The sequence below is a fragment of the Streptomyces viridosporus T7A genome (assembly GCF_008704515.1).
In the GTDB taxonomy this organism is placed as follows: domain Bacteria; phylum Actinomycetota; class Actinomycetes; order Streptomycetales; family Streptomycetaceae; genus Streptomyces; species Streptomyces viridosporus.
The window spans coordinates 3308466-3769838 of the sequence record NZ_CP023700.1; the positions used below are offsets into that span (position 1 = coordinate 3308466).

Below are 461373 nucleotides of genomic sequence, written 5' to 3' on the forward strand. Positions count from 1 at the left end.
GCGCACCCGGGTGGGCGGCACGGCGGGCACGCAGCGCGCGGCGACGAGGGCGCAGACGACGAGCGCGGCACCGGCCGCGGTGGTCGCGGCGAGCGTGACGCCGGCGGCCAGGCCGCCGGCCTCCGGCAGGGCGAGCAGGACGACCGGCAGCAGCGGGAGGAGCACGGTGAGGACGGTGAGGGCCGCGGGAACGGCGGAACGCGGCTTCGTCCGGCTGCGGATCACTCGCCCTCCCTCTCCTCCACGACGGCCCGGCATCCTCTCGAACGCCCGGGAGCGCACGGTGGTTCCCGGGTCGGAACGTCCGCCGCGGGGACCGGGTCCGCACCGGGACGGCGGCGGAGACGGACGGCCTCCGCCCGCCGGTTCAGCAGGCGGCCACGGGCACGGCGGTGACCGACTCCCCGGTGCCGCCCCCGGGATCGTCGGCAGCGTACGGGTCGCCGGGCACGAGGACCCGGGTGAGGCGGTAGCACTGCTCGGCCTCCGCCTCCTCGTCGTCCGGGGTCCAGTACCGCTCCCGGAAGAGGACGAGGGCGACGACCGTGCGCCCCTTCCGCACGACGTCGCGCACCTCGGAGCGGCTCTCCTCGCTCGGGAGGTGGTCGGCGTCGAGAGCCTCCTGCAGGCCGTCCCGCGTCAACCGCCCCGCGGCCAGGCCCTCCAGCTCCCTCCGGGCGGACCACACCCGGCCGCCGACCCGCTCGCTCCCCTCGCACACCGAGCGGTCCCGCTCGGCGACCTCCCCGGTCCACCCCGGACCGGGACGGCGCGCGTAGGTGTGGGCGAAGCAGCGCTCGAACTCCCCCGTGACGCCGAACGGCATGGGCTCCGGGTCGTACCTGCCCGCCCGGGAGACGACGGCGGTGAACACGCGCCGGTCCTCGTCATGGGCGATGACGGGGCTCCCGGTGTGCTTCCGGATCACGTCCAGCAGCGCGTCGGTGCCGGTGTCCCGACTCGCGGTCAGCGCGCCGGCGGTCCGGTCCGCCGTGTCCCGGTCCCGTTCCAGGAGCGAGTCGGCCGCGGCCTCCTGGCGCCGCTCGTTCTCCCGCTCGGCCCGCTCGAAGGAGATCCAGAGGTAGGCCGCCACCACGAAGGGGACGAGCAGCACCACGTTCAGCAGCACCAGGCATCCGACGGTCACCCGTTCCCGCATGCGCGCCCCCTCACCGCCCCTGCGGTCCCTGCGGTCCCTACCGATCCTCCCGCGATCCGCCCCCGAAACGTAGGGTCCGGGACGGCTGTTCGTCCTCCGGACGACACCGGAACGTGCCCTCCCGCCCCCGGGCGCCCTCCGGCCCGCGGTCGTCTCACCTTTGTCGGCCGTCGGCAGTACGGTGTCCCCCATGCGCCCCGACACGCCTGCCGAAAACGTCGACCATGCCTCCGAAGCGGCACGCCTGGAGCGGATCGCCGAGCTGTATCCCGAGGACGCCGAGGCCCTGCTGCTGCGCGCCGCCGCCCACCGGGAGCTCGCCGGCGACCGCCCCGCCGCGACCGCCCTCTACGACCGCCTGCTGGTCTCCGGCACCGGGCTGGACAACCCCGCCCTGGTCCGCGCCCTGAAGGCCTCGAACCTCTGGGAGTACGGCCACGAGGCGGAGGCCCGCGCGATCATCGACGGCATCCGCACGGCGTCCCCGCGCGACCCGGCCCCCTGGGTGATCGTGGCGGAGTCCCTGGAGTCCCACGACGAGCTGGAGCAGGCGCACGAGACGTTCACGCAGGCGGTCCGCCTGCTCCTGACCGGTGTGACGGAGCCCCCGCGCGCCACCCACCCCCTCCTCTTCGGCCGCCACCGCGTCCGCAGGATGCTGGGCGCGGTCCACGACGAGTGGGACGCGCTGGCCGACTCCGTCCACACCCTCCCGATCACCCTGGACGAGCTCCACGACCCCAAGCGCGTGTGGTCCCTGGGCTCGGAGAACCCGGCGGAGCTGGAGGCGGAGATCTCGCGGCTGCGGGCGGAGCTGGGCGCGTACCGTCAGGCCCTGTCCCGCCCCTTCCCGGTGGCGATCCTCCACTGGCCGGCGGACGAACTGGCGGAACTGAGGGAGGCCTACCCGGCGCTGGCGCAGGAGTACCCGTCCTACGAGGAGCACCTCGCGACCACGGAGGCGGCCCTGCGGGAGCTGGCGTCGTCGGGCACGCCGAACCTGGGCGTCGTCACGGGCACGGTCCCCTCGTACGAGGCCTTCGCGGCGTCGGAGGGCACCGCGCCCGGGGACGCGACGCTGCTGCCGCAGTACGCGACGACGCTGGCGGCCCGGGGCCGGGCGGTCGCCTGGCCGCCGGAGCGGGGCGCGGCGTGCTGGTGCGGCTCGGGACGGGCGTACGGGGAGTGCCACGGCGCCTGAGCGGTGAACGGCCGGGGCGGCCGACCACCCCGCCCCGGCCGGATGGGAAGCAGGGGAACAGCAGCCCCGCCCCTGCCGGGCGGGGAGCAACGGCCCTGCCCGGCGGGGAACCCGGCGGCCCCCGTGAGGGGCCGGTCGGGCTAGTGCTGCAGTTTCGAGGTGAGTTTCGCCTGCATCTTCTGCGTCGCCTGGCGCAGGGCTCGGGTGAGTGCCGTCTCCGACGGGGTGCGGGGGTCCTCGCGGGTGAAGCGGAGACGTGCCTGCGGCCCCGAGATGGTGATGGCGATGGGCGGGTACCCCTGCGGGGTGGGGAGGGTCTGCGCGAGGGCCGCGATGCCGGGCTGGGTCTCCTCGATGTTGCGCGCGTAGCCGCGCTGCCTGACGTTCTCCAGTTCGGCCTCGAGGGCCGTGCGGGTCGGGGTGGTGGTCCCCGTCGCGTGCGGGAGGGGTTCGTTCGGGTAGATCCGGCGGAGCTGGTCGGTCGTGAGGGTGGCGAGGAGGGCCCGTCCGCAGGCCGCGATGTGCGCGGGAAGGATCGTTCCCGCCCTGGCCTCGATGCGCATCTGGTGCTGTGAGGCGATGCCGTAGATGTAGCGGACCGCCTGCCCCTCCAGGACCGCGAACTCCACGGTCTCGCCGGTGGCCGCCTGCAGTTCGAGCAGGTCGTCCTGGATGAGGTGGGTGAAGTCCGTGTCGGCGTGGGCGGGACGGGCGCTGGTCATGGCCGGGCCGAGGCGGTAGCCGGGGCCGTCGAGCGAGCGGCGCATGAAGCCGTTCGCCTCGAGGGTGGCCAGGAGCCGATGGGCGACGGAGGTCCCCACGCCCAGTTCGCCGGCGGCACGGGCGAGGGTGACGACCGGCTCCCGCTGGGCCAGTACGAGCAGACGAAGAGCCCTGTCCACGGTTTGAAGAGTGTTCACGGCTACACAATCCCACATACAGGGAATGATTGACTAGCCAATCCCTGATAGTGGATGCTCTCGCCATCCGCAGGCGAACGCACACTCGAACGGGTGTCTTGCGTGGCGCGGACCTACTGGGCGCGAGACCACCCCTGTGCGTGCCCAGGGCGTAAGTGGCCGTTGAGGCGTGAACCGCCGGTGAGTTCGTGTGACGTGCCGCGCAGTGAGGACACCGAGGAGGGTGAAGCGATGAGAGTCAGTGGACTCGACGGGCAGGTCGGAGCAAGCCGGTCGGATGCGGCACCGGGCGGCGGCGCGGAGGCCGGGAGCGGGACACCCGCCGCCCGGCGGGCGGTCGTCAGCGGCGCGCTGGGCTCCGCGCTGGAGTGGTTCGACTTCTCCGTGTACGGCGCGCTGTCGGCCACGGTCTTCCCGCAGCTGTTCTTCCCCGACCTGACGCCGGGTGTCGCGCTGCTGGCGTCGTTCGCGACCTTCGGGGTCGGGCTGGTGGCACGGCCCCTGGGCGGCCTCGTGTTCGGCGTGCTGGGCGACCGGCTCGGCCGCCGCAACGTCCTCATGGCCACGCTGCTGCTCATGGGCGCGGCGTCGGTGCTGATCGGCCTGCTGCCGACCTACGCCAGTGTGGGCATCGTCGCTCCGACCGCGCTGGTGGTCCTGCGGTTCCTGCAGGGCTTCGCCCTGGGAGGCGAACTGACCGGGTCGCAGCTGATGGTGATGGAGCACTCGCCGGACCGGCGTCGCGGTATCGCGGGTGCCCTGATGTCGGTGGGATCGCCGATCAGCCAGGTGCTCGCCACCCTCTCGCTGACCGGCCTCGCCGCGTGGCTCACCGAGGAGCAGTTCACCGGCTGGGGCTGGCGGGTGCCCTTCCTGATGAGCGTGGCGCTCATCGTCGTCGGCTACTACATCCGGCACCGCGTCGAGGAGACCCCGGCCTTCCTCGCCAGCGAGGCCAAGAACGAGCGCGCACAGCCGGCCCGCGGGCTGCTGCGGCAGCACTGGAGGACGGTGACGCTGCTGGTGCTCGCGTGGGCCGCGCCGGGGGCGCTCTACTACATCACGGTCACCTTCGCCACCAGCTACCTCACGGGCCGGGTCGGATTCGACAACAGCGCCACGTTCGGGCTGATGGTCGTCGCGAACACGGTCTCCATCGGGGCGAGCCTGCTCGGCGGCTGGTCCAGCGACCGGATCGGCCGCAAGCGCGTCCTGTTCATCGGCCTCACCGTCCTGCTGGCCTTCCTCCTCCCCTTCTTCCTGATCCTGGACACGGGCAACTGGTGGCTGGCCGCGTCCGCCATCACGGGCGCGCTGATCGGTGTGCAGTTCATGACGGGCTGCCAGGGCGCCTTCTACGCCGAGGCCCTGCCGACCCCGATCCGCTACACCGGCTCGGCCCTCGGCCTCACCTGCGGAAACATGGTGTTCGCCGCGCCGGCCCCCTTCCTCGCGACCTGGCTGATGCAGATCTCGGACAACGGGACGGCCCTGGTCACCGGCTACGGGCTCCTCACCATCCTGGTCTCCGCCGTCGCCATCCGCCTGCTCCCGGACCGCACCGGCCGGCAGCTCGAGGCCTGACGGGGACCGCGCCCCGCCGCCCCCGTCCCGGCTCACCCGCCGCCCCGCCGCACCCTTCCCGCCGTACTGCCCCTCCGTCCCCCTACGGGCCCGAACCCCCACCCGAGAGAGAGAAGCGATGACTGACGATGCGGCTCGCGCCGCCAGCGTGGTGACCGAGGAGGACCTCCGCCTCCTGAGGGAACTGAAGGTCAAGGACCGGCTGCACGACCTCGAGGTCGCCTACTGCCGCGGGATCGACCGGCGCGACCCCCAGCTACTGAAGTCGATCTTCTTCGAGGACGCCTTCGTCCGCCTGGGCGACATGAAGGAAGGCGGCGTGGACGAGTGGGTGGACTGGATCATCGACGAGTTCAAGCCCCGGTTCGAGAACACCACCCACTACCTGCTGAACGAGTGGTACAAGGTGGACGGGAAGTCCGCCGAGGGGGAGACCCACCGCCTCTCGTACCACCGGTTCGGGGACCCGGCACGCGAACTGATCGCCGCCAGCCGCACGTTCAACCGGTACGAGGAACGCGACGGCGTGTGGAGGATCACCTTCCGCGAGGTGATCCGGGACTGGATCCACGAACGCCCCGTGGACCGGGACCTGTTCACCGGCGGATTCGCGATGGAGATGAGCGAGCCCGGCCCCGCGGACAAGAGCTACCAGGTGCTCTCGATGTTCGGCCGCGGTCCGCTGCGGCCCGAGTGACCCCTCATTCCACGTCCGGCCCCGGTCCCGGTCCCGCCGTCCGCCGGAGAGGCCCCGCGGGGAGACCCGCACCCCTGTGAACCCCGATGACCTCGCCCTTTCCCCTGGGGGCGAGGTCATCGGCTTCCCGGCCGCACGCTGCGCCCTCATTCCCCGCCCCGCCGCATCCCCCCTGCGGGGGAGACGGCTCCCCCGCGCACGGGATCCCTCCGCACCGTCCGGCGGCTGTACTGCAGACAGCCGACGTCAAGGGAAGGACACCCGATGCGCCTCTGGACGAGACGACGCCTGCTGCTCTCGACCGCTTCGGCGGCCTCGACGGCCGCTCTCGCCGCGACGGCGTCCGCACCGGCCCACGCCCTGACCGGGAAGCCTCCCGCCCCCGACGACGCCATCGTGCGGCGTCTGGGCTCCCTGCCGGGTGTGCGGATCGTGGAGGAACGGCCGAGCACCGAGCCGGGATACCGCCTCTTCGTGCTCGGGCTGCGCCAGCCGGTCGACCACACCGACCCCTCGGCCGGCACGTTCGAGCAGCGCCTCACCCTGCTCCACACGTCCACCGAGCGCCCCACCGTCCTGTTCACGACCGGGTACGGGGCCGTGCTCACGTCCCGGTTCACCGAACCGACCGTCCTCCTGGGCGGCAACCAGCTCCAGGTCGAGCACCGCTACTTCGGCACTTCACTCCCCAGCGTCCACGACTACTCCCACCTGACCGTCCGCCAGGCCGCCGACGACCACCACCGCGTCGTCCGCACCTTCCGCCGGCTCTACCCCGGCGCGTGGATCTCCACCGGCGGCAGCAAGGGCGGCATGGCGAGCGTGTACCACCGCCGCTTCCACCCCCACGACGTGGACGGCACCGTGGCCTACGCGGCCCCGAACAACGTCGACGACCGCGACGACTCCGCCTACCTCCGCTTCTTGGAGACCGTGGGCACGGCCGCCGACCGCGAGGCGATCAGGACCGCCCAGCGCCGGCTCCTGCTGCACCGCGCGGAACTGGTCGCCCGCTACGAGGCCGCGACGACCGCCGCCGGGGACACCTTCCGCATCGTCGGCAGCGCCGACAAGGCGTTCGAGATCGCCGTGCTGCGCGCCCCCTTCATGTTCTGGCAGAACGGCGGCAGCGCGGCGGACCGCGCCGCCCTCCCCGGACCGGACGCCACCGCCGACCGGCTGTACACCTGGCTGGACGACACCGCGGGCCTGTCCCTCTACGCCGACACGGTCGCCCGCGCGTACATCCCGTACTGGTACCAGCTCGCCACCGAGATGGGCTACCTCGACGTCCCCACCGCCCACCTGTCCGACCTGCTGCGCCACCCGGGCGCCGTCGAACCGCGCACCTTCGTCCCCCGCGACATCCCCGTGCGCTTCGACCCGGACGCGATGCCGGACATCGACCGCTGGGTCCGCCGCAGCGGCACCCGCCTGCTGTTCGTCAACGGGACGCGGGACCCCTCGACCGCCGAGTCCTTCCCGCCCGGACGCCACGACTCCCGCGTCCTGTGGGTGCCCGATGCCAACCACCACACCACCCTCGCCGACCTCCCCGCCGCGGACCGCGCCGAGGCCACCGCGATGCTCACCCGCTGGGCCGCCCGCACCTGAGCAGCGGTCCCCGGCCCGGTCGCGCAGCCCTCACGGAACCGCGCGACCGGGCCGGGGCCGCGGGGCCGGTCACTCGGCCAGGAAGCGGCGACGTTCCAGCTGTTGCGCAGGGCCTCCTCGCCGATCCGGGTGCCGAGGCTCTCGTCCAGGTTGTGGAAGTCCTCGTGGAACGAGGTGAAGCAGGCGTACCGGTCGGCGGTGACGGCCTGCCCGATGCCCTCGAAGACGCTCCCGTCGACACCGTCCGGGTTGTCGTCGGTCCTGAGCAGGAACGGCTCCAGGGAGGCGAGGAAGGCGGCCTTCCGTGCGACGCGGCCGAGAACCGCTCCGGCCGGCTGCACCCACGGAGACTCGTACGCACGACCGCGGCAGCGGGACGACGGGAGCACTCCGTCGGTCGCACGCCCGGGCTCCGAGGGACCTCGTGCCCGGGGACAGGGAGCGCCCAGGAACCGACGCACGACGGCTTTCGTCTCCACGGGCAGGTGACGTCGGCTCCGGGGGGAGGCCACGTGGATCAGCCGTGGCTCACGATCACGCTCGTCACGGCCGCGGGCGCAATGGCCCTGGGCGTCAAGGTCCTGCGCCTCGCCCGACACCAGCGCCGGGCCCTGGGCCGCCTCGGCGTCCGGGGCGTGCGCACCCGGGGGGAGGTGGCCCGCGGCGCCCGCCGCGAGGGGGCCACGATCCATCCCCCGCAGGTCCGCTACCAGGCCCCACCCGTCGACCGCCCCGACGCCCCTCCCACCCAGACCTACCGCCGCACCCCCCTCAACCACGAGTCCCACCCACTGCACCGGGGCGTCCCGGTCGTCCTGCGCTACGACCCGGGGGACCCGCGCCGGGTGGTGGTCGTCCACACGAAGGACGGGCGCCCGGGAAACGTCTCGTACTCGGCCACGGCCAACACGACCTGGGGGATCTTCTTCGTGCTGTTCGGGGTGGGGATGGGGGTGGGGGCGTTCCTGTGAGTCGGCCGAACCGGCCGAGCAGCCACGAGGGGAGTGGCGGGATCAGCGGTGGCAGACCGGCCCCACATCATCACCGAGGCCTGGAGTCCGAGTGCCGCCGCAACCGTCACGCCCCGTCGTGCGCCCCGCCCGCGCCGAGGACCTCGCGACAGTTCAGGAGCTCGCCCGTCGCACGATCGACGCGCGCTACCGCTCCTTCCTGGGCGACGAGGGCGTGGACCGGTTCCTCGACTCCGGCGCCTCGGACGACCACGTCGAGAGCCACCTGCGCAAGGGGCACGTCCAGTGCATGGAGGTGGACGGCCGGCTCGTGACGATCCTCGACGGCCCGACCGCCGACCTGATGAGGATCGACGCCTCGCGTCACCGCCGGGGCCTGGGCAGAGCGCTCCTCTCCCACGCCGAGGAGACCCTCTTCGCGCGGTACGAGGCGATCCGCCTGGAGAGCTTCGCCGACAACACCGCGGCCAACGCCTTCTACGCGACGTGCGGCTGGTCGGTGGCGGGACCGCTGGACGCGGAGGGGCCCGCCAAGGTCGAGTTGGTCAAGCACCGCTCGGCGGCGGACGCGGTGTAGCGCGGCGGCTCCGCCCGCGGTCAGCAGACCTCGCCCGGCGCGGCCACGGTGGCCCTCAGCAGGCCCCGCACCAGCTCGAAGTCGACGCTGTCCGGCTTACGGAAGCGCAGACACCCCTTGCCCATGTCCTGTCCGGCCAGCCGTTCCTCGAACGCGTCCCGGACGTCGCCGCGCATCAGATAGAACGAGATGTACTGCTTCTGGCTCGCGAAGGCGATTTCCGCGACCCCGTCCCGCTCGTACGCCGGCATCCCGTACGCCATGACTTCGTCGAACCCCTTGAGCTCGGCCCGACACAGCTGCCGCAGCCTGACGAGGACGTCCTTGCGCTCCTCGGGAACTTCGGCGAGGTAGGCGTCCACGTCTGCTGCGCTGCTCTGCACCATGCGGTGAGTCTATGGCGGCACTGCGATGTCGCCGTCCGCAAGCCGCCCCACAGCGCGTGAAGAGGAACCCGCACCGTCCAGCCGGGACGATCACCGCACCGAAGCCGGTCACAGGCACTCCACCATGGGACGTGGTCGACGACGCCGATCGATGGTGACCGGGGAAACCGTCGGACAGCCGAAGGACCCGAGCCGCCCCTCACCCCTTGGGGCGCCGGCAGAATACTGGTGTGCCTGCTGTTGTCCCGTCCTCCCCCGGCGTCTCCGCCCGAATGAGTCGCCAGAACTCCCGCGACACGGCCCCGGAGGTCGCGGTCCGCAGGATCCTGCACGCCGCGGGACTCCGGTACCGAGTGAACGTGCCGGTGCCCGGCATGTCTCGGCGGACGATCGACATCGTCTTTCCCAAGGCCAAGATCGCGGTGTTCCTCGACGGCTGTTTCTGGCACGGGTGCCCCCAACACGCGACCAGCCCGAAGGCCAACGCGGAGTGGTGGCGGACGAAGCTCGACAAGAACATGGCCCGGGACCGGGAGACCACGGGTCATCTCGCGTCTGCGGGCTGGACCGTTCTGCGGTTCTGGGAGCATGTCCCGCCCGACGAGGTGGCAGCGGCAGTGCGGGCCACGGTGACGCTGAAGAAGCGGGGCAGGGGGAGCTCCGAGGAGAGTGCGGGATCGTCGAACCGTTTGTGACGCCCATGGGAAGAGGGGGGACCCATGACTGACCAGTTGGTGTTTGTGGACGTCTGCGCGGGTGCGGGCGGCCTGGCTTCGGGACTGGAGAGCGCCGGCTTCTCACCGGCGCTGTTGCTCGACAACAAACCTCAGGCTTGCGAGACGTTGCTGGCCAATCGTCCGCAGTGGAACGTGGTCTGCGAGGACTTGATCGACTTCCTTCCGGAGGAGCACCCCGAGGTCCTGGATGTCGATCTCCTCTCGGCGGGACTCCCCCGGGTGAAGGCGTCTGCCGCGGTGGGACGGGGGGACAGCGAGCCCGAGTTGCGGTTGCTCAAGGCCGCTGTCTACCTGGTTCACGCCGTCCAACCGCGCGCCCTGCTTCTGGAGAACATGCCTGCCCTCGTCGACTCGCCCCTGTACGCGGACATCCGGTCGTTCATCGAGGCGGAACTGACGCATCTCGGCTACGACTTCCACTGGTTCGTACTGAACGCGGCCGATTTCGGCGTCCCGCAGGAACGACTGCAAGGCGTGCTGGTGGCCCTCAAGAAGCCGTGGGGCCGTACCTTCACCCCTCCGACACCGACGGTGAGCGAACACATCTCGGCCGGTCGGGCACTGCGTCGCTCGATGGGTGCCCGGGGCTGGCCCGAGGCGGACGCCTGGGCGGATCAGGCGCGGGCCGTGGCGCCGACGCTCGTCGGCGGCTCTGACAACAGAGGCGGGCCGGATCTCGGTCCGACCGGCACGAAGCGTGCCTGGGCGCGGATGGGAGTGAACGCCTCGGCGTTCGCCGACGAGGTGCCGGGGCCGGACTACGTATGGCCGCGTTCGAACGACGTATCCGAGATGCTGAAGATCACGGTGGACCAGGCAGCCGTACTCCAGTCGTTCCCACCGGAGTGGCGGATCACAGGACGGAAGACGGCTCGCTACCGACAGATCGGACACGCGACTCCTCCGCCCGTGGGCAGAGCGCTCGGCGGAGCCCTCTCGGCCGCGCTGCGGTCGCCCGCGGGAGCACAGCCAAAGGGGGGAACGACATCCTCGATCGCCGGCTACACTTCAGGCCCATGAGTCACATCGAGAACGCACCGCCCCCACCTGCGGGTTTCCGCATCTTGGACCTGTTCGCGGGGCCGGGCGGACTGGATGTGGCAGCGGATGTCCTGGGGTACCAGGTCACCGGCATCGAGTGGGACGACGACGCATGCGCCACCCGCGAGGCCGCGGGGATGGACACCTTCCACGGCGACGTGAGGAATTACAGCGCATCGCTCTTCCCTCATGCGCAGGTGTTGACAGGGGGACCTCCCTGCCAGACCTTCACCGTGGCCGGCCACGGCGCAGGTCGCAGAGCCCTGGACGATGTCCTCGGGTACATCGAGCGCCTGCACGCCGTCGTGCGCGAGGACGGAGCGAAGTGGGAGGACATCTCCCGCACCTGGCGGGAGATCACCGAGGAGCTCGGGGAAAAGGCCGCCGAGGCCGAGCGGATCAAGGCCGAGAAACGCAAGGTCGACGCTCTCCGTGCCGTGGAACGCAAGGCCATCAGGAAGAGCCTCCAGGAGGACGGCAGTTCCCAGGAGAGGATCGATCGGGTCCTGAAGGCACTCAGGGCATCAAGGGATCTCGCTCCCGAGGACTCCGACCTCAACGACCTCATCGCGCAGTACAGCACTCTGGGAGCCGTGCTGAAGAGCCTGAAGGCCGAACTCGAAAAACTGGGCGATGAACGGACGGGACTGGTCCTCCAACCGCTGTGGTGGGTGATCGAGCGGTGCCGACGCCCAGGGCTGGAGCCCTTCGAGGCCGTGATCCTGGAGCAGGTCCCGGCTGTTATGCCGGTGTGGGAGAAGTACACCGAAGTGCTCGCCACTCTCGGCTACCGCACGAGGACGCAGCTTATGTTCACCGAGGCGTTCGGGGTACCGCAGACCCGCAAGCGCGCGGTGCTCATGGCCCGGCTCGGTGGGACCGAGATCCCCGAGGTGGAAGAGACCCATGAGCGCTACCGTCCTCGCCCGGTTCCCACCCGGGCGTCGAAGGAGGAGGGCGCCCGCCTCTGGGACCTGGAGGAGACGGCCGTCGACCGGACGCCGAAGAAGTCATGGGTGTCCATGGAGACGGCTCTCAAGAAGGCACGGAGTATCGCGCCCGATCTGCCGGACCGCCCCGCTTTCACCGTCGTCTCGAACTACGGGACCGGCGGCGACCCCGGCGCGCGCGGCGAACGCGACCACGACGCGCCGTCCGCGACGATCACCGGAAAGGTGTCCCGGAACCGGCTGGTCCACAAGGATACGAAAGAGGACCTCCCGGAAGCGTGCGCCCGGTTCACCTTCGCGGAGGCCGGAGTGCTCCAGACTTTCCCCGTCGCATACCCCTGGAGCGGCAAGGACCAGCCCCAGCAGATCGGCAACGCCGTACCGCCCCTGCTCGCCCTGCACGTGCTGCGGCACGTCCTCGAGCCCGAACTGTCGGACGAACAGGCGCGCGCCAGGCTGGAGCAGGCCGTCGCGGATCTGGAGTCCTGGCGGCCCGGCGAGCCGGCGAAGATACGCGAGCACGGTGAGTGGGAGGGTCACCCGCTCACCGGCAGATGATCCCTCTTCTCAGCCCTGCGGTGCCCGTCCCCTGACCGGTGCCGTCTCGAAGAGGTCGGCGAAGTACTCGGCGAGCTTCGCCACCGAATCCTCCGGGACGGGTTCCTCGTCGGGCCCGGTGGGCAGAGCGTGCCGGGGCACGGGCGGCGCGGACTCGGCATCAGCGATCCACTGGCGCAGTGCCCCGGGTTCGCGTGGCTCGTCCTCGGCGAACGCGTCGTAGATCACGGTGGCGCCGGCGGTGTTGATCGCCGTGATCAGCCCGTTGATCTCCCGCCCGGTGGCGGCGATCCCTCGTTCCAGGATCCGCACCAGAGCCTGAGCCGTGGGCCTGTGGTCCACCAGGCTCACGCGCAGGGAGTTGTGAATGAGGTCCTGGTTGGAGCAGGCCTTCACCACCGGCGTGTAGTCGGCGCCGTTGCGGAACATCTCCGCCGCCCACCACAACCGGGAGAAGCACTGGCGGTCCGGAGCGCCTTTGAACCGGGCCGGGTTGATGCGGGGAACCTTCCCCTCCGAAGCCGTCGGGGAGTGCCTCCACGCCACGTAGTCCGGCGCGACGGCCAGCGCGATGTGGTTCCAGATCCTTTTGTCCGCGGCTTCCCGCCGTGAGAGACGGAGCGTCGCGTGCAACCGGGGTGCCAACCAACCGTCGGCGTCCGTCCGGTTGTCCTTGAACTTGAACATCGCGTCGTCCACCAGGTCCCTCAGGGGCTCCACCGCCCACCTGGCGTCGTCCTCCGGCAGGGGCTCGACGACCTTGGCCAGGTCGACACCGCCGTGTCCCTGCACTCCCCTGAGGAGATCCTCGGTGAGGAAGGGGTCGGCGGCGGCTCCGGACAGCAGGCCGAGCCGCTCGGGAACGTGATGGGGCTTCTCGATCACTCGCTGTCCTCTCGGTTTATCTGCTGCAACGCGCGCAGGGCGTTGGCGACCGCCTTGCCCGCACCGGCGCGACGTACGGCGGCGTAGTGGATTCGCGTCTGCAGTTCCACCCAGCCCGCGTCGTCGGTCCGCCGTCGATGGACCCGGCGCAGAGCCTCCTCGACGTGCAGCCCCGGGGCCACGTCGGGGAGCATCTCCCGCAGGACCTCGCCCCTCCAGTCGGTGGGGAAGACCGGCGAGCCGTCCGGTTCGACCTCCAGATCGCCCACGGCACTGTGGAACACCGCAGTCCAGACATCCGTGGCCATCTGGGACAGCAGGAGTTCGTGAATCTTGTTCTCGATCCCCCCACCGTTGCCGCCCAGGAGATCCGAGAACCCCTCGACGTCCGTATTGATCATCACCAGTGGCAGTCGACCCGAGGTGTCGATCACCCATGGCACGTCGGCGTAGGGACGCAGCCACTCCCTTGCGCTCTTTGAGAAGCCGGCCTGCTTCACGTCGAGCCGCAGGCCGCCCAGCGGCTCTTCGGCGACCACGTCGACGGTCCAGTCCGCGTCGGTCTCGGTGATCGACCGCCCCTCCACGCCGTCGACGGTGGCGACGGCGTGGGCGGCGAGACTCGCACGTCCCGCGTGGTCGTCGCGGAGCACCTCGATCTGGCCCGACCACTCCTTGCTGTCCGGAGCGTCCTGCCGCAGCTCAACGGTGGTGCGAAGATTGGTGTCCCCGTCGGTGAGTACCGCCAGGACTCGCAGACCGCTCCACGGGGCGTCCGGGTCGGTGGCGCCGGGGGGCAGGGTGGCGGAGAGTCCGATCCTGGCCGAGATCCAGTCCTCGTGCTGGGCCACGCCCAGAGCCACGGTCCGCTGCGGAACGGAGTAGGCGGAGGTGTCCAGAGGGTCGAAGGTGCCATCGGGCAGCTTGAGAGTCGCCGAGGTCACCCGGAGGGTGATCGGACGGTTGAGTCGCTTGTACGGGTAGAACTTCATGCCTCACTCCCCTGCGCACCGGCACGGAGTTCCAGAACGAGCCGCGTGAATTCGCTGCGTACCGGATGGCTGGTGACGTCGGTGAAGCCCCTGAAGACGGCTCGGCGGGCATGCGGCGCGAAGCGGAGTGCTCCGCCGTCGACCTCGCATCCGTCCACGGCGACCAGCTCGGCCCAGTCGAGCTTCGGTCGGCTGCCGGATCGGACGTCCAGCAGGACCACGGGGCTCATCGCGGGCAGTTCGTCGGCGCGCGGCAGTTTCACCTCTGCGGTGATCCTCCACTCCCCGGCGGCCCCGATCTCGGCGGTGAGTCCGTCCAGCTCCGGCAACGTCGGGCCGGAGGCGCGCTTGGGAGCAGAGGTCTTGCGTTGCACGGTGAGCTTCTTGCGCAGCTTGGCGTTCTCCTGCGACCCGGCGCTCTTCGGCCGGACCACCAACTCCTTCACCGCCGCGTTTACCTCGGTGGTCAACCTGGAGATCCGATAGTGCGCGCTGTGCGACCACCGCAGGGTCAGTTCCTCGGTCTGGCCCCAGCGGTCGTGCTCGGGTGGTTCGGCGGCGCGCAGGAACTCCTCCGCCTCCACCGCGAAGGGTGCCGACTCGCCTGCGGCCTGTCCGACCAGGAGAACCGCTTGGAAGGTGTTGACCCCCAGGGGCAACCCACTGACGCCGGCCTTCCTGACGGTCATGCGGTTGCCGCGCAACGAGTGCACCTGATTGGGCACGCCGTCCCTGTCCTCCGCCTCCGTGACCAGCAGCACCCCCTGGTGGATGCCCAGCGTTCCCCGACGTCCTCCGGCGAGGGGCAGACGAAGCGGAACGTTGCGGAGCGCCACCTGGCCAGCCTGGGTGAGCCGGTCCACGGTCGTGCCCTCGTAGAAGGCCCGCAACGCCCGAGTACGTGAGGGCTGCGTGACGCCAGGGTCGACCTGTTCCTCCGGGATGACGACCTCGCCGTTCCGCAGTGTCCGTACGGACGTCTCCAGCAAGGGGAGTCTGCTGCCCCCGCCGGTCATCGCCGCCCAGAAGTCCCGGCCCAGCGCCTCGACGAGGCGACGGTGCATGACGGTGATGTCACGGGTCCCGTCGTCCTCGCTGCCACCGTTGTCGTCCTCGTCGATGACCGAGTCGGCCTTGTCCGACGCGAGACTCGCCACGTCGTGGGCGCCGACAATGAGGAAGGACGTTCCCGGCTCGTCGCTGTCGCGGGCGAGGTGCAGTCGCTCGACCGTCTCCGTGTCCGCCCACCAAGAGCGAACCACCTCCGCGCCGGGCGTCTCGGGGTCCGGGCGCCCCAACCAGGCGGGACCCGCGCACTCGCGGCCTTCGACGGAGCGCCACGGAAGTTCCAGTCGTCCGATGACACGGCGTTCGGTGCGGCCCTCATGGGGAACGGAGAGCGTGGAATTGATCAGGACCATGCCGAGCGCGCTGGTCGCCCAGAGGGTCGCCTTGCCAAGGCCGTACGAACCACCCGCGCTACTACTCGACTTGAGACTCTCCAACTGCCGGCGGACGACGGCCGCGAACTTGCCGTCGTCGTAGTCGTCACCGGTGAGCCCCGAGGCGTTGTAGTCGTCAACGCGCAGAAGGATCAGGCGGCCCTTCTCGAACATGTCGCGCACTCCGGCGTCCACGACCCGTCCGACCTTCTGATCGGCGGCTGTCTCCGAGACCGCCAGGTAGTGGGGTTGGAGTTCGTCCCAGAGGATCGCGGCGCGGAACGCCTCCAATGCCTCGCCGGTCAGTTCGTGGATCGTGTAGCGCACGCGGACCGGGCGCCCGTTCTCCACGAGGCGCTCGTCGAGACTGTTCTGGCAGGTCTCCCGCGCGAGCACCTGGACGTCCGCGTCGAAGGCGAACGCAGCGGCGTTCCCGCCGTCCCGCCCGCCGTCCTGGTAGCCGGGGCGGTGGTACCAGGTGATGGGCAGACCAGCCTGCGTGTCGGTGGTGCGGGTGTGAACGGTGCCCAGGTCCGTGCCCAGCGCCCTGGCGATCTCGCTCATGACGGTCGGACGCGGGACCGAACGCTTGGTGATCCACGCCGAGACGGCGGCTCGAGTCAGCCCCAGCTCCTCCGCCAGCTCAGCCTGCGTCATTCCCGCGATCTTGAGCTGACGGGCCAACCAGGGCCCGAACTCCTCGCCGGCCTCCATCTGGCCTCCCACTCTTCGCCATTGTCGTTGTGCCCGGGGTCCGGGACAGGCTAATTTGACGCGGCGACGAGCGTCAACTGTTGCTTGACGAGGCGCCAACCACCCTTGCCGCCAGTCAACCTGTCCACTTCATCCGATAGGTCCAGAAGAGGTAGTGAATCTCACGCGTTGCCCAACAGCGAGGGATTCACAAACGGAAACGTTCAGCGAACGGAATCTTCAACTCCCCTTAATCAGCGGAGTATTGGGGGTGACACGAACGAGTGAAACCTCTAGGATCATCATTGGCGGCGGCACTGTCGCCTCGCTCGGAAACAACGCCCCTGCGACAGGGGTGAGGTGTATCCATTTCCGCTCGCTCACCCCGAACACGCTCATGGTGCGGGGAGCCCCAACACTGACCGGAGGAACCAAAACACTCATGGAAGACCCTCCTGGGGAGACGGAACCCCCGTGTGACGTTCCTCCGTACTCGATGCGTGAAATCAACTCCATTTACTTGGCGCTCTCCATGGCCAGCTCGGCCATCGAGAAAAAGCAGATCCTGTCCTGGTACGGGTTAGCGATCGAGGACGCCCGCGAGCTCTTCCGCAGCTGTCCCGGCTTCATCGGTCCGACCGACGCCCAGGACGACTGACCCGCTGGCCGCGTGTCATCGCAGGTCGTAACGGCCTGGAACGTCTCCGCCCCATCCACTCGTCCACCTTCTCAGGCCATTGACCTCGCACGAGAATCGAGATAGAAATGTCCGCTCACCCTTCGCCGGTTATCCGTACTGTTCTCGAACAGTCCTCTCGTGTCCTGCAGACGTACGAGGTCGATCCCGGTCTCATTCCGGAGCATGCCAACGGCGAACGTCGTATTACGCAGGGCGGTTACGGGGATCGTCAACTCTTCGAACTCGTACAGAACGCCGCGGACGAAATCGCCGCTCAGCCCGGAGGCCGTGTCCAGGTCGTCCTCACCGACGCGCACCTCTACTGCGCCAACGAGGGCACCCCGGTGACCCCCGAGGGCGCGGAGACCATTCTGCGAATGAGCATGTCGCGCAAGAGAGGCGGCCAGATCGGCCGTTTCGGCGTGGGTGTGAAATCCGTGCTGGTGGTCACCAACGCCCCGCAGTTCTTCAGCAGTTCCGGCTCCTTCGGTTTCGATCGCGAATGGGCACGTGAGAAGATCCGGTCCGTCCCCGGCGTGCGAGAGCGGCTGGGTGACAAGTTCGAGGCGCCGGTCCTGCGCCTGGCGCGTCCTCTCGACGCCGATGCCGAGCGTGCCCAGGATCCCGTTCTCGATGAGTTGTTGCGCTGGGCCACCACGGTCGTCCGTCTGCCGTTGCTGAAGGACGCCGCCGGCAAGTTGGCGCTCGACATGCACGGCGGGCGGGCCGGCGGCTCGGCTCGGGAGGAGTTTCCGCTCGGCTTCCAGCTCCTGTCGCCTCATGTCGCGAAGGTGGTCCTCGAGGACCGCCGGCCTCGTCCGGCCGTTCGCCGGGTGCTGACCACCGAGCAGTCCGGCGATCTGCACACCGTGTTCGAGGAGCGGACGGGGCGGACGCCCACGAGCGCCCGGTGGCGTGTCTTCTCCACCACGCACGAACCCGGTACGGCCGCACGGGCCGACGCCGGCGAGCTGCACGACCGGCTCACCCTCGACCTGGCGTGGGCCGTCCCGGACCTGGAGCGGGACCCGAAGAGCGGGCTCCGGGTGAGCCCTCAGGCACGGGGGCGGGGCCGCTTCTGGTCCTTCTTCCCCACCAAGTACGAGATGTCCTTGAGCGGCATCCTCAACGGCGCCTGGAAGACCAACGAGGACCGGCAGAATCTGCTCGACTCCTCGGCGTTCAACGAGGAGATGATCCGGGTCTCGGCCACGTTGGTCGTCGACTCCCTCCCGCGACTCGCCCCTGCCGAGGATCCCGCCGCCTACCTTCCGTTGCTTCCCGGTCGTGTGAAGGAGGCGATCAGTTGGGCCGACGCGTTCCTCACCGAGGAGATCTGGAAGCAGACGGCGGTCCGTCCCTCGCTGCCCGATCAGGAGGGCGTACTGCGCGTACCGACCCAGCTGCGGATTCCTCCGCGCCTCGACAAGGAGCGGAGCGGCGATTGGTTGCAGATGTGGCACGAGTGCCCCGGCCGCCCGTCGGACTGGCTCCATCCGAACGCCGAGGTCGACACGCTGCGCGCCGGGAAGGTGGAGCACATCCTCGGCGCGGCCGGACACAAGCGTGCCGATGTGCGTGCCTGGCTGGAGGCACTGGTCGGGTGCGGCACCGCGCAGGCGTCGGCGACGGCGATCCGCATCGTCGCCGACATGGTCGAGGCGAGGTCTCCGTACGCCGAGGAGGCCTGCAAGGCGAAGATCGTCCTCACCGAGGAGCACGGTTTCGTCGCTCCCGTGCGCGGCCAGGTGTTCCGCCGTTCCGACGAGGACGGGCTGCGGGAGTCCCTGCAGTACGTGGTCGGCGAGATCGGTCAGGACCTTGAGCTCGCCTCCGCGCTCAACGTCCTGGGCATCCGTGAGGCGGACGCCGAGGGCCGGTTCATCAGCGTCCTCGACCAGGGCTTCACGAGCTGGACGGATGCCAAGTGGGAGCGCTTCTGGGATCTCTTCCGTCAGGCCGGTGGCCGTCGTCTGACCCACACGGTCCTCCAGCACGTACCCGACGCCCGGGAGACGCTCCGCGTCCGTACGGCGGACGGCAGGTTCCGCCCGGTGCGCGACTGCATGCTGCCGGGTGTCGTGGTCGACGCGGGACGCGAACCAAACATCGCCGTCGACACAAAGTTCCACTCCGACGACCTCGCCTTCTTCCGGGACATCGGCCTGCGGGAGCGGCCTTCGACCTCGATGCGTCCGGAGGGGGAGGCCTGGTTCCAGGAGTACCGGGAGGCCGTCCACGCGGCCTACCTGCGCGACCTGAGCCCCGGCATCCCCCGCCCCGGCATCAACCGGATGAAGGTGGAGGGGTCACCTATCGGTGGTCCGCTGCACTTCTTCCGGTCGCTTTCCCGGGAGTCCCGGGCGGCCTTCCTGAAGGCGCTTCCGGACGAGGCCGTGGTGGACAACTGGACACGACAGATCGGCGGCCAGACGAGCACCCGTCGGGCCGTCACGTCGCCGATCCGCTGGATGCTCCGGAAGTACGGGACCGTCTCCACGTCCAAGGGGATCAAGCCGCTGACGGAAGCCGTCGGGCCTCAGCTCGCCGCTTACCGGGACGTACTGCCGGTCGCCGACATCTCACCAGAGAAAGCTCGCAAACTGCGTCTGCCCACCTCGGTCGACGAGGTCCCGGCGGACCACTGGGAGGCGCTTCTCTCGGAGGTGCTCCGAAGCGAGGACGACGCCTTCGTCGGCAACACTTACGTGATGCTGACCCGCTTCGAGGCGGCATTCCCCGAGGACTCGCTGACCCGCTGCCGGATCGGAGACGTCTGGGGCACCCGCCCCGACGACGAGATCACCGTGGCGGTCGGCATGACCGAGTACCGAGCATTGCGTGCGGAGCAGCTTCCCGCTCTGCTTGTCGCGAGCGCCGAGGACGCCGAGCTGATGGTCAAGACGTGGCAGATGCAGCGCTACACCGACGCCATCACCAAGGAGACCCGCGAGGTCACGGACGGCGATCCGGTCGCTCTCACGGATCTGTTCCCCGCTCTACGCCAACGGCTGCGCATCGACCAGCGGAACACCACGATTCAGCGTTGCACCGAGTTGGAGGAGGTGACCCGGACCGAGAAGGGTACGAAGGGCCGCCCCCTGGACGCGGTACTCCAAGGCGGCACGATCAAGGTCCGCGTCCCCCTGGACCCCGAGCCCATGCTGCGGCTGATCGACCGCGAACTGGCCCTGGGGCTGGGCCCCGCCGGTTGTCGAGCAGTTCTGGAGCACCAGGAACGCATGGCGCGTGACAACGAGATGAAGGCCGCCCGGAAGGCCGTTCGCGACGCCGAGGACGTCGTCACCAAGATCGAGCTGTTGATCGGCGCGGAGGCCCTGCGGGCCGGTCTGCCCGACGGGCTGATGGACGCCGAACTGCAGGAAACCGGCGGCACGGAACCCTCAGGGCACCGGATCGCGCAGATGGCCTTCAACGCGCACGGCGACGGTGTCCTTCAGCATCACACCCGCGACATTCAGGCCAGGTTCCCGAACGCCCCTGTTTCCTACGGCGGTTCGCCGGCCGCTGTCACCTTCGTCTCGGACCTGGGGCTGCCCGTGGCCTTCGCCGGTTCCAGGACTCCGGCACTCCCGGCCTTCGAGACGGTGGACGGTCCTCGGGACTTCCCCCGGCTCCACGACTACCAGGAGGACCTGGTCCGCAACATCACCACTCTCCTCGACCGGCTGGCACCGCAGCGCGCCATGCTGTCGTTGCCGACTGGAGCGGGCAAAACCCGGGTCACGGCCGAGGCCGTGATCCGCTGGGTGAAGCGGGTCGGCGATCTGGGCGGCCCGCTGCTGTGGATCGCCCAGACCGAGGAGCTGTGCGAACAGGCCGTCCAGAGCTGGAAGTTCGTCTGGAGCAAGGTCGGCGCCGAGCGACCGCTCACCATCAGCCGGCTGTGGAGCAGCCGCGAAGTGGGGAACGTCGTCGAGAACCCGCATCTGGTGGTCGCCACGGACGCCAAGCTGGAGCGGTGTCTCGGCACGGACCAGTACGCCTGGTTGCGGCAGGCGACGCTGGTGATCGTGGACGAGGCCCACACCGCCCTTCCGAAGCGATACACCGGGATTTTGAACCAGTTGGGGCTCACCCAGTACGAGACCGCTCGGCACCTGATCGGCCTCACCGCCACCCCGTTCCGCAACAGGAACGAGGACGAGACCAGCCGCCTGATCACCCGTTTCGGCAACCGGCGGCTCGACGAGGGTGTCTTCCCGTCCGGTGATCCCTATCGGGACCTCCAGGAGTGGGGGATGCTCGCCCAGGTCGAGCACCGCACTCTGACGGGTGGCGAGATCAAACTGACCCAGGACGAGAGGACGTACTCCCAGCGTATGGCCATGCTCTCCCGCTCCGCCGAGCAGCGGCTCGTCGAGGACCATGCGCGCAGTCGGCGCATCGTCGACGCGGTGGCGGATCTTCCGGACGACTGGCCGACCCTGCTGTTCGCCACCTCCGTGGACCACGCCAAGTATCTGGCGGCCATGCTCAACGACCGTGATGTCACCGCCGCGGCGGTGGACTCGACCACCAGCGACCAGGATCGCCGGCGGCGGATCGAGGACTTCCGTGCGGGCCGCATCCGGGTGCTCACCAACTACGGTGTCCTGACCCAGGGTTTCGACGCTCCCGCCACCAGGGTGGTGGTAGTGGCCCGCCCGGTGTACAGCACCAACGTGTACCAGCAGATGATCGGGCGTGGCCTGCGCGGTCCCAGGAACGGCGGCAAGCCCACCTGCCTGATCCTCAACATCGACGACAACATCGCCAACTTCGACACCCAGCTCGCCTTCACCGAATTCGAGCACCTCTGGAGCAGAAAGTGACCGACGCCTATCTCGACAGCCCTCCGCTCACGGACGAGCAGCGGGCCGTGGTCGAGCAGCCCTGGGACGCGCGCGTCCTGGTCACCGCCGGAGCAGGCGCCGGTAAGACGCACACCCTGGTGCGCCGGCTCGACGCGCTGTGCGGGCACGAGGACCCCGACGAGGTACTGGAGGCCGCCGAGATCCTGGTGCTCACGTTCTCCCGGGCCGCCGCCCGTGAGCTGCGCGAGCGGATCACGCGACACGGGGAGCGCGCCCAAAGGGTACGGGCCCGCACCTTCGACGCGTGGGCCTACGAGGTGCTTCTCCAGGCGCACCCGGACGGCGAGTGGGGCACGGTCGGCTTCGACGAGCGGATCGCGGCCGCCACCCGCGCGATCGAGAAGGGGGCGCTCGAGGTCGGAGACGCCGTCCCACCCGCACACATCGTGATCGACGAGGTGCAGGACCTCCTGGGCGGGCGACGCGAGTTGGTCGAGACGCTCCTCGACCGGTACCAGGAGAGCTGTGGTTTCACCGTCGTCGGAGACGCCGCTCAGTCCGTCTACGGCTTCCAGATCGCGGACCCGGGCGAGCGCGCCGACGAGACCGGCAGGTTCTTCGACTGGCTGCGCTGCTCGTACCCCGACGATCTCGTGGAGCTGAGCCTCACTCGGAACTTCAGGGCCGGCACCGAGGAAGCCCAGGTCGCGCTTGCGCATGGGCCCCGTCTCCAGCAGCTCACCGACCCGGACCAGGCCGCGACGCTCTACGAAGAGCTGCGCGACCTCCTCATGGACCCGAATAACGCGACGGGCGAGCTCTTCAACGAGTTGGCCCTGAACGGTCTGCGGGACCTCACCGACACCTGCGCGATACTCACCCGCGACAACCAGGAGGCCCTTGTCGTCTCCGGCCTGCTGCACGCACACGGCGTGGAGCACCGGCTGCGGCGCCCGCTCGAAGAGCGTCCCGTGCCGTACTGGGTGGCCGAGCTGCTGCGCGGCACGGAAGCGTCCGGTCTCTCGGAGGACCGGTTCCGCTCCCTCCTCGCAGCCGTCCCGCTGCCCCACGAGCCGAACGTCGACACCCTGTGGATGGTGCTGCGCCGGGTCGCGCGGGGGCCCGGCCGCGGGGTGCTCGACCTGGACCGGCTGCGACGCGCGGTCGCCGACGGCCGGTTCCCCGACGAGGCGGCCGACCCGGAGACCGCACGGATCGTCGTCTCGACCGTGCACCGGGCCAAAGGCCTGGAGTTCGACCGGGTGATCGTTCTGGCTCCACCGACCGTCGCGGAGTTGCACAAGCGGTACGGGGACGCACTCGACCTGCCCGCAGAGGCTCGGGCCCTGTACGTGGCGATGACGCGTGTCCGCCAGGACCTGTACCACGCGCCCCGTCCCGAGCTTCCCCTCTTCAGGAGGGCAGGAAACCGACGCGACGGCCGTCGCTACATCGGATCGTGGCGGTCCTACGACAGGTACGGGATCGTCGCCGAAGCGGGCGACGTGTGCCGGGACAACCCTCCCGGTCACGAGACGGACGCCGTCGCCACCCAGGCGTACCTCCTGGCCCACGTCCGCCCCGGCCAGAAGGTGGTGCTGCGCCGACGCCACGATCTGCCGATGGGAGAGACACAGAGCCCGCCGTACGCCCTGCTGCACGACGGGCGTGAGATCGGCGAGGCCTCCCAAAGGTTCCGCGAGGCCCTCTTCCAGGTGCAGAAGGTGAACCGTACCTGGGACCCCTGGTGGCCCGACGAGATCCACGACCTGTGGATCGACACCCTGGAGACCGTGACGGGCAGCACGGCAGCCGGCGCCAACGCCGGACTCGGTGAGCGCGGTGTCTGGACCGTCCCGCGGATCACCGGCGTCGGCCGGTTCCGCAGAGCCGACGACAACGAGGAGCAGCGAGCATGACGCACGTGGCAGGCCGGCACTCCGAGCACTACCGGGTGCGGGACGAGGAACTGCTCGTGGGGCTCCGCCGCGAACTCTTCGGCCCCGCCGAGGACGCCGCGCCGGAGGACCGGGACGAGGTCCTCACTCAGGACGCGCCGATCGACCGCTATCTGACCGGCGTGCTGTATCCAAGGGCATCCAAGGAGCGGAAGGTCGAGATCGCCGCGGAACAGGACGGCCTGGACGTCCCGCCCGTGCTCCCGCGTGAGGATGTCGAGGAGCCCGGATCGGCGCAGGAGATCACGGCATCCGGAGACAGGCGCCCCTCGACCATGGGGCTCACCTTCGCGGTCGATCCGACCATAAGCGACACGATCGTGGTCTCGGCCAGTGCGGCGGTCTACGAGCCCACCGACGCCGAGGGCAAGCCCGTCGAGGCCCGCCGGGCCGAGGCCCGTACCACCTCCGAACAGCGGGAACGGTGGCGGCGCAGGGTGCTGGAGATCCCGGACCGGTCCATCGCCGTAAAGGCGCCCGCTCCCGTCGCGCTGATCGAACTCGTCCCCGGCAAGGTCGCGTTGCACGTCATCGTCCGACGTCCCGACCGGGCCACTGGCACGGTCACGATCACCGTCACGCTGATCAATATCCAGAAGGTCGGTGAGTGGGATCTTCAGGACGCCTTCTCGCTGTTCCAGTGCGGCCTCACGGTACGGGCCGCCAACGGCTCCACCGCGTTCGTCGAACGCCCCGCCCCGTCCGCCGCCCACGACCCGGAGATCGCCACCAGTCGGCTGCTGCACCGGCACGCCCCGACCTTCGCCGTCGGGCACGGCTGCGCCGCCACGTGGGACTGGCGTCCCTCACCGATCGGCGTGACCGACACGGAAAAGGCCGGCGTCCCCGAAGTGCGCAGCGACTTCATGCCCAGCGTGGAGGTACTGCTCACCGACTCCAATCCGGATATCGACGACTCGACGCTGTCCATGCTGGGGCTGGCCGAGAAGCCCGACGCGGAGGTGCTGGCCGCCCTGGACGGGCTCGCCACGGGATACGAGCACTGGATCGCCCGGAAGCAGAACGAGGCGAACGCTCTGGCCGGTGGCGCCCACGGGGACCCCGCACGGATCCAGGTGAAAGCCTGTCGCGAGGCGCTCGGCCGGATCCGCGAGGGCATCAAGTTGCTGCGCGAGAAGCCGGACCTGATGCAGGCGTTCCGGCTCGCCAACCGTGCCATGGCCGACCAGCGCGCCCGCAGCGCCTGGGTGAAGGGCGGGCGCGTCGGCACCCCCGATCCGGCCGCCGGCAAGTGGCGCCCCTTCCAGATCGCCTTCGTGCTGCTCTGCCTGGCGGGCATCGACGACCCCGAGCACGACGACCGGAAGATCTCCGACCTGCTCTGGTTCCCCACCGGTGGTGGCAAGACGGAGGCCTACCTGGGACTGATCGCCCTCACCTCCTTCCTGCGCCGCATCCGCAACGGCGTGGACGGCGGCGGGGTCACCGTGATCATGCGCTACACGCTGCGGCTGCTCACGCTTCAGCAGTTCGAACGCGCGGCGATCCTGCTCTGCGCCATGGAGAACATGCGGCGTCGGACGCCCGAGCTGGGTCGGGAGGAGTTCTCCGTCGGCATGTGGGTGGGCCGCTCGGCCACCCCCAACACGCTCGCCGAGGCGGGCGTTAAGCTCGACGAACTGCGCGCGAACCTGGACAAGCGGCTCGCCACCGAGAACCCCGTCCAGTTGCACGCCTGCCCCTGGTGCGGAACGCGCCTCGACGCCCGGGACTACGAGGCCGACGAGGACGCCAAGCGGATGTACGTCCGCTGCCCCGGCAGGGACTGCGACTTCGCCGACGGCCTCCCCGTCCACCTGATCGACGAGGCGGTGTACGACGCGCGCCCGACGCTGGTGATCGCCACTGTCGACAAGTTCGCCTCGATGCCGTGGCGTCCTGCGACCTCCGCACTCTTCAACCTCGACGACCCCGACGACGGCACGCCTCCTCCCGAGCTCATCGTCCAGGACGAGCTCCATCTGATCTCGGGTCCGTTGGGGACTCTCACCGGCCTGTACGAGACCGCCGTGGACGCGCTCGCCGGCCATCCCAAGGTGATCGCCTCCACGGCGACCATCCGTCGCGCCGCCGACCAGGGCCGCCACCTCTTCGCGCGCGGGGTCCGGCAGTTCCCGCCCGCCGGTCTGGACTCCCGCGACTCGTGGTTCGCGGTGGAGACGCCGCGCGAGGACAAGGCGAGCCGCCGCTATGTGGGCCTTCTGGCCCCCGGCACCAGTCAGTCCACCCTGCTCATTCGCACGTACGCCACCTTGCTGCACCGGGCCATGCAGGCTGAGACCAAGGACGAGGTACGCGACGCCTACTGGAGCCTCGTCGGCTACTTCAACAGCCTGCGACTGCTCTCGGCGGCCGAACTCCAGGTCCACGACGACGTGGTGGCCTACCTGGAGCTGCTGGCGGAGCGTGAGGGCGTCCCCGTACGCTCCGTCGCCAACTACTCGGAGCTGACGAGCCGGATCGACGCGAGCGAGATCCCCACCCGGCTCAAGGGCATCGAGAAGAGGCTCCCCGACCAGGACACCGTGGACGTGCTGCTCGCCACCAACATGATCGCGGTGGGCGTCGACGTGGACCGGTTGGGCCTGATGGCCGTGATGGGGCAGCCGCAGACGACCGCCGAGTACATCCAGGCCACGAGCCGGGTCGGCCGTGCCCACCCCGGTCTGGTCGCGGTCATGCTCAACTCCACGCGCGCCCGGGACCGCTCCCACTACGAGAACTTCCAGCACTTCCACTCCGCCCTCTACCGCGAGGTCGAGTCCACCTCCGTAACACCGTTCTCCGCCCGCGCCCGCGAGCGGGGCCTGCACGCGGTGATCGTCGCCCTCGCACGCATCCTGATCCCGGCCGCACGGCCCAACGAGGGCGCCGGCAAGGTCGAGTCCTATGTGGACGTCCTTCAGAGCCGCGTCAAGCCCCTGCTGATGGATCGGGTACGCGCCGTCACCGAGGCCGAGGCCGAGGCCGTCTCGAGCGATTTCGAGAAGTTCGTCGAATGGTGGCGTAAGGAGGCCAGCAACTCCAATCGTCTGCTCTTCGAACCGCAACGGGGTAATCGCGCCCCTTCACTCTTGAAGGCGTTCGACGACGAGTCCGAGGGCGCCGAGGCATGGCCCACGCTGTGGAGTCTGCGCGATGTCGACGCCGAGTCCGCCCTGTTCATGGAGGGAACACGATGACCCCGCCCCCTCGTCGCCGCCGGTCCGGAGCGAGCGGCGCCACGCCTTCCCACTCCTTTGCGCGACGCGGTGAGATCCGCCGCGCCCAGGCGATCACCACGTACGGCGTCGGATCACTCATCGCAGTCGACCACGAGTCCTTCGTCGTCTCGGGCCTGGACGAGGCCGATCGGAGCTGGCGCCCCGACGAGTCCCCTCGGACCTACGAACGACGGCTGGCCAGACTTCTCGATGTCGACCATTTCCGGCTGCCTCCGGCCTCCGACGACACCAGCAAGGACGGCCTCCGGGTCCGCCGGTTCCCCTTGATGCACTCGTGTCCCGAGTGCAACGAGCTGCAGCACCATCGAGACTTCAACCCGCCCGCCGGTCGCAGTGTCTGCGGCACCTGCGAGGTGGACCTCGTTCCCTCCCGCTTCGTCGTCGCCTGCGAGGCCGGGCACCTCGGCGAATTCCCGTACCGGCAGTGGGTGCACCGCTCGCCCGACCGCGGTTCCACGACCGTCGGCAAGTGCGGGGGGAAACTCAGACTGCGCACCTCCGGACGTACCTCCTCGCTCCGCTCCATCCTCGTCTCCTGCACCTGCGGGCGGGCGCCCGAGGTATCGATGGAGGGCTCCTTCCGCAGGAACGCGCTCAAGGACCTGGGACTGAAGTGCCGGGGCCACCGACCGTGGCTCGGCACCTCCGCTCCGGAGCAGGAGTGCGGACTCCCCCTGCGGACGCTCCAGCGCGGTTCCTCGTCGGTGTGGCAACCGGTATTGAAGTCGGCGCTCTCCATCCCGCCGTGGAGCAACAGACGTGAGGATCCGCTGGCTGGCCACTGGGAGAAGCTCAGGAAGTACGAGACCCGCGAGGCCGTCGAGATCTACCTCGATGCCGTCTTCACGGAGGGAGCGTGGCCCCTCTCCCTGGACGATGTGATGACGCTGCTCGCCGCGGAACGCGAGGAGGACCCCGCGGACGGCGAATCCGCTGCCTTCGACCATCGCTACCGTGCCCTGCGCAATAAGGAGTACGAGCGTCTGCGCTCCGGCAACGACGAGAGCGAGCACTCCCGCGACGAGCAGTTCATCTGCGAGACCCCGCTGGGCGACCAAAGCGTGCTCGACCCGCTTGGCGTCACCGGTCCGATGCTGGTCAAGAAGCTCCGCGAGGTGCGTGCGCTGAAGGCGTTCACCCGGCTCGTCGACGCCGAGTCGACGACCGACGCGAAGGAGATGCCGCTCTCCGACAAGCCCCTGCGTTGGCTTCCGGCCATGGAAGTGCGCGGAGAGGGAGTCTTCCTCCGGCTGGACGAGGAACGGCTGGGCACCTGGGAGAAGACGATCGCGGTGGCGGCCCGGGTCGAACGGATGCGAACCGCCCACCAGCGGGTGCTGGATCAGCGGGCCGACGATCCGAGCCGGGCCGTCCCGTCTCCGGCCACCCCCCGGATGGTGCTGCTGCACACCTTGGCCCACGTCCTCATCACCGAGTGGAGCCTAGAGGCGGGGTATCCGGCAGCGTCCCTGCGCGAGCGCCTGTACGCCGCCGCCGACATGGCCGGAGTGCTCATCTACACGGCGACGAGTGACTCGGCGGGCAGCCTCGGCGGTCTCGTCGCCCAGGGCGAACCGGATCTTCTCGACCGCACGGTGCGCTCGGCCGTCCGCCGCGCCGAGTGGTGTTCCTCCGACCCGCTCTGCATGGAGACCGAGGTGTCCGCGACCGGCACCAATCTCGCCGCCTGCCACGCCTGCGTGATGCTGCCGGAGACGAGCTGCGAGCACAACAACATACTGCTCGATCGGGCACTGCTGATCGGCACTCCGGACGACTCGTCCGTGGGGTTCTTCCCTCACGTATTGGCGAGCTGAAGCGAGCCTCACCTCTCGCTACCGGTCAGAGTAGCCTCGCAGCGGCTCTGCGCGCGGTCGAGGACCTCGTCCGCATCGCAGCCGTGCGCCTGGAGCCAGCGGAGGAAGTCCGTGATGACGTAGATCACGGACTCCTCCGCCACCAGTCGGCTCACCTTGCCGGACTCGCGGTCGTAGGAGCAGACCGGCGCCCTCAGGGTCGCGTACATGTCCAGCAGCGCCTCGGCCCGCGTCACCGACGGATCGTCCTCGCGACCGACCGATGACGCGGGCCCAGTGGTCAGCTCGCACCACGTCACTTTGCGGTCCTCGAGGAGCTGGACGCCCCAGCGGTCGGCGAGGGCCTCGACCAGTGCCATACCCCGCCCGCCCTCGGCATCGACGTCCGCGGCGACGAGTGTGGGCAGAGCTCGCGCGTCGGGGTCGTGGACCTCGATGCGCAGAAGCGTGCCGCTCAGGGAGACCGCGAGCGAGCCCGGCGTGCCGGAGCCAACGTGGGTGACGACATTGGACACGAGCTCACTGACGCACAGTTGGGCCGTGTCGACGAGCTCGTGAAGACCCCAGTGCACCAGACGATGCCTCACGAGGCGCCTCAGTACACCCACCTCTTCCGGATGGGCGGTGAACTCCACATTCCACGGCTCTCGCAGCCTGCAGGCCGGTCGATTCACGGGCTCTCCCCTCGTCACCTCTTGAGCACTGTGTGTCGCTCCCTCCTCACAGCATGAAGCCGGCACATCCCGTCGTGCAATGTGCACAAAGGGATTCCCACTTCCGTGTGATTGGCAAGCGGCGCTCTTGGCATGAGACTGAACTTTCGTTACACGCCCGGTGATTGAGGAGATCGAAATGGCCGGTTCACCGACAGCGCGCCGACGGCGTCTGTCGATCGAGCTGAAGAAGCTCAGGGAGCAGAGCACGTTGACCTGCGCCCAGGTCGGCCAAGCTCTGGACTGGAGCGGCTCCAAGGTCAATCGCATGGAGACAGGTGGCGGCAGAGTTCAACCGTCGGACATCGACGCGCTCTGCCGGTTCTACGGAACCAGCGACGAGCTGCGCGAGTTCTTGAAGTCATTGGCGCGGGACGCGAAGACGCGCGGTTGGTGGCAGGTGCACGGTGCGGGCGTGCCCGAGTGGTTCAACATCTACATCGGTCTGGAGCAGGACGCCTCCACGCTCCGCCAGTACCAGTGCGAGTTACTGCCCGGTCTCATGCAGATCGAGGCGTATGCCCGCGAGTTGCACACCACGGGCTCGCACATGTCGGCCGAGGAGATCGACCGGGCCGTACGAGTGCGGTTGGAGCGTCAGGAGATGCTGACCCGACCGGACTCCCCCGAGGCCTGGTTCATCGTGAACGAGGGTGCCGTGCGCAACGTCATCGGCGACCGGGAGCTGATGCGGGAGCAGCTCGAACGGGCCCTCGACTCGGCAGCGTTGCCGAACGTGACCCTCCAGGTCCTCCCCTTCGACTCGGGCACCTACCCGGCCACGGGATCCTTCACCATGCTCGGCTTCCCGGCCCCGGAAGACCCGGACCTGGTGTACCGGGACGGCATCACGGACGCCGTCTACCTGGAGGGTGAGCACCATGTCCGGGAGTACACGAGGGCCTTCGACGGCCTGCGCGCCGCGGCACTCAGCCCTCAGCGCTCCGCCCAGCTCATCAAGTCCGTCGTGAAGGAGTACTCGAAGTGAATGCCGTAGAGCCCATGGGGGCTCCTCTGATGTGGTTCACGTCGTCGTACAGCAACGGCGCGGGAGGCGAGTGCGTCGAGTGCGCGCTCACCGAGGAGCGCATCCACGTACGCGACTCCAAGAACACAGGAGTGCCTGAAGTCACCGTGAGGCACCGCGCCTGGAAGTCCTTCGTCCAAGCCCTCAAGGGCGATCACTGGTCACCCTGACGTGCCGGGCCACGCCCTCGGCGCCGCCCCCTACTCCGACATCCGCTCCGCGTCTTCCGGAATCCACGGGAAAGGCACGTCGGGCCATCGCACGGAGGCCCACGCGTCGAGGTCGACGGTGAGGACGGCGTCGATGAAGGCCTGCGGTGGGCGGTAGCCGTGAGCGGTGATGTAGTGCGTGATGAGGAACGGGGCGGCATAGGCGATCCCGGGCTCGCCCGGGATCCGCACCTCCCCGTTTCCCTCCGGGGCCTCGCCCTCAGGGCACAGGTCGCACTCGTGCACCCCCAGACAGACGTTCATCCACTGGACCCGCTGGACAGCCTTCAGCTTCTCCACGAACGCCGCGGGCACCGTCCCCGTCGCGTACGGCTTGCCGGCCTCCAGCCACCCGACGTTCAGACGGGTGTACGCCGGGCGGTACCAGAGCCCGTAGAAGCCCGACGCGCTGTCCGTGAACGTGTCGTCGTCCTGGTAGTCGTACTCGCTGAGATCCTCGTAGAACACCCGCGCATTGTCGCCCCACCGCCCGGCCTCACGGGCCCGGTGGCGTCCGACGGGCCCGTGAGGCCGGGCGGTGGAAGAAGACGCCTCAGCAGTGGTCGCCGTGCCGGCCGAGGGTCTCCACGGGGGTCACGCCAGGGCGGGTCCACTGCGGGACGGGGCGGCTGGTCGGGCCCCAGGTGGCGTTCCCGTCCGCGTCCGAGCGCCAGGACCAGCACGCGTGGCGCCCCTCGGGCCAGCCGTCGGGGTTGTCCTCCCACGCCTCGCCGCGGCCGTAGGGCGTCATGTCGAGCAGACCGAGAGACCCGTTGACCCGCTCGTTGCCACGGCCCGTCGTGGAGTAGGTGAGGAACGAGCGGTCGCCGTCGCGCAGGAAACAGGCGAGGTACCCCATGGCGCCGCCGACCGGCTCGTCCAGGTCGCGCACCGAGTACCAGGGCTGGGTGTAGCCCATGAACGCGACGTAGGAGGCCACCTCGTCCCACCGGCCCGTGGTCAGGACAGCGAAGGAGACGCCGCGGGCGTTGAGGTAGACGGCGTCCTTCAGGTGCCAGGCCGTGGTGGTGCAGCCCTCGCACTGCCCCTGGTGCGGCGCGCCGTCGTACCACATGTGCTTGTAGACCACGAGCTCGTCGCGGCCCTGGAACAGGTCCAGGAACGGGACCGAGCCGTCGGGTCCGACGACCTCGACCGTCCCGTCGAACTCCACCATCGGCAGCCGGCGGCGGGCCGCGGCGAGGGCGTCGCCCTCGCGGGTGTGGGCCTTCTCCCGGACCAGGAGCTCGTCCCGGGCGGCCTGCCAGGTGGCCGGGGCGACGACAGGCGGGCGGCCGGGCAGCGCGGTGGCCGGGTCACTCGGTGTGGTCTTCATGGTGTCCTCCGTGGTGCCTCGTGCCGGACGGCGTCACACGACGTCCCGCGGCGGTCACCAGGGCAGACTCCTGACGCGGTCGGAACTCATCGTGGCAGGCAGTGCCCTCGGCCGAGCCGCACGGACCACGTCGGGCTGGAAGCTGCAGGAAGCGCACCCGCCCGGGCTCTCCGTGGGGCGGGTGCGCGTCCGGACGGTTCCGGGGCGGGCCGGCGCGGCGGCCCGCCCCGGAGGGGTGGGGTCAGGCGATGGCCAGGCGCACGTCGGCCCGGTTCGTCCCGGCGAAGGTGAAGTCGAACTGCTCGCGGACCCCGGAGCCGCAGGCCTGCTTGGTGCGGTAGTCGCCGTTGCCGCCGTGGACGCGGACCACGGCGCACTTGCCGTCCATGCGGGTGTCCTCGAGCCAGCCGGACACCCGCACGGAGCCGCCCGAGCAGCTCAGGGACCAGCCGGCGATCGCGCCGTCGATCTTCGGGGAGGCCGAGGAGGGGCAGGTGGCGGCGTTCGCCGTGCCGGCGGTGCCGACGGCCAGCCCACCGGCGAGGACGATCGCCGACAGCGCGGACAGGAGGGTCTTGCGGGCAGCGGACAGAGAGGACATGGGGGTACCCCTTCGGATGAGAACGGATGGGAAGCGCACCGGCGCCGCACCCCGGGACGCGTCGTCCGCCGACGAGGGCGGGCCGTCCGGGAGCGCCGGGCACGGCACCCAGACTGGCCGCGGGGGCGGGATGCGGGAAGCCGTTCCCCGGGGTCTGCATAGGGGCATCCATGCAGCCTCCGTGCACCGCGTGCGAAGCGGCCACGACCTGCGGTCATGCACGTCGGGTCCCGTCAGGGCGGGAGTTGCGCGCCCTGCGGGCCGGGGACGGGCGGTGTGCATGCGGACGATGTGCGGGCGGGCAGCGTGCGGGCGGGTGGTGTGCGGGCGGGTCGTCCGTGTGCGGACGGCCCGCCCTGACGGCTCACGTGGACGGCCGGTCGCCCGGGTCGCCCGGTCCGCTCACGCCGGTGCGGAGGGAAGCGGGCTCGCGGACCTCTGGTACGCGGGGGCGTCGGCCGGCGGGCGCTGGAACACCAGCAGGGCCAGCCAGGTGTCCACGTCCGCCCTGCCGGTGGGCGGCAGGTCGTGGCCGCGCTGGAAGAACCTCAGGTCCTCGGCGGTCGCCGCGGTGAACTCCCCCGAGACCTCCGTGCCGCCCTGGCCCGTGTTGTGCAGGAGTTCCTGGAGGGCGAGGACCGTGTGCTCGTCGGCTCCGGGTCCGACGGGCTTCACCAGGGCGGGCCAGGTGTCCTTGCCCACCTTGCCGTCGGACGGCAGGTGGTTCCTGCGCTGGAAGTCCATGACGGCGTCCTGGGTCTCGTCCCCGAAGAACCCGTCCGCCTTCACCTCGTAGCCGTGCGCCATCAGCAGGTGCTGCAGGGCGCGGCCCCGGGTGTACTGGTCCTCCGTCCGCTTCCTCAGCAGCGGCCACTCGAGCGGTGTGCCGCTGGCCGGGACCGCACCGGCCGCCACGTCGTCGGCCGCGGTCCGGGGGTGGTAGGCGTACTGGTCGCGCACCACCGCCCCGGCGACGAAGGCCAGTACCACCGCCGCGGCCACCAGCACCGGCACCGCCCACCGGGACCGGGACCGGGTCGGGGCCTCGCGCCCGTCCGTGTCCCGCATGCCGTCCGTGTCCTCCGTGCCGTCCATGCCGTCCATGCCGTTCACGGCGTTCACGGCGTTCACGGTGTCGGTTCCGCCGGTGGGCTCTGGCCCGTGGTCGGCGGTTCCCTGGCGGTTGTTCTCCTCCAGCACCGCCCGGCACAGCTCCCGTGCCCGTTCCAGTTCCCCCGCCGGGGCGCGCAGGTGGGCGTGCAGCGCCTCCACCACCCGCGGTGGAGCGGTCGAGGCGTGCCTCGGGTTCAGGTAGCGCGAGAGCGTCGTCTGGTCGATGCCCAGTCTCGAGGCCAGTGCCTGCTGGGTGGGCCGGGTGCCGCCGGGCACCCTCCCGGCCTCCTCCCACCAGCGCCGCAGCAACCGCGCCAGCCGCTCCCCCGGCCGCTGCTCCCGGTCCTGGCCCTCCGGCTCGTACGCCATGCGTCTCTCCCCGTCGTCATGCGGAACGGCCGGGCATCCACGCCGCCCGCATCGCTGCATGACAGCAGGTCAGCCGCATGCACGGCGGCAAGCTCGGATGCATCGGCCCACAGCAGCGCAGAGCGTAGCGAGGGCGGACGAAAGGTCCGGCGCCCTCGCCCCGGGCCGTCCGGGTCCCCGCGCGCCGCCGGGCGGCCCGCGTTCCCGCGCCGAAGCCGTCCCGGGCCTTCGGCGGAGCCGCTCCGGGAACCCGTGCGGGAATCGGTGCGGGCGCGGCGCGCCTTCACCTGGAAGAGTGCCGGTGCGGCGCGCCCTCGGGGCGCGTCACTCACTCGGAGGAAGGACCCGGGAGGTTACGGGGCCGCGGTGATGCGGGCCACCGCCTCGCGGGTCAGTGCGCGGTCGGGCGGGGCGTCGTCCAGGGACCGGTGCAGGGTCAGGCCCTCGATCAGGGCGTCCAGTTGGCGGGCCGTGGCCGGGTCGAAGTGGTGTTCCAGGAGGTCGCGGCTGCGTCGCATCCACCTCTGGCAGAGCTGCCGGTAGGCCGTGTGGCGGGCGGCCAGGGTGTAGAGCTCCTGGGTGAGGACCAGGTCGCGGCGGGGACCCTCGGAGAGGGTGTGGATGAGGTCGGTGACCGCTTCGCGGGCCTGGTCGGCGGTGCCGGCGCCGCTGAGGTGCCGCTCGAAGACGGCCACGATGTGGTCGGCGTAGCCGGTGAACGCCTCGCGCAGCAACTCGTCGATGCCGGTGAAGTGGTACGTCATCGAGCCCAGGGGCACCTTCGCGCGGGTGGCGATCTTGCGGTGGGAGACGCCGGCGACGCCCTCCTCGGCGATCAGGTCGAGCGTGGCGGCGAGGATGCGCTCGCGGCGCTGCGGGTCGGTGTGTCCGGTGGCCATACCGGAGGATTTCAGAGGGTGCGGACCGGGCGGGCCGGATTTCCGACGGCGACGACGCCCGCGGGGATGTCCTTGGTGACGACGGCTCCGGCGCCGATGACGGAGTCGTCGCCGATGGTCACTCCGGGGCAGACGATCACTCCGCCGCCGAGCCAGACGTTGTCGCCGATGGTGATGGGGAGGGCGGCCTCGAGCTTGTCTCGGCGGGGCTGCGGCTCCACGGGGTGGGTGGGGGTGAGGAGTTGGACGTTCGGGCCGAACTGGCAGTCCTCGCCGATGGTGATCCGCGCGACGTCCAGGGCGGTCAGGTTGTAGTTGACGAAGGTGCGGGCCCCGATGGAGATGTTGCTGCCGTAGTCGACGTACAGCGGCGGCCGTACCTCGACGTCCTCGCCGAGGGAGGCGAGGAGTTCGGTGAGGACGGTCCTGGCCTCGGCGGGGTCCTCGAGGTAGGCGGCCTGGTAACGGGCCGCCAGCCGCATGGCGTTGCGCTGCCGGCGGGCGATCTCCGGGTCGTCGGCGATGTAGAGGTCGCCCGCGAGCATGCGCTCCAGGTGGGTGCGCGGATCGTCCGCGAAGTGGTCCGTCGACATGCGTACGAGCGTACGCTCCTAAGGCGTGCGCGGGGGTGCACATCGGTCAGCGAGTCAGCCCGGTCGACGAGTTCACCGGGCCGACGGGTCCGCCGGGACCGGTGGACCCGGTGGGCCCGGTGAACTCGGCGGACTCGGCGGGGGTGGCGGGCCCGGCGGGGGTGACGGGGGTGACGGACTCGGCGGGGGTGGCGTCAGCCCCGTTCGCCCCGTTCCACGCAGAACTCGTTCCCCTCCGGGTCGGCCAGGACGACCCAGCCCGTGCCGTCGGGTCGGGTGCGGTCCGCGAGTTGGCGGGCGCCGAGGGCGAGGGCGCGGGCCACTTCCTCCGCGCGGGTGCGGTCCGTCGGTCTCAGGTCGAAGTGCAGGCGGTTCTTGGCGGTCTTGCCCTCCTCCACCCGGACGAAGAGCAGGCCCGGACCACCGTCCGGGTCCTCGACCAGGGCCTCCGGGTCACCCGGCTTGTCCTCGTCGGAGAGCGGTTTGCCCAGCAGCGCGCTCCAGAACGAGGCGAGGTCGTACGGGTCTCCGGTGCAGTCGAAGGTGATGTGGCGGATGGTGGGGTTCCTCAACGGCCCTCCCCGGGCGGTCGGCCGGTGTGGAGGTGCAGTTCGCAGGATGTCCTGCGGGGAGGGCTGCGTCGAGTCGTTTACCGGGGACGGCGCGGCGGACGGGTGGGGCGGTGACCGGTCGCGGTCCGCGCGGGCCCGCCGTGGCGACTGTGACGACGCTGTTGCCGGAACTGTGGCTTCCGCCACAGGCCGGGGAAGGCCGGGCTGGTGGACTCGGCGGATTCGCTCTTCTCGACCGGGAGGCCGTCGTGTGGCTGGTGGCTCTGCTGTTCGCCGTGATGATGGTGGTCTGCTGTTTCGGCCTCGTGGGGTACGGCTTCGGTTCCGTGGCCGACGGGCTGGCCGGGCGCAAGGAGCGGCGTCCCGCCGTGCTGCGCGGGACCGCCGCGCTGGCCGGGGCGTGCGCCCTCGCCGTCTACACGTGGGGGCTGCTGGGCATCGCCGGGGCGTGGATGGAGGCGGAGGACGGCGGTACGGACTCGGCACCGGTCCGGTCCTGTCGTACACCGGGGTGGCTGGAGAGGTCCGCGGCGGGGGTGGAGATCACCGGCTACCGGGTGAGCGTCGTGCCGCTCGGGTTCGTGTGCGAGACGAGTGACGGCGGGAGCTACGACAACGGGGACGTGCCCGGGTACGTCAACCCCGCCGCGCTGGGTCTCGCCCTCGCCGCCGCGGTCTGCGCGGTCTCGGCGGGATACGCCTCCGAACGGGGGGCGCGGGCCGCGACGGGTGCGGGCGGGAGCGAGGGCACCGGTGCCGGGCCCGGCACGGGCGGGGGCCCCGCACCGCGCCCGGCGTCCCCCGGCACGGGCGAGGCCCGGCCGGGGGACGCCGGCGGGTGAGGAGGGGAACCCGGGACGGTCAGGTCACTCCGCCGGGGCCAGCTCCGCCCGGCCGAAGAGCAGGGCGTAGCCCGGCGGCAGCTGGTCCAGGATGCGGGTCACCAGGCCGTCGCCGACCCGCTCGGCCAGAACGCTCAGGACCGAGCTGACGTCCCAGCGGGCCGTGGCCGGGGTCGCGCCCTCGATGCGGGTCGCCACCGAGTCGACGAACTCCGCGGCCGTCAGCCGGCGGGTCGCCGGGATCTGGGACGCGACCACTCTCGCCGCCTCCTCCGGCAGGGCGCGGGCCAGGTCGACGCGTTCGTCGCCGACGACGTGGCCGCCGAGGGCGGAGAGGACGACGCGGGTGACGCTCTCCGCCTCCGACCGGGTCGTGTACTGGCCCGACTCCCTGACGGCGTCGACCAGTTCACGCCAGTCGTGGCGGCCGCCGCTGTCGTCACGACGGGCGCGGAGATCGTGGACCGAGGACGGGGGCACCTCTCCCGGGGTCCCCCCTCCCTGGTTCAGGAGTGCGGGCTTCTGCGGCGTCAGCGTGGTCATACGGACTCGCTCCTCTCCTTCTCCTGGTCCTCCCGTCGCCCTCCGGACCGGACGGACACGGGGGCGCGCCCCGCGGACGGCCGGTGTCCGCGGGACGCGTGGTGTGCTTGATGTGTGCGGGGTGTCAGTTACCGATCTGCTTGCGGGTGTCGCCGCCGGTGATCTGGATGCGGCGCGGCTTGGCCTGTTCGGCCACCGGGATGCGCAGGGTCAGGACGCCGGCCTCGTACGACGCGTCGATGCGGTCCGTGTCCAGGGTCTCGCCGAGGAACAGCTGGCGGGTGAAGGTGCCGGTGGGGCGTTCGGCGACCACCGGCTCCGCGCCCTCGGGGGCCGGGGAGCGGCGTTCGGCGCGCACGTTGAGGACGTTGCGCTCGACGTCCAGCTCGATCGTCTCGGGGTCGATGCCGGGGAGGTCGAAGTGGACGATGAAGTCGTCCCCCGCCCGGTAGGCGTCCATCGGCATCGCGGACGGACGGGCGGCCGTGCCGAGCACCTGCTGCGCGAGCCGGTCGAACTCACGGAAGGGATCGGTACGCATGAGCATCACGGTTCCACTCCTTTCATCTGGTCGTACCTGCGATGCCCTACGGTCAATTTCTTATATAGCTCGGAAGAGGAAAGTTGACAAGCCCTGACTCAGTTCCGTGTCGCGGCCGGCTCGGGCCCTGGTCACCGGGGTCGCCGCCGGGCGCGTTAACCTCGAAGTTCGTGAGACCCCGCCCCCGTGGGCGCAGTGGCGGAAGGCAGCAGACATGGCGAAGGTTCCGAGTTCCGTGGTGGCCGCGAGTGGGCTCGTCGGCGGGTACGGCGTGGCCCGCTGGACGCGGAAGCGGCCGTTGGGCGGGGTCGTCCTCGCCGCCGCCGGGGTCGCCGCCGCGCAGCAGTGGCGTCAGCAGGCCGGCGGGAAGGCGGCGGGGGCGCTGTCGGCCGCGTATGTCGCCGCCTTCGCCGGGTCGCATCCGCTGGCCAAGAAGGTGGGCGCCTGGCCCGCCGTGTTCGGGGTGGCGGGAGCCATGGCGCTCGCCTCGTGGGCGGTCGCCGACCGGCGCGGCTGAGAACGACCGGCCGGGACCGGCGGGTGCGGACGGCACAGCCGGGACCGGGACCGGCGGACACGGCCGGAACCGGAAGCGGCGGTATCGGACCGGGCCCGGCGGGCTCGGCCCGTACGGCTGAGACGGCCCGCGGCCCGCTTCGGTCGGATGCCCGCCGCCCGCCCCCGTCAGGTGCTCGCCACCCGCCCCGTCAGGTGCTCGCGGTCTTCCCCTCCGGGTCCGTGACGGAGAGCGGCGCGGCGATGTCCTCCAGGGAGCGGCGTTCGGCGTTCACCGCGAGGAAGGCGGCCACGATGCCCGCCGCGCACATCAATCCGGCGCCGATCTGGAAGGCGAGGACCGTGTCGCCGACCACGCCCGTGTTCGTGAGCTCGGCGAACAGCAGGGGGCCGCTGATGCCGCCGGCGGCGGTGCCGATGGCGTAGAAGAAGGCGATGGACATGGCCCGGGTCTCCATCGGGAAGATCTCGGAGACCGTGAGGTAGGCGCTGGACGCGCCGGCCGAGGCGAAGAACAGCACCGCGCACCAGCAGGCCGTGAGGGTGGTCGCGCTCAGCGAGCCCTGGTCGAACAGCCAGGCCGTGCCGAACAGCAGCAGGCCGGAGAGCAGGTACGTCCCGGAGATCATCACCCGGCGGCCGACCGTGTCGAACAGCTTGCCGAGCAGCAGCGGGCCCAGGAAGTTGCCGAGCGCGATGACGGCGAAGTAGTAGCCGGTGTGGCCCGACGGGACGTCGAAGAACCGGGTGAGGATCGCGCCGAAGCCGAAGGTGATGGCGTTGTAGAGGAACGCCTGGCCGATGAAGAGGGCGAAGCCGAGCGTCGACCGCTTGCGGTACCGGGCGAAGACCGCCCGGCCGATCTCGGTGAAGGTGGTCCGCTTGCGCTGGCGGATGGTCATCTCGCCCTCGGCGCGGGGCAGCGGCTCGCCCCTCTCGGCCGCGATCCGTTCCTCGATGGAGGAGACGAGCCGTTCGGCCTCCTCGTCCCGGCCGTGGATCAGCAGCCAGCGCGGGCTCTCCGGGACGTGGCGGCGGACGAGGAGGATCACCAGGGCGAGGACGGCGCCCAGGGCGAAGGTCAGCCGCCAGCCGACGTTCGCCGGGAAGATCGACGTGTTCAGCGCGACGACCGACAGCAGCGCGCCGCCGACCGCGCCCAGCCAGTAGCTGCCGTTGATCGCCAGGTCGACGCGTCCGCGGTACTGGGCCGGGATCAGTTCGTCGATCGCGGAGTTGATGGCCGCGTACTCGCCGCCGATGCCGAAGCCGGTGAGGAAGCGGAAGAGGAAGAACCACCAGGTGTCGAAGGCCACCGCGGTCAGGGCGGTGGCGCCGAGGTAGACCCCGAGGGTGATCATGAACAGCTTCTTGCGGCCCCAGATGTCGGTCAGGCGGCCCCAGAACAGGGCGCCCAGGCAGGCGCCGGCCACGTAGAGGGCGGCGGCGAGGCCGGTGACCTCGCCGGAGGTGATGGGCAGTCCGCTGCCGGGCTCCGCCAGACGGCTGGCGATGTTGCCGACGAGCGTGACCTCCAGACCGTCCAGGATCCACACGGTGCCCAGACCGATGACGATCGACCAGTGCCAGCGCGACCAGGGCAGGCGGTCGAGCCGGGCCGGGATGCTGGTGGTGATGGTGGCGGTGCGGCCGGTCCCGGCCTGCGCGGTGGTCATGGACCCCCTCCTCGACGAAGCGGATTTCCGTCGAATGCCCGGGAGCGGGCCCTTCACGCCCGCCCGCCTGCCCGCCCGCGCCCCGCTACGCCCCCAGCGCCTGCGACACCGTGTGGATCAGCAGCCCGGCCAGGGAGCCGACGACCGTGCCGTTGATGCGGATGAACTGCAGGTCGCGGCCGATGTTGGCCTCGATCTTCTTGGTGGTGTGCTCGGCGTCCCAGCTCGCCACCGTGTCGGTGATCAGGGAGGTGATCTCCTTGCGGTAGGTGGTGACGACGTACACCGCGGCGCTCTCCAGCCAGCCGTCGACCTTGCCCTGCACCTTGGGGTCGGCCGCCATCCGGGCCCCCAGCGAGAGCAGCGAGGCGCGCACCCGTAGCCGCAGTTCGCTGCGCTCGTCCTCCGCCGCGGAGACGATCATGGACCGTACGGCGGTCCAGGCGGAGGCGATCAGGTCCTGCACCTCGTCCCGGCCGAGGATCTCGCCCTTGAGGCGCTCGATCCGGGCGCGGGTGTCGGTGTCGGACTGGAGGTCGGAGGCGAAGTCGGTGAGGAAGCGGTCGAGGGCGCCGCGCGCGGGGTGGGTGGGCATGTCGCGCATCTCGGTGGTGAAGCGCAGCAGTTCCTTGTAGACGCGCTCGCCGACCTTGCGGTCCACGAACCGGGGGGTCCAGCCGGGCGCGCCGCCCTGCACGGCGTCCATCACGGAGTCGCCGTGCAGCACCAGCCAGTCGTGCGCCCGGGAGACGATCAGGTCGACGGCCCGTCGGTGGCCGCCGTCGGCGACGACCTTCTCCAGCATCTTGCCCATGCCGGGCGCGATCTCCTGGGCGTCGGCGCGGCGCGTGATGGCCTCGCCGACCACCGCCTGGACGTCGGAGTCGCGCAGGACGGTCAGCGCGCCGCGCAGGGCCGCGGACAGTTCGGCGGTGACCCGGTCGGCGTGTTCGGGGACGGAGAGCCAGGCGCCGAGCCGGCCGCCGATGCCGACGGCGCGCAGACGCCCGCGCACGACGTCCTCGGAGAGGAAGTTCTCCCCGACGAACTCGCCCAGGGAGACGCCGAGCTGGTCCTTCTTGGTGGGGATGATCGCGGTGTGCGGGATGGGCAGGCCGAGGGGGTGGCGGAAGAGGGCGGTGACCGCGAACCAGTCGGCGAGCGCGCCGACCATGCCGGCCTCGGCGGCGGCGGCGACATAGCCCACCCAGGCGCCGGCGCCCTGGTGGGAGGCCCACGTGGCGAGGACGTAGACCAGGGAGACGAACAGCAGCAGTCCGGTGGCGGTGAGCTTCATCCGGCGCACTCCGCGCCGCTTCTCCTCGTCCGCGGGGCTGAACGTCGTCATCGCGCGGTTCGTGACGGCGCCGGGGCGGGCATGCTGCCCGGCGGCGCCCCGCTCCCCGGCCTCCGCCGGCTTCGTCCGTTCCATCCGCCGTCCCATCCGCTCCGCCCGTTCGGTGATCCCTCACACATTGTCCCTTCCTGACCGACTCCTGGAACGGAACAGGAGTTCCCGGCGTCTGTCCGGAAGGGGAACCGGACCGGGGTCCCGCCGGCCCTCCCCCGCCCATGACGCATCATGGGGCCGATCGGATGGAGCCTCGGGCTCCCGTCTCCCGAGGAGAACAGAACAGCATGACCCGGGGTCATGACGGGGGCGCGAGAACGCCTCCCGCCAAGCACCGCGCCCTGCTCGCCGCGGTCGTCGCCGCGATCCTGGCCCTGTCCGCCGCCATCTACGTCGGGGCGGCCTCCGACGACGGCACGGGCGACCGCGCCACCGCCGGCGACGGCCGCGCCCGGCACAACCCGGCCGCGCCCGCCTCCACCGGCACCTGGGTCGGCACCTGGGCCACGTCCCCGGTCGGGGGCGAGCCCGGCACCGAGACGACCGGGATGGCCGGCCGCTCGGTGCGCAACGTCGTCCACACCAGCGTCGGCGGTACGAGTGCCCGCGTCACGCTGTCCAATCTCTACGGCCAGTCGCCGCTGACCGTCACCCACGCCTCGATCGCCCTCTCCGCGGGCCCCGGCACGGCCGCGGCGCTCCCCGGGACGCTGCGGCCGCTCACCTTCACCGGCGCCCCGACGGTCGTCGTCCCGGCCGGCGGGCAGGTGGTGAGCGACGCCGTGCGCCTCGCCGTGCCGGCGGACGGGGACGTCCTGGTCACCACGTACTCCCCCGTCGAGTCCGGTCCGGTCACCTACCACCCGCACGCGCGCCAGGTCTCCTACGTCGCCGACGGCGAACACACCCGGGACACCACCGGGGCGCCGTACACCGGGCGGAGCACCGTCTGGCGGTACCTGACGGCGCTGGACGTGCTGAGCAGCGAGGCGGACGGCACGGTCGTCGTCCTCGGCGACTCGCTCACCGACGGCGTCACCTCCACCACCGGCGCCGACAACCGCTGGCCGGACGTCCTGTCCGACCGGCTGCGCGAGGCGCTCGCGACCGGGCGCGACCTGCCCCGGTACGGCGTCGTCAACGAGGGCATCAGCGGCAACCGGATCCTCGCCGACGGCCTCGGCCGCCCCGCGGAGAACCCCAGCGGCCTGAACCGCTTCGGCCGCGACGTGCTGGGCCGCCCCCACGTCCGGGTGGTCGTCGTCGCCCTCGGCGTCAACGACATCCTGCGCCATCCCGGCACCGCCGACCCGGACCGGATCGTCGCGGGGATGAACGCCCTCGTCGCGCAGGCCCACGCGCACGGGCTGAAGGTCGTCGGCGCGACGCTGATGCCGTTCGGCGGCCACCGCGGCCACACCGACGCGCGCGAGGCGGTGCGCCAGCGGATCAACGCGGAGATCCGCGCGGGGCGCGTCTTCGACGCGGTCGTCGACTTCGACCGGGCGCTGCGCGACCCGTACGACCCGCGCCGCCTGCGCTCCGACTACGACTCCGGCGACCACCTCCACCCGAGCGACAAGGGGTACACGAGGATGGCCGAGGTCTTCGACCTGGACGACCTGAAGGGCGGGGCGCCGGCGCGGCTGTAGACCGGACCGCCGGAGCGGGCCGTCGGGGGACGGGTGCCGGGCCGTCAGGGTCGGGGGCGGGGCCCGCCGCCGGGCCCGCTCAGCGCTCGCCCCGCTCCTCGCGGTACCTCTCGGACGACCGGCCGTGCAGGTTCAGCGGGTCGTGGTACCCGGAGGCGCCGCCCAACTGCTTGCGGGCCTCCTTGCGCTCCAGCTTCTGGCGGCGGCGTTCCTCGCGCAGGCGCTGCTTCTCCGCACGGGGCAGCTTGCGCTGGACACCGACGCCGCCCCAGAAGGCGAAGCCCGTGACGACCACGCGCGGGGCGCCCGGGTCACCCGGCTCGCCCTCCTCCCGGTGGTCGAAGCCACCCATGACGCCGATGCCGCGCACGACGACCTCGATGCCGGGCGGCACGATGACGTCCACCCCGCCCATGATCGCCACGGCGTTGATCACGACCTCGCGGTCCACGAAGTTCGCCTCGCGCAGGTCGATCTCCCCGCCGCCCCAGAACGCGAAGCAGTTGAAGCGGCGCGGCGCCGTCCAGCGCCCCTTGCGCTGGAAGCCCCCCATGACGGCCACGGCCCACGTCGACGTCCCCCCGTCGTCGCCGCCGACGATCCGGTCCGCCCAACCCCCCTCCGGGGCGGGGTCCTTGGTGAGGGAGACCGCGGGGGCGGCCACGCCCCGGGCGGCCGGCAGGTCGCGGGTGATCGGCGCCAGTTCCCCGTACGTCCGCGCCCGGTACGTCGCGTCCAGCCGCTCCTCGAACTCCTCCATGTCCAGACGCCCCTCCGCCAGGGCGTCCCGCAGGATCTCGGCGACCCGTTCACGGTCGGCGTCGGAGGCGCGGAGGTCCGGGGCTGCGTCGTCGGTCATACCCAGCAGCCTACGAGTTACCTCCTGCGCACGGCTACGAGGACTCCCCGGGCCCGGCGCACGACCGCCCGGCCCAGGACCCCCCGGGCCCGGCGCACCGCTACCGGACCGCCCGCCCGGCCCGCTCCGCGTACATCCTCGCGATCACCGCCTCGATGTCCGGCTCCCGCACCGACAGGTCGGCCAGCGGGTACCGTTCCGCGATCCACGCCACGAGCGGGGCCGCCGACCGGGACGCCGGGAACGCCAGCCACTGCCGCGGTCCCTCCACCCGCACCACCCGGGCCGGTGCGGGCGCGTCGATCGGCGGCGCCTCCCGTTCCAGGTCCACCACCAGCGTCCGTTCGCTCTCCCCCGCCTCGTGCAGCCCGGCGAGCGGGCCGTCGTACATCAGCCGGCCGTGGTCGATGACCATCACCCGCGAGCACAACTGCTCGATGTCCTGCAGGTCGTGCGTGGTCAGCAGCACGGTCGTGCCGCGTTCGGCGTTCAGCTCCCGCAGGAACCGCCGCACCCTGGTCTTCGACACGACGTCCAGGCCGATCGTCGGCTCGTCCAGGTAGAGCACCTGGGGATCGTGCAGCAGCGCCGCCGCGATGTCGCCGCGCATCCGCTGGCCGAGGGAGAGTTGGCGCACGGGCACGTCCAGCAGGTCGCCGAGGTCGAGGAGGGCGACCAGCCGGTCGAGGTTCTCCCGGTACCGGGCGTCGGGGATCCGGTACATGCGGTGCATCAGCCGGTACGAGTCGATCAGCGGCAGGTCCCACCACAGCGTCGTCCGCTGCCCGAACACCACCCCGATGCGGTGCGCCAGCCGCGTCCGTTCCCGGGCGGGATCGATCCCCGCCACCCGGAGCCGGCCACCGCTCGGGGTCAGGATGCCGGTGAGCATCTTGATGGTGGTCGACTTGCCCGCGCCGTTGGGGCCGATGTAGCCGACCATCTCGCCGCGCGCCACCGTGAAGGAGAGCGCGTCGACGGCCCGCACCCGCCGCCGCTCCCGCTTCAGGAAACCGGTCCTCCTGCGCACGTCGAAGACCTTCTCGACGTGGTCCAGCTCGATGAACGCGTCCGCCATGGCCGTCCTAACTCCCCGTGCTCCGATACGACCGCAGGCCGGCCCGCCACACCGTCCCGGCCAGCGCGCCGCACACCGCCGCCACCAGCGGCGCCGCGAAGGCCGCCCCCGCCGGCAGCCCCAGCGGGTACGGGCGCCCCAGCACGTGGGCCGCCGGCACCCAGTTGACGAAGGCGAGCGGCAGCACGAACGTCACCCCGCGCACCAGGTCCCGGCCGAACACGGTCGGCGGGTACTGCAGCAGCGTGGTGCCGCCGTAGGTGAACGCGTTCTGCACCTCGGCGGCGTCCTGCGCCAGGAACTGGAAGGCCCCGCCCGCCACGAACAGCGAACCGAAGATCACCGCGCCGCTGACCAGCGTCACCGGTATCAGCAGCGCCTTCGCCACGGTCCAGTCGACGTCGACCGCCACCAGCGCCCAGCCCAGCACCGCCGCCCCCTGGACGCCCCGGCCCAGACGGCGCAGCGCGAAGCGGTCCGCGGCGACCTGGGCGAGCACCGGCGCGGGCCGGACCAGCAGCGTGTCGAACGAGCCGTCGCGCACCCGGCCGCCCAGGGAGGCCATCGAGCCGAGCGCCAGCTGGGCGGTCCCGAACGCCGTCACGGACAGGCCGTACAGGAAGGCGACCTCGGGCAGCGTCCAGCCGCCGAGCGCGTCGACCTGCGAGAACATCAGCAGGATCGCGACGAAGTCCAGCCCCGTCAGCAGCAGGTTGCCGCACACCGTGAGGACGAAGGAGGCGCGGTAGGCCAGGGTGGAGCGGATCCACATCCCGGCGATCAGCCGGTAGGCCCGCAGCCCCTCCGCCACCCTGGAGGGTCCCCGCGTCCCGAAGACCTCCCGCACCGGGGCCTCAGCCACCCTGCACCACCACCCGCCGCGTCGCCGCCGCCTGCACCAGCCGGCCCGCCGCCAGCAGCGCCACCGCCCACGCCCCCTGGAAGGCGTACGCCCCCAGGGGAGCGGCCTCCCCCATCAGCACGTCCGCCGGAAGCTGGAGCTGCGCCGCCCACGGCAGCACCCGGACGACCTCGCCGAGCGCGCCCGGGAAGGCGTTCAGCGGCAGGGTCATGCCCGAGCAGAAGAGTCCCGTGACCGTCAGGGCCTGCGCCACCCCCTGGCCGTCCAGCAGCCAGAACACGCTCAGCGCGAACAGGTAGCGGATCGCGAAGCTGACGACCACCGCCAGCAGGAGCGCCACCAGGAACGCCCCCCACGTGGCGACGTCCCCGGGCAGCGCCGTCGGGAAGACCAGCGCGCCGAAGACGAACGGGACCACGCCCCGCCCCAGCAACTGGAACACCGACCGCCCCACGTCGTTCGCCAGCCACCACAGCTGCAGATCCACCGGCCGGTACAGGTCGACCGCGATCTCACCCGTACGGATGCGTTCCATCAGTTCGACTTCGAAGCCGCCGCCCTGGATCGCCAGCGTCGCGAACAGCGCCTGCCCCAGCCACACGTAGGTGACGGCCTGCGCCTGCTCGTACCCGCCGAGTCCGGGCCTGGCCTCCCACAGCGCCAGGTACGTGTAGACCAGGATCAGCCCGAAGGCGGTGTTGGTGAACACCCCGGCCGCGGTGGCCGCCCGGTACGTGGCGTACCGACGGAAACCCCCCACCGCGACGGCCAGGTACAACCGCCCCGAGCCCACGCCCGCCCGCCTCCTCCCGCACCCGCGGCCAAAGACGCAGGAGCCTACTGAGCACGGCGGACCGCCCGCCACGCATTTTCCGTCACTCCCGGGGCAGGCGGGACACGGCCGACAGGGCCATACGTGTGACAAGGCGCATGCATGCGCGGCGCGCGCCGTCGGTGGGGAACTGCTCGCCGGATGCGACAGTCTTCAATAAGAGGAGCGCATCAGGCGTATACACACGAACGAGGCGAAACAGGAGTCCCAGCACGACATGAGCGACGAGCCGCAGCCGCAGCAGCCCGGGGAGGGCCGGACACCGGGAGAGCCTCAGGCGGCCGACGCCCCGCAGCGCCCGACGGAGGGCACGGAAACAGAGCCGGACACGGACACGGACGGGGACACGGACGGGGCCACGCAGACGGGCACGCGCACCGGGTGGCGCCGGCTGGTCCCCACCTGGCGCATGGTGCTCGGCACCTCCCTCGTCGGCGCCCTGCTGATCCTCGGCGGCTTCGTCCTCGGCTACACCCTGGTGCAGATCCCGTCCGCCAACGCGCTCGCCGTCCAGCAGGCCAACGTCTACCTGTACGCCGACGGCACCGTCCTCGCCCGCGACGGCGAGGTCAACCGGGAGAACGTCGGCCTCGACCGGATCTCCGAGGACGCCCGGTACGCCGTCCTGGCCGCCGAGGACCGCGACTTCTACACCGAATCCGCGGTCGACCCCTCGGCCATGGTCCGCGCCGCCTGGAACACCGCCACCGGCAAGGGCAAGCAGTCCGGCTCCACGATCACCCAGCAGTACGTGAAGAACTACTACCTGCGCCAGGAGCAGACCCTCACCCGCAAGGTGAAGGAGTTCTTCATCGCCATCAAGCTGGACCGCGAGCAGACCAAGGACGAGATCCTCGAGGGCTACCTCAACACCAGCTACTTCGGCCGCAACGCCTACGGCATCCAGGCCGCCGCCCACGCCTACTACGGCATCGACGCCGAGGACCTCGACGCCGGCCGCGCCGCCTACCTCGCCGCGCTCGTCAACGCCCCCAGCCAGTACGACGTCGTCGCCCACCCGGAGAACCGCAAAGCCGCCGAGGACCGCTGGAACTACGTCCTGGACGGCATGGTCGAGGAGGGCTGGCTCAGCCCCTCCGAGCGCACCGGCATGACGTTCCCGCCGCCCAAGGCGTCCACCCAGTCCACCGGCCTGTCCGGTCAGCGCGGCTACATCGTGAACATCGTGAAGGACCACCTGATCAAGAACGACCTCGTGGACGAGGAATCGCTCGACGCGGGCGGCTACCGCATCACCACCACCCTCCACAAGGACAAGCAGGACGCCTTCGTCGACGCCGTCAACGACAAGCTGATGGACCGGCTCGACAAGGAGAACCGCGAGGTCGACACCTACGTCCGCGCGGGCGGCGCCTCCATCGACCCGAAGACCGGCAAGGTCGTCGCGATGTACAACGGCATCGACTACGTCCAGCAGTACACCCCCAACGCCACCCGCCGGGACTACCAGGTCGGCTCCGCCTTCAAGCCGTTCGTGTTCGCCGCCGCCGTCCACCACGGGTCCCGCACCCAGGACGGCCGCCCCATCACCCCGAACACCGTCTACGACGGCACCGACCAGCGCCCCGTCCAGGGCTGGAGCGGCAGCCGCTACGCCCCCGAGAACGAGGACAACGTCGACTACGGCGACATCACCGTCCGCGAGGCCACCGACAAGTCGGTGAACGCCGTGTACGCGCAGATGGCCGTGGACGTCGGCTCCGACAAGGTCAAGCAGACCGCCGTCGACCTCGGACTGCCCTCCACCACCCCCGAGCTGCACCCCACCCCGTCCATCGCGCTCGGCGTGGCCACCGCCAGCGTCCTGGACATGGCCCGGGCGTACGCGACCCTCGCCAACCACGGCGAGCACGGCACGTACACCATGATCGAGAAGATCACCCGGAACGGGAAGGCGGTGGTGGACCTGCCCGCGCGCAAGACCCGCCAGGCCGTCAGCCGCCAGGCCGCCGACACCACCACCCACGTCCTGCGCGGCGTCGTCCAGAACGGCACCGCCACCGCCGCCCTCGCCGCGGGCCGCCCCGCCGCCGGGAAGACCGGCACCGCGGAGGAGGACAAGGCCGCCTGGTTCGCCGGCTACACCCCCGAACTGGCCACCGTCGTCGCCGTCATGGGCCAGGACCCCGAGACCGCCGCGCAGAAGCCGCTCTACGGCGCCATGGGCCTGTCCCGCATCAACGGCGGCGGCGCCCCCGCCGAGATCTGGGGCCAGTACACCCGCGAAGCCCTCGAGGGCGAGCCGGTCAGGAACTTCGACCTGCGGATCCAGCCCGGCGCCGACCGGACCCAGCCGCCCGCCGACCCCACCGGCACCAGCCCCGCCACCGGCAACCCGACCGGCGACACCGACGGCGCACCGGACGAGGAGACGCGGGAGCGGACCCCCGGCACCGCCCCGGGGCAGACCCAGGGGCAGAGCGACGGCCGCGCCCGGGGGCGGACCGACGGCGGCACCGCGGACGACGCCGGAACCACCGACGGCGCCGCCGCCGGTGGCGACACCCCCGGCGACGACACCCCGGACGGGGGGACCGACGGCGACGACGACAACGGCGACGGCGGCGTCGGCGGTCTGACCGGCGCCCTCACCGGCGGCCGGGGACGGGACTAGGACGAGACCAGGGCGGGATCAGGGCGGGGCCAGGGGGCGGGGCCGGGAGTCCCGCCCGGCCGGTGACCGGGCGGACCCGTCAGTGGCCGGAGGTCGCCTTCAGCCCCACCACGGCGACCACCAGCAGGGAGATGAAGAAGATCCGGGCGGCGGTCACCGGCTCCCCCAGCACCGCCATGCCCATCACCGCCGCCCCGGCCGCACCGATCCCCACCCACACGCCGTAGGCCGTGCCGATGGGCAGCGTGCGCGCGGCGTACGACAGCAGCACCATGCTCCCGACGATGCCCGCGCCCGTGAGAACACTGGGGACGAGCCGGGTGAAGCCGTCGGTGTACTTCAGACCGATCGCCCAGCCGACTTCCAGCAGACCGGCGACGACGAGCAGAACCCAGGCCATGGCAGGCACCTCCGGGACACGAAAGGAAACGGGGGTGCGTCGTCTTTTCCTTCCCCCGGTACGGCGCGTCTCGTCGGGGCCCGGGAAGCCGCGGGGCTTCCGCACGGGTCCCCTCCACTCTAGCCAGAACGACCGGGAAGGGGCTGGTGACCATGGTCACCAGCCCCTTCCCGGCTCTTTCGCAGAACCACAGGTGGCGGATCTACAGGTACAGGCCGGTCGAATCCTCGGAACCCTCGAACCGGTCCGCGGCCACGGCGTGCAGATCGCGTTCCCGCATCAGCACGTACCCGACGCCCCGCACCTCGACCTCCGCCCGATCCTCCGGATCGAACAGCACCCGGTCACCCGGCTCCACGGTCCGTACGTTCTGTCCCACCGCGACGACCTCGGCCCAGGCCAGCCGACGGCCCACCGCCGCCGTCGCGGGAATCAGAATGCCGCCCCCGGAACGCCGCTCGCCCTCACTCGCGTCCTGCCGCACGAGTACGCGGTCGTGCAGCATCCGGATGGGCAGCTTGTCGTGCTGGGAGCTGTGCTCGTGTCTGTTGGCGCTCACGTTCTGAAACCTACCTGCCTTCGCCGCGATCACACGTGGGTGGGTCAGCCCTTGCGCCGACGGGTGGTCGCCGTGAGCAGCCCCACGACCCCCACCACCAGCAGCGCCGCGGGCACCACCCGCTCCAGCCGGGGCGCGCCCTGCTCGTCCACGAACTGCGCCTTCACCTCGCTCACCACACGGTTGACGCGGACGTAGGTCCGCCCGAGCGTGTGGTCGACGTTGGCGACGACCCTGGCCTTCGCGTCCCCCACGATCGTCTTCGGGTGCACCCGCACGCCGATCTCGTCCAGGGTCTCGGCCAGCACCGCACGACGGCGCTTGATGTCCGCCTCGATCTGCGCCGGGGTTCTGGTGTCCGCCGTGTCCGCCACCGTGTCGCCTCCGAAATCCGCTGATGCCTGTGCCGGACAGTCTGTCAGCTCCATGCCGCGCCGCACTGTCAGGACCCCCGGTTACCCTCGATCCCGGTACCCGATCCACGCAGCGCGCACGTACGAGGAGACCCGACCGATGAGCGAACGCCTCCAGCCCGGGGACGAGGCCCCCGCCTTCACCCTGCCCGACGCCGACGGCAACGAGGTGTCCCTGGCCGACCACAAGGGCCGCAAGGTCATCGTCTACTTCTACCCGGCCGCGCTCACCCCCGGCTGCACCAAGCAGGCCTGCGACTTCACCGACAACCTCGACCTGCTCGCCGGCGCGGGCTACGACGTGATCGGCATCTCCCCCGACAAGCCGGAGAAGCTGGCGAAGTTCCGCGAGAAGGAGTCCCTGAAGGTCACCCTCCTCGCCGACCCCGACAAGCGGGTCCTGGAGGCCTACGGCGCCCACGGCGAGAAGAAGCTCTACGGCAAGACGGTGGTCGGCGTCATCCGCTCCACGGTCGTCGTGGACGAGGAGGGCAAGGTCGAACGCGCCCTGTACAACGTCAAGGCGACCGGCCACGTAGCCAAGATCATCAAGGACCTGGGCGTCTGAGTGCGCTGCCCGGCCGCTAGCATGGCCGGGCAGCATCAGGCGGCCGTGGTGGAATTGGCAGTCACGCTGGGTTTAGGTCCCAGTGGGGTAACTCCCGTGAGGGTTCGAGTCCCTCCGGCCGCACCGGTTCTCACCCCAGCAGCTCCCGCACCACCGGTACCAGCTCGCGGAACGCCTTGCCCCGGTGGCTGATGGCGTTCTTCTCCGCCGGGGAGAGCTCCGCGCACGTCCTCGTCTCGCCCTCCGGCTGGAGGATCGGGTCGTAGCCGAAGCCGCCCGTGCCGGAGGGGGCGTGGCGGAGGGTTCCCCGCAGCCGTCCCTCGACCACGCGTTCCGTGCCGTCCGGCAGCGCGAGCGCCGCCGCGCAGGCGAAGTGGGCTCCCCGGTGTTCGTCCGCGATGTCCGCGAGCTGGGCCAGGAGGAGGTCCAGGTTGGCCCGGTCGTCGCCGTGGCGGCCGGACCAGCGGGCGGAGAAGATGCCGGGGGCGCCGCCCAGGACGTCGACGCAGAGGCCGGAGTCGTCGGCGACCGCGGGCAGGCCGGTGGCCCGGGCGAGGGTGTGGGCCTTGAGGAGGGCGTTCTCGGCGAAGGTGGTGCCGGTCTCCTTGACGTCGGGGACCTCGGGGTGGGCGTCGGCGCCGATGAGGTCGTGGGGCAGGCCGGCCTCGGCGAGGATGGCCCTCAGTTCGGTGATCTTTCCGGCGTTGCGGGTGGCGAGGATCAGGCGGGTCATGGGGTCCAGTATTCCGGGCCCCGCCGACCGCTCCGCCGCCGCGGTGTCCCGGGGCGCGGTGTCCTAGGGGGTGCAGACCTTCGTCAGCTCGCCGGCCGCGTCGGTGACGGGGCCGAGGTCGGGGGTGGCGTCGCCGTTCTCGATCGACGTGCGGACGTTGTCGACGGCCTTGTCGAGGTCGTCGACGGCCTGGGAGACGTCGGCGTTGTCGGTCTTGTCGCCGATCTCGCCGAGGTTCCTGTCTATGGACTCGAGGGACTCCTCGAGCTGGGTGACGTCGTCGGAGGCGTTCTCCACGGCCTGCTGCATGTCGGTGACGCTGTCGGCGATGGCGTCGGCGGTCTGGATGCAGTCCAGTGCCTTGTCGACGGCGGCGCAGCCGGTGGTGAGTCCGGCGGTCAGCGCGACGGCCGCCAGGGTGGCGGTGACGGCTATGGTGCGGCGTCGGCGGCTCGCGGCCATGGAACGGTCCCTCCCTCGTCGGGCCGTGGGCCCGGGTCGCTGGCCGGGCGCGCGGGGTGGAGCCGTGCGCCCTCATGTGTTCGGACGCGGGAGCGGCCGGCGCGGTTGCCCGCGTCGGCCGTCCTTCTTGGTGCGTCCTTTACCTTTCGACGACGGTACCAAGTGCGGCGCGCTGCGCGTCGGCGAGTCGGGCGCAGCCGGCGACCGCGAGGTCGAGGAGGGCGTCGAGTTCGGCGCGGGCGAAGGGCTCGGCCTCGGCGGTGCCCTGGACCTCGACGAAGCGTCCGTCGCCGGTGCAGACGACGTTCATGTCGGTGTCGGCCTTGACGTCCTCCTCGTAGCAGAGGTCGAGGAGGGGGACGCCGCCGACGATGCCGACGGAGACGGCGCTGACGGAGCCGGTGAGGGGACGGCGGCCTGCCTTGATGAGCTTCTTGCCCTGGGCCCAGGAGATGGCGTCGGCGAGGGCGACGTAGGAGCCGGTGATGGCGGCGGTGCGGGTGCCGCCGTCGGCCTGGAGGACGTCGCAGTCGAGGACGACGGTGTTCTCGCCGAGGGCCTTGTAGTCGATGACGGCGCGCAGGGAGCGGCCGACGAGGCGGCTGATCTCGTGGGTGCGGCCGCCGATGCGGCCCTTGACGGACTCGCGGTCGCCGCGGGTGTGGGTGGCGCGGGGGAGCATCGCGTACTCGGCGGTGACCCAGCCCTCGCCGCTGCCCTTGCGCCAGCGGGGGACGCCTTCGGTGACGGAGGCGGTGCAGAGGACCTTGGTGTCGCCGAAGGAGACGAGGACGGAGCCTTCGGCGTGCTTGCTCCAGCCGCGTTCGATGGTGATCGGGCGGAGTTGTTCGGGGGTGCGGCCGTCGATTCGAGACATGGCGCCGAGCCTAGCCGTACCCGCGGAAGGGCCCCTTCCCGCGGTGGGAAGGGGCCCTCGAGGAGTGAAGCCGGGGACGACGCCGGGGCGGTTCACATCATGTCTTCGATCTCCGCCGCGATGGGGTCGGCGTCGGTGCCGATGACGACCTGGATGGCGCTGCCCATCTTGACGACACCGTGGGCTCCGGCGGCCTTCAGGGCGGCGTCGTCGACCTTGGCCGGGTCGAGGACCTCGGTGCGCAGGCGGGTGATGCAGCCTTCGACCTCTTCGATGTTGTCGATGCCGCCGAGCCCGGCAACGATCTTCTCAGCCTTGGTGGCCATGTTCGTTCTCCCTGATCCGAACCGCTTTGTCGTAGTAACCCACAGTTGGCCCATCTTTGCGAGCGGTCCTGTCGTGGGTGCCGAAGGATGGCGTCACGACAGCGGAACCGTCCTCCGACTGGTCTACACCACCGGGTGGAGTGTCGCCAAACCCGTCGAGCGAAGGGGACCGGATGAGTGCCGCCAGCCCCGCCGGCGCCGAGCATACGGTCCGTTCCGGGCGGGAGCGCTGGAACAAGGTGTTCCAGGGGCTGCAGAAGATGGGCCGGAGCCTGCAGCTGCCGATCGCGGTGCTGCCGGCGGCGGGCATCCTCAACCGGCTGGGGCAGCCGGACGTGTTCGGGGACGAGGGGCTCGGCTGGACGGACGTCTCCAGGGTGATGGTGGGCGCGGGCGGCGCGCTGCTGGACGGTGCGCTGGGGCTGCCGATGCTGTTCTGCGTCGGTGTGGCCATCGGCATGGCGAAGAAGGCGGACGGTTCGACGGCGCTGGCGGCGGTGACCGGGTTCCTCGTCTACTACAACGTGCTGCGCCAGTTCCCGGAGGACTGCCCCGAGGGGTCGCAGGCGGTGCCGATGGTCGGCTGCCGGCTGACGGACGGGACGGTGACCGCGTTCACGTACCAGAACCCGGGGGTGTTCGGCGGGATCGTGGTGGGGCTGATGGCGGCGTACCTGTGGCAGCGGTTCCACCGGACGAGGCTGGTGGACTGGCTGGGCTTCTTCAACGGCCGTCGCCTGGTGCCGATCATCATGGCGTTCGCGGCGATCGTGTTCGCGGCGCTGTGCCTGTGGATCTGGCCGCCGATCGGCGGCGCGCTGGAGGGTTTCAGCGACTGGATGAGCGGCCTGGGCGCGGGGGGCGCGGGGGTGTTCGGGGTGGCGAACCGGGCGCTGCTGGTGGTGGGGCTGCACCAGTTCCTGAACGTGCCGATCTGGTTCCAGTTCGGCAGTTACACCAAGCCGGACGGCTCGGTGGTGCACGGCGACATCAACATGTTCCTGGCGGGCGACCCGGAGGCCGGGCAGTTCCTGTCGGGCTTCTTCCCGATCATGATGTTCGCGCTGCCGGCGGCGGCACTGGCGATCACCCACTGCGCGCGGCCGGACCGGCGCAAGGAGGTCGGCGGCCTGATGCTGTCGGTGGCGCTGACGTCGTTCGTCACCGGCATCACGGAGCCGCTCGAGTACGCGTTCCTGTTCGTCGCGCCGGCGCTGTACGTGGTGCACGCGCTGCTGACGGGTGCGTCGATGGCGGTGACGTGGGGGCTGGGGGTGCACGACGGGTTCAGCTTCTCGGCGGGGCTGATCGACTACGTCATCAACTGGAACCTGGCGACCCGGCCGTGGGCGATCGTCCCGATCGGCCTGTGCTTCGCGGTGGTGTACTACGCGGTCTTCCGCTTCGCGATCACGAGGTTCGACCTGAAGACCCCGGGGCGGGAGGCCGAGGAGGAGGTCGAGGACACCACCAAGGCGTGACCGCGGCGTGATCTCCTAGGCTGGACCCGGCTGTCGGGGCCCTCGGACCTACTCGGTCCGGGGGCTTTTCGACGTGCCCGGAGGACGGCCGTCGGGCGGTTCCGCGCCGGCCGCGGCCGGCGTCCGGGGCAGGCACGCCGCGTAGCCCGCCGGTAGCGGGGACAACGGGTTCCTCGCACCCCCTCCATCGTGCTACAACAGGTCTACACCACCGAGTGGTGTAGACCACCGGACGCCGCCGTCCCCTTCCTTTGTCCCCGGGCGGCGCCATGCCCACTGGAGGAAGTTGTGTCCACGGCCAGCGCCGCTCCCGCGGCCGAGAAGAAGAAGGGCTCCGGCGCGATGGCTGTGCTGCAGCGCATCGGCCGCAGCCTGATGCTGCCGGTGGCCGTCCTGCCCGCCGCCGCGCTGCTGGTGCGCCTCGGCAACACCGACATGCTCGGGCGCCCGGAGTTCCCGGCCTTCCTGACGAAGATCGCGTCCTTCATGAGCGCCGGCGGCAACGCGATCCTCGACAACATGGCCCTGCTCTTCGCGGTGGGCATCGCCATCGGCTTCGCGAAGAAGTCGGACGGCTCGACCGCGCTCGCCGCCGTCGTCGGCTACCTGGTCTTCAAGAACGTCCTCGGCACGTTCACCGACGGCAGCCTGCCCAAGAAGGAAGCCATCGTCGACGGCAAGATCGTGATGGTCGAGCAGGCGGTGGACGCCAAGGTGCTCGGCGGTGTGGTCATGGGCCTCGTCGTCGCCCTGCTCTACCAGCGCTTCTACCGCACCAAGCTGCCCGACTGGGCGGGTTTCTTCGGCGGCCGCCGCCTGGTCCCGATCCTGTCGGCGTTCGCCGGTCTGCTCATCGGCATCGTCTTCGGCTACATCTGGCCGATCCTCGGCACGGGTCTGCACAACTTCGGTGAGTGGCTGGTCGGCTCCGGTGCCGTCGGCGCGGGCATCTTCGGTGTCGCCAACCGTGCCCTGATCCCGGTCGGCATGCACCACCTGCTGAACTCCTTCCCCTGGTTCCAGGCGGGCGAGTACGAGGGCAAGAGCGGTGACATCGCCCGCTTCCTCGCCGGTGACCCGACCGCCGGCCAGTTCATGACCGGCTTCTTCCCGATCATGATGTTCGCGCTGCCCGCCGCCTGCCTGGCCATCGTGCACTGCGCCCGCCCCGAGCGCCGCAAGGTCGTCGGCGGCATGATGTTCTCCCTGGCACTGACCTCGTTCGTCACCGGCGTGACCGAGCCGATCGAGTTCACGTTCATGTTCATCGCGCCGGTCCTGTACGCGATCCACGCGGTCCTCACCGGTGTCTCGATGGCACTGACCTGGGCGCTGGGGATGAAGGACGGCTTCGGGTTCTCGGCCGGCGCGGTCGACTTCTTCCTGAACCTGGGCATCGCGACCAACCCGTGGGGCCTGGCCCTGGTCGGCCTCTGCTTCGCGGCGGTCTACTACGTGGTCTTCCGCTTCGCGATCACCAAGTTCAACCTGCCGACGCCGGGCCGCGAGTCCGACGAGGAACTGGCGGAGCTGCAGAAGGCCGAGGCCAAGTAGCCGCCCCGACCGCACGGCCGAGGCCCCCGGCGCCAGGACGGCGCCGGGGGCCTCGGCCGTGCGGGGACTCAGATCTCGTACGTCGCGCCCCGCGTCGCCAGCCCCACCGGGCCGTCGTACACCGCGCGGGCGTCGATGAGGTTGATCTGCGGGTCGGTCCACGGGGGGATGTGGGTGAGGATCAGGCGGCGGACGCGGGCGCGGGCCGCGGTCTCACCCGCCTCGCGGCCGTTGAGGTGCAGGTCGGGGATGTTCTCCTTGCCGTGCGTGAAGGCGGCCTCGCACAGGAACAGGTCGGCGTCGCGGGCGAGTTCGTCCAGTGCCGGGCTCACTCCCGTGTCGCCGGAGTAGGTCAGGGTCCGCCCGCCGTGCTCGATGCGGATGCCGTACGCCTCCACCGGGTGCGCGACCCGCTCGGTGTGGACGGTGAACGGGCCGATCTCGAAGGTGGACGGTTTGACCGTGTGGAAGTCGAAGACCTCGCTCATGGAGGAGGCCGAGGGGGTGTCGGCGTAGGCGGTGGTCAGCCGGTGCTCCGTGCCCTCGGGTCCGTAGACCGGGAGGGGCTCGCAGCGGCCGCCGTCGTGCCGGTAGTAGCGCGCCACGAAGTACGCGCACATGTCGATGCAGTGATCGGCGTGCAGATGGCTGAGGAAGATCGCGTCGAGGTCGTAGAGACCGCAGTGGCGCTGCAGCTCTCCCAGGGCGCCGTTGCCCAGGTCGAGGAGCAACCGGAAGCCGTCGGCCTCGACGAGGTAGCTCGAGCAGGCCGATTCCGCGGACGGGAACGACCCCGAGCAGCCGACGACGGTGAGCTTCATGAAGCAGAAACCTCCGCTGGCGGGATGTGAAGACGGGGGTCGTGCGGTTCGTCGAGCGTAAGGCGCGAAACCTTCGGTCGCTCCTCCGCCAGGGTCCGTTGTGGGCGAACTCACCTGTGCTGTCACCGGTTCGGCTGGAAGCGGGGCTTCCGGGTGCCCCGTGGGGGCGCGCGCAAGCGGCTCGCGCCGGTACGGTCAGGGCATGGACACGTCCTGGTGGCTCGCCTTCGCCGCGGTGGTGCTGCTCGCCCTGGTCACCGCGCTCGTCGACGGATGGGGCCGCGGGGCGCGGCCGCCCCGGGAGCGCCGGGTCGGGTTCCCGCGGCCGAGGGGGCGGGCCGGTGCGGACGCGGGCCGGCCGCGGCCGGCGGAGATCTGGTGGGCCGGGGTGCCCTACGAGGACGGGCCCGGGAGCAAGGACCGGCCGTGTCTGGTGCTGTCGGTGCGCGGGCGGCGGGCGACCGTCGCGAAGATCACCACGAGGTTCCGGGACGAGCGGGCGGGGGTGATCGCGCTGCCCCCGGGCTCCGTCGGGGACGCGCAGGGGCGGGCGAGTTTCCTGGAGACGGACGAGCTGCGCGAGGTCCCGGTGGAGGACTTCCGGCGCCGGGTGGGCGTGGTGGATCCGGTGCTGTGGGACCAGGTGCGGTATCTCGCGAGGTGACGCACCGGGGCCACGGGAAGGTGGCGCCCCGGGGACGCGAAAAAGGGGCCGGAGGTGTGTGCCTCCGGCCCCTTCTCGCGTGTGCGGTGAGGTGCCTTCGCGGGACGGGCGGGGGCCGTCCTACGCCCAGAGCTGGCCCTGGAGCGTCTCGATGGCCTCCTCGGTCGTGGCGGCCGTGTACACGCCGGTCGACAGGTACTTCCAGCCGCCGTCGGCGACGACGAAGACGACGTCGGCGGACTCCCCCGCCTTCAGCGCCTTCCGCGCGACGCCGATCGCCGCGTGCAGGGCCGCGCCGGTGGAGACCCCGGCGAAGATGCCCTCCTGCTGGAGCAGTTCACGGGTGCGGGTGACCGCGTCGGCGGAGCCGACCGAGAAGCGGGTGGTGAGGACGGAGGCGTCGTACAGCTCGGGGACGAAGCCCTCGTCGAGGTTGCGCAGGCCGTAGACCAGGTCGTCGTAGCGGGGCTCGGCGGCGACGATCCGCACGTCGGGCTTGTGCTCGCGCAGGTAGCGGCCGACGCCCATCAGGGTGCCGGTGGTGCCGAGGCCGGCCACGAAGTGCGTGATCGAGGGCAGGTCGGCGAGGATCTCGGGGCCGGTGGTGGCGTAGTGCGCGCCGGCGTTGTCGGGATTGCCGTACTGGTACAGCATCACCCAGTCCGGGTGTTCGGCGGAGAGCTCCTTGGCGACCCGCACGGCGGTGTTGGAGCCGCCCGCGGCCGGGGAGGAGATGATCTCCGCGCCCCACATGGCGAGCAGGTCGCGGCGCTCCTGCGAGGTGTTCTCGGGCATCACGCACACCATGCGGTAGCCCTTGAGCTTGGCGGCCATGGCGAGCGAGATGCCGGTGTTGCCGCTGGTCGGCTCGAGGATGGTGCAGCCCGGGGTCAGGCGGCCGTCCTTCTCCGCCTGCTCGATCATGAACAGGGCCGGGCGGTCCTTGATCGAGCCGGTGGGGTTGCGGTCCTCCAGCTTGGCCCAGATCCGGACGTCGGCGGACGGCGAGAGCCGCGGCAGGCGCACCAGAGGGGTGTTGCCCACCGCGGCCAGCGGGGAGTCGTAGCGCATCGCCGGTCAGGCCATGCCGCCGGCCACGGCCGGCAGGATCGTGACGTTGTCGCCGTCGGACAGCTTGGTGTTGATGCCGTCGAGGAAGCGGACGTCCTCGTCGTTCAGGTAGACGTTGACGAAGCGGCGCAGCTGGTCACCGTCCACGATGCGGGCCCGGATGCCCGCATGCCGGGTGTCGAGGTCGGCGAAGAGCTCGGCGAGGGTGTTCCCGGTGCCCTCCACCGCCTTCTGACCGTCGGTGTACTGGCGGAGGATGGTCGGGATGCGGACCTCGATGGCCATGGCTGCGGGCTCCTGTCGGAAAGGGGTGTGATCTGGTCGGTGGGCGCGCGTGGGGGTCCCCCGGGCTCTCGCTCCGGGGAGCGCCGCGGCTCACGGCCGTACGGCGGCTGCGGGAATCAACAGAGGGCGCTGTTCAGCCTGCACAGGTCGACGTGCAGCCGCGCCACGAGCAGTGTGCCCGGCGTCGTTTCGCTCACGTCGAGTAGAACCATGGGCCCATCGTATCGATTCCCGGTCCGCACCCCGGAATGCGGTCTCATCCCTCGGACGTCTCGCATCCGCAGTCCGAGACCGGCGCGCTCGGCATCCGGGGTGTCTCGGGATCGGCAGGCGATCGGCGGGCGGTCAGTACGCCTCGACGACCTTGACCTCCTCCTCGGTGACCTCGCCCTCCACGATCCGGAAGGAGCGGAACTGGAACTCGCCGAGGCCGTCGGTGTCGGCGGTGGAGACCAGGACGTAGTGGGCGCCGGGCTCACTGGCGAGGTCGATGTCGGTGCGGGAGGGGTGGGCCTCGGTCGCGGTGTGGGAGTGGTAGATGACCACCGGTTCCTCGTCGTTGTCGTCCATCTCCCGGTACAGCTTCAGCAGGTCCTGGGAGTCGAACTCGTAGAACGTGGGCGAGCGGGCCGCGTTCACCATGGGGATGAAGCGCTCGGGACGGCCGGAGCCCACCGGGCCCGCCACCACGCCGCACGCCTCGTCGGGGTGGTCCTCACGGGCGTGGGCGACGATCTTGTCGTACAGGGCCTGGGTGATGGTCAGCATGGGGCCCAGGATAAGCAGACGGGCCGACGCGTACCGAAGGGTGGTACGCGACGGCCCGCATGCCGGACGCCCTGAGCGGCCGCCGCGGGGAGGACCACGTGTGCTCCCCGCGGACGGGCGTCCTGGGGGGAGGTCAGAGGACCTTCTGGAGGTCCGGTTCGCGGCGCTCGGCGACCCCCGGGTTGCGCTGCTTGAGCAGGAACCAGCCGACGCCCAGGGCGGCGGCCCAGCCGGCCATCACGTACAGGCAGATCCGGGCGTCCGCGTCGATCGCGATCAGCGCGGTGACGAAGAGCAGGAACACGATGGCGATGTAGGAGCAGACCGAGCCGCCGGGCGCCGGGAAGGAGGAGGAGGGCAGCCGGCCCGCGACGACCTTGCGGCGGTAGAGGACGTGGCTGACCAGGATCATCAGCCAGGTCCAGATGCCGGCCGCGGTGGCGATGGAGGTGACGTAGCCGAAGGCCTTCTCCGGGACCACGTAGTTCAGGACCACGCCGATGCCCATGAAGACCACCGAGGTGGCGATGCCGAGCGCCGGGGTCTTGCGGGACGACAGCCGCTTGAAGAGCCGCGGGGCCTCGCCGTTGTCGGCGAGGTTGCGCAGCATGCGGCCGGTTGAGTACATGCCGGAGTTGCAGGACGACAGGGCGGCGGTCAGCACGACGAAGTTGACGATGCCGGCGCCGGCCGGGATGCCGATGACCGCGAACGCCTTCACGAAGGGGCTGACCCCGTCGGAGAACTCGGTCCACTCCACCACGCACAGGATGACGGTGAGCGCGCCGACGTAGAACAGGGCGATGCGCCAGGGCAGGGTGTTGATCGCCTTGGGGAGGGTCTTCTCCGGGTTCTCGGACTCGCCGGCGGTGACGCCGACGAGCTCGACGGCGAGGTAGGCGAACATGACGCCCTGGAGGGTCATCAGGGACGAGCCGATGCCCTTGGGGAAGAAACCGTCGAAGGCCCACAGGTTGGAGACGGCCGCGGTGTCGCCGGCCTGGCTGAAGCCGAGGGTGAGCACGCCCAGGCCGATGACGATCATGCCGATGATCGCGGTGACCTTGACCATCGAGAACCAGAACTCGATCTCGCCGAAGAGCTTGACCGAGATCAGGTTGGCCGCGAACAGGACGACCAGGAAGACCAGGGCCGACACCCACTGCGGGATCACCGGGAACCAGTAGTTGATGTAGATGGCGGCGGCGGTCAGCTCGGCCATGCCGGTGACCACCCACATCAGCCAGTACGTCCAGCCGGTGAAGTAGCCGAAGAACGGGCCGAGGAACTCGCGCGAGTACTCGGCGAAGGAGCCCGAGACGGGGCGGTAGAGCAGGAGCTCGCCGAGCGCCCGCATGATGAAGAAGATGATCACGCCGGCCAGGGCGTACATGACGATCAGGCTGGGGCCGGCCTTGGCGATGTTCGCCCCGGCCCCCAGGAAGAGGCCGACGCCGATGGCGCCGCCGATCGCGATCATCTGGACCTGGCGGCTGCCCAGTCCGCGCTCGTACCCCTCCTCGGGTACGGCCTCTTTGTCGACCTGCGGTGAGGTCATGTGTGCGCCTTTCTCCATTCCGACCCGGGCCGTCGGTCGGCCGCGGATCGGGTCGCGATCCCCCCGGACTGATGGAGCTGAGCTGTCCGCTCGTGCCTGGCCGGCGGTGGCCGGCTCGGTGGCGCACCCGGCCGAACATTCGGGTGGTGTTCACCGGGCGATCGTGAAGATGTACCACGGTCGCCCCGTCGATCACCTGAGCGGAGTGTGACGCACCCCACAGGGAGAAGCGGACAAAGCGCACCCGGAAAACCCATAGGCGGCGGGCTCGGTAATGCGATCGTTACCCGGATTTGAGCGTCCGCTGAGCGAACGGATCGGGCGACTTGTCCGGACATGCGGCGTGGATCTACGGCATGAGGGGGTGATCCGCGGCACGCGCCGCGGGAACCACGGCACCGGCACGGGGACCACGACACGAGGTGCGGGAGCCACGACGCCGGGCGCGGGAGCTGCGGCGTGAGGCGCGGGGACTGCGACGCCGGGCGCGGGGGCTACGGCATGAGCGTCGAGACGAGCGTCTCCTGGAGGGCGCCGAGCCACAGGTACGCCATCACCATCGGCTTGCGCGGGTCCTCGTCGGAGAGGTGGAGGAGGAGGTCGCTGTCCTCCTCGTCGCTGATCTCCAGGCGGGAGCCGATCGCCAGGCGCAGGTCGTTCAGGGCGCCGAGCCACCGCCGCGACTCCTCGGGCGCCAGCTCGAGCACCGCCCCGTCCTCGCCGGCCGGGACGAGCTCGTCCAGGGAGCGGATCACCGCGAGGGCGTTCTCGCGCTTGCCCGCGCGCAGGTCGTTCTCGGTGTAGCGGCGGAACTCGGCGGAGTACGCCCGCTGCTCCTCGGCCTCCTTCCCGGACGCGGGCTGCCCGGGGCCGCCGTAGGCGTCCGGGAAGAGGCGGCGCAGCACCGGGTCGGAGGGCGGCTCGCTCGGCCCCTCGGCGAACAGTTCGGCGAGCGGGTCGCCGGAGGCATCCTCGGCCGGGCCGGGGCCGATGAGCTCCATCAGCTGCACGGCCAGGGAACGGATGATGGAGATCTCGACGTCGTCGAGGGCGACGGCCGCGCCGCCGCCGGGGAGCGGTTCGAAGTGTCCTGGCATGGAGGCGATTCGCTACTTCCGGTCCTGCGGGCGGGGTCGGGTCATGTCCGGCTCGGTCACTTCCGGTCCTGCTGGAGGGTGGCCCACAGTCCGTAGCCGTGCATGGCCTGGACGTCGCGTTCCATCTCCTCGCGGGTGCCGCTGGAGACGATCGCCCGGCCCTTGTGGTGGACGTCGAGCATGAGCTTGGTGGCCTTGTCCTTGGAGTAGCCGAAGTACGTCTGGAAGACGTACGTCACGTAGCTCATGAGGTTGACCGGGTCGTTGTGGACGATCGTGACCCACGGGACGTCGGGCTCGGGTACGGCGAAGACCTCCTCCGCCGACTCGGTGCGTTCGATCTCCAGGGGCGCGGGTGACGTCACACTGCCCATGCTGCCACCGCAGGGGGGTGGTCGCACAAACCGGCCCGCTGTTCCGGTGCTTGGACCCTAAATCGTCAGACTGACGAAATGGGGGTAGCATCCGTCGTATGAACACAGCGGACCTTGGGCTGCCGGTGGATGTCCCCTCGACGGCGCTCTTCACGGACCAGTACGAGCTGACGATGCTGCAGGCCGCCCTGAAGGCCGGTACGGCCGGGCGGCGCAGTGTGTTCGAGGTCTTCACCCGGCGGCTGCCGGACGGGCGCCGCTACGGCGTGGTGGCCGGCACCGGGCGGGTGCTGGACGCGGTGGAGAACTTCCGCTTCGACCCGGGCGTCCTGCGCTTCCTGCGGGAGAAGGGGATCGTCGACGACCCGACCCTGGAGTGGCTGGCCGACTACCGCTTCTCCGGCGACATCCTGGGCTACCCCGAGGGCGAGGTGTACTTCCCGGGCTCGCCGATCATGCGGGTCGAGGGCAGCTTCGCCGAGTGCGTGCTGCTGGAGACCGTGATCCTGTCGATCCTCAACCACGACTCGGCGATCGCCGCGGCGGCCTCCCGGATGTCGTCCGCCGCCGGTGACCGGCCGCTGATCGAGATGGGCGCCCGGCGCACCCACGAGCTGGCCGCGGTGGCCGCCTCGCGGGCCGCGTACATCGGCGGCTTCGCCTCCACCTCCGACCTCGCGGCCGGTTTCCGCTACAACATCCCGACCGTGGGCACCTCCGCCCACGCCTTCACCCTGCTGCACGACACCGAGCGGGACGCGTTCCGCGCCCAGGTGGACTCGCTCGGCGGCGGGACGACGCTGCTGGTGGACACCTACGACGTGGCCGAGGCGGTCCGCACGGCCGTCGAGGTCGCCGGACCGGAGCTGGGCGCCGTGCGCATCGACTCCGGCGACCTGCTGCTGGTGGCGCACCGGGTGCGGCAGCAGCTCGACGCGCTGGGCGCGACCGGCACGAGGATCCTGGTGACCTCGGACCTGGACGAGTACGCCATCGCCTCGCTGGCGGCGGCGCCCGTGGACGCGTACGGGGTGGGCACCCAGCTGGTGACCGGCTCCGGGCACCCGACGGCCTCCATGGTCTACAAGTTGGTCGCCCGCGCCGTCTCCGACGACCCCGGGGCGCCGCTGGTGCCGGTGGCGAAGAAGTCCTCCGGCGGCAAGACCTCCCTCGGCGGCCGGAAGTGGGCCGCGCGGCGGCTGGACGCGTACGGCGTCGCCGAGGCCGAGGTGGTCGGCACCGGCGAGGTGCCCGACGCGCTGGCCGACCGGCAGCTCCTGGTGTCCCTGGTCGAGGGCGGCGAGGTGGTCGCGCGCGAGCCGCTGGACGTGGTCCGCGACCGGCACGCGGCGGCCCGCGCGGGCCTTCCCCTGTCGGCTACACAGCTCTCCCGGGGGGAACCCGTCATTCCGACGGAGTACCTGCACGGGGGCTCGGGTAGCTAAAGCGGCATGTGCCGTCACCGGCGGGTCGGGGCTCCTGCCCGCCCCGCCCAGTCCCTGTCCGCATCGACCGTCATTCCCTAGGCTCGGAGGTTCACGGCCGGGCCGCTCCCCACCCGACCCCAGAACCGAAGGACACCGACCATGCGCCGCGCCTTGATCGTCGTTGACGTGCAGAACGACTTCTGCGAGGGAGGCAGCCTCGCGGTGACCGGCGGCGCCGACGTGGCCGCCGCCATCACCGAGCTGATCGGGCAGGCCCCGGCCGGCTACCGGCACGTGGTGGCCACCCGCGACCACCACATCGCCCCCGGCGGGCACTTCGCCGACAACCCCGACTACGTCCGCTCCTGGCCCGCGCACTGCGTCGCCGGGACCGAGGGCGTCGGCTTCCACCCGAACTTCGCCCCCGCGGTCGCCTCCGGCGCGATCGACGCCGTCTTCGACAAGGGGGCGTACTCGGCGGCCTACAGCGGGTTCGAGGGGACCGACGAGAACGGCGTGGGCCTGGCCGACTGGCTGCGGGACCGGGAGGTCGACGAGGTGGACGTGGTGGGCATCGCCACCGACCACTGCGTGCGCGCCACCGCCCTGGACGCCGCCCGCGAGGGTTTCCGCACCCAGGTCCTGCTCGACCTCACCGCCGGGGTGGCCCAGGCGACCACCGAGCGGGCGATCGAGGAGCTGCGGGAGGCGGGCGTGGAGCTCTCGGGCAAGCCGGTCGTCCAGTGACGACCGCCACACGGCTCCCGCGGTGAGCGTCACGCGGGCCCCGTGGCGCCCGCGGTGGGCGTCCCGCGGGCCCCGTGGCGCCCGCGGTGGGCGTCCCGCGGATCCCGTGGCGTCCGCGGGTGGGCCTCACACGGCGCCCGCGGCGCCCGCGGCGGGCGTCACGCGGGTGTCGCGGGGCGTCCGAGCAGGGCCCTGATGGGACGCCACAGCTCCACGACCGGCGCGCGGCCGGCCGGCACGCCGCCGTCGGGCGCGGTGCGCCATATCAGGCCGTCGGGGTGGTGCAGCACCGCCGTGACCTCGTCGGGGGTCGGCGGGGCGGCGTTGCCCCGCAGGTAGACCGCCCGCAGCCCCAGGTTGCGCAGCCTGGTCAGGGCGCGCGCCCGGTTCTGCGCGTGGACGAGCACGCGGACCCCGGCCGGTCCGTCGGCGGCGGGGCTGGGCAGGTTCAGCGCCACCACCACGGTGCCGTTCGGCAGCTTGCAGAAACCTCCTGCGGCCATGTGGTCATACCCCCGTGTCATCCGGTGTCAATAAGAAAGCCACAGGACGCACCTAAACACGGATCGGCGGCGACCCGCCAGGGGGTCACCGCCGATCACGCTCTGACCTGCGAAAACGCTATTTACTTGCTCGCCCGACCGACCTCGAGGTGGATCGTCGAGCCGTCGCGGGCCTCCTTGACGATCTTGATCGTGGTGTTGGTGTCAGTGATCTTGACACCACCGGTCGGGTTCGCCTCGTCGTAGTAGGTGTTCTTGCGGTCGTTGAAGACCGAGACGCCCTTCGAGGAGGGGATCCGGGTCGCCACGTCGGCCTTGTGCAGCGTGAGGCCGTCGGTGCGGTGCGTGCTGAACGTCGCGTCGTAGGTCTGGATGCGGTTGCGCATCAGCGTGCCGTCGGACCACTTCAGCGCGGTCGGGTGCGAGTCGACCGGGAGGATCAGACCGGTGCCCGGGTGCCGGCTGGTGTTGTTGTCCTGCTGCGAGGTGTCCCACTTCCAGATCAGCAGGCCGTTCTGGTACGGGAAGTGCTCCACCCAGTCCGGGCGGCTGTTGGCGAAGCCGAAGTTGTACGGGCCGACCCGCAGGGTCTTGTCGTACGAGACGTACTGCCGGTTCTCCGCGATGTAGTACTGCGCGTAGTCCTTGGTGAAGGAGGCGCCGATGCGGGAGAAGCCCTTCGCCGTCCAGGCCGCGTCCTCGGTCTCGGCGTCGTCCGTGAAGAGCGCCGCGCCGTCCGCCGTCACCGTGATCCGGTCGGCCGCGAAGCCCTTCATCGCCAGGCCGCCGTCGGTCTGGTAGCGGAAGCGCAGGTCGATCTTCTGGCCCGCGTAGGCGTCCAGCGGGTACACCAGCGGCTTGTAGCCGTCGACCGTGCCGTGCAGGGCCGGCTTGTCGCTGCCGTCGCGCGGGATCGGCCGGCCGTCCACCGTGCCGTCGACGGCGGTCCAGTTGGCGCCGCCGTCGGTCGACACCTCGGTGTAGAGGAAGTCGTAGTCGGACTCGATCTCGTACCAGCCGTCGAGGGTCAGCTCGGCCGAGGTCTTGCCGGTGAGGTCCACGGAACGCGTCAGGGTGTTCCTGAGGTCGTCACCGCTGCCGCTCCACCACTGGGTCCGCCCCTCGGCCGGGACGACGACCTCGGTGGTGACCGCCTTCTCCGGGAGCTCGACCACGAGGGCCTGCTTGTTCTTGGTCTGGTACTCCGCGAGGCCCAGCTTGTGCTTCGACTTCGTCGCGGCCTTGGCCGTGTCGAAGTCGAGCCAGCCCAGCTGGAGCTTGTCCCAGGCGGTCATGTCGCCGGGCAGGTCGCCGATCTCGTTCTTGCCGGTGCCCAGCCAGGAGCCGGAGGACATCAGGGTCCAGAAGCCGGTGGAGTTCTCGCCGCCGGCGGTGTCGTAGAGGTCCGGCAGACCGAGGTCGTGGCCGTACTCGTGGGCGAAGACGCCGAGTCCGCCGTTCTCCGGCTGGATGGTGTAGTCGCCGACCCAGATGCCGGTGTCACCGACCTGGGTGCCGCCGAGCTTGTTCTGCTCGGGGCCGGTGGCGCCGGCGTCGGTGCCGAAGGCGTACCAGCGGTGGGCCCAGATCGCGTCCTCGCCCTGGGCGCCGCCGCCGGCGGACTCGTCCTCACCGGCGTGCACGATCTGGAAGTGGTCGATGTAGCCGTCGGGCTCGTTGAAGTCGCCGTCGCCGTCGTGGTCGTAGCGGTCCCACTGGTCGTACTCGGCCATCTTGGCCGCGATCTCGGCGTCGGTCTTCCCGGCCGCCTTCTGCTGCTCCACCCAGGCGTTGACGCCGTCCCGCACCGCGAACCAGGCGCAGTTGTCGGGCTCGCACTTGTTGGAGCCGTAACGGGCCTCGTTGTAGGGGACCTTCACCCAGTCGGTGACCTCGCCCTCGACCGAGTAGCGGCCGGAGGACTGCTTCTCGAAGTAGGTCTTGACCGAGTCGACGCCCTTGCCGGAGCCGAAGTACAGCTCCTGGAAGTGCTCCCGGTTGTAATCGGCCTGCCAGGCGGTGGAGTTGTCCTTCTTGCGGTCCGGCTCGGCTATCTGGTTGTGCAGCGGACCCGGGGTGCCGCCGTAGCGGCTGTCTATCTGGTCGCCGAACTCGACCAGGATCGTGAAGATCTTGTCGGTCTTCTCACGGCCGAGCTCGACGTACTTGGCGTCGCCCTTCTTGCTCTTGAGCTGGACGACCTTGGAGCCCTTGCGGTCCTTCACCGTGGCCTTGCCGGCGATGACCTGCTTCAGTGCCTCCTCGCGCTGGGCCGCTCGGGTCTTGGAGAGCGGGCCCTCGAGGTCGTGCTCCACGTGGGCGCGCGCCGCCGGATCCTTTCGATCCACGGCGGCGGGCCGGTCGGCCGCGTCGGCCGTGTCGGCCTGGGCCACGGTGAACGCCGAGCAGGTGGCGGTGGCCGCCGCGAGGGCCACGCCTATCGCGGCTGCTCTGAACGTCCAGGGTCTACTGGTCACTTGAGATCCCCTCCCGCGTGCGTGCGCGCGGACAGGGCGTCCGTCGTTGGAGGGCCCGCGTCGCACGTGATCAACGCGTGTAGTCAAGTGACCACATTCGACTAGAGGTTCGGCAGAAAATACAGACCTTGACTTGAACAGCTCAAGTGCATTATGCGGAGCCGACGTTCGCGTATCGGACACTTCGGCGCGAAACCGAACGGGCGCGCACATCCGTCCACTGGCTGGACGCCATGAATCCGTGCGCCCCCCGTGCACCGGCCCTGTCGGTCGGGTCGTGGTTACTGCCGGTTCCCCTCGGGCACCCTCGCGGTAAAGTCGCTTGGCGGAACGCCCCTGACCCGGTGGAAAGCCAGGCCGACGGCCCCCGACTTCCTAGGACACGATGGCCATGCCCCGTCCGACTGTCGCTCAGCTCGCCTACGGTACGTGCACCGTGGTCCTCTCGACCTTCGCCCTGCTGCTGTTGTCACGGACGGGTTCGGCCGTGGGGATCACCTTCGTCGCCGTCGCGGCACTCGCCCTCGGTGTGCTGGTGGCCATGGCGCCTCCGCTGGCCAGGCCCCGTTCCGCCGCGGCGCGGCAGCCCGCTCCCCTCCGGTCGGTGCGGACCGCCGTCCCCGCTCCGGTCCGCACGTCGGTGCGGGAGCCGGTCCGCGAGCCGGTGCGGGAGCGGGCGGCGTCCTGACGCCTCGTCCGGTCCTCCCGCCACCCGGCCCGGTCCTCCCGGCGCCCGCCCCGGTCCCGGTCAGCCGGTACTGACCACGACCGTCCTGGCGGCCTTGTCGTGCAGCCCCTGCTTGTAGGGCCGGTCGAAGAAGCTCCAGCCGCCCGCGATCACGGTCCAGACGCAGGCGCAGCAGAACGCGAACGGCAGCCACAGCACGGCCGCGCGGGTCAGTGAGGTCTGCACGGAGGGGGTGGCGCCGTCGGAGAGGTTGGCCACCCTCAGCTTCAGCCACTTCTTGCCCAGGGTCTGACCGAAGCGTGCCGTCATGAACGTGTCGTAGGCGATGTAGAGCACGGCGGCGACGAAGGACTGCCAGAGGGAATTGCCGACGTTGACGTCATTGCCGTCGACGTTGTACTCGCCGATCCCGAACGGCCAGGTGAGCAGCCAGACGACGAGGCCCACCAGGACCATGTCGATGATGCGGGCGAGGGTGCGCCTGGCGCTGTCGGCGAGCGGGGGCATGCCGGCGAGGGGGTCGGTGGGGCCCTGGCCGCCGCCGTAGGGGCCGCCTCCTCCGCCGTAGGGACCACCGCCGCCCGGGCCGCCCCAGCCCGGACCACCGCCTTCACCCGGGCCGCCGCCTTCACCCGTACCGCCGCCGCCCGGGTACGGCGGGGGCTGGCTGCCGTACGGGGTGTCGTACGGGGAGCCCTGCCCCGGCGCTCCGGGCCCGCCGGGGCCCGACGGGCCGTCCGGTGGAGGCTGCTTCCGGAACGGGTCGTCGTCCGGTGGGGGCTGCTTCCGGAACGGGTCGTCGTCCGGCGGCTGCTGACCGGAGCCGGAGGGCGGTTCGGTGCTCATGGCCCGAGTCGACCGCGAACCCCCCGGCCTCGCATCCGGCGAGCGGCCGTCCGGAGTAGCGCTCCCCGGGCGGCGCGCGGGCCGGGCGTCCGCGCCGTCAGCCCGCCACGAAGGTGTGCGCGGCCTTGTCGTGCCAGCACTGGCGCCAGGGCTTGTCGAACAGGCACCACAGAACCCCGACGACACCGACGACGAGGATCCCGGGGACGCTGTAGACCAGCCAGCGGCGCAGGGCCGCGCCGAACTCCGGTGCCTCGTGCCCCTCGATGTCGCGCACCTCGAGGCCCATCAGCTTCTTGCCCAGGGTGCGGCCCCACTTGACGGTGGGCAGCACCTCGTAGAGGACACCGGTGAGGAGGAGAACGGCGAGGACGACGCCGAGGTACACCGAGGTCGTGCCGTCGAGCAGCCAGACCGTGACGGTCTCGCCGGACAGCTTGGCCGCGTCGATCTTCGCGTTGACGTGGTCCACCGCCTTGATGCCCAGCGGTACGGCCGCCGCGGCCGTGACGCCCCCGAGCACGACGGTGTCCAGCAGCCGCGCGGCCAGCCGCTTGCCGAGCGCCGCGGGCCGGGCCGCGGCCTGTCTCCGGGCGGCCGCCTGGAACGGGTCCTCGACCGGCGGCTTCCACGGCGCGACCGGCGGCTCCTCGCCGCCCGCGAGCCGGTGCACCTGCTGCGCCCAGGAGGACTGACCGCCGCCGGGACCGCTCGTCAGCGGCGCACCGCCGGGAGCGGCCGACGGGGCGGGGACGGCCGGAGCGGCCGCGGCCGCCGGGGCGGGACGGGCCGGGCCGGTCTGCGGGGGGACGGTCGGAGTGACCTGCTGCGGACCGGACGGCGCCGGGGGGACGGCCGCGCCGGCGCCTCCCGCCCGCTCGGCGGCGGCACGGGCGGCGGCCGCCTTCCCGGCCCCGAACCCCGGTCCCCGGGAGGCGGCGGCGCCCGCCGGTCCCCCGCCCGGCGCGCCCGCGTGCGGGGGGACGGCGCGGAAGGTCATGGTGCCCTCGTCCCCGGGGGCTCCGCCGGAGGCGTCGGCCGCCGCCTGCCGGGGCTCCGTCGCCGGCCTGCGGAAGACGAAGGTGCCGTCCTGGGCGGCCGCGTCCGTCTCCGGCCGGTCCGGGTCCGTTCCCCCGGGTGCCTCGGGCGCCGTCTCCGGTGCGGAGGTGTGCGGGACCCTCGGGTCGGCGCCCCAGGAGATCCTGCGGTCCCGGTCGCCGCCGAAGCCGGACTGGCGGGAGCGGTCGGCGCCCCAGGCCGAGGCGGGCTCGGGCCGGCTGCCGTGCTGGGACTCGGCCGGGGACGGGGCGGGGAACGGGGCCGGTTCGTCGATCGGGTCCTCGTCGAAGAAGTGCGGACCGGTCTCCTCGACGGAGGGCTGCGCCGGGCGCACCCCGGGCGGCGGGGCGAGCGGCTCGCCGTCCCGGGGCGCCGGACGGCTCGTGCCCGGCACCCAGGCGGCACCGTTCCAGTACCGGACGTATCCAGGGATGGACGGGTCCGGGTAATACCCTTCGCGGGGCGTGTCGTCGCCGGGGGCCGGGGTTGGGGCGCTCATGTCCGTCGTCCCGTATCTGCTCGAGGGATGGGTCGGGGGAACCCACATCTATCAGACGGGCGCGGGCCTGACCGCCCGTCCTGCCGGACCCACCCCTTTCGGGCACTGATGGGGTATCCGGCGAAAGATTTTCCGGAGATCCGAGCACGGTTCGGAGAATTCAGAACAGCTTGCCCGGGTTGAGGAGGTTCAGCGGGTCGAAGACCTGTTTGACGGCCTGGTGCAGCTCCACGCCCACCGGGCCGATCTCGCGCGCCAGCCACTCCTTCTTCAGGACGCCCACGCCGTGCTCGCCGGTGATGGTGCCGCCGAGTTCCAGGCCGAGCGCCATGATCTCGTCGAAGGACTCGCGGGCCCGCCGGGACTCCTCGGGGTCCGCCGCGTCGAAGCAGACCGTGGGGTGGGTGTTGCCGTCGCCCGCGTGGGCGACGACGCCGATGGTGAGCCGGTGCTTCTCGGCGATCCGCTCGACGCCCTCGATGAGCTCGCCGAGCCGGGAGCGGGGCACGCACACGTCGTCGATCATCGTCGTGCCCGTGACCGCCTCGAGCGCGACCAGGGACATCCGCCGTGCCTGGAGCAGCAGTTCGGACTCGGCGGCGTCCTCGGCCGGCACCACCCGGGTGGCGCCCGCCGCCTCGCACAGCGCGCCGACGGCGGCGAGGTCGGCGGCCGGGTCGGTGGTGTCGAAGGCGGCCAGCAGCAGGGCCTCGGTGGACTCGGGGAGGCCCATGCGGGTCATGGCGTTGACGGCCCGGACCGTCGTGCGGTCCATGAGTTCGAGGAGTGAGGGGACGTGCCCGCCGGCCATGATGCGGCACACCGCGTCGCAGGCGGCGGTGCCGGAGGCGAACTCGGCGGCCAGCACCAGTTGCCCGGGCGGTTTGGGCCTGAGGGCGAGGACCGCGCGGACGACGATGCCGAGGGAGCCCTCGGAGCCGACGAACAGGCGGGTCAGGTCGTACCCGGCGACGCCCTTGGCGGTGCGGCGGCCGGTGGACAGCAGCCGGCCGTCGGCCAGCACCACGTCCAGTCCGAGCACGTACTCGGCCGTGACCCCGTACTTCACGCAGCACAGCCCGCCCGAGGCGGTGCCGATGTTGCCGCCGATGGTGCACGTCTCCCAGCTGGAGGGGTCGGGCGGGTAGTACAGGCCGTGTTCGCCGACGGCGCGGGAGAGCGTGGCGTTGACGACGCCGGGCTCGACGACGGCGATCCGGTCGACCGGGCTGATCTCCAGGATGCGGTCCATCTTCGTCAGGGAGAGCACGATGCAGCCGTCGGTCGCGTTGGCCGCCCCGGACAGGCCGGTACGGGCGCCCTGGGGGACGACCGGGACGCGCAGCGCGGTGGCGGTGCGCATGACGTGCTGCACCTGTTCGACCGTGCGGGGCAGGACGACCACGGCGGGGCTGCCGGCCGGGCAGAAGCTCGCCATGTCGTGGGCGTAGGAGGCCGTGACGTCGGGGTCGGTCAGGACGGCCTCGGGGGGCAGACCGCCGAGCAGCCGGTCGACGAGGGAGCCGGCCGCCACCGTGTCTTCATCGCGTCGCGCTTCGATACGGCTCATGATCACAGCGTGACACCCGGGGCCATCGGTGTGAACCCCACGTACGGCAGCAGCGTCACATCGGGGTGTGTTCATCGTATGAACGCCAGGTGTGGCGCACAGTGGGCGCCATGGACGACAAGCCACACGAGCCCGGCCGGCGGATCCGCCGCCGGGTGCTGCTCTCCTCGGTCGCCGGGTGCGCGGTGCTCGGCGGGGTGCTGGTGCTGGTGCCGCTGCCGCGGGAGCACGGGGTGGACTCACCGGAGCGGGTGGAGCGGGCGCTCGCGGCGGTCACCAGCGGGGTCCCGCCCTCGCTGCCCGACCTGGCGGCGCTGGTCGAGGAGCGCGGGCGGCACCTGGAGGAGCATCCGAAGGACGCGGAGTCCTGGGCGGTCCTCGGAGCGGCCCGGGTGGAGCAGGGGCGGCGGCTGGCGGACCCGGCGCACTGGTCGCGGGCCGAGAAGGCGCTGCGCACCTCGCTGAAGGTGCGGCCGAAGGGGAACGCCCGCGCGCTGCGGGGCCTCGCGGCACTGGCGAACGCGCGCCGGGACTACGCCGGGGCGCGCAGGTGGGGCGAAGAGGCACGGAAGCTGGAGCCGAAGCGGTGGACGACGTATCCGCTGCTGATCGAGGCGTGCACCGGACTGGGCGACCACAAGGCGGCGGGGGACATGCTGGACCGGCTGGCCGCACTGCGCTCCGGGCCCGAGGTGATGGCGCGGGCGGCGGCCGTGTACCGGGACCGGGGCTGGCGGGAGGACGCGGCGGTGCAGCTGGCCGACGCGGTGTCGGCCGCCGGGGAGCCGGCCGAGCGGGCGGCGTATCTGGAGCAGGCCGGGCAGCTGGCCTGGGAGCGCGGCGACCGCCAGGACGCGCTGCGGCAGTTCCGGGAGGCGGTGCGGATCGACCCCGACCAGCGGGCGGCGCAGGCCGGGCAGGGCAGGGCGCTCGCGGCACTGGGCCGGACGACGGAGGCGCTGACCGCGTACCGGGCGGCGCTGGACGGGCAGCCCCGGCCCGAGTACGCGCTGGAACTGGGCGAGCTGTACGAGTCGCTGGGGCGGCGGAAGGAGGCCCGGGCGCAGTACGGCCTGCTGCGCGACCGGGTCCGGCTGGCCGCGGCGCACGGGGCCGACGAGGATCTGGTGCTGGGCCGGTTCGAGGCGGACCACGGGGACGCGGAGGCCGCGGTGCGGCGGCTGCGGGCCGAGTGGGAGCGGCAGCCGTCGACGGAGGTGGCGGACGCGCTGGGCTGGGCGCTGCACCGGGCGGGCCGGTCCGAGGAGGCGCTGCCGTTCGCGCTGCGGGCGACGGACGAGGGCCGGGGCGGCGGGGTGCGCAGCGCGCTGTACGTGTTCCACCGGGGCATGATCGAGCGGGAGGTGGGGCGGGACGGGGCGGCCCGGCGGCATCTGCGGCAGGCGCTGCAGATCAACCCGTACTTCTCGCCGCTGCGGGTGCCGCTGGCGAAGGCGGCGCTGGAGCGGCTGGGCGAGCCGTCCGTGCTGGCCGGTCCGGAGGTGTCCTGAGACGCCTCCCCCGCGTGCGGGGGCGGGCACCGGTCGCCGGTGCCCGCCCGGGTCCGCCGGCGGATTACAGGTTGCCGCGCTTGGCCTGCTCGCGCTCGATCGCCTCGAACAGGGCCTTGAAGTTGCCCTTGCCGAAGCCCATCGAGCCGTGCCGCTCGATGAGCTCGAAGAAGACGGTCGGGCGGTCCTGGACCGGCTTGGTGAAGATCTGCAGCAGGTAGCCGTCCTCGTCGCGGTCGGCGAGGATCTTCAGCTCGCGCAGCGTCTCGATCGGCACCCGGGTGTCGCCGACCCACTCGCCGAGGGTGTCGTAGTACGAGTCCGGGGTGTCCAGGAACTGCACGCCGGCCGCGCGCATCTGACGCACCGTGTGCACGATGTCGTTGGTGTTGAGCGCGATGTGCTGGACGCCGGCGCCGCCGTAGAACTCCAGGTACTCGTCGATCTGGGACTTCTTCTTGGCGATGGCGGGCTCGTTGATCGGGAACTTGACCTTGAGCGTGCCGTCGGCGACCACCTTCGACATCAGCGCGCTGTACTCGGTGGCGATGTCGTCGCCCACGAACTCCTTCATGTTCGTGAAGCCCATGACCTTGTTGTAGAACCCGACCCACTCGTTCATCCGGCCGAGCTCGACGTTGCCGACGCAGTGGTCGATGGCCTGGAAGGAGCGCTGGGCGGGCGGTGCGACGATCGGGTCGGCCGCGACGTAGCCGGGCAGGTAGGGGCCGTCGTAGCCGGAGCGGTCGACCAGGGTGTGGCGGGTCCTGCCGTAGGTGGCGATCGCGGCCAGCACGACCGTGCCGTGCTCGTCCTTGAGCTCGTACGGCTCGGCGACCGGGCGGGCGCCGTGCTCGACGGCGTAGGCGTACGCGGCGCGTGCGTCCGGCACCTCGAGGGCGAGGTCGATGACGCCGTCGCCGTGCGCGGCCACGTGGTCGGCGAGGAAGGCGCCCCACTCGGTGTACTGCTTGACCACCGAGGTGAACACGAAGCGGGCCGAGCCGCTCTCCAGGACGTACGCGGCGGTCTCGCGGTTGCCGTTCTCCGGTCCGGAGTAGGCGACCAGCTTCATGCCGAAGGCGGTGGAGTAGTAGTGCGCCGCCTGCTTGGCGTTGCCCACGGCGAAGACGACCGCGTCCATCCCCTTGACCGGGAAGGGATCGGCCTGCCGGGCGTCGGTCGCGGGAGTGTGGTCTGTGGTCTGCGTCATAGGGGCAGGGTGGTGCAGCCCTGCAAGGTGCGCAATAGTTCGCGTATTCACTGGACAAAATGTCCAGTCGTCCGCCCGCATCGGCGGGCTTTCTGTACATGATGACCATCGGGAGGGGCGGGATGGCGATCGATCATCTGGACGGCCGGATCATCGTGCTGCTGGCACGCGAGCCGCGCGTCGGCGTGCTGGAGATGTCCCGCCGGCTCGGGGTGGCGCGCGGGACCGTGCAGGCCCGGCTGGACCGGCTTCAGTCGAACGGAGTCATCCGCGGTTTCGGTCCCGAGGTGGACCCGGCGGCGCTCGGCTACCCGGTCACGGCGTTCGCCACCCTGCAGATCCGGCAAGGGCAAGGAGCCGACGTGCGGGCCCACTTGGCGACCGTGCCGGAGGTGCTGGAGCTGCACACCACCACCGGCACCGGGGACATGCTGTGCCGGCTGGTGGCCCGCTCCAACGCCGATCTCCAACGGGTGATCGACCTCGTCGTCGGTTTTGATGGCATCGTCCGGGCCTCCACGGCGATCGTCATGGAGAACCCCGTTCCGCTGCGGATCATCCCGCTGGTGGAGCAGGCGGCGCTCGGCGAGTGATCCGACCCGGCCGAGCGGAGGTGAGCGGACGTGACCTTCTGGGAGTACCTGGGCGACCACCGTCAGCACCTGCTCACCGACGCCTGCCGGCACGCCGCGGCCGTCTTCACGTGCACGGTGGCGGCGGCCGTGCTCGGCGTGCTGGTCGCGGTGGCCGTCCACCGCAGCGCGCGGGCGGGCGGCCTCGCCGCGGCCGCCGGCCCGTCCCTGTCGGCCGTTCCGGCCCTGGCCGTGTTCGGTCTGCTGGTCCCGGTCGTGGGGCTCGGACTGCCGCCGACGGTGCTCGCGCTGACCCTGTGCGGGCTGCTGCCCATCGCGCGGAGCGCGGTCGTGGGCCTGCGCGGGATCGATCCGGCGCTGGTGGACGCGGCCGGGGGCGTCGGCCTGTCGCGGCCTGCCCGGCTGGTGCGGGTGGAGCTGCCGCTGGCCTGGCCGTCGGTGCTGGCCGGGATGCGGGCCGCCACGCGGCTGCTGACGGGCGTCGCGGCCGTGGCCGCCTGCGTCTCCGGCCCCGGCCTCGGCAATCCGATCCTGCGCGGGATCACCTCGCCGGACAGCGGTGACGCGCTCCCCCAGGTGCTCGCCGGCACGCTCGGGATCGTCGTCCTCGCGCTGCTCTTCGACGCCGCGTACGTCCTGGTCGGGCGGTTGACCGTGCCCGGGGGGACCCGTGCCTGAGCCACCCGGGAGGACGTCGCGGTCGTCCCGGCCCCCCGCCGTCGGGACGACCGTCGGGCCGGAGGACGGCGGAGGGGAGGCGCGGGCGTGAGGTCCTCTTCCGGGCGGCGGCCCGAGGACGAGCGGGGGGTGCGGGGGCCCTCCTCCCGGGACGGGGGCGGCGGACCGTCGGACGAGGCGGAGCCCGCTCCCCCGCCGCCGGTGGCGGAGCCGCCCCGGGTGACCTGGCGGAAGCTGACGCTCCGGCCGATGGTGCTGGTCGTCGTGCTGCTGGCGACCTGGCTGTGGTTCGCGCGGGCCGACCTCGACGCGCCCTCCCGTCAGGCGCTGTCGGACGGCCGGGTGTCCGAGGCGCTGTGGCAGCACATCGAGCTCACCGCGCTCTCGGCGTTCCTCGTGCTGGTCATCGCGGTCCCGCTGGGCGCCCTGCCGGCCCGCCGGGTACCGCGCGGGGTCGCCCGGGCCGGACCGGCGCTCGCCGCCCTGACCCGGGCGACCCCGGCGCTCGGTCTGCTCGCACTGCCGGTGGTCTGGCTGGGCGCCGGCCGCGGGGCCGCCCTGATCGGCATCGTCGCCTGCGCCGTGCCGCCGGTGCTCTCCCGCACCGCCGCCGCTTCGCGGGCCGGCGGCCCGACGCCGCCGGACGGGGCGCGCGGCATCGGCAGGTCCCCGCTGGGCGTGCCGCCCCGGGTGGAGCCGCCCCCGGTCGTGCCGCTCGTCCTCGCCGGGGCGCGCACGGCGCTCGTCCTGTGCGTCGGCACGGCGACGCTGGCGGCCTTCGGCGGGGGCGGCGGTCTGGGCGTGCTGATCATCGCCGGGATCACCGGCCCGCGGACGCCGGTGCTGCTGCTGGGCTCGATCCTCACCGTCGCGCTCGCCCTGCTGGTGGACTGGCTGGCCTCCCTGGCCGAACTGCTGGTGCGGCCGAGGGGCGCGGGCCGCTAGCAGCCGGGGACCTTGCCGGTGCCCTTCTCCAGGGAGACCAGGGCGTCGACCGCGCCCTTGAGCGTGGTGACCGGGACGAGGCGCAGGCCCTCGGGGAGTTCGGCCCGGGCGGCGGAGCACTCGGCCGCGGGGACCAGGAAGACGGTGGCGCCGTCCCGCCGGGCGGCCTGGGTCTTCAGGGGCACGCCGCCCACCGCGCCGACCCTGCCGGCCGCGTCGATCGTGCCGGTACCGGCGATGATCCGGCCGCCGGTGAGATCGCCGCCGCTGCCGTCGCCGTCCAGCTTGTCGATGATGCCGAGGGAGAACAGCAGGCCGGCGCTGGGGCCGCCGACGTCCGCGAGCCGCAGGGTGACCTCGATGCCCTCGTCCTCGCGGCCCAGGTGGTTCAGCGCGGCGGCGGTCGCCTCGTCCTGGGACTCCTTCATCTGCCGCTGGTTGTACCGCTCGATCTCCTCGGTGCTGTCCCCGCTGGGGTAGACCGAGTCACGGGGCATGACCGCCCGGTCGGTGTCGAACCAGCCGCCGACGACGTCGGGCAGGTCCACGCGGGTGTCCGGCGAGGTCGCCTCGATGGTCGTCATCCGCAGTTGCCCGGTGGTCTCCCGGACCGGCGCACCGGAGATCGTGATCACCTCGGTGCCCCTGTTCTCGCCGAGCACGTTCGCCGTCAGTCCCGGCTGCGCCACCGAGAACGGCAGCGGCGCGAACACCGCCGTGGCCAGCAGGGCGACGACGGGGGCGGCGCAGACGGCCAGGGCCTGGGGGCGCGTGAGGCGAGAGAGCACGGGATCAATCTAACGCGACGGCGGGGTCCGGCCGGGTGGCGGTGGGCGGGACCGGGGCCCGCCCGTACCGGCGACGCCTCAGCGCAGCGCCTCCGCGACCTCCCGGGCCGCGTCCATGACCCGGGGGCCGACCCGTTCCGGGACGACCTCCGCCAGCATGACGACGCCGACGCTGCCCTCGATGCCCGTGACGCCCAGCAGCGGTGCCGCCGCCCCGCAGGCCCCGGCCTCCAGTTCGCCGTGGGTGAGGGTGTAGCCGGGGTCGTCCGCCCGCTGCTGCCGGGCCGAGAGGATCGCCTTGCCGGCGGCCCCCCGCTCCAGCGGGTGCCGGAACCCCGCCCGGTACGCCACGTGGTAGTCCGTCCAGGACGGCTCCACCACGGCCACCGCCAGCGCCTCCGCCCCGTCCACCAGCGTCAGGTGCGCCGTCGCGCCGATGTCCTCCGCCAGCGACCGCAGGGCCGGCATCGCCGCCTCGCGCACCAGCGGGTGCACCTGCCGGCCCAGTCGCAGCACGCCGAGCCCGACGCGGGCCCGCCCGCCCAGGTCACGGCGTACCAGGGCGTGCTGCTCCAGCGTGGCGAGCAACCGGTATATGACGGTCCGGTTCACGCCCAGCTTGTGGGAAAGCTCGGTGACGGTCAGCCCGTGGTCCGTGTCGGCGAGCAGCTTGAGGACCCGCAGTCCCCTGTCGAGCGTCTGAGAGGTCTCCGCGGTCACGACGCCCACTCCTTCAGTGGTGAGGTCGGCAGCCCCTCGCGGAAGGCCCGTCACCGAGTCCCGTCGGTCACGCGCTTCAGAGGCCGCCGATCGGCCGGCGGCCCGGCCTGGTTCCGGGCACAGTCGCTTCACGGCTGCGCTCCGCGGCGGCGCTGCCACGGGGCGTGTGCGTAGCGGGACAGTAGCGAGCCGGTCCGCTCAGCGGAAGGCTCCGTCCAGAATCCGGGCACCTTCACCGGCAAAGTGGTTCCGTTTGTCCGGGTACATGCCCTCGCTCCCCCGGCGCCGACGTGCGGCACCCGGGGTCACCGCATGCGGGTGGCCCACTCCCGCACCTTGGCGATCCGCTGGCGCAACTGCCCCGCCGTGGCCTCCGCCGCGGGCGGGCCGCCGCACACCCGGCGCAGCTCGGTGTGGATGACGCCGTGCGGCTTGCCGCTCTGGTGGACGTACGCGCCGACCAGGTTGTTGAGCTGCCGGCGCAGCTCCATCATCTCCTTGTGGGAGACCACCGGTCGCCGCTCGGCGGGCAGTTCGAGCAGGTCGGCCTCGGCGTCCGGTTTCTTCCGACTGTGGGCGATCTGCCGGGCCTGCCGCTTCTGCAGCAGCAACTGCACCTGGTCGGGCTCGAGGAGTCCGGGGATGCCGAGGTAGTCCTGCTCCTCCTCGCTGCCGGGGTGCGCCTGCATGCCGAACTCGGCGCCGTTGTACATGACCCGGTCGAAGACGGCGTCGGACTCCAGCGCCTCGAAGGGCAGCATGTCCTGCTCGCCGGTGTCCTCGTCCTGCTGCTTGTTCGCCTCCTCCATCTCCTTCTCGGACTCGGCGTACGGGTCCTCCTCGCCGCCCTTCTTCGGCCGGTCGAGGACGTGGTCGCGCTCGCGCTCCATCTCGTTGGCGAAGCCGAGCAGGTCCGGGACGGTCGGCAGGAACACGGACGCGGTCTCGCCGCGCCGCCGGGACCGCACGAAACGGCCGACGGCCTGGGCGAAGAACAGCGGGGTGGAGATGGTGGTGGCGTACACGCCGACCGCGAGGCGGGGCACGTCGACGCCCTCGGACACCATGCGCACGGCGACCATCCAGCGGTCGTCGCTGCTGCTGAACTCGTCGATCCGCTTCGACGCGCCGGTGTCGTCGGACAGCACCAGGGTGGCCTTGTGGCCGGTGATGTCGCGGATGAGCTTGGCGTAGGCCCGGGCGGACTCCTGGTCGGAGGCGATGACGAGGGCGCCGGCGTCCGGTATGGCCTTCCTGACCTCGGTCAGGCGCTGGTCGGCGGCGCGCAGCACGGCCGGCATCCACTCGCCGCGCGGGTCGAGGGCGGTGCGCCAGGCCTGGCTGATCGCGTCCTTGGTCATGGGCTCGCCGAGGCGGGCCTCGATCTCGTCGCCGGCCTTGGTGCGCCAGCGCATGTTGCCGCTGTAGGACAGGAAGATGACGGGACGCACGACGTTGTCGGCGAGCGCGGAGCCGTACCCGTAGGTGTAGTCGGCGGCCGACCGCCGGATCCCGTCGTCGCCCTCCTCGTAGGCGACGAAGGGGATGGGGTTGGTGTCGGACCGGAACGGCGTACCGGTCAGCGCGAGCCTGCGGGTGGCCGGTTCGAACGCCTCCAGGCAGGCCTCGCCCCAGGTCTTGGTGTCACCGGCGTGGTGGATCTCGTCGAGGATGACGAGGGTCTTGCGCTGCTCGACGCGGTTGCGGTGCAGCATGGGGCGCACGCCCACACCGGCGTAGGTCACGGCGACGCCGTGGTACTCCTTGCCGAGCGGGCCCGCGCTGTACTCGGGGTCCAGCTTGATGCCTATCCGCGCGGCGGCCTCGGCCCACTGCTTCTTCAGGTGCTCGGTGGGCGCGACGACGGTCACCTGCTGCACGACGTGGTGGTGCAGCAGCCAGGAGGCCAGCGTCAGCGCGAAGGTCGTCTTGCCGGCCCCGGGGGTGGCGACCGCCAGGAAGTCGCGCGGCTGCTCCTGGATGTACTTCTCCATCGCCCCCTGCTGCCAGGCGCGCAGCTTGCTGGCGGTGCCCCAGGGGGCGCGGCCGGGGAAGGCGGGCGACAGGTGGTGCGAGTGGGGGGCGGCGCTGGAACTGGCGGTGGTAGTCACGGTCTCCGTCGTGGGGGTCGAGCGGCTCGGATGCGTATGACGACCGGGCCACCCTACCCACGGGCCGATGCGGCCGAGACTCTGACCGTGCCGGGTCCCCCGGGGGTGGGACCGACGTCACATCGACGGTTCGGACAGTTCCCGCAGGGTCTCGGAGATGGCCTTGACCTCGTCCACGGCGCCGGTGGCCACCGCGATCACCAGGCGCTCGGCGGCGTCGATGTCCGGGCGCAGCTGCACGTCGTTCATCGCCAGGAAGACGACGCAGGAAGTCCACGCCGTTCGCTTGTTCCCGTCAACGAAGGGGTGGTTGATCGCGAGGGACTGCAGGAGTGCCGCGGCCTTGTCGAACAGGTCCGGGTACGCCTCCTGGCCGAACATCGCGGCCGCCGGACGGTGGACGGCCGACTCCAGCAGGCCCGCGTCACGGACGACGACGTCCTGGTCGTCGACCGCGAGATCCGCGATGGCCAGGACGTCCTCGGCCGTCAGGTAGACATGGGTCACTTGAGCCTCTCCAGCAGCTCGGCCCACTTGGCGGTCTGCTCCTTGGCCGCCTTGCGCACGAGCGCCTCGTGAGCCGTCCGGGCCAGGTAGTCGTCCACGGCCCTGAGCAGTATCGCGTGCATACTGACTCCCTCCTCCTCGGCGCGCAACTTCAGGGCTTCCGTCTGGTCGTCACGAAGACGCAGGTTCATGGCCATACCAAAACGGTACCACCGAATGGGGCCAGACTGGTACCACTTAGGAGGCGGCCCGCAGCCGCGTCGTCACCCACGCCCCCACCAGCGCCACCGCCGCCATCGGCAGGAACACCGCGGCGAAGGCGGCCGGGTGGGAGCCGGTGCCGGCGGTCTCCACGGCCGCGTGGCCGGCCATGCCGCCGCCGAGGGCGGCGAAGGCGGCGCCGCCCATGGCCAGGAGGAGGACGTTGGAGAGGCCGTCGGAGATCTGGAGGGCGGCGGAGTTGGTGCCGGCCTCCTCGGGGGCGGAGAGCTGGAGCAGCAGCACGCTGGTGGAGGAGATCACCAGGCCCATCCCGAGGCAGCCGAAGGCCCAGGCGACGGCCGTCGCCCAGGCGGGCACCGCGGGGATCAGCACGCTCGGGGCCCCCGCGATGGCCCCCGCCACCAGCACCATCCCGAAGGTCATCAGCCGCTCCCGGTACGGCTCCAGCCGCGGCCGCGACTGCAGCCAGGAGCCCAGCGCCCAGGTCACGCCGCCCGCCGCGAGCGAGAACCCGGCGAGCGTCGGGCTGAGCCCCCGCTGGGTGACCAGCATCAACGGCACGAAGGACTCCGCGGCGATGAAGGACCCGGCGGCGACACCGCGCAGCAGCACCACCGAGGGCAGCCCGCGGGCCGCCCGGTACGTGCCGCGCGGGAGCAGCCCCAGCACCGCGGGAACGAGCAGCGCCACGCCCAGCGCGCCCGGCAGCAGGGAGATCCAGCGCAGGTCCTGGGCGGCGTACTGGAGCAGTCCGGCGCCGAAGGAGATCGCCAGGGCGAGCCGGATGCGGCGGCGGTCGAAGGAGGCCGGCGCGTCCGCGCCGTCGCCCACCGGACCGGACGCCAGGCGGCGTATCTGCGGCAGCGCCAGGGCCAGCGGGAACACCACCAGCGCCGGGATGCCGAGGAACACCCACCGCCAGCCGAGGTGCTCGGTCACCGTGCCGGAGGCCAGCGGGCCGACGATCGACGGCACCACCCAGCTCGCCGCGAACGCGGCCATGATCGCCGGCCGCAGCCGCTCCGGGTAGGCCCGCCCGACCACGACGTACAACGCGACGATCACCAGCCCGCCGCCGAGCCCCTGCACGGCCCGCCCGAGGATGAACGGCCACATCGCGCCCGCCGTCCCGGAGAGCAGCAGGCCGACGGCGAAGGAGGCGATGCCCCAGGTCAGCGGCGCGAGCGGGCCGCGCCGGTCCGACCACTGGCCGGAGAGCACCATCCCGAACAGGCTCGTCGTGAAGTACCCCGAGAACGCGAACGCGTACAGGGACACCCCGTTCAGCTCCCGTGCCGCCACCGGCATCGCCGTACCGACCGCGGTCGCCTCGAAGGCGATCAGCAGCACCACGGAGACGATCCCGATGCTCAGCGCCCGGTAGGGGCGGCTCAGTACGGTCGCGTCGGGTGCGGGGTCGAGGGCCGGGGCGGGGCCGGTGGTCCCGGCGGGGTCGGCGGGCGGGGCGACATCGGTGTCGCGCGGGTTCGGGGCGGTCATGACCGCCAGAGTAAGGGCCACGGACTGCTTTGACCCCTGTCGGGGGTCGGGTCCGCACCGGGACCTCGGACGTACGACCCCACCGCCCCCGCGTGAACGGCGCGTGGCAGTCCCGTTGCGGCGCCCGCCGTTCCCTTGAGCACCGCTCCCTCCGCGGCCTACGGTCGGTGCACCGGTTCCGAGGAACTCCGACGAACACGGCCGTGTGCCCGAGTGGTTGAGGGACTCGCCTGCAAAGCGAGTTACACGGGTTCGAATCCCGTCACGGCCTCCACTGCCCTGACCAGGAAAAACGAAAGGGCGGCACCTCCTCGGAGGTGCCGCCCTTTCCGCTGTCCGTCTCAGTTGCCGTCTCAGATGCTTGCGCTAGACCGGACCGTGCTGCCGTCGGGGAGTCCACCGAGGTGCGGCCCCGCGACCCCGCCTAGCCTGATGCAGCGCAGGCGCATCCGCACGCCGCCAGCCAGCTACAGAGCTCGGCAGGAAGTCGCCTCTGAAGCCGACCAGGACGTACCAGGGAGTCTGTGCCCTACGCAGCGGCGACCTTCACCTTCTTCTTACGCTTTGGCACGCCGAAGATATGGCCATACCGCTCACCGAACAGGCCGGAGTACTCGTAGGCGATGTTGTTCGCGAGGGGGATCGACCGGGACTGCGAGCCCCCACCGGTGATCGTGTCGTTCATCGCCGTGTCCTTCCACTTCCCGACCGGCTCTTGCTTGAGTGTCAGCGCGAGGGCGTCCAGGTCGATGGTGTCCCAGTTCTTGTCAATGATGATGGCGACCGCGCGGAGCATCATTCCGTCCCACGAAGTCGGATCGTGTCCCCATGCGTTGAGGACCGTCGTCAGAGTCTTGGGAAGGAGCCCCTCCTGCGGGTCGCGCATCCCGTGAATGACCTTGAGTGCCTGGATGGCCGCGATGCCCTCCTTCGAGGTGCCGCCCGACACATGGAGACCGCAGCTCCTCACGTCCGCATCAATTTTCACCGCCTCAAGCTCTCCGGCAGTCACCGCCACCTTGAAGTTCTCGAACGGCTTCACAGCGCGGCGGTCACGGTTGGCCGCGAGAAACAGCTTGGCCTCCTGCTGCCTGGTGAGCCCTTCATAGACCATGCAGTCGCGGAGGAACTCCGGCCCCTCCATGCGCCGGGCGACCTCATTGGAGTGCTGGCCGTCGAGGACGTAGTCACCGTCAGGGCGCCGGGAGACGATCGCTGGGAGCAGCACCTCACGGTCCCAAATTTTCTGCAGCTTGTTCGCCCACTTGGAGAGGAACTGCCTCTGGGAGTCCATCTTGGGATCGACCTTCATCTGGCCGACGGCGATTGCTTCGTAGTACTTACGGACCATGGACATGCGTGTTTCCCCCTGCAGGCGAAGACGGCTGAGTGGTCATCACCCTACGCGGAGATTTTTCCGCGTGTTTGAGATTTACGCGAGTTGCATATTCTCGCCGGTCACGAATCCTCGCGTGCCACTCACTGACGTGCACTCGTGCACCTCAGTTGAACTGCACACGAGAGCCATCCGCTCCGCTGTCGTCGCTGTTCGACCGGCCCGTCTCAGCCCTCCAGATCAGACCATCGACCTGCCGTGCGACGTCGGCCCGCACGGCGTCCACCATGTGCTGGTATCGCGCGGCCATGGCGGTGGTCGACCATCCCATGAGACCCATGACGGCCCGCTCGGGGACGCCGAGGATCAGCAGAACCGTCGCGGCCGTGTGGCGGGCGTCGTGAAGGCGCCCGTCGCGAACGCTCGCCTCCGCGAGGAGGGCCTTCCACTCGGCCCAGTCCCGGCGATGGGACGGGCTACGACCGTGTTCGTCTGGGAAGACCAACCCGTTCTCCTCCCAGCGCTTCCCGGCCGCTGCCCGTTCTCCTTCCTGTGCCTTGAGGTGGGCGCGGAGTAGATCAACGAGTTGCTCAGGGAGACCGACGGCACGGCGGCCAGCGCGGGACTTGGTGGTGGCCAACTCCGGGTTCGTGCGACGCCTCTGCGGGCAGTACCCGGCGGCCTTGCGCCCACAGGGGTCTACGCACCCATGGGCGTACTGCGGCCGGTGGCGACTACGCCGGACCACAAGGAACCCACCGTCAAGGTCCACGTCCTCCCACCTGAGACCGAGCACCTCACCTTGGCGTAGTCCAAGGGCGAGGGCGACGGCCCAGCGGGCGGAATTACGGTGCTGCTCGGCGGCTTTGAGCAACCGCTGCACCTCTTGGATGGTGTAGGGCTCCACCTCGTACTCCCCCGTCTTCGGCGCCTTGGCCAACGGAACGGGGTTCCTACCGAGATGACCGCGCCGCACGGCCTCATTGAGCGCCGTGCGCAAGGTTCGGTGCACCTGGTGAGCGGTCGCAGGCTTGCTGCCGTTCGCCTGCATCTTGGCGTAGAACGCCTCGAGGTGCTCGGGCTTGAGCCTGTCGAGACGGTGAGCCCCCAAACCAGGGATCAGGTGCTTCCGCACTGCGACGCCGTACCCGACCATTGTGTTGTCGTTGACGGCGAGGGGTGCAACGTTCTCGATCCAGTGCGTCAGCCAAGCCTTGACCGTCCATGCCTTACCCGGCTTCTTCACTGTCTTGGCGTCGCGCTGCTTCTCCAGCTCACGGACGGCGGCCGTCACCTCGGCGCGGGTCTTGCGTTCGACGTGGCGGCGGTCGGGCCGGCCGTCATCACGGATGCCGACGCTCACGCGGCCGTGCCACTTGCCGTCTTTGCCCAGGTAGATAGATGAGCGGCCGTTGGGCTGTCGGGTGCGCTTCTTGTCTTCCGTCACGGGCGGACTCCTTCAGTCGGGGTGTGGAAGCAGCCCGGGATGCCACCTCGTGGTGAGGTGGCATCCCGGTATGAGGTGATCAGACAGCGCCCTGCTCAGCGCGGCGGCGGGCGAGGTAGGCGGCCGGGGCGTCGGCGGGGACGCGTCGGAGTCCGCCGATGGTCAGGGACTCCAGTTCCCCGGTGCGGATGAGGGCGTAGCAAGTTGTGCGGCCGATGCGGAGGCAGCGGGCCGCCTCTTCGACGGTCAGGAGAACGGGGGCCAGGTCGCCGGCCTCGGCGAGTGGTGCGGTGTCCACGGTGGCGATGCGCAAGGAACGGTCTCCTCTCGGGCTGTCCGTCGTGGTCGTGGTGGTGTCTGGATCGGGAGTTCGCGTGTGTCCGAGGTGCGGATTTCTGCGTCACCTGCGTCATCTGCGTCATTCACCGCTCTGACCTGCTGTTTCGCGGTGACGCAGCACGGCGGGGATGCGTCACCGGTGACGCGGGTGACGCGGGGTGACGCAGGAATCGGCCGTCTGCGTCACCGCTGTTTCGGCAGGTCACCGGCCGTTTTCGAGGTGCGGGTGACGCAGGTGACGCAGCGTCTCTCTCCTTCGGACAAAGAGGGGGTGGTGTCTGTTGTGGTGCGCGGCTCCGAGCGTGAAAGAAGGAGCCGCTGCGCGGCGCGACCCTCGCAGGGCGGCGCCGCCGCCGAACAGCAAGAGGAGCACGCGCAGCCGGGTGCTCCTCTTGCTTGTCCGGACCGGTCGCGGGGCCGCGCGGTCAGAACGCCGCTTCCTGCTCCGGCGGGGGCGCCGCGGCGGCCGGCCGGGCGATCTCGATATAGCGGGAGGTCTTGGTGCGCCCCCAGTCGATGAGGACGCCCCGGGCCGCCAGGGTGGGCTGCAGGCGCTTGAGCCGGTCGGAGAGCACCTTGCCGGTGGTCGGCCACCCCTTGGGCAGGGGGCGGCATTCCTCGCCCGCGTAGAGGCCGGTGAGGCAGTGCAGCCATTCGGCGGACGTCATCCGCTGCTCGGCCCCCGGCTCGATGCCGGCGGCGTGCCTGAGCACGGTCTGCGCCAGCAGGTCGCCCTCGATGACGTCGTCGTTGAGGTCGTCCAGGCTGGCCCGGTAGGCGGCCAGCGCGCCCAGGCCGGTGGCGGCGTCGAGCTGCGCGCACAGGTGCGCGAAGTCGGCCATCCGCAGGTCGGTGGGGATGTCCGCCTGCGCCGCCCGGACCTGCACGGTGAGGTCCAGGAGCGAGCCGAGGATGACGGGCAGCACCTGGGCGAAGTCGGACCACAGTTCCGCCTCGGTGCGCCGCACCCGGGGGCGTTCCAGGCGGAGCGGCAGGAGCCGTTCGGCGAGGTCGGGCCGGATGACGCCGACGTCGATGCCGGTCAGCAGCAGGGGGCGGCGGTAGCCGATGCGGAAGACGTCCCCGTCGGTGAACAGGGCGCGCTTGACGTTCTCGGCGCCGGTGACGATGCAGCACATCGCGTCGGACAGTTCCGGGGTCATGTGGGAGAGGTTGTCCAGGGCGGTGACCCAGCCGGCCGCCACCGCCGTGATCAGGTTCTCCTCGTCCTTCGGGGCCCGGCGCAGGTCGCCGGTCATGCCCTCGATGATCCGCACCAGCATCCGCCCCCCGGTGGACTTGCCCGCGCCCTGCGGGCCGGTGAGGAACGGCGCCGGGACGGGCACGTCCGGCCCCAGGCAGCCGATGAGCCAGGCGATGGCCAGGCACTCGGTCTCCGCGGTGGCGAAGTTGCACAACCGCAGCAGCAGGTCGATGCCCTTGCCGTCGGTGTCCCGGGCCGGCAGCGGCAGTTCCCCGGTGAGCTGGGTGCGGCGCCAGCAGACTTCCCGCGGGTCGGGGGTGCGGATGTCCCAGCCGGTGGGGTGGATGCGCACGGACTGCCCGTCGGCCCGGCCCAGGTCCAGCCAGGTCGCGCCGTCGAATCCGGGGGCGACGCGGATGTGGACCGGCTGCACGTCCTCGGTCAGCGCCAGTGCTTCGATCAGGTCCAGCGCCTCCTTCATGGCGGTGCCGTTGAACACGCCGATGCCGTCCCGGAACAGTCCGACCATGAGTTCCTGGCGGTGGCTGCCCGTGGTGCCCTGGGAGCGGATCGGGCGGGCCACGGGGTGGCCGTTGCGCTGCGCGTACACGGTCCCGTCCGCGGTGCGGAAGTACCGGAAGTGCGCCTGCGCGTAGTCGGTGATGATCTCGCGAGCGGGGGTCTTCTCGTCGTCGGACATGGTCACAGTCCCAACCGGGTGCGGGCGTTGGTCCACGCGTCCGTGCAGTGCCGGACGGTCTCGCCCTTGGCCTGCGCGGCGGTGAACAGGCGGGCGACGTGGGCGTCGGTGAGGCAGCCGCACCGGCCGTGCTTCGACAGCACCGCGAGGAACGTCCCGTAGACCGTGGCGTGGATCGCGCTGGACGCCTCGGTGATCCGCTGCTCCGCCATCGCGATGCCACGCTCCAGGTAGGCGGGCGTGCGGTGCGGGCACCCCCCGCCACCCGGCCCTGCGGGCACGGTGACGGCCTGCGGCGCCGGCCGGACCGGGGCGGGCTCCTTCACCGCAAGGGCGCGCACGGCATCCGGCAGATCGGCCATCGGGCCGGTGCCGGGCCCGAGGTAGCGGGCGTAGGCCATGGTCGACTTGATGTCCACGCCGGGCCGCACCGCGTTCACGGACCGCATGGCGCCCCGGTAGATCCAGTGCTCCCCGCGCGTCGTCTCCACGGTCCGGGTGGCGGGCAGGGCGGTACGGGCCCACGCGATGGCGTCCGCGTCGTCCAGGTCCACCACGGTCAGGCCGGCGCCGCCGGGGTGGTAGCCGACGCACACCGCGCGCCGCCACGCCGCCGCCCACCGGGGCGAGGCGATGACGGCCGGGTCGGTGGTGGCCGCGGCCCACGCGTGGCAGACGCCGGGGCAGCGGCACGGGCCCGGGGTCTTCATGTTCGGCCGGCCGCCGCACGCGTTGTCCGCGCACGTCGTGCAGTTGCCGAACGGGACCTTGCCCCGACGCAGGGGCAGCACCGGCAGGCCGGACGTGGCGAGGCTCAGCGCGGTGTGCTGGGGGTGCAGCGTCTCGCTCATGCCGCCACCCCCAGCGCGACCGTGGCGAGGAACGCGGCGCCGATGTGCTCGGTGTAGGCGGGCGGGATGGCCTCGGTCAGTTCCTCGCGCACGTCGGTCCAGTCGATGCCCATCGCCGCCTGCAGTTCGGGGACGCTGGGCTTGCCGCCGCCGTTGCCGTAGGCGGCCACGTACGGGCCGTCGTAGAAGCGGCCGTGCCGGTAGCCACGCACGCGACCCCGATGCGGCACGTGGGCGGGCCGCTCGATGGTCCAGCCGCCCAACTCGAAGTTGCGGTGCCGGATGACCCCAAGGCCGAACATCTCGCCGCACAGGGTGAGGTCCTTGCGGATCTGCGCGCGGCCGTTGGGCTGCTCGATCACGTAGGGCAGGCCCGACGCGTCCAGCAGCTCCCGGGTCGGGGCCACGAGGTCGACGTGCGTACGTCCCCAGCCCTGCGAGGCGTTCGTGCCCACAGTCAGCGCACACCCGTGCTGGCAGGGCGGGGAGGCGTGCACGAACGCGTACCGGCGGATCTCCCCCGTTTCGATCAGGTGGGCGAGGTGGGCGAGCGCGTCGCCCCGGTGGCGGGGGAAGGGGTAGTTGGGTCGGTCGGCGATGTCGCAGCCGTCGACCGCGAAGCCGGCGCGGGCGTAGCCCACGGCGGCGCCGCCGGCGCAGCAGAACAGGTCCAGCAGGCGCGGCCGTGGGGCGCGCACTCGCCGGATGGTGGTGGGTTGCGTCATGCTGGGAGACCTCCACAGGTCAGTTGGTTGGCAGGTGGACAAGGGCGGCCCCGGACTCATTGGCGTGAAGCGGGGGCCGCCCTTGGCGTAGCTAGCCGTAGAACTTGTTGCGCTTGATCACGGCCTTGCGGATGTTCACGGTGGTGCCGCCCGGGTGGCCGCTCGCGCTGAAGACCTGCACGGCGATCCATCCGCCGAAGATCACGGCGGCCAGGGTGACGAGCTGACCGATGAACGCGGTGAGCGCGGCGATGAACGAGGTGAGCAGCAGCAGTCCGCCGCACACCGCGAGGAAGCCGACGCCTCCGAGGGCGACGTTCACCGCCGTGCGGGACACGGTCGGCTTGGCCGCGACCGGTTCGGGCTGGGTGGGGTTGATGGCGTAGCCGGTGACGACGCGGCCGTCGGGCAGGACGATGCTCGCCATTGCCGGGACGGCGCCCGGCTGGACCGGCACGACCGGCGCCGACACAGCCGCGGCGGGCGGGAGCGGGGTCGGGCGGTGGACCTCCACGGCCCGCTGTGCGGGCGGCCGGTGGGTGTGGTCGGGGTACATGCGGAATCCCTTCCGGTGCTCGGTGGGGGAGGCAGCGGCACACCCTGCGGAGTGCCGTGTGGAGGGGGTTTCGGGAGTCTGAGCAGGTAGGCTCCCCGCCTCCCCGAGACGGTGTTTTCGCTGATCAACGTGGGTGAGGCGGCCCGGGGAGGGGGTTGGGGAGTTCTCCCCGCCTCCCCGGGCCGGAGGAGCGTGCCTCCCCGCTACTCGGCGGCGGAAGCGGAACCGTTCGTGTCGCGGTTGGCGAGCGCGCGCAGGACGTGATCGCGGTGGACGACCATGACGCCGTGCGACTTCTTCGGCTCCTCGCCGTGTTCCTCCAGCAGGCTCTTGAGCCGGTCGTTGGTCCACTGGTCGCCGTAGACCTTCGGGGCCAGGGCGTGCAGCCGCTTGAGGACCTCGTTGGTCCGCAGCCGGGGCGCGTCGCCGATGACGGCGGCGACGTCGGCGAGCGCGTCGCGCTCCTCGGCCTGGTCGACCACGCGCAGGGTGGTGACGCCGTCGCGCAGGGCCTTGGCCCGCTCCGCGATCTCGGCGGCCGGCTCGTCGTCGATGAAGTGGGTGCGGACCGTGATGGAGGACTGGCCCGCGGGCATCTCGATGCCGTCGGAGGCGACGACGAGGGTGCCCTTGTCCAGGCCCTGGCGCAGCAGGTGCGGGGCGGCGCCGTCGTCCACGGCCTTGTCGCCCAGCGCCATCCGGGACTGGGTCTCGGTGCCCAGGACGAGGGAGGCGCGGGTGTGGGCGCCCTCGCGGACCAGCTTGGGCAGGTTCTGGTCGGTGGGGTCCTGCGTGCCCTGCCACATCAGCACGTCGACCGCACGCCCCTGGTTGTGGATCTTGCGCACCGCCATGAAGTAGCGGGAGGTGGCCTTGGCGCCGCCGTAGGGGCGTCCGTCGTCGCCCTTGACCGGGCACATGAACGCCACCTGCGCCTCGTCCACCAGGACGATGAGCGGCGGGAACGTCGCGGCCGGGTCGGTGCGGCGCACCTCGATCCGCCGGTTCATCTCCTCCACCGCGTCCTCGACCATCTCGGTGGCCTGGACGACGTGCTCGTCGGACGGGCCCTCGATGAGGACGTCCGCGATGCCGTCGTACATGCTCCAGTCGCCCACGCCCTTGAGGTCGGCGATCCAGAACTGCACCGTGCGGTCCAGCGACAGCCACAGGGCCAGGGAGCGCAGGGCGGCGGTCTTGCCCTGGTTGGAGCGGCCGGTGATGAGCAGGTGCCGCTGATACACGCTCAGCTCTGCGGCGTCCCCGCGCAGGTTCCGGCCCCACGGGGCCTTGCCCTTCTTGTAGTCGGCGGTGATCGTCTCGTCGGTGACCAGCGGAGAGGGGCCGATCGGCTCGTCCAGCGCCCCGGAGTCGGCGATCCACAGCCGCACCGTGCGTGCCGCCTGCGGGATGGTGATGAACACCTCGTGCTCGTGCCGGGTCAGGTTCTCGGCGAGCTTGCGGCGCTTGCTCTGCACCTCGTTGGTGGCCACCCCGGACGGCAGGGTGACGTCGACCTCGACACCGCACCCGGCGATGGTGATCGGTCCGAGCATGGACGCGCCGGCGTCGCCCATCTCCTTGATGGCGTTGCGCAGGGCCGGGACGCCGAGGTCGCGCAGGGCCTTGACCACGATGGACGGCGTGATCGGCTCCCCCTCGCCGCCCCGGACGTTCGCGGGCAGGGCCCAGGCGGGGGCGGCGTGCTGGTTGCGGCCGACCGACCACAGGGCCAGCAGGGCCAGGAGCGGGCCGATGGTGAGCGCCGGGCCCCACACGATCTGCACGATGCGGATCAGCAGGGCGATGAAGTCGATGGTCGCCGTGAGCGGGGTGACGACGTGCCCGACGTTCTCCGTGCTGATCGCCAGGACGATGCCGAGGGAGACCAGCACCCCGATGCTCATGCCGGCGCCGACGGCCACGCCCTTGGCGGCCTCCACCGGGGAGTGCAGCAGGTCCATGCGGCGGTGGTGGCGGGCGGCCCGGAAGCGCTGCAACCGCTCCTCCCACTCCTCGGCCGCTTCCAGGTTCCCCGCGGCTTCCGCCGCCCGGATCATCCGCTCATAGCGGGCCCCGGTGCGGCCATCCCAGGTACGGCGGGCCACGATCCGGCCGCCGTTGACCGTGTACAGGCCGTGCCGCGCCACCGCGCGGATCATGGTCTTGGTCGTCTCGTGCGTGACGGCGGTCTTCACCGCGCGGCCGGAGCGCACCCACAGCGGCACCGACCGCGCCGGCGGCGCGTCGGGGACGACGGTCAGGGTGGTCACGGTCGCCGGATCGGCGGCCGGGGTGTCGGTGTGCTTGTGGAGGTGGACGACGTTCTCAGACATGCTGGAACTGCTCCTGACTGCCCCCTATGGGGGCGGAAGTAAGGGAGAGCAGGGGTGGCCGTGTCCGTGGAAAGAAGCGGCCACCCCGGCGTGCGGGGGTGGGCTGGTCACCACCAGCCGGACGACTTCTTGGCGGCCCTTTCGCGGGCGGCCTCGGTGATGAGCCGCTGCCGCTCGCCGTGCAGCGCGGACAGCTCCGCGGTCAGCCGCATCTCCGCGGCCGACCCGGTGGACTCGATCTGCTGCTCCGCGCGGCCGGCGCTGCGGCCCCGCAGAGTGCGGTAGGCGCCGCCGGTGACGGCGCGGGCCATGGCACGGCGCTCGCGGCCGTTGAGCGGCCACAACTCGCCCCGGCGCACGGCCTCCAGCTTCTTGGTGGTCTGCCGGATCTCGCGGTCCAGGCGGCGCAGGTCGGCGTTGCTCATGGTCGGGTGCTCCTCGGGTCGGTTGCGAGGGGTGCGCCGCTACGGTGTGCGGCATGGGTGGGGGATCCGCGGGCCGTGTGCGGCCGTGCAAGTGGTGCCATGCGCCGGTGCGGCAGCCCCGCAGTTGGTGGCGCAGGCGGCGGTACTGCAGCAAGCGGCACCGCCGCTGGTACCGCTGCTGGCAGGCTGTCTGGACCTTCCTGGACAGCCTGTAGCGGTCACACGTCAGAGCCCTCGGCACCGGGGTGGGCGCAGGACCCGCCGGTACCGAGCGAGGCGGGGCGCCACCGGGAATACCGGCAGCGCCCCGTCACGCGGCCACGCGCTTCCACGCGGCCCGCAGGCGCACCTCGGAGGCGGAGTGGCCGGCCGCGCGGAAGCGGGCGGCCATCTCCCGGTAGGACAGGGCCGGGGTCTCGCTGGTGCGGATCTCGTCCACGAGCACGTCCAGCGCCTCATCGGTGAGCGCCGGCGCGGCCTCCAGCGACCGGGACGCGACCGGCTCCGTGGGCCCCCAGACGGGAAGCTCCCAGCGGGGCGTGACGCCGGGTGTGACGCGGGCCGTCACGCTGGTGAGCGCCCTGCCGGTGTCCTCGCCGCCGCGGGCCGTCTCCAGCGTCGCCCACGCCGCGGACAGGGTCTGGGCGGTCCTGGCCTGCACCCGGGCGACGCGGGCCCCGGCTGCCGTGACGGCCGTCAGCCGCGTCTCCTCGGTGGCCGCTTCCGCCCGCAGGCGGGCGCGGGCCACGGCCGCCTCGTCGCGCGCCTCCTGCTGAATACCCCGGATCGCGTCCAGTGCCACCGGGGTGAGGGCGGTGCGCTCCCACAGCCCGTGCACCAGCCACAGCACCTTCGCGGCGAGCGGCAGCCAGGCCACGGCCAGCCACGCCCCGGCCGACTCCTCGGCGGTCAGCGCGTGCGCGGCCAGGACGCCGGTGGCGAGCAGCCCGAAGGACCAGCCGACGGCGGTCACCGCCCGATTGTGGTCGCCCTGCGCGGCCAGCCGGCGCTCGTAGGCGAGGGTGGCCAGCCAGCCGCCGTCGATGCCCAGACCGACCACCAGGGCGACCGGCCAGGGCACGGCGGTGCCCAGCCACATCACCACCACGGCCAGGGTGAGCACCATGGACACGGCCGTCATCGCCACGGCCGGCAGCACGGTCTTCGCGCTCATGCCGCGCCTCCTTCGCGCTCGCGCAGGTCCAGCAGCATGTTGATCTCGTGGTGCCTCAGCGCCTCGTTCACGCGGTCGCCGGCCAGCGCGCACGCCCGGGCCATGACCACGTTCGCCTCCAGCGCCCGGTCCAGGACGGCCAGCAGGCCGGCGCCCGCGGCGGCGCGGGGGCCGTAGACGATCTCGTGCAGCGTCACCGCGCACCCCCTGCGGTGAGCAGGGCGGCGAGGAGGAGCAGGGCGCCGCCGGTCATGGTCAGGTCGACCGCGCGGCGCAGGTGGGTGAACTTGGCGACCGCGAGCCGGGACAGGCCGGCGATGTCGGCGGCCAGGTCGGAGGAGAGGGCGGCGGGGATCTCGTCGGCGGGGAGGGTGGCCCACAGCGGGAAGCCGTGCCGGCCGCCCGGGTGCGGCCCACCCAGGTTCGGGCGGACCGACCGCAGCAGCAGCCCGGCCGCGCCAACCAGCAGCACCAGACCGACCCCGCCCGTGACGACGGCGGGCCGGTTCAGCGGCAGGTCGCGGGCGAGCGTCCAGGCGCCGGCCAGGACCGCGCCGACGAACGCCAGCAGCAGCGCCGTCTTGCTGTCCGTGCGGGCGATCTCCGCCCTCACCTCGGCGTGCGCAGCGGTCAGGGTGCGGTCGGGGGCGCTCACGCGGCACCCCCGGGCAGGCTCGCGCCGGCCGTGCGGTTGACCAGTGCGACCCGGGCGGCGAGCGCGCGGCGGCGGGCCCGACGGATGCGCCGGGCGTCCAGCTCGGTCGGCGTGCGGTCCAGCGTGGTGATGTGCGCGTCCAGAAGGTCGACGTCCGCCAGGATGACGGGCATCTCGGTCTCGATCGCGTCCAGCTCCGCATCCGTCGGCTCCATGAAGTCGGCGAACGCGGTAACAACGTCCTGAACAGTGACGATGTGGCTCATGGGTCGTGGTCTCCCTAGCAGGTGAAACGGCCCGAACAGCGCCCCCGGAGCTGCAACTCCGGGGGCGCGCGCCGTTGAAGTCGGGGTCCCGGCTCCCCTCTGCGCTGCACGTGCGAGACGTGCAGCGGAGGCAACCGGCCGCAGCAGGGCTGCGGAGGTGTCGAATCGCGCTGTACAGCACACGGAGATCCCGTGTGGCCGCCTACTTGGCCGAGGAGAGGCGGCGTGATCCCCATGCAGTTGTCAAGGAACCTGCGCTTCCTTCGTACTCACCCCCGCGGGCTTTCCTCCGGGCGCCATTCGTGCAGGTCAAGTAGGTTTCGCAAGCACTCCTCAGGCGGCATCGACCGAGACCCACGAGAGGAACATGTATTACTTGTTCTCCATCTTGCAGAGGGAGGTTCGCTCCGTCAAGCCCTTCGGCTGTTCGGGTCCCGTGAGCCCCCTCGCTCGATCCATCTACAGACTGGCGCCGGCGACGGCGACGCTCGACTCCGCACCTGTACGACTTGGGTTCTTCTTGGCTAGCGTGAAGTCGTACCAAGTCGTCCCGGACGGGCGGAGGTTGACAACGTGGCGAACGAGCGGCTGCGCGGCGCAATCGTGGACTTAGGGTTCACACTCGATGAGGTAGCCGCGAGACTCGGGGTCGCCCCGAAGACGGTTGAGCGATGGATCAACGATCCGGAGCGAAAGCCATACCGGCGCTTCCAGTACGCGACGGCTTCACTCCTGAAGTGCGAAGTGTCGTATCTCTGGCCCGACGAACGCACCTCTGCAGAGGTCACAGCCTCCGGCAACGCGGAGTTGGTCAGGCTCTACCCGCACCGCTCCGTGGTGATGCAGAGCCTTTGGACGGACCTCTATTCCAAGGCGCGGTGTCAGTTCGATGTGCTGGTGTACTCCGGCTTCTGGCTGACCGAAGATGCGACGTTCCACCGCATCGTGAAGGAGAAGTCAGCCGAGGGAGTGCCCATCCGTTTCCTACTGGGAGAACCCACCTCCCAAGCGGTGGCCATGCGCGGGGACGACGAGGGCATCGGCGCGGCGATGGCAGCCAAGATCCGGAATGCTCTCATCAACTACGGACCGCTCTTCGGCCTACCCGGTGTTGAGTTCCGCCTGCACAACACCACCCTTTACAACTCGATCTATCGAGCCGATGACGAAATGCTGGCGAACGGTCATATCTACGGCGTCGGTGCCTACATGGCCCCTGTACTGCACCTCCAGCGCGTGCCCGGTGGCGAGCTGTTCGACGCCTACGCTGAGAGCGTGGAACGTGTCTGGGAGTCCGCCCGGCCGATCTCCTCGCCCGCCGACTGGGAAGGCACACACTAATGAGCCGTATCGACTACTTCCGCGACCCAAACGCACCGAAGGCCAACTCTGTTGTCCCCTCGGTCACGGCCGTGGTGCGAGACGACTTTGGACGACTACTGCTCATCCACAAGACCGACAACGACCTGTGGGCACTACCCGGAGGCGGCCACGACATTGGCGAGCGCATTGGCGACACGGTCGTTCGAGAAGTCTTGGAGGAAACGGGGATTCAGGTGGAGGTCGACAACATCGTCGGGCTCTACACCGATCCGGAGCACGTGCTTGCGTACGACGACGGAGAGGTCCGGCAACAGTTCTCCATCTGCTTTCGGGCCCACCCCGTGGGCGGGTCCCTGCGCACGAGCAGCGAATCGAAAGAGGTCCGCTGGGTTGAACCAGCGGACCTAGACAGACTGGACATCCATCCGTCGATGATGCTCCGCATCCGGCACGGCCTGGACACGACGCGGAAAGAGCCCTACATCGGCTGACGGCGGGCAGAAGCTTGCGCCAACCGCTTCTCAACGCGTCCGGCCGCTGCATGGATGTCCGGAGCTGCACGCTGGATGAACCGCCCCACGATCGTGTCCGGGCCGTACCGCTGCACGATCTCGTCCAGCCGTTCCACCGGCGTCGTTTGCGTCCCATCCGGCGTCGTCGTCATGTCGCAGTAGAGGAGTGCGTCCGCCAGGTCCGAACGCTCTAGCTCGAACTCGCCCTCTAGCTCCTGTCGCAGTCCACGTTCCTCGGCTTCCAGGAGAGCGCAAGAGTGGTGTGCGACGAGACGCACAACCCGCTCGTCTGCTCCTTCCTGGTCTCGGAGGAAGCGCGCGCCGTCCAACGGGTGAAAACCCGTAGCAGCGATGGCCGGCGAATAGCCGATGTCATGCAGCACGGCCGCCGCTTCCAACAGCTCCGCGTTGTCCCCCAGAATTGGGCTCAGGGAGCGAGCGCGCTTGGCGACTCCGAGTGAGTGCGCCCACCGGCGCGGCAGCGGATCGGAAAGCAGCGATTCAGAGAGCGTGTACGCCCACTCAGTCAGTCCCATGACGGCCAAGACTACGGGCGGGCGGTGGAAGCCGGGAGGGCACGCACGGTCCGTCCCTTGCCGTGCACGGTGGCGAGCAGGCCGTTTCCCTCCATCTGGGCAAGAACACGGCGCACAGCGGTCCGGGACGCTCCGAATCGCTCGCACAGCTTCGCTTCAGACGGGTACGTGTCCCCTACTGAGAGTGAGTCCTCTTGGATCACGTCCGTCATGCGCTCCGCAAGCGACCGCCGGTCACCTCCCCGGATCACGCGCCACCCGATCCCGGGGGCGGACTCGACAACCCCGTCAGCTTCGAGAACCTTGAGCGCGCGGCGGATCGTGTTCCGGGAGACGCCGTGCGAGTCCATCAGGTCGGCCTCTGACGGCAAGGTGTCGCCACCCTGCTTCGCCTGAATCTCGCTTCGCAGCGTCTCCGCAATGATCAGGTAGGTTCCGCGCGGACTGGCCTCCGGCACCTCTGCTCCTCTCGCATCGCTCCATTGCTCGCTGCCAAGGGTCGCATGGCCGCGCCACACGCGGACCGGAGGCGTAACCGGACGCTCAACGACAGCAACCATTGATCAGGGGCATACCCAAAGAGAAGTCATCCAGGTCGCCGGGCGGGGCCTATTTCTTCTTCTCTCGCTTGAATGTCATTTGTATACGGGCAAGAGTCGGCACCGAACCGAGCATCTTTACGCGCTTACTGAAGCTACGCAGGTTCACTTTACTGAAGGTTGGCAAATCTTCCGGTATGCGCTGACTACCGTCAAAGGCAACGGCATATGTGACGAACTTGGGCGGCACTTGAGATGCAGCCTCAACAAGATCAGGATTGATTGATCTTACGGCCTCGATGAAATCACTTCGGTATTTCGCATCAACGATTATAGTTTGCGCCGACACGAACCCCTGAGAGAAAAGATGACTTAGCGTCTGACTCCCCGAGTACGGCTTGACATGCACAAAATACCCGTCCACATGTAGCAAGTCGCACGCCTCGATCTCGTCACCGTCTTCGCTGTACAGCTTCTCCCTGTCGAGGCAGATTAGATCTGTACGACCTTTTACCGCATTGCGGTTGTAGTGCTTCTCCCAATTATTTTGCGCACCCCAGTCGTCCCAAGATATCAGCTGTAGAGCATCTGTGACATCCTCAAGGAGAGACAGGTCCTGATCGAGCTTTTCCGTGTACTTCTCCGCAAGCGCATACCATTTGCCTAGCGTCAGAAGGTAGCGCCTGTGTTGATCGCCCGCCTCGAACACAAGCCAATATTTCAGCGGCTTAGCGGGACTCGCCGAATCACCATTCGCGTCACGAGCCAATATTTTGATGTCACTCAAGCAAGAGACACCAAACTTACCAGGGAATGAGAACAGAGCAGTCCGTAGCGCGTCGAGGCTCATCACCTCGAATGTTTCTTCCAGGTCGCCCCTGTAGATGAGGAAGTCGTGCACGTTCTCCACGGAAACATCGTCCGGTGGAGCGAACGAGAGTACGTGAACGTTCAGCGCACTAACGGCGAGCTGCGCCAGTGGTTGACCTCGCGGCTTCCGGGCACGCTCGCCGAAAAGCTCATCCACTAAAAGCTTCTCCAGGTCCTTTACGATCTCACTCTTGACTCGCAGTGGTTCAAGGGAGTCGATGAAGGCCAGATCCTTATGAGCCGTACCACTTTCCGCAGTTTCCAGCATTTTACCCAAAATTTCGCGAACCTTATTCAAGTCCGTGTCAACTTTGAACGAGACTGAATCTGTCGCTACTACGGCTCCTAGGTCAGGGAAGTCCAAGCCCGCATCAAGCTTGCCAACAAGTTTTTTCGTGAACTCGCCGTCCAGCTCAATCTCGAAGTCACTGATTCGCGTGTTAGCCGGTATCTGCACCCATTGCGAACGGGAGGAAGCATCGATTCTGCGGCTACCAACCGCATTCATCGCCTGACTGTCGAACCGGCGAGCCGCGAACTTCAAACCAAAATTCGCTTCGACCCATGACCATTCTAGTGTGCTACTTCCATAACCGAAGCAGACAGCAAACACCCGGTCGGCAACCGGGAGAAAAATGACCAACCGATTCGAATAGTTTAGAACCGCCTCAAGTTCCTGGAAAACAGGAGCGAGAAGCTTGGCCCACGCTGGCTGCTTCTCCGACATATCTCTCAGGTAAGCCGCGCACCCTTTCGGGGCCAAAGGTGCGTCAGCAAGCTTCCTCATACCGTTCGACTTTCCCGGCCGGTATTGCGGCCGAAAAGCCTCCTCGTATGAATCGAGCCCCTCCCGCAAAAGGAAACAGTTGAAACGGAGCGTCGAAGCGTTACCAGCCATGACTCACACCACCCCCCAGCGACGTAAGGGGATTTTTGTATCACACAGTGTCCAACAAGGGAATAGTTTCCGTCACCATACGCTCGCATGCGAACAAAAGTTCGCAGCGTGCTGCTCGGAGTGGAGTCACATGCTCGCGTCGCGATTACTGGGTGCTGTAGGCCTGTCCACTCGTGCTCCGCCTACTCGTCAGCAGGTGCCGGCCAGGCAAGCGCTTGACTCCAGTGAGCCGTGTCCGTCTCAGTTTCCGTCTCGTTCACGGTCATCCGAGGCCGTTCACCGTGCCCCCTCGAACGGAGCGCCCGTACGGGATTGAACGGTCGTGAACGCGTCCACATGACGCCCTGACCAGCCAGGACAAACCTGCAAAGCGAGTTACACGGGTTCGAATCCCGTCACGGCCTCCACCGCCTCGACCAGGCGAGCGGGATCACCGCGGCCCGGTCGTCCCGTGGCGCCCAGCACCACTCCACCGTCTTGGTCGGGGCGGTGTGGGACGCGCTCCCTGCCCCCCACCACCCCTCGTCACTCGTCGCCCTTCACGAACGAGCCTTGGCCCAGCACGGTGTAGAGCCGTCCCTCCGCCCGGAGAGCGGCCACGGCTTTCTGCACCGTCGAGGGGGCCACGTCCAGCTCGGCCGCCAGCTCGTTCACGGCAGGGAAACGCCCGCCTGCGGGGTACTGCCCGGCATCGAGGCGCCGCCGCAGTTCCTCTGCCACCTGGGGCCAGACGGGCACTGAACGGTCAAGATCCATGCAGCCGAGAATCCGCGAATCTGCACAATCACGCGACCGCGAATACTCGTATACGCGTATGCTCAGCAACGCAGGACGTAACAGCAGAAACCCCCGCGACAGGGCGAACTGTCCGGGGGCATGGCCCGCACTGCGAAGGAGTGCCGACATGCGGAGCCTACTGGCCGCGCTTCTCTCCTGGCTCTTGCCGTCCACCGGCAGGCGCCGACGCCCCACCGGACACACGGCGTACCCACCGGCACGGCGGCTGATCATCACGCACCACGCGGTGAGTGCGGGACGTCCCGCCCACCGCCCTCCCTGCCCCGCCGCGTTCGTCGAGGCCGACGGCCTGCCGCTCGTACGGCCCTACCTCGTCGCCCACGAGCGGGAGCAGGAGCGCCTGTGGCAGCGGGACACGCGCATCGCCCTCACCCCCGCTGCCTTCGGCGTCTACTTCCACGGAGCGTCGGCATGACCCTCTCCCCCACCCACCTGCGTCTGCTGCCGTGGAGCAACGACGGCAAGCCGGCCCTCCTGTCGACCGACGGCACCGCCACTCCCCTGTCCCTCCTCGCCGACCGGATCGAGGAGCAGCAGATCGAGACGGCCACCGTGGTGCTGGATCTGTCCAGGGCCCTCCTCGGCTCCGAGACGCCCGCCACGGCCGACGAGTACCACTTCGTCACCCAGCGCCTGGCCGAGTGCCTGACCGATGTCCTGACCATCTGCGAGAGCCGGGGGCAGCGCATCCCGCCGTACAAGGACGACGAGTAGACACCCGAGGCGGGGGCCGGGCCGAAGGGCCGGTTCGGAGCACCCCGCCCGCTCCGTCCCGGAAGAGCTATGCCCGGCAGTGCCCGCGCGGGACGGCCGTCGTGCCCGCCGGGTCGATCGACGACAGGGCCTGGATCATCGTCATCACCAGCCGGTCGTACGCCTCGCCGGTCAGCGCGTGGCCCGACGCCTCGTCGAGGTCGTGCTCGCGGTGGAGCAGCCAGAGGGTGAAGGCGAGGGTGGAGACGTCCGTGTTCAGCGGGCGGAGGGCGGCGTCCGGCTCGCTCCAGTGCAGCACCGCGCCCGTGGCTCCGTCGACGAGCAGGCCGTCGCCCTCGGTCAGGTGCCCGAGGCGTACGAGGCGGTCGGCGTGGGCGGGGAGGCGGTCGGACGGGAAGGCGCCCTCGCCGTCGGCGTGGTACTCCGTGAGGGTCCGCAGCGGCGGGTCGGTGTCCAGCCGGAAGAGGAAGGCGTCCTCCGGCAGGCCCGTCCCGCGCAGGAAGCGGCGGGTCGGCTCGTGCGTGAGCGTGGCGGGGAAGTCGACCTCCTCGAAGCGGACCACACCGCCTCGGCCGAACTCCCGGTCCAGCAGGCGCACCGGGAGGTCGAGGGCCAGCCCCGAGGCCGTGCCCGGGCCCGCCGCCAGGGACAGGGGCCGGATCAGCGCCGCCATCCGCCGGAGCGGCGCCGGCTCGCCGTCCGCGCCCTCCTCGAGCATCGCCAGCAGCCGCCGCGTCGCGTCCGCGACCGCCCGGGTGCCGCAGCGGCCCGCGCGGGCGGCGAACTGGCCGCGCAGTCCCGCCAGTTCGTCCGTCGCCGCGGCGAACCGCACCAGGGTCGGCAGGGACGGGGCGAGCGGCCGGCGGTCCATCAGGTCCGGACGGTCGTGGAAGAAGTACGGGGCCGAGACCTCGCCGGTCGCCCCGTCGAGCAGCTCCGGCTCCGGGCCGGCCGGGCCCGGCAGCCCGCCGATGACCAGCCGGGGGAACCGGCCGCCGGGGCCGCCGGTCGGGTCCGTCGCGATCCGCAGGCCCTCGCCGCACAGCCGCGCGAAGGCGAACGGGCCGCCGTCCCCGGGCAGTCCGGGGCCGGCCGGCCGGCGGTGCGTGAAGGCGTGCGTGGCGTACGGGCCGAGGTACGCCCCGGTGCGTGTGATCGCCGCCGTGGCGACGGTGTCGGTCGTGCTCATGGTTCCCCCGCGATACGTCTGCTCGGTCCCGGGTCCCTGAACGTCCCACCCGGGCGGACGGACCCCGTCCGTCCGGACCCGGCGGCCGTCCCCCACCACTCGGCACCCTACGCGCCGGCACTGACAACGCCCCCGGACCAAGGGGCCCGCACGGCGCCCCGTTCTCACAGACGCCCGAAAGGCCCCCGTACGTTGCCTCTCCGCCGGAACTCGTCCCCGGAACGCGTCCCCGGGACGCGCCCTCCGGACGTCAGCCGCCGGTCACCACCGCGGCCTGCGGGCGGATCGGCAGCCGGTTCACCGGGCGGCCCGTGGCGGCCCGGACGGCGGAGGCGATGGCCGCCGGGGAGGTCACCACCGGCACCGCGCTGACCGCCTTCGCGCCGAAGGGGGCGACCACGTCCCGCTCCTCGACCAGGCGCACGATCCGGATGTCCGGGGCGTCCAGGGCGGTCGGGAGGGCGTAGCCGGTGAGGTCGGGGTGGCGGACCAGGCCGCGCGGGGTGCGCAGGTTCTCGGTGAGCGCGATGCCCACGCCCTGGGTCACGCCCGCCTCGATCCGGGCGGCCAGCTGGGCCGGGTTCAGCACCCGGCCCACGTCCTGGGCGACCGCCAGTTCGACGACCCGTACCGAGCCGATCTCGATGTCGACGTCGACCACCGCGCGGATCGCGCAGAAGGCCAGGCCGACGAACGCGTCGCCCTGGCCGGACCCGTCCAGGGGCTCGGTCGGGTGCGGGCGGCACTGGGCCGTGGCCCACAGCTCCTTGCCCGCCAGCTCCTCGGTGACGGTCGTGGACAGCACCCCGTCGTAGGAGGTGATCTTGCCGTCGGTGATCTGCAGCAGCTCGGTGGACATGCCGAACTTGTGGGCAAGGGGCTGCAGGAGCTGGGTGCGGACCATCTTGGCCGCGCGTTCCACCGCGCCGCCGGACACCCAGGTGTGCCGGCCGCGGCAGCCCGCGCCCGACGGCGGCTGGTCGGTGTCCACGGGAGCCACGTGCACCTCGTCGACGCCGAGGGTCTCCTGGACGATCTGCCGGGCCAGCGTGGCGAACCCCTGGCCGGTCTCCACGGCCGCGCACAGCACCGTGGCCACGCCGTCCTGGACCTTCACGGTGGCCGTGGACACCTCGTCGGCGCCCTCCGCGCCGAGCACGTGCACCATGCCGACGCCGTAGCCCACGCCCCGGCGCACCGCGCCCGGTTCACCCGCGCCCTCGGGGCCGCCGGGCAGCAGCCACTCGTCCTCGGGGGTGTCCTTGGGCAGCGGCGGCAGCGGGAAGTCCCGCACCGCCTGGAGGAGTTCGGCGACCGGGGCCGGGCAGGTCACGGTCTGGCCGGTGGGCAGGACGTCGCCGGTGGCCATGACGTTGCGCATCCGCACGTCCGCCGGGTCGATGCCGAGCTTCTTGGCCAGCTTGTCCATCTGCGCCTCGTAGGCGGCGCACACCTGCATGGCGCCCTCGCCCCGCACGTGGCCGGAGGGCGGGTTGTTGGTGCGCACGGCCCAGCCCTCGATGAAGGCGTTCGGGACGACGTACGGGCCGCAGGCGAAGGCGACGGCGGCGGCCAGGGCGTCGGAGGAGGTGTCGGCGTAGGCGCCCGCGTCGAGCAGGATCTGCGCCTCGACCTTGACCAGCCGGCCCTCGGCGTCGGCGTGGTGGCGGTAGCGCAGCAGGGTGGGGTGGCGGTGGGTGTGGCCGAGGAAGGACTCCTCGCGCGTGGCGGCGAGCTTCACCGGGCAGCCGGTCCGCAGGGCCAGCAGGCCGAGCGGGAGCTGGAAGCTGCGGTCCTCGCGGTCGGCGGTGGCGCCGGGGACGCCGGTGACGACGACCTTCACCCGTTCGGGTGCCAGGCCGAAGGCGGCGGCGGCCGTGTCCCGGTCGCCGTGCGGGTCGGTGGACGCCAGGTACAGCTCGACGCCGCCGTCCGGGCGGGGCACGGCGAGACCGGCCTCGGCGCCGATGGGGGCGGGGTCCTGGCGGCCGATGCGGTACAGGCCCTCGACGACGACGTCGCCGGCCGCCCCGGGGTCGCCGTGGCGCAGCGGGATGTGCCGGATCAGGTTGCCGTCGGGGTGCAGCGGTTCGGCCTCGAACGCCTGCTCCGGGTCGGTCACCGGGTCGAGCACCTCGTACTCGACGATGACGGCCGCGGCGGCCAGCCGCGCGGTGTCCGGGTGGTCGGCGGCGACGGCGGCGATGGGCTCGCCGTGGTGGCGCACGACCTCGGCGGCGAAGACCGGGCGGTCGGCCTTGCCACGGCCGTGCAGCGGGGCGCCGGGGACGTCCTCGTGGGTGACGACCGCGCGGACGCCGGGCATCTCGCGCGCGTGGGTGGTGTCGATGGACACGATGCGCGCGTGCGGGTGCGGGGAGCGCAGCACGGCCGCCCACAGCAGGCCCTCGGCCCACAGGTCGGCGGCGTACGGGAAGGTGCCCTCGGTCTTGGCGCGGGTGTCGGCGGCCGGGAGGGAGGTGCCGAGCCCGTGCGGAACCGGTTCCGGCTCGGTGGTGGCCTCGGCGGCCCGTGCGGCCTGCGCGGTGCCTGCTTCGTTGCTCACGCCTGGCCTCCGTCCTGGCCGTGGGACTGGTCGTGCGGTCCGGTGGACCCGAACACCGAGGGGTTGACGCCGCCGGCGCCGGGGCCCGCCTGGTGCGGGATGCGGGGCACGTCCGGGTCGGTGTCCGCGTCCGGATCGGCCTCGGGGACCGCGGCGTGCGCCTCGCGTTCGGCGACGACCTCCTTGACGGCGTCCACGACGCCCCGGTAGCCGGAGCACCGGCACAGGTTGCCGCACAGGGCCTGGCGGGTCTCCAGCTCGGTGGGCGCCGGGTTGCCCTCCAGCAGGTCGTGCACGGTCATCGCCATGCCCGGAATGCAGAAGCCGCACTGCACCGCGCCGCACCGCGCGAGCGCCCGCTGCACGTCGGACGGCCGGCCGTCCTGGGCCAGCCCCTCGACGGTACGGACCTCGCTGCCGGCCGCGGTGACGGCCGGGACCAGGCAGGAGGCGACGAGCCGCCCGTCCACCTGCACGTTGCAGGCCCCGCACTCGCCCTGCGAGCAGCCGTCCTTGGCGCCGGCGAGGCCGAGCCGCTCGCGCAGCACGTAGAGCAGCGACTCGCCGATCCAGGCGTCCGTGACCGGCCGGTCGGAGCCGTTGACGCGGAGCACGTAGGAGGCCAGGGGGTGGTCCTCGTGCGGGGCGTCGGGCGGCGGGTCGTGCGGCGGCGCCGAGCCGTCCGGCGCGGGGGCCGCCGGCGGGGCGGGATCGCCCGGGGCGCTCGGAGCCCCCGGAGGACCCGAGGCGTCCGGGGTGTTCACGGCGTCCGGGGAGCCGGCGGGGTCGGGGGCGGCCTGCGCGGTCGCGGCGCCCGGGGCGGCGGCGTCGGCCGCCGGTGCGTCCGCGGCGGCGGGTTCCGGTGCTCCGCCCGCCTCCGGGCCGGGCCGGGCGGCGGCGGAGGGCTCCGTCCGCTCCTGGGCGGCCCCGTCCGCGGCCTCCGGGGCCCCGTGCGCGGCCTCCTGGGCCTCGTGCGCGGCCTCCTGGGCCTCGTGCGCGGCCTGAGTGGCCTCGGCGGCCTCGGGAGTGCCCTCGGGCCCGGAAGCGGGCCGTGGGTCGTCCTGGGCGCCGGGGTACGCCTCCGCGCCGGGCCGCCACTGCGGCTCCGCCGCGGGTTCCGCGTACCCCTCGGTGGCGAACGGCTGGGGCGCGCCGGACGACCGGGGCCCGGCGTGCGCGGGCTGCCCGGGCGCGTGACCCGCTTCGGGCTGCCCGGGCGCGTGCTCGCCGGCCGGCCGCTCGGACGCGAACGCGTCCCGGCCGGGGTCGTCGTGGGGCCGCGGTCCGCCCTCCTGCCGTTCCCGCGGGGCCCGGTGCCGCTCGGGGCCGGCTTCCCGGCCCTCGCTCCCGGGACCCGCGTCCGCCTGCCCGGCGGTGTCCTGCCGGGCCGGCCCGGGTTCACCGCCCTGCGGCTCCTGCGGGACCCCGGGCACGCCGGGTCCCCACGGCTGCCCGATGGCCTGGTCGGCCCAGGGGGCGGAGGCACCGCCCGGGAGGGTGGCCGGAGGGGTGCCGCCCCACTGCTCGGCCAGGGCGGACGTGGTGAACTCGCCCGACTCGTCCGGGAGGTCGCCGCCGGCGACGGGGATCGACCACTGGCCGGTGACGTCCTGGCCCGGTGCGGGGTGGTTCGGCGCGGGGTGGTTCGGCGCGGGGTGCCCCTGCGCGGCGGGCGTCCCCTCGAAGCCCCACTGGCCGGCGGTCCCGGGGGCCCCGGGGGAACCTGAGGGGCCGGAAGGGCCGGGGGGGTAAGTGAACCGGTCGTCCTGTCCCGCGTGTTGCGGGGCCGCGTCCGCCCCGGGCTCCTGCCGCGGGGGCCCGGCCTGCGGGTCGTGCCACTGGGCCCCGGCGCCGGGCGCGCCCGGCGCCGGCCAGGTGCCCATGGCCGCGGGGTCGGTGCCCGCGCCGGTCGCGGGGGCCACCGTGATCTGCGGCGGCACGTAACCGTGGCCGGGCGCGGCGAGCGGACTCTCCAGGGAGTCCAGCAGGGCGTCGACGCCCCCCTCGGGAAGCTCGACGAAGGCGGTGGCGCCGTCGTCGTAGTCGCCCTGGGGCAGCGGGTCCCAGCGGCCGCCGCCCCGGGGCGTGCCCTCTCCGTGCTGGTCGTCGGTCACGACAGCGCCCTCCCCAGTGCTCGTCGGGCCAGCGCGGCGACGGTGCGCCGCAGGTGCAGTACCGCGGGCGGAAGCGGTGGGACGGCGCCGTCCTCTCCGGGGGCGGCGTCGGGGATGCAGGCCGCGGCGACGTACTCCCCGAACGCGTGCAGCGCCTCCGGCACGATCGCCCGGTTGTTGTCCCAGTCGATGAGCTGCGCGACCCACTGCTCGGCCTCCAGGGGCCTGAGCGGCATCGGCGCTATGGCGCCCACCGCGCAGCGGACCCCGCGGCGGGCGGGATCGAGCACGAGGGCGACGGAGGCGGCCGCGCGGCCGGGACCGGTGCGGCCGGTCGCCTTCAGGAAGACCTGGGGGGCGTGCAGCAGCGGCACGCGCACGTAGCCGATGAGTTCACCGGCGCGCAGCATGTCCACCCCGGCCAGCAGGTGCGACACCGGGATCTCGCGGCGGGCGCCGCCCGGGCCCGCGATGATCAGCGTCGCCTCCAGCGCGGCCAGCACGGGCAGCGCGTCCCCGGTGGGGGCGGCGGAGGCGATGTTGCCGCCCAGGGTGCCGGCGTTGCGGATGTGCGGCGGTCCGGCGGCCCGCGCGGAGGCGGCGAGCGCCGGGATGAGGGCGGCGAAGTCGGGGCGGCCCATGCGCGCGTGGGTGAGGCCGGCGCCGAGCAGCGCGTGGCCGTCCAGGTACTGCCAGCCGCGGATCTCGCTGATCCGGCCGAGGCCGACCAGCGCGGCGGGCCTGAGCTGCCCGGAGTTGACGGCGGCCATCAGGTCGGTGCCGCCCGCGACGGGCACGGCGGCGGGCACGGCCGCGAGCGCCGCCACGGCCTCGTCCAGGGTCGTGGGCAGTGTGACGGCCCGCGCCGCCTGCGGTGCGTGCGTGCTCAAAACCGGCTGCCCCTTCCCGCTGCCCCACCTGGTCCGACCCGTGTTGCCGTACGGTACGTGCTCACGGGGCGGACGTGGCAACTCTGGCACATCTTGGCGAGCGCCGAAGACAGGGGTCCACTAGGAGTCGTTCGCCCACTTCACCCCGGTCCCGGACGTTTTCCGCACGACATCACCGGTGTGCTCCGATTGACACTCTTCGGTGACTCTTGTGTCCGTTTTTTGCTGCCTGTTCGAGACGGGCGGAGGCTCGCGCGACCGGGCCGGGGGCGGGGCGTGCGGGTGCGGGGGTCCCGTCCGCGGCCGGGTCCGGTCCGGGACGGACCGGACCCCCACCGGCGGGTCCCCCGCCGACGAGTCCCTACAGGTTCGGGGGCGCGCCCTCGATCGGGCGCCCCAGCAGGCCCGGACGCTTCTGCCAGGGCAGGGGGCCGGTGGGCGGCCGGTAGGCGACGCCCAGGGCGTCGAGGCGCCGGTAGTGGGCGGTCATCCGCCGCTCGAAGTCGGCGACGTCGCGTTCGGCGGGGGCGGGCAGGGAGCTCCAGGCGACCTCGGCGAAGGCGGCGAGCCGGGGGAAGACCTGGTAGTCCACGCGTCCCTGGTCCTCCATCACCTCGGTCCACACGTTGGCCTGGGTGCCCAGCACCCGCCCGGCCTCCTCGGCCGTCAGCTCCGGGGGCACGGGCTCGAACCGGTAGACGTCCTCCAGGGTGCGCACGTACCCGATCGGCACCGGTTCGTCGGGGCCCGCGTCCTGCCGGTGGTCCAGGTACACCTGCTGCTCGGGGCACATGACCACGTCGTGTCCGGCGCGGGCGGCGGCGATGCCGCCCGCGTACCCGCGCCAGGAGGACACCGCGGCGCCCGGGGCGAGCCCGCCCTCGAGGATCTCGTCCCAGCCGATCAGCCGCCGTCCCCGCGCGGCGAGCCAGTCGGCGAAGTGCCCGATGAACCAGGCCTGGAGCGCGTCCTCGTCCTTCAGCCCGAGTTCGCCGATCCGCCGCTGCGCGGTGGCCGACGCGCGCCACTGGTCCTTGGGGCATTCGTCGCCGCCGAGGTGGACGAAGCCCGAAAAGGGGGTGGAGGGGACGGCCGGAGAGGACGCGCCGGTGTCCGCGGGGAACAGTTCGAGGACTTCCTCGAGCACCCCTTCGTAGAAGCGCAGGGTCTCGTCGGTGGGGGCGAGCACGTTCGGATTGATCCCCCAGGTGTCCCAGACGGTGAGGGAGGCGGTGTCGACGACATCGGTGTTGCCGAGTTCCGGATATGCGGCGATGGCGGCCTGCGAGTGGCCGGGTACGTCGATTTCCGGGACGACGCCGATGTGCCGTTCGGCGGCGTAGGCGACGATCTCGCGGATGTCGTCCTGGGTGTAGTAACCGCCGTGCGGCTTGTCCTCCCACAGCGGTGACGCGCGGTGGCCGATTTTCGTCCGGGCGCGCCAGGCGCCGACCTCCGTCAGTCTCGGGTACCGCCGGATCTCGATCCGCCAGCCCTGGTCGTCCGTCAGGTGCAGGTGCAGGACGTTGAGTTTGTGCGCCGCCATCAGGTCGATCTGGCGCAGCACGCCTTCCTTGGGCATGAAGTGCCGGGCGACGTCCAGCATGAGGCCGCGCCAGCGGAACCGGGGGGCGTCCTCGATGATCCGGTGCGGGACGCCGAGCGTGCGGCCCGGCCGCACGGGCGCCCTGCGGAAGGCGTCCGGCCCGAGCAGCTGGCGCAGGGTCTGGGCGCCCCAGAAGACACCGGCGGCGCTTCCGCCGGTGATCTCGATGCCCCGGTCGGGCACGGCGGCCAGCCGGTACGCCTCGGGCGCGAGGGTGTCGTCGAGGCGCAGCCGCAGGCCGTCGGGGGCGTCCTCGGGGCCCGGCCGGAGCGGCAGGCCGAGGGCCGCGCCGAGCGTGGAGCGCAGCCAGCGCTCGGTGGTGCCCGTGCCGGGTGCGGCCCACAGGGTGGTGTCCCCGGTCAGCGGGACCGTGCGGCGCGTCGGCCCCTCGACGGTCCGCGGCGCGGGAACGAGATCCGTCGCCGGTGAGGTCGTGTCGGTGGTTTCGGTCACGTCAGTCCTTTACCGCGCCGCCCAGTCCGGAGACCAGACGCCGCTGTACGAGTACGAAGAAGACCAGGACCGGGATCGTCATCACGGTGGAGGCCGCCATGACCCCGCCCCAGTCCGGTTCATCGGGTTTGTAGAAGACGAGCAGCGCCATCGGCAGGGTCGACTGGGAGATGTCGCTGATGATGAAGGATTTGGCGAACAGGAAGTCGTTCCAGGTGGAGATGAAGGAAAAGACGCTCGTGGCCACCAGCCCCGGCAGGACGAGCGGGAAAAGGATCTGCCACAGAAAGCGCGTCCGGCTCGCTCCGTCGATGTACGCGGCCTCCTCCAGTGCCTCCGGAACGGCCTTCACGAATCCCCTGAGCATCCAGATCGCGAACGGCAGCGAGAACGCGATGTGCGGCAGGATCAGCGACCACAGCGTGTTGAGCTGACCGAAGTCCCGCATGAGGAAGAACAGCGGAATGGTCAGCGCCTCCACGGGCACCATCTGGGCCACCAGGAACATGATCAGCAGGGTGGTCCGCAGGCGGAACCGGAAACGCGTCACGGCGGTCGCGGCGAGAAACGCGATCAGCGCCGAGGCGATCACCACGACGACCGCGACGACGACGCTGTTGAGGAAGTACCGGCCGAATTCATGCTGTCCGAACACCCGCCGGAAGGAGTCGAGCGTGGGCGCCAGCGTCCACGGCCGCGGCTCGGTCGACTCGATCTCCCCGGCCGGTTTGAAGGCGCTCAGCACCATCCAGTACAGCGGGAAGGCCACCACGGCGGCGATCAGCAGCGCCGCCGCCTCGGCCGCCGCCCGCCCCGGCCGCCGGACGGACCGGCGCACAGGATTCACCCGGCGCCCCCGGTCCCTGCTCACGAGCGTCACCATTCCTCCCCCTGGCGGCGCAGCAGCCGCAGGTACACCAGCGTCACGGCGAGCAGGATCAGCAGCATCACCACGCCGATCGCCGCGCCGAGGCTGTACTGCGAGGACGCGAACGCCTGCTGGTAGGCGTAGACGTTGAGGACCAGGTTCTGGCCCGCGATGCCGCCGCCGCCCGTCATGACGTAGATCTGGGTGAAGACCTTGAAGTCCCAGATCACCGACTGGATCGTGACGACGACCAGGATCGGCCGGAGCATCGGCGCGAGCACCGAGCGCCAGATCCGCCACTGCGAGGCGCCGTCCAGGGCGGCGGCCTCCAGCACCTCCGACGGTACGGCGCGGATGCCGGCGTAGACCGTCACCATCACGAACGGGAAGGAGCACCACACCACTTCGAGCAGGACGAGGAAGAAGGCGCTCAGCCGCCCGTACGTCCACGCGTGATCGCCGAGCCCGAGCACCCGGTTGACCGGGCCGAAGTCGGCGTCGAAGAGGAGCAGCCAGACCGTGGAACCGGTGACGGCCGGGGTCGCCCAGGCGCCCAGCGCGGCCAGCATCAGCGCGAGCCGGGGCACGGCCCGCACCCGGGTGAGCAGCACGGCGAGCGCGCAGCCCACGGCCAGGGTGCAGACCACACAGGCCGCCGCGAACAGCACGGTGTCCCGCAGCACCTGCCAGAACCGGTCGTCGCCGAACAGTTCGGCGTAGTTGCCCAGGCCCTCGAAGGTGGTCGGTTCGCCGCCGCTGACCTGGGCCTGGGTGTAGTGGAAGAGCGAGATCAGGCCGAGTTGGTAGACGGGGTAGGCGAGCAGTCCGCCGAGGACCACGAGCGCGGGGGCGAGGAGGAGCCAGGGGGCGGGTCCCGGCCGGCGGCCTCGCGGGGTGCGGGGTGCGGGGGCCGTGGAACGCGCCGTGCGGGTGCGCTCCACGACCGCCGTGTCCTGTGCGACCACGGGTTCAGCCCACCGAGCCGAACGCCTCGTTCATCTTCTTCGCGGCGTCCGCCGAGGCGGTCGCCACGTCCTTCCTGCCGCTAACGACCTCCTGGAACATGGTCGGCAGCACCAGCGAGGAGTCGATCCGCGCCCAGGCGGGCGAGGCCGGCACGAACTTGGTGCCGGCGGCGAGCGTCTCGACGAACGGCTTCACGAACGGTTCCTCCTCGGCCGCCCGGCGGCGCACGTCCGAGAAGGTCGGCAGGAAGCCCATGCCCTCGAACAGCTCGCCCTGGGCCTCCTTGGAGGCCAGCCGCTTCATCAGGTCGACGGCGAGGGTGCGGTGCGAGGTGGACTTCAGCACGCCGAGGTTGTTCCCGCCGGCGAACGCGGGGGCGATGGAGCCGGGCTCGACGCCCGGCAGCGGGACGACGGCGTACTTGCCCTTGACCTTCCCGGCCTCGACGGCCGCGTGGCTGAAGTCGCCGCCGATCGCCATGGCCGCCTTGCCCGAGGCGAAGGCGGTCACCGTGTCGTTGCCGCCCATCCCGGCGCACTTGGCCGCCGGGCAGTTGTCGTCGCCGAAGAGGGAGGTGTAGGCCTCGATGCCCTTGCGCGCGTCGGCGCCGTCGATGGCGGAGGCGTACGAGCCGCCCTTGCCGGTGGCGAGTTCACCGCCGTGGGCCCAGATGAAGGGCATCGCGCCGTAGGTGTAGGCGCCGCCGACGGCGATACCGTACATCCCCGGTTTCGCGGCGCGGACCTTCTTGGCGGTGGAGATCAGCTCGGCCTGGGTCCTCGGGACGTCGAGGCCGAGTTCCTCGAAGACGTCCGTGCGGTAGTACAGCGCGCGGACGCCGACGAAGTACGGGGCCCCGTAGACCTTGCCGTCGACGGTGACCGACTGCCGGGCGGTCGGATCGGTGTCCTCGGTCTCCTCCCAGGCCTCGAACTCCTCGGTGACGTCGGCGAGTCCGCCGTCCCGCACGTAGCCCGCGGTGTCGGTGTTGCCGTACTCGATGAGGTCGGGCGCGGACTTCGGGTCGTTGAAGGCCGCCTTGATGCGCTGGGCGCGGGTCTCGACGGGGATGTACTCGACGGTGACCTCGGTGCCCTCGTGCGCCTTCTCGAACGCGGCGAGGACGGAGTCGACGGCCTGTTCCTTGGGCTTGTTGTTGACCTCCTGGAAGAGCCAGACGCGCAGGGTCCCGGTCTTCTCGTCCTTGTCGGAGGAGGAGGTGCCGGAGGTCTGGGGCGCGCAGGCGGCGGTGGCGAGGACGGCCGCGAGGGCGACCATGCGGACGGACAACTTCATGGAGTGCTCCTCCGATGGTGCGTTGCAACATGCGCAATGTTTGTTTCGCTGTGCACAACAACACACCGGAGGCTAGGGACTGGGTGAACCGCACCACAAGAGGTCTCAACCACTCTGTGACCGGTCGGCGCACCCCGTGCAACGCGCGGACAGCACAAAGGCCCCCGGGGCACGCAAAACGCGCCCGGGGGCCTTCGGACGAGACCCGCGGCAGGAGGGGGAGGACCTACTTGTCGCCCTTGCCCTTGTCGTCACCGCCGGAGCCCATGGACTCGTAGATCTCTTTGCACAGGGGACACACCGGGTACTTCTTCGGATCGCGGCCGGGCACCCAGACCTTGCCGCACAGCGCCACGACGGGAGTGCCGTCGAGGGCACTCGCCATGATCTTGTCCTTCTGGACGTAATGGGCGAAGCGCTCGTGGTCACCGTCGCCGTGGGAGGTCTGCGGCGTCGGCTCGACGAGGGTCCCCGTACCAGTCCCGCGCTCGGGCTCAAGAGTGCTCATAACAGCCAAGGGTACTGAAGCCCGCACGCGTCAGTTGAGCGACGGGTCGTCCGGATACGTGGCGACCATCGCCAGCTCGTTGCGCTGGCGGCGCAGCACCTCGCGCCAGAGCCGCTCCGGGGCCGGGGACGAGACGTCGCCGGGCTCCGATTCCACGACGTACCAGGCGCCGTCCACCAGTTCGTCCTCCAGCTGGCCGGGGCCCCAGCCGGCGTATCCGGCGAAGATGCGCAGGGAGCCGAGGGCGGAGGCGAGCAGTTCCGGCGGGGCCTCCAGGTCGACCAGCCCGATCGCGCCGTGCACCTGGCGCCAGCCCAGCGGGGCCGCCTCCCCGGCCGCCCCGCCGGGGACGACCGCGACGCCGAGGGCCGAGTCCAGCGACACCGGGCCGCCCTGGAAGACGACGCCGGGTTCGCCCGCGAGGTCGGCCCAGCCCTCCAGGATGTCGCCCACGTCCACCGGGGTCGGACGGTTGAGGACGACGCCGAGCGAGCCCTCCTCGTCGTGGTCGAGGAGGAGCACCACCGCACGGTCGAAGTTCGGGTCCGCCAGGGCGGGCGTGGCCACGAGCAGCCGCCCTGTGAGCGAGGACACCTCGGTCATGCCAGACATGATCCCGCATCTTCCCCCCGCGTGGGGAGGCAACCGGGGTGTGGGAGTGAACACGGCCGTGATCGAAAGGAGCGGCCTGGTGGGGGGCCCGGTCGAGGGGGACGGCGGGAGACGGGCGGACGGCCGGGGGGCGTCCCCGGCGCACGACCGCGGCGGTGACCCCATGTGCCCGCTCTGGAACGGTTCGTGTTGTGACAGACCCATGACGTTGCCGGGCCCCCCGCGGGCTTACGGAAGGGGGGTGAGGGACGATTACTCTTTCCCTTCTGGCCCCTGCCCCACTCCCCACGGAACGCGAGATTCATGACCGTCAACGACGATGTCCTGCTGGTCCACGGCGGAACCCCGCTGGAGGGCGAGATCCGTGTCCGCGGTGCGAAGAACCTCGTACCGAAGGCCATGGTCGCCGCGCTGCTGGGCAGCGCTCCGAGCCGCCTGCGCAACGTTCCGGACATCCGTGACGTCCGCGTCGTACGAGGGCTGCTGCAACTGCACGGTGTGACGGTCCGTCCGGGCGAGGAGCCCGGCGAACTGGTCCTCGACCCCACGCACGTGGAGAGCGCCAACGTCGCCGACATCGACGCCCACGCGGGCTCCTCGCGGATCCCGATCCTGTTCTGCGGTCCGCTGCTGCACCGGCTCGGGCACGCGTTCATCCCCGGCCTGGGCGGCTGCGACATCGGCGGCCGGCCCATCGACTTCCACTTCGACGTGCTGCGCCAGTTCGGCGCGACGATCGAGAAGCGGGCGGACGGCCAGTACCTGGAGGCCCCGCAGCGGCTGCGCGGCACGAAGATCCGGCTGCCGTACCCGTCCGTCGGCACCACCGAGCAGGTGCTGCTGACGGCGGTGCTCGCCGAGGGCGTCACCGAGCTGTCCAACGCGGCGGTGGAGCCGGAGATCGAGGACCTGATCTGCGTCCTGCAGAAGATGGGCGCCATCATCGCGATGGACACCGACCGGACCATCCGCATCACCGGTGTGGACAAGCTCGGCGGCTACACCCACCGCGCCCTGCCCGACCGCCTGGAGGCCGCCTCCTGGGCGTCCGCGGCGCTGGCGACCGAGGGCAACATCTACGTGCACGGCGCCCAGCAGCGCTCGATGATGACGTTCCTGAACACCTACCGGAAGGTCGGCGGCGCCTTCGAGATCGACGACGAGGGCATCCGCTTCTGGCACCCCGGCGGGCAGCTGAAGTCCATCGCGCTGGAGACGGACGTCCACCCCGGCTTCCAGACCGACTGGCAGCAGCCGCTGGTGGTCGCCCTGACCCAGGCGACCGGCCTGTCGATCATCCACGAGACGGTCTACGAGTCCCGCCTCGGCTTCACCTCCGCGCTCAACCAGATGGGCGCCCACATCCAGCTCTACCGCGAGTGCCTGGGCGGCTCCGACTGCCGCTTCGGCCAGCGCAACTTCCTGCACTCGGCGGTCGTCTCCGGCCCCACCCGGCTGCAGGGCGCCGACCTGGTCATCCCCGACCTGCGCGGCGGCTTCTCCTACCTCATCGCCGCGCTCGCGGCGCAGGGCACGTCCCGCGTCCACGGCATCGACCTGATCAACCGGGGCTACGAGAACTTCATGGAGAAGCTGGCGGACCTGGGGGCCAAGGCCGAGCTGCCGGGCAAGGCACTCATCTGACCCCCCGTCCCCGCGCCCCGGCCGGGGCGCGGGGGTGGCCCCGGGCGGACAGAAACGGCCCGGAGAAGCCGGCGAGCCCGGGTGTCGAGGCCGAGCCGCCGGACCAGGTACTCCTCCGGCCCCGGACCCGGCCGAAGCGCTCACACGCACGTCGAAAAGGGCGGCCCCTCTGCGGGGGCCGCCCTTTTCGGTGTCACCGTGTCTCGTACGCCGTCCCGGGACGCACGAGCGTCAGGGTCACTTGCCCTTGGCGGCTTCCTTCAGCTTGGAGCCCGCGGAGACCTTCACGCTGTAGCCGGCCGGGATCTGGATCGGCTCACCGGTCTGCGGGTTGCGCGCGGTGCGAGCGGCACGGTGGGTGCGCTCGAAGGTCAGGAAGCCGGGGACGGTGACCTTCTCGTCGCCCTTGGAGACGATGTCGCCGACGACCTCGGCGAACGCGGCCAGCACGGCGTCGGCGTCCTTGCGGGTCACCTCGGCGCGGTCGGCCAGCGCGGCCACCAGCTCACTGCGGTTCATGTTGTTACTCCCGTGTTCTTCTTGCCGTTGAGGCGTGCCACGCGGCGGAGCCGCATGTCGGGCACGGCGAAGCCGATGCTGCCAGGTTCCTCGGTGAGTCCCCGGACCCGGGTCCGTCGTCAGACCCTCGCGCCCAGAGACGCATCCTGCCTCTACCAGCGGCGGTAATGCCAATCCGGCACCCGCGGGAGCCGTGAGAACACCCGAGGGAGTCACACGAAGAACACCACGGCCCCCGATGCGGTGACGTTCGGTCCGCTTCCGGCGACGGACCGCAGGGATCTGCGCCCGAGCCCGGCCGCCACCCTAGAGGGCGGTCAGGACCTACGCGTTCCACGACGCGCCGATGTGAAACCGGCCGTGGCGATCCTCACAGCCCCGGGAGCGGCCGGCCGGCCCCGCGCGTCCGGGGGCTCACGCCCCGGCCGCCCTGGCCGCGTCCCGCACCGCACCGGCCACCGCGCCCGCGACCTTGTCGTTGAACACGCTCGGGATGATGTAGTTCGGGTTCAGCTCGTCCTCGGTCACCACGTCGGCCAGCGCCTGCGCGGCGGCCAGCATCATCTCGGTGTTGACGGTGCGGGACTGGGCGTCCAGCAGGCCGCGGAACACACCGGGGAACACCAGCACGTTGTTGATCTGGTTGGGGAAGTCGGAGCGCCCGGTGGCCACGACCGCCGCCGTCTGGCGGGCGATCGCCGGGTCCACCTCGGGGTCGGGGTTCGCGAGCGCGAACACGATCGCCCCCTCGGCCATCGCGGCCACGTCCGCGCCGTCGAGGACGTTCGGGGCGGAGACGCCGATGAAGACGTCCGCGCCGCGCACCGCGTCCTTCAGCGTGCCGGTGAGGTTCTCGGGGTTGGTGTGGTCGGCGATCCAGTGCAGGGCCGAGGCCGGGTCGACGTCGGCCAGGTCCTCGCGGCCCGCGTGGACGACCCCGTGGATGTCGGCCACGACGGCGTTCTTCACCCCCGCGGCGAGCAGCAGCTTCAGGATGGCCGTGCCGGCCGCGCCGGCGCCGGACATGACGACGCGGATGTTCTCGATCCCCTTGCCGGTGACCCGCAGGGCGTTGGTGAGGGCCGCCAGGACGACGATCGCGGTGCCGTGCTGGTCGTCGTGGAAGACGGGGATGTCCAGCGCCTCGCGCAGCCGGGCCTCGATCTCGAAGCAGCGGGGGGCGGAGATGTCCTCCAGGTTGATGCCGGCGAAGCCCGGGGCGATGGCCTTGACGATCTCGACGATCGCGTCGGTGTCCTGGGTGTCGAGGCAGAGCGGCCAGGCGTCGATGCCGGCGAACCGCTTGAACAGGGCCGCCTTGCCCTCCATGACCGGCAGCGCGGCCTTGGGGCCGATGTTGCCCAGGCCCAGCACGGCGGAGCCGTCCGTCACGACCGCGACGGAGTTGCGCTTGATGGTGAGGCGGCGGGCGTCCTCGGGGTTCTCGGCGATCGCCATGCAGACGCGGGCCACGCCCGGCGTGTAGACCATGGACAGGTCGTCACGGTTGCGGATGGGGTGCTTCGACGCCATCTCGATCTTGCCGCCGAGGTGCATGAGGAACGTACGGTCCGAGACCTTGCCCAGGGTGACGCCCTCGATGCCGCGCAGCTGCTCGACGATCTCGTCGGCGTGGGCGGTGGAGGTGGCCGCGATGGTGACGTCGATGCGGAGCTTCTCATGGCCGGACGCCGTGACGTCGAGGCCGGTCACCGAGCCTCCGTGGGACTCGACAGCCCCGGTGAGCTGGGATACCGCGGTTCCGCTCGCGGGCACCTCCAGCCGGATGGTCATCGAGTAGGAGACGCTGGGCGCCGTTGCCATGGCGGGCTTCCTCTTTCACCGTTTCGCTGCTGTCGCTGCGTGTCACAGCACTGTGCCGTCCGATCGTCGCACCTACCGCCGAGTACGCGGTAGCCGCTGCGCATTGCGAACGTTTTGTTCGCGGCCGGAGTGGGTACCTCCGGCACATTTCGGAAAACGTGTTCCACTCTACGAGGGAAGATCCACCCCGGTGAAGGGGCCCCGGGCACGGAAGAGGCCCACGTCACCCGGGTGACGTGGGCCTCTCGCACGTTTGATGACACCGACCCGCCATGCTCGCCTCGCGGCAAGTGGTCGCTCGAAGCGACTAAGGTTGGGCCCGGGGGCTTGGATCGGGCCGGTGCCACGTCCAGGCTAACAAAAGGATCCCGGTGAGCCATTCCCGTCGCGCAAGCGGTTTTTCCGCGCGCCCGGATCAGTCCCTCAGCAGATCCGGCACCCCGGCCGCGTCCGGCTCGTCGCGCTCCTGCGCGACCACCGTCAGCTGCTGGGTGGCCCGGGTGAGCGCCACGTAGAGGACGCGCAGGCCGGCCGGGGACTCGTCGGCGATCTCGGCCGGGGAGACGACGACGGTGGCGTCGTACTCCAGCCCCTTGGCCTCCAGGCTGCCGAGCGCCACCACGCGGTCGCCCAGCCCGTCGAGCCAGCGCCGGGCCTCCTCGCGGCGCTGCATGGCGACGACCACGCCGACCGTGCCGTCGACCCGCTCCAGCAGCCGTGCCGCCTCCTGCCGCACCGTCGCGCCCAGCGCGTCGCGCACGACGGCGAAGCGCGGCTCGACGCCGGTGGAGCGCACCGCCCGCGGCGGCGCGGAGCCGGGCATGGCGAGGGCCAGCACCTTCGACGCCAGGTCGGCGATCTCCGCCGGGTTGCGGTAGTTCACGGTGAGCCGGAACCGGCGGCGCGGCCGGGTGCCGAGGGCCTCGTCGCGGGCCCGGGCGGCCTCGTCGGGGTCGGACCAGGAGGACTGGGCCGGGTCGCCGACGACCGTCCAGGTGGCGTGCCGTCCGCGCCGGCCGACCATGCGCCACTGCATCGGGGTGAGGTCCTGGGCCTCGTCGACGATCACGTGGGCGTACTCGACGCGCTCCTGGGCGAGCCGCTCGGCCCGCTCGCGCTGCGACTCCTCGCGCACCGGCATCAGCTCCTCCAGACCGGTGAGCTGGTCCAGCGGGTCGATCTCGCGCTTCCTCCGGGGCCGGGCCGGGGCGCCGAGGACGGCCTGGAGCTCGTCGAGCAGCGCGATGTCGTGCACGGAGTACCCGGCCCGCTGCAGGGAGCGGGCGACCCTGCGGACCTCGCCGGGGTTGAGGACGCGGCGGGCCCAGCGGCCCAGGCGCTTCTCGTCCGCCATGGCGTCGAGGACGGCGGCCGGGGTCAGCTCGGGCCACCAGGCGTCGAGGAAGGCGATGAAGTCGTCCTCGGAGGTGACGTCCTCGTCGAAGGAGGAGCGCAGCTCGGCGGCGAGCTCCGGGTCGGTGTGCCGGCCCGCCGCGCCGGAGCGCTCCCACAGGGCGTCGAGCAGCAGCTTGCGGGCGCGGGGGCGCAGCAGGTTGACCGGCGCGGTGCCGCCGAGGGCGGCGCGGCGGACGTCCGCCAGCTCCCCGGCCTCGAGCTCCAGCCGCCGGCCGAAGGCGACGACCCGCAGCCGCTCGGGCGAATCGTTCCCCTCCAGCGCTCCGCGCGCGGCCTTCCGCAGCACCTTGAGCATGCGGGACGAGCCCTTGACGCGGGCCACCGACGGGGAGTCGTACAGCGTGGCCTCGGCGCCCTCGACCAGCGAGCCGATGGCGCGGATGGCGACCTGGCCCTCCTCGCCGAGGGAGGGCAGCACGCCCTCGGTGTAGGCGACCAGCAGGGGGGTGGGCGAGACGATCAGGATGCCGCCCGCGTACCGGCGCCGGTCCTGGTAGAGCAGGTAGGCCGCCCGGTGCAGGGCGACGGCGGTCTTGCCGGTGCCGGGGCCGCCCTCGACCTGGGTCACGGAGGCGGCGGGGGCGCGGATCACCAGGTCCTGCTCGGCCTGGATGGAGGCCACGATGTCCCGCATGGTGTGGGTACGGGCCCGGCCGAGCGCGGCCATCAGGGCGCCGTCGCCGATCACGGGCAGCTCGTGGCCGTCGAGGGACGCCGTCAGCTCCGGGCGCATCAGGTCGTCCTCGACGCCGAGGACGCGGCGGCCCTTGGAGCGGATCACCCGGCGGCGCACGACCCGGCCGGGATCGACCGGGGTGGAGCGGTAGAAGGGCGCGGCGGCGGGCGCCCGCCAGTCGATGACCAGCGGGGCGTAGTCCTCGTCGAGGACGCCGATCCGGCCGATGTGCAGGGTCTCGGCGATGTCGGCGGTGTTGTCGGGGCGCACGGCGCCCTCGGCGGGCTCGACGGCGGTGTAGGCGCCGTCGGGCCCCTTCTTGCCGTCCTTGCCGAGCAGCAGGTCGATGCGGCCGAAGAGGAAGTCCTCGAACTCGTTGTTCAGCCGGTTGAGGTGGACGCCGGCCCGGAAGACCTGGGCGTCCCGTTCGGCGAGGGCGCCGGGCGTGCCGACCTGGCCGCGCCGGGCGGCGTCGCGCATGAGGAACTCGGCCTCGTGGATCTTCTCCTCGAGACGCCGGTACACCCGGTCCAGGTGTTCCTGTTCGACGCGGATCTCCCGGTCGCGAACGGAGTCGTGAACCGGACCGACCGCGGTTTCCTGTTGAGCCTGAGCGGCCACCGGGCCCCCTTCTGACGTGCTGGGCAGCCGTCAACCGTACGCGAAGGGGGCCCCGGGAGGCTACGCGTCCACTTCGACCAGCAGCTTGCCGTCGAAGGTCATCACCTGGAAGTGGTCGATCTCGTTCGGGTCGAACGAGGAGCCGCCCTGGACGTACAGCGGCTGCCTGGCCTTCTCCGTCTTGGCGTCCGGCAGGCCGTAGCCCGACTCCGGGACGGACCAGGAGGTGACGGTCTCCCGCTCGCCGTTCTTGCCGACGGCGATCAGCGCGCACCTCTGCGCACCCGTGACGTTCTTCAGCTCCAGGACCGTCTCGGTGCCCCAGAGCTTCTCCTCCACCGCCACGGTCGCGGAGACCTTGGTGCCGGGGTCGGTGGCCGAGACCTTGTCGGAGGCCTTGTCGAAGGCGTCCTTGACCGGGTCTGCCGCGAGCGTCCGGTTGGTGCCGCCACCGCCGCCACCGCCACCGCCGTCCCCGCCGGTGGTCGCCACGGCCACGAACGGTCCGCTGACGATCAGCGCGCCCGCCGCGGCCACCATGTAGAAGTTGCGGCGGCGCTTCCTCGCGCGGCGCTCGGCGACCTCGTCGACCAGCTTCTCCACCACGCGCGGGTTCGGCTTGGCCGACAGCGACTCGCCGATGGCGGGCGTCCCGGCGCCGGGCAGGTCCGCGAGCGCGGCCAGCATCGGCTCCATGCCCGCGAGTTCGTCGAGCTGCTGGGCGCACCACTCGCAGCTCGCGAGGTGCGCCTCGAACGCGGTGGCCTCGGCATCGTCGAGGATGCCCAGGGCGTAGGCACCGACGGTCTCGTGCTCATTCGGCACCGGTGATCCCTGCATGGCCCCAGACATACCCGCGCCACCCGTGCCGAATCCCTGATTTCCCCCGTACACACCCATCACGCCGTCACCCCCCGCTCCTCCAGTGCCAGCTTCATCGAACGCAGGGCGTAGAACACCCTGGAGCGGACGGTACCGCTGGGTATACCGAGCGTCTCCGCCGCCTCATTGACCGTACGCCCCTTGAAGTACGTCTCGACGAGCACCTCCCGGTGAGCAGGGGTCAGGTCGTCGAGTGCGTCCGACAGCGTCATCAGCCACAGCGCCTTGTCGATCTCGTCCTCCGCGGGGATGACCTCCAGCGGCGACGGATCGACCTCCTGCGGCCGGGCCTGCCGGCTGCGGTGGCCGTCGATGACGATGCGTCGGGCGACCGTCACCAGCCAGGGGCGTACCGAACCGGTCGCCCGATTGAGCTGACCGGCGTTCTTCCAGGCACGGATGAGCGTTTCCTGCACGACGTCCTCGGCGCGCTGCCGGTCTCCGGCGACCAGCCGCAGGACGTAGGCCAGCAAGGGGCCGGCGTGCTCTCGGTACAGCGCACGCATCAGCTCCTCATCGGGTTCCGAGGATGGGGGCATGCGATGTCGGGCCCTCGATGCACGTTCATTGGCCACGACGGAATCCTTGCGCACGCCCACCTCCGATGTCCGGGGGATCCCCCAGCCGGTCGCTCCACCACCGGTACGGACGCGAGGTGGTGGGTGTTCAAAGGGAGGCGGCAGTTTTCTGCGGGACGGCGCGCGGACCGGGACATGGAGCCACATTCCCCGCACTTCTCCTTCACTTTTCCGACACGCCGAAGGAGCGGGCGCGCTTTCCACGGAACGGGGGCGGCGAACGGGGCGTGACCGATGTCACTTCACTCGCTCGACGAGGCGTGCGGCACAGAAGTCGCATCGGGGGCGAAGGCGTTGGGCCCGGATGCCTCAAGTGCGGGCGCCCCAGGCCCGGGTGTCTCGGGCTCAGACGTCTCAGGCCCGGGTGTCTCAGGCGCGGGTGTCTCAGGCCCAGGTGTCTCAGGCGCGGGTGTCTCAGGCGCGGGTGAGGGCGGCGCGGCGGCGGTGGCGGGCCACCCGTTCGCGGTTCCCGCAGACCTCGCTGGAGCACCAGCGCCTCCTGCGGCCCCGGGAGGTGTCGAGGTACACGATCGGGCAGTTGTCGCCCTCGCACTGCCGCAGACCCGCGCGCGCCACCGGATCGGTGAGCAGGTCCACGGCGTCCCGCGCGACCGCCGCGAGCAGCGCGGCGCGGCCGGGCGGGCCGTCGAGACGGCGCACCAGCAGGCCGTCGTCACCGGGCACCGCGCACGGGGCCGGGGGCGCCACCCGGGCGAGGTCGTTGACCCGCGCGAGCGCGAGGTCGTACGAGGGGGTGCCGGGAGCCGCACCGGACGGCCGTCCCACCCGGCCGCGCACCAACAGGGCGATGCACCCGCGCAGTTCGCGGAAGGCCACCGGCCACGAGGGGTCGGCGTGGACCAGCGAGGTGCCCGGCGGGACGAGTCCCGAGCCGGTGATCCAGGCGCGCAGCACCTCGACGGAGTCGAGCCGTTCCACGGGATGCGTGGTCGCGAGCAGGTCCAGGCAGACCCGCCCGGTGTCGAACCGCAGCTCGTGGGGCGCCGTGGCCGTACCCAGTGCCATGTGCCTGTCACCGCCTAGGGTTCCGCCCCGGTCGGGTGGGGACCGGTGCGACGCGAGGGAGGGACCGGGACATCCCCTCCCTACAGTGCCTGCCCGCTCCCGCACCCGTAACCCCTCGCACGGCGCCCTCGTCCGCCGGGCCGGTCACCCCGCTCAGGCGTCCGCGTACTTCGACTCCGCCCGGGGGTCCAGGGCGAGCCGGTAACCGCGCTTGACGACCGTCTGGATCAGCCCGGGAGCGCCGAGGGCGCCGCGCAGGCGGGCCATGGCGGTCTCCACCGCGTGCTCGTCGCGGCCCGCTCCCGGCAGGGCGCGCAGCAGGTCCGCGCGGGCGACGACCCAGCCGGGCCGCCGGGCCAGCGCCCGCAGCAGGGACATCCCGGCCGGCGGTACGGGCCTGAGCTCGTCGTCCACCAGGACCGCGTGCCCGCGGATCTCCACCCGGTGCCCGGCGACGGGCAGCACGCGGGCCCGGGCGGGCAGTTCCCGGCAGAGCACCTGGACGAGGGGGCCGAGCCGGAAGCGTTCGGGCTGGACGGTGTCGACGCCGTGGCCCTGCAGCGGCAGCGCGGTGACCGGGCCGACGCAGGCGGGCAGGACGTCGTGGCCGAGGGCGGCGACCAGGTCGTCGAGCAGGCCGCGCTCCCCGGCCCGGGACAGCAGGGACGCGGCGGCGGGCGCGCTGGTGAAGGTGACCGCGTCCAGGGTCCGGGAGACCGTGGCGTCCAGCAGCCGGTCGACGGGGCCGAGGTCCTCCGGCGGCAGCCACCGGTAGACCGGCACCCCCACCACCTCCGCTCCCCCGGCCCGCAGCGACTCCACGAACCCGGGCAGCGGCTCGCCGTGGAGCTGCACGGCGATGCGCAGACCGTCGACGCCCTCCGCGAGCAGGCGGTCGAGCACCTCGGCCAGGGACTCCGACGCCGGCGACCACTCCTCGGCCAGTCCGGCGGCCCGGATCGCGCCCTTCACCTTGGGGCCGCGCGCCAGGATCCGCACCCCGCCCAGCCTCGCCAGCAGGCGCTCGCCCAGCCCCCAGCCGTCGGCGGCCTCCACCCAGCCCCGGAAGCCGATGGCGGTGGTGGCGACCGCGATGTCCGGGGCCCGCTCGATGATCTCCTCGGTGGCGGCCAGCAGCTCGCCGTCGTCGGCCAGCGGCACGATCCGCAGGGCCGGGGCGTGCAGCACGGCGGCTCCGCGCCGCTCGAGCAGCGCGCCCAGCTCGTCGGCCCGGCGCGCCGCGGTCACCCCCACGGTGAACCCCGCGAGGGGCCCGTGGTCCGGTCGCTGTCGTTCGTCGTCCATGGCTCTCGTCCCGCTCGGGTCGGCGTCCTGCGTGAAGGGCGGCTCCGCCCCCACGCCGAGCGAGCCTGCCAACGATCCGTGACGGGCCCGGTTCGGCTTCGTGTCACCAGTGTTACGTCACACCTCGGCGTGGCCGAGCCGCGGCTCCCCCTCCGCCGCGACGCCCGCGGCGGCCGGCCGGGCCGCCGGGCGGCGAAGGTATACGGCCCAGGTGACCGCGGAGCAGACCGCGTAGCAGGCGAGGAAGGCGACGAACGCGCCGGTGCCGGAGCCGTGGGAGAGGAAGGACTGGCGGAAGGCCAGGTTGATGCCGACCCCGCCGAGCGCGCCCACCGCGCCGATCAGCCCCATGGCCGCCCCGGACAGCCGGCGTCCGTGCGCGGCGGCCTCCTCGCCGTGCAGCCCCCGGGCCAGGGCCTCGGCCTGGAAGATGCCGGGGATCATCTTGTACGTCGAGCCGTTGCCGACGCCGGTCAGCACGAACAGCACCACGAAGGCGGCGGTGAACAGCGCCGGCGACTCCCGCAGGGAGGCGGCGACCAGCACGGCGGTCGCCGCGCCCATGGCGAGGAAGGTCCCCAGGGTGATCCGCGCGCCGCCGTACCGGTCGGCGAGCCGCCCGCCCACCGGGCGGACCAGGGAGCCCAGCAGCGGGCCGAGGAAGGTGACGTACGCGGCCTGCAGCGGGGTGCGGCCGAACTGGCTCTGCAGCACCTGCCCGAAGGCGAAGCTGTAGCCGATGAAGGAGCCGAAGGTGCCGACGTAGAGGAAGGACATGACCCAGGTGTGCGCCTCCCGCACGGCGTCCCTGGCGGCACCGGTGTCGTTGCGCACCGGGGCGAGGTTGTCCATGTACCGCGCGGCCAGCACGGCGGCGGCGACGATCAGCGGGACGTAGAGGCCGAGCAGCACCCGCGGCCCGCCGCCCGCCCCGATGACCGCGAGGGCGGCGAGCTGGATCACGGGCACCCCGATGTTGCCGCCGCCGGCGTTCAGGCCGAGCGCCCACCCCTTCTTCCGCAGCGGGAAGAAGGCGTTGATGTTGGTCATGGAGGAGGCGAAGTTGCCGCCGCCGATACCGGCCAGCAGGCCGACCAGCAGGAAGGTGGGGAAGGAGGTCCCCGGCTCCATCACCGCGAACGCGGCGACGGTGGGCACGAGCAGCAGCCCGGCGGAGACGACCGTCCAGTTCCGTCCGCCGAAGACCGCGACGGCGAAGGTGTACGGGACGCGGACCACGGCACCGACCAGCGTGACCACGGACGTCAGCAGGAACTTGTCGGCCGGGGTGAGCCCGTACTCCGGTCCCATGAAGAGCACCAGCACGGACCACATCGTCCACACCGAGAAGCCGATGTGCTCGGACAGCACGGAGAAGAGGAGGTTGCGGCGGGCGACCTTCTCCCCGGTCGCGTTCCAGAAGGCCTCGTCCTCCGGATCCCAGTGCCGGATCCAGCGGCCGCCCCCGCTCGGGGGTGCGGGGTCCGGGCTGAGCCGGGCCCGGGGAGCTGTCATGACGCCTCCACTGTTCTCCGGGGTGCGGGCGGTGCCGCGAGGGGCTGGCCCCGAAGGTAGGGAGGAAGCGTTTCCGGTCCGTGGTCCCCGGTGACCGGTGGGGAACGTTGCTCTCACCGCCGGCGGGGGCGGGGTGAGAGGTCTCCGGCACCGGCGGGGCACGGTGCCGTGAGGCGCGGCGGCGTCAGCGCTGCCGCGGGGGCTGCCAGTAGGGGTTCTGCTGCGGGTACGGCGGCTGCGGCTGGGCGTGGGGACCGCCGGGCGCCGGGGCCGGGGGCTGCTGCGGGGCGCCGTACGGGGTGGGCGCGGGCGGGGTGCCGTGGGCGGCGGGGGGCTGCTGGGCGTAGGGGCCCGGAGCCGGCTGGGCGTACGGGCCCGGAGCCGGCTGGGCGTACGGCGTCGGGGCCGTGCCCGGGGCGCCGTACGGGTCGCCGCCGAAGGGGTTGCCGTGTCCCGGTGTCCATCCGCCCGGCGGCAGGTAGCGCACCCGGCCCGTCTCGTCCGTCGTCGGGGCGAACCCGGCCGCCCGGAGACGGGCGGCGAACTTGGCGTTGCGCCTGCGGGTGACGACGAGGCCGATGCCGAAGACGGCCATGAGGAGCAGCCAGATGATGCCCGCCACGACGAAGTGGGAGGGCTCGCCCCCGGCCCGGTAGGCCAGGACCACGCAGCCGACGGAGACACCGAGGGCGCCGTAGCCCATCCGCTTCTCGGCGCTCTTGCCGGTGAGGTCGAAGTTGATGCGGGCCTTGAGCAGTTCGACGGCGTCCGGCACGAGCGGCGGCAGCGACACCCCGTCGCCGGCGTTCGGGTACTGCGCCCAGTTCTGCGCGGCCCGGGCCCGCGCCTGCGGGCCGGGGTCGGGCACGATCAGCATCCTGAGCGCGCCGTTCTGCCCGCCGCCCTGGCGCACGTCGGCGTACTCGTACCCGAACTGCTGGGCGATGAAGGCGAGTCGGGCGAGCTTCTTCACGGACGCCATCGGGCTGGTGAGCTCCACCGGTTCCCCGCTCGCCATCAACCGCAGCATCTTCCGCGTCTGCCGCTTGCTCATCGGTGTCCCCCCTGGCCGTCCTGTTGGCTTCCGCAGCACGAGCAGTTTTTCACGGGGCACGCCGACGCGGCGGTGCGGCCGGGGGCCGCACCGGCGGCGGCCCCCGGCGTCAGCCCCGGCGCGCCGCTCCGGTCCCGCTCCGCCGGCCGGCGGAGCGCTTCGCCCCGTTCGGCCACAGACGGGGCTTCCGCTTCGCCGCGAGGTCCTCGACCCAGCCGACCGCGAGGACCGCCAGGCCGATGAGCGGCCAGACGAAGGCGAACATCCAGAGCGTGTACGTGCTGCTGAGGGCCTCCACCCCGCGCTCGCTCTGCATGAACGGAATCCGGTACAGCAGGTCGACGAGCGGGACCGTCAGCATGATCAGCAGGTTGTGCCACAGGTAGATGGTGACCGCCCGGTTGTTGGAGAGGGTCACCAGCCTGTCCCACTTCGCCAGGCGTCCCGGGAGTTCCCGCCACGACGGGGAGTACTGGAGCAGGATCACCACGAAGCCGAACGACCAGGTGGCCTGGGCCAGCGGGATGTCGTTGAGGTTCCAGCCGTCGGCGGCGGGGTGGTTCGAGGCCCACCACAGGCCGAAGGCCATCACCAGGGACGCGCAGGAGACGGAGAGGTACCGCGGGACCTGCTTCAGCATCCCTTCCTGGTGGGCGAAGCCCAGCACCCAGCAGCTTCCGTAGACCGCGAAGTCGGTGACGGCGTTGCCCGTCTCGCCGGGGATGGTCACCAGGCCCGTGCCGACGATCGCCGTCAGGCCCAGCGGGGCGAGCAGCGTCGGCCAGGGGGCCCGGCGGAACAGCCGGAGCAGCAGCGGGGAGGCGAGGACGAACCACAGGTAGGCGCGCAGGTACCACAGCGGTCCCGCCGCCTGGGTCGCCCAGGAACTCTCGAACGGGCCCAGGGCGCCGGCGTCCCACGGGTAGGGCGGGGCGCCGATCGGGACGAGGTAGTTGACCAGCTTGACCAGGCCCCAGACGCCCTGGCCCGGGTCCTTCGCCGGGTCCCAGCCGCTCGCGAACAGCAGCGTCAGCACGACCGCGGCGAACGCCCACAGCGGCGGCAGGAGACGGCGGACCCGGCTGCGGATCACGCTCGTCGCCGGACGCTTCAGCGAACGCGCCATCAGCGAGCCGGCCAGCGCGAACATCACGCCCATCGACGGGAACAGCACCGTCAGCCAGGCCCAGCCGAAGAGGTGGTAGACCACGACGCGGACCAGGGCGACGGAGCGCAGCAGGTCGAGGTACCGGTCGCGGCCCGGCTTCCCGGGTGCGGTCGGGGCGGCGGACGGATCCGGTGCGGGCTCGGTCGCGCGCTGCTGCGGGAGGACGTGGGGCGCGCCCGGGGTGCCGTGCGCGCTCCCCGGGTACGGCCCGCCCGGGGTTCCGTGCGCGTCCCCCGGGTACGGCCCGCCCGGGGTCCCGTGCGCGTCCCCCGGGTACGGCGCGCCCGGGGTTCCGGTCGCGTCCCCCGCGTACGGGGTTCCGTACGGGCCGGCCGGCTCCGGGCTCGTTCCCGTACCGGTGGTGTGTCCGTGGGTCATGCCACGGGCCTCCGATCGTCACTGCTCCGCGTGCGCTGGCGCGGCACCCCGTCGACGGGCGCCTCGACGACGCCGGTGCGCCGCAGCTTCTGCCAGCGCAGGCGGCCGCCGGTGAGGGCGGTGATCCAGGACTGGAGCAGCACGACGTACATGAGCTGGCGGTAGAGGATCTGCTGCAGCGGCAGCGAGATGAGGTGGGTCATGCGTTCGCGGTCGAGGTGGAAGGCGTAGGCCGCGCAGACCGCCTGGATGGCCAGGACGCCCAGCCACGCCACGATCGTCTTCTCGGTCGGGCCGAAGACGATGCCGTAGAGCAGGAAGACGTCGATCAGCGGGGCCAGCAGCGGGGCCAGGATCATGAACAGGGAGACGAAGGGCAGGCCCACGCGGCCGAAGCGGCCCGAGGGGCCCTTCTCGATCACGGCGCGGCGGTGCTTCCAGATGGCCTGCATGGTGCCGTACGACCAGCGGTAGCGCTGGGACCACAGCTGCTGGACCGTCTCCGGCGCCTCGGTCCAGGCGCGGGCGTTCTCGGCGTAGACCACGCGCCAGCCGGCGCGGTGCAGCGCCATGGTGACGTCGGTGTCCTCGGCGAGCGTGTCGTCGCTCATGCCGCCGATCGGCTCCAGCGCCGAGCGCCGGAAGGCGCCCACGGCGCCCGGGATGGTCGGCATGCAGCGCAGGATGTCGTACATGCGGCGGTCCAGGTTGAAGCCCATCACGTACTCGATGTGCTGCCAGGCGCCGATGAGGCTGTCCTTGTTGCCGACCTTCGCGTTGCCCGCCACGGCGCCGACCCTCGGGTCGCCGAAGGGCTGGACGAGTTCGCGGACGGTGGACGGTTCGAAGACCGTGTCGCCGTCCATCATGACCACGATGCCGTGGCGGGCGTTGGCCAGACCGCGGTTGAGCGCCGCCGGTTTGCCCGCGTTGAGCTGGCGGATCACCCGTACGTTGGGCAGGCCCATGGCCTCGACGATGCGGGCGGTGCCGTCGGTGGACCCGTCGTCGATGACGAGGACCTCGATCGGGTGGTCGGAGGCCATCAGCGACCGGACGGTGTTCTCGATGCACTTGGCCTCGTTGTACGCCGGGACCAGCACCGTCACCGGTTCGGTGACCGGCGGGCCCCAGCTGAAGTCCTTGCGGCGGACCCGGCGGGCGTGGGCGCCGGAGAGCAGGAGCATCAGCGCGAAGCGGCCGATGACCAGGGTGCCGATGACCGCCAGGCCCACCACCAGGACGCCGGTGATCTTCCCCGAGGCCTGGACCAGGAAGATCCACGCCTTGCCCTTCCACAGGTCGACGCCGGTGACCGCGCTGTGCGCGCTGGGCGAGCCCAGGGCCTCGGTGAGGTTGTCGAACTCGTAGCCCTGCTTCTTCAGGTCGGGCAGGAACCGGTCCAGCGCCGCGACGGTCTGGCTGCGGTCGCCGCCGGAGTCGTGCATCAGGACGATGGCGCCCTTGCCGTCCTCGGGCGTGGCACGGCGGATGATCTCGTCGACGCCGGGCCGCTTCCAGTCCTCGCTGTCGGTGTCGTTGACGACGGTGAGGTAGCCGCGGCTGCCGATGTACTGGGCGACCGGCCAGGTCTTGTTGTCCATGGCGGCGGCGTAGGAGGAGTACGGCGGGCGGAAGAGCGAGGTGCGGATGCCGGCCGCGCCGGTGATCGCGAGCTGGTTCTGCGACAGCTCCCAGTCGATGCGCTTGGTGGACTGAAGGGCGAGGTCGGGGTGGTTGAAGGTGTGCAGGCCGATCTCGTGGCCCTCGTCGACCATGCGCTTGACGAGGTCCGGGTAGCGGGAGGCCATGGTGCCGGTGACGAAGAAGACCGCGTGCGCGTCGTGCTCCTTCAGCACGTCCAGCACCTTCGGCGTCCAGACCGGGTCCGGACCGTCGTCGAAGGTGAGGACCAGACGGCGGTCGGGCACGCTCAGGCCCTCGGCGCGGCCGGCGCGGGCGTCGATGACCGGGCCGCCCTCGAGTATGTCCCTGGGCACCTGGTCGGTGGGGGCGGGCGGCTGGACGCGGTGGTCGGCGAGGATCTCGCTGTGCACGTATCCGCGCAGCATGAGCATCGCCGCCAGGACGACGAGGACGAGCAGCGGAAGCAGCAGCCGCAAGGGCACGCGGCGGCGCGGGGAACCGCCGCGGGCCGGACGTGCGGCCCTGCGGCGGGAGGTGCGGGATGCCATCAGAGGACGTTCTCCGGGGATGGTGCGGCATGGGCGACGGACGGCTCCGTGTGCCCGACGGACCCCTCGGCGGGAGCGCCGGCGAGGTTGTCGGTGTCACCGCCGTCGTCCGCGGGGGCGGTCGTCCCGGGAGTGGGACCGTCCGTCGTGGTCGGGTCGGGTACCGGCGTGGTCGGGGTCTCGGCCGGGGGCGCGGGGGTGTCGTCGCCGCCGGTGCCCGGTCTCGTGGTGTCCCTCCGGGTCGGCGTCGGTGTCGGACCGGAGGTCGTGCCCGGCTCGTCCGTGGTGCCGGTCGCGCCGGAAGTGCCGGACGCGGGGGCGGTGGCCCCGGGTTCGGGCAGTGCGGGGACGCCGGTGGTCGGCGTGTCGTCCGGGAGGGGGCTGGAGCCGGAGCCGGGGGTGCCGTCCGTCTCCTCGGGCCGCTGCGAGGTCTCGACCTGCCCCGCGGGGTGCTCCTGCTGACCGGGGACGGGCATCCAGGGGGCGTCGGAGTTGCCGGACAGCAGCGTGGCGACCATCACGACGGCGTACCCCGCGCAGGCGAGGCCGACGGCCAGGCCCATGCGGCGGTAGAGGCGGCTGCGGCGGCCGGACTCGTCGACGAACACGGGACCGGCGTCCTGCTCCCCGCCCGCCCGGCCCGGCGTCCGCTGCAGCAGACCGCCGTCCCCGAACTGCACGGCGTCGAGCTGGACCGTCACCTCGTGCGGGTCGTGGGTGGCCGCCTCGGGCTCGGCGGCCTCCTCCTGCCAGGGGTCGCGGGTGGGAGGGCGGACTCCCGGCGGGGAGGGGAGCCGGGTCGTCCCCGTGCCGGGGCCGCCGGCGCGGGGGACCCGCAGGGTCGTGGTGCGCTCGGTGTCCCACGGACCGCCCGCACGCTCACCGCCCGGGGCCGCTGCCTTCGTCCACCGCGCCCCCTCGGTCGGTTCCGTCCCGTCCGGGGCCGCGGGGACACCGGTGTCACCGGGCCGGGCGGCGGGGTCCGCACGGTGGGGGGCGCCGCTCAGGACCTGGGTCCTGTCGTTCCCGGCGGAGAAGAAATCGATGCGGGTCCCGCGGTCGTCGAGGGAGCCGTCGCCGGCTCCGGAAGCCGGAGTGGTGCCTCTCACGGCGGGGCCGGCCGTCTCGGGGAGGATCCGCGTGTCACCCCGGTCCCGGTGCTCGTCGTCCTCCGGGAACCCCTCGCTCGTGCCCGCGGCCACAGGCCGGTCCGGTTGAGCGTCTTCTCGCCATTTATCCACGCGCACGCACTACCCCCACGGGACGGTTGCGGGTGCGCACACGACCCGAGCACTCGCCGCCGGACCGGGCCCCCCACCCGTTCCGAGCGCCCCGTTTTACCACACCTTGCTCGGGCCACGAATGTAGCGCACGTGGAGGTCGTGTGTTTGCCGCACGTCCTTCCGAAGCGACGGTGAGACCTCACACAGCCGTCATCACGGCCGAGTCCCCGGCCGGAATCCATCCCCCCGCGGGCCGCTCCAACCAGCCCTCCTGCGCGGCGAGTACGGCCGCGGCACGCCGAAGTCCACCCAGTGCGGGATGGACCAGTCCTTTTCGCCACACCAGTGACACAGGCGACAGCGGAACCGGGTCGACGAGGGGGCGCAGCACGGTCGAGGGCAGCGGGGGGAAGTCCACCACGGCGAGGACTGGGTTGCCCGTCCTGGCGATGATCCGCTGGAACTCCTCGTCCCCGACGGCCAGCGGCGCGGGCGGCGCGAGCACGATGCCCCGGCCCTCGAACAGCAGGCGGGCGAGATCCGTCCACTCCGGTGTCCGCGGGTTCCCGGCCCCGGCGTACACCGTCTCGCCGGCCAGCGCGGCGAGCGGCACCTCGGGCAGGGGGGCCAGCCGGTGGTCCTCGGGCAGGACGATCGCCATCGGCTCGTAGCGCACGGGCTGCTGGTGGAGCCCGGCCCGCAGCGCCGGGGGGAGCCCCGCGAACCGCCCGAACGCCGCGTCGAGCCGCCCGGCGAGCACCTCCCCCGCGGCCCAGGTCAGCCCGCTCTCGTAGCGGGCCATCAGCTCGTGGCCGGGGGTGAGCTCGCGGGCCCGGTGCAGCACCCGGCGCGGGGTCTTCAGGCCCGGGGAGTTGAGGTCCACGAGCAGGGGGCGGGCCTGCCCGGCGGCGGCGAGCAGGTCGTCCTGCGCCTGGAGCGCCCGGCGCGCGTACGGCAGCAGCCGCTCGCCGTCGGCGGTGAGCGTCACCTGACGCGTGGTCCGCACGAACAGCTCGCAGCCCAGCTCCCGTTCCAGTCGCCGCACGTCCCGGCTGAGCGCCTGCTGGGCGACGTAGAGGCGGGTGGCGGCGCGGGTGAAGTGCAGTTCCTCGGCGACGGTGACGAAGGCGCGCAGGAGGCGGGGGTCGAGGTGGGCGGGTGCGGACACCCCGCGAACCTACAACACAGGTGCGTGAATCGGCGCCGGGAAGGTGTTGGACCGTCCGCGCACCCCGGGGCGACGGTGGGGGGCATGCCTCAGCAGAGCCCCCGGGACACCGTCCTGTTCACGGTCACCTCCGACACCCTCGTCGCCGTCGACTTCGGCCCGCGCCGCCGGAGCGACGGCCGGACGCGCACCCGGGGGAAGGGCCCGTACCGCCGTCTCCTCGCACGGCCCGGTGCCCGTGCGTTCACGGCCGGCGGCCTCCTCGCCCGGCTGCCGATGGGGATGTTCGGCGTGAGCGCGGTCGTGATGATCGCCGGGACGCGCGGCTCGTACGCCCTCGCCGGCGCCGTCACCGCGACGGGCCTGGCGACGACCGCGGTGGTCGCCCCGTGGACCGCGCGCCTGATCGACCGGTACGGGCAGGCCCGCGTCGCCCTGCCCGCCACGGTGTTCGCCGCGCTGGGCTTCCTCGCGCTGCTGCTCTGCGTGCGCCACGGCGCCCCCGACTGGACCCTGTTCGCCTGCTACGCCGCCACCGCCACGACGCCCAACACCGGCGGGATGTCCCGGGCCCGCTGGGCCCACCTGCTGAAGGGGGACGCCGGAGCCCTGCACACCGCGAACTCCTTCGAACAGGCCGCGGACGAGCTGTGCTTCATGCTCGGCCCGGTGGTCGCGGCCTTCCTGTGCGGAACCCTCTTCCCGGAGGCGGGCACCCTCGTGGGGGTCGTGCTGCTGCTGGCGGGCGTGCTGCTGTTCACCGCCCAGCGGTCCACCGAGCCGCCGGTCGAGCGGCGCGCGCCCGCCCGCGCCCCCTTCCGGGCCCCCGGCATGCGGCCGCTGCTCGCCGTCTGCCTGGCGACGGGTGCGGTGTTCGGCGCGATGGAGGTCGTCACCATCGCGTTCGCGGACGAGCGGGGGCACCGCACGGCGGCCGGTGCGGTGCTCGCGTTCCAGGCGGCCGGTTCCTGCGCGGCGGGCCTGCTGTACGGCGCGGTGCGCCCCGCCGGATCCGCGCGGGCCCGGCTGCCGTGGTGCCTGGCCGCGATGACCGCGCTGATGGCCCTGCCGCTGCTCGCGGCCGGCCTGACCGGTTCGCTCCCGGTGCTGGCGGGGGCCCTGCTGCTGGCCGGCATGGCCACGGCCCCGACGATGGTGACCACCATGACCCTGGTCCAGCGGTGCACCCCCGCGGGCCGGCTGAACGAGGGCATGACACTGGCGGTGACCGGTCTGCTCGGCGGGATCGCGTGCGGCAGCGCGGCCGGCGGCTGGACGGTGGAGCACGTCTCGGCGACGGCCGGGTACGGCGTCCCGGTGGCGGCGGCCGCGCTCGCCCTCCTCGTCTCCGCGGCCCTGTTCGGGCGGTCGGACCGCTTCCCGGCCGAGCCGTCGAACCGCTCCACGGATTCCCGCACGCCCCATTGACGGCCCCGGTCCCCGCACATACCTTCACCCGTCGAAGCGCTTCGACGCCGCTGCGGATCCGCCCGGCCGCACCTCGGCCGCGCCCCCGCTCCGCGCCGGCCGCGCTTCTGCGGGTGCTTCGGCACCGCTTCGGCATCCCCCACGGACAGTGCCAGGTGAGGACCCCCGATGGTGAAGATCACGGACGTGGCCCGGCGCGCCGGGGTCTCCCCGAGCACGGTCTCGTACGCGCTCAGCGGCAAGCGTCCGATCTCCGACGCCACCCGGCGGCGCGTCCAGGACGCCGTCCGCGAGCTGGGCTACCGCCCGCACGCCGGGGCCCGTCCCCCGGCCGGGCGCCGGTCGAAGGTGCTGGCCCTCGCGGTCCCGCTGCGCTCCGGTGTCCACGTGCCGGTGGTCACGCGGTTCGCGGTGTCGGTGGCCACCGCCGCCCGCGCCCACGACCACGACGTGCTGCTGCTCACCCAGGGCGAGGGCGAGGAGGGGATCAGGCGGGTCGCGGACGCGGGGCTGGCGGACGCGGTGGTGGTGATGGACGTGCAGCTCCAGGACCCCCGGCTGCCGCTGCTGCGTTCGCTGTCCCTGCCGTCCGTGCTGATCGGCGTGCCCGCCGAGCCGGACGGGCTGACCTGTGTCGACCTGGACTTCCGGGCGGCCGGGGAGCTGTGCGTGGACCACCTGGCGGGGCTCGGCCACCGGGTGGTGGCGCTGGTCGGCTCGCCGCCGGAGGTGTACGTGCGGCGGACCGCGTTCGCGCGGCGGCTCGTGCAGGGCTTCACGTCCGCCGCCGACCGGCACCGGATCGCCTCCACGGTGCACCCGTGCGGAACCGGCCGGGACGCCGCCCGCGCGGTCGCCGAGCGGCTGCTGCGCGAGCAGCCGGCGCTGACCGGGGTGGTCGTGCACAACGAACCGCTCCTCGACCCGCTGATCGACGCCTTCGAGCGGCTCGGCCTGCGCGTCCCCGGCGACCTCTCCCTCACCGCCGTCTGCCCCGCCCCCGTCGCGGCCTCGGCCCGCGTCCCGGTCACCTCGGTCGCCGTGCCGTCGGCGGAGCTGGGCACGCGCGCGGTGCACCTGCTGGTGCAAAAGCTGTCCGGCACTCCCGTACCGCAGCGCACCCTGCTGCCGCCCCGCCTGACGGAACGGGCGAGCACGGCGGCGCGGGCGGCCGCCTGACCCGCGCCGGCATGACGAGGACCCCGGCATGACAAAGGCCCCGGCGCTCGAGGCGACGGGGCCTTTGCCCACATGGGGTCGAGTGGAGATGGCGGGAATCGAACCCGCGTCCAACGGTGCGGAACCAGGGCTTCTCCGTGTGCAGTCGGCTGTGCTTTTCTCGGCCCCGGAGATCACGCCGACAAGTCTCCGACGGGCCCAGTCACTGTGTGGTTTCCCTCTTCACCCCGTGACCGGGATCAAGGTTTAGTTCCCTGCATGATGCCAGGATCCGGGTCGGGAACACCCCCGGGCTGACACTCCCTTTAAGTAGGGGAGCCGCTGCTCGCTACCTGAAGATCAGGCAGCGAGGGCGAGCTCGCCCTGGGAGATGGATCGCTTGGAATTGGCGATTATTTTTTTCGGCCTGTGGTTTACGAGATCATGGCCGCTTCCTCGACACGCTTCCCCTGCTTCGACAGCCGCTGTCGAAACCGATCATCCCCATGTTGATTTCTCAAGGTGCGCACCCGCTGTGAGGTGCTGGCGCCATCGTACGTGACCAACGCCCGACGATGCCACCGCATTCCCGGCGGTTCTCCCGCCGCCCCGGCGGGTCGCCCCGCCGCGGTACCCGGTTCAACGCCGTCCGGCGCCGGTGTGTTCCCGCTCAGGCGCGCTGCTTCCTGCGGACCGCCGACATCGCCCGCTCGGCCTCGCGCCGGTCCTGCTTCTCCCGTAGCGTCTGGCGCTTGTCGTACTCCTTCTTCCCCTTGGCCAGCGCGATCTCGACCTTCGCGCGGCCGTCCTTGAAGTACAGGGCGAGCGGCACGATGGTGTGTCCCGTCTCCTGGGACTTGGCCTCCAGCTTGTCGATCTCCTCCCGGTGCAGCAGCAGCTTGCGCTTGCGCCGGGCGCTGTGGTTGGTCCAGGTGCCCTGGCTGTACTCCGGGACGTGCACGTTGTGCAGCCACGCCTCGTGGTCGGTCAGCTGGACGAAGCCGTCCACCAGCGACGCCCTGCCCTGACGCAGCGACTTCACCTCGGTCCCGGTGAGGACCAGGCCGGCCTCGTAGGTGTCGATGATGAGGTAGTCGTGCCGCGCCTTCTTGTTCTGCGCGATCAGCTTGCGCCCTTTTTCCTTAGCCATAGTGCGGCCCATTTTCGCACTACGCAGGGGGTTTCGGGGAAGCCGATCACCGACCCGCCCGCGGCGCGCTACCGGCCCAGTCCGCTCAGGACCGTCTCGGCCCGCCGGAGCTCCTCCTCGTCGGCCTCGACGTCGGGGGTGAGGCCGCGGCCGTCGACGCTCCGGCCGGAGGGGGTGCGGTAGTGGCCGACGGTCAGCTCGGCGACGGAGCCGTCGGGCAGCGGGGTCGGCATCTGGACCGATCCCTTGCCGAAGGTGCGGGAGCCCACCACCACCGCACGCCCGCGGTCCTGCAGGGCTCCGGTGAGCAGCTCGGCCGCGCTCATCGTCCCGCCGTCGACGAGCGCGACCAGGGGCCTGGTGGTGTCGCCGCCGGGCTCGGCGTGCAGGGCGCGCTGCTCGCCCTCGACGTCGTAGGTGGCGACCAGGCCGCCGTCGAGGAAGGCGGAGGCGGCGGTGACGGCCTCGGTGACCAGGCCGCCGGAGTTGCCGCGCAGGTCGAGGACGATCCCGGCGTCGGCCGGGGCCCGCCGTACGGCGGTGCGGACCTCGTCGCCGGAGCCCTTGGTGAAGGCGGCGACCTCGACGACGGTGATCCGGTCGGCGTACGCGCGGACGGTCACCGTGTCGCGGGACAGCCGGGCCCGGCGCAGGGTCTCGCTCCACGCGCGCCCGCCGCGTTCCAGACCGAGGCGGACGGTGGTGCCGGCGGACTCGTCGGTGCCGTCCCCGCGCAGCAGGGAGACGACCTCGGTGACGGGGCGCCCGTCGACCTCCTCGCCGTCGACGCTGCGCAGCCGGTCGCCCGCGCGGATCCCGGCGTCGGCGGCGGGGGTGCCGCTGCCGACCCTCGCCACCTCGATCCGGCCGTCCCGCTCACGGGCCCACAGGCCGACACCGGTGTAGCGGCCGTCCAGGGCGTCCTCGAACTCCTCGTACTCGCCCGGGGAGTAGACGGCGGCCCAGCGGTCCCCGCTGCGGCTGACGGCGTGCTCGGCGGCCTCCATGGGGGAGGTGCCGTCGCGCACGGCCTCCTCGGCCGCCCTGGTGACGTCCGCGTGGTGTCCTGCGGGCGCGGCGGGACGGACCTCTCCGGCCCCGGTCCTCCGGTCGGACGCGGGCAGGTTGCCGGTGGCGGCACCGGCGACGAGCACGCTCGCGAACACCAAGGTCAGGGCGGCACCGCGGCGGATGCGGCGGGGCTGACAGAACAGGTCACGACCTGACATGCCGGTGAGTCTAGGACAACGCCGAGGGGCGTACGGCCGGTTGACCGTACGCCCCCTCTGGACAAGAGTCACACCTTCAGATACTTGCGCAGCGCGAAGAACGCCGCCAACGCCGGCATCAGCAGACTCGTGGCGAGGATGAGCGGCAGCTTCGTCAGCACCGCGTCCCAGCCGATGAAGTTGATCAGGTTCAGCTTCTCCGACAGCGCCAGTCCGTGGTCGATGATGAAGTACCGCGCGACCACCAGGAATCCGCACGCGAGCGTGCCGCCGATGAGTCCGGCGACCGCGGCCTCCATGATGAACGGCGCCTGGATGTAGAAGCCGGAGGCGCCGACCAGGCGCATGATCCCGGTCTCGCGGCGACGGCTGAACGCCGAGACGCGCACCGTGTTCACGATCAGCATCAGGGCGACCACCAGCATGAGCGCCATCACCGCGCGGGCGGCCCAGTTCATGCCGTTCAGCAGCCCGAAGAGGTTGTCCAGGATGCCCTTCTGGTCCTGCACCGACTGCACACCGTCACGCCCGTCGAAGGCGGTCGCGATGACCTGGTACTTCTCCGGGTCCGTCAGCTTGATGCGGTACGACTCCTGCATCTGGTCCGGCGTGAGGGAGCTGGCCAGCGGGGAGTCGCCGAACTGCTCCTTGTAGTGCTTGTACGCCTCGTCCTGCGACTCGTGGGTGACCGTGTCGACGACCGACATCTTCTCCAGGTCGGTCTTGATCTGGCTCTTCTGGTCCTCGGTCACCGCGCCCTTGGCGCAGTTGGGGTCGGACGCGGCGTCGCTCTTGTTGCACAGGAAGATGGAGACGTTGACCTTGTCGTACCAGTAGCCCTTCATGGTGTTGACCTGGTCGCTCATCAGGAGCGACCCGCCGAACAGGGCGAGCGACAGGGCGACGGAGACGACGACCGCGAAGGTCATCGTCAGATTGCGGCGGAGACCGACACCGATCTCCGACAGGACGAACTGGGCGCGCATGGCGGGTCCTTCAGGCCTTTCCGTGGGCGCGATCGGGCGCGATCGGGGAGGGTCAGTGCTGGTAGCCGTAGACGCCGCGCGCCTGGTCGCGGACGAGGCGGCCCTTCTCCAGCTCGATGACGCGCTTGCGCATCTGGTCCACGATGTTCTGGTCGTGCGTCGCCATCACCACGGTGGTGCCCGTCCGGTTGATGCGGTCGAGCAGCTTCATGATGCCGACGGAGGTCTGCGGGTCGAGGTTGCCGGTGGGCTCGTCGCAGATGAGCAGCTTGGGCCGGTTGACGAAGGCCCGCGCGATGGCGACGCGCTGCTGCTCACCGCCGGAGAGCTCACCGGGCATCCGGTCCTCCTTGCCGCCGAGGCCGACGAGGTCGAGCACCTGCGGCACGGACTTGCGGATCTCGCCGCGCGACTTGCCGATGACCTCCTGCGCGAAGGCGACGTTCTCGGCGACCGTCTTGTTCGGCAGCAGGCGGAAGTCCTGGAACACCGTCCCCAGCTGGCGCCGGATCTGCGGCACCTTCCAGTTGGAGACGCGGGCGAGGTCCTTGCCCAGGACGTGCACCTGCCCGTGGCTGGCCCGCTCCTCGCGGAGGATCAGCCGCAGGAAGGTGGACTTTCCGGAGCCGGAGGACCCCACGAGGAACACGAACTCGCCCTTCTCGACCTCCAGGGAGACATCCCTGAGGGCGGGGCGGTTCTGCTTGGGGTAGACCTTGGACACATTGTCGAATCGGATCACGGATGCACCACGGGTAGCCGGGGGTAGATGAGCGTGACCTTACGCGAAGCGGAAGGATGACCGCAGTCACCGCCCGGGGTTGCGCGCCACTTGTGTCCTTTGTGACGGATGTACGGCGGCCCGGCGGGCCCGCGCGGCCCCACCGTCGGGGGCAGGATGACGGGGGCCCCGCGCCGTTCACCGCGGAACCTGGCACAGTGGAAGGGGAACGTTCACGTGACCGTGGGCGTTGTGTCGATGGAACCGGTGGGAGGAGGGCGAGCGCATGACGTACGACCGGCTGGTGTGCGCGAACTGCGCCGCGCCCGTGAGCGAGGGCCGGTGCCCCGTGTGCCGTGCGAACCGCGAGCGGCTGCAGCAGGAGAACTTCTTCGCGGGACTGAACCCCATGGCACTGATCGCGCTGCTGGCGGTGCTGGTCGCGGCGGTGGCGCTGCTCGCCCACCAGACCGTCTGACGTCGGCCCGACGCCGGGGCGGGACACACGAGGGGCCCGGAGCGCGATCGCGCTCCGGGCCCCTCGGTCTACGTCATGCGTACGCCGTGTACGCGCACGGCCACCGTCAGGCGGCAGCGCCGCCGCGGCCGGTCATGAGGCGCGGCAGCACCCGGAAGCCGATGCCTCCGGCAATCATCGTGGCGGCGCCGACCACCAGGAAGGTCATCTCGGCGGCACCGGTCTCGGCGAGCTCCTTGCCGTCGCTCTGGGCGGAGGGGGCCGGGGCCTCGTCGCCGGTGTCGGTGAGCGCCGAGGAGCCCTCCTCCTGGGCGGAGGGGCCACCATTGGGGTCGGCCGCGTTGCCGCCGCCGGTGCCGCCACCGTTGCCACCGCCGCCACCGTTGCCGCCGCCGGTGCCGCCGCCCGGGGCGGTCTCGGAGGGCTGCTCGGTGGGCTGCTCGGTGGGCTCGGTCGTGGGCTCCTCCGGAAGGGTCGGCTCCGCGGTGGGCTCCTCGGTCGGGTCCGGTTCCCCGGGGATGGTGGTCGGCGGGGTCTCCGTCGGAGTTCCGCCCTCGCCGGGCTCGTCGTCGTCCGCGTCCTCGCCGCCGGGGCCCACCTCGGCGTCGAGGCTGGCGGTCCCGTCGTTCGCACCGGCGCTCACGCCGATCTCGAAGGCGGAGGCCGCGCCGGCCGCGGTCAGCGAGGCACCGGCCGCGATCACGGCGCCGGCCGCGATCCGAGCGACACGGATCCGCGTCTTCTTGGTCATGTGGTTGCTACCCCCAGTAGCTCATCGTCGATGAGGCAGCGCCCAGGGCTGTGATCAACGGGGGTGACTACGATGAAACGCCCCCCGGTTCACATGCGCCCCGGAGATGCGCATGCCACGCGTCACCCTTCCGAGTTTTCAAAAGAACGTCAAGGCCGTTGCGTACGCGATGTCCCCCTACGCACGCTTTGCCGAACAACGAGGCCGTGAGTGTGATGTAAAACCCAGACGTCCCGACATGAGAAAGGCAACTGCCGCCGGAGAGGCGGCAGTTGCCTTGTCGACAAAGCGCTGTTCGCGCGGGGGTTACTTCTCCTGCTGCTTGCGCCAGCGAATGCCGGCCTCCAGGAATCCGTCGATCTCACCGTTGAACACGGACTCGGGGTTGCCGACTTCGTGCTCCGTGCGCAGGTCCTTGACCATCTGGTACGGGTGCAGCACGTACGAACGCATCTGGTTGCCCCAGGAGTTGCCGCCGTCGCCTTTGAGGGCGTCCATCTTGGCCTGCTCCTCCTGACGGCGCCGCTCCAGCAGCTTGGCCTGGAGGACGTTCATCGCGGTGGCGCGGTTCTGGATCTGGGAGCGCTCGTTCTGGCAGGAGACCACGATGCCGGTGGGGATGTGCGTGATGCGCACCGCGGAGTCGGTGGTGTTCACGCCCTGGCCGCCGGGGCCGGAGGAGCGGTAGACGTCGACGCGCAGGTCGGACTCGTCGATGTCGACGTGGTCGGACTGCTCGACGACGGGCAGCACCTCGACGCCGGCGAAGGAGGTCTGGCGCCGGCCCTGGTTGTCGAAGGGCGAGATGCGCACCAGGCGGTGGGTGCCCTGCTCGACCGAGAGGGTGCCGTAGGCGTAGGGCACCTGGACGGCGAAGGTGGTCGACTTGATGCCGGCCTCCTCCGCGTAGGACGTCTCGTAGATCTCGGTCTTGTAGCCGTGCTGCTCGGCCCAGCGCAGGTACATGCGCTGGAGCTTCTCGGCGAAGTCCGCGGCGTCGACGCCGCCGGCCTCGGCGCGGATGTTGACGAGCGCCTCACGGGCGTCGTACTCGCCGCTGAGCAGCGTCCGGACCTCCATCTCGTCCAGCGCCTTCCGGACGTCGGCGAGCTCGGCCTCGGCCTCCGCGCGGGTGTCCGGGTCGTCCTCCTCCTCGGCCATCTCGAAGAGCACGGCGAGATCGTCGATCCGGCCGCGCAGCGCCTCGGCCTTGCGCACCTCGGCCTGGAGGTGGGAGAGCCTGCTGGTGATCTTCTGCGCCTCGTCCGGGTTGTCCCACAGGGACGGCGCTGCCGCCTGCTCCTCGAGCACGGCGATGTCTGCCCTCATCCTGTCGAGGTCCAGAACGGCCTCGATCGACTCCATGGTCGAGGAGAGGGACTTGAGCTCTTCGGATACATCGACGACTGCCACGCCCTCCAGCGTAACGGCTCCACCGGGCGTCCCACGCCGGACGCGGCTCCCGAAAGCCGCTCACCGGGTCACGGAACCGCCGGGGCGGAGTCCCCCGTGTCCCGGGGAGGCGCCGTGCCGTCGTCCGCGGCGGCCAGCCAGGTGCCGACGCCCGCCGCTGTCGCCAGGACCACCGCCGCCACGGTCAGGACCAGGCGGCGCCGGCGGGCGACCGCGCGGTTGCGGGCCGAGCCGGGGCGGGGGGCACCGGCCGCGCGGGGGGCCCGGGCCGTGCCGCGGGCCCCGCCGGCGAGCTCGTCGGGGGCGGGCACCCTCATCGACGTGTGGGTGTCGCGGTTGGAGTCGGCCGGCCGCGCGCCCGGCACCAGCGGGACCGCGCCGCGCCGCCGCACCGGCTCCCCGGCGGCCGGGACCCGGCCGGGCGCCCGGGCCTCCTCCGCCTCCTCCTGCGCCGGCCCGGTGTCCGGCTCGTCCACGTCCAGCGGCGGCATCCCCGCCAGCATCGGCAGCAGCTCCCGCAGCCGCGCGCCCAGCTCGGAGGCGCGCAGCCGCGACGCCGGGGCCTTGGCCAGGCACTGCACCAGCAGCTGCCACAGCTCGTCGGGGATGCCGGGGAGCGGGACCACCGTCTCGGTGACGTGGCGGCGCAGGACCGCCCCGGGGTGCCCGCCGCCGAACGGCGTGAAGCCCGCGAGCAGCTCGTACAGGACCGTGGCCAGCGCGTAGATGTCGACCGACGCGCGCGGCGGCAGGCCCTCCACGATCTCCGGGGCCAGGTAGTCCGGCGTCCCGATGATCTTCGTGGCCCGGGTCCGGCGCGGGGTGTCGATGAGTTTGGCCACACCGAAGTCCGTCAGCAGCGCGCGGTGCGAGCCGCCCGGCCCCAGCGGGCCCTGCATGTCCAGCAGCACGTTCTCCGGTTTGACGTCCCGGTGCACGACCCCCGCCGCGTGCGCCGCGGCCAGCCCGTCCGCGACGTCGGCGACGATCGCCACCGCCGCCTCGGGCGCGAGGCGCCGCTCCCGGTCGAGGCGGGTGCGCAGGTCCGTGCCGCGGACCAGGTCCATGACCAGGGCGAGGTCGTTGCCGTCGACCACCAGGTCGCGCACGGAGACGACGTGCGGATGCTCCAGGCCGAGCAGCGCCGTCCGCTCCTGCACGAAGCGGCCGACGAGCTCCTGGTCGGAGGCGAGGTCCTCGCGCAGCAGCTTGATGGCGACGGGCCCCTCGGGGCCCTCGCCCAGCCACACCGTGCCGGCGCTGCCCCGTCCGAGGATCTGGTGGGCGGTGTACCGGCTGCCGATCTTCCGTGCCAAGACTGCTCCTACCGACGCGTGTTGTCGTCAAAGCTACGCGTCCGGGGAGCCTGCCTTCACAACGGATCCGGAAATCGGCCCCCAGGTGTCGACAAATCAGCAAAAACGCCGGGGAGGGTCGGCCCGGCCCCGGCCCGCCCCGGAGGACTCCCGGGGCTCCTAGGCGGTGTCTTCAAATGTCACGCCCACATCAGGAGCGATGCGAGGGTGACGGCTGCTTGGTAGGACTCGGCGGTCTTGTCGTAGCGGGTGGCGATGCCGCGCCACTGCTTCAGGCGGCTAAAGCAGCGTTCGACCACGTTGCGCCGTTTGTAGAGCTGCCTGTCGAAGGCCGGCGGCCGCCCGCCGCGGCGGCCGCGGCGGAGCCGGTTGCGGATCTGGTCGGCCCGCTCCGGGATGGTGTGGCCGATGCCCCGTCGCCTGAGCCAGGCCCGGATCGCCTTGGAGCTGTAGCCCTTGTCGCCGAGCACGTGATCGGGCCGGACGCGGGGCCGTCCCGGTCCGAGGCGGGGCACCCGGATCGCCTCCATCACGGCGGTGAACTGGGTGCAGTCGTTGGTGTTGCCGCCGGTGACGGTGAAGGCGAGCGGGCGCCCCAGGGCATCGCAGGCGAGGTGGATTTTGCTGGTCAGGCCGCCTCGGGAGCGTCCGAGGGCGGGGTTGTGGATCCCCCTTTTCGGGCGCCGGCGGCGTGCTGGTGGGCGCGGACAACGGTGGAGTCGACCGACACCAGCCAGTCGATGTCCCCGGCCGCGTCCGCCTGCGCCTGGGCGGCCCGGAGCATCCGCTCGAAGGTGCCGTCCAGGGCCCACCGGCGAAAACGGGTGTGCAGCGTGGCCCACGGGCCGTACCGCTCGGGCACGTCCCGCCAGGCGGTTCCGGTGCGGAACTTCCACACGATCCCGTTGAGGACCGTGCGGTCGTCCAGCCGCTTCCTGCCCCGCAACGAGGCGGGCAGCAATGGCCGGACGAACTCCCACTCGGTATCCGACAGTTCATGGCGACGTATCACCCGACCATGATCCACCACTCAAGATCATTTGAAGACACCGCCTAGGGCCCCGAGGAGCCGCCCAGGTTCTCGAACCAGCCCGTCACCGTGCCGAACCAGTCGGTGAGCTGCTCCCAGTAGCCCTTGCCGGTGCCGATCCAGTCCTGGAGCGGGCTCAGCTCCCAGACCAGCCATCCGACGACGAACAGGACGACGATCGTGAACAGGCACCCCTTCAGACAGCCCAGCCCGGGGATCCGCATCGGGTTGGCGCTGCGCTGGCGCGGCGGGCGGGGTTCGCGCCGGGGCCGCCGGGGCTCCGGCGGGGCGGGGGGCGCGTACCGCTGCGGCGGCTGGGGCTGCTGGGGCTGCGGTGTGGCGTACCGCTGCGGCTGCTGCTGCGGGTAGCCGTAACCGGGGCCCGGCTGGGCCTGCGGGCGCCGCTGCGGCTGCTGCGGCTGCTGTGGCTGCTGTGGCTGCTGCTGCGGTCGGGCGACCTGCCGCTGGGGGCGGCGGCGCAGCGGGTCCTGGTCGGGGTCGAGGTACTGGACCTGGGTCTGCTCGTTGCGGTCGCGGGCCGCGCGCAGCTGGTTCTGCCAGGGGTGCGGGTCCTCCGGGCCGGGCTGTCCGGGCCGCCCCTGACCGGGCGGGCCGGGCGGCACCGGCGGCATGACGGCGGTGGGGTCGGCCGCGCCGTGCTGGGGGAGCACGGCGGTCGGGTCGGCGGCACCGGCCGGTCCGCCGGTGTGCGGCAGGACGCTGGTCTCGCCGTTGGGGTCGTGGGAGCCCGCGCCGTGCTGCAGCACCTGCGTCGGGTCGGCGGCGCCGGGCACGCCGGGCACCGGCGCGGGCGCCGGGTCGGGCGCGAGGAGCGCGCCGACGTTCTCCGCGGCGGCGATCTGCGCGGAGTTCGCGCGCACGCCGACGCCCTCGGCGACGACCCGCAGGCCGCGCGCGAGGTTCTCGGCGCTGGGTCGTTCGTCGGGGTTCTTGCGCAGGCAGCGCTCGATGACCGTCCACAGCGGGTCGGGGACGGTGGAGGGGCGGCGCGGTTCGGCGCTCAGGTGCTGGTGCAGCACCTCCAGGGCGGAGGCCCCGGAGAACGGCGGACGGCCGGTGACCAGCTCGTACAGCAGGATGCCGGCGCCGTAGACGTCGACGGCGGAGGTCTGCGGGCGGCCCTCGGCGGACTCGGGCGCGATGTATGCGGGCGTGCCGACGAACTCGTGGGTGCGGGTCAGGCCCGGGGAGTCGGCGAGGCGGGCGATGCCGAAGTCGGTCAGCATCGGGTGCATCGCGCCGTTCTCCTGCTTGAGCAGGACGTTGGCCGGCTTCAGGTCGCGGTGCACCACGCCGTCGGCATGGCTGGCGGCGAGCGCGTCGGAGATCTGGGCGGTCAGCAGCGCGGCGGCCACCGGGGTGAAGGGGCCGTTCTCGCGCAGGTGGCGGTGCAGGTCGGGACCGTCGATGAGGTCCATGACCAGGGCCAGCAGATCGCCCTCGACCACCAGGTCGCGGACCCGGACGATGTTGGGGTGGGTCAGCCGCAGCAGGACGGAGCGCTCGCGCAGGAACCGCATCACGACGTCGGCGTCGTTCGCGAGCTCCTCCTTGAGGACCTTGATCGCCACGGTCTCGCCGGGCTGTCCGGGCACGGCCGCCTCGGCGCCCGCGGTCTCCCGCTGGCGGGCTCGCCAGACGGTGCCCGTGGCGCCGCGTCCGAGCGGCTCCTCGAGCAGGTATTTACTGCCTACCGGCCGCACGTCATGCGCTCCCTGCTGATTGCTTGGCGTACACCGTGGTCCACCGTGCTGCGGAATGTTCCGACCCACTGTAGTGCCGCCGCCCGGGATACCGGCCTGCCGAATTCGGCGTCGTCCCCCCGTGGGTCCTGCCCGCCGGTGCCCGTCCGTGCCGCCCGTCCGCGCTGCTCGTCCGTGTGGTCCACCCGTGTCGCCCGTCCGTGTCGCAGGAAAGACGCGCGACCCGGTCCGTTGGTTGCCGAATGCCGGACGTGACCGATCTCAAGTGATCCCGGAACGGTCATCGGCTCCGCACCGGTCAGGCATTTTTACGGGCAGAGCCGACCAATCAAGATCATTTGATGCCGGGCGGCGGGCATGTTGTCGGCGGCAGGTGCGAGGATGCCCCCAGTACTGGCCGTACGTGCGCGTGTGGCGGTGGGGGAAGTCCGCGGAGGGGGACCGCGGGGCGGCTTCGTCCCCCTTGTCGCGAGCGCCCGCGCAGAAGGGACCGCTGACGGCGATGCAGATCCGGCTGACCGTCGTTGACCCGCTGGGTTCGTCCTCCCCCGCGCGGGACCGGGCCGCGCGCCGCGACGTGCTGGTCACGGCACCCGCCGGCACGGCCCTGGCCGCGGTCGCCTCCGCCCTGGCCGCGGCGGTCTCCGGCGGCGACGGCGCGTCCGGCTCCTCGGGCACCCCGGTGCTGTACGCCGGTGACCGGCGGCTGGACACCCAGCGCTGCACGCTCGGCGAGCCGCCGCTGATCGACGGTGCGGTGCTGGCCGTGGGCGCCCCGGGCGAACCGGAGCCGCACCCCGAACTGGACGACGCCCCGACCCGTCTCCACGTCGTCACCGGCCCCGACGCGGGCGGGGTGCACCTGCTGCACGGCGGCGAGATCCGCATAGGCCGCTCCGCCGACGCCGACGTGCCGCTCGACGACCCGGACGTCTCCCGGCTGCACTGCGCGGTGACGGTCGGCCCGGACGGCCGGGTCTCGGTGGCCGACCTCGGCTCCACCAACGGCACGACGCTGGACGGCAGGCGCGTGGGCCCCCGCCCGGTCCGTTTCCCCCCGGGCGCGCTGCTGCGGATCGGGGAGTCCGCCCTGCGGCTCACCCCGTCCGCGGGGCCGGCGGCGCGGACGGGGACGACACCGGACGGCGAGGGGCACGTGCGCGTGCCGGCGCCCCCGCACGGGCGGGCCGAGGACGCGGACGTCCCCGCCCGCGTGCCGGAGCCGACGGCGCCCACCCACCACGCCCACGGCTCGGCCGACTGGGCCGTGCCCGCCCGGGGCGGACCGGAGGACGACGCGGGCGGGGCGCCGTGGGTGCCGGTGCAGGGCGGGGCACCGGGCATCGAGAGCCGTGGGGCGGACCCGGGTCCCGGCGGGCGCACGGTGCACACGGCCGCCCGGGGCGACGTGCCGCACATGCCCCGGGGACACCGCGTGTCGCAGCCCCCGCCCGCGGACGGCGCCCCGCACGCGCACCGGAGCCCGGAGGAGCCCGGCGCTCCCGGCCCCCTCACCGGCCCGACCACCGGACCCGCCACCGGCCGCATGCCCGGCGCCGAGCGGGCCCGGCCGCGGGGCGAGACGCCCGGGGCCGCGCCCACCGCCCCGGCGGCGTTCGCCCCCACGGCCGACACCACCACCCGCAAGGGCACCCCCGTACGCGGTACCGACCTCCCCCAGCCGCAACCCCAGGCCCAACCCCAGCCCCCGCCTTCGGGGGGACGCAGGCGGGGCGGGCTCACCGCCTGGGCGCGGCGGCTGACCGGCGGGCGGCAGGAACAGGCGGCGAACGCGCGGGACACCCCCGGCGAGGAGGCGGCCGGCGCCGTGCCCGAGCCCGGCGCGGTCGCTCCCGTCCTCCCCGAGACCTGGCCGGACCCCGCCACCCTGCTGCTGACCGCGCTGGGCCCCGGGCCCCGGCTGTGGGAGCGCGGGCCGGGCCACCCCGAGGCGCTCGCGGTGCGGCTCGGTACGACCGACCGGGCGGCGCCGGACGGCTCCGGTCTGCTGCCCGCCGTACCGGTGACCTCGGGGCTGCGCGAGGTCGGCGCGCTGGGACTGGCCGGCCCGCGCGAGCGGCTCGCCGGGCTGGCCCGCGCGGTGCTGGCCCAGCTCGCCGCGCTGCACTCCCCCGACTGCCTGGAGATCGTCCTGATCGCCGCGGACCGCCGCCGTCCGCTCGAGGAGCGCACCGCCGAGTGGGCGTGGCTGGGCTGGCTGCCGCACGTACGGCCGGGGCACGGCCAGGCCTGCCGCCTGCTGCTCGCGCACGACCGCGAACAGGCCGCCGCCCGCACCGAGGAACTGCTGCGCCGGCTGGAGGACCACGACCACACGCCCGAAACGACCCCGGCCCTCATACCGGAGCAGCCCGCTCCGGCCGACCGGCGCCCCTCCTGGGCCCGGGGCGCCGGCCCGGCGGGCGGCTCCGCCGGGCCGTACACCGTGGTCGTCGTGGACGGCGACCCGGGGAGCGCCGAGGCGCGCGAGGCGTTGACGCGGCTGGCCGTGGAGGGGCCGCGGGCCGGGATCCACCTGGTGTGCCTCGCCGAGACGGCCGCCGCCTCCCCCGCCTCCCCGCTGTCGCAGACGTACGAGGCGGCCTGCGCGGCGGCACCGGCGTTCCGGGAGTGCGGTGCCGTCGCCCTGCTCAGCGGGGACGTGGCGACCGCCCTGCGGCTGCTGCGGGTGGCCCGGACCGGCTCCGGGGCCGCTCCCGGCCCGGTCGGGCACGGCACCCTCGCCACGGTCGACGCGGTCTCCCCCGCCTGGGCCGAGCGGTTCGCGCGGGCCCTCGCGCCGCTGCGCACGGACGGCGCCGCCGGGGAGCGGCACGCGCGCGTGTCGGCGCCGCTGCCCCGGTCGGCGCGGCTGCTGGACGAACTGGGCCTGGCCCGGGCCACCCCCGCCTCGCTGATGGCCCGCTGGGCGGACGCGGCCGACGACACCCTGGCGCTCGGCGGACGCGTCACCGCCGTGCTGGGCGCCGGACCGCGCGGCCCGGTCGCCGTCGATCTCGTCTCCGACGGTCCGCACCTGCTGGTCGAGGGGGTGCCCGGCAGCGGCCGCACCGAGCTGCTGCGTGCGGTCGTCGCCTCGCTGGCCGCCGCCGAGCGGCCCGACCGGCTGGGCGTCGTGCTGGTCGACGGCAGGGGCGGCCCCGTGACGGACGAGGGGCCCGGCGAGGGCCTGCGCGTGTGCACGGACGTCCCGCACGTCACCACCCACCTCACCGCCAACGACCCGGTGCGGATGCGGGAGTTCGCCCAGTCGCTGAGCGCCGAGCTGAAGCGGCGCGCCGAACTGCTCGGCCGGTCCGACTTCGTGGAGTGGCACACCGGGCGCGCGCTGTCGGACCGGATGGTCGCGCAGCGCACGGCCGCGCGGCGCGGCCCGGCGGGCACCGGCGGCGAGCACGACGGGGACCTGGACGCCCCGCCCAGTACGACGCTGCGGCTGCGGCCGGGAGCGGCCCGGCGCCGGGCGGAGGCCGTGCCTCCGCCGCTGCCCCGGCTGGTGGTCGTCGTGGACGACCTGGACGCGCTGGTCTCCCCCGCGCTCGGCGCGCCGGGGCGGCCCGCCGCCGGATCGGTGCTGCGGGCGCTGGAGGCCGTGGCGCGGGACGGGGAGCGGCTGGGCGTGCACCTGGTCGCGGCCACCGGCCCGTGCGCCCGTACGGCCCGGACCGAGCCGGTGCGGCAGGCGACCGTGCGGATCGCGCTCGACGCGCCCGAGCCCCCGGGTCCGGACGCAGCGGCGCCGGGGCGCGGCCGGCTGGCCCGCCCGGACGGCCGGGTGACCGCGTTCCAGGGCGGGCGGGTGACCGGCCGCATCCCGCGGACGGCGACCCTGCGCCCCACGGTCGTGCCGCTGGAGTGGCACCGCATGGGCGACCCCCCGGCCCGGCGCCCGGTGCGGGAACTGGGCAACGGTCCGACCGACCTCGCCCTGCTCGCCAGCGCGCTGGAGCGGGCCGCCCGGCAGGTCTCCGCGGCCGAGGTGCCGTCACTCCTCTAACGCGCGCACCAGCCGGCTGATGCACCGTCACGACGCGGTCACGATCCCGGACTTGACACCGGACGCACTCTTGCCGACCCGACTCCCCGGGCGTAGACCAGAGCGCACGGGGCAAGCTCGACGTTCGACGAGGTACGACGGAGTACACAGAACGGGGCAGTGATGCGCAGGACGAGCAGGATCATCCGGATACGCAGGTCGCCCGACAACCGCACGCCGGTCCCCCGCACCCGCGGGGCCGCGAGAGCCGCGGCCGCCGTCGTCGCGGGCGTGCTCGCGGTCTCGCTCACCGCCTGCGGAGGCGGTGACGACGACGGCGACGAGGACGCCAAGGGCGGTGGCACCGGGGACACCGGCACCACCGTCACCCTTCCGAAGCTGGACGGCGCGAACCTCTCGGTGGCCGCCGTGTGGACCGGTGCCGAACAGGCCAACTTCAAGAAGGTCCTCGCGGAGTTCGAGAAGCGCACCGGCGCGAAGGTGACCTTCGTCCCCGCCCAGGACCCGATCATCAACTTCCTCGGCTCGAAGATCGCGGGCGGCGCCCCGCCGGACGTGGCGCTGCTGCCGCAGCCCGGCGCCATCAAGCAGGCGGTGGACAAGAAGTGGGCCAAGCCGCTGGGCGCCGAGGCGCAGGCGGAGCTGGCGAAGAACTACTCGCAGGGCTGGCAGGACATCGGCACGGTCGACGGCAAACCGTACGGCGTCTACTACAAGGCCGCCAACAAGTCGCTGATCTGGTACAACGCCCAGGTCTTCGAGAACGCGGGCGCCAGTGAGCCGAAGACCTGGGACGAGCTGCTCACCACCGCGCAGACGGTGTACGACTCCGGCGTGACCCCGTTCTCGGTCGGCGGCGCCGACGGCTGGACGCTGACCGACTGGTTCGAGAACATCTACCTCTCCCAGGCCGGCCCGGAGAAGTACGACCAGCTGGCCGCGCACGAGATCAAGTGGACGGACCCCTCCGTCAAGGAGGCGCTGACCACGCTGGCGGAGATCTGGGGCAAGAAGGACTACGTCGCGGGCGGCGCGCGCGGCGCGCTGCAGACGGAGTTCCCGGAGTCGGTGACGCAGACCTTCACCGGCGGCGACCAGCCCAAGGCCGCCATGGTCTACGAGGGTGACTTCGTGCAGGTCAACATCGGCGAGACCAAGGCGAAGGTCGGCACGGACGCGAAGGTGTTCCCGTTCCCGGCGGTCGGCGACACGGCGCCCGTGGTGTCCGGCGGCGACGCGGCCGTGATCCTGAAGGACTCGAAGGCGGCGCAGGCGCTGGTGACCTTCCTCGCCTCCCCGGACGCGGCGGGCATCCAGGCGAAGCTGGGCGGTTACCTGTCGCCGAACAAGAACGTGCCGAACTCGGCGTATCCGAACGCGGTGCAGCAGAAGATGGCCGAGGCGCTCATCGGTGCCGGTGACGACTTCCGCTTCGACATGTCCGACCAGGCCCCGCAGGCCTTCGGCGGCACGCCCGGCAAGGGCGAGTGGAAGGCGCTGCAGGACTTCCTGAAGGATCCGAAGGACGTCGCGGGGACCCAGCAGAGGCTGGAGGCCGACGCGGCCGCGGCGTACGGGAACTGAACCGGCGATGGCGTCGGACACGGCGGCAGGGGCGTCGAAGACGGCCCCTGCCGCTCCCAAGTCGCGCAAGAGCGTCACCGGCACCCGCACCACCGTCGCGGCGCTGTTCCTGCTGCCCGCGCTCGTCCTGCTCGGTGCGCTCGTGGTCTACCCGATCGGGTACTCCGTCGTCCGCAGCTTCTACGACCAGTCCGGCGACGGGTTCGCCGGGTTCGACAACTACCGGGCGCTGTTCACGGACGACGGCATCCGCACGGCCCTGAAGAACAACGTCATCTGGGTGGTGTTCGCGCCGACGGTGGCGACCGCGCTCGGTCTGGTCTTCGCGGTGCTGACCGAACGGGTGCGCTGGGGAACGGCGTTCAAACTGGTCGTCTTCATGCCGATGGCGATCTCGATGCTCGCGGCGGGCATCATCTTCCGCCTGGTGTACGACCAGGACCCGGACAAGGGCGTGGCGAACGCGGTGTGGGTGGGGGTGCACGACACCTTCGCCCAGTCCTCGGCGTTCCCGAAGGCGCACCCGGGCCGCGAGTCGCCGCTGGAGCCGGCCGGCGGGGGCGCCTTCGTCACCAAGGAGGCGGTGGGCGTGGGCGACACGGTCACGCTGCCGCTGGTCGGGGTCGCCCCGGACCTGATGCCGGACGACGCGGAGCGGGCCGCGGCGCCGAAGCCGCAGGACGACCGGATCACCGGCACCACCTGGCAGGACTTCACCCGCGGCAAGGGCGTCGGCACGCTGAACGGCGTCGACGCCGGCGAACTGGGCTACGCGGGGATGAGGATCGAGGCCGTCAGGGACGGCACGGTGGTGGAGACGGCCACGGCGGGCGCCGACGGCACCTTCTCCCTGTCGTCGAAGGCCGACGGCGCCCGTCTGCGGCTCCCGGCGAGCAACTTCGCGGAGCCGTACAACGGCGTGGACTGGCTGGGACCGGCGCTGGTCACGCCCGCCATCATCGGCTCGTACATCTGGATGTGGGCGGGCTTCGCGATGGTGCTGATCGCGGCCGGCCTCGCGGGCATGCCCCGGGAGCTGCTGGAGGCCGCCCGGGTGGACGGCGCCAACGAGTGGCAGGTCTTCAGACGGATCACGGTGCCCCTGCTGGCACCGGTCCTGGCGGTCGTCACCGTCACCCTGATGATCAACGTGCTGAAGGTGTTCGACCTGGTCTTCATCATCGCCCCGGGCTCCTCCCAGGACGACGCGAACGTCCTCGCGCTGGAGCTGTACCGCAAGGGCTTCGCCGCGGACCAGCCGGGCATCGCCAGCGCGATCGCGGTGTTCCTGCTGCTCCTGGTGATCCCGGTGATGTGGTTCAACATCCGCAGGCTGAGGCGGGAGGTGCGGCGATGAGCACGGACGCCGGGAGGGTCACCGGGGCGGCCCCGCCGCCGGTCGGCACCGTCGAGGCCGAGCGGTCACTGGGGTCGCGGCTCGGCGCGTGGGTGAGCGGCGGACTGGTCCGCGTCTTCCTGATCGTCGTCGGCCTGTTCTGGCTGGTGCCGACGGTCGGGCTGCTGCTGGCCAGTCTGCGCACTCCGCAGGACATGGCCGCCGACGGCTGGTGGAAGGTGCTCACCGAGCCCTCGCAACTCACCTTCGGCGCCTACGAGAGGCTGCTGGAGAACGGCGACATCACGGGCTCCCTGCTGAACACGGTCCTCATCACCGTGCCGGCGACCGTGCTGGTGGTGGTGATCGGCTCGCTGGCCGGATACGCCTTCGCCTGGATGGAGTTCCCCGGCCGGGACTGGTGGTTCCTCGGTGTGGTGGGGCTGTTGGTGGTGCCGGTGCAGGTGGCGCTGATCCCGATCGCCGAACTCTTCGGTGCCCTGGGCATCTTCGGCTCCCTGGTCGGTGTGGTCCTCTTCCACGTCGGCTTCGGCCTGCCGTTCGCGGTGTTCCTCCTGCGGAACTTCTTCGCGGAGATCCCGAAGGAGCTGCTGGAGGCGGCCCGGCTGGACGGCGCGGGTGAACTGCGCCTGTTCGTCCGGGTCGTGATGCCGCTCGCCGGGCCGGCGATCGCCGCGCTGGGCATCTTCCAGTTCCTGTGGGTGTGGAACGACCTGCTGGTCGCGCTGATCTTCTCGGACGCCGGGAGCCAGCCGATCACGGTCGCCCTGCAGACGCAGGTACGGCAGTTCGGCAACAACATCGACGTGCTGGCGCCGGGCGCGTTCCTCTCCATGGTGATCCCGCTGGTCGTGTTCTTCGCGTTCCAGCGGCAGTTCGTCTCCGGTGTGATGGCGGGCGCGGTGAAATAGCCCGGGCACGGGGCCGGAAGGGGGCGGGCCGGTGCAGGTCCGCCCCTTCGGGTGACCGGATTCCCCCGGATGCCGCAGGCGGCGTAACCAAGTCGGCCCAGCGGCCGTTGCCGGGCCGAACGCCCGCACCGACCGATGGATGCCCCTTGCCCAGGTTCAGTGTCATTGTCCCCGCGTACCAGGTCCAGGCGTACCTGCACGAGTGCCTGGAATCGGTGCTGTCCCAGTCGTACACCGATCTCGAACTGATCGCCGTCGACGACTGCTCGCCGGACGCGTGCGGCGCGGTGATCGACGAGTTCGCCGCCCGCGACCCGCGCGTGCGGGCCGTGCACCTGCCCCGGAACACGGGCCTCGGCCGGGCCCGCAACGCCGGGACGGAGCGGGCGACGGGCGACTACCTGGTGTTCCTGGACGGCGACGACACCCTCGCCCCCGGCGCGCTCCTGGCGATCGCCGACCGGCTGGAGGAGACCGGCGACCCGGACGTCCTGGTCTACGACTACGCGCGCACGTACTGGTCGGGCGAGGCCGTGCGCAACCGGATCGCCGCGCAGCTCGCCGAACGGGGACCGGCGCCGTTCCGGCTGGTGGACCGGCCGGGGCTGCTCGACCTGCTGATGGTGGCCTGGAACAAGGCGTACCGGCGGGAGTTCGTGGAGCGGGCGGGCTTCGCCTTCCCGCCCGGCTACTACGAGGACACCCCGTGGACGTACCCGGTCCTGATGACGGCGGAGTCGATCGCGACCCTGGACCGGGTGTGCGTGCACTACCGGCAGCGGCGGGCCGGCGGCATCCTGCGCACCGTCAGCGAACGGCACTTCGACGTCTTCGACCAGTACGACCGGGTGTTCGCGTACCTCGACGAGCACCCCGGCCTGGAGCACTGGCGGCCGGTGCTGTTCCGCCGCATGGTCGACCACCTCGTGACCGTCTACACCCGGCGGGACCGGCTGCCGCGCGGGACGCACGCCGCCTTCCTGCGCCGGGCCCGCTCCCACTGCCGGCGCCATTACGCGCCCGGCGCGCCCGTCCCCGCGCGCGCCCGGGTCCACCACACGCTGGTCCGGTTCGGCCTGCACCGCACCTACCGGGCCCTCCGGCTGGCGTCGGCCCTGCGCCGCGGGGCGGCCCGGCTCATCGGCAGGACGGCGTCGGCCCTGCGTTCCGCCGCCCTGCTCCTGCACTACCGCCTCCAGCGGCTGCTCCCGCTGCGCGCCGACCGCGCCGTCTTCACCGCCCGCGCCGACGGCGGCGGCCCGGCCGCCCTGGAGTCCGCGTTCCACGCCGTCGCCCCGCACATCCGCACCACCTGGGCGGCGCCCCCCGATCACCCCGGCCGTGCCGAACGCCCCCGCACCGCCCCGCCGGGCCCGCCCCGCCTCGTCCCCGGCACGGCCGCCTACTGGACCGCCCTCGCCCGCTCCGCCTACCTGGTGAGCGACACCGGCCTGGACCCCCGCCTGGTCAAGCGCGAGGGCCAGGTCGTCGTCCGGACGCAGCGCGGCACCCCCCTCGGGCACACCGGCCTGGACCTCCTGGAGCGCCCGGCCGCGGCCCGGGACACCGACTTCGCGCGGCTCCTGGAGGACGTCGACCGGTGGGACTACGTCGTCACCGCCAACCGCCACTCCACCCTGGCCTGGGAGCGGGCGTACCCCGGCCGGTACACCACCCTGGAGTACGGCCAGCCGCGCACCGACCCGCTCCACACGGCGACCGCGGCCGACGTGGCCGGGCTGCGGGAGGCGCTCGGCGTCCCCGAGGGCGCGGTGGCGATCCTGTACGCGCCGGCCCACCGCGACTACCGCCGCACCCAGCGCCCCCCGCTCGACCCGGAGCGCGTGGTGCGCCGCCTGGGCCCGCGGTTCGTCGTCCTGGCCCGCACCCGGCCGCCGCACGGCACACCGCCCGCGGGCGGCTCCGGCCGGGTCCTGGACGTCTCCGCCCACCCGGACGTCGCGTCCCTGTGCCTGGCCTCGGACGTCCTGGTCACCGACTACTCCCCGCTGATGTTCGACTACGCGGGCCTGGACCGGCCGATCGTCCTGTGCGCCGACGACTGGGAGGCGTACGAGGCGGCCCGCGGCACCTACGTCGACGTGCGGGCGTTCCCGCCGGGCGCGGTGGCGGACGGCGAGGAGGAGCTGATCGACCTCTTCGCCACCGGCCACTGGCGCGGCTCCCACTCCGCCCGGCGGCGCGCGGCGTTCCGCGCCCGCTTCTGCCCGTACGACGACGGCCGTGCCGCCGAGCGGGTCGTCCGCCGGGTCGTGCTCGGTCAGGCCGGCCTCCCCCCGGTCGTCCCCCCGCACGAGCGCCGTCCGGTGCCGGCGGCCGGCGCCGCGTCCGGCCCGCCGCCGCTCGCGACCGTGCCGGCGCAGCAGCGGCCCGGCGGCCCGCTGACCGTCACCGACCGCTTCTGACCGCCGTTCTCCCCTCGGGAGTGCCCCTGTCCCCCGGTTCGTCGCGGCCCGCTCCGACCCGGCCGCCCGCCCGGCGTCCGGCGGGGCGGCCCGGACGGCGCCCCGCCCGCTGAGGCGACGGGCGCCACGAGAACCCCAACGGAAAGAGCAGCATGCCCCGCTTCAGCATCATCGTCCCGTCCCACGGGGTCGCAGGCCGGCTGGCCCAGGCGCTGGACTCGGTGCTCGCCCAGTCCTTCGGTGACTTCGAGCTGATCCCCGTCTGCGACGCCCCCGGGTCCCCCGCGTCCGACGTCGCCGCCCGGTACGCCGAGCGGGACTCCCGGGTGGCCCCGGTGCACGCGCCGCCGTCGGCCGGGCTGGCGGGGGCGCGCAACACCGGGATGCGGCGGGCGACCGGGACGTACCTGCTGTTCCTCGACGGCGACGACACCCTCGTACCGGGCGCGCTGGCGGCCCTGGACGCGCGCCTGGAGCGGACCGGGCCGGTGGACGTGCTCTGCTTCGAGCACGAGCGCACGCCCTGGTGGGAGGGCGAACCGGGCAACCCGGCCGCCCCCCTGCTGGCGAAGGCACCGGACGGCGCCTTCGCCCCCGGCCGCGCCCCGCACCTCACCGGCGTGCAGCTCCCGGCGTGGAGCGCGGCCTGGCGCCGTGCCTTCGTCACCGAACGGGAACTGGCCTTCCCCGACGGCCACTTCACGGACATCGGCTGGGGCGGCCTGGCGATGCTGAGCGCCGAGCGCGTGGCGGTGCTGCGCTCGGTCGTCGTCCGGCACCTGCTGCGCCGGCAGGGCAGCCGGCTGAACCTCCCCGGCCCGCACCACGCCGACCTGCTGGACCAGGCCGAGCTGGTGCTCGTCCGCGCCGCCGAACTGGGGCTGCCCGCCGAACGGTCGGGGCCGCTGTTCGAGCAGCTCTTCGCCGCCGTGCTGAAGACGGCCGCCCGTCCCCGGCGGCTCCCGGCGGGGCACCGCGCGTTCTTCCGCCGGGCGAGCCTGCTCCACCGCCGCCACCGCCCCGCCGGGTACCGGCCCCCGGGCGGCAGCCTCGGCGTGCAGCACCGGCTGCTGGCGGCCGGCTCCTACACGGCGTTCGCCGCCCTGCGCGACGCCCGCCGCGCGGTGGCGCGGGCGGTGGCGGCGGTGCCGCGCCCCCGGGGCCTGCGCACCCGGCTGCTGTACCGGATGCACCGGTGGCGCCCGCTGGACCCGAACCTCGCCGTGTACTGCGCGTACTGGGGCCGCGGCTACGCCTGCAACCCGGCCGCGATCCACGCCAAGGCCCGCGAACTCGCCCCGCACATCCGGGGGGTGTTCCTGGTGGAGGCCGACCGGGTGCACACCGTGCCGGAGGGCGTCGAGTACGCCGTCCTCGGCAGCCACCGCGCCTGGGAGGTCCTGGCCCGCGCCACGTACCTGATCAACAACGCCAACTTCGCGGAGGGCGTGGTCAAGCGCCCCGGCAGCGTCCACCTGCAGACCCAGCACGGCACCCCGCTGAAGACCATGGGCGTCGACCAGTCGACGTACCCGGTGGTGGCCGCCGCGACCGGCAGCTTCACCAAGCTGCTGGGCCGGGTGGACCGCTGGGACTACAACCTCTCCTCCAACCCCCACTCCACCCGCACCTGGGAGCGCGCCTTCCCCGGCTCCTACGAGCACCTCGAGTACGGCTATCCGCGCAACGACGTGTACTGCACGGCCACCGCCGAGGACGTGGCCCGCGTCCGCGCGGAGCTCGGCGTGCCGGAGGGGAGGACCGCCGTCCTGTACGCCCCCACCCACCGCGACCACCGCACCGGCTTCGAGACCGGCCTGGACCTGGAGGCGTTCTGCGAGGCGGCCGGCGAGGACGTGGTCGTCCTGCTGCGCGCCCACTACTTCTACGACCGGGGCGGCCGCGGGAGCGGCGGACGGGTCAGCCGGATCATCGACGTGACCGCGCACCGCTCCTCGGAGGACGTGTGCCTGGCCGCCGACGCGCTGGTCACCGACTACTCGTCGATCATGTTCGACTACGCCAACCTGGACCGCCCGATCGTGGTGTACGCCGACGACTGGGACGTCTACCGGGAGATCCGGGGCGTCTGCTTCGACCTGATGGCCGAGCCGCCCGGACCGGTGGCCCGCACGCCCGACGAACTGGCCCGGGTGTTCCGGGACGGCACCTGGGCGGGCGCGGAGTCGGCCGCGCTGCGGGCCCGGTTCCGGGAGCGGTTCTGCCCGTTCGACGACGGGCGGGCCGCCGAACGGGTGGTGCGCCGGGTGCTGCTCGGCGAGCCGCCGCAGGCGCTCCCGCCCGTGACCCCGCTCGCGGAACGTGTCCCGGCCCCCGCGGCCGCCGCCCTGGTGAGGAGCTGACGTGCCCCGCTTCAGCATCATCGTCCCCGTCTTCAAGGTGCGGGGATACCTGCAGGAGTGCCTCGACTCGGTGCTCGGGCAGTCGTACCTGGACCTCGAGGTGATCGCCGTCGACGACCGCTCGCCCGACGACTGCGGAGCGGTCCTCGACGCGTACGCGGCCCGCGACGAGCGCGTCCGGGTGCTGCACCTGCCCGAGAACGTGGGCCTGGGCCGCGCCCGCAACGCCGGAATGCCGCACGCGCGCGGCGACTACCTGTTCTTCCTCGACAGCGACGACACCCTCACCCCGGGCGCGCTGCGCGCGCTGGCCGACCGCCTCGACGAGACGGGCGACCCGGACGTGCTGGTCTTCGACTACGCCCGCGCCCACTGGTGGGGCGGCACCCGCCGCAACGTGCTGGCGCACCTGCTCGCCCCCGAGGACGTCTTCACGGCCGCCGAACGGCCCGAGATCCTCGACCTGCTGATGGTGGTGTGGAACAAGGTCTACCGCCGCGACTTCGTCGAGCGGGAGGGCTTCGCCTTCCCGCCCGGCTACTACGAGGACACGCCCTGGACCTTCCCGGTGATGCTCAGCGCGGAGCGCATCGCGACCCTGGACCGGATCTGCCTGTACTACCGCCAGCGCCGCCGGGGCAGCATCCTGTCCACCACCAGCCGCAAGCACTTCGACGTCCACGAGCAGTACGCGCGGGTCTTCCGGTTCGTCGACGCCCGTCCGGCGCTGGCGCACTGGCGGCCCTTCCTGCACGCCAAGATGGGCGAGCACTGTCTGGACATCCTGTCCAAGCCGGACCGCCTGCCCCCGTCCGACCGGGGCGAGTTCTTCCGCCGTACGGCCGAGATGTTCCGGGCGCACCGGCCCCGGGGCACCCGGGTCCCGGCCGAACTGCGGGTGCTGGAGGGGAGTTACGCCGGGTACGTCCTGCGCCGGCAGGCCGGGCGGGCGGGCCGGGAGCTGGGACGGCGGGCCCGGCGGGCGGGCACCGCCGCGGCGGCACGGGCCGCCCGGACCCGGTCCGCGCTGCCGCCGCGCCGTCCGCTGGATCCGGACCTCGCCGTGTACTCGGCGTTCTCGCACCGGGGCGTGCTCGGCGACCCGGCGGCCGTCTTCCACGCGGCGCGCGAACTCGCCCCGCACATCCGGGGCGTGTGGGTGCTGGCCGACGGGGAGCAGGCGGCCGGACTGCCGCCGGACGTGGAGTACGTGCTCCCGGACTCCGCCGGCTACCGCCGGGTGACCGAGCGGGCCACCTACTTCGTCAACAACGTCAACTGGTCCGGCGCGCTGGTCAAGCGCCCGGGGAGCGTGCACATCCACACCCACCAGGGCACCCCGCTGCTGTACGCGGGCGCCGATCTGCTGGACAGACCCGGCGCCCGGCTCGGCTTCGACGTGCCGCAGATGCTGCGCCGGGCGGACCGCTGGGACCACAGCCTGGTCGCCAACCGCCACTCCGAGCTGGTGTGGGAGCGGGCCTTCCCCTGCCACTTCACCTCCCTGCGCAGCGGCAGCCCACGCAACGACGTGCTGGTCGGCGCCGGCCCGGAGCAGGGGCGCGCGGTCCGCGCCCGGCTCGGCATCCCGGACGGCGACACGGTGGTGCTGTACGCTCCGGCCCGCCGCGACTACCGCAGGGACGGGCTGGTGGAGCGGTTCGACCCGGCCCGGTTCGCCGCGGACCTGGGCCCCGGCCACACCCTCGTCGTGCGCCTGCACCCGTCCCTCGCCCGGGGTCCGGCGCGCGGGCTGGGCCTCGCGGAGCTGCACCGGCGGGGCGTGCTGGTCGACGCCACGGACGAGCCGCGGGTGCAGGACGTGATGCTCGCCTCCGACGTGCTGGTCACCGACTACTCGTCGATCATGTTCGACTACGCCCACCTGGACCGGCCGATCGTGATCCACGCCGACGACCGGGACGCCGTCGCGGCGAGCCGGGGGTTCTACTTCGACATCACGGCCGAGGCGCCGGGGCACGTCTCGCGCTCCTCCCTCGAACTGGCGTGGCTGTTCTCCTCCGGGACGTGGCGGGACGAGGAGGCGGCACGGCTGCGGTCCGCCTTCCGGGACCGGTTCTGCGAGTTCGACGACGGCCGGGCCGCCGAGCGGGTGGTGCGCACGCTGATGCTGGGCGAGCCGCTGCCGGAACGGACCGCGGACCCGGTCCCGGTGCCTTCCCAGGTCACCGGCCGTGCCGTGCTGCCCGCGCCGTCGTGAGGCCGCGCACCCGGGTCCTGCTCCTGGCCGCGGTCTTCGCGCTGCTGCAACTGGCGAACGTCACCGGCCGGGACACCCCCGACACCAAGAACTACCTGTCGTACGCGCTGAGCCTGGGCGGCGCGGACAAGCGGGAGGCGGCGGCCGCCGCCATCGACTACGTCTGCGCGGGCCGGGCGTCGATCGCGCACCGCGCGCAGAACGTGGACGTGGTGCGCTTCCACGCCCCGGACCCCGCCCCGCGCGTCCTCGAGGAGTGCCGGGAGCGGGAGTGGCGGCAGGTGGAGACCCGGCTGGCGGCCGGGCAGACCGGCGGGCACACCGTGCCGTTCATGCCGGAGCGCTTCATGCGGATCTTCGAGGCGCGGCCCGGCTACCCGGTGTTCCTGGTGCCGTTCGTGACGCTGCTCGGCGTGACCTGGGGCGTGTGGACGGCGGGCGTGGTCGTCGCGTGCGCGGGCGGGGTGCTCGCCTTCCTGGTCCTGCGCACCCTGTCGGTGCCCGTGCCGCTCGCGCTCACCGGACAGGCGCTGTTCTACGTCCTGCCGTGCGGGACGACCGCCCTGCGCCCGATGACCGAGGGGCTGCAGCTGGCCCTCACCCTGGCCGTGCTGTGGGGCTGCGCGCTGGTGCTCACGGGGCGCGGGACCCGGGCGGGCACCGCGCTCGTGGGCGCCGCGCTGCTCGCGCTGTTCACCGTCAAGCACTCGCAGGCGCTGTTCCTCGGGCTGTGCCTGGCGGGTGCGGGCGCGGCGATCGCCGTACGGGGGCGGCGGCGGGGCGCGCCGCCGGAACGCGCGGTGCGGGCGCTCACCGGGGTGGGGTGCGCGGGCGCGTTCGGCACGGTGCTGCTGGCCCGGGTCCTGCACCACCCGTCGATGGCGGAGAGCGTGCAGGACCTGCTCACCGATCACTTCGCCCGGCCCGACCGGGAACGTCCGTGGGCGGAGTTCTTCCAGCTCCAGGGGAACTTCTGGACGGAGTGGCTGCGGCGGCGGCTCTGGGAGCCGGTGTTCCTGGCGTGCGTGGCGGCCGGTGCCTGGGGCGCGCGGCGACGGCCGGTGTTCGGGGCCTTCCTGGTCGCCGCCGCCGGCACGGGGTTCCTCAACCAGGCCGGGCACCCGGACATCAACATCTGGGGCGACCGGCTGATCGTGCTGGCCTGGCTGCTGCCGGTGCTGGGCGTGCCCCAGCTCCTGGAGCCGGTGCTCCGGGAACGGGTGGCGCTGCCGGAGCAGAAGCTCCGGCGGAACCGGCGCGCCGAGGCCCGCTGAGGGGCCGGACCCCCCCCCGCGTCACCCGATGAGGTGACGCCGGGTCATGTCGCCGGTCCGATCGGGAACATTGGGCAGATGCCTCGGACGCTCCTCTCCCCCGCCCTCCGGTGAGCGCCGGAGTCGTCGTCCGGCGCACCCTGCGCGGTGCCACGGCACTGCGCGGCGGCGTCGCCTGGCGCCCCACGCCGTACCAGCTCTTCGGCTTCCTCTTCTGGCTCGTGATGTCGCTGGCGTACTGGCGCGTGCCGCTGTGCTGCGACGCCGGGCAGCACGCGGCGGTCGTCGAACGCCTCCGGGCCGACCTGCTGCGTCCCCGGCATCCGACGGCGGACCTGCCGGGCGCGGGCAGCGCCTACTACTCGCCGTTCGCCTTGGCCCAGGGCGTGTTCGCCCGGCTGACCGGGCTGGGCGGCTGGGAGGTGGTCCGGCTCACCGGGCCGCTGAACCTGCTGGTGCTGCTGACCGGGATCGGCCGCTTCGTCCGCGTGCTGACCCCGCGTCCCTGGGCGCCGGTGCTGGCGCTCGCCGCGATGACGCTGCTGTGGGGCACGGAGCGGGCCTGGTGGAGCGGCTACCTGGGCCTGATGTCGATGACGGGCACCCTGCCGTACCCGTCGGCGTTCGCGATCGGGCTCACCTTCTGGGCGTGGGCGCTGACGGGGGCGCGGGCCCGGGACGCGGCGGCCGTGCGGTACGTCGGTCCGGGCGGGCTGCGCCCGCTGTCCGGGTACGCGGCGCTGGGCGTGCTGTACGGGCTGGTCCTGCTGGTGCACCCGATCACCGCGGTGGCGGCGGCGCTGGGCGCGGTGGCGCTGGTCGCCGGGGGGCAGCGGAACTGGGAGCGGGCGCTCGTGGGGCGGTGGGCGCTCACGGCTGCGGTGGCGGTGGCGGTCGCCGCGTGCTGGCCGTACTCCGACGTGTTCGCGCTGGCCGGGGACGACAGCGTGGACGCGATGCACCGGCGGCTGTACCTGGACCTCGGGGGGCAGTTCTGGCTGGCGCTGCTCGGGCTTCCGGCGCTGTGGCTGCGGGCGCGGCGCACCGCGGGGCGCGATCCGCTGGTGCTGATGTTCGCGCTGGACTGCCTGGTGGTGGCGTACGGCTGGGTGAGCGGTCACTACACCTACGGCAGGATCCTCGGGCTGACGCTGGTGCCGTTGCAGTTCGCGCTCGCGGTGGAGCTGGCGGCGGCCCGGCCGTGGCCGGTGTGGCGGCGGGTGCTGGGCGGGGCCGCGGCGGCGGGGGCCTGCGCCGGGTTCCTGACCGTGCAGGCCGGGGCGGTGGTGCCGGCCGGCTTCGCGCAGCCGCCCGACTGGCCGGAGTACGCGTGGGCCGCACGGCACATCGGGCCGGGCGAGGTGGTCATCACCGACGGCTACCACGCCGTCCACGCGATCGCGGGGTACGGCCCGAACCTCGCCGCGCCCGCCTGGCCGGACGCGTCCCTGGACGAACGGGAGCGCGAGCGGCGGGCGGCCGACGTGCGCGCGTACCTCGACCCCGGCTCGACCCGCGCCGACCGCGCCGCGATCGTCCGCCGGTACCACGCGCGCTGGCTGCTGCTGACGCCCCGGCAGCGGGTGCCCGAGGAGGCGGTGGTGGTGACGTGGAGCCGGCGGACGGGGGAGGTGCTGGCGCGGATCGGGGAATGAGCGGCGGGCGGCCGGCGCCGCCCGGCGGTCACTCGATGACGAGGTCGACCGGGATGTTGCCGCGGGTGGCGTTGGAGTAGGGGCAGACCTGGTGGGCCTGCTCGACCAGCTTGCGGCCGGTCTCCTCGTCCACGCCCTCGGGCAGCTCGACGCGCAGCGTCACCGCGAGCGCGAAGCCCTCGCCCTGCTTGCCGATGCCGACCTCGGCGGTCACCGAGGCGTCCTTCACGTCGACCTTCGCGGCGCGGCCGACCGCGCCGAGGGCGCTGCCGAAGCAGGCCGCGTAACCGGCGGCGAAGAGCTGCTCCGGGTTGGTTCCCCGGCCGTCGCCGCCCAGCTCCACGGGAGCGCTCAGACCGACGTCGATCTTGCCGTCGGAGGTGACGGCGCGGCCCTCGCGGCCGTGGGTGGCGGTGGCGACAGCGGTGTAGAGCGCGTCCATGGGGAGACCCTTCCCTCTCGATGACCGGTGGGCGGGGCGGCCTGCTCGGCCCCCTCCGCGGCCACAAGTAGAGCACACAATTCAATTGCACACAACTGAATGGCCCCCAAGAGCTACCCTGGAGCCATGACACCGACCCCGGCCCCCACGCCCCCGGCGGCCCCCGCCGACGACTGGCTCCGCCTCGACCAGCAGATCTGCTTCTCCCTGCACGCCGCGTCCCGCGCCTTCAACGGCGTCTACCGGGGGATCCTCAAGGACCTCGGACTCACCTATCCGCAGTACCTGGTGATGCTGGTGCTGTGGGAGCACGGCGCCCTGCCCGTGAAGAAGCTCGGCGAACACCTGCGACTCGACTCCGGCACGCTGTCCCCGCTGCTCAAGCGGCTGGAGGCGGCCGGCCTGGTGCGCCGGGAGCGCAGTGCGCGCGACGAGCGCTCGGTGGAGGTGCGGCCGACCGAGGAGGGCGCCGCGCTGCGCGAGCGGGCCCTGGAGGTGCCGCGGCGGATCACCGCCGCGACCGGCTTCGGGATCGACGAGGTCCACGCCCTGCGGGCCCACCTCGACCGGCTCACCGCGGCCCTGGACGCGGCGGCGGAGAACGCGTAGGGGCACCGGCCGGCGCGAAGGCGTCCGCCGTCCGCCGCCCGCCCCCCTCGTCCACCGCCGCGACGACGTGTACGGAACGTCCCCGAACGGGCAAAAGGCCAACGAACCGCCCATACGCCCCGAGGACGCCATGCACCCCCACCACTCCCAGGTCTCCGTCGTGGTCATCGGCCACGACGACGCCGCCCACGTGACCGACGCCGTGCGCTCGGCCCTCGGACAGGGGCCCGCCGTGCGCGAGGTCGTCGCCGTCGACGACTGCTCGACGGACGGCAGCGCCGATCTGCTGGACCGGCTGGCCGCCGACGAGCCGCGCCTGCGGGTGATCCGCCTCCCCGTCAACAGCGGCGGCTGCGGCACCCCGCGCAACACCGGGCTCGACGCGGTGACCTCGCCCCACGTGATGTTCCTGGACAGCGACGACGTCCTCCCGCCCGGCGCGGTGGACGCCCTGCTCACCGCGGCGACCGGGGCGGGCGCCCAGGTCGCGGGCGGTCTGTGCGTACGGCGGGAGCTGCCCTCGGGGCGCGAGGTGCCGTGGGAGCCGGACCTGTACGCCGCGCCCGCCGTGCTCGCGCGCCCGGCGCGCCGCCCGCGCCTGGTCCACGACACCCTCTGCGTCAACAAGCTCTACGCCACGGCCTTCCTGCGCGAGCACGGCATCCGCTTCCCCGACGGCCGCTTCCCCTACGAGGACTTCGTCTTCACCGCGCGCGTGTGGGCCGCCGCCCCGCGCGTCGCCCTGGTCCCGGACCGGGTGTACGTCTGGCACGTCCGCCGGTCCGCCCGGCGGCTGTCGATCTCGCTGGACCGCGCGGGCATCGACAACTGGCAGGCCCGCACGCGCGCCTGCCGCACGGCCCACGCCGTCCTGCTGGACGCCGGGCAGAAACGGCTGGCGCGCGGGGCGCGGGCCAAGTTCCTCGACCGCGAGCTGCGCATGTACGCGCGCGAGCTGCCGCTGCGCGACGAGGACTACCGGCGCCGGTGGTGGGCGCACACCCGGGCCTTCCTCGCGGACTACGACGCGGACGACTGGGCGCGCGACCCGGCCGCACCGGGCCGGCTGATCGGACGGGTGGTGCTGGCCTCCCCGGAGCCGCGCGACCTGCCCCGCCTGCGGGAACTGGCCGCCCGCCCGGCCCGGCTGTGCCCGCCCTACGCCCGTACGCAGGACGGCACCCCCTGCTGGTCGGCCGACCTGCCCGGACTCACCCTGGAGCCGCTGCTGACCCGTCCCGTGCCCCGGTTGCCGCTCGCCGTGGACGCGGAACTGCGCCCCCGCGCGGGGAGCGGCTTCCGGCTGCGGCTGCGCCTGCACGAGCTGTACGGGCGGGTGGCCGCGGCGGGGCCGGAGTCGGTGGAGGTGGAGTGGCGGCACCGCGAGCGGGACGGCGTGGCCGTCCGCCGCACGGTCCCCCTGCGGGCGTCCGCCGGGGGCGTCTGGTCCGCGGAGACGGCCGTACCGCCGAACCGGCTGGCCGCGATCGGCACGGGCGCCTGGGACCTGCGGCTGTGCGTGCGCTTCCGGGACGGGTCGGGCCGCCGCGTCACCGCGCACGCGCTCGCCGGGCCCGGGCTGCTGCGCCGCCGCGCGGTGCCGAGCCCCCGGCACGGCGTGGTGCTGGTGCGGCCGTACGCCACGCACTCGGGCGCGCTGGCCCTGCGGGTGGCGACCGGCGTACGCGGTGTCGTCTCGGTCCTGCGCGGCAGGCTGTGGCGCCTGCTTCACTGAGAGCCGGTGCACCGGTACAAAGGGGACCGATGACGAGGGGACGGCCATCCATGACCTGGTTGATCACCGGCGGCGCCGGCTACATCGGGGCGCACGTCGTACGGGCGATGACCGAGGCGGGAGAACGGGTGGTGGTGTACGACGACCTGTCCACCGGTCTCGCCGACCGGGTGCCGGACGGGGTGCCGCTGGTGGTCGGCTCGACCCTGGACGGCGAGCGGGTGGCGCGCGCCCTCGCCGGGCACGGGGTCACCGGCGTCGTCCACCTGGCGGCGAAGAAGCAGGTGGGCGAGTCGGTGGAGAGGCCCCTGCACTACTACCGGGAGAACGTCGAGGGCCTGCGCGTCCTGCTGGAGGCGGCGGGGGCGGCCGGGGTGACGTCCTTCGTGTTCTCGTCCTCGGCGGCGGTGTACGGCATGCCGGACGTGGAGGTGGTCACGGAGGAGACCCCCTGCGTGCCCCTGTCGCCCTACGGCGAGACCAAGCTGGCCGGCGAGTGGCTGGTCCGCGCGACCGGCAGGGCGGCCGGGCTGTCCACGGCCTGCCTGCGCTACTTCAACGTGGCCGGCGCGGCGAGCCCCGGCCTCGCCGACGCGGGCGCGTTCAACCTGATCCCCCTGGTCTTCGAGAAGCTGACCGGGAACGCCTCCCCGCGCATCCTCGGCGACGACTACCCGACCCCGGACGGCACCTGCGTCCGTGACTACATCCACGTCGTCGACCTGGCCGAGGCCCATGTGGCGGCGGCCCGCGCGCTGCGCTCCTCCCCCGGCCGGGACCTCACCCTCAACATCGGCCGCGGTGAGGGCGTCTCGGTCCGCGGGATGATCGACCGCATCAACGTGCTCACCGGTCACGACCGCCCGCCGGTGATCACCGCCCGCCGCCCCGGCGACCCGGCGCGCGTCGTCGCCTCCGCCGACCGCGCGGCCGCCGAGCTCGGCTGGAAGCCCCGCCACGGCGTCGACGACATGATCACCTCGGCCTGGGCCGGCTGGCTCCACCACCACCCGGAGGCGGCGCGCGGATAATCCGCGCGGACCCCCTCCGCCCCGGCCTCCTCCGAGCGCGCCCTGCGCACCACCGCCGGCCGGGAGGACGCCGTGCGCGCCGCGCTCGACCCGGCGGGCGGGAGACCCGCCCGGACGAGGGGCCGTCACCCTCTCACAGTGCCTTCAGCGCCTGGGTCGTCGCCCTCGCCAGCGCGGCCAGGTACCCCTTCGGCGGCTTCGGGGCGCGGATCACCACCGAGCGCCAGTACAGCGGGCCCGAGATCAGGTCCAGGGCCAGGGCGTGGTCGGCGCCGGGGCGCAGTTCGCCGCGCTCCTCCGCCGCCGTGACGATGGACCTGGCGACCGAGTCCTGGCCCTCCCGCAGCGCCTTCTGCAGGGCCTCGGCGATGTCGGGGTTGCGGGCGGCCTCGGCCTGGAGGTCGGGGAGGATCTGCGAGGCGACGGGGTGGCGCAGGGCGCGGGAGGTGACCTCGTACAGCAGCCGCAGGTCGTTCTCGAGGGAGCCGGTGTCCGGCGCGGGCAGGCCCTGGACGGCGAGCGCGGACATCAGGTCGAGGACCAGGTGCAGTTTGGAGCGCCAGCGGCGGTACACCGCGGTCTTGCCGACGCCCGCGCGGCGCGCGATGCCCTCGATCGACATCCGCGCGTAGCCGACGGCCGCGAGTTCCTCGAAGACGGCCGCCCGGATGGCCTCCGTCACGTCCTCCCGCAGTACGGCGGCCCCGGCGGGGGCCCTGCGCCGCGGGCGCGGCCGGGGCTCGTCGGCGTTCGTCGTCATGCGGACCAGCATAGGACGAGACGACGAAACGGTTGCGTTCCGACGTACATTCGACCTACGCTCCCGTTGCGACGATACGGTGCCGTCCCGACGTACGAGAACGCCAGGAGGCGTACGGGAGAACGACGGGCGAGCACCGCGCGCCCCCTGCCACCCCCTCCCCCTACCGAAAGCAGCGGATGTGAGTCAGGCCCTCCACACACCGCCCCCCGCCCCGGTCCCCCCGCCCGAGGAGGACCTCGCGGCCCTCGCCGCCCGCCACGGCCTCACGGTCAGTGGTGCCCGGCCGTCCCTCCCGGGGTACGTCCGTCAGCTGTGGGGGCGGCGGCACTTCATCCTCGCCTTCTCGCAGGCGAAGCTGACCGCCCAGTACAGCCAGGCGCGGCTGGGGCAGCTGTGGCAGGTGGCCACGCCGCTGCTGAACGCGGCCGTGTACTTCTTCGTCTTCGGGCTGCTGCTGGGCGCCCGCCGGGGCATCCCGCACGACATCTGCGTGCCGTTTTTGGTCACGGGCGTGTTCGTGTTCACCTTCACCCAGAGCACGGTGCTGGCCGGGGTGCGGGCGATCTCCGGGAACCTGGGGCTGGTGCGGGCGCTGCACTTCCCGCGGGCCGCGCTGCCGCTCTCGTTCGCGCTGCAGCAGCTGCAGCAGCTGCTGTTCTCGCTGGTCGTGCTGGTGGCGGTGGTGCTGGCGTTCGGCAGCGTGCCCGGCCCGTCCTGGCTGCTGGTGGTGCCCGCGCTGGCGCTGCAGTTCGTCTTCAACGCCGGGCTGGCGCTGATCTTCGCGCGGCTGGGCAGCCGGACGCCGGACCTGGCGCAGCTGATGCCGTTCGTGCTGCGCACCTGGATGTACGCCTCCGGGGTGATGTTCAGCATCCCGGCGATGCTGGCGGGCCGGGACGTGCCGGGGTGGCTGGCGGACGTGCTGCAGTGGAACCCGGCGGCCATCTACATGGACCTGGTGCGGTTCGCGCTGATCGACGGCTACGGCGCGGGGTACCTGCCGCCGCACGTGTGGGCGTTCGCGGCGGGCTGGGCGCTGCTGGCCGGCGCGGCCGGCTTCGTGTACTTCTGGAAGGCTGAGGAGAGGTACGGCCGTGGCTGAGCACACCGACCGGGCCGGCGCGGCGGGGGCGCGGGTGCCCACGGTCATCGCCGACGACCTGCACATCGTCTACCGGGTCAACGGCGCCCGGGGCGGGCGGGGCAGCGCCACCGCGGCGCTCAGCCGCATCCTGGCCCGGGGCCGGGACGAGGCGCGGCGCGGGGTGCGCACGGTGCACGCGGTGCGCGGGGTGTCCTTCGTGGCCTACCGGGGCGAGGCGATCGGGCTGATCGGCTCCAACGGGTCGGGCAAGTCGACCCTGCTGCGGGCCATCGCCGGGCTGCTGCCCGCGGAGCGGGGCCGGGTCTACACCGACGGCCAGCCCTCGCTGCTCGGGGTGAACGCCGCGCTGATGAACGACCTGACCGGGGAGCGCAACGTGGTCCTGGGCGGGCTGGCCATGGGGATGTCCCGCGCGGAGGTCCGGGCCCGCTACCAGCAGATCGTCGACTTCTCCGGGATCAACGACAAGGGCGACTTCATCACCCTGCCGATGCGCACCTACTCCTCCGGCATGGCGGCCCGGCTGCGGTTCTCCATCGCCGCCGCCAAGGACCACGACGTGCTGATGATCGACGAGGCGCTGGCCACCGGGGACCGCAAGTTCCAGAAGCGCTCCGAGGCGCGGATCCGGGAGCTGCGCAAGGAGGCCGGCACGGTGTTCCTGGTCAGCCACAACAACAAGTCGATCCGCGACACCTGCGACCGGGTGCTGTGGCTGGAGCGCGGCGAGCTGCGCATGGACGGGCCGACCGACGAGGTGCTCGGGGAGTACGAGAAGTTCACCGGCAAGTGACCCCGGCCCCGCCGGCACGAGGCCGGGCGGCGCGCGCCCGCGCGTCCCGGCGCCGCCTTCCGCCGCATTAATGCCAATATGACTGAAACGGAGTGACCGCAGCGGAACGACCGGAGCGACGACGAGCAGCCGAAGGAGCCCCGCGATGCCCGAGCTCAGTGTCATCGTCCACGGGCCGAACACCCAGGACCACCTGACCGGCCTCCTCGACTCCCTCGCCGCCCACCCCCACCCGGGCACCGAGGTCGTCGTCGCCGCCGTCGGCGACTGGGCCCAGGAGACGGCCGAGCGGCACGCCCCCGGGATCCAGGTGCTGCCCCTGCCCGACGGCACGTCCGACGCGGCGGCCCGGGCGGCGGGGGCGGCCCGGGCCACCGGCCGCTGGCTGCACTTCGTCCACGCCAAGGACGGTCTGCCGCCCGGCGGCCCGCGCACGATCGCCGAACGCGTCGCCGAGCTTCCCCCCACCGTGGACGTCCTGCTGATCGACCACGTCCGCAGCACCTGGCGCACCCTCGGGCTGCCCTCCGCGGACGGCCCCCTGCTCGCCCGCGCGGGCCGCACCGACCTCGTCCTCGACGACAGCGCCTACCTGCTGCGCCTGACCCCGCTGCTCGGCACCCGCGTCCTGCGCGCCGGTTTCTGGCGGGCCCACCGGGACCGCCTCACCACCGACGACGAACCCCACGCGGCCCTCGCCGCCCTCCTGCTCGCCGACCGCGTCGCCTGCCTGCCGCACGTCGCCCACGAGGACCGCCGGCTGCGGCCCGCCAGCCTCCCCCCGGTCACCGCCGAGCAGCACTACGCCCTCGTCGACCGCTACGAGAGCCTCCTCGACCTCACCCGCGACCGCCCCGCCGCCTACACCGTGCTCTACGAGATCATGGTCCGGGACTGCCTGCGCGCCTTCGCCCGCGGCGGCATGCCCGAGGACGTGGCCCGGGAGTTCTTCCGCCGGGCCTCGCTCGCCGCCCTGCGCCGCCGTCCCGAGGGCCACCGGCGCCCCGCCGGCCTCGACGGCGTCCGCCGCTCGCTGCTCGAGGAGGGCGCCTACACCCGGTACCGCGCCTTCCAGGCCGCCAACCGCACCCGCCGCGCCGTGCGGTCCACGGTGCGCGCCGGCAGGCGGCAGCTCGGCACCCGGGTCCGCGACCACCAGTACCGCAGGGCCCTGCGCCGGCCGGTCGATCCCCGTCTGGCCGTGTTCGCCGCCTACTGGAACCGCGGCGTCGCCTGCAACCCGGCCGCGATCGCCGCCAAGCTGGCCGAACTCGCCCCGCACATCCACCCGGTGTGGGTGGTGACCGCCGAGAACGCGGCCCTGCTCCCGCCCGGCACCGACCACGTCGTCCCCGGCACGCGCCGCTACGGGGAGGTGCTCGCCACCGCGAAGTACCTCGTCAACAACGTCAACTTCCCCAACGCGGTGGTCAAACGTCCCGACGCCGTCCACCTCCAGACCCACCACGGCACCCCGCTCAAGCGCATGGGCCTGGACCAGATGTCGTTCCCGGCCGCCGCCCAGGGACTGGACTTCGCCGCCCTGCTGGAGCGTGTCGACAAATGGGACTACAGCCTCTCCAGCAACAGCCACACCACCCGGATGTGGGAGCGGGCGTACCCCTCCCGGTTCGTCTCGCTCGACCACGGCTATCCGCGCAACGACGTCTACTACACGGCCGGTGCCGACGACGTCCGCGCGGTCCGCGAGCGCCTCGGCATCGCCCCGGGGCGCCGGGCCGTGCTGTACGCGCCCACCCACCGCGACTACGAGGCCGGCTGGACCCCGCGCCTGGACCTGGCCGCGCTCGCCGACCGCCTCGGCGAGGACACCGTCCTGCTGGTGCGCGGCCACTACTTCTACGACGGCACCGCCTCCCCGCCGGCCGGTCCGCGCCGTTCGGGCCGCATCGTGGACGTCTCGTCCTACGACCCGGTCGAGGAGCTGTGCCTGGCCGCCGACGTCCTGGTCACGGACTACTCGTCGATCATGTTCGACTACGCCAACCTCGACCGCCCCCTGGTGATCCACGCCGACGACTGGGAGACGTACCGCACCACCCGCGGCGTCTACTTCGACCTGATGACCGAGGCGCCCGGACCGGTGGCCCGCACCCAGGAGGAACTCACCGAGATCCTCACCACGGACGCCTGGCGCGACGAGGGCGCGGCGAAGGCGCGGGCCGCCTTCCGGCGCCGGTTCTGCGAGTACGACGACGGCCGCGCCGCCGAACGCGTCGTGCGCCGGGTCTTCCTCGGCCAGGACGAGGCGTCCCTGCCGCCGGTGCTGCCGCTCGAGGAGCGCACCCCGGCGCCCAGTCCCGAGGAGGCATGCCCGCCGTGACCACCCCCGGCACCCCCGACGTCACCGTGACGGTGATCGTGCACAACGACGCCGAGCGGCTTCCCCGCGCGGTCGCGTCCGTCCGCCGCCAGACCCACCGCGCCCTCGAGATCGTCATCAGCGACGACCACTCGACGGACGACACCCCCCGGGTGGCGCGGGAGCTCGCGGCCCGCGACCCCCGGATCCGGTACCTGCGCCTGCCGCACAACAGCGGCGGGTGCAGCGCCCCGCGCAACCGGGCCCTGGAGATCGCGCGGGCGCCGTACCTGATGTTCCTCGACAGCGACGACGAACTCCCCGAGGACGCGGTCGCCCTGCTGCTGGCCGCCCACCGCGAACGGGAGATCGACTTCGCGATGGGCGCGGTGCGGCGGATCCGGACGGACACCGGCCGCCGCTCCACCTGGATGCCGCACCTCGTGCGCGAGCGCCGCACCCTGGACGGCATCGAGGCCGACCCCCGGCTGTTCTTCGAGCACCTGTCGACCAGCAAGATGTACGCCCGCGCCTTCCTCGACCGGCACGCCCTGCGCTTCCCCGAGGGCATCCACTACGAGGACCAGCTCTTCTCCGCCCAGGCGTACTGCCTGGCGAAGCGGTTCACGATCGTCCCGGAGCCGGTGTACCTCTGGTACATCGCCCCGTACGCCGCCGCCGACGCGGCGTCCATCTCCAACCAGCGGCACCGGCTCGGCAACGTCCGCGACCGCATCCACGTCCAGCGCCTCATCGACGCCTTCCTGACCGAGAGCGGGCACGAGGCGCTGCGCGAGGACAAGGACCACAAGTTCCTCAAGCACGACTTCCGGATGTACGCGGGCGACCTGCCGCACCGGGACGAGGAGTGGCTGGCGGCCTTCGCGGACCTGGTGAACCCCTACCTGGACACGCTGTCCCCGGGCGCGTACGCCCGCCTGCCGCGCGCCGAACGGGTGGTGCTGCGGCTGATCCGCGACCGGCGCCTGGACGAGGCCCGGCTGGCGGCCCGCGGCCTCGGCCACGGCGTCGCCCCGCGGCAGGTGACCAGGGACGCGGACGGCCGCACCTACTGGGGCGGGCGGGTCCCCGACTCCGCCGACGCCCGCCGCGAACTGGACCTGACCGAGCTGGAGCTGGACACCCGCCCGTTCTTCGGCGCCCAGTTCCGCCACGAGATCACGGAGATCACCCGGGGTCCCGGGGCCGGTGTCGAGCTGGCCGTACGGACGTACGACCCGGCCCTGCGGCTGCCGGTCGGCCCCCAGCGCGCGGCCCTCCTCCTCACTCCCGGCCGGCGCCGCCTCACGGTCCCCTTCCGCCTCTCCCCCGTCCGTCCCGGCGTCTTCGAGGGCCGCGTCCGCGTCGACCTCGCGGCCGCGTCCCTCCCGCTGAGCGGCTTCGCCGGGGTGCGCCACCCGATGGTCCGCCTCACCCACCGGGGGCAGGGCAACACGGGGCTGCTGCTGGCGCCGCTCGGCTTCCCGGCCCTGACCGCCCGCGTCCCCTACCGCTCCGGCACGGCCCCGCACCGGGTCACGGTCGAGCCGGAGGGGCACGGTCCGGGCCGGCTCCAGGTGAGCTGGGAACCGGTCGGGATCACGGCGGGCGTGCTGCGCCCGGTGGCCCGCCGGGTGGCCCGCCCGAGCGTGCGCCGGGCGGCCCGCCTGGTGGCGAGCGCGCTGCGGTGAGGACGGCGGGGTGCGGGCGAAAGTGGTGCGGGCGAAGGCGGTGCGGGCGAAGGCGGTGTGAGGCCGCGGCTCACGGCACCGCGTAGAGCACCTGCCCCTCCGGTCCCCGCGCCACCGCCCGCAGCCCGGCGTCGTCCAGGGTCCCGGCCTCGTCCACCACCCAGCGCACCCCGTACTCCCGCTCGATGGCCCGCCGTGCCCCCCGCGGGGTCCCCGCCGCGAAGTACTCCTCGGTGGCCGCCGCCCGGCGCCCCTCGTCCGGCAGGAAGAAGTCGGGGTAGCCGGGAGCGACCGTGTACGGCCCGTACGCCGGGATCCGGCGGGCCGGAGCGGTCCTGGCCATGACCACGTCCCCGTACCCCACCCACGGCGTGATCCAGCCGTACCCCGTCCACGGCGGCCGGTACCCGTCCCGGACGGCCTGCGGCAGGGCACCGTGCGGTACCACGTACCCGAGCGTCCCCGCCTGGGCCCACGCCCCGACGGCGAGCGTCCCGGCGAGCAGGGCCGCCCAGCCGGCGCGCACCCCCCGCCGTCCCGCCCGGACCGCCTCCAGCGCCACCGCGAGCTGCGCCGGGATCACCACGGCGGGCAGCGCGCGCCCCCACGAGTAGTGGCCGCTCAGCCACCCGGCCGCCACGACCCCCGCGCCCAGCAGGAAGAACAGCACCAGCGGATCGCGCCGGTCCCGCCGCCCCCGCGCGGCCAGCGCCGCCACCCCGAGCAGCACCAGCCCGAACCGCGCGGCCAGGTCCGCGTACAGCACCCGGTGCACCGGCTCCAGGCCGGATCCGGCGCCGAACAGCGCGAAGAAGTCGTAGTACGGCCACGCCCACAGCACCGCCACCCCCAGCAGCAGCCCGGCGGCCGGCCGCGGCCACGTCGCGCGCCCCGACCGCGTCCCGAGCACGACGGCGCACGCGCCCAGCGTGGCCACCACCCCGGAGAACTGGTGGCAGAGCAGGATCACCGCCCACAGCGCCCCCAGCCCGAGCCACGTCCCCCACCCGGCCCCGCGGCGCAGCGCCCCCGTCAGCCACGCCCAGAAGTGGAAGGCGAGGCCGAGGGTGAAGGTGCTCGGGTACGACACCGTCAGCGCGAGCGAGGTGAGTCCGGGAAAGCCGCTCCACAGGAACGGGGTCGTGCCCCACAGGAGCAGCAGGCTCAGCAGGGCGAGCACGGGCGCGTCCCGGTGCGTGCTCCACGTCCGTGCGTACCGCCACACCCCGGTCACCAGCAGCGCCAGTCCGACGACGGCGGCCAGGCGCAGGACGACGAACACGGACAGCCCCGTCACCCGGGCGACCGTGCCGAGCAGCAGCATCCACGGCGAGTAGTACGGGCTCGGCGTGTCCGCGTCGACCAGCGGGTTGCCGGGGTCGAGCGGGCTGTGCCGCAGGCGCTGCAGGGTCGCCGCGTGCATGCCCAGGTCGCCGATCCACGGGAGCCGCACGATCACCAGGACCATCAGGACGAGGAGGAGCCCGAGGGCGGTCCGGGCCACGGCGCGGCCGACGGCCGCCGGACGGATCGCGGCGGGCCGCCTGCCGGCCCTCTCGGGTGCGGCGGACGCTGCGGCGGACGATGAGGAGCGGACGGTCACGTAGGACCCTTGCCCGAAACGGCGGGTTCTCCACGGAATCGCTCCCGACACCCACCCAAGGCACCACAACGCACGCGGGGGCGCCCCGGGCCGGGCGGGCCCGGGGCGCCCCCGCGTCGTGTTCGTCGGCGTACGGCCCCGTCCGCGCGGGCGGGGCCGTACGGCCTAGGAGTGGCTGCGCAGCAGCGTCCGCATCGTCCGCATCGCCACCGACAGGTTGGCGAGGTCGAAGGAGTCGGAACCGTGGATCTCGTCCAGCGTGGCGCGGGCCCGGCCGAGCAGCGCCGCGTTCTTCTGCTCCCAGAGCTGGAAGCGCTGCTCCGGGGTCGCGGAGCCGTTGCCCACCGCCAGGACCTCCGCGGTCACCGCCGCGTGCGCCGCGTACAGGTCCTCGCGGATCGCCGCGCGGGCCATGGACTGCCAGCGGTCGGCACGGGGCAGCTCGATGATGCGGTCCATCAGCTGGGTGATGTTCAGCCGGTCGGCGAGGTCGTAGTAGACCTCGGCGACGTCCAGCGGGTCCTTGCCCATCCGATCGGCCACCGACACGATGTCGAGCGTCGGGAAGGCGGAGGAGAACCCGGCGACCCGGGTGGCCAGCTCGTCGGGGACGCCGGCGCCGGACAGCTCGTCGTGGATCTGCTGGTACCAGTCCAGGTCCGCGCCGCGCAGCAGCTTCGGCAGCTGCGCCCAGACCTGCTCGACGCGCTCGGCGAAGAACTCCACCGTCTCCGCCAGCTCCAGCGGCTGCGGCCGGTTGTTGAGCAGCCAGCGCGTGCCGCGCTCCACCAGCCGGCGCGAGTGCAGCCGGATCCGGGTCTGGGTCTCCGCGTCGACCTTGTTGTCGAGGGCCTCGACCCCGTCCCACACCACCGCGGAGCGGAAGATCGCGCGGGCCGCGGTCTGCGCCCGGACGATCTCCTCCAGCGACGCGCCGGTCTCCTCGCGCATCCGGTGCAGATACGTCGTACCGCCCGTGTTGACCGTGTCGTTGACCAGCACGGTCGTGGTGATCTCGCGGCGCAGCGGGTGGCTGTCGATGTGCTCCTGGAACCGCTCGCGCAGCGCGCTCGGGAAGTAGGCGTACAGCAGCCCCTTCAGGTAGGGGTCGTCGGGCAGCGAGGTGTGCAGCAGTTCCTCGGCGACCGTGATCTTCGTGTACGCCAGCAGGACGGCCGTCTCCGGTCCGGTCAGGCCCTGGCCGGCGGCGAGCCGCTCGCGGATCTGGCGGTCGGTGGGCAGGAACTCCAGGGCCCGGTCGAGCAGGCCCTCGCGCACCAGGTGCTTCAGGAAGCGCTGCTGGGCGTGGAGCATGTCCCTGGACTGGGCCAGGGCGTTGGCGATGGCGGTGTTCTGCGCGTAGTTGGTGCGCAGCACCATGCGGCCGACCTCGTCGGTCATCTCGGCGAGCAGCTTGTTGCGCTGCTTGACGGTCATGTCGCCGTCCGTGACCAGGCCGTTGAGCAGGATCTTGATGTTCACCTCGTGGTCGGAGGTGTCCACGCCCGCGCTGTTGTCGATGGCGTCGGTGTTGATCCGGCCGCCGTGCAACGCGAACTCGATCCGGCCGAGCTGGGTGAAGCCCAGGTTGCCGCCCTCGCCGACGACGGCGGCCCGCAGGTCCTTGCCGTCGACCCGGATGGGGTCGTTGCCCTTGTCGCCGACGTCGGCGTTGGACTCGGTGGACGCCTTGACGTACGTACCGATGCCGCCGTTCCACAGCAGGTCCACCGGCGCCTTCAGGACCGCCTGCATCAGCTCGACCGGGGTCATCTTGGTGACGCCGGGCTCGATGCCGAGGACCTCGCGGATCTGGGAGTTGAGCGGGATGGACTTGGCGGTGCGCGGGAACACGCCGCCGCCCGCCGACAGCAGCTCGGTGTCGTAGTCGGCCCAGGAGCTGCGGGGCAGCTCGAACAGGCGGCGGCGCTCGGCGTAGGAGGCGGCCGCGTCCGGGTTCGGGTCGATGAAGATGTGCCGGTGGTCGAAGGCGGCGACCAGGCGGATGTGCTCGCTGAGCAGCATGCCGTTGCCGAACACGTCACCGGACATGTCGCCGATGCCGACGACGGTGAAGTCCTGGGTCTGGGTGTCCACGCCCAGCTCCCGGAAGTGCCGCTTGACGGACTCCCAGGCGCCGCGGGCGGTGATGCCCATGCCCTTGTGGTCGTATCCGGCGGAGCCGCCGGAGGCGAAGGCGTCGCCGAGCCAGAAGTCGTAGGACGCGGCGACCTCGTTGGCGATGTCCGAGAACTTCGCGGTGCCCTTGTCGGCGGCGACGACGAGGTAGGTGTCGTCCTCGTCGTGCCGGACGACGTCCGCCGGGGGCACGACCTCGCCGGCCACCATGTTGTCGGTGACGTCGAGCAGTGCCGAGATGAACGTCCGGTAGCAGGCGACGCCCTCGGCCAGCCAGGCGTCGCGGTCGACGCTCGGGTCGGGCAGGTGCTTGGCGACGAAGCCGCCCTTGGCGCCCACCGGCACGATGACGGTGTTCTTCACCATCTGCGCCTTGACCAGGCCGAGGATCTCGGTGCGGAAGTCCTCCCGGCGGTCCGACCAGCGCAGGCCGCCGCGGGCGACCTTGCCGAAGCGCAGGTGCACGCCCTCCACGCGCGGCGAGTACACCCAGATCTCGAACGCCGGGCGCGGCGCCGGCAGGTCGGGGATGGCCTGCGGGTCGAACTTCATGGAGACGTAGTCGTGCGGCGTGCCGTCGTCCGTCTTCTGGAAGAAGTTGGTGCGCAGCGTCGCCTTGATGACGGTGAGGAAGGCGCGCAGGATGCGGTCCTCGTCGAGCGAGGCCACCTGGTCGAGGGCGGCGTCGAGCTCCTCGAGCAGGGCGTCCACCAGTTCGTGTCCGGCGCGCTGACGCTCCGGCGACATCCGGGCCTCGAACAGGGAGACGAGCAGCCGGGTGGTGTGGACGTTGTTGCGGAGGGTGTCCTCCATGTAGTCCTGGCTGAAGGTGGAGCCCGCCTGGCGCAGGTACTTGGCGTACGCCCGCAGCACCACGGCCTCGCGCCAGGTCAGTCCGGCGCCCAGCACGAGGGCGTTGAAGCCGTCGTTCTCCGCCTTGCCGGTCCAGGTCGCGGCGAAGGCGTCCTGGAACCGCTCGCGCGCGTCGTCGCCGAGGTGGTCGGCGGCGGCGCCGGTCAGCTTGGGCATGCGCAGGCCGAAGTCGTAGATCCAGGCCACGCTGCGGTCGGCGCACCGCAGTTCGTACGGCCGCTCGTCGACGACCTCGACGCCGAGCCGCTGGAGCACCGGCAGCACCGCGGAGAGGGAGATCGCCTCGCCCTTGCGGTAGATCTTGAAGCGGCGCTCCTCGGGGCCCGCGCCCACCGGCTCGTACAGGCTGAGCTCGAAGTTCCGCTCGTCGTCGAGCTGCTCGATGCGGGCGAGGTCGGCGACCGCGCCGCGCGGGGAGTGGTCGGCCTTGTAGCCCTCGGTGAAGGCGCCCGCGTAGCGGCGCAGCAGCTCGGCGGCGCGCTCCTCGCCGAACTCGGCGTTCAGCGCCTCGGCGAAGCCGTCGGCCCAGGAGCGGGCGGCCTCGACGAGCCGGGCCTCGATGCGCTCCTTGTCGGCGTCGGAGAGCTGCGGCAGCTCGGTGCCCTGCGGGACCCGGACCACGAAGTGCAGCCGGGAGAGGACGGACTCGGTGTTCCAGGCGGTGAAGTCGACGCTGGTGCCGCCGAGCTCCTCCTTGAGGATGTCGATGATCCGCAGCCGGACGCCGGTGGTGTAGCGGTCGCGGGGCAGGTAGACGAGGGCGGAGTAGTAGCGCCCGTACTCGTCCTGGCGCAGGTAGAGCCGCAGCCGGCGGCGCTCCTGGAGGTAGAGGACGGAGGTGACGATGGCCTGGAGCTCGTCGACCGGGGTCTGGAAGAGCTCGTCGCGCGGGTAGGTCTCCAGGATCTGGAGCAGGTCGCGCCCGTCGTGGCTGTTCGGCGAGAACCCGGCGCGCTCCAGCACCTCCTCGACCTTGCGCCGGATCACCGGCACCCGGCGGACGGACTCGGTGTAGGCGGCGGACGAGAACAGTCCGAGGAAGCGCCGCTCGCCGACGACGTTGCCGTCCGCGTCGAACTTCTTGACGCCGATGTAGTCCAGGTACGACGGCCGGTGCACGGTGGCCCGGCTGTTCGCCTTGGTCAGCACCAGCAGCTTGTGCTCGCGCGCCTTGGCGCGGGCGTCGGCGGGCAGCCGCTCGAAGGACGGGCTGACCGGGTGGCCCTCGGCGGAGGCGTGGTGCGGGTCGGAGCGCAGGATGCCGAGGCCGGTGCCGGGAATGGCGCCCAGCGAGTCGTCCTCGCGCAGCTCGTACTCGCGGTAGCCGAGGAAGGTGAAGTGGTCGTCGGCCAGCCAGTGCAGCAGCTCGCGGGCCTCCTCGACCTGCTGCTGGGGCAGGTCGCCGGGGACGGGCTCGTCGGACAGGCCCTCGGCCAGCCCGGTCGCCGCCCGGCGCATCTTGCCCCAGTCCTCGACGGCCTCACGGACGTCGGACAGGACGCGCAGCAGGTCGGCGGTGATCTGCTTGAGGTCACCGCGGTCGCTCTCGCGGTCGATCTCGACGTGGATCCAGGACTCGACGTGCGCGTCGTGCGGGAGGTCGTCGCCGGGCGGGGTGGGGAGCACCTCGATCAGCTTGCCGGTGACGTCCCGGCGGACCACGAACTGCGGGTGGATCACCACGTGGATGCCGCGGCCCTGGCGGGTCAGCTCGTTGGTGACGGAGTCGACCAGGAAGGGCATGTCGTCGGTGACCACCTCGACGACGGAGTGGCTGCAGGTCCAGCCGTTCTCCTCGACGGTCGGGGTGTGGACCCGGACGCTGGCCGTGCCCTGCGGGCGGTTCTCGGCCAGCCGGTGGTGCGAGGCAGCGGCCCCGAAGACGTCGACCGGGTCGCGGTCGGTGAGGTCCTCCGGTGCGGTGTGCAGGTAGAAGCGCTGGAGGAACGCGAGCACGGATTCCCGGTCGGGAGCACCCCCGTCCGCCGTCCCGGTCGGTAGTTTCCCCCCGGCCGGGCTGTTCTCAGCTACCCGGGCGGCCCTCTCGAGCAGCTCGGCCTTGGCTTCGTCCAGCTTGGTCTGCATGATCCTCTGGCTCCTGTCGCGCGCCGTTGCGTGACGTAGAAGGAAGTACGGTCTCCGACCCTGTGGTGCGGTGGTACGACACGGGGTGTCCAGTCTGTGTCGACGCTATGCCGCAAGGGGAGACGAGCGGGGGCCGTTCGGCCGATCCCGAGGTGTCCGACGGGTGTGACGCTGCTCTCCGCGCCCTCCGTCCCCGGGGGACGCACCGCGTCCCGGGTGCCCGTCGGGTCCCGTCCCGCCCGTGAGGACCAGCGGCCGCCGCCCGGTCACGGTTGTCGTCCGTGCTCTCCGGGCGCACAGCGGAGACGTCCATGTCCCCGCGAGGTATCGCGCTGATCACGGCACCAAGGCTATCGCTCCTCGCCGGGGGCCCGTCATGAGCCGTATGTGTACAAAACCATGGGGCGAAGTTTGACGTTCTGCACAGTGCACATTCGGTGACGACCGGGCAGGAGGGCGCCCGGCGGGCCCGCGAGGTCACCGGAATCCTCACGCCGCGAGGCGTTCCGCCTCCGCCACGGCCTCGGCCAGGGTGTCCACCACCGGCACGCCCACCGCCTCCAGGCCGGCCCGACCGTGGGAGCCGCCGGTGTAGAGGACCGCCTGCGCCCCGGCGTGCCGTGCGGCCAGCGCGTCGTCGACCGCGTCGCCGATCACCACCGTGCGCGCCGGATCCACACCGGTCAGCGCGCCGAGGTGGCGCACCATGTGCTCCGCCTTGCTGCCCCCGGACGGCCCGGTCCGCCCGTCGACCCGCAGGAAGTGCGACTCGATGCCGAAGTCCCGGACCAGCGGCACCAGGTCCTCGTGCCCGTACATGCTGAGGAGCGACTGGCTGCGTCCCGCCGACGACCACCCCGACAGCAGCTCCACCACGCCCTCGGCCAGCCCGCACCGCACCCGGTGCTCCGTGTAGTGCCGGTGGAAGGTCGCGTCCATCAGCTCCCACTCGGCCCCGCTCGGCAGCCGCCCCATCAGCCGCTCGTAGAACTTCGGCACCGGCACGCAGTACAGCTCCCGGTACCGCTCCAGCGTGATCGGCTCCAGTCCCAGCTCGGCGAAGGCCGTGTTGGTCGCCCCGATGACCGCGTCGACATCGTGGAACAGCGTCCCGTTCCAGTCCCAGACGATGTGCGCGTCCCTCTGCATCCCCATGCCCAAGAACGTACCCGCCGGCGCCGACATCCAGGAGAACAGCAGGTCGGCGCCCCGGCCGGACCGCCCGGACGGCGCTCAGTCCGCCGGGGCCACCAGGTCGGGGATCTCCTGCGTGGCGTACCACAGCAGCTCGTGGTCCTCCGCGCCGTCCACCGTGAACCGCGCGTCGTCGTCCCCGGCGTCCGCCGCGGGCAGCGCCCGGGCGGCGGCCGCCACGTCCGCCTCCGCGTCCGCCGCGTCCAGGTGCACCGCGGCCGCCTCGGACAGCGGCACGGGCCCGGCGACCCGCACCTCCCCGAGCGCGGCCGGGTCGAGCCCCCGGTCGGGGTCGACCGCGGCCGCCCGGTCGGGTACGTCGACGGCGACCACCACCCGGCGCCGGGGCGCGTCGGGGTCCGCCGCCAGCAGCCGCAGGGAGGCCAGCGCGGCGCGGCTCAGCGCGGCGTACTCCAGCTCCTCGATGTCGTCGGAGAGGTACCACTCGCGCAGCGCGGGCGTCACGGCGTACGCGAGGAGCGGTCCGTCGCCCAGCTCGCCCGTCCGGTGCGCCTCGGCGAGGCCGGGGAGGGTCAGGGGGACGTAGACGCGCATGTCGGCCGCTTTCGTGGTCGGAGGGTCCGCCGGGCACCCGGTGCGGGCGGTCGTGCCCGGTCCGGAGAGCCTTCAGGATACGTGCGGCGTCCCCCATCGAGTCCCCGCCCGCCCCCTCGACCGCGTCCACTCCGGGCCCGGACGTCACCCGGTGCGCCCGCTCCGGTAGGGGGCCGGCGCCCCGTCGATCACTCGGATAGGTGAACTTCCCGGCCGCTCCGACCCGTGTCCCGGTTCCTTGCCGCCGTACCGTCCCGCCCCGTACAAGATCCCCAACCACGAAGTTACCGCCCGGTATCGCCCGGCCCCGAGCCGGCGGCGACGCCCGGGCCCGTTCGAACGGGGTCCCCGTGAACAAGGTCATGACCAGGGCTCAGCACCGCCCCGGCACCCGCCCGGCCCACCGCCGCGACTCCCGCCGCCCCGCCGGCGCCGTCCCGCCCCGCACTCCCGCGGGAACCGCCGCCCGCGCCCCCTCCCCCGACGAGGGACGCCCCTCCCCCGGCGCCCGGCTCCGGCGCCCCGCGGACAACCGCCCGCCGTCCACCACCGCGCGGGCGGCCTCCGTCCGGGCCTCCCGGGCGCTCTCCGGCCGGGAGACCGCGCCCGGCGTCCCCGCCCAGGTACCGCACCGGCCCGCCGTCCCCCAGCCCCGCCCCACCGACCGCTTCGCCGAACTGCTCCTCGCCGTGCTGAGCGGGCAGCGGCCCGTCCACGCCATGCTGCGGCACACGGCGGGCCGCGCCTACGACGAGCTGGCCCGGCTCGCCGAGCACGGCCCGCTGCGCACCCGCGGCGTCCGGCCCGTCGTACGGGACATCGGCTACTTCGTTCCCCGCGAGGGCGCCCTCGAGGTCTTCGCCCGGATCGGCGCCGGCGACCGGCTGCGCGCCCTGGCGTTCCGGTTGGAGCGGGGCCGGGACCTGCGCTGGCGCTGCACCGCCGTGGAGCTGGGCGGCCCCCGCCCGCACCGCGCGGAGGACCGCTGACCGCGCGGAGGACGCCCGAGGGCCGGGCACCCCGGGGTGCCCGGCCCTCGGCCCGCCCGGAACCGCTCCGCACGGAGCGGCCCCGCTCACTTCTTGCGGCGACGCCCGCCCCGCGCCTGCTTGCGGCGCTCCGCGCGGGTGAGGCCGTCGGCCTCGGAGCGCACCGGCTCGTCGTCGGTGGCGAACTCGCCCTCGACGGTGCCGCCCTCGCCGTCCACCGTCGGCGCGGAGAAGTGCAGGTTCCGCCGCTGCGGGGCGTCGAGCCCCTTCGCGCGGATCTCCGGGCGCGCACCCGCCTGCGCGGGCACCGCGTCGTGCTTCTCCAGGTCGGCCACCGGCTTGACGTCCTCGACCGGGACCTCCTCGACCTGCTGCTCGACCTGGACCTCCAGGTTGAACAGGTAGCCGACCGACTCCTCCTTGATGCCCTCCATCATGGCCTGGAACATGTCGAAGCCCTCGCGCTGGTACTCGACCAGCGGGTCCTTCTGCGCCATCGCGCGCAGGCCGATGCCCTCCTGGAGGTAGTCCATCTCGTAGAGGTGCTCGCGCCACTTGCGGTCCAGGACCGACAGCACGACCCGGCGCTCCAGCTCACGCATGATCTCGGAGCCGAGCTGCGCCTCGCGGGCCTCGTACTGGGCGCGGATGTCGTCCTTGATGGACTCGGAGATGAACTCGGCGGTCAGTCCGGCCCGGTCGCCGGCCTCCTCCTCGAGCTCCTCGACGCTGATGCTCACCGGGTAGAGCTGCTTGAACGCGCCCCACAGCCGGTCCAGGTCCCAGTCCTCGGGGAAGCCCTCGGCGGTCTCGGCCTGGACGTAGGCGTCGATGGTGTCGTCCATGAAGTGCTGGATCTGCTCGTGCAGGTCCTCGCCCTCCAGGACGCGGCGCCGCTCGCCGTAGATGACCTCGCGCTGCCGGTTCATGACTTCGTCGTACTTCAGGACGTTCTTGCGGGTCTCGAAGTTCTGCGTCTCGACCTGCGACTGGGCGGAGGCGATGGCCCGCGTGACCATCTTGTTCTCGATGGGCACGTCGTCCGGCACGTTCGCCATCGACATCACGCGCTCGACCATCTGGGCCTTGAACAGACGCATCAGGTCGTCGCCGAGCGAGAGGTAGAAGCGGGACTCGCCGGGGTCGCCCTGACGGCCGGAACGGCCGCGGAGCTGGTTGTCGATGCGCCGCGACTCGTGCCGCTCGGTGCCCAGGACGTAGAGGCCGCCGAGCTTCTCGACCTCCTCCTTCTCCGCCTTGACCGCCTGCTCGGCCCGGGCGAGCGCCTCGGGCAGGGCCTGCGCCCACTCCTCGATGTGCTCCTCGGGGTCGAGGCCGCGCTGGCGCAGCTCCGCCTCCGCGAGGTCCTCGGGGTTGCCGCCGAGCTTGATGTCCGTACCGCGGCCCGCCATGTTCGTGGCCACGGTGACGGCGCCCCTGCGGCCGGCCTGGGCGACGATCGACGCCTCGCGCTCGTGGTGCTTGGCGTTCAGCACCTCGTGCTGGATGCCGCGCTTGCTGAGCTGCTGCGAGAGGTACTCGGACTTCTCCACCGAGGTGGTGCCGACGAGGATCGGCTGCCCCTTGCGGTGCTTCTCCTCGATGTCGTCGACGACCGCCTCGAACTTGGCGACCTCGGTGCGGTAGATGAGGTCGGACTGGTCCTTGCGGACCATCGGCCGGTTGGTCGGGATGGGCACCACGCCGAGCTTGTAGATCTGGTGGAACTCGGCGGCCTCGGTCATCGCCGTACCGGTCATGCCGGACAGGCCGGGGATCTCCTTGCCGTTGTGGTCGCGGCGCTTGTAGAGGCGGAAGAAGTTCTGGAGCGTGATCGTGGCGAGCGTCTGGTTCTCGTCCTTGATCGGCACGCCCTCCTTCGCCTCGATCGCCTGGTGCATGCCCTCGTTGTAGCGGCGGCCGGCGAGGATGCGGCCGGTGTGCTCGTCGACGATCATGACCTCGTCGTCGATGATGACGTAGTCCTTGTCGCGCTTGAAGAGCTCCTTGGCCTTGATGGCGTTGTTCAGGTAGCCCACGAGCGGGGTGTTCACCGACTCGTACAGGTTGTCGATGCCCAGCCAGTCCTCGACCTTGGCGACGCCGGACTCGTGGATGGCGACGGTGCGCTTCTTCTCGTCGACGTCGTAGTCGCCGGTCTCCTCGATGCCCTTGAGCGGCTGGCCGGCCTCGCCGCGCTTGAGGCGCTTGACCAGCTTGGCGAAGTCGCCGTACCACTTGGTGGCCTGGTCGGCCGGGCCGGAGATGATCAGCGGCGTACGGGCCTCGTCGATGAGGATGGAGTCGACCTCGTCGACGATGGCGAAGTTGTGGCCGCGCTGGACGAGTTCGTCCTTGGACCACGCCATGTTGTCGCGCAGGTAGTCGAAGCCGAACTCGTTGTTCGTGCCGTAGGTGATGTCGCAGGCGTACTGCTCGCGGCGCTGGGCCGGCGTCATGTTGGCGAGGATGCAGCCGACGCTCAGACCCAGGAACTTGTGGACGCGGCCCATCATCTCGGAGTCGCGCTCGGCCAGGTAGTCGTTGACCGTGATGATGTGGACGCCCTTGCCCGCCAGGGCGTTCAGGTACGCCGGCAGGGTGCCGACGAGGGTCTTGCCCTCACCGGTCTTCATCTCGGCCACGTAGCCCATGTGCAGGGCGGCGCCGCCCATGATCTGGACGTCGTAGTGCCGCTGGCCCAGGACGCGCTTGGCGGCCTCGCGGACGGTGGCGTACGCCTCGGGCAGCAGGTCGTCCAGGCTCTCACCGTCGGCGTAGCGCTCCCGGTACTCGTCGGTGAGGGCCCGCAGCTCGGCGTCGGAGAGGTCGACGAAGTCCTCTTCGATGGAGTTGACCTGGTCCGCGATGCGGTGCAGCTTGCGCAGGATCTTGCCTTCGCCTGCACGCATGATCTTCGAGAGGACGGACACGGGGGTTGGTCTCCTTGCCGGTCGGGCCTGGGACGGTCGGTTTCCGTTTCACTGATTGGGCAACGGCCATCGTATGCGAGGACCCCACCGCGCCGGGAGGCCCGCAGTGACGGCGGCCGTGTGCCGCTTCCCATCTGTTGCACGGCTGCGTCGAAAAACACAACGTCCGGGGCGCCCGGATGGTGCCGTGTCGCCCCGGGGAATTGCACGAAGAGTGATCGTCTTCTCACTCGGGGCCACGTGCCTGGCGCCGTTCCCGGCCCACCCCCCAGAATCGCCCGATGGAACCCGTCACGCTCACCACCGACCGCCTCCTGCTGCGCACGGTCGGTCCGCAGGACACCGACGCGGTGTACACCGCCTGCCAGGACCCCGACATCCAGCGCTGGACCACCGTCCCCTCCCCGTACCTGCCGGAGCACGCGCGGGGCTTCACCGAGCAGATGGCCCCGGACGGCTGGGCGAACGGTTCGATGTTCACCTTCGGCGTCTTCCTCCCCACCGGGGACCTCGCGGGCATGCTCGGCATCACCATGCGCTCCCTCGGCGTGGGCGAGATCGGCTTCTGGGGGACGAAGGAGCACCGCGGCAACGGCTACGTCACCGAGGCCGCCGTCGCCGTCGCGCGCTGGGCGTTCACCCGGTTGTCGATCGACCGCGTGGAGTGGCGCGCGGAGGTGGGCAACCGGTCCTCCCGCGCGGTGGCCGAACGCGCGGGCTTCACCGTCGAGGGCACCCTGCGCTCGGCGGTCAACAACAAGGGAGTGCTGCGGGACTGCTGGGTGGGCTCCCTCCTCCCCTCCGACCTGGGGCTGCCGTCGACGGTGCCGTACCTGCCGGGCCGGGGGTGAGGCCGGTCCGGTCCCGGTTGTCAGTGCCACCCCCTATCGTGCGGACCCATGACGACCCACCCGCGTCCGATCACGGAACTCTCGGCGGACGAGGCCCGCCGCATCGCCTTGCGGGCCCAGGGCCTCCTCGGTGCCCCCGACCGCCGCTCCGGTGTCCGGGGCGTCCTTCGCCACCTGGGCGCGGTGCAGCTCGACACGATCTCCGTCCTGGCCCGCTCCCACGAGCTCGTCCCCTACGCCCGTCTGGGCGCCGTGGGCCGCAGGGCCGTCGAGGAGGCGTACTGGAGGACGGACTCCCGGCCGCCGCACGCCTTCGAGTACTGGTCGCACGCCGCGTGCGTCCTCCCCATCGAGGAGTGGCCCCACTTCGCCTTCCGCCGCCGCGCCTACCGCGACCGCCCGCACTGGAACCACGAACTCCCCGACGGCGTCTACGAACAGGTCGTCAAGCAGCTGCGCGCGGAGGGCCCCCTGACGGCCACGGAGCTGGGCGGCGCCAAGCGCACCAGCGAGTGGTGGGACTGGTCCGGCACCAAGGTCGCCGTCGAACGCGCCCTGATGTACGGCGAGGTGGTGTGCGTCGAGCGCCGCGGCTGGAAGCGGGTCTACGACCTCGCCGAGCGCGCGATCCCGCCGGCGCTGCTGCACGACGAGCCGGACGACACCGAGTGCCTGCGCCGCCTGGTCGGCCTGGCGGGCCGGTCCCTGGGCGTCGGGACGCGTGCGGACCTCGCCGACTACCACCGCCTCAGGACCGAGCAGGTCGACGCGGTGATCGCCGACTCGGGCCTGGTCCCGGTCGCGGTGGAGGGCTGGACCAAGCCGGCCTGGGCCGATCCGGCGGCCCTCGCGGCACCGCCGCGCGGGCGGCACCGCACGACGCTGCTGTCCCCGTTCGACTCCCTGATCTGGGAGCGGGCGCGCACGGAGCGGATCTTCGGCTTCACCCACCGCCTGGAGGCCTACGTCCCGAAGCAGAAGCGGGTGCACGGCTACTTCGCGATGCCCGTGCTCGCCGGCGGCCGGCTCGTCGGCCGCGTCGACCCGGCCCGCGCGGGCCGCACCCTGGTGGCCAAGCAGGTCACCCTGGAGGGGCCCAAGGCGGTCCCGGAGGTGGCTCGGGCCCTGGTGGAGGCGGCGGGCTGGGTGGAGTGCACGGATGTGCGCGTGGAGCGGGTCGAGGCGCCGGAGCTGCGCGAACCGCTCGTCCTGGAACTCGCCCGCGCCTTCGCCTGACGCCCGCGGCGGTCCGCGCGGCACCGCTCACCGGGCCGCCACCGGGCCGCTCACCGGATCTCGAGGATCTTCTCCCGCATCGCGTAGACCACGGCCTCCATCCTGGAGTGCAGCTGCAACTTCTCCAGGATGTTGCGCACGTGGTTCTTCACGGTGTTCTCGGAGATGAACAACTCCTTGGCGATGTCACGGTTGTTCATCCCCGTGGCCACGAGCTTGAGGACCTCGAGCTCACGGTCCGTCAGCCGGGGCGCGGGCACGAGCCGGCGCTCGTCGGTCCGCTGGATCATCGACTTGAACTCGGTGAGCAGTTTCGACGCCATGGAGGGGCTGATCTGCGACTGCCCGTCGGCCACCGCGCGGATGGCGGTGGCCACCTCGTCCGTGGAGATCTCCTTGAGGAGGTAGCCGGTCGCGCCCGCCTTGATGGCGTCGTAGAGGTCGGCTTCCTCGTCGCTGATCGTCAGCATGATGATCTTCGCGCTGGGGGCCACCTCCTTGATGGAGGTGCACGCCTCGATCCCGCCCCGCTTGGGCATCCGCACGTCCATCAGGATGATGTCGGGCAGCAGGTCGGCGGCCTTCTCCACGGCTTCGGCGCCGTCCCCCGCCTCCCCGACGACCTGGATGTCCTCCTCGGCGGCGAGCACGATCTCCAGCCCGCGGCGGAACAGCGCGTGGTCGTCCACCACCAGGACCCTGATCGGCTCCTTGCGTGGAGAGCCCGCCTCCGGGCCCGTGCCGCCGACGCCGTCGCCGGCGCCCTCGGCACGCATCGGTCCGAAGCTGTCCGCCATCGTTCCTCCCCCTGAAGGCTGTGGTCCGTGGTCCGGAGCCATCGCCAACCCAAGGCAACGGCCCACCCGTTGAGCCGTTTCCGCCATGATTCCATGCCCGGACGGCACCGGGGCGACAGCATGCGGTGCGAGGGGTCGCACACCGGTGCCCCTGGGGGCGCACACGCGCACCAGGGGCACCGGTCCCGCTGTTGCCCGGCGGATCAGCCGCCGAGTGTTCCGCCCGCCTCGGGGGAATTCGCCTCGGTGACCATCGTGTCGGTGCGGAGGTGGATCACGCCGTAGTCGTAGGCGTGTCGTCGGTAGACGACGCTGGGTTCCTTGGTCTCGGAATCGACGAACAGATAGAAGTCGTGCCCGACCAGCTCCATCTCGTAGAGAGCCTGATCGAGGGTCATGGGTGCGGCCACATGGGTCTTCTCGCGGACGACGAGAGGGCCTTCACCCTGTACTTCCAGGGAACCGATCTTCTTGGTGGGGACGGCCTCCTGCTCCTCCTCGGCGGAGAGCGCGCCGTTCCCGTTGAATGTCGCCGCGCCCGGGACGTGGTCGGGGACCTCCGCGGCCGAGATCCTGCGCACACCACGCCGCGAGAAGCGCTTGTCGTGCTGCTTGCGCAGCCGTGCGTCCAGTTTTTCCGCTGCCAGGTCGAGCGCCGCGTACGGGTCGCTCGCCGCCGCCTCCGCCCGGATCACCGGACCGCGGGAGCGGAGCGTGATCTCCACTCGGTCGCAGCGGTCGGCCTGTCGGGGGTTGGGCTCCTTGGACACCTCGACGTCGAGGCTGATCACCTTGCCATCGAGCTTCTGGATCTTCTCCAGCTTCAGCTTCTCGGCCACGTGCTTCCGGAACCGCTCGGGCACCTCGGTCTTGCGGCCCTTGACGACGATGTCCACGCAGAACTCCGTTCCCGGATCACTCCGCTTCGGTGCGGAGCATCTCCCTTTTGCACCAGGTTCCGGTCATTCCCGGAACCTCGGACTCGGTGACGTCCACCTCCTCCCCCATGGGCGGGATCTCCAGTCCACCGGCGCGGGTGATAACGAAAAACCCGCAGCACGGCAATCGGATTCGAGAGGTCTGGCCTGCGGCTTTCCCTCACCACCGAACATATCTCGCCCGGAGGGATGTCGTCACCCTTTACCGTGCCGTACCTCCGTTCAGGTGAATTGCCCCTCTCATTACTCTGCAACGAAGCAAGATCCCCATCAGTTCCGATTCATTTCGAAAGCATCCGGCGACGCCGCGACGACGGCCGCGCACACCACGTCGACGATCCCGTCGGCGCCGCCCGCGCACGCCCTCCGCCGAGCCGCTCCGTTCCGCTGTTCTCCTCTGCCTTCCCCTGTCTCACCCCTGTACACGGACGCGGGACCCGAAATGCTCGAAACAGCCCCCGCACCGGGCTCCGCCCGCACCGCGCGTGCGGCCTCCGCCAGTGACGCGCCGGTCGTCATCAGGTCGTCGACGAGCACGACCGGGCCGCCGGAGAGCAGCCGGCCGCACCCGGGGGCCACCACCAGCGCGCCGGCGAGATTGACCAGCCGCTGCCGGGAGTCCAGCCCCGACTGGTCGGCCACGTACCGCCGCTGCCGCAGCGCGGGAAGCACCCGGGCGGGCACCCCCGTCCGCCGCAGCGCACCCGCCGCCGCGAACGCGATCCGCCGGGCGGGATCATGCCCGCGCGCCCGCACGGTCCGCCGCGCGGACGGCACGGGGACGAGCAGCACCGCACCGGGAACCCGGTGGGCCCCTGCGGCGGCGCCCCCGTACGGCACCGCTCCCCGTGCCCCCGCCGTGCGCCCCCCTGCCGCGCGCAGCCCTGCCCGCACCGCTCCCGCCAGGGCCTCGCCCAGCGGTCCGGCGAGGGCCAGGGCGCCCCGTTCCTTGTGCGCCAGCAGCGCGGCACGCACCTCGTCCGCGTACCGGGCCGCCGCGTGCACCGGTGGCAGCCCGGCCGGCTCCGGGGCCGGCCGGACCCGGCGCGGCCCGGCCCCGCCCAGCGCCGTACGGCACCGGGCGCAGAGCACCGTACGAGGCCTGCCGCACCCCCCGCACTCGGCCGGGAGCACCAGGTCGGTGAGGTCCTGCCACCATCCCCGCATGGCGCCACCATGCCCTCGCCCCTCCCGGCCCGGCCACCCCTGTGGACAACCGCACGCGGAACGGGCCCGCCCGCGACGGACCGGGAACGCCCGCCCCGTGCTCCGTTCACCCCGTGGTCCGCTCACCCCGGATAGACGGGCGCCGTCCCCTCCGTCACCTTCTGCCACTGCGCCCCCGAGGGCAGCCGGACGATCCCGTCCACGGAGTACGCCACCAGGGGCGTCTGCTCGTCCGCCGCGGCGGTGACGTCCTTGACCCCGGTCAGCGCGGCGGGCGGCGGCACGTCCGGTATGGAGCCGTCGACCTCGACGTACTTCATCTGCTCCACACCCCCCTGCTCGCGTCCGACCACCACGAGCCGGCTCTCCCCGGTCCAGGACATGGCGGTGACCTGCTCCAGCTCGGGCGTCGCGGAGCGCAGTTCCCGCACGGTGACCGCCGGCCGCCCGTCGGTCCCCCCGCCCGGTCCGCTCCGCTCGATCCGCCCGATCATCAGGGACCGCCGGTCGTCCTCCTCCACGACGAGCGCGATCCGCACCCCGTCGGCGGCCACCCGGACCGCCTGCACCCGGCCGTCCAGACCCGGTGTCCGTACCGGCAGCGGCTCTTCCGCGCCCCCCACCAGCAGGTACAGCCGCGGGTTCCCGGGGTCCCGGTCGGCCACCCACAGGTCGCCCTGGGCGTCCCAGCTCGGCGCGCTCAGCCGGTCCTGCTCGCGCTTGCCCCGGCTGCGCAGCACGGGCTCGCCGAGCGAACCGCTCGCCACCAGCGCGGAGACGTACAGCGACGTGCCGTCGGCGGAGACCCCGGCCGCGGTGCGCTCGTCCCGCGCGACCGCCACCGAGCGCAGCGTCCTTCCGCCCTCGCCCAGCGCTCCCGGCACCGGTTCCGGCTCCGTGTCGCTGCTGTCCGCGGCGATCCGCACCAGCCGCTGCTCCTCGTCGACGAAGTACAGGTGCTCCGGCCGGTCCAGCGTGCTCCGGACGGCCACGGTCTCGGCCTCGTCCTGGGCGAGCGCGCACAGCTGCTCACCACCGGCCCGCAACTCGACCTCCTCCACCACCGGGCTGAGGTTGCGCAACGTGAACAGCAGCTGGGCCGCCATCTCCTCGCACTGTTCGGCGCCGGCCTCGGCCGCCCCGCCGTTGAGCGGCACGCTCAGCCTGCCCCGGTCGTCCACCGTCAGCGAGCCGGTTCCCTTCCGCAGCTCCGTGCCCGCGGGGAAGCTCGACCTGACGACCGGGTCCAGCCAGGCCGTGGGTCCGGCGAGGAGGGAGCGCACCATCTGGGTCGTGGGATCCACATGGCTGCGCACGTAGACGGGATCGGCGACCGCCGACGGCGGCGCGCCCGCGTCGGCCCCCTCGGTGTTCGAGGCGAAGTAGTACTTGTTGACGGACATGTAGTTGCGCTGGAAGTCCGACTTGCCCATGACGACGCCCTGCGGCACCGCGTCGATGCGCCACTGGTCGTTCTTCGGGTCCTTCGTGAGGCGCACGGGCTTGTCGTAGGACCCGGTGGCGGGCGCGTACGACTGCTGCGCGTCCACCGTGGCGACCTTGGTGCCGGTCAGCGTGTAGGTGAGGGAGTCGGCGTCCTCCCGGACCGGGGAGTCGGCGTAGGCGCCCGGTCCCTCCGACAGCACCGTGGTGGACAGCTCCGGCCGCCAGCTCTTCGCCGCCTTCGGGGTCAGGTACTGGCGCGCGGTCCTGTAGTCGGGGTCGTCGCTGGTCAGCGCCTCCAGGAAGCCCTGCACGATCTGCGGGGGCGTGGCGTCCTCACTCGGCGGCATGGCGAACACCCGCACCTGCGGGTCCTTCCGGGGCGTGGACTCGACGCCCCGCAGGTCCCCGCTGTCGGGCATCGAGGCGCACCCGGCCAGCAGGACGACCCCGCCGACGGCGCACGCCACCGTCCGCACCGGCGCCCCCCGGCCGTGCCCGACGCGCTCACCGCCCACGCGAAGCCTCCCCATCCCTGTACGCGCCCTGCGCCACCCTCCGGCCGCCGAGACCTTCGGCGCCGCTGCCGTCCCCGGAGACCCGCTCCGGCTCTCCGCCCGTGACGGCCCCCGGGGCCCCGTCACGGGCGCCGTCCGGCCGTCCCGCGGTCCCGCCGTCGTCCGGCCGCCGCGCGGGGCCGCCGTCGTCCGCCGGCGTCGCCCCCTCGTCCTGCCGCCGCGCCTGCGGGGCCGGCCGGGCCACCACACGCGCGCCGTTGCCGGGCAGTGCCGTGGGGTCGGCCGTGGGCGCCGCGGCCGCCGGCCTCGGGGCGAACGGGTTCCCGGCGGCCCGCGCCGCACCGTCGGGGCCCGGCTGCTGCACCGGCACCGTGGCCCGCTTCTCGCCGTCCCCGCCGCCGCGCGGCGGACCGGTGTCGTCCGATCCGCGGTTGCGTCGCGAGTCCCTGGGTTCCAGGGGGATCGGTGACCCCCTCAACGGCTCGTCCGCCGTCCTCGGCAGCGTCAGCCGGAACTGCGAACCGCCGCCCGGCTCGCCCCACGCCTGGAGCCAGCCGCCGTGCAGCCGCGCGTCCTCCAGGGCGATGGACAGCCCCAGCCCCGTGCCTCCGGTGGTCCGCGCGCGTGCCGGGTCGGCCCGCCAGAAGCGGCTGAAGACCCGGGTCGCCTCGCCCGGCTTGAGCCCCACGCCGTAGTCGCGCACCGCGACCGCGACCGCCCCGCCCGCCGCGGCGAGCCGGACGACGACGTCCTTGCCCTCCCCGTGCTCCACGGCGTTGACGACGAGGTTGCGCAGGATCCGCTCCACGCGCCGCGCGTCGGTCTCGGCGACGACGGGCTGCTGGTCGCCGACGACCTTGATCCGCGTGCCCTTGCGCTCGGCGAGCGGCTCGGCCCCGGTGACCACGCGCCGCACCACCTCGCGCAGGTCTATCGGCTCCGCCTCCAGCGCCGCCGCGCCCGCGTCGAAGCGGCTGATCTCCAGCAGGTCCGCGAGCAGCGACTCGAACCGGTCCAGCTGGTCGGCGAGCAGCTCGGCCGACCGCGCGGTCACCGGGTCGAAGTCCTCGCGCGCCTCGTGGATGACGTCCGCGGCCATCCGCACGGTCGTCAGCGGCGTCCGCAGCTCGTGGGACACGTCCGAGACGAACCGGCGCTGCATCCGTGACAGGTCCTCCAGCTGGTTGATCTTCAGCTGCAGGTTCTGGGCCATCTTGTTGAAGGCCTCGCCGAGCCGCGCGATGTCGTCCTCGCCGGTGACCTTCATGCGTTCCTGGAGCCGTCCGGCGGACAGCCGCTCGGCGATCCCGGCCGCCATACGGACCGGTGTGACGACCTGCCGCACCACGAGCCAGGCGATCGCCCCGAGCAGCACGACGACGAACAGCCCGGCGGTCGTCAGCGTGCCCTTGACCAGGCTCAGCGACTTCTCCTCCTGCGTGAGCGGGAAGAGGTAGTACAGCTGGTACGGGTCGCCGTTGGGGTCGTTGACCTGCTTGCCGATGACCAGTCCGGGCTGGGAGTCCGCACCGCTGTCGTAGATGATGCGGGTGTAGCTCTGGGCCGCGGTGGGGTTGGTGTTGATCCGCTCCCGCAGGTCCTCCGGCACGCTGGCCGTCGCGATGACCTGACCGGAGGCGCGCGGGCCGCGCCCGCCGCCGCTGTCATGGCCCGCGGGCAGGGTCACCACGTCGAAGGCGCCCTGGCCGCCGCTGGAGAGCGACTCGACGAGATCGCTCATCCACTGGATGACGCTCGTCGAGGCCTCCCCGTCCGCGGTGGTGCCGTCGTCACGGGTGACGCTCGCCGCCTCGTCGGCCTTCTGCTTGGCCACGGCGAACCCACCGGTGGCCTGGCTCTGGGAGGCCTTCACCTTGGCGTCCAGCAGGCCGTTGCGCACCTGTCCGATGACGACGAAGCCCAGCAGCAGGACCACGCCCAGCGACATCAGCAGGGTCGTGACGACGATCTTGAGCTGGATGTTGCGCCGCCACAGCCGCATGACGGGCAGCAGCGGCCGGCGCACCCAGCGCACGAACAGGCGGATGACCGGGCTGCCGTGGACCCCGCCCTGCAGCAGCCCGTCCCCCAGCAGCCGTCCCCAGCGGGAGCCCGCCGTCCTCCGGTCGACAGGCCGCTCCGGACCGCGCCCGGACCGGCCGGACGGCGAAGCGGCGCTGTCGTCCCCGGACATGTCAGCTCGGCCCCGCCTTGTACCCGACGCCACGGACGGTCACCACGATCTCCGGCTTCTCCGGGTCCTTCTCGACCTTGGAGCGCAGCCGCTGGACGTGCACGTTCACCAGGCGGGTGTCGGCCGCGTGCCGGTAGCCCCAGACCTGCTCGAGCAGCACCTCACGCGTGAACACCTGCCACGGCTTGCGGGCCAGCGCGACCAGCAGGTCGAACTCCAGCGGCGTCAGCGCGATCGACTGCCCGTCCCGCTTCACGGAGTGCCCGGCCACGTCGATCACCAGGTCGCCGATGGCGAGCTGCTCCGGCGCCGGCTCCTCCGATCTGCGCAGCCGCGCCCGGATGCGGGCGACCAGCTCCTTCGGCTTGAACGGCTTCACGATGTAGTCGTCGGCCCCGGACTCCAGGCCCACCACCACGTCGACGGTGTCGCTCTTCGCCGTGAGCATCACGATCGGCACCCCGGACTCCGCCCTGATCAGGCGGCACACCTCGATGCCGTCCCGGCCGGGCAGCATCAGATCCAGCAGCACCAGGTCGGGCTTGGTCTCACGGAAGGCGGCCAGCGCCTTGTCGCCGTCGGCCACGAAAGACGGTTCAAAACCCTCACCTCGCAGCACGATGCCGAGCATCTCGGCCAGTGCGCTGTCGTCGTCGACGACAAGGACTCGTCCCTTCATAAACGACATCATCCCATTAGCTAATCGTGACCTGGCGTGACCTGGCACACAGCTCGGCCAGAGCCTCGGTCGTCACGGGCGAAACGGTCCCTTCTTCGGTGACGATCGCCGTCACCAGCTCCGGTGGTGTCACGTCGAACGCCGGGTTGTACGCCTGGGTCCCCAGGGGTGCCACCGGAATCCCGCCTCCCGCTTCCGCTCCGGCCACCGGCGCCTGCGGTGCCGTGACCTCGGTCACCTCGTGTCCGGGACGCTGCTCGACCTCGATGGACGCCCCGTCCGGCGTCCGGAGGTCCACCGTCGTCACCGGTGCCACCACGATGAACGGCACGTGGTGGTACCGCGCGAGCACCGCGAGCGGATAGCTCCCCACCTTGTTCGCCACCGAACCGTCGGCCGCGATGCGGTCCGCCCCGACGAGCACCGCGTCCACCTCGCCCGCCGCGAACAGCGATCCCGCCGCGTTGTCGGTGAGCAGGGTGTACGCCATGCCGCTGCGGGCCGCCTCGTACGCCGTCAGGCGAGCACCTTGCAACAACGGACGCGTTTCGTCCACCCACAGGCGCCTGAGCCGGCCCGTCCGGTGCGCCGCCAGCGCCACCGCGAACGCCGTCCCCTCGCCGCCCGACACCAGCGAACCGGTGTTGCAGTGGGTGAGGATCCGGTGTCCGCCGCCGGGCAGCAGTTCCTCCAGCAGCGCCAGCCCGTGCTCGGCCATCCGGACGCTGGCCTCGGCGTCCTCCCGGTGGAGCTGCCGTGCCGCCGCCAGCGCGGCCCCGGCCGCCTGCCGGGGATCGCCGGTGCGGGCGAGCACGGCCTGGTGGGCCGAGTGCGCCCGGTGCACCCCGACGGCGAGGTTCACCGCCGTGGGCCGGGCGCTCCGGAGCTCCGCCGCCGCGCCGTCCACGTCGTAGCCCCGTACCGCGGCCAGCGCGACGCCGTACGCCCCCGCGATGCCCAGCAGGGGAGCCCCGCGCACGGAGAGCGAGCGGATCGCCTCCACCAGCGCGGGCGCGTCCGTACAGACGAGTTCCACCTCCTCGGCCGGCAGCCTCGTCTGGTCCAGCAGGACCAGGACGGGGCCTTCCGGCGGCTCTTCCCAACGGAGTGCCGGGACCTCGGTCGGCCGCTTGTCGCCGCCGCTGTGTGCGTGCTGATCAGCCATGCGGTCAGTCTGCCCCCTGTCGCACGGACAATTGAAGGTATGCGGCCCTCACCTCGGCAGCTCCCCGCAGGACCACCCCATGGCACGATGGCTGCCAACCCTGCCGCCGCGACCGCGGACGGGCACCGTGAAGGAGCGACGATGAACGACACTCCGGGCTGGGCATCGCCCGGATCCGCCCCGTCCGACGGGCAGGAACCGGCTTCGCCCGGACCTGCCGGGCCCGCCGACCGCCCGGCCCCCGAACAGCCCGCCGACCGGCCGCAGCCGCCGGAGCAGGCGCCGCAGGACCCGGGTGCGAAGTGGTCGAAGGAACAGCCGCCGCCCAGCGGGTGGTCCGCGCCCACCGGACCGGGCCAGGCTCCCCCGCCGCCGGGCCAGGGCTGGGGCACCCCGCCCCCCGGCGCTCCGGGGGGCCACGGCGGACCCGGCGGCTACGGCGGCGGCCACTACGGCGGGCACGGTTCCTGGGGCGGCGGCTGGGGCGGTCCGCCGCCCGCGGCCAAGCCCGGGGTGATCCCGCTCCGCCCGCTCGGCGTCGGCGAGATCCTCGACGGCGCGGTCTCCACCATGCGCACCTACTGGCGCACGGTGCTCGGCATCTCCCTGACCGTCGCCGTCCTCACCGAGATCGTCGTGGTCCTGCTCCAGGGGCTCGTCCTGGACAACACCGGCACCGAGGTCCTCAACGACCCCAGCGCCACCCTCAGTGAGCTGACCGGTGCCCTGGGCGACGCCCTGCTCAACTCCGGGGTGGTCTTCCTGGTCACCCTGGTCGGTACCGTCGCCGCCACCGCCCTGCTCACCACCGTCACCAGCCGCGCGGTGCTCGGCAAGCCGGTCACCACCGGCGAGGCCTGGCGCGACGCCCGCCCCCAGGTCGTGAAGCTGTTCGGCCTGATCTGCCTGCTGCTGCTCATCACGGCCGGCATCGTCACCGTGGGAGCCCTGCCCGGTCTCCTCGTGACCGTGGCGGGAGCCCCCGAAGCCGGCGTCGCGCTCACCGCCCTGGGGATCATCGGCGCCGTCGTGGTCACCCTGTGGCTGATGATCCGCTTCTCCCTCTCCTCCCCCGCGCTGATGCTGGAGAAGCAGGGCATCGTGAAGGCGATGAGCCGCTCCGCGAAGCTGGTGCGCGGCTCCTGGTGGCGGATCTTCGGCATCCAGCTGCTCGCGACGATCATCGCGAACGTCGTCGCGTCGATCATCGTCCTCCCGTTCGTCTTCCTCGCCGCGACCTTCAGCGGCGGCTTCACCGGCTTCCTCGACAGCACCGGCGGTGACATCGGCTGGACGTTCCTCGTCATCAGCGGAATCGGCTCGGTCATCGGCGCCATGGTCACGTTCCCGATCACGGCCGGCGTGACCGCGCTCCTCTACGTCGACCAGCGCATCCGCCGCGAGGCCCTCGACCTCGAGCTGGCCCGCGCCGCGGGCACCCCGGGCCACGCTCCCGGCACCACCCCGGGGAGCTGACGGGATGATCGCCACGGGGGGAGTTCTCACATCGGCCCGGGCGCTGCCGGCCGCCGCCGACACCGCCGTGCGCGCGCTGCTGCGCGGCGACGACGAGCCGCCCGTCACCCTCCCGCGCGATCCCGCGCGGGAGGCGGCCCGGCGCGAGCTGTCCAAGCGCATGTACCACGAGAACGACCCCGGCTGGTTCCAGCGGGCCCTGGACGCCTTCTGGGAGTGGGTCGGCGATCTGTTCGCCACCGCCTCCACCGCGACCCCCGGCGGCACGCTCGGCCTGATCGTCGTCATCGCGGCCGTGGTCGCCGTCCTGGGCGCCCTGTGGTGGCGCCTGGGCACCCCGCGGCGACAGCCGGCCTCGGCCCCCGCACTGTTCGACGACCGCCCCCGCAGCGCCGCCGAACACCGCGCGGCGGCCGAGGCGCACGCCGCCCAGGGCCACTGGAACCAGGCCGTACGGGAACGCATGCGGGCCATCGTCCGCTCCCTGGAGGAACGCGCCCTGCTCGACGTCCGCCCCGGCCGCACCGCCGACGAGGCCGCCGCGGAGGCCGGCCGCGCCCTGCCCGCCCACGCCGATCCCCTGCACACCGCCGCCCGCTCCTTCGACGACGTGACCTACGGCGGCCGGGCCGCGACGGAACAGTCGTACCGGCACCTCGCCGACCTCGACCGCGCTCTGGAACGCGCCACACCACAGCTCACGAGCAGCGGCGCGACGCAGGACGCCGACCACCACGCCCGCCGGGGAGCCGCCGGATGACGACCGAGGCCACGCTCCCGTCCACCTCGGCCTCGCCCACCGCGCGCCAGGTGTGGACCCGCGCGCGGGGCATCGCCCTCGCGCTGGTGCTGCTGATCGCGGCGGCCGTGGCGATCGCCGTGGTCCGCTCCGACGCCCACCACGGCGAACTCGACCCGCGCTCGGCCGACCCCTACGGAAGCCGCGCCGTCGCCGAACTCCTGGCCGACCGCGGCGTGGACACGCGCGTGGTCACCACCCTCGACGAGGCGGTCGACGCGGTCTCCCCCGACACCACCCTCCTGGTGGCCGTCCCCGACCTCCTGACCGGGACTCAGCAGACCCGGCTGCACTCCGCGACCGCCGACGCCGGCGGCCGCACCGTCCTCGTCGCCTCCGGCAGCGCCTCCGTGGAACGGCTCGTCCCCGGCGTCACCGCCGACCCGGCGACCAGCCTCGACTCCACCCTCTCCCCCGCCTGCGACCTGCCCACCGCCCGCCGCGCCGGCACCGCCGACACCGGCGGCATCCGCTACATCACCCACCTCACCGCCGACACGTGCTATCCCAGCGAGCGCCTGGCCACCCTGCTGCGCGTCCCCGCACCCTCCGGCAACGGCGACACCGTCCTCCTCGGCGCGCCCGACATCCTCCTCAACGACCGCCTCGACGAGCACGGCAACGCCTCGCTCGCCCTCCAGCTCCTCGGCTCCCGCCCCCACCTGGTCTGGTACCTCCCCTCGCTCGCCGACGCCTCCGCCGTCCCGGAGGACGAGCGCAGCTTCTTCGACCTGCTCCCCTCCGGCTGGCTCTGGGGCACCCTGCAGCTCTTCATCGCGGCGGCCCTGGCCGCCCTGTGGCGGGCACGTCGGCTCGGCCCCCTGGTGCCCGAAAGACTCCCCGTGGCGATCCGCGCCTCCGAAACCGTCGAGGGCCGCGCCCGCCTCTACCGCAAGGCGAACGCCCGCGACCGCGCGGCCGCCGCTCTGCGCTCCACCACCCGCACCCGCCTCGCCCCCCTCGTGGGCATCCCCGTGACCCGGGCGCACACGCCCGAGGCCCTGCTCCCCGCGCTGTCCGCGCACCTCCAGGGCGACGGACAGTCCCTGCACGCTCTCCTGTTCGGCCCGCCGCCGGACGACGACGCAGCCCTCGTCTCCCTCGCCGACCGACTCGACGCCCTCGAAAGAGAGGTACGCCGTCCATGATGGACCCGACCACTGACAACGCCGCGCACACCGGGGACCCGGCCGCCGCCCGGGCCTCCCTGGAGGCCCTGCGCGCCGAGATCGCCAAAGCCGTGGTCGGCCAGGACCCCGCCGTCACCGGTCTCGTCGTCGCCCTGCTCTGCCGCGGCCACGTCCTCCTCGAAGGCGTCCCCGGTGTCGCCAAGACCCTTCTCGTCCGCGCCCTCGCCGCCGCCCTCCGGGTCGACACCAAGCGCGTCCAGTTCACTCCCGACCTGATGCCGAGCGACATCACCGGCTCCCTGGTCTACGACGCCCGCACCGCCGAGTTCTCCTTCCAGCCCGGCCCGGTCTTCACCAACCTGCTGCTCGCGGACGAGATCAACCGCACGCCCCCGAAGACCCAGTCGTCCCTGCTCGAGGCCATGGAGGAGCGCCAGGTCACGGTCGACGGCGCCCCCCGCCCCCTCCCGGACCCCTTCCTGGTCGTCGCGACCCAGAACCCCGTCGAGTACGAGGGCACCTACCCCCTTCCCGAAGCTCAGCTGGACCGCTTCCTCCTCAAACTCACCATCCCCCTCCCCTCCCGCCAGGACGAGATCGACGTCCTCACCCGCCACGCCGAGGGCTTCAACCCGCGCGACCTGCGCGCCGCCGGCGTACGCCCCGTCGCAAGCGCCGCCGACCTGGAAGCCGCGCGCCTCGCGGTCGCCGGGACGACGGTCTCCCCCGAGATCACCGCCTACGTGGTGGACATCTGCCGCGCCACCCGCGAGTCGCCCTCCCTCACCCTCGGCGTCTCGCCCCGGGGCGCCACCGCCCTGCTCGCCACCGCACGCGCCTGGGCCTGGCTGACGGGCCGCGACTACGTCATCCCCGACGACGTGAAGGCCCTCGCCCTGCCCACCCTCCGCCACCGCGTCCAGCTCCGCCCGGAGGCCGAGATGGAGGGCGTCACGACCGACTCGGTCATCACCGCGATCCTCTCCCACGTCCCGGTCCCCCGCTGATGGCGCTCACCGGACGCGCCGCCCTCCTCGCGGCACTCGGCTCCCTCCCCGTCGGCATCTGGGAACCCGGCTGGACGGGCATCCTCGCCGTCAACGCCCCCCTCGCGGTGGCTTGCGCCTGCGACTTCGCCCTGGCCGCCCCCGTACGCCGCCTCGGTCTGACCCGCTCCGGCGACACCTCCGTGCGCCTGGGCGACGGCGCCGAGGTCACCCTGACCGTCACCAACCCGTCCCGCCGCCCCCTGCGCGCCCGTCTCCGCGACGCCTGGCCCCCCAGCAGCTGGCAGCCCGGGACGGAGACGGCGGCCTCCCGTCACCACCTGGTGATCCCCCCGGGGGAACGCCGCCGCGTCACCACCCGCCTGCGTCCCACCCGCCGGGGCGACCGCCGGGCCGACCGCGTCACCATCCGCTCCTACGGCCCCCTCGGTCTCTTCACCCGCCAGGGCACCCACCAGGTCCCCTGGACGGTGCGTGTCCTCCCCCCGTTCACCAGCCGCAAGCACCTGCCGTCCAAACTGGCCCGGCTGCGCGAACTGGACGGTCGCACCAGCGTGCTGACCCGCGGCGAGGGCACGGAGTTCGACAGCCTGCGCGAGTACGTCCCCGGCGACGACACCCGCTCCATCGACTGGCGCGCCACAGCCCGCCAGTCCACCGTCGCCGTACGCACCTGGCGTCCCGAACGCGACCGCCACATCCTGCTGGTCCTCGACACCGGCCGCACCTCCGCGGGCCGTGTCGGCGACGCGCCCCGCCTGGACGCCTCCATGGACGCGGCCCTGCTCCTGGCGGCCCTCGCCTCCCGCGCCGGCGACCGCGTCGACCTCCTCGCCTATGACCGCCGTCTGCGTGCCCTGGTCCAGGGCCGCACCGCGGGCGATGTCCTCCCGTCCCTGGTCAACGCCATGGCCACGCTCGAGCCCGAGCTCGTCGAGACCGACGCCCGGGGCCTGACGGCCACCGCCCTCCGTACGGCACCCCGCCGCTCCCTGATCGTGCTGCTCACGACACTCGACGCGGCCCCCATCGAGGAGGGCCTGCTACCCGTTCTGCCACGACTGACCCGGCGCCACACGGTGCTCCTGGCGTCCGTGGCGGACCCGCATGTCGCGCGAATGGCAAAGGCCCGCGGAAACACCGACGCGGTGTACGAAGCGGCCGCCGCCGCCCAGGCCCACTCCGAGCGCGACCGCACGGCGGAGCAACTCCGCCGCCACGGCGTCACGGTGGTGGACGCGACCCCCGACGAATTGGCGCCGGCACTCGCCGACGCATACCTGGCCCTGAAAACAGCCGGACGACTGTAACGCGCACAAACGCGCACATGTGGTGGAGGGAGGGTGGTGAGGGAAGGGCGGAAAGGCCCCACAAACGCAGGAAACCCCGCACCATCCGGTGCGGGGTTTCCCTTTTTCTCAAGAATTGTTCGGCGGCGTCCTACTCTCCCACAGGGTCCCCCCTGCAGTACCATCGGCGCGGTAGGGCTTAGCTTCCGGGTTCGGAATGTAACCGGGCGTTTCCCCTACGCTATGACCACCGAAACACTATGAAACAATCAACAACCGTTGGCTGTTCGTGGTTTCAGAACCAACACAGTGGACGCGAGCAGCTGAGGACAAGCCCTCGGCCTATTAGTACCGGTCACCTCCACACGTTACCGTGCTTCCAGATCCGGCCTATCAACCCAGTCGTCTGCTGGGAGCCTTACCCCATCAAGTGGGTGGGAGTCCTCATCTCGAAGCAGGCTTCCCGCTTAGATGCTTTCAGCGGTTATCCCTCCCGAACGTAGCCAACCAGCCATGCCCTTGGCAGGACAACTGGCACACCAGAGGTTCGTCCGTCCCGGTCCTCTCGTACTAGGGACAGCCCTTCTCAAGACTCCTGCGCGCACAGCGGATAGGGACCGAACTGTCTCACGACGTTCTAAACCCAGCTCGCGTACCGCTTTAATGGGCGAACAGCCCAACCCTTGGGACCGACTCCAGCCCCAGGATGCGACGAGCCGACATCGAGGTGCCAAACCATCCCGTCGATATGGACTCTTGGGGAAGATCAGCCTGTTATCCCCGGGGTACCTTTTATCCGTTGAGCGACGGCGCTTCCACAAGCCACCGCCGGATCACTAGTCCCGACTTTCGTCCCTGCTCGACCCGTCGGTCTCACAGTCAAGCTCCCTTGTGCACTTACACTCACCACCTGATTGCCAACCAGGCTGAGGGAACCTTTGGGCGCCTCCGTTACCCTTTAGGAGGCAACCGCCCCAGTTAAACTACCCATCAGACACTGTCCCTGATCCGGATCACGGACCCAGGTTAGACATCCAGCACGACCAGACTGGTATTTCAACGACGACTCCACGACCACTGGCGTGGCCGCTTCACAGTCTCCCAGCTATCCTACACAAGCCGAACCGAACACCAATATCAAACTGTAGTAAAGGTCCCGGGGTCTTTCCGTCCTGCTGCGCGAAACGAGCATCTTTACTCGTAGTGCAATTTCACCGGGCCTATGGTTGAGACAGTCGAGAAGTCGTTACGCCATTCGTGCAGGTCGGAACTTACCCGACAAGGAATTTCGCTACCTTAGGATGGTTATAGTTACCACCGCCGTTTACTGGCGCTTAAGTTCTCAGCTTCGCCTGGACGAATCCAAGCTGACCGGTCCCCTTAACGTTCCAGCACCGGGCAGGCGTCAGTCCGTATACCTCGCCTTACGGCTTCGCACGGACCTGTGTTTTTAGTAAACAGTCGCTTCTCGCTGGTCTCTGCGGCCACCCCCAGCTCACCGGGCAAAGCCGGATCACCAGTGATGGCCCCCCTTCTCCCGAAGTTACGGGGGCATTTTGCCGAGTTCCTTAACCATAGTTCACCCGAACGCCTCGGTATTCTCTACCTGACCACCTGAGTCGGTTTCGGGTACGGGCCGCCGTGCAACTCGCTAGAGGCTTTTCTCGACAGCATAGGATCATCCACTTCGCCGCAATCGGCTCGGCATCGGGTCTCAGACGATGTGCCAGGCGGATTTGCCTACCTGACGTCCTACACCCTTACCCCGGGACAACCACCGCCCGGGCTGGACTGCCTTCCTGCGTCACCCCATCACTCACCTACTACCAGCTCGGGTCACCGGCTCCACCACTCCGGCCTCGTCCGAAGACTCGGCCGGCGGCTTCACGGGCTTAGCATCACTGGATTCGGTGTCTGGCGCTGCACCGCGGGTACCGGAATATCAACCGGTTGTCCATCGACTACGCCTGTCGGCCTCGCCTTAGGTCCCGACTTACCCTGGGCAGATCAGCTTGACCCAGGAACCCTTAGTCAATCGGCGCACACGTTTCTCACGTGTGAATCGCTACTCATGCCTGCATTCTCACTCGTGAACCGTCCACAACTCGCTTCCGCGGCTGCTTCACCCGGCACACGACGCTCCCCTACCCATCACGATCCCCGTTGGGGGTACATATCGCAATGACACGACTTCGGCGGTACGCTTGAGCCCCGCTACATTGTCGGCGCGGAATCACTAGACCAGTGAGCTATTACGCACTCTTTCAAGGGTGGCTGCTTCTAAGCCAACCTCCTGGTTGTCTCTGCGACTCCACATCCTTTCCCACTTAGCGTACGCTTGGGGGCCTTAGTCGATGCTCTGGGCTGTTTCCCTCTCGACCATGGAGCTTATCCCCCACGGTCTCACTGCCGCGCTCTCACTTGCCGGCATTCGGAGTTTGGCTAAGGTCAGTAACCCGGTAGGGCCCATCGCCTATCCAGTGCTCTACCTCCGGCAAGAAACACACGACGCTGCACCTAAATGCATTTCGGGGAGAACCAGCTATCACGGAGTTTGATTGGCCTTTCACCCCTAACCACAGGTCATCCCCCAGGTTTTCAACCCTGGTGGGTTCGGTCCTCCACGAAGTCTTACCTCCGCTTCAACCTGCCCATGGCTAGATCACTCCGCTTCGGGTCTTGAGCGTGCTACTGAAACCGCCCTGTTCGGACTCGCTTTCGCTACGGCTTCCCCACCCGGGTTAACCTCGCAACACACCGCAAACTCGCAGGCTCATTCTTCAAAAGGCACGCAGTCACGAGAACGAGGCAAGCCTCGTTCCGACGCTCCCACGGCTTGTAGGCACACGGTTTCAGGTACTATTTCACTCCCCTCCCGGGGTACTTTTCACCATTCCCTCACGGTACTCTCCGCTATCGGTCACCAGGGAATATTTAGGCTTGGCGGGTGGTCCCGCCGGATTCACACGGGATTTCTCGGGCCCCGTGCTACTTGGGTGTCTCTCCAACGAGCCGCTGACGTTTCGGCTACGGGGGTCTTACCCTCTGCGCCGGACCTTTCGCATGTCCTTCGCCTACGCCAACGGTTTCTGACTCGTCCCACGGCCGGCAGACCGTGGAAGAGAGATCCCACAACCCCGCATGCGCAACCCCTGCCGGGTCTCACACGCCTGCGGTTTGGCCTCGTCCGGTTTCGCTCGCCACTACTCCCGGAATCACGGTTGTTTTCTCTTCCTGCGGGTACTGAGATGTTTCACTTCCCCGCGTTCCCTCCGCACTGCCTATGTGTTCAGCAGCGGGTGACAGCCCATGACGACTGCCGGGTTTCCCCATTCGGACACCCCCGGATCACAGCCTGGTTGACGGCTCCCCGGGGCCTATCGTGGCCTCCCACGTCCTTCATCGGTTCCTGGTGCCAAGGCATCCACCGTGCGCCCTTAAAAACTTGGCCACAGATGCTCGCGTCCACTGTGCAGTTCTCAAACAACGACCAGCCACCCGTCACACACCGCTCACGCGGCGCTGCACCGGGGCCGGCGACCGAAGACCCGGCCTGGCGGCCGTGCCCTCAGACACCCAACAGCGTGCCCGACACCCCCGCCCCCGTCGTTCCGTTCCACGCCGAAGCAGTACTGGGAAGACAAGCGGTCGAGTGTGCCGAGTAGTCAACGTTCCACCCATGAGCCACCAGCATCGGACGTGCGCCGATGGACTGGCCTCTGACCGCGATCCCGCAGGGACGCGGTGAGAAGTGCTCCTTAGAAAGGAGGTGATCCAGCCGCACCTTCCGGTACGGCTACCTTGTTACGACTTCGTCCCAATCGCCAGTCCCACCTTCGACGGCTCCCTCCCCAGGGGGGTTGGGCCACCGGCTTCGGGTGTTACCGACTTTCGTGACGTGACGGGCGGTGTGTACAAGGCCCGGGAACGTATTCACCGCAGCAGTGCTGATCTGCGATTACTAGCGACTCCGACTTCATGGGGTCGAGTTGCAGACCCCAATCCGAACTGAGACCGGCTTTTTGAGATTCGCTCCACCTCGCGGTATCGCAGCTCATTGTACCGGCCATTGTAGCACGTGTGCAGCCCAAGACATAAGGGGCATGATGACTTGACGTCGTCCCCACCTTCCTCCGAGTTGACCCCGGCGGTCTCCCGTGAGTCCCCAGCACCCCCGGAGGGGCCTGCTGGCAACACGGGACAAGGGTTGCGCTCGTTGCGGGACTTAACCCAACATCTCACGACACGAGCTGACGACAGCCATGCACCACCTGTACACCGGCCACAAGGGGGACCGTGTCTCCACGGTTTTCCGGCGTATGTCAAGCCTTGGTAAGGTTCTTCGCGTTGCGTCGAATTAAGCCACATGCTCCGCCGCTTGTGCGGGCCCCCGTCAATTCCTTTGAGTTTTAGCCTTGCGGCCGTACTCCCCAGGCGGGGCACTTAATGCGTTAGCTGCGGCACGGACGACGTGGAATGTCGCCCACACCTAGTGCCCACCGTTTACGGCGTGGACTACCAGGGTATCTAATCCTGTTCGCTCCCCACGCTTTCGCTCCTCAGCGTCAGTGTCGGCCCAGAGATCCGCCTTCGCCACCGGTGTTCCTCCTGATATCTGCGCATTTCACCGCTACACCAGGAATTCCGATCTCCCCTACCGAACTCTAGCCTGCCCGTATCGACTGCAGACCCGGGGTTGAGCCCCGGGCTTTCACAACCGACGCGACAGGCCGCCTACGAGCTCTTTACGCCCAATAATTCCGGACAACGCTCGCGCCCTACGTATTACCGCGGCTGCTGGCACGTAGTTAGCCGGCGCTTCTTCTGCAGGTACCGTCACTTGCGCTTCTTCCCTGCTGAAAGAGGTTTACAACCCGAAGGCCGTCATCCCTCACGCGGCGTCGCTGCATCAGGCTTGCGCCCATTGTGCAATATTCCCCACTGCTGCCTCCCGTAGGAGTCTGGGCCGTGTCTCAGTCCCAGTGTGGCCGGTCGCCCTCTCAGGCCGGCTACCCGTCGTCGCCTTGGTGAGCCGTTACCTCACCAACCAGCTGATAGGCCGCGGGCCCATCCTGCACCGCCGGAGCTTTCCACGCGCATCGGATGCCCGAGCGCGTCGTATCCGGTATTAGACCCCGTTTCCAGGGCTTGTCCCGAAGTGCAGGGCAGATTGCCCACGTGTTACTCACCCGTTCGCCACTAATCCCCACCCGAAGGTGGTTCATCGTTCGACTTGCATGTGTTAAGCACGCCGCCAGCGTTCGTCCTGAGCCAGGATCAAACTCTCCGTGAATGTCTCCCCGTGAATCGGGGCGCACACAACACGGGAGCGGAACGCCGGGAGGAATAGTCCCGGCGTTCACAGCGTCCTCGCTGTGTTTCTTCAAAGGAACCTCGACCATCCGAAGACCGGATGGACGGGGTATCAACATATCTGGCGTTGACTTTTGGCACGCTGTTGAGTTCTCAAGGAACGGACGCTTCCTTCGTACTCACCCCTCCGGGCTTTCCTCCGGGCGCTTCCCTTCGGTCTTGCGCTTCCGACTCTATCAGATCTTTCCGATCCGATTTCCTCGGTGCTTTCCGGGGTCCCGCTTCCGCGTTTCCCTTTCCGGCGAACCCGACTTTATCAGAAGTTTCAGGGCGGATTGACCGGCCTTCGTTTCCGATTCATCGGGAGGGTGCTTCTTCGAAATCGGTGTCTCGAGAAGCGGATAGATGTCACTGTCGCCTTCAGGGTCAGACCCCATCTCCAGGCAACTGTTCGAATCTACCTCCCCACAGCTTCCGTGTCAACGGCTCCCGTGGGGCGAAGAGGAGACTAGCAGCTGAACGGACCGCCGTGCACATCAGGCCGCCGTCGGGACCGTGGCACTGCGCTCGGCTGCCTCCAGGTCGCCGGTCTCCCCGGCGCGCGCCGCACGTCCGCCCAGGACGTAGACGTAGGCCAGGAAGGCCAGCTCGGCAGCGACTCCGATGGTGATGCGTGCCCAGGTGGGCAGGCCCGAGGGCGTGACGAAGCCTTCGATCGCGCCGGAGACGAAGAGCACCACGGCGAGGCCGATCGCCATGGCCAGGGCTGCTCGCCCCTCTTCCGCGAGCGCCGTGCGGCGGGTGCGGGGGCCCGGGTCGATGACGGTCCAGCCGAGGCGGAGACCGGTTCCCGCGGCGACGAAGACCGCGGTCAGTTCGAGGAGGCCATGGGGCAGCACGAGGCCGAGGAAGGTGTCGAGGCGGCCGGCGGAGGACATCAGGCCGAAGCCGACACCCAGGTTGAGCATGTTCTGGAAGAGGATCCAGAGGACCGGTAGCCCCAGGAAGACGCCCAGGATCAGGCAGAGGGCGGCGGCCCACGCGTTGTTCGTCCAGACCTGGGCGGCGAAGGAGGTCGCGGGGTGGCTCGAGTAGTACGTCTCGTACTGGCCGCCGGGGCGGGTGAGCTCGCGCAGTTCGCCCGGTGCCGCGATGGACGCCTGTACTTCGGGGTGGGTGCTTATCCACCAGCCGAGCAGTGCCGCGACGGCTGTGGAGAGGAGGGCCGTGGGCACCCACCAGTGACGTGACTTGTAGACGGCCGCCGGGAAGCCGTGGGTGAAGAAGCGGGTGGCGTCCCGCCAGGATGCGCGCCGGGCGCCCGTGACCGCGCTCCGCGCACGGGCCACCAGCTGGCTGAGCCGGCCGGTCAGCTGGGGATCCGGCGCGGCCGACTGGATCAGGGAGAGGTGGGTGGCGGTGCGCTGGTAGAGGACGACGAGTTCGTCGGCCTCCGCGCCCGTGAGGCGGCGCTGCCGCCGGAGCAGGGCGTCGAGGCGGTCCCACTCCGCACGGTGGGCGGAGACGAAGACGTCGAGGTCCATCGGTGTGCCTGCTCCTCGGCTGCTGAATCGATGATCTGCTTGATCGGCTCGTCGTACTGCGGTGCGATGTGTCCTCAGCTTGGCAGACTGGCGGTGTTCGGGGCAGGCCAGGAAAGGGCGGCGGGTGTGAGTGAGCTGGTGACGGGCGAGGCGGTGGCGTTGGAACTGCGCCCCGCGAGGCTGCCCAGCAGGGCCCTGGCCGTGCTGCTCGACCTGGCGGCGGCCGTGGCGGTCTACATCGTCGTGACCATCGCCCTGGTGGCCTCCACGGCTTCCCTGGACCAGGCGGCGCAGACGGCGATAACGATCGCGGTGTTCGTCCTCGTGCTGGTGGGCGGGCCGATCGCGGTCGAGACGCTCAGTCACGGGCGGTCGCTCGGGAAGCTGGCGTGCGGGCTCCGGGTGGTGCGGGACGACGGGGGGCCGATCCGGTTCCGGCACGCGTTGGTGCGGGGTCTGATCGGTGTGATCGAGATCCTGATGACGTTCGGGGTCGTGGCCTGCATCGCCTCCCTGGTGTCGGCGCGTGGCCGGCGGCTCGGGGACGTGTTCGCGGGGACTCTGGTCGTGCGGGAACGGGTGCCGGTCGGACAGGACGGTTTTGTGCCGCCGCCGCCCCCGTGGCTGGCCGGGCGGTTCTCGGGGCTCGATCTGTCGGCGGTGCCCGACGGCCTGTGGCTCGCCGTCCGGCAGTACCTGACGCGGATGCGGCAGCTGGACCCGCAGGTCGGCTGGGCGATGGCGGAGCGGCTGGCAGCGGACCTGGCGGAGCGTACGGGGGCGCCGGTGCCCCCGGGGGTGCCGCCGGCCGCGTATCTGGCGGCGGTGCTGCAGGAGCGGCAGGCCCGGGAGGCCCGGCGGGCCTTCGGGAACGGGGCGGCCGCGGGCGGCGGTCACGCCGGCACCGCCGCTCCGGCGGAGAGCCGCCCCCTGCCCGCTCGTCCCCCCGCGGTCGTGCCGCCGGATGTACGACCGACCGTCCCGTCGGCGGATCCGTCGGCGGACCCGCGGGCCGTGCCGCCCGGGACGCCGTCGGTGCGTTCCGCCGCGGAGGACGGGGACGCGCCGGCCGGTGGGCAGCGGACCGGCACGCCGCGGGAGGCGGCGCCGGCCGATCGTCCCTCGACGGGGTTCGCACCGCCGTCGTAGGTCGCGCCGGGCACGCCGCTCAGTCGAAGACCGACGGGGGTGACGCGAGGTCCTCCAACTCGATGCCGGGGGCGGCCAGGACCACGTCCCCGGCGATGTGCACGGTGTGCTGTTCGCCTGTGTCCAGGGCTGTGACCTGGTATGCGTCCACGGTCAGGGGGCCGTTGTCAGTGGCGTGTGCTTCTCTTTCCACCAGTTGCCAGGACTGGTCCACGGTGCGCGGGGCGAGGACCGGGTCCGTGAAGGCGACGAGGCGTACGCGGGTGGCCGGTGCCGAGGGGGTGAGGCGCAGAAGACGGGTGGTGGCGACGAGGAACGCGGGGGACGAGCCGGTGAAGGCGTGGGCGCGCACATTGCCTTCGGTGGCGTGGGCCCCGGTGGGGTCCGTGCGGACCCAGGTGACGCCGTCGAGGGCGGCGCCGCGGACCTGCCAGCTCGCGGCGTGGAGTTCGAGGCGGAGGGGGCGGCCCAGTTCGTCGAGGGCGAGGTCGACCGAGCCCAGGTGATCGCCGGAGGGGGCGGTGAGCTGGGAGACGTAGCGCCAGCCGGAGGGGCCGAGGGCGCAGTGGAAGTGCTCTTCTGCGAGGGGGGTGTGATCGTGCGGATCGTGGAGCGCATATCGGCCGCGGGGCATGGGGGTCCTGGGTCGTGACGGGCTGGGCCGGCCGGTCGCCGGTCCGCCAACGGGGCAGGCCCCCGGCACGGGGGTGCGGGGGCCTGCTTCGGAGGACCTGCTGCCGGGGAGCGCGTCGGTGCACGGACGCGCTCGCTCGGTGGGAGCGTGGGCTCAGTAGCGGTAGTGGTCCGGCTTGAACGGGCCCTCGACCTTCACACCGATGTACTCGGCCTGCTCCGGGCGGAGCGTGGTCAGCTTCACGCCGAGCGCGTCGAGGTGGAGGCGGGCGACCTTCTCGTCGAGGTGCTTGGGCAGCACGTAGACACCGATCGGGTAGGCGTCGGGCTTGGTGAACAGCTCGATCTGGGCCAGGGTCTGGTCCGCGAAGGAGTTGGACATCACGAACGACGGGTGGCCGGTGGCGTTGCCCAGGTTCAGCAGGCGGCCCTCGGACAGGACGATGATCTTCTTGCCGTCGGGGAAGGTCCAGGTGTGGACCTGCGGCTTGACCTCGTCCTTGACGATGCCGGGGATCTTGGCGAGGCCGGCCATGTCGATCTCGTTGTCGAAGTGACCGATGTTCCCGACGATCGCCTGGTGCTTCATCCTGGCCATGTCGGAGGCCATGATGATGTCCTTGTTGCCGGTGGTGGTGATGAAGATGTCGGCCGTCTCGACGACCTCGTCCAGCGTCGTGACCTGGTAGCCGTCCATCGCCGCCTGCAGGGCGCAGATCGGGTCGATCTCGGTGACGATGACGCGGGCGCCCTGTCCGCGCAGGGACTCCGCGCAGCCCTTGCCCACGTCGCCGTAGCCGCACACGACCGCGGTCTTGCCGCCGATCAGCACGTCGGTGGCGCGGTTGATGCCGTCGATCAGGGAGTGCCGGCAGCCGTACTTGTTGTCGAACTTCGACTTGGTGACGGCGTCGTTGACGTTGATCGCCGGGAACAGGAGGGTGCCGTCGCGCTGCATCTCGTACAGGCGGTGGACACCGGTCGTGGTCTCCTCGGTGACACCGCGGATCTCGGAGGAGAGCTGGGTCCACTTCTGCGGGTTCTCGCCCAGGGTGCGGGTGAGCAGCTCGAGGATGACGCGGTGCTCGTCGGACTCGGCGGTGTCGGGCGAGGGGACCTTGCCGTCCTTCTCGTACTGGACGCCGTTGTGGACCAGCAGGGTGGCGTCACCGCCGTCGTCCAGGATCATGTTGGGGCCGCCGGTGGGGCTGTCCGGCCAGGTCAGCGCCTGCTCCGTGCACCACCAGTACTCCTCGAGGGTCTCGCCCTTCCAGGCGAAGACCGGGACGCCCTGCGGGTTGTCGGGCGTGCCGTTCGGGCCGACGGCGATGGCGGCCGCGGCGTGGTCCTGGGTGGAGAAGATGTTGCAGGACGCCCAGCGGACCCGCGCGCCCAGGGCGACCAGGGTCTCGATCAGGACGGCGGTCTGCACGGTCATGTGCAGGGAGCCGGTGATGCGGGCGCCGGCCAGGGGCTGGGCGTCGGCGTACTCCTTGCGGATCGCCATCAGGCCGGGCATCTCGTGCTCGGCGAGGGTGATCTCCTTGCGGCCGAACTCGGCCAGGGAGAGGTCGGCGACCTTGAAGTCCTGTCGGTTGTCGACAGTCGTCATTGCGAGCTGCTCCTCGGTGTCGGGGGCGAGGTGGGTACGGCTGGTCTGCGCGGCGGCGGACACAGGAGTGCCCGGAAGAGGACACGGTCATGCCCGCGTGCGCGCAGCGCAGTCCGTCGGAGGCCCTCTCTCCCTCGGCCGGTCCGCGGTGGGACCGCCCGACCGCCATCAGCAGCGACGTCTGGCTCCGTCCCAAGCTACACCGCCCGACCCGGCCTCCCCCAGTCCGCCCGCGAACACATCGGGCCGACCTGGCGGGCGCCGTGCCTCCGGTGACCGGTCCGGCGGCTTCGTTCGCGGGCGGGCGGTGCGTGCCGGGCTCAGTGTCCGGCGTCGTGCGGCGCGGGGCCGCCGGGGGTGGCTTCGGGGTCGGCTCCCTTGACGGCTTCGGTCTCGCTGTAGATGTCGGGCTCGAGGTAGATCACGCGGGCGATCGGGACGGCCTCGCGGATGCGGGACTCGGCGGCGTCGATGGCGGTGGCGATCTCCGCGGCCGTGTCCTCGTGCCGCACCGCGATCTTCGCGGCGACCAGCAGCTCCTCCGGGCCGAGGTGGAGGGTGCGCATGTGGATGATGCGGGTGACGGTGTCTCCGTCGACGACGGCGGCCTCGATCTTCCGGGTCTCCTCGGCGCCCGCTGCCTCACCGAGCAGCAGGGACTTCGTCTCGGCGGCGAGGACCAGGGCGATCAGGATGAGCAGGATGCCGATGCAGAGGGTGCCGATGCCGTCCCAGACGCTGTCACCGGTGAGCAGGGCGAGGCCGACACCGCCGAGGGCGAGGATCAGACCGACGAGCGCACCGAGGTCCTCCAGGAGGACGACCGGCAGTTCGGGGGCCTTGGAGTGGCGGACGAACTCCTTCCAGGAGCGGCGGCCGCGCAGGGCGTTGGACTCCTTGATGGCGGTGCGGAAGGAGAAGGACTCGGCGATGATCGCGAAGACCAGGACGCCGACCGGCCAGTACCAGTGCGTCAGCTCGTGCGGGTTCTTGATCTTCTCGTAGCCCTCGTAGAGGGCGAACATGCCGCCGAGCGAGAAGAGCACGATGGAGACGAGGAAGGCGTAGATGTAGCGCTCGCGGCCGTAGCCGAAGGGGTGCTGCGGGGTGGCCCGGCGCTGTGCCTTCTTGCCGCCGACCAGCAGCAGGGCCTGGTTGCCGGAGTCGGCGACCGAGTGCACGGACTCGGCGAGCATCGACGAGGAGCCGCTGAAGAGGAACGCCACGAACTTCGCTACCGCGATCGCGAGGTTGGCGACGAGTGCCGCCACGATCGCCTTGGTGCCGCCTGACGCGCTCATGTGTTCGCGTGGTCCCTTCGTACGCCGTTTCCGGGCCCGGACGTGCGCGTGCGTACGTCCGGGCCCGTGTCCGTCCTTTGACGGTGGGCCATTGTTGCAGCCCGGTCGGGCACGGCGTGCCGGGTTGTCGCATGCGACGGTCAGGCGACGACCGTGGCCCTGAACAGCGTTCCGGTACCCGCCACTTCGGCCTTTTCACCCGCGGGGACGAACACGGAGGTGCCCGGGGACAGCTCGTGCTCGCCCGCGCGGACCGAACCGGCCGTGCAGAGCAGGACCTGCGGGGTGGTCAGGGTCAGGTCGTGGGTGGCGCCGCCCGCGGGGAGGACGTAGCGGGAGAGGCGGAACTCGTCGGTGGGGGTCTCGTAGACCTCCTCGCCGTCCGGGTTGGCCTCCGGGCGCAGGACGCCGGGGTCGCCGGCCTCGAAGCGGACGATGCGCAGGAGTTCGGGGACGTCGACGTGCTTGGGGGTCAGCCCGCAGCGCAGGACGTTGTCGGAGTTGGCCATGATCTCGACACTGAGACCGTTGAGGTAGGCGTGCGGGACGCCGGCGCCGAGGAAGAGCGCCTCGCCGGGCTGGAGCCGGACGTGGTTGAGGAGCATCGCGGCGAGGACGCCGGGGTCGCCCGGGTAGTGGTGGGCTATGTCGGCGTAGGGGGCGTACGCGCCGCCGAGGCGGTCGCAGGCGGCGGCCACCTCCGTGACGGTGTGCGCCGTCTCCTCGGGGTCGGCGGTGAGGATCGCGGTGAGGACCTCGCGCAGGGCGGCGTCCTCGGGGCGGGCGTGCAGCAGGTCGACGTACGGCTTGAGGGAGTCCACGCCGAGGCCGTCGAGGAGTTCGGCGGTGCGCAGCGGGTCGCGGAAGCCGCACAGCCCGTCGAACTCGGTGAGGGCGCAGACCAGTTCCGGCTTGTGGTTGGCGTCCCGGTAGTTGCGGTGCGGGGCGTCGGCGGGGACGCCGCGGCGCTCCTCGTCCGCGTAGCCCTCCTTCGCCTGGTCCAGGTCGGGGTGGACCTGGAGGGAGAGCGGGGCTCCGGCGCCGAGGAGCTTGAGGAGGAAGGGCAGGTGCGGGCCGAACTTCGCGACCGACGCCGCGCCGAGCTCCTTCTCCGGGTCGGCGTCGATGACCTCGGCCAGCGTGCCGCGCGCGGTGCGCGAGGGAGCCCCGGGGTGGGCACCCATCCACATCTCCGCCTGCGGCTCGCCGGTCGGCTCGGTGCCGAGCAGCCGCGGGATGGCGGTGGTGGAACCCCAGGCGTAGGGGCGGATGGTGTTGTCGAGGCGGTCCATGGGGCTCTCTGTGTTCCTTCTGCCGTGTCTCGTGCGTACGCGCGCCAGGGAGGACAGTGCGTCCTGGGCATGATCAGGTTCTGGAAGCGAGCGCCAGGTAAACGGCGGCGAAATCCGTGACGGCGATCAGTTCCGCGAGGGTCTCCAGTTCGCCGCCCTCCTCCGGCTCCAGCTCGCTGATCGGCGTGTCGTGGCTGAGGGCCAGGTCACGGGCGGCCGGGGCGGCGGTGAGGCCGCCGATGGGGCGGTCGCGGAGCAGCACCACGCGCGCGTGCAGGGCGGGCGGTTCCTCGACCCGGTCGCGGAAGAAGTCGTCCGGGTCCGCGCTGGCGGCGAGCGGGCCGGCGAGCAGGGCGCTGTGCGCGGCGAGTGCCTCGGGGAGTTCGGCGACGACGGCGGGGATGCCGGACAGTTCGGCGAGCGCGGCGGCGAAGCGGCGGCCGGCCGGGCCGGCCGAGACGCCCTCGGTCCACACGATGGGCAGCGCGTCGGCGAGTTCCGCGGCCAGCGTCTTGGCCGGGTTGCTGTAGGTCGCGATGGCCGGGCCGCAGCGTTCGGCGATGCGGTCGAGGCGGTCGGCGACCTTGTCCAGGGCGTCCGGCGGGGCGGTGAGCAGGCCGGTGCGGTCCAGCAGCGCGAGCAACGGGGTGAGCAGCGACCACAGGACCCCGGGGGCGGCCGCGGCGAGGGGTTCGTCCTGGTCGTAGGGCGCGGTGGCCATGGGGACGAACAGGCCGTGGGAGCCGTTCACGGCCTCGGCGAGCGGGGTGCGGGCGGGCGCCACGGCGACGACGGTGCAGCCGCGGCGGTACGCCTGCTCGGAGAGCAGGGCCAGGCCCGGTTCGGTGCCGTCGGGGGTGGCGATCAGCAGCAGGTCCACGGAGCCGGCCCAGCCGGGCAGCTCCCAGCGCAGTGCTCCCGCGGCGGGCGCGACGCCGGTCGGCGCGAGCCGGGTGACGGGGCTGCCGGAGCCGGCCAGGGTGCCGAGGAGGTCGGCGGCCTGGGTGGCGGCGGCGCCGGGTCCCGCGATGAGGACGGCGCGGGGGCGGCCGTCCGGTACGAGGTCGTGGACGCCGGCCTCGGCGGCGTGTCGGACGGCCGTGCGGACGCGGGCGCCCGCTTCGGCGGCGCCGCGGAGCAGGGCGCGGTGGTCGGCCTCGGCGAGGCCCTCGGGTGAGTCGAGCAGCGGTTCGTCGAGCATGGGCGGCAGCCTCCGGTCGGCGTGGCGTCGGGTCGCGGCGCCGGGTCGCTGGTGCGCCGGGTCGCCGGATCGTCGGTTACGCGGGGCGGCGGGCCTCGTCGACGAGGAGGACGGGGATGCCGTCGCGGACCGGGTACGCCAGACCGCAGTCCTGGCCGGTGCAGACGAGCTCGGTGTCCTGCTCTTCGAGGGGGGAGTGGCAGGCCGGGCAGGCGAGGATCTCCAGGAGGCCGGCTTCGAGCGCCATGGGGGTTCCCTTCGGGGGCGGGCGTATGCGGATGTGCCTGGTCAGGGTACCGCCGGTGGGCGCGGGACGGGCGGGCTGTGGATGTTGAGCCCTGAACCGCTTCCGGGAGGGGGGACGGGTGCTCACGCCACCGCGGGGCGGCGGCCGGTACGCCGGGCCGGCCCGTGCGGGGCGGACCGCGCTCCCGCCCCGGACGGTCCCGGCCCCGCACGTTCTCAGTCCCGCCCGGTCTCAGCCCCGGATGATCGCCAGGGCCTCGTCGCGCACCCTGGCCATCGTCGCCTCGTCGCGGGCCTCCGCGTTCAGGCGGAGGAGCGGTTCGGTGTTGGAGGGGCGGACGTTGAACCACCAGTCGGCGGACGTGACGGTGAGGCCGTCCAGTTCGTCCAGGGTGACGCCCTCGCGGCCCTCGTACGCGGCCCGGATCGCGGCGAGGCGGGCGGTCTGGTCGTCGACGGTGGAGTTGATCTCGCCCGAGCCGGCGTAGCGGTCGTACTGGGCGACCAGGGCGGACAGGGTGCCCTGCTGGCCGCCGAGGGCGGCGAGGACGTGCAGGGCGGCCAGCATGCCCGTGTCGGCGTTCCAGAAGTCGCGGAAGTAGTAGTGCGCGGAGTGCTCGCCGCCGAAGAGGGCGCCGGTCCTCGCCATCTCGGCCTTGATGAAGGAGTGGCCCACGCGGGTGCGGGCGGGGGTGCCGCCGTTCTCCCGCACGACCTCGGGCACCGACCAGGAGGTGATCAGGTTGTGGATGACCGTGCCCCTGCCGCCGTTCCTGGCCAGCTCGCGGGAGGCCACCAGAGCGGTGATCGCGGACGGGGGGACCGGCTCGCCCCGCTCGTCGACGACGAAGCAGCGGTCGGCGTCGCCGTCGAAGGCGAGACCGAGGTCGGCGTCCTCCTCGCGGACCCGCTTCTGCAGGTCGACGAGGTTGGCCGGGTCGAGGGGGTTGGCCTCGTGGTGGGGGAAGGTGCCGTCGAGTTCGAAGTACATCGGGACGAGGGTGAGCGGCAGGCCGGCGAAGACCGTCGGGACGGTGTGCCCGCCCATGCCGTTGCCCGCGTCGACGACGACCTTCAGGGGGCGGACGGAGGTCAGGTCGACGAGCGAGCGCAGGTGTGCCGCGTAGTCGTCCAGCGTGTCGCGCCGGGTGACCGTCCCCGTCGTGGCCGCCGGCTCCGGGGCGCCCGACTCGCTCCACCGCTCGACGAGTTCGCGGATCTCGGCCAGACCGGTGTCCTGGCCGACCGGGGCGGCGCCCGCGCGGCACAGCTTGATGCCGTTGTACCGCGCCGGGTTGTGGGAGGCGGTGAACATCGCGCCCGGCAGGTCCAGCGCGCCCGAGGCGTAGTAGAGCTGGTCGGTGGAGCACAGGCCGATCTCGGTCACGTCGGCGCCCTGGGCCGCCGCACCGCGGGCGAAGGCGCCCGACAGGCCCGGGGAGGAGGGCCGCATGTCGTGCCCGGTGACGATCGCGTCCGCGCCGGTCACCCGGACGAAGGCGGCGCCGAAGAGCTCGGCCAGGGACTCGTCCCACTGGTCGGGAACGACCCCGCGCACGTCGTACGCCTTCACGATCTGAGACAGATCAGCAGCCACGGCCAACCCTTCCGGAAGTCCTGTCGGTCCCCACAAACTACCCGTAGCCCCCCGCAGGGGATGACGCTCCACCGGGACCACCGGACGGGGGCCCGGCGGAGGCATCGGGCCGGTCACGGGTCGGGGCTCACGGGGCACGGAACACGGGCTACGAAGCACGGGTCACGGCAGCATCCAGCCGAGCGCCGCCGTGCTCTGCCCCACCACGATCAGGCACATCACCAGCAGCAGGCCGAGGCTCCAGGGCAGCACCTTGCGCAGCAGGTCCCCCTCACGGCCCGCCAGTCCGACGGCCGCGCAGGCGATGGTGAGGTTCTGCGGCGAGATCATCTTGCCGAGGACACCGCCGGAGCTGTTCGCCGAGGCGAGCAGCTCCGGTGACAGCCCGGACTGCCGTGCGGCGGTCACCTGGAGGGCTCCGAAGAGGGCGTTGGCGGAGGTGTCCGATCCGGTCACCGCGACACCGAACCAGCCCAGCACCGGTGACAGGAACGCGAGTCCGGCCCCCGCCGCCGCCACGAAGTGGCCGATCGTGGCCGCCTGGCCGGAGAGGTTCATCACGTAGGCGAGCGCCAGCACGGAGGTCACCGTGAGGATCGCGAACCGCAGTTCGCGCACCGTCGCCAGCCACTCCCCGACCGCCACGCGCGCGTGCAGGCCGATCACGGCCGCCGTGCACACCCCGGCGAACAGGACGAGGGTGCCGCCGGTGGAGACGATCGGCCAGGTGAACACGTTGCCGCCGACGGGCTCCCCGCCCGGTCCGGCGACGTCCAGGAACGGCCAGTCGTAGGTCTGGGTGGCGTCGGCGAGCCGGTCCTTGACCGCCGGGACCTGCGCGACGGAGAAGACCGCCACGATCAGCGCGTAGGGGGCGTAGGCGCGCAGGACCTCCCCGCGCGGGTCCTCCTCGTCCAGTTCCCCGCTGCGCGCACCGGTCAGCACGCAGGCGCGCACGGCCTCGGGGGCGGACACGCGCGCGCGGGGCACCGCGACCAGGGCGCCCGCGCCGGCCAGGGCGGCGCCGATGTCGGCGAGTTGCGCGGAGACGTAGTTGGACGCGGCGAACTGGGCGACGGCGAAGGCGGCTCCGCAGACCAGCGCGGGCACCCAGGTGTCCCGCAGCCCGCGCCGGCCGTCCACCAGCCAGACCAGCGCCAGCGGCACCACGAGGGCCAGCAGCGGGGTCTGGCGGCCGACCACGGACGCCACGGAGTCCAGGGGCAGCCCGGTGACCTGTGCGAGCGTGACGACCGGCGTGCCCATGGCCCCGAAGGCCACCGGCGCGGTGTTGGCGACCAGCGCGACGACGGCGGCGCGCACCGGATCGAAGCCGAGTGCCACGAGCATCACGGCGGAGATCGCGACGGGCGCCCCGAAGCCGGCGAGCGCCTCCAGCAGCGCGCCGAAGCAGAAGGCGACGACCAGCGCCTGGATCCGCGGATCGTCGGAGAGCCGGCCGAAGGAGCGGCGCAGGATGTCGAAGTGCCGGGTGCGGACGGTCATCCGGTACACCCACAGGGCGTTCACGACGATCCACAGGATCGGGAAGAGGCCGAAGACGGCTCCCTGGGCGGCGCCGGAAACCGTCTGGCCCAGCGGCATGCCGTAGACGAGCCAGGCCACGAGGACGGCGCCCAGCAGGCCGATCAGGCCCGCCAGGTGCGCCTTCATGCGGACCCCGCCGAGCAGGGCCAGGACGACCACGAGGGGCAGGGCCGCCACGAGGGCGGAGAGGCCCAGTGAGCCGGCTACGGGTTCCAGTTGCTGGACGTACACGGACGCCTCCCGGATTCCGCCATGCGAAAGCGATTTCTCACAACCCTGGGAGGAATGGTCGTGTCCGCGACAAGTTCGCGTCAATGGGGATGCCGTGCCCGGTGTGCGGGCGGAGGAGAACGGAGAAGGCGGAGAAGGCGGAGAAGACAGAGAAGGCGGGGACGGCGGGGAAACCGGAGAGGGGAGAGGAGGCGGAGGAAAAGGGGGAAGGGAGGAGGGAGCGGCGCCGTCAGTTGTCCGGCGAGCGGAGCACCCTCAGGTGGCCGCGGCGTGCGACCTCCATGGGATCGGCGGCACGCCCTCCGCCGGCGGCTCCCGCCGCCCGCTCCTGGGGCCGGGCCGCCTCGCGCACGGCGTTCGCCAGCGCTTCCAGGTCGTCCCCGCTGGGCTGGGCCGGGGCCGAGCCGTCGAGGAGGCGGACGACCTCCCAGCCGCGCGGCGCGGTGAGGCGCTCGGAGTGCTCGGCGCACAGGTCGTAGCAGTGGGGTTCGGCGTAGGTGGCGAGCGGGCCGAGGACCGCGGTCGAGTCGGCGTAGACGTACGTCAGCGTCGCGACGGCGGGACGGCCGCAAGCGGTGCGCGAACAGCGACGTACAGGGCTCACGATGTTGGACGGTACCGCACTCTTGAGCGGGCCGCGACGACTCTCCCCCAGGTCACTCCACCGTGTCGTGGCGTGAAACGTCCCACATACCCTTTTGGGCCTACCTTGCCGACCTGCTCCGACGCCCCGTCCGGGACGCCGGACGATTCTGATTCCGGTCACCAGTTGGTACAAACACTGTCAAACGGCTTGAGATCACCGGTCCTGGAGAGATACGGAATCGAGCCCAACCTTGGCTGGAACGGTCAGGTACTGACACGCCGTGCGGTACGGCCCGAAGGCGCGTGGGGACCGGGCGGGTGGGGCCGGCGCCGACTACCCTGCACAGTGATGGACAGCCCCGTGACACCCCGTGCCGCCGCCCCCGGGCCCCGACGCCGTGATCGCCACGGTCGGGGCATGCGCGGCCCGATCGCACCGCCCCAGGTGCCGCTCGCCGCCAGCCGCGCGGAGACGTTCGCGGACCTGGTGCAGGACTCCGTGGAGCGGCTGGAGCGGCGGTGGCCGCAGCTCGCCGACATCGATTTCCTCGTGCTGGAGGTGCCGCGGCTGGACGGGGCCGGGCTGGGCTGGAGCGACGAGGCGGTGCCCCTGGGCGGGACGGCGCCCGCGCGCGAGGGGCGTCCCGCGCGGGTGGTGGTCTACCGCCGGCCGGTCGAGATCCGCACCAAGGGGCGCGACGAGCGGGCGGCGCTCGTCCACGAGGTCGTGGTCGAGCAGGTGGCGGACCTGCTCGGGCTGACGCCGGAGACCGTGGACCCCCGGTACGGGGAGGACTGACGGCGGGCGGGACGCGGCTGCCGTACGCACGCCTGCCGCGCCCCGCCCGCCGGTCACCTCTGCAGGACCGACAGGTCCTCCTCCGCCTTCGGCACCGCCACCGTGCCGCGGTCGTCCGGGAGGGTCTGGACGGTGAAGGCCGGGACGTCGTCCTGCGTCGCCGTGAGGGTCCGGGAGGCGTAGACGGGGGTGTCCGACTGGGGCTCGATCGTGAGGGCGTAGGTGCCCTTCAGGCCGTCCGGCACGGGGAGGTCGATGTTCTGCGTGGTGCCGGACTTGATCGTGTACGTCTTGGACGCCGGCGTGCCGCCCTCGGTGCCCGCCGAGGCGGTGACCTTGATCCGGGCGGTGCCCTCGGGGGCGGTCACCGAGAGGGTCGTCCCCTCGGCGGTGTTGCCGGCGGACGTCGCGCGGGTGCCGACCGGTCGCGCGGCCGGGATGAACGCCGACTCCCGGGCGTCGCCCTCGCCGCGCAGCACGCGCACGGCCGCCACGACCGGCACGGCGCCGTTCGTGGGCGTCAGGACCAGGGAGCCCGCCTCGCCGCGCGTGAGGTCGCCCAGGTCGACGGCCGCCGTCATGCCGCCCTTCACCCGGAGCGTCTCCTGACCGGCGGGGGTGATCAGGCCGGAGGGGGAGGCGAGGCGCACCTTAAGGTCGGCGTCGGCGTCGCCGGGGGCGAAGGCGACCAGGCGGACGGCGGTGGCGTCCTTCGGAATGCCGGGCAGGACCAGGCTGCCCGCGGGATCGGTCGACGCGGCCAGCCAGTCGCCGCCCAGCTCCGCGTCCAGGGCCTGTACGGCCGCGCCGACCCGGCCGCTGCGGACGACGACGTGCACGGTCACGTCGGTCTGCTCCTCCTCGGTGAGCGTGGACAGCAGGATCGGCTCGGTGGCGTGCGGCCCGACCGTGATGCCCTCCCCCACCGTCGTCTCGAGGGCACCGTCCTCGCCGTAGAGCTCGACGTCCACCACCGCGGCCGAGTCGCCGGGGTTGGTCAGGTGGACGTAGTCGGTGCGGTCGGCGTCGGTGCTGGCGCCCGGGAACCAGAACTCGGTGTCCGGCGCGGTGCAGGTGACGCCCTGCAGGCCCCGGCCCGTGCCCGCGGCGACCTCGGTCGTCTGCTGCACGGTCCAGCCGGGCGCGAAGCGGCCGTCGGCGGTGCCGACGAGCGCGGGCGCCTCGCCTCCGCTGGTGTCCCCGGTGGCCGGCTTGCCGGGCTCCCCGGGCGCGAGGACGGGGTCCTCGGGCTTGCCGCCCTTGCCCCCCTTGCCGCCCTCGTCGCTCTTGCCGTCCTCGCCGTCCTTGTCGCTCTCGGTGCCCTCGGTGCTCTCGTCGCCCTCGGCGTCCCCGGCGTCCTGCTCGTCGTCCGGCCCGGTCTCCGACCGCTCCGCCGCCCGGAGTTCGGCCCCGCCCTTGTTCTCCGTGCCCTTCGTGACCGGTGTGAAGGACGTGTACGTGGTCTCGGCGAGGTCGGAGGTGCTGGGCGGCGGGCACAGCAGGCTCGTGCGTTCCACGGGCAGGTGGGCCGCCGCCTCGGCGGTGTCGCCGGTGGCCGCGGGGTCCGGTGCGGACAGCGCGGCGAAGCCGGTGACGGCGGCGAGCGCGGTGGCCGCCGCGATCAGGGACAGGGTGGTGCGGTTCACTGCTGGCTCCCGTCGGGACGCTCACTGCCCGTGCCGTGGGGGTCGTACGGCGTGTCGTAACCCTGCGCGTAGGTCTGGTCGTAGCCCTGTCCGTACGTCTGGTCGTACGGCGTCTGCTGGGGCTGGGCGCCGTAGGCGTACGGGTCGTACGGGCCGTCCTGGTAGGGGGCGTCCTGGTACGGCGTGCCGTAGGCGTCCGTCGCGTACTGCTGGTACTGCTCGCCGGTGTGGGCGGTGCCGGGTCCGGCGTCCGCGTAGGCCGCGGTGTCCCACGCGCCGTAGTCGGGCTGGTGCGGAACCGGCGCCGGGTGCTGCTCCGGCAGGGCGGGGAACTCCTCGTCGCCGCCCGCCTCTTCGGCGGTGGCCTCGGTTTCGGCTTCGGCCTCGGCCTGGGCGCGCAGGCGGCGGGCGCGGCGTCCCTCGCCGGCGAGCGCCTCGGCGGGGACGGCGGGCTCCTCGGGGAGGTCGTCGTCGACGTCGCGGCGGCGGCCGGGCAGGGCCATGACGACGAGGACGACGGCGAGCAGGCCCTGGGCCCACAGCCAGGCGGTGTGGGTGACCGGGGTGTCGTAGGTGACGTCCAGCCTGCCGCCGGAGGCGGGGAGTTCGAAGCCCTGGGCCCAGCCGTCGACGGTGGTGCGGGACAGCGGCCTGCCGTCCAGGGTGGCGGTCCAGCCCTCCGCGGCGGAGTCGGCGAGGCGGAGGATCCGGCCCTCGCCGCCGGCCGGGATCTCGGTGTGGATCTCGACGGGACCGGCGGCGACGGGCCGCGGCTCGCCCCCGGCGCCCTGGGCGGGGACGATGCTCGCGCGGGCGACCTCCCGGTCGACCCGCCACAGCGCGCCGCCCGCCTGCTGGCTGAGCCGGGTCAGGCCGGGGGTGGCGTCCAGGACGCGGGAGACCTCACGGGGGGCGCCCTGGTGGACCAGGACGTAGCGCACGGCGAACCCGCCGAGCTGGTCGGCCTGGTCGGCGCCGGAGCCGGCGACGAGGTTGGCGACGACCTTGTCGAGCCGGGTGTTCCCGCCGTCCACCGCGGCGATCTCGGCGTCGCCCATGCGGGTGCCGGAGCCGCGGACCAGCATGTAGCGGACGCGGGCGGTGGAGTCGCTGTCGAGGACGAGGGTGCGGGCCTGGTCGCGGGTGGCGCTCTCCTCGGCGACGAACGCGGGCACCTGGGCGGGGTCGCGCCGCTCCACGGGCCCGTCGGCGCCGCGGATCACCCAGCCCGCGGCGGCCAGCAGCGGGCCGACGGCGCAGGCGAGGGCGATCAGCACGGCGACCGGCTGGCGCCAGCCGAAGCTCTGCTCGGCGACCCGCGCGCGTGCCCCGTCGGCACCGAGCGCGGCGGCGGCCAGGACGGCGATGCCGTAGACGAGGGTCGCGGGGCCGGCCCAGGCGGAGGCGTTGGACAGGACCGCGAAGACGAGGCCCACCAGGGCGGCCGTCCAGGCGGTGAGGATGGCCGTCCGCCGCTCGGCGCGGAGCAGGGCGGCGAGGGCGGCGAGCACCAGGCCGACGAGCAGCAGGCCGCCGACCGTGCCGGGGCCGCCCGGGCTCGCGCCGAGCAGGTCGAGGGCGGAGGCGGCGGAGGGGCCGTGCTCCAGGCCGGCTTCCCGGAAGAAGCCGAAGGGGAGGAGGGAGAACGACCAGGGGGCGAGGACGAGCATCGGCGCGCCCAGCTGGGCCAGGAAGCGCAGCGCGTACGCCGTGATGTCGGTCCGGCGCAGGGCCAGCACGCCGAGGCCGAGGACCAGGGCGACGGGCCACACGATCGGGGTGAACGCGGTGGTCACGGTGAGCAGCAGCGCGTACGCCCAGGTGGCGCGCCAGCTTCCGCGGGCGCCGTCGGGGTTCGCCAGGCCGCTCGCGGCGATGCCCGCGCGGGCGACGAGGGGCAGCAGCACGGCGAGGACGGCGGTGCCGACGCGGCCGCCGGCCAGGGCGCCGGTGGCGGCGGGCAGGAAGGCGTAGGCGACGGCCGCCCACGCGCGCAGCAGCCGGGACTCCACGAGCGGGCGGGAGGCGAAGTACGCGGTGATGCCGGCCAGCGGCACCGAGCAGACGAGCAGGATCGTGACGGCGAGGCCGGTCGAGCCGAGCAGCAGGGAGGCGAAGGCCGCCACGACGGCGAGGTAGGGCGGCGCGGATCCGGTGCCGCCGGCGCCCACCGTGTGCCAGGCGTCGGTGTAGCGCGCCCACAGCTCACCGGAGTCCGCGGGCACGGGCAGCAGGGCACCGCCGGCGAGCGCGCCGCCGCCGAGGAGGGCGCGGCAGGCCGCGAGGGAGGCGAGCAGCAGCACCAGGAAGAGCACCGGGCCGGGCCGGCGGGCGATGCGCTTGAGCCGGGCGAACTGCTCGACCTCCAGGAAGTCGGCGTCGTCGCCGCCGGGCCCGGACTCGATGGCGCCGCCGTGCCGCCCGGCGCCGGAGGCGGCCTCGGGGTCGGAGCGGCCCACGAGGTTGCTCGCGATCTGTTCGACGGTGACGCGGACGGTCGCGCCGGGCGGCGGGAGCAGGGCCCGCAGTTCGCCCTTGTCGATCCGCGGGCTGCCGCGGTGGCGCCGTCCGGCGAGGATCCGTTCGGGCCGCAGCAGGGTGCCCATGAGGCCGCGGATCTCGTCGACGGCCTGCCCGGGGACCTTGCCGACGAGGTAGGCGAGGGTGCGCAGCAGGGTGCCGAGGACCAGGCGCAGCAGCACCCAGGGCAGCGCGGCGGTACGGGTGTTGACGAGCAGGGTGTAGACGGCGCCCGCCTTGTCCACCTTGTGCGGGGAGGCGGAGGTGCGGCCCACGCAGTCGACGGTGCGGCGCTCGCGGGAGGCCGCCTCGGCGTGCCGGACGACCGCGTCGGGGGCGACGAGGACCCGGTAGCCGGCCGAGTGGGCGCGCCAGCACAGGTCGACGTCGTCGCGCATGAGGGGCAGGTGGCGGTCGAACCCGCCGAGCTCCTCGAAGACGTCGCGGCGGACGAGCATGCCGGCGGTGGACACCGACAGCACGGGCCGGACGTGGTCGTGCTGGCCCTGGTCCTGCTCGCGGCGGTCCAGACCGGTCCAGCGGCGCCCGGAGTTGGCGATGGAGACGCCGACCTCCAGCAGTTGCCGGCGGTCGTACCAGCCGCGGAGCTTGGGGCCGACGACGGCCACGTCGTCGCGGCCGAGCTCGTACTCGTTCTCCACGACGCGCAGCATCCGGGCCAGCGCGTCGGGTGCGGGGGCGCAGTCGTCGTGCAGCAGCCACAGCCACTGCACCGGCTCGCCGTGCGGGAGTTCGGGCAGGTCGTAGGCGTCGTCGCGCCAGCTGCGGGTGACCGGGTCCCAGCCGCTCGGCCGCTTCAGGTAGGGCAGTTCCTCGGGGGTGAGGAGGGGGGCGCCGCGGTGGCACTCCTCGACGGCCTGGCCGAAGCCGGTGCGCCGGGCGAGGTGCAGCACCCGGTCCTCGCCGAGCGCGTCGGTGACCAGCCGGGCGGAGTCGTCCGCACTGCCGGTGTCGGCGCCCATGGCGAACTGGACCGGGCGCTCCTGGCCGAGCAGCCCGGCGAGCGCGTCGGGCAGCCAGCGGGCGCCGTCGTGGGAGACGAGGACCGCGGTCACCACGTGACGCGGGAACTCGGGAGCGGCAGCGGCGGCGTCTTGGCGGGCTGCCGTGTGGGTGTGCACGGACATCGAGGTACGGGCCCCGGTTCGGTGGACTGCGGGGACGCCCGCGCCCGGAGGGGGCGGTGGGGCGTCGCGGACGAGCGACCACACTATCGGCTGGCCGAAGCGGCGGCCCGCCGCCTGTGGACAACCCACCTGCAACGGGCCGTAAGTGACGTACGTGCGGAAGTGATGTGCGTACGGCGGTGAGGTGTGCGGCGTCGACGTGCGTACGGCGGCGAGGTGCCGTACGTCAGACGGCGGCCTTCTTCAGCCGGCGGCGCTCGCGCTCGGACAGGCCGCCCCAGATGCCGAAGCGCTCGTCGTTGGCGAGGGCGTACTCGAGGCACTCGGAGCGGACCTCGCAGGCGAGGCAGACCTTCTTGGCCTCCCGGGTCGAACCGCCCTTCTCGGGAAAGAAGGACTCGGGGTCGGTCTGGGCGCACAGCGCGCGCTCCTGCCAGCCGAGTTCCTCGTCCGCGTCGTCGGCCAGCAGTTGCTGCACCAGCTCGGTCATGTGCGCCCCTCGTCCGTCTTTCGCGTCCCCGTGATGTAGCCGTTACCGATACCGGCTGAACGACACGAGTGAAATTACAAGTGTGCTGCTCCGGGCGAGTCAAGCCGAGATCTGCTATTGGGCCCCTTATTCACTCTGCGGAACCAAGGCCGAGCGGAAAGTGTTCAAATCACCCTAAACCTTGACACGCGGAGGGGGTCCCCCAGGGCCCCCCGACCCGCGCAGAGCCTCCGCGGGAAGGACGCCCGGGATTTCGATCCCGTTCCGACACCCGGGTCCGGGCGAACCGGATCACAGTCCGATCACGGGATCGCAACGGCGCCCGGTGCGCCCGGCCGTGCGCACCATGTGTCCCGGGAACCGCCTGAGCAAACCTTTCACCCGGGAGATGAACCGGATGAGGTGAAACATGTCCCACATAACGGGCGTCAAGTTGACAGTGGAGGTGTGAGCCGGTGTCCTAATGGGCATGCTCGCGAACTTGGCGCTCACCTCGACCCGCCCCGCCGGGTCCCTCGGTGCTGCCCGCGCTCGCTGTAGCTGTTGCTGTTCCGGCTGTTGAGCCCTCTCCCCCTCGACCTTCCTCGAGCGGGAGACACCCCGCCGCTCCGGCCGCCGAGCCACCCCTCGCTCGGTCCCCGCTTCCCCGCTCCGACCGGGGCACCCCCGGCGCCGCCCGTGACCCGGGCGCCCGCGACGCGAGACACCGCCCCCACCCCTTCTCCGCCGAGGAACCACCGCACCCATGAACAGCGACAGCGACCTGCAGATCGCCGGCGACATCCTCGAAGTCCCCCACCTGCTCCAGGCCCCCCGCGAGCACCCGGCCACCGTCGCCGAGTTCGTCGGCCTGGCCCGCTCCATCGCCGCCGACCGCTCCCAGTGGGAGCACCTCGTGCGGTACGACGCGACCAGCCGCTGGTACCACCGGCTGCGCGCCGTCCCCCGGGCTCCCGGCTCCGCCCCGGCGGGGGAGACCCCCCTCGGCTACGAGGTCTGGCTGCTGTCCTGGGTGCCCGGGCAGGGCAGCGGACTCCACGACCACGGCCGCTCCTCCGGCGTGCTGACCGTGCTGGACGGCGCCCTGACCGAACGCACCGGGCGCGGCACGCGCACGTTGGCGGCGGGGGCGCAGCGCGTGTTCGCGCCGGGCTACGTCCACGAGGTCGTCAACGACACGCTGGAGCCCGCGGTCAGCCTGCACGTCTACTACCCGGGCCTGACGGAGATGCCCATGCTCACCCCGTCCCGGCTCCGTTCGACCGGGCAGACCCCCGCCGCCCCGCACTGCGAGGCGCGCACGGCACCCGGGTCCGTGACCGCCTGACACGCCGTCGCCCGCAGGACCGGCCCGCCCGCCCCCGGCCACCGCCCCTCAACGCGTCGGCCCGGCGGCTGACACACTGTTTCCATGCGCATTGTGGTTCTGGCAGGCGGCATCGGCGGTGCCCGTTTCCTGCGCGGTCTGAAGCGGGCCGTGCCGGACGCGGACATCACGGTCATCGGCAACACCGGGGACGACATCCACCTCTTCGGGCTGAAGGTCTGCCCGGACCTCGACACGGTGATGTACACGCTCGGCGGTGGCATCGACGAGGAGCAGGGCTGGGGGCGGGCCGAGGAGACCTTCCACCTCAAGGAGGAACTCGCGGCGTACGGCGTCGGCCCGGAGTGGTTCGGGCTCGGTGACCGGGACTTCGCCACGCACATCGTGCGGACGCAGATGCTCGGCGCCGGTTACCCGCTGAGCGCCGTGACCGAGGCGCTGTGCGACCGCTGGAAGCCGGGCGTCCGCCTGATCCCGATGACCGACGACCGCGTGGAGACGCACGTCGCCGTCGAACTGGACGGCGAGCGCAGGGCGATCCACTTCCAGGAGTACTGGGTGCGGCTGCGGGCCTCGGTGCCGGCCGAGGCGGTCGTGCCGGTCGGCGCGGAACAGGCGAAGCCGGCCCCGGGCGTCCTGGAGGCGATCGCCGAGGCCGACGTGATCCTCTTCCCGCCGTCCAACCCCGTCGTGTCCGTCGGCACGATCCTCGCCGTCCCCGGCGTCCGGGAGGCGATCGCCGACGCGGGCGTGCCGGTGATCGGGCTGTCGCCGATCGTCGGGGACGCGCCCGTGCGCGGCATGGCCGACAAGGTGCTCGCGGCGGTGGGCGTGGAGTCCACCGCCCCGGCGGTGGCCGAGCACTACGGCTCCGGTCTGCTGGACGGCTGGCTGGTCGACACGGTCGACGCGGCCTGTGTGGAGCGCGTCGAGGCGGCCGGGATCCGCTGCAGGGCCGTACCGCTGATGATGACCGACGTCGACGCGACCGCGCGGATGGCACGGGAGGCGCTGGCGCTGGCGGAGGAGGTGCGGGCGGTTTGAGCGGCGTGCGCACGGCGTCCGACGGCTACCGGGTGTGGGCCGTGGCCGGCCTGCCCGAGATCCGGCCCGGCGACGACCTGGTCAAGCTGATCGCGGCCGCCGAACCGGAACTGGCCGACGGCGACGTCCTGCTGGTCACCTCGAAGATCGTCTCCAAGGCCGAGGGCCGGATCGTCGAGGCGGCCGACCGGGAGGCCGCGATCGACGCGGAGACGGTGCGCGTGGTGGCCCGGCGCGGCCCCCTGCGCATCGTCGAGAACCGGCAGGGCCTGGTCATGGCCGCGGCCGGGGTCGACGCCTCCAACACCCCCTCCGGCACGGTCCTGCTGCTGCCCGAGGACCCGGACGCGTCCGCGCGGGCGCTGCGCGAAGGCCTGCGCGACGCCCTCGGCGTCACGGTCGGGGTGATCGTCACCGACACCTTCGGCCGCCCCTGGCGCGCCGGGCTGACGGACGTCGCGATCGGCGCGGCGGGCGTCCGCGTGCTGGACGACCTGCGCGGCGGCACGGACGCGCACGGCAATCCGCTCGGCGCCACGGTCGTCGCCACGGCCGACGAACTGGCCGCGGCGGGCGACCTCGTCAAGGGCAAGGCGGCCGGGCTCCCCGTGGCCGTCGTCCGGGGGCTGCCGCACCTGGTGGTCCGGGACGACGGCGAGGGCGCGCGCGCCATGGTCCGCGGCGCGCGCGACGACATGTTCCGCCTCGGCACGTCCGAAGCCGTGCGCCGGGCGGTGACCCAGCGGCGCACGGTGCGGGCCTTCACCGACGAGCCGGTCGACCCGGCAGCGGTGCGCCGCGCGGTGGCCGCGGCGGTGACGGCCCCGGCGCCGCACCACACCACGCCCTGGCGGTTCGTCCTGCTGGAGTCCCCCGGGTCCCGGGTCCGCCTCCTGGACGCCATGCGCGAGGCCTGGATCGCGGACCTGCGCCGGGACGGCAGGACGGAGGAGTCCATCGCCCGGCGGATCCGCCGCGGCGACGTCCTGCGCAACGCCCCCTACCTGGTCGTGCCCTGCCTGGTCATGGACGGCGCGCACACCTACGGGGACGCGCGGCGGGACGGGGCCGAGCGGGAGATGTTCGTGGTCGCCGCGGGCGCCGGCGTCCAGAACTTCCTGGTCGCCCTGGCCGGGGAGCGGCTGGGCTCGGCCTGGGTGTCGTCGACGATGTTCTGCCGGGACGTGGTCCGCGAGGTCCTGGACCTGCCCGCGGCCTGGGACCCGATGGGCGCGGTGGCGGTCGGCCACCCGGCCGAGGACCCCCGCCCGCGGCCGGAGCGGGACGCGGGCGCCTTCATCGAGGTGCGGTGAGCCGGAGCCACGGGCGCCTATCCTCTTAGGAGCCCACCGGCACCCTCCGTTTCCCCCTCAGCCCTCCGGGATCCCTCGTGGCAGGACGTTTCGCCCCCCGGCCCGCGCTCCCCCGCAGCCCCCAGGGCGGGGCAGGGGCCCCCGCCCCCGCGCGCGACGGGCACGTCGTCGTCCCCGTGGGGGCGCCCCGGCGGGCCCCGCATCCCGAACGGGTGCGGACCTGGGTGCCGGACGGGCCGCTGGACCTCGGCCTGGTGCTCGGACCGCTCCGGCGCGGGCCCGGGGACCCGACGTTCCGCGCCCTGCCGGACGGTTCGGTGTGGCGGGCCAGCCTGACGCCGGCCGGCCCCGGGACCCTGCGGGTGACGCAGCGGGCCGGTGAGGTGCGGGGGCAGGCGTGGGGCCCGGGCGCCGACTGGCTCCTGGACCGCCTGCCGGAACTGCTCGGGGCGGCCGACGACCCGTCGGCCTTCGTGCCCCGGCACAGACTGCTGGCGCTCACCCGGCACCGGCGTCCGGGACTGCGGCTGGCGCGGACCGGACTGGTGCTGGAGTCGCTGATCCCCTCGATCCTGGAGCAGAAGGTCACGACCGGTGAGGCGTACCGGGCGTGGCGGCTGCTGGTGCGGAAGTACGGGGAACCGGCGCCCGGGCCCGCGCCCGAGCGGATGTCGGTGATGCCGGCGCCGAGGACCTGGGCGCTGATCCCGTCCTGGGAGTGGCACCGCGCCGGGGTGGACGACAAGCGGGCGTCGACGGTCCTGCGGGCGGTCCGCGTCGCCGCGCGGCTGGAGGAGGCGGCGGGGATGCCTCCGGCGGAGGCGCGGGCGCGGTGGGAACTGGTGCCGGGGATCGGGCCGTGGACGTCGGCGGAGACCGCGCAGCGCACCCACGGGGCGCCGGACGCGGTCACCGTGGGGGACCTCCACCTGCCGGGGATCGTGGGCTGGGCCCTCGCCGGGGACCGGTACGCGGACGACTCCGTGATGCTGGAGCTGCTGGAGCCGTACGCGGGGCAGCGGCACCGCGCCGCGCGGCTGATCCTGCTGAGCGGGAAGGTGCCGGAGCGGCGGGCGCCGCGGATGCCGTACGGGGACATCGGGCGGCTCTGAGGCGGGGCGGGCCGGCCGGACGGGTCGCGTGACCCGGCGTCGCCCGGTGACCGGCGCGGGCGCGGGTCTGGCGACGGGTCGCCGGCGTGCCAGCCCTCCCCCGGGCCTTCGGCTTCGTCCGGGTCCGCGGCTTCGTCCGGGCAGGGGAGCCCCGTCGCCCCGGGCGGCACGCGGCTCGCGCTCGAACGGTCCGCGCCCCGCCCGTGCCCCTACTGGTCCGGGGAGAACCGCACCGCCCCCTCCGGGATCCTCGCGTCGCACCACACCCGGACGCCCTCCCGGAGCTCGTTGCGGGCGCCGATGACCGCGCCGTCCCCTATCACCGTCCCGGTGAGACCGACCGCTCGCCCACCCGCGCCCGCGTCCCGATGAGCGAGTCGGTGACGACCGCGCCGGGCTCGATGACCGCGCCCGGCAGGATCGTGCTGCCGAAGACGCGCGCGCCCTCCGCCACGAACGCGCCCTCGCCCACCACCGTCCCGCCCGCGAGCTTCGCGTCGGGCGCCACGGTCGCCGTCGGCAGGACCAGCCGGTCACCGCAGCGGCCGGGCACCGCCGGGGACGGGGCGCGTCCGAGCACCAGGTCCGCCGAGCCCCGCACGAACGCCGCCGGAGTGCCCAGGTCCAGCCAGTACGTGGAGTCGACCATGCCCTGGAGGTGGGCCCCGGCCGAGAGCAGTTCCGGGAACGTCTCGCGCTCCACCGACACCGGCCGGCCCGCCGGGATCGTGTCGATCACCGAGCGGCGGAAGACGTACGCCCCCGCGTTGATCTGGTCGGTGACGATCTCCTCCGGGGTCTGCGGCTTCTCCAGGAACGCCAGCACCCGCCCCGTCCCGTCCGTCGGGACCAGTCCGTACGCCCGCGGGTCCGTCACCTTCGTCAGGTGCAGCGAGACGTCCGCCCCCGTCGCCTCGTGCGTCCGCACCAGCGCCCGGATGTCCAGCCCCGTCAGGATGTCGCCGTTGAAGACCAGCACCGGCTCGTCCGGTCCCGAGTGCAGCCGGGAGGCGACGTTGCGGATCGCGCCGCCCGTGCCGAGCGGCTCCTCCTCCGTCACGTACTCGATGTGCAGCCCCAGCGACGAGCCGTCGCCGAAGTACGGTTCGAAGACCTCGGCCAGGTAGGACGTGGCCAGGACGATGTGCTCGACGCCCGCCGCTCTCGCTCTCGCCAGCTGGTGCGTCAGGAAGGGCACTCCGGCCGCCGGGACCATGGGCTTGGGCGTGTGCACCGTGAGCGGACGCAGCCGCGTGCCCTTGCCGCCGACCAGGAGGATCGCTTCTGTCACCTGTCGTCTCTGCTTCCTGCCGGGACCGGCCGAACTGTCTTTCGGCCGGCCAGTGTATGCAGACCGTTCCACAGCGCATGCGACGGCCGTGTCTCCGGCAGGAAGGGACGGCGGGGCGCCTCAGCGGCCCTGGTAACCGGCCGCCGTGGTGCGGGCGGAGCCGAGCTTGCTGTAGAGCTCCCCCCCTGGGCACGCGGTGTTGAACCCGTCCCGGTGACCGGAGATCACGTTCAGTCGTACCTTCATACCTTTTTGGTAGAGGTTGCCACCGCCGGACGTCAGGTATGTCTTCCCCTTCGGATTCATGCCGTGCAGCCCGAGCTTCCAGGCGGTGAGCCGGGCGACGCCCTCCACCGCGGCGGCCGACGGCTTCTTGGAGCTGTAGGAGCCGATGACCGCGACGCCCGTGGTGTTGCTGTTGAACCCGAGGGTGTGGGCGCCCAGGACGGACTCCGCCACTCCCCCGGCCCGGCCCTCGTAGATCTTCCCGCACTTGTCGACGAGGAAGTTGTAGCCGATGTCCCGCCACCCCATGCTTCCGACGTGGTAGCGGTAGATACCGCGGATGACCGAAGGCGCTTGTTCGCAGGTGTAGTTGTTGCCGGTGGCGGTGTGGTGCACGAAGGCCGCCTTGACCTTCCCGGTGTACTTGAACGTCTTCTCCCGCAGGCTCTCGTCCGCGCCCCAGCCGTGCCGCGTGACGATGGCGGGCCGCGCACCGATGTACGCCTGGGCCTGCTGCTCGGCCGGGTCGGCGGCTCCGGCCCGCCCGGTCGCCCCGGTCCCGCCCGGGGTGAGGAGTTCCCGCTGGGTCTGCTCACGGGTCAGCGCCGGGATCTCGGTGGCGCCGAGCGGCGCGAGGCCGTCGTTGGCGGCGGAGACGGCGGTGGCCTCGGCGCTCATGGCGCCGGTGCGGGTCCCGTCCGCGGCGCCGTCGGCCGTGCCCGGGTCGATGAGCTCGAGCCGCAGCCCGGACGGCAGGGAGCCGTCGTCACCGCCCCCGGCCCGCGCACCGGCGGCGCCGTCCCCCGCCTCCTGCGAGGACTCCGCCACGACCTGGACCTCCACGGCGTCCGACGGCCCGACCCACAGCGGCGCCGTGGCGCCCCGGACCCGGCCCGAGGTGTCCTCCGCGGTGCCCGGATCGGCCGCGTGGTCGGCGTTGTGCGTCTCGACGTCCTGCCAGCCGGACCAGGTTCCGGTGTCGGCCGACCGGGCGCGGACCTGGACGCGGCCGTGGAGTTCGGCGGCGGGGTCGTCCCAGACGACGCCGAGGAGGGAGAAGTTCCGTACGGCCCGGGGGGTGAGTCCGAGGACGGCGCCGGAGGCGCGCTCACGGGTGAGGGATCGAAGGGGCAGCGACTGGGTGCTGCCGGGGACGTCGGGTTCGGCCGCCACCGCTGCGCGCGTGGCCGCTTCTGCCGTCGGCGCCGGTCTCGCCGCCGCCGCGGTGGCGGGCGGGGCGAGGGAGAGGGCGAGAGCGGCGGCGCAGGTGGCACCGATCGAGGGAGCAAGAATTCCACGCATGCCCCTGATCTTGGACATGGTCAGACAAATCTGTCCATCGCGGAAGTGACGGGGCATCGGGGGCGCGTTCCCCCGAACCGGTGCTCCGGGCGCTCGGTGCGCGGCGGCGGGGCCGCGTACCCTTGCGCGGGTGAACGCCACCGATCGCACCCCCGCCGACCTGCTGAGTTCCGCACTCGCCGCGGACCCGGGACGCCCCCTGGTGACCTTCTACGACGACGCCACGGGCGAACGCGTCGAATTGTCCGTGGCCACCTTCGCCAATTGGGTGGCCAAGACCGCGAACCTGCTCCAGGACGAGCTGTCCGTCGAACCGGGCGACCGGGTGGCGCTGCTGCTGCCCGCGCACTGGCAGACGGCGGTCTGGCTGCTGGCGTGCGCGTCGGTGGGCGTGGTCGCGGACGTGGCCGGGGATCCGGCGGCGGCCGATGTCGCGGTGAGCGGCCCGGACGCGCTCGAGGCGGCGCGGGCGTGCTCGGGGGCGCGGATCGCGCTGGCGCTCAGGCCGCTCGGCGGACGCTTCCCGCAGCCTCCGGAGGGCTTCGCCGACTACGCCGTCGAGGTGCCGGGGCAGAGCGACCGGTTCGTGCCGTACGCGCCGGTCGACCCCGAGGAGCCGGCGCTGATCGTGGCGGGGCGGGAGTTCACCGGGGCGGAGGTGGTCGAGCGGGCCCGGGCGGAGGCGACGGAACTCGGCCTGACCGGGCCGGGTTCGCGCCTGCTGTCGGGGCTGCCGTACGACACCTGGGAGGGCCTCAACGCGGGCCTGTACGGGCCGCTGGCGACCGGCGGCTCCGTGGTGCTGTGCCGGAACCTGGACCGCCTCGGAAGCGACGCCCTGGACCAGCGGGTGGAGAGCGAACGGGTCACGGTCATCGCCCGGTAGCGGCACGCCCCGGACCGCCCTCCCCCGGCGGCCGGCCCCGCCCCGCCCGGACCGGACGCCTCCCGGCGCCACCCGCCCGCCCCGCCGCGTCCCCCGTCCGGCGCAGCACCGCCTGCCCCGCACCGCCCTCCCGGGCCATCGTCGTAGCAGCGGCGCACGCCATGCGCCGCGCGCACCGCGCGCCACACGCCGTACGCCGTCGCGGCCCCGTACGCAGTGAGCGGCCCCGTACGCAGTGAGGGGTGGACCCGGTCATGAGCGACACCGCAGGCGCGCCCTCCGGGCAGCCGGGGGGCCGGCGCGCCCTCGGCCCGGGGACGGGCGCCTCGGCGAGCGGACCGGGGCGGGCCCGGCGCCGGCGGCGGCGCTGGGCCCTCGGCACCGGGCTCACGGTCACCGCCGCGCTCGTCGTGGCCGCCGGGGTCGGGTGGGTGGTGTACCTGAAGCTGGACGGGAACATCACCCCGGACGAGGCGGCCGCCGCCGAGCTCGCGCGGTTCGAGGAGGAGCGGCCCACCGCGCTGGTGAAGGACGCCCTGAACATCCTGCTGATCGGCTCGGACTCGCGCTCCGGGGCGGAGAACCGCCGCTACGGACGGGACGTGGGGACCGAGCGGTCCGACACCGTGATCCTGCTGCACCTGCCGGCGGGCCGGCGCAGCGCCACCGCGGTGTCCGTGCCCCGGGACCTGATGGTGGACGTGCCCGGCTGCCTGCACCGGGACGGCAGCCGCACCGAGCCGGAGTTCGCGGCGTTCAACACCGCCTTCGAGCGCGGCGGTTCGGCCTGCGCCATCCGCACCGTCGAGAAGCTCACGGACATCCGCGTCGACCACCACGTCGTCGTCGACTTCCACGGCTTCACCAAGATGGTCGACGCGGTCGACGGCGTCGAGGTGTGCCTGCGCGAGCCCGTCGACGACGAGGCGGCCGGGCTCAGGCTGCCCGCGGGCCGGGTGACCCTGGACGGGGAGCAGGCCCTCGGTTACGTCCGGGCCCGGAAGTCCCTCGGCGACGGCAGCGACACCGAGCGGATGGAGCGTCAGCAACGCTTCCTGGGGGCACTCGTCAGCAAGGTGCGCAGCAATGGCGTCCTGCTGAATCCGGTGAAGCTGTATCCCCTTCTGGACGCGGCCACTTCGTCCCTCACGACCGATCCGGAACTGGCGAACTTGCGCGGTTTGTACGAACTCGTCCGCGGGCTGCGGAACATTCCCACAGAACGTGTGCAATTCCTGACCGTTCCCCGGGAGCCGTATGTCCGCGACGCCAATCGCGACCAACTCGCGGAGCCCGCGGCGGAGAAACTGTTCGACCGGCTGCGCAGGGACGCCCCGGTGACGGTCGCACAAAGCGGTGAAAGGGGTTCCGCCACGGAAAGCGGGGGCGGCACACCGCATGCGAAAGCGGACGGAGAGGGTACGGACAGTAACGGAAAGACCACGGAAAAGGACGGCTCGGAACCCTCCGGCGACACCTCTCCGACGCCGACGTTCTCCGGCAACACGGCCGCCGAGGACACCTGCGGGTAAGGCCGATCGCGAGACAACTCCGGCCCGGAGAACTCCAGTCCACAGAAATGGGTGAATTGCCCAGTTGTAGGGACGTGGAATATCTCACCGACGTCGCCCTAAGTCGATCCATGCCGTTAGTGTGAGCCGATCCGGTGCGTCCGTTCTCTCGGGAACCGTCCTGAGGCCGCGCACTGTGTGACTGAGACCCGTGCGCCTTGGGAGGGGAGAGGCGCCGCGTGGCCCCGACGGAGGATTCAGGCGACCGTGGACGCGCAAAGCCGTGGGCGGGCGGAGAACATCGACCCCGCAGACCAGTGGGTGCTCAACCCGGACACCGGTGATTACGAACTGCGACTGGCTCCTTCCGCACCGCAGTCACCGATGCCCGGTCCTCGCAGGTCCCGTTCCTCCGGTGCGGACGCGGCACGCGGCCGTACGGCGGCTCCGGGGCGCACGCCGGAACGTCCCGGCCGCGAGACGCCCAGTCGTGGAACACCGGACCGCGAGGTGCCGCCGCCGCGCAGGCGCCGGGGCACGCCGGAGGAGCCGCCGCCGGGGCGGCGCGGGCGCCGGCCGGTGAAGAAGAAGTCGAAGGCGAAGAAGGTCCTGCTGTGGACCGGCGGCACCATGGCGTTCGTGGTGCTCGCCACCGGCGCGGGCGGCTACCTGTACCTGAAGCACCTGAACGACAACATCACGTCCGTCTCCGACGACGGCGCGAGCACCGGTGGCTTCAGCAAGGACAAAGCCATCAACATCCTGATCATCGGCACCGACAAGCGCACCGGCGAGGGCAACGGCAGCTACGGCGACAAGGACAGCGCCGGGCACGCCGACACCACCATCCTGCTGCACGTCTCCAAGGACCGCAGCAACGCGACCGCGCTCAGCATCCCGCGCGACCTGATCGTCGACATCCCCGACTGCCCGACCCAGCAGGAGGACGGCACCGAGAAGATCATCCCGGGGACCACCGGTGCCCGCTTCAACGAGAGCCTCGGCCAGAACGACCGCACGCCGAGCTGCACCATGCGGACCGTGACCGAGCTGACGGGCATCACGCCGGACAACTTCATGGTGGCCGACTTCAACGCGGTCAAGACCCTGTCCACGGCGGTCGGCGGGGTCGACGTCTGCCTGGCCAAGGACATCGACGACCCGAAGTCGCACCTGAATCTGACCAAGGGCACGCACACCATCGAGGGCGAGGAGGCCCTGGCGTTCGTGCGCACCCGGTACTCGGTCGGCTCGGGCGGCGACCTGAGCCGGATCGGGCTGCAGCAGCAGTTCCTGAGCGCGCTGATGCGCAAGCTGAAGTCGAACGACACCCTCACCAGCCCCACCAAACTGGTGAAGCTGGCCGAGGCCGGCACCGAGGCGCTCACCGTCGACTCCCAGCTGGACAGCATCAACAAGCTCAAGGACCTCGGCCTGGAGCTGGGCAAGCTCAACGTCAAGAACCTCACCTTCACCACCGTGCCGGTGAAGGACAACCCGGCGGAGAAGGTGAAGGCGACCGTCGTCCTCGAGGAGTCCAAGGCCCCCCAGGTCTTCGAGGCCATCAGGAACGACGTGTCGTTCACCGAGGTCAAGCAGCAGAAGAAGAAGGAGAAGGACGCCGTCGCCGCCCGGCTGAAGGGCGAGAAGGCACCGGCCTCCGAGGTCCGGGTGCAGGTCCTCAACGGCGGCGCGCCGTCGGGCAGCGCCCAGCGGATGATCAACTGGCTCCAGGTCGAGGAAGGCGTCACCAAGTCCGAGAACGCCGGCAACGCGGACGAGGAGCTGAAGAAGACGACGCTCGAGTACGCCCCCGACCAGGCCGCCCAGGCACGGCGCCTCGCCGACATCCTGGGCCTGTCCGGATCGGCCATGAAACCCGGCGAGAGCGTCACCAACGCCCAGGGCCTGCCCGCGATGACGCTGATCCTGGGCGAGGACTTCAAGGGCGCGGGCATCCCCCTCACGCCGCTGGACAAGGCACCGGACGACATCGAGAAGTCCACGGCGGACAAGGTCGAGTGCGCCCAGTGACCCGGCGGGTCCGTGCCGCGTCCCACGAACGCGGAACGGACCGGTGCGGGGACGTGCCGGGCCCCGCCGCCGTCGGGACGGCGGGGCCGCGTCCCCTCGGCGCCGGCGGGTCGAACGGCGGGTGCCGTCCGGCCCGTGGAGGGGGAATTCCCCACTGACACCGTCCCGTCGGCGACGGGACGGATAATGTGAGCGTCGAAGTGCCCCGGCCGCGCGGGCCTCCCCCGGTGTCGCGCACGGTGGCGCCCGTACCCGCGGGCACCCTCCAACGGGGGCAGTGCCGCATGGCCCCGACGGAGGATTCGAGCGACCGTGGACGCACCAGGCCGTGGGCGATCGGAGGGCATGGATCCCGCAGACCAGTGGGTGCTCAACCCGGAAACCGGCGAGTACGAGCTGCGGTCGGGCCCTTCCGCACCCCGCTCGGCCGTCCCCGGCCCCCGCAGGTCCGCACCGCCCGGCACGGACGGCGCCGCGGGCGCCCGTACCCGGATACCCGGCCGTGCGGTGCCACCGCCGCGCGGGCGCCGGGGCGCCCCCGACGACGGACGGCGCGGGCGGCGGCCGGCGCAGCGGAAGCCGAAGGCGAAGCGGGCCCTGCTGTGGACCGGCGGCACCATGGCGTTCGTGGTGCTCGCCACCGGCGCGGGCGGCTGCCTGTACCTGGAGCACCTCGAGGGCAACGTCACCACGACCGACGTCGGTGGCGCGGGCAGGGGCGACTTCCGCAGGGACGAGGCCTTCAACATCCTGGTCATCGGCACCGACAAGCGCACCGGCGAGGGCAACGAGGGCTACGGCGACAAGAACAGCGCCGGGCACGCCGACACCACCGTCCTGCTGCACGTCTCCGAGGACCGCAGCAACGCGACCGCGCTCAGCATCCCGCGCGACCTGATCGTCGACATCCCCGACTGCCCGACCCGGCAGGAGGACGGCACCGAGAAGGTCGTCCCGGGCCTGCAGGGCGTCCGCTTCAACCGGAGCCTCGGGGAGGCCGGCCGGGACCCGGGCTGCACCATGCTCACGGTGGAGCAGGCCACCGGCATCCCGGTCGACCACTTCATGATGGCCGACTTCAACGCGGTCAAGACCCTCACCACCGCCGTGGACGGCATCCCGGTGTGCCTCGAACACCCCGTGGACGACGAGGAGTCGAAGCTGCGGCTGCCCGCCGGCGAGTCGACGGTCGAGGGCGAACAGGCCCTGGCCTTCGTCCGCACCCGGCACAGCTTCGGCAACCAGGGCGACCTCGACCGGATCAAGGTGCAGCAGCACTTCCTGGCCTCGCTGATGCGCAAGATGTCCTCCAGCGACACCCTCACCAGCCCCGCCAAACTGGTGAAGCTGGCCGAGGCCGCCACGAAGGCGCTGACCGTGGACACCGGCATCGGCAGGGTGAGCACGCTCAAGGATGTCGCCCTGGAACTGAAGAAGGTGCCGCCGAAGAACATCTCCTTCACCACCGTGCCGGTGAAGGACAACCCGGCGGAGAAGATCAAGGCGACCGTCGTCCTCGACGAGTCCAAGGCCCCCCGGCTCTTCGAGGCCATCAGGAACGACGTGTCGCTGACCGAGGTCAAGCGGCGGAAGAAGAAGGAGAAGGACGCCGTCGCCGCCCGGCTGAAGGGCGAGAAGGCACCGGCCTCCGAGGTCCGGGTGCAGGTCCTCAACGGCGGCGCGCCGTCCGGCAGCGCCCAGGAGACCCTCCGCTGGCTCCAGGTCGAGCAGGGCGTCACCAAGTCCGAGAACGCCGGCAACGCGGACGAGGACCTGAAGAAGACGACGCTCGAGTACGCCCCCGACCAGGCCGCCCAGGCACGGCGCCTCGCCGACATCCTGGGCCTGTCCGGATCGGCCATGAAACCCGGCGAGAGCGTCACCAACTTCCAAGGTCTGCCCGCGATGACGCTGATCCTGGGCGAGGACTTCAAGGGCGCGGGCGTCCCCCTCACGCCGCTGGACAAGGCACCGGACGACATCGAGAAGTCCACGGCGGACAAGGTCGAGTGCGCGAGCTGACGCCCGGACGAGCCGGTCGGTGCAGCCGGCCGAAACTTGTTGAAGCCGGTTTGATCTCGGAGGGCAACTGACGGGCTCGTCGTGCGTCTAACAGAGCGCGGGACGGGCCCGTTTGACGACACAAGGGGTTGCCCGGGTGGGAAGGACGTGGCAGTGACACAGAACGCCGTACGGGCGGCTCTCCCTGAAGACCGGCAGGAATCGGACCAGGACCCGCAGGAGGGCCCGTCCGACGGCGGCGACGTTCCCGTCCCCGAAGCGGACGGTGACCGCCGCCCGCGCCGGGGACGCCGGCTGCTCAAGTGGTCCGCGGCGGTGCTCGCGCTGCTCATAGCCGGTTCCGCCACGGCCGGTTACCTCTACTACCGGCAGCTGAACGACAACATCAAGAGGGACCCGCTGCACCTGGGCGAGAGCAAGGCCGCCGCGCCGACGCCGAACGCCGCCGGGCAGACCCCGCTGAACGTCCTCCTCATCGGCTCCGACGCGCGGGACAGCAAGGAGAACCAGCAACTCGGCGGCGCCCGCGAGACGTTCGGCTCGACCCCGCTGGCGGACGTGCAGATGCTGGTGCACCTCTCCGCCGACCGGACCAACATGTCCGTGATCAGCATGCCCCGCGACACGCTGGTGGAGATCCCCAAGTGCACCGACCCCGACGACGGGACGGTGTACCCGGCGAGCAACGGGCGGACGATGACCAACCAGAGCCTCGGTCACGGCGGCCCCGGTTGCACGGTGGCCACCTGGGAGAAGCTCACCGGCATCCACATCGACCACTTCGTCATGGTCGACTTCGCCGGAGTGGTGTCCATGGCGGACGCCGTCGGCGGCGTCCCCGTCTGCGTGGACGCCAACGTCCACTCCCGCGACAGCAAGGGCCACGGCTCCGGGCTGAAACTCCCCGAGGGCACCCACCCGGTCAAGGGCGAGCAGGCCCTGCAGTGGCTGCGCACCCGGTACGGCTTCGAGGACGGCAGCGACCTCGCCCGCGCCAAGGCCCAGCACATGTACATGAACTCGCTGGTCCGCCAGTTGCGCGAGAACGCCACCCTCAGCAACCCCAACAAGCTGCGCCGGCTGGCCGAGAAGGCCACCGAGGCGCTCACCGTCGACCCCGGGCTCGACACCGTCAAGAAGCTCTACGACCTGAGCACCGAGCTGCGCAAGGTGGAGCCGGAACGCATCACCATGACCACGATGCCCAACCGCTACGTGGGCGCCCGCGTGGAGCCGACCGAGGACGCCGAGAAGCTGTTCCGGCTGGTGCGCGAGGACATCGCCCTGGACGGCAGGGACGAGAAGCCCGAGAAGAAGCGGGAGACGGCCCCGGCGGACCCGGCCGCCGACGACGCCGAGATCGCGGTGCAGGTCCGCAACGGCACCCGCACCGACACCCTCGCCGCCGCCCCCGGACGCGCGAGCACGATCACCGGGCTGCTGAAGGACGAGGGCTTCACGAGCGCGTCCGCCGACATCGTCGGATCGTTCAGCGAGAAGCGGACGGTGGTGCGCTACCCGAGCGCCGACCTGGAGGGCGACGCCCGGCGCGTCGCCGAGGTGCTCGGCGTTCCGGCGAGCGCGGTGGAGCGGTCCACCGAGGTCTCCGGGGTCACGCTCGTGGTGGGCGCCGACTGGCGCGAGGGCACGTCCTACCGGGCGCCCGAGGAGGACGACAAGACCCCCGAGTCGGCCAACGCCCTCAACGGGGCGGACGACAAGGCCTGCATGCGCGTCGACCCGGCGTTCACCTGGTGACGCGTGGGGCCCCTCCCGACGGGGAGGGGCCCCACGGCTCAGGCCTCGCTGACGACCGCCGGCCGCCGCGAGGCGATGACCTTCTTCGCCAGCGAGCGCGGGCTGGTCAGGAAGCCCCAGCCCCACGACATGTGCATGGTGGCCAGCGCCACCGGAATCCGCAGCCGCGCCTTCAGCGGCAGCCCCTTGCCGGCCGGTATGGAGCCCAGCACGATCGCCGCGAGGTAACCGCCGGGCACCACGAAGCCCCACGGCGTGAGCACCGCGCCCACCACGGTCCCGGCCGCGATCGCGCACACCGCGGCCGGCGGGGCGAGGTAGCGCAGGTTGATGGAACCGGCGTGGTAGCGGGCCACGACGTGCCGCCAGCGGCCGTAGTCCTTGTACTGCTTGGCCAGCGCCCGCACGCTCGGCCGGGGCCGGTAGGACACCTTCAGCTCCGGCGAGAACCAGATCAGCCCGCCCGCCTCGCGGATGCGGAAGTTCAGCTCCCAGTCCTGGGCGCGGATGAACTCCACGTTGTAACCGCCCTGCCGCTCCAGCGCCTCGCGCCGGAAGACACCGAGGTAGACGGTCTCGGCGGGGCCGGCCTCGCCACCGGTGTGGAAGGCGGCGTTGCCCACGCCGATCCGCGACGTCATCGCGGCGGCGACCGCGTGCTCCCAGTCGGTCTCCCCCTCGGCGTGCATGATGCCGCCGACGTTCTGCGCGCCGGTCTCCTCCAGGAGCCGCACGGCGGTCGCGATGTAGTTCGGGGAGAGCATCCCGTGCCCGTCGACGCGGACCACGACCGGATGGCGCGAGGCCTTGATCGCCGCGTTGAGGGCGGCCGGGGTGCGACCGGTCGGGTTGGGCACGGTGTGCACGCGCGGGTCCTCGGCGACGAGCTCGGCGGCGATCTCGTCCGTGCGGTCCGTGGACGGACCGAGGGCGATCACGACCTCCATCTCGCCGGCGTACTCCTGGGCGAGGATCGCGCGGACCGCGCCGCGCAGATGCCGCTCCTCGTTGAGGACGGGCATGATCACGGAAACGGCGGGGAGCCGCACGTCGGGATTGGCGTTCATAGGGGGCTCACGTTACCGCGAACGGGGGATACCGGTGCGCGCGCCGGGGGCGATATGCCGGGCCGCAGATCGTATCGGCCTACGGTGCTCACGATCCTGCGCACGGTCGTCGTCCGGAGGTGTCCCCTTGCCCACGCCGCCGCGGTCCCCCCGGCCCCGCCCCGCTCCCCGACGTCCGTCCCGGCCTCCCCGCCGGGCCCCCGTGCCGCCCGCGCGCCGCAAGCCGCGGTGGGCCGTGCGGGCCGTGACCACGCTGTCGGTCGTGGTGCTCGCCTCCGCCGGGATCGGGCACGCGGTGCTCAGCGGCCTCGACGCCGACATCGACCGGGTCGACCCGTTCCGCGACATGAAGAACCGCCCGGAAGCCGGCCACGGCATGAACATCCTGCTCGTCGGCACCGACGGCCGCGACGGGATCGGCCAGGAGGAGCGGAAGAAGTACCGGCTCGGCGGGGCACCCTGCAACTGCACCGACACGATCATGATCGTGCACATCTCGGAGGACCGGGAACGGGCCAGCGTGGTCAGTCTGCCCCGCGACTCGTACGCCGAGACGCCCCCGCACCGCGACCACGTGAGCGGCGAGGAGCACGAAGGGCACCCCGTCAAGCTCAACGCGGCCTACGCGGAGGGCGGACCGCAACTCACCGTGCGGACGGTGGAGAAGATGACCCGGGTGAAGATCGACCACTACCTGGAGGTCGACTTCACCAGTTTCATGAAGACCGTGGACGTGGTCGGCGGCGTCGAGGTCTGCACCGACGCGCCGCTGAAGGACCGTCACACCGGCCTCGACCTGCCGGCCGGCCGGCACACCCTGGAGGGCGGACAGGCCCTGCAGTACGTCCGGGCCCGGCACGTCGACGGCGCCGCCGACCTCGGCCGGATGAAGCGCCAGCAGCACTTCATGGCCGCGCTGGTGGACCGGGTCACCTCCTCCGGGATCCTGCTGAACCCGATGAAGTTCCGGGACGTGACGCGGGCGGTGCTCGGCTCGGTCCGCGCGGACAAGGGCTTCGGCACCGGCGAACTGCTGGACCTCGGGCGGGCGATGCGCGACTTCTCGCCCTCCTCCTCCGAGTTCACCACGGTGCCGGTCGAGAGGAGGGGGCACGCCGTGAAGGGCGCCGGCTCCACGCTGAAGTGGGACGCCGAGAAGGCCGAGCTCATCTTCGAGGCGCTCCGCCGGGACCGGCCGCTCTCCGCGCACCGCTCGCGCGACGAGGCGCTCCTGGTGCCGGTGGACCCCCGGCAGATCCGCGTCCAGGTCGAGAACGGCACCCGGACCACGGGCCTGGGCCGGCGGGTGGACGCGGCCCTGGCCTCGACCGGTTTCGCCACCACCCGCGCCCCGGTCAACGCGGCGGAGCAGGACGTGCGGCGGACGGTGGTCGCCTACGACCCCCGCTGGGACCGTTCCGCGAAGTCCCTGGCGGCGGCCCTGCCGGGCAGCGAGCTGCGTGCGGTGAAGGGGCAGGGCGCCACGCTGAAGGTGATCGCGGGGGCCGACTTCGAGAAGGTCCGCAAGGTCCGGGCGGCGGACCCGGGCCGGGGCGAGTTCGGGGTGGTGCGGGGCGACGAGGTGCGCTGCTCCTGACGCCGCCGCCCCGCGCCCTCCCGTCCCGCGGGGCCCCGGGGACCGCTCAGTCCTCGTACCCCTCGGCCGCCCGCTTCTCCCGCAGTTCCATGATCGCCCGGCGCCGGGCCAGGCGGTGGGTGCGGCGGATCTGGGCCTCCTGGTAGCGGCGCCGGTCCTGCTCGGTCTCCGCCACCACCGGCGGCACCCGGCGCGGCCTGCCGTCCGCGTCGACGGCCGTGAAGACGAGGTAGGCCGAGCCGACGTGGGTGGGCGGGGTGGACTCGTTCCAGCGCTCGGCCAGCACCCGCACGCCCACCTCCATGGAGGTCCGGCCGGTCCAGTTGACCTGGGCCTTCACATGGACCAGATCACCGACGCGGACCGGCTCGAAGAAGGCCATCTCGTCCATGGACGCGGTGACGGCGGGTCCTCCGGAGTGCCGTCCGGCGACGGCGCCCGCCGCGTCGTCGACGAGTTTCATGATCACTCCACCGTGCACCGTGCCCAGGAGGTTGGTGTCGTTGTGGGTCATGATGTGGCTGAGGGTCGTACGGGAGGCCACGATGGACTTGCCCGGGATGTCCGGAGCGTCCGTCTGTGCGGCCGGGGCCTGATCTGTCATGACCTCTACCCTATGCCGAGCCGGCGACCGGGAATTTTGTGTCAGCTTCGCAACAGCGGCGCCCCTATTTCCGACGACCCGTATCTGGCGCGGGACTCGGGCCTGCACACTGTTGCCCATGAGCGATTGGCCCCAGGCACGGCCCGACGACGACCGCGGCAACCGCTACGGACGCGGAAGCGCGAGCGCACAGCCCGAGAGCGCCCGCGTCATGCGGCAGGTCCGCCGCGGTTCGGCGGCCCCGGCCGGGCAGGGCGCGTACGGCGGGGTCCCGCACCAGCCGTCGTACGTGGACGGCCGCGGCCACGGCGGCCCCGAGGGCTACGACAGCGGGTACAACACCGGCCAGGTCTACGGCGCCCCCGGCGGCGGGAGCGGCCGGCCGGTCGGCGGCGCCGGTCACCCCCCGCGCCCCGCGCCGGACTGGCGCCGCCGCATCAAGTGGACGGCGATCACCGTGGCGACGGCACTGGTCGTGACCACCGTCGGCACCTACTTCTGGGCCGATTCCCAGCTCAACCGCGACGTCGACCTCTCGACGGTCATCGACCGGCCGGAGAAGGGCGAGGGCACCAACTACCTCATCGTCGGCTCCGACAGCCGGGCCGGGATGTCGGACGAGGACAAGAAGCGGCTGCGCACCGGGTCCGCCGAGGGCAAGCGCACGGACTCGATGATGATCCTGCACACCGGCGACAACGGCCCGACGCTGATCTCCCTCCCCCGTGACTCCAACGTCACGATCCCGGAGTTCAAGGGCTCCGAGACCGGCAAGACCCTGCCCGCCATGGGCGCCAACAAGCTGAACGCCGCGTACTCCGTCGACGGCCCGACGCTGCTGGTGCGCACGGTGGAGTTCAACACCGGTCTGCACATCGACCACTACGTCGAGATCGGCTTCGCCGGCTTCGCGAGCATCGTGGACGCGGTCGGCGGCGTGGAGATGGACATCCCGCAGGACATCAAGGACACCAAGTCCGGCGCCGACCTCAAGAAGGGCAGGCAGACCCTGAACGGCGAGGAGGCCCTCGCCTTCGTCCGCACCCGGTACGCGCTGGCCGGCTCCGACCTGGACCGCACGAAGAACCAGCAGAAGTTCCTCTCCGCCCTCGCCAACCAGGTGGCCACCCCGAGCACGGTCCTGAACCCCTTCAAGCTCTACCCGACCATGGGCGCGGGCCTGGACGCCCTGGTCGTCGACGAGGACATGGGGCTGTTCGACCTGGCCGGGATGTTCTGGGCGATGAAGGGCGTCAGCGGCGGCGAGGGCACGTCGATGAACATGCCGATCGCGGGCAGCACCGGCAACGGCAACCTGCAGTGGGACATGCCGAAGGTGAAGAAGCTGGTCGAACAGCTGAGGAACGACGAGAAGGTCACCGTCTCCGGCAACTGACGCGCACACGGCCGGGGACGCCCCGCGGGGTGCCCCCGGCCGTGCCCGGCGTTCGTCGCCTCCGTCACATCGTGGCGCCCGCCATGGCACGGCAGGACTCGGCGCAACGGCGACAGGACTCGGCGCAGCGCATCATCTGGTCGTCGTCCGGCATGGACATGCACGCCTCGGCGCACAGGTCGCAGGCCCGCGCGCACATCGCGCACATCTCGCCCGCCAGCGGCGAACGGCGCATCATCATGTCGGCGCACATACGGGTCATCTCCGAGCAGTCCATGAGCGCCCGCATGATCTGCATCTGGGCCTGGCCGCCCTTCTGCAGACACGCGCTCATGGTCTCCTCGCACACACCGTGGCAGGACATGCAGGCCTGGATGCAGTCCTGCATCTCCTTGCTCATCGGGGTCGCGGCGGCAGACTGCTGGGTCATGGTTCCTCCCGGAGGCCGCGAGGGCCGCGGGTTCGACCCCCGCTCCTCCGTCCTACGCCTGTCCCTCCATGACCACCACAGGAGACCCCGCCCCACCCGTCCGGTGTGGGACACGACGCATCCGGCCCCTGCGTGAAAGCACCGACGGCGGCAAAAAGGTGTGCGGGCGCCCCGAGGCGCCCGGTGCCGCGCGGGCGGGAGCCGCGCGGGCACCGCACGGCAGCCGGGGAGGGGACGCGGATGGCACCGCAGACGGAGGACGCACGACGGACACCGCGGCCCAGCGGGCCGGAGACGGAGAAACAGCGGCTGCGCAGACGGCTGGAGCGGCTGCTCGGCATCGCCGCGACCGAGGGCAACGAGCTCCTGCCGCTGCGCAACGGCGACGAGATCTTCCCCGCCATGCTGGCGGCCGTCCGGGCCGCTCGGCACACCGTCGACATGATGACGTTCGTGTACTGGCGGGGCGACATCGCGCGGGAGTTCGCCGACGCCCTGGCCGACCGGGCCCGCGCGGGAGTGCGGGTGCGCCTGCTGCTGGACGGCTTCGGCGCCAAGGAGATCGAGCCGGACCTGCTGGACGCCATGGACGAGGCCGGCGTCCAGGTGGCCTGGTTCCGCAAGCCCGCGCACCTGTCGCCGATGCGGCAGAACCACCGCTGCCACCGCAAGGTCCTGGTCACCGACGAGCACACCGCCTTCACCGGAGGCGTCGGCATCGCCCAGGAATGGTGCGGCGACGCCCGCAACCCGGACGAGTGGCGGGACACCCACGTGCGGGTCCGCGGGCCCGCCGTGGACGGCATCGCCGCGGCCTTCGCCCAGAACTGGGCCGAGTGCCACGACGACCTGTACGACGAGCACGACCGCTTCACCGCGCAGGAGCAGCCGGGGCGGGCCACGGTCCAGGTCGTGCGGGGCTCGGCGAGCTTCGGCTGGCAGGACATGCAGACCCTGCTGCGCGTCGTGATCACCTCGGCGCAGGAGCGCTTCCGGCTGTCCACGGCCTACTTCGCCCCCGACCCCTACTTCGTCGGCCTGCTGGCCGACGCCGCCCGCCGCGGGGTCCGCGTCGAGATCCTGCTGCCCGGACCGCACACGGACCAGCGGGCCTGCCTGCTGGCCGGGCGGCAGCACTACCAGACCCTCGTCGACGCGGGCGTGGACGTGCGGGAGTACCAGCCGACCATGCTCCACACGAAGATCATCACCGTGGACGGGGTCTGCTCCCTCATCGGCTCCACCAACTTCAACCGCCGCTCCATGGAGCACGACGAGGAGGTCATGCTGGCCGTCCTCGACGAGGACTTCACCGCCGCGCTCGACACCGACTTCGACGCCGACCGGAAGCTGAGCGAGCCCGTCGACCCCGCCCGCTGGAAGCGGCGCCCCCTGACCCAGCGCCTCGTCGAGGCCGCGGTCACCCCGATCCGCCGCTTCCTGTGAGGAACCGCTTCCTGTGAGGGAAGGGTGCCCGGTGGCCGGGCACCCTTCGGTCGTCGGTCCGCCGCCCGTTACGGCAGGTTGCGGGCCATGACGATGCGCTGCACCTGGTTGGTGCCCTCGTAGATCTGCGTGATCTTCGCGTCCCGCATCATCCGCTCGACCGGGTAGTCGCGGGTGTAGCCGTAGCCGCCGAGGAGCTGGACGGCGTCCGTGGTGACCTCCATGGCGACGTCGGAGGCGAAGCACTTGGCGGCGGCGCCCTGGAAGGTGAGGTCCCCCTCTCCACCTCCGGCGGCGACGCGCTCGGACTTGGCGGCGGCCGCGTAGGTGAGCTGGCGGGCGGCCTCGATCTTCATGGCCATGTCGGCGAGCATGAACTGGACGCCCTGGAAGTCGGCGATCGGCTTGCCGAACTGCTTGCGCTCCCGGACGTAGCCCTTGGCGTAGTCGAGGGCGCCCTGGGCGATGCCGAGGGCCTGGGCGGCGATGGTGATGCGGGTGTGGTCCAGGGTCTTCATCGCCGTGGCGAAGCCGGTGCCCTCCTCGCCGATCATGCGGTCGGCGGGGATGCGGACGTTGTCCAGGTACACCTCGCGCGTGGGCGAGCCCTTGATGCCGAGCTTCTTCTCCGGGGCGCCGAAGGAGACGCCCTCGTCGGACTTCTCGACGACGAAGGCCGAGATGCCCTTGGAGCGCTTGGTGGGGTCGGTGACCGCCATGACCGTGTAGTACTCGCTGACGCCGGCGTTGGTGATCCAGCGCTTCACGCCGTTGAGGACGTAGGCGTCGCCGTCGCGGACCGCCCTGGTCTTCATGCCGGCCGCGTCGGAGCCGGCGTCCGGCTCGGAGAGGCAGTACGAGAACATCGCGTCGCCCTTGGCGAGCGGGGCCATGTACTTCTTCTTCAGCTCCTCGGAGCCGGAGAGGAGGACCGGCAGCGAGCCGAGCTTGTTCACGGCGGGGATGAGGGAGGAGGACGCGCAGGCGCGGGCCACCTCCTCGATGACGATGACCGTCGCGAGGGCGTCGGCGCCGGCGCCGCCGTACTCCTCGGGGACGTGGACGGCGTGCAGGTCGGCTCCGACGAGCGCGTCGAGCGCCTCCTGCGGGAAGCGGGCCTCTTCGTCCACCGCGGCGGCGTACGGCGCGATCTTCGCCTCCGCCAGCGAGCGGACGGCGTCGCGGAGCATGTCGTGCTCCTCGGACGGGCGGTACAGGTCGAAGTCAGCCGATCCGGCCAAGGTCTCTCACTCCAAAGACGAACGGGGGCGAACGAAGGGAACGGTCACGACGCTCGGACTGATGCTAATTACCGTTAAGTAACTCGAATTTTAGAGGGCCCACGGGTGCGGGTGTACGTGAGTTTGGTGACAACGGGCCGGATTGCCCCGTGCGGAGCGCTCCGGGCCCCCGGTTATGCTCGGGCCCGCACTACCTGCCGTATACCCCTGGAGCACCCATGGCCCTCAAGATCACCGTGATCGGCACCGGTTATCTCGGCGCGACGCACGCCGCGGCCATGGCCGAGCTCGGATTCGAGGTGCTGGGGCTCGACGTCGTACCGGAGAAGATCGACAAACTCCGGCGCGGCGAGGTCCCGATGTACGAGCCGGGCCTCGACGAGCTGCTGCGCCGGCACGTCGCCGGGATCGAGGGGTCCAGCGGGCGGCTGCGGTTCACGATGGACTGGGCGGAGGCCGGGGAGTTCGGCGACGTGCACTTCGTGTGCGTGAACACCCCGCAGCGGCACGGCGAGTACGCCTGCGACATGTCGTACGTCGACGCCGCGTTCGCCTCGCTCGCGCCGCACCTGAAGGGCCCGGCGCTGGTCGTCGGCAAGTCGACGGTGCCCGTCGGCTCGGCCGACCGGCTGGCCGCCTACCTGGCCGAGCACGCGCCGGCCGGCGAGGACGCGGAGCTGGCCTGGAACCCGGAGTTCCTGCGCGAGGGCTTCGCCGTGCAGGACACGCTGCACCCGGACCGGATCGTGGTGGGGGTCCGCAGCGAGCGGGCGGAGAAGCTGCTGCGGGAGGTGTACGCCACGCCGATCGCGGAGGGCTCCCCGTTCGTGGTGACCGACTTCCCGACCGCGGAGCTGGTGAAGACCTCCGCGAACTCCTTCCTGGCCACCAAGATCTCGTTCATCAACGCGATGGCCGAGGTGTGCGAGGCCGCGGGCGGCGACGTCGCCAAGCTGGCGGAGGCCATCGGGTACGACGACCGGATCGGCCGGAAGTTCCTGCGGGCCGGGATCGGCTTCGGCGGCGGCTGCCTGCCGAAGGACATCCGGGCGTTCATGGCGCGCGCGGGCGAGCTGGGCGCGGACCAGGCGCTGACGTTCCTGCGGGAGATCGACTCGATCAACATGCGCCAGCGCGGCCGCCTGGTGGAGCTGGCCCGGCAGGAGCTGGGCGGCGGACCGTTCCTGGGCCGGCGGGTGGCGGTGCTCGGCGCGACCTTCAAGCCGGACTCGGACGACGTGCGGGACTCGCCGGCGCTGAACGTGGCCGGGCAGATACACCTCCAGGGCGGCCAGGTCACGGTGTACGACCCGAAGGGCATGGACAACGCCCGCCGGGTCTTCCCGACGCTGGGGTACGCCGGATCGGCGCTCGAGGCGGTGCGGGGCGCGGACCTCGTGCTGCACCTGACGGAGTGGCAGGAGTTCCGCGAGCTGGACACGGAGGCGCTGGGCGAGGCGGCGGCGCAGCGGCTGATCCTCGACGGGCGCAACGCGCTCGACCCGGAGGCGTGGCGGCGGGCCGGATGGCGCTACCGCGCGATGGGGCGCCCCACCGCCTGAGACGGCGCAGGACGCCGGTTCGGCCGAGGCTCAGTCGGCCGAACCGGCGTCCGTTGCATTCTGCCCCACCGGATGTGCCGTTGGCCGGTGAAACCGGTGTGCGGTACGCCTCGTCACGCCCCCTTGGCCCGGTACCGGCGCATCTTCGCCCGTGCCCCGCACACCTGCATCGAGCACCAGCGGCCGCGCCCGGCGGGGCTGCGGTCGTAGTACGCCCAGTGGCAGTCGGCGGCCTCGCAGGCCTTCAGCCGGGCCCAGGTGCCCGCGGTGACCGCTTCCGCCACGGCCGCGGCGATCCGGGAGAGCAGGGGCCCGTCGTCGACGGGCGCGAGGGCGGCGGAGCCGTCCGCCGGGTCGACGGTGACCACCAGCGGGGCCCGCGCGAGCAGTTCGCCGAGCGGGGTGACCGCGCGGTGCGGGGGGTGGCCGGCGTGGGCGAGCAGGGTCGCGCGCAGGGACTCGCGCAGTGCGCGGGCGGACTCGGCGCCGTCCTCGGTGAGCCCGAAGGGAGCGCGGCCCTCCGGTGTGTCCAGCGCGTCGCGGCCCGTCTCGATGTCCAGCGTGTTGACCAGGGCCTGGACCAGGGCCAGCCCTCCGGGCGGGGACGCTCTCTCGCTCATGTCCGGACCGTACCTCTCGTCATCCCCTTGTCCCCTTGTCCCCTTGTCCCCTTGCGACGTTACCTCCAATACGGCAGCATGCAGTAACCGTTACTGGTTACTCGCCTTCACAGGTAACAAGGGGGCGACGACGAGGAGGAGGAAGCCATGTCCCTCGCCAAGGTGGGCGCGGTCGTCCTGGACTGTCCCGACCCGCACGCGCTGGCCGGCTTCTACGCCGGGCTGGTGGGCGGCACGGTGGAGGTGGAGGAGGACTGGCTGGAGCTGAAGGTGCCCGGCGGTCCGGTGCTGGCCTTCCAGGCGGCCCCGGGGTACGTGCCGCCGCGGTGGCCGTCGCCCGACCACTCGCAGCAGTTCCACCTGGACCTGACCGTCGAGGACCTGGACGCCGCGGAGAAGGAGGTGCTGGCGCTCGGCGCGAAGCCGCTGGACGCCGGGGACCGCTCGCGGACCTTCCGGGTTTACGCGGACCCGGCCGGGCACCCGTTCTGCCTGTGCGCCTGCTGACGCCCGAGCGCACCGGACACCCCCGGCCCACCGAAGACGCCCAGCACACCGACACCAGGAGGACCCATGGCCGCCGTGGCACGTCTGCGTTCCGTCGTCGTCGACTGCCCCGAGCCACGTGAGCTGGCCCGCTTCTACGCGGCCGTCGGGGGCGGCGTCCCCCGGGAGGAGGACGCGGACTGGGTGGTGCTCGAGATCCCCGCGGGACCGCGGCTGGCCTTCCAGCGGGTCGAGGGGCACACCCCGCCGGACTGGCCGCGGGCCGACCACGGCTCCCAGCAGTTCCACCTCGACTTCGACGCCGGGGGCACCTGGGAGGAGGTCGACGAGGCCGAGCAGAAGGTGCTGTCGCTGGGCGCGCGGGTGCTGGACCGGGAGGACTACGAGACGAAGGACTTCCGGGTGTACGCCGACCCGGCGGGGCATCCGTTCTGCCTGTGCCGGATCGAGCAGCCCTGACCGCCCTCCCCCGGCCCCGGCCGTCCGGGCCCGCGCGCGTGGCCGCCCGGGGGTACGGCGCCGTCCGGGACGCCGTGGGCGCCCCGGACGGCGGTGCTCAGCCGTCGAGCGATGCGATCGTGGCGTGGGAGGGGGCCCGGGTGGCCCGCAGGTCGCGGGCCACGTCCTCGGCGGCGCCCAGGACCCGTACCGCGTTCTGCCAGGTCAGCTTGGCCAGGTCGGACCTCGACCAGCCGCGGTCCAGCAGCTCCGCGATCAGGTTCGGGTAGCCGGAGACGTCGTCGAGGCCGTCCGGGGTGAAGGCCGTGCCGTCGTAGTCGCCGCCGATGCCGAGGTGGTCGACGCCCGCGACCTCGCGCATGTGGTCCAGGTGGTCCGCCACCGTGGCCACCGTCGCGACCGGGCGCGGGTGGGCCTCCTCGAAGGCGCGGTGCACCTTCATCGCCTCGGCGGTGGTGTCGAGGTGGTGGAAGCCGTGGGCGCGCAGGTTCTCGTCGGCCGCGGCCGTCCAGTCGACCGCCGCCTGGAGCACGAACTTCGGCACGAACGTCACCATCGCGATGCCGCCGTTGGCGGGCAGCCGCTCCAGCACGTCGTCCGGGATGTTGCGGGGGTGGTCGCAGACCGCGCGGGCGGAGGAGTGGGAGAAGACCACCGGCGCGGAGCTGGTGTCCAGCGCGTCCCGCATGGTCGTGGCGGCGACGTGGGAGAGGTCGACCAGCATGCCGAGCCGGTTCATCTCCCGCACCACCTCGCGGCCGAAGGCCGACAGGCCGCCCACGCCGGGCTCGTCGGTCGCCGAGTCCGCCCACGCCACGTTGAAGTTGTGGGTGAGGGTCAGGTAGCGGACCCCGAGGGCGTACAGCCCGCGCAGGGTGCCGAGGGAGTTCGCGATGGAGTGGCCGCCCTCCGCGCCCATGAGGGAGGCGATCCGGCCCTGTCCGCGCGCGGCCTCCATGTCCGCGGCGGTCAGCGCGAGCGCGAGGTCCCCGGGGTGGCGGTCCACCAGCTGCCGCACGCAGTCGATCTGCTCCAGCGTGGCGGGCACCGGGTCGGGCAGGTCCGCGCGGACGTACACCGACCAGAACTGCGCGCCGACGCCGCCCGCGCGCAGCCGGGGGAGGTCGGTGTGCAGGTGGGCGGACTGGTCGCCGGCGATGTCGCGGGCGTCGAGGTCGTAGCGGACCTGTTCGCGCAGCGCCCAGGGCAGGTCGTTGTGGCCGTCGACCACGGGGAACTCGGCCAGCAGCGCCCGGGCGTCGTCGAGGGACGTCATGGGGCTCACTTCCCGAAGCCGAAGCCGTTCGCGGCACCCTCGGCCTTGGCGCGCAGCCGCTTGCCCTTCTCGGTGGCCTGGTCGTTCAGGTCCTGCTGGAAGTCCCGCATCCGGCCGAGGAGTTCCTCGTCGTGGGCGGCGAGCATGCGGACCGCGAGCAGGCCCGCGTTGCGCGCGCCGGCCACGGAGACGGTGGCGACCGGGACACCGGCCGGCATCTGCACGATGGACAGCAGGCTGTCCATGCCGTCGAGGTGCTTCAGCGGCACGGGCACGCCGATGACCGGCAGCGGGGTGACCGAGGCCAGCATGCCGGGCAGGTGGGCGGCACCGCCCGCGCCCGCGATGATCACCTTGAGTCCCCGGTCGGCGGCCTGCTCGCCGTACGCGATCATCTCGCGGGGCATGCGGTGCGCGGAGACGACGTCGACCTCGTGGCCGATCTCGAACTCGTCGAGGGCCTTGGCGGCAGCCTCCATGACCGGCCAGTCGGAGTCCGATCCCATGACGATGCCGACCGATGGGACGGGGCGCGCGTCAGCGCTCGTTGAGGGGTGGTGGCCGGGCGACGGGTGGGCGCTCATTCGGTGATCGTGCCTCTCAGGTAGCCGGCTGCGTGACGGGCGCGCTCCAGCACGTCGTCCAGATCGTCGCCGTAGGTGTTGACGTGGCCGACCTTGCGGCCGGGCTTCACGTCCTTGCCGTACATGTGGATCTTCAGCTGGGGGTCGCGGGCCATGCAGTGCAGGTACGCCGAGTACATGTCCGGGTAGTCGCCGCCGAGGACGTTGACCATGACCGTCCAGGGCGCGCGCGGGCGCGGGTCGCCGAGCGGGAGGTCGAGGACGGCGCGGACGTGGTTGGCGAACTGCGAGGTGATCGCGCCGTCCATGGACCAGTGGCCGGAGTTGTGCGGGCGCATCGCGAGTTCGTTGACGAGGATGCGGCCGTCGCGGGTCTGGAACAGCTCCACGGCGAGGTGGCCGACGACGCCGAGCTCCTTGGCGATGTTCAGCGCCATCTCCTCGGCCCGCAGGGCGAGGTCCTCCTCGAGGCCGGGAGCGGGGGCGATCACCGTGTCGCAGACGCCGTTCACCTGCCGGGACTCCACGACCGGGTAGGCGACGGCCTGGCCGTGCGGGGAGCGGACCACGTTGGCGGCCAGCTCGCGCACGAAGTCGACCTTCTCCTCGGCGAGCACCGGCACCCCGGCCTTGAAGGGCTCGGCGGCCTCCTCGACGGAGTCGACGACCCACACGCCCTTGCCGTCGTAGCCGCCGCGGACGGTCTTGAGGACCACCGGAAAGCCGCCCGTCCGTCGCCCACCGCCGCCCTCGCCGGAGGGCACTTCGTGCCCGCCCCTTTCGAGCTCGGCGGCGAACGCGGCCACGTCCGCGGGGTCGGCGACGATGCGGTGCCGCGGGCAGGGCACGCCGATCGCGTCGAGCTTCGCGCGCATCACGCCCTTGTCCTGGGCGTGCACCAGCGCGTCGGGGCCGGGCCGGACGGGGATGCCGTCGGCCTCCAGGGCCCTGAGGTGCTCGGTGGGCACGTGCTCGTGGTCGAAGGTGATCACGTCGCAGCCGCGCGCGAACGCGCGCAGCGTGTCCAGGTCGCGGTAGTCGCCGACGACGACGTCGCCGACGACCTGCGCCGCGGAATCCTGCGGAGTGTCACTGAGGAGCTTGAACCTGATGCCGAGCGGGATGCCCGCCTCGTGTGTCATACGAGCGAGCTGACCCCCGCCGACCATGCCGACTACCGGAAACGTCACGCCCCCAGGGTATCGGCCTCGCCACGGTGGCCGGTTTCCCCTTCGTCGCGCGGAACACCCCGCGGTCCCCTGCTGCGTCCGCAGGAAGATCGCGCGGAAGGGTGGTTAGCATGGCTGGGTTGACGCAACCGACGGACGGGAGCCTTCAGGCGATGGAACGCGGTTCCCCGGGGCTCCGGCGGCTCTGCCGGGAAGTGGCCAAGTTCGGCGCGGTGGGCGGGGTCGGGGTGCTGGTCAACCTGGGCGTGTTCAACCTGGTCCGGCACGTCACCGACCTCCAGGTGGTGCGGGCGAGCGTCATCGCGACGGTCGTCGCCATCGTCTTCAACTACATCGGCTTCCGCTACTTCGCCTACCGCGACCGCGACAAGACCCGGCGGACCCGGGAGATGTCCCTGTTCCTGCTGTTCAGCGCGATCGGCCTGGTGATCGAGAACGGTGTGCTGTACACGGCGACGTACGGCTTCGGCTGGGACAGCCCGCTGCAGAGCAACGTCTTCAAGTTCCTCGGCATCGGCATCGCCACCCTGTTCCGCTTCTGGTCCTACCGCAGCTGGGTGTTCCGCGCGCTGCCGGTCCGGGAGCCGGCGGAGGAGACGGTCGCGCGGGGCGGCCGGTCCGAGTCCCGCCCCAGGCAGCAGGTGCCGTAGCCGTCCCGGTCCGGGCGTGCCGCCGCGGCCGCCCGTCGCCGGCGGCCCCTGCCTGGCCCCGGCACACCGGTGTCGCGTCCCCGGGACACGCCGATCCTGCCCGCCCCCGGACACACCGGTCCCATGGCTGCGGGCCCGCCGGGCGGACCGGCTACCGGATCGTCTGCCGGCCCCCGTCGTCCCGGGACTTCTCCGGGGGCGTGCGGGAGAGGAACAGGCCGAAGACGGCCGGCTTCGCCTGCAGCATCTCCAGGCGGCCGCCGTCCGCTTCCGCCAGGTCCCGGGCGACCGCGAGGCCGATGCCGGTGGAGTTGTGGCCGCTGATCGCCCGTTCGAAGATCCGCGAGCCCAGCTCGGCGGGGACGCCGGGGCCCTCGTCGGTGACCTCGACGACGACCTGGTTGCCGGTGACCCTGGTGCGCAGGGCGACCGTGCCGCCCCCGTGCATGAGGGAGTTCTCGATCAGCGCCGCCAGCACCTGGGCGACGGCGCCCGGCGTCCCCACCGCCTGCAGGTTCCGCTTGCCCGAGCTGACGATCGCGCGGCCCGCGCTGCGGTAGGCGGGGCGCCACTCGGCGAGCTGCTGCTGGATGACGTCGTCGAGGTCGAAGGTGACCGCGGAGCCGGTGCGCGGGTCGCGGGCGTTGGTCAGCAGCCGCTCCACCACGTCCGTCAGCCGCTCCACCTGCGTCAGCGCGATGGTCGCCTCCTCCTTCACCGTGTCCGGGTCGTCGGTGAGGGTGATCTCCTCGAGGCGCATGGACAGGGCGGTGAGGGGGGTGCGCAGCTGGTGGGAGGCGTCGGCGGCCAGGCGCCGTTCGGCGGTCAGCATGCGGGCGATGCGCTCGGCGGAGGCGTCCAGCACGTCCGCGACCCGGTCCAGCTCGGGGACGCCGTAGCGGCGGCGCCGGGGGCGCGGATCGCCGGAGCCGAGGCGTTCGGCGGTCTCCGCGAGGTCGGTCAGCGGGGAGGCGAGCCGGTTGGCCTGGCGGATCGCCAGCAGCACCGCCGCGATCACCGCCAGCAGCGCCACCAGCCCGATGATCAGCAGTGTGCGGCCGACCTCCCGGGTCACCGAGGAGCGCGGCTCCTGGACGACGACCGTCTCGCCCTCCTTGCCCGGTGCCGTGGCGCTGATGACGTCGCCCTCCGGCTTGCTGCCGACCTCTATCGGCGGCTCGCCGGGGATGCGGATGACGGCGTACCGGTCCCCCTCGACCTGGTCGCTCAGGACCTCGGCGCTGACCTGTTCCTCCACGACCAGCCGGCTGTCGACGATGCTGGCCAGCCGCACGGCCTCGGACTCCACCCGCTCCCGGGCGCTGTCACTGATCGTGCGGGTCTCGACGATCACCAGGGACACGCCGAAGACGGCGATCACGACGAGCACCACGGCGAGCGTGGACTGGATCAGGCGGCGGCGCATGTCCTCTTACCCACTGGCGAGCCCCGGGCGGGGCTCAGCTCTTCTCGAAGCGGAAGCCCACGCCCCGCACGGTCGCGATGTAACGGGGATTGGCGGCGTCGTCGCCGAGCTTCTTGCGCAGCCAGGAGATGTGCATGTCGAGGGTCTTGGTGGACGACCACCAGGTGGTGTCCCAGACCTCGCGCATCAGCTGGTCACGGGTGACGACCCGGCCCGCGTCCCGGACCAGGACCCGCAGCAGGTCGAACTCCTTGGCGGTGAGCTGGAGCTCCTCGTCGCCCATCCACGCCCGGTGCGACTCGACGTCGATGCGCACCCCGTGGGTGGCCGGCGCCTGCTGCGGCTCGACGGCGCCGCGCCGCAGCAGGGCCCGCACCCGGGCGAGCAGCTCGGCGAGGCGGAACGGCTTGGTGACGTAGTCGTCGGCGCCCGCGTCGAGGCCGACGACCGTGTCCACCTCGTCGGCGCGGGCGGTCAGGATCAGCAGGGGAACCGTGTGACCCTCGGCACGGAGCCGTCGGGCGACCTCCAGGCCGTCCATGCCGGGCAGTCCGAGGTCCAGCACCACCAGGTCGACGCCGCCCTGCATGCCGGCCTCGAGCGCACCGGGACCGTCCTCACGGACCTCGACTTCGTAGCCCTCCCGACGCAGGGCGCGGGCCAGCGGCTCCGAGATGGACGCGTCGTCCTCGGCGAGCAGTACACGGGTCATGCCAGTGATGGTAGTCCCGCCGCACGGTGCGCCGGGGTGTGATCGCGCGCCTTGATTCTTACCTCCGGCACACCCGGCCCTCACCTTCGCGGTCCTGGTACGGACCTGCTTCTCTGAGGTGCGACCCGGGAAAGTACCTTCGAATGGGTGATTGCGGTTCCTTTGAAACCTGTGATCCTCGTCTCAAGCCCTTCCATATCCGACAGTGTCCTGCCGTATGGTGAATCAACGCCTGTTGCACCGTGAGGACCTTCGGCGGCAGTTGACGCTGAAGGTCTTTTTGCGTGTGCGGGACCGGTTCCGGCCGGCCCCTGAAGGAATGACCTGTGGCCGGGTCTCCCCGCGCACCGACGCGCCGGGAGGCGTGGATCCCGGTGGTCACCGTCCATCGCTCCGTGATCCGGGGCGGCATCCCTCGGGCGTGGGGCGGACGGCACGGCCCGCCGGTGCCGGCTGCCCCCCACCGGGCGCGTACACGCTCGCGCGACGCGTCCCGACCAGCAAGGAACGACCATGGCGTCCAGCCTGACGAAGGACTCGGCCTCTCCGGGCACCCCCGGTTCCGAGAAGACCTTCTTCGGCCACCCCCGCGGACTGGCCACTCTCTTCATGACCGAGATGTGGGAGCGTTTCTCCTACTACGGCATGAGGGCCCTGCTCCCGCTGTACCTCGTCGCGCCGGGCGGCCTGGCCCTGAGCGCGGGCACCGCGACCGCGATCTACTCGGTGTACCTGTCGCTGGTGTACCTGCTCACGATGCCGGGCGGCTGGTTCGGCGACCGGGTCTGGGGACCGCGCAAGACCGTCGCCGTCGCCGGTGCGGTCATCATGCTCGGCCACCTGACGCTGGCCCTGCCGTCCTCCGGCACCTTCTACGCGGGTCTCGGTCTGGTCGCCATCGGCTCCGGTCTGCTGAAGGCCAACATCTCCACGATGGTCGGCCAGCTCTACAAGGGCCCGGACGACCCGCGTCGCGACGGCGGCTTCACCATCTTCTACATGGGCATCAACCTCGGTGCCTTCTTCGCGCCGCTGATCATCGGCACCATCGGTGAGAGCGTCAACTGGCACCTGGGCTTCGCGCTCGCCGCGGTGGGGATGGGGCTGGGCGTGATCCAGTTCCTGCTGGGCAGCCGGCACCTGGCCGCCCACTCCAGCGTGGTGCCCAAGCCGCTGTCGGCCGAGGAGAAGTCCTCCACCCTGCGCAAGGCCGCGCTGTGGGCGGGCATCGCCGTCGTCGCCTACGCCATCGTCGGCTTCTCCGGCAACTACACGCTGAACTGGGTCCTGGTCCCGCTGACCCTGCTCGGCGTGATCATTCCGGTGCTGGTGCTGGTCCGGATCAAGCGCGACCGGGACCTCGACCAGGCCGAGCAGTCGAAGATGTCCGCCTACATCTGGTTCTTCGTCGCCGCGGCCGTCTTCTGGATGATCTACGACCAGGGCGGCTCGACCCTGTCGATCTTCGCCAACTCCTCGGCCGACAACAGCGTCTTCGGCTGGGACTTCCCGGTCTCCTGGTACCAGTCGGTCAACCCGGTCCTGATCATGGCGCTGGCCCCGGTCTTCGCCTGGTTCTGGCTGGCGCTGAACCGGCGCGGCAAGGAGCCGAGCACCATCGTGAAGTTCGGCTCCGGTCTGGTGCTGGTCGGCGCGTCCTTCTTCCTCTTCCTGGCCCCGCTGTCCATCGCCGAGGGCGGTCACAAGGCGGCGGCGATGTGGCTGGTGGCGATCTACTTCACCCAGACCGTCGGTGAGCTGCTGCTCTCCCCGGTCGGCCTGTCGGTCACCACGAAGATGGCGCCCGCGAAGTACGCCTCGCAGATGATGGGCGTCTGGTTCCTGGCCGTCACCGCCGGTGACGCCACGACCGGCCTGCTCTCCATCGCCGGCGTCGACCTGAACAAGACGGGCATCGTCGCGCTGGAGGCCTCCCTCGCCGTGATCGCCGGTGTCGCGGTGTGGATGTACCGCAACAAGGTCAAGAGCCTCATGGGCGACGTCCGCTGATTCCTGCCGGTGCGGCGGTGCCGCACCGTCGCCGAAGGGCCCGCGTCCGGCCGGACGCGGGCCCTTCGGACGTTCTTCGGACACGGGACGCCCGCGGAGGGGCCGTCCGCCGCCTGCGCAGGCCGCCCCGGGCCGTCGTCCGGCACGCGACGCCGAGGACCGGCCGGGCCGCTCCCGGCGCTCTTCCCGCGGGGCGCCGGACGGGAGCGCCGTACGGAGCGTCAGGACGCGCCCGGCGGCGGGAGGGAGTCGGGTGGAGGCGGGCGGAGTCGGGAGGACAGCACGACGCGCCGGACCCGAAGGATCCGGCGCGCACGAGGCCCACGAGGAGCCCGCGAGGCCCGCGAGGGAGCGCGCGGGGCTAGGCGGGGGCCCCGAGGTCCGCCCAGACCGTCTTGCCCGCGACGCCCGGGTCCCGTACGACCCCCCAGTCGAGGCAGAGCCGCTGCACGATGAACATGCCGTGGCCGCCGGGCCGGCCCGCCCGGTGCGGGGTGCGCGGAGCGGGCTGGCCCGCGCCCCGGTCGGTGACCTCTATCCGGATCACCTTGTTGTTGCGGGTGATGGCCAGTTGGTCCGGCCCCTCGGCGTGCAGGCAGGCGTTGGTGACCAGCTCGGAGACGACGAGCAGGACGTCCTCCGCGGCGGCCCGCTGGTCGGCGGTGGCCGCGGGCAGCCAGCCCCACGCGTACAGCGCCTGGCGGGTGAAGTCGCGGGCCAGCGGGACGACGCCGCTCTGGTCGTCGAAGCTCAGCCGGCGGACCCGATCGCCTCCCGTCGGCGCCGGTGGTCCGGACGGCGCGGTCACGCCCTCCTCGGGCGCGCTCGCCGTCGGCGCGCCGCCCCCGGACACCCCGGAAGCGCCGCTGGGCTCCGGACCACGGTCGCCCGGCGGGTAGGGCCGGGTGGTGCTCATCAGCGCTTCACCTCACCGATTCACCAGTTCACCATTCAAAAAAATTCGGTACTCAGTCAGTCACGCGTGCGCGACGCGTTCGGTTCTCGACGCCCTGGCGACCACCTCGACCGGTGCGCTCAGGATGTCTCCTGCCCGAGCGGACCGGCGGGACACCCCCGGGTTCGAACGAAAAGGCCCGAGGGAAGGGGACCGGCCGTCCACGGGGCCGACCGGGAGACCCCCGTCGGCCTGCCGGCGCGGGTCACCCGGAATCGTCGGCCAGGGCTTCCTCGAGCGTGTCGTGGACGGTGAACACCGCGTCCGCCCCCGTGATCTCGAACACGCGCGCGACCACGGGCTGCATCCCCACGAGGTGCACCCCGCCACCGGCGGCCTCGGCCTTCAGCCGGGCGCCGAGCAGCACGTTCAGCCCCGTGGAGTCACAGAACTCCAACCGGGAGCAGTCGATGACGAGCCGCTTGAATCCCTTGGCGAGGCATTCCTCCAGTGGCTCACGCAACAGGTCGGCGGTGTGGTGGTCCAACTCACCCGCCGGGGTCACGACGGCACTGGGGCCCTCTTCTCGCACCTCGACCAGAAGCCGGCCCGACTGTGCGCTGCCGACCGTCCCGCGGTCCATGCCGTCTCTCTCTCCCGACGTCGTGGCTGCTTGCTGACGCCCTCGAACATTACGCCCTCCCGCCGCGCTCCGACACCCGAACAATCGCGCGCAAACGGACATATGCGAACAGAACGCACTTGCGGTGGGCTTGGGGAAGCGGGTAGGCCTAGTAAGAACACGTACCCGACACGGCCGGCTTTGGAGGCGCCGCACACCGCAGTGCACGTATCGGCTTCGGCAGCCATATGCCGAGAACGATGGAGGACATCATGTCACCCCGGCTCGACGCCTCGCCTACCCCGAAAGCGACGTCGACACTCCCTCCGGAACATCTGGATCCCATCGAGCAGGACGACATGACCGTCGTCCCGGACGACCTACTCGCCGGACTTCCGGACATCCCCCCGTACGACGAGGTGGGCCCGGTCGACGCACGGGCCCTGTCCAAGACCCTCTTCGAGCGCCTGGAAGCGCTGGAGGAAGGCACCCTCGAGTACTCGTACGTACGCAATACGCTCGTCGAACTCAACCTCGCCCTGGTCAAGTTCGCCGCCTCCCGTTTCCGCTCGCGCAGCGAGCCGATGGAGGACATCATCCAGGTCGGCACCATCGGCCTGATCAAGGCGATCGACCGCTTCGAGATGTCGCGCGGTGTGGAGTTCCCCACATTCGCGATGCCGACCATCATCGGCGAGATCAAGCGCTTCTTCCGCGACACCTCCTGGTCCGTGCGCGTTCCGCGCCGGCTGCAGGAGCTCCGGCTCGACCTGGCCAAGGCCGGTGACGAGCTGGCGCAGCAACTCGACCGCGCGCCGACGGTGGCCGAACTGGCCGAGCGCCTGGGCATCACCAACGACGAGGTCGTCGAGGGCATGGCCGCGTCGAACGCCTACACCGCCTCCTCGCTGGACGCCCAGCCGGAGGAGGACGACGCCGAGGGCGCGCTGGCCGACCGGATCGGGTACGAGGACCACGGGCTCGAAGGCATCGAGTACATCGAGTCGTTGAAGCCGCTGATCGCCGAACTGCCGCCGCGGGACAGGAAGATCCTCTCCCTGCGCTTCGTCGCGGGCATGACGCAGTCGGAGATCGGCGAGGAACTCGGCATCTCCCAGATGCACGTCTCGCGCCTGCTGTCGCGGACGCTGGTGAAACTGCGCAGGGGGCTGACCGTCGAGGAGTGACGGGACCGCGTCCCGTGTCCGGCCGGCTCCGGACGTCCTTGCGGACACCGGGCTCCGGCCGGGCACGGGACGCGTCGCGTTACCCGCGGTCACCCCTTTTCCCCGGCATCTTCTTCCTCCACTATGAGCACGCCGAACTGGCTGGTAGGTCAGGAAGCCGGACCGGGCGCCCTGCGACGGCCCGGGTGCTAGGAGGCGGTGGATGGCTCGGGACGACGGAATCGTCGACGGTGGAGCGGTCGGTGACGGGTCCTCGGACGCGCACGCCGGCATGTCCGACCTCCGGCTGACGGAGGGGCTGCGCGCCGACACCCCGGCCGCGTACGCGGCGCTCCGGGAACTCCGCGCCCGGCACGGCCCCTCGGTGCTCGCCTACGCCCGCAGGTGCGCCACGAGCGAGTCCGCGGCGCGCCAACTCGCCGCGCAGGCCCTCACGCTCGCCGCCCGCCAGACCGCACGCGGCACCGACCCCGGCGGTCCCCTGCGCCACCACCTGCTGACGCTGACCGTCCGGGTGGCCGCGTCCTGGGCCGCGGACGGACGGGCCGGCGGGCTCGACCCCGCACTGCACCTCGTCCTCAGCTCCGCCGGGCCCGGCGGCCCGGTCCCGCCCCTGCTCGCCCCCTTCCGGACCCTGCCGTCCCGGGCGCAGGGGATCCTCTGGTACGGAACCGTGGAAGGCGAGCCCGCGGACCGGACGGCGACGTTCCTCGGCCTCACCCGCGAGGACGTGGCCCACGGCACGGAGTCCGCGCTGCAGACGCTGGCCCGGGCCTGCCTGCGGTCCCGGCTGGCCGCCTCGGACGACCCGCGGTGCGGTGACTTCCGCCGGCTCATCGAGGAGGCCGTACGTCCCGGCCGCCCCCGCAACAGCGCCGACCTGCACACGCACATGGCGCACTGCACGCACTGCACCGCGGCGTACGAGGAGCAGTGCGCGCTGCGGGACGATCCGCGCACCGCGCTCGCCGAGGGCCTGCTGCCGTGGGCGGGCACGGCGTACGCCGCCGCCCCGGAGCCGGTCGCGGCCGGGCCGGACGCCCGTTCCGCTCCCGCGCCCCGGCCCCGGTCGCGGCGCCTGGCGCTGGCCTCGACGGCACTCGGCGTGGCCGTGGTGCCGCTGCTGCTCCTCCTGCTGTCCCCGGCGGACACACCGTCCGAAGGGGTCGCCCGGCCGCCCGCTCCCCCGTCCGTCCCGCCGCCGGTGACGGTGACGGCCACGCCGTCCCCGCCGCCCGCCGCGTCGCCGACGCGGGAGTCCCCCGCGCCCTCGTCCTCGCCGACGAGGAGCGCCGGCCCGTCGCGCACCGCGCACCCGTCCCCCTCCCCCACCCGCACCGCACCGCCCCCTCGGCCACCGGGCGAGGCCTACGCACAGGTGGTGAACCTCGCCTCGGGCCTGTGCCTGAGCGTCGACGGCGCCCTGGAGAACCGGACGGACGTCGTCACCGCCCGCTGCACCTCCTCTCCCGCCCAGCGGTGGCGGTTCGACGCCGCGCGGGGCGTGCTGCAGTCGTCCGCCGACCCGGAGTACTGCCTGGACAGCCGCGGCGCGGTGGACCGGGGCGTCGGCATCTGGACGTGCGACTCGGTGGACGGACGCAACGGGCAGAACCTGCGGTTCGCCGTCGACGCGCACGGGGTGATCCGCCCGGCCATCGCGCCGGACCGCGCGGTGACGCCGGCCGGCGGCGACGCGCTCGCCCTGGCCGGGGAGACGGGACGGGCGGACCAGCGGTGGCGGGCGGGGGCGGCCTGAGGGGCCGGCTCAGACCACGCGGACGCCGTGCCGCCAGACCCCCGCGACCAGCGGGACGCCGGGGCGGTAGGCCAGGTGGACGTGGCTCGGGGCGTCGAGGAGGACCAGGTCGGCGCGCGCCCCGGGGGCGAGGCGGCCGATGTCGGTGCGGCGCAGGGCCGCCGCGCCGCCCGCGGTGGCCGACCAGACGGCCTCGTCCGGCGTCATGCCCATGTCCCGTACGGCCAGCGCGACGCAGAACGGCACCGAGGACGTGAAGGACGAGCCCGGATTGCAGTCCGTGGACAGCGCGACGGTGACCCCCGCGTCGAGCAGCCGGCGCGCGTCGGGCCACTCGGCCCGGGTGGAGAACTCGGCGCCGGGCAGCAGCGTGGCGACGGTGGTGCCGTTCGCCAGCGCGTCCACGTCGGCGTCGGTGAGGTGGGTGCAGTGGTCGGCGCTGGCGGCGTCGAGTTCCACGGCGAGCCGGACGCCGGGGCCGTGGGAGAGCTGGTTGGCGTGGACGCGCGGGTGCAGGCCCTTCGCCCTGCCCGCGGTCAGGATCGCGCGGGCCTGGTCGCCGTCGAAGGCGCCCTGCTCGCAGAAGACGTCGATCCAGCGGGCGTGCGGGGCGCAGGCGTCGAGCATCTCGCCGGTGACGAGGTCGACGTAGCCGGCCGGGTCATCGGCGTACTCGGGGGCGACGATGTGGGCGCCGAGGTAGGTGACCTCGTCGGTGTGGCGGGCGGCCAGGCGCAGGGCGCGGGCCTCGTGCTCGGTGGTCAGGCCGTAGCCGGACTTGGTCTCGAAGGTGGTGGTGCCCTGGCGGAGCGCCTCGGCGAGGAGGCGGGTGAGGTTCTCCTCCAGTTCCGTGTCGGTGGCGGCCCGGGTGGCGGCGACGGTGGTGCGGATGCCGCCCGCGCCGTAGGGGCGGCCGGACATGCGGGCGTTGAACTCCTCGGTGCGGTCGCCGGCGAAGACCAGGTGGGAGTGGGAGTCGACGAAGCCCGGGAGCACCGTCCGGCCCCCGGCGTCGACCCGGTCGTCGGTGGCGGGTGCCCTGCCCGCCTCACCGGTCCACACGATTCGGTCGCCGTCGATGACGACGGCCGCGTCCCGGACCAGGCCGAGGGGGGTCCCCCGTTCGAGGGTGGGGTCGTTGGTGACCAGCGTGGCGATGTTGGTGATGACGGTACTCATCTTGTCCTCGTGGGGGTCGTCAGGTTCGCAGGGCCTCGACGGCCCGCGCGAGGGCCCGGGGCACATCGGGGACGAGCGTGTGCGCCCCGTCGCGCACGACGTGCCGGCCGCCCACGACCGTGTGCCGCACGTCCGCCGCCGACGCCGCGAACACGGCCGTCTCGGCGCCGAGCCGGGGCGGCGGCCCCGCCGTTCTGACCGAGTCGAGGGCGATCGTGGCGAGGTCGGCGCGCGCCCCCTCCTCGATGCGGCCGGTGTCGTCCCAGCCGAGTGCGGCGTGTCCGTCGGCGGTGGCGGCCCGCAGCAGTGCGGCGGCCGTCCAGTGGCCGCGGGCACGGCTGCGCAGCCGCTCGTTCAGCTCCAGCGCGCGCGCCTCTTCGAGCAGGTCGATCACGGCGTGGCTGTCGGAGCCGAGGGAGAGCGGGGAGCCCTCGTTCTGCAGGGCGACGGCGGGGCCGATGCCGTCGGCGAGGTCCCGTTCGGTCGTCGGGCACATGCAGGTGCCGGTGCCGCTGCCGCCGACGAGGGAGACGTCCTCGGCGGTGAGGTGGGTGTTGTGGACGCCGGTGGTGCGCGGACCGAGGACGCCGTGCTCGGCCAGCAGCCGCGCCGGGGTGCATCCGTGGAGCTCCAGGCAGGCGTCGTTCTCGGCGGTCTGCTCGGACAGGTGCACATGGAGCGGGGCCCGCCGCTCCTCGGCCCACCGCGCCACGGTCTCCAACTGCTCCGCGGGCACGGCGCGGACGGAGTGGATCGCCGCCCCGATCCGTGCGTGGTCGCGTTCCCCGAGGGCCGAACAGCGACGGGCCCACGCGTCCGCGTCGCCGTCGGAGAAGCGGAGCTGGTGGGTGGTGGGCGGCTGTCCGAAGCCGGAGGAGAGGTAGGCGGTGTCGAGGAGGGTGATGCGGATCCCGGCTTCGGCGGCGGCCTCGATGAGCGCCTCGCCCATGGCGTTGGGGTCGGCGTAGGGCGTGCCGCCGGGGGCGTGGTGCACGTAGTGGAACTCGCCGACCGCCGTGATGCCCGCCAGCGCCATCTCGGCGTACACGGCCCGGGCGAGGGCGTGGTAGGTGTCCGGCGTGAGCCGGGCGGCCGTGGCGTACATGACCTCGCGCCAGGTCCAGAAGGTGCCGGAGCCCACCTGGACGGTGCCGCGCAGGGCGCGGTGGAAGGCGTGCGAGTGGGCGTTCGCCAGTCCCGGGAGGGTCAGTCCGCGCAGGATCTCGGCGCCGGGCGGCGGGGCGGGGGTGTCCGGGCGGACGGCGGTGATGCGACCGTCCCGGACGTCCACGGCGACGCCCGGCTCGATGGGGGTCCCCCCCGCTCGAGCGGAGCCGGGAGCTTGGGGGAAGGTGCCGAGCCAGGCGTGCTCCAGCCAGTACGTCCGCGAGGTGGCAGTCACGTGCAGGCCAGTCCTTCCAGTACGTCGGCGAGTGCGAGGACCCCGGCCGCGCAGTCGTCCTCGGTGGCGGACTCGGCCGGGGAGTGCGAGACGCCGGTGGGGTTGCGCACGAACAGCATGGCGGTCGGGACGCGTCCGGAGAGGATCCCGGCGTCGTGTCCGGCGCCGGTGTCCAGGACGGGCACCCGGAGGCCGGCGTCCCGGCCCAGGATGCGGGCGAGTTCGCCGCGCAGGGCGTGGTCGAACTCGACGACCGGGGTGAAGGACTCCCGGACCACGTCCAGGTCGACCCCGTGGGCGTCGGCGTACGCGCGGGCCGCCTTCTCCACCCCGGCGACCACGGCGTCCAGGCCCGCCTGGTCGGTGGCGCGGGAGTCGAGCCAGCCGCGCACCAGGGAGGGGATGGCGTTGACGCCGTTCGGCTCGACGGCGATCTTCCCGAAGGTGGCGACGGCACCGGCGAGTTCGGCCTCCCGGCGGGCGGCGAGCACGGTCTCGGCGTACGGGAGCATGGGGTCGCGGCGGTCGGTCGGGCGGGTGGTGCCGGCGTGGTTGGCCTCGCCGGCGAAGTCGAAGCGCCAGCGGCCGTGCGGCCAGATGGCGCTGGCGATGCCGACCCGGTCGCCGGACAGGTCCAGGGCCCGGCCCTGCTCGATGTGCAGTTCGACGAAGGCACCGATCCGGGCGAGCCGTTCGGGGTCGGGGCCGAGGGCGTCGGGGTCGTGCCCGGCGGCCTCCATCGCCCGGGGCAGGGTGATCCCGTCGCCGTCGGTGAGCCGGTGCGCCTGCTCGCGGGTGAGCAGGCCGGCGGTGAGGCGGGAGCCGACGCAGGCGAGTCCGAACCGGGCGCCCTCCTCGTCGCCGAAGTTGACGATGCCGAGGGGCCGGGTGAACCGCGCTCCCCTCCCGCGCAGTTCGTCGAGGGCGGCGAAGGCGGAGACCACCCCCAGGGGGCCGTCGAAGGCGCCGCCGTCCGGCACGGAGTCCAGGTGCGACCCGGTGACGACGGCGTCCCCGGCGGCCGGGTCCCCCAGCCAGGCCCACTGGTTGCCGTTCCGGTCCGTCTCGAGCCGCAGCCCGCGCCCCTCGGCCTGCGCCGCGAACCAGGCCCGGCAGTCGGCGTCGGCCTCGGTCCAGGCGAAGCGGCGGTAGCCGCCGGAGGCGGAGTCGCGGCCGACGGGCAGCAGTTCCGCCCACATGTCGTGGAAGGTCACGCCTGCTCACCCTCGCGCATCGGCACCCGCACGCCGCGCTCGGCGGCCACCGACTCCGCGGTGTCGTACCCGGCGTCCACGTGCCGGATGACGCCCATGCCGGGGTCGTTGGTCAGCACCCGGCGGATCTTCTCGCCGGCCAGCGCGGTGCCGTCGGCCACCGTCACCTGGCCGGCGTGCAGGGAGCGGCCCATGCCGACCCCGCCGCCGTGGTGGACGGACACCCAGGAGGCGCCGGAGGCCACGTTCACCATGGCGTTCAGCAGCGGCCAGTCGGCGATCGCGTCGGAGCCGTCGAGCATCGCCTCGGTCTCGCGGTAGGGGGAGGCGACGGAGCCGCAGTCGAGGTGGTCGCGGCCGATGACGACCGGCGCGGCCAGCTCCCCGCTCGCGACCATGTCGTTGAAGCGCTCACCGGCCCGGTCCCGCTCGCCGTAGCCGAGCCAGCAGATGCGCGCGGGCAGGCCCTGGAAGTGGACACGCTCCCCGGCCAGGCGGATCCAGCGGGCCAGGGACTCGTTCTCCGGGAAGAGGTCGAGGATCGCGCGGTCGGTCCTGGCGATGTCGGCGGGGTCGCCGGACAGGGCGGCCCAGCGGAAGGGGCCCTTGCCCTCGCAGAACAGCGGGCGGATGTAGGCGGGGACGAAGCCGGGGAAGGCGAAGGCGCGCTCGTACCCGGCGAGTTGCGCCTCGCCGCGGATCGAGTTGCCGTAGTCGAAGACCTCGGCACCGGCGTCCAGGAAGCCGACCATCGCCTCGACGTGCCGGGCCATGGACTCACGGGCGCGGGCGGTGAAGCCGGCCGGGTCCTTCGCGGCGGCCTCGGCCATGTCCTCGAAGGCGATCCCGACGGGCAGGTACGCCAGCGGGTCGTGGGCGGAGGTCTGGTCGGTGACGATGTCGACGGGCGCACCCCTCGCGAGCAGCTGGGGCACCAGTTCGGCCGCGTTGCCGAGGACGCCGACGGACAGCGGGCGGCGGGCGTCGCGGGCCTCGACGGCGAGCCGCAGGGCGTGGTCGAGGGAGTCGGCCCGCACGTCCAGGTAGCGGTGCTCGATGCGGCGGTCGAGGGCGCGCGGGTCGCAGTCGACGCAGAGCGCGACGCCGTCGTTCATGGTGACGGCGAGGGGCTGGGCGCCGCCCATGCCGCCGAGTCCGGCGGTCAGGGTGATGGTTCCGGCGAGGGTGCCGCCGAACCGCTTCGCGGCGACGGCGGCGAAGGTCTCGTAGGTGCCCTGGAGGATGCCCTGGGTGCCGATGTAGATCCAGGAGCCGGCGGTCATCTGCCCGTACATGGTCAGGCCGAGGGCCTCCAGACGGCGGAACTCCTCCCAGGTGGCCCAGTCGCCGACGAGGTTGGAGTTGGCGATGAGGACGCGCGGGGCCCACTCGTGGGTCTGCATGACGCCGACCGGGCGGCCGGACTGGACCAGCATCGTCTCGTCCTGCCGGAGGGTCCGCAGCGTGCGGACCATGGCGTCGAAGGAGCGCCAGTCGCGGGCCGCCTTGCCGGTGCCGCCGTAGACGACGAGCCGGTCGGGGTGCTCGGCGACCTCCGGGTCGAGGTTGTTCTGCAGCATCCGCAGGGCGGCCTCCTGCGGCCATCCCAGGGCGCTCGGTTCCGTGCCGCGCGGGGCTCGGACTGCGCGGGGTCCGGACATGGTCTGCCTCCTGGTGCTTGCTCCCGGATGTTTCCGCGGACCGGGCGGCCCCACGGTTACTGCAGATATTCACATCCTCGCCTCCTGAATAGAGCTAGTCAATACAGGGGGCGCGTCGGCGCGGGCCCCCGCCGGATGCTTGGCTGGACGCATGGGCTCGAACACCTCGAACATCTCTGACACGGAGAACACCGACGGAACTGGGGGCACGGTGGTGCACGACGACGGCCTGGCCGGCGAGGGGGACCCGCGGGGCGCGGAGCTCGCGACGCGGCGGGACAAGGCGGTGCGGGCCGCCGTGGAGCAGGGGCTGCTCGGCCCCGACATCGCTCTGGTGGCCCTGCTCGACGTCGCCGGCATACGCGAGTCGGCGGCCGAGCTGCGGGCGGCGTTCGAAGCGGTGACGCCGCCCGGCACGCCCGTGCTGCACGCCTTCGCCGTGAAGGCGTCCCCGCTGGTGGCGGTGTTGCGGCTGCTGCGCGAGGAGGGCATCGGCGCGGAGGTGGCGAGCCCGGGCGAGCTGGCGCTGGCGCGGGCGGCGGGCGTGGAGCCGGAGCGGACGGTCCTCGACTCGCCCGCCAAGACGCCGGACGAGCTCCGTCAGGCGCTGGCGCTGGGCATCGCCGTCAACGCGGACAACCCCCAGGAGCTGGCGCGCCTCGACGCCCTGATGCAGTCGACCGACACCCGCTCCCCCCTCGGCATCCGGGTGAACCCGCAGATCGGCAGCGGTTCCATCGAAGCGCTGTCCACGGCCACGGCGACCTCCAAGTTCGGGGTGGCGCTGCGCGACGAGGGAGCCCGGGAGTGGGTCGTGCGGGCGTACCTGGACCGGCCGTGGCTGACCCGGCTGCACACGCACACCGGCTCCCAGGGCATCGCGCTGTCCCTGATGGCGCGCGGAGTGGCCGAGGCGTACGCGCTGGCGGAGGAGGTCAACCGGCGTGCCGGACGGCAGCAGATCGACACCGTCGACATCGGCGGCGGGCTGCCGGTCAACTTCGCCTCCGACACGACCGACCCGACGTACACGCAGTACGCGCGGCTGCTGAGCGAGGAGGTGCCGGGGCTGTTCGACGGGCGGTACGGACTGGTCACCGAGTTCGGCCGGTCGTTGCTGGCCAAGCACGGCACGATGGTCGCGCGCGTGGAGTACGCCAAGAGCGCCGGCGGGCGTCCGGTCGCGGTGACGCACGCGGGCGTGCAGGTGGCGACGCGGACGGTGTACGCGCCGGGGGCGTGGCCGCTGCGGGTCGCCGCCTACGACGCCAAGGGGCGCCCGAAGGAGGGGCCGGCGGTCGTGCAGGACGTGGCGGGACCGGCCTGCTTCGCGGGCGACCTGCTCGCCCGGGGCCAGTCCCTGCCGCTGCTGGAGCAGGGGGACCACGCGGCGGTGCTGGACACGGGCGCGTACTACTTCGCCCACCACTACGCGTACAACTCGCTCCCCCGGCCGGGCGTGTACGGCTTCGTCCCGGACGGGGCGGGCGGGGTCTCCTTCGCGGTCGTCCGCCGCGCCCAGACGGTCGAGGAGATCGTGGCCGAGTCGGGCGGCGAGCACCCCGACGCGCTGACGTCGGGGTTCCCCTCCTGACCCTGCTGAGGAGCCCTTCAGGGACAAAGAGCCCCTGAGGGGCCGCCGAGGACCCGCGGTCCGAAGGCCCGGGAGCGGGCGCCGGCGGGGTGCGCACCCCACCGGCGCCCGCTCCCGGAACGCGGTCCGGAGCGCGAACCGGATCACGGACCGGAGCGCGAACCCGGAGCGCGGGAAGCCGGCCCCGGGGCCCTTCAGACCAGGGCCGGGGCCCGGCGCCGCGCGCCGCCCGGGGCCGCGTCGCCCGCCGCGATGCCGGTGGTGCGGTAGGCCTTGACCGTCTTGCCGGCCGGACGGCCCGCGCCCCCGCCCAGCCAGTCGACCCGCACCCACAGCAGCGCCTGGTCGGCCTGCTCCAGACGGCCGATCCAGGCGGCCTTCAGCCACAGGCCGGCACCGCACCCGGCGAGCAGCAGACCGGCGGCGGCCGGTGCCGCGAACGCGCTGCCCAGAGCGGCGAGGAAGGCGAGCAGCAGCCACCAGCGGTGCCCGCGCCGCCAGGCGCGCAGGGTCACGGCGCGGTCCTGGAGCACGTCGTGCCGTCCCGCCCGGACCGCCGCGCGGGCCAGGTCGCGGTACCGGCCCCGCCGCCCGCAGGCGACGACGGCCGCCGCCGCGAGGAACAGCGCGGCCCCGGCCAGGACGCCGATCCGGCGTCCGGTCAGCCCGGGCACCAGCAGCCCGATGCCCGCCGCGCACACTCCCAGCCACCACAGCGGCGCGGCCCCGGCCCGTACGACGACGGCCACCCGAGCCAGCCCCTGTCCTCCGCGTGTCACGTCCAGCCTCCCGTCTCATGTCGCCCGTGAAGCGTCCGAGCAAGGCCCGCCGCCCGGACGAAGCACCTCGGGGACACACGGTAGTGACGCAAGGTGAGACGAGTCTGAGAAAGCGCGGGCGGCACGGCGCGCCCGCGCCGCCCGGCCGCGCCGCCGCGTCACTCCACGAACAGCCCGCGCGCCGCCGCCTTCGCGTCGAACTCCTCCAGCCGCGCCTGGGCCTCGGGCAGGCCGTCGCACATCGCCTCCAGCAGCACCCGCCCCAGCAGCATCGGCGCGCACGCCGTGTCGAAGGCGAGCCCGGTACCGACGGCGGCGGGCAGCAGCAGGTCGGACACCTTGGCGACCGGCGCGAACGCGGAGTCGGCGACGGTGACGACGGTCAGCCCGCTCTCCTTGGCGTGGGTGAGGGCGTCGACGACCTCGCGGGGGTGCCGGGGCAGCGCGAAGCACAGCAGGGCGCTCGCCCCCGCGCGGACGGCGACGTCGACGCGGTCGTGGAGCATCGTGCCGCCCTCGTTGAGCAGCCGCACGTCGGGATGGACCTTGGCGGCGAAATAGGCGAAGCCGTGCGCCTGGGCCGCCGCCGCCCGCAGCCCGAGCACGGGGAGCGGGCGGCTGTCCGCGAGGACCGCTCCCGCCCGTCGCACGGGCTCGGGGTCGGCCAGCTCCTGGGCAAGGTGCCGCAGGTTCTCGATCTCGGCCTCGACGGCCTGCTGGTAGGCGTTGTACGCACCGGTCTCCGCGGCCGGCCCGGGGGGCACGACCTCGCGCAGGTGCCGGCGCAGGGCGGGGTAGCCGTCGAAGCCGAGGGCGACGGCGAACCGGGTCACCGAGGGCTGGCTGACCCCGGCCAGCTCGGCCAGCTCCACGCTGGACAGGAACGGCACGTCGGCGGCCCGCCGCACCATGCTGTGCGCGATGCGCCGCTGGGTCGGCGTCAGCCGGTGCCCCTCGAAGAGCGCCTGCAGGCGCGCCGCAGGGCTGTCGCTGACGCCCATGACGTGACTCCCCCTCGGTCTATTCACCCGTCGTCGTTCCTGCATGCCGTTATACAGGCGGACGCGGACGCGCACGACCTCGCCCGGTCACGGCGGACCCGCGGGACCGGGCGGGCGGGCGGGACGGCGGGCCCGGGCCCCGGCGAACCCGAGGAACGAGAGGGGGGCTAACCCCAGTGCCGTGGGCGCCCCGCCTGCCTACCGTGGACCGCATGAGCGGAATGGACGCGCGGGGCACCGACCTGAAGAAGGAACTCGACGCCACCCTGCAGGCCCGCAGGGAGCTGGGCGAGGAGTACGAGTCCGCGCTGGTCGACTCGTTCCTGGAGAAGGTCGACCAGCGCATCGACGGCTCGGTGGAGCGCCTGGTCCGCCGGCAGCTCGCCGAGCAGCAGATGACGGTGGCCCGGAACGCACGGACGCCGAAGGCCACGGACACCTGGGGCGAGCGCTTCGGCTTCGGGATCGTCTCGCTGGTCCTCGCGGTGCCGCTGTCCGCGATCGGCGGGGGCGTGGCCAAACTGCCCGGTCTGCTGGTCGTCTGGGCGGGCATCGTCGGCATCAACGTCGTCCAGGCCGCCCGCACCCACCCGGGCCTGTTCGGCCGCCGCGGGCCCGGGCGGGACGGCGGCTGGGACGACTGACCGGAAGAAGCGTGCGCGGGGACCGCCGCACCCCCGTCACCGGGGGGCGGGACGACGGCGGTCCCCGCGGGGGACGCGGGCCGGCCGGGCCGGGCTGCGCGTCCGGGGCGTCCATGGAGGTCCGGGAGCCGCTCCGGAGGTCCTTGACGCCGCTGGGTCGCCGGCCGGAGCGGGGAGGGAGCCCTCCCCCGGTGCCGAACACCTGGGAGGTGCCCCACCGTCCTGCCGACGTCCACCAATGTGCCGGACGCGTGTTAAGCGAGTGCTGCGCGGACGTGACACGCTCGTACCGCTTCCGCGAAGTCCGCCTCCGTCGAGTACGTCTCCGCCGAGTACGTCTTCGTCGAATCCGTCTCCGAGAAGTCCGTCTCCGTCGAGTCCGCCTCCGCGAAGCCCGCCTCCGTGAGCTCCACGGGGCTCATGGACGCTCCGGCCATCCCGCGTTCACGGCCGGAGGCCCGTGGTCCCCCGTGGCCCCGCCGCGGTCGCGTGCGAGGCGGCGGTCACTTGCCGCCCTTGGCGAGGAAGGACAGCAGGTCCTGGCGGCTGACCACACCGGTCGGCTTGCCCTCGACGAGGACGATCGCCGCGTCCGCCTCGCCCAGGACGGCCATCAGGTCGGCCACGGGCTCGCCGGAGCCGACCTGCGGCAGCGGCGCGGACATGTGCTTCTCCAGCGGGTCGTCGAGCGAGGCGCTCCTGCTGAACAGCGCGTCCAGCAGCTCGCGCTCCACCACCGAGCCGACGACCTCGGCGGCCATCACGTCCGGGTGGCCGGCGCCGGGCTTGACGACCGGCATCTGCGAGACGCCGTACTCGCGCAGCACCTCGATGGCCTGGCCGACCGTCTCGTCGGGGTGCATGTGGACGAGGGAGGGGATGGAGCCGCCCTCCTTGTCCTCGAGGACGTCGCCGACGCGGGCGCTGGGGCCCTCGTTGTCGAGGAAGCCGTAGTCGGCCATCCACTCGTCGTTGAAGATCTTGCTGAGGTAGCCGCGGCCGCTGTCCGGCAGCAGCACCACGACCACGTCGTCCTCGGTGAGCCGCTCCGCCACCCGCAGCGCCGCCACGACCGCCATGCCGCAGGAGCCGCCGACCAGCAGGCCCTCCTCCTTGGCGAGGCGCCGGGTCATCTGGAAGGAGTCCTTGTCGGACACGGCGACGATCTCGTCCGCGACGGTGCGGTCGTAGGCGGTCGGCCAGAAGTCCTCGCCGACGCCCTCCACCAGGTACGGCCGCCCGGAGCCGCCCGAGTACACCGACCCCTCGGGGTCGGCGCCGATGACCTTCACCCGGCCGTCGCTGGCCTCCTTCAGGTAACGCCCGGTCCCGGAGATGGTGCCGCCGGTGCCGACGCCGGCCACGAAGTGGGTGATCCTCCCCTCCGTCTGCTCCCACAGCTCGGGGCCGGTGGAGTGGTAGTGGGAGAGGGGGTTGTGGGGGTTGGAGTACTGGTCCGGCTTCCAGGCGCCCGGCGTCTCACGGACCAGCCGGTCGGAGACGTTGTAGTAGGAGTCGGGGTGCTCGGGCGCCACGGCGGTCGGGCAGACCACGACCTCGGCCCCGTAGGCCCGCAGCACGTTGATCTTGTCCATGGAGACCTTGTCGGGGCACACGAAGATGCACTTGTAGCCCTTCTGCTGGGCCACGATGGCGAGCCCGACGCCGGTGTTGCCGCTGGTCGGCTCGACGATGGTGCCGCCCGGCTTCAGCTCGCCGCTCTGCTCCGCCGCCTCGATCATGCGCAGGGCGATGCGGTCCTTCACGGAACCGCCGGGGTTGAAGTACTCGACCTTGGCCAGGACAGTCGCCCTGATGCCCTTGGTCACGTTGTTGAGCCGCACCAGCGGGGTGTTGCCGACGAGGCTGATCATCGAGTCGTGGAATTGCACCGTTGTCTCCGGATGCCGCAAAAGAGGTGGTCGTAGTGGTGACGCCAGCCTAGGCCCTCCCGGCACCGCCCCGGCCGGGTCGTTCACTCCCCGTCGAGATTGGACCACGGTCCGTACGGGGCAAGCACTGGGTGTACGGCTTCGAGGAGGTGGCGGCGAGGCATGACGAGCATGTCGAGGGCGAGGGTGGCCCGGCGGATCGCGGCCGGCGCGGCATACGGCGGCGGGGGCATCGGACTGGCCGGCGCGGCCACCGTGGGCCTGCTGGTCGCCCAGGCCCAGCTGGCGCGGCGTCGGGTGGGCAACGGCGCGACTCCTCACGTACCGAACGCGGACGGCCTGTACGGCGCCGCCCACACGGTGCCCGGCGAACCGGCGCTGCGGCTGACGATGCTGGGCGACTCCACGGCCGCGGGCCAGGGCGTGCACCGGGCCGGGCAGACGCCGGGCGCGCTGCTGGCGTCGGGCATCGCCGCGCTCGCGGAACGCCCCGTGGGACTGAGCACGGTCGCGACGCCCGGTGCGCGCTCCGACGACCTGGACCGCCAGGTGACCCTGGCCCTCGCGGACCCGTCCCGGGTGCCCGACATCTGCGTGATCATGGTCGGCGCCAACGACGTCACCCACCGCATGCCGCCCACCCGCTCGGTGCGCCACCTGGCCTCGGCGGTACGCCGGCTGCGCACCGCCGGTGCGGAGGTCGTCGTCGGCACCTGTCCCGACCTCGGCACGATCGAGCCCGTCCAGCAGCCGCTGCGCTGGCTGGCCCGCCGCGCCTCCCGCCAGTTGGCGGCGGCCCAGACGATCGGCGTGGTCGAGCAGGGCGGGCGCACGGTGTCGCTGGGCGATCTGCTGGGCCCGGAGTTCGCCGCCAACCCGCGCGAGCTCTTCGGCCCGGACAGCTACCACCCCTCCGCGGAGGGGTACGCCACGGCCGCGATGGCGGTGCTGCCGACCGTCTGCGCCGCCCTCGGCCTGTGGCCGGCCGAGGAGGAGCGCCCCGACGCCGCCCGCCGCGAGGGCTTCCTCCCGGTGGCGCGGGCGGCGGCCGAGGCCGCGTCGGAGGCCGGCACGGAGGTCACCGCCGCGACGCCCACCGGTCCGCGCGGCCCGTGGGCCCTGCTCAAGCGCCGCCGGCGCCGCAGGCTGCCGGAGGCGGAGCCGGAGCCCTCGACGCAGCACTCGTAGCGCGGAAGCCGCCGCGCCCGCGGACGACCCCGCGCCCGCGGACGGCCCCCGTGGGCGCGGAAGACCCCCGTAGGCACGGGTGGCCGTGCCTCCGGGAGGGCCCGCCCCACGCGAAAAGCAAGCGCTTAGAAAGTTGCGGTCCATGTCACACCCGCGGACCCGTGACCCCGTGCATACGTAGGGGTAACTTCCCAAGCAGCCCTGCCCGCCCACCCGGCGCGCCCTCCCGCCGCCCGACCACCCCCTCCCGACGAGGCGCTGTGCGCCGCCCCTTCCCCCAGGAGCCGTGATGCCCGAAGCCGTGATCGTCTCAGCCGCCCGCTCCCCCATCGGCCGCGCCTTCAAGGGCTCCCTGAAGGACCTGCGCCCCGACGACCTGACCGCCACGATCATCCAGGCCGCCCTCGCCAAGGTCCCCGAGCTGGACCCGAAGGACATCGACGACCTGATGCTCGGCTGCGGCCTGCCCGGCGGCGAGCAGGGCAACAACCTCGGCCGGATCGTCGCCGTGCAGATGGGCATGGACCACCTCCCGGGCTGCACCATCACCCGCTACTGCTCGTCCTCGCTGCAGACCTCCCGCATGGCCCTGCACGCCATCAAGGCCGGCGAGGGCGACGTCTTCATCTCGGCCGGCGTCGAGACGGTCTCCCGCTTCGCCAAGGGCAACTCCGACAGCCTCCCGGACACCCGCAACCCGCTGTTCGCCGACGCCGAGGCCCGCACCGCCGCCGTCGCCGGGTCGGAGGGCTCCACCTGGCACGACCCGCGCGAGGACGGCCTGCTGCCCGACCCGTACATCGCGATGGGCCAGACCGCCGAGAACCTGGCCCGCCTCAAGGGCGTCACCCGCCAGGAGATGGACGAGTTCGGCGTCCGTTCGCAGAACCTCGCCGAGGAGGCCATCAAGAACGGCTTCTGGGAGCGCGAGATCACCCCGGTGACGCTCCCCGACGGCACCGTGATCAGCAAGGACGACGGCCCCCGCCCCGGCGTGACCATGGAGGGCGTGGCCGCCCTGAAGCCCGTCTTCCGCCCCGACGGCCTGGTCACCGCCGGCAACTGCTGCCCGCTCAACGACGGCGCCGCCGCGCTCGTCATCATGAGCGACACCAAGGCCCGCGAGCTCGGCCTCACCCCGCTCGCCCGGATCGTCTCCACCGGCGTCTCGGGCCTCTCCCCCGAGATCATGGGCCTCGGCCCGGTCGAGGCGAGCAAGCAGGCCCTGGCCCGCGCCGGCCTGACCGTCGGCGACATCGACCTGGTCGAGATCAACGAGGCGTTCGCCGCCCAGGTGATCCCCTCCTACCGCGACCTCGGCATCCCGCTGGAGAAGCTGAACGTCAACGGCGGCGCCATCGCCGTCGGCCACCCCTTCGGGATGACCGGCGCCCGCATCACCGCCACGCTCATCAACTCCCTCCAGTTCCACGACAAGCAGTTCGGCCTGGAGACGATGTGCGTCGGCGGCGGTCAGGGCATGGCGATGGTCATCGAGCGCCTGAGCTGAGCCACCGTGGGCGCACGGTAGCCGTCACGGCACGGCCCGTGAGGCGTGGGCCCGGGCTCCCGGTCGTTCCGGGGGTCCGGGCCGTTCCGTGATCCAATCTCCCCCAGGATGTGACCTATCTCCCTCGCCGGGGAGGTTCACGCAGGTCAGCGACGTCCCCCTCCCTCATCCGGCACCACGCCCCTGTCCGTTTCGTGACGTTACGCACTGACAGATGGTTAGTCCGCCCTTCAAGCTGATGTAGGAAGTCGAGGGTCGACTTTGAACCGGGAGTACGTCAGTGAGCGCCATGCCGATCGCCCTGCTGATCACCACGGCCGCCACCGGCGCCGTGGGCGTCGCGGTCCTGCGCAGCATCATGGTGCTGCGCCGACAGGTCGCGGCCCTGCACACCGAGCTGACCGAGCACCGCGCGGCCGCGGCGCGCGGACTCGTCCCCTCCGCCCGCGCCGCCGACACCGACGAGATACGCGCGGCCGTGGCGGAGGCGCTCGCCGAGGAGCGGGAGCGGGAGCTCGCCGAGGCGCGGGCCTTCTGGGCCGCCCAGGAGACCCGGGAGGCGTCCGAGGCGCCCTCCTCCCTGCTGGGCCTGGCCGACAGTGAGCTGTTCCTGCCCCGCCAGGCCGACTTCGCGGGCCTGGAGCCGGTGGGCGAACCGGCCGCCGACCCCGACGAGCACCCCGGGGACTCCCCGGAGCTGGCCGCGGCACGCCGCCGCCACCCCTCGCACCCGGACTTCGTGCCGAACCCGTCGCCGGCCGTGGACGACCACGAGCGCACGGCGGTCACGCTGGAGGAGCTGGCCGCCTCCCGGGTGGAACTGGCCGACGTCCGCCCCGGTCCGCTGGGCACGCTGGACGTCTACGTGTTCGCCGACGGGACGACGCTGTGCATGACCCCGGGCCACCGCGAGACCGCCGAACGCCTGGCCGCGGCCCTGCGGGCGGGCGAGACCCCGTTCCTGCTGGGCGGCTCGGGTGTCTCGGGGGCGTACACGCTGACCTTCTCCTGCGGCGAGGAGAACGTCTACATCCTGGCGGACCGCGTCATCGCGTCCCTCTAGGACCCCGCCGGCGCCCCGCCGGCCGCCGCCGGACCGCCCACGCGCCGGACGTCGTCAGACGCCGGCGCGTTTCTGCGCCTCCTCCACCAGCCGCGTCGCCTCCTCGACCTCCTCCTCGGACGTCAGTACGAGGGCCAGGTCGTGGCCGGCGACGGTGATCTGGTCGGCGGAGGCGAACATCCCGGCGTCGGGCATCTCGCGGGGCTCGGTGCCCGGCTCCTCGACGTCCTGCGCCCGCCGTGCCAGCTCCCTGGCCAGGGCGAGCGCCTCGGCGGCCGCGCCCCGTTGCAACCGGCTCTGCGGCGCGGCCCGCAGGCGGTCGGCGAAATGATCCACGGCACGGGTGAGGGGCGTCGTATCAACCACGCGGCGAGCGTACGCGGACCGGCGGGACTGTTGCCAACACGCGAACGCTCAGGCACGGTGAGCTGAAGGACCGGCCTACATCCCCTGCGTCCGGAGGCGCCGATGTCCCAAGTCTTCTCCGAAGAGACCCATCGCAACCTGCTCGCCCGCATCCCGCACTGCACCGGTCGCGAGATCTCCGACTGGCTGCGCACCGTCGAGGAAGGCCCGGCTCTCCGCTTCGAGGAGAAGGTCAGCTGGCTCCGCCACGAGTACGACCTGGCGTACGGCCATGCCAAGGCGATCATCCACGAGTACGACCTGAGGAGGGCCGCGCGCAAACTGCTCTAGGCGCGCTTCCCGCACCCGTCGGGAACGACGAAGGGCCCCGGGTGAACCCGGGGCCCTTGCGCGTGTGCCGCGCCTGCCGTGGGGACGGCTAGTCGCTGCTGTTGAGGATCGAGATGAGCCTCAGGAACTCCAGGTAGATCCACACCAGCGTCAGCGTCAGGCCGAAGGCCGCGAACCAGGCCTCCTCGCGCGGGGCACCGTAGGTGATGCCGTCCTCGACCTGCTTGAAGTCCAGGGCGAGGAAGCAGGCACCGAGGATGATGCCGACGACACCGAAGATGATGCCGAGCGGGCCGCTGCGGAAGCCGAGGCCGTCACCGCCGCCGAACACCGCGAACAGCAGGTTCACCGCCATCAGCAGGATGAAGCCGAGCGCGGCCGCCATCACGAAGCCGTAGAAGCGGCGGTTGACGCGGATCCAGCCCGCCTTGTACGCCACCAGCACACCGGCGAAGACCGCCATGGTGCCGAGCACCGCCTGCATGGCCGCGCCGTTGGCGATGTGGCTGTCGACGACGTTGGAGACGACGCCGAGGAAGACTCCCTCGAACGCCGCGTACGTCAGGATCAGCGCCGGCGAGGCCTTGCTCTTGAAGGACTGGACGAGCGCCAGGACCATGCCGATCAGCGCGGCGCCGATGGCGATGCCGTAGGACCGGCCGATGTTGGCCTCGTCGACCGGCAGCAGCGCCCAGGAGAGCGCGGCGGCCAGGACGAGCAGCCCGAGCGTGCTCGCCGTGCGCATGATGACGTCGTCGATGGTCATCCGGCCGGTGGTGGCCGGGGCCTGCGGCGGCGCGCCGCCCTGCAGACCCTGCTGTGCGTAGGGGTTCTGCGCGTACGGGTTCTGCGCGTAGGGGGTGCCCGTCGGCTGCGCGTACGGGTTGCCCTGGGTGGCGACAGCGGGGCCCCCGGCCTGCGGCGCGGTGTTGAAGCCCGCGTAGCCGTTGTCGCGGCTGAACCCCCGTCGCGAGAAGACCGGGTTTCTGCTCCTCATTTCACTCCTCCATGGCCGCACAGTGCGGCCTTGGCTCAAGAGTAATAGGTAGGCAAAGGAATGACCCTAATGCTTGGGGAGGATCTTTCCCTCGTCGTGCTGCGCAACACGCTACGCGGCTTCGTGATTCCCCTCACCGGAGGGCACCGAACCATGACCCACCCGGTACCTGCCCGGAACCGGCCGGAGATCATCCGTCCGCCGCGGCCGCGTCCGCGCCCCCCTCCAGGGGGAAGCCGGTGTACGCCTCGGCGAGGTCGGTCCCGGCGGCGCGGGAGGAGGCGATCCGCTCCAGCCGGGCCAGTTGCAGGCGGTCCTCGAAGGCGGTGGCGTCCGGGGCGCGGTGCAGCAGGGCGGTCAGGTCGTTGGAGAACCGCTCGGCCTGCCAGACCCGGCGCAGGCAGGTCGCGGAGTAGGCGTCGAGGAGTTCGTCCGAGCCCGTCTCCTTCCGGTGCCCCAGCGCCCGCGCGAGGGTCACCGCGTCCCCGACGGCGAGGTTGAGCCCCTTGGCCCCGGTGGGCGGCACGATGTGCGCCGCGTCCCCGGCGAGGAAGAGGCGGCCGTACCGCATCGGCTCGTGGACGTAGGAGCGCAGGGGGGTGACCGACTTCTGGGTGACGGGGCCGCGGCGCAGCGTCCAGTCGTCGGCGGTCTCGAGGCGGCGCTCCAGCTCCCGCCAGACGTCCTCGTCGCTCCACTCCTTCGGCTGCGTCCCCCCGGGCACCTGGAGGTAGAGGCGGGAGACGGACGGGGACCGCATGGACAGCAGGGCGAAGCCGCGGTCGTGGCGGGCGTAGACCAGCTCGTCGTGGGAGGGCGGCACGTCGGCGAGGACGCCGAGCCAGCCGAAGGGGTACGTCCGCTCGAAGACCCGGGAGACCCCGGCGGGAACGGCCCTGCGGGAGACGCCCCGAAAGCCGTCGCAGCCGGCCACGTAGTCGCACTCCAGGACGTCCTCGCGGCCCCGGTGGCGGAAGCGGACGCGCGGGGCGTCGGTGCCGGCGCCCTCGACGGCCAGCGCCTCGGCCCCGAAGAGCAGCGGCCCGCCGTCGGCGAGCCGGAGGGCGACGAGGTCCTTGCAGACCTCGGTCTGCGCGTAGACCATGACCGACCGGCCGCCGGTGAGGGCGGAGAGGTCGACCCGGTGGCGGCGGCGGTCGAAGCGCAGCTCGATGCCGTCGTGCCGCAGTCCCTCGCGGTCCATCCGCGCCCCGGCCCCGGCCGCGCGCAGCACGTCCGCCGTCCCCTGCTCGAGGATCCCGGCCCGCTGCCGCTGCTCGACGTAGGCGCGGTCACGGGCCTCCAGGACGACCGAGTCGACACCGGCACCGTGCAGCAACCGGGCGAGCAGCAGACCGGCGGGTCCGGCGCCGATGATGCCGACGGTGGTGCGCATCCGGTCGTTCCCTTCGCGCGAGGAGGCGGTTCGTGGGGTGAAGTTTCCTCCGCCCGACGCCGGAGGCGAGTCTCCGACCGCGTCCGCCCGGTGTCAACCGCCGTACCCGGGGGACGGCGGAGGGGGACGGAGGACGGCGCAGAGAAACGCAGAGGGCGCGGAGAGGGCCGTCCGGAGCCGGGGCGGTCGACCCGCGAGGCGTCCGGCGCCCTCGGGGCGGAAGGACTCCGAAGAGGCGTCGGCCCTCCGTCAGGAGGGTTGCGACTGTGATGGGTGTGCGCCTCACCGTAGGCGCAGTGGTGCCCGGAGCCGGACTTGAACCGGCACGCCCTCTCAGGGGCAGCGAGGTTTAAGCTCGCCGTGTCTGCATTCCACCATCCGGGCAGGCCATGGGCTCCGCTTCGAGCTTCCGAGCCTATCGGGGCCCCTCTGCCGCGTGACGGCGGGATGGGCCGATCTTGTCTTATTTTATTGGCGCCTGAGGGAGCATCAGCACCTGGAACGCGCCGTCAGCACGTACCGACAGCCTTGCGCGTGACGGTCGGCCGCGCATGCGGATTGACGGAATTTCACCGTCTGAACGAGGACGCTCCACCCGTTCTCGTCACGGCGGCCCTCGGGGTCCGCCGTCATCCCCAGGTATGACACGGCCTCCCGGCGCTCCGCCGGAAGTCGCCCCCGGAACCGGAGCAGCGGTTGACTGCACGGCGGCAAACGGACGCAACGATGGTGCACGTCCCCGAGAACCTCTCCGAGAACCTCTCCGAGAACTTCTCCGAGAACCTCTCCGAGAACATGTCGTCCTGACAGGAGTGCCCATCCCGTGACCACCGCACCCACCGCCGACCGGACCACCGCCGTGGCCGCGCGCGCCACGGACCTGTCGAAGATCTACGGCCAGGGCGAGACCCAGGTGGTCGCCCTGGACCGGGTCTCCGTCGGCTTCCGGCAGGCCGAGTTCACCGCGATCATGGGTCCCTCCGGCTCCGGCAAGTCCACGCTGATGCACTGCGTGGCCGGCCTGGACACCTTCTCCTCCGGTTCCGTGCGCATCGGCGACACGGAGCTGGGCGCGCTGAAGGACAAGCAGCTCACCAAGCTGCGCCGGGACAAGATCGGCTTCATCTTCCAGGCGTTCAACCTGCTCCCGACGTTGACGGCGCTGGAGAACATCACCCTTCCGATGGACATCGCGGGCCGCAAGCCGGACCCGCAGTGGCTGGACACCGTGATCGGGATGATCGGTCTGTCGGGGCGGCTGGGCCACCGGCCCGCGCAGCTGTCCGGCGGTCAGCAGCAGCGGGTCGCCGTGGCCCGGGCGCTGGCCTCCAAGCCGGAGATCATCTTCGGCGACGAGCCCACCGGGAACCTCGACTCGCGCTCCGGCGCCGAGGTGCTGGGCTTCCTGCGCAACTCCGTGCGCGAGCTGGGGCAGACGGTGGTCATGGTGACCCACGACCCGGTGGCCGCCGCCTACGCGGACCGGGTGGTCTTCCTGGCGGACGGCCGCATCGTGGACGAGATGGACGGGCCGACGGCCGACTCGGTGCTCGACCGGATGAAGCAGTTCGACGCCAAGGGCCGCACCAGCTGACCCCTCCCCGGCCCCCTCCGCGGCCGTTTCCCCTCCTACGTCTGGACTCGAGAAGACACCCATGTTCCGTACCGCCTTGCGCAACGTGCTCGCGCACAAGGCCCGGCTCCTGATGACCGTGCTCGCCGTGATGCTCGGCGTGGCCTTCGTGTCGGGGACCCTGGTCTTCACCAACACACTCTCCGACGCCCTGCAGAAGCAGTCCGCCAAGGGCTTCGACCACGTCGACGTCGCCGTCACCCCCCAGTGGAAGGACGCCGAGGGCGACCGGGTCGGCGAGTACCGGGCGCTGACCCCCGCCCTGGTCGACGACAGCGCCCGGGTGCCGGGCGCCGCGCGGGCCATCGGGGTGGTCACCGGCTTCACCGCCCTGGCCGACAAGGACGGCAAGCTCGTCGGCGGCGGCTTCCAGTCGCAGGGCGGCAACTACTGGGGCGCCGAGGACCCCCGCTACCCGCTGGTCGAGGGGCGCGCGCCCAAGGGCGAGGGCGAGATCCTCATCGACTCCGAGACCGCGGAGCGCGCCGGCTACGCGGTCGGCGACACCGTACGGCTCTCGGTCGACGGTCCCGTCCTGGAGCCCGTCGTGACGGGCGTCTTCACCACGGACGACGGCAATGTCGCGGCCGGCGGCAGCCTCACGCTGTTCGACACCGCGACCGCGCAGAAGCTGTTCGGCAAGGCGGACACCTTCGACGAGATCGCCGTCGAGGCGAAGGACGGCGTCAGCCAGGCCGCCCTGCGGGCGCAGCTGGAGGAGGCGCTGCCCTCCGACGTCGTGGAGACCACCACCGGGCAGAAGCTCGCCGACGACCAGGCGGAGATGATCGCCTCCTCGATGAGCGGTCTGAAGCAGGGCCTGCTGGTGTTCGCCGGGATCGCGCTGTTCGTCGGCACCTTCATCATCGCCAACACCTTCACCATGCTGGTCGCCCAGCGCACCCGGGAACTGGCGCTGATGCGGGCGGTCGGCGCCTCCCGCCGGCAGGTGACGCGGTCGGTGCTGATCGAGGCGTTCGTGGTCGGCACGGTCGCCGCCGTGGCCGGGCTGGTCGCCGGCATCGGCATCGGCGCCGGACTGCGCTCGCTGATGGGGGCGCTGGAGGCGACCGTGCCCGACGGGCCGCTGGTCGTCTCGCCCGGCACCGTCGGCACCGCGTTCGCCGTCGGCATCCTGGTCACCATGCTCGCCGCGTGGCTGCCCGGCCGCCGGGCCGCGAAGATCCCGCCGGTGGCGGCGATGAGCTCCGTGCACGCCCAGGCGACCACCAAGTCGCTGGTGCTGCGCAACACGCTGGGCGCGCTGTTCTCGGCGGCCGGCGTCGCGGTGGTCCTCGCGGCCACGACGATGGACGGCTCCGACGGCCAGGCGCCCATGGGCATCGGCGCGGTGCTGCTGATCACCGGCGTGTTCATCCTGACCCCGCTGCTGTCCCGCCCGCTGATCGCGGCGGCGGCCCCGGTGCTGCGCGTCTTCGGGGTCTCCGGCAAGCTGGCCCGGCAGAACGCGGTGCGCAACCCGCGCCGCACCGCGGCGACCGCGTCCGCGCTGATGATCGGGCTCACCCTGATCACCGGGATGACGGTGATGGCGGGCAGCCTGCAGAAGGCCATCGACAAGATGGCGGCCGCCGCGATCGAGGCCGACTACGTGGTCTCCATGGCGAACGGCAACCAGCTCTCGCCGGACGTCGAGCGGAAGCTGAAGGAGGCCGGTGACGTCACCGCCAGCAGCCCGATGCGCAACGCGCCCTCCCGCATCGACGGCAAGACCGAGTTCCTGACCGGCGTCGACGGCGGCACGATCGGCGAGCTGACCGAGCTGGAGGTGGAGGACGGCGCCTTCGAGGTCGGCGGCACCCGGATCGTCGTGGACCGGGACACCGCGACGTCGTACGGCTGGAAGGCCGGCTCGGACCTCACCGTCGCCTACGAGGACGGCGAGAAGCAGAAGCTGACGGTCGCCGGTGTCTACGAGGCCAACGAGATGATCCGCGGCATCATGATCGACACCGCGACCCTGGCCCCGCACGACCCGGAACCGGCCGACATGCTGGTCATGGTGAAGACCTCCGGCGGCGCCTCCGACGCGGTCAAGGACCGGCTGGAGAAGGCCCTCGGCACCAACCCGGCGATCAAGGTCCAGGACAAGAAGGACCTCTCCAACGAGATCGCGCAGACGTTCACCCTGATCCTGAACATGGTCTACGGCCTGCTGGCGATGGCGGTGATCGTGGCGGTCCTCGGCGTCATCAACACCCTGGCCATGTCGGTGTTCGAGCGCTCGCAGGAGATCGGCATGCTGCGCGCGATCGGTCTGGACCGCAGGGGCGTCAAGCGGATGGTCCGCCTGGAGTCCCTGGTGATCTCCCTGTTCGGCGGGGTGCTCGGCATCGGCCTGGGCGTGTTCTTCGGCTGGGCCGCCGGTGAGCTGCTGGGCACCAGGATGGCGACCTACGAACTGGTCCTGCCGTGGGGCCGGATGGCGCTCTTCCTGCTGCTGGCCGCGCTGGTGGGCGTCCTGGCCGCGCTGTGGCCGGCCCGGCGGGCGGCACGGCTGAACATGCTGCAGGCGATCAAGACGGAGTAGCGGCGGCGACGGCACACGGCGTCGCCCGCGGGCGCCCGGGGGACGGCACGGGCCCCGTTCCGGTGGACGGAACGGGCCCCCGTCGGCGTGCGACGGGGGCCCGCGGCGCCGTGCCGTCAGTTCCAGGTGCGGGTGCGCAGGGGGAGGCCGCAGGCGCCGGACCGGGGGGTCTTCACGGCCAGGACCTGGTTGACGCCGATGCGGTTGCGCTCGAAGGCGAGCGCGGAGGCGGCCATGTACAGCAGCCAGACGCGGGCCCGGCCGGGGCCGGCGAGTCGCGCCGCACGGTCCCAGTCGGCCTCCAGGTTCGCCACCCAGCGGCGCAGGGTGAGCGCGTAGTGCTCGCGGAGCGACTCCACGTCGCGCACCTCGAACCCGGAGCGCTCCAGCAGGGACACCGTGGTGCCCAGCGGGGCGAGTTCGCCGTCGGGGAAGACGTAGGCGTCGATGAACGGGTCCAGGTGGTAGGTCGACTCGTCCCGCTGCGGGCGCCGGCCGATCTGGTGGTTCAGCAGCCGTCCGCCCGGCTCGAGGAGGCGGTGCAGGACGGTGGTGTACTCCAGGTAGCGCTCGGACCCGACGTGTTCGGCCATGCCGATGGAGGAGACGGCGTCGTACGGCCCGTCCGTGACGTCCCGGTAGTCCTGTACGCGGATCTCGACGCGGTCGGTCAGGCCTTCCTCGGCGACGCGCTTGCGGGCGTAGGCGGCCTGCTCCTGGGAGAGGGTGATGCCGACGACGTCCGCGCCGTGCTCGCGGGCGGCGTGCAGGGCCATGGAGCCCCAGCCGCAGCCGACGTCCAGCAGGCGCTGACCGGGCTTCAGGGCGAGTTTGCGGCTGACCAGTTCGAGTTTGTCGTGCTGGGCCCCTTCGAGGGTGCCCTGCGGGGGCGGGGCCGGCCAGTAGGCGCAGGAGTACACCATGGACGGGCCGAGGACGAGCTCGTAGAAGTCGTTGCCGACGTCGTAGTGGTGGCTGATGGCGCGGCGGTCGCTGCGCTTGGTGTGCAGCCCGCGGCGGGGCCGGCGGGCCTCCTCGCGGGGCGGGGCGGGCGGCAGCGGCGGGCCGGCGAGCACGAGGAGTCCGCGCACGGCGGAGCGGAAGTCGGGGTCGCGCAGGCTCTGGGCGAGGGTGCGGGCGTCGTCGCCGCGCTCCCAGATGAGGCCGGAGAGCAGGTCGAGGGTGGTGTACAGGTCGCCGTCGACGGCGAGGTCGCCGGCCACCCAGGCACGGGCGAGGCCGAGCTCGCCCGGCTTCCACAACAGGTGGCGCAGGGCGCGGCGGTTGTGTACGACCACGGTCGGTGCGCCCGGCGGACCGGCCTGCGATCCGTCCCAGGCGCGGATGCGCACCGGGAGGGGCGTGCCCAGCAACTGTTCGACGAGGCCCTTCAGCCGCGGCGCGGCGTCTGCCATGGTGTGCACCTCCGATAGCCTCCCCGGCTCGAACGGGGTCGAGGGCCCGGGGAAAGGGAATCCCGGAATGTCGTCACCACGTAAACACCTGCCGGGGCGGTTGGCAGTACCCGGCACGCGTCACGGCCGGGCAAAACGCCGCCACGGGGGGCCGGGGTTCACTCACCCGGCGTGCAGACGGCCCCCGGCCGCTTCGCCCCCGGCCCCGCCGGACGACGCCGAAGGGGCCGCCCGCACCACGGATGGCGGGCGGCCCCTTCGGGGCGTTCGACGACCGGGAGGGTCAGGAGGCCTTGGCCTTCTCCCCGGTCTTCTTCTGCTCGGCCGCCGCGGGCGCCGGCGCCGGCTTCGCGGCCTCGTAGAACTCCTCGCGCGGCGACTCGATCGCGCCGAGCGACACGACCTCGCGCTTGAGGAACATGGCGAGGGTCCAGTCGGCGAAGATGCGGATCTTGCGGTTCCAGGTCGGCATCGCCATACCGTGGTAGCCACGGTGCATGTACCAGGCGAGACGGCCCTTGAGCTTGATCTTCATCTTGCCGACGACGATCATCGCCACGCCCTTGTGCAGGCCGAGGCCCGCCACCGCGCCCTTGTTGGCGTGGCTGTACTCCTTCTGCGGGAAGCCCCGCATGCCGGAGATCACGTTGTCGCCGAGGACCTTGGCCTGGCGCAGCGCGTGCTGGGCGTTCGGCGGGCACCAGGCGTTCTCGTTGCCGGCCTTGCGGCCCACGAGGTCCGGGACCTGGGCGTTGTCGCCCGCGGACCAGATGTAGTCGGTGCCCTTGACCTGGAGCGTCGGCTCGGTGTCGACGTGACCGCGCGGGCCGAGCGGCAGGCCGAAGCGGGCCAGTGCCGGGTTCGGCTTGACGCCCGCGGTCCACACGATGGTGTTGGAGTCGACCTCGAGGCCGTTCTTCAGCACCACGTGGCCGTCGACGCAGGAGTCCATCGAGGTGGACAGGTAGACCTCGACGCCGCGGCTCTCGAGGTGCTCCTTGCCGTACTGGCCGAGCTTGGGACCGACCTCGGGGAGGATCTTGTCGGCGGCGTCGACCAGGATGAAGCGCATGTCCTCGCGGGACACGTTCCGGTAGTACTTGGCCGCGTCCCGGGCCATGTCCTCGACCTCACCGATGGTCTCCGCACCGGCGAAGCCACCGCCCACGAAGACGAAGGTGAGCGCCTTGCGCCGGATCTCCTCGTCCGTGGTGGAGTCGGCCTTGTCGAGCTGCTCGAGGACGTGGTTGCGCAGGCCGATGGCCTCCTCGATGCCCTTCATGCCGATGCCCTGCTCGGCGAGGCCGGGAATCGGGAAGGTGCGGGAGACCGCACCCATGGCGATCACCAGGTAGTCGAAGGGCAGCTCGTACGCCTCGCCGGTCAGCGGGGCGATCGTGGCGACCTTGCGGTCCTGGTCGATGGTGGTGACCCGGCCGGTGAGGACCTCCGCCTTGGGGAGCACGCGCCGCAGCGGGACGACGACGTGCCGGGGGGAGATGCTGCCGGCGGCGGCTTCGGGGAGGAAGGGCTGGTAGGTCATGTACGACCGGGGGTCGACGACGGTGACGGTCGCCTCTCCGTAACGCATCTTCTTCAGGATGCGCCGAGCTGCGTACAGGCCTACGTACCCACCGCCTACTACGAGGATCCTGGGACGCTCCGTGGTGCTCATGCCATCGAGTATCCACCCGTCTCAGGGGGGTGGATCGTGCGCCCCTTCACAAGCTTGAGCAGGGCCTGTGTTACACTCCCGCACTTTTGTGATCCACGCCATGACGGTCAACGGGAACTGGATCACCTCATGATCCGTTGTCAATGCCGCGCGAGCTGCTCTCTTGTCGATCGCGCGGGACACGAGGCCGGTTTCCGCCCTCTTCGAGCGGACGCCCGGAAGGGCGCTTACCACACCTTCTGAACACGTTCAAAGGGGCGTTGGGCCCCCGAAAGGGTCAATGCGGCCCTGTTTTTCGACCTCCCGGGGGCGATTCCTTGTGAAGAACTTCACGAACTTTCCCGGCCGCGCCCCGCCGAACCGCCCGGAACCACCCTCCGAACTGCCCGGAACGGCTCGTCGGACCCGCTCGTCCGCCGTCCCGGCCGCCCCGGTCGGGGGCTGTTCGCGGGCCACGGACCGGGCCGGCGACCGCGCCCGGCGGCACCTCTCCCGCGCACGTCGGCGCCGGGAGGTCCAGCGGCCCGCCGAGGCTCCACCGGCTCCGGACCGAAAGCCACCGGATCGCCCGTCGGATCGACGCCGCCGCCCTCGCCGCCGGGGCGGGCGACCCGCGACCGCAGCACTCCGCCGCCGCCCGCCGCCGTCTCCGGCGGACGGCTCCGCGTCCGCCGGTCAGCGCGGACCGGACACCAAGGACCAGGCGATGCCGTCGAGGATCGCGCGCGAAGGCGCCTCCTCGAAGGATGGCTCGTGTACACGCAGATGCGTACACTGGCGTCATGACCGAGAACACCGTGACCGTACGCGAAGCCCGCGCCCACCTCGCCGACCACATCAACCGGGCCGAGGAAGGCGTCCCGACCGTCATCACGCGCAATGGCGCTCCGGTGGCTGCCGTGGTGCCGATCTCGGACTTCGAAGCGCTGGAAGAAGCGGCCGACGTGATGCTGGCCCGTGAAGCCGAAGCGGTCCTGGCCGAGGGCGGGGCCACCGTGACGATGGCGGAGCTGCTGGCGGACCTGTTCACCGAGCGGGACGGCGAGGCGGCGTGAAGTACGCCTTCCGGTTCACCGCGGCGGCGCAGCGGCAACTGCGGGCCATCAGCCGCCCCGACGCCATGCGCATCCTGACCGCGCTGACCGCACTCGGTGACGACCCGTGCCGCCAGGATGCCGACGTCAAGAAGCTCACCGGCCCGTCGGGCCTCTACCGGCTCCGGGTCGGTGGCTACCGGGTCGCCTACCGGATCGACGACGGAGAACTCGTCGTCCTCGTGGTCAAGGTGGGCGACCGGCGGGACATCTACCGCAGTCTCTGACGCCCGCCGCCTGCCACCCCCTCAGCGCACCCGGCTCGCCGCGTGACGAGCGGTGCCGTCGAGGCTCGCACACGCGGGTCACTCAGCGGACGTGCAACTCCAGGCGATCCCGTCCAGGATGTCGTGCTCCGAGACCACGACCTCCCGCGCGCCGATCCGTTCCATGATCGCCAGGAGGACGAGGGCCCCGGCGCCGATCACGTCGACCCGGCCCGGGTGCATGGAGGGCACCGCCGCGCGCTCGGCGTGGGTGGCGCGCAGCAGCCGGTGGGTGATCTCGCGGACGCGGTCCTGGGAGATCCGGGAGTGGTGGATGGCCGCCGAGTCGTACGCGGGCAGGTCCTGCGCGATCGCCGACACGGTGGTGACCGAACCGGCCAGGCCCACCAGGGTGTGCGCCTCGCGCAGCGGGACCGTCTCCTCGGCGCGGTCGAGGGCGGCCTCGATGTCGGCGCGCATCGCCGCGATCTGCTCCTCGGTCGGCGGGTCCGTCACGGCCCCGTCCCGCACCAGGTGCCGCTCGGTCATCCGCACGCAGCCCACGTCGACGGAGCGGGCGGCGCGGACGTGGTCGTCCCCGACGACGAACTCGGTCGAGCCGCCGCCGATGTCCACGACCAGGAACGGGCGGCGCAGGTCCGCGCGCCCGGCCAGCTCCCTGGTGGCGCCGGTGAAGGAGAACTCGGCCTCCTGGTCGCCGGTGACGACCTCGGGCTCCACGCCCAGGATGTCCAGCACCCCGCGCACGAACACGTCGCGGTTCTCGGCGTCGCGGGAGGCGGAGGTGGCCACGAAGCGCACGCGTTCCGCGCCGTGCTCCTTGATGATCTCCGCGTAGGCGCGGCAGGCGGCGAAGGTGCGCTCCAGCGCCTCGGGCGCCAGCCGGCCCGTGCGGTCCACGTCCTGGCCGAGCCGCACGATCGTCATCCGCCGGTCCAGTTCGGTCAGCTCGCCGGTGACCGGATCGAGGTCGGCCACCAGGAGCCGGATGGAGTTCGTGCCGCAGTCGACGGCGGCGACCCGGGTCATCGCTCGTCCTCCTGCGCGGGGCCGTCCTCCGGCGGCGTCACGCACGGGCCCTTGCTCCACCACGGGGGCAGCATCGCCAGCGCCTCGTCGCCCAGCGGGTTGACCCCGGGGCCCGCGGCCAGCGAGTGGGCGACCAGGACGTGCAGGCACTTCACCCGGTCCGGCATGCCGCCGGCGCTCGGGAAGCCCTTCAGCTCCTCGATCTCGTCGCGGCGCCGGACGTAGTCCTCGTGCGCCGCGCGGTACGCGGCCGCCAGCTCCGGGTCGGTGCCCAGCCGCTCCGTCATCTCCTTCATCACGCCGTTCGCCTCCAGCGTCCCGATCGCCGAGGAGGCCCGGGGGCAGGTGAGGTAGTAGAGCGTCGGGAAGGGGGTGCCGTCGGGCAGCCTCGGCGCGGTCTCCACCACGTCCGGCTGCCCGCAGGGGCAGCGGTGCGCGATGGCCCGCAGCCCGCGCGGGGGCCGGCCGAGCTGCTGCTTGAAGGCCTCGACGTCCGCGGCCGTGGGCTCGGTGCGCGGGGTCGAGGGCGGGGGCGTGTCCATGACCTGTCTTTCTGCGTTGTCCGGGGCTTCCGGGGGCTTTCCGGGGGCCTGCGCGGGTGGGTTCACCGGGGGGCGGCGTCGGCCTTGTCGACCCCGTCCCAGACGTTGGAGTACCAGGGGCGGTCGGCCGCCCCGCGGTCGGTGCGCGACGACGCGGCCCGGCCCGGGTCGATCACGATGTAGCCGGTCTCGCCGGGCATGACGTAGTGCAGCCGCCGGCGGATCTCCTGCTCGGCGTAGGCGTCGTCCTGCCAGCGCGCCTTCATGTCGCGCAGCTGTTCGACGCGCCTGCGGGCCTCCTCCTGCTCCCGCTGGAGGTCGGCGATCTCGGCGCGCTGGGAGACGTACTGCCGCATGGGATAGGCGAGGGCCACGATCAGCGAGCAGACCACCAGGGCGAGCAGCGCCGCGCGGCCGGTCAGCCGGGAGCGGCGGGCCTGGCGTTTGGTCTGCGAGCGGTAGACCCGGGCCGCGGTCTGCTCACCGATCAGCCGGATCCTGGTCGCGGTGGAGAAACGGTCCCGGTCCTTCACGGCCATGTCCCCCGCCTCCCGTTCCCATGTCATACGCGCGTACGTCCCCGCACACGGTACGGGACCGGGTACGGGGACGTACGTACGACGCTCTTCCTACGGGTGAGGCGCTCAGCCCTTGAAGCGCGGGAAGGCGCTGCGACCGGCGTACACCGCGGCGTCGTCGAGGATCTCCTCGATGCGCAGCAGCTGGTTGTACTTGGCGACGCGCTCGGAGCGGGCCGGGGCGCCGGTCTTGATCTGGCCGCAGTTGGTGGCGACGGCCAGGTCGGCGATGGTGACGTCCTCGGTCTCGCCGGAGCGGTGGGACATCATGCACTTGAAGCCGTTGCGCTGGGCCAGCTCGACGGCGTCCAGGGTCTCGGTCAGCGAGCCGATCTGGTTGACCTTGACCAGCAGGGCGTTGGCGGCGTTCTCCTCGATGCCGCGGGCCAGACGCTCGGGGTTGGTGACGAACAGGTCGTCGCCGACGAGCTGGACCTTGTCGCCGAGCTTGGCGGTGATGGTCTTCCAGCCCTCCCAGTCGTCCTCGAACAGCGGGTCCTCGATGGAGACGAGCGGGTACGCCTCGACGAGCTCGGCGTAGTACTCGGTCATCTCGGCGGCGGAGCGCTCCTTGCCCTCGAAGACGTAGGAGCCGTCCTTGTAGAACTCGGAGGCGGCGACGTCGAGGGCGAGGGCGATCTGCTCGCCGGGGGTGTAGCCGGCCTCCCTGATCGCCTCGAGGATCAGGTCGAGGGCCTCGCGGTTGGAGCCGAGGTTCGGGGCGAAGCCGCCCTCGTCGCCGAGGCCGGTGGCCAGGCCCTTGCTCTTCAGGACCTTCTTGAGGGTGTGGTAGACCTCGGTGCCCCAGCGCAGGGCCTCGGAGAAGGTCTCCGCGCCGATCGGGGCGATCATGAACTCCTGGATGTCCACGTTGGAGTCGGCGTGCGAGCCGCCGTTCAGGATGTTCATCATCGGCACCGGCAGCAGGTGCGCGTTCGGGCCGCCCAGGTAGCGGAAGAGCGGCAGGTCGGAGGCCTCGGAGGCGGCGTGGGCGACGGCGAGCGAGACGCCGAGGATGGCGTTGGCGCCGAGCGAGCCCTTGTTGTCGGTGGCGTCCAGGTCGAACATCGCCTGGTCGATCAGGCGCTGCTCGGTGGCGTCGTAACCGACCAGCTCCGGGCCGATCTGCTCGATGACGGCCAGGACGGCCTTCTCGACACCCTTGCCGAGGTAACGGTTGGCATCGCCGTCACGGAGTTCGATGGCCTCGAAGGCGCCGGTGGAGGCGCCGGACGGGACGGCGGCACGACCCGTGCTGCCGTCGTCGAGGCCGACCTCGACCTCGACCGTGGGGTTGCCTCGGGAGTCCAGGATTTCCCGGGCTACGACGACGTCGATGGACGGCACGAGCATCTCCTTCATGGATGTGACGCGAGTGGGCAGGGCCGCGGTGGCTCTGCGAGACCGAGCCTAACCGGCTCCGGGCGATCGGCATCCGATCGCCCGTCCCGTGGACGGAACCGAGCTTAGATTGTTTCCGAACGGAACAAAGCACGTTCGGGGAACGTGACGGAAACCGTGACCTCGCGGACCCGTGAAAAACCCCGCCCCGGTGCGTACGGGGGAACACGCACCGGGGCGGGGAGCCCGTGGGGACGGGGAGGGGCCGGTGGCCGCCGCCCTTACTTCAGGTGCAGCTGCTGGCCCGGGTAGATGAGGTCGGCGTCCTCGACGATGTCGTCGTTGAGGTCGAACAGCTTGGCCCAGCCGCCCTTGACGCCGTGCTCCTCGGCGATCGAGCTGAGGGTGTCGCCCTTGACGACCTTGTACTCGCCGTCGCCCTTCTGGACCTTCTCACCGGTCGGGGTGGTGACGGTCTTCTTCGCCTCCGGGCGCTCGGTGGAGCGGGAGGCCTTCCGCTCGGTCTCACGGGTCTCGGCGGAACCGGCGCCCTGGGACTGGTTCTGACCCTGGCTCCGGTTCTGGCTCTGCCCCTGGCCCTGGTTCTGGCTCTGCCCCTGGCTCTGCGAGCCCTGCGAGGAGCCGCCGCCCTGGGACTGGGTGGAGCCGCCGCCGTAGGGGGCGCTCGACAGGTTCTTGCCGCAGACCGGCCAGGCACCCTTGCCCTGGCCCGCGAGGACCTTCTCGGCGATCTCGATCTGCTGGGCCTTGGTGGCCCGGTCGGCGGTGGCGGCGTACTTCGTGCCGCCGTACCCGGCCCAGGTGGAGGCGGAGAACTGCAGACCGCCGTAGTAACCGTTGCCGGTGTTGATGGACCAGTTGCCGCCGGACTCGCACTGGGCGACGGCGTCCCACTCGGAGGCGGTGGCGGCGGAGGCGTTGCCGGCCGCCATCAGCGGGGCGGCGACGGCCGCGCCGGTGACACCGGCGACGGCGATGGCGCGAGTGGCCTTGGACGGACGACGGTGCTTGCCCTTGCCGGAAAACAGCATGGATGATCCCCTCACCGACGCCTACGAGGTGAGCTGTCGGGTTCGGGCCGGTTGAGTTGCCCGGCCGCGCCCCTCACGGGACACGGCTTCACCCCGAGCCGGATCCGGCGTCAACTTCCGGATCCGGCGCCTACCTTGGGTCCCCCGCTCCTGCCTGTGGCGCATGACGCGACGACTGTTCCCGTACCGCCGCCGGCAGGATTCGGCGTGACGGCGATCGGGGCCCGCGGTGGCGAGCGGTCACGACCGTAAGCACGTGATCGACCGGATGACAAAGACGATCAGGACTTCTGAGATCTATCTCTCATCATCTTTAAAACGGACATTCAGCATGAAACGTGACGTCAACTAGCGCCGCCCGCCCGCCCCTTCGGGCGTCACTCCCCGCCCTGCCCGACTCCGACCTCGAGCTCCTGACCGGGCACGATGAGGTTCGGGTCGGCACCGATGGCCTGCTCGTTCTTCGCGTAGAGAGCGCGCCATCCCCCCTCGAGCTCAAGGGAGTCGGCGATGGACCAGAGGCTGTCGCCGGAGCGCACGGTGTAGGGGCCGCCGGCGGCGCCGCGGGAGGCGTCGGCGCCGCGCGAGGCGTGCCGGCCGGACGCCTCGTCCGCGCGACCCTCGGCCTCCTCGGCGCTGGCGCCGCGGTGACGGCCGGTGCCGGTGTCCTCGGTGAACGCCGAAGACCCCTCGGACTGTCCGGACTTGTCCGACTCGTCACGCTTCGGGGCGGTCGATGCGGAGGGGGACGCAGCGGCGTCCGGACCGGCGGACTCGCCCGGCACGCCGCCCCCGCCCCTCGCGTCCGCCGACGGGTCGGACGACGGGTCGGACGACGGCGAGGAGGAGGGGGAGGAGGGAGAGGCGGACGGCTCACCGGAGTCCGACGATCCGGACGAGTCCGGCGCATCGGACGCCCTCGGCGTGGAGTTCCCCGCCCCGCCCGTGTCGACCGGGGCGGAGCTCTGCTCCAGACCCGCCGTCAGTCCGCAGGTGCGCCACGCGCCGACCCCCCGGTCGGCGAGGATTCTCTCGGCCACGGCTATCTGCTGGCCGCGGCTGGCCTGGTCGGCGCTCGGCGCGTAGTCGAGTCCGCCGTACTTCTCCCAGTCGTCCTGCGTCAACTGCAGTCCGCCGTAGTAACCGTTGCCGGCGTTCTGGCTCCAGGAGCCACCGCTCTCGCACTCTGCGACCCGGTCCCAGGTCGCGCCGTCGGCCGCGCTGGCGCTGCCGGCTCCGAGGAGCGGGATCGCGATGGCGGAGCCGGTCACTCCGGCCGCGACGAGGAGTGCCGGAGCCTGGCGGGGGCGACGGTGCCGACCGTTCCCGGAAAGCATGCGGAGACCTTTCACACGACAGCAGTTACCGGCGCGGCGGACGGAGTCGAGGCGCCACGCTTGATGGGTGAACGTATCCGCAGACGATCACTTGTCACAAGTTCATGCCGCACAGATCACGTGAAGATCACAGAGATGAGCGCGTGTCATGTTTGCGCTGTTCCGCCCGGGGCGTGCGGAACCGGCGCGGAAACGGCGCCCCGGGCCCCTCCGGTCAGCCCCGCGGTGGGGTGAACTCCACCGGCAGGGTGCGCAGTCCGCGCATGATGAGCCCGCCGCGCCAGCGCAGCTCGGCGGGATCCACCGCGAGCCGGAGGTCCGGCAGGCGGGTCAGCAGGGTGGCGAGCGCGGTCTGGCCCTCCAGACGGGCCAGCGGCGCGCCCAGGCAGTAGTGGATGCCGTGTCCGTACCCCAGGTGCTGGTTGTCGCGCCGGCCGAGGTCGAGCACGTCCGGGTCGGCGAACCGGTCGGGGTCCCGGTCCGCGGCGGCCAGGACGACGAGGACCGGGTCGCCGGCCGCGATGCGCTGTCCGCCGATGGTGACCGGCTCGGTGGCGAACCGCCAGGTGGCGAGTTCCACCGGGCCGTCGTAGCGCAGCAGTTCCTCGACCCCCGTCTCCAGCAGTCCGCGCTCCCCCGCCGCCAGCGACCTCTGCAGGCGGTCGCGCTGCTCGGGGTGGGTGAGCAGGGCGTAGGTGCCGTTGCCGATGAGGTTGACGGTGGTCTCGAAGCCGGCGAACAGCAGGATGAACGCCATCGCGGCGGCCTCGTTCTCGGTGAGGTGCTCGCCGTGGTCGGAGGCGCGGATGAGACCGGAGATGAGGTCCTCGCCGGGAGCGGGTTCGGCGGGCAGGGCCGCGCGCTTGCGGTGGATGAGGTCGGCGAGGTAGCCGCGCATCTTCTTCACCGACCGGGCGACCCCGCCCCGCGGGCCGCCCTGGTGGCGGATCATCATGCCCGCCCAGTCGCGGAAGTCGTCCTGGTCCTCCCGGGGCACGCCGAGCAGGTCGCAGATGGCGTAGATGGGGAGAGGGAAGGCGAACTCGTGGATGAGGTCGGCGGAGCCGGTGGCCGCGAACCGGTCGATGAGCCCGTCGGTGAGCTGCTGCACCCGGGGCGCGAACTCGGCGACGCGGCGCGGTGTGAACGCCTTGCTGACCAGCCGGCGCAACCGGGTGTGGTCCGGCGGGTCGATGTTGAGCAGATGCGTCATCAGCTCCGCCTTGCGCTCACCGGGGATGCCGGTCCTGCCCTTGGCGTGCGCGGGCTCGTCGTGGTGCGCCGGGTTCTTGGAGAGCCGGTTGTCGGCGAGGGTCTGCCGGGCGTCGGCGTACCGGGTGACCAGCCAGGCCTCGACCCCGCTGGGCAGCCGCGTCCGGTGCACGGGCGCGTGCTCGCGCAGCCAGGCGTAGGCGGGGTACGGATCGCTCGCGAACTCCCAGGTGAAGAGTTCGGGCCGGTCGGGGGCGGTGCTGGGGAGCGGGGGCTGGTCGGTCACTCCTCGACGGTATCCGGGCCTTCGCGGGCCGTGCGCGCCGGTGCCGCACGGGCCCGGCGCCGCCGGCGCAGCGTCCGCGGCCCCTTGGTCATCGGCGTGCTGGGGACGCGGGCGTAGCCGCCCATCGCCGGGCGGGGAACGGCGAACCACCAGTCCCCCGCCATGCGAACACGACGCCGGGCACCGGGAGGCCGGGCGCGTGGAGGAGTGGAGGAACCGGGTCATGCCCCAGCGGTGCGGCACGCAGTCGACCGGCAGCCGGTCGCCGTGCGGCAGGAACGGCAGCGGGTCGCGGGGGACGCGCACGGGGAGACGGTCCTTCGGCCCGATGCGCGGGGCCTTCCCGGGACGGCCGGTCCGGGCGGCCGGGGTGCCCCGGACGGCGGTTCTCGGGAGGAGCCGGGCATGAGGGCCCCCGGGCAGCGGCGGCGTCAGCCGGCGGCTTCCTCGGCCCGGATGGCGTCCCGGTAGGCCCGGGCCGCCGCGCGCAGCGCCGCCTCCGGGTCGACGCCCTCCGCCTCGGCCCGCACCGCGAGGGCGAGCAGCTCGTAGCCGATGCCCTCCCCCCGGGGCAGGGGGACGTCCAGGCCCGCCGTGCGGACGCGGGAGGCGAGTTTGGCGGCGAGGGCCAGTCCCGGCTGGCCGAGGGGGACGCCCTCGGTGACCGAGGCGCGCCGCTTCTCGACCGCCTTGGTGCGCAGCCAGTGCTCCTTGACCTCCTCGGGGGTGGTCGCCGTCGCGTCGCCGAAGACGTGGGGGTGGCGGTGGACGAGCTTGGCGACGATGCCGCCGGCCACGTCGTCGACGGAGAAGGGCTCCTCGGGGTGCTCCTCGGCGATCCGGGCGTGGAAGACGACCTGGAGGAGGACGTCCCCCAGTTCCTCGCGCAGTTCGTCCCGGTCGCCCTCCTCGATGGCCTCGACCAGCTCGTACGCCTCCTCGATGCCGTACTTCGCCAGGCCCCGGTGGGTCTGGCGGGAGGACCAGGGGCACTCGGCGCGGATGCGGTCCATGACCTGCACCAGGTCGAGCAGCCGGGCGCCCGGCAGGTCGTAGGAGGCGGGCAGCAGCTCCAGCTCGGGCATCCGGACCCTGCCGGTCCCGGCCAGGCGCGCCAGCCCGTCGGTCAGGGCGGGCTCGCCCTCGCCGGTGGCCACGACCACCACCGTCCGCCCGCCGGCGCAGGCGTCCACCAGCTCCTGGGCGGTCGAGGACGCCTCCTCGACCGGTATCCCCGCCTCGCGCAGGTACGGCAGCTGCGGGTGCGCGCCGTCCGCGCACAGCACCCGGTCGGCCGCGTGCAGGGTCTGCCAGGCGGGCCAGGACAGCAGGCCGGGCGCCACCCGGTGGCTGGTGGTGAGCAGGACGATGCGGCCGGGGCCGGCCTCGGGACGGGGTGCGCGGCTGGTTGCGTTCACGCTCCGAAACTAACGCACGCCGCCGGCCGGCCCGGACGTCGTCCGCGGGGCGGCCGGCGGGCCGGTCGGGGCGTCACATGGGCTGCTGGACCCCCTCCGAGGTGACGTCCCGCAGCCACGGGGGCCCGGCGTCGACGCGGCTGCTCTTCTCGACGTCCCAGGTGCCGTAGCGCGGGTTGAGGTCGACGCCGAGGTCCTTGCCCGCCTCGGACAGCGCCGCCCAGAACTCGGGCCGGCCGGTCTCGGTGCCGAGCCGCTGGGCGAGCTTCTGGGCCTCGAGCTGGAGCCGGAGGTTCTCGTCGAGGCGCTGCGGCGGCACGCCGTACTGCTGGAGCCAGGCCGCCTCGAGCGCCTCGGCGCCACCGGCCTGCTCCTCCAGCCCGGACCGCATCTGCTGGATCTCCCTGGGGGTGACGGTCACCCCGGCGTCCCGCGCGGCGTGCTGCAGCACCCGGTCCAGGACCATGCCGTGCAGGGTGTCGCGGGTGAGGCTGCCGGTGCGGGCGATGGCCTGCGCGTACTGGGCCTCGTCCGGTACGGCCGCCCGCTGGGCCGCGCGGACCTCGCTGACCCGGTCCTCCAGCTGCGACACGGTGATCCGCTGGTCGCCGACGACGGCCGCCGCGCCCGGATGCGCATCGTTTCCGCAGGCGGTGAGCAGGGGCGCCGCCGCGGCGATCGCGGCGGTGAGCAGGAGCGCGGTGCGACGGCGGCGGTGCAAGGAAACCTCCCGAGGAGAGCTTGTGCGGCAGTGCACAAAGTCTTGCGATGATCGATGGTAGGCATCGGCCGAGCTCTGGCCAACCCATTCGACCAACGATTCACGGGGAGTTCCGGCACCGCCGCGCCCCGACGGCCGGGCATGGCGATGCAGTGAGCGGTGATGGGGTGACACGGCGGGCGCTGTCAGCGCACCTGCCCCAGCCACTGCAGCGTCCGCCGGATCTCGGCGGCCATCGGGTGCCCGGGGCCCTGGACGCGTTCCACGTCGTGCAGCAACCGGACCAGCGTGTCGTGCGCGGCGGCGCGGTCGCCGAGGGCGAGCAGGAGGTGGCCGATGCGGCGGCGGACGTCGTGGGCGAGCTGCGGGTCGCCGGCGGCCACGTACCGGTTCTCGTAGTACCCCAGCAGCGTCCGGTACTCGGCGAGCGCCGCCGCCGGTTCGCCGAGCTGCTCCAGGCACTGGGCGGCCTCGTAGCGGTAGCGCAGGGACTGCGGGTCGGCCTGGCCGGCCTCGGCGGCGCGCTCGTCGGCGAGGCGGCGCAGTTCGGGCAGCGCGCGCCGGTACTGGCCGTCGTCCAGGAGGGTGGCCGCGTACTGCTTGCGCAGGGTGCGCACCACCGGCGAGTGCTCGCCGTGCTGTTCGGCGGCGACGGGCAGGATCGCGCCGAGGATGTCGACGGCCTGGGTGATCCGGCCCTCGCCGAGCAGCCGCTTGACCTCGTCGACGGCGGTGGCGACGTCGGCCTTCTCCGCCACCGGCGCGGGCGGCGCGGCGGGGGCGGGCCGGGGCGCGGGCGTGCGCGCGCGGTCCGGCCAGGGCGCGTGCGGGCGCAGGAAGGGGCGGGTGGGGTCGAGGGGCGCCCCGGTGGGCGTGCCCCGCGCGGGCAGCAGCGGCGCCAGGTGCTCGTAGACCTCCTGCGCGGAGTCCGGGCGGTGCTGCGGGTCCTTGGCGAGCAGGCGCAGCACCAGCGTCTCCAGGGCCTCGGGGACCTCGGGGCGGATCCGGCGCACGGGCAGCGGCGGCTCGTACAGGTGCCGGTGCAGCACGCCGAGCGCCGTCGAGCCGGCGAACGGCACGTCGCCGCTGAGCAGCTCGTGCAGGAGCACGCCGAGCGCGTACAGGTCCGTGTACGGGCCGACCGCGCCGCCCATCGCCTGCTCGGGGGCCATGTAGGCGGGCGAGCCGATGGGCGAGCCGGTGTGCGTCAGGCGCGTGGTGTCGCTGTCCATGACGGAGGCGACCCCGAGGTCCAGCACGGTGACCGTGCCGTCCTGGTTCACCATCACGTTGCGCGGCTTGAGGTCGCGGTGGACGATCGGCACGGCGTGCACCGCGCTCAGCACGGCGCACAGCTGCGCGGCCACCGCCACGGCCCACTGCCACGGGTACGGGTCGTGTTCGGCGAGGTGGTCGCCGAGGTCGGCGCCGTCGACGTACTGCATGACGAGGAACAGCTCCTCGCCCGCGCTGCCCGCGTCGTGCACGGTGACCAGGCCCGGGTGGTCGACCTGTGCGGTCACCCGGCACTCGCGCACGAAGCGGCGGCGCAGCTCGTCGGCCTCCTGCCCGGCCACCTTGTCGGGGCGCAGCAGCTTCACCGCCACCCGCCGGTCCAGCCGCTGGTCGTAGGCCGTCCAGACCTGTCCCATGCCGCCCTGGCCGATGAGCGTGGACAGTTCGTAGCGGCCGGCGACGACACGTCCCGCCGTCACGGTCACCTTCCGGTCTCGTGGTCGCCGTGCTGCCCGTGCTGTCCGTCCTGACGGCGCAGGTAGTCGCTGAGTTCGTCGAGTTCCGCCCGCACCTGGTCGATCCGGGCGGGCGCGGGACGCTGCGCCGGCGGCACGGGGCCGGACGGCGCGGCGTCGTGGGGCGCGGGCGCGGGGTGCGGGACGGGCGGCCGGGGCGCCGGGGTGTGGGGCGCCTGCGGCTGTGGCCGCGCCTGCGGTTGCGGCGGCACGGCGGCGGACGCGTACGGCGACGGGGGCTGCTGCGGGTAGCCGTACGGGGCGGAGTAGCCCGAGGCGGGCGTCGTCGCGACGTGGGGCGGGAACGGCGCGGGGCCCGGGTGACGGCGCAGCTGCTGGTGGAAGCGGATGTCCACGGTCAGGAAGTACGCGCTGGAGGCGGCCCCGAGGAGCAGGACCACCGCCAGGGCCACGTCGGTCCGGGGGTCCGTCTCCGGCAGCGCGCCGATCACGGACAGGCACGCGATCGACAGCGGAATGCTCACCCAGGCCAGCGCCCAGTCGCCCACGCGCCCCCGCAGAACCGCGATCCGGAACAGCGGCACGCACGCCAGCAGGCCGCAGCACAGCACGCCGACGGCGGTGAACAGCACGCGCAGGGTGATGACCGTTGCCTCGCTGCGAGGGGGCGGCGCGCCGTGGCCGTACATGACTGCTCCTGGACCGCTGTAGCCGATGGGACGGGGCGCGAGTGTGCGTGTGGCAGTACTCGGCTGAAGTCCGAGCGTATAGGCCCCTGGGGACAACCGGTCCGGGTTGTACCGAACCGTTGTCGTACCGATCGCCCCGGCCGGGTCGTCCCGGCCGGGCGCCTCGTCTGGGCGCCTCGTCCGGGGGTCTCGGCCGGAGGTCTCGGCCGGGCGCGGGGGCTCAGTCGGGTGCGACCGTGCCGTCGGTCAGGCCGTCGTACATCCCGCGGACGAGCTGCTCGCCGAGCCGTCCCGCCCGCCTGAGCGCCCGTTCGAACGCGTCGAGGTCCCGGAAGCGCGCGCCGTAGCGGCGCTGTTCGTCCATGGGGAGCCGGGGCAGTTGGAGGCGCCGTACGTCGAGCCGTGTGGCGGTGGACGCGTAGCTGCTGGCCTGGCGGTGGTTGGCGGTGCCGCGCAGGAACCCGGCGAGGAACCACGGGTCGAGCGCCGCCGGATCGGGCCGCAGCAGCACGAGGTTGCGGCCGAGCACGGCCCCGGCGGTCGCCCGGTCGACCACCCGGGCGACCGAGCCCCCGCCGAGCACGGGGACGACGACGTCCCCGGGCGCGGTGAGCACCGCCTCCTCGTCGCTCTCCGGAAGCGTCCCGGAGGGGTCGGTGCCGGAGAGGACGTCGTGGTCGGTGAGCACGGGCAGGCGCGCGTGCCCGCCGTTTCCGCCCGTGCGCATCACCAGGGCGCCGGTGCGCGCGAGTTCGCCGACGGTGGTGAGCGGCCGGCGGCCGGGGGCGGCGGACCGCGCGGGGTCCACGGGCGGCGGGGTGAGCTCGGCGGTCAGCCGCAGGGTCTCGCCGAGCCGCTCGTGCACGTCGGCGAGCCGGCCGGCGCCGTCCGCCGCGGTCAGGGGCGGCAGATGGCGGGCCGGGGCGAGGTCGACGTCGTCGTCCAGGAGCTCGACGACGGGCACGGAGCGGGCGAGGCCCGGGCGTTCGTCGAGGCGGCCGTCCCGGTCGTGGGCGCGCCAGGCGTCGAGGACCGCCTCTCGCACCCCCTGCCAGTCGGGCCCGCCGCGCCCCTCGCCGGCGAACCGCCCCGCGTCGGCGAGCAGTACCTCCGGGTGGGTGGGCGCCTGTTCGGGACGGCGCAGCACCCACAGGTGCAGCGGGATGTTGTACGGGGGCGCCGCGCCGGCCGGCAGCGCGACGACGGCGCGCAGTGCGCCCCGGCGCAGCAGGTCGGCCCGGATACGGCGGCCGGAGCGGCGGGACGCGGCGGCGGGCGGCATCAGCAGCACGGCGGTGCCGCCGTCCCTCACCCGGGCGAGCGCGTGCTGCACCCAGGCCAGTTCGGACTCGGTGCGGGCCGGGAAGCCGTACTCCCAGCGCGGGTCGTAGGCGAGTTCGTCGTGCCCCCAGTTGCGCTCGTTGAACGGCGGGTGGCACAGGACGGCGTCGGCCCGCAGCTCCGGGTGGGCGTCGGCGCGCAGGGTGTCGCCGGCGGCGGCGTGCACGGGGGCGCGGGTGTGCAGGGCGAGGCGGAGCGCGGCGAGCGCGGCGAGTTCGGGGGAGCTTTCCTGCGCGTACAGCCGCTGGCCGGGGCGGGGGGTGACGGCGCGCAGCAGGGCGCCGGTGCCGCAGGCCGGGTCGAGGACGGTGCGGGCGGGGCCGGCGAGGTCGGCCATGAGACCGGCGAGGTCGGCGGGGGTGAGCGTGTACTGGCGCGGATGGGCGTCGAGGTGCCGGCCGAGCAGGAACTCGAAGGTCTGCCGGGCGCCCAGGTCGGCGGCGAGTTCGGCGACGCCGCGCAGGAGGGGTACGGAGGGGAGCAGCCGGGGCGCGGCGGGGGGCCGGACGGCGGCGGCGCGGGGCTCCGGGGCGGCGGTGGGTGCGGTGTGACGGCCGTGCGGGGTGCTGTGAACCGCCGAGGGGGTGTTCACAGCACCCGAGGGGTTCACACGCGCGTCGCCCGTCCCGTCGTCCGGCCGGGGCGGGAGCACCTGCTCCAGTGCCTCGGGCAGCAGCGCGGCCAGCCGCTCGTCGGAGCCGGAACTCACCTCCAGCCAGACGGGGGAGCGCTCGTGGATCAGCAGCAGGACGCAGCCGGCGTGGGTGAGGGCGGTGACCGGCCCGTCGGGGTGGCCGGCGAGCTGCTGCCAGACGCGTTCCCGCAGGGGGACCTCGGCGAGCTTGCGGTGCAGGCGCAGCCAGTGCTCGACCTCGGCGAGGGCGAACGAGGGGCTGGCCTCGGTGCCGCCGACCGGCTTGGGGAAGTCGGCGTGCCGGCGGCGCCAGTTGCTGACGGCGGCGCGGCCGACCCCGGCCAGCCGCGCGATCCCCGCGGCGGTCACTTCTGTCGCGCTGTCCCGCTTCTCCGGCACCCCGCCCTACTTCCTTCTGGCTTCCCACTGGTCCGTCTGTGGCGTCGAGCATACCGACGTGCGCAAGATCCAAGGCTTCACGCGCGTGTACACGCATCACCCTGTGAACCGTGTTGACTCGATTCACACTCTCTGCTCTCATTGACCCAGCGAACGAGTGATCGCCGCGGGGCGGTCGCCCTGTCCGGGAGGGGACACAGCCATGGGCATGAAGAGCAAGATCGCGCTGGGCGCGGTCGTCGGGATCGTCGTCATCGGCGCCGTGTCGGCGAACTCCGGTGACACCGGCGGGGGATCCGGCGACAAGGGCTCCTCGGCGGCCGCGGAGCAGCAGTCCGGCGGCACGAAGCGGGACGGCGCGTCCGACGCGAAGCCCGCCGACGACAAGGGCGCCGACGACAAGGGCGCCGAGAAGGCCTCCCAGGCCGAGCGGTTCAAGGCGTTCGTGCAGAAGAACGGCACGGCCTCGGAGAAGGAGGCCGTCTCGCACGTCACCAAGGTCCAGGGCGCCGACGAGCAGAACGACATCCTCGACACCGCCGACGTCTACACCGACTTCACCGGCGGCCTCACGGGCGAGGGCACGGGCCCCGCCAAGCTCATCGCCTCCGCGTTCGCCGACTGGAAGCAGAGCGAGAACGGCCTGGTCACCGTCTACGACGCCGACGGCGAACTGCTCGGCAACGGCAAGTTCTGACCGGCCCCCCGTTCATCCACCGAAGAACACCGAGGTAACCCATCATGCGCCGCACCGCACTCGCCGCCCTCTGCCTGGCCGCCGTGGCCACCGCCGGTCTCACCGGCTGCGCCGGCGAGGACAGGGCGAACAGCACATCGAGCGACTCGGCCGGGCAGAGCGCGGCGGAGGACCGGAAGAACTCCCGGAAGCCGCAGGAGGAACCCTTCGCCGGACTGACCGGCGGCGAGATCGCGGACCGGGCCCGCGAGGCCACGACCGGTGCCCCGTCCCTGCGGATGAAGGGCGACGTCCCCGACGAGGAGAGCGGCGGCACCCTCCACCTCGACATGGCCCTGAACAAGCAGGGCGAGTGCGCCGGCACGCTGGGCAAGGACGGCGAGGGCGAGGCCGAACTGATCAAGACCGGCGACACCCTCTACATGAAGTACGACGAGGCGTTCCTGCGCGCCCAGGGCGAGGGCGGGCCCGAGGCGGACGCGGCCGTGGCCCTGCTGGCCGGGAAGTGGACCAAGATGTCCCTGAAGAGCGCGGACGCCGAGGAGATGGCGGGCTTCTGCGACCTCGACCAGGTGCTCGGGGACCTGGAGGAGGGCCGGTCGGAGGCGACCCGGGGGAAGACGACGACCGTCGACGGCACGCCCGCGATCACGCTGGAGGAGCGGGAGGGCGAGGACCGCTTCACCCTCTACGTCGCCACGGAGGGCGAACCGTATCTGCTGCGGGTCGACAGCACCTCCGCGGCGGACCCCGGTTCGCTCACCTTCACCGACTACGGCGAGCCGGTCCCGGCCCGCACGCCCACCGGCCACGTCCTGGACCTGGACTCCCTGGGCTGATCCGCCCCCGGTGGACGGCATGCGGCCGAACGGGCCGCGGGAGGACGGGCTCCCGCGGCCCGGCCGCCGCTCAGCCGCCGCACTGCTCCAGCATCATGCGCTTGTCGGCCGGCGTCACCGGCATCTCGTACTTGACGGCGACCTGGGCGAAGCGGACCGCGTACGCGCACCGCACGGACCTGTTCGGCGGGAGCCAGGTCGCCGGACCGGAGTCCCCCTTGGCCGAGTTGGCGGGGCCGTCGACCGGGAGCAGGTTGAGGGTGTCGTTCGCCAGCTGCTTCCGCTTGGCCTCGGCCCAGCGGGAGGCGCCCATCTGCCAGCTGTAGGAGAGCGGCACGACGTGGTCGATCTGCACCGCGGCGGCCTCCTGCTTGCGCCACTCGACGGTCTTGCCGGTGTAGGGGTCGGCCAGGGTCATGGCGACGACCACGCAGTTGGAGCCGGAGCGGAAGCGGAGGTCCCGGCCGTCGCGCTGGAGCACGTCGTTGCGGGTGTCGCAGCCGTTGCGGGCCAGCGGGACGCCGTCGGCCGTGTCCATCCACGCGTACCCGAACTCGTCCCGGTCGTAGCCCGTCTTCGGCCCGCGCCCCTTCGTCCGCACCGTCTCGATGAGTTCGCGCGCCTCGGCCCGGTCGTCCTCGCCCGTCACGGCCGCCAGGCCCGGCTTCGTCCCGTCCGGGTTGTCCAGCGGGCTGACGGCCCGCCCGTCCGCGGCCGCGCTCTCGCCGCCGGCCGGGGACCCCTCGCCCTGGATCCCCTCGCAGCCGGCGAGCAGCACGACGGCCGCGGCGCACACCGCCGGTCCGGTGCGCCGCATCCTCCGGCCCCGCTCCCTGTACCCCGCCACGCCGTCCTCCCTCGCTCCCCTGTTCCCTGCCCCGTACGGACCGCGCGATGCCCGGCGGTGCCCGGTCCACCGTAACGAGCGAGAGGTCCAGACCACACGGGGATCAAACGGGCGTTCCTCGCAGGTCGCGCGTATCGTCGGTTCTGAGTCACCTTCCGAAGGAGCTCTGCATGGGTATCTTCGACAAGCTCAAGAGCAACAGGATGGCGCGTGACAAGGCCAAGCAGGCCTCGGACACCGCGGAACGGAAGGCCAACGAGAGGACCGGCGGCAAGTACGAGGACCAGGTCGACACCGCGCAGCAGCAGGCCGAGCGGCGCCTCGGCATGGACCGCGACCGCCCCGACCAGCCGTAGGCCCCGCGTCGGCCCGAGGGCCGCGCGGAACCACTTCCACCGCGGAACACTTCCACCGCGGAAGCCGTCCGCGGGTTCCTCCCGTGGACGGCTTCGCACGCCGTGCCGCGCCGGTGCGCGGCGCCGCCTACGACCCCAGGACCGACGTCAGGAACTCCCCGACCCAGCCGAGCAGTTCGCGTCCGACCAGCGGCTTGCCGCCCACCTTCGCGGTCTTGGGGCGCGGCACCAGCACCTGGTGGGCGGCCGGCTTGACGACCGAGCCGGGGTAGAGGCGCTTGAGGCGCAGCTCCTGGGACTCGCGCAACTCCACCGGGGCGAAGCGGACGTTGTTGCCCTGCAGGACGACCTCGCCGACGCCGCACGCCCGGGCGAGCATCCGCAGACCCGCCACCAGCAGCAGGTTCTCCACCGGCTCGGGCAACTTGCCGTAGCGGTCGGCGAGTTCCTCGCGCACGGCCTTGACGTCCTCCTCCGTGTTGGCGGAGGCGATCGACCGGTACGCCTGGAGGCGGAGCCGTTCGCCGGGCGCGTAGTCGTGCGGGACGTGCGCGTCGACGGGCAGTTCGATCTTGACCTCGAGCGGCGGCTCCTCCTCGATCCCGCCGGTCTCCAGCTGCCGCCGGTAGTCCGCGACCGCCTCGCCCACCATCCGCACGTACAGGTCGAAGCCGACGCCCGCGATGTGGCCGGACTGCTCGCCGCCCAGGAGGTTCCCGGCGCCGCGGATCTCCAGGTCCTTCATCGCCACGTACATGCCCGCGCCCATCTCCGTGTGCTGGGCGATGGTCGCGAGCCGTTCGTGCGCGGTCTCGGTCAGCGGCTTCTCCGGCGGGTACAGGAAGTAGGCGTAGCCGCGCTCCCGCCCTCGTCCCACCCGGCCGCGCAGCTGGTGCAGCTGGGACAGGCCGAAGGTGTCGCCGCGTTCCACGATCAGGGTGTTGGCGTTGGAGATGTCGATGCCGGACTCGACGATCGTCGTCGACACCAGCACGTCGAACTTCTTCTCCCAGAAGTCGACGACGACCTGCTCCAGCGCCGACTCCGACATCTGGCCGTGGGCGGTGGCGATGCGCGCCTCGGGCACGATGTCGCGCAGCCGGGCCGCCGCGCGGTCGATCGACTCCACGCGGTTGTGGATGTAGAAGACCTGGCCCTCGCGCAGCAGTTCGCGGCGGATGGCGGCGCCGATCTGCTTCTCCTCGTAGGGGCCGACGAAGGTGAGCACCGGGTGGCGCTCCTCCGGCGGGGTGGTGATCGTCGACATCTCGCGGATGCCGGTGACCGCCATCTCCAGGGTGCGCGGGATCGGGGTGGCGGACATGGTGAGCACGTCGACGTTGGCGCGCAGCTTCTTCAGCTGCTCCTTGTGCTCGACGCCGAAGCGCTGCTCCTCGTCGACGATGACCAGACCCAGGTCCTTGAACTTGGTCTCCGAGGAGAACAGCCGGTGGGTGCCGATGACGACGTCCACCGAGCCTTCCCGCAGCCCCTCCAGGACCGCCTTGGCCTCGGTGTCGGTCTGGAAGCGGGACAGCGCCCGCACGGTGACCGGGAACTGCGCGTACCGGTCGCCGAACGTGCCGAAGTGCTGCTGCACCAGCAGCGTCGTGGGGACCAGGACGGCGACCTGCTTGCCGTCCTGGACGGCCTTGAAGGCGGCCCGCACCGCGATCTCGGTCTTGCCGTAGCCGACGTCGCCGCAGATCAGACGGTCCATGGGGACCGACTTCTCCATGTCCTCCTTGACCTCGGCGATGGTGGTGAGCTGGTCGGGCGTCTCCGCGTAGGGGAAGGCGTCCTCCAGCTCGCGCTGCCAGGGGGTGTCGGCGCCGAAGGCGTGGCCGGGCGCCGCCATCCGCGCGCTGTACAGCTTGATCAGGTCGGCGGCGATCTCCTTGACGGCCTTCTTCGCCCGCGCCTTGGTCTTGGTCCAGTCGGCGCCGCCCAGGCGGTGCAGGGTGGGGGCCTCGCCGCCGACGTACTTGGTGATCTGCTCCAGCTGGTCGGTGGGGATGTAGAGGCGGTCGCCGGGCTGGCCGCGCTTGGCGGGGGCGTACTCCACCACCAGGTACTCGCGGGTCGCGCCCTGCACGGTGCGCTGCACCATCTCGATGTAGCGGCCCACGCCGTGCTGCTCGTGGACGATGTGGTCGCCCGCCTCCAGGGTGAGCGGGTCGATGGTCTTGCGGCGCCGGGCCGGCATCCGGGCGCCCTCGCGGCCGGCCGCCTTCTGCCCGGTCAGGTCGGTCTCGGTGAGCACGGCGAGCCTGAGCACCGGATCGACGAAACCGTGGTCGATGCAGCCGCAGGCGACGTGCACGACGGACGGGGTGATCTCGCCGAGGTCGCCCGTCCTCCCGCCGTCGGCGGCCAGGCGGGCCGCGATGCCCTCGCCGCCCAGCACCTCCACCGTGCGCGAGGCCGGGCCGTGGCCCTCGGTGACGAACACCGTGCGCCAGCCGTCGGCGAGCCAGCCCTTGGTGTCGGCGAGGGCCCTGGCGGTGTCCCCGCGGTAGGTCTCGGGGGCGTGCATGCCGAGCTTGAGGGTGTCCGCGTCCAGTTCCTCGTCGGCGGCGAACGGCGACACCGACCACCACATCATGCCCAGCTCGCGGGCCCGCTCCCGGACGTCCGCGAGGGACCACAGGGAGGCCGCGCCGACGTCGATGGGCGCCTGGTCCGCGCCGGACATCGCGGTGGCCGCCCAGGACGCCTGCAGGAACTCCTGGCTCGTCGCCACCAGGTCGGCGGCCCGCGTCCGCACCCGCTCCGGGTCGCAGACGAGGGCCATGGCGCCCTCGGGCAGCACGTCGAGCAGCAGCTCCATCTCGTCCACCAGGACCGGTGCGAGGGACTCCATGCCCTCCACGGCGATCCCCTCGGCGATCCTGCCGAGCAGGTCGCCGAGCTCGGGGTGCTCCTCGGCGAGGGCACGCGCACGGGCGCGGACGTCCTCGGTGAGCAGCAGCTCGCGGCACGGCGGCGCCCACAGGCCGTGCTCGGCGACCTCCAGGGACCGCTGGTCGGCGACCTTGAAGTAGCGGATCTCCTCGACGTCGTCGCCCCAGAACTCGATGCGCAGCGGGTGTTCCTCGGTGGGCGGGAACACGTCGAGGATGCCGCCGCGCACCGCGAACTCGCCGCGCTTCTCGACCAGCTCCACCCGCGCGTACGCGGCGGCGGCGAGCGCCTCGACGACCTCCTCCAGGTCGGCGCTCTGCCCGGTCCGCAAGGAGACGGGCTCCAGGTCGCCCAGCCCCTTGACCTGCGGCTGGAGCACGGAACGCACGGGCGCCACGACGACGGAGACCGGGCCGGTCTCCGGGTCGTCCAAGCGGGGGTGGGCCAGGCGGCGCAGCACGGCCAGACGGCGGCCGACGGTGTCGCTGCGGGGGCTGAGCCGCTCGTGCGGCAGCGTCTCCCAGGACGGGTACTCCACGACCCCCTCCGGCGGGAGCAGGGAGCGCAGCGCCGCGGCCAGGTCCTCCGCCTCGCGTCCCGTCGCCGTCACCGCCAGGACGGGGCGGCCCGTCTCCCGGGCCAGGGCGGCGACCGCGAAGGGGCGGGCCGCGGGCGGGCCGACCAGGTCGACGTGCATGCGGTGGCCGTCGGAAGCCGCCGAGATCGCTTCCGCGAGGGCGGTGTCCTTGACGACGGCGTCGAGCAGACCGTGCAGGCTCATTCGGGGCGCTTTCCGTCCGGGGGTGTGCAACACGACGGGCCCGACGCGCACTGCGGGCCGGGGGTGTCCAGCGTACGACGCCGCGCCACCGGGGAACGGGCCCGTGCACCGCGCCCGGCCCGCGGACGGCGCCGCCACGGCCCCGTACCGGGGCCACCCGTGCGGGTACCCGGGCGGACGCGGACGTACCCGGCGCCGGGAGCCCTCCTGGGCTTCCGGCGCCGGGCGCTCCCCCGCACCCCCCGTGTGCGGTGGTTACTCGGTCGCGATGGCGTTCAGGACGTTCATCCGGCCCGCGCGGAACGCCGGGACCAGGGCCGCGAACAGGCCCACGAACGCCGAGCCGATGAACACACCGATGATCGTCGGCCACGGGACGTCGAGGACCTTCAGGCCCTCCAGGGCGAGCAGCTGCTGCGCGGTGGCGCCCCAGCCCATGCCCAGTCCGAGGCCCAGCAGGGCGCCGAAGAGGGCGATCACCACCGACTCCATGCGGATCATGCGGCGCAGCTGCCGGCGCGAGAGGCCGATGGCCCGCATCAGGCCGATCTCCCGGGTGCGTTCCACCACCGACAGGGCCAGGGTGTTCACCACGCCGAGGACCGCGACCACGATCGCCAGGGCCAGCAGACCGTAGATCATGTTCAGCAGCTGGCCGATCTGGTCCTTCAGCGCCTGCTTGTAGTCGGTCTGGTCGCGCACGGTGTACTGCGGGTAGTCGTGCAGCGCGTCCTTCAGCGCCCGGTACGCGCTCTCCTGCTGCCCGTCCTTCGCCGCGGCGAAGAGCAGCTGGGTCAACGGCATCCGGTCGGCCGGGACGTACGTGGCCAGGGTGTCGATGGACGTGTACATCGCGCCGGCGTCGACGACGGCCTCGCTGCTGGTGATCGCCCGGACCGTCAGCGCGCCCGTCGAGCCGTCCTTGAACGCGACCTCGACCTTCGAGCCGATCTCGATGCCGTGGTCCTTCGCGAAGTCCTCGTGGACGGACATCGAGTCGGGCCGGTAGGCGTCGGAGAGCTCCCCGGCGACCGTCTCGACCCGCAGGTCGGTCGCGTACGTCGGGTCGGCCGCCGTGATCGCGGTGTTCTTCAGCGTCCTGCCGTCGGGCGTGGTGAAGTCGGCCTCGGTCCACTTGTACTCGGTGACCCGCTCCAGCTCCCGCGTCGCCTTCACGGCCTCGACGGCCTGCGGGGTGATCGGCTGGCCCCCGTCGTTCTGGATGATGAAGTCGGTGCCGACCGTCTTGTCGAGCTCCTCGGTGGCCGAGGCGACCATGGAGGAGCCGACCACCGACAGGCACGCCACCAGCGCGAGCCCGATCATCAGCGCGGCGCCGGTCGCGCCGGTGCGGCGCGGGTTGCGCAGGGCGTTGCGCTCGGCCATCCGCCCCACCGGTCCGAAGGCCCGCAGCAGGACCGCGCCGAGGACCCGGACCACGCCGCTCGCCAGCACCGGGCCGACGACGACGAAGCCGATCAGGGACAGCACCACGCCCAGGCCCAGCCACAGGGAGCCTTCCGTGGCCTTGTCCGCGGTCCCCGCCAGGTACAGGGCGAAGCCACCGGTGCCGGTGAGGACCAGGCCGACGGCGCCCCGTATCCGGCCGGCCCTGCCGTCCGCCGGGGTCCCGGCGTCACGCAGCGCGGCCATCGGGGAGATCTTCCCGGCCCGCCGCGCCGGCAGGTAGGCGGCCAGCACGGTGACCACGACGCCCAGCACCAGACCGAGCGCCGGAGTCGTCCAGGCGACCGTGAGGTCGTCCGTGGACAGCTCCATGCCCATCAGGCCCATGAGCTTCATCAGCCCGACCGCGAGCCCGACGCCCGCGCCGGCGCCGAGCACCGAGCCGACCACGCCGAGCAGCAGCGCCTCGATCAGCACCGAGCGGTTGACCTGCCCGCGGGAGGAGCCGATGGCGCGCATCAGTCCGATCTCGCGGGTGCGCTGGGCGACCAGCATGGAGAAGGTGTTGATGATCAGGAAGATGCCGACGAGGAAGGCGATCCCGGCGAAGCCGAGCATCGCGTACTTCATGACGCTCATGAAGCTCTCGACGTCCTTCTGGTTGGCCTCCGCGGTCTCCGCGGCGGTCTGCACCTTGTAGTCGCCGCCGAGCTCGGCCAGGACGTTCTTCTTCACCTGCGCGTCGCTGACGCCGGCCGCGGCGGTGACGTGGATGTTGGTGTAGACGTCGCTCTCGCCGACCAGGGCCCGCTGCGCGGTCTTGGTGTCCAGGTAGAAGATCGCCGCACCGGGGTTGGTGACGGTGAAGTCGGCGATGCCGGAGATCTTCGCGAGGTGCGTGCCGACGGCGTTGATCACGCCGATCTCGTCACCGAGTCCCAGGCCGTGCCGGTCGGCGGTGTCGGCGTCCACCATGATCTGGTCCGGGCCCTCGGGCGCGGCACCGGAGGTGATCTCCATGGTGCGGGCGTCGAGGTCGTTCCAGTTGCCGACGATGGTCGGGGCGCCGCTGGTGGGCGAGAGGCTGTCCTTGTCGGCGTCGACGACGGTCACCGAGGTGGAGAACACCGAGCCCTCGGCCGACTCCACCCCCTCCACCTTCCGCACCTCGGCGAGCACGGAGGCCGGCATCACCGGCGGCTTGCCGTTGCCGGAGGTGGTCTCACCGCTGTCGGAGGCGCCCTCGGCGCTCACCGTGACGTCCGAGGAGGTGGCCGCGAACAGCTTGTCGAACGTCGTGTTCATGGTGTCCGTGAACACCAGGGTCCCGCACACGAACGCCACCGACAGCAGCACCGCCACCGCCGACAGCGCCATCCGCCCCTTGTGCGCGAGGAAGTTGCGCATCGAGGTCTTCAGGACGGTCATGACGTGCGCCCCCGGGCGTCGAAGTCCTTCATGCGGTCCAGCACCTGCTCGGCGGTCGGCTGGTGCATCTCGTCGACGATGCGGCCGTCGGCGAGGTACAGCACCCGGTCCGCGTAGGAGGCGGCGACCGGGTCGTGGGTGACCATCACGATGGTCTGGCCCAGCTCGTCCACCGAACGGCGCAGGAAGCCCAGCACCTCGGCGCCCGCGCGCGAGTCGAGGTTCCCGGTCGGCTCGTCACCGAAGATGATCTCCGGCCGGGCCGCCAGCGCCCGCGCCACCGCGACCCGCTGCTGCTGGCCGCCGGACAGCTGGGTCGGCCGGTGCTTCAGCCGCCCGGCGAGCCCGACGGTCTCCACCACCCGGTCCAGCCACGCCTTGTCCGGCCTGCGGCCGGCGATGTCCATGGGCAGCGTGATGTTCTCGAGCGCGTTCAGCGTCGGCAGCAGGTTGAACGCCTGGAAGATGAACCCGATCCGGTCCCGGCGCAGCTGGGTGAGCTTCTTGTCCTTCAGGCCGGTGATCTCGGTCTCGTCCAGGTGGATCTGACCGCTGGTCACGGTGTCGAGCCCGGCCAGGCAGTGCATCAGCGTGGACTTGCCGGACCCCGAGGGGCCCATGATCGCGGTGAACCGGCCGCGGTCGATGTCCACGTCGACGTGGTCGAGGGCGACGACCCGGGTCTCCCCGGACCCGTACGCCTTCACGACCTGCCGGGCCCGCGCGGCAACGGCCGTACGCCCTCCAGTACCCCCGTGCCTGGGAATGGTCACAGCCGATGTCACGGTAAGTCTCCTATGTCGGTCAGAAAATGAGAAGAAGAGGCTCCGGCGACCGCCGTCGTGCTCGACGGCCGCTTCGCGCACTGCGGTACGACGTGTTCAGTCTGGCGGCGGGGAAGGCGTCGCGCCCTGGTGCGCAGCGCAGTCTTTCCCTGAGGAAAACCCCACCCCCGCCGGTGTGCCCCACCGCCCCCCAGCGGCGTAAAACCAGGTTAAGGACGGCTCCCGCCCGCCTCGTCCTCCGCCGGTACGACCCCTCCCCGATCCGTAGTACGGAGGTACCCCTAGGGGCCCTCCTCCGGCGAGCGAAGCCCTTCTCAGGGTCGGTTCCGTCCACCGGCCCGCTTCGGGCTCCGTCCGCCGGCTCGCTCCAGGCTCCACCCTCCCGCCGCGTCAGGGTCAAGTGCGAAGCTGTCCGGCGCAGATGGTTGCAAGGGGCAGACGGTCGCGAGGAGGGGGTTCCGGGTGGACGGCGCCGGACCGGTGACACAGGACACCGCACGGGAGACCCGGACCGACCGCCGCGGGGCCGTCGCCGCCGCCCTGATGCTCGCGATGGCCCTGGCCGCCCTCGACTCCACCGTCGTCTCCACCGCCGTCCCGCAGATCGTCGGCGACCTCGGCGGCTTCTCCTACTTCTCCTGGCTGTTCTCCGGCTACCTGCTGGCCGTCACCGTCACCCTCCCCGTCTACGGCAAGCTGTCCGACACCTTCGGCCGCAAACCGGTCCTCGTCGTGGGCGCGGTGCTGTTCCTGCTGGGCTCGCTGCTGTGCGCGCTGGCCTGGAACATGGCCGCGCTCATCGCCTTCCGCGTCGTGCAGGGCCTGGGCGGCGGCGCCCTCCAGGGCACGGTGCAGACCCTCGCCGCCGACCTGTACCCGCTCGAGCAGCGCCCCAGGATCCAGGCCCGCCTCTCCACGGTCTGGGCGGTCTCCGCGGTCGCCGGCCCCGGCATCGGCGGCCTCCTCGCCTCCTACGCCGACTGGCGCTGGATCTTCCTGGTGAACCTGCCCGTCGGGGCGGTCGCGCTGTGGCTGATCGTCCGCCACCTCCACGAGCACCGGGGGGAGGCGCGTCCCCGCCCGCGGGTGGACTGGGCGGGCGCGTTCACCGTGTTCGCGTGCGGCGGCGCCCTCCTCACGGCGCTGGTGCAGGGCGGCGTGGCCTGGGACTGGCTGTCGGCGCCCTCGCTGGCCCTGCTCGGTACGGGGCTCGCGCTGCTGGGGGCCGCGGTCGTCGTGGAACGCCGGGCGGCGCAGCCCATCATCCCCGGCTGGGTGTGGCGGCGGCGCACCATCGCCGCGGTCAATCTCGCCCTGGGCGCACTGGGGTTGGTGATGGTGGCCCCGGCCGTGTTCCTGCCCACCTACGCCCAGACGGTCCTCGGCCTCGCCCCCGTGGCCGCCGGGTTCGTGCTCTCCGTGTGGACGCTGACCTGGCCCGTCTCGGCGGCCCTCAGCCAGCACGTCTACCGCCGCATCGGCTTCCGCAACACCGCGATGCTCGGCATCGGCACGGCCGCGCTGATCCTGTTCGCGTTCCCCCTCCTCCCCTATCCGGGCCGGGCTTGGCAGCCCACCCTGCTGATGCTGCTGCTCGGCGCGGCCCTCGGCCTCTTCCAACTCCCGCTGATCGTCGGCGTCCAGGCCACGGTGGGCTGGGAGGAACGGGGCACGGCGACGGCATCGATCCTGTTCTGCCGCCAGACCGGCCAGACCGTCGGCGCGGCACTGTTCGGCGCCGTCGCCAACGGCGTCCTGGCCGCCCGGCTCGGCGACGCGGGCGACCTGGACGCGGTGACCGGCGCCCTCGACGGCGGCGCCGTCCCGGAGGCGACCCGCCGGGCCGTCGCCGACGCCGTGCACGCGGTCTACCTGGGCGCGGGCTGCGCGGCGACCCTGGCGTTCCTGGTGCTGCTGGTGCTCGCGCCCCGCAGGTTCCCGGTGCTCAAGGACTGAGCGGACCCGGCGAGGGCGGACACCCCCGGCCACGGCGGACGCGAGCCGAACCCCGCCGCGCGCCCCCACGCCCCCGGGAGCGCCCGAAAGACCCCGGGGCCGTCAAAAGTCTGAGTTAACGCGGGTAACACCCCAGGTCAGCCGAGTAAACGCTTACCGACCAATCAGTTTGGCCAAAACGCAGCGCACCCCGATACGCGGGAGTAGCGTGCGGGGTCCGCTCCCCCACCCCCCTCCCTGCCGTCCCCGCACGGACCCGAGCCTGCAAGGAGCACGGGATGTCCTACGAGCCGTCCCCACCCCCGTGGAACCCGTCCCCGTGGAACCCGCCACCGCACCGGAACCCGCACCCCCGCACCTCCGCGCCGCCCGCCCGCGACGCGTTCCCCGCCCCCGCGCCCTCCCGCGCCCCCCACCCCTGGCACCCCCCGGCCCCGCCCGCACCGGCACCCCGGCGGGCCCCCCTCCACCCCTCGCTCGGCCACCACGGCGACCTCCGCCGCCTGCGCAGCGCCTACCGGTGGCAGCGCCGCACCGCCACCCTCACCGCACTCGGGTACTTCGTCCTCTTCCTGGTCCTGTCGGCGTTCGCACCCTCCTTCATGACCGGCACCGTCACCGACGGCGTCCCCACCGGCCTGCTGCTCGCCCTGCTCCAAGTACCCGTCACCTGGCTGGCGGTCGCACTGTACGAAGGCACCGCCCGCCGCCGCGTCGACCCCCTCGCGGCCCTCATCCGCCGGCAGGCCGCGCTGGACGCCCGACGGGAGGCCGCGCGATGACCCCGGAATTCAGCGGGAACGCGCAGGCCATGTCCCTCGTCGGCTTCTCCGCCGTCGCCACCGTCACGCTGCTGCTGTGCGTGATGACCGGCCCCGACCACGACGACCTCGACGAGTTCTACACCGGCTACGGCTCGCTGTCCCCCTTCCGCAACGGCCTGGCCATCGCCGGCGACTACATCTCCGCCGCCACCGTCCTCGGCACCGGCGGCGTCATCGCGCTGTTCGGGTACGACGGGATCGTCCTCGCCCTGAGCACCGCCCTGTCCCTGATGCTGCTGATGTTCCTGCTGGCCGAACCCCTGCGCAACGCGGGCCGGTTCACCATGGGCGACGCGCTGACCCGGCGCATGCCGCAGGGACGCGGGGCACGGATCGCCGCGTGCGCCGTCACCCTCGCCGCGCTGCTGCCGATGATGCTGGTGCAACTCGCCGGCACCGGACAGCTGATGGCGTTCATCCTGGGCTTCTCCGGGGAGACCCTGCAGACGGGCTGCATCGTCGGGGTGGGCGCGCTGATGATCAGTTACGCGGCGATCGGCGGCATGAAGGGCACCGCCCTCATCCAGATCCTGAAGATCGTGCTGCTGCTCGGCTCCGGCCTCGTCGTCGCCGCCCTCGTCCTGCACCGGTTCGACTGGAACCCGGGTGCCCTCTTCGACGCGGCCGCCGGCAACAGCGGGGTCGGCTCCGCCTTCCTCGCCTCCGGCCTGCAGTTCACCGGCGGCGCCAGCCCCGGCCTCGACATGATCAGCTCGCACCTCACGGTCGTCCTCGGCGGCGCCTGCCTCCCCCACGTCACCATGCGCATGTACACCGCTTCCAGCGCCCGCCAGGTGCGCCGCTCGATGTCCTGGGCGGTGTCCGGCGTGGCCCTGTTCGTCCTCGTCATCACCGTCGTCGGCTTCGGCGCGACCGCGCTCGTCGGGCGGGCCGCGATCGCCGAGGCCGATCCGCGCGGCAACACCGCCTACCTCCTCGGCTCCCTGGCCGCGTTCGGCCCGGAGGTGACCGCGGCCGAGACCCTCCTCTTCACCACCGTCACCACGGCGATCTTCCTCACCGTCCTGGCCTCGGTCGCCGGCATGATCCTGGCCTGCGCCAACTCCCTCGCCCACGACGTCTTCGCGGCCCGCGTCCAGGAGATGTCACCCCGCCGCGAGATGACCCTGGCCCGCCTCTCCGCACTCGCGGTGGGCGTCCCCGCGATCCTGCTCGCCACCCTGGTGCAGCACCACAGCCTGCAACCCCTGGTCACCCTGTCGTTCTGCCTCGGCGCCTCCGCCATCGCGCCCGCCCTCGTCTACAGCCTCTTCTGGCGCCGCTACACCCGGACCGGCCTGCTCGCCACCCTCATCGGCGGCTCCCTCGCCGTGCTGCTGCTGATGCCGGGCACCAACCTGGTCTCCGGCTCCCCCGTCTCCGCCTTCCCGGACGCCGACTTCAACTGGTTCCCCTTCACCACCACCGGGCTGCTCTCCATCCCCGCCGGCTTCGCCTGCGGCTGGCTCGGCACGGTGGCCTCCGGCCGGGCCGGGGCGGAGGAACAACGGCGGCAGTACGAGGCGGTGGAGGGCTGGATCCTCGCCGGGGCGGCACGAAGGAGGCCGTAAGGGCGCCGGGGCCTCCCCCCGGGAGCGCCCCGGCACCCCCACCCTCACTCCACCACCCGCCCCGTCAGCGCGCTGAGGCTGGCGCACACGTGGTCCATGTGCGCCTGGACCTCCTCCCGCCTCGCCTCGTGCTCGCGCAGCACCCGCTCGGTCTCCCGCACGATGCCCTCCTCGCGCACCCGCGCCCGGGCGAGCACCTGGGCCGCCTCCTCCTCCGCCTCCTCCTGGCGGCGCCGGGACGACTCCTCCGCCTCGGCGAAGACCTTCTTCGCCTCGGCCAGCACGCCCTCGGCCCGCTCCACCTCCTCCGCGTGCCGGGCCTCCAGGGCGGCCACCCGTTCGGCCTCCTCCCGCTCGACCTCGGCCAGCCGCTCCTGCTGCTCCCGGGTCCGCTCGGCCAGCATCCCCGAGGCACGCCCGCGCATCTCCCGCACCGCCTCCAGGGTCTCCGCGCGCCGCTCCTTCACCTCGGCACGGGCCGCGACCCGGATCCCGTCGGCCTCGGCACGGGCCTCGACCAGCCGCTGCCGGGCGGCCTCGTCGGCGTCGGCGCGCACCGTGTCGGCGTACGCCTGCGCGGCCTCCCGCACACCGGCCGCCTCCTCCCGCGCCAGGTCCCCGATCCGCTGCTCCTCCCGGCGGGCCTCCTCCCGCACGGCCGCCGCCTCCGCCTGGACCAGCTCGAACAGCCGCCGCGCGCTCTCCCCGAGCGACTCGTACGTCTGCGGGGCCAGCCCCGCCACCCGCTCCCGCAGCCGCTCCAGCTCCTCCTCCATCTCACGGGCCAGCACGGTGAGCCGCGCCGCCCGCTCCCAGGCGGCGTCGCGATCCGCGCAGAGGGCATCGACATACGCGATCACCTGCAGGGGACGGTAGCCACGCCCCCGCACGACCTCGAAGCCCTGCGACGACACCGATGCGCTGCTCATCCTGGAACCCCTCTTCACCGGACGGACGGACCCGAAGCCCAGCACGACGACCGAGCACGTAATGGGATGATTCGCGCACATCTTGATGGATCGCGCTGAACTGTTCATAACGCGACACTCCGCGAGGAGGGCACGCAAAAGCCGGGCCCGGTCGTCGTACGACCGGGCCCGGCTCCTTTCCACGCCGGACGTGGAGTCAGCGGCGGCTCACAGCAGGCCGTCCCACATCTGCTCCAGCAGCACCGACCACCAACTCTCCGGCGAACCCAGCGCCGCCGGGTCCAGCGCCGCCAACTGGGCCTGGAAGTCCACGGTCCAGCGGCCCGCCTGCTCCTGGTTCAGCCCGTACCGCAGCCGCCACATCCGGCCCAGCAGCGCCAGGCAGCGCGCGAACTCCGGCAGACCGGTGTTCACGAACTGCGGCGGAACGGGCGCCCCGCCCGGCCCCGCCTCCACCGGCACCGCCACGATGTGCGCCGTGCCGTACTGCACGCAGATCGCCTTGCCGAAGTCGCTGCCCATCACCAGGTACGAGCCCGCGTCCGAGGCCGGCTGCACGCCCCGCTCGACCGCCAGCTCCGCCAGCGTCGGCACCGGACGGCCCGGCTGGGCCTGCGCCCAGAAGAACGGACCCATGTCCAGCGGCAGTCCGGCCACCACCAGCGTGTGCGCCACGACCGGCGGCACCCCCTGCCGCGACACCGCCGCCTGCTCGAACCGGAACACCCCCGGCCCGAACGCCCCCGCCAGTTCCTGGGCGACGCCCTCCGGCGGGACCGGCGGCGCCGGCGACACCGGCGGCAACGGCGCGCGCACCGGGGCCGGACGCGCCGGACCGTCCGCCACCTGGTGCAACTCGCCCTGGTGGGCCAGCAGTTGCTGCATGCCCTGCTGCCGGCTCGCCTGGTCCGTGCCGTACGGCGCGATGCTCGTGATCCGCGCCTGCGGCCACTGCTCCCGGATCATCCGCGCGCAGTACGCCCCCGGCAGCTCGCACGACTCCAGCTCGGTGTGCAGCTCCAGCACCTGGTGCTGCGGCACGTTCATGGCCCGCAGCTCGTGGAAGATCTGCCACTCCGGGTGCGGCGTGCCCGGCGCCGAACGCCGGATCAGCTGCTGCTCGGAACCGTCCTGGGCCCGGTAGCGCAGCACGGCCTGGTAACCGGGGCCGACGGTCGGCAGACCGGCCGGCTGCGGCGGATACCCGTACGCCGGCGGCCGCCCGGGCACGGGCGCACCGGGCGGCATCCCGGGCACACCGGGAGGGGCCGGCGGCGGAGGCGGGCCCGGAACCCCCGGGGCCCGCGGCGGCGGAGGAGCACCGGGACCGCTCACCGGGGGCGCGGCCAGCACCGTCTCCGCGTGGTGCACCGGGCCGGACGCACCCCCCGGGGCACCGGGAGGCTGCGGGGCACCGGGAGGCCGCGGCCCCCGGGGAGCACCGGGAGCCCCGGGAGCAGCCGGGGCGCCGGGCGGACCCGGGGGCGGCGGCACGCCCGGCCCCGACCCACCGGGGTCGGCGAGCACCGTCGCGGCGTGCGGGGCACCACCGGGCGGCGTACCGCCGGGCGCGTTCGGGGCACCCGGGGGAGGCGGCGGCGTCGCGGCAGCCGGCGGCTGCGGGCCGTCGGGGCCGAGCGCCGACACCGCCTGCGTCGGTACGTACCCGCCACCCGCCGGAGCGCCCGGAGCACCGGGCGGCGGCGGGGGCGGAGGGGGCGTCGTCGGGCCCGAGCCACGGCGCGGCGGCGGTGTCGCCTTGCTGGTCACGGCGTCGGCGATGTCCCCGGCGTGCGCCGCGAGCGGCCGCTCGGGCGCGCCCGGAGCACCCGGAGCACCCGGAGCACCCGGAGGCGGCGTACTGCCCTGCGGCACACCGGCGGGCGGCGTGCCCGGCACCCCCGCCCCCCGCGAACCACCGGGCGGCACCGACGCGCCGGGATCCGGGAGCGCCGGCGCGACAGCGGTCGACGGAAGCCGGCTGCCGCCCGACATCAGCGCCGTCTTGGCGTCCGGCGTCGCCGCGGGCGGCGGGGTGTCGTCGCCGGACTCGCTCAGCGGCGGCGCGAACACGGTCTCCGGCAGCGGCACGGAGCGGTCCTCACCGGCGTCGGCGTTGGTGTCCGTACCGGTCCACGGCGTCGCCCCGGTGTCCGCCGAGGAGTCGCCTCCCCCGGCGGCGGGCCACGCCGCCCCGCTCCCCGGCCCCGCGGGCACACCCGGCGCCGGAGTCCCGGAACCGGCAGCGGAAGCAGGGACGGGAGGGGCGGAAGGGAGGGGCGGGGCGGTCGAACCGGACTCCGTCCCCGGGGCACCCGACGACCCGGAAGGACCGGACGAACCGGATGAACCAGAGGGACTGGACGAACCAGACGGGCCGGACGGGCCGGACGGGCCGGACGGGCCGGACGGTGCCGCCGTACCCGCGCCCTCCTCCCGCCGGTCCGGGATCCCCAGCCGGTCCGCCGCCTCCTGCAGCCACTCCGGCGGACTCAACAGGAACGACGTCTGGTTCAGGTCCACCCGCGCCGCGGGCGCCGGCACCGGCTCGGGCGCCGCGTCGTCACGGCCGTACTCCTCCTCGTACCGGCGGATCACCTCACCCACCGGCAGCGCCGGCCACAGCGTCGCCTCGCCACTGTCCCGGGCGATCACCAGCCGCTGGGCGCCCCCGTCCGACCGGGGCCCGTCCGCGCGGTCCTCCGCCCACACCACGAACCCGAGGTCGAACTCCCGTACCCGCACCTCACGGTGCTGGTACGACGGCACGTCCCCGTTGACCCACTCCTCCGCGCGCTCCTGCGCCTGCGCGAACGTCACCATCGCTACCGCTCACTCTCCCGCGGAAGAAACCGGAACGGCACGCGCGAACCCACCGTCCACCATCAGATTCGCCACCGTCTCCAACTCCGGCGGAGACCCCGCCAACCGCGCCAGGAACGCGTCGAAGTCGTCCCCGCACGGCAGCAGCAGCCGCTCCACCCGCTCAGCCGGCGGCCACGACGGATCCACGTCCCGCACGTCGTCGTACGCGCAGAACCACACCGACCCCACCCGGTCGCCCCTCACCTTCACGGCCAGCAACCCGCCCTGCACGAAACCGACGCACAGGTAGTCCTTGGTGAGGTGGTCCCGCAGACACTTGTTGACGTACACCAGGTCGTTGACCGCCGCCTCGTCCCGCACCGTGAAGAACGGCTGGTCGACCAGCAGCCCCAGCTCCGCGTCCAGCGCCGTCCCCACCGGAGCGCACCCGCCCGCCGCCTTCAGGAACGACCGGTACGCACCCGGCAGCCGGTACCCGAGGTCCTCCTCGACCCCCAGCACCTGCGCCTCCGTCACCGCCACACCCGACTTCGGCAGTCCGAAATGCGCCGGACGCGTCTCCTGCAACGGCCGCGTGCCCCGCTTGCCCTGGTCCACGGCGGCCGTCGCCACCCCGCCGTGATGCCGCAGCAGCGCCTTCACCTCGACCGGCACCAACTCCAGCCGCCGCGACCCCACCACGTGGTGCCACGTCCAGCCGTGCGGCGTCGCCACCGCCGGCACCGTGTCCCACAGCGCGTGACCGCTCGCCGCCAACGCCGCGTTCGCCGACACGTAGTCCGTCAGCCGCAGCTCGTCGACACCGAAACCCTCCGGCGGCTCCGCGACCTCCGCGGCAGCCCGCGCATAGGGCGAGAAGTCGGGGTAACCGCGCTCGTCCACCCGAACCCCTCTCGGATGACGAGCCGCCCGCACCGGATCCGGGAAGTGCACGACCTGCCCGGCGTAGGCCGCGTTCGGCGGCGCGGCTTGTTGCCCGAGCCGACCTGTCGTCATGGCGGTTGCCCCCTGCGGCACTCTGTACGACCCGCCGCCCACCTCCGGGCCGTCACGGAACGTATTCGGCTGTCACGTCTGTCTCGACTGCTTACCGCCACGACCCCCGCGGTGTCCCGCACGCACTACCGCACGGTCACCGCACGGATCGCGGTGCCGACAGCCTATGCGGTACGACGACACCGGTCACCGGCACCGGCCGCCCGCACCCCCACTTCCGTGACCAACCGTCACCCTCCCGTGACAGCCCGCCCAAACCCGGGCGTGTCGCCCGCCCCAGCTTCCGCATCCGCCACGCCATTTGGCACTCTGTGACCTCCGAGGGGATGCTCGGGAGGGAATGACGATCATGAACGTGACACCAACGGGGACGCACACCGGCCCGTCCGGCGACCCCCGATCCGGCGACCCCCGCATCGGTCATCCCCGCACCGGCGACCCCCGGCCCGGCGACCCCCGCATCGGCTGGAGCGCCACCGACGGCCTCCACGCGCCCCTCATGCTGCACCGCCGCGACGGCATCCTCCCCACCGTCGCCGCCGCACTCTCCGTACGCGGCACCACCCTCACCGGCACCGCCGCCCGCGGCGACACACCCCCCGCCCTGCACCCCCTCGTCCAGGACTTCCTCGACGCCCTCACCAGCACCCAGCGCGACCGCTTCACCGGCCGCTGCGCCGAAACCCTCCTCATCTCCCGGCACATCACCGCCGCCGACGCCGCACGCAGCAAACGCGCCGCACGCAAACCCATGACCAACGGCGAAGCGCGCAAAGCCCTCAAACAGGCCAAACTCACCACCCGCCGCATCCGCGAGGCCGGCGACCCCCTCCACGGCGACTTCGCCACCCCCTGCCGCGCCTGCACCGCACTCAGCGCCCACTTCGGCGTCCGCATCGTCGCCCCCGCCACCGACGGCTGACCGGCCCCACCCCCCGCCCACCGACGAAGCAAGGCCAGATGCACACCGACCGCACCTCCCCCCAGCGCTCGACACCGCTCGAACAGGCGGCAACCCCACCCCGCTTCGCCGTACCCGTCGACGCCGCCCTGCGCGCCGCCGGATGGCGCCCCGGACGCTGGGACATCAAACAAGCCGAGATCTGGGCCGACACCCTGCGCGACCACACCTCACCCGCCGGACACCGCCACACCGTCTTCCCCGCGGCCGTCGAAGCCTGGGCCGAATTCGGCGGACTCCACCTCGCCCCCACCGGCCCCGGCCGCCAGGTCGCCCCCGCCACCCTCGACCTCGACCCCCTGCACGGGCTCCACATGGCCCGCACCCTCGGCGACCTCGGCCGCGCCCTCGGCACCGAGGTCTGCCCCCTCGGCGCCGAAACCGACACCCAGGCCCTCCTCGCCATCGACGCCCAGGGCCGCGTCTACGCCCTCGACCACACCGGCGACTGGTACCTCGGCCCCGACATCGACCACGCCCTCGCCGCCCTCGTCTCCGGCATCCAGCCCGTACGCCTCACCGCGGGCTGACCACCCCGCGGCACCGCACCGCACCGGAACCCCGACGGGACCACGACGGGACCACGGCGGGACTACGACGCCGGAATCACCGCCGACACCCGGAAACCCCCCGCCTCCGTCGGCCCCGACACGAACACCCCGCCCAGCGCGGACACCCGCTCCTTCATCCCCACCAGACCGTTCCCCCCGGACGGCAACCGCGCCGACGACGCCGCCTCCTGCGGCGGCTCGTTCTCCACCTGCATCGCGATCTCCGACACCCGGTGCGCGAGCCGCACATACGTCTTCGCACCCGCCGCATGCTTGTGGACGTTCGTCAACGCCTCCTGCACCACCCGGTACGCCGTCGACTCCACCTCCCGCGCATACGAGCGGACCTCCCCCTCCACCGACAGCGCCACGACCATCCCCGCGGCCGCCGACTGCCCCACCAACTCGTCGATCTCCGACAGACACGGCCCCTCGACCGCACCCCCGGCCGCCCCCTCCGACCCGTCCACCGCCCGCGACGCGGCCGCCGCGGCAGCCGCCCCCACCGCCGCCAACGGCACCGACGCCCGCTCCCGCCGCCCGGCACCCTCCGCACCGGACCGCAGCACCCCGAGCATCTCCCGCAACTCCGTCAACGCCTGCCGGCCCATGTCCCCCACCAGCGCGGCGTTCTTCACCGCCTTCTCCGGATCCTTCCGCGCCACCGCCTGGAGCGCGGCCGCGTGCACCACCATCAGACTCACCCGGTGCGCGACCACGTCGTGCATCTCACGGGCGATCCGCGTCCGCTCCTCGTTCCGCGCCCACTCGGCCCGCTCCTCCGCCCGCTCCGCGAGCAACTGGAGCTCCCGCTCCAGACTGTCCGCCCGCTCCCGCAAGCTCTCCATCAACCGCCGCCGCGCCCCGACGTACAGGCCCAGCAGCAACGGAGGCGCCGTCAGCCCCAACGAGGTCGTGACGGCCGCGAACGGCACCATCCAGTCCCCGACGTCGAGATCCTCCCGCGCGACGTCCTGCCGCACCCGCACGAACATCACGATCAGCATCCCCACCAGCTGCATCCCGGCCAGCGAGGCGATGATCCGACGCGGCACCTCCGACGCGGCCAACGAGTACAGGCCGACGATGCCCAACAGGAAGCCCATCGCCGCCGGCGTCACCGCGATCGCCACCAGCACCACCGCGATCGGCCACCTCCGCCGCACCAGCAGCACGGAACCGGCCAGCAGACCGAACACGACCCCCACGGCCACCGGAAGCCCCGCCTCCCGCGCGAACGGGACCCCCTCCAGCCCGCACTCCACGGCGGACACCACCGCGAGACCCCCGTCGAGCACGGCACTGCGCCGCCTGGTCCACCACCACGGCCCGCCCCGGGCCGTCACGTGCTCTTCCCCCGTCGTGGTCATGCCTCCCAGCCTACGGGCGCCCGGCGCCGCTTTTCCGGCGAGTTTCCACCACCGGACCAGACCACACAGGGTGACCGTTCGGATGCGATACGGCCCGAAATCCCTCGAACTGATGGACCGATCACCGTTCGAGGGGGGAGGCCGCCATTCCGCCCGGACGGTATGCGTGTGACACACGCACCCGGCAAGTACGCCGACTTCGAAGGCCTGCGCGAACAGGCAGTGGCACTGCGACGCGCGGGCTACAGCCTCAGGCAGATCCGCAACGAGCTGAAGATCTACAACAACGACATCCTCAACCAGTTGGTGAAGGGAGAACCGCCGCCGGCCTGGACGAAACGCCCCAACGCGAAGGACGACCTGCGGGAGAAGGCACGAGAGCTGCGCCTCCAGGGCTGGACGTACGACCGGATCCAGATGGAGCTCGGCTGTTCCAAGAGCTCGATCTCGCTGTGGGTGCGGGACCTGCCGAAGCCCGAGCGACGCGACCCGACGGAGCAGGCGAAGCTGGCGGCTCGGAAGAGATGGGAACACGAGCTGGCGGTGCGGGACGAGGAGCGACAGCGAACCAAGGCCGCCGCCGCGAGTGAGATCGGCACCCTGACCGCCCGGGAGCTGTTCCTCGCCGGAGTCGCCCTCTACTGGGCCGAGGGCACCAAGGACAAACCTTACGCTCGGCGAGAACGCGTCACGTTCGTCAACAGCGACCCCGACGTGATCCGCCTTTTCCTCGCCTGGCTCGCCCTACTCGGAGTGGAGCGGGAACGCATCAGGTACCACGTGATGATTCACGAGTCGGCCGATGTCGAAGCCGCCGAGAGCTACTGGGCGGACCTGGTCCAAGCCGACGGGGGCACCTTCGGCAAGACGACACTGAAACGGCACAACCCGAAGACCGTGCGCAAGAACACGGGGAACGGCTACCGCGGGTGTCTCGTCCTCACCGTGCGACAGAGCAGTGACCTGTACCGTCGCATCGAAGGCTGGTGGTACGGCATAGTAGGTGCTGCCTCCGCGGCCGATCCAAAGAATCGGACATAGCGGTAATCCCGGGTCGTCTAAGGGCAAGACGTCAGATTTTGGTTCTGATCATGGGGGTTCGAGTCCTCCCCCGGGAGCACATTGCCGGGTTCGGGTCCTGACTGGTGACATCACCGTCAGGGCCCGCACTCATTCCCCCCTCCGAACCCCCCGGTATCCTGCGGTTGTCCACCCCCACCCAACACAGCCGAAGGGCATCCCGTGAGCGCCAACCGCCCGGCAGCCGTCGTCGTTCTCGCAGCGGGTGAGGGCACCCGTATGAAGTCGGCCACACCGAAGGTCCTGCACGACATCTGTGGCCGTTCCCTGGTGGGCCATGTACTCGCCGCCGCCGGTGAACTCGAGCCGGAGAACCTGGTCGTCGTCGTGGGGCACGCCCGCGAGCAGGTGACCGCCCACCTCGCCGAGGTCGCCCCCGAGGTCCGCACCGCCGTCCAGGCGCAGCAGAACGGCACCGGTCACGCCGTGCGGATGGGGTTGGAGGAGCTGGGCGGCGCGGTCGAGGGGACCGTGGTCGTGGTCTGCGGTGACACTCCGCTGCTGACCGGTGAGACGCTGCGGCGGTTGGCCGCCACGCATGTCGCCGACGGGAACGCGGTGACGGTGCTGACGGCGGAGGTGCCGGACGCGACCGGGTACGGGCGGATCGTGCGGGACGACGGCGGGGCCGTGACCGCGATCGTGGAGCACAAGGACGCGACCGACGAGCAGCGGGTGATCCGGGAGATCAACTCGGGTGTGTTCGCGTTCGACGGGGTGCTGCTGGCGGATGCGCTGAAGCAGGTGCGGACGGACAACAGTCAGGGTGAGGAGTACCTGACGGACGTGCTCGGCATCCTGCGGGAGGCGGGTCACCGGGTGGGTGCGTCGGTGGCGGGTGATCACCGGGAGATCGCGGGGATCAACAACCGGGTGCAGTTGGCGGAGGCGCGGCGGATCCTGAACGACCGGTTGCTGACCGCCGCCATGCTGTCCGGGGTGACGGTGGTGGATCCCGCGACGACGTGGGTGGATGTGACGGTGACGTTCGAGCAGGACGTGGTGGTGCATCCGGGGACGCAGTTGCACGGGTCGACGCATCTGGCCGAGGGGTGTGAGGTGGGTCCGAACTCGCGGTTGACGGACACGCGTGTGGGTGCCGGTGCCCGGGTGGACAACACGGTGTCCCTGGGTGCGGAGGTGGGTCCCGAGGCGACGGTGGGGCCGTACGCGTATCTGCGTCCGGGGACGCGTCTGGGCCGCAAGGGCAAGATCGGTACGTACGTGGAGACGAAGAACGCGTCGATCGGTGAGGGGACGAAGGTTCCGCACCTGTCGTACGTCGGTGACGCGACGATCGGTGACTTTTCGAACATCGGTGCGGCGAGTGTGTTCGTGAACTATGACGGGGAGCACAAGCACCACACGACCGTCGGCTCGCACTGCAAGACGGGTTCGGACAATATGTTTGTGGCGCCTGTCACGGTCGGGGACGGTGCTTACACGGCTGCCGGTTCGGTGATCACGAAGGACGTGCCGCCCGGTTCGCTGGCCGTGGCCCGTGGTCAGCAGCGGAATATCGAGGGTTGGGTGGCTCGTAAGCGTCCGGGGAGCGCTGCCGCGAAGGCGGCGGAGGAGGCGTCCCGGGGGGCGGTCGAGGAGGGGTGACCGGAAACCGGTGCCTCGTGCACGGCGTACCGTGATAAGTGCACACCTGCACCCCTACCAGCTGTGATGACCTCTCGCATTGCCGGCGACGAGGTTTCTCGAGACCCAGCTGCGAGACCTCTGAGGAGAAAGTGCTGTGACCGGGATCAAGACGACCGGCGAGAAGAAGATGATGTTCTTCTCCGGGCGCGCCCACCCCGAGCTTGCCGAGGAGGTCGCCCACCAGCTGGGTGTCGGGGTCGTCCCGACGAAGGCCTTCGACTTCGCCAATGGTGAGATCTATGTGCGGTACCAGGAGTCGGCTCGTGGTGCCGACTGTTTCCTGATCCAGAGCCACACTGCTCCGATCAACAAGTGGATCATGGAGCAGTTGATCATGATTGACGCGCTGAAGCGTGCGTCGGCGAGGTCCATCACGGTCATCGTGCCGTTCTACGGTTACGCGCGGCAGGACAAGAAGCACCGGGGTCGTGAACCGATCTCGGCGCGTCTGATCGCGGATCTGATGAAGACGGCGGGTGCCGACCGTCTCCTCACGGTGGATCTGCACACGGATCAGATCCAGGGGTTCTTCGACGGGCCCGTCGACCACCTCTTCGCGCTGCCGCTGCTCGCGGACTACGTGGGGGCGAAGGTGGACCGGGAGAAGCTGACGGTGGTGTCGCCGGACGCGGGTCGTGTGCGGGTGGCGGACCGTTGGTGCGACCGGCTGGGTGCGCCGCTGGCGATCGTGCACAAGCGCCGGGACAAGGACGTGGCGAACCAGGTCACCGTGCACGAGGTGGTCGGTGAGGTGAAGGGCCGCGTGTGCGTGCTGGTGGACGACATGATCGACACCGGTGGCACGATCTGCGCCGCGGCGGACGCGCTGTTCGCGCACGGTGCGGAGGACGTGATCGTGACGGCGACGCACGGTGTGCTGTCGGGTCCGGCGGCGGACCGGCTGAAGAACTCGCGGGTGAGCGAGTTCGTGTTCACGGACACGCTGCCGACGCCGAAGGAGCTGGGCGAGACCCTGGACAAGATCAAGGTGCTGTCGATCGCGCCGACGATCGCGCGTGCGGCGCGTGAGGTGTTCCAGGACGGTTCGGTGACGAGCCTGTTCGACGAGCAGTAAGGGGTCGCGCGGGGCGGTCGGTGCGCTCCGGTGATCGTTTTGGGTACGGCCTCCCGGTCCGAGTAGACTGCTGCAGTTGCTCGGCGAGGGAGGCCGTACCGCTTCTTGCGGGTGGTGCGGTGGTCCGTTATCGACGCGCTCTTCGTAGCAGGCCGTTCGTGGCCGGGTGACCTCCCCCGAGCTCCAAGGGGCAAGGGGTACCCCAGTCCGTCTTTCTGACTTCGAGGAGTGAACATGGCCGACGTGAAGATCAACGCCGAGACGCGTACCGAGTTCGGCAAGGGTGCCGCCCGCCGTATCCGCCGTGACGGCAAGGTTCCGGGTGTGGTGTACGAGCACGGTCTCGAGCCGCTGCACGTCACGCTGCCGGGTCACGAGCTGCTGCTGGCGCTGCGTACGCCGAACGTGCTGATCGAGCTGCTCATCGACGGCAAGGAGACCCAGCTGGCGATCCCGAAGGCGGTGCAGCGTGACCCGCTGAAGGGCTTCCTGGAGCACGTGGACCTGCTGAAGGTGAAGCGTGGCGAGATCGTCCAGGTGGAGATCCCGGTGCAGCCCGAGGGCGAGCTGGCCCCGGGTGGCAACCTGCTGGAGCACGTGCTGCCGGCGCTGCCGGTCGCGGCCGAGGCCACGCGCATTCCGGACTACCTGACGGTGTCCGTCGCGGGTCTGGAGGCCGGTGCCTCGGTCCTGGCGAAGGACATCACGCTTCCCGAGGGCGTGAAGCTGGCCGTGGACGAGGACGCCGTGGTGCTGCAGGTGCTGGCCGCGCAGGCGGAGGAGGCGCCCGAGGGCGAAGAGGGCGAAGAGGCCTGATCCTCTGCCAGTCGTCGTTTCGTCGGCCGCTGTTCCCGTGCGGGGCAGCGGCCGACGCGTATGAAGGAGACATGGACGTGACGACCGATGCGGCGGCTCCCTGGTTGATCGTGGGTCTGGGCAATCCGGGGCCGGAGTACGCGATGAACCGGCACAACGTGGGCTTCATGGTGGCGGATCTGCTGGCGGAGCGGATGGGGGGGCGGTTCAAGCGGGCCGGGAAGGCTCAGGCGCAGGTGGTGGAGGGGCGGATCGGGCCGCCGGGGCCGGCGAACCGGCGGGTGGTGCTGGCGAAGCCGATGTCGTACATGAACCTGTCGGGCGGGCCGGTGAACGCGCTGCGGGAGTTCTACAAGGTGCCGGTGGCCCATGTGGTGGCGATCCACGACGAGTTGGACATCGGGTACGGCGTGCTGCGGTTGAAGCTGGGGGGCGGGGACAACGGGCACAACGGGTTGAAGTCGATGACGAAGGCGTTCGGGGCGGACTACCACCGGGTGCGGTTCGGGATCGGTCGTCCGCCGGGGCGGATGCAGGTGGCGGATTTCGTGTTGCGGGACTTCTCGTCGGCGGAGCGCAAGGAGCTGGACTACTTCGTGGACCGGGCGGCGGACGCGGTGGAGTGTCTGGTGTCCGAGGGGCTGGAGCGGGCGCAGAGCGCGTACAACTCGTGACCCGCGGAGCGCGTGTGCCCGCGTCCTGCTGATCGCGTGCGTCCCGCGGTCTGCTGATGAGTACATCTGTCGACTTGTTCCCCACCGGAGTTGACCGGCCGCGAGGTCATGGCCAAGGATCGCCGCCATGCCTTCTGCGGTCCCCTCCTCCCGGGGCTCTTCCCCCGTGCTGCGGCTGTGCCGGTTCGCGGCGATGGGCACGGTCGCCGCGCTGATCCTGGTCGCCGGGGTGTGGGCGTCGTGGGGTACGGCGCAGTACGTGATGCTGACCAAGGGGCGCGAGCGCGGCACGGTCGAGGTGGGGCGGTGCGGTGCGCAGACGTGCTCGGGGCCGTACGCGCCGTCGTCGCGGGGGTCGCAGCCGCGGGCGGAGGTCGTGCTGGAGAAATCGGTGGCCGTGGAGGAGGGCGGGACCTATCCGGTGGTGCTGGAGCCGGACGGTGAGCGCGCGGTCCGTTCCGGTCCCGCCGGGATCCTGTACGCGTGGGTTCCGCTGGGCGGGGCGCTGCTGTTGGCGTCGGTGGTGGTGGCGGGCGGGCTGCTGCGGACGCGGGCCGCGTGGGTGCTGGCGTCGTCGGGGGCGGTGCTGCTCACGGCGGCCTTCCTGGCGATCTGAGGCGGCCGGTGTCCGACGGACGCGCCGGTCGCCCGGACGCGAGGGTGCCCCCGGGCCGGTAGGAGGCTCGGGGGCACCGTCGTGTCCGGAGGTTCCGGTGGTGCGGTCAGCCGGTGTTGCGCAGGCCGGCCGCGACGCCGTTGACGGTCAGCAGCAGGGCCCGGGAGAGCAGCGGGTCGGGCTGCTCTCCCGCGGCGGCGGCGTCGCGCTGGCGCTTGAGGAGGGCGACCTGGAGGTAGGAGATGGGGTCCAGGTAGGCGTCGCGGATGGTGAAGGTCTGCTTCAGGACCGGGTCGGCGTCCAGGAGTTCCTGCTCGCCGGTGACGCGCAGCACCTCGGCGACGGTCAGTTCGTGCTCGGCCTCGATGGTGTCGAAGACGTGCTTGAGGTGGTCGGGGACGAGGGTGTCGACGTAGTGCCGGGCGATGCGCAGGTCGGTCTTGGCGAGGGTCATCTCGACGTTGGAGATGAAGTTGCGGAAGAAGTGCCACTGCTGGTGCATCTCGTCGAGCACGGTGTCCAGGCCGGCCTCGCGCAGGGCCTTCAGGCCGGAGCCGACGCCGAACCAGCCGGGCACGATCTGCCGGGACTGGGTCCAGCCGAACACCCAGGGGATGGCGCGCAGTCCGTCCAGGCCGGCGCCGGAGTCGGGGCGGCGTGAGGGGCGGGAGCCGAGGTGGAGGTCGGCGAGCTGGTCGACGGGGGTGGAGGCGAAGAAGTAGGCGGGCAGGTCGGGGTCCTCGACGAGGCGGCGGTAGGCGGCGTGGGCGGCGTCGGAGACGACGTCCATGGCGGCGTCCCAGCGGGCGAGGGCCTCGACGGACTGGCGGGGCGCGGTGTGCAGGGCGGAGGCCTGGAGGGTGGCGGCGACGGACAGTTCCAGGTTCTCCCGGGCGAGGGCGGGGATGAGGTACTTGTCGGAGATGACCTCGCCCTGTTCGGTGACCTTGATCTCGCCCTCGAGGGTGCCCCAGGGCTGGGCGAGGATGGCGTCGTGGGTGGGGCCGCCGCCGCGGCCGACGGTGCCGCCGCGGCCGTGGAAGAGGCGCAGCCGGACGCCGTAGCGGTGGGCGACGTCGCGCAGGCGGCGCTGGGCGCGGTGGATCTCCCACTGGCTGGTGGTGATGCCGCCGAACTTGGAGGAGTCGGAGTAGCCGAGCATGACCTCCTGGACGTCGCCGCGCAGGGCGACCAGGCGCCGGTAGGAGGGGTCGGCGAGCATGTCCTCGAGGATGGTGTCGGCGGCCTTGAGTTCGTCGGTGGTCTCCAGCAGGGGGACGATGCCGATCTTCGCCCAGCCGGCGTGCAGGTCGACGAGTCCGGCTTCCCTCGCCAGGACGGCGGCGGCGAAGACGTCGTCGGCGCCCTGGCACATGGAGATGATGTAGGACTCGATGACCTCGGGTCCGAAGACCTCCAGGGCGCGCTTGACGGTCTGGAAGACGCCGAGGGTCTTCTCGCCGGCCGCGTCCACGGGGGCCGGGGTGGGGGCCAGCGGCCTGCGGGACCTGAGTTCCTTGGCGAGGAGCTTGGTGCGGTAGTCGCGGGGCATGTCGGCGTAGCGCCAGGATTCCTCGCCGAGCCGGTCGAAGAGCTGGCCGAGGGCGTGGTGGTGGGCGTCGGCGTGTTCGCGGACGTCCATGGTGGCGAGTTGGAGGCCGAAGGCGGCGAGGGTGCGGATGGTGCGGGCGAGGCGGCCGTCGGCGAAGAGGCCGCCGCGGTGTTCGCGCAGGGAGGCCTGGACGATCCGCAGGTCGGTGAGGAGTTCGCCGGTGCCGAGGTAGTCGCGGCCGGGTTCGTGGGGGGTGCCCTTGGCGAGGCGGAGCTTGGTGTTCTCCAGCTTCTGCCGGATGCAGGTGGCCTTGAGCCGGTAGGGCTCCTCGGCGTTGAGGCGCTTGTAGCGGGGGCTGATCTCGGGGAGGTGGTCGAGGTCGGCCTGGAGGGAGGTGAGGAGTTCCTCGGTGGCGCCGGTGTAGCGGATGGAGTTGGAGAGGAAGCCGCGCAGTTCGTCGATCATCTCCAGGGCGTCGTTGATGCCGTGTTCGTGCTGGAGGATGAGGACGTCCCAGGTGACCTGGGGGGTGACGTTGGGGTTGCCGTCGCGGTCGCCGCCGATCCAGGTGCCGAAGGTGAGGGGGCGGGTGTCGTCGGGGAGGCGGATGCCGGCGCGTTCCAGTTCGGCGGTGAGGTCCTCGAGGACGTCGCCGACCGCGCCGGCGTGGAGTTCGTCGAGGTAGTAGATGGCGTTGCGGGCCTCGTCGGTGGGTTCGGGGCGGACCACGCGCAGTTCGTCGGTCTGCCAGACGAGGTCGATGTTCTCGGCGAGCCGGGTGTCGAGGCGGCGCCGGTCGGACTCGATGACGGGGGTGTCGAGGAGGGCGGCGATCCGGCGGAGCTTGTTGAGGACGGAGCGGCGGGCGGCCTCGGTGGGGTGGGCGGTGAAGACGGGGCGGACGTTGAGGTGCCGCACGGTCTCGCGCAGGTGGTCGGGGTCGGCGTCCTTGAGCCGGTCGGCGGTGCGGGCGAGCAGTCCGCCCTCGGCGGCGCGGCGGGCGCGCAGTTCGCGGCCGCGGTGGACCTGTTCGGTGACGTTGGCCAGGTGGAAGTAGGTGGAGAAGGCGCGGACCAGCTTGGCCGCGGTCTGCAGTTCGGTGCCGCGCAGCAGTTCGGCGGCGGCCTCGCCGTCCTCGCGGGTGAGGCGGCGGACCTTCTCGACGAGGTCCAGCAGTTCCGGGCCCTCCTGCCGGACGAGGGTCTCCCCGAGGAGGTCGCCCAGTCGGCGGATGTCGGCGCGCAGTTCGCTGCTCGTCGTCGTGGTCTGGTCGTCGGCACTGCTCACAGGTGCGGCTCCTTGCAGTGTTGAAGCTCGTCTGGGAGGGAACCCGAACGGCGTCTCGCGCGGCGGGAGCCGCTTACGGGCCGGACGTCCGGGAAGAAATCAGAGCGGACCGCGCTGTCCGACCGACTTCCAGGATAGGTGCCGACCCGGACGCGCAGGCCCACGGGCTCTTGCCGCCGGGCGACGCACTGCCATACTTACGTTGCCGTAGGTTACGGGACCGTAGGAAGGACGCACGGTCTCCGTGGCCGGGCACATCACCCTCATCCCACATACCCCACAGGGGACACGTATGACCTCGAGCTCCGATGTGATCGACGAAGAGACGAAGAAGGACCGGTCCGAGGGCGGGGCGCTGCCCTCCGCCACCCTGGGCGGGGAGAGCAAGCGTTCGATCGAGCAGATCACGCTGCTGCTCTTCATCGCCGTCCCGTTCCTGGCGCTGCTGGCGGCGGTTCCGCTGGCGTGGGGCTGGGGGGTGAGCTGGCTGGACCTCGGTCTGCTGGTCTTCTTCTACTTCCTCGGGTGCCACGGCATCACCATCGGTTTCCACCGCCACTTCACCCACGGCTCGTTCAAGGCCAAGCGGCCGTTGAAGATCGCGCTGGCCGTCGCCGGCTCCATGGCGGTCGAGGGTCCGCTGGTGCGCTGGGTGGCCGATCACCGCAAGCACCACAAGTTCTCCGACGCCGAGGGCGACCCGCATTCGCCGTGGCGGTACGGGGAGACGGTCCCGGCGCTGCTCAAGGGCCTGTGGTGGGCGCACATCGGGTGGATGTTCGACGAGGAGCAGACGCCGCAGGACAAGTACGCGCCGGATCTGATCAAGGACAGGACGCTGCGGGCGATCTCCCGCCAGTTCGTGCTGTGGACGGTCGTGTCGCTGGGGCTGCCGGCGCTGATCGGCGGTCTGGTCACGATGTCGTGGTGGGGCGCGTTCACCGCCTTCTTCTGGGGGTCACTCGTCCGGGTGGCGTTGCTGCACCACGTGACGTGGTCGATCAACTCGATCTGCCATGCGGTCGGCAAGCGCCCGTTCAAGTCGCGGGACCGTTCGGGCAACGTGTGGTGGCTGGCGATCCTGTCCTGCGGTGAGTCCTGGCACAACCTGCACCACGCCGATCCGACCTCGGCGCGGCACGGGGTGGAGCGCGGGCAGCTCGATTCGAGCGCCCGTCTGATCCGCTGGTTCGAGCGGTTGGGCTGGGCGTACGACGTGCGGTGGCCGTCACGCTCGCGTATCGATTCGCGCCGTCGTACGGCGGAAGGCGACGCCCGGCGGGGGAAGGAAACCGTGAAGGCGGCATGATGGTCGCCGTGGCGACCGACTCCAGCAGCACCCCGAGCAATGACAAGCCGCGGCGTGTGCGCCGTACCCGGATGACCGGTGCCGAACGCCGCCAGCAGTTGTTGGAGATCGGCCGCACCCTGTTCGCGGCCAAGGGCTTCGAGGGCACGTCGGTGGAGGAGATCGCGGCGAAGGCCGGGGTCTCCAAGCCGGTGGTGTACGAGCACTTCGGCGGCAAGGAGGGCCTGTACGCGGTGGTGGTGGACCGCGAGATGCGGCGGCTGCTGGACATGGTGACGAGTTCCCTGACGGCGGGGCATCCGCGGGAGCTGTGCGAGCAGGCGGCGTTCGCGCTGCTGGACTACATCGAGGAGTACACGGACGGTTTCCGCATCCTGGTCCGTGACTCCCCCATCCCCCAGTCGACGGGTTCCTTCGCCTCGCTGATCTCGGACATCGCCACCCAGGTGGAGGACATCCTGGGCCGCGAGTTCAAGAGCCGGGGCTTCGACCCCAAGCTGGCGCCGCTGTACGCGCAGGCGCTGGTCGGGATGGTCGCCCTGACCGGCCAGTGGTGGCTGGACGTGCGCAAGCCGAAGAAGGCGGAGGTGGCGGCCCACCTGGTGAACCTGGCCTGGCACGGCCTGGACGGGCTGGAGCAGAAGCCGCGGCTGATCGGGCACCGGAAGTCCTAGCGGGGCTCCAGGAACTCCAGCCGGTTGCCCACCGGGTCCTCGGAGTAGAAGCGTCGGTGGCCCGGAAGGTCGTCGTCCCAGGTGACGGGGGCTCCGTGGGCCTTCAGCCGGGCGGCGTACGCGTCGATCCCGGTGACCCTCAGGCCGGGGTGGGCCTTCCGCGCGGGCCGGAAGTCCGGCTCGATCCCCAGGTGGAGCTGCACGGCTTGGGCCCGGAACCAGCAGCCGCCGCGCGCGGCGAGGACCGGCGGCTTGGGGATCTCGGTCATGCCGAGGACGGCGGTGTAGTACCCGCGCAGCCGCTCCTCGGAGCCGGGCGGCGCGGCCAGCTGGACGTGGTCGACGGCGGTGATCACGGTCGTGTCTCCTTGACGGCCACGGCGAAGATCCGCCGGAACGGGAACGGGGTGCCGTGCGCCCCGGCCGGATAGGCGGCGCGCAGGGCGGTGCGGTACTCCGCCACGAACTCCTCCCGCGCCTCGGGGTCGTCGGCGAGGGCGGTCAGGACGGGGCGCAGGGCGGTGCCCCCGACCCAGTCCAGGACGGGGTCCTCTCCCGTCAGCAGGTGGACGTACGTCGTCTCCCACACGTCGGCCGTGCAGCCGAGGCCGGTCAGGCGTTCCAGGTACTCCTCCGGCCGGAGCACGGCTCCGGCGTGGCGCAGGACGCCGGCGAGGCGGGTGCGCCGGTGCGGGGCGGCGGCGAGTTCGCGCAGGAGGGTGTGGCTGGGGGCGTCGAAGTTGCCGGGCACCTGGAAGGCGAGGGTGCCGCCGGGGGCGAGCCCGGCGATCCAGTCGCCGAACCGCTCCGCGTGCCCGGGGACCCACTGGAGGGTGGCGTTGCTGACGATCAGGTCGTACGGCCGGTCCGGTGTCCAGGTGCGGACGTCGGCGTGGGCGAAGTCGAGCCGGCCGCCCCCGGGGGTGGGGCCCTCGTGGCCGGTGCGGGCCGCGTCGAGCATCTCGGGCGAGTTGTCGTAGCCGGTGACGCGGGCGGCGGGCCAGCGGCCGGCGAGCAGGGCGGTGACGTTGCCGGCGCCGCAGCCCAGGTCGGCGATGCGGGGCGGGTCGCCGGGCAGGTCGGGGATACGGGCGAGGAGGTCGGTGAAGGGCCGGGTGCGGTGGCCGGCGTGGCGCAGGTACTGGGCGGGGTCCCAGGTGGGACCGGTGGCCGCGGGCATGGAACCTCCCGGTGCTGACGGACTGCGTCCAGCCTCGCCCCCCAATTACCTCGACGTCAAGACACTTCACGTCAAGAGACTTCACGTCGACACAACCACTACACTGATCCGCATGGAGGACGAGGTCGATCGGCTGGTCGCAGCGTGGCGCCGGGAGCGCCCGGACCTCGACGTGGAACCGCTCGAGGTGCTCAGCCGGGTGAGCAGACTGGCCCGGCACCTGGACCGGGCGCGCCGGCTCGCCTTCGCCGAGCACCACCTGGAGTCCTGGGAGTTCGACGTCCTGACCGCGCTGCGCCGCGCGGGCACCCCGTACCAGCTCTCGCCCGGCCAGCTCCTCACCCAGACCCTGGTCACCTCGGGCACGATGACCAACCGCATCGACCGCCTCGCCAAGAAAGGGCTGGTGGCGCGGCTGCCCGATCCCAGCGACCGGCGCGGTGTGCTGGTCCGGCTCACGGACGAGGGCCGCGACCGCGCCGACCAGGCGCTGGCCGGGCTGCTGGCCCAGGAGCGGGCCATCCTCGCGGAGCTCTCCCCCGCGCAGCGCGGTGAACTGGCCGGGCTGCTACGCCAGTTGACCGCCCCGTTCGACAACATCCCCGGTTGACGGCCGGTCCAGGTCGACGGGCCCGACGCCCGCCCGGCGGGCGAGGGCGACGGCGGCGAGGGTGGAGTGCACCCCCAGTTTGCCGAGGACGTTCTGCATGTGGGTGCGCACGGTGTGCGGGGACAGGAACAGGCGCTCGGCGACCGCTTTGCGCCCCAGCCCCGCCACCATGCACCGCAGCACTTCCCGCTCCCTCGGGGTCAGGGACTCCACGAGCCGTTCGCTCTCGGTGCGGTGCCTGCGGGCGGCGGTCAGTTCGCGCAGGACGCCGGTGAGCAGCGCGGGCGGCAGGTGCGTCTCGTCCCGCAGCACCCCGCGGATGACGGTGAGCAGCCGGCTCAGCGAGCAGTCCTTGGCCACCCACCCGGAGGCTCCCGCCTGCAGGGCGAGCGCGGCCCGGCGCGGGTCGTCCTTCTCGGCGAGGACGACGATGCGCACCTGGGGCTGCGCCGAGCGCACCCCCGTGACCAGCGACATCCCGTCGACGAGTCCGTCCTCGTCGCCGTCCTGCACCGGCACGGCCGGCCGTCCGCCGGGCACCTTGCCGCCCAGGTCGGCGTCGACGAGCAGGACGTCGAACCGCCGCCCCTCGGCGGCCGCCCGCTCCAGGCAGCGCAGCGCGGCCGGGCCGCTGCCCGCCGCGGACACGTCGACGTCCGGCTCCGCGGCCAGGGCCGCCGCCAGTGACTCGGCGAAGATGCGATGGTCGTCGACGACCAGGACTCGGATGCGAACCACGAAACCCCCTTCCCCAAGCTCTCCGCAGAGCAGGGGATTACCCATCGTCGGAGGACGACACCGGCGCGGGTACGGCGCCGAAGCCCTCGTCACGGACTTTCCTGCTGGACACGGGACGGGTCGCCGCAACCGCACGGCCGCCGCCGCGGGTCGGCCGCCGCCCCGCCTCGGACGCCGTACCCGACTTCTCTCGCCCCCTGAACGACGCCGGCCCCCACCGGCGCTGTTCATCAGAGTACGGGCGAGGCCCGGGAGCGGAAGGTTATTTGCAGAACTGGCGGCCTTGCGCGTTTATGGTGAGCCGCATGTTCCGTCTTGAGACAGAAGTCGACAAGGCCCGACGTGATCTGCTCCGCAGGCGGCTGAGGGACACCAACACGGCGGCCTCCCCGGTCCTGCGCGCCCTGCGCGGAACGCCGGCCGAACGGGAGTCGGCTTTGCACGTGTGGGCGTCGGGCGCGAACGGCGATCTCGCGGGCGGCCTGGTCGGCCACACCTGGACGACCTGGCTGCACGTGACCTACCTCTGGGTCGACGGACGCCACCGGGGGGCGGGCCTGGGCTCCCTCCTGCTGGCGGAGGCGGAGCGCATCGCCTCCGCCGACCGCGGCTGCACCGCCGCCCGCGTGGAGACCTGGGACTTCCAGGCCCCGGAGTTCTACCGGAAGCAGGGCTACGAGGTGGTCTGCGTGATCCCCGACTACCCGCCGGGGATCACGGAGTACACGCTGACGAAGCGGCTGGGCTAGCGGGGCGGCCGGAGCCGGCCCCGTGCCCCGGAGGCGATGCCGACGCCGTACGGCACCCCGAAGCCGCGGGGGCCGGTGGACGTCCTCACGAGGAGGGACGCGCCGTCGCCGATCCCCGCGGCGGGCCGGGAGGGCTCAGCGCAGCCGCCGCGCCCCCGCCGACGGGACCGCCTCGAAGGTGCGGGGGGCCCGGAAGCCGGCCGCCGCGAAGGCCTCCTCCACCGCCTTGGTGATCACCGGGACGTCGGCCTCCTCGGCGAGCACGACGGCCGAGCCGCCGAAGCCGCCGCCGGTCATGCGGGCGCCCAGCGCACCCGCGCCCAGCGCCGTGTCGACGACCAGGTCGAGTTCGGGGCAGGAGACGCGGAAGTCGTCGCGCAGGGAGGCGTGGCCCTCGGCCAGGACGGGGCCGATGGCCCGGGCGTCGCCCGCCTGAAGGAACGCGACGACCCGTTCGACCCGCTCGTCCTCCGTGATCACGTGCCGGACCAGGCGGCGGACCTCCTCCTCGTCGCCCAGCCGCGCCAGCGCCGCCTCCAGCTCCGCGTACGGCACGTCCCTGAGCGCGTCGACGCCCAGCAGGGCCGCGCCCTTCTCGCAGCCGGCGCGGCGCTTGCCGTACTCGCCCTCGCTGTGGCTGTGCTCGACCCGGGTGTCGACGACCAGCAGGCGCATGCCCTCGGCGGCCAGGTCGAAGGGGATCTGCCGCTGGGAGAGGTCGCGGGTGTCGAGGAACAGGGCGTGGCCCTCTTCGCAGCAGGCCGAGGCCGTCTGGTCCATGATGCCGACGGGGGCGCCGACGTAGACGTTCTCCGCGCGCTGGCACAGCCGGGCCAGCTGCCAGCCGCGCAGGCCCAGGCCGAACAGGTCGTTCAGCGCGAGCGCCACGACCACCTCCAGGGCGGCCGACGACGACAGGCCCGCGCCCGCCGGGACCGTCGAGGCGAGGTGGACGTCCGCGCCGGTCACCGCGTGGCCGGCCTCGCGCAGGGCCCACACCACGCCCGCCGGGTAGGCGGTCCACCGCCGGTCGGATCCGGGCGCGAGGGCGTCCACCGCCAGCTCCGCCACCGGGTCGTCGACGTCGGCCGAGTGCAGGCGCAGGACGCCGTCGTCGCGGCGCGCGACCGCGGCGACCGCGGTGTGCGGCAGGGCGAACGGCATGACGAAGCCGTCGTTGTAGTCGGTGTGCTCGCCGATGAGGTTGACCCGGCCCGGTGCCGCCCACACCCCGTCCGGTGCGGCCCCGTACAGCCGCTCGAACCGTTCGGCGACGGACCGTGCGACGGCCTCGCTGGACTCGCTCATGCTCTGGCTCCCTGCCCCTTCGTCGTGCTCTCGGCGCGCTGCCGCGCGAACTGCCACGCGTCGGCGACGATCTCCGCGAGGTCCGTGCGCGACGGGTTCCAGCCCAGCTTCTCGTGGGCCGCGGCGGCCGACGCCACCAGGACCGCGGGGTCGCCGCCCCGGCGGGGGGCCACGACCTCGGGGATCGGGTGGCCGGTGACCTTGCGGACCGTCTCGATCACCTCGCGGACGGAGAAGCCGTTGCCGTTGCCGAGGTTGCAGATCAGGTGCTCGCCGGGCTCGGCGGCCCGCAGGGCCAGCAGATGGGCCTCGGCCAGGTCGGCGACGTGGATGTAGTCGCGTACGCAGGTGCCGTCCGGGGTCGGGTAGTCGTCGCCGTAGACGGAGATCGCCTCCCGCCTCCCCTGCGCCACCTGCAGCACGAGCGGGATCAGGTGCGACTCGGGGTCGTGGCGCTCGCCGTGCTGCCCGTACGCGCCGGCCACGTTGAAGTAGCGCAGGGAGACCGCGCCCAGCCCGTGCGCCGCCGCCTCACCGGTGATCATGTGGTCGACGGCGAGCTTCGAGGCCCCGTAGGGGTTCGTGGGCCGGGTCGGGGCGGACTCCGTGATCGGGACCTGCTCCGGTTCGCCGTAGGTCGCCGCCGTGGAGGAGAACACCAGTCGGCGCACGCCCGCCGCGCGCATGGCCGCCAGCAGCGCCATGGTGCCGCCGACGTTGTTGTCCCAGTACTTCTCCGGCTTCACGACCGACTCGCCGACCTGCGAGAACGCGGCGAAGTGCAGGACGCCGTCGTAGGAGGGGTCCAGCCACTCGGCGGCCTCGCGGAGGTCGCCCTCGACGAAGGAGGCTCCCGCGGGAACACCCTCGCGGAAGCCGGTGGAGAGGTTGTCGAGCACGACCACCTCGTGACCGGCCTCCAGCAGATGCTGGGCGACGACACCGCCGACGTAACCGGCACCGCCCGTCACCAGGTATTTCCCGCTCATGAGCTCGCTACCTCCCGCAGTCGCTCGGCCGCACGCTCCGGCGGCACGTCGTTGATGAACACATCCATACCGGACTCGGACCCCGCGAGGAACTTCAGCTTGCCGGTGGTGCGGCGAATGGTGAAAAGCTCGAGGTGGAGGGCGAAGTCGTCGCGCGTGACGCCGTCGAACTCCTCCAGCGGGCCGAACGGCGCCTGGTGCCAGGCCGCGATGTACGGCGTCGGCGGCTCCCCCGCGCCCTCCTTCCCCCCGTCCCGCCCGTCGAAGATCCGGTCGAAGCGCCTCAGCAGTTCCAGGTACACCTCGGGGAACTCCGCGCGCGCCGCCTCGTCGAGCCCGAGCAGGTCGGGCACCCGGCGCCTCGGGTACAGGTGGACCTCGTAGGGCCAGTGCGCCGCGTACGGCACGAAGGCGGCCCAGTGCTCCCCCTCCAGGACGACCCGCTCCCCGGAGAGTTCCCGCTCCAGCACGGCGTCGAAGAGGTTCTCCCCGCCGGTCGCCTCCTTGTGCGCGGCCACGTGACGCAGCATCAGGGCGGTCCGGGGGGTGGTGAAGGGGTAGGCGTAGATCTGCCCGTGCGGGTGCTGGAGGGTGACGCCGATCTCGGCGCCCCGGTTCTCGAAGCAGAACACCTGCTCGACGGAGGGCAGGTGGGACAGCTCGGACGTCCGGTCCGTCCACGCCTCCAGGACCAGCCGTGCCTGTCGTTCGCTCAGGTCGGCGAAGGAGGCGTCGTGGTCGGAGGTGAAGCAGACGACCTCGCACCGGCCCGAGTCCCCGGCCAGCGAGGGGAACCGGTTCTCGAAGACGACCACGTCGTACGACGCGTCGGGGATCTCGCTCAGCCGCTCCCCCCGGGAGGGGCACAGGGGGCACTGGTCGGCCGGCGGGTGGTAGGTGCGGCCCTGGCGGTGCGAGGCGACGGCGACCCGGTCGCCCCGCAGCGGGTCACGGCGGACCTCGGAGGAGGTGACGGTGGCGTCCAGCGGGCGGCGGTCGACCGCCTCACGCACGACGTCGTCACTCAGGTCGTAGTAGATGAGCTCGCGACCGTCGGCCAGTCGGGTCGAGGTCTTCTTCACGCCGGACGCTCCATTCGGGCCGCTCACCGCGGCACGTCACACACCGCTCCACACTCTTCCAACAGAACCCAACATACCAAAACACAACCCATCAGGACCATCACGCATCACCATCGAACAAAAAACATCAACAGAAGCGTTCGACGACTGAACGCGAAGGTGCGGTTTCCGTCAGGTGCCGGTTCACGCACCGAAGCGCGTCCACACACAGACCCCCACAAACCTCACGCCCCCCGCCCTCTCGGCGGCCGAACGACGAGGACGAGGGCGTCGGCATTCACCTGTGGGCCGGACTGGGGACGCCGATCCCGGGCCGGTTGTTCCTGCTGTGGCTGAGGACGGGGCCGACGGCCGCGCCGCCGGACGTCCTGCCGGACGAGAAGCCGAACGAGAAGCCGGACGAGCCGGACGAGAAGGGGGAAGAGCGAACCGGCGTCACCCGGTGGCCCAACGCCGACGCGGGCGGGGAGCGCGGCCCGGCGCCGGCGAGGCGCCGCCGTGCCCGTCCGTGCCGCTCCCGGGGGCTCCTCCCGGGAGCGGGCGGGGGGCTCCTCCCGGGCCCTCGGGGCACCGGGGAGGCCACACGTGCCCGCGGGGATGCGGCGTCCGCCCCGACTCCGCCCCCGACGCACCGCAGGCGTCACCCCCGCACCCGAGCCCGCACGGTCCCGCCGGGTCAGTCCTCCGCGGACATCACTCGCCGTACCGGCCCCGCCCGGTCCAGCAGCCCCGTCCGGGCCGCCAGTGCCGCCGCCTCCAGCCGCGACCCCACGCCCAGTTTCATCAGGACCCGCTGCACATGCGTCCGCGCCGTCGACGGGGCGATGCCCATGCCCGCCGCGATCAGCCGGGTGTCCTCACCGTCGGCCACCCGCACCAGCACCTCCACCTCCCTCGGCGTCAGCATCCGCAACAGCCGCTGCCCCTCGTCGTCCGGCTGCGCCACCGGGTTCAGCAGCTCGCCGAACGCCCCCTGCAGCAACTGCGGCGCCACCGCCGCCTCCCCCGCCCGCGCCTTCATGATCGCCCGCTCGACGCCCTCGATGCGCTCGTCGTGCCGCACGTATCCCGACGCCCCCGCCGCGAACGCCGCCGCGATCCCGCGCGGGCTCGGCACCGGCCCCAGCACCAGTACCGCCACCTGCGGCCGTTCCCGCTTGATCTTCACCACCGGGTCGAAGATCCCCGGCTCCGCCGGTGTCGCCGTCCCCAGCAGGCACACCTCCGGCGCCCGGCTGATCACCAGGTCCGCCGCCCCCGCCGCCGGCGCCGCCGCGGCCAGCACCCGGTGCCCCCGCAGCTTCAGCGCCGAGGCCAGCGCCTCCGCGAGCAATCGGTGGTCGTCGACCACCATCAGCCGCACTCCCATCGAACAACCAACCCCCCATACCGCGCACACCCCCGCGCGCCGTCACCCCGCCCGGACCCTCCGGTGGATCCCCGTGGATGCCCCCGGAAGCTACACGCTTGTTCGACGTTGCGCTCCCCCTACCGGCGAGAATCGCCCCGGATCGCCGAAATTCTCGCGTTCGGTGGCGATGAGCACGTGATGAGCGGTACGCGCACGGCTCCGCCCCCGAGCGGGGACGGAGCCGTGGAAGCGGACCGGACGGGCGAGCAGGGGATCAGCCCGTGCCGAAGGCGATCACCAGGTACCTCTTCTCCGAGGTCGAGAAGTCACTGGCGTACACGCCCGACATGTACAGCCTCCCCTGCGTGAACAGGATCTCGGCGCTGTCCGGCAGCATCCGCGTCTCCACGTCCCGCACGGACTCCGTGGCCGGGTTCTCCATCAGCGTCGTCTGCTCGAAGGAACTCCCGTCGATGCTGACGATCTGCCCGCCCTTGTCGTAGGGCGGACGCTTGTACGCCAGGATGTCGCCGCCGTCCATCCGCAGCGGGACGATCTCGTAGCCGTCCCCCGCGTCGGCGCGCTGACCGGTCTTCTTGCCGGTGCCCAGGTCGAAGGCCACGACCTCGTTGGTCCGGCTGTACTTGCCGGTGCTCTCGTGCTCCTCGGTCGCGATGTACAGCCGGTCGTTGCCGACCGCCAGTCCGCTGCACTTCTCGATCTTGGTGATGGTCTCGCAGCGGGCCCCGTACTCCTCGCCCGGCGCGGAGATGCGCGTGCGCAGCTCGCCGGTCTTGTTGTCGATGGAGAAGAAGTCGGAGATGCCGCTGCCGTCCCCCGCGGAGTCGCCGACGTCGGCCGCCACGACGAGCGGGTCGGTGGAGACGATGCCGGCGTAGTCGATGCCCTCGTCCATCTTGTACTCGCTGATCACCGTCCCGGACTTCGGGTCGATGGTCTGGATGTGCAGCTGGCGCTGCCCGTACGAACCGCACTTGCGCACCGCGACCAGCTTCTCGCCGCCGCCGTACCCGGCGTCGTAGCAGGTGTCGGACGTCTTGGGGGCCCACAGCTGCTTCCCGGAGCCGATCTCCCAGGCGGCGCCTCCGCTGGTGCTGCCCGCGGCGACGGTGCCCCCGCTGAGGGTGACGTTGTTGAAGCTGATCGGCATGGTGCCGGTCTTGGCGGTCTTGGACCACAGCTCCTTGCCCGCCGCCAGGTCGATCACCCCGACCTGCGTGCACCGCTGGGGGTCGGTCTTGGTCGGCATGGCCGGCTTGTAGACGATCGCCGTCCTGTTGTCCTCGGTGACATGACCGCTGGCCTCGCACACCGGCCCGGGCAGGTCGATCGTCCACTGCTCGGTGCCCTTGTCGCGGTCGTAGCCGACGATCTCGGCGATGCCGCTCTTGGCGTACACCGTGTCGGTCACCCAGGAGCCCGAGGTGGCGATGGTCGTGCTGCCCTTGGGGACCTCGGGCGCCGGCACCTGGAAGAGGACCTTGGAGCCGGGGTCGGCCGGGGCCTTCTCCGCGCCGCCGGCGGTGGTGCCGCCCTCGCCGCCGTTCTTGCTGTCCTTGCCGCCGGTGCCGCCGGAGTCCGCGGAGGTGTTCTTGTCGTCGTCCTTGCCGGAGGAGGCGTACCAGACGCCACCGCCGATGATCAGGGCGATGGCCACGACCGCGGCGACGATGATGGCCAGCTGCGCGTTGGGCTTCCGCCCGCCACCGCCCGGCTGCGGCTGCTGCGGCATCGGCACGGTCGCCTGCGGATAGCCGTACCCGGGCTGCCCGTACGGACCCGGCTGCTGCGGCTGCCCGTACGGTCCCGGCTGCTGCGGCTGTCCGTACGGTCCCGGCTGCTGCGGCTGTCCGTACGGTCCCGGCTGCTGCGGCTGTCCGTACGGTCCCGGCTGCTGCCCGGGGTAGCCGTACCCGGCCGGAGGCTGCTGCCCCGGGTAGCCGTATCCGGGCTGCGGGGCGCCGGACGGCGGGGGTGTCGGCGGGGCGGCCGGAGGCGACTGCGGGGTCTGCGGGTACCCGTATCCGGGCTCGGGAGCCTTGGTGAGATCGGGCCCGCCCGGAGCGGGTGGCTGCTGCGAGGGCTGGGCGGGTGGCTGCGGCGGGCCGAAGCCCGGCTGCTGCGGGGACCGGTCGGACGGCTGGGGCGGCTGGTCGGACGGCTGAGGCGGCTGGGTCATGGCGTGAGTACCTCGGGGAGGGGACGGGCTGCGACGGGGTGGGTGACCGGACGGGGCGAGGGCGCCGGCCGTCCGGGGCCGGCCCGCCTCGCCGCCGTCGTGCGCCTCACTTGCCGTAGGCGAGCATCAGCTTCTCCTTCGACTCGTCGTTGCCGGTCAGCCGGGTGGTCGAGAGGTAGAAGCGTCCGTCGACCCAGTCGATCGACCTGCTGTAGAAGCTGTCCTCGATCTTCGCGACGCTCTGCGGGTTCTGCATCAGCCCGACCGGCTCGTGGCTGCTGCCGGTGGTCGGGATGGACACGATCCGGCCGCCCGCGTCGTACGAGGGCTCCACGTAGGCGATGAGCTTGCCGCCCTCGACCTTCATGGGCACCATCGACTCCTCCGCCGGGGACTTGACCCGCCACTTCTCCTTGCCGTCGGCGAGGTTGACCGCGACGATCTCGTTGGCGCCGGTGGTCGCCTTGGTGGGCAGGTACAGGGTGTCGGCGTCGGCGGCGACGCCCTCGCAGCCCTGGAGGTCGCGCGCCAGGATGGCCCAGTCGCACGTGGGGGCGAAGTCCTCGTCGAAACCGACCTCGGAGCGGAACTGGCCGGTGGCGGTGAAGGTGGAGATGTTCCAGGCCTTCTTGTCCCTGTTGGTGCTGTAGATGACCAGCGGGTCGACGGAGTAGGCGCGCTCGACGCGCCATCCCTTGTCGAACTTCTGGGTCCACTTCACCTTGCCGGTCTTCGGGTCGAGCTCCCGGACCTCGTCGTGCGCGTTGTCGCCGCCGGCGCCGCAGGAGGCGACCTGGATCAGCCGCTCGCCGCCCGCGAACCCGGAGGGGAAGCAGGCGTCGCCGTACTTCTTCGACTCGAACAGCTTCTTGCCGCTCGTCACGTCGTACGCCGTGCCGGACTGCGAGCGGCCCACCATCAGCGTGTCGCCGACGAGGGTCATCTTGATGGAGAGCGCGGAGTCGAACAGCGCGCCGTCGGCGACCTCCTCGGTCCAGCCCTTCTCACCGGTGTCGAGGTCGACGAGCTGGAGCTGGTTGCACTTGGCGCGGTCGCTCTTGCCGCTCATGTGCGCGACGACGATCTTGTTGTCGGCCGTCTTCTCCGGGGTGACCGCGCAGATCTTGTGCGGGAGGACGAGGGGCTCCCAGGCGGGCTTGCCGTCCCCGACGCGGTAGGCGGACAGCTGCGTGTAGGCCGCCTTCACCGCCGTCCTGTCGGTGATCCACATGCCGGGGGCGTCGGCGCCGGACCCGGGCGCGTCGGGCGCCTCCTTGTACCAGAGCACCTTGGACTCGCCTGCCCGGCGGCCCTCGTTGAGGTTCTCCGGGTCCTCGCCGCCGTCGCCGCTGCCGTCGCCGGGGTTGACCGGGGCGCCGGAGGCGCCGGGCCCGGGCTTGGCGTCGTCGCTCTGCCGGGCGACCGGCTTCTTGTCCTCCCCGCCGTCACCGGAGACCGCCCACACGGTGCCGCCGATGACCAGCAGCGCCGCCGCGGCGGCGCCGACGACGAGGGCCGGCTTGCCCTTGAAGGGGTTGCGGGAGCCGGATCCGGGGGGCGGCGTGCCGGGAGCCCCGGGGAACTGCGGCTGCTGCGGGTAGCCGTACCCGGGCTGCCCGTACGGGCCCGGCTGCTGCGGCTGTCCGTAGGGCCCCGGCTGCTGCGGCTGCCCGTAGGGGCCGGAGGCGTACGGCCCCGAGGCGTACGGTCCCGGCTGCTGCGGGTAGCCGTACCCGGGCTGCGGGGCGCCGGACGGCGGGGTCGGGGGCGGGCCCTGCGGAGGAGGCGGCGTCTGCGGCGCCCCGAAGCCCCCGCCCGGCGGCGGATCCTGCGGCGCTCCGAAACCACCCTGCGGCGGCTGGTTGGGCGGCTGAGTCATCAGCGCGTTCCCCCTTACTCACTGATTTTTAGCCACGCCCTGAGGTACGTGATGAACCCAGAGTCGTCTTCAGACAGTTCTCAGACGGGCTCTTTCTATCACCCGGTACCGACGGCGCAGCGGGCCGCGTCAGCCCCTGTTCCCAAGGGAGAACCGCCCTGTGATGCCCCCGTTACGCGCCTTCACGCCCTCTCCACGCCGTGCGCGCCCCCGCACGTGGACGCGTGCGGGGGCGCGCGCGGGTCAGGCGTCCTCCGCGAGTTCCAGCCAGCGCAGCTCCAGCTCCTCCCGCTGACCGGCCAGTTCCCGCAGCTCGGCGTCGAGTTCGGCGACCTTCGCGAAGTCGGTGGCGTGCTCGGCGATGGCGGTGTGCAGCTTGGCCTCCTTCTCGGAGACCTTGTCCAGCTGCCGCTCGATCCGCTGCAGTTCCTTCTTGGCGGCGCGCAGGTCGGCGGCGCTCCTCTCGGGGGCGTCCGGCCCGGTGCGGGGAGCGGGTGCCGGGGCCTGGGCCGCGGCGGCCTCCTCCATCCGCCTGCGCCGCTCCAGGTACTCGTCGATGCCGCGCGGCAGCATCCGCAGGGTGCCGTCGCCGAGGAGGGCGAAGACCCGGTCGGTGGTGCGCTCGACGAAGAACCGGTCGTGGGAGATGACGATCATCGAGCCGGGCCAGCCGTCGAGGAGGTCCTCGAGCTGGGTGAGGGTCTCGATGTCGAGGTCGTTGGTGGGCTCGTCGAGGAAGAGGACGTTGGGCTCGTCCATGAGGAGGCGCAGCAACTGGAGCCTGCGCCGCTCACCGCCGGACAGGTCGCCGACCGGCGTCCACTGCTTCTCCTTGTTGAACCCGAACGTCTCGCACAGCTGCCCGGCGGTCATCTCGCGCCCCTTGCCGAGGTCGACGCGCTCGCGCACCTGCTGCACGGCCTGGAGCACCCGCCAGGCGGGGTCGAGTTCGGCGACCTCCTGGGAGAGGTAGGCGAGCCTGACCGTCTTCCCGACGCGGATGCGGCCGGCCGCGGGCTGGGCCTCGCCCTCGGTGCGGGCCGCCTCGGCCAGCGCGCGCAGCAGGGACGTCTTCCCGGCGCCGTTGACGCCGACCAGGCCGATGCGGTCGCCGGGGCCGAGCTGCCAGGTGACGTGCTCGAGCAGGACCTTGGGTCCGGCCTGGACGGTGACGTCCTCGAGGTCGAACACCGTCTTGCCGAGCCGGGTGGAGGCGAACTTCATCAGCTCGCTGCTGTCGCGGGGCGGCGGCACGTCCCTGATCAGCTCGTTGGCGGCCTCGACGCGGAAGCGCGGCTTGGAGGTCCGCGCGGGCGCCCCGCGGCGCAGCCAGGCCAGTTCCTTGCGGACCAGGTTCTGCCGCTTGGTCTCCTCGGTGGCGGCGATGCGCTCGCGCTCCGCGCGGGCGAAGACGTAGTCGGAGTAGCCGCCCTCGTACTCGTACACGGTGCCGCGCTGCACGTCCCACATGCGGGTGCAGACCTGGTCGAGGAACCAGCGGTCGTGGGTGACGCAGACCAGGGCCGAGCGCCGTTCGCGCAGGTGTCCGGCGAGCCAGGCGATGCCCTCCACGTCGAGGTGGTTGGTGGGCTCGTCGAGGACGATCAGGTCCTGTTCCTCGATGAGCAGCTTGGCGAGCGCGATCCGGCGCCGCTCGCCGCCGGACAGCGGTCCGATGACGGTGTCCAGTCCCTTGGGGAAGCCGGGCAGGTCGAGCCCGCCGAACAGCCCGGTCAGTACGTCGCGGACCTTGGCGTCGCCCGCCCACTCGTGGTCGGCCATGTCGCCGATGACCTCGTGCCGGACGGTGGCCGCGGGGTCGAGGGAGTCGTGCTGGGTGAGCACCCCGATGCGCAGCCCGCCGGAGTGCGTCACCCGTCCGGTGTCGGCCTCCTCCAGCCGGGCCAGCATCCGGATGAGCGTGGTCTTGCCGTCGCCGTTGCGTCCGACGACCCCGATCCGGTCCCCTTCGGACACGCCGAGCGAGACGCCGTCGAGGAGGGCACGGGTGCCGTACACCTTGCTGACGTTCTCGACATTGACCAGATTGACGGCCATTTCACTCCTGCCTGGGGGATCGATCGGCTATCCAGCGTAGGGCGTGCCCGACGGCGACCGGGATGCGAGGGAATCGTCACTCTTTGTGATGACGTGATCGGGAACGGGCGGCTACCGTAGGGGGCAGGCAGCAGGATCCCGTCCATGGGAGGCACCATGACCGCCGAGTCCGTAGAGCACCGCCACCCGTGGCCGGTGCCGCCCGTGGACGGCTACACCGTGGACGACCTGTTCACCCTGCCGGATCTCCCGCCGCACACCGAGCTGATCGACGGGAGTCTGGTCTTCGTGAGTCCGCAGCGCCGTTTCCACTTCCTTGTGATCGACCTTCTGGTCAACGGTCTACGAAGCTCCCTCGGCCCGGACTTCAGCGTCGAGCGGGAGATGACCGTCGTCCTCGACGAACGCAACGGCCCCGAACCCGATGTCAGCGTGGTCCGGGCCGATGCGGTCACCGGGTTGGACCAGACCAGCTTCAAAGCCGAGGACGTCCTCCTCGCCGTGGAAGTCGTCTCGCCCGACTCGGAGTCCCGTGACCGTACGACCAAGCCGCACAAGTACGCCCTCGCCGGAATCCCCCACTACTGGCGGGTCGAGCAGGACGGGACCACCGGCCGGCCCCTCGTCCACGTCTATGAACTCGACCCGATGACACGGTCCTACGTGCACATGGGCATGCACCACGACCGGCTCAAGGTCGACAAGCCCTCTGCCATCGCCATCGACCTGGGCACGGTCGAAACGCGGTCCTGAGCCCCTCAGACGACCGTCGCCCCCGGCACCGGCCCCGCCGCCGTGCGCACCGAACGGCACGTCCCGGAGGAACGCAGGGCGTCGGCGACCTCGTCCGCCGCTTCCGCGTCCCGGGCGAGGAACGCCGTGGTCGGCCCCGACCCCGAGACCAGCGAGGCCAGCGCCCCGGCCGCACGCCCGGCCGCGAGGGTGTCGGCGAGCTCGGGGAACAACGACAGCGCCGCCGGCTGGAGGTCGTTGGAGACGGCGGCGGCGAGCGCGTCGGGGTCGCCCTTGGCGAGGGCGTCGAGGAGTTCCTGCGAGGCCACCGGCTCGGGGACGTCCCGGCCCTCGGCCAGCCGGTCGAACTCGCGGAAGACCGCCGGGGTGGACAGTCCGCGCCCGGCCATCGCGAACACCCAGTGGAAGGTCCCCCCGACCTCCAGCTCCGTCAGCTTCTCGCCCCGCCCGGTGCCCAGCGCCGCCCCGCCGACCAGGCTGAACGGCACGTCGCTGCCCAGCTCGGCGCAGAGGTCGAGCAGTTCCTCCCGCGAGGCGCCCGTCCCCCACAGCGCGTCGCAGGCCAGCAGCGCGCCCGCGCCGTCCGCGCTGCCGCCCGCCATGCCGCCGGCGACCGGGATGTCCTTGGCGATGTGGAGGTGCACACCGGCGTCGCGGCCGTACCGCTCGGCGAGCAGGAGGGCGGCGCGGGCGGCCAGGTTGGTGCGGTCCAGGGGGACCTGGCCGGCGTCCGTCCCCTCGCAGGTGACCCGCGGTCCGTCCGGCGAGGGGGTCGCGGTGACCTCGTCGTACAGGCCGACCGCGAGGAAGACGTTGGCCAGGTCGTGGAAGCCGTCGGGGCGGGCGGCGCCGACCGCGAGCTGGACGTTGACCTTGGCGGGGACGCGGACGGTGACGCTCACGCGGCGGACTCCTTGTGCGGGGCGTGTTCGGCGATGCGCGCGAACTCCTCGACGGTCAGGGACTCCCCCCGGGCCTGCGGCGACACCCCGGCGGCGACCAGGGCGGCCTCCGCGGCGGCCGCCGAGCCCGCCCAGCCGGCGAGCGCGGCGCGCAGCGTCTTGCGGCGCTGGGCGAAGGCGGCGTCGACGACGGCGAAGACCTCGCGCCGGGAGGCGGTGGTCTTCGGCGGCTCGGCCCGGCGGACCAGGGAGACCAGCCCGCTGTCGACGTTGGGCGCCGGCCAGAAGACGTTCCGTCCGATGGCACCGGCCCGCTTGACCTCGGCGTACCAGTTGGCCTTGACCGAGGGCACGCCGTACACCTTCGAACCGGGCGCGGCGGCGAGCCGGTCGGCGACCTCCGACTGGACCATCACCAGGGTGCGCTCGATGCTCGGGAAGGTCTCGAGCATGTGCAGCAGCACCGGGACGGCCACGTTGTAGGGGAGGTTGGCGACCAGTGCGGTCGGGGCGGGGCCGGGCAGCTCGGTGACGTGCATCGCGTCGGAGTGGACCAGCGCGAACCGCTCGGCGCGCCCGGGCGCGCGGGCCGCGACGGTGGCGGGCAGCGCGGCGGCCAGGACGTCGTCGATCTCGACGGCGGTGACCCGGTCGGCCGCCTCCAGCAGCGCCAGCGTGAGCGAGCCGAGCCCCGGGCCGACCTCGACGACCACGTCGTCGGGGCGGACCTCGGCGGTGCGGACGATACGGCGGACCGTGTTCGCGTCGATGACGAAGTTCTGGCCGCGCTGCTTGGTGGGCCGCACGCCGAGGGCGGCCGCCAGTTCACGGACGTCGGCGGGGCCCAGGAGGGCGTCGGCGGGGGTGGGGCTGGTCACGGGACAAGGGTACGGGGCGGCCGGGCGCCCCGGTTCACCCGCGCGGCACGCCCGCCCCCGCGGGGACGCGCGTGCGGGTCAGTAGCCGAAGGCACGGGCCGTGTTCGCCCCGAGGGCCGCGGCGAGGGTGTCCTCGTCGACGCCCCGTACGGCGGCCATGGCGCGCACCGTGACCGGCACCAGGTACGGGGCGTTCGGCCGCCCGCGGTGGGGCACCGGCGTCAGGAAGGGCGCGTCGGTCTCCACCAGGAGCAGGTCCGGCGGGGCGACGGCGAGCGCGTCGCGCAGGTTCCGCGCGTTCTTGAAGGTGACGTTGCCGGCGAACGACATGAAGTGTCCGGCGGCGGCGCAGATCTCCGCCATCTCCGCGTCCCCCGAGTAGCAGTGGAAGACGGTCCGCTCGGGGGCGCCCTCCTCCTTCAGGATGCGCAGGACGTCGGCGTGGGCGTCGCGGTCGTGGATCACCAGGGCCTTGCCGTGCCGCTTGGCGATCTCGATGTGGGCGCGGAAGGACCGCTCCTGCGCCTCCTTGCCCTCCGGCCCGGTGCGGAAGTAGTCGAGACCGGTCTCGCCGACGCCCTTGACCTGGGGCAGCGCGGCCAGCCGGTCGATCTCGGCGAGCGCCTCGTCCAGCGCCGCGTCCCCGCCGGGCTCGCGGGCGCCCTGCCGGGACCAGCCGTCGGGGTCCCCGTGGACGATGCGCGGGGCCTCGTTGGGATGCAGCGCGACGGTCGCGTGGACGGCGTCGTGCGCCGCGGCCGTCTCGGCCGCCCAGCGCGAGCCCGCGAGGTCGCAGCCGACCTGCACGACCGTGGTCACGCCCACCGAGGCCGCCTTGGCGAGGGCCTCCTCCACCGTGCCGGACTGCATGTCGAGGTGGGTGTGCGAGTCCGCGACCGGCACCCGCAGGGGCTCCGGGAGCGGCGGGGCGGTGTCCTTGCCGGGCGTGCCGGGCTTGTCGGGGGCGTTCGCAGACATGTCCCCGATCCTACGGAAGGGCCGTTCCGCACCGTCCGGGCACGGGCGTCAGCCCTCCCGGCGGACTGCCCGGTGGGACTCCCGGCCGGTCTCCCGGTGGTCCTCCCGGCCGGTCTCCCGGTAGTCCTCCCGACTGGCCCCCCGGTGGTCCTCCCGGTGGAAGAGGTGCAGCAGGTCGGACAGGTGCCGGTGGCGGCGGTCCCCGGGGCGGCGCTCCTCGGCCGGCACCGTCCCCTCGGCGTCCCACGGCGCCTCGACCGGGCCGGCGGGCGGCACCAGGCGCTCGCGGTGGGCGGCGTCGCGGGCGGAGGCGACCCGGCCCGCCCGCATGATCCGCACCAGGTGACCGTCGCAGATCCGGCACGTCGGGCGGCTCAGCGGGGAGGGGATGATCCGGCCGTCCGCCACGCACACCACGAAGTCCTGGCCCTCGGCGTCGGTGTGGTGCTGTATCTCGTACGTCTGCTCCCAGCCGTACCCGCAGCGCATGCAGGCGAAGGCGTACGACTCGGTGACGACGTCGGTCGCGCCCGCGCGCAGCCCGGTCGGCCTTGCGATCTCGGTCATGCCGGCTCCTGTCGGTCCGCGGGCGGAACGGATCCGCCCTGTCCCCAGTGGACTCCCGGCTGCCCCCGGATGCACCGCCCCTGACGAACATTGAGCCCGATTTGACCGTTCTTTACGGTGCCGTCCCGGTTCCTTTGCCGAGGGGCCGACGGGCCGGCCGGCAGCGGGCCTACTCCCCGGAGCTCTTCGCCGCCACCACCGCGTCGAACACCTCCCGCTTCGGCACCCCCGCCGCCGCGGCCACCGCGGCGATCGCCTCCTTGCGCCGCTCCCCGGCCTCCTCGCGCACCCGCACCCGGCGCACCAGCTCGGCGGCGTCCACCTCCTCGGCCCCCTTCTCCGGCGCCCCTTCGACCACCACGGTGATCTCGCCGCGCACGCCCTCGGCCGCCCACGCGGCGAGCTCGGTCAGCGGGCCCCGCCTGACCTCCTCGTACGTCTTGGTCAGCTCCCGGCAGACGGCGGCCCGGCGGTCGCCGCCGAACGCCTCGGCCATGTCGGCGAGCGTGGGGGCGAGCCGGTGCGGGGCCTCGAAGTACACGAGGGTGCGCCGCTCCCCGGCCGCCTCCCGCAGCCGCGACCGCCGCTCGCCCTGCTTGCGGGGCAGGAACCCCTCGAAGCAGAACCGGTCCACGGGCAGCCCGGACAGGGCGAGCGCGGTGAGCACGGCGGACGGCCCGGGCACCGCGGTGACCCTGATGTCCCGCTCGACGGCCGCCGCGACCAGCCGGTACCCCGGGTCGGAGACCGAGGGCATCCCCGCGTCCGTCACCAGCAGCACCCGGGCACCCCCCACCAGCTCCTCGACCAGCTCGGGCGTACGGGCGGACTCGTTGCCCTCGAAGTACGACACGACCCGCCCCCCGGGCGTCACGCCGAGCGCCTGGGCCAGCCGCCGCAGCCGCCTGGTGTCCTCGGCGGCGACGACGTCGGCGCCGGCCAGCTCCTCGGCGAGCCGGGGCGGGGCGTCGGAGACGTCGCCGATGGGGGTGCCTGCGAGTACGAGGGTTCCGGTCACGCCCCCATCCTCCCAGGGCCGCGGACCCCGCATGCGACCGGAGCACGGGCGGACCACGGGCGGAACGCGCCCAGGAGCAGGACCGGGAGCAGGACCGGGAGAGCAGGGCCGGACCCCCTCGGAACCCGCACAGGCGGGGCATACCGCCCGGGCGCGGGACTCCCACAGCGCCTTTCCCTACGATGGCGCGGTGACCAGTACCGCGTCCTCCACGGACATCCGGCAGGACCAGGCGCCGCACGAGCAGCGGCCGTCGTGGCAGCAGCGGCTGCGCCGTTTCGGCTACTCGGCGAGGAGCCCCAGAGGCGACGTCCGCGACCGTCTGGTGCCGCCGTACACGGAGCCGTCGGAACGGCTGTGGTCGACGCTCGGGGCGCCGCCGGCGCTCGCCGACCGGATCACCCGCTGGTCGGCGTGGGGCGGCCCGCTGCTGGTCACCCTGCTGGCGGGGGTGCTGCGGTTCTGGAACCTGGGCAGCCCCAAGGCGGTGATATTCGACGAGACGTACTACGCCAAGGACGCGTGGGCGCTGATCCACCGCGGGTTCGAGGTCAACTGGGACAAGAACGCCAACAACCTGATCCTCTCCTCGGGCGGGGACATCCCCATCCCGACGGACGCGGCGTACGTCGTGCACCCGCCGGTCGGCAAGTACGTCATCGGACTGGGCGAGCTGATGTTCGGGTTCACCCCGTTCGGCTGGCGGTTCATGACGGCGCTGCTGGGCACGCTGTCGGTCCTGCTGCTGTGCCGCATCGGCCGGCGCCTGTTCCGCTCCACGTTCCTCGGCTGCCTCGCGGGCGCGCTGATGGCGGTGGACGGGCTGCACTTCGTGATGAGCCGGACCGCGCTGCTCGACGGCGTGCTGATGTTCTTCGTCCTCGCGGCCTTCGGCTGCCTGGTGGTCGACCGGGACCGGGCGCGGGAGAGACTCGCCGCCGCGCTGCCCGTGGGACCGGACGGCCGGGCCCGGCCGGACGCGCACGTCGCGGAGCACACCCGTATCGGCTTCCGCCCCTGGCGCCTGGCGGCGGGCCTGATGCTGGGCCTGGCGATCGGCACCAAGTGGAACGGCCTGTACATCATGGCCGCGTTCTGTGTGCTGACGGTGCTCTGGGACGTCGGCGCCCGCAGGGTCGCGGGCGCGCACCGGCCCCGGCTGGCGGTGCTGAAGCGCGACCTGGGCTGGGCGTTCCTGTCCACCGTGCCGGTGGCGGTGTTCACCTACTTCGCCTCGTGGATCGGCTGGATCCTGTCCCCGTCCGACGGCACCGGCGGCTACTACCGCGACTGGGCGACCAAGGACGGCAGGGACAGCGCCTGGTCCTGGCTCTTCCCCGACTGGTGGCGCAGCCTGTGGCACTACGAGAACCAGGTCTACGACTTCCACGTCGGCCTGTCCTCGCCGCACACCTACCAGTCCAACCCGTGGAGCTGGCTCGTCACCGGCCGCCCGGTCTCCTACTTCTACGAGTCCCCGGCCCCCGGCACGGACGGCTGCCCCGTCGACGCGGGCGAGAAGTGCGCCCGTGAGGTCCTGGCCATCGGCACCCCGCTGCTGTGGTGGGTGGCCTGCTTCGCCCTCCTCTACGTCCTGTGGCGCTGGTTCTTCCGCCGCGACTGGCGCGCGGGCGCCATCGCCTGCGGTGTCGCGGCCGGGTACCTGCCGTGGTTCCTGTACCAGGAGCGCACGATCTTCTTCTTCTACGCCATCGTCTTCCTGCCCTTCCTGTGCCTGGCGGTGGCGATGCTCCTGGGCGCCGTCGTCGGCCCGCCCCGCTCCTCCGACACCCGCCGGGTCGCGGGCGCGACGGCGGCCGGCGTCCTGACCCTGCTGATCGCCTGGAACTTCATCTACTTCTGGCCCCTGTACACCGGCACGTCGATCCCCATCGACGACTGGCGGGCGCGGATGTGGCTGGACACCTGGGTCTAGCCGGGCGGACCCACCACGACGACCGGCGACGACCACGACGGACACTCGGTCGTCGTGGTCGTCGCCGGTCGTCGACGGCCGTCACGGGCCGCCCTCGGACGGCCCGGAGACGACCCGGAAAGGAGCCGGGGAGGAGCCGGGGAGGAGCCGGAGACCGCGCCCCGGGCCCCTCGACGGGAACAGCGGCGCGGCGGGTTCGTCTCAGGAGGCGCCGCGGCTCTCGGCCTCGGCCCGGGCTATGGCTTCGGCTTCGCTCTCACCCAGGGCGAGCGTGACACCGAGCGCCCGCGTGATGTGGCCCGCCGCCGACATGACGCGTGCCGTCCCCACCACGGGGGCGATCGCGACGAGGAGGTCCTGCAGCTGCTCGACCGTGAAGTCGGCCTTGACCGCGGGGTTGATGTGGGCCAGGTAGGAGATCGCCGGTGCGTCCATGGCCACGAGGGCGGCGATGCGGGCGAGGATGAGCGTCCGCTCGTCCATGTGGCAGCGCTCGACGGAGTCGATCGTCATGGCGGCGATCGTGTCGAGTACGGGAGTCTCAGGTGCAGTAGCCATGGGTGGGCCGCCTTCTGGTTCCGTGGGAAGTCGAACCGCCGTCCGCTCAACGCGGGAATCCCCCCTGGCCAGCGGTTGCTACTCAAGCGTAGGCGCCCTCGGGTGAGGGCGCGCGTCGAGCCGGACGAGGGGCCGGACGCGCTGGTCCTGCGGTGACCGCAGGCGTGCACCGCTCGTCCGGCAGGCCGTCGGCCTGCTCCCGCACGCCGCCCTCCCGCACGTCACCGGGTGGGGCGTGCGAAACGTCCCCGGAGGAGGAACTTCCTTCCCTCTGCCCGGAATCGACCCCCCGGGCCGGGGCGGGCCGAATCGATCTCCTTTCGGACAACAAAGGGAAACGGCCACCCCGTCCGTCACCCCCCGCACATAGAGTGCTCACCGCCGAGTTGTCTGAACGCGTTCAGAAAGACGTGGGGTTCGGCGGTGAGGGGGAGGACCCGGTGCGCAAGGGAGGCAAGGCCGCCGTCGTCGGCGGGGTGTTCGCGTTGATGGTGGGCGGGGCCGCGTACGGCGTCCACGACTTCGTGTCGGCGATGAGCGGTGACGGGGGAGGCGGCACCGGTGCGTCGGTGCCGAAGTCCGGGCCGCCGGACCGGGACGAGGTGGCGGAGACGACCGGGAAGTTCTTCGCGGCCTGGGAGAAGGGGCAGGCGACGCGGGCGGCGTCGTACACGGACAACGCGCAGGACGCCGGGGCGCTGCTGGCGGCGTACGGCGACGAGGCGCACATCGGCGACGTGCGGATCACGCCCGGGACGGCCACCGGCACCACCGTCCCGTTCACCGTGAAGGCGACCGTCACCCACGCGGGCGAGTCCGCGCCGCTGACCTACCGGAGCGAGCTGACCGTCGTGCGCGGGAGGACCACCGGGCGGGCGCTGGTCGACTGGGAACCGTCCGTCGTGCACCCCGAACTCCGGGACGGCGACACCCTGGTCACCGGGGAGTCCGCGCAGCCACCCGTCGAGGCGGTGGGCCGCGAGGGCACCGTGCTGACGAGGGAGGAGTACCCCTCCCTCGGACCGATCCTGGACACCCTGCGCGAGAAGTACGGCGAGAAGGCGGGCGGCACCCCCGGTGTCGAGCTGGTGGTCCGGCACGCCGACGAGACCGCCGCCGACACCCCGCTGCTGACCCTCGCGAAGGGCAGGCCGGGCAAGCTGCGCACGACGCTCAGCGCCGGGGTGCAGGCCGCGGCCGAGAAGGCCGTGAAGCGGTTCGCCGAGTCGTCGGTGGTGGCGGTCAAGCCGAGCACCGGGGAGGTGCTGGCGGTGGCCAACCACCGCCGGGACGGGTTCAACGCGGCCTTCCAGGGCCGGGTCGCCCCCGGCTCCACCATGAAGATCATCACCGCCGCCATGCTCATCGACAACGGCGTGACCACGATGAACGGCCCGGCGCCCTGCCCGCCCACCGCCACCTGGCAGAGCCAGACCTTCAAGAACCTCACCGGCCTGCGGCCGAACGAGGGCGCCACCCTCGCCCACAGCTTCCTGCACTCCTGCAACACGGCCTTCGTCAAGCTCGTCGACGAGGAGCCGCTCACCGACGCCTCGCTCACCCGGGAGGCCCAGGAGCGCTTCGGGATCGGCCGGGACGACTGGAAGACCGGCATCGTCTCCTTCGACGGCAGCGTCCCCGCCTCCGGCGGCCCGGACCGCGCGGCGAACGCCCTCGGCCAGGGCCAGGTGCAGATGAACCCGCTGACCATGGCCTCGGTGACGGCCACCGCCGTCACCGGTGCCTTCCGCCAGCCGTACCTCGTCTCCCCGGAGCTCGACGGCCGGCGGCTGGCGCGGGCCGAGGGCCTGAGCGCGAGCACCGCCGCCCAGCTGAAGCAGATGATGCGGCTCACCGCCACCCAGGGCACCGCCGCCGAGGCCATGGCCGGGCTCGGCGGCGACATCGGCGCGAAGACCGGCTCCGCGGAGGTCGACGGCAACGACACCGCCGACAGCTGGTTCACCGGCTTCCGCAACGACGTCGCGGCGGCGGCCATGGCCCAGCAGGGCGGCCGCGGCGGCGACGCGGCCGGTCCGATTGTCGCAGCCGTGCTACGAGCGGACTCCTGAGCGCGCCGTACCCGGGCAGGGACTCTAGGGTGGTGGCCGTCGTGTGCACACATGAGCGCCACCGGCGCGACGGCACGGCGCGCGCGCCGTGAACGCCACGCACCATCAGCACCAGAGCGCCACCAGGGCCGCGGGAGCCCGGCGAGCAGCAAAGGAACGGAACACAGTGGGCAACAGAGGGCACATCGCCGAGCGACGGAAGACGAGACCCGCCGTGCTCGGCGGAGTGATCGCCGTGGTCGTCGGGGGCGCCGGGTTCGGTGCCTACGCGCTGTCCGGCGGTGGTGCCGCCGAGGACGGGACGCGCACGGCCTCCACCCAACAGCAGGCCGAGACCAGGACCGGCCCGCTGTCCGCCGCCGAGGTCACCACCACGGCCGAGCGCTTCCTCACCGCCTGGCAGTCGGGGAAGGTGAGCGAGGCCGCCGCCGCCACCGACGACCCGAAGGCCGCCGCCGCCCTGCTCACCGGCTACGCCAAGGACGCCCGCATCGAGGACCTCACCCTCACCGCCGGTACCCGCGCCGGCGACGAGGTCCCCTTCTCCGTGAAGGGCACGGTCGCGTACGAGGGCCTCGGCAAGCCGCTGGCGTACGACAGCACGCTGACCGTGATACGCCGCGCCGGGGACGGCGCTCCGCGGGTGGACTGGCGGGCCGCCGTCGTGCACCCCGACCTCAAGGACGGCGACCGGCTGGTCACCGGCGAGGCGGGCACACCGCCGGTCAAGGCACTGGACCGCAACGGCGGCGAGCTGACCACCGCGAAGTACCCGTCCCTGGGGACGGTGCTGGACAGCCTGCGCGAGAAGTACGGCGAGCAGGCGGGCGGCACGGCGGGCGTCGAGCTGCGGGTGGTGCGCGGCAAGGAGTCCGAGAAGGCGGAGCTGTCCGACAAGACCCTGCTGGAGCTGCGCGAGGGCACGCCCGGCACGGTGAGGACCACGCTGGACCCGTCCCTGCAGGCCGCCGCCGAGGCGCAGGTGGCCAAGAAGGCCCGGGCGTCACTGGTGGCGCTGCGCGCGTCGACCGGCGAGATCCTGGCGGTGGCGAACTCCTCGCACGGTTTCAACACCGCGTTCCAGGGCTCGCTGGCCCCGGGCTCCACCATGAAGGTGGTCACCGCCTCGCTGCTGCTCGACAAGGGCCTCGCCGCCATGGACGAGAAGCACCCGTGCCCGAAGTACTTCAGCTACGGCGGCTGGAAGTTCCAGAACCTGGACAAGTTCCAGATCGATGACGGCACCTTCCGGGCGAGCTTCGCCCGCTCCTGCAACACGGCCTTCATCAGCCAGGCGCCCGAGCTCGAGGACGACGACCTGACCGAGCAGAGCCAGCAGGTCTTCGGGCTGGCGAAGAACGACTGGCAGGTCGGCGTGCCGACCTTCGACGGCGCGGTGCCGGTGCAGTCGAAGGCCCCGATGGCGGCCTCGCTCATCGGCCAGGGCGGGGTGCGGATGAACCCGCTGAACATGGCGTCGGTGTCGGCGACGGTCCGGGCGGGCGTCTTCCGCCAGCCGTACCTGGTCTCGCCCGAGGTGGACGGGCGCAAGCTGGCGACGGCCGCGCGCACCATGTCGGCCGGCACGCTGGCGCAGTTGCGGGAGCTGATGTCGTACACCGCGACCGCCGGCACGGCGGCGGAGGCGATGGCCGGGGTGAGCGGCGAGATCGGCGCCAAGACCGGATCGGCCGAGGTCGACGGGCAGAAGAAGCCGAACGGCTGGTTCACCGCGTACCGCGGGGACCTGGCGGCCGCGGGCGTCGTCCAGCAGGGCGGTCACGGCGGCTCGACGGCCGGGCCGCTCGTGGCGGCGCTGCTGAAGAGCGGCGGCTGAGCCCCCGCGCCCGGCGCGTACCCGGCTCCTCAGTGCGGCACCGGTTCCGCGGCGGCGACGTACGTCCGCCGCAGGAACCGGGCCAGGGTCTTGGTGTCGAACTGCACCACCGACACCCCGTGCGCGGAGTGGAACTCGACCACGGTCTGCACCCGGCCGCACGGCCACACCCGCACCTCGCCGAGGCCCGCGGGGGTGCGCAGTCCCCGCTCGAGCAGTTCCCGCTCGACGGTCCACTCGCGCGCCCCGGTGCCCGGCAGCCTCATCAGGACGCGCCGGGGGTCCCGCCCGGGGTCGTACCGCAGCACCACGGGTACGGCCCCGTCGTCCTCTTCCAGGGTGTCCGTGACGATGTGGGCTCGTGCGTGCTGCTCGACTACGGACATCGGTGGGCCCCTTACGCTGTGTCGTCGGCAGGACAAGCCGTGTGTACCCACCCCTCGCCCCATGGTGCACACATTCCGGAATCCGCGCCTCCGCTTAGCGGACGTCACGGGCCGGGCGCAAGGGCGGCGGACGGCGGCACGGCCGACCTGCTCGCCGACGACGGCCTGATGCGCGCGCACCGCCTGGAGCTGCCCCACGGCTTCGACCCGCGCTCGGTCCCGGCGGCCCCGGGACGCTGAGCGGCCGGAGCTGAGCGGCCGGACAGGCGGCAGCACCGCCACGACGGTCGCGCCGCCCCGGCACGCCCCAGGAATCGCAGGCGAACGACGGCTGTTGCACCCACTGTCACAGGCAGCCGCCCCGAGCGGCCGCCACCTGTTCTTCAGCCGACCGGAAGGAACCGACGAACGTGGGTGCGGACGCGAGCACGCGGGCGGACGGGGACGTGGACGTGCACGGCACGGTGGCCGAGGGCTTCGAGCCGGTCCGGGCGGCGTTCGCACGGAACTTCCGGACGCTCGGCGACCGGGGCGCGGCGGTCGCCGTCTACCGGGACGGGCGCAGGGTCGTCGACCTGTGGGCCGGTGTGCGGGACGTCGACGGCACCGAGCCGTGGGAGCGGGGCACGGCCCAGGTCGTGCGCTCGGCGACCAAGGGCGTCGCCGCCGCCGTCCTGCTGCTGCTGCACCAGCGCGGCGAGCTGGACCTGGACGCGCCGGTCGGCCACCACTGGCCGGAGTTCAAGGCGCACGGCAAGGAGCGGGTGCTGGTCCGGCACGTGCTGAACCACCGCGCCGGGCTCCCGGCCCTGGACCACCCGCTCACCCTGCGGGAGGCGGCCGACCCGCTGCGCAGCGCCGAGGCGCTCGCCGCCCAGCCGCCCGCGTGGGAGCCGGGCACCGACCACGGCTACCACGCCCTCACCTACGGCTGGCTGCTCGACGCGCTGGTGCGGCGCGTGACCGGCCGGGGCTCCGGCGAGTGGATCGCGTCCGAGATCGCCGGCCCGCTGGGACTGGACCTGTGGGTGGGGCTGCCGGACGCGCGGGCGCACCGGGTGGGCCGGGTCGGCCCGGTCGAGCAGCCCGGCGTGCTCCGCGCCCGCCCCAAGCGCGCGGTCGCCGACGCCTACGCCGACCCGGCCTCCCTCACCCGCCGGGCCTTCGCCGCGATCACTCCCTTCCCGGACCAGAACGACCCGGCGTTCCGCGCGGCGGTCCTGCCCGCCGCGAACGGCATCGCGACGGCGGACGGGCTGGCCCGCTTCTACGCGTCACTGATCGGGCCGGTCGACGGCGTGCGTCTCCTCGATCCGGCCACCGTCCACCTCGCCCGCGCCGAGGAGTCGGCGGGCCCGGACCGCGTCCTGGTCGTCGGCACCCGCTTCGGCCTCGGCTACATGCTGCACGGAGGCGCCTCCCCCTTCCTCGGCCCGGGCTCCTTCGGCCATCCCGGCCGCGGCGGCTCCCTCGGCTTCGCCGATCCGGAGACGGGCGTCGCCTTCGGCTACGTCACCAACGGCCTGCGCCGCACCGTGACGGCGGACCCCCGGGCGCAGGCACTGATCCGGGCGGTGCGGCACGTGGTGGGCTGAGAAGTCCCCACCCCTACACGTGGATCGGGTGCGAGATGCGGCCCGACGCCGCGTCGATCTCGTCGTGCGCCTTGGTCAGCAGCTGCATGGCGAGTTCGTTCAAGGCCCGGGCGCCGGCGACCTCCTCACCGATCCTGGGCTGATTAGCGTCGGTGTGGTGCCGGGTCGCACGGCCGTGTGCCCGTACCTCGGTCCCGTCGGGCAGCCGGAGCAGCGCGGCCGCACGCGTGTGCTGGTCGTCCTCCTGGAACTCCAGTTCCACGTGCCATCCCACTGCGGTGTGCATCATGACGATCACCTCCGGAAGTTCTCATTCCAGGGTGCTCCTCCCCCCGCCCGGACGCACCCGGCCGACGGCGGCCCGCCCGGGACGACGCCCTCGCCTACCCCGCGCGCAGCATCAGCCCGATCCCGACGACCAGCAGCCCGGCCGCCGCGACGCGCGGGGCGCCGAAGCGCTCCTTGAAGAACAGGGCCCCGATCGCCGCGCCCACGATGATCGAGGACTCCCGCAGGGCCGCGACGGGGGCGAGTTCGGCGCGGGTCTGGGCCCACAGGACGAGCGCGTACGCCGCGACGGACAGCGCGGCGCCGAGCAGCCCGAGGCCGGCGTGCGGCCGCAGCAGGGCCGGCGCCCGCCGCCGCCAGCGCCACAGCGCGTACGCCGGGATCACCGTGCCCTGGACCGCCATCAGCCAGGCGATGTAGCCGAGGGGGGAACCGGAGGCACGGACGCCGAGCCCGTCGACGACCGTGTACACCGCGATGGTCAGGCCGGTCGCCAGCGCCGCGCCGATCGCCGCCCAGTCGGGCCGGCGCCCGCGCAGCCCCCACAGGGCGACGCCGCTCAGGCCCGCGCAGGACAGGACGATCCCGGCGGCGGCCCAGCCGTCCGGCACCTCGTGCGCGAAGACGGCGGCGAGGACCGTGACGATCAGGGGCGCGCTGCCCCGGGCGAGGGGGTACACCTGGCCGAAGTCGCCCAGCCGGAAGGACGTCATCAGCAGCGCGTAGTACGCGATGTGGAGGGCGGCCGAGCAGAGCAGGTACGGCCACGCCCCGGCCGCCGGGAACGGCACGAACGGCACCAGCGCCAGCCCGATCAGCAGTCCGCCGCCGGAGATCAGCGCGAACCCGACCAGCTTGTCGGTGATCCGGTGCGCGATGGCGTTCCAGCCGGCGTGGGTGACCGCGGCGAGCAGGACGGCCGTGGTGACCAGCGGGGTCACGAGGTGCGCTCGCGCACGTCCACCAGGGTGCCGCCGGCGTGGGAGACCAGCGTCTCGGGTTCCATCGGGAAGACGCTGTACGGAGTGCCGGCCGCCGCCCACACCACGTCGTGGTCGAGGAGGGAGCGGTCGGCGAGGACACGGGTCCGCGTCCGGTGGCCGAAGGGGGGCACGCCGCCGATGGCGTACCCGGTGGTCTCGCGCACGACGCCGGCCCCGGCCCGGGTCACCTTCGCGGCCCCGAGCTCCTGACGCACCCGCTCGACGTCCACCCGCGAGGCACCGTCCACCAGCACCAGCACCGGCACGCCCTCCCCGGGCTCCCCGCCCTGCTCGAGCAGGGGGGACCCCCATGCGGCGAAGACCAGCGACTTGCAGATCTGGCTCAGTTCGCACCCGATCGCGGCGGCGGCCTCGGCGGCGGTCCGGGTGGCCTCCGGGAAGCGGCGGACCTGCGCGGTCAGGTCGTCGAGCCCGAGCGCGCGCAAGGCCTCGGCGAAACGGGGGTGGGCGTCGGAACCGCCGTCGGTCGTCGTCATGAGCGGCACCGTAGCGGTGGCCGTACGGCGCGGGCGACCGGGTTCGCCGGTGACCGCGGGGCCACCCGCGCCCGCGCCCGCACGGCTTTCAAAACGGCCGGCGCGGGGCGGTGAAGGGGAGGCCGGTGAGGGCGCCCCGTCCCCACGGAGCCCTCACCGGCCGGTTCGGTGGTTCCGGACCGTCAGGCCCGTGCGAGTGCCCGGTCCTCGTCCTTCCTGTCGTCCTCCGTGCGCAGGCCCTCGCCCTCGACGTCCACGTTGGGCAGGACCCGGTCCAGCCACTTCGGCAGCCACCAGGCCTTCTTGCCGAGGAGGGCCAGGACCGCCGGGACGATGGCCATGCGGACGACGAACGCGTCGAAGAGGACGGCGATCGCGAGGCCGAAGCCGATCATCTTGACCATCGACTCGCTGGAGCCGATGAAGCCGGAGAAGACCGCGATCATGATCACCGCGGCGGCCGTGACCACCCGGGCGCCGTGCCGGAAGCCGGTCACCACGGCCTGGCTCGGCTGCTCGCCGTGGACGTAGGCCTCCCGCATCCGGGTCACGAGGAACACCTCGTAGTCCATGGCCAGTCCGAAGACCACGCCGACCATGAAGATCGGCATCATCGACATGACCGGGCCGGTCTGCTCCACGTTCATCAGGCCGGACAGCCAGCCCCACTGGAAGACCGCGACCACCGCGCCGAGGGCCGCCAGCACCGACAGCAGGAACCCGAGGGCCGCCTTCAGCGGGACCAGGATGGAGCGGAAGACCACGATCAGCAGGAGGAAGGCCAGGCCGACCACCAGGATCAGGTACGGGACCAGCGCGTCGTTGAGCTTCTGGGACACGTCGATGTTCATCGCCGTGGCGCCCGTCACCAGGACGTCGGCCCCGGTGTCGGCCGTGATGTCCCGGCCCGCGTCACGGATGCCGTGCACCAGGTCCTCGGTCGCCACCGACGAGGGCTTGGACTCGGGCACGACGGTGATCGTCGCCGTGTCGCCGGCCTTGTTGGGGGCCGCCGGGGCCACGGCCACCACGTCGTCGAGGGCCTTGATGTCGTCGCTCGTCCGCTGGAAGACGACCTGCGGGTCGTCGCTGCCCTCGGCGTCGACCACGACCACCAGGGGCCCGTTGAAGCCGGGGCCGAAGCCCTCCGACATGAGGTCGTAGGCGCGGCGCTGCGTGGTGGACGTCGGCTGCGAGCCGTCGTCGGGCAGGCCCAGTTCCAGGGAGGCCGCCGGGACGGCCGCGGCGCCCAGGCCGACGACGCCGAGCAGGAGGACCGCCACGGGACGGCGCACGACGAAGCTCGCCCAGCGGGTGCCCATGTTCGGGCGCTGCGGCTTCCGCTCGTTCCCGTCCTTCTCGGAGCGGCCGCCGAGCAGCCCGCTCTTCTCGCCGGTCGGGCGGACCCGGCGGCCCGCGTAGCCGAGCAGCGCCGGGACCAGGGTGAGGGCGATGACGACCGCGATGGCGACCGTGGCCGCGGCGGCGACACCCATCTTGGTCAGCAGCGGGATGTTGACCACCGCGAGGCCGACCAGGGCGATGACGACGGTGAGGCCGGCGAAGACCACCGCGGAGCCCGCGGTGCCGACGGCGCGGCCGGCCGCCTCCTCGCGCTCGCGGCCCTCGGCCAGTTCGGCACGGTAGCGGGAGACGACGAACAGCGCGTAGTCGATGCCGACCGCGAGGCCGATCATCGTGGCCAGGATGGGGGTGGTGGAGTCGAGTTCGAGGGTGCCGGCCAGCGCGGTGATGGTGCCGACGCCGATGCCGACGCCGATGATCGCGGTGAGCAGCGGCATGCCGGCCGCGAGCAGCGAGCCGAAGGTGATGACGAGGACGACCGCGGCCACGCCGATGCCGATGACCTCGGCGGCACCGGTGTGCGGGACGGCCTGCAGTGCGTCACCGCCGATCTCCACGGTCAGCCCGGCGTCGCGGGCGTCCTCGGCGGCGCCCTCCAGCGCGTCGCGGGAGGACTCCTCCAGCTCCAGGCCGGAGACCTTGTAGCTCACCGAGGTGTAGGCGATGGTGCCGTCCTGGCTGACGCCGCCGCCCTCGTAGGGGTCGGTGACGCGGGCGACCTCGGAGCCGCCGGAGAGTTCCTCGACGGTCTTCTGGACGATCGCCTTGTTCTCGGCGTCGGTCATCTTCTCGCCGGCGGGCGCCTTGAAGACGACGCGTCCGGTCGCTCCGTCGGCGCTGGCGCCGGGGAAACGCTCCTCCAGCAGGTCGAAGGCCTTCTGGGCCTCGGTGCCGGGGATGGAGAAGGAGGTGGGGCCGGCCGCCGGGGCGCCGGCCGCGCCGACGCCCGCGAGCGCCAGCAGCGCCACCCAGAACAGGGCTATGACATGCCGTCGCCGGAAGGAGAACCGGCCGAGTCGGTAGAGGAAAGTGGCCACGGGGGCGTACTCCCGATCAAGTCGTGGGTACTTCTGGGCAGGGGTGATCAGCCCGACGACGATGGGGGAACCACCCACGCCCTCGGGGCGGTGGGTGCGGTGGCGTCAGGTGGTGACGGGTGGTGTCAGGTGGTGACTGACCTGGTGTCAGGTGGTGACTGACCGGGCGGCGGTCAGCCGGTGGAGACGCCGAGGGCGGGGAGGACCACGGCGTCGATGTACGAGGCGAGGAATCTCTGGGTGGGCGGCAGGTCGTCGATCAGCGTCCGCGTGGCGAACGCGCCCACGAACATGTGCGTCACGTACTCCAGCGCCGGATTGTCGGGGCGGACCTCGCCCCGGTCGATCGCCTGCCGGATGATCCGCCGGAACTCCTCGATCTCCGGCTCCACCAGGAGTTCCTTGAACGCCTGGCGCAGGTCGTCGTTCATGTGCACGGCCATGGACAGCGCCCGCATCAGGGCGACGTTCTGCTCCATGGCGCAGTCGTCCTCACGCGCGATGATGGCGTGCAGGTCGCCGCGCAGGGAGCCGCTGTCGATGTCGGCGATGCTGCCCGGCTTCTGGCTCCGCAGCGCCTTCACCACCAGCTCGGCCTTGCCGCCCCACTGGCGGTAGAGGGTGGCCTTGCTGGACCGGGTGCGGGCGGCGACGGCGTCCATGGTGAGGGCGTCGTAGCCGACCTCACGGAGCAGGTCGAGCACGGCCCGGTACAGCTCGGCCTCGCGCTCGGGGGTGATCCGGCTGCGACGTGCCGTCGCGGCTTCGCCCATCCCCTCCACCTTCCCGTTCCACTCCGGTCCGACCCATCGCGCCGAACGAAACCGTTTCGTACAGGGCGAGAATACCCCACTCACTTAAGGGAACGAAACCGTTTCGTACGTGCTCCGGGTCACGTCCCCTCGCTCCCGTCTGCCCGAGTTGCTGCGGCCCATCCCCGGGAAAAGCATGGGAAGGGTGAGCTATCTGCGCCTGCCGCACCTCAACGGCGACCTGCTGTGCTTCGTGGCCGAGGACGACCTCTGGCTCGCCCCGCTCGACGGTCCGGGCCGGGCCTGGCGGCTCACCGTCGACCGCACCAAGCTCGGCCACCCCCGCTTCTCGCCCGACGGCCGCCACATCGCGTACACGAGCTGGTTCAGCCTCGACCCCGAGGTCCACCTCGTCCCGGTGGACGGCGGTCCGGCCCGCCGGCTGACCCACTGGGGCAGCTCCGACACCCGGGTCTGCGGCTGGGTGCCCCCCGAGGGGGAGAACGACGCCGAGATCCTCGCCGTCACCTCGCACGACGAGCCCTTCTCGTACTTCACCTGGGCCTACAAGATCGCCTGCGACGGCAGCCCGGGCCGCAAGCTGCCCTGGGGCCCGGTGACCGACATCCAGGTCGCCGACCTCGCCGGGGAGCGGAGGACACTGCTGCTCACCGGCACCCCGCCGCACGAACCGGCCTCCTGGAAGCGCTACCGGGGCGGGGCGACGGGCAGGCTGTGGCTGCACGGGCAGCGGCTGCTGGAGGGGCTCGACGGCCATCTGCACTCCCCCCTGTTCGTCGCCGGGCGGATCGCCTTCCTCTCCGACCACGAGGGCGTCGGCAACCTGTACTCGTGCGCGTACGACGGCTCCGACCTGCGCCGGCACACCGACCACGACGCCTTCTACGCCCGGCACGCCGCCAGTGACGGCACCCGGGTCGTCTACCAGTGCGCCGGCGACCTGTGGCTCGTGGACGACCTGTCCCCCGGCTCCGTCCCGCGCCGCCTCGACGTGCGGCTGAGCGGCCCGCGGACCGGGCGGCGCCGCTACCAGGTACCGGCCGCGCACCACCTGGACGGCCTCTCGGTCGACGAGACCGGCCGGGCGAGCGCCGTCGTCGTGCGCGGCAGCCTGTACTGGCTCACCCACCGCGACGGCCCCGCGCGCACCCTCACCGACACCCCGGGCGTGCGGGTGCGGCTGCCGGAGATGCTCGGCGAGAGCGGACAGGTCGCGTACGTGACCGACGCCGAGGGCGAGGACGCCGTCGAGATCGCCTCCCTGCCCCGGGCCAGCGGCCAACGCCCGCCCCGGCGGCTGGCCTCCGGGAAGCTGGGCCGGGTGCTGGAGATGGTGGCGGACCCGGACGGGGAGCGGCTGGCCGTCGCCGCGCACGACGGGCGGCTGCTGCTGGTGGACACGGACCCCTCCCAGGACGGCTCCGGCGGCGGGGTCACCGAGCTGATCCGCTCCGTCAACGGACCGGTGCGCGACCTCGCCTTCTCCCCCGACGGCGCGTGGCTGACGTGGTCGCACCCCTGGATCGGGCGGTCGCTGCGGCAGATCAAACTCGCCCGGATCGCCGGAACGACGGAGGGGGAGCGGACGGTCGTCGACGTCACCGACGGCCGCTTCGAGGACGAGAACCCGGTCTTCACCCGGGACGGCCGCTACCTCGCCTTCCTGTCCTGGCGCGGCTTCGACCCGGTGTACGACGTGCACACCGGCGACCTGTCCTTCCCGCTGGGCTGCCGCCCCTACCTCGTACCGCTGTCCTCGGCGACCCCCTCCCCGTTCGCCCTGAACCCCGAGGGCCGCCCGGCCGCCGGGGGCCTGGACCCGGCGGAGCGCGAGGAGGCCGCGGAGAGCGGGGAGAGCGGTGCGGTGACCGTCGAGGTCGAGGGACTGGAGAGCAGGGTCACCCCCTTCCCGGTCGCCGCCTCCAAGTACTCGGCGCTGCACCCGGTCGCGGGCTGCGGGCTGGTGTGGCTGCGCTGGCCGATCTCCGGCGCGCTCGGCGAGACCTTCGCCAACCCGGACGACACCAGCGGCCGGCCGACCCTGGAGCACTTCGGCATCACCAGGGCGAAGAGGTCCGAACTCGTCGACCACCTCGACTTCTTCGCGGTCAGCGGCGACGGCACCCGACTGGTCGTGGTCGACGAGGGCGAGCTGCGCGCGGTCCCCTCCACCGAGGCCGGCGACAGCGACTCCACGGTGTGGATCGACGCCCGCCGCATCCTGCACGAGGCCGACCCGGCGGCGGAGTGGCGCCAGGCGTACGCGGAGGCCGGACGGCTGATCCGCGCCTACTTCTGGGAGCCCGGCATGTGCGGCATCGACTGGGACGGGGTGCTGGAGCAGTACCGCCCCCTGGTCGAACGGGTCGCCTCCCCCGACGAGTTCGCGGACCTGCTGCGCGAGGTGCTCGGCGAGCTCGGCACCTCCCACGCCTACGTCACCGCCGCCCGCCGCAACGAGGGCCCGCCGCACTACCAGCGCCGCCAGGGCCTGCTCGGCGCCAACCTCGTGCCCCGCGAGGAGGGGTGGACGGTCAAGCGCATCCTGGCCGGTGACTCCTCCGACTCCCGGGCCCGCTCCCCGCTGGCCGGCACCGGCATCCGCGAGGGCGCGGTCCTCACCCATGTCGACGGCCGTCCGGTGGACCCGGTCGCCGGCCCCGATCCGCTGCTCGCCGGCGCGGGCGGGACCACGGTGGAGCTGACGTTCCGTCCGGCGGGGGGAAACGGCCCGCCCCGCCGGGTCGCCGTCGTCCCGCTGGTCGACGAGACGCCGCTGCGCTACCAGGACTGGGTGACCAAACGACGCGCGGTGGTACGGGAGTTGAGCGACGGCCGGTGCGGCTACCTGCACATCCCCGACATGGGCGGCTCGGGCTGGGCCCAGTTCAACCGCGATGTGCGCGGGGAGGTGTCCCGCCCGGCCCTGATCGTGGACGTGCGCGGCAACGCCGGCGGCCACATCAGCGAACTGGTCGTCGAGAAGCTGACCCGCACCATCCTGGGCTGGGACCTCACGCGCGACGCCCAGCCGGTGTCGTACGCCTCCAACGCCCCGCGCGGCCCGCTGGTGGCGCTCGCGGACGAGGCGACGAGCTCCGACGGCGACATGATCACCGCCGCGTTCAAACTGCTGGGGCTCGGCCCGGTGGTCGGCCAGCGCACCTGGGGCGGCGTGGTCGGCATGACCGGCCGGCACCAGCTCGGCGACGGCACGGTGATCACGGTGCCGATGAACGCGGCCTGGTTCGACGCCTACGGCTGGTCGGTGGAGAACAAGGGCGTCGAGCCCGACCTGGAGGCGCTGCGCACCCCGCTGGACTGGGCCGAGGGACGCCACGCCCAGCTCGATGACGCGGTCCGGCTGGCCGTCGACCTGCTGGAGACCAACCCCCCGGCCACTCCCCCGACTTACCGCGACGTCCCCGACCGCTCCCGCCCGAAGCTGCCGCCGCGCACCTGACGGGACGACCGTTTCGGACGGGGAAGGGTCGCGGGAACGCCGAAAGGGGCGCCCTTCGCCAGAGGCGCCCCTTCCGGACCAGCGCAGGACGTCAGGCGTCGTAGTCCTGGTCGAAGCGCTCCTCGGACTCCCGCCGACGCTGCGGGTGCTCCCGGTCCTCGTCCTGGCGGCGGCCGCGGTTCTGCATCTGCTCCTTGCCCTGCTGGGCACGCTGCTTGGCCTGCTGCTGGAACTGCTCGGTCTTCTCCTGGAACTGGTCCTTCATACCCATGTGGGTTCACTCCCGTGTGGGGTGGGGGGAACTTGCCCGACCAGATTCACACGGCCCATCACCCTGCGCATGTCGATCACTTACGCACCGTAGTGCGGTGCTGTTCGTCGGCGTTGCCGCCGGCTCCGACCAGCCCCGTGCGGATGCCGGAGAGCCGGTCCGCGAACCTCCGCATCTCCCGCTGCCCCACCGTCCCGATCAGCCCGGGCAGATGGCCGCGCACCCCCTGCATCCCGCGCAGCCACCACTGCCCGTACACGTGGGCGGCCCGCCGTTCGATCCCGTCCACGAGCCGGTCCACCGCGGGCCCCAACGGATAGGTCTTGTTGGTCGGCCACGGCAGCCGCTGCCTCAACTCCCGCATCACCTCGTCCTGGTCGGCCCCGCGCACCATGTCGGTGTCGGTCCACGACAGGTACCCGACGCCGACCCGCACGCCCCGGTGCCCGACCTCGGCCCGCAGACTGTGCGCGTACGCCTCCACACCGGACTTGGACGCGCAGTACGCGGTCATCATCGGCGCCGGGGTGAGGGCGGCGAGCGAGGCTATCTGGAGCAGGTAGCCCCGGCTCTCGACGAGCAGCGGCAGGAACGCCCGCCCGGTGACCGCCGATCCGATCAGGTTGACCTCGATCACCCGCCGCCAGGACTCCGGATCGGAGTCGACGAACGGACCGCCCGTCGCCACACCGGCGTTGGCGACCACGATGTCGACCCGGCCGAACCGCTCCCCGACCTCCCGCGCGACCCGGGCCATCGCCTCGTGGTCGGTGACGTCGGCGTGCCAGTGCTCGCTGTCGCCGTGCAGCCGCGCCGAGACCTGCTTCAGCGCGTCCGGCTCCAGCCCGACCAGCGCCACCTTCGCCCCGCGCGCGGAGAGCTTGCGGGCCAGCAACTCCCCCACGCCGCGCGCCGCTCCGGTGATGACGGCGACCTGTCCTTCGAGACTGACCCTGCTCATGATGCGCTCTCCTCGGCGGGAACGGCGGGAACGGCGGATTCGGCGGGAGCGAGGGCGGTCACGTGGGCGGCGACGAGCGCCCGGATCCTCCCGGTGACCTGCTCGGGCGCCTCGATCGGCGTCATGTGGCCGATGCCGGGAAGTTCCGTGACACCGGTGCAGTCGGGCAGCGCGGCGGCCAGCGACCGCGCGTGCACCGGTGGGGTGAACCGGTCCGCGGTGCCGACGACGACCTCGGTCGGCACCCTCAACTCCCGGACGCCGTGGTCGAGATCCAGCAGGTCGAGGACGCCCGACCAGGCGTGCCGCACCGTGCGCGGGCAGGCGTGCACGATGCGGGCGCACGCCTGGACCATCTCCGGGGTCGAAGCGGGGCCCATCGTCGCGTACTTGAGGATCCGGCGGGCGAGCGGCGTGACCGGTCCGAGCGGGGCCCGGGAGCCGAGCACCCGCCGGGTCAGCCGGGTCCGCACCCCGCCCGCGCGGATCGGCAGCACCGTCGACTCGGCCACCAGGCGCGAACTGCCCGTACTGCACAGCAGGACGGCCGCCGCGTGCTCGCGGAACACGGGCCGGGAGGAGGCGGCCATCACCGTCATCCCGCCCATCGAGTGCCCGGCGACCACCGCCCGCTCGCCCGGCGCGAGGGTGGCGCCCAGCACGGCCTCGAGGTCGTCGGCGAGCGCCTCGGTGCTGCACACGGGGCTCGCGGGGGTGCGCCCGTGGCCGCGCTGGTCGTAGGCGACGACCCGGTGGTCGGCGGCCAGGTCCCGGATCTGCGCCGCCCAGAAGGCGGTCGAGCAGGTCCAGCCGTGGGCGAGGACGACCGCGGGCGCCCGCTCGGGCCCGTGCACCTCGATGTGCAGCCGGGAGCCGTCGGCGGAGACGGCGGTCAGCTCACGGGCGGGGGCGGGCGGGACGTAGGGCCCCAAGGCGGCGGGGTCCGGCCGGCTCACGCGGTCACCTCCGCGCCGTCCCGGGTGACGGCGGCCCGCTTCGCGGGCGCCCGCAGGACGGCGTACTCGGACAGGTCCACGTGCCGGGTGGCGCGCCGGAACTCGGTGGTCGTGCCCGGCCAGACGGTGGTGTTGCGCCCGCTCGCGTCCAGGTACCAGCTGGTGCAGCCGCCGGTGTTCCACACCGTGCGCTTCATCCGCTGCTGCACCCGGTGGTTCCAGGCGCGCACCGCACTGGGCCGGGCGTCGAGGGCGACCCGGCCGCCGAGGACGTCGAGCTGGCGGAGGTAGTCGGCCAGGTAGTTCAGCTGGGACTCGATCATCAGGATCATGGAGGAGTTCCCGAGGCCGGTGTTGGGCCCGATGACCGTCATGAAGTTGGGGAACCCGGCGGCCGCGGCACCGCGCAGCGCCTGCATCCCGCCGGTCCAGGTCTCGGCGAGGGTCCTGCCCTCCGCGCCGACGACCCGCTCGGCGATGGGCATGTCGGTCACGTGGAACCCGGTGCCGAACACGATCGCGTCGACCTCGGCCTCGGTGCCGTCGGCGGCGACGACGGTCGACCCGCGCACCTCGCTCAGCCCGCTCGCGACGACGTCGACGTTGGGCTGGACGAGCGCCGGATAGTACGTGCTGGACAGCAGGATCCGCTTGCAGCCGATGCGGTAGTCCGGGGTGAGCTTGGCGCGCAGGGCCGGGTCCTTGACGACGCGGGCCATGTTGCGCTTGGCCAACTGCTCCACGAAACCCAGCTCGCCCGGGTGCTTGGTGAACGCCTGCACCTGCAACTCCCGCACGCCCCACAGCAGTCCGCGGCGCAGCTTCGTGGTGAGGGGCAGCGCCCGGTGCACGGCGCGCTCGGCGGCGCTGATGGCGCGGTCGGCGCGGGGCAGGACCCAGGCCGGGGTGCGCTGGAGGAGGGTGAGCCGGGAGACCAGCGGCTGGATGGACGGCACGATCTGGATCGCCGAGGCACCGGTGCCGACCACGGCGACCCGCTTGCCGCGCAGGTCGTAGTCGTGGTCCCAGCGGGCGGAGTGGAAGACCTTGCCGGGGAAGGTGTCGAGCCCCGGGATGTCCGGGGTCTTCGGCTCGGACAGCGGACCGGTGGCGGACACGACCACGTCCGCGCTGAGGTTCCCGCTGCTGGTCTCGATGTCCCAGCGCAGCCGCTCGGCGTCCCACACCATCCGCTTCACCTCCGAGTCGAAGCGGATGTGGGGCCGCAGTCCGAAGACGTCGGTGACGTGCTCGAGGTAGGCGCGGATGTGCTCCTGGCCGGAGAAGGAGCGCGGCCAGTCGGGGTTGGGCGCGAAGGAGAACGAGTACAGGTGGGACGGCACGTCGCACGCGCAGCCGGGATAACTGTTGTCCCGCCAGGTGCCGCCGACGCTGCCCGCCCGCTCCAGGACGACGAAGTCGGTGATCCCCTCGCGCCGCAGCCGCACGGCGGCCCCGAGCCCGCCGAACCCGGACCCGACCACCGCCACCCGTACATGCTCGTGTTCACGCTCGTGCTCGTGCTCGGCCATCCCTAAGCCTCCACGCCTCGCTCAGAACTCCGCCAGTGAACACTGGCGCAATGGGGAGCGTAGAGCAGCCCCGTACCGATGGGTAGGGGTCACGCGACGAAAGTTACCGCCGGTACACACCCGGGCCCGTCCGCCGGACAGGCCCTAGGCTGCTGACGTGGCAGAGGACAACGCAGGACCCGGCGAGCGGCGCGAGTACCGCATGGAGGAGCTGGCCCGGCTGGCCGGCATCACGGTGCGCACCCTGCGCTTCTACCGCGAGCGCAAGCTGATCCCGCCGCCCCGCCGCGAGGGCCGCATCGCCTGGTACGACGACCACCACCTGGCCCGCCTGCGCACCATCACGGCCCTGCTGGAGCGCGGCCACACCCTGAACGGCATAGCGGAGCTCGCCGAGGCCTTCGACCACGGCCGCGACGTCGGCGAACTCCTCGGCATGGAGACCCCCACCGAGGAGACCCCGGTCCGCCTCACCCCCGAGGAACTCGCCGACCACTTCGCCGGCCAGGTCACCCCCGAGAACCTGGCCGCCGCGCTGGACCTCGGCTACCTCGGTGTCGACGGTGAGGAGATCGTCCACATCAGCCGCCGTCTGCTGGACGTGTCGTCCGCCCTGGTCCGCGAGGGCATCCCGCTCGCGGAGGTGCTCCGCGCCGGCCGGGAGGCCCGCGCCCACGCCGACGCCCTGGCCGACCTCTTCGCCGGCCTGATCCTCCGCCACGCCCCCGAGGAGGCCCTCCACCGCCTGCGCCCCCTGGCCCGCAGCGTGGTGGACGCGGAACTGTCCCTGGCCCTGGACCGGCGGCTGCACAAGAAGGACTGACCGCCGCCGGGGACCGCGCAGCCGTTCCCGCACCGCCCACCCGCTCATCCCGCACCGCCCACCGGCGCGTCCCTCCACCGCCCGCCGACGCGCCCTCCCGGCGGTGCGGACGGCCCCCGTCCCGCGGCCGGTCAGTCGCCGGCGAGTTCGGCCTGCCGGAGGAGGGGGCTGGCGCTCGACGCCCTCTGCGGCATTCTGCCGCCACCGCCCGACGGGAGCTGACGGCTACGGCGTACCGGATCTGGAGCAGTTCGGCGAGTGCCGGGTCCAGGCCCTCGCGGGCCGCCGTGCCGAAGGAGACGAGTGCCGTGAACGCCTTCGGCACGGCCCGGGCGAAGCCGATGCGGGTGCTGTCGGCGGCGGTGCTCTCGTTCGTCAGGCCCACGACGCCACGGTCGCGCAAGACCCCCGACGGAGTTCGTTCCGGCGCGGATCACGGGCCGATCCGGCCGGCGCCCGCATCGGCCCGTCCGCCGTGAGCCGGCTACTCGAAGACCACCGTCACCGGCGCGTGGTCCGACCAGCGCTCGGCGTGCGTGGCCGCGCGCTCCACGTACGCCTCGACCGCACGCTCCGCGAGCCCCGGGGTCGCCATCTGGTAGTCGATGCGCCATCCGGTGTCGTTGTCGAAGGCCCGCCCCCGGTACGACCACCACGAGTACGGCCCGTCGACGTCCGGGTGCAGCTTCCGCACCACGTCGACGTATCCGCCGTCGGTCGGGGTGAGGACGCGGGAGAGCCACTCCCGCTCCTCCGGCAGGAAGCCCGAGTTCTTGGTGTTCCCGCGCCAGTTCTTCAGGTCGGCCTTCTCGTGGGCGATGTTCCAGTCACCGCACACCACGACCTCCCGCCCCTCCCCGGCGGCCCGCTCCCGCAGCTCCTTGAGGTACGCCAGGAACTCGCCCATGAAGCGGACCTTCTCCTCCTGCCGCTCCGTGCCGACCTCACCGGAGGGCAGGTAGAGCGAGGCGACGGTGACCCCGGGCAGGTCCGCCTCCACGTACCGCCCGCTGCCGTCGAACTCGGTCGAGCCGAAGCCGACCTGGACACGGTCGGGTTCCCGCCGGGTGTACAGCGAGACCCCCGCGCGCCCCTTCGCCGCGGCGGGCGCGTGCACCACGTGCCACCCCTCGGGCGCCCGCACCTGCTCGGGCAGCTGCTGCGGCTCCGCCCGCACCTCCTGCAGGCACAGCGCATCGGCGGGGGTCTGCGCCAGCCACTCCACGAAGCCCTTCTTCGCGGCGGCGCGCAGTCCGTTGACGTTGACGGAGGTCACAGTGAGCATCAGGGCACGATACCGGCACACTGGACAAGGTCCAATTCCGGACCGAGATCGCGCTCCCGTTCACCCCGGGGTTTGTTTTACCGTGCTCGGCATGAACATCCGCCGAGTCCCCTACGACCACCCCGACGCAGTGAAGCTGGACGCCGAGGTCCAGGCCGAGTACCACGCCCGCTACGGCGACGGCGGCGACGCCACCCCCATGGACCCGGCGGACTTCACACCCCCGAACGGCGTCTACCTGATCGCCTACGACGAGAACGACGTCCCCGTCGCCTCCGGCGGCTGGCGCGTCCAGGACGCCAACGGCGAGGGCAACCGCGACGGCGACGCCGAGCTGAAGCGCATGTACGTGATCGAGCAGATGCGCGGCCGGGGCCTGGCCCGCCGCATCCTGGCCGCCCTGGAGGAGGACGCCCGCGCGGCCGGCCGCGTCCGCGTGGTCCTGGAGACCGGCACCAAGCAGCCGGAGGCGATCGCCCTGTACACCTCCAGCGGCTACGAGCCGTGCGAGCCGTTCGGCTACTACCGCTTCCACGAGGAGAGCCGCTGCTACGCCAAAGCGCTGTAGGGGTCCGCCGGTGCGGACGAGCGGTTCCCGCGGAACGGTGCGGTCGACCCGGGGTCGGCCGGAAGCACACCCGCTCGCGGAAGACGCCGTCCGCCCCGGCCCTCAGATGCGCACCACCGCCTCGTCGGGGAGTTCGGGAAACAGGCGCACCCTCGACTCCGTGATGCATTCCACAACGGCCGGCTCGTCCCGCGCCGTCTCGGCCAACTCGGTGGCGTTCCTCTCGTCGCCCGATGCGGTCCTGCCCCGCCCCCGCAGGCACCGCACGACCGCGGACCTCAGGGTTTCCTCCATCACTTTCGGATGGGACTCGACATAGGTCGGCTCGACCATGGAGAGATGGGAGAGGTTGCAGCGCTGCACCGCCGCGTTGTACGAGGCAGGATCACCCGACGGTGTTATCTGATACAGCAGACTCAGCCCGTCGATCGGGCTGAGTACCGGGTCGGTCACTTCATATCCCGCGCCCCTGACGCAGGAAATGAACTCGTTCATCGCCCTGCCGTATTCCGCGGCGTCGACCCTGCCGTCCTCCAGCGCCCACCGCTGCCCCGGCAACGAGGTCTCTTCCGGGGCACCCCGGACGCTCCGGCCGGCGTCCGGGGCGCACCCTGCGGCCGCCGCGGCGAGAACCAGCCCGGCGACGAGCGAACCGGCGCGCACGCATCAGCTCCTGGTGACGTTGCAGGCGTCGCAGCCCCAGTGGAGTCCGTGCTTCGCCTTCGCCCCGAAGCGCGCCGTCGCGTAGGCGGACCCGTTCGATCCGTAGACGCGCGTGGACCAGTAGCCGTCGCTGCGCTCCAGGGCGGCGCTCAGCCTGCCCGCGCAGGTGCCGCTCTGCCGCGTCGTCTGGGCCCAGCTGTGCCCCTCGCCGGCGGTTCCGTTGTGCCCGCTCGACACGTAGTTCGTTCCGCAGCTGCGGTTCACGGCCCGATTGTTCCCGAGCGCGTGCGCGGGAGCCGCGAGAAGGGGCGCTGCCGCGACGGAGAGGAACACCGTCGCAACCAATGTCGATACGGACAGACGTCCCGTGGTTCCTGCCATCACTTCTCCCTTTTCGGAAAACGGTTCCCGCGGACTCACGATTCGGTGTGCCGACGGAGCGGAACCTGAGGAGCGGTTCGGCGATCGTGCAGAAAGCTTCTCCTCAACCGGGTTGCCCGACAAGAACATTGAGGGGGATGAAATGTGTTCGAGTTCGCCACGTTCACATGAAACGGCCGGTTTCGCGGACAAGGGGGTTGACCAAGCCCCCAGGAGTGACGGTGACGGGCCTGCCTTGTCGGCGACGCGGCGGGGCCGGGCGGGTTCGTCGGGGGCGGAGCGGACTCACCGGAGCCGCACTCCGGGACCGTGCGGCCCCGGACGGCCGTCACCTCCGCGTCGGCCCGCTCCGCCCCCACTCCCTTAAGTCGACCTTAAGCATGCATTAAGCGATCAGCCGAAGACCGTGCTGCGTCAAGTAACCGCAGCTCAGGGCCGGTTGGGAAACAAACCGGGCAGTTTGTTGCGCTGTGAACCGTCCGTAGCATCGGGGCTCCCCCCGGGTTCGGGTCTCCCCCCACTCTCTTCCCCACCCCCGGACCCGGGGTCCCCCCACTCCACCCCCCACGGAACTTCCCCACAGACGAGGTGTGTTCAGTCATGGCCGCTCATCGCGCGCGCCGGTGGTCACTCGGCGGGTCCGCCCTGCTGGTCGCCGCCGCCTTCACCTTCATCACCGCGGGACCGTCCGCCGACCGGGCCGACGCCGCCCCCGCCCCCGCCGCACTGACCTGGTCCGACGAGTTCGACGGCCCGGCCGGCAGGGCTCCGGATCCCAGCAAGTGGACGCTGGAGACCGGTGGCAGCGGCAACGGCAACCACGAGCTGCAGTACTACACCGACAGCACGGACAACGCCGCCCTCGACGGCAACGGCAACCTCGTCATCACCGCCCGCAAGAACACCGACCCCCACCTGAAGTGCTGGTACGGCACCTGCCAGTACACCTCCGCCCGCCTCAACACCGCCAGGACCTTCACCCAGGCCTACGGCCACTTCGAGGCGCGCATCAAGGTGCCTCGCGGTCAGGGCATGTGGCCCGCCTTCTGGATGCTCGGCAACGACCTGGGCACGGTCGGATGGCCCCACAGCGGTGAGATCGACATCATGGAGAACGTCGGTCACGAACCCCGCACCGTCCACGGCACCGTCCACGGCCCCGGCTACTCGGGCGGCGGCGGCATCGGCGCCTCGTACACGCTCCCGAACGGCGCCGCCTTCGCGGACGACTTCCACGTCTTCGCGGTCGACTGGACCCCCGAGTCGATCACCTGGTCCGTCGACGGCATCGCCTACCAGACCCGCACCCCGGCCGACCTGGGCGGCAACAGGTGGGTCTACGACCACCCGTTCTTCCTCATCCTCAACCTCGCCGTCGGCGGTGACTGGCCCGGCAGCCCGAACGCCGGCACCGCGTTCCCGCAGACGATGACCATCGACTACGTGCGCGCCTCCACCTCCGGCGGCTCCGCCGAGAACGGCGGCACCACCCGGACCGGCGCCGTCAAGGGCATCGGCGGCATGTGCGTCGACGTCGCCGGCGCCTCGACCGCGGACGGGACCCCGATCCAGCTGCACGACTGCACCGGCGTCGACGCGCAGAAGTGGACCCTGGGCAACGACGGCACCGTACGCGCCCTCGGCAAGTGCCTCGACGTACGCGGCGCCTCCACCGCGGACGGAACGCCCGTGCAGCTCTACACCTGCAACGGCACCAAGGCCCAGCAGTGGGCCCACACCTCCGGCCGCGACCTGACCAACATCGGTGCGGACAAGTGCCTGAGCACCAGGGGCAGTTCCTCCGCCGACGGCACCCCGCTGCAGATCCGGACGTGCACCGGCGCCGCCGACCAGAAGTGGACGGTCGGCTGACCCCACCGCCCACCGACGCCACGCCCTCCGGCTCCATCACGAGCCGGAGGGCGTTCGGCGTCCGGCGTCCGGTCGGCCGCCTGAACCGGGCGCCGGACGCAGTGGTCCCCGGCCCCCGCTGACGCGCTTGGCGTGCACAGCACATCGGTACCGCGTCGGTCCGCCGCGGCCGGGCGTCGGCGGGGAGACGCCGGCACGATCCGGAGCAGGTGCCGTACAACGTGCCGGAGCCCCGGTCGGTGACACCGACCGGGGCTCCGAGATGCGTGGGCCGTTCGCGGGTGGGTCTGACCTGCGCCGACGGAGGCATGGCGGCGGACCTCCCCACCGCCTGGAAGATCATTCCCCAGCTACCCGCACAGGGCGTCCACAGGCGCCCACCTGCTTGCCGGTACGGTCCCGCCCAGGATCCGCAGCGCCTTTGAGACCGTGTCCTGCATGGTGAGGCGGTCGTTGGGCCCATCATGGGGCGGGGTACGTGGAGTTGGATTGTTCCGGACGGGCTGTGGGAGATCGCGGAGCCGCTGATCCCGCCGTCGAGGGTGCGACCTCAGGGTGGCGGGACGCCGGACACACCGGATGAGACGCTGTTCGCCGCGATCCTCTACGTGCTGGTGTCCGGATGCGCCCGGCGGGCCCTGCCGCCGGGCTCCGGGATCTCGAAGTCGACCGCCCACCGCCGGTTCCTGATCCGGTCGCGGGCCGGTGTCTGGGGCCGGCTGCACGAGGGAATCCTGCACCGCCTGGACGACGCCGGCCTGCTCGACCTGTCCCGGGCCGTGCTCGGCTCCGCCCACGTCAGGGCTTAAAAGGGGCGAACACACCGGTCCGAGCCCCGTGGACCGGGGCAGGCCGGGCTCCAAGACGCACGTCCTGCCGGACGCGAACGGACTGCCCCTCGTTGTCGGCGTCTCCGCCGCCAACGTCCACGACAGCGAGGGCCTGAAGCCGATGGTGGCCGGTCACCAAACGGGACACGACCCGCATCGCGGCCGGTATTTCAAGCCCGAGCGCCTGCACGCCGACAAGGCCTATGACGTGCCTCACCTGCGGAAATGGCTGCGCGGCAAGCGGATCGGAGTGCGGATCGCCCGCAGGGGCATCGAGTCCGGTGAACGGTCGGGCCGCCGCAGGCGGGTGATCGAGCGGACGATGCCGTTGCAGCGCCGGCAACCACAGGGCCGGTGCTCGGACGCCGGTCACGGTGCCGGACGCCTCCGCTGCAGCAGCCAGGTCCCCCCTGTCACTGTCCCCGTCACCAATAAGCCCACTATCAGCGACTTCCTGAACTCCTCCGCCTTGCTGCCGTCGTCCGCGATGACCACCGACAGCGCCGTGATGACGACCGTGATCACCAGCCCGATGGCCAGGTTCTTCCTCACTCGCGATTTCAGCAACTGCTCCTCCTTCTCGATGGGTGCGGCGCCGCACCGGGTTGTCATCCGTTCGGGTCGGTCAGTACGGTCTTGCGCCGTGTCCGTTACGGACGTTGCCGTCCGCCCCCCTCGGACGGGGCGTCATGCTTCTCGTGCTTCTCATAGCCGGCCCGCGAGTTGCGCATTCAGGGTCTGGACGACGCACGGTTACTTCCGGATGTGAGCCAGAGCCGTTCTCTGCGCAGTCCCGTTCCGCCCATCAAACGCACACGCCACCACCGAGCGGGCGTGAACGTCCAACCCAACACTCGTACGCTCAAGATGCACCGGCGCCTCCCTGTGGATGAGGCCCTACCGACACCCATCGCCGGCAACCCGCGTCCATCTTCACGAGCGAGGCGTCGGGCCTGCAGACCGCCTAGCGCGTGGCGGACTGTGATCCGCCTACGGCGGACAGGGAAGGCGGCTCATAGTCGTACAGGTATCCCTGCGCCCGTTCGAAGAACGGGAGGAGTACGCGCATCTTCGCCGCGTTGATCTGTCGCTTCACGGCGCCGGGCCTCTTGCTCTCACGGGCGTCGTGCCCGTGCTTGAGCAGCTTGTCGATGCGCGGGCGACGTGTCGCGTCGTAGGCCCTGAGTGCCGCTGGGACGGTCGGGGCGCTGCTCAGCGCCGCCGCGAGCTCCAGTGCGTCCTCGATGCACATCGAGGCGCCGTGTCCGACGCCGACGGGGTGGGCGGCGTCGCCGACCAGGACCATGCGCCCACTGTGCCACTTCTGGACCGGGTCGCAGACGTTCAGGTAGCCGGACGCGACTATCGACGTCGCGGCTCCGACGATGGCCCTCGGCATTGCCTCCGGAAACAGCTCGGTGACGCGCCGCAACCATTGCGCTTCGTCGACGCCCCGCAGGTCGGGCTTGACCGGATCCCCGATCTGCGCCGTCCACCACTGGGTTCGTTCGTCGATGCCGGTGTATACAAAGGCACCGTTGCGCGCGTAGGTGAGGTTCCAGACGCCCGGCTCGACACCCGTCATGGTGGAGATTCCGGCGACCCCGTAGAGCCCCGCGTACTCCGCGCGCGGCGCGGACGAGTCGATCAGCCCGCGCACGGTTGACCAGACGCCGTCGGCGCCCACGAGCAGCTCCGCGGTGTCGCGCCGGCCGGAGGCGAATTCGGCCACCACGCTGTCCGCTGACTCCGTCGCGCCCACCAGGCGTTCGCCGGTGACGATCTGCGCGCCCGCGTCGAGCGCCGCGCGCCGCAGGACTGCCACGAGCCGTCCGCGCTGGAGCGAGATGCTGCGCATCGAGTCGGCCTCGCGCCGAAGGCGTGGCACGTCACCCAAGAGGTGGCCGCCCGCCGTGTGGAACCGCATCCGGTCGATGGGGAATCCGACCGCCTGTACGTCGCGTAAGCAGCCCAGCTTCTCCAGTGCGCGCAGGCCGTTGACCGCCAGGCTGAAGTGGGCGCCGACGTCCTCGACCGGAACCTCGTACGCCTCGTAGACGGTCACGTCGTGACCGATCTGCTGCAGTGCAAGGGCGATGGCGGGTCCGGCTATCCCGCCACCGATCACGATCGTCCGCACGATGCCTCCCTGAATTGACTTTCACTGAATATTGATTCAGTGAAAGTGTGCTCCGATACGCTGGCGTCTGTCAACAGCCGATGGAGGACGACATGCCGCAGGCGAGTACCGCCAGTCGAAAAGTCCGGGCGGCCCAGACCCGTGCCGCGCTGCTGGACGCGGCGCGGGGGCTGTTCAACGATCGCGGCTACCTCAATACGAAGATCACCGACATCACCGCCGCGGCCGGACGCTCGACCGGCTCGTTCTACGAACACTTCGCCGGCAAGGACGAGCTGCTCCAGGCGCTCCTCGCCGAGATGGAGGATGCGATCGACGAGCGCATGGTCGGCCTGGAGCACCCCCGCGACCACGACCTGACCGACCGCGACCAGCTGCGCGACCACGTCGGTGTCGCGTGGACGGTGATGCGGCAGAACCGCCCGGTCACGCTCGCACTGTTTCAGGCGATGGTGGCCGACGACCCCGGCACGGGCCGGGCCTGGCGCGACCTGCGCGAGCAGACGGGAACCATTCGGGAGCATCTGGAGTACCTGGTCGAGCGCGGACACCAGCTGCCCGGCGACCCCGAGTTCATCGCGGCGGCGATAGGCGCGATGCTCGTCACCCTCAACTACGCTGTGCTCACGCCTCCCGGCGGCGAAGACGACCAGCACGTCATCGACACCCTGACGGATCTGCTGTTGCACGGGCTGACCGGACCGGCGTCACGATCAGCGGATGGACCTTGAAAGACCGCGTGCGCGTCGATCCCGCGCTGGTCGAGGACGAGGCTTTGCTGACGCGGTCAGGCTCAACACTGCAGCCTCGTGCGTTCCGCGTCGCGGGATTGCGCTTCGCCGGTGCGTGAGTGAAGTGACCCTTGCCATGCGTTCCTTCCGGCATGGCCGGGCGGGAGGGTGAGTGAACGCAAGCCGTATCCGAGTGACTTGTCGGACGAGCAGTGGTCGTTGATCGAGCCGGTGATCACCGCGTGGAAGGACCGGCACCGCTCGGTCAGCGGCCACCAGGGCGCCTACGACATGCGGGAGATCGTGAACGCGATCCTCTGACTGGGCGATGACCCACGTCATGACCCGACGCCTCACCGGCGCGAACGCCCCCACCTGGCGCGAAGAACGGGCGGCGGCAGCGTGAACCTCCGGCCCCTGCTCGATGCCCTGGACCTCCAGGAAGACGCCGCCCAGACCCCGGCCGACGACCCTCCGCGCACAGATCGACGACCTGCAGACCCGGTTACGGGAGGCCGAGACACACCTGGAGCACCTCGCGATCACCCGCAAGACCGTCACCGGCCTCGCCGACCGGCTCCCGGCCGGCCCGCCGGGTCCGCCCGAGCACCCGAACTACCCCCGCATCTTCGACGCCTTCAACCACGCGACCGGACCGCTACGGGCCAAGGACGTCTGCGAAGCCCTCGGCCACGAACTGCTGCCGAAGAACGTCGAAGGCACCCGCGCCAAGCTGAAACGCCTGGCCAAGCTCGGCATCCTCGCCGAGATCGACACCGGCGGCTTCGCCAGGAAGCAGTAACCGAAAAGGCCATTGCCCAGTAGTCCTGTCCCAACCTCACCTGGAAACAGACATAAACCCACGAACCGCCCTCTTACAGTCTTGACCGTCGCACTCGTGCAGCGCAGTCCCGGCAATGAGGGCACGCAGGCCAGTCGGGGACGGGGGCAGCGGTGGGGGCGAGTCACTCTTCCAGCGTTTGGACGCAGAAGAAGGCGCGGCCCGAGAAGCACTCGATCGCCGACGGAGTGAGGTGGCGCGCCTGGAGGAGCACCTGGCGCACCTGGCCATCACCCGGCGAACGGTTCAGGCGCTGCTCGAAAACCCGACTGGCTCCTCTCGTTCGGAGGAGCAGCCCCCGGCCCAAGGAGAGCGCCCGCACGGTCCTCGACCTGGAGGCCGCCGAAGTCCTCATGCCTTACCCGGCGGTTCCGGGCGCAGCCAAGCCCGCCCGGGACGTCATGGGCCGCAGCCCGTGACCGGCCGCCCGGACCACATCTGAAGATCGACGGCCCACGAGACCGCAGGCACACGGCCCCACGCCCGCGGTCCCCGCGGCATGCCCGCATCTCCACCGCCGATCCCGACCCGCCGCCCGAAGGGCGTCGCCCCAGCGGGCAGGTGGAAAGACTTGCGTACTAACCACGCCTGAAACGGCGAGATCCCGACCCGACGGTGACCGTCTGATCGGGATCTCGCAAACCGTTCCCGGGCTAACCCGCGAACGGCCTGATGCGTGGACCTGAGGGGATTTGAACCCCTGGCCCCCTCGATGCGAACGAGGTGCGCTACCGGACTGCGCCACAGGCCCTTGCAACGAGTGAAACTTTAGCATCCCCATCGGCCTGCCCGGAAATCCGTTGCCGGTCGCAGGCCCGCCGCGGCCCGGAGGCTACTCGTTGGCGGCCCGGGGCCGGTCCCCGTCCTCGTACTGGTCGAAGAGCGGGGTGCGACCGCGCTCCCGGGACCGCCGGGCCGACACCGCCCGGCGGTCGGTGCGTCCCTCCTCGCCCACCTGCTCCCCCGCGCCGCCCGGAGCCGGCTCCGCCTCCCCGGCGGCGGCCGGTGCCTCCTCGGGCGGGACGGCGCTGGAGCGGGCCGAGCTCCAGGCGTCCGGTGCGCCGAGATCCACGTCACTGGTGGCGCGCGGCGCGACCGGGGCGGTCACGTACGTGGGCAGCGGCACCGGGACCGGGTCCCAGCTGTCGCCGCCCTGGCCGGGCCGCCGCTCCCGCTCGCGCTGCTGGTCGACCCACTCCGCGTGGTCGGTCTGCTCGACGAGCGCGCGCCGGTCCGCGGCGAGCGCGGAGAGGCCGAGGTCCGGGTCCGGGGCGACCCCGGCTTCCGGGCCCTCCGGTTCGTCGGCGTCGGCGTCCTCGAGCGCCGGACGGCGGCGCGGCCGGCGCTCGCGCAGGCGCTGGGCGGCCATCTCGGCCTGGCGGCGGTCCATCTGGTACGTGAAACGGCGGCGCTCCTGGGAGCGCAGATACGCGATGTACGCGCTGAGCAGCACCGCGGGCACGCCGGGCGCCCACAGGAAGGTGAGTCCGCCGACCGCCGCGACGATCGCGCCGAGCGTGAAGGCGAGGAAGAGAAGCGTGGTGGTGCGCCGGCGGCGGGCGAGCACCTTCGAGCGCCGGGCGCGTGCCGCGGCGGCCTGCGCCGCGCGGGCCTCCTGTGCCTCCTGGGTCCCCCGGGGCGCGGGTCCGCGCCGGGCGGCCGGGACACGCGCGAGGGCCGGGCCGGGTTCGGGTCCGTGCCGGTCCACCCGGTCCGTCCGTTCCACGTGCTCGGGCGAGGACCGGTCGGACCGCTGCTCGGGTACCGGATCCGGCCGCTCCTCGGGGAGGGACGGCACGGGCACCTGGGTCTGCGGGCGGGTCTGGGACACGGCGAAGGCCCGGACGTCCACCGAGTCGGTGATCGCGTCCGGGTCGTGGACGCTCGGCTCCTCCTCGTCGGCGGAGCGCGCCCGCAGGTCCTTGGCGTACCGGCGCTCCATGCCCGCCCGTCCGGACAGCAATCGGATGGCGGTGCTGAAGCGTTCCGTTGGACGGGCCTCGTTCAGCTCGTCCTGCCTACGGAGCCACATCGGCACCAAGTAGGCGGCCCAGGCCCCGACAATGACTGCGTAGATGAGGCCGCTGCTGCTCACGCCTCACACGGTAGAGGGGTTTGCGTGGGGCCATCTGCCAATTGGGCCGGTGTGTCGCACGATCTGGCTGATATTTCGAACTTTTTGTGCGACGCATGCGATCAGCGGACCACCAGACCCGGGAATTCCCGGCCGGAAGACGGTCGGCTCCGCTCAATTTCGAACATATATTCAATTTCCCGGGGCGTGCGGTATTCCGGGGTGGGGTCGCTCGTTCCCGGATCGATCACTTCCGGACAGCTCGCTCCCCGACCGCTCACGCCGGGAGCGTGCCCGGCGCCAGCGGTCGAGCAAACCGTCGGGGACTTCTTCCGCCGTGAGCGCGAAGACGAGATGGTCGCGCCAGGCTCCGTCGATGTGCAGATAGCGCGGGCGCAGCCCCTCCTCGCGGAATCCGAGTTTCTCCACGACCCTGCGGCTGGGCCTGTTCTCCGGGCGAATGCAGACCTCGATGCGGTGCAGTCCGACGGTGCGGAAACAGTGGTCCACGGTCATCGCGACGGCCGTCGGCACCACCCCGTGGCCGGCCACCGCCTCGTCCACCCAGTAGCCGATGTGCCCCGAGCACATCGAGCCCCAGGTGATCCCGGCGACGGTCAACTGGCCGACGAGGCGTCCCTGGTACTCGATGACGAACGGCAGCATCCGGCCCGCGTTCGCCTCGGACCTGAGGTGGCGGACCATCTGACGGTAGGTCGGCCGGTGGGTGACCGGACCCGCGGGCGTGGGCGGCGGGATGGTCGCCTCCCAGGGCCGCAGCCAGTCGCGGTTGCGCCGGTTGACCTCGCGCCAGGCCTTCTGGTCGCGCAGCTTTATCGGCCGGAGGACGATGTCGCCGTCCACCAGTTCGACGGGCCAGGAGAGGCGGTTCAGCTCGCACCCCCGCCACTGGCGTCCGGCCGGGGGTGGTCACCGCCGCGCAACTGGTCGACGGCGTGCCTCAGCAGCGGCTCCAGCACGGCCAGGCCGTCCTTCACCCCGCCGCTGGAGCCGGGCAGGTTGACGATCAGCGTCCGGCCCGCGACTCCCGCCAGCCCGCGGGAGAGGGCGGCCGTCGGCACCTTGTCCCGGCCGTACGCCCGGATGGCCTCCGCGATGCCGGGCACCTCGTGGTCGATCACCCGCCGGGTCGCCTCGGGGGTGCGGTCGGTGGGCGAGACGCCGGTGCCGCCGGTGGTGACGACGACGTCGTACCCGGCGTCGGCGCCCGCGCGCAGGGCGGCCTCCACGGGGTCGCCGTCCGGGACGACCCGGGGGCCGTCGACGGCGAACCCGAGGCGCCTCAGTCCCTCGGCGATCAGCGGGCCGCCCGTGTCCTCGTAGACACCGGCGGCGGCCCGGTTGGAGGCGGTGACCACGAGGGCGCGATAGCTCATGCCCGGCTCCAGTCGCCCGACTTGCCGCCCGTCTTCTCCTCCACCCGCACGTCCGTGATGACCGCCTCCTTGTCGACCGCCTTGACCATGTCGATCACGGTGAGCGCGGCGACGGACACCGCGGTGAGCGCCTCCATCTCGACGCCGGTGCGGTCCGTCGTCCGCACGGTCGCCGTGATCTCCACGGCGTCGTCCGCGACCGACAGGTCCAGTTTCACACCGGACAGCGCCAAGGGGTGGCACAGGGGGATCAGATCGGGGGTGCGCTTGGCGCCCATGATGCCCGCGATCCGCGCGGTGGCCAGGGCGTCGCCCTTGGGGACGCCCTCGCCGCGCAGCAGCTCGACCACGCGGGGGGAGACGAGGACCCGGCCGGTGGCGCGGGCGGTGCGCGCGGTCACGTCCTTGCCGGACACGTCGACCATGCGCGCGGCGCCCGCCTCGTCGAGGTGGGTCAGACGGCCTTGCGTACGGTCGTCCTGCTCAGGGGGTCCGGGGGTGTTCCCCGGGGACGGTACGGTCATGCTTGATCGGCGCTCCCGGTCCTGGCCCGCCGCGGTGCGGCGCACGGGCCTGCTGTGCGCGACACGGTACCGCCAACCCCTAGGGCTCAGCCGAGCAGGACCACCTCGACCTCGGTGCCCGGCGCGACGGACTCGACGTCCTCGGGGACGACGATCAGCGCGTTCGCCTGGGCGAGGGCCGCCACCAGGTGGGATCCGGCGCCGCCCACCGGGGTCACCGCGCCGTCCGCGTACCGGCCGCGCAGGAACTGGCGGCGGCCCTTCGGCGAGGTCAGCGCCCCGTCCGCGGTGAGCCTCGCGCGGGCCCTCGGCCGGTGGACGTCCGTCAGGCCCATCAGGGTGCGGATGGCGGGGCGGACGAACAGCTCGAAGGAGACGTAGGAGGAGACCGGGTTGCCGGGCAGGGCCAGCAGCGGGGTGTGGTCGGGGCCGATGGAGCCGAAGCCCTGGGGCTTGCCCGGCTGCATGGCGAGCCTGCGGAAGTCGATGCCGCTGCCCGGCTCGTCCTCGTCGTCCACGGACGACAGCGCCTCGCGGACGACGTCGTACGCCCCGACGCTCACGCCCCCGCTGGTGACCATCAGGTCGGCGCGCACCAGCTGGTCCTCGATGGTGTCCCGCAGGGTCTCGGGGTTGTCGGCGACGGCGCCCACCCGGTAGGCGATGGCGCCGGCGTCACGGGCGGCGGCGGTGAGGGCGAAGCTGTTGGAGTCGTGGATCTGGCCGGGGCGCAGCTCCTCGCCCGGCTGGACGAGTTCGCTGCCGGTGGAGAGCACGACCACGCGCGGGCGCGGGCGCACCCGGACCGTGCCGCGGCCGATCGCGGCCAGCAGGGAGATCTGCGGCGGGCCGAGGACGGTCCCGGCCGCCAGGGCGCGGTCGCCGGCCCGGACGTCGCTGCCCTGGGCGCGCACGTGCGCGCGGGCCGGTGCCGGACGGTGGACCCGCACCTGCCCGGTGGCGCCCTCCGGGGCGAGGCCGCGGGCGCGCATCTCGGTGACCGGGCCCGCGCCGAGGCCGCCGTCGGTCCACTCCACGGGGACGACGGCCTCAGCGCCCGGCGGGAGCGGGGCGCCGGTCATGATGCGGGCCGCCTGGCCGGGACCGACGTGGAGGAGGTCGGCCTGACCGGCCGCGACGTCCCCGACGACGTCGAGGACCGCCGGGTGCTGCTCGCTCGCGCCCGCGACGTCCGCGACCCGCACCGCGTACCCGTCCATGGAGCTGTTGTCGAACGGCGGCAGGGACACCGGCACCGTGACGTCCTCGACCAGGACGCAGCCCTGGGCGTCGAGGAGGTTCAGCTCGATGGGCTCGAGGGGGCGGACGGTGGCGAGGATGTCGTCCAGGTGCTCGTCCACCGACCAGAGGTGGTCCGGACCTGCGGCACGGGGCGCGGCGGTGCTCAACGTTCCTGCATCTCCTCGGTGACGTAACGGCGGAGCCAGGCCCGGAACTCCGGACCCAGGTCCTCACGTTCGCACGCGAGACGGACAATGGCACGCAGGTAGTCGCCGCGGTCGCCGGTGTCATAGCGGCGGCCCTTGAAGACGACGCCGTGCACCGGGCCGCCGATCTTCTCGTCCGCCGCGAGCTGCTGGAGGGCGTCGGTGAGCTGGATCTCGCCGCCGCGGCCCGGCTCGGTCTGCCGCAGCACGCCGAAGACGGCCGGGTTCAGGACGTAGCGGCCGATGATGGCGTAGTTGGAGGGGGCGTCGGCCGCTTCGGGCTTCTCGACCAGGCCGGAGACCCGGACGACGTCGGAGTCCTCGGTGGTCTCGACGGCGGCGGACCCGTAGAGGTGGATCTGCTCGGGGGCCACCTCCATGAGCGCGACGACGCTGCCGCCGTGCTGCTCCTGGACCTCGATCATCCTCCGGAGCAGGGGGTCGCGCGGGTCGATCAGGTCGTCGCCGAGGAGGACGGCGAAGGGCTCGTCGCCGATGTGCGGCGCGGCGCACAGGACGGCGTGGCCGAGGCCCCTGGGGTCGCCCTGGCGGACGTAGTGAATGGTGGCCAGGTCGCTGGACTCCTGCACCTTGGCGAGCCGGTCGGCGTCGCCCTTCTTCTCGAGGGCGGACTCCAGCTCGTAATTGCGGTCGAAATGGTCCTCCAGGGGGCGCTTGTTGCGGCCCGTCACCATGAGGACGTCGTCGAGGCCCGCGGCGACCGCCTCTTCGACCACGTACTGGATCGCCGGCTTGTCGACGACCGGCAGCATTTCCTTGGGAGTGGCCTTGGTGGCCGGCAGGAACCGGGTGCCGAGACCCGCTGCTGGGATGACAGCCTTGCTGATCCGAGGGTGCGACTGAATCATGCCCGTCACCCTAGCCGGTGCCCTTGTACGGAATCTGTGGCTCCGGACTTTTAAAGCTCATATGAGCATATTGGAACGGTACGGGGACAATCTTGAAACACGACACACGCGCGAACGACCCTGACAAACGAGCATGGCGACGGGAAATCCTCAGGGTGAGGAATGAGTTGACGGCGGATGTCCTGCGGGAATCCGCGACCGCCCTGGCCCGGCAGGCGCTCGGGCTGCCCGAACTGGCGCACGCGCGCACGGTGGCGGCCTATGTCTCCGTGGGGAGCGAACCCGGCACGCTCGCGCTGCTGGACACGCTGCGCGCCCGGGGCGTACGCGTACTGCTGCCCGCCCTGCTGCCCGACGACGACCTGGACTGGGGTGCGTACACCGGCGAGGACTCCCTCGTCCGTGTCCGGCACGGCGGGAGGATGACGCTCTGCGAACCGGCCGGGGATCGCCTCGGACCGGACGCCGTGACCGGGGCGGACGTCGTCCTGCTGCCGGGCCTGGCCGTCGACGCGCGCGGGATGCGGCTGGGGCGCGGCGGAGGCTCCTACGACCGGGTCCTCGCCCGGCTGGAGCGCGCGGACGCGCACCCGGCGCTGGTGGTGCTGCTGTACGACTCCGAGGTCGTCGAGCGCGTCCCCGCGGAACCGCACGACCGGCCGGTGCACGCGGTGGTGACGCCGTCGGGGGTGCGGCGGTTCGGCTGAGCCCCCGTGGGCCGGTCCGGTTCAGGTGATGCGCCGGGACCGCTGATACGCGAAGGCGGCCGCCACGTGCGCGTGGCGGCCGCCTTCCTCCGTCGGACCGGTCCGGTCAGGGCTTGAGCTGCAGGGTGTCGCGGGTGCCCTTCTCGACCGCCTTCTCCGAGAACGGCCACTCCAGCAGCTCGCCCTCGGCCCACTTGTCCGTCTGGTCGACGTAGTGGGCGCTGTAGGCGTGCCCGGAGGCGCCGCTGAGGTTGATCCACCGCGACTTGTCGAGGTCGCCGAGGTTGACCACCATCCGCATGGACGGCACCCACACGACCCCGTAGCCGCCGGCGGCGTTCCAGCCGGTCGCGTTGACCGTCGCCTCGCCGCCGCCGAGCTTCCACGGACCGCGGTTGAGGACGTACTGCAGGAAGCCGGGGCCCTCGGTGCCGAGCGTCTGGTTCTCCAGGAACAGGCGGTGCAGCCGGCCCCAGCTCCAGCTGTCGATGTCCTTGCCGAGCTCGGCGGTCAGCTCCCAGCGGGCGTCGATCATGGCGCGCCGGAACAGCTCGTCACGGTTGTCCGCGGCCGGGCGGGTGCCCCTCTTGGGGGTCTTCCACCAGTCGCTGTCCTCCTCGTCCATCAGCCTGCGGACCACCTCGAACCAGCGGTCGCCGCCGTCGGGCTGCGCCTGGTCGGCGTCGCGCTGACCGCACTCGCGCACCTTGCCGGCCTCGTCCGCGGGCCCGGTGGTGTTGACCGGCTCGACCCACAGGCACTGGCCCTTGACCCGCAGCTCCTTGGGCAGCTTGTTGCCGAAGCCGAGCTTGAGGATGTTGCGCCAGACGGAGTTGAAGTAGGCGGCGGCCGCCGAGTCGGCGTCCTGGGTGTAGTCCCAGCCCTCCAGCAGCTTCTGCGCCTCGCGCACGTGCTGGTCGTCGATGTCGATCTTGAGCAGCTCGGGGACGATCAGCTTGGCGATGGAGCTGCTGTTGTCGAGCTGCATCTGCCGCATGTCGTCGGTGGAGATCTTGCCGCCGTCCTTGATCTTCGACTGGATCAGGTCGTTGATCCGCTGGCTGCGGGCGCCGTAACCCCAGTCGGTGGTGAGCGTGTAGGGGTAGTCCTTGCCGACGACGGCCTGGTTGGCGGTGACGATGTAGCCGCGCTCCGGGTTGTACTCGTAGGGCAGCGCGTCCTGGTCGACCCAGCCGGTCCAGCGGGAGTCGGGGTCCCAGCCGGGCGCGGGGACGGAGCCGTCGTGGTCCTCCGCGCGGGTCGGGATCTTCCCGGGCAGCGTGTAGCCGATGTTGCCCTCGGTGTCCGCGTAGACGAGGTTCTGCGAGGGCACCTCGAACAGGGTGGCCGCCTCGCGGAAGTCGTCCCAGTCCTTCGCGCGGTTGATCGCGAAGACGGAGTCCATGGTGCGGCCCGGGTCCAGCGCGGTCCAGCGCAGCGAGACGCCGTAGCCGTCGCCCCGGTCGGGGGCGGCGCTGTCGACGGTGGCCTTCTTGCCGGTCCTGACGAGGTCGTCGGAGCGGTCGGAGAGCAGGGGGCCGTTGCCGGTCTCCCGCACGACGATCTTCCGCGCGCTGCCGCCGGCGACCTCGATGGTCTCCTCGCGCGTCTTGAACGGCACCACCTTGTCGCCGTACTGGTAGCCCTCTCCGGTGATCTTCTCCAGGTAGAGGTCGGTGACGTCGACGCCGGAGTTGGTCAGGCCCCAGGCGATGTCCTGGTTGTGGCCGATGATGACGCCGGGCAGACCGGCGAAGGTGTAGCCGGTGACGTCGTACTGGCACTTGGCGGAAACGCTGCGGCAGTGCAGGCCCATCTGGTACCAGACGGACGGCAGCGAGGCCGACAGGTGCGGGTCGTTGGCGAGCAGCGGTTCGCCGGTGATGGTGTGCTCGCCGGCGACCACCCAGGAGTTGGAGCCGATGCCGTCGCCGTTGACGCCGACAGCGGTGGGCAGGTCCTGCAGGACCTGCTGGAGACCGGCCAGCTGGCTCTCCAGGCCGGACCCGTCGGTGCCGGTCCCCGCACCGGTGCCGGTGCCCGTGCCGACGCCGGTCCCGGCGCCCGTGCCCGTACCGGTCCCGGTGCCCGTGCCGACGCCCGTCCCCGCGCCCGTGCCGGTGCCGGTGCCGGTCCCGACGCCCGTGCCGGCGTCCGTACCGGTGCCGGTGCCGGTGCCGCCCGTGCCCTCACCCTGCTCGTAGGCCCCGGTGAACTCGTTGTACCGGCCCTCCTGGATCACCGGCTTGTTCCGGTCGTACGGGTACGCCGGGTACAGGTCGGCGATCTGCTCCGGGTCGAGGCGGCTGGTCAGCAGGGCGCGGTCGATCTCGTCCTGCATGTTGCCGCGCAGGTCCCAGGCCATCGCCTTCAGCCAGGCCACCGAGTCGACCGGGGTCCACGGCTCGGGCCGGTAGTCGTTGACGAAGCCCAGCGCCGCGTACTCCAGGGAGATCTCCTTGCCCTCCTTGCCCTCCAGGTAGGCGTTGACGCCCTTGGCGTACGCCTGGAGGTACTTCTTCGTGGCGGGGGAGAGCTTCTTGTCGTACTCCTGCTTCGCGACCCGGTCCCAGCCGAGGGTGCGCAGGAACTCGTCGTTGTCGACCTGGCCCTTGCCGAACATCTCCGACAGGCGCCCGGAGGTCATGTGCCGGCGCACGTCCATCTCGTAGAACCGGTCCTGCGCCTGGACGTAGCCCTGCGCCATGAACAGGTCCTCGTCGGAGGAGGCGTAGATCTGCGGGATGCCGTGGCCGTCGCGCTTGACGTCGACGGTTCCCGACAGGCCCTGCAGCGTGATCGAGCCCGTGGTCTGCGGGAAGGAGGCGCGCACCGTGCTGACGGACCAGTACGCCCCGTAGACGACGCCGCCGATCAGGGCCAACACCAGGACGAGCACGACCAGACGGGCTTTGCGCCCCTTCTTCTTGCCGGACTTGTTCTTCCCGCCGGACGTGCCGGCCTGCTGACCCGGGGAGACGGTGGTGTCGGTGGGCATCGCTGTCCTTGCTGTCCTAACGCGAGCGGCAGGTCGAGGCTGTGCTTTTAACTGAGCGCTGGAGCAACGATAGGCGCAGGGCCCCGCAGCCCTTGACGCGGAGTCGCGAACCAGCCCGGACGAGCGTTCGATCCCGCCTTCACCGGCGTCAAGAAAGCGTCAAGAATTAGGTAAGGTAACGAAGTAGTTTGCCGCGGCAGCGGTGGATCGCATGCGATGTACGTGCACCCCACGCGCGAGCGCGCCTGGGTCGGGGAAGGGAACGGCCGCTGACTGTCCACCACCTCAACCAGCTCCTGCTCATCTGCTCGATCGTCCTGCTCGTCGCCGTCGCGGCAGTCCGGATCTCCTCGCGCAGCGGGCTCCCCAGCCTGCTCGTCTACCTGGGCATCGGCATCGCCCTGGGCCAGGACGGCATCGCCCACGTCCACTTCGACAACGCCGAGCTGACCCAGGTCATCGGATACGCGGCCCTGGTCGTGATCCTGGCCGAGGGCGGCCTGGGCACCAAGTGGACCGAGGTCAGACCGGTCCTGTCCTCCGCCGCCGTGCTCGCGCTGGTCGGTGTCGCGGTCAGCGTCGGGGTCACGGCGTCGGCCGCGCACTTCCTGATCGGGCTGGAGTGGCGGCAGGCGCTCATCATCGGCGCGGTGGTGTCCTCGACCGACGCGGCGGCCGTCTTCTCGGTGCTGCGGAAGATCCCCCTCCCCAGGCGCGTGACGGGCACGCTGGAAGCCGAGTCCGGCTTCAACGACGCCCCCGTCGTCATCCTGGTCGTCGCCTTCTCCACGGCCGGTCCGGTCGAGCACTGGTACCTGCTGATCGGCGAGATAGCCCTGGAGCTGGCCATCGGTGCCGCCATCGGACTCGCGGTGGGCTGGCTCGGCTCCTGGGGGCTGCGGCACGTGGCGCTGCCCGCCTCCGGTCTCTACCCGATCGCCGTCATGGCCATCGCCGTCGCCGCCTACGCGGCCGGCGCCCTCGCCCACGGCAGCGGTTTCCTCGCCGTCTACCTCGCCTCGATGGTGCTGGGCAACGCCAAGCTGCCGCACTGGCCCGCCACGCGCGGCTTCGCCGACGGGCTCGGCTGGCTCGCCCAGATCGGCATGTTCGTCCTGCTCGGCCTGCTGGTCACCCCGCACGAGCTGGGCGACGACATCGTGCCGGCGCTGGTCATCGGGCTGGCGCTCACCATGGTGGCCCGCCCGCTGAGCGTCGTGCTGTGCCTGGTGCCGTTCCGGGTGCCCTGGCAGGAGCAGGCGCTGATGTCGTGGGCGGGGCTGCGCGGGGCCGTGCCCATCATCCTGGCGACGATCCCGATGGTGCAGGGCGTCGAGGGGAGCGAGCGGATCTTCAACATCGTCTTCGTCCTGGTCGTCGTCTACACCCTCGTCCAGGGCCCGACGCTGCCCTGGCTGGCCCGCAAGCTGCGCCTGGGCGAGGAGTCCGGGGCCGCCGACCTCGGCATCGAGTCGGCGCCCCTGGAGCATCTGCGCGGACACCTGCTGTCGATGGTCATCCCGGACACCTCGAGGATGCACGGCGTGGAGGTCGCCGAACTGCGGCTGCCCGCCGGGTCCGCCGTCACCCTCGTCGTGCGCGAGGGGGAGTCGTTCGTCCCGCTGCCCACGACGATGCTGCAGCACGGGGACGAACTGCTCGTTGTCGCCACCGACCCGGTGCGGGACGCCGCCGAACGGCGCCTGCTCGCGGTGGGCCGCGGCGGCAAGCTGGCCGGCTGGCTGGGCACCGACAGCGCGCCGGCGTAGCACCGGCACCACCGGCACCACGGACGCCCCGGGCCCGCCCCTCCCCCGTCCGCCGGCGCACGCGCCCCGGGGTGCCCGTTTTCACAGGCACACGGAGCACCGGTACCTGTACGATGCAGGCGACCCCCAGATGACCTGATCGAACCAACTCTGCCTGACGCAGAGCTGGCGCGACCGTATGGCGGCCGGAACGCCCTGAGCTGTGGCACCGGCATCTACCGCAGTCAGCGCAAGAGGACAGCTCTCGGCGCCCCGCCCGCCCCGCGCGGGCCGCGCTACCAGGCGGCAGAAAGGCACGGGCCGTGGCATCCACGGTCACCACGTCGAAGGACTCGGCGGCCACCTCCCGCCCGGGATACGGCCAGCTGCTGCGCACGCGCGGCGCCTGGACCTTCCTGCTCCCCGGCTTCGCGGCACGCCAGCCGTTCGCGATGCTCACCCTCTCCATCGTGCTGCTGGTGCAGCACACCACCGGCTCCTACGGCGCGGCCGGCGCCGTCGCGGCCGTCACCGGCGTCTCCATGGCGCTGTTCGCTCCCTACAGCGGCCGCCTGGCCGACCGTCACGGGCAGCGCGCGGTCCTCGTGCCCGGCGTCCTGGTGCACGCCCTGTCCGGGCTGACCCTGACCGCGCTGGCCCTGAACGACGCCCCCCTGTGGGCGCTGTTCGCCGCCGCCGTGCCCACCGGCGCCTCGGTGCCGCAGGTCGGGCCCATGGTGCGCGCCCGCTGGGGCGCGAAGCTCAAGGACTCCCCCCTGATGACCACGGCGGCGGCCTTCGAGTCCGTCACCGACGAGTTCACCTTCGTCGTCGGGCCGCTGCTGGCCACGGCCCTGTGCACGGCCGTCGACCCGGCCGCGGGTCTCGTCACCGAGGCCGCGCTGACCCTGGTCGGCGGTCTGCTGTTCGCCGCCCAGCGGGGCACCCAGCCGAAGACCTCCGCCGACGGCCGGGCGCGCGTGGAGCACGCCTCCGCGCTGCGCGTCCCCGGGGTGCGCGTGCTGATCGTGACCTTCCTGGGCATCGGCTCCGTCTTCGGCGGCATGCAGGTCTCGCTGGCCGCGTTCACCGAGTCGATCGGCGAACCCGGCCTGAACGGCGTCCTGTACGGGATCTTCGCCGCGGGCAACATGGTCTCCGGCATCGCCTGCGGGGCCATCGCCTGGAAGGCCGCCCCGCAGCGGCGCCTGGTCATCGGGTACGCGGCGCTCGCCGTGACCGCCTCGGCCCTGTGGACCTCCCAGTCGGCGCTGCTGCTGGCCGGCCTCGGCCTCCTGGTCGGCATGAGCATCGCGCCGTCCCTGATCACCGGTTACACGCTGGTGGAGGACCTGGTCCCGGCCGGTGCCCGCACCGAGGCCTTCACCTGGCTGACCGGCGCGGTCGCGCTCGGCCAGGCCGCCGCCGTCACCATCGCCGGACAGCTGGAGGACCGCCTCTGGGACGGCGCCGGTTTCCTGGTGCCGATGGGCGGCACGGTGCTCGCCCTCGCGACGCTGCTGGCGCTGCGGTCGCGGCTGGTGCCGCCCTCGCACGGGCGCACGGTCGCGCGTGGCATGGATCACCGCGCCCCCGCCGCAGTGGACTGAACGCAGGGAATAGGTCAGTATGGATCGTCGTTAGCACTCATCGAGTGAGAGTGCCAGGAGGAAGACAGTGCCCACCTACCAGTACCAGTGCACCGAGTGCGGCGAGGGCCTCGAGGCGGTGCAGAAGTTCACCGACGACGCCTTGACCGAGTGCCCCAGCTGCCAAGGTCGTCTGAAGAAGGTGTTCTCGGCGGTCGGCATCGTCTTCAAGGGCTCCGGCTTCTACCGCAACGACAGCCGCGGCTCCTCCTCGAGCAGCTCCCCGGCGTCGAAGTCGTCGGACTCCTCGTCCTCCTCGACTTCTTCCTCGACGTCCTCCTCGGGCTCCGGCTCGGGTTCGAGCACGTCGGCCGGCTCCAGCAGCTCCAGCGCCACCACCGCCGCGTAGGACCGCACTCCCGCGGAACCACCGCCGCGCAGGACCGCACTCCCGTGAACCCCGTCGCCGTACGACGACGGGGTCCTCGGCGCTTCCGTGTCCGGCTAGGGTGCGGAACATGGCGAACATGGCGACGGCCGAGATCGGCGTGATCGGCGGCTCCGGCTTCTACTCCTTCCTCGACGACGTGACCGAGGTCCGGGTGGACACCCCGTACGGGGCCCCCAGCGACTCCCTCTTCCTCGGCGAGGTGGCCGGCCGGCGGGTCGCCTTCCTCCCCCGGCACGGACGCGGCCACCACCTGCCGCCGCACCGGATCAACTACCGGGCCAACCTGTGGGCACTCAGGTCGGTCGGGGTGCGCCAGGTGCTCGGGCCGTGCGCGGTGGGCGGTCTGCGCCCCGAGTACGGACCGGGCACGCTGCTGGTGCCGGACCAGTTCGTGGACCGGACGAAGTCCCGGGTGACCACGTACTTCGACGGGCTGCCGCTGCCCGACGGCACGGTGCCGAACGTGGTCCACGTGTCCCTGGCCGACCCCTACTGCCCCACGGCACGCACGGCCGCGCTGAAGGCGGCGCGCGGCCGGGACTGGGAGCCGGTGGACGGCGGCACGCTGGTCGTGGTGGAGGGGCCGCGCTTCTCCACCCGTGCCGAATCGCTGTGGCACCGGGCGCAGGGCTGGTCGGTGGTGGGCATGACCGGACATCCCGAGGCGGCGCTCGCCCGTGAGCTGGAGCTCTGTTACGCCTCCCTGACCCTGGTCACCGACCTCGACGCCGGCGTCGAGACCGGGGAGGGCGTCTCCCACGACGAGGTGCTGCGGGTGTTCGCCGCCAACGTGGACCGGCTGCGGGGCGTGCTCTTCGACGCGGTGGCCGCGCTGCCGGCGACGGACGAGCGGGACTGCCCGTGCGCGTCGGCGCTGGGCGGGATGAACCCGGGGTTCACGCTGCCGTAGGGCGGAGGGTGTGCCCGCCGGGGCGGGCACGGCGGGCGGAGCCTCTCCTTCGGGTGAGGGGGATGTCCACAGACCGATGGCACGTCCACAGGGCCGGGCGGAGCGCGGCGCGGGGCCCCATCGTGGGGATCGCAAGCCGATCCCTCCCCGCAGGTGGTGGTCCCGTGTCCTTCCGTCCGTCGCCCTCCTCCCCCTCCCCTCGCTCCCCTTCCCCGCTCTCCTCCTCCCCCGTGGTGCCGCGCCCGCCCGGCGTCGACGTCCCTCCCCGCTGCGAGGTGCCGCACTTCGCCCCCGTGCGGGTGCGCGGGGGCCTGCTGCACCCGGGCCGGCTCACCCGGCACCGGAGGCGGGCCGTGGCGGTCGGCCTCGCGGTCACGGCGGCGGCGCTCGTGGCGGCGGGCCCACGGGACACCGACCGGTCCCGCGGGCATCCCGGCGGGTCCGCGTCCGCCCGCGCGGCCACGGCCGCCGCCGGAGACCGTCCGGTACGGTCCCGGCGGGCCGGGGAGACGGTCACCGCACCGGTGCGGATCGCCGACGCGGCCACGGTGCGGCTGCTGCGGCCGGGCGACCGGGTGGACGTGATCGCCGCCGAAGAGGCGGTGTCCGGCGGAACGGCCCGCGTGGTCGCGCGCGGGGCGCGGGTGACCGACGTGCCGGAACCGCTGGAGGGCGCGGGCGACGGCGGGGCCCTGGTGGTGCTGTCGGTGCCGCGCTCCACCGCGGCCGGGCTGGCCGGCGCGAGCGCCACGGCACGGCTGGCGGTGACCCTGTGGTGAACCGTGCCCCTTCGAGCCGCTTCCCCGGGTCCGGTGCCTTCTCCGGGCGACCCGGTGGGACAGGTCGGCCCGGCCCTGGCGTAGGTTGCGGAGCGTTTTGTTCCGCGCGTTGTGCGCACGAGAGGGGGCCCCGGGGTGAGCGAGAAGAAGGAATCCGGCGTCTGGCAGGGCTTCAAGGCCTTCCTGATGCGCGGGAACGTCGTCGACCTGGCCGTGGCGGTGGTGATCGGCGCGGCCTTCACCAACATCGTCAACTCGGTCGTGAAGGGCGTGATCAACCCGCTGGTCGGCGCGTTCGGCACCCAGAACCTGGACAGCTACAGCTCGTGCCTGAAGGGCCCCTGCGAGGGCACCGGCGACGCCGCGACGGGCGTGCGGATCCTGTGGGGGTCCGTCCTCGGGTCGACGCTGCAGTTCCTGATCACCGCGGCGGTCGTCTACTTCCTGATGGTGCTGCCGATGGCCAAGTACCTGGCCCGGCTGGAGGCCCGCAGGAAGGCGAAGGAGGGGACACAGGAGGTCATCGAGGTGTCCGAGCTGGAGGTGCTCAAGGAGATCCGCGACGCCCTCGTCTCGCAGCGCGGCTCCGACGTCTCGCAGCGCGGCTCCGGCCACGGCGAGCGTTAGGGCCCGCCCGGCGGGATCAGATGTGGTGGGGCGGCTTCTCGTCGAGGAAGCGCTTCAGGTCGGCCGCGCCGTCACCGGAGGGGCGCTCGCCCCACCCGCGGTCGGTGTCGTCCGAGGTCTGCTGGTCCAGCGGGTCGTCGAAGACCAGCGCGGGCTTCGGCTCGCGCGGCCGGGGGTCGGGGGCGGTGCTCATGCGTCCAGGGTACGGCTCCGCGCCGGCCGGGCGGTCCGGCGCGGATCGGCCGGCCGGCGCCCGGACGGCCCCGCGCGGCCCCGCGGGCGCGGACGTGCCGCGCCGGGGCGTACCTCGCCGACGCGGGGCGGGCGGCGCCGGGGCCGTCGTCAGCGGACGACGTCGAAGACGTTCTTCTGGATGCCGTTGGCGTACGCCTCGTGCTCGACGAGCCGCAGCTTCTGGGTGTCCTTGTCCGTGTCGCTGAACAGGCGCTTGCCCGCGCCGAGCAGGAGCGGGAAGACGAGCAGGTGGTAACGGTCGATCAGGCCGGCGTCCGAGAGGCTCCGGTTGAGGGTGGCGCTGCCGTGGACGATGATCGGGCCGCCCTCGGTCCCCTTCAGCGCGGCCACCTCGTCGAGCGAGCGCAGGATCGTGGTCTCGCCCCAGTCCGGGACCAGGGCGTCCTCGGTGAGGGTGGTCGACACCACGTACTTCGGCATCGCCTTGTAGTCGGCGAACTCCTCCATGCCCGGCCAGACCGGGCTGAACGCCTCGTAGCTGACGCGTCCCAGCAACAGCGCGCCGGCTTCCCGCTGTTCCCGGTCCTTGATGTCGTACGCCTCCGGGAGGAACTCCACGTCCTTGAACGTCCATCCGGAGTTCCGGTAGCCGGGCTCGCCGCCCGGAGCCTCCACCACGCCGTCGAGCGAGACGAAGGCGGTGCTGATCAGGGTGCGCATACGGGGTCTCCTCAGTGTTCCGTGGCCGGCGCCCGGCCGGTCGTCCGGTGCTTGCCGCGGCCGGTCTCGCGGCCGTGGCACACCGTCCACCACTGATCGACCGCAAAGCGCGGGAAAACTCATCGGTCCCCACCCGTTCCCCGGCGGCCGGGCCGTGCGGGACCGGCACGGCGGCCGGGCCACACTGACGCCATGACGAATGACGCTCTGACGGATGTGGCCGGCCTGCGGGTGGGGCATGCGACGCGTACCGGCGGCGGTTGGCTCACCGGCACCACGGTCGTGCTCGCGCCGGAGGGCGGGGCGGTGGCCGCGGTGGACGTGCGCGGCGGTGGTCCCGGCACGAAGGAGACCGACGCGCTGGATCCGCGCAACCTCGTGCGGAAGGTCGAGGCGATCGTGCTGACCGGGGGCAGCGCCTACGGGCTCGACGCGGCGTCCGGGGTGATGGCCTGGCTGGAGGAGCGGGGGCGCGGGGTGCGCGTCGGACCGGATCCCGCGCACGTGGTGCCGGTCGTACCGGCCGCCTGTGTCTTCGACCTGGGTCGGGGCGGCGACTTCCGGGCCCGGCCGGACGCGGCCACCGGCCGGGCCGCGGTCGAGGAGGCGGCGGCGAGCGGGCCCGGGGCGCGGGTGCCGCAGGGGTGCGTGGGCGCCGGTACGGGGGCCACGGTCGGGCCGGTGAAGGGCGGGATCGGCACCGCGAGCACGGTGCTGGAATCCGGGATCACCGTGGCCGCGCTGGTGGTGGCCAACGCGGCGGGGTCGGCGGTGGATCCGGAAACGGGGTCGCTGTACGGGGAGTTGTTCCAGGGCCGGGTGCGTCCCCCGGAGGCGCGGGTGCACGAGGCCGCGCTGCGGCGGCTCGCGGAGCTGTCCGAGCGGAACGCGCCGCCCCCACTCAACACCACGCTCGCGGTGGTCGCGACCGACGCGGACCTGTCCAAGGCGCAGGCGCAGAAGCTGGCCGGCACCGCGCACGACGGCATCGCACGGGCCGTGCGTCCGGTGCACCTGCTCAACGACGGCGACACGGTGTTCACCCTCGCCACGGGAGAGCGCCCGCTCGACGCGGCGGACCCCCTCGCCCTGAACGACGTCCTCGCGGCGGGCGCGGACCTGGTGACCCGCGCGATCGTACGGGCGGTACGCGCCGCCGAATCGGTGGACGGCCCGGGCGGAGCGTGGCCGTCGTACGGGGAGCTGTACGGCGAGTTGCACGGCGACGGGTGACGGGCCGGGGCGCGGTGGCGCGCCCACCGTCCCGCCCCGGCCGGGTGATTGTCCCGGTTCCGTCACGGTGGGCCGTTCACGGGAGGCGGAGGGAACCCCGGCGGGTCCCGGCCCCCTCTTCCTTCCCGTCATCGAGCGGATCACCCGACATCACACGAACCTGGAGCAGCCCGTGACAAGGCCGGACATCGCACCGCGGCGCGCACTGGCGGCCTGTGCCGCCCTGGTGGTCGGCGCCCTCGCCCTCACCGCGTGCGGCGGCAGCGCGGACACGGGCGGCGGCAACGACGGCAAGGGCGGCGCGGACTCCCCGAAGACGTCCGTCGCGAAGATAGCCATCTCGGCGAAGGACGGCTCGACCGGCGCGTCCATCAACACCACCGGGGTGAAGGTCAGCGAAGGCCGGCTGACACAGGTGCGGATGACGGTGGCGGAGACCGGGGAGGCGGTGGCCGGCGCGGTCTCCGCCGACGGGCGCGCCTGGAAGCCGAAGGAGCAACTGGAGCGCGGGACGAAGTACCGGATATCGGCGACCGCCGAGGACGGCGACGGCCGCACCGCGGCGGCCGACTCCGTCTTCACCACCGTCACCACGGCGAACAGCTTCATCGGCACCTACACGCCGGACGACGGCGCCACGGTCGGGGTGGGGATGCCGGTGTCGTTCACCTTCGACAAGGCCATCACCGACAGGAAGGCCGTGCAGTCGCGCATCACCGTCACCTCCAGCAGCGGACAGGAGGTGGTCGGGCACTGGTTCGACTCGCAGCGGCTGGACTTCCGGCCCCAGGAGTACTGGAAGGCCGGATCCAAGGTCACGATGAAGATCGACCTGGACGGCGTCGAGGGCGCGAACGGCATCCACGGGGTGCAGAAGAAGACGGTCACCTTCACCGTCGGGCGCTCCCAGGTCTCCACGGTCGACGCCGCCACCCAGACCATGACGGTGGTGCGGGACGGGGAGACGGTCAGGTCCGTCCCGATCTCGGCGGGTGACGCCCAGCACACCACGTACAACGGGCAGATGGTGATCTCCGAGAAGTTCACCCGGACCCGGATGAACAGCCAGACGGTCGGCCTGGGCTCCGAGTACGACATCCCGGACGTGCCGCACGCGATGCGGCTGACCCGGTCCGGCACCTTCATCCACGGCAACTACTGGTACAACAAGGCCAATCCGCCCTTCGGCCGGCAGGGCACCAGCCACGGCTGCGTGGGCCTGCAGGACGTACAGGGCACCCAGGGCGACACACCCGGCAAGTGGTTCTACGACAACTCCCTCGTCGGGGACGTGGTGATCGTGAAGAACTCCCCCGACACCACGGTCGCGCCGGACAACGGCCTCAACGGCTGGAACATGGGGTGGAGCCGGTGGACGGCGGGCAGCGCCGTCTGACCGAAGGGCGTCGACACACAGGCCGGGCAGGCTTTTTGGGGTCCGGAGCGGGCCGCGTGGGAATTTTTCGCGCGGCCCGCTCGTTTTCCCGCCGTACGTTTTCTCGGTTCCCGGACACGATGTCCGACCGAGGGGCTACGGTATGCACCCACAAGGTGACATGCAGCAACGCCGGGAGAAACCTTGAGCGTTCCGTACGAGACGGCAGCGTACGAACCACCCGAGTCGCCGGAGGAGCACCTCACGCGACTCCTCGGCCGCGCCCTGAACTCCTTCGAGCTGCCCGACGAGGTGATACGGCGGCTGGACTGCGCGCTGGCGTACGACGGTTCGCTGTACTCCGCGCACCACAGCGCGGGCCTGCACCGCGAGACCTACCGGCACACCTGGCTGCTGGCCGACGGCTCCGCGCTCACGCTCTGGGAGCTCGTCCACAACACCGCGCCGGGCAGCGAGCCGCAGCACGAGCTGTACGTGGACGAGGAGGAGCTGCGCACCGCCACCTCCCGGCTGCCGCTGCCGCCGGACGCCTCGGACTTCGAACTGCCGGTGGTGGTGCAGCTCCCCCCGGTGCCCGCGCCCCGGCACGTGTACGTCCCCGACGGCTCGGCGGACCACGCGCGCCGCTTACTGCGGCGCGCGGAGAACACCGACCGGCCGGGCTCGGAGACGGCCCGGCTGCTGGCGACGGCGTTCGCGTACCAGATCACACAGGCCTTCGGCCGCCCGTCCCGGGCGGGTCGTCCGGCGCTGTGCTTCTCGCTCTACGAGCACGCGTTCCTGCTGCGTGACGGCAGGGAGGTCTCCCTGTGGGAGGTCGAGCACACGGCCACGCCCGACGGGCGGCACATGTGCGAGGTGTACGTCACCGAGGACGCGGCCCGGGAGGCGATGGAGCGGCGGGCGACGCAGGTTCCCTGACACCCGCCGACGTCCCCCGGCACCCGCCGACGCCTCCTGACGCCCCCTCCGGTCCCAGCCCCACCCGCCGGCGGCGTTCAGCCGTCTTCGCCGAAGCGCCGTACCAGCCCCGCGAACGCGTCGCGCTCCGCCGGGGTGAGCCGTACCGCCTCCGCACACGGACCCGTCTGCCGCTGTCGCGGTATCACCGGGATCGCCGGGACCGGCATGCCTCCGTGACTCCCGTGCCGCCCGTGCCGTCGAACGGCCTCGGCGTGCTCGCGCTCCCGCGTCCTGCGCCCGCGTCCGCGCCGCAGCGCCTCCGCCAGGCCCGCCGTGCAGGCCACGGCCACCAGGGTGAGGGCGGCGGCACCCGTCACCCTCAAGATCGCGTCGTGCTCAGACATGCGCCCCAGTACACACCACGGTCCGGGGCCGTGGCCCCGGACCGTGAGAAGAGTGATCTATCTCGCACTACGCATGAACCGCTCACATCACCCAAAAGGAACAAGACGCCGATGCTGCGCGGGCGTCCCGCCCGGGTGCGTCACGCGGCCACCGGCTGCTCCTCCCGCGCCGACGGGGCCGGCGTGCCGTCGGGACCGGCCGTGTCCGCTCCCGTGACCGGCTTGCGCAGGCCCTTCAGGACGATCACCAGGGCCGCCGTGACACAGACGCCCGCGGCGATGGCGACCAGGTAGAGGAACGGGTTGCCGATCAGCGGGACCACGAAGATGCCGCCGTGCGGGGCGCGCAGCGTGGCGCTGAAGGACATGGACAGGGCTCCGGTGACCGCGCCGCCCACCATCGAGGCGGGGATCACGCGCAGCGGGTCGGCGGCGGCGAACGGGATCGCGCCCTCGGAGATGAAGGAGGCGCCCAGCACCCAGGCGGCCTTGCCGTTCTCCCGCTCGGTGCGGTTGAAGAGCTTGCCGCGGACCGTGGTGGCCAGGGCCATCGCCAGCGGCGGGACCATGCCGGCCGCCATCACCGCGGCCATGATCTTCATGGCGGAGTCGCTGGGGTTCGCGACCGCGATACCGGCGGTGGCGAAGGTGTACGCGACCTTGTTGACGGGGCCGCCGAGGTCGAAGCACATCATCAGGCCGAGCAGGGCGCCGAGCAGGATGGCGTTGGCGCCGGTGAGACCGTTCAGCCAGTCGGTCATGGCCTTCTGCGCCGAGGCGATGGGCTTGCCGATGACCACGAACATCAGGAAGCCGACGACCGCCGAGGAGATCAGCGGGATCACCACCACCGGCATGATGCCGCGCAGCGCCGCCGGGATCCGCACCTTCTGGATCGCGAGCACCACCCCACCGGCGATCAGACCGGCCGCGAGACCGCCGAGGAAGCCGGCGCTGATGGTGAGCGATATCGCGCCGCCGACGAAGCCGGGCACGAGGCCGGGCCGGTCGGCCATGCCGTAGGCGATGTAGCCGGCCAGGACCGGGACGAGGAAGCCGAAGGCGACGCCGCCGATCTGGAAGAGCAGGGCGCCCCAGCTCGCGGCCTGGGTCCACACGAAGTGGTCCATGACCGACGGCGCCTCGTTGATCTCGTACCCGCCGATCGCGAAGCCGAGGGCGATGAGGAGACCGCCCGCCGCGACGAACGGGACCATGTAGCTGACGCCGGACATGAGCCAGGTGCGCAGCTTGGTGCCGTAGCCCTCGCCGGGCCCGCCGGCGCGCTCCACGGGCGAGGTGCCGGACCCGTCGGTCGCGCCGGACCCGTCGGTCGCGGTGACCTCGCCGCGCTCGGCCTTGCCGCGGACCTCGGTGATCAGGTCGGCGGCCCGGTTGATGGCCGCCTTGACGCCGGTGTCGACGGTCGGCTTGCCCGCGAAGCGGTCCTTCTCCCGCACGGGCACGTCGTGGGCGAAGATCACGCCGTCCGCCGCCGCGATCACGGCCGGGTCGAGCCGGGTGAACCCGGCCGAGCCCTGCGTCTCGACGACGACCTCGACGCCCGCCTCCCGTCCGGCGTTCTCCAGTGACTCGGCCGCCATGTAGGTGTGGGCGATGCCGGTGGGGCAGGAGGTGACGGCGACGATCCGGAACGGGCGGTCCGCGCCGGTCCCGGCGTCGTCGATGCCCGTGGCGGCACCGGCGGAGGCCGCCGCCGGTGCCGTCACGGAGTCTGCCGAGCCGGAACCCGAACCGGAAGCAGGCCCGGAACCGGAACCGGAACCGGAAGCAGGCTCGGAACCGGACTCGGAGCCGGATGCGGAGCTACTGCCGGACGCCGCCGGTGCCTTCGCCGCGTCCGCGGCGGTGCTCCCGTCGGCCGTGGGCGGCTCGTCCCCGCGGATGAGCGCCGCCGCGGCCGACGCGTCGTCCACCGACCTGAGCGCGTCGGTGAACTCGGCGTTCATCAGCTGCCGGGCCAGCGACGACAGGATCGTCAGATGGGCGTCGTCCGCACCGGCCGGTGCGGCGATGAGGAAGATCAGGTCGGCGGGGCCGTCCGCCGCGCCGAAGTCGATCCCGGCGGCGCTGCGCCCGAAGGCGAGCGTCGGCTCGGTGACGTGCTCGCTGCGGCAGTGCGGGATGCCGATGCCTCCGTCGAGGCCGGTCGGCATCTGCGCCTCGCGGGCCGCGACGTCGGCGAGGAAGCCCTCCAGGTCGGTCACCCGACCCAGGGCCACCATGCGTTCGGCGAGGGCGCGCGCCGCCGCTTCCTTGGTGTCGGCGGACAGGTCGAGATCGACCAGGTCCGCGGTGATCATGTCACTCATCGCGGGCTCCTTCGCACGCGTACCGCCCGTGCGGTGGGGTGGGCGGAAAGGGGGACGGGGGTGCGGTGGGGGGCGGTGAAGAAAGGGGGAGGGCGGGGCCGGGGCGTGCCCGGTCCCGGGGCTGCCGCGCCGCGGCAGTGGTGCCCGGGGGACGGACACGGGCCTGCCGGCCGAGGGACGTACGGGGGTTCACGACACCGGCTCCTTCAGTACGCGGTCCAACGGGACGTCCGCCGTGACGGTCACCGCGGCCGGGTCCAGGTCGCCCGGTGCCGGCATCAGGCTGCCGGGCAGCTGCACGGCCGCCGCGCCGTGCGCGACCGCGGAGCCGAGCGCCTCCGGTCCGCGGCCACCGGCGACGAGGAAGCCGGCCAGCGAGGAGTCGCCGGCGCCCACGTTGCTGCGGACCGTGTCCACCCGTGCGGTGCCGAACCAGGCGCCGTCCTCGTTCACGAGCAGCTGGCCGTCGGCGCCCAGGCTGGCGAGCACGGCCGCCGCGCCCATGGCGCGCAGTTCCTCGGCGGCCTTCACCGCGTCGCCCACGGTGCTCAGCGGACGCCCGACGGCCCCGGCGAGCTCCGCGGCGTTCGGCTTCACCACGTCGGGCCGCTCCCGCAGGGCCGCGAGCAGCGCGGGTCCGGAGGTGTCCAGGGCGATGCGCACGCCAGTGGCGTGGGCCCGCGCGACCAGTTCGGCGTACCAGGAGGGCGCGAGGCCGCGCGGCAGGCTGCCGCAGCAGGCGATCCAGTCCGCGTCCCGCGACTGGTGCCGCACCGTCTCCAGGAGCAGTTCCTGCTCGGCCGCCGTCAGGTGCGGGCCGGGCGCGTTGATCTTCGTCAGGACGCCGTCCGCCTCGGCCAGCGCGATGTTGGAGCGGGTGGCGCCGGCGATCGGGACCGGTGCCACCTCGATGCCCTGCGCGTCGAGGAGTTCGGCGACCAGGGCGCCCGGTGCGCCGCCCAGGGGCAGTACGGCCACCGTGCGCCGGCCCGCCGCCGTGACGGCGCGCGAGACGTTGACCCCCTTGCCGCCCGGGTCCACGCGTTCGCCGGTGGCCCGGACGACCTCGCCGCGGTCCAGCGAGGGGACCTCGTAGGTGCGGTCCAGGGAGGGGTTGGGGGTGACGGTGAGGATCATGCGCGTACCACTTCCGTGCCGCCGCGTTCGATCGCGAGGGCGTCTTCCGGGCTCAGCCCGCTGTCGGTGATCAGCAGGTCCACGTCGCCCAGGCCGCCGAAGCGGGCGAAGTGCTCCTGCCCGTGCTTGGAGGAGTCGGCGAGCAGCACCACGCGGCGGGCGGCGGCCATCGCCGCCCGCTTCACCGCGGCCTCGGCGAGGTCGGGGGTGGTCAGGCCGTGCTCGAGGGAGAAGCCGTTGGCGGCCACGAACAGCACATCCGCGCGGATCTCGCCGTACGCGCGCAGTGCCCAGGCGTCCACGGCGGCGCGCGTGCGGTGCCGTACGCGGCCCCCGACGAGGTGCAGCTGGATGCCGGGGTGGTCGACGAGGCGAGCCGCGGTGGGCAGGCTGTGGGTGACGACGGTGAGGGAGAGTTCCACCGGGAACGAGCCGGCCAGCCGCGCCACCGTGGACCCGGCGTCGACGATCACCGTGCCGTCGTCGGGCACTTCGGCGAGGGCGGCCTTGGCGATGCGGTCCTTCTCGGCGGCCGCGGTCGTCTCGCGCTCGGCGAGGTCCGGCTCGAAGTCGAGGCGCCCGGCGGGGATGGCACCGCCGTGCACCCGGCGGACCAGGCCCGCGCGGTCAAGGGCCTTCAGGTCCCGGCGGATCGTCTCGGCCGTCACCTGGAACTGCTCGGCCAGCGAGACCACGTCCACCCGGCCGCCGTCGCGGGCGAGCCGCAGAATCTCCTGCTGGCGCTCCGGTGCGTACATGTCCGCTTGCCTCCGACCATGCCCGAACGTGTTGTTTCTCTCGAAGAGTACGGGTGAATGTCCGAAAAGTAAACAGCCGATGATTCATCCGGGCACGAATGGGCGTCCGTTTGTGTCCGTTCTTCGTGTCGCTCTTCGTGTCGGGGCTCCGTGTCCGGCCTCTGCGTCCGGTCTCCGTGTCCGGTCTCCGTGTCCGATCACGACGGATGGGCCCGGCGCCCCGTGCGCTCGCGGGGCGCCGGGCGCTTCGGCAGGGTGGGCGTCAGCGGGAAGGTCAGGCCCGACGCCGACCCGGCGTGCGGTCGATGCGGACGCAGTCGTCGGACGGCTTGCCGGCGGGGACCGGCCGGACCCGCGGAAACGGACGGGCCCGCGTCGGCAAGCGGCACGCAGGACAGCACCCGGGCGCTCTCCGCAGTGTCGAAGCCGGCGCCGAGCAGTCCCCGGACACGGGCGACCCGGCGATGCGGCCGGCGCCGCTCGGCCACGACTTCACCGTGCAGGAGCTCCCCGAACTCGCGGGAGTGGGCGAGGGACTTGAACGAACGGCTGAGCAAGGCGGCGGGAGACGCGGGACGGTGAGGCGCCGCGCTCCGCCGGCCGTGTCACGCGCCCGCCGTCAAGCCCTCCCAGGGGAAGTCCCGCAGCGCCGCGAGATGGGCCAGCGCCAACTCCGCCGGTCCCTGCGGCCCCTCGGCCGGACCGTCGCCCGCCGCCCAGGTCTCCAGGGCGGTGCGCACGGCGGAACCGGCGACGGCGGCGGCAAAGCGCGACCGGGCGAGAGCGGCAACGTTGTCGGCCCCGTCCGGAAGGTGACCGAACGCCACCTCCCCCTTCGGCGCCTGCTCGCCCCTCGCCCGTCCGTCCGGCACGCGGCCGGCCCCCGCCCGCTCCACCAGCACCTCCGCCAGGCTCCGCTCCGACGCCTGGCACACCTCGGCCCACACCCTGCGCAGGGACGGGTTCTCCTCGGCCAGCCGGATCAGGGCGCGCACCCACTCCCAGGAGGCCACCGACACTCCGCGGCCGGGCGTCAGCGTGTGGCGCACGGCGTCCTCCAGGGCCTGCGGCAGGGGGACCTCCGCGGGAGCGGTGCGCACCGCTTCCACCCAGCGCTGGGCACCGGTCGCGTAGAGCGGGCCGACGGCCTCCTCCTTGGCGGCGAAGTACCGGTAGAAGGTGCGCGGCGCGACACCGGCCGCCTGGGCGATGTCCTCGGCGCGGGTGGCCCGCAGGCCCTGCCGGACGAAGAGGCCGGCCGCCGCGCGGGCGATCTCCATACGGGTCTCGGCCTTGCGCCGCTCGGTCAGCGACGCGGCGGTACCGGCCGCGGGGTTCGCGGGAGGCGGCGTCGGGGTGGTGCTGCTCACGCCCGGCAGGCTATGCCCCTGTGGCACAATCTGCCATCTGGCGGGCCACCCCGGGGTTCAGGTCCGGGGTGCCCCGCCCCCCACCACGTCGTTCCGTCCCCGCCACATTGACACGTGTCCAGCCGCGCCGGTGCGTGCTCGGAAACGGAGCACCCGCGCCCGGACACGGAGCACACGCCCCCGGCCACGGAGCACACGTGCCCGGACACGAAGGGAGCCGGGCCCGGCGCCCGGGGGGAGGGCGCCGAGCCCGGCTCTGGGAAGTCCCGGCGCCGGGGGGGTTGTGCGTCGGGACGTGGTTCAGGGGCGGTGCGGCTCAGGCGGGCCGGGGACGAGACTCCGGGGCCCGGACTTCTGGGCTTGGAGTTCTTGTTCCCTGGGCCCGGTGGGTTGAAGCGACGCGGAACGGCCATGTTTTGCGCGGTCTTTCGCCACCCGGCGTACGCGGCCCGGGCGGGAGTGCGTCCCACCGCTCCCGCGTCGGCGGGCGGTGCGGCCACGTCCCCGCGGTCCGCGCGAGGGCGCCGTCCACCGCGCGGGCCGCGCGGCGGTGTCACGCCGCCGCGTCGAACCCGGTGTCGCGGGCCAGCTTCTTCAGCTCCAGCAGCGCGTGCTTCTCGATCTGGCGGATGCGCTCGCGGGTCAGACCGTGCTCCTTGCCCACCTCGGTCAGCGTGCGCTCCCGGCCGTCCTCGATGCCGTAGCGCATCTTGATGATGGAGGCCGTGCGCTGGTCGAGGCGGCCGATCAGGTCGTCCAGCTCCTCGCTGCGCAGCAGCGTCAGCACCGACTGCTCCGGCGACACCGCCGAGGTGTCCTCGAGGAGGTCGCCGAACTGGGTCTCGCCCTCGTCGTCCACCGACATGTTCAGCGAGACCGGGTCACGGGCCCAGTCGAGCACGTCGGTGACGCGCTCCGGCGTGGAACCGAGCTCGGCGGCGACCTCGGCGGGCTCCGGGTCACGGCCGTGCTCGCGGTTGAACTCGCGCTGCACGCGCCGGATCCGGCCGAGCTCCTCCACGAGGTGGACGGGCAGGCGGATGGTGCGCGACTGGTCGGCTATGGACCGCGTGATCGCCTGGCGGATCCACCAGGTGGCGTACGTCGAGAACTTGAAGCCCTTGCGGTAGTCGAACTTCTCGACCGCGCGCACCAGACCGGCGTTGCCCTCCTGGATCAGGTCGAGGAGCGGCAGACCGCTGCGGGGGTAGCGGCGCGCCACGGCGACGACCAGGCGGAGGTTGGAGCGGATGAAGACGTCCTTGGCCCGCTCGGCGTCGTCGACCAGGGCCTGGAGCTCCTCGGTGGTGGCTCCGACCTTGCTCTCCTCGTACCCGTCGAGGATCTGCCGCGCGAACACACCCGCCTCGATGATCTGGGACAGCTCGACTTCCTTGGCGGCGTCGAGCAGCGGCGTGCGCGCGATCTCGTCGAGGTACATGCCGACCAGGTCGCGATCGGCGATCTCGCCGCTGTGGGCGCGAACACTGCTTGCCGAGTCGACCGTCTCGCCTGCGGCGGACTGACGACGGGCGACGGCACGGGTTGCCATGCGTGCTCCCTTGCGATGGTGAGGTCAGCGGGTGGTCCTGCGGACGTCAGGCACGTTCGTCAGGCCCTTCCGGACTCTGGTCGGGTGCCCTGCATCCATGGGAAACAACGACTGGAATCCGGACAGAATTCCCACCCGTCCCGCAATTTTTCTGATCATGCAGTACCCTGTCCGCCCACACAGAGGAACGAGGCCGTGCCGGAGCGTACGAAGGGCCAGGTCAGGCCGGAGGCGGAGGGGCGCCCCGGGGCCCTCACCGCCCTGCGCCGCCCCTGCGCGGACGAGACCGCGCTCACACCCGGCACCGCGCTCGTCACCCCGATGGAGTACCACCCTCGACCGCTCTCGCACGTGTAGACGGCCCGTGCCGCCCGATGGTTGCCCTCGGGCGGCACGGGCCGTCTGCGGTACGGGCCGCCGTGGGGCGGGCCGTCTGCGGGGCGGGGTCCGGACGGGGAGGGGCCACGGCCGCCCGGGCCCCGTCCGCCCGGTACGGTCCGGCCGCTCAGCCGAACTGCACCGACCGCTTCGCCAGCCCCATCCAGAACCCGTCGATCACGGACTTCTGCTCCCCGAGCTCCCCGGCGGCGTCCGCGGCACCCATGGTGACGAAGAGCGGCGCGAAGTGCTCGGTGCGCGGGTGGGCGAGCAGGCCGGCCGGGGACTTCCGGGTGAAGTCGAGCAGCGCGTCCACGTCGCCGGAGTCCAGCGCCCGCCGGCCCCAGTCGTCGAACTCCGTCGACCAGGCCGGGATGCCGCCCTGCCGCAGCGCGGCCAGGTTGTGGGTGAAGAACCCGGAGCCGATGATCAGCACGCCCTCGTCGCGCAGCGGCGCGAGCCTGCGCCCGATCTCCATCAGCTTCACCGGGTCCAGGGTCGGCATGGACACCTGGAGCACCGGGATGTCGGCCTCGGGGAACATCTCGACCAGCGGGACGTAGGCGCCGTGGTCCAGACCCCGGTCGGGAACGTCCTGCACGGGCATGCCGGGCGCGCGCAGCAGCTTGCGCACCGAGTCGGCCAGCGCGGGGGCCCCGGGGGCGCCGTAGGTCACCCGGTAGTAGCGCTCGGGGAAGCCCCAGAAGTCGTAGACGAGGGGGACCGTCTCGGTGGCGCCGAGGGCGAGCGGCGCCTCCTCCCAGTGGGCGGAGACGACGAGGATCGCCTTCGGCCGGGGCAGTCCCGCGGACCAGGCGGCCAGCTCACCGGGCCAGATCGGGTCGTCGGCCAGGGGCGGGGCGCCGTGGCTGAGGTAGAGCGCGGGCATGCGCTCCTGAGTGGCTGCGGTCATGACGGCGACTCCCTCCGAGGATGCGGATCTCTCGATTTACTTGAAGTATCAACTTTCACGGCCGACTCTACGCCTCATTTGTTTAAATTTCAAGGAGACTGGACGTAGAGTGGGGTACATGAAGACGGCACCCGAATCGGCACGCGCCGACGCGCCCCGCTGGCTCACGGACGAGGAGCAGCGCGTCTGGCGCTCGTACATCGAGGCGACCACCCTCCTGGAAGACCACCTCGACCGCCAGCTCCAGCGTGACGCGGGGATGCCGCACGTCTACTACGGCCTGCTGGTCAAGCTCGCCGAGTCCCCGCGCCGGCGGCTGCGGATGACGGAGCTGGCGAAACTGGCGAAGATCACCCGGTCCCGCCTCTCGCACGCCGTCGCCCGCCTGGAGAAGAGCGGCTGGGTGCGCCGGGAGGACTGCCCCTCCGACAAGCGGGGCCAGTTCGCGGTGCTGACGGACGAGGGCTACGAGGTACTGAGCCGGCACGCGCCCGGTCACGTGGAGGCCGTGCGCCAGGCGGTCTTCGACCGGCTCACCCCGGAACAGCAGAAGTCCCTCGGCGAGATCATGCGGATCGTCGCCGAGGGACTCGAGCCGAGCGAAGCGGGTGCGGACCTGCCCTGGCTCCGCTGACGCGGCGGGAGCCGGGGCAGGTCCGGGGAAGCCGTGCGGACGAGGCGTCCCCTCCTCGTCCGCACGGCTGGTCCGCAGGGACCCGCAGGGATACGGGACGCGTACGGACCGGGACCGGGACCGTCAGTGGCCGACGGTCGGCACCGGCGCCGGTGCTGGCGCCGGCGCCGTCAGTGGGCGATCACCGGCACCGCCACCTCGTCCCGGTCGGTCCCGTCCGGGGACGAGACGGCCGCGGGGTGGGCCGGCCGGCCGGCGTTGACGAGGGTCAGGGCGATGACCGCGGCCACCACCAGGATCCCGACGGCGAACCAGATCGCGCTGGTGTAGCCCTCCACCTGCCCCTGGAGCTGGACCAGCTGCTGCTGGGACCGGCTCGCGGCGCCGCCGATGTGGTCGGCGACGTAGGCCGTGGTGGCCGAGGCCGCGATCGTGTTCAGCAGGGCCGTGCCGATCGCGCCGCCCACCTGCTGCGAGGTGTTGACCATCGCGGAGGCGACCCCGGAGTCCCGGGGCTCGACGCCCTGGGTGGCCAGGGACATGGCCGGCATGAACGCCGTCCCCATGCCGAGACCGAGCAGCAGCATCGCCGGCAGCAGCAGGGCCGCGTACGAGGAGCCGATCTCCATCCGGGTCAGCAGCAGCATGCCGACGGCGGCGACCAGGAAGCCGGGGCCCATCAGCAGCCGGGGCGCGACCCGGGTCATCAGGCGGGCACCGATCTGGGTGGAGCCCGTGATCATGCCCGCGACCATCGGTAGGAAGGCGAAGCCGGTCCTGACCGGCGAGTAGCCCTTCACGACCTGCAGGTAGTAGGTCAGGAAGAGGAACAGACCGAACATCGCGATGATCGCCAGGCCGAGCGAGAGGTAGACCCCGCCGCGGTTGCGCTCGGTGATCACGCGCAGCGGCAGCAGCGGCGCCCCGACCCTGGACTCGACCAGCACGAAGGCGGCGAGCAGCACGGCGGAGGCGACGAACATGCCGACGGTCACGGAGTCGCCCCAGCCGTCGGACTCGGCGCGGGTGAAGCCGTAGACGAGCGCGACCAGGCCCAGGGTGGACAGCACCACGCCGGGGATGTCCAGCGGCGAGCGGTTGCGGCCGCCGGCCGGCTCACGGATGACGAAGTACGCGCCGACCGCGGCGACGACGGCGAACGGGATGTTCACGAAGAACGTCCAGCGCCAGTCCAGGTACTCGGTGAGGAAACCACCGAGTATCAGGCCGACGGCGCCACCGCCACCGGCGATCGCGCCGTAGATGCCGAACGCCTTGGCGCGCTCCTTGCCGTCGGTGAACATCACCGCGAGCAGGGACAGCGCGGCGGGCGCGAGCAGCGCGCCGAACACGCCCTGCAGTGCACGGGCGCCGAACATCATGGCCTCGTTGGTGGCCGCGCCGCCGAGTGCGGAGGCCGCGGCGAAGCCGCCCAGACCGAGCACGAAGGCCCGCTTGCGCCCCCACAGGTCGGCCATCCGCCCGCCGAACAGCAGCAGCCCGCCGAAGGCGAGGGCGTAGGCGGTGACGACCCACTGGCGGTTGCCGTCCGAGATGCCCAGGTCCTGCTGGGCCGAGGGCAGGGCGATGTTCACGATGGTGGCGTCCAGGACGACCATGAGCTGGGCGATCGCGATGAACCCGAGCGCCTTCCAGCGGTTGGCGCCGGGAACACCGGACGAGCCGGGCGAACCGGGAGCACCGAGGGCCTTTCCGGACGCCGATGAGGCTGTTTCAGACATGGGGGTACCCACTTCGGGACTTCGTGACGGAAATCAGGACTGTGCGAAGGAGAAAAGATGCCGTCGTGACGGGAAGAAAAATGTCGTCGTGACGGGAAGAGAAGTGTCGTCGTGACGGGAAAAGGGGGTCGTCGGGGAACGGCGCGTCCTCGGGGACGGCCGTCGGCACGGGCGCCCGTCAACCGGACGGGCGGATGTCAGGGATCGCTATCGCTCTGGCTCAGCTGCGCAGACCCTCCACGGTCACGGCCGCGCCCGGCAGGACGGTCCGGGCCGGGGCCCGCATCCCGTCCAGGAACAGCTGCAGATGGCGGTGGACGAAGCGGTCGGCGCTCATGCAGCCGGTGCCCGCCGGGGGCCGGCTTAGCTGGGCGACCCCCATCATCAGGTCGCCGTACTCCACGTCGGCACGGAGCCGGCCGGCCGCCTTGGCGCGGTCCATGAGCCGCGCGACGAGGTTCTCGACACGCCGGCGCGCGTCCTCCAGGTCGGGATGGTTCCGGTCGAAGGTGCTGGAGATCATCGGGCACAGTGCGCTGATCCGCTCGTCGGCGGCGGTGTGCGCGAAACGCTCCAGCGCTTCGAAGGCGTCCCCGGTCTCGGCGAGTGCCAGCTCGGCCGCCCGCGCCGTACGGTCCATCACGGAGCAGACGACCTCGCGCACCAGCGCGTCGCGATCGGGGAAGTTGCGGTACACCGTGGCGTTGCCCACGCCGGCCCGGCGGGCGATCTCGTCGAACGGCACGTCGGGGCCGAACTCGACGAACATCTCCCGGGCGGCGGTGACGATCCGCTCCCGGTTACGCAGGGCGTCGGCGCGGGGCCGGGTCGCCTTGCGCGGTGCGGGGGTGGCGGTCTGCACGGTGCACTCCTCGGTTGCTGCTGCTGGTCGGTGGTACCTCCGCGGCGATCCGGGGAAGGAATCCCCGTTTCGCGCGAACACAGGTCCAAACGGGGAAACGGTCCCCGGTTATTTCCCGCACCGGAGACATTTCCTGTGACCCGCACCACAAAGGGTCGCTGCGGGTACCCACACCCGCCTCACGCGACCCTCCCGCCCCACCCCGCCCCTCGACCCACGATCGGCCCCTCCAGCGAGCGCCCGCGCACCCGGTGACGCAGGGTGATCGGGAGGGTGCAGCCGGAGACCGGCGGCTGCCGTGTGGAGCGGAGGTCCCCGCATGCAGCCGCAGCCGAGCGGGCGTCGGATATCCTCGCGTCGCCTGGCCGCTCTGGCCTCCATAACCGCCCTGACCCTCGCCGTCTCCACCTCGGCCGGCAACAGCCGCCTCTCCCCCGGCACCTCGGCCGCCGGCGCCGGACCGAGCCCGCTGTCCCACTCCTCCGCGCACGGTCCCTGCCTGATCAGCAGCAGCCGCGAGGTCCAGATGTCCGAGGGCGTTCCCACCCCTCCCGGATACACCCGCTCCATAGGCACCGTCCGCGCCCTGACCCTGATGATCGACTTCCCCGACGCACCCGGCGAGGGCGACGCCCTGGACCGCTACGGGGAGTTCTTCCCGCAGACCCGCGAGTGGTTCCGCACCAGCTCCTACGGCCGCCTCGACTACCGCCCCGAGATACCCCTGCCCGACTGGCTGCGCATGCCCCGCCCCTTCCGCGCCTACGGGATAGAACGCGGCGCCCCCTTCGACCCCGGCTACCGCGAACTGGTCCGCGACATAGTGGAGGCGGCCGACCCCGAGGTGGACTTCCAGGCGTACGACCTGCTGAACGTGCTGGTCACCCCCAACGCCGGCCCGTCCGCCCTCGACACGGTCCTGTCCGTCACCTTCGCCGGCAACCCCGAGGCCCCGAGCGCGGACGGCACCCCGGTGGCCAACGCGTCCTTCGTCTACTCCCGCCAGGACGACGGCTCCGGCTCCTACCACCGCACCGGCTACCGCGTCCTGCCGCACGAGAACGGCCACGTCTTCGGCCTGCCCGACCTGTACACGGCCGGGGGCGGCGGCGCGGTCGGCCACTGGGACATCATGAGCGAGGATTGGGGCGCCAACAACGACTTCCTCGGCTGGCACAAGTGGAAGCTGGGCTGGCTGGACGCGGCCCAGGTCGGCTGCGCGGCGGACCGGGGAACGAAGGAGTACTCCCTGACACCGCTGGCGGAGGCGGGCGGCCCGAAGCTCGTCTTCGTCCCCCTGGACGGCCGGTCCGGCTACGCCCTCGAACTGCGCACCCGCGCGGGCAACGACGAGGTGGTGTGCCGTCCGGGGATCCTCATCTACAAGGTCGACGCGGACGTGGACACGGGCATGGGCCCGATCACCGTCTACGACTCCCGCCGCGACAGCGGCGGCTGCACCCGCAGCCCGAACGTCCACGCGGAACTGTCGGACGCGACGTTCGTCCCGGGCGAGAGCTTCGTGGACCGGCGGGCGGGGATCCGGGTGGCGGTGGTGTCGGCGGACGAGGACGGGAGCACGTACCGGGTGCGGGTGACACGGGAGCCCCCGAGCACACAGGACTGAGACGGCGGCGCCGCGGGAGGGAGCGGACGGCCCGGCTGCTTCCTGGACGACCAGTTGATCGAGCCGGTCCTGGTCGCGGTCTCGGTCCCGGTGCGCGATCCCCGCACCGGACGGACCGCCTGCGCGGCCGACGTGGTGAGCCACACCAGCCGCCACACGGCGCGGGACCTGCGCGCCACCCCTCCCCCCGCCCCTGTCCCGCATCACCCTCCCGCGGATCACCGAACCCCACCTGATCGCACTGGTGCACCATGTCCACGAGTTGACGTCCCTGGCGGTCCTGGTGGACGGGAGCACGAAGATCCAGTACACGGCCAGGGCATCGACGCCCCGTGTGATGAGCGTCGACATCTCCGTGGGCACACGCCTCCCGGCGTACGCGACGTCCCCGGGCCGGGGCCTCCTGGCAGACCTCCCGAAACACGACCGCCCAGTGCCCGACCTCCGCCCCCTCACCCCGTACACGATCACGAACCCGACGACACTGGCCCGCGCCCTGGACGGGATCCGCACCGAGGGCTACGCCCTGGTCGACCGGGAGTGGGAGGAGGGCCTGCGCGCGCTCGCAGTTCCAGCGCGCGACCGCACGGGCAGGGCGGTGGCCGCGGTGAACGCGGCCACCCACGTGGCCCGCCGCACCGCGGGGGACTGCCTCGAGCACCTCCTGCCCGCCCTCCGGGAGACGGCCGCCCGCATCGCACCCGACCTCTACACCGCCACCCGCCTCACCAGCGTTCCCCGACCTGACGACCCCCACCCTCACGATCGCTCATCCGGTACCCTGACGCATGTGGTCCTCACGGCCCACGGGGGCTGCGCATGCGGCCCGGCTTGCCTTCGTAGCTCAGGGGATAGAGCACCGCTCTCCTAAAGCGGGTGTCGCAGGTTCGAATCCTGCCGGGGGCACAGCAAAACGCCTGGTCAGAGGCCCTTCCGTCCGTCGGACGGGAGGGCCTTCGTACTCGCAGCACACATATGGCACACATGCGGCTGCGGGCAGAGGTGGGGAGCTGTGCGAGATGCCCGCGAAGAACGAGCTGTCCCGGCGCCGGTACGAGAAGTTGGTCGACCGGCTGGAGTCGTTGATGCGGGCCGCTCTGAAGCCGCAGTACGAGGGGTATCTCGGGCAGCTGGTCCTGGGCAGCGACGACCTCGCGGAGATGGGCGACCTCAAGGACGTTCGGCAGGCGGCGCGGGAGGCCGGGCAGCGTCTGGGCTGGAAAACCGCCACTCGCCTCGTCGGTGGCCGGCTCTTCGTGCTCGACGAGCGGTCAGTGCCTGAGCACATCGAGGCGCTGGCCGAGGACGAGACCGCTGCCGCGATGGACCGGGCCTGGCGGGATGGCCGACGACCGAGGCTCCTCTGACCCGGAAAGACCGGAAAGCCGCCCCACCGGTTCAATACCAGTGACGGCGGCCCTCTCCGTTTGCCGTTTCTCGGCACGGATCAAACCCACATCACGCCAAGTCCTCCTCCAGGGCGGCCACCGCCTCGGCGGCCTGGCGGGCCTTCCGCTCGGCTTTCTCCAGCCTGGTCTTCGCCTTGGCCAACTGCTTGGCACGCCGCTTGTGCATCTTCTTCGAGACCTCGTCGAGACGGTCCGGGAAAAGGTGCCCGTACGTGTCCAGGGTCAGCGTCGCCGACTTGTGGCCCAGCATCGTCTGGACGACGTTGACGTCCGCACCGCTGGCGATGGCGAGCGAGGCGGCCGTGTGGCGCAGCTTGTGCGGGGTGACCTTGAGGTGCCCCAGTCCTGCTTTTACGACCGCCGGCGCGAAGAGCCGCTGCCGGAAGTTCCGGGCCCGCAGCGGTCCGCTCTGCGGAGCGGTGAACAGGAGCTCGTCCTCGTCCCGCCCCTCGACGTGGGGCTTCAGCTCCTCCGCCAGGAATCTCGGGATCGGTACGGACCGGCGTTCATGGTTCTTGGGGGTGTCGAGGTAGAGCTTGCCGTTGTCCTCGACGTACGCCTCGACGATGTGTGCCCGGCAGGCATCCAGGCCGACCCGGCCCACCTTCAGCGCGGATGCCTCACCCCAGCGCAGACCCGTGTAGGCCAGCAGCAGGATGAACACCCGGTAGGCGCCTGCCGCGTCGGCGAGTGCGTCCACCTGTAGGTCGTCGAGGTAGACGTGGTCGGCGGGGGCTGCCTTCGGGAGGGGCACTCCGACGGCCGGGTTGACGGCCAGACGACGGGACTGGACCGCGTAGCCGAGGACCCGGCTGAGGACGACGTATGCCTTCCGTACCGAGCGGGGGCTGAGCTTCCTGCCGCCCGTCGCCTGGCCGGACAGCATGTCGCCCAGCCACTCGGCGATGTCCTCGAAGTGGATGCGGTCCAAGGGCGTCGTTCCCCACCGCGGAATCACATGGACATCGAGGACCCCCCGATAGCGATTGCGCGTCGAGCGCTTGAGGTGGATCTGGGCGGCCAGCCAGGAGTCGGCGACCTCGGCGAACTTCACGCGCCCGGCGGCCGGGTCCCGATAGGAGCCGTCGGTGAGCCGGGACTCCAGCCTGGTCCGCTCGGCCTCGGCGTCGGCCTTGCGGGCCACGGTCTTCATCTTCGGCTTGCCGTCGGGGCCGTACCAGCGCACGCGGTAGCGGCCGGGCGGCGTACGGCCCGCCTTCCTGGCCGCTGCCACGGCTTGCGCGTACGCCGCGTGCCCGTTGCGGTCCTCTATCCAGACTCGCGCCATCAGGCTCCTTCCTCCACGTCGAGAAAGGGACGGCTTTCTGGCGATTCCATTTCCATGCGATCAGCAGCCATGACGCATAGCTGTAGCTTGGTTTGAGCGAGCTTGGCAAGAGTTGGTTCTTAAACTTTATAGAAGTCGCAAATCCACGTCTCCCATCAGTCCATGGGCGACTGTTTTGCGCGCTTCGATTTCCATGCTATGTTCCCCGCTCCTCCAGGCCAGGCTGAGCGACGATAGCGCTTGAACCCCCTCCCGCCTGCACGTTTGCCGATGTCACCGGGCCGCTGCGGCGGCGCCTTCGGAGGGGTCGGAAAACGACACATCTCTTTTGGTCAACCGCCAATCCACCTTTACAGTTATCGGGCCCTGACACCCACGTCGGAGGTCTGGGCGAATTCCACCACAGCCGCTCTGTGAAACCTGCTCGAATAGGAGACCTTTTTGCCCGACCGCCTGGATCGATCCCCTGCCGGTGAACGCGGCACGCTCGCATCTCCCGCCGATGTGGCGGCCTATCTCGGGGTGCCGGTGAAGACGCTGTACCAGTGGAAGTACCGGGGCACCGGCCCGGCGCCACTGAAGGTCGGCCGGCATCTGCGCTACCGCTGGCGTGATGTAGACGCCTGGCTCGACCGGCAGTCGCCGTACGGCCTGACGGCATGACCGCGCGGCGGCAGAACGGCCCTCGGCACGTCAACGCCGAGGGCCGCAGATCCCTCGACTGATCGCCTGTCCTTGAACGACGACTCGGTGGGGCAGGACCTTGCCCGTCCTGCCCCACCGGGAGAGGAATGCCTATGGAGGACTCTACGTCCCCCACCACGAACACCGGTTCCCAGATCGCCTGGCCCGCGGTCGCCGTCCCGGGGCAGGGAACGTCCCCGGCCCGTACGTCCCTGACGGAGACACCATCTCCGGAGGTGGGGACCGGCCGTTCTTCTGCCGCAGATCAACGTGGGGACCGTCGCACCGAGGACGCGGGGACGGAGCACGGTCCCCGAGGTGAGTTCGGCCCCCGGTCCTCCGACGGCGGGGACCGTCCCCGTCCATGGTCCCCGCGATCCGGGGACCGGAAAACACCAGACAGCGGAAACTCGCTGGTAGGCGGCCCGGGGACCGGGGACCGGGACGACGGTCCCCAGGGGACCGCCGCGGGGACCGGTCTCCGCAATGCTGAGGCGGCGGTCCCCGGTCCCCGGCCTTCGCCGGGGACCGCCGCCAGGCCGGGGGCCGGGGAACCCGAATCGGGGACCGAGCGGGCGGGGACCGTGCTCCCCGTCGACGGCTCGGGGACCGGGAATCGAGAGGGGACCGGTCCCTGCGCGTCGGGAGACGGGGCCGCGGTCCTGGACGAGTTGCGGACGGCGATCGGCCGGTATGTGGTGCTGCCGAGCGAGGAGGCGCTGACTGCCGTGGCCTTGTGGGTGGCGGCCACGCACATCCAGTCCGTTCTCCAGCACGCACCACGGCTCGCCGTAGTGGGACCGACGAAGGGGTGCGGCAAGTCCCGTCTGCTCGACGTGCTCCACGAGACGGTGCACAGGCCGATGATGACGGTGAACACCTCTCCTGCTGTGGTCTTCCGCGTCATCGGGAAGAACCCACCCACACTGCTGGTGGACGAGGCGGGCACCATCTTCGGCCCGAAGGCCGGCGACAAGGAGGACCTTCGCGGCCTGCTGAACGCCGGCCACCAGCGCAACCGTCCCGCCTGGCGGATCTCCGGACCGGAGCAGAAGCCGACCTCGTTCCCTACCTTCGCCATGGCTGCCCTGGCCGGCATCGGCGACCTGCCCGACACGATCATGGATCGTGCCGTGGTGCTGCGCATGCAGAAGCGCAAGCCCGGTGAGCGGATCACCCCGTTCCGCTCGCGCCACTCGGTCCCCGAACTGAACACCGTGCGCGACCGACTGGCTGCCTGGCTGACTCCGCTGCGGGCGACCGCAGCGGAGTTGGTGCCACAGATGCCGGTCGAGGACCGGGCCGCGGACACCTGGGAGCCCCTGGTGACCGTGGCCGACCTGGCTGGCAGCCACTGGCCGGACCAGGCCCGGGCAGCCTGCCTGGCCATGACCCGCAGCGAAGTCCTCCAGGACGAGCAGACCACCCTCAAGACACGACTGCTGCGGGACATCCGCCGCGTCTTCGACACGGAAGGCACAGAGGTCCTGCGCACCCAGGACGTGCTCGCCGCGCTCGTTCAGGACGCCGAAGGCCCTTGGGCCGAGTACGGCACCAACGGCCTCAACGCCTACCACCTCGGCAACCTACTGCGGGACTTCGGCATCAGCTCCGCCAACCACCGCTTCGACAACGGCCGTCAGGCCAAGGCGTACACGCGGAACAGATTCCTCGATGCCTGGGCCCGCTACTGTCCAGAACCCATCGAGCCCGCGCCTGAGCGCCAGCCACGACGCACGGCCTCCGCGACTCCCACGGGGAGCCTGCCCATCGGTCCGCCAGGCGGCCCTGCCCGGCCCACACGCGCCCGCTGACCCACCCGGCCGGGCATCCGTCCAGCTCCGTCGCGTCCGTCCCCGCACAGGTCAACGCGGGGACGGACGTCGTCGCCGGGACGGACCTCTCCGTACCAGCACCCGCGTCCGTACCGGGTGTGACCAGCCACGCGACGGATGCAACGGACGCACCACAGACCACTGCCGCACGCGATCGGAGGCACCACCGTGCCCGACAGCCACACCGATACGAGTCCCACCCACCGGGCAGCAAGGTATGCCACTGGACCGTCCAAGGGCCGGTCCAACGGCGATGCCTCCGCCCCGGGGGTGGCGGAGGATCTCGGGCACCAGGGGGTGCCCGAGAGAGAAGAATCCCTCGACACCGCCGCCGTAACGCTGCCGCGTGCCGCCGAAGCCGCCGCGCTGCACCGTGTCGCCCGCCGCCGCAAGCCCGACCCGAACGGCCAGCGCAAGGAGCGTGTCGACGCCCGCTACAGCATCGACGAGAAGAAGGACATCCTCCGCATGGCCCGGTCGCTGAACATCGCCGGGGCCCACTACGTCGGCGCCGTCGTCATGGCCCACGTCCACGGCGACCTCGCCCTTCCCGGCCAACGCACCCCGCTCGACGACTACATCGACGAGCTGACCGCCCTCCGTGGCGAGGTCGCCAAGATCGGCCACAACATCAACCAGATCGCCAAGAAGCTCAACTCCGGCGGCCATCCACACCCTGGGGACACCACTGTCCTGACCCAGGCCGAACGCACCCTGACAACGGTCGGCGCTACAGTCCGCCACATCGCCACAGCCGCGAACCAGGCCGTCGCCAAGAAGGCAGCCCGATGATCGCGAAGATCAGCAGCGGCAAGGACACCGCCGGACTGATCCGCTACCTGTTCGACACCAAGAAGGCCAAGGACCACACCGACCCGCACCTGGTCGCCTCCTGGGACGGCTTCGCCCCCGACCCCGGCCGCACCGACGACTTCGACGCCACGAAGAAGCTCCTCGTGGCCGATCTCGACCTGCACGTCAAGCAAACCAAGCGACTGGGCCGTGCCCCCGAGAAGCACGTGTGGCACTGCTCGATCCGGGCCGCCGAGACCGACCGCCACCTCAGCGACGAGGAGTGGGCCGACATCGCCCGCAGGGTGGTCGCGGCCACGGGCATCGCGCCGGACGGCGACCCGGACGGCTGCCGCTGGGTCGCCGTCCGCCACGCACCCGACCACATCCACATCGCCGCCACCAAGGTTCGGGCGGATCTGCGCACCGCACGCCACTGGAACGACTACCTCACCGCCGACCGCGAACTGGCAGCGATCGAGAAGGAATACGGCCTGTACCAAGTCGTCCGTGGGGACCGCACCGCCGCGAAGCGGCCCACTCGCGCCGAGCAGGAGAAGGCCCGCCGCAATGGACAGGAGACGACCGCCCGCGAACGCCTGCGCACCACAGTGCGCACCGCTGTGGCCGCTGCCTCCAGCATGGAAGAGTTCGTCCACCTGCTCAGCCACACCGACGGCGTCCTCGTCGAGGTCGTGTACTTCCCCTCCGGCGATATACGCGGCTACAAGGTCGCTGCCGAAGACACCACCACCGCCGACAAGAAGCCCGTCTGGTTCTCCGGCTCCGAACTCGCCCCAGACCTGTCCCTCCCCAAAATCCAGAAGCGCCTGGAGAGCATCGATCCGCACTCCGCTGGACAGCCGGGCCGACGCAGGTCCAACCCCTGGCACCAGGCCACCGCTTCCGCGGAACGCATCCCCCGCCACCTCGACCAGACCGACGACAAAGCCTCCCAGGCCCACCTCGCCGCCTTCGGTGAAGCCCTCGACGCCCTCCCCCTCCTCGCGCCACGAGCTCTCCGTCCCCAACTCCGAGAGGCAGCAACCGCGTTCGAACGCGCCACCCGCTCCCGCATCCGGGCCGAACACCATCACGCTCGCGCCCTGCGCAGCGCCGTCCGCGCGATGCTCCTCGAGCCCACCTCCGGAGACGGAGCCGTCCTGGCGATGTTCCTGGACACCGCGATCCTCGTCGTCATCGCCGCTGCCCACTGGCACCGGCTTCGCCAGCACGACCAGCAAGTCGCCGCCTCCCATCAGACCCTGATCCACCTCCAGGCCGCCTACGACCAAGCCGCAGCTGCACCCCTGGCCGCCCTCGCCAGCCGTCGGCCGCCCCAGCAGACCGTGCACCGGCACATTCGCCACCTACGCCAGGCTGTGCCCAAGCACGTGGAGCAGGTACTCGAAGACTTCGCCTTCGACTCCCTCACAGCTGCTCTCGCCGACGCCGAGGCCGCAGGCCACGACCCGGAGCGGCTCCTCCGGCAGGCCGCCGACCAGCGAGCCCTGGACGACGCCCGCCGCCCCGCACGGGTTCTGACCTGGCGCATCCAACGCCTCAGCGCAAGGCCGGCACCTAGCGCACGAGCCCGCGCAGTACAAGCCTGCAGCCCAGCACGAGTTGGCAGCGCAGCACAGCATCCCTACGCTCTCAGCCACACGGCTGCTGCCGCCCCGGCCCAGCAGCCGCCACAAGCACGGCCGCGCTGATCACGAACGCACGGACAGCCTGGGGGAGCAGTTCCAAAGCCTCTTCCCAGGCGCGGGGTCGTCAGCTGCGGTGAACCAAGGTGAGCCTGCCCTCCGCGCTCTTGGGCAGGGTGCGATGGAGCACCGGGACTGGTGAGGCGATCGAGGAGGCGAAGGCAGTGACCAGGCCGTGCAGGCGACGCCGAGACCTGGTGCACTACAGATAGATCGAGCTGGCTGAGCGAGGTCGCGGAATGCGATCAACGCCTTTCGGCGCCAAGATTCCGGGCGGCCATAGCGCCTCCGGCTGAGGGAATGCTATAGCGCTGAGACCCACCACGCCAGAATCTCTGTGAAAAGCCCGGGCGTAATACCCACGGTCCCGCTTGCCATCCGCGACGGGCAGTCTCGGGACTTCCTTGGCTCAGAGACGTGTCACTCTGAGCGATCACGGTGCACACAGCACGGCGCATGGTCAGAACCGAGGACGCCATCCTGCCGAGTACTTCTCGTACAGAGCTAGAGCGGCTGTCAGTTCCTCATTTGACTCGACCGTCCCGTCGTCGAGGGATTGGCGCAGGGATGCAACGGCTTCAGCCAGACCTGCCTCCCCACCAAAGACGTTCACCAACGAGTCCCAGAAGAGCCGCTTTTGGGTCCTCACCGCTACGCTGCCCATCGTCTGGCTGTGCACAGGCGACATTGCGCTCTCGAGCAGGCGCGTGACGACCCGGGCATCGGTAAGCGACTCAAGGGATGAAGGATCGTCTGTGTCGGCTGTCACCACGACGACCGTCCGCAGCAGCATCCTTTCGCCGGCAAGGTCCTCGGGGCGAGCCGCGCGAAGGTGAGAGCAGAGTTGCTGCCTCAGGGAGCGCGCGGTTTCCTCTGAGATCAACCCCTGTTCATTCGAACCGCCCGCGGTGATGTCGAGCAGAAGGACCCTTCCGTAGAGGCTCGCGATGCGGTGGAAGAGACTACTGACGGTACGGTCGACCGCGTCTCCGCTGAGCGTGCGGAGCAGAGCGTTCACCGGGCTCAGGACAGCCCACTCGCCGCCGGCGGAATACATCCCGGAGGACCCCAGCCGGACGCGCGGCAACTGACGCATCAGCGCCGTAGCCGTGGGCAGCACCTGATTCTCGGGCACGTCGCGAAGATAGGGGACAAGACGTTTGAGGACGTCGTCCAGCAAGGGTTCCGGCACCTGGTCCAGCGCCTCGGTGAGTGCGGTCTCGTCGCCGATCCTGTCCACAACATGATCGACGCACCAAATAGGTGCCCGTCCGGCGGGAAGCTGCCGGTGGAGGTAGAAGTCCAGCACCTTGCGACAGGCCACGCGTCGCTCCCGCTCCCAGGTCGAGACCCAATCAGAGCCGTAAGTGCTCCCGCCGAAGAGCCTTTCGGCAGCAGGGAACAGTATGCGGATAACCGACTTGGCGTGGCCGTCCAAGAGACGGGTGAAGTCCTCCACGAAGGCATTATCGTGCGGTGTCTGCTCCCTGTTTCGCTGGTAGACCGAGGTGGTACCTGTGAGCACGTCCACGGCGGCCGGCAGCAGGTCGTGCGCTGCGGGGTACCGGACACGAAGCGCCTCGAGCGCCAGGACATCGACCAGACTCACTTCCGCGCGCAGGCTGCGAACGGTCAGGGGCACGGACGCCAGGTACCGCTTCACATCCCGGATAGTGGAGAACATGGGGAGAATGAGCTGCACGAACACATCCGGCCACCGCGCTTCGTCGAGCGGTCCGGTGTTAATCCCATCGAGCGCCTCGACCAGTCCCCGGGCGATGACCGGTGAGAGCGCCTGAGTGGGGAGGGGAGGCACGTCCATCGAGATCTTCACGATCTTCTCGAGGTAGGCGGATCCCTCGACAGTCCCGTCCGTCAGCGCCGTCTCCACAACGCTGCGGTCGAAGCACAGGACGTAGACGATGTTCGGGAATGATCCTGTCAGGCGCACCAGCCGGAAGAGATCTCGGATCTCCTGCTGTGACAGGCGGTCAATGTCGTCGATGAATACCACAATCCGCCCCGGCAGGTCCGCGAGGAGCTTAGTAAGCTCCACCCTCTGCTGGTGGATGGTCTCCTGCTCCTCGCCCAAGAGCTTGGACGCGCCCTCAGCGACGGCACTTGCGCCTCCCAGGACGGCGCCAGCACCAGGGATAAACTTCAGCGGCGACAGGGCGGACGAGTACTTGCCCAGGCGCTCGGCGACTGTACGGCCCGCGCTCTTGAGCTTGTCCTTAAGCCCGCGTCCGTCCCGCAGTTGTCCGGCAAGTTCGTCGAAGAAGAACCGCATGAGCTGGTCGGTGCCGGAGAAGAACCACGGGTTGAACTTGACGACTTGGACGTCGTCGGCCGCTTCCAGAGCGCTAGAGGTGAGGTTCAGCAGGGAAGTCTTGCCCGAGCCCCATTTTCCCGTAAGCGCGACAACCGCGCCGTGCTTCGCGGAGGTCCTGCGGATCTCTGCCGCGAACGCGTCCGCGAGGCCGGCACGCTGCAGCAAGTCTTCGCTGGCGTCCTCAATAGGGTCGTCCCCATTGAGGAGACTGCTTACGTTGATCGAAGCGCCGTCGTCCATGCCCACCCGCCCTTGGTCACTGTGGAGAGCGAGCTTAGTGCCGCCCACTGACACCGAGACGGTTGTCGGACGGCGATAGGGGGTCATTCAACGCTGCCCGTTCGAGAGGGAGGATTGGGTGGCTCGGCTGGGGCCAGCGGCTCAGGGGCTTGCGAGGCTTTCCCGGATCACACTGTCGCTGGCGCGCAAAGCAGCCGTCAGCTCTCCTCGCTGCTCATCTGGAATGGCTCCGTTCCCGAGGGCGCAGGAACTCACCAGAGCGCGGCAGTCCTGTACTTGCCGGTCCGTGGCGGTCGCGGTGAACAAAGGGTGCGCCAGGTTCTCGCGGGCCGCATAGCCGTCTTCGGCATCCGTCGTCCTGCGGTGGAGCTCCTCGACGATGCGATGCGCGGCGGGCACCTCGGCGGAACCAATCACGTCGAGGGCGATAAGGCCGAGCCGGATGTCGAAGACGGTCATCCCAGGTTCGGCCTGCTGCTCAAGATAGGCGGCTGCCAGGTCCGCCAGGTGGTCGTCGACCGCCTGCCCGGCGCCGTGGCGGCACAGGGCGCTCAGGCATGCCGTGACGGCCTGTTCCCATGGATCGCCAGGCATCGTGTCGGCGAGGAGGACAGCGGCCCCTGTCGTGTCACCCGCGACGAGGGCGGCGAGTACGGCGACTTGGCGCCCGTCGAACATCCGTTTGCCTACGCCTCGGTGAGCTTCGATGTGTGCTTTGGCCTCGGCCCAGCGTCCCTCGGTGGTGAGCGTGCGCGTGCCGTCGGCGAGCAGCACGCGCCACAGCCACGCGCGGACCTCGTGGCGGTCCTCGTCGGTCACAGTGAGGTCCGCCGGTACCGCAATGCCGTCGAACCGAGCAGCCGTGCCCGACTCGACGGCCTCATACAGGTCGAGCAGTCGCTGACGGCCCTCATCTGCGCGGCCGGCGCGGATCTGGAGGCGGGCGAGGTTGACGACCGGTTCCAGCCCCCGGATCGCGCTCATGCCAGGCAGGGGGCAAGAGTGCAGGTAAGCGGCGGCGTGCTGGTGGCACATCTCGCGCGCAAGGTCGGGAAGGTCGAGATCGGAAGCGATGAGCGCGGCCTGGTTGTAGACGGCCGATGCGAGCCCTTGATCGCTCTTCTTCACCGCGGTGTCGGCCAGGTCGACGAGCGCACGCACACGCTGGGGCAGCGGCAGGCAGGCGGGCCGAAATCGGGCGACGAGCGGGAAGCGCTGGGCTGTGGGTCCGTGCGGGTCCATGGATCCCCCGGGCGTGAGTGAGAACTGCTGAGGTGACGGTGCCCGCCAGCCGTAGGTCGGCGGGCACCGTCCGCTACATGTGGTGCATCACTGCCAGTCGACGATGATGCGGTTCAGCGGGGTGTCGAGAGTGAAGAGGCCGGGGCGCTGCTCAGTCGCGGGGGCGTCGAGGGGCTGGATTTCGAACGTGGCCTCACGGCCGCGGTAGCCACGGTCCCAGGTGCGGATGACGTCGGCGACCTCCGCGGCCAGTTCGTCACTGCCTGGACCATGGCCGATGACTCCGAACTCCCAGAGCTTGTCGCCCTCCGGGGTTTTATCCTCTGACAGGCGCCGGGCGAGGTAGGTCACGGCGCCCTTGTCGACGACGGCGGTCGACGAGGGGTAGGGATCCTCGGTAAGCAGGCCGCCCTTGGCGCTCTGAGGGAACAGCATCCGCATGAGGCCGGAGGGAAGGGAGCAGGTGACGAACAGTTCCATCCACTCCGGCGACTCCATGGCGCGGACCGTCATGCCGGTCCACTCCTCGGCGCGCGGCTGCTCCAGAACACCGGCAAGGGCGTCGGCGTCGAAGTTCTGGTCAGCAGGAGCCTGGAGCCGGACGGTGCCGTCCGTGCTCAGCGGGATAGTTCGGCGGTCGTCGTCGGCGATGCCCCGCCTCAGCGGCATGAAGGTGTTCATCTCACTGCTGAGGGACATCCATCGGCCGTCGCGCTGTTCGTAGGCGATGGACCGGGACACCGTGCCCTTGAGACGCTGGGGGACGAGGAGCCGACCGCCGGGTGCGAGCTGCTGCAGCCAGGCGTGCGGTACGCCGTGAGCGCCGACGGTTGCGATGATCCGGTCGTACGGCACTCCTTCGGCGTAGCCGAGGGCCCCATCGCGGACCACGGCCTCGACATTGGTGATCCCGGCGGCGGCGAGGTGCGCGCGGGCGCCCTCCACGAGGTCGTCGTCGACGTCGAGGGTAGTCACGTGTCCGCTCTCACCAACGAGATGGGCGAGCAGGCCGGCGTTGTAGCCGGTGCCGGCGCCGAGTTCGAGGATGCGCTGGCCGGGCTGGGCGTCGAGCTGGTCCAGCATGAGGGCGACGACGCCCGGCTGGGACGCGCAGGAGATGGACGTGCCGTCGGTGTCGTACTTGATGTGCACCGGTGCGTTGGCGTAGGCATCTTCGAGTGACGCTTCGGGCACGAACACGTGGCGGGGCACGGTTCGCAGCGCGGCCTCGACGGCGCTCGTGCGGGCGTGTCCGTCCGCGCGGAGCTGGTCGACCAGGGCATTGCGGAGGCGCTCGGCGTCCGCCGTGGGGATGGCGATCGTGTCGGGGTTCACCACGTTGACGCTATCGGCGTCGGCCGTTGCCTCGACGGGCGACGCGGTGTGGTCACTCGTTCCCATGACTACCTCTCGTGCGATGTTGGACAGGACGCTCTGGTCGTCCCGAAGGAGACCGGCGCGGTTGGCGTGGAAGATCACGTGATGGGCGAGGACGGCTCGCAGGCCACGGGTGAGGGCGCCACGGGCAGCGAGGTCGGCGAGCGTGACTCCTGCCCGTTCGAAGGCGGTCACCCATTCCTCGTGTGCGTGGAGCGGGCCGTCTGGGCGGCAAAGGCCGTGGGCGTCGGCGGTCATGAGCTTCCGCGTCGCCGGGGCCAGTTCGGCGGCTCGTTCCGGTGGCAGAGGGTTGGTGGTCGGCCGGAAGGCGGCGACCTTCGCCCATATGTCGCCCTGTTCGAACCAGTCGAGTCCGGCACCGCGCATCATGGCGCTCGCCAGCAGGACGGCAGTCTCCTTGCGTCCCAGGTGCTCCGGGCTCGGCTGGTAGGTGAGCAGGTGGCGGGAGTCGCTGTGGAACAGCTCGTGGGCGGCGTCCATGGCTTGCGAACCGCCGAATGCTTCGGTCTCGGGCTCGTAGATGCAGGGCAGCCACGACACGACTATGCCGTCGTCGACGAGATCGCTCAGCAGCGACTCGACGAGCGGCGAAGGCTCTTCGGCGAGGTACCGCAGCGGCCAGGGCTGCTTGTTCATGAACCACCAGCCGGTGAGCTGCCCGTCGGCCTCGGCCGCGGTCAGGGCGGGGCCCAGGTGCTCGACGATGGCGTGCCGGGCACTCTCGCGGTCGGCGAAGGTGATGTTGTGCTGCTGCCAGCGATCGGGGAGCATAGGGGTCCTTCGGTCGGTGGATCAGGCGATGAGCAGGCAGGCGTCCCAGAAGGTCCGGGGCGGTACGGCGGTGCTGAACGCGAGGAGCGCCAGGGCTGTGCCGGCGGCGCCATCGAGCAGACCAGGGCCTCGTTTCGCGTCCTGAATGAGAGTCGTGGCGGTGAGTTCGGGGTCGGCGTCCGGCGGATGGACCGCAGTCAGAAGTGCCGGGATTGCGGCGCGGAGTCGGCCTACGGTCGAGGGGTGGGCGTCGTCGGCCGTACGGGCGGCGACGTGGGCAAGGCCGGCGAAGCCGTGGCACAGGCCGTTGTCCGTCGTGGCCTTGAGCTGGTCGGGATCGGTGAGGGCCGCCACGAGCGCGTTCTCGGCGTCGATCTGGCGGCCGGTGTCGCCGAGGGCGAGCGCGGCGAGTTGCTGGGCGCGGGCGAGGCCGGCGGTGCCGTAGCACCAAGACGGCCGCCGGGGCGCGGACGGGGTAAGGCGTCCGGTGCGCAGCTCGCCCCGGGTGACCCAGTACGGCCAGGCCGGTCCGCGGCCGGTCTCCTGCTGCCAGCGGTCCAGCCACGCCAGGATGGTGCGCAGTGCCGTGTGGTGTCCGTCGGTGACGGTGCCGTTCCGGGCGGCGAGGGCCAGGAGCGCGAGCACACCGCCGATGCCGTGGGCCATGCCGCTGTTGGCGTGCCCGCCGGGGAATCGGTCGTCGTCCGGGCTGCCCGAGGGGCCTGTCTCCGTCCACCAGCCCGGCAGGGTCTCGTCGTGGTGGGTGATCGGTTCGGTAAGGAGCACGCAGTAGTCGAGGACGGCGCGCATCGTGGGGCTGCCGGGGTCGCGGCGCAGGAGGTAGGCGCCGTATCCGGTGAGGCCCCGGATGGTGTCGAACTCGGCGAGCTTCGGCAGGCGTCCGGTGTCGATGCGGCGGTGTGCAGTGTCGAGACGGCGTCTGACGTCGGCCTTGACTTGCCGGTCCATCGTGTCGAGGGCGCGCTGGTAGGAGCCGGGTAGGTGGTCGGCGGCGCAGGCCAGGGCGTGGGCGAAGGCGGGCACCCCGTAGAAGGGATGGCTGGCGGGGCCGCTGGTGAACGACTGGCGGGAGGCGGCGGCGAGCCAGCTGTGGGCGCGCTGCCACGATCCGAGGCCGTTCGCGGCCCGCTCGATGTGAAGGAGCGCGATGCCGGGCGGGCCATAGGCAAGGTGTTGCCGGTGTTCCCGGGGGCTGGGAAGCGCAGTGTCAGGGTCGGCAAGCTGGGAGGCGATGGTGTCGGCCAGGTCGAGTGCGGGGTGGGCGGTCACGACGGCCTCCCGGTGGTGCGGGCGGCCCAGGCCAGAGCGGCAGCACGCGCCAGGTGGAGACACACCTCTTCCTCGGGGAAGTTCACCGCGACGTGCCGCACGAAGTGGACGTGCAGGAGGGAGGTCAGGATGTCGTCGACAGCGATGCCCTGGGTGTCCGGGCCCGGCAAGTGCGGCCGGTACGCGGCAAGCGCCGCATCCCGGTCTGCCCATCCCGACACGATGGCGTCTCCGCCCGGGGCCTCACGCAGTGCCGCCCAGTCGTCGCGGGGGTCGGCGAGCCGTACGGCCTCGGTGAACTGCGGGCGTGGCACGGGCACGGGTGCTGTCGGCGGGATGCGGTCGATCAGCCACCGCATCCCGGCTTCGGCGCTCCCGAGGAACGCGGAGGCGATGGCGACGGTATGGGCCGCCACTAATGTGCGCTGACCTGGACGCTGTGGTTGCGCAAGCTGGGCCAGGACGGCCCGCGAGTCCGCCCGGAACACCTCCTCGGCTGCCTCCCAGGCGGCGCTGGAACCCCAGCGGCCCATCTCCCGGTAGGAGGTGGGGTAGCGCAGATCAGCCAGCAGGCCGGCGCCTCGCAGCCCGTCAGCCCACGCACTCACCGTACGAGCCGTTCGGGCGAAGGCTCCCGGATCAGGGAGGGCAATGCGCACGCGAAGGTGCTGGTCCGGGTCGCGAAAGCGGATGAACCACCACGGTGGGTTGCCGAGCTGTTCGAGGAGGCCAGGGAGGTATTGGGAGAGCAGAAGGTCTTGGCGGCGGGGATTCCCGTACAGGGCGGCGAGCAGTACCGAGGAGGATGCGGGGGTCTGCGTCTGGGCCGGAGACAGGGCGCGAGCCCGGGTAGGGGTGGGCAGGGGCGGCCACGTCGGTGGCCGGGTCGCCTTGAGGGGTACCACGACCTCGTGGGCTCGCCCGTCGCACCAGCCGTACGCGTCCGGTTCCGGGGCCTCGACGAGCACGGCCGAGCGCGTACGGTCGAGGTGCCGGCGGAGGAGCGTCCGGTGGCCGGCCTCGTCGAGGTCGAGAAAGAGGCGCCGGTCGTCCTCAACGAGGTGGATGCGGCGCGGCAGCCGCCGACGGGTCCGCCAGTCGGTGAGAGCGGAGTCCCACTCGGCCCGAGGGCGAGCGCGGCCGGGCAGCTCGGTCGCCTCCAGCCGCCAACGTGCCGGGGCCAGTACGGTGCGCCCGTACCGCAGGCGCGGTAGGAACGGCATCGCCGCTGCGGCGCCCCAGTCGAACACGGTGACCTGTGCGCACTGGGCGCGGGACAACTCGATGAGGAACCGCGCCAACGGCGGGGTGTGCGTGTGCAGGTTCAGCGCGTTCACCCCGACGGCCTCGACGCGGCGGCCTCGTTCCGGAGCGGCCAGGTACATGCGGCGACCGTCGCACCCCACGGCCAGATCCCCCGGGGTGAGGATGTTCTCCTTCGGGGCGCGGTGTTCCTGGAGGCTGATCACGGTGGGCAGGACCTGCGGGACGCGGGTGACGTGAGCACTCTCCGGGAGGAACGGTGGGAAGGAGAGCTGCGCGGGCACAGTGTTGCCGTCCGCGGCCGGGAGATCGGCCAGCTCTGCGGCCAACACCTCGCGGTCGCCCGGGGACAGCACGCTGAGGAACCGGCCCGAGGAGACGCCGGCACCACGGGACACGCTCACGATCTCCAGCCGGAACCGCCCGCGTTGCAACTCCTCAAGGCTGGCCGCGTGCACCCGTACCCCCACCTCCAGGTGCGGCGTCATCCGGGGCTCCTCGGGCCCTACGTCCAGGGCCGCGATCAGCTCGTCCGTGAGGAGCACCTCGTCACAGCCGTCGAGTGCAGCGGCCTGCGCCAACCGTACGAGGGCGTCATCCCGAGCGGAGACACGAGGCCGACGCGCCTCGCCCGGAGTGCCCGGGTAGCCGTCGGGATAGCCGGTGCCGCTGTCCGCCACGGTCTCTACGAGCGGCACCATCGTGCCGATGCCGTACCGCTCGTAGAACCGCTGGTGGTAGTCGTTCCACGCGGCGGTTCCGTACGGTCGGGTACTCACCCGGGTGAGGATGAGGGCGGCGCGCTCGACCTCTCGGGCAACCGCTTCCGGCAGAACAATCTGCGTGTCCAAGCGCAGGTCGAGCGCGACGGGGTGGCGGCGCAGGCCAGGAACGAGGGCACGCATCCGTGCCGTGACGTTGTCCCGGCCGCCGCGCGTGGCGCACTCCTCCAGACCCGCCCGGACCGCGTGCAGCTCGCGCACCGTCTCCGCGACCGGGGCGAGGCTTTCGGCGTCGATCGCGTCAAGTTGGTCGAGCAGATACCCGAGGGCGTCGGTCTCGGTGCTCGGTGCGTGCAGGCTCGTGATCAGCACCCGCCGCCGGATCAGCTCCGCCAGCAGACGACGCGCCTTCTCCGGTTCGGCCTCGGGGAACTCCGCTCGGAGCTTGTCCACAAGCGTCTCGAACCGGACCGGCGCCCGGCTCGCGGCGAGGACCGCGCGCACCGGCTCGGTCAGGGCCAGGGACGCCTCGACCACACGAGTCCGGTCGTCCTGGACGTCGGGCTGGAACGGCACGATGAGCCGGTCTCCCCGGCTCGTCACGGTGTTGTTGACGGCGACGGGCAGCCGTTCGAGGAGGTCCGGGCACGACTCCAACCGTTCGACCACTGCGGTCAGCCACTCCGCCCCCGCGCGGCCGACGGCCACGTGCTCCTCACCCCAGTCTGCACGTGCCTGCGGGCCGAACTCCGCGGTGGCCACGCCGGCGAACAGACCGAAGGGCGTCGCCCGGTGCTGGGCCCGCAGCAGGTAGCGGGCTACGGACAGCGCCGCGCGCCGCACGTCCCGCAGGGGAGGATGCTCGGCCGCACACAGGGCCCTTACCTGCGCGGCCAGGACCGAACTGGAGTGTTGTAATGCCTCGGCGACGTCCTTGTTCGCCCAGACCGCGCGCAGCCACACCACACAGGAAGACGAACCACCGGGCGAGCGGTCATCGAGGTCAGGGCACGGAGGAACCGGCAGCGACGGCCGGGCCACGGCGCGCACGAGAGCAGTGGAGCCGGTTCGGAACGCTACAGGCGGAGCAACCACCGATTACCTCCGTAGGCGAGGGGACGGGCGGCTGGTGCCGCCGCACCGGGACGCGACGGCACCAGCCCGGGGTGACCTAGGGCCGGGTCATGCGACGTTGGTGGTGCAGGCGCCGCAGGTGGACCCGCAGTTGTCGTCGGTCAGGTTGACCAGGCCCGCCGGGTCGGCAATCTCCACGAGGGAGACGTCGAGGTCGAAGCCGTCCGATGCCCCCGGGATCTGCGGGCGAACTTCGGTACGGCTGGGAACTACTGTGCTGCGTGTCATGCTTCAACTCCTCGCAATTGTTGATGTGTTGCTGGGCTGGAACGCCCACCAGGCGCCGTCACGAGAGCAAGGCCAGACGGCCGGCTTCCGGACGGTTCCTGGCCGCCCGGCACGAGGGGGCGTGACCCACGTAGGAAGTCCTCGCGGGCCACTTGCCTCACACCGGGAAGTCGTGTGCCGGGAGGCTGATCAAGCGGACGCCGGTCGTCGCTCCATGAAGTAGGCGAGCGCCTGGGCCTTGAGGCGATCGAGGCACGGCTCGCACGCGTAGAAGGGAGCGTGCTGCCCGTCCCACTGCACCGGGCCGAGCCAGATCACCAGGACTTCCGTGCGCTCGCAGCCGAGCCAGCAATCACCGGTGATCCATGGCCGCTCCATGGGAGAACGTCCTCCTGCTGACGGGGCCGGAATCCAGCGACGACCGGAAGGGGCGAGGGTGCCGTGGCCGGGATACTCACTCACCGCCCTCTGTCCGGAGTTCGGCCCAGACCTCTTTGCCCCATGGGCGTCTGCCCGAACCTTGCAGGTCGTAGCCCCAGCGGTCGGCGACAGCATCGATGAGGAGCAGTCCGCGGCCGGACTCGTCGTCCTCATCAGCACGGCTGAGCGCCGGCAGCCGCGACGGTTCCCGGTCCACGACCCCGACATGTACCCGTATCGCGCTCGGTCGCCTGACGATGATGCGAATCTCGGAGCACCGGGTGTGCCTGGAGGCGTTCGCGATCAGCTCCGTGATGACCAGTGCGGCTCGGTCGGCAAGGTCATCGAGGTGCCATACGCCGAGGACGTCCCGGACGAGCTTCCGGCCGATCTCGGCCGTGGACGGCTCGCACGGAAAGGTCTGGCTGTACTTGGGGTGGCCGACGGGGGCGGTCTCAATTGGTGTTTTCAGACTCGTCATTGGGGTGGAGCCTTCGTGTTGTCTCGGTGCCCGGACCACCCCCTCGGGACACTTCAGGGGTAAGCCAGGCCGTCAACAGCCGCCCGCACCGTGGGAGGCGACGGGCGACCAGCACTCAGACAACTCCCTTTCTCAGCATGTCGGTTAGGGCGTTCAGGAGTTCATCCACCGGCCGAACCTAGGGCGTTTTGACTTCCCCTTTACCTGGCGGGCGAGGAGCGCACGGGCTACCGTGCCCGAATGGACACCACCCGCAACACCGTTCTTGAGGCGTGGATGACCGAACACGGCTACAGCTCCAACAGCCTGGCCGAGGCCGTGAACAAGGCCATTGAACGGTTGACCGGACACCCTGGCGGGCTCGACGGCTCATCGGTCCGGGCATGGAAAGCGGGCCGGGTCACGTGGCCCAAATCGGCCGCCCGCAAAGCACTTGAGGATGTCACCGGACTGCCCGCCATCGCTTTAGGGTTCGTGCCACGGGGCCGGCCTTCATCCACCCCAGCCTCACCGCAGCAGGAGGACCCCGACATGAAGCGCCGTACCCTCGTCGGCGGCATCGCGGCGGCTGCCGCCGCAGCTGCAGCCGCGCCCGCCACCGCATCACCACGCCGTATCGGCATGAGCGACGTCAACCGCCTGAACAAGCGCTTCGCCGAGATCATCGCCAGCGACCACCGCCACGGCGGACAACTCGGCATCGAGCAGCGGGCTGCCGCGCTCGCCGACGAGGCACTGAACCTCCAGAACGCCGGCAGCGCCACCCAGCGCGTACGCAGCAACCTCTACGCCTCCGCAGCGGCCTTCCGCTCCTCCGCAATGTGGGCCGCCATCGACGGCCGCCGCTACGACATCGCCAAAACGCACATGCGCGAGGCCCAAGCCCTCGCCGAGATGTCCGGCGACCAGTCGATCAAGTTCCGTATCTGGAGTCACGCGGGCACCATGTACCGCCACATGGGCCGCCCCGCCGATGCGCTCGCCGCCAACGACGTCGCCCGCAACCTCCATCTCACACGCCGAGACCCCCTGTTCGCGTCCCTCGGCCTGGCCCGGCAGGGAGCCATCCAGGGCGCGGCACAGGACCGCGCCGACACCCGCCGTGCATTCGAGCAGGCCCAGGACGCCATGCTGCGCGCCGACCCCGCCGACCACCGGCCGGTGTGGATGCTCGCCTTCTACGACCAGGCCGAGCTGGACTCCTTGGCCCTGACGGGGTACTTGGCGCTCGGCGACTACCCGACCGCCGAGTACCACGCCCACCGCTGCCTGTCCGCCCTCCGGCCCCACATGGTCAGGTCCCGGGCCATCACCATGACCCGGCTCGCACACGCCCAGCTCGCACAAGGCGAAGCCGACGCCGCCACGGCCACCGCGATGGAAGTGTCCGCCAACGCCGCCACCCGACACGCCCGCGTGTCGCGCATGCTCCAAGAGTTCGGGGCCGCGCTGCGCGCCACCGCGTCCGGCAGCACCACCATCCAGACCTGGACCGAGCACACCGCCACCTGGAGGATGGCCGCATGACCACCGCGCCCGCCATCGACCTGCGCACCTTCACCGCCCTCGACGCCGTCCGCGGCGACCTCCTCGACGTGTACGCCGACGTGCGCGCCCCACTGCTCCACCTGCCGAACTATGCGGTCACCGCGTTCGGCGAGCGCCTGGACCGGCATGGCGCAGAGCCGGGCTTCACGGCCGTCCTCGCGTACGCGGACAGGCATCCGGTCGGCTACGCCTACGGCAACACCATCGAGCACGGTGACCGGTACTGGCAGCGCACCAGCCCGGCGCCGGCGGACAAGTACACCGAGCGCCCGGCGATGGCCCTGAAGGAAATCGGCGTCCGGCCTGCCTGGCGGAAGACCGGCACCGCCCGCCGCATCCACGACGCCCTCCTCGCCACCCGGAACGAGCCGTACGTCACTCTCATGGTCAACCCGGCCGCCGGCGGCGGAAAGGTCCACGCGCTCTACAAGTCGTGGGGGTACGAGGACATCGGGCAGAGCCAGCCATCACCAGCCTCGCCCGTCCTCACGGTGATGATCCGTGGCATCCGCTGACCGGCACCCACGTCTCCATTTGGGGCGGGGCGGTTCAGTCCGCATCCGCGCGCTCAAGGACGGCGAGCTCCTCTACATGGCCGTGCCGAGGATGGCGAGCCTCCAGCCGTTCTTCCTGCTCGATCCGGAGACGCTGGAGCTGCCGGCTGAACAGGCCGCAGAGAAGAAGGGGGCTGCGCAGATTGCCCGCCGCGTGGGGGTCGAGGACATGCGGCCCATCGACGTCGTAATCTGCGGCAGCGTGGCCGTCAACCGATCCGGCGCGCGCATCGGCAAGGGGGCCGGGTACTCCGACCTGGAGGTGGAGCTCCTCACCGAGGAGATGGTCATCGTCGCGCCCGTCCACCAGCTGCAGGTGGTCGACGAGGAGATCCCCGAGACCGAGCACGACTTCAGCGTCGATCTGATCGTGACGTCTGACGAGGTGATCGAGTGCCCCAACCGGCGTCGGCCCCACGGGCTCGTCTGGAACGACCTCACGGCGGAGAAGATCGAAGCGATTCCTGCTCTCACGGCGAGGGCTCAGCGCGGTGAGTAGCACGTGGACGCAGAAAGACGTGCGGCCCTGGACACGAGACGAAGGAACACGTTGACCAGCTTGAAGAGATCCGCGGGCACTGCGGCCGTACTCGTCGGGGCCATTAGCCTCGCTGCTTGCAGCAGCGGCAACAGCACGGGCGCCAGCAGCAGCTCCCAAATAGCCACCTACGACGCTGGATATGACTACGGGAGCGATCTCCTCAAGGACACCTACGACGGCGAAGAGCCGGACGTCGACGAGGCCATAGGCGCCTGCGGCGACGGTGTCGATTACGAACGGGAGCGCCTCTATAGCTCCAACAGCCTCACTCCCATACAGGGGAGTGTCCCTATCACCAGCGAAGAGACCGAAGCGTACGACGCTCTCAAGGAGAAGATCGGGAAGGATCCCGGCGGCGCCCTCGACGCGTACGAGCAGGGCTGTAGTGACGCTCTCAACAGCGAGCCTGCTACCCCCTCGATTTGGGATAAGGCCGCGGCCATCGCCGGGGATCCGTACACCGAGGGATACAGCTTCGCCACGTATAAGCTGCCCATTCTTCAGGACGTAGCCGAAGAGGAAGGCATCGAGGATCCAGTAGAAGAGACTATCTCCGTCTGTCAGGTGAAGGTCCTCATCGCCCTCGACCAACTTCCCTTGGAGAGGTCCGAAAATCTCGACCCCTCAGAGTGGGAGAGCGCGAAGGGGATCGAGGACAGGCACCGAGAATTCATCGCAGGCTGCGAGGACGCCGCCATTGGCAAGGTTGAGCGCACGACCAGTTAGACCGTTCTATTCCTCGGCATCCTGCGACGGACGTTCTTCTTGGTGCAGCACCTCCTCCATAAAGACACGAATCGTGGTCTCGTACGGCTTATACGAGAAAGCTCCGCCGGGCGGGCGCAGCGAGATCAAGTCATGTGCCGCGACGAGAAGCGAAAGCAACAGTCGGTTCACGCCTGAGGATGAAACATCAGAGTGAAGGCCCTTGTTACTCAGACTGTCCAGCCTGTCGATACGCTTCCCCAAGTCCTCGACGTTCGCGATGAGCAGTTCTCGCGTGGTGTCAGAGGTGACGTTTTCCGCGATGTACGCCCACAGGCGGTTCCGGTACTCAGCCTGACCGACCTTTCGCCCGTTGACCTTCTCTTCACGCGGAGGATAGAGGCAGTCAGCAAGCTTTTCCGTGAATCGACGGCAGGACAGCGACACATGCGCCAGCTCTTCCGCTGTCTCGTGACTCTCGAACGCCTTGAGGGCAGCGTGCAGCCGTTGAGTGAGATTCGGGTCCAGGTCTGAGCAGCGCATCAGGGTTTCACCCAGCGCGGATGAGAACTGGCCATGAAGCAGTTCGTCCGCCTCACCGAGCCTGCGAAAGTGCTGCATGTTGTCGTACGGATCAAAGATGGTCTCCCGTGCCCCGGAGTCCTCCCAATGAACGGAGGAGGCGAGGCCAGAAACTTCCCACTCGCGGCATTCCACGTAATCTCGGTTATCCTCGACTTCCAACTCATACCCTCTATGAAACAAGTAGAGGGAGTCTTCGAAGATCCGAAACCGGCTCGGGATGCTCTTCAGGAACACCGCCCAGTGCTCCGGAATCTCCGGACGAACTTGCACTGCCCCCAAGTACCATTCGGCGCCTTTTAGCCGGATGTGCATGGCGCGAGCGTCCGACGGAGTCAGGGATTCCACGACCATACCCGCGACATCAAATGACGCGATGTGCTTGGCAAGGTCCGGCCCAAGGAAGGTGCTCCAGACTGCCCAGTGCTCGCCGAGAACGCTGTTTGCGGCAGCTTCGGTGCTGCCCACTTCTTGGGCAAGCCGGCGTAGTGGGAGAGTTCCCGTAGAAAAGCGGGCATGGCGCCTATGCCGTGGAACGGATTCCATGAACGCTCGCACCAGGGACTCCCTCATGGTGAGCCATCCCCTGGTTCCGACCTCCGGCGAGCTCCAACCTTCGTCGATCAGAAAGCAGACTCTCATTCGTCCCCCAACCGCTCTCGCTGAGTGCCCCCGGCCTGCCTGTAGCCGACCGTACTTCTGTCCTGCCCGACACCATGCAGCACGGCGGCACTGCCAGTCGGACGACTTCACTGTCGCCGTGTCCGCATACGACCAGCGCGTTCAGCAGGCCCGCGGAGCGACCTCGCGCCCGAGCTGCCACCGCGCTGTCAGCGCCGGTCGCCTCCCTGTCATGAACTGCACCAGCCTCTGAATCTGGGATGCGCCCCTGTTCAAGTGCGGGTCACTGGTCCCCCGCCCGGGCGGCGATGAGGAACAGAGGCCGGCGTTGGCCGTTGTGTGGAGGCGTTGGGGTTGCGGCCACGGCCTCGACCTGCGGGTGCCCGCGGAGAAGGCATGGCAGGGGGCTCTGCAGCCGTAGCGGCGAGATCGTTCAACGTGGCGTTCACCACCGGCCAGCACATGTCGAGGGTGTCGCGGTTCGGGCTGTGTCCGGTCCGCTTCTCCGCCAGGGGATGGACGAGATTCCTGTAGTGCCGGACAAGCTCCGAGGCCAGGTGGGCATCACGCTCAATCCACTTGTTCTCGTACGCGAAGTTCACGAAGTCATTGAGCCCCATTTTCTGCAACGGCTTCGGCATGCGTACGCCTGCGGCCCGAACCTGGGCGGCGTGTGCGAGCACACCCTCCAAGAGGCTACCGAGCATGATGACGGCCGAGGTGTAGGCGCCATGCTCGTAGCAGGTGCGTGCCTCATCCAGCCGGAGTTGCACTGTGGCGGCGAGTTCTGGGTCGCTCACCACCTCAGTCACCGAGACCTTCAGCTCGACACACGGCAGCTGCCGTACTTGGTCTTCGAATCCGGCTTCGCAGTGGATGAGGACCGCTTGGCCTTTTTCCTCACCAATCCGCCGTCCGTCGAGCACGAGTATCTCGTTGAGCCGCTTCAGCGTGGCGTGGTACTCCTGCTGCTGGTTGTAGTACTCAAGGCGGTTCGCCAGGCGCAGGATTGCACGCTCGACGTCGTCCGTGCCGTCCTCCTGCCGCTCCTTGAGGAGTTCCCGGGCCCACCTGTGCCTCGACGTTCCGTCGTACTCTGGGACGTCGTCCCAGCCAGCCCGCTGGAAGAAGGCAGCAATCTCGAACCCCTTCCGGTAGAGCAGCGGCGTCTCGTCCCCGCAGATCAGGTGGGCAATCTCCGTCAGCGTGCTGTCGTCGAAGATCTCGTTCACTTCAGGCTCCTTCGAGAGACGGACGCATCCTCATCGGGCATGGCGTCGAGGTCATCGGTGGTGAGGTCGGCATCGTCCATCTCGACTGGGGCCCACATGCTGCCCGAGTCGCTCTGGGCTTCCTCGGTGACGCCGGGACAGATGCCCAGAGCGTCAAGACGCTTCCACAACGGGGCCAGCGAGTCCTCCGGAGACAGGGCGAACTCGCTGCTGCGTACGCGCCAGAATTGCCATCCGGCCCGGCAAAGTTCTCGTTCTCGCTCGTAGTCGTCGCGGATCTGGTCAGGGGTGGAGTGATACGGGCTGCCGTCGCACTCCACGGCAAGGCGGCCAGCATCTCCAACGACAACCAGGTCAATGCGTTTGCCGCTGACCTTCCACTGGGGGACGACGTGATAGCCGCGTTCCTTGATCCTGCGGAAGACCCGCTGCTCGAACAGGGAGTCAAACGGCTCGCACCGCTCGTCAGATGAAACGGAGAAAAGGGCAGGAGATGTGCCCTGAAGCTCCGGCGGCGCCTGCATGTAGGTGAGCAGTGAGTGGCGCAGGTCCCTGCTGCGCAGGTGGTCCGGTGTAACTGAGGTGAAAAGCCACATCTGATCCCGGGCGCGGCTGGCGGCCACGTTGAACCGCCTTCCGTCACCCTGGCCGGTCAAGGCTCGCGTGTTGTCAGCGTCGACCACCAGAGAGAGCAGGATGACGTCCCGTTCGTCTCCCTGGAACTGTTCGGCCGTGCCCACTCGTATGTTGTGCCGCTCCCGGATCGAGGCATCGATCCGCATGTCGATGAGATCCTCCAAGAGCCTTGTCTGATGTCCGGAACGAAGCACGATGACTCCGAAACTCCGTTTCGCGTATGCCTCGTCCTCCGCGAGTTCCTGCAGCTTGGCGACGATGCGCTCGGCCTCGGGCCTGTTCACAAGAGTCTCTCGTCGGCCCTCGCAGTGGCCTTCACGGACATGGACGACTTCGAGGGGCCGCAGCCGGTCCGCTCCGTACTGCCGCAGCGGCACCAGCTCGTTGTCGGGATAGAACTGGGCGGAGGACCACTTGATGATCTCCGGCATGCACCGGAAGTGCTCAGTAAGCCGGATCGTCTCGCTGAAGCGCGCGGACAAAAGGTCGTAAAGGTTGGACTTGGGACTCAGCCCGTCCCGCTGCCAATCGGTGAGGTGGGGCAGGAGAGAGTCGAGGAGCTCGTTGAACCGTTCGTGCTTGCCGCCCGTATAGAAGGGAACACACTGCTTGTCGTCACCAACGACGATGATCCTCGGAGCTAGCCACAGCAGCATCAGCCCGTCCAGTCCGACCTGACTCGCTTCGTCCACGATGACGACATCAAAGGCATCGGGGTCCGGATCAACCATTTCAGCTACCTGTTTGATCGGCATGACCCATGCCGGCACAGCGGCACGCGCGTCACGCATCGCTGAACGGGCAGCTTTCAGATGCCGCTTGCCGAGCGCCGTCATTCCCTTGCCGGCGTTCGCGGTGGCCGACGCGTAGGCGCTCAGCGCTTGCTTCTGCCCGGCTGTCATTCGGTCCAGGCAGTAGTACAGCGCTCTGTCGGCCGCCAGTTGCGTCACGGTGCGCCTCAATTGCGCTTCTACTGCGTCCAGTTCCCCTTCCAGCCTGGCCTCCTTGCCAGGGGTCAGCATCGATTCCTGGAAAGTACACGCTCGCCGCCATGCCCAGGCTGCGTCCAGGTTCACGAGCCGGGTCTCCCAAGTCGCATCAGTGGGGGACTGAGTAAAGCGCCGTGCCAGTTCGGGGTGATCCTCAGACAGTCTGTCCAGAAGTTTGCGGGCCTCCCGACGATCGGCCTCACGATGGAACGCCTTGGTAAGCAAGTTGATCGCGGACGTATACGCCTTCGGATCACGCGCGTTGACGGCCCGGTGCACCTCCGCCAGCTCGGCTACTCCGTGAACATCCGTGCGGGGTAGTTGTTCGGCGATGAACCGCAGCTTCTCCTCCGCCTCGCGGGCGCGGAGGAGTCGTTCCGCACCGTCCGCCGACTTGCGGACGTCGTCCCATTGCTGCGCCGTCCGCACCGTGGCTTTGATCCGGGCCTTGAGCAGAACGTTGTGCAGCGCACGCACGGACTGGGTGAACCCATCGACCGCGCGGAGCGTCGGCACCCGGTCCAACAACTCAGAAAGAGCCACCTCCGTGAAGCCCACGGCCGCGGGGGCACCGACGCTCTGCCAACGCTCGTTCAGCTGCCTGACGCACTGGCGTGCCGCCAGGTGAGCTACCAGTGCGGAGATCTCGTGCGGCGTATTGGGCGGCCGCCCGTCCACCAGGCAGTCCTGGAGAAGAACTTGGGCTTCCTTCTGCACCGCCTTCGGAACCAGCTTGCGCAGCTTGCCACCATCACGCAGGAACTGCTCGAGGTCCCTCCCAGCTGCGATGAGACGCGATTCCTCGGCAAGCGTCACTTCAGGAACGTCGAGCACCGCGAAGGGGATGTGCTGAAGCACGCTTTGAACTTCCTCGGCGCGGGCGGCTGCCCGGCGCACTCCGTCCCACAACTGCTGTCGTTGGCCGGCCATTCCGTCCCGCAGGGCACGAGTGGTCCATTCGTCCGGCGGCCAAGCGGCCGGCTCCCCTGCCAGTCCCTCGCTCTGAAGTGCATGTTCCGCCGCGTCCAGCAATTCCACCAACGTCGCGATCAGGTCGCGGCCCTGATTCGCGAGTTCCAGGGAGAGCGTGTCAGACGACACTTCGGCGCAGGCGCGCAGAGCGGTGTCCAGGGCATTGACCGCCTCTTCGAAGAGCACGGGTGCAACAAAGTCCGCGGGGTCCGGACAACGGGCAGCATGCTCGTCCAGTACTCCGGCCCCGTGCCGGGCCACCAGACCCAACAAGCGCTGGGCCTCGTCCTGGCTCAGCTTAGGTTCTCGCGGTGCCGAGGCGGGCAGGACGGGCATCCAGTCGTACTTCGGCGCGCCAGCAGTGACCTTCTCCACGATCGCCGTGAGCCGCCCCTCATAGCCTGGTGCCACGTCGAGGTGTTCATGCCACTCCGCCTCACGAACGGCGCGGAGTTCGTCACGGAGCCGCGCGCGGGTCTGTGACAGTTCTGAGCGCAGCGCCTCATGGCCCTTGATCCTTGCGCTGAGGCGCTCCGTCGACTGAGTGGCACTGAGCTGGGAGAGAGCGCGCACGGATCTTTCCAGCTCATCGCTGCCGCCCTGGCGCCGGTCACCCTGGAGGACGCACAGGCTACGAAGCTCGGCGGGCAGTTGCTGCCGCAGAACCTTCAGTGCCTGACCCTTCTCGCTCGTCACGAGCACCCGCTTGCCGTCCGCCAGTAAGGCGCACACGAGATTAGCGATGGTGTGCGTCTTTCCCGTGCCGGGAGGTCCCTGAACAACGACGCCGGTATCGGTCTGCAGGCGCCTCAGCACCTCCCGCTGAGCCTCGTTCGACAGCAGCGGGAACAGCGGGTCAGGGCCGAGGGCGGGCGGCACGTCGCGGCCCCCCGCCGCCGTACCCCACAGCCTGCGGTCCTCCGCTTCCAGCTGGTACAGCAACTGAGCCAGACCCAGTGGAGCCATGGCACCGGGCTGGGCGAGACGGTTCGCGATGCCATCGTAGAAGTTCACGAGGGCGCCCTTGCCCCGCTGACGGAGAATGATCGCCGGTGCGAACCCAAGCGTGGGCAGGGGCAGTGCAGGGTCAACGGGCGGGCGGCCCCAGCCACGGTGAAACGCCACCGCGCGATCGGTGCCGAACGCCCTCTCCGACCAGTCACCAAGCACGTCCTGGGAGTCGCGGGACAGCGGATGGAATCCTTCCGCGTCAACACGGTCCCGCAGCGGGCTCAGCAGACGGGTGCTGTAGCCCTCGTCCGCATCAAGGAACTCGCTGTCCTCCAGCCGCGAGGGATCGCCAGATGCGAGAGCGACGGTGATGGACATATCAGCGGAATTCACGGTGAGTATCAGCGGCGCTGTCAGAATGTGCCGGGCGATACGCGCTGACGGACGCGCTGCTCCGATAGTGAGGAATCCGGCACCCAGTACGACCTCGTATTCCTCGCCGTCCTGCTGAATCTTGGTCGCCATTCGGTACAGCTGTTGATGGAGCTCCCTGTACGGCTGGTCGACTCGCTCTCTTTCCGACCATTTGCGCCACGTGTCGAGCCATCGCGTGTAGGCGCGCAACACGTCGTGCGCTTCCTCCCTGCGGATCTCAGAGACCTCGAACAGGTCTCCATTCTCGTCTTCCTGCCAGCCCTGACCTGGCCCCGACTCGGCCAGCGGTGGCACTTCGAGCGTCGCGGTGGCGGCAGCCTCGGGGTTCACCCACCCCACCAGCACTTCGGGCAGGACAGGAGCCGGGCGCAGCGGGCGGTGTGCCACCTTGAGCAACATCCGATCGCCGTCCGGGTGCCGCCGGAGCCTGTCGTCCGGGAGGTCGGAGAGCCAAAGGACCTCCGGATACTTCTGGCAGTCCCGCACCGGCTTGTGCGAACCTCGAACAATTTCGCGCATGTATTCGATTAGCTGGCGCGTGTGATGGACCGCCTCCGGGTGATTCGCACGGAGTTCGAAGTGAAGAGACACCTATCCCCCAGGCCACGGCTCGACGAAAAGCCTTCCAGGATGATGGAGAGAAGCGACACCTTCAACAGAAACCAGCGAGTAATGGCGTAAACAAGCCATAACACGTGAAAGTTGGCCGTAACCGAGCGAGCGCTACGAGCAGGCCCACGTCTTCCGGTCACGTGCCCCCCCAGGGTGACGCCTTACCATGGGGCGGTGCTCCGCCGGAGGTCCGGGGCAAGCAGTGTGGGGCGGGGTGCGGTCGGGGTGAGCAGGGCGGGGCAGGCTGGAGAGGTCGGTAGTGTCTTCCGGTGCGAGCTGGCCGCGCACTTGGCGGTGCACGGGCTCCGTGGTCGGCCGGTGTCGGGGCTGGACGTGCCCGCAGGGGTGTGGCCCGTCCGGCTGGACTTCGAGACCAGCGACCCAACCGACGACATCCGTGTCACCTTCTCCGACGGGCGCCGCGCCTACGTGTCCGCGAAGCGGAAGATCGACCGAGGGCGTCCGCTGGAAGAGACGCTCACGGGGTGGGTGGGACAGGTTCCGACGCTCGGTCCCGACGATCTTCTGGTCATCGCCGGCGAGGAACTCGTCGGGCCGGTAAAGAACCTCGACCGGGCTCTGCGACGCCACCGTGCGGGCCTGCGCATGGAGACTGGTGACGAGTCCAGGGCCCTCGCCCTCCTCACCGACCGGCTTCCGTCGCGGGTCCGCGGGCTCATCCTCGACCGGGCGCGTGTCCTCCACCTACCCGGCTCGACCGGACCGGCACCGCACCGTGATCTCCTGGCTGCCCTGATGGACCTCGTCGTGGCGGACGCGCAGGGACACCGTGCCGTGAGCGCCCTGGCCGACTTCTTCCATCGGCAGGCGGGCGAGGCGCTCGGGAGTTCCGCCGAGGACTGGGTCGCCGCCCTGACCGCCTCGGGGGTGACCGTGATCCCGGACCAGGGGGGTCCGGTGGCGATGCGTCTGGCCTCCCGTCGGAACGTCGTCGACGCGTACCGCAGTCGGCTCACAGCGGAGGCCGGACGGATCGACCTCAGCCTGCTCGCCGATGACCTCCCGCCCCTCGCCGTCGACGACCTCGTCGGTGGCCTCCGGATCGACATGGAGGGTGAGCGCACCTCCCTCCCTCTCCTCCGCCGCCTGAGGCGCTGGCGCCGCATGCTCATCGTGGGGCAGCCGGGCTCAGGGAAGTCGGTGGCGGTGCGAGAGATCGCGGCTCACTGCGCCAGCCACGCCGACGCCCCCGTCCCGATCCCCGTCTCGCTGCCGCGTCTGCTGAAAGGGCAGCCGGGACGCCTGACCATCGATGGCCTGGTCGACGACGCCGTGGCGGGCACAGTGCCGGACACTGACCGGGCGCCGCTCGCCGCGTACCTCAAGGAGGAGATCGGCCGGGGGTGCGCGCTTGTCCTCTGCGACGGGCTCGACGAATGCGAGGCACGCGCCCCTTGGGTCGCGCAGCAGCTCGAAGAGATCCTCACGTCCCTGCACCCCTCCTGCGGGTTCGTGGTGACGACCCGGGCGAACGCGCAAGAGGCCGCAGCCCGGCTCGGCCTGCCCCGCGTGGAGCTCGCGCCTCCTCGAGATCTAGGCCCGACGGTCGACAGCGTCCTCGTCGCCTGTGCCGAGGCACGGATTCCCGAGCCTGACCGAGCGGCCTTCCTGGCAACGCGACGCGCCTGGATCGAGGATGCGAAGGAGGAGCACGCGCACCTGCTCGCGGTGCCGCTGCTCGCCACTCTGCTCGCTCTCGTCTGCGCAAATGCGCCGGACGCTGATCTCCCCAAGGGGCGTGCAGCGCTGTTGCACCGCGCGGTGGAACAGTCCGTGCACCGGTGGGAGCAGGAGCGGCTGCGGGGGACGCTCGCCCCGGCCCGGCCCTGGGCGCCCACGCTGACGACGGGCATGCTCCTCGACGGGTTCGTCACACTCGGACGGCTCCTCGACGGCGAAGCGACCCCTCCGGCGGGACGCGCCCTCGAGTCACTGACCGGCATGCTGATGGACCCCCTGCGATGGGCCATGCCGCCCGCCGCGGCCGGCGAGGTGGCGGAACACGTGCTCCGGTTCTGGGACGAGCACGTCGCCGTGTTCGTGGTGAACAGCGCGGGCGAACTCACCGCTCGTAGCAAGGTCTTCACCGAGATCGCAACGGCCATGTGGGCACGGTCGTGCGGTGCCGAGGAACTGCGGGACTGGCTGCACCACGCCCTCGCCCACACGGACTCCGACGGGGCGATCGCACTCGCCGCCGGACTCGATCCCCGTACGACCGAGGCACTGCTCGATGTCGGTGAGACACGGCGGGAGGCCACCCTGATGGTGGCTGATCTCGCGGCGCGCGGTGTCGTGACTCTTTCTGACAACGTGATGGAACGGGTCCTGGGCCAGTTGACGGACGGAGCCCTCGGCGCGCTAGCGGGCGAGCCGGTACTCCCGCGCGGCCCCGGCAAGCCCCCGAAGTTCTTCCCGGCGTTGTGGGACAAGACACGCAACACAGGCCCCTGGCCCTTCGTGGAGGCCGCGTGTCTGCTAGCCCTGCCGTCGGCGTCTCGGCGACAGCGAGCGGATCTCGTGGAACTGTCCGAGCTTGACGGCACCGCCGAGTCGATCGCCCGGACCCTGTGCGCGCTGACGGACGCACGCACGGACGCGTCCCCCTTGAGCGGGGCGGAGATCGACGCGCTCCGCGCGGTGCTGGCGCTTCCCCTGCCACAGGGCCCCGAGATGGTGCAGAAAGGGCGGCGCAGATGGGAGATGGTCCGTGGAGGCCCTCTCACACCGGGACTGGAGCAGGTCGCCCTAGGCGCAGCCGAACATCTCGGTGAGCTTCCCGACGACGCGGGTGAGCGCGTGTTCGTCCTTGCGAGGCACACGCCGGGGCGCGTCGCAGAGAGGATCTACGCCGCACTCGCGCGCGCGGGATTCGATACGCGTCGGCGTTGGGGGAACGTCGCCGCCGGGCTGCGGGACTGGGCATCCAGCTCACTGGACGACAGGACGGCCCTCCTCTCCGACCTCGCGTCGCTCTACGGCCCGTGCCCGGAGTCCATGGACGGCGGCTTCTGGTCGCTAACCGCTCTCGGCGACCTTCTCTCAGCGACCGGATACTCCGATTCTCCGGCGAGCGAGATCGGCCGCGCCTTCGCCCACGACAGCGCCGACGAGCGCCGGGCATGGCTCGACGCGACGGCAGACGCGTACGGCATCGACAAGGCGGCTGTGGCCGCCCAGGCGCGTCACCTCCAGCGGATCACCGTGCCCGATTCCCTGCTGGGCGAATGGCTCGTCGCGAGCACACCGCCCCTGGTCGAGCTGTCGCCGCTCCCCGATCTCGGGCAGGTCCTCACGGACGCCCAGCACACGGCGTTGCTGGCGTGCCTGGAAGCGGACTCCTCATGGATAGCATGGTCGGCGGCGAACGTGCTGATCAACCTGGAGAGAGGTCGCGTTCCGTGGGACGGCCAGGAGCTGTTCGACAGGGACATGACCCATTGGCCTCGCCACCGGGCAGCCCTCTTCTACGCCGTCGCCGTCATGACCTCAAGCGATCGGCGCCCTTCGCTCCTGGCACGGGCCGCTTCCTCGGAGTCGGCGGACTACCGATTGGCGGCGAGAATGTTGATCTCTGCCGTACCTAGTCTCGACCCCAACGGTTCGATCGTGGAGGCTCTGCGCCGGGACGCCGACCTATCGGTCCGTCCGGAGGACGCGCATCAGGCCACGCCCGCTCCAACGCACTGGAGTTGCAACCACTGCCGAACGGTCCAGGCCCTCGACACCGAGGACTGTCCGGGGTGTGACGATGGTGTGCGCCCTCGGCCTGATGGGTGAGTCAGGAGCAATACCACGCGCGACGCGCCGGGAGAGGCAACCACCGCCGGAAATGGAACGGGCGGTCGCGCAGACTCCACCAATGGGCCCTGTGCATCATGAAAAATGCACGTCAGATGGCCTGGTGTGCGTAGGCGTCGGGAGGCTCGGGTAGGTCCGGGGCGGTAGTCCACCGACAAGGTCATCCGTCCGCGATGCCCCCTGTGAGCTGACCGCGCGCGGTGAAGGGATCGCTGAGAGGTGAGGATGGCTCCCCCGGCCCGTTGTCAGTGCCCGCCCGTAGCCTCGTAGAGGCAATCGTGCTGAAGGGGGCCCCATGGCAGTCCGACCCTGTTCCAGGTGTGGCAAGAATGAGAGTGCCAATCGCAAAGGCAAGCCAGGACGCTGTGTTGAGTGTATCGATGCGATCTACCGTGCACTCAAGGTAGATCCAGAGGGGACGTTT

The 461373-nt window shown here is 72.0% G+C and carries 381 protein-coding genes, 7 tRNA genes, 3 rRNA genes, 1 other RNA gene, 8 pseudogenes and 2 riboswitches (1 of these 402 cut by a window edge); of the genes and pseudogenes, 158 read left to right on the plus strand and 242 right to left on the minus strand.

Going from position 1 to position 461373, the window contains the following annotated elements; all coding sequences use genetic code 11:
- Together CP969_RS15310 and CP969_RS15315 are read right to left on the minus strand one after the other, a co-directional pair.
- On the minus strand, positions 1-225 hold the 5' portion of the coding sequence (locus CP969_RS15310) for a DUF6412 domain-containing protein (protein WP_016826113.1). Its footprint begins 126 nt before the window's first position; only the first 225 of its 351 coding nucleotides appear in the window; it begins with the start codon at positions 223-225; its stop codon lies beyond the left edge, outside the window.
- Positions 226-367: 142 nt separating this feature from the next.
- Positions 368-1159 carry a hypothetical protein gene (locus CP969_RS15315; protein ID WP_016826112.1) on the minus strand — a complete coding sequence of 264 codons (792 nt, stop codon included), beginning with the start codon at positions 1157-1159 and terminating at the stop codon, positions 368-370.
- A gap of 190 nt (positions 1160-1349) precedes the next feature.
- Between CP969_RS15315 and CP969_RS15320 the strand changes: the two genes are divergently transcribed.
- On the plus strand, positions 1350-2360 hold the full coding sequence (locus CP969_RS15320) for an SEC-C domain-containing protein (protein WP_016826111.1): 1011 nt from the start codon (positions 1350-1352) through the stop codon (positions 2358-2360).
- A gap of 140 nt (positions 2361-2500) precedes the next feature.
- On the opposite strand, the gene CP969_RS15325 is transcribed toward CP969_RS15320, so the two are convergent.
- Positions 2501-3262 (minus strand): IclR family transcriptional regulator, encoded by a 762-nt coding sequence (locus tag CP969_RS15325; protein ID WP_016826110.1) that lies wholly within the window; start codon positions 3260-3262, stop codon positions 2501-2503.
- A gap of 249 nt (positions 3263-3511) precedes the next feature.
- Between CP969_RS15325 and CP969_RS15330 the strand changes: the two genes are divergently transcribed.
- The 3 genes from CP969_RS15330 to CP969_RS15340 all read left to right on the plus strand — a co-directional run bounded on the left by CP969_RS15330 (position 3512) and on the right by CP969_RS15340 (position 7175).
- Positions 3512-4864 (plus strand): MFS transporter, encoded by a 1353-nt coding sequence (locus tag CP969_RS15330; protein WP_016826109.1) that lies wholly within the window; start codon positions 3512-3514, stop codon positions 4862-4864.
- Between the two features lie 118 nt (positions 4865-4982).
- Positions 4983-5561, plus strand: coding sequence for a nuclear transport factor 2 family protein (locus tag CP969_RS15335; protein WP_026085148.1), 579 nt, complete (start codon positions 4983-4985; stop codon positions 5559-5561).
- Between the two features lie 264 nt (positions 5562-5825).
- Positions 5826-7175 carry a S28 family serine protease gene (locus CP969_RS15340; RefSeq protein WP_016826107.1) on the plus strand — a complete coding sequence of 450 codons (1350 nt, stop codon included), beginning with the start codon at positions 5826-5828 and terminating at the stop codon, positions 7173-7175.
- Positions 7176-7258: 83 nt separating this feature from the next.
- Here the strand turns inward: CP969_RS15340 and CP969_RS15345 are convergent.
- Positions 7259-7489 (minus strand): annotated as a pseudogene (locus CP969_RS15345) (alpha/beta hydrolase); the annotation flags it as partial.
- 198 nt (positions 7490-7687) lie between these two features.
- Here CP969_RS15345 and CP969_RS15350 point away from each other — a divergent pair.
- Both CP969_RS15350 and CP969_RS15355 read left to right on the plus strand, forming a co-directional pair.
- Positions 7688-8146, plus strand: a complete 459-nt coding sequence (locus CP969_RS15350; RefSeq protein ID WP_016826106.1) for a DUF3592 domain-containing protein — start codon at positions 7688-7690, stop codon at positions 8144-8146.
- Between the two features lie 118 nt (positions 8147-8264).
- On the plus strand, positions 8265-8723 hold the full coding sequence (locus CP969_RS15355; protein ID WP_004987585.1) for a GNAT family N-acetyltransferase: 459 nt from the start codon (positions 8265-8267) through the stop codon (positions 8721-8723).
- A 20-nt stretch (positions 8724-8743) separates the two neighbouring features.
- Here CP969_RS15355 and CP969_RS15360 read toward each other — a convergent pair whose 3' ends face one another.
- On the minus strand, positions 8744-9109 hold the full coding sequence (locus CP969_RS15360; protein ID WP_004987584.1) for an iron chaperone: 366 nt from the start codon (positions 9107-9109) through the stop codon (positions 8744-8746).
- A 272-nt stretch (positions 9110-9381) separates the two neighbouring features.
- On the opposite strand from CP969_RS15360, the gene CP969_RS15365 reads away from it, so the two are divergent.
- The 3 genes from CP969_RS15365 to CP969_RS15375 are packed head-to-tail and all read left to right on the plus strand — an operon-like array spanning position 9382 to position 12395.
- Positions 9382-9804 (plus strand): very short patch repair endonuclease, encoded by a 423-nt coding sequence (locus CP969_RS15365; RefSeq protein ID WP_004987583.1) that lies wholly within the window; start codon positions 9382-9384, stop codon positions 9802-9804.
- A 24-nt stretch (positions 9805-9828) separates the two neighbouring features.
- Complete coding sequence (locus CP969_RS15370) at positions 9829-10866, plus strand: DNA cytosine methyltransferase (RefSeq protein WP_016826105.1); 1038 nt, start codon at positions 9829-9831, stop codon at positions 10864-10866.
- Positions 10863-12395, plus strand: coding sequence for a DNA cytosine methyltransferase (locus tag CP969_RS15375; protein ID WP_099045761.1), 1533 nt, complete (start codon positions 10863-10865; stop codon positions 12393-12395). The genes CP969_RS15370 and CP969_RS15375 overlap by 4 nt, the downstream gene beginning before the upstream one ends.
- Positions 12396-12404: 9 nt before the next feature.
- On the opposite strand, the gene CP969_RS15380 is transcribed toward CP969_RS15375, so the two are convergent.
- Genes CP969_RS15380 through CP969_RS15390 form a run of 3 tightly spaced genes read right to left on the minus strand, consistent with a single transcriptional unit; the run spans position 12405 to position 16428 of the window.
- On the minus strand, positions 12405-13280 hold the full coding sequence (locus CP969_RS15380; protein ID WP_004987580.1) for a DUF6339 family protein: 876 nt from the start codon (positions 13278-13280) through the stop codon (positions 12405-12407).
- Complete coding sequence (locus CP969_RS15385) at positions 13277-14272, minus strand: hypothetical protein (RefSeq protein ID WP_016826103.1); 996 nt, start codon at positions 14270-14272, stop codon at positions 13277-13279. Before CP969_RS15385 ends, CP969_RS15380 begins: the two co-directional genes overlap by 4 nt.
- The gene (locus CP969_RS15390) at positions 14269-16428 is read right to left on the minus strand and encodes a helix-turn-helix transcriptional regulator (protein WP_016826102.1); all 2160 of its coding nucleotides are present in this window, start codon (positions 16426-16428) and stop codon (positions 14269-14271) included. The genes CP969_RS15385 and CP969_RS15390 overlap by 4 nt, the downstream gene beginning before the upstream one ends.
- 475 nt (positions 16429-16903) lie before the next feature.
- On the opposite strand from CP969_RS15390, the gene CP969_RS33235 reads away from it, so the two are divergent.
- The 5 genes from CP969_RS33235 (at position 16904) to drmB (ending at position 28923) form a co-directional block, all read left to right on the plus strand.
- On the plus strand, positions 16904-17065 hold the full coding sequence (locus CP969_RS33235; protein ID WP_016826101.1) for a hypothetical protein: 162 nt from the start codon (positions 16904-16906) through the stop codon (positions 17063-17065).
- A 107-nt stretch (positions 17066-17172) separates the two neighbouring features.
- Positions 17173-21921: a DEAD/DEAH box helicase gene (locus tag CP969_RS15395; RefSeq protein ID WP_026085147.1), complete on the plus strand. Its 4749-nt coding sequence runs from the start codon at positions 17173-17175 to the stop codon at positions 21919-21921.
- Positions 21918-23822: a UvrD-helicase domain-containing protein gene (locus CP969_RS15400; RefSeq protein WP_004987575.1), complete on the plus strand. Its 1905-nt coding sequence runs from the start codon at positions 21918-21920 to the stop codon at positions 23820-23822. Before CP969_RS15395 ends, CP969_RS15400 begins: the two co-directional genes overlap by 4 nt.
- Positions 23819-27064: a helicase-related protein gene (locus tag CP969_RS15405; RefSeq protein WP_016826098.1), complete on the plus strand. Its 3246-nt coding sequence runs from the start codon at positions 23819-23821 to the stop codon at positions 27062-27064. The genes CP969_RS15400 and CP969_RS15405 overlap by 4 nt, the downstream gene beginning before the upstream one ends.
- Positions 27061-28923: a DUF1998 domain-containing protein gene (gene drmB, locus CP969_RS15410; RefSeq protein WP_004987573.1), complete on the plus strand. Its 1863-nt coding sequence runs from the start codon at positions 27061-27063 to the stop codon at positions 28921-28923. The genes CP969_RS15405 and drmB overlap by 4 nt, the downstream gene beginning before the upstream one ends.
- An 8-nt stretch (positions 28924-28931) precedes the next feature.
- Here drmB and CP969_RS15415 read toward each other — a convergent pair whose 3' ends face one another.
- Positions 28932-29558 carry an ATP-binding protein gene (locus CP969_RS15415; protein ID WP_016826097.1) on the minus strand — a complete coding sequence of 209 codons (627 nt, stop codon included), beginning with the start codon at positions 29556-29558 and terminating at the stop codon, positions 28932-28934.
- A gap of 217 nt (positions 29559-29775) precedes the next feature.
- Between CP969_RS15415 and CP969_RS15420 the strand changes: the two genes are divergently transcribed.
- Both CP969_RS15420 and CP969_RS15425 read left to right on the plus strand, forming a co-directional pair.
- On the plus strand, positions 29776-30624 hold the full coding sequence (locus CP969_RS15420; protein ID WP_026085146.1) for a helix-turn-helix domain-containing protein: 849 nt from the start codon (positions 29776-29778) through the stop codon (positions 30622-30624).
- 14 nt (positions 30625-30638) lie between these two features.
- Positions 30639-30833, plus strand: a complete 195-nt coding sequence (locus CP969_RS15425) for a DUF397 domain-containing protein (RefSeq protein WP_171817531.1) — start codon at positions 30639-30641, stop codon at positions 30831-30833.
- A 30-nt stretch (positions 30834-30863) separates the two neighbouring features.
- Here the strand turns inward: CP969_RS15425 and CP969_RS15430 are convergent, their stop codons facing one another.
- The 7 genes from CP969_RS15430 to CP969_RS15465 form a co-directional block, all read right to left on the minus strand.
- Positions 30864-31340: a DUF7919 family protein gene (locus tag CP969_RS15430; RefSeq protein WP_004987569.1), complete on the minus strand. Its 477-nt coding sequence runs from the start codon at positions 31338-31340 to the stop codon at positions 30864-30866.
- 85 nt (positions 31341-31425) lie between these two features.
- Complete coding sequence (locus CP969_RS15435; protein ID WP_004987568.1) at positions 31426-32208, minus strand: DUF899 family protein; 783 nt, start codon at positions 32206-32208, stop codon at positions 31426-31428.
- A 241-nt stretch (positions 32209-32449) separates the two neighbouring features.
- A complete protein-coding gene (locus CP969_RS15440; RefSeq protein ID WP_016826096.1) occupies positions 32450-32809 on the minus strand; it encodes a hypothetical protein in 360 nt (119 codons plus the stop codon).
- Between the two features lie 402 nt (positions 32810-33211).
- Positions 33212-34291, minus strand: a complete 1080-nt coding sequence (locus tag CP969_RS15445) for a peptidoglycan-binding protein (protein WP_016826095.1) — start codon at positions 34289-34291, stop codon at positions 33212-33214.
- 353 nt (positions 34292-34644) lie between these two features.
- Entirely contained in the window at positions 34645-35190 is a 546-nt protein-coding gene (locus CP969_RS15450; protein ID WP_016826094.1) for a TetR/AcrR family transcriptional regulator, read from the minus strand.
- An 11-nt stretch (positions 35191-35201) separates the two neighbouring features.
- A complete protein-coding gene (locus tag CP969_RS15455) occupies positions 35202-35783 on the minus strand; it encodes a sugar O-acetyltransferase (protein WP_004987562.1) in 582 nt (193 codons plus the stop codon).
- Between the two features lie 194 nt (positions 35784-35977).
- Positions 35978-36355: a VOC family protein gene (locus CP969_RS15465; RefSeq protein ID WP_016826093.1), complete on the minus strand. Its 378-nt coding sequence runs from the start codon at positions 36353-36355 to the stop codon at positions 35978-35980.
- A 248-nt stretch (positions 36356-36603) separates the two neighbouring features.
- Between CP969_RS15465 and CP969_RS15470 the strand changes: the two genes are divergently transcribed.
- Positions 36604-37197, plus strand: a complete 594-nt coding sequence (locus CP969_RS15470; RefSeq protein ID WP_016826092.1) for a hypothetical protein — start codon at positions 36604-36606, stop codon at positions 37195-37197.
- Positions 37198-37221: 24 nt separating this feature from the next.
- Here the strand turns inward: CP969_RS15470 and CP969_RS15475 are convergent, their stop codons facing one another.
- Both CP969_RS15475 and CP969_RS15480 read right to left on the minus strand, forming a co-directional pair.
- A complete protein-coding gene (locus tag CP969_RS15475) occupies positions 37222-37740 on the minus strand; it encodes a DUF2267 domain-containing protein (protein ID WP_016826091.1) in 519 nt (172 codons plus the stop codon).
- A 124-nt stretch (positions 37741-37864) separates the two neighbouring features.
- Positions 37865-38287 carry an Hsp20/alpha crystallin family protein gene (locus CP969_RS15480; protein ID WP_016826090.1) on the minus strand — a complete coding sequence of 141 codons (423 nt, stop codon included), beginning with the start codon at positions 38285-38287 and terminating at the stop codon, positions 37865-37867.
- A gap of 208 nt (positions 38288-38495) precedes the next feature.
- Here CP969_RS15480 and CP969_RS15485 point away from each other — a divergent pair, with 208 nt between their 5' ends.
- Positions 38496-38798: a hypothetical protein gene (locus tag CP969_RS15485; RefSeq protein ID WP_016826089.1), complete on the plus strand. Its 303-nt coding sequence runs from the start codon at positions 38496-38498 to the stop codon at positions 38796-38798.
- 190 nt (positions 38799-38988) lie between these two features.
- Here CP969_RS15485 and CP969_RS15490 read toward each other — a convergent pair whose 3' ends face one another.
- On the minus strand, positions 38989-40473 hold the full coding sequence (locus CP969_RS15490) for an MFS transporter (RefSeq protein ID WP_004987554.1): 1485 nt from the start codon (positions 40471-40473) through the stop codon (positions 38989-38991).
- 85 nt (positions 40474-40558) lie between these two features.
- Positions 40559-41917 (minus strand): DUF445 domain-containing protein, encoded by a 1359-nt coding sequence (locus tag CP969_RS15495; protein WP_004987553.1) that lies wholly within the window; start codon positions 41915-41917, stop codon positions 40559-40561.
- Between the two features lie 194 nt (positions 41918-42111).
- Here CP969_RS15495 and CP969_RS15500 point away from each other — a divergent pair, with 194 nt between their 5' ends.
- A complete protein-coding gene (locus CP969_RS15500; protein ID WP_004987551.1) occupies positions 42112-43476 on the plus strand; it encodes an SGNH/GDSL hydrolase family protein in 1365 nt (454 codons plus the stop codon).
- Between the two features lie 79 nt (positions 43477-43555).
- On the opposite strand, the gene CP969_RS15505 is transcribed toward CP969_RS15500, so the two are convergent.
- The 4 genes from CP969_RS15505 to CP969_RS15520 all read right to left on the minus strand — a co-directional run bounded on the left by CP969_RS15505 (position 43556) and on the right by CP969_RS15520 (position 47068).
- Positions 43556-44335 (minus strand): DUF1707 SHOCT-like domain-containing protein, encoded by a 780-nt coding sequence (locus CP969_RS15505; protein WP_016826088.1) that lies wholly within the window; start codon positions 44333-44335, stop codon positions 43556-43558.
- A 100-nt stretch (positions 44336-44435) separates the two neighbouring features.
- Positions 44436-45413, minus strand: coding sequence for an ABC transporter ATP-binding protein (locus CP969_RS15510; protein ID WP_004987548.1), 978 nt, complete (start codon positions 45411-45413; stop codon positions 44436-44438).
- 7 nt (positions 45414-45420) lie between these two features.
- Positions 45421-46185 carry an ABC transporter permease gene (locus tag CP969_RS15515; protein WP_051044531.1) on the minus strand — a complete coding sequence of 255 codons (765 nt, stop codon included), beginning with the start codon at positions 46183-46185 and terminating at the stop codon, positions 45421-45423.
- Positions 46186-46267: 82 nt separating this feature from the next.
- A complete protein-coding gene (locus CP969_RS15520; RefSeq protein WP_039831143.1) occupies positions 46268-47068 on the minus strand; it encodes an ABC transporter permease in 801 nt (266 codons plus the stop codon).
- Positions 47069-47324: 256 nt separating this feature from the next.
- Between CP969_RS15520 and CP969_RS15525 the strand changes: the two genes are divergently transcribed.
- Complete coding sequence (locus CP969_RS15525) at positions 47325-49742, plus strand: transglycosylase domain-containing protein (RefSeq protein WP_016826085.1); 2418 nt, start codon at positions 47325-47327, stop codon at positions 49740-49742.
- Between the two features lie 79 nt (positions 49743-49821).
- Here CP969_RS15525 and CP969_RS15530 read toward each other — a convergent pair whose 3' ends face one another.
- The 3 genes from CP969_RS15530 to CP969_RS15540 all read right to left on the minus strand — a co-directional run bounded on the left by CP969_RS15530 (position 49822) and on the right by CP969_RS15540 (position 51075).
- Positions 49822-50142 carry a DMT family transporter gene (locus CP969_RS15530; RefSeq protein ID WP_004987543.1) on the minus strand — a complete coding sequence of 107 codons (321 nt, stop codon included), beginning with the start codon at positions 50140-50142 and terminating at the stop codon, positions 49822-49824.
- A gap of 33 nt (positions 50143-50175) precedes the next feature.
- Positions 50176-50242: riboswitch (guanidine-III (ykkC-III) riboswitch) on the minus strand.
- A 102-nt stretch (positions 50243-50344) separates the two neighbouring features.
- Positions 50345-50701, minus strand: coding sequence for a GroES family chaperonin (locus tag CP969_RS15535; protein ID WP_004987541.1), 357 nt, complete (start codon positions 50699-50701; stop codon positions 50345-50347).
- A 44-nt stretch (positions 50702-50745) separates the two neighbouring features.
- A complete protein-coding gene (locus CP969_RS15540; RefSeq protein ID WP_016826084.1) occupies positions 50746-51075 on the minus strand; it encodes a DUF3618 domain-containing protein in 330 nt (109 codons plus the stop codon).
- A 139-nt stretch (positions 51076-51214) separates the two neighbouring features.
- Here CP969_RS15540 and bcp point away from each other — a divergent pair, with 139 nt between their 5' ends.
- Together bcp and CP969_RS15550 are read left to right on the plus strand one after the other, a co-directional pair.
- Positions 51215-51682: a thioredoxin-dependent thiol peroxidase gene (gene bcp / locus CP969_RS15545; protein WP_004987537.1), complete on the plus strand. Its 468-nt coding sequence runs from the start codon at positions 51215-51217 to the stop codon at positions 51680-51682.
- A 39-nt stretch (positions 51683-51721) separates the two neighbouring features.
- Positions 51722-51805, plus strand: a tRNA-Leu gene (locus CP969_RS15550).
- A 7-nt stretch (positions 51806-51812) separates the two neighbouring features.
- On the opposite strand, the gene rdgB is transcribed toward CP969_RS15550, so the two are convergent.
- The 4 genes from rdgB to CP969_RS15570 form a co-directional block, all read right to left on the minus strand.
- Positions 51813-52415: an RdgB/HAM1 family non-canonical purine NTP pyrophosphatase gene (gene rdgB / locus CP969_RS15555; protein ID WP_004987536.1), complete on the minus strand. Its 603-nt coding sequence runs from the start codon at positions 52413-52415 to the stop codon at positions 51813-51815.
- Between the two features lie 63 nt (positions 52416-52478).
- The gene (locus CP969_RS15560) at positions 52479-52877 is read right to left on the minus strand and encodes a hypothetical protein (RefSeq protein ID WP_004987535.1); all 399 of its coding nucleotides are present in this window, start codon (positions 52875-52877) and stop codon (positions 52479-52481) included.
- 139 nt (positions 52878-53016) lie between these two features.
- Positions 53017-53754, minus strand: a complete 738-nt coding sequence (gene rph, locus CP969_RS15565) for a ribonuclease PH (protein ID WP_004987533.1) — start codon at positions 53752-53754, stop codon at positions 53017-53019.
- A gap of 92 nt (positions 53755-53846) precedes the next feature.
- Entirely contained in the window at positions 53847-54080 is a 234-nt protein-coding gene (locus CP969_RS15570) for a PTS sugar transporter subunit IIB (protein WP_004987532.1), read from the minus strand.
- A gap of 173 nt (positions 54081-54253) precedes the next feature.
- Here CP969_RS15570 and CP969_RS15575 point away from each other — a divergent pair, with 173 nt between their 5' ends.
- The gene (locus CP969_RS15575; protein WP_016826083.1) at positions 54254-55561 is read left to right on the plus strand and encodes a PTS transporter subunit EIIC; all 1308 of its coding nucleotides are present in this window, start codon (positions 54254-54256) and stop codon (positions 55559-55561) included.
- A gap of 288 nt (positions 55562-55849) precedes the next feature.
- Positions 55850-57115: a PTS transporter subunit EIIC gene (locus CP969_RS15580; protein ID WP_016826082.1), complete on the plus strand. Its 1266-nt coding sequence runs from the start codon at positions 55850-55852 to the stop codon at positions 57113-57115.
- A 68-nt stretch (positions 57116-57183) separates the two neighbouring features.
- Here CP969_RS15580 and CP969_RS15585 read toward each other — a convergent pair whose 3' ends face one another.
- Positions 57184-57936: an MBL fold metallo-hydrolase gene (locus CP969_RS15585; protein WP_004987529.1), complete on the minus strand. Its 753-nt coding sequence runs from the start codon at positions 57934-57936 to the stop codon at positions 57184-57186.
- A 202-nt stretch (positions 57937-58138) separates the two neighbouring features.
- Between CP969_RS15585 and CP969_RS15590 the strand changes: the two genes are divergently transcribed.
- The gene (locus CP969_RS15590; RefSeq protein ID WP_016826081.1) at positions 58139-58600 is read left to right on the plus strand and encodes a type II toxin-antitoxin system PemK/MazF family toxin; all 462 of its coding nucleotides are present in this window, start codon (positions 58139-58141) and stop codon (positions 58598-58600) included.
- 120 nt (positions 58601-58720) lie between these two features.
- Here the strand turns inward: CP969_RS15590 and CP969_RS15595 are convergent, their stop codons facing one another.
- From CP969_RS15595 to clpS, 7 genes are all read right to left on the minus strand, one after another.
- Positions 58721-59671 carry a PLP-dependent cysteine synthase family protein gene (locus tag CP969_RS15595; RefSeq protein ID WP_004987527.1) on the minus strand — a complete coding sequence of 317 codons (951 nt, stop codon included), beginning with the start codon at positions 59669-59671 and terminating at the stop codon, positions 58721-58723.
- Positions 59672-59677: 6 nt separating this feature from the next.
- Positions 59678-59956: a MoaD/ThiS family protein gene (locus CP969_RS15600; protein WP_004987526.1), complete on the minus strand. Its 279-nt coding sequence runs from the start codon at positions 59954-59956 to the stop codon at positions 59678-59680.
- A 116-nt stretch (positions 59957-60072) separates the two neighbouring features.
- A complete protein-coding gene (locus tag CP969_RS34445; protein ID WP_317984034.1) occupies positions 60073-60168 on the minus strand; it encodes a putative leader peptide in 96 nt (31 codons plus the stop codon).
- A 133-nt stretch (positions 60169-60301) separates the two neighbouring features.
- Positions 60302-60724 carry a M67 family metallopeptidase gene (locus tag CP969_RS15610; protein WP_016826080.1) on the minus strand — a complete coding sequence of 141 codons (423 nt, stop codon included), beginning with the start codon at positions 60722-60724 and terminating at the stop codon, positions 60302-60304.
- 133 nt (positions 60725-60857) lie between these two features.
- Positions 60858-62282 (minus strand): amino acid permease, encoded by a 1425-nt coding sequence (locus CP969_RS15615; protein ID WP_004987522.1) that lies wholly within the window; start codon positions 62280-62282, stop codon positions 60858-60860.
- A gap of 494 nt (positions 62283-62776) precedes the next feature.
- Positions 62777-63379 (minus strand): DUF2017 domain-containing protein, encoded by a 603-nt coding sequence (locus CP969_RS15620; protein WP_004987520.1) that lies wholly within the window; start codon positions 63377-63379, stop codon positions 62777-62779.
- A gap of 56 nt (positions 63380-63435) precedes the next feature.
- Positions 63436-63753 carry an ATP-dependent Clp protease adapter ClpS gene (gene clpS, locus CP969_RS15625; protein ID WP_004987519.1) on the minus strand — a complete coding sequence of 106 codons (318 nt, stop codon included), beginning with the start codon at positions 63751-63753 and terminating at the stop codon, positions 63436-63438.
- A 98-nt stretch (positions 63754-63851) separates the two neighbouring features.
- Between clpS and CP969_RS15630 the strand changes: the two genes are divergently transcribed.
- Both CP969_RS15630 and CP969_RS15635 read left to right on the plus strand, forming a co-directional pair.
- Positions 63852-65198 carry a nicotinate phosphoribosyltransferase gene (locus CP969_RS15630; protein ID WP_026085143.1) on the plus strand — a complete coding sequence of 449 codons (1347 nt, stop codon included), beginning with the start codon at positions 63852-63854 and terminating at the stop codon, positions 65196-65198.
- A 141-nt stretch (positions 65199-65339) separates the two neighbouring features.
- Complete coding sequence (locus CP969_RS15635; protein ID WP_004987516.1) at positions 65340-65927, plus strand: nicotinamidase; 588 nt, start codon at positions 65340-65342, stop codon at positions 65925-65927.
- A 158-nt stretch (positions 65928-66085) separates the two neighbouring features.
- On the opposite strand, the gene CP969_RS15640 is transcribed toward CP969_RS15635, so the two are convergent.
- Together CP969_RS15640 and CP969_RS15645 are read right to left on the minus strand one after the other, a co-directional pair.
- On the minus strand, positions 66086-66430 hold the full coding sequence (locus CP969_RS15640; protein WP_004987515.1) for a hypothetical protein: 345 nt from the start codon (positions 66428-66430) through the stop codon (positions 66086-66088).
- Positions 66431-66552: 122 nt separating this feature from the next.
- The gene (locus CP969_RS15645) at positions 66553-68907 is read right to left on the minus strand and encodes an immune inhibitor A domain-containing protein (protein ID WP_004987513.1); all 2355 of its coding nucleotides are present in this window, start codon (positions 68905-68907) and stop codon (positions 66553-66555) included.
- A gap of 385 nt (positions 68908-69292) precedes the next feature.
- Here CP969_RS15645 and CP969_RS15650 point away from each other — a divergent pair, with 385 nt between their 5' ends.
- Entirely contained in the window at positions 69293-69595 is a 303-nt protein-coding gene (locus tag CP969_RS15650) for a hypothetical protein (RefSeq protein WP_016826077.1), read from the plus strand.
- Positions 69596-69655: 60 nt separating this feature from the next.
- On the opposite strand, the gene CP969_RS15655 is transcribed toward CP969_RS15650, so the two are convergent.
- From CP969_RS15655 to CP969_RS15665, 3 genes are all read right to left on the minus strand, one after another.
- Entirely contained in the window at positions 69656-70441 is a 786-nt protein-coding gene (locus tag CP969_RS15655) for an RDD family protein (protein WP_016826076.1), read from the minus strand.
- 97 nt (positions 70442-70538) lie between these two features.
- A complete protein-coding gene (locus CP969_RS15660) occupies positions 70539-71999 on the minus strand; it encodes an RDD family protein (protein WP_026085141.1) in 1461 nt (486 codons plus the stop codon).
- 160 nt (positions 72000-72159) lie between these two features.
- Positions 72160-73575 (minus strand): FAD-binding oxidoreductase, encoded by a 1416-nt coding sequence (locus tag CP969_RS15665; protein WP_004987509.1) that lies wholly within the window; start codon positions 73573-73575, stop codon positions 72160-72162.
- Between the two features lie 104 nt (positions 73576-73679).
- Between CP969_RS15665 and CP969_RS15670 the strand changes: the two genes are divergently transcribed.
- Positions 73680-75080, plus strand: coding sequence for a tetratricopeptide repeat protein (locus CP969_RS15670; RefSeq protein WP_039831624.1), 1401 nt, complete (start codon positions 73680-73682; stop codon positions 75078-75080).
- A gap of 64 nt (positions 75081-75144) precedes the next feature.
- Here the strand turns inward: CP969_RS15670 and hppD are convergent, their stop codons facing one another.
- Positions 75145-76293, minus strand: coding sequence for a 4-hydroxyphenylpyruvate dioxygenase (hppD, locus tag CP969_RS15675; RefSeq protein WP_004987506.1), 1149 nt, complete (start codon positions 76291-76293; stop codon positions 75145-75147).
- Positions 76294-76415: 122 nt separating this feature from the next.
- On the opposite strand from hppD, the gene CP969_RS15680 reads away from it, so the two are divergent.
- The 3 genes from CP969_RS15680 (at position 76416) to CP969_RS15690 (ending at position 78509) form a co-directional block, all read left to right on the plus strand.
- Positions 76416-76886 (plus strand): Lrp/AsnC family transcriptional regulator, encoded by a 471-nt coding sequence (locus tag CP969_RS15680; RefSeq protein ID WP_016826072.1) that lies wholly within the window; start codon positions 76416-76418, stop codon positions 76884-76886.
- Between the two features lie 30 nt (positions 76887-76916).
- The gene (locus CP969_RS15685) at positions 76917-77564 is read left to right on the plus strand and encodes an ABC transporter permease (RefSeq protein WP_016826071.1); all 648 of its coding nucleotides are present in this window, start codon (positions 76917-76919) and stop codon (positions 77562-77564) included.
- Between the two features lie 87 nt (positions 77565-77651).
- Positions 77652-78509, plus strand: a complete 858-nt coding sequence (locus CP969_RS15690) for an ABC transporter permease (RefSeq protein ID WP_399474476.1) — start codon at positions 77652-77654, stop codon at positions 78507-78509.
- Here CP969_RS15690 and CP969_RS15695 read toward each other — a convergent pair.
- From CP969_RS15695 to CP969_RS15720, 6 genes are all read right to left on the minus strand, one after another.
- Entirely contained in the window at positions 78506-79297 is a 792-nt protein-coding gene (locus CP969_RS15695) for a YlbL family protein (RefSeq protein WP_004987503.1), read from the minus strand. The genes CP969_RS15690 and CP969_RS15695 overlap by 4 nt on opposite strands.
- Positions 79298-79375: 78 nt before the next feature.
- Positions 79376-80017, minus strand: a complete 642-nt coding sequence (locus tag CP969_RS15700) for an IclR family transcriptional regulator (RefSeq protein ID WP_016826068.1) — start codon at positions 80015-80017, stop codon at positions 79376-79378.
- Between the two features lie 305 nt (positions 80018-80322).
- Positions 80323-82128 (minus strand): DEAD/DEAH box helicase, encoded by a 1806-nt coding sequence (locus CP969_RS15705; RefSeq protein WP_004987500.1) that lies wholly within the window; start codon positions 82126-82128, stop codon positions 80323-80325.
- 117 nt (positions 82129-82245) lie between these two features.
- Positions 82246-82635: a type II toxin-antitoxin system death-on-curing family toxin gene (locus tag CP969_RS15710; RefSeq protein WP_016826067.1), complete on the minus strand. Its 390-nt coding sequence runs from the start codon at positions 82633-82635 to the stop codon at positions 82246-82248.
- A complete protein-coding gene (locus CP969_RS15715; RefSeq protein ID WP_016826066.1) occupies positions 82632-82832 on the minus strand; it encodes a ribbon-helix-helix protein, CopG family in 201 nt (66 codons plus the stop codon). Before CP969_RS15715 ends, CP969_RS15710 begins: the two co-directional genes overlap by 4 nt.
- A gap of 40 nt (positions 82833-82872) precedes the next feature.
- Positions 82873-84357: an MFS transporter gene (locus CP969_RS15720; protein ID WP_016826065.1), complete on the minus strand. Its 1485-nt coding sequence runs from the start codon at positions 84355-84357 to the stop codon at positions 82873-82875.
- Positions 84358-84556: 199 nt separating this feature from the next.
- Here CP969_RS15720 and CP969_RS15725 point away from each other — a divergent pair.
- A tRNA-Cys gene (locus CP969_RS15725) sits at positions 84557-84631 on the plus strand.
- A gap of 255 nt (positions 84632-84886) precedes the next feature.
- Here the strand turns inward: CP969_RS15725 and CP969_RS15730 are convergent.
- The 9 genes from CP969_RS15730 to CP969_RS15770 all read right to left on the minus strand — a co-directional run bounded on the left by CP969_RS15730 (position 84887) and on the right by CP969_RS15770 (position 94276).
- Entirely contained in the window at positions 84887-85714 is an 828-nt protein-coding gene (locus tag CP969_RS15730) for a DUF6551 family protein (RefSeq protein WP_016826064.1), read from the minus strand.
- Between the two features lie 145 nt (positions 85715-85859).
- Positions 85860-87140 (minus strand): tyrosine-type recombinase/integrase, encoded by a 1281-nt coding sequence (locus tag CP969_RS15735; protein WP_016826063.1) that lies wholly within the window; start codon positions 87138-87140, stop codon positions 85860-85862.
- 79 nt (positions 87141-87219) lie between these two features.
- Entirely contained in the window at positions 87220-87453 is a 234-nt protein-coding gene (locus CP969_RS15740; RefSeq protein ID WP_016826062.1) for a helix-turn-helix domain-containing protein, read from the minus strand.
- 451 nt (positions 87454-87904) lie between these two features.
- Entirely contained in the window at positions 87905-89383 is a 1479-nt protein-coding gene (locus CP969_RS15745; RefSeq protein ID WP_026085139.1) for a hypothetical protein, read from the minus strand.
- Between the two features lie 2 nt (positions 89384-89385).
- Positions 89386-90234, minus strand: a complete 849-nt coding sequence (locus tag CP969_RS15750) for a bifunctional DNA primase/polymerase (protein ID WP_016826060.1) — start codon at positions 90232-90234, stop codon at positions 89386-89388.
- Positions 90231-90959 carry a DNA cytosine methyltransferase gene (locus CP969_RS15755; protein WP_026085138.1) on the minus strand — a complete coding sequence of 243 codons (729 nt, stop codon included), beginning with the start codon at positions 90957-90959 and terminating at the stop codon, positions 90231-90233. Before CP969_RS15755 ends, CP969_RS15750 begins: the two co-directional genes overlap by 4 nt.
- 91 nt (positions 90960-91050) lie before the next feature.
- The gene (locus tag CP969_RS15760; RefSeq protein ID WP_016826058.1) at positions 91051-91515 is read right to left on the minus strand and encodes a hypothetical protein; all 465 of its coding nucleotides are present in this window, start codon (positions 91513-91515) and stop codon (positions 91051-91053) included.
- 203 nt (positions 91516-91718) lie between these two features.
- Positions 91719-93851, minus strand: coding sequence for an FtsK/SpoIIIE domain-containing protein (locus CP969_RS15765; RefSeq protein WP_016826057.1), 2133 nt, complete (start codon positions 93849-93851; stop codon positions 91719-91721).
- 107 nt (positions 93852-93958) lie between these two features.
- Positions 93959-94276 (minus strand): hypothetical protein, encoded by a 318-nt coding sequence (locus tag CP969_RS15770; protein ID WP_016826056.1) that lies wholly within the window; start codon positions 94274-94276, stop codon positions 93959-93961.
- A gap of 53 nt (positions 94277-94329) precedes the next feature.
- On the opposite strand from CP969_RS15770, the gene CP969_RS33240 reads away from it, so the two are divergent.
- Positions 94330-94491 (plus strand): hypothetical protein, encoded by a 162-nt coding sequence (locus CP969_RS33240; RefSeq protein WP_191093697.1) that lies wholly within the window; start codon positions 94330-94332, stop codon positions 94489-94491.
- Between the two features lie 95 nt (positions 94492-94586).
- Here the strand turns inward: CP969_RS33240 and CP969_RS15775 are convergent, their stop codons facing one another.
- Genes CP969_RS15775 through CP969_RS15790 form a run of 4 tightly spaced genes read right to left on the minus strand, consistent with a single transcriptional unit; the run spans position 94587 to position 96371 of the window.
- A complete protein-coding gene (locus CP969_RS15775) occupies positions 94587-95450 on the minus strand; it encodes a hypothetical protein (protein WP_016826055.1) in 864 nt (287 codons plus the stop codon).
- Positions 95447-95647 (minus strand): hypothetical protein, encoded by a 201-nt coding sequence (locus tag CP969_RS15780; RefSeq protein WP_016826054.1) that lies wholly within the window; start codon positions 95645-95647, stop codon positions 95447-95449. Before CP969_RS15780 ends, CP969_RS15775 begins: the two co-directional genes overlap by 4 nt.
- Positions 95644-96105 carry a Pycsar system effector family protein gene (locus CP969_RS15785; RefSeq protein WP_016826053.1) on the minus strand — a complete coding sequence of 154 codons (462 nt, stop codon included), beginning with the start codon at positions 96103-96105 and terminating at the stop codon, positions 95644-95646. Before CP969_RS15785 ends, CP969_RS15780 begins: the two co-directional genes overlap by 4 nt.
- The gene (locus CP969_RS15790; RefSeq protein ID WP_016826052.1) at positions 96102-96371 is read right to left on the minus strand and encodes a DUF6284 family protein; all 270 of its coding nucleotides are present in this window, start codon (positions 96369-96371) and stop codon (positions 96102-96104) included. Before CP969_RS15790 ends, CP969_RS15785 begins: the two co-directional genes overlap by 4 nt.
- A gap of 573 nt (positions 96372-96944) precedes the next feature.
- Between CP969_RS15790 and CP969_RS15795 the strand changes: the two genes are divergently transcribed.
- Together CP969_RS15795 and CP969_RS15800 are read left to right on the plus strand one after the other, a co-directional pair.
- Positions 96945-97712, plus strand: a complete 768-nt coding sequence (locus tag CP969_RS15795; RefSeq protein ID WP_016826051.1) for a helix-turn-helix domain-containing protein — start codon at positions 96945-96947, stop codon at positions 97710-97712.
- Positions 97712-98185, plus strand: a complete 474-nt coding sequence (locus tag CP969_RS15800) for an NUDIX domain-containing protein (RefSeq protein WP_016826050.1) — start codon at positions 97712-97714, stop codon at positions 98183-98185. Before CP969_RS15795 ends, CP969_RS15800 begins: the two co-directional genes overlap by 1 nt.
- On the opposite strand, the gene CP969_RS15805 is transcribed toward CP969_RS15800, so the two are convergent.
- The 3 genes from CP969_RS15805 to CP969_RS15815 form a co-directional block, all read right to left on the minus strand.
- Positions 98173-98742 carry an HD domain-containing protein gene (locus CP969_RS15805; RefSeq protein WP_016826049.1) on the minus strand — a complete coding sequence of 190 codons (570 nt, stop codon included), beginning with the start codon at positions 98740-98742 and terminating at the stop codon, positions 98173-98175. The genes CP969_RS15800 and CP969_RS15805 overlap by 13 nt on opposite strands.
- 11 nt (positions 98743-98753) lie before the next feature.
- Positions 98754-99200: a GntR family transcriptional regulator gene (locus CP969_RS15810; protein ID WP_016826048.1), complete on the minus strand. Its 447-nt coding sequence runs from the start codon at positions 99198-99200 to the stop codon at positions 98754-98756.
- Positions 99201-99351: 151 nt separating this feature from the next.
- Entirely contained in the window at positions 99352-101049 is a 1698-nt protein-coding gene (locus tag CP969_RS15815) for a DUF6119 family protein (RefSeq protein WP_078495407.1), read from the minus strand.
- 318 nt (positions 101050-101367) lie between these two features.
- On the opposite strand from CP969_RS15815, the gene CP969_RS15820 reads away from it, so the two are divergent.
- A tRNA-Leu gene (locus CP969_RS15820) sits at positions 101368-101456 on the plus strand.
- A 118-nt stretch (positions 101457-101574) separates the two neighbouring features.
- On the opposite strand, the gene CP969_RS15825 is transcribed toward CP969_RS15820, so the two are convergent.
- Positions 101575-101805 carry a GntR family transcriptional regulator gene (locus CP969_RS15825; protein ID WP_026085137.1) on the minus strand — a complete coding sequence of 77 codons (231 nt, stop codon included), beginning with the start codon at positions 101803-101805 and terminating at the stop codon, positions 101575-101577.
- Positions 101806-101953: 148 nt separating this feature from the next.
- Between CP969_RS15825 and CP969_RS15830 the strand changes: the two genes are divergently transcribed.
- Both CP969_RS15830 and CP969_RS15835 read left to right on the plus strand, forming a co-directional pair.
- Positions 101954-102262 carry a hypothetical protein gene (locus tag CP969_RS15830; RefSeq protein WP_004987492.1) on the plus strand — a complete coding sequence of 103 codons (309 nt, stop codon included), beginning with the start codon at positions 101954-101956 and terminating at the stop codon, positions 102260-102262.
- Positions 102259-102561, plus strand: coding sequence for a hypothetical protein (locus CP969_RS15835; protein WP_016826045.1), 303 nt, complete (start codon positions 102259-102261; stop codon positions 102559-102561). The genes CP969_RS15830 and CP969_RS15835 overlap by 4 nt, the downstream gene beginning before the upstream one ends.
- A 67-nt stretch (positions 102562-102628) precedes the next feature.
- Here CP969_RS15835 and CP969_RS15840 read toward each other — a convergent pair whose 3' ends face one another.
- The 10 genes from CP969_RS15840 to CP969_RS15885 form a co-directional block, all read right to left on the minus strand.
- The gene (locus CP969_RS15840) at positions 102629-103750 is read right to left on the minus strand and encodes an SUKH-4 family immunity protein (RefSeq protein WP_016826044.1); all 1122 of its coding nucleotides are present in this window, start codon (positions 103748-103750) and stop codon (positions 102629-102631) included.
- Positions 103751-104000: 250 nt separating this feature from the next.
- Positions 104001-106316, minus strand: a complete 2316-nt coding sequence (locus tag CP969_RS15845) for a xanthine dehydrogenase family protein molybdopterin-binding subunit (RefSeq protein ID WP_004987484.1) — start codon at positions 106314-106316, stop codon at positions 104001-104003.
- Entirely contained in the window at positions 106313-108430 is a 2118-nt protein-coding gene (locus CP969_RS15850) for a 2Fe-2S iron-sulfur cluster-binding protein (protein ID WP_016826043.1), read from the minus strand. The genes CP969_RS15845 and CP969_RS15850 overlap by 4 nt, the downstream gene beginning before the upstream one ends.
- Positions 108427-109320, minus strand: coding sequence for an FAD binding domain-containing protein (locus CP969_RS15855; RefSeq protein ID WP_004987480.1), 894 nt, complete (start codon positions 109318-109320; stop codon positions 108427-108429). The genes CP969_RS15850 and CP969_RS15855 overlap by 4 nt, the downstream gene beginning before the upstream one ends.
- Positions 109321-109681: 361 nt before the next feature.
- Entirely contained in the window at positions 109682-111379 is a 1698-nt protein-coding gene (locus CP969_RS15860; protein ID WP_016826042.1) for a beta-N-acetylhexosaminidase, read from the minus strand.
- A gap of 1 nt (position 111380) precedes the next feature.
- Positions 111381-112262 (minus strand): carbohydrate ABC transporter permease, encoded by an 882-nt coding sequence (locus tag CP969_RS15865; RefSeq protein WP_171817498.1) that lies wholly within the window; start codon positions 112260-112262, stop codon positions 111381-111383.
- Complete coding sequence (locus CP969_RS15870; protein ID WP_004987473.1) at positions 112256-113212, minus strand: carbohydrate ABC transporter permease; 957 nt, start codon at positions 113210-113212, stop codon at positions 112256-112258. Before CP969_RS15870 ends, CP969_RS15865 begins: the two co-directional genes overlap by 7 nt.
- 4 nt (positions 113213-113216) lie before the next feature.
- Entirely contained in the window at positions 113217-114509 is a 1293-nt protein-coding gene (locus CP969_RS15875) for an extracellular solute-binding protein (protein ID WP_004987471.1), read from the minus strand.
- A 226-nt stretch (positions 114510-114735) separates the two neighbouring features.
- Positions 114736-115017 carry a DUF3039 domain-containing protein gene (locus CP969_RS15880; RefSeq protein WP_016826040.1) on the minus strand — a complete coding sequence of 94 codons (282 nt, stop codon included), beginning with the start codon at positions 115015-115017 and terminating at the stop codon, positions 114736-114738.
- Between the two features lie 30 nt (positions 115018-115047).
- Positions 115048-115620: a YqgE/AlgH family protein gene (locus CP969_RS15885; protein ID WP_016826039.1), complete on the minus strand. Its 573-nt coding sequence runs from the start codon at positions 115618-115620 to the stop codon at positions 115048-115050.
- 312 nt (positions 115621-115932) lie between these two features.
- Here CP969_RS15885 and murA point away from each other — a divergent pair, with 312 nt between their 5' ends.
- Positions 115933-117273, plus strand: a complete 1341-nt coding sequence (murA, locus tag CP969_RS15890) for a UDP-N-acetylglucosamine 1-carboxyvinyltransferase (RefSeq protein ID WP_004987463.1) — start codon at positions 115933-115935, stop codon at positions 117271-117273.
- Positions 117274-117510: 237 nt separating this feature from the next.
- Here murA and CP969_RS15895 read toward each other — a convergent pair whose 3' ends face one another.
- The 13 genes from CP969_RS15895 to CP969_RS15955 all read right to left on the minus strand — a co-directional run bounded on the left by CP969_RS15895 (position 117511) and on the right by CP969_RS15955 (position 134821).
- Entirely contained in the window at positions 117511-117792 is a 282-nt protein-coding gene (locus tag CP969_RS15895; protein WP_004987462.1) for an HU family DNA-binding protein, read from the minus strand.
- Positions 117793-118206: 414 nt separating this feature from the next.
- Positions 118207-119616 (minus strand): NAD-dependent malic enzyme, encoded by a 1410-nt coding sequence (locus CP969_RS15900; RefSeq protein ID WP_004987454.1) that lies wholly within the window; start codon positions 119614-119616, stop codon positions 118207-118209.
- Positions 119617-120031: 415 nt separating this feature from the next.
- Complete coding sequence (locus CP969_RS15905) at positions 120032-122329, minus strand: HelD family protein (RefSeq protein WP_026085135.1); 2298 nt, start codon at positions 122327-122329, stop codon at positions 120032-120034.
- Between the two features lie 60 nt (positions 122330-122389).
- Positions 122390-123154, minus strand: a complete 765-nt coding sequence (locus tag CP969_RS15910; RefSeq protein WP_016826036.1) for an anti-sigma factor family protein — start codon at positions 123152-123154, stop codon at positions 122390-122392.
- A gap of 74 nt (positions 123155-123228) precedes the next feature.
- Positions 123229-123810 (minus strand): sigma-70 family RNA polymerase sigma factor, encoded by a 582-nt coding sequence (locus CP969_RS15915; RefSeq protein ID WP_004987439.1) that lies wholly within the window; start codon positions 123808-123810, stop codon positions 123229-123231.
- A 393-nt stretch (positions 123811-124203) separates the two neighbouring features.
- Complete coding sequence (locus tag CP969_RS15920; protein WP_016826035.1) at positions 124204-124815, minus strand: CGNR zinc finger domain-containing protein; 612 nt, start codon at positions 124813-124815, stop codon at positions 124204-124206.
- A 153-nt stretch (positions 124816-124968) separates the two neighbouring features.
- Positions 124969-126120, minus strand: a complete 1152-nt coding sequence (locus CP969_RS15925; RefSeq protein WP_016826034.1) for a uroporphyrinogen-III synthase — start codon at positions 126118-126120, stop codon at positions 124969-124971.
- A gap of 117 nt (positions 126121-126237) precedes the next feature.
- Positions 126238-127635, minus strand: a complete 1398-nt coding sequence (locus CP969_RS15930) for a nitrate/nitrite transporter (protein WP_016826033.1) — start codon at positions 127633-127635, stop codon at positions 126238-126240.
- 184 nt (positions 127636-127819) lie between these two features.
- Entirely contained in the window at positions 127820-128689 is an 870-nt protein-coding gene (locus CP969_RS15935) for a hypothetical protein (protein WP_016826032.1), read from the minus strand.
- A gap of 109 nt (positions 128690-128798) precedes the next feature.
- Positions 128799-130235 carry an acyltransferase family protein gene (locus tag CP969_RS15940; protein WP_016826031.1) on the minus strand — a complete coding sequence of 479 codons (1437 nt, stop codon included), beginning with the start codon at positions 130233-130235 and terminating at the stop codon, positions 128799-128801.
- Complete coding sequence (locus CP969_RS15945; RefSeq protein WP_016826030.1) at positions 130232-132430, minus strand: bifunctional polysaccharide deacetylase/glycosyltransferase family 2 protein; 2199 nt, start codon at positions 132428-132430, stop codon at positions 130232-130234. Before CP969_RS15945 ends, CP969_RS15940 begins: the two co-directional genes overlap by 4 nt.
- Complete coding sequence (locus tag CP969_RS15950; RefSeq protein WP_016826029.1) at positions 132430-133632, minus strand: hypothetical protein; 1203 nt, start codon at positions 133630-133632, stop codon at positions 132430-132432. Before CP969_RS15950 ends, CP969_RS15945 begins: the two co-directional genes overlap by 1 nt.
- A 220-nt stretch (positions 133633-133852) precedes the next feature.
- Positions 133853-134821, minus strand: coding sequence for a LysR family transcriptional regulator (locus tag CP969_RS15955; RefSeq protein ID WP_004987405.1), 969 nt, complete (start codon positions 134819-134821; stop codon positions 133853-133855).
- A gap of 84 nt (positions 134822-134905) precedes the next feature.
- On the opposite strand from CP969_RS15955, the gene CP969_RS15960 reads away from it, so the two are divergent.
- Entirely contained in the window at positions 134906-136249 is a 1344-nt protein-coding gene (locus CP969_RS15960) for an MFS transporter (RefSeq protein WP_016826028.1), read from the plus strand.
- A 168-nt stretch (positions 136250-136417) separates the two neighbouring features.
- Positions 136418-137428 carry a LacI family DNA-binding transcriptional regulator gene (locus tag CP969_RS15965; protein ID WP_016826027.1) on the plus strand — a complete coding sequence of 337 codons (1011 nt, stop codon included), beginning with the start codon at positions 136418-136420 and terminating at the stop codon, positions 137426-137428.
- Between the two features lie 80 nt (positions 137429-137508).
- Here CP969_RS15965 and ssrA read toward each other — a convergent pair.
- The 5 genes from ssrA to ftsE form a co-directional block, all read right to left on the minus strand.
- Positions 137509-137913: a transfer-messenger RNA gene (gene ssrA, locus CP969_RS15970) on the minus strand.
- 164 nt (positions 137914-138077) lie between these two features.
- Positions 138078-138557 (minus strand): SsrA-binding protein SmpB, encoded by a 480-nt coding sequence (gene smpB / locus CP969_RS15975; RefSeq protein WP_016826026.1) that lies wholly within the window; start codon positions 138555-138557, stop codon positions 138078-138080.
- Between the two features lie 68 nt (positions 138558-138625).
- Positions 138626-139786, minus strand: a complete 1161-nt coding sequence (locus CP969_RS15980) for a S41 family peptidase (protein WP_171817497.1) — start codon at positions 139784-139786, stop codon at positions 138626-138628.
- Between the two features lie 68 nt (positions 139787-139854).
- Positions 139855-140772 (minus strand): permease-like cell division protein FtsX, encoded by a 918-nt coding sequence (ftsX, locus tag CP969_RS15985; RefSeq protein ID WP_004987390.1) that lies wholly within the window; start codon positions 140770-140772, stop codon positions 139855-139857.
- A gap of 52 nt (positions 140773-140824) precedes the next feature.
- Positions 140825-141514, minus strand: coding sequence for a cell division ATP-binding protein FtsE (gene ftsE, locus CP969_RS15990; RefSeq protein WP_004987389.1), 690 nt, complete (start codon positions 141512-141514; stop codon positions 140825-140827).
- Positions 141515-141779: 265 nt separating this feature from the next.
- Here ftsE and CP969_RS15995 point away from each other — a divergent pair, with 265 nt between their 5' ends.
- Complete coding sequence (locus CP969_RS15995) at positions 141780-141971, plus strand: hypothetical protein (RefSeq protein ID WP_004987383.1); 192 nt, start codon at positions 141780-141782, stop codon at positions 141969-141971.
- Between the two features lie 106 nt (positions 141972-142077).
- Here CP969_RS15995 and CP969_RS16000 read toward each other — a convergent pair whose 3' ends face one another.
- The 5 genes and pseudogenes from CP969_RS16000 to CP969_RS16020 form a co-directional block, all read right to left on the minus strand.
- The gene (locus CP969_RS16000) at positions 142078-142722 is read right to left on the minus strand and encodes a hypothetical protein (RefSeq protein ID WP_004987381.1); all 645 of its coding nucleotides are present in this window, start codon (positions 142720-142722) and stop codon (positions 142078-142080) included.
- Positions 142723-143028: 306 nt separating this feature from the next.
- Complete coding sequence (gene prfB / locus CP969_RS16005; protein ID WP_004987380.1) at positions 143029-144135, minus strand: peptide chain release factor 2; 1107 nt, start codon at positions 144133-144135, stop codon at positions 143029-143031.
- A gap of 68 nt (positions 144136-144203) precedes the next feature.
- Positions 144204-145451 (minus strand): serine/threonine-protein kinase, encoded by a 1248-nt coding sequence (locus CP969_RS16010; protein ID WP_150474935.1) that lies wholly within the window; start codon positions 145449-145451, stop codon positions 144204-144206.
- Positions 145452-145630: 179 nt separating this feature from the next.
- Positions 145631-146460: pseudogene (locus tag CP969_RS16015) on the minus strand (IS5 family transposase).
- 44 nt (positions 146461-146504) lie between these two features.
- Positions 146505-148205: a serine/threonine-protein kinase gene (locus CP969_RS16020; protein ID WP_016826019.1), complete on the minus strand. Its 1701-nt coding sequence runs from the start codon at positions 148203-148205 to the stop codon at positions 146505-146507.
- A 502-nt stretch (positions 148206-148707) separates the two neighbouring features.
- Here CP969_RS16020 and CP969_RS16025 point away from each other — a divergent pair.
- The 9 genes from CP969_RS16025 (at position 148708) to CP969_RS16065 (ending at position 166014) form a co-directional block, all read left to right on the plus strand.
- Positions 148708-152223 (plus strand): FHA domain-containing protein, encoded by a 3516-nt coding sequence (locus CP969_RS16025; RefSeq protein WP_150474936.1) that lies wholly within the window; start codon positions 148708-148710, stop codon positions 152221-152223.
- A 162-nt stretch (positions 152224-152385) separates the two neighbouring features.
- A complete protein-coding gene (locus CP969_RS16030) occupies positions 152386-153807 on the plus strand; it encodes an ABC transporter substrate-binding protein (protein WP_016826017.1) in 1422 nt (473 codons plus the stop codon).
- A gap of 7 nt (positions 153808-153814) precedes the next feature.
- Positions 153815-155164: a carbohydrate ABC transporter permease gene (locus CP969_RS16035; protein ID WP_016826016.1), complete on the plus strand. Its 1350-nt coding sequence runs from the start codon at positions 153815-153817 to the stop codon at positions 155162-155164.
- Positions 155161-156075, plus strand: coding sequence for a carbohydrate ABC transporter permease (locus CP969_RS16040; protein ID WP_016826015.1), 915 nt, complete (start codon positions 155161-155163; stop codon positions 156073-156075). The genes CP969_RS16035 and CP969_RS16040 overlap by 4 nt, the downstream gene beginning before the upstream one ends.
- A 146-nt stretch (positions 156076-156221) precedes the next feature.
- On the plus strand, positions 156222-158501 hold the full coding sequence (locus CP969_RS16045) for a bifunctional glycosyltransferase/CDP-glycerol:glycerophosphate glycerophosphotransferase (RefSeq protein WP_016826014.1): 2280 nt from the start codon (positions 156222-156224) through the stop codon (positions 158499-158501).
- Positions 158502-158653: 152 nt separating this feature from the next.
- The gene (locus CP969_RS16050; protein ID WP_016826013.1) at positions 158654-160864 is read left to right on the plus strand and encodes a bifunctional glycosyltransferase/CDP-glycerol:glycerophosphate glycerophosphotransferase; all 2211 of its coding nucleotides are present in this window, start codon (positions 158654-158656) and stop codon (positions 160862-160864) included.
- Between the two features lies 1 nt (position 160865).
- Positions 160866-163085, plus strand: coding sequence for a bifunctional glycosyltransferase/CDP-glycerol:glycerophosphate glycerophosphotransferase (locus CP969_RS16055; protein ID WP_016826012.1), 2220 nt, complete (start codon positions 160866-160868; stop codon positions 163083-163085).
- Positions 163082-164359, plus strand: a complete 1278-nt coding sequence (locus tag CP969_RS16060; protein ID WP_016826011.1) for a hypothetical protein — start codon at positions 163082-163084, stop codon at positions 164357-164359. The genes CP969_RS16055 and CP969_RS16060 overlap by 4 nt, the downstream gene beginning before the upstream one ends.
- 110 nt (positions 164360-164469) lie before the next feature.
- The gene (locus tag CP969_RS16065) at positions 164470-166014 is read left to right on the plus strand and encodes a hypothetical protein (protein ID WP_016826010.1); all 1545 of its coding nucleotides are present in this window, start codon (positions 164470-164472) and stop codon (positions 166012-166014) included.
- A 28-nt stretch (positions 166015-166042) separates the two neighbouring features.
- Here CP969_RS16065 and CP969_RS16070 read toward each other — a convergent pair whose 3' ends face one another.
- Positions 166043-166456 carry an organic hydroperoxide resistance protein gene (locus CP969_RS16070; protein ID WP_004987361.1) on the minus strand — a complete coding sequence of 138 codons (414 nt, stop codon included), beginning with the start codon at positions 166454-166456 and terminating at the stop codon, positions 166043-166045.
- Between the two features lie 126 nt (positions 166457-166582).
- Here CP969_RS16070 and CP969_RS16075 point away from each other — a divergent pair, with 126 nt between their 5' ends.
- From CP969_RS16075 to galE (CP969_RS16085), 3 genes are all read left to right on the plus strand, one after another.
- Entirely contained in the window at positions 166583-167065 is a 483-nt protein-coding gene (locus CP969_RS16075; protein ID WP_016826009.1) for a MarR family winged helix-turn-helix transcriptional regulator, read from the plus strand.
- A 130-nt stretch (positions 167066-167195) separates the two neighbouring features.
- Complete coding sequence (locus CP969_RS16080) at positions 167196-168800, plus strand: glycosyltransferase family 2 protein (RefSeq protein WP_150474937.1); 1605 nt, start codon at positions 167196-167198, stop codon at positions 168798-168800.
- A gap of 50 nt (positions 168801-168850) precedes the next feature.
- On the plus strand, positions 168851-169831 hold the full coding sequence (gene galE, locus CP969_RS16085; protein ID WP_016826004.1) for a UDP-glucose 4-epimerase GalE: 981 nt from the start codon (positions 168851-168853) through the stop codon (positions 169829-169831).
- Between the two features lie 133 nt (positions 169832-169964).
- Here the strand turns inward: galE (CP969_RS16085) and CP969_RS16090 are convergent, their stop codons facing one another.
- The gene (locus CP969_RS16090; RefSeq protein ID WP_078495524.1) at positions 169965-170591 is read right to left on the minus strand and encodes a TetR/AcrR family transcriptional regulator; all 627 of its coding nucleotides are present in this window, start codon (positions 170589-170591) and stop codon (positions 169965-169967) included.
- A gap of 181 nt (positions 170592-170772) precedes the next feature.
- Between CP969_RS16090 and CP969_RS16095 the strand changes: the two genes are divergently transcribed.
- The 4 genes from CP969_RS16095 to CP969_RS16110 all read left to right on the plus strand — a co-directional run bounded on the left by CP969_RS16095 (position 170773) and on the right by CP969_RS16110 (position 176506).
- The gene (locus CP969_RS16095) at positions 170773-171696 is read left to right on the plus strand and encodes an ABC transporter permease (RefSeq protein WP_016826002.1); all 924 of its coding nucleotides are present in this window, start codon (positions 170773-170775) and stop codon (positions 171694-171696) included.
- The gene (locus CP969_RS16100) at positions 171689-172492 is read left to right on the plus strand and encodes an ABC transporter ATP-binding protein (RefSeq protein WP_016823658.1); all 804 of its coding nucleotides are present in this window, start codon (positions 171689-171691) and stop codon (positions 172490-172492) included. Before CP969_RS16095 ends, CP969_RS16100 begins: the two co-directional genes overlap by 8 nt.
- A 145-nt stretch (positions 172493-172637) precedes the next feature.
- On the plus strand, positions 172638-174836 hold the full coding sequence (locus tag CP969_RS16105) for a CDP-glycerol glycerophosphotransferase family protein (RefSeq protein ID WP_016826001.1): 2199 nt from the start codon (positions 172638-172640) through the stop codon (positions 174834-174836).
- Positions 174824-176506 (plus strand): glycosyltransferase family 2 protein, encoded by a 1683-nt coding sequence (locus CP969_RS16110; protein WP_004987345.1) that lies wholly within the window; start codon positions 174824-174826, stop codon positions 176504-176506. The genes CP969_RS16105 and CP969_RS16110 overlap by 13 nt, the downstream gene beginning before the upstream one ends.
- 70 nt (positions 176507-176576) lie before the next feature.
- Here CP969_RS16110 and CP969_RS16115 read toward each other — a convergent pair whose 3' ends face one another.
- The 4 genes from CP969_RS16115 to CP969_RS16130 all read right to left on the minus strand — a co-directional run bounded on the left by CP969_RS16115 (position 176577) and on the right by CP969_RS16130 (position 184955).
- Complete coding sequence (locus CP969_RS16115; protein ID WP_016826000.1) at positions 176577-178109, minus strand: hypothetical protein; 1533 nt, start codon at positions 178107-178109, stop codon at positions 176577-176579.
- Positions 178110-178274: 165 nt separating this feature from the next.
- Positions 178275-183206 (minus strand): NAD-glutamate dehydrogenase, encoded by a 4932-nt coding sequence (locus tag CP969_RS16120; protein ID WP_016825999.1) that lies wholly within the window; start codon positions 183204-183206, stop codon positions 178275-178277.
- A gap of 489 nt (positions 183207-183695) precedes the next feature.
- The gene (locus CP969_RS16125) at positions 183696-184361 is read right to left on the minus strand and encodes an HAD family hydrolase (RefSeq protein WP_016825998.1); all 666 of its coding nucleotides are present in this window, start codon (positions 184359-184361) and stop codon (positions 183696-183698) included.
- Between the two features lie 78 nt (positions 184362-184439).
- A complete protein-coding gene (locus CP969_RS16130) occupies positions 184440-184955 on the minus strand; it encodes a DUF6912 family protein (RefSeq protein ID WP_004987329.1) in 516 nt (171 codons plus the stop codon).
- A gap of 350 nt (positions 184956-185305) precedes the next feature.
- On the opposite strand from CP969_RS16130, the gene CP969_RS16135 reads away from it, so the two are divergent.
- Entirely contained in the window at positions 185306-185944 is a 639-nt protein-coding gene (locus CP969_RS16135; RefSeq protein WP_150474938.1) for an Rv3235 family protein, read from the plus strand.
- Positions 185945-186030: 86 nt separating this feature from the next.
- On the opposite strand, the gene secA is transcribed toward CP969_RS16135, so the two are convergent.
- On the minus strand, positions 186031-188877 hold the full coding sequence (gene secA, locus CP969_RS16140) for a preprotein translocase subunit SecA (RefSeq protein WP_016825994.1): 2847 nt from the start codon (positions 188875-188877) through the stop codon (positions 186031-186033).
- A 281-nt stretch (positions 188878-189158) separates the two neighbouring features.
- Here secA and CP969_RS16145 point away from each other — a divergent pair, with 281 nt between their 5' ends.
- Both CP969_RS16145 and CP969_RS16150 read left to right on the plus strand, forming a co-directional pair.
- Positions 189159-189728 (plus strand): GNAT family N-acetyltransferase, encoded by a 570-nt coding sequence (locus CP969_RS16145; protein ID WP_016825992.1) that lies wholly within the window; start codon positions 189159-189161, stop codon positions 189726-189728.
- A gap of 48 nt (positions 189729-189776) precedes the next feature.
- Positions 189777-190964, plus strand: a complete 1188-nt coding sequence (locus tag CP969_RS16150) for a winged helix-turn-helix domain-containing protein (RefSeq protein ID WP_016825991.1) — start codon at positions 189777-189779, stop codon at positions 190962-190964.
- Positions 190965-191014: 50 nt separating this feature from the next.
- Here CP969_RS16150 and CP969_RS16155 read toward each other — a convergent pair whose 3' ends face one another.
- From CP969_RS16155 to mtnA, 7 genes are all read right to left on the minus strand, one after another.
- Complete coding sequence (locus CP969_RS16155) at positions 191015-191761, minus strand: response regulator (protein WP_004987319.1); 747 nt, start codon at positions 191759-191761, stop codon at positions 191015-191017.
- A 203-nt stretch (positions 191762-191964) separates the two neighbouring features.
- Positions 191965-192657: a ribosome hibernation-promoting factor, HPF/YfiA family gene (hpf, locus tag CP969_RS16160; RefSeq protein ID WP_004987316.1), complete on the minus strand. Its 693-nt coding sequence runs from the start codon at positions 192655-192657 to the stop codon at positions 191965-191967.
- A 312-nt stretch (positions 192658-192969) separates the two neighbouring features.
- Positions 192970-193866 carry a ComF family protein gene (locus tag CP969_RS16165; protein ID WP_016825989.1) on the minus strand — a complete coding sequence of 299 codons (897 nt, stop codon included), beginning with the start codon at positions 193864-193866 and terminating at the stop codon, positions 192970-192972.
- Between the two features lie 122 nt (positions 193867-193988).
- Entirely contained in the window at positions 193989-195827 is a 1839-nt protein-coding gene (locus CP969_RS16170; RefSeq protein ID WP_016825988.1) for an LpqB family beta-propeller domain-containing protein, read from the minus strand.
- A complete protein-coding gene (gene mtrB, locus CP969_RS16175) occupies positions 195817-198021 on the minus strand; it encodes an MtrAB system histidine kinase MtrB (protein ID WP_016825987.1) in 2205 nt (734 codons plus the stop codon). Before mtrB ends, CP969_RS16170 begins: the two co-directional genes overlap by 11 nt.
- 1 nt (position 198022) lies before the next feature.
- Positions 198023-198712, minus strand: coding sequence for a two-component system response regulator MtrA (gene mtrA, locus CP969_RS16180; protein ID WP_004987303.1), 690 nt, complete (start codon positions 198710-198712; stop codon positions 198023-198025).
- 4 nt (positions 198713-198716) lie between these two features.
- On the minus strand, positions 198717-199865 hold the full coding sequence (mtnA, locus tag CP969_RS16185) for an S-methyl-5-thioribose-1-phosphate isomerase (protein WP_004987301.1): 1149 nt from the start codon (positions 199863-199865) through the stop codon (positions 198717-198719).
- A gap of 141 nt (positions 199866-200006) precedes the next feature.
- Here mtnA and CP969_RS16190 point away from each other — a divergent pair, with 141 nt between their 5' ends.
- From CP969_RS16190 to CP969_RS16210, 5 genes are read left to right on the plus strand one after another with little or no spacing between them, the layout of a single operon-like run.
- Positions 200007-201341 (plus strand): DUF7847 domain-containing protein, encoded by a 1335-nt coding sequence (locus CP969_RS16190; protein WP_016825986.1) that lies wholly within the window; start codon positions 200007-200009, stop codon positions 201339-201341.
- Between the two features lie 4 nt (positions 201342-201345).
- Entirely contained in the window at positions 201346-202101 is a 756-nt protein-coding gene (locus tag CP969_RS16195; RefSeq protein WP_016825985.1) for a DUF4129 domain-containing protein, read from the plus strand.
- Positions 202098-203288, plus strand: a complete 1191-nt coding sequence (locus CP969_RS16200; RefSeq protein ID WP_016825984.1) for a DUF4350 domain-containing protein — start codon at positions 202098-202100, stop codon at positions 203286-203288. Before CP969_RS16195 ends, CP969_RS16200 begins: the two co-directional genes overlap by 4 nt.
- On the plus strand, positions 203288-204277 hold the full coding sequence (locus CP969_RS16205; protein ID WP_016825983.1) for an AAA family ATPase: 990 nt from the start codon (positions 203288-203290) through the stop codon (positions 204275-204277). Before CP969_RS16200 ends, CP969_RS16205 begins: the two co-directional genes overlap by 1 nt.
- Positions 204277-205587, plus strand: a complete 1311-nt coding sequence (locus tag CP969_RS16210; protein ID WP_004987287.1) for a DUF58 domain-containing protein — start codon at positions 204277-204279, stop codon at positions 205585-205587. Before CP969_RS16205 ends, CP969_RS16210 begins: the two co-directional genes overlap by 1 nt.
- Before the next feature lie 117 nt (positions 205588-205704).
- On the opposite strand, the gene rrf is transcribed toward CP969_RS16210, so the two are convergent.
- The 4 genes from rrf to CP969_RS16235 form a co-directional block, all read right to left on the minus strand.
- A 5S ribosomal RNA gene (gene rrf / locus CP969_RS16215) occupies positions 205705-205821 on the minus strand.
- A gap of 70 nt (positions 205822-205891) precedes the next feature.
- A 23S ribosomal RNA gene (locus CP969_RS16220) occupies positions 205892-209017 on the minus strand.
- A gap of 311 nt (positions 209018-209328) precedes the next feature.
- Positions 209329-210859 (minus strand): 16S ribosomal RNA (locus CP969_RS16225).
- The 16S, 23S and 5S rRNA genes sit together here, the layout of an rRNA operon.
- 556 nt (positions 210860-211415) lie before the next feature.
- Positions 211416-212423: a stage II sporulation protein M gene (locus CP969_RS16235; protein WP_004987276.1), complete on the minus strand. Its 1008-nt coding sequence runs from the start codon at positions 212421-212423 to the stop codon at positions 211416-211418.
- Between the two features lie 126 nt (positions 212424-212549).
- Between CP969_RS16235 and CP969_RS16240 the strand changes: the two genes are divergently transcribed.
- Positions 212550-213572, plus strand: coding sequence for an RDD family protein (locus tag CP969_RS16240; protein WP_016825982.1), 1023 nt, complete (start codon positions 212550-212552; stop codon positions 213570-213572).
- A 19-nt stretch (positions 213573-213591) separates the two neighbouring features.
- On the opposite strand, the gene CP969_RS16245 is transcribed toward CP969_RS16240, so the two are convergent.
- The 9 genes from CP969_RS16245 to CP969_RS16285 form a co-directional block, all read right to left on the minus strand.
- The gene (locus tag CP969_RS16245) at positions 213592-214206 is read right to left on the minus strand and encodes a hypothetical protein (protein ID WP_016825981.1); all 615 of its coding nucleotides are present in this window, start codon (positions 214204-214206) and stop codon (positions 213592-213594) included.
- 153 nt (positions 214207-214359) lie between these two features.
- Complete coding sequence (gene ahcY / locus CP969_RS16250; RefSeq protein ID WP_004987269.1) at positions 214360-215817, minus strand: adenosylhomocysteinase; 1458 nt, start codon at positions 215815-215817, stop codon at positions 214360-214362.
- Positions 215818-216137: 320 nt separating this feature from the next.
- Positions 216138-217118 carry a cation diffusion facilitator family transporter gene (locus CP969_RS16255; RefSeq protein WP_004987267.1) on the minus strand — a complete coding sequence of 327 codons (981 nt, stop codon included), beginning with the start codon at positions 217116-217118 and terminating at the stop codon, positions 216138-216140.
- A 140-nt stretch (positions 217119-217258) separates the two neighbouring features.
- Positions 217259-218410 carry a mannose-6-phosphate isomerase, class I gene (manA, locus tag CP969_RS16260; protein ID WP_016825979.1) on the minus strand — a complete coding sequence of 384 codons (1152 nt, stop codon included), beginning with the start codon at positions 218408-218410 and terminating at the stop codon, positions 217259-217261.
- A 73-nt stretch (positions 218411-218483) separates the two neighbouring features.
- Complete coding sequence (locus tag CP969_RS16265; protein ID WP_004987264.1) at positions 218484-219611, minus strand: SIS domain-containing protein; 1128 nt, start codon at positions 219609-219611, stop codon at positions 218484-218486.
- A gap of 76 nt (positions 219612-219687) precedes the next feature.
- Positions 219688-219858, minus strand: coding sequence for a Trm112 family protein (locus tag CP969_RS16270; protein ID WP_004987263.1), 171 nt, complete (start codon positions 219856-219858; stop codon positions 219688-219690).
- 231 nt (positions 219859-220089) lie between these two features.
- Positions 220090-221454 (minus strand): phosphomannomutase/phosphoglucomutase, encoded by a 1365-nt coding sequence (locus CP969_RS16275; protein WP_004987257.1) that lies wholly within the window; start codon positions 221452-221454, stop codon positions 220090-220092.
- Between the two features lie 162 nt (positions 221455-221616).
- Positions 221617-223233 (minus strand): L-lactate permease, encoded by a 1617-nt coding sequence (locus CP969_RS16280; protein WP_016825975.1) that lies wholly within the window; start codon positions 223231-223233, stop codon positions 221617-221619.
- Between the two features lie 229 nt (positions 223234-223462).
- Positions 223463-223888: a DUF3499 domain-containing protein gene (locus CP969_RS16285; RefSeq protein ID WP_004987254.1), complete on the minus strand. Its 426-nt coding sequence runs from the start codon at positions 223886-223888 to the stop codon at positions 223463-223465.
- A gap of 279 nt (positions 223889-224167) precedes the next feature.
- On the opposite strand from CP969_RS16285, the gene CP969_RS16290 reads away from it, so the two are divergent.
- A complete protein-coding gene (locus CP969_RS16290) occupies positions 224168-224617 on the plus strand; it encodes a metallopeptidase family protein (protein ID WP_078495406.1) in 450 nt (149 codons plus the stop codon).
- A 53-nt stretch (positions 224618-224670) separates the two neighbouring features.
- Here CP969_RS16290 and CP969_RS16295 read toward each other — a convergent pair whose 3' ends face one another.
- The 3 genes from CP969_RS16295 to CP969_RS16305 form a co-directional block, all read right to left on the minus strand.
- Positions 224671-226263, minus strand: coding sequence for a DUF5719 family protein (locus CP969_RS16295; RefSeq protein WP_016825972.1), 1593 nt, complete (start codon positions 226261-226263; stop codon positions 224671-224673).
- Positions 226260-229931 carry a glycosyltransferase family 2 protein gene (locus CP969_RS16300; RefSeq protein ID WP_078495405.1) on the minus strand — a complete coding sequence of 1224 codons (3672 nt, stop codon included), beginning with the start codon at positions 229929-229931 and terminating at the stop codon, positions 226260-226262. The genes CP969_RS16295 and CP969_RS16300 overlap by 4 nt, the downstream gene beginning before the upstream one ends.
- A 226-nt stretch (positions 229932-230157) precedes the next feature.
- Positions 230158-230421 (minus strand): WhiB family transcriptional regulator, encoded by a 264-nt coding sequence (locus tag CP969_RS16305; RefSeq protein ID WP_004987249.1) that lies wholly within the window; start codon positions 230419-230421, stop codon positions 230158-230160.
- A 745-nt stretch (positions 230422-231166) separates the two neighbouring features.
- Here CP969_RS16305 and CP969_RS16315 point away from each other — a divergent pair.
- The 4 genes from CP969_RS16315 (at position 231167) to CP969_RS16330 (ending at position 235217) form a co-directional block, all read left to right on the plus strand.
- On the plus strand, positions 231167-231748 hold the full coding sequence (locus CP969_RS16315; RefSeq protein ID WP_016825969.1) for a cysteine dioxygenase: 582 nt from the start codon (positions 231167-231169) through the stop codon (positions 231746-231748).
- A gap of 84 nt (positions 231749-231832) precedes the next feature.
- Positions 231833-232792 carry a 2-phospho-L-lactate transferase gene (gene cofD / locus CP969_RS16320; protein ID WP_016825968.1) on the plus strand — a complete coding sequence of 320 codons (960 nt, stop codon included), beginning with the start codon at positions 231833-231835 and terminating at the stop codon, positions 232790-232792.
- Complete coding sequence (locus tag CP969_RS16325) at positions 232789-234105, plus strand: coenzyme F420-0:L-glutamate ligase (protein WP_026085129.1); 1317 nt, start codon at positions 232789-232791, stop codon at positions 234103-234105. Before cofD ends, CP969_RS16325 begins: the two co-directional genes overlap by 4 nt.
- 77 nt (positions 234106-234182) lie before the next feature.
- Positions 234183-235217 (plus strand): DNA-3-methyladenine glycosylase family protein, encoded by a 1035-nt coding sequence (locus CP969_RS16330; RefSeq protein WP_026085128.1) that lies wholly within the window; start codon positions 234183-234185, stop codon positions 235215-235217.
- 209 nt (positions 235218-235426) lie between these two features.
- Here CP969_RS16330 and CP969_RS16335 read toward each other — a convergent pair.
- A pseudogene (locus CP969_RS16335) lies at positions 235427-236508 on the minus strand (sugar phosphate nucleotidyltransferase).
- 120 nt (positions 236509-236628) lie between these two features.
- Entirely contained in the window at positions 236629-238035 is a 1407-nt protein-coding gene (locus CP969_RS16340) for a peptidoglycan recognition protein family protein (protein WP_004987228.1), read from the minus strand.
- Positions 238036-238165: 130 nt separating this feature from the next.
- Here CP969_RS16340 and CP969_RS16345 point away from each other — a divergent pair, with 130 nt between their 5' ends.
- The 5 genes from CP969_RS16345 (at position 238166) to CP969_RS16365 (ending at position 246246) form a co-directional block, all read left to right on the plus strand.
- On the plus strand, positions 238166-238921 hold the full coding sequence (locus CP969_RS16345; RefSeq protein ID WP_004987221.1) for a TIGR03089 family protein: 756 nt from the start codon (positions 238166-238168) through the stop codon (positions 238919-238921).
- A 254-nt stretch (positions 238922-239175) separates the two neighbouring features.
- The gene (locus CP969_RS16350; RefSeq protein WP_150474939.1) at positions 239176-240453 is read left to right on the plus strand and encodes an LCP family protein; all 1278 of its coding nucleotides are present in this window, start codon (positions 239176-239178) and stop codon (positions 240451-240453) included.
- A gap of 246 nt (positions 240454-240699) precedes the next feature.
- On the plus strand, positions 240700-242466 hold the full coding sequence (locus CP969_RS16355) for an LCP family protein (RefSeq protein WP_026085127.1): 1767 nt from the start codon (positions 240700-240702) through the stop codon (positions 242464-242466).
- Positions 242467-242778: 312 nt separating this feature from the next.
- On the plus strand, positions 242779-244488 hold the full coding sequence (locus CP969_RS16360) for an LCP family protein (RefSeq protein ID WP_026085126.1): 1710 nt from the start codon (positions 242779-242781) through the stop codon (positions 244486-244488).
- 153 nt (positions 244489-244641) lie between these two features.
- Positions 244642-246246, plus strand: a complete 1605-nt coding sequence (locus CP969_RS16365) for an LCP family protein (RefSeq protein WP_016825961.1) — start codon at positions 244642-244644, stop codon at positions 246244-246246.
- A 38-nt stretch (positions 246247-246284) separates the two neighbouring features.
- On the opposite strand, the gene CP969_RS16370 is transcribed toward CP969_RS16365, so the two are convergent.
- Positions 246285-247313, minus strand: coding sequence for a glycosyltransferase family 2 protein (locus CP969_RS16370; protein WP_016825960.1), 1029 nt, complete (start codon positions 247311-247313; stop codon positions 246285-246287).
- 127 nt (positions 247314-247440) lie between these two features.
- Between CP969_RS16370 and CP969_RS16375 the strand changes: the two genes are divergently transcribed.
- Complete coding sequence (locus CP969_RS16375; protein ID WP_167540238.1) at positions 247441-248910, plus strand: LCP family protein; 1470 nt, start codon at positions 247441-247443, stop codon at positions 248908-248910.
- A gap of 46 nt (positions 248911-248956) precedes the next feature.
- On the opposite strand, the gene CP969_RS16380 is transcribed toward CP969_RS16375, so the two are convergent.
- On the minus strand, positions 248957-249514 hold the full coding sequence (locus CP969_RS16380; RefSeq protein ID WP_016825958.1) for an acyl-CoA thioesterase: 558 nt from the start codon (positions 249512-249514) through the stop codon (positions 248957-248959).
- Between the two features lie 118 nt (positions 249515-249632).
- Here CP969_RS16380 and CP969_RS16385 point away from each other — a divergent pair, with 118 nt between their 5' ends.
- Positions 249633-250910, plus strand: a complete 1278-nt coding sequence (locus CP969_RS16385) for an LCP family protein (RefSeq protein WP_223887080.1) — start codon at positions 249633-249635, stop codon at positions 250908-250910.
- A 64-nt stretch (positions 250911-250974) separates the two neighbouring features.
- On the opposite strand, the gene CP969_RS16390 is transcribed toward CP969_RS16385, so the two are convergent.
- Positions 250975-251340, minus strand: a complete 366-nt coding sequence (locus CP969_RS16390; protein ID WP_004987199.1) for a four-helix bundle copper-binding protein — start codon at positions 251338-251340, stop codon at positions 250975-250977.
- Positions 251341-251580: 240 nt separating this feature from the next.
- Here CP969_RS16390 and CP969_RS16395 point away from each other — a divergent pair, with 240 nt between their 5' ends.
- Positions 251581-252786, plus strand: coding sequence for a phospholipase D-like domain-containing protein (locus CP969_RS16395; protein WP_016825956.1), 1206 nt, complete (start codon positions 251581-251583; stop codon positions 252784-252786).
- 68 nt (positions 252787-252854) lie between these two features.
- Here the strand turns inward: CP969_RS16395 and CP969_RS16400 are convergent, their stop codons facing one another.
- Positions 252855-254027 carry an acyl-CoA dehydrogenase family protein gene (locus tag CP969_RS16400; protein WP_004987193.1) on the minus strand — a complete coding sequence of 391 codons (1173 nt, stop codon included), beginning with the start codon at positions 254025-254027 and terminating at the stop codon, positions 252855-252857.
- Between the two features lie 218 nt (positions 254028-254245).
- On the opposite strand from CP969_RS16400, the gene CP969_RS16405 reads away from it, so the two are divergent.
- Positions 254246-255589, plus strand: a complete 1344-nt coding sequence (locus CP969_RS16405) for a UDP-glucose dehydrogenase family protein (RefSeq protein WP_016825955.1) — start codon at positions 254246-254248, stop codon at positions 255587-255589.
- Positions 255590-255702: 113 nt separating this feature from the next.
- Here CP969_RS16405 and CP969_RS16410 read toward each other — a convergent pair whose 3' ends face one another.
- Positions 255703-256209, minus strand: a complete 507-nt coding sequence (locus CP969_RS16410) for a CGNR zinc finger domain-containing protein (protein ID WP_004987191.1) — start codon at positions 256207-256209, stop codon at positions 255703-255705.
- Positions 256210-256356: 147 nt separating this feature from the next.
- Between CP969_RS16410 and CP969_RS16415 the strand changes: the two genes are divergently transcribed.
- Both CP969_RS16415 and CP969_RS16420 read left to right on the plus strand, forming a co-directional pair.
- Entirely contained in the window at positions 256357-256716 is a 360-nt protein-coding gene (locus tag CP969_RS16415) for a VOC family protein (RefSeq protein ID WP_016825954.1), read from the plus strand.
- Positions 256717-256782: 66 nt separating this feature from the next.
- Positions 256783-257175, plus strand: coding sequence for a VOC family protein (locus CP969_RS16420; protein WP_016825953.1), 393 nt, complete (start codon positions 256783-256785; stop codon positions 257173-257175).
- 97 nt (positions 257176-257272) lie between these two features.
- Here the strand turns inward: CP969_RS16420 and CP969_RS16425 are convergent, their stop codons facing one another.
- The 3 genes from CP969_RS16425 to CP969_RS16435 form a co-directional block, all read right to left on the minus strand.
- Positions 257273-258451 carry a dipeptidase gene (locus tag CP969_RS16425; RefSeq protein WP_016825952.1) on the minus strand — a complete coding sequence of 393 codons (1179 nt, stop codon included), beginning with the start codon at positions 258449-258451 and terminating at the stop codon, positions 257273-257275.
- A gap of 5 nt (positions 258452-258456) precedes the next feature.
- Positions 258457-258957, minus strand: a complete 501-nt coding sequence (gene purE, locus CP969_RS16430; RefSeq protein ID WP_016825951.1) for a 5-(carboxyamino)imidazole ribonucleotide mutase — start codon at positions 258955-258957, stop codon at positions 258457-258459.
- 74 nt (positions 258958-259031) lie between these two features.
- Entirely contained in the window at positions 259032-260225 is a 1194-nt protein-coding gene (locus CP969_RS16435; protein WP_004987183.1) for a 5-(carboxyamino)imidazole ribonucleotide synthase, read from the minus strand.
- Between the two features lie 152 nt (positions 260226-260377).
- Here CP969_RS16435 and CP969_RS16440 point away from each other — a divergent pair, with 152 nt between their 5' ends.
- Complete coding sequence (locus CP969_RS16440; RefSeq protein WP_016825949.1) at positions 260378-260875, plus strand: GtrA family protein; 498 nt, start codon at positions 260378-260380, stop codon at positions 260873-260875.
- Between the two features lie 151 nt (positions 260876-261026).
- On the opposite strand, the gene CP969_RS16445 is transcribed toward CP969_RS16440, so the two are convergent.
- Entirely contained in the window at positions 261027-262301 is a 1275-nt protein-coding gene (locus CP969_RS16445) for an ATP-binding protein (protein ID WP_004987177.1), read from the minus strand.
- 34 nt (positions 262302-262335) lie between these two features.
- Entirely contained in the window at positions 262336-263013 is a 678-nt protein-coding gene (locus tag CP969_RS16450; protein ID WP_004987175.1) for a response regulator transcription factor, read from the minus strand.
- Between the two features lie 513 nt (positions 263014-263526).
- Here CP969_RS16450 and CP969_RS16455 point away from each other — a divergent pair.
- Positions 263527-265023, plus strand: a complete 1497-nt coding sequence (locus CP969_RS16455) for an oligopeptide:H+ symporter (RefSeq protein ID WP_004987173.1) — start codon at positions 263527-263529, stop codon at positions 265021-265023.
- A 361-nt stretch (positions 265024-265384) separates the two neighbouring features.
- Here the strand turns inward: CP969_RS16455 and CP969_RS16460 are convergent, their stop codons facing one another.
- Together CP969_RS16460 and CP969_RS16465 are read right to left on the minus strand one after the other, a co-directional pair.
- Positions 265385-265939 carry an ATP-binding protein gene (locus tag CP969_RS16460; RefSeq protein ID WP_004987171.1) on the minus strand — a complete coding sequence of 185 codons (555 nt, stop codon included), beginning with the start codon at positions 265937-265939 and terminating at the stop codon, positions 265385-265387.
- A gap of 244 nt (positions 265940-266183) precedes the next feature.
- Positions 266184-266561 (minus strand): STAS domain-containing protein, encoded by a 378-nt coding sequence (locus tag CP969_RS16465; protein WP_004987168.1) that lies wholly within the window; start codon positions 266559-266561, stop codon positions 266184-266186.
- A gap of 239 nt (positions 266562-266800) precedes the next feature.
- Between CP969_RS16465 and CP969_RS16470 the strand changes: the two genes are divergently transcribed.
- Positions 266801-267727 carry an RNA polymerase sigma factor SigF gene (locus CP969_RS16470; RefSeq protein WP_078495402.1) on the plus strand — a complete coding sequence of 309 codons (927 nt, stop codon included), beginning with the start codon at positions 266801-266803 and terminating at the stop codon, positions 267725-267727.
- Positions 267728-267929: 202 nt separating this feature from the next.
- The gene (locus CP969_RS16475) at positions 267930-269486 is read left to right on the plus strand and encodes an RICIN domain-containing protein (protein WP_016825947.1); all 1557 of its coding nucleotides are present in this window, start codon (positions 267930-267932) and stop codon (positions 269484-269486) included.
- Between the two features lie 9 nt (positions 269487-269495).
- On the opposite strand, the gene hutI is transcribed toward CP969_RS16475, so the two are convergent.
- From hutI to hutU, 4 genes are read right to left on the minus strand one after another with little or no spacing between them, the layout of a single operon-like run.
- On the minus strand, positions 269496-270665 hold the full coding sequence (hutI, locus tag CP969_RS16480; protein WP_004987163.1) for an imidazolonepropionase: 1170 nt from the start codon (positions 270663-270665) through the stop codon (positions 269496-269498).
- Positions 270666-270684: 19 nt separating this feature from the next.
- Positions 270685-272067 carry a formimidoylglutamate deiminase gene (locus CP969_RS16485; protein ID WP_016825946.1) on the minus strand — a complete coding sequence of 461 codons (1383 nt, stop codon included), beginning with the start codon at positions 272065-272067 and terminating at the stop codon, positions 270685-270687.
- Positions 272064-273281 (minus strand): allantoate amidohydrolase, encoded by a 1218-nt coding sequence (locus CP969_RS16490; RefSeq protein ID WP_016825945.1) that lies wholly within the window; start codon positions 273279-273281, stop codon positions 272064-272066. Before CP969_RS16490 ends, CP969_RS16485 begins: the two co-directional genes overlap by 4 nt.
- Positions 273278-274942 carry a urocanate hydratase gene (gene hutU / locus CP969_RS16495; protein WP_016825944.1) on the minus strand — a complete coding sequence of 555 codons (1665 nt, stop codon included), beginning with the start codon at positions 274940-274942 and terminating at the stop codon, positions 273278-273280. Before hutU ends, CP969_RS16490 begins: the two co-directional genes overlap by 4 nt.
- Before the next feature lie 151 nt (positions 274943-275093).
- Here hutU and CP969_RS16500 point away from each other — a divergent pair, with 151 nt between their 5' ends.
- Positions 275094-276536 carry a type III PLP-dependent enzyme domain-containing protein gene (locus CP969_RS16500; protein ID WP_016825943.1) on the plus strand — a complete coding sequence of 481 codons (1443 nt, stop codon included), beginning with the start codon at positions 275094-275096 and terminating at the stop codon, positions 276534-276536.
- A 194-nt stretch (positions 276537-276730) separates the two neighbouring features.
- Here the strand turns inward: CP969_RS16500 and CP969_RS16505 are convergent, their stop codons facing one another.
- Together CP969_RS16505 and CP969_RS16510 are read right to left on the minus strand one after the other, a co-directional pair.
- Complete coding sequence (locus tag CP969_RS16505) at positions 276731-277315, minus strand: hypothetical protein (protein ID WP_026085123.1); 585 nt, start codon at positions 277313-277315, stop codon at positions 276731-276733.
- Between the two features lie 158 nt (positions 277316-277473).
- The gene (locus CP969_RS16510; RefSeq protein ID WP_016825941.1) at positions 277474-278316 is read right to left on the minus strand and encodes a MurR/RpiR family transcriptional regulator; all 843 of its coding nucleotides are present in this window, start codon (positions 278314-278316) and stop codon (positions 277474-277476) included.
- A 221-nt stretch (positions 278317-278537) separates the two neighbouring features.
- Here CP969_RS16510 and CP969_RS16515 point away from each other — a divergent pair, with 221 nt between their 5' ends.
- Together CP969_RS16515 and CP969_RS34620 are read left to right on the plus strand one after the other, a co-directional pair.
- Positions 278538-278960 (plus strand): hypothetical protein, encoded by a 423-nt coding sequence (locus CP969_RS16515; RefSeq protein ID WP_016825940.1) that lies wholly within the window; start codon positions 278538-278540, stop codon positions 278958-278960.
- Positions 278961-279073: 113 nt separating this feature from the next.
- Positions 279074-279313 (plus strand): annotated as a pseudogene (locus CP969_RS34620) (hypothetical protein); the annotation flags it as partial.
- Between the two features lie 150 nt (positions 279314-279463).
- Here CP969_RS34620 and CP969_RS16525 read toward each other — a convergent pair.
- The gene (locus tag CP969_RS16525) at positions 279464-280852 is read right to left on the minus strand and encodes a cystathionine beta-synthase (protein WP_004987152.1); all 1389 of its coding nucleotides are present in this window, start codon (positions 280850-280852) and stop codon (positions 279464-279466) included.
- Between the two features lie 162 nt (positions 280853-281014).
- Between CP969_RS16525 and CP969_RS16530 the strand changes: the two genes are divergently transcribed.
- The 3 genes from CP969_RS16530 (at position 281015) to CP969_RS16540 (ending at position 284613) form a co-directional block, all read left to right on the plus strand.
- A complete protein-coding gene (locus tag CP969_RS16530; RefSeq protein WP_004987150.1) occupies positions 281015-282040 on the plus strand; it encodes an SGNH/GDSL hydrolase family protein in 1026 nt (341 codons plus the stop codon).
- Between the two features lie 289 nt (positions 282041-282329).
- Positions 282330-283550: an acetyl-CoA C-acetyltransferase gene (locus CP969_RS16535; RefSeq protein ID WP_004987149.1), complete on the plus strand. Its 1221-nt coding sequence runs from the start codon at positions 282330-282332 to the stop codon at positions 283548-283550.
- 280 nt (positions 283551-283830) lie between these two features.
- Positions 283831-284613 (plus strand): hypothetical protein, encoded by a 783-nt coding sequence (locus tag CP969_RS16540; protein ID WP_004987141.1) that lies wholly within the window; start codon positions 283831-283833, stop codon positions 284611-284613.
- Positions 284614-284667: 54 nt separating this feature from the next.
- Here CP969_RS16540 and CP969_RS16545 read toward each other — a convergent pair whose 3' ends face one another.
- Complete coding sequence (locus tag CP969_RS16545; RefSeq protein ID WP_004987138.1) at positions 284668-284979, minus strand: hypothetical protein; 312 nt, start codon at positions 284977-284979, stop codon at positions 284668-284670.
- A gap of 102 nt (positions 284980-285081) precedes the next feature.
- Between CP969_RS16545 and CP969_RS16550 the strand changes: the two genes are divergently transcribed.
- Positions 285082-285309, plus strand: coding sequence for a DUF4287 domain-containing protein (locus tag CP969_RS16550; RefSeq protein ID WP_004987136.1), 228 nt, complete (start codon positions 285082-285084; stop codon positions 285307-285309).
- 88 nt (positions 285310-285397) lie between these two features.
- On the opposite strand, the gene CP969_RS16555 is transcribed toward CP969_RS16550, so the two are convergent.
- The 3 genes from CP969_RS16555 to CP969_RS16565 all read right to left on the minus strand — a co-directional run bounded on the left by CP969_RS16555 (position 285398) and on the right by CP969_RS16565 (position 288086).
- Positions 285398-286306: a Bax inhibitor-1/YccA family protein gene (locus CP969_RS16555; RefSeq protein ID WP_016825936.1), complete on the minus strand. Its 909-nt coding sequence runs from the start codon at positions 286304-286306 to the stop codon at positions 285398-285400.
- A gap of 190 nt (positions 286307-286496) precedes the next feature.
- Positions 286497-287702 (minus strand): 4-hydroxybenzoate 3-monooxygenase, encoded by a 1206-nt coding sequence (locus CP969_RS16560; protein WP_004987133.1) that lies wholly within the window; start codon positions 287700-287702, stop codon positions 286497-286499.
- A gap of 297 nt (positions 287703-287999) precedes the next feature.
- Positions 288000-288086 (minus strand) — tRNA-Leu (locus CP969_RS16565).
- 439 nt (positions 288087-288525) lie between these two features.
- Between CP969_RS16565 and CP969_RS16575 the strand changes: the two genes are divergently transcribed.
- Together CP969_RS16575 and CP969_RS16580 are read left to right on the plus strand one after the other, a co-directional pair.
- A complete protein-coding gene (locus tag CP969_RS16575) occupies positions 288526-289296 on the plus strand; it encodes an ABC transporter ATP-binding protein (protein WP_004987131.1) in 771 nt (256 codons plus the stop codon).
- A 61-nt stretch (positions 289297-289357) separates the two neighbouring features.
- Positions 289358-291886: an ABC transporter permease gene (locus CP969_RS16580; protein WP_016825935.1), complete on the plus strand. Its 2529-nt coding sequence runs from the start codon at positions 289358-289360 to the stop codon at positions 291884-291886.
- A 116-nt stretch (positions 291887-292002) separates the two neighbouring features.
- Here the strand turns inward: CP969_RS16580 and CP969_RS16585 are convergent, their stop codons facing one another.
- Positions 292003-293301, minus strand: coding sequence for an SAM-dependent methyltransferase (locus CP969_RS16585; protein WP_039831613.1), 1299 nt, complete (start codon positions 293299-293301; stop codon positions 292003-292005).
- A 283-nt stretch (positions 293302-293584) separates the two neighbouring features.
- A complete protein-coding gene (locus CP969_RS16590) occupies positions 293585-294976 on the minus strand; it encodes an NAD(P)/FAD-dependent oxidoreductase (protein ID WP_050793793.1) in 1392 nt (463 codons plus the stop codon).
- Positions 294977-295758: 782 nt separating this feature from the next.
- Between CP969_RS16590 and CP969_RS16595 the strand changes: the two genes are divergently transcribed.
- Positions 295759-296031: a type II toxin-antitoxin system Phd/YefM family antitoxin gene (locus tag CP969_RS16595; RefSeq protein WP_016825933.1), complete on the plus strand. Its 273-nt coding sequence runs from the start codon at positions 295759-295761 to the stop codon at positions 296029-296031.
- A complete protein-coding gene (locus CP969_RS16600; protein WP_004987120.1) occupies positions 296028-296297 on the plus strand; it encodes a type II toxin-antitoxin system RelE family toxin in 270 nt (89 codons plus the stop codon). Before CP969_RS16595 ends, CP969_RS16600 begins: the two co-directional genes overlap by 4 nt.
- A 78-nt stretch (positions 296298-296375) precedes the next feature.
- Here the strand turns inward: CP969_RS16600 and CP969_RS16605 are convergent, their stop codons facing one another.
- From CP969_RS16605 to CP969_RS16660, 13 genes are all read right to left on the minus strand, one after another.
- A complete protein-coding gene (locus tag CP969_RS16605) occupies positions 296376-297326 on the minus strand; it encodes a Ppx/GppA phosphatase family protein (protein ID WP_004987119.1) in 951 nt (316 codons plus the stop codon).
- The gene (locus CP969_RS16610; protein WP_016825932.1) at positions 297323-297868 is read right to left on the minus strand and encodes a DUF501 domain-containing protein; all 546 of its coding nucleotides are present in this window, start codon (positions 297866-297868) and stop codon (positions 297323-297325) included. Before CP969_RS16610 ends, CP969_RS16605 begins: the two co-directional genes overlap by 4 nt.
- A gap of 62 nt (positions 297869-297930) precedes the next feature.
- On the minus strand, positions 297931-298407 hold the full coding sequence (locus CP969_RS16615; RefSeq protein WP_016825931.1) for an FtsB family cell division protein: 477 nt from the start codon (positions 298405-298407) through the stop codon (positions 297931-297933).
- 105 nt (positions 298408-298512) lie between these two features.
- Positions 298513-299793, minus strand: a complete 1281-nt coding sequence (gene eno, locus CP969_RS16620) for a phosphopyruvate hydratase (RefSeq protein ID WP_004987102.1) — start codon at positions 299791-299793, stop codon at positions 298513-298515.
- Between the two features lie 275 nt (positions 299794-300068).
- Positions 300069-300839, minus strand: coding sequence for a LysM peptidoglycan-binding domain-containing protein (locus CP969_RS16625; protein ID WP_016825929.1), 771 nt, complete (start codon positions 300837-300839; stop codon positions 300069-300071).
- 3 nt (positions 300840-300842) lie between these two features.
- Positions 300843-301011, minus strand: a riboswitch (cyclic di-AMP (ydaO/yuaA leader).
- Positions 301012-301216: 205 nt separating this feature from the next.
- Positions 301217-302176 carry a LysM peptidoglycan-binding domain-containing protein gene (locus tag CP969_RS16630; RefSeq protein WP_016825928.1) on the minus strand — a complete coding sequence of 320 codons (960 nt, stop codon included), beginning with the start codon at positions 302174-302176 and terminating at the stop codon, positions 301217-301219.
- Between the two features lie 214 nt (positions 302177-302390).
- Positions 302391-303674 carry a cytochrome P450 family protein gene (locus CP969_RS16635; protein ID WP_016825927.1) on the minus strand — a complete coding sequence of 428 codons (1284 nt, stop codon included), beginning with the start codon at positions 303672-303674 and terminating at the stop codon, positions 302391-302393.
- Complete coding sequence (locus CP969_RS33245; RefSeq protein ID WP_171817496.1) at positions 303671-303838, minus strand: hypothetical protein; 168 nt, start codon at positions 303836-303838, stop codon at positions 303671-303673. The genes CP969_RS16635 and CP969_RS33245 overlap by 4 nt, the downstream gene beginning before the upstream one ends.
- A 267-nt stretch (positions 303839-304105) precedes the next feature.
- On the minus strand, positions 304106-305092 hold the full coding sequence (locus CP969_RS16640) for a nucleoside triphosphate pyrophosphohydrolase (protein WP_004987090.1): 987 nt from the start codon (positions 305090-305092) through the stop codon (positions 304106-304108).
- Between the two features lie 73 nt (positions 305093-305165).
- Positions 305166-305813, minus strand: coding sequence for a SurA N-terminal domain-containing protein (locus tag CP969_RS16645; RefSeq protein ID WP_004987088.1), 648 nt, complete (start codon positions 305811-305813; stop codon positions 305166-305168).
- Between the two features lie 185 nt (positions 305814-305998).
- The gene (locus tag CP969_RS16650; protein WP_258311333.1) at positions 305999-307492 is read right to left on the minus strand and encodes a serine/threonine-protein kinase; all 1494 of its coding nucleotides are present in this window, start codon (positions 307490-307492) and stop codon (positions 305999-306001) included.
- A gap of 38 nt (positions 307493-307530) precedes the next feature.
- Complete coding sequence (locus CP969_RS16655; RefSeq protein ID WP_016825926.1) at positions 307531-308214, minus strand: hypothetical protein; 684 nt, start codon at positions 308212-308214, stop codon at positions 307531-307533.
- A 220-nt stretch (positions 308215-308434) separates the two neighbouring features.
- On the minus strand, positions 308435-310588 hold the full coding sequence (locus tag CP969_RS16660; protein ID WP_016825925.1) for an N-6 DNA methylase: 2154 nt from the start codon (positions 310586-310588) through the stop codon (positions 308435-308437).
- 202 nt (positions 310589-310790) lie between these two features.
- On the opposite strand from CP969_RS16660, the gene CP969_RS16665 reads away from it, so the two are divergent.
- Complete coding sequence (locus tag CP969_RS16665) at positions 310791-311285, plus strand: hypothetical protein (RefSeq protein ID WP_016825924.1); 495 nt, start codon at positions 310791-310793, stop codon at positions 311283-311285.
- A 44-nt stretch (positions 311286-311329) separates the two neighbouring features.
- Positions 311330-312124 carry a hypothetical protein gene (locus CP969_RS16670; RefSeq protein ID WP_016825923.1) on the plus strand — a complete coding sequence of 265 codons (795 nt, stop codon included), beginning with the start codon at positions 311330-311332 and terminating at the stop codon, positions 312122-312124.
- Positions 312125-312194: 70 nt separating this feature from the next.
- On the opposite strand, the gene CP969_RS16675 is transcribed toward CP969_RS16670, so the two are convergent.
- Positions 312195-312941 carry an HNH endonuclease family protein gene (locus tag CP969_RS16675; RefSeq protein WP_016825922.1) on the minus strand — a complete coding sequence of 249 codons (747 nt, stop codon included), beginning with the start codon at positions 312939-312941 and terminating at the stop codon, positions 312195-312197.
- A gap of 200 nt (positions 312942-313141) precedes the next feature.
- Here CP969_RS16675 and CP969_RS16680 point away from each other — a divergent pair, with 200 nt between their 5' ends.
- Positions 313142-313327, plus strand: coding sequence for an antitoxin (locus CP969_RS16680; RefSeq protein ID WP_004987063.1), 186 nt, complete (start codon positions 313142-313144; stop codon positions 313325-313327).
- Between the two features lie 127 nt (positions 313328-313454).
- Here CP969_RS16680 and mfd read toward each other — a convergent pair whose 3' ends face one another.
- The 3 genes from mfd to CP969_RS16695 form a co-directional block, all read right to left on the minus strand.
- Positions 313455-317012, minus strand: coding sequence for a transcription-repair coupling factor (gene mfd, locus CP969_RS16685; protein ID WP_016825921.1), 3558 nt, complete (start codon positions 317010-317012; stop codon positions 313455-313457).
- Between the two features lie 255 nt (positions 317013-317267).
- Entirely contained in the window at positions 317268-319847 is a 2580-nt protein-coding gene (locus CP969_RS16690; protein WP_016825920.1) for an ABC transporter permease, read from the minus strand.
- Positions 319844-320632 carry an ABC transporter ATP-binding protein gene (locus tag CP969_RS16695; protein ID WP_004987059.1) on the minus strand — a complete coding sequence of 263 codons (789 nt, stop codon included), beginning with the start codon at positions 320630-320632 and terminating at the stop codon, positions 319844-319846. Before CP969_RS16695 ends, CP969_RS16690 begins: the two co-directional genes overlap by 4 nt.
- A gap of 462 nt (positions 320633-321094) precedes the next feature.
- Between CP969_RS16695 and CP969_RS16700 the strand changes: the two genes are divergently transcribed.
- From CP969_RS16700 to CP969_RS16710, 3 genes are all read left to right on the plus strand, one after another.
- Positions 321095-322588, plus strand: a complete 1494-nt coding sequence (locus CP969_RS16700) for an MFS transporter (RefSeq protein WP_016825918.1) — start codon at positions 321095-321097, stop codon at positions 322586-322588.
- Positions 322589-322866: 278 nt separating this feature from the next.
- Positions 322867-323370: a DUF485 domain-containing protein gene (locus CP969_RS16705; protein ID WP_016825917.1), complete on the plus strand. Its 504-nt coding sequence runs from the start codon at positions 322867-322869 to the stop codon at positions 323368-323370.
- A complete protein-coding gene (locus tag CP969_RS16710) occupies positions 323367-324983 on the plus strand; it encodes a sodium/solute symporter (protein ID WP_004987051.1) in 1617 nt (538 codons plus the stop codon). The genes CP969_RS16705 and CP969_RS16710 overlap by 4 nt, the downstream gene beginning before the upstream one ends.
- Before the next feature lie 44 nt (positions 324984-325027).
- Here the strand turns inward: CP969_RS16710 and CP969_RS16715 are convergent, their stop codons facing one another.
- The 3 genes from CP969_RS16715 to CP969_RS16725 all read right to left on the minus strand — a co-directional run bounded on the left by CP969_RS16715 (position 325028) and on the right by CP969_RS16725 (position 329734).
- Positions 325028-325912, minus strand: coding sequence for a hypothetical protein (locus CP969_RS16715; RefSeq protein WP_039831099.1), 885 nt, complete (start codon positions 325910-325912; stop codon positions 325028-325030).
- A gap of 207 nt (positions 325913-326119) precedes the next feature.
- Positions 326120-328735: an SUKH-4 family immunity protein gene (locus CP969_RS16720; RefSeq protein WP_150474940.1), complete on the minus strand. Its 2616-nt coding sequence runs from the start codon at positions 328733-328735 to the stop codon at positions 326120-326122.
- A 9-nt stretch (positions 328736-328744) separates the two neighbouring features.
- Positions 328745-329734: an SMI1/KNR4 family protein gene (locus CP969_RS16725; RefSeq protein ID WP_026085121.1), complete on the minus strand. Its 990-nt coding sequence runs from the start codon at positions 329732-329734 to the stop codon at positions 328745-328747.
- A 349-nt stretch (positions 329735-330083) separates the two neighbouring features.
- On the opposite strand from CP969_RS16725, the gene CP969_RS16730 reads away from it, so the two are divergent.
- Together CP969_RS16730 and CP969_RS16735 are read left to right on the plus strand one after the other, a co-directional pair.
- Positions 330084-330656: a YwqJ-related putative deaminase gene (locus tag CP969_RS16730; protein ID WP_004987047.1), complete on the plus strand. Its 573-nt coding sequence runs from the start codon at positions 330084-330086 to the stop codon at positions 330654-330656.
- A 38-nt stretch (positions 330657-330694) separates the two neighbouring features.
- Positions 330695-331225: an SUKH-3 domain-containing protein gene (locus CP969_RS16735; protein ID WP_004987046.1), complete on the plus strand. Its 531-nt coding sequence runs from the start codon at positions 330695-330697 to the stop codon at positions 331223-331225.
- A 62-nt stretch (positions 331226-331287) separates the two neighbouring features.
- On the opposite strand, the gene CP969_RS16740 is transcribed toward CP969_RS16735, so the two are convergent.
- A complete protein-coding gene (locus CP969_RS16740) occupies positions 331288-332616 on the minus strand; it encodes a sensor histidine kinase (protein WP_004987040.1) in 1329 nt (442 codons plus the stop codon).
- Between the two features lie 168 nt (positions 332617-332784).
- Here CP969_RS16740 and CP969_RS16745 point away from each other — a divergent pair, with 168 nt between their 5' ends.
- The 7 genes from CP969_RS16745 to CP969_RS16775 all read left to right on the plus strand — a co-directional run bounded on the left by CP969_RS16745 (position 332785) and on the right by CP969_RS16775 (position 338527).
- Positions 332785-333657, plus strand: coding sequence for a hypothetical protein (locus CP969_RS16745; protein ID WP_026085120.1), 873 nt, complete (start codon positions 332785-332787; stop codon positions 333655-333657).
- Between the two features lie 6 nt (positions 333658-333663).
- Positions 333664-333734 (plus strand) — tRNA-Gln (locus CP969_RS16750).
- A 124-nt stretch (positions 333735-333858) separates the two neighbouring features.
- Positions 333859-335304 (plus strand): bifunctional UDP-N-acetylglucosamine diphosphorylase/glucosamine-1-phosphate N-acetyltransferase GlmU, encoded by a 1446-nt coding sequence (gene glmU, locus CP969_RS16755; protein WP_004987037.1) that lies wholly within the window; start codon positions 333859-333861, stop codon positions 335302-335304.
- Between the two features lie 136 nt (positions 335305-335440).
- A complete protein-coding gene (locus tag CP969_RS16760; protein ID WP_004987036.1) occupies positions 335441-336421 on the plus strand; it encodes a ribose-phosphate diphosphokinase in 981 nt (326 codons plus the stop codon).
- Positions 336422-336655: 234 nt separating this feature from the next.
- The gene (locus CP969_RS16765; RefSeq protein ID WP_016825910.1) at positions 336656-337237 is read left to right on the plus strand and encodes a 50S ribosomal protein L25/general stress protein Ctc; all 582 of its coding nucleotides are present in this window, start codon (positions 336656-336658) and stop codon (positions 337235-337237) included.
- A 71-nt stretch (positions 337238-337308) separates the two neighbouring features.
- Positions 337309-337911 (plus strand): aminoacyl-tRNA hydrolase, encoded by a 603-nt coding sequence (gene pth, locus CP969_RS16770; RefSeq protein WP_016825909.1) that lies wholly within the window; start codon positions 337309-337311, stop codon positions 337909-337911.
- 127 nt (positions 337912-338038) lie between these two features.
- Positions 338039-338527, plus strand: a complete 489-nt coding sequence (locus CP969_RS16775; RefSeq protein ID WP_026085119.1) for a hypothetical protein — start codon at positions 338039-338041, stop codon at positions 338525-338527.
- A gap of 106 nt (positions 338528-338633) precedes the next feature.
- On the opposite strand, the gene ppc is transcribed toward CP969_RS16775, so the two are convergent.
- Positions 338634-341366: a phosphoenolpyruvate carboxylase gene (gene ppc, locus CP969_RS16780; RefSeq protein WP_016825907.1), complete on the minus strand. Its 2733-nt coding sequence runs from the start codon at positions 341364-341366 to the stop codon at positions 338634-338636.
- A gap of 292 nt (positions 341367-341658) precedes the next feature.
- Here ppc and CP969_RS16785 point away from each other — a divergent pair, with 292 nt between their 5' ends.
- Both CP969_RS16785 and CP969_RS16790 read left to right on the plus strand, forming a co-directional pair.
- Entirely contained in the window at positions 341659-342675 is a 1017-nt protein-coding gene (locus CP969_RS16785) for an acyl-CoA desaturase (RefSeq protein WP_004987028.1), read from the plus strand.
- Positions 342672-343349: a TetR/AcrR family transcriptional regulator gene (locus tag CP969_RS16790; RefSeq protein WP_026085118.1), complete on the plus strand. Its 678-nt coding sequence runs from the start codon at positions 342672-342674 to the stop codon at positions 343347-343349. Before CP969_RS16785 ends, CP969_RS16790 begins: the two co-directional genes overlap by 4 nt.
- Here the strand turns inward: CP969_RS16790 and CP969_RS16795 are convergent.
- Together CP969_RS16795 and CP969_RS16800 are read right to left on the minus strand one after the other, a co-directional pair.
- Positions 343346-343705, minus strand: a complete 360-nt coding sequence (locus CP969_RS16795) for a VOC family protein (protein WP_004987020.1) — start codon at positions 343703-343705, stop codon at positions 343346-343348. The two genes, CP969_RS16790 and CP969_RS16795, sit on opposite strands and share 4 nt — an antisense overlap.
- Positions 343702-344529, minus strand: a complete 828-nt coding sequence (locus CP969_RS16800; RefSeq protein ID WP_016825906.1) for a trans-aconitate 2-methyltransferase — start codon at positions 344527-344529, stop codon at positions 343702-343704. Before CP969_RS16800 ends, CP969_RS16795 begins: the two co-directional genes overlap by 4 nt.
- 112 nt (positions 344530-344641) lie before the next feature.
- Here CP969_RS16800 and tamR point away from each other — a divergent pair, with 112 nt between their 5' ends.
- On the plus strand, positions 344642-345139 hold the full coding sequence (gene tamR, locus CP969_RS16805) for a MarR family transcriptional regulator TamR (RefSeq protein WP_004987016.1): 498 nt from the start codon (positions 344642-344644) through the stop codon (positions 345137-345139).
- Here tamR and CP969_RS16810 read toward each other — a convergent pair.
- On the minus strand, positions 345098-345877 hold the full coding sequence (locus tag CP969_RS16810; protein WP_016825905.1) for a LuxR C-terminal-related transcriptional regulator: 780 nt from the start codon (positions 345875-345877) through the stop codon (positions 345098-345100). The two genes, tamR and CP969_RS16810, sit on opposite strands and share 42 nt — an antisense overlap.
- Positions 345878-346170: 293 nt before the next feature.
- Here CP969_RS16810 and CP969_RS16815 point away from each other — a divergent pair, with 293 nt between their 5' ends.
- On the plus strand, positions 346171-346626 hold the full coding sequence (locus tag CP969_RS16815; protein ID WP_004987011.1) for a GNAT family N-acetyltransferase: 456 nt from the start codon (positions 346171-346173) through the stop codon (positions 346624-346626).
- Between the two features lie 135 nt (positions 346627-346761).
- Here CP969_RS16815 and galK read toward each other — a convergent pair whose 3' ends face one another.
- The 7 genes from galK to CP969_RS16850 all read right to left on the minus strand — a co-directional run bounded on the left by galK (position 346762) and on the right by CP969_RS16850 (position 357493).
- Entirely contained in the window at positions 346762-347934 is a 1173-nt protein-coding gene (galK, locus tag CP969_RS16820; protein WP_016825904.1) for a galactokinase, read from the minus strand.
- Positions 347931-348923 (minus strand): UDP-glucose 4-epimerase GalE, encoded by a 993-nt coding sequence (gene galE, locus CP969_RS16825; protein ID WP_004987002.1) that lies wholly within the window; start codon positions 348921-348923, stop codon positions 347931-347933. The genes galK and galE (CP969_RS16825) overlap by 4 nt, the downstream gene beginning before the upstream one ends.
- Complete coding sequence (galT, locus tag CP969_RS16830) at positions 348920-350005, minus strand: galactose-1-phosphate uridylyltransferase (RefSeq protein ID WP_004986998.1); 1086 nt, start codon at positions 350003-350005, stop codon at positions 348920-348922. The genes galE (CP969_RS16825) and galT overlap by 4 nt, the downstream gene beginning before the upstream one ends.
- Before the next feature lie 676 nt (positions 350006-350681).
- Positions 350682-351374, minus strand: coding sequence for a helix-turn-helix transcriptional regulator (locus CP969_RS16835; RefSeq protein WP_026085117.1), 693 nt, complete (start codon positions 351372-351374; stop codon positions 350682-350684).
- Positions 351375-351630: 256 nt separating this feature from the next.
- Positions 351631-353556, minus strand: coding sequence for an outer membrane protein assembly factor BamB family protein (locus CP969_RS16840; RefSeq protein ID WP_150474941.1), 1926 nt, complete (start codon positions 353554-353556; stop codon positions 351631-351633).
- 106 nt (positions 353557-353662) lie between these two features.
- Positions 353663-355435, minus strand: a complete 1773-nt coding sequence (locus CP969_RS16845) for an outer membrane protein assembly factor BamB family protein (RefSeq protein ID WP_016825900.1) — start codon at positions 355433-355435, stop codon at positions 353663-353665.
- Positions 355436-355678: 243 nt separating this feature from the next.
- Entirely contained in the window at positions 355679-357493 is a 1815-nt protein-coding gene (locus CP969_RS16850) for an ABC-F family ATP-binding cassette domain-containing protein (RefSeq protein ID WP_004986990.1), read from the minus strand.
- 156 nt (positions 357494-357649) lie between these two features.
- On the opposite strand from CP969_RS16850, the gene CP969_RS16855 reads away from it, so the two are divergent.
- Positions 357650-358246 carry a Uma2 family endonuclease gene (locus tag CP969_RS16855; protein WP_026085116.1) on the plus strand — a complete coding sequence of 199 codons (597 nt, stop codon included), beginning with the start codon at positions 357650-357652 and terminating at the stop codon, positions 358244-358246.
- 5 nt (positions 358247-358251) lie between these two features.
- On the opposite strand, the gene CP969_RS16860 is transcribed toward CP969_RS16855, so the two are convergent.
- The 5 genes from CP969_RS16860 to rsmI form a co-directional block, all read right to left on the minus strand.
- Positions 358252-359148 (minus strand): 4-(cytidine 5'-diphospho)-2-C-methyl-D-erythritol kinase, encoded by an 897-nt coding sequence (locus tag CP969_RS16860; protein WP_016825898.1) that lies wholly within the window; start codon positions 359146-359148, stop codon positions 358252-358254.
- Entirely contained in the window at positions 359145-360026 is an 882-nt protein-coding gene (gene rsmA, locus CP969_RS16865; RefSeq protein ID WP_016825897.1) for a 16S rRNA (adenine(1518)-N(6)/adenine(1519)-N(6))-dimethyltransferase RsmA, read from the minus strand. The genes CP969_RS16860 and rsmA overlap by 4 nt, the downstream gene beginning before the upstream one ends.
- Positions 360027-360104: 78 nt before the next feature.
- On the minus strand, positions 360105-361004 hold the full coding sequence (locus CP969_RS16870; protein ID WP_016825896.1) for a TatD family hydrolase: 900 nt from the start codon (positions 361002-361004) through the stop codon (positions 360105-360107).
- Between the two features lie 48 nt (positions 361005-361052).
- Positions 361053-361571, minus strand: coding sequence for a hypothetical protein (locus CP969_RS16875; RefSeq protein ID WP_016825895.1), 519 nt, complete (start codon positions 361569-361571; stop codon positions 361053-361055).
- 169 nt (positions 361572-361740) lie between these two features.
- Positions 361741-362589: a 16S rRNA (cytidine(1402)-2'-O)-methyltransferase gene (gene rsmI, locus CP969_RS16880; protein ID WP_004986980.1), complete on the minus strand. Its 849-nt coding sequence runs from the start codon at positions 362587-362589 to the stop codon at positions 361741-361743.
- A gap of 190 nt (positions 362590-362779) precedes the next feature.
- On the opposite strand from rsmI, the gene CP969_RS16885 reads away from it, so the two are divergent.
- Positions 362780-364525: a dolichyl-phosphate-mannose--protein mannosyltransferase gene (locus CP969_RS16885; RefSeq protein ID WP_004986979.1), complete on the plus strand. Its 1746-nt coding sequence runs from the start codon at positions 362780-362782 to the stop codon at positions 364523-364525.
- 201 nt (positions 364526-364726) lie between these two features.
- Here the strand turns inward: CP969_RS16885 and CP969_RS16890 are convergent, their stop codons facing one another.
- Complete coding sequence (locus CP969_RS16890; protein WP_004986978.1) at positions 364727-365083, minus strand: carboxymuconolactone decarboxylase family protein; 357 nt, start codon at positions 365081-365083, stop codon at positions 364727-364729.
- A gap of 440 nt (positions 365084-365523) precedes the next feature.
- Between CP969_RS16890 and CP969_RS16895 the strand changes: the two genes are divergently transcribed.
- On the plus strand, positions 365524-367155 hold the full coding sequence (locus CP969_RS16895) for a penicillin-binding transpeptidase domain-containing protein (protein WP_026085115.1): 1632 nt from the start codon (positions 365524-365526) through the stop codon (positions 367153-367155).
- A gap of 166 nt (positions 367156-367321) precedes the next feature.
- Positions 367322-368992, plus strand: coding sequence for a penicillin-binding transpeptidase domain-containing protein (locus CP969_RS16900; RefSeq protein WP_016825892.1), 1671 nt, complete (start codon positions 367322-367324; stop codon positions 368990-368992).
- Positions 368993-369021: 29 nt separating this feature from the next.
- On the opposite strand, the gene CP969_RS16905 is transcribed toward CP969_RS16900, so the two are convergent.
- Positions 369022-369378: an SsgA family sporulation/cell division regulator gene (locus tag CP969_RS16905; protein WP_004986970.1), complete on the minus strand. Its 357-nt coding sequence runs from the start codon at positions 369376-369378 to the stop codon at positions 369022-369024.
- A gap of 114 nt (positions 369379-369492) precedes the next feature.
- Here CP969_RS16905 and CP969_RS33845 point away from each other — a divergent pair.
- Together CP969_RS33845 and CP969_RS16915 are read left to right on the plus strand one after the other, a co-directional pair.
- Positions 369493-369618: pseudogene (locus tag CP969_RS33845) on the plus strand (cobalt ABC transporter ATP-binding protein); the annotation flags it as partial.
- A 206-nt stretch (positions 369619-369824) separates the two neighbouring features.
- Positions 369825-370973, plus strand: a complete 1149-nt coding sequence (locus CP969_RS16915) for a serine hydrolase domain-containing protein (protein WP_039831608.1) — start codon at positions 369825-369827, stop codon at positions 370971-370973.
- 13 nt (positions 370974-370986) lie between these two features.
- Here the strand turns inward: CP969_RS16915 and CP969_RS16920 are convergent, their stop codons facing one another.
- The 5 genes from CP969_RS16920 to CP969_RS16940 form a co-directional block, all read right to left on the minus strand.
- Positions 370987-371262, minus strand: coding sequence for a DUF1876 domain-containing protein (locus CP969_RS16920; protein ID WP_004986968.1), 276 nt, complete (start codon positions 371260-371262; stop codon positions 370987-370989).
- Positions 371263-371356: 94 nt separating this feature from the next.
- On the minus strand, positions 371357-372202 hold the full coding sequence (locus tag CP969_RS16925) for an EamA family transporter (protein ID WP_004986967.1): 846 nt from the start codon (positions 372200-372202) through the stop codon (positions 371357-371359).
- Complete coding sequence (locus tag CP969_RS16930; protein ID WP_004986958.1) at positions 372199-372741, minus strand: YbaK/EbsC family protein; 543 nt, start codon at positions 372739-372741, stop codon at positions 372199-372201. The genes CP969_RS16925 and CP969_RS16930 overlap by 4 nt, the downstream gene beginning before the upstream one ends.
- A gap of 182 nt (positions 372742-372923) precedes the next feature.
- The gene (locus CP969_RS16935) at positions 372924-375143 is read right to left on the minus strand and encodes an MMPL family transporter (RefSeq protein WP_016825889.1); all 2220 of its coding nucleotides are present in this window, start codon (positions 375141-375143) and stop codon (positions 372924-372926) included.
- A gap of 173 nt (positions 375144-375316) precedes the next feature.
- Positions 375317-375916, minus strand: a complete 600-nt coding sequence (locus CP969_RS16940) for a TetR/AcrR family transcriptional regulator (protein ID WP_016825888.1) — start codon at positions 375914-375916, stop codon at positions 375317-375319.
- Between the two features lie 184 nt (positions 375917-376100).
- Between CP969_RS16940 and CP969_RS16945 the strand changes: the two genes are divergently transcribed.
- Entirely contained in the window at positions 376101-379379 is a 3279-nt protein-coding gene (locus CP969_RS16945; RefSeq protein ID WP_016825887.1) for a S41 family peptidase, read from the plus strand.
- 91 nt (positions 379380-379470) lie between these two features.
- On the opposite strand, the gene CP969_RS16950 is transcribed toward CP969_RS16945, so the two are convergent.
- The 4 genes from CP969_RS16950 to CP969_RS16965 form a co-directional block, all read right to left on the minus strand.
- The gene (locus CP969_RS16950; protein ID WP_004986948.1) at positions 379471-379650 is read right to left on the minus strand and encodes a hypothetical protein; all 180 of its coding nucleotides are present in this window, start codon (positions 379648-379650) and stop codon (positions 379471-379473) included.
- Positions 379651-379726: 76 nt separating this feature from the next.
- Positions 379727-380611, minus strand: a complete 885-nt coding sequence (locus CP969_RS16955) for an SDR family oxidoreductase (protein WP_004986946.1) — start codon at positions 380609-380611, stop codon at positions 379727-379729.
- The gene (locus CP969_RS16960) at positions 380608-381567 is read right to left on the minus strand and encodes an alpha/beta fold hydrolase (RefSeq protein ID WP_016825885.1); all 960 of its coding nucleotides are present in this window, start codon (positions 381565-381567) and stop codon (positions 380608-380610) included. The genes CP969_RS16955 and CP969_RS16960 overlap by 4 nt, the downstream gene beginning before the upstream one ends.
- Entirely contained in the window at positions 381564-383099 is a 1536-nt protein-coding gene (locus tag CP969_RS16965; protein WP_016825884.1) for a flavin-containing monooxygenase, read from the minus strand. The genes CP969_RS16960 and CP969_RS16965 overlap by 4 nt, the downstream gene beginning before the upstream one ends.
- A gap of 202 nt (positions 383100-383301) precedes the next feature.
- On the opposite strand from CP969_RS16965, the gene CP969_RS16970 reads away from it, so the two are divergent.
- Entirely contained in the window at positions 383302-383922 is a 621-nt protein-coding gene (locus tag CP969_RS16970) for a MerR family transcriptional regulator (RefSeq protein ID WP_016825883.1), read from the plus strand.
- A gap of 308 nt (positions 383923-384230) precedes the next feature.
- Positions 384231-384401, plus strand: coding sequence for a hypothetical protein (locus CP969_RS33250; RefSeq protein WP_016825882.1), 171 nt, complete (start codon positions 384231-384233; stop codon positions 384399-384401).
- A gap of 5 nt (positions 384402-384406) precedes the next feature.
- Here the strand turns inward: CP969_RS33250 and CP969_RS16980 are convergent, their stop codons facing one another.
- A complete protein-coding gene (locus CP969_RS16980) occupies positions 384407-385207 on the minus strand; it encodes an exodeoxyribonuclease III (RefSeq protein ID WP_016825881.1) in 801 nt (266 codons plus the stop codon).
- A 91-nt stretch (positions 385208-385298) separates the two neighbouring features.
- Between CP969_RS16980 and CP969_RS16985 the strand changes: the two genes are divergently transcribed.
- Positions 385299-385775 carry a GNAT family N-acetyltransferase gene (locus CP969_RS16985; protein ID WP_026085114.1) on the plus strand — a complete coding sequence of 159 codons (477 nt, stop codon included), beginning with the start codon at positions 385299-385301 and terminating at the stop codon, positions 385773-385775.
- A gap of 102 nt (positions 385776-385877) precedes the next feature.
- Here CP969_RS16985 and CP969_RS16990 read toward each other — a convergent pair whose 3' ends face one another.
- Entirely contained in the window at positions 385878-386438 is a 561-nt protein-coding gene (locus CP969_RS16990) for a hypothetical protein (RefSeq protein WP_016825879.1), read from the minus strand.
- 3 nt (positions 386439-386441) lie between these two features.
- Positions 386442-386702, minus strand: a complete 261-nt coding sequence (locus CP969_RS16995; protein ID WP_016825878.1) for a hypothetical protein — start codon at positions 386700-386702, stop codon at positions 386442-386444.
- A 717-nt stretch (positions 386703-387419) separates the two neighbouring features.
- On the opposite strand from CP969_RS16995, the gene CP969_RS17000 reads away from it, so the two are divergent.
- Positions 387420-388691 carry a glycoside hydrolase family 16 protein gene (locus CP969_RS17000; protein ID WP_016825877.1) on the plus strand — a complete coding sequence of 424 codons (1272 nt, stop codon included), beginning with the start codon at positions 387420-387422 and terminating at the stop codon, positions 388689-388691.
- A gap of 464 nt (positions 388692-389155) precedes the next feature.
- Positions 389156-389846: pseudogene (locus CP969_RS17005) on the plus strand (IS5 family transposase); the annotation flags it as partial.
- Positions 389847-389890: 44 nt separating this feature from the next.
- Here the strand turns inward: CP969_RS17005 and CP969_RS17010 are convergent.
- Both CP969_RS17010 and CP969_RS17015 read right to left on the minus strand, forming a co-directional pair.
- On the minus strand, positions 389891-390073 hold the full coding sequence (locus CP969_RS17010) for a hypothetical protein (RefSeq protein ID WP_223887160.1): 183 nt from the start codon (positions 390071-390073) through the stop codon (positions 389891-389893).
- 412 nt (positions 390074-390485) lie between these two features.
- Positions 390486-391661, minus strand: coding sequence for an FAD-dependent oxidoreductase (locus CP969_RS17015; protein ID WP_016825875.1), 1176 nt, complete (start codon positions 391659-391661; stop codon positions 390486-390488).
- 80 nt (positions 391662-391741) lie between these two features.
- On the opposite strand from CP969_RS17015, the gene CP969_RS17020 reads away from it, so the two are divergent.
- The 3 genes and pseudogenes from CP969_RS17020 to CP969_RS17030 all read left to right on the plus strand — a co-directional run bounded on the left by CP969_RS17020 (position 391742) and on the right by CP969_RS17030 (position 393194).
- Positions 391742-392392 carry a TetR/AcrR family transcriptional regulator gene (locus CP969_RS17020; protein ID WP_016825874.1) on the plus strand — a complete coding sequence of 217 codons (651 nt, stop codon included), beginning with the start codon at positions 391742-391744 and terminating at the stop codon, positions 392390-392392.
- Positions 392393-392560: 168 nt separating this feature from the next.
- Positions 392561-392710 (plus strand): annotated as a pseudogene (locus tag CP969_RS17025) (transposase); the annotation flags it as partial.
- A 106-nt stretch (positions 392711-392816) separates the two neighbouring features.
- Complete coding sequence (locus CP969_RS17030; protein ID WP_016825872.1) at positions 392817-393194, plus strand: hypothetical protein; 378 nt, start codon at positions 392817-392819, stop codon at positions 393192-393194.
- 716 nt (positions 393195-393910) lie between these two features.
- Here CP969_RS17030 and CP969_RS17040 read toward each other — a convergent pair.
- From CP969_RS17040 to galU, 7 genes are all read right to left on the minus strand, one after another.
- Positions 393911-393984, minus strand: a tRNA-Ala gene (locus CP969_RS17040).
- 81 nt (positions 393985-394065) lie between these two features.
- Positions 394066-395328: a divisome protein SepX/GlpR gene (gene sepX, locus CP969_RS17045; RefSeq protein ID WP_004986907.1), complete on the minus strand. Its 1263-nt coding sequence runs from the start codon at positions 395326-395328 to the stop codon at positions 394066-394068.
- 171 nt (positions 395329-395499) lie between these two features.
- Positions 395500-396171, minus strand: a complete 672-nt coding sequence (locus CP969_RS17050; RefSeq protein WP_016825869.1) for a GNAT family N-acetyltransferase — start codon at positions 396169-396171, stop codon at positions 395500-395502.
- A gap of 26 nt (positions 396172-396197) precedes the next feature.
- Positions 396198-396704: a MogA/MoaB family molybdenum cofactor biosynthesis protein gene (locus tag CP969_RS17055; protein WP_016825868.1), complete on the minus strand. Its 507-nt coding sequence runs from the start codon at positions 396702-396704 to the stop codon at positions 396198-396200.
- Positions 396701-397228: a cyclic pyranopterin monophosphate synthase MoaC gene (gene moaC, locus CP969_RS17060; RefSeq protein ID WP_004986902.1), complete on the minus strand. Its 528-nt coding sequence runs from the start codon at positions 397226-397228 to the stop codon at positions 396701-396703. The genes CP969_RS17055 and moaC overlap by 4 nt, the downstream gene beginning before the upstream one ends.
- An 86-nt stretch (positions 397229-397314) precedes the next feature.
- Positions 397315-398637 (minus strand): molybdotransferase-like divisome protein Glp, encoded by a 1323-nt coding sequence (gene glp, locus CP969_RS17065; RefSeq protein ID WP_016825867.1) that lies wholly within the window; start codon positions 398635-398637, stop codon positions 397315-397317.
- Positions 398634-399545 carry a UTP--glucose-1-phosphate uridylyltransferase GalU gene (galU, locus tag CP969_RS17070; RefSeq protein ID WP_004986897.1) on the minus strand — a complete coding sequence of 304 codons (912 nt, stop codon included), beginning with the start codon at positions 399543-399545 and terminating at the stop codon, positions 398634-398636. The genes glp and galU overlap by 4 nt, the downstream gene beginning before the upstream one ends.
- Before the next feature lie 92 nt (positions 399546-399637).
- On the opposite strand from galU, the gene CP969_RS17075 reads away from it, so the two are divergent.
- Entirely contained in the window at positions 399638-400252 is a 615-nt protein-coding gene (locus tag CP969_RS17075; protein ID WP_004986894.1) for a 5-formyltetrahydrofolate cyclo-ligase, read from the plus strand.
- A gap of 106 nt (positions 400253-400358) precedes the next feature.
- Here the strand turns inward: CP969_RS17075 and CP969_RS17080 are convergent, their stop codons facing one another.
- Positions 400359-403250, minus strand: a complete 2892-nt coding sequence (locus tag CP969_RS17080; protein ID WP_016825864.1) for a penicillin acylase family protein — start codon at positions 403248-403250, stop codon at positions 400359-400361.
- A gap of 188 nt (positions 403251-403438) precedes the next feature.
- Between CP969_RS17080 and CP969_RS17085 the strand changes: the two genes are divergently transcribed.
- From CP969_RS17085 to mscL, 6 genes are all read left to right on the plus strand, one after another.
- The gene (locus tag CP969_RS17085) at positions 403439-405019 is read left to right on the plus strand and encodes a potassium/proton antiporter (protein ID WP_004986885.1); all 1581 of its coding nucleotides are present in this window, start codon (positions 403439-403441) and stop codon (positions 405017-405019) included.
- 302 nt (positions 405020-405321) lie between these two features.
- Positions 405322-406608, plus strand: coding sequence for an MFS transporter (locus CP969_RS17090; RefSeq protein ID WP_016825863.1), 1287 nt, complete (start codon positions 405322-405324; stop codon positions 406606-406608).
- Between the two features lie 67 nt (positions 406609-406675).
- The gene (locus tag CP969_RS17095) at positions 406676-406996 is read left to right on the plus strand and encodes an FmdB family zinc ribbon protein (protein ID WP_026085112.1); all 321 of its coding nucleotides are present in this window, start codon (positions 406676-406678) and stop codon (positions 406994-406996) included.
- A 109-nt stretch (positions 406997-407105) separates the two neighbouring features.
- Positions 407106-407948 (plus strand): S-methyl-5'-thioadenosine phosphorylase, encoded by an 843-nt coding sequence (locus CP969_RS17100; RefSeq protein WP_016825860.1) that lies wholly within the window; start codon positions 407106-407108, stop codon positions 407946-407948.
- Positions 407949-408112: 164 nt separating this feature from the next.
- The gene (locus CP969_RS17105) at positions 408113-408727 is read left to right on the plus strand and encodes a CpaB family protein (protein WP_223887081.1); all 615 of its coding nucleotides are present in this window, start codon (positions 408113-408115) and stop codon (positions 408725-408727) included.
- A gap of 135 nt (positions 408728-408862) precedes the next feature.
- Complete coding sequence (gene mscL / locus CP969_RS17110) at positions 408863-409354, plus strand: large conductance mechanosensitive channel protein MscL (RefSeq protein WP_016825858.1); 492 nt, start codon at positions 408863-408865, stop codon at positions 409352-409354.
- Between the two features lie 16 nt (positions 409355-409370).
- On the opposite strand, the gene CP969_RS17115 is transcribed toward mscL, so the two are convergent.
- Both CP969_RS17115 and CP969_RS17120 read right to left on the minus strand, forming a co-directional pair.
- Complete coding sequence (locus CP969_RS17115; protein ID WP_016825857.1) at positions 409371-409547, minus strand: hypothetical protein; 177 nt, start codon at positions 409545-409547, stop codon at positions 409371-409373.
- Positions 409548-409696: 149 nt separating this feature from the next.
- On the minus strand, positions 409697-410269 hold the full coding sequence (locus tag CP969_RS17120) for a dihydrofolate reductase family protein (RefSeq protein WP_016825856.1): 573 nt from the start codon (positions 410267-410269) through the stop codon (positions 409697-409699).
- Between the two features lie 192 nt (positions 410270-410461).
- On the opposite strand from CP969_RS17120, the gene CP969_RS17125 reads away from it, so the two are divergent.
- From CP969_RS17125 to CP969_RS17135, 3 genes are all read left to right on the plus strand, one after another.
- Complete coding sequence (locus tag CP969_RS17125) at positions 410462-411502, plus strand: P1 family peptidase (RefSeq protein WP_004986860.1); 1041 nt, start codon at positions 410462-410464, stop codon at positions 411500-411502.
- A gap of 172 nt (positions 411503-411674) precedes the next feature.
- Positions 411675-412898 carry a L,D-transpeptidase gene (locus CP969_RS17130; RefSeq protein WP_026085110.1) on the plus strand — a complete coding sequence of 408 codons (1224 nt, stop codon included), beginning with the start codon at positions 411675-411677 and terminating at the stop codon, positions 412896-412898.
- A 183-nt stretch (positions 412899-413081) separates the two neighbouring features.
- Positions 413082-413819, plus strand: a complete 738-nt coding sequence (locus CP969_RS17135) for a DUF6227 family protein (protein ID WP_016825852.1) — start codon at positions 413082-413084, stop codon at positions 413817-413819.
- A gap of 77 nt (positions 413820-413896) precedes the next feature.
- Here the strand turns inward: CP969_RS17135 and CP969_RS17140 are convergent, their stop codons facing one another.
- The 6 genes from CP969_RS17140 to CP969_RS17165 all read right to left on the minus strand — a co-directional run bounded on the left by CP969_RS17140 (position 413897) and on the right by CP969_RS17165 (position 421355).
- Entirely contained in the window at positions 413897-414205 is a 309-nt protein-coding gene (locus CP969_RS17140) for a hypothetical protein (protein WP_004986852.1), read from the minus strand.
- A gap of 140 nt (positions 414206-414345) precedes the next feature.
- A complete protein-coding gene (locus CP969_RS17145; protein ID WP_016825850.1) occupies positions 414346-416538 on the minus strand; it encodes a PTS fructose transporter subunit IIABC in 2193 nt (730 codons plus the stop codon).
- Between the two features lie 189 nt (positions 416539-416727).
- Complete coding sequence (gene pfkB, locus CP969_RS17150) at positions 416728-417675, minus strand: 1-phosphofructokinase (protein ID WP_016825847.1); 948 nt, start codon at positions 417673-417675, stop codon at positions 416728-416730.
- Positions 417672-418433 carry a DeoR/GlpR family DNA-binding transcription regulator gene (locus CP969_RS17155; RefSeq protein ID WP_004986847.1) on the minus strand — a complete coding sequence of 254 codons (762 nt, stop codon included), beginning with the start codon at positions 418431-418433 and terminating at the stop codon, positions 417672-417674. The genes pfkB and CP969_RS17155 overlap by 4 nt, the downstream gene beginning before the upstream one ends.
- 605 nt (positions 418434-419038) lie before the next feature.
- On the minus strand, positions 419039-419803 hold the full coding sequence (locus tag CP969_RS17160) for a TetR/AcrR family transcriptional regulator (RefSeq protein WP_016825843.1): 765 nt from the start codon (positions 419801-419803) through the stop codon (positions 419039-419041).
- A 553-nt stretch (positions 419804-420356) separates the two neighbouring features.
- Positions 420357-421355 carry a sigma-70 family RNA polymerase sigma factor gene (locus CP969_RS17165; RefSeq protein ID WP_004986844.1) on the minus strand — a complete coding sequence of 333 codons (999 nt, stop codon included), beginning with the start codon at positions 421353-421355 and terminating at the stop codon, positions 420357-420359.
- 195 nt (positions 421356-421550) lie between these two features.
- Between CP969_RS17165 and CP969_RS33255 the strand changes: the two genes are divergently transcribed.
- Positions 421551-421712 carry a hypothetical protein gene (locus CP969_RS33255; protein ID WP_016825842.1) on the plus strand — a complete coding sequence of 54 codons (162 nt, stop codon included), beginning with the start codon at positions 421551-421553 and terminating at the stop codon, positions 421710-421712.
- 148 nt (positions 421713-421860) lie between these two features.
- On the opposite strand, the gene CP969_RS17170 is transcribed toward CP969_RS33255, so the two are convergent.
- Positions 421861-422646, minus strand: a complete 786-nt coding sequence (locus CP969_RS17170; protein WP_223887082.1) for a dioxygenase family protein — start codon at positions 422644-422646, stop codon at positions 421861-421863.
- A gap of 118 nt (positions 422647-422764) precedes the next feature.
- Here CP969_RS17170 and CP969_RS17175 point away from each other — a divergent pair, with 118 nt between their 5' ends.
- On the plus strand, positions 422765-423280 hold the full coding sequence (locus CP969_RS17175) for a MarR family winged helix-turn-helix transcriptional regulator (RefSeq protein WP_004986840.1): 516 nt from the start codon (positions 422765-422767) through the stop codon (positions 423278-423280).
- A 170-nt stretch (positions 423281-423450) separates the two neighbouring features.
- Here CP969_RS17175 and CP969_RS17180 read toward each other — a convergent pair whose 3' ends face one another.
- Together CP969_RS17180 and CP969_RS17185 are read right to left on the minus strand one after the other, a co-directional pair.
- The gene (locus tag CP969_RS17180; protein ID WP_004986838.1) at positions 423451-425022 is read right to left on the minus strand and encodes an MFS transporter; all 1572 of its coding nucleotides are present in this window, start codon (positions 425020-425022) and stop codon (positions 423451-423453) included.
- 220 nt (positions 425023-425242) lie between these two features.
- Entirely contained in the window at positions 425243-425884 is a 642-nt protein-coding gene (locus tag CP969_RS17185; protein ID WP_016825839.1) for a TetR/AcrR family transcriptional regulator, read from the minus strand.
- Between the two features lie 319 nt (positions 425885-426203).
- On the opposite strand from CP969_RS17185, the gene CP969_RS17190 reads away from it, so the two are divergent.
- The 4 genes and pseudogenes from CP969_RS17190 to CP969_RS17205 all read left to right on the plus strand — a co-directional run bounded on the left by CP969_RS17190 (position 426204) and on the right by CP969_RS17205 (position 428878).
- Positions 426204-427511, plus strand: a complete 1308-nt coding sequence (locus CP969_RS17190) for a M6 family metalloprotease domain-containing protein (RefSeq protein WP_016825838.1) — start codon at positions 426204-426206, stop codon at positions 427509-427511.
- Between the two features lie 27 nt (positions 427512-427538).
- Positions 427539-428250 (plus strand): annotated as a pseudogene (locus CP969_RS17195) (IclR family transcriptional regulator domain-containing protein); the annotation flags it as partial.
- A gap of 94 nt (positions 428251-428344) precedes the next feature.
- Positions 428345-428417: transfer RNA gene (locus CP969_RS17200), tRNA-Arg, on the plus strand.
- Between the two features lie 113 nt (positions 428418-428530).
- Complete coding sequence (locus tag CP969_RS17205; RefSeq protein WP_016825837.1) at positions 428531-428878, plus strand: hypothetical protein; 348 nt, start codon at positions 428531-428533, stop codon at positions 428876-428878.
- 91 nt (positions 428879-428969) lie between these two features.
- On the opposite strand, the gene CP969_RS17210 is transcribed toward CP969_RS17205, so the two are convergent.
- On the minus strand, positions 428970-430208 hold the full coding sequence (locus tag CP969_RS17210) for a tyrosine-type recombinase/integrase (RefSeq protein ID WP_106431063.1): 1239 nt from the start codon (positions 430206-430208) through the stop codon (positions 428970-428972).
- Positions 430209-430649: 441 nt separating this feature from the next.
- Here CP969_RS17210 and CP969_RS17215 point away from each other — a divergent pair, with 441 nt between their 5' ends.
- From CP969_RS17215 to CP969_RS17230, 4 genes are all read left to right on the plus strand, one after another.
- Positions 430650-430871, plus strand: coding sequence for a helix-turn-helix transcriptional regulator (locus CP969_RS17215; RefSeq protein WP_026085109.1), 222 nt, complete (start codon positions 430650-430652; stop codon positions 430869-430871).
- A gap of 605 nt (positions 430872-431476) precedes the next feature.
- Entirely contained in the window at positions 431477-432706 is a 1230-nt protein-coding gene (locus CP969_RS17220; RefSeq protein WP_026085108.1) for a DUF3631 domain-containing protein, read from the plus strand.
- A 138-nt stretch (positions 432707-432844) separates the two neighbouring features.
- Entirely contained in the window at positions 432845-433519 is a 675-nt protein-coding gene (gene mobC, locus CP969_RS17225; protein ID WP_078495399.1) for a plasmid mobilization relaxosome protein MobC, read from the plus strand.
- Positions 433516-435234, plus strand: coding sequence for a relaxase/mobilization nuclease domain-containing protein (locus tag CP969_RS17230; RefSeq protein ID WP_016825832.1), 1719 nt, complete (start codon positions 433516-433518; stop codon positions 435232-435234). Before mobC ends, CP969_RS17230 begins: the two co-directional genes overlap by 4 nt.
- Positions 435235-435688: 454 nt before the next feature.
- On the opposite strand, the gene CP969_RS17240 is transcribed toward CP969_RS17230, so the two are convergent.
- From CP969_RS17240 to CP969_RS17275, 8 genes are all read right to left on the minus strand, one after another.
- Positions 435689-437800, minus strand: coding sequence for a KAP family P-loop NTPase fold protein (locus tag CP969_RS17240; RefSeq protein WP_106431146.1), 2112 nt, complete (start codon positions 437798-437800; stop codon positions 435689-435691).
- A gap of 141 nt (positions 437801-437941) precedes the next feature.
- On the minus strand, positions 437942-439042 hold the full coding sequence (locus CP969_RS17245; protein WP_026085106.1) for a hypothetical protein: 1101 nt from the start codon (positions 439040-439042) through the stop codon (positions 437942-437944).
- 87 nt (positions 439043-439129) lie between these two features.
- On the minus strand, positions 439130-441211 hold the full coding sequence (gene fxlM / locus CP969_RS17250) for a methyltransferase, FxLD system (protein ID WP_016825829.1): 2082 nt from the start codon (positions 441209-441211) through the stop codon (positions 439130-439132).
- Between the two features lie 21 nt (positions 441212-441232).
- Positions 441233-442501: a lanthionine synthetase C family protein gene (locus CP969_RS17255; protein ID WP_016825828.1), complete on the minus strand. Its 1269-nt coding sequence runs from the start codon at positions 442499-442501 to the stop codon at positions 441233-441235.
- Positions 442498-445452 carry a lantibiotic dehydratase gene (locus CP969_RS17260; RefSeq protein ID WP_026085105.1) on the minus strand — a complete coding sequence of 985 codons (2955 nt, stop codon included), beginning with the start codon at positions 445450-445452 and terminating at the stop codon, positions 442498-442500. Before CP969_RS17260 ends, CP969_RS17255 begins: the two co-directional genes overlap by 4 nt.
- A 216-nt stretch (positions 445453-445668) precedes the next feature.
- Positions 445669-445848 carry an FxLD family lanthipeptide gene (locus CP969_RS17265; RefSeq protein ID WP_016825826.1) on the minus strand — a complete coding sequence of 60 codons (180 nt, stop codon included), beginning with the start codon at positions 445846-445848 and terminating at the stop codon, positions 445669-445671.
- Positions 445849-446037: 189 nt separating this feature from the next.
- The gene (locus CP969_RS17270) at positions 446038-446226 is read right to left on the minus strand and encodes a hypothetical protein (RefSeq protein WP_016825825.1); all 189 of its coding nucleotides are present in this window, start codon (positions 446224-446226) and stop codon (positions 446038-446040) included.
- Between the two features lie 76 nt (positions 446227-446302).
- Positions 446303-446749 carry an ATP-binding protein gene (locus CP969_RS17275; protein WP_016825824.1) on the minus strand — a complete coding sequence of 149 codons (447 nt, stop codon included), beginning with the start codon at positions 446747-446749 and terminating at the stop codon, positions 446303-446305.
- Between the two features lie 240 nt (positions 446750-446989).
- Here CP969_RS17275 and CP969_RS17280 point away from each other — a divergent pair, with 240 nt between their 5' ends.
- The 4 genes from CP969_RS17280 to CP969_RS17295 are packed head-to-tail and all read left to right on the plus strand — an operon-like array spanning position 446990 to position 450118.
- Positions 446990-448276, plus strand: a complete 1287-nt coding sequence (locus tag CP969_RS17280) for an ATP-binding protein (RefSeq protein ID WP_171817495.1) — start codon at positions 446990-446992, stop codon at positions 448274-448276.
- On the plus strand, positions 448273-448812 hold the full coding sequence (locus tag CP969_RS17285) for a GNAT family N-acetyltransferase (protein ID WP_016825822.1): 540 nt from the start codon (positions 448273-448275) through the stop codon (positions 448810-448812). Before CP969_RS17280 ends, CP969_RS17285 begins: the two co-directional genes overlap by 4 nt.
- Positions 448799-449350 carry a 5-formyltetrahydrofolate cyclo-ligase gene (locus CP969_RS17290; protein WP_078495398.1) on the plus strand — a complete coding sequence of 184 codons (552 nt, stop codon included), beginning with the start codon at positions 448799-448801 and terminating at the stop codon, positions 449348-449350. Before CP969_RS17285 ends, CP969_RS17290 begins: the two co-directional genes overlap by 14 nt.
- A gap of 51 nt (positions 449351-449401) precedes the next feature.
- Entirely contained in the window at positions 449402-450118 is a 717-nt protein-coding gene (locus CP969_RS17295) for a hypothetical protein (protein WP_016825820.1), read from the plus strand.
- Between the two features lie 6 nt (positions 450119-450124).
- On the opposite strand, the gene CP969_RS17300 is transcribed toward CP969_RS17295, so the two are convergent.
- The 3 genes from CP969_RS17300 to CP969_RS17310 form a co-directional block, all read right to left on the minus strand.
- Positions 450125-451147, minus strand: a complete 1023-nt coding sequence (locus CP969_RS17300) for an LSm family protein (RefSeq protein WP_016825819.1) — start codon at positions 451145-451147, stop codon at positions 450125-450127.
- A 425-nt stretch (positions 451148-451572) separates the two neighbouring features.
- Positions 451573-452532, minus strand: coding sequence for a hypothetical protein (locus CP969_RS17305; RefSeq protein ID WP_016825818.1), 960 nt, complete (start codon positions 452530-452532; stop codon positions 451573-451575).
- A complete protein-coding gene (locus CP969_RS17310; protein ID WP_150474942.1) occupies positions 452529-457034 on the minus strand; it encodes an AAA domain-containing protein in 4506 nt (1501 codons plus the stop codon). Before CP969_RS17310 ends, CP969_RS17305 begins: the two co-directional genes overlap by 4 nt.
- Positions 457035-457445: 411 nt before the next feature.
- On the opposite strand from CP969_RS17310, the gene CP969_RS17315 reads away from it, so the two are divergent.
- Positions 457446-460928 (plus strand): NACHT domain-containing protein, encoded by a 3483-nt coding sequence (locus tag CP969_RS17315; protein WP_216087558.1) that lies wholly within the window; start codon positions 457446-457448, stop codon positions 460926-460928.
- The last annotated feature ends 445 nt before the right edge of the window (positions 460929-461373 follow it).

Coding starts and splice junctions, on each gene's coding strand:
- CP969_RS15315 (WP_016826112.1), bottom strand. CDS start 1,159: ATGCGGGAACGGGTGACCGTCGGATGCCTGGTGCTGCTGAACGTGGTG.
- CP969_RS15320 (WP_016826111.1), top strand. CDS start 1,350: ATGCGCCCCGACACGCCTGCCGAAAACGTCGACCATGCCTCCGAAGCG.
- CP969_RS15330 (WP_016826109.1), top strand. CDS start 3,512: ATGAGAGTCAGTGGACTCGACGGGCAGGTCGGAGCAAGCCGGTCGGAT.
- CP969_RS15335 (WP_026085148.1), top strand. CDS start 4,983: ATGACTGACGATGCGGCTCGCGCCGCCAGCGTGGTGACCGAGGAGGAC.
- CP969_RS15340 (WP_016826107.1), top strand. CDS start 5,826: ATGCGCCTCTGGACGAGACGACGCCTGCTGCTCTCGACCGCTTCGGCG.
- CP969_RS15360 (WP_004987584.1), bottom strand. CDS start 9,109: ATGGTGCAGAGCAGCGCAGCAGACGTGGACGCCTACCTCGCCGAAGTT.
- CP969_RS15365 (WP_004987583.1), top strand. CDS start 9,382: ATGAGTCGCCAGAACTCCCGCGACACGGCCCCGGAGGTCGCGGTCCGC.
- CP969_RS15370 (WP_016826105.1), top strand. CDS start 9,829: ATGACTGACCAGTTGGTGTTTGTGGACGTCTGCGCGGGTGCGGGCGGC.
- CP969_RS15375 (WP_099045761.1), top strand. CDS start 10,863: ATGAGTCACATCGAGAACGCACCGCCCCCACCTGCGGGTTTCCGCATC.
- CP969_RS15385 (WP_016826103.1), bottom strand. CDS start 14,272: ATGAAGTTCTACCCGTACAAGCGACTCAACCGTCCGATCACCCTCCGG.
- CP969_RS15390 (WP_016826102.1), bottom strand. CDS start 16,428: ATGGAGGCCGGCGAGGAGTTCGGGCCCTGGTTGGCCCGTCAGCTCAAG.
- CP969_RS33235 (WP_016826101.1), top strand. CDS start 16,904: ATGCGTGAAATCAACTCCATTTACTTGGCGCTCTCCATGGCCAGCTCG.
- CP969_RS15395 (WP_026085147.1), top strand. CDS start 17,173: ATGTCCGCTCACCCTTCGCCGGTTATCCGTACTGTTCTCGAACAGTCC.
- CP969_RS15405 (WP_016826098.1), top strand. CDS start 23,819: ATGACGCACGTGGCAGGCCGGCACTCCGAGCACTACCGGGTGCGGGAC.
- drmB (WP_004987573.1), top strand. CDS start 27,061: ATGACCCCGCCCCCTCGTCGCCGCCGGTCCGGAGCGAGCGGCGCCACG.
- CP969_RS15420 (WP_026085146.1), top strand. CDS start 29,776: ATGGCCGGTTCACCGACAGCGCGCCGACGGCGTCTGTCGATCGAGCTG.
- CP969_RS15425 (WP_171817531.1), top strand. CDS start 30,639: ATGGGGGCTCCTCTGATGTGGTTCACGTCGTCGTACAGCAACGGCGCG.
- CP969_RS15435 (WP_004987568.1), bottom strand. CDS start 32,208: ATGAAGACCACACCGAGTGACCCGGCCACCGCGCTGCCCGGCCGCCCG.
- CP969_RS15440 (WP_016826096.1), bottom strand. CDS start 32,809: ATGTCCTCTCTGTCCGCTGCCCGCAAGACCCTCCTGTCCGCGCTGTCG.
- CP969_RS15445 (WP_016826095.1), bottom strand. CDS start 34,291: ATGGCGTACGAGCCGGAGGGCCAGGACCGGGAGCAGCGGCCGGGGGAG.
- CP969_RS15450 (WP_016826094.1), bottom strand. CDS start 35,190: ATGGCCACCGGACACACCGACCCGCAGCGCCGCGAGCGCATCCTCGCC.
- CP969_RS15455 (WP_004987562.1), bottom strand. CDS start 35,783: ATGTCGACGGACCACTTCGCGGACGATCCGCGCACCCACCTGGAGCGC.
- CP969_RS15475 (WP_016826091.1), bottom strand. CDS start 37,740: ATGACCACGCTGACGCCGCAGAAGCCCGCACTCCTGAACCAGGGAGGG.
- CP969_RS15480 (WP_016826090.1), bottom strand. CDS start 38,287: ATGCTCATGCGTACCGATCCCTTCCGTGAGTTCGACCGGCTCGCGCAG.
- CP969_RS15485 (WP_016826089.1), top strand. CDS start 38,496: ATGGCGAAGGTTCCGAGTTCCGTGGTGGCCGCGAGTGGGCTCGTCGGC.
- CP969_RS15490 (WP_004987554.1), bottom strand. CDS start 40,473: ATGACCACCGCGCAGGCCGGGACCGGCCGCACCGCCACCATCACCACC.
- CP969_RS15495 (WP_004987553.1), bottom strand. CDS start 41,917: ATGGGACGGCGGATGGAACGGACGAAGCCGGCGGAGGCCGGGGAGCGG.
- CP969_RS15500 (WP_004987551.1), top strand. CDS start 42,112: ATGACCCGGGGTCATGACGGGGGCGCGAGAACGCCTCCCGCCAAGCAC.
- CP969_RS15505 (WP_016826088.1), bottom strand. CDS start 44,335: ATGACCGACGACGCAGCCCCGGACCTCCGCGCCTCCGACGCCGACCGT.
- CP969_RS15510 (WP_004987548.1), bottom strand. CDS start 45,413: ATGGCGGACGCGTTCATCGAGCTGGACCACGTCGAGAAGGTCTTCGAC.
- CP969_RS15515 (WP_051044531.1), bottom strand. CDS start 46,185: ATGTGGATCCGCTCCACCCTGGCCTACCGCGCCTCCTTCGTCCTCACG.
- CP969_RS15525 (WP_016826085.1), top strand. CDS start 47,325: ATGAGCGACGAGCCGCAGCCGCAGCAGCCCGGGGAGGGCCGGACACCG.
- CP969_RS15530 (WP_004987543.1), bottom strand. CDS start 50,142: ATGGCCTGGGTTCTGCTCGTCGTCGCCGGTCTGCTGGAAGTCGGCTGG.
- bcp (WP_004987537.1), top strand. CDS start 51,215: ATGAGCGAACGCCTCCAGCCCGGGGACGAGGCCCCCGCCTTCACCCTG.
- rdgB (WP_004987536.1), bottom strand. CDS start 52,415: ATGACCCGCCTGATCCTCGCCACCCGCAACGCCGGAAAGATCACCGAA.
- CP969_RS15560 (WP_004987535.1), bottom strand. CDS start 52,877: ATGGCCGCGAGCCGCCGACGCCGCACCATAGCCGTCACCGCCACCCTG.
- rph (WP_004987533.1), bottom strand. CDS start 53,754: ATGTCTCGAATCGACGGCCGCACCCCCGAACAACTCCGCCCGATCACC.
- CP969_RS15570 (WP_004987532.1), bottom strand. CDS start 54,080: ATGGCCACCAAGGCTGAGAAGATCGTTGCCGGGCTCGGCGGCATCGAC.
- CP969_RS15575 (WP_016826083.1), top strand. CDS start 54,254: ATGAGTGCCGCCAGCCCCGCCGGCGCCGAGCATACGGTCCGTTCCGGG.
- CP969_RS15585 (WP_004987529.1), bottom strand. CDS start 57,936: ATGAAGCTCACCGTCGTCGGCTGCTCGGGGTCGTTCCCGTCCGCGGAA.
- CP969_RS15590 (WP_016826081.1), top strand. CDS start 58,139: ATGGACACGTCCTGGTGGCTCGCCTTCGCCGCGGTGGTGCTGCTCGCC.
- CP969_RS15595 (WP_004987527.1), bottom strand. CDS start 59,671: ATGCGCTACGACTCCCCGCTGGCCGCGGTGGGCAACACCCCTCTGGTG.
- CP969_RS15600 (WP_004987526.1), bottom strand. CDS start 59,956: ATGGCCATCGAGGTCCGCATCCCGACCATCCTCCGCCAGTACACCGAC.
- CP969_RS34445 (WP_317984034.1), bottom strand. CDS start 60,168: ATGGTTCTACTCGACGTGAGCGAAACGACGCCGGGCACACTGCTCGTG.
- CP969_RS15610 (WP_016826080.1), bottom strand. CDS start 60,724: ATGCTGACCATCACCCAGGCCCTGTACGACAAGATCGTCGCCCACGCC.
- CP969_RS15615 (WP_004987522.1), bottom strand. CDS start 62,282: ATGACCTCACCGCAGGTCGACAAAGAGGCCGTACCCGAGGAGGGGTAC.
- CP969_RS15620 (WP_004987520.1), bottom strand. CDS start 63,379: ATGCCAGGACACTTCGAACCGCTCCCCGGCGGCGGCGCGGCCGTCGCC.
- clpS (WP_004987519.1), bottom strand. CDS start 63,753: ATGGGCAGTGTGACGTCACCCGCGCCCCTGGAGATCGAACGCACCGAG.
- CP969_RS15630 (WP_026085143.1), top strand. CDS start 63,852: ATGAACACAGCGGACCTTGGGCTGCCGGTGGATGTCCCCTCGACGGCG.
- CP969_RS15635 (WP_004987516.1), top strand. CDS start 65,340: ATGCGCCGCGCCTTGATCGTCGTTGACGTGCAGAACGACTTCTGCGAG.
- CP969_RS15640 (WP_004987515.1), bottom strand. CDS start 66,430: ATGGCCGCAGGAGGTTTCTGCAAGCTGCCGAACGGCACCGTGGTGGTG.
- CP969_RS15650 (WP_016826077.1), top strand. CDS start 69,293: ATGGCCATGCCCCGTCCGACTGTCGCTCAGCTCGCCTACGGTACGTGC.
- CP969_RS15655 (WP_016826076.1), bottom strand. CDS start 70,441: ATGAGCACCGAACCGCCCTCCGGCTCCGGTCAGCAGCCGCCGGACGAC.
- CP969_RS15660 (WP_026085141.1), bottom strand. CDS start 71,999: ATGAGCGCCCCAACCCCGGCCCCCGGCGACGACACGCCCCGCGAAGGG.
- CP969_RS15670 (WP_039831624.1), top strand. CDS start 73,680: ATGGACGACAAGCCACACGAGCCCGGCCGGCGGATCCGCCGCCGGGTG.
- hppD (WP_004987506.1), bottom strand. CDS start 76,293: ATGACGCAGACCACAGACCACACTCCCGCGACCGACGCCCGGCAGGCC.
- CP969_RS15680 (WP_016826072.1), top strand. CDS start 76,416: ATGGCGATCGATCATCTGGACGGCCGGATCATCGTGCTGCTGGCACGC.
- CP969_RS15715 (WP_016826066.1), bottom strand. CDS start 82,832: ATGGCCATGAACCTGCGTCTTCGTGACGACCAGACGGAAGCCCTGAAG.
- CP969_RS15720 (WP_016826065.1), bottom strand. CDS start 84,357: ATGACCGCCCCGAACCCGCGCGACACCGATGTCGCCCCGCCCGCCGAC.
- CP969_RS15730 (WP_016826064.1), bottom strand. CDS start 85,714: ATGTCCATGGTCCGTAAGTACTACGAAGCAATCGCCGTCGGCCAGATG.
- CP969_RS15745 (WP_026085139.1), bottom strand. CDS start 89,383: ATGTCCGACGACGAGAAGACCCCCGCTCGCGAGATCATCACCGACTAC.
- CP969_RS15750 (WP_016826060.1), bottom strand. CDS start 90,234: ATGAGCGAGACGCTGCACCCCCAGCACACCGCGCTGAGCCTCGCCACG.
- CP969_RS15755 (WP_026085138.1), bottom strand. CDS start 90,959: ATGACGCAACCCACCACCATCCGGCGAGTGCGCGCCCCACGGCCGCGC.
- CP969_RS15760 (WP_016826058.1), bottom strand. CDS start 91,515: ATGTACCCCGACCACACCCACCGGCCGCCCGCACAGCGGGCCGTGGAG.
- CP969_RS15765 (WP_016826057.1), bottom strand. CDS start 93,851: ATGTCTGAGAACGTCGTCCACCTCCACAAGCACACCGACACCCCGGCC.
- CP969_RS15770 (WP_016826056.1), bottom strand. CDS start 94,276: ATGAGCAACGCCGACCTGCGCCGCCTGGACCGCGAGATCCGGCAGACC.
- CP969_RS33240 (WP_191093697.1), top strand. CDS start 94,330: ATGGGTGGGGGATCCGCGGGCCGTGTGCGGCCGTGCAAGTGGTGCCAT.
- CP969_RS15775 (WP_016826055.1), bottom strand. CDS start 95,450: ATGAGCGCGAAGACCGTGCTGCCGGCCGTGGCGATGACGGCCGTGTCC.
- CP969_RS15790 (WP_016826052.1), bottom strand. CDS start 96,371: ATGAGCCACATCGTCACTGTTCAGGACGTTGTTACCGCGTTCGCCGAC.
- CP969_RS15800 (WP_016826050.1), top strand. CDS start 97,712: ATGAGCCGTATCGACTACTTCCGCGACCCAAACGCACCGAAGGCCAAC.
- CP969_RS15805 (WP_016826049.1), bottom strand. CDS start 98,742: ATGGGACTGACTGAGTGGGCGTACACGCTCTCTGAATCGCTGCTTTCC.
- CP969_RS15815 (WP_078495407.1), bottom strand. CDS start 101,049: ATGGCTGGTAACGCTTCGACGCTCCGTTTCAACTGTTTCCTTTTGCGG.
- CP969_RS15825 (WP_026085137.1), bottom strand. CDS start 101,805: ATGGATCTTGACCGTTCAGTGCCCGTCTGGCCCCAGGTGGCAGAGGAA.
- CP969_RS15830 (WP_004987492.1), top strand. CDS start 101,954: ATGCGGAGCCTACTGGCCGCGCTTCTCTCCTGGCTCTTGCCGTCCACC.
- CP969_RS15835 (WP_016826045.1), top strand. CDS start 102,259: ATGACCCTCTCCCCCACCCACCTGCGTCTGCTGCCGTGGAGCAACGAC.
- CP969_RS15840 (WP_016826044.1), bottom strand. CDS start 103,750: ATGAGCACGACCGACACCGTCGCCACGGCGGCGATCACACGCACCGGG.
- CP969_RS15865 (WP_171817498.1), bottom strand. CDS start 112,262: ATGGTGACGCTCGTGAGCAGGGACCGGGGGCGCCGGGTGAATCCTGTG.
- CP969_RS15875 (WP_004987471.1), bottom strand. CDS start 114,509: ATGAAGTTGTCCGTCCGCATGGTCGCCCTCGCGGCCGTCCTCGCCACC.
- CP969_RS15880 (WP_016826040.1), bottom strand. CDS start 115,017: ATGAGCACTCTTGAGCCCGAGCGCGGGACTGGTACGGGGACCCTCGTC.
- CP969_RS15885 (WP_016826039.1), bottom strand. CDS start 115,620: ATGACCGAGGTGTCCTCGCTCACAGGGCGGCTGCTCGTGGCCACGCCC.
- murA (WP_004987463.1), top strand. CDS start 115,933: ATGACCGTCAACGACGATGTCCTGCTGGTCCACGGCGGAACCCCGCTG.
- CP969_RS15895 (WP_004987462.1), bottom strand. CDS start 117,792: ATGAACCGCAGTGAGCTGGTGGCCGCGCTGGCCGACCGCGCCGAGGTG.
- CP969_RS15900 (WP_004987454.1), bottom strand. CDS start 119,616: ATGGCAACGGCGCCCAGCGTCTCCTACTCGATGACCATCCGGCTGGAG.
- CP969_RS15920 (WP_016826035.1), bottom strand. CDS start 124,815: ATGGCACTGGGTACGGCCACGGCGCCCCACGAGCTGCGGTTCGACACC.
- CP969_RS15925 (WP_016826034.1), bottom strand. CDS start 126,120: ATGGACGACGAACGACAGCGACCGGACCACGGGCCCCTCGCGGGGTTC.
- CP969_RS15930 (WP_016826033.1), bottom strand. CDS start 127,635: ATGACAGCTCCCCGGGCCCGGCTCAGCCCGGACCCCGCACCCCCGAGC.
- CP969_RS15935 (WP_016826032.1), bottom strand. CDS start 128,689: ATGAGCAAGCGGCAGACGCGGAAGATGCTGCGGTTGATGGCGAGCGGG.
- CP969_RS15940 (WP_016826031.1), bottom strand. CDS start 130,235: ATGACCCACGGACACACCACCGGTACGGGAACGAGCCCGGAGCCGGCC.
- CP969_RS15945 (WP_016826030.1), bottom strand. CDS start 132,430: ATGGCATCCCGCACCTCCCGCCGCAGGGCCGCACGTCCGGCCCGCGGC.
- CP969_RS15960 (WP_016826028.1), top strand. CDS start 134,906: ATGCCTCAGCAGAGCCCCCGGGACACCGTCCTGTTCACGGTCACCTCC.
- CP969_RS15965 (WP_016826027.1), top strand. CDS start 136,418: ATGGTGAAGATCACGGACGTGGCCCGGCGCGCCGGGGTCTCCCCGAGC.
- smpB (WP_016826026.1), bottom strand. CDS start 138,557: ATGGCTAAGGAAAAAGGGCGCAAGCTGATCGCGCAGAACAAGAAGGCG.
- CP969_RS15980 (WP_171817497.1), bottom strand. CDS start 139,786: ATGTCAGGTCGTGACCTGTTCTGTCAGCCCCGCCGCATCCGCCGCGGT.
- ftsX (WP_004987390.1), bottom strand. CDS start 140,772: ATGCGCGCCCAGTTCGTCCTGTCGGAGATCGGTGTCGGTCTCCGCCGC.
- CP969_RS15995 (WP_004987383.1), top strand. CDS start 141,780: ATGACGTACGACCGGCTGGTGTGCGCGAACTGCGCCGCGCCCGTGAGC.
- CP969_RS16000 (WP_004987381.1), bottom strand. CDS start 142,722: ATGACCAAGAAGACGCGGATCCGTGTCGCTCGGATCGCGGCCGGCGCC.
- CP969_RS16025 (WP_150474936.1), top strand. CDS start 148,708: ATGCAGATCCGGCTGACCGTCGTTGACCCGCTGGGTTCGTCCTCCCCC.
- CP969_RS16030 (WP_016826017.1), top strand. CDS start 152,386: ATGCGCAGGACGAGCAGGATCATCCGGATACGCAGGTCGCCCGACAAC.
- CP969_RS16035 (WP_016826016.1), top strand. CDS start 153,815: ATGGCGTCGGACACGGCGGCAGGGGCGTCGAAGACGGCCCCTGCCGCT.
- CP969_RS16040 (WP_016826015.1), top strand. CDS start 155,161: ATGAGCACGGACGCCGGGAGGGTCACCGGGGCGGCCCCGCCGCCGGTC.
- CP969_RS16050 (WP_016826013.1), top strand. CDS start 158,654: ATGCCCCGCTTCAGCATCATCGTCCCGTCCCACGGGGTCGCAGGCCGG.
- CP969_RS16070 (WP_004987361.1), bottom strand. CDS start 166,456: ATGGACGCGCTCTACACCGCTGTCGCCACCGCCACCCACGGCCGCGAG.
- CP969_RS16075 (WP_016826009.1), top strand. CDS start 166,583: ATGACACCGACCCCGGCCCCCACGCCCCCGGCGGCCCCCGCCGACGAC.
- CP969_RS16080 (WP_150474937.1), top strand. CDS start 167,196: ATGCACCCCCACCACTCCCAGGTCTCCGTCGTGGTCATCGGCCACGAC.
- galE (WP_016826004.1), top strand. CDS start 168,851: ATGACCTGGTTGATCACCGGCGGCGCCGGCTACATCGGGGCGCACGTC.
- CP969_RS16090 (WP_078495524.1), bottom strand. CDS start 170,591: ATGACGACGAACGCCGACGAGCCCCGGCCGCGCCCGCGGCGCAGGGCC.
- CP969_RS16105 (WP_016826001.1), top strand. CDS start 172,638: ATGCCCGAGCTCAGTGTCATCGTCCACGGGCCGAACACCCAGGACCAC.
- CP969_RS16110 (WP_004987345.1), top strand. CDS start 174,824: ATGCCCGCCGTGACCACCCCCGGCACCCCCGACGTCACCGTGACGGTG.
- CP969_RS16120 (WP_016825999.1), bottom strand. CDS start 183,206: ATGCAGACCAAGCTGGACGAAGCCAAGGCCGAGCTGCTCGAGAGGGCC.
- CP969_RS16125 (WP_016825998.1), bottom strand. CDS start 184,361: ATGGGGATGCAGAGGGACGCGCACATCGTCTGGGACTGGAACGGGACG.
- CP969_RS16130 (WP_004987329.1), bottom strand. CDS start 184,955: ATGCGCGTCTACGTCCCCCTGACCCTCCCCGGCCTCGCCGAGGCGCAC.
- CP969_RS16145 (WP_016825992.1), top strand. CDS start 189,159: ATGGAACCCGTCACGCTCACCACCGACCGCCTCCTGCTGCGCACGGTC.
- CP969_RS16150 (WP_016825991.1), top strand. CDS start 189,777: ATGACGACCCACCCGCGTCCGATCACGGAACTCTCGGCGGACGAGGCC.
- CP969_RS16155 (WP_004987319.1), bottom strand. CDS start 191,761: ATGGCGGACAGCTTCGGACCGATGCGTGCCGAGGGCGCCGGCGACGGC.
- CP969_RS16165 (WP_016825989.1), bottom strand. CDS start 193,866: ATGCGGGGATGGTGGCAGGACCTCACCGACCTGGTGCTCCCGGCCGAG.
- mtrB (WP_016825987.1), bottom strand. CDS start 198,021: ATGTCCGGGGACGACAGCGCCGCTTCGCCGTCCGGCCGGTCCGGGCGC.
- mtrA (WP_004987303.1), bottom strand. CDS start 198,712: ATGATGTCGTTTATGAAGGGACGAGTCCTTGTCGTCGACGACGACAGC.
- mtnA (WP_004987301.1), bottom strand. CDS start 199,865: ATGGCTGATCAGCACGCACACAGCGGCGGCGACAAGCGGCCGACCGAG.
- CP969_RS16190 (WP_016825986.1), top strand. CDS start 200,007: ATGAACGACACTCCGGGCTGGGCATCGCCCGGATCCGCCCCGTCCGAC.
- CP969_RS16195 (WP_016825985.1), top strand. CDS start 201,346: ATGATCGCCACGGGGGGAGTTCTCACATCGGCCCGGGCGCTGCCGGCC.
- CP969_RS16200 (WP_016825984.1), top strand. CDS start 202,098: ATGACGACCGAGGCCACGCTCCCGTCCACCTCGGCCTCGCCCACCGCG.
- CP969_RS16205 (WP_016825983.1), top strand. CDS start 203,288: ATGGACCCGACCACTGACAACGCCGCGCACACCGGGGACCCGGCCGCC.
- CP969_RS16210 (WP_004987287.1), top strand. CDS start 204,277: ATGGCGCTCACCGGACGCGCCGCCCTCCTCGCGGCACTCGGCTCCCTC.
- CP969_RS16235 (WP_004987276.1), bottom strand. CDS start 212,423: ATGGACCTCGACGTCTTCGTCTCCGCCCACCGTGCGGAGTGGGACCGC.
- CP969_RS16245 (WP_016825981.1), bottom strand. CDS start 214,206: ATGCCCCGCGGCCGATATGCGCTCCACGATCCGCACGATCACACCCCC.
- ahcY (WP_004987269.1), bottom strand. CDS start 215,817: ATGACGACTGTCGACAACCGACAGGACTTCAAGGTCGCCGACCTCTCC.
- CP969_RS16255 (WP_004987267.1), bottom strand. CDS start 217,118: ATGAGCGCGTCAGGCGGCACCAAGGCGATCGTGGCGGCACTCGTCGCC.
- manA (WP_016825979.1), bottom strand. CDS start 218,410: ATGGACCGCCTCGACAACACCATCCGCCCCTACGCCTGGGGTTCCACC.
- CP969_RS16265 (WP_004987264.1), bottom strand. CDS start 219,611: ATGCTCGACGAACCGCTGCTCGACTCACCCGAGGGCCTCGCCGAGGCC.
- CP969_RS16270 (WP_004987263.1), bottom strand. CDS start 219,858: ATGGCGCTCGAAGCCGGCCTCCTGGAGATCCTCGCCTGCCCGGCCTGC.
- CP969_RS16290 (WP_078495406.1), top strand. CDS start 224,168: ATGGACAGCCCCGTGACACCCCGTGCCGCCGCCCCCGGGCCCCGACGC.
- CP969_RS16300 (WP_078495405.1), bottom strand. CDS start 229,931: ATGTCCGTGCACACCCACACGGCAGCCCGCCAAGACGCCGCCGCTGCC.
- CP969_RS16305 (WP_004987249.1), bottom strand. CDS start 230,421: ATGACCGAGCTGGTGCAGCAACTGCTGGCCGACGACGCGGACGAGGAA.
- CP969_RS16315 (WP_016825969.1), top strand. CDS start 231,167: ATGAACAGCGACAGCGACCTGCAGATCGCCGGCGACATCCTCGAAGTC.
- cofD (WP_016825968.1), top strand. CDS start 231,833: ATGCGCATTGTGGTTCTGGCAGGCGGCATCGGCGGTGCCCGTTTCCTG.
- CP969_RS16340 (WP_004987228.1), bottom strand. CDS start 238,035: ATGCGTGGAATTCTTGCTCCCTCGATCGGTGCCACCTGCGCCGCCGCT.
- CP969_RS16350 (WP_150474939.1), top strand. CDS start 239,176: ATGAGCGACACCGCAGGCGCGCCCTCCGGGCAGCCGGGGGGCCGGCGC.
- CP969_RS16370 (WP_016825960.1), bottom strand. CDS start 247,313: ATGAACGCCAATCCCGACGTGCGGCTCCCCGCCGTTTCCGTGATCATG.
- CP969_RS16380 (WP_016825958.1), bottom strand. CDS start 249,514: ATGACAGATCAGGCCCCGGCCGCACAGACGGACGCTCCGGACATCCCG.
- CP969_RS16385 (WP_223887080.1), top strand. CDS start 249,633: ATGAGCGATTGGCCCCAGGCACGGCCCGACGACGACCGCGGCAACCGC.
- CP969_RS16390 (WP_004987199.1), bottom strand. CDS start 251,340: ATGACCCAGCAGTCTGCCGCCGCGACCCCGATGAGCAAGGAGATGCAG.
- CP969_RS16395 (WP_016825956.1), top strand. CDS start 251,581: ATGGCACCGCAGACGGAGGACGCACGACGGACACCGCGGCCCAGCGGG.
- CP969_RS16405 (WP_016825955.1), top strand. CDS start 254,246: ATGGCCCTCAAGATCACCGTGATCGGCACCGGTTATCTCGGCGCGACG.
- CP969_RS16410 (WP_004987191.1), bottom strand. CDS start 256,209: ATGAGCGAGAGAGCGTCCCCGCCCGGAGGGCTGGCCCTGGTCCAGGCC.
- CP969_RS16415 (WP_016825954.1), top strand. CDS start 256,357: ATGTCCCTCGCCAAGGTGGGCGCGGTCGTCCTGGACTGTCCCGACCCG.
- CP969_RS16420 (WP_016825953.1), top strand. CDS start 256,783: ATGGCCGCCGTGGCACGTCTGCGTTCCGTCGTCGTCGACTGCCCCGAG.
- CP969_RS16425 (WP_016825952.1), bottom strand. CDS start 258,451: ATGACGTCCCTCGACGACGCCCGGGCGCTGCTGGCCGAGTTCCCCGTG.
- purE (WP_016825951.1), bottom strand. CDS start 258,957: ATGGGATCGGACTCCGACTGGCCGGTCATGGAGGCTGCCGCCAAGGCC.
- CP969_RS16440 (WP_016825949.1), top strand. CDS start 260,378: ATGGAACGCGGTTCCCCGGGGCTCCGGCGGCTCTGCCGGGAAGTGGCC.
- CP969_RS16445 (WP_004987177.1), bottom strand. CDS start 262,301: ATGCGCCGCCGCCTGATCCAGTCCACGCTCGCCGTGGTGCTCGTCGTG.
- CP969_RS16450 (WP_004987175.1), bottom strand. CDS start 263,013: ATGACCCGTGTACTGCTCGCCGAGGACGACGCGTCCATCTCGGAGCCG.
- CP969_RS16455 (WP_004987173.1), top strand. CDS start 263,527: ATGGCGTCCAGCCTGACGAAGGACTCGGCCTCTCCGGGCACCCCCGGT.
- CP969_RS16460 (WP_004987171.1), bottom strand. CDS start 265,939: ATGAGCACCACCCGGCCCTACCCGCCGGGCGACCGTGGTCCGGAGCCC.
- CP969_RS16465 (WP_004987168.1), bottom strand. CDS start 266,561: ATGGACCGCGGGACGGTCGGCAGCGCACAGTCGGGCCGGCTTCTGGTC.
- CP969_RS16470 (WP_078495402.1), top strand. CDS start 266,801: ATGGAGGACATCATGTCACCCCGGCTCGACGCCTCGCCTACCCCGAAA.
- CP969_RS16475 (WP_016825947.1), top strand. CDS start 267,930: ATGGCTCGGGACGACGGAATCGTCGACGGTGGAGCGGTCGGTGACGGG.
- hutI (WP_004987163.1), bottom strand. CDS start 270,665: ATGAGTACCGTCATCACCAACATCGCCACGCTGGTCACCAACGACCCC.
- hutU (WP_016825944.1), bottom strand. CDS start 274,942: ATGTCCGGACCCCGCGCAGTCCGAGCCCCGCGCGGCACGGAACCGAGC.
- CP969_RS16500 (WP_016825943.1), top strand. CDS start 275,094: ATGGGCTCGAACACCTCGAACATCTCTGACACGGAGAACACCGACGGA.
- CP969_RS16510 (WP_016825941.1), bottom strand. CDS start 278,316: ATGGGCGTCAGCGACAGCCCTGCGGCGCGCCTGCAGGCGCTCTTCGAG.
- CP969_RS16515 (WP_016825940.1), top strand. CDS start 278,538: ATGGACGCGCGGGGCACCGACCTGAAGAAGGAACTCGACGCCACCCTG.
- CP969_RS16530 (WP_004987150.1), top strand. CDS start 281,015: ATGACGAGCATGTCGAGGGCGAGGGTGGCCCGGCGGATCGCGGCCGGC.
- CP969_RS16535 (WP_004987149.1), top strand. CDS start 282,330: ATGCCCGAAGCCGTGATCGTCTCAGCCGCCCGCTCCCCCATCGGCCGC.
- CP969_RS16550 (WP_004987136.1), top strand. CDS start 285,082: ATGTCCCAAGTCTTCTCCGAAGAGACCCATCGCAACCTGCTCGCCCGC.
- CP969_RS16555 (WP_016825936.1), bottom strand. CDS start 286,306: ATGAGGAGCAGAAACCCGGTCTTCTCGCGACGGGGGTTCAGCCGCGAC.
- CP969_RS16560 (WP_004987133.1), bottom strand. CDS start 287,702: ATGCGCACCACCGTCGGCATCATCGGCGCCGGACCCGCCGGTCTGCTG.
- CP969_RS16580 (WP_016825935.1), top strand. CDS start 289,358: ATGTTCCGTACCGCCTTGCGCAACGTGCTCGCGCACAAGGCCCGGCTC.
- CP969_RS16585 (WP_039831613.1), bottom strand. CDS start 293,301: ATGGCAGACGCCGCGCCGCGGCTGAAGGGCCTCGTCGAACAGTTGCTG.
- CP969_RS16590 (WP_050793793.1), bottom strand. CDS start 294,976: ATGAGCACCACGGAGCGTCCCAGGATCCTCGTAGTAGGCGGTGGGTAC.
- CP969_RS16595 (WP_016825933.1), top strand. CDS start 295,759: ATGACCGAGAACACCGTGACCGTACGCGAAGCCCGCGCCCACCTCGCC.
- CP969_RS16605 (WP_004987119.1), bottom strand. CDS start 297,326: ATGACCCGGGTCGCCGCCGTCGACTGCGGCACGAACTCCATCCGGCTC.
- CP969_RS16610 (WP_016825932.1), bottom strand. CDS start 297,868: ATGGACACGCCCCCGCCCTCGACCCCGCGCACCGAGCCCACGGCCGCG.
- CP969_RS16615 (WP_016825931.1), bottom strand. CDS start 298,407: ATGGCCGTGAAGGACCGGGACCGTTTCTCCACCGCGACCAGGATCCGG.
- CP969_RS16625 (WP_016825929.1), bottom strand. CDS start 300,839: ATGCTGTTTTCCGGCAAGGGCAAGCACCGTCGTCCGTCCAAGGCCACT.
- CP969_RS16630 (WP_016825928.1), bottom strand. CDS start 302,176: ATGCTTTCCGGGAACGGTCGGCACCGTCGCCCCCGCCAGGCTCCGGCA.
- CP969_RS33245 (WP_171817496.1), bottom strand. CDS start 303,838: ATGGCGGGGGACTGGTGGTTCGCCGTTCCCCGCCCGGCGATGGGCGGC.
- CP969_RS16655 (WP_016825926.1), bottom strand. CDS start 308,214: ATGTACGGCCACGGCGCGCCGCCCCCTCGCAGCGAGGCAACGGTCATC.
- CP969_RS16665 (WP_016825924.1), top strand. CDS start 310,791: ATGGGCATGAAGAGCAAGATCGCGCTGGGCGCGGTCGTCGGGATCGTC.
- CP969_RS16670 (WP_016825923.1), top strand. CDS start 311,330: ATGCGCCGCACCGCACTCGCCGCCCTCTGCCTGGCCGCCGTGGCCACC.
- CP969_RS16675 (WP_016825922.1), bottom strand. CDS start 312,941: ATGCGGCGCACCGGACCGGCGGTGTGCGCCGCGGCCGTCGTGCTGCTC.
- CP969_RS16680 (WP_004987063.1), top strand. CDS start 313,142: ATGGGTATCTTCGACAAGCTCAAGAGCAACAGGATGGCGCGTGACAAG.
- mfd (WP_016825921.1), bottom strand. CDS start 317,012: ATGAGCCTGCACGGTCTGCTCGACGCCGTCGTCAAGGACACCGCCCTC.
- CP969_RS16690 (WP_016825920.1), bottom strand. CDS start 319,847: ATGACCGTCCTGAAGACCTCGATGCGCAACTTCCTCGCGCACAAGGGG.
- CP969_RS16705 (WP_016825917.1), top strand. CDS start 322,867: ATGTCCTACGAGCCGTCCCCACCCCCGTGGAACCCGTCCCCGTGGAAC.
- CP969_RS16710 (WP_004987051.1), top strand. CDS start 323,367: ATGACCCCGGAATTCAGCGGGAACGCGCAGGCCATGTCCCTCGTCGGC.
- CP969_RS16715 (WP_039831099.1), bottom strand. CDS start 325,912: ATGAGCAGCGCATCGGTGTCGTCGCAGGGCTTCGAGGTCGTGCGGGGG.
- CP969_RS16720 (WP_150474940.1), bottom strand. CDS start 328,735: ATGGTGACGTTCGCGCAGGCGCAGGAGCGCGCGGAGGAGTGGGTCAAC.
- CP969_RS16725 (WP_026085121.1), bottom strand. CDS start 329,734: ATGACGACAGGTCGGCTCGGGCAACAAGCCGCGCCGCCGAACGCGGCC.
- CP969_RS16730 (WP_004987047.1), top strand. CDS start 330,084: ATGAACGTGACACCAACGGGGACGCACACCGGCCCGTCCGGCGACCCC.
- CP969_RS16735 (WP_004987046.1), top strand. CDS start 330,695: ATGCACACCGACCGCACCTCCCCCCAGCGCTCGACACCGCTCGAACAG.
- CP969_RS16740 (WP_004987040.1), bottom strand. CDS start 332,616: ATGACCACGACGGGGGAAGAGCACGTGACGGCCCGGGGCGGGCCGTGG.
- CP969_RS16765 (WP_016825910.1), top strand. CDS start 336,656: ATGGCCGACGTGAAGATCAACGCCGAGACGCGTACCGAGTTCGGCAAG.
- pth (WP_016825909.1), top strand. CDS start 337,309: ATGGACGTGACGACCGATGCGGCGGCTCCCTGGTTGATCGTGGGTCTG.
- CP969_RS16775 (WP_026085119.1), top strand. CDS start 338,039: ATGCCTTCTGCGGTCCCCTCCTCCCGGGGCTCTTCCCCCGTGCTGCGG.
- CP969_RS16785 (WP_004987028.1), top strand. CDS start 341,659: ATGACCTCGAGCTCCGATGTGATCGACGAAGAGACGAAGAAGGACCGG.
- CP969_RS16790 (WP_026085118.1), top strand. CDS start 342,672: ATGATGGTCGCCGTGGCGACCGACTCCAGCAGCACCCCGAGCAATGAC.
- CP969_RS16800 (WP_016825906.1), bottom strand. CDS start 344,529: ATGCCCGCGGCCACCGGTCCCACCTGGGACCCCGCCCAGTACCTGCGC.
- tamR (WP_004987016.1), top strand. CDS start 344,642: ATGGAGGACGAGGTCGATCGGCTGGTCGCAGCGTGGCGCCGGGAGCGC.
- CP969_RS16815 (WP_004987011.1), top strand. CDS start 346,171: ATGGTGAGCCGCATGTTCCGTCTTGAGACAGAAGTCGACAAGGCCCGA.
- galK (WP_016825904.1), bottom strand. CDS start 347,934: ATGAGCGAGTCCAGCGAGGCCGTCGCACGGTCCGTCGCCGAACGGTTC.
- galE (WP_004987002.1), bottom strand. CDS start 348,923: ATGAGCGGGAAATACCTGGTGACGGGCGGTGCCGGTTACGTCGGCGGT.
- CP969_RS16835 (WP_026085117.1), bottom strand. CDS start 351,374: ATGGGAGTGCGGCTGATGGTGGTCGACGACCACCGATTGCTCGCGGAG.
- CP969_RS16840 (WP_150474941.1), bottom strand. CDS start 353,556: ATGACCCAGCCGCCTCAGCCGTCCGACCAGCCGCCCCAGCCGTCCGAC.
- CP969_RS16845 (WP_016825900.1), bottom strand. CDS start 355,435: ATGACTCAGCCGCCCAACCAGCCGCCGCAGGGTGGTTTCGGAGCGCCG.
- CP969_RS16850 (WP_004986990.1), bottom strand. CDS start 357,493: ATGGCCGTCAATCTGGTCAATGTCGAGAACGTCAGCAAGGTGTACGGC.
- CP969_RS16855 (WP_026085116.1), top strand. CDS start 357,650: ATGACCGCCGAGTCCGTAGAGCACCGCCACCCGTGGCCGGTGCCGCCC.
- CP969_RS16870 (WP_016825896.1), bottom strand. CDS start 361,004: ATGTCTGCGAACGCCCCCGACAAGCCCGGCACGCCCGGCAAGGACACC.
- CP969_RS16875 (WP_016825895.1), bottom strand. CDS start 361,571: ATGACCGAGATCGCAAGGCCGACCGGGCTGCGCGCGGGCGCGACCGAC.
- CP969_RS16890 (WP_004986978.1), bottom strand. CDS start 365,083: ATGGCTACTGCACCTGAGACTCCCGTACTCGACACGATCGCCGCCATG.
- CP969_RS16905 (WP_004986970.1), bottom strand. CDS start 369,378: ATGTCCGTAGTCGAGCAGCACGCACGAGCCCACATCGTCACGGACACC.
- CP969_RS16920 (WP_004986968.1), bottom strand. CDS start 371,262: ATGATGCACACCGCAGTGGGATGGCACGTGGAACTGGAGTTCCAGGAG.
- CP969_RS16930 (WP_004986958.1), bottom strand. CDS start 372,741: ATGACGACGACCGACGGCGGTTCCGACGCCCACCCCCGTTTCGCCGAG.
- CP969_RS16940 (WP_016825888.1), bottom strand. CDS start 375,916: ATGGGCGAAGCCGCGACGGCACGTCGCAGCCGGATCACCCCCGAGCGC.
- CP969_RS16950 (WP_004986948.1), bottom strand. CDS start 379,650: ATGGGTATGAAGGACCAGTTCCAGGAGAAGACCGAGCAGTTCCAGCAG.
- CP969_RS16955 (WP_004986946.1), bottom strand. CDS start 380,611: ATGAGCAGGGTCAGTCTCGAAGGACAGGTCGCCGTCATCACCGGAGCG.
- CP969_RS16965 (WP_016825884.1), bottom strand. CDS start 383,099: ATGGCCGAGCACGAGCACGAGCGTGAACACGAGCATGTACGGGTGGCG.
- CP969_RS16970 (WP_016825883.1), top strand. CDS start 383,302: ATGGAGGAGCTGGCCCGGCTGGCCGGCATCACGGTGCGCACCCTGCGC.
- CP969_RS16980 (WP_016825881.1), bottom strand. CDS start 385,207: ATGCTCACTGTGACCTCCGTCAACGTCAACGGACTGCGCGCCGCCGCG.
- CP969_RS16985 (WP_026085114.1), top strand. CDS start 385,299: ATGAACATCCGCCGAGTCCCCTACGACCACCCCGACGCAGTGAAGCTG.
- CP969_RS17000 (WP_016825877.1), top strand. CDS start 387,420: ATGGCCGCTCATCGCGCGCGCCGGTGGTCACTCGGCGGGTCCGCCCTG.
- CP969_RS17020 (WP_016825874.1), top strand. CDS start 391,742: ATGGAGGACGACATGCCGCAGGCGAGTACCGCCAGTCGAAAAGTCCGG.
- CP969_RS17030 (WP_016825872.1), top strand. CDS start 392,817: ATGCCCTGGACCTCCAGGAAGACGCCGCCCAGACCCCGGCCGACGACC.
- CP969_RS17055 (WP_016825868.1), bottom strand. CDS start 396,704: ATGAGCTATCGCGCCCTCGTGGTCACCGCCTCCAACCGGGCCGCCGCC.
- moaC (WP_004986902.1), bottom strand. CDS start 397,228: ATGACCGTACCGTCCCCGGGGAACACCCCCGGACCCCCTGAGCAGGAC.
- galU (WP_004986897.1), bottom strand. CDS start 399,545: ATGATTCAGTCGCACCCTCGGATCAGCAAGGCTGTCATCCCAGCAGCG.
- CP969_RS17080 (WP_016825864.1), bottom strand. CDS start 403,250: ATGCCCACCGACACCACCGTCTCCCCGGGTCAGCAGGCCGGCACGTCC.
- CP969_RS17100 (WP_016825860.1), top strand. CDS start 407,106: ATGGCGAACATGGCGACGGCCGAGATCGGCGTGATCGGCGGCTCCGGC.
- CP969_RS17115 (WP_016825857.1), bottom strand. CDS start 409,547: ATGAGCACCGCCCCCGACCCCCGGCCGCGCGAGCCGAAGCCCGCGCTG.
- CP969_RS17120 (WP_016825856.1), bottom strand. CDS start 410,269: ATGCGCACCCTGATCAGCACCGCCTTCGTCTCGCTCGACGGCGTGGTG.
- CP969_RS17125 (WP_004986860.1), top strand. CDS start 410,462: ATGACGAATGACGCTCTGACGGATGTGGCCGGCCTGCGGGTGGGGCAT.
- CP969_RS17140 (WP_004986852.1), bottom strand. CDS start 414,205: ATGTCTGAGCACGACGCGATCTTGAGGGTGACGGGTGCCGCCGCCCTC.
- CP969_RS17145 (WP_016825850.1), bottom strand. CDS start 416,538: ATGAGTGACATGATCACCGCGGACCTGGTCGATCTCGACCTGTCCGCC.
- pfkB (WP_016825847.1), bottom strand. CDS start 417,675: ATGATCCTCACCGTCACCCCCAACCCCTCCCTGGACCGCACCTACGAG.
- CP969_RS17155 (WP_004986847.1), bottom strand. CDS start 418,433: ATGTACGCACCGGAGCGCCAGCAGGAGATTCTGCGGCTCGCCCGCGAC.
- CP969_RS17165 (WP_004986844.1), bottom strand. CDS start 421,355: ATGGCAACCCGTGCCGTCGCCCGTCGTCAGTCCGCCGCAGGCGAGACG.
- CP969_RS17170 (WP_223887082.1), bottom strand. CDS start 422,646: ATGACCGCAGCCACTCAGGAGCGCATGCCCGCGCTCTACCTCAGCCAC.
- CP969_RS17175 (WP_004986840.1), top strand. CDS start 422,765: ATGAAGACGGCACCCGAATCGGCACGCGCCGACGCGCCCCGCTGGCTC.
- CP969_RS17180 (WP_004986838.1), bottom strand. CDS start 425,022: ATGTCTGAAACAGCCTCATCGGCGTCCGGAAAGGCCCTCGGTGCTCCC.
- CP969_RS17190 (WP_016825838.1), top strand. CDS start 426,204: ATGCAGCCGCAGCCGAGCGGGCGTCGGATATCCTCGCGTCGCCTGGCC.
- CP969_RS17205 (WP_016825837.1), top strand. CDS start 428,531: ATGCCCGCGAAGAACGAGCTGTCCCGGCGCCGGTACGAGAAGTTGGTC.
- CP969_RS17210 (WP_106431063.1), bottom strand. CDS start 430,208: ATGGCGCGAGTCTGGATAGAGGACCGCAACGGGCACGCGGCGTACGCG.
- mobC (WP_078495399.1), top strand. CDS start 432,845: ATGCAACGGACGCACCACAGACCACTGCCGCACGCGATCGGAGGCACC.
- CP969_RS17230 (WP_016825832.1), top strand. CDS start 433,516: ATGATCGCGAAGATCAGCAGCGGCAAGGACACCGCCGGACTGATCCGC.
- CP969_RS17240 (WP_106431146.1), bottom strand. CDS start 437,800: ATGGACGACGGCGCTTCGATCAACGTAAGCAGTCTCCTCAATGGGGAC.
- CP969_RS17245 (WP_026085106.1), bottom strand. CDS start 439,042: ATGGACCCGCACGGACCCACAGCCCAGCGCTTCCCGCTCGTCGCCCGA.
- fxlM (WP_016825829.1), bottom strand. CDS start 441,211: ATGCTCCCCGATCGCTGGCAGCAGCACAACATCACCTTCGCCGACCGC.
- CP969_RS17265 (WP_016825826.1), bottom strand. CDS start 445,848: ATGACACGCAGCACAGTAGTTCCCAGCCGTACCGAAGTTCGCCCGCAG.
- CP969_RS17270 (WP_016825825.1), bottom strand. CDS start 446,226: ATGGAGCGGCCATGGATCACCGGTGATTGCTGGCTCGGCTGCGAGCGC.
- CP969_RS17275 (WP_016825824.1), bottom strand. CDS start 446,749: ATGACGAGTCTGAAAACACCAATTGAGACCGCCCCCGTCGGCCACCCC.
- CP969_RS17280 (WP_171817495.1), top strand. CDS start 446,990: ATGGACACCACCCGCAACACCGTTCTTGAGGCGTGGATGACCGAACAC.
- CP969_RS17285 (WP_016825822.1), top strand. CDS start 448,273: ATGACCACCGCGCCCGCCATCGACCTGCGCACCTTCACCGCCCTCGAC.
- CP969_RS17310 (WP_150474942.1), bottom strand. CDS start 457,034: ATGCGCGAAATTGTTCGAGGTTCGCACAAGCCGGTGCGGGACTGCCAG.